Raw genomic sequence first — 419,349 nt, 5'->3', positions numbered from 1 at the left:
TGGAATGGCAGCGGCAGCCGCAGTTGAGATGGCTGGTGGAACACCAGATCAAGCAGCTACAGCGATGGCAATTTCATTAAAGAATATGCTTGGTTTAGTGTGCGATCCTGTTGCAGGGCTTGTAGAAGTACCTTGTGTAAAACGTAATGCAGCAGGAGCTGCGAATGCGATGATTTCAGCTGATTTATCATTAGCTGGTGTAACTAGTACAATTCCATGTGATGAAGTTATTGAGGCGATGTTTAGAATTGGACAAACGATGCCAGTAGCACTTCGTGAAACAGCAGAAGGTGGACTTGCAGCAACACCAACAGGTCGTCGTCTGCAAGAAGAGATTTTTGGTAAGAGTAATAACTAGAAGCATATGATTAAAATAAAAACGGAGCTCAAATAAAATTGAGCTCCGTTTTTTATGTTTCTTCTGCTATTTTTTCTAATGTTTTTCCAAGATCATGTGATCGTTTCGTTGCTTGTGTAATACATGAGATTAATGCTTGTTGAAAATTATGCTCCTGTAGCACTTCAATACCTGCTTCGGTAGTTCCGCCAGGAGAAGTAATTTCTTTTCGCAAAATAGAAGGGTGTTTTTCGCTTGCTTTTAGCATTTCAGCAGCACCAATCATCGTCTGAAGAATAAGTGATTTTGCAACATCTTCTTTTAAACCAATTTTTTTTGCGGCGTCTTCCATCGCCTCTACTACGTAATAAATATAAGCTGGTCCACTTCCAGACAATGCAGTGACAGCATGCATATCTTCTTCCTCTACAACAGAGACGAGACCGATTGTTTCAAATAACGATGTTGCAATGCGAATATGTTCTTCCGTTGTATGTTCTGAAGGTGAGATAGCAGTAGCGGACTTTAAAATAGCCGCAGATGTATTTGGCATCGCACGAATAATCGGAACGTCTTTTTGAAGTAGGTTTCTAATTGAATGAGTAGAAACACCTGCTAACAACGAAATAATAAGCAAGTCATTATTTATGTATTCTTTAAGAGGAATCATCGCTTCTGCGACATCTTTTGGCTTCATAGCTAGAAAAAGAATATTTGCATCAGCAAGTAATTCTTTTTTGTTATGTGTACCTTTGACACCGTATGTTTTACGTAACTCCTGTAATCTTGTCTCATTAGAACGATTACTTACAGTGATATGTTCCCCTTTAACAACATTTGCGTTTAATAAACCACTAATAATCGCTTCGGCAATAGAGCCTGCACCGAGAAAGGAAATGTTTTGAATAGACATGATGTTCCTCCTTTAAATTTGGTTAGAAATACTTATAAATGTACATAAATTCGTTTTTTTATGGAAAACACCTCTTTTTATCTGAAAATAATGACAAATTTATAGGGAAGTTGTAAACTGAAGAGGTATTCATTTTTGAACCGGAAAAAGACAGGGGGGCTAAGCATGGCGGCGATTCATCGAATGGAGATTCCTGTTCCATTTGCAGTTGAGACAGTGAATGTGTTTTTAGTTGAGGGAGAAGCATTAACGTTAATTGATACAGGGACAAATACAGAAGAAGCAAAGAAGGCACTAGAAAGCCAATTAGGTGCATTAGGGTATAAGATAGAAGATATTGAAACGGTAGTTATTACGCATCACCATGCGGATCATTGTGGACTTTTAAATACATTTTCTGAAAAAGTAAAGATTATTGGACATCCTTGGAATGAACCTTGGATCACGCAGAATGCCGAATTTTTAAAGAGGTATCATGAATTTTTTAAAGAGACGGCCTTGCAGTTCGGCGTTCCAGCAGCATTTTTGAATGGTGAGGCATTATTGACGACGAAGACACTTAAATATTCTTGTAATAGGTCGTTAACACATACCGTGAGAGAGGGAGATCGTATAGATTCGTTACCTGGATTTACAGTGATTGAAACCCCAGGTCATGCTTCTACTCATATTTCATTATATAGAGAATCAGATGGAATATTAATTGGTGGAGATGCTCTCATTAGTCATATTTCTTCAAATCCAATATTAGAACCACCATATGAAGGGCAAACAGAAAGAGCGCATCCTTTGTTGCAGTATAATCAAACGTTAAAACGTTTAAGTGAAATGAATATTGCACGTATTTTATCCGGGCATGGGGAAGATGTTCTGAATGTGAAACAACTTATTGAAACAAGATTACAAAAGCAAGAGACACGTGCTTTTAAAGTGCTGGAGCTATTAAAGGAAAAGCCAATGACAGCATTTGAAGTATGTGTAAAACTATTTCCGGTATTATATAAAGAGCAATTGCCACTTACTATCTCAGAAACTGTTGGACAATTAGACTTTTTAGCATATAATCAACAAGTGATGATTGATGAATCTTCACCACAATTGATTTATTATGCAAAGTAGGTGACAGCAATGACGGGACGTTTACAGGACAAAGTAATCGTCATTACAGGTGCTTCTAGTGGAATTGGAGAGCAAGTTGCAATGCAAGTTGCAGAGCAGGGAGCAACTCCAGTATTAATGGCTCGAACAGAAGAGAAGCTACAAGCATTAGCAGACAAAATTAAAGCAACTTATAATACGCCTTGCTATTACTATGTATTAGATGTAAGTGAAGAAACGAAAGTACAATCTGTTTTTTCAAAGGTATTACAAGAAGTAGGACGTATTGATATATTGGTAAATAATGCTGGGTTTGGTATTTTTAAAACGTTTGAAGATGCTTCAATGGATGAAGTAAAGGATATGTTTCAAGTCAATGTATTTGGATTAGTAGCTTGTACGAAAGCGGTATTGCCTTATATGGTAAAAAGGAACGAAGGACAAATTATTAATATTGCTTCATTGGCTGGAAAAATTGCAACTCCGAAGTCGAGTGCTTATGCAGCAACAAAACACGCTGTATTAGGATTTACGAATAGTTTGCGTATGGAGTTATCTAACACAAATGTGTATGTAACAGCAATTAACCCAGGACCGATAGACACGAACTTTTTTGAAATAGCCGATCAATCAGGTACATATGTGAAAAATATGGGACGTTACATGTTAAAGCCAACATATGTAGCAGAACAAATCGTAAAGGCGATGCAAACGAAAAAACGTGAAGTAAACTTGCCGAAGTGGATGGGAATGGGGCCAAAGCTCTACGCATTATTCCCAGGTTTATTTGAACGTGTTGCAGGCAAATCATTAAGTAAAAAATAGGAGATTTCCATATGGAAATCTCCTATTTTTTATTTTCCAGTCACATAATCGTAAACGATATCCTCAACTGCCTCGTATACATCAATTTCAGTATTTGAATGAATCATCGTTTGAATATGTTTAATTAGCATTTCCTGATCCTCTTTTGAAACAGGATTACATTGATATTGCCGAAAACTTTTTGTAATCATTTTCTCAATTAATTTTTCATTCATGTTTTTCCCCACCTGTATGTATACATGTATTGTTTTATTGTACTTGAAGTGAAATAAAAATACTATTATACATTGTTTTTGTATAAAAATTAGATCGTATATATTGTTTTCTTAGTAAAATTAAGTTTTTTAAGTTTTAAAAATTTATAAATATTTAATTGACTCTATAAATATACAATATTATAATCATACTTAATTTAAAGAATCGATATGAGGAGGAGCTTATGAAAGTCGCAATTATTGGAGCAACTGGATATGGAGGCATTGAGTTAATTCGGTTATTAGAACAACATCCATATTTTTCGATAGCATCTCTCCATTCTTTTTCACAAGTTGGTGAGTGTATAACAAATGTATATCCGCATCTTCGAAATGTTCTTGTCCATACGTTACAAGAAATTGATGTGGAGGCAATAGAAAGGACCGCGGAAATTGTATTTTTAGCAACCCCGGCAGGAGTATCGGTAGAGTTAACTCCAAAATTATTACAGGTGGGTTTAAAAGTAATTGACCTATCTGGAGACTTTCGTATGATAGATCCCTCGTCATATGAACTGTGGTATAAAAGGCAAGCTGCACAGGAAGAAATTCTTAGGAAAGCAGTATATGGGTTAAGTGAATGGAAAAGGTCCGAGATTCAAAATGCAGATTTAATTGCAAACCCAGGATGTTTTGCTACAGCGGCATTATTAGCGATAGCGCCGTTAGTACGTATCGGCATGATTGAAGAAGATTCGATTATTATTGATGCGAAATCAGGAGTATCTGGAGCGGGCAAAACGCCAACAACAATGACTCACTTTCCTGAGTTATACGATAACTTGCACATTTATAAAGTAAATGAGCATCAACACGTTCCTGAGATTGAGCAAATGCTTGCAGAGTGGAATAGGGAAACGAATCCAATCACGTTTAGTACACATTTAATACCGATATCACGGGGGATTATGGTTACACTTTATGCGAAAGTGAAAGGAGAAATGAAGATAGCACAACTTCAAAAATTATATGAAGAAACGTATGAACAATCGGCTTTTATTCGAATTCGCACGCAAGGAGAGTTTCCAAGTCCAAAAGAAGTGAGGGGCTCAAATTATTGTGATATGGGGATAGCTTACGATGAAAGAACAGGAAGAGTGACAGTCGTTTCTGTTATAGACAATATGATGAAAGGCGCAGCTGGGCAAGCGGTTCAAAATGCAAATTTATTAGCGGGACTAGAAGAAACAACGGGTTTACAGCATATGCCGCTTTATCTATAAGGGGGACGTGATGATCAAAGTAGAATCTATTACAAAATTAGAAAATGGTTCAATTGTAACGCCGAAAGGCTTTTCGGCAATGGGTACTGCAAATGGTTTGAAAAAGGAGAAAAAGGATTTAGGTGCAATCGTTTGTGATGTACCAGCATCATGTGCCGCTGTTTATACAACAAATCAAATACAAGCAGCCCCGCTGCAAGTAACGAAAGACAGTATAGCAGCTGAGGGGAAATTGCAAGCAATTATCGTCAATAGTGGAAATGCAAATGCTTGTACAGGAATGAAAGGATTACAAGATGCATACGAGATGCGTGCATTAGGGGCGGAACATTTTGGAGTGAAAGAAAACTACGTTGCAGTGGCTTCAACGGGTGTAATTGGTGTTCCTTTACCGATGGATATAATCCGAAAAGGAGTTGCAACTCTTATACCGACAAAGGAAGTAAGTGAAGCACATTCTTTTTCTGAAGCGATTTTAACGACGGATCTTATAACGAAAGAAACTTGCTATGAGATGATCATTGATGGAAAAGAAGTGACCATTGCTGGTGTTGCTAAAGGTTCAGGCATGATTCATCCGAATATGGCAACGATGCTTAGTTTTATTACAACAGATGCCAATATAGAGCGTGACGTATTGCAAACAGCATTATCACAAATAACGAATCATACATTTAATCAAATTACGGTGGATGGAGATACTTCTACGAATGATATGGTCATCGCTATGGCAAGTGGATTATCAGAAACGAAACCAATCAATATGGAACATACAGAGTGGGAAACTTTCGTATTTGCTTTACAGAAGGTATGTGAAGATTTAGCCAAAAAAATTGCACAAGATGGTGAAGGCGCTACAAAGTTAATAGAAGTAAATGTGCTAGGAGCTCAAACGAATGAAGAGGCAAAGAAAATCGCAAAGCAAATAGTCGGTTCGAGTCTTGTGAAAACAGCAATACATGGTGAGGACCCAAATTGGGGGCGAATTATTAGTAGTATTGGACAAAGTGAAGTAGCTATTAATCCAAATGCAATTGATATTACTCTTCAATCTATCTCGGTATTAAAAAATAGTGAGCCTCAAACATTTTCTGAAGAGGAAATGAAAAAGAGATTACAAGAACATGAAATTATTATTGATGTTTATTTACATTTAGGAGAAGAAACAGGATCAGCTTGGGGCTGTGACTTAAGCTATGAATATGTGAAAATAAACGCTTGTTATCGTACATAAGGAGAGGGAAGATGAGCGATTATATTGTAGTGAAATGCGGCGGTAGTATGTTGAATCAATTAAATGATCTGTTTTTTGATTGTATAAAGAAATTGCAACAAAAGTATAAGGTAGTGATTGTTCATGGTGGTGGTCCAGAAATTGATGCCAAATTAATAGATTGTAACATCAAAGTAGAAAAAAGAGATGGGTTACGAGTAACACCAAAAGAAGTTATGGATATTGTTCAAATGGTGCTATGCGGAAGTACGAATAAAAAACTCGTAATGAATTTACAAAAGCATAATTTACTTGCGGTAGGTTGCTCAGGATGTGACGGCAATTTACTTCAAGTTCAACCTGCCAGCGAGGAGATAGGATATGTGGGAGAAGTAAGTTATGTCGAAACAGCCTTACTAAAAGGATTAATAAATATGAATTATATTCCAGTTATTGCTCCAGTCGGCATACATGATAATGAGATTTATAACATAAATGCGGATACCGCCGCAGCTGGAATTGCGGCCGCGCTATCCGCAAAAGAACTTATTTTTATTACAGATGTAGATGGAATAGTACATGAAGGAAAATTAGTAAAGAAAACGGACGAATTTGAAATTGATACTTTTATTGAAAAAGGGGTTATTACAGGCGGGATGATTCCGAAAGTACAGGCGGCACTAGCGTCATTAAAAATGGGAGTGCAAAAGATAAGTATTGTGAACGGTACAAAAGATTTTACTGAAGTTACGGGAGAGCGTATCGGAACGACAGTAACGAAAGGAGTGAGTATCGTATGACAAGTCACCTTTTTCAAACGTATGGGAGAAGAACTATTGAGTTTGTAAAGGGAAAGGGAACGAAAGTTATTGATACAAATGGTAAGCAATATTTAGATTTCACTTCAGGTATTGGAGTATGTAATTTAGGACATTGTCACCCTACAGTGATGAAAGCTGTACAAGAGCAACTTAATGATATATGGCATATATCTAACCTGTTTACAAACAGCTTACAAGAAGAAGTCGCGTCATTATTAACAGAAAATATAGCATTAGATTATGTTTTTTTCTGTAATAGCGGGGCAGAAGCGAATGAAGCAGCTTTGAAGCTAGCCCGTAAGCATACTGGAAAATCTCTCGTCGTAACATGTCTGCAGTCTTTTCACGGTAGAACATTCGGAACGATGAGTGCGACGGGGCAAAATAAAGTGAAAGAAGGATTTGGTCCACTACTTCCGTCTTTTTTACATATCCCTTTTAACGATATAAAGGCATTAGAGGAAGTAATGAATGAAGAAGTTGCGGCGGTAATGGTAGAAGTTGTTCAAGGAGAGGGAGGGGTCATACCTGCTGCTCTATCTTTTTTGAAAGCAATTGAAACATTATGTAATAAGTTTGGCTCCTTATTTATTATAGACGAAGTACAAACAGGGATCGGAAGAACAGGGACATTATTTGCTTACGAACAAATGGGAATAAATCCTCATATCGTTACTACCGCTAAAGCGCTTGGAAATGGCATTCCAGTTGGAGCGATGATTGGTAGGAAAGAACTTGGACCATCATTTACTGCAGGATCACACGGCTCAACGTTTGGCGGAAATTATGTTGCAATGGCTGCAGCGAAAGAAATATTGCAAGTAAGTAAACGACCATCGTTTTTAAAAGAAGTACAAAAAAAGGGCGAGTACGTATTAGAGAAGTTGCAAGAAGAATTACGACATGTCGAATGTATTCAAAATATACGTGGTAAGGGGCTTATGATTGGAATTGAATGTACGCATGAAGTTGCAAGTTTTATAGAACAACTAGAAAAAGAGGGACTGCTCGTATTACAAGCAGGGCCTAATGTTATAAGACTATTACCACCGCTTATTGTAACGAATGAAGAGTTAGAACAGGCAGTATATATGATAAAAAAAGTAGTTTGTACAAAAAACGTATCAATCATATAAGGGGGAAGTTTCATGTCAACTGTACAAGTACCGAAATTAAATACGAAAGATCTTTTAACACTAGAAGAATTGACGCAAGAAGAAATTATTTCTTTAATTGAGTTCGCCATATATTTAAAAAAGAATAAGCAGGAGCCTTTATTACAAGGCAAAATATTAGGGCTTATCTTTGATAAACATTCAACGCGTACTCGCGTATCTTTTGAAGCAGGAATGGTACAGCTCGGAGGACATGGTATGTTTTTAAGTGGAAAAGAGATGCAAATTGGAAGAGGAGAAACCGTTTCAGATACTGCAAAAGTATTATCTCATTATATCGACGGGATCATGATACGTACATTCTCACATGCCGATGTAGAAGAGCTTGCAAAAGAATCGAGCATACCTGTTATTAATGGATTAACGGATGATCATCACCCTTGTCAAGCGTTGGCAGATTTAATGACGATTTATGAAGAAACAAATACATTTAAAGGAATTAAATTGGCTTACGTAGGTGACGGAAATAATGTATGTCATTCATTGTTGTTAGCGAGTGCGAAAGTCGGAATGCATATGACTGTTGCAACGCCTGTAGGGTATGAACCGAATGAAGAGATTGTAAAAAAAGCGTTAGCGATTGCCAAGGAAACAGGAGCTGAAATTGAAGTTTTGCATGATCCTGAATTAACGGTGAGTGAAGCAGATTTCATTTATACTGACGTTTGGATGAGTATGGGGCAAGATGGAGAAGAAGAGAAATATACTTTATTTCAACCTTATCAAATCAATAAAGAACTTGTTATGCATGCGAAGCAAACATATCGTTTCTTACACTGTTTACCTGCCCATCGTGAAGAAGAAGTAACAGGAGAAATTATAGATGGACCACAGTCTATCGTATTTGAGCAAGCTGGTAATCGATTACATGCGCAAAAAGCATTGTTAGTAAGTTTATTTAAAAATGTAGAAGAGCCTTCCTAAATGATGTACACCTCTAATTGTTAGACACGAATAACAATTGGAGGTGTATTTTTTTATGTCTAAATTCTTACTAGAAGAAAAGGTAAATGAAAAAAGGTATTCCCTTCAGTATAAACAGAAAGTGCTTAATTATATGGACAGAAAAGGGACATATAATAGAGAAACAGTTGGTTAATTTTTTGTCTAACTTTTTGGGTCCAGTTCACTAGGAAGGCTCTTTCTTTTACTTCACATACACATAGGATTTATTTGCTGTTAAGTAGGTTTTATGTTATATGAAGATTTTTGATAGGTCTGAAAAATCTGTATTTATATTTTTTTCTTTTTATCTCATAATTTTAATTGGGAGGGGGAGGAAAAACTGGTTCAAATTAAAATAACACCTGAAATGCTAGAAGAAGTTGCGAATCATGCAAGTAACACCCGAATCGCATTAGAATCTATACATAATAATTTATGTAATGAAATAGATCAATTGTGTTTTCAGTGGATTGGTGCCTCCAATCAACAGTTCATTAAAATGTTCAATGATGCGAGACCAAAAGCTTTTACATCTATTCATTCACTTGTAAAAGAAGAAGAAGATTTGAAATGAATTGTCGAAAAATTACGTAATACAGATAATCAAGATGTTACAATGGAACAAGGGGCGATGTGTGGACCACTATCATCAGAAAAAGAGGATTTTGATGGTGAAAAACTTGCTAGGGATATAGTTGGTGAAATAAGTGGTGAGTATGATATTCGTCGTGCTTGGAATGGTATTGATCCATCTACTGGCGAAAAACTATCTACTTTGGATAGAGTATTTGCAGGAGGAATGGCAGTAGCAGGGCTTACACCTTTTGGAAAGATAGCTAAAGTAGGAAAAGGGGTCAAAATGACTGCTAAGGCTACTGAGGCTGTGAATAAGGCTAAAAAAGTACCTGTGGAGAAAGTCAATGGAGTTAATGGTGCGGATAAAGCTCTGTTGACTAATGAAGGAAAAGTTGGAACCTATAAACAACTTGTGAAACAAGGGACTGCTTTTGATAATATTACTCCACATCATATGCCTTCTGCAGAGAAAATGAAACAAGCTGGTATAAAAAGGAATGATGATGTGAGTATGAATATGGAACAACCTCATCCTGGAACTGGTGGGAGACATGGTGAAACATATACATATGGTCTATCAGGAGAAAAATCGAAGGCGTATTTAAACCTTAGCTTTCGTGATACCTTATCTCATGATATCTTGGATGCGCGAAGAAATTATATAAAAGATGGTTTATATACTGACGATATAAGAGAAGGTTTACGAGGAGTTATTAAAAGAAACAAAGAGCTGTATCCGCATTTATTTGATAAATAAAACATGGAAAGGACGATTATCTTTGGATATAAAGAGTCATTTAAAAAGATTATACGATAATCGTTTATTAGAAAGTGAGAATGAGATACGAGATTTTAATGAGTCATTAATGGAAGTAATAGCGTATAACGAAGTCTCTGTTATTACAGATTTATGTTTAGTTCTGGATGATGAGACTGAGCAATTTGAGGTTATGTTTGGTTTGATTCATGGAATAGAGAGCTTATATAAAAATAACATAGAAGAAGGACTTGTATGTATTGCTAAAGCTTTTCCGAAGATGATTAACTCAGCTAAAGAATGGGTAGAAATTTTACATTATAGAATTCTTAATCACCCTCAAGTAAGATTAGCATATGGAAAAGTACTTTCGGGATTTGATCCATCAATTACGATTAGTATTAAAGAATTATTGATTGATATAAAAAATGAAGACCCTGATATGTTTAGTGAATCTGTTAATGAGGTAATTAAGAGCATCTAATGTTTAAAGTTGGAAGGACATATAAGTACATAGGGCTAAGCTAACAGAAAAGAATTTATTATTGGAGTGGAAAGAATAAGCTATTAAAAAGTACATACTCCATGATGGTTGTACCATCATGGAGTACTTAGTGCAATGATAGAATAGAAAAACGAAGTACGAGCTTAGGCGAGGTGACATTTTACTGGATGATGAATATAAACACATGGAATGGATATAAAACTAATGAACTCGTACAAACTCGTAAGTTTTAACGTAGTAGTTGTCATGACATATAAAGGCTGTTAAACTGTTACTACAAAACTTGAAAATCTATACTATTTAAAAACAGATGAACTTAAAGCACTGGGTTGTCGATTAAAGGCAACAAGTGCTTTTTTCGTTTGATATAAAAATAAATGACATGGGACAAATATTAGGAGAATAAATAAGAAAAAAGCCGCCTAACTGAAGCAAACCTCCAATTGTTAGAAATGAATAACAATTGGAGGTTTACTTTTTTATATTGAAATGTCATATGTATATTTGGTTAACCATTTTGATATCATTTATAATAAAAGAGAAAATGAAATTTGTTTTTCAGAGTATGTAAGGGCATACTAGGTATAAAAATATAGTTAAAGAGATGATGAGGGTGAAAACAACTAAGAAAACATATTCGTTTTTTCAGCGGATGTGGAGAATATTAAAGTTTCAATATTTTAAGTTGCTTCGATCACCAGAAGGAGCAAAGAAAGTATCGTTAGGGTTTGCTATTGGATTTGGTTTAGAAATGTTGGTAATTTATACGGCATCGCTCGTATATTTAATATTTTATCCAATTGTCAGGTTAGCAAAAGGATCTTTTCCAGCCGCAGTCATTGGTAATATTATTGGGAAAATATCGTTTCTCCCAGTATTTTTATTTCCGTTTGCGTATGCGCTAGGGAAAATGATTTATCCATTTCATGTACAACAAATACATCATGAACCATTTACGATATCGGACTTGTTTTCAAGTCACATTTTTACGATGTTAAAGAGTTTATTACAGAGTGAAGTATATGTATTAATTGGAATGACGATTTTAGGAGTTGTGTTCGGTGTAGTTTCATATTTCGTTGTGCATTATTTATATGAAAAGAATCGTAAGTTACGTTTGAAGAACAGAAAGAAAAAAGTGAGAGAACCGCTTGTACAAATATAAAGAATGTCACATTCATTTTCCCCTTTGAATATGTTTAAGAAAAAGGGGGAGAGAGTGGATGTATTATTACTATGTACCTCAAGTATACCCATATATAAATTATTATCCTGTAAATGGTATGAGACAGCAATTTGGAGTGTATCAACAGCAACAATTTCAGCAATTGCCACAAATACCACAACAACAGCCTACACAAGAACAAAAACCATATTTAACGACATGGCCATATTCAAATGTATACTATGGTAATTATTACGAATCATAAAGCTGCTTCTATTTAGAAGCAGCTTTATGCGTTTGTTTTCAAAATTAAATTTTGAATGGTTTTAAGAGAATGAATGAGCTTTTCACGCTCTTCCTCAGATAATGTTTGAAAATTTTCTTTTAGTTTGTCTAAAATGAATTGCTGATACTGATTTACTAGCAATTTCCCTTCAGTTGTTAGGGAAATTAAAATGACCCGTCGATCTTTTTCGCTATAATGACGCTCTATTAGTTCTTCTTGAATAAGTTTGTTTAATAGAGGGGTCATATTAGGCCGTGAAATCGCTAGCCGCTTGCCAATTTCTGAAACTGCTAATGTACCATTTTCATGCAAAAGCAGTAACACTTGCGTATGTGATGGCGGCATATGTCTTTGAGAAGAAAACTCTCCAGGAAGCATAAATTTGCGATAAAAAAGAGGCACTAGCGAAAGAAGATGATCAACAATACGTTCCCACTCGCGTGATTCCATACAACGGCCCCCTTCCACTATCATTGTAACAAAAAAGACAAGGTATAAAAATAGAATTGTTTCACGGTCACCTTAATATTTGTAGGATAACACTTGTTTTGTAAATGTATTCGCAATAATTGCATAACCGTTATCGTTTGGGTGTACTTGGTCAAATAGTAACTCTTTTTTATCATTTGATATTAATTTGCGAATTGGTAAAACGATCGACGGTTGATTTGCTTTTGAAATAGAATAAACAGAATCATTCCAACCATCTAAAAACATATCTGCATAACTTGAGATGGAGTCATCTAGTTGTAAAGGGTTATAGAGTTCAGATAGAATGAGTAAAGCATTCGGATTTTGATCTCGAACGGTCTTTACAATATTTTTTACATCCGTTTCAAAACGGGCTTTTTCTTTATTTAACATTTTAATACCATCTATAACACCTATATCACGATTTAAGCGGAATAAATTATTTCCTCCAATACTAATAGTAATTATATTTGCTTCCCTAATCTTTTGTTGAACTTCTTCTGACTGGACTCTTTTAACGAGACGATCTGTAGTGAGACCATTTACACCGAGGTTTTCTACCGTAATTGGTTTGTGAATTTGTCCTTCTAGTTGTCTAGAGGCTAATTCGGCAAATCCCCCTTGTGTTGAGCCATATCCTTTTGCGAGTGAATCACCTAATACGAGGTGATAAAAGGAGTCATTCGTTTGCTTATCAATCCAACTGGGAGCAGATGTTTTTTCTGTTTTTCTTTCATTTTCTTTTTGTTTTGTCTCATCGTTCTTTTCAAAATTAGAATAAGAAATGATTAGAAGGAGGAGACAAACAATTGTTAAGATGACTTTTTTCATAAATTCACCCTCCTTGTAATTGGTAATTGTATCATATTCATCAGTAGAAGCAATGTAAGGGCATAGTATATGTTTATGAAAACTTTACAATAACTTTACAGAAAATTTGTAGAAGTATGTCAAAAAATATTGACGATATGAAAGTACTTTAGATATGATAATGTCAGATAAGGTGAAGATCATCGCTCTAATAGAAGAAAAAAGGTATGTGGTTAGAGACTGATTGAGATTCACTTCATTATTTTGGGGTAATTGTATAAGGGGGATTTTTTGTGAAGAAGTCAAAAAAAATGCTAGCTGGAGCAACACTTGCTATTGGCGTTATAGCACCGCAAGTGTTGCCGACAATAGCTCAAGCAGACGAAAAAGCTGGGGAGAGTACAGTTAACTTACGAATTTTAGAAACATCAGATATTCACGTTAACTTAATGAATTATGATTATTATCAAACGAAAACAGATAATAAAGTAGGTCTTGTGCAAACTGCAACACTTGTTAATAAAGCGCGTGAAGAAGCGAAGAACTCTGTCCTATTTGATGATGGGGATGCATTACAAGGGACACCGCTTGGAGATTACGTAGCGAATAAAATAAATGATCCGAAAAATCCTGTTGATCCTAGTTATGTACATCCATTATATCGTTTAATGAATTTAATGAAGTATGACGTCATCTCTCTTGGGAATCATGAATTTAACTATGGTTTAGACTATTTAAACAAAGTAATTAGTAAAACGCAGTTCCCGGTTATTAACTCGAACGTCTATAAAGACGATAAAGATAATAATGAAGAGAATGACCAAAATTACTTTAAACCATATCATATTATTGAAAAAGAAGTAGAAGATGAAGCGGGTCAAAAGCAAAAGGTGAAAATTGGTGTAATGGGATTTGTTCCACCTCAAGTTATGAACTGGGATAAAGCAAATTTAGAAGGAAAAGTAAAGGCGAAAGATATTGTTGAAACAGCGAAGAAAATGGTGCCGAAAATGAAAGAAGAAGGTGCAGACGTTATCGTTGCGCTAGCTCATTCAGGTGTTGATAAGAGTGGATATAACGTTGGCATGGAAAACGCGTCGTATTATTTAACAGAGGTTCCTGGTGTAGATGCAGTATTAATGGGACATTCACATACTGAAGTGAAGGATGTATTTAATGGTGTTCCAGTTGTAATGCCTGGTGTTTTTGGTAGTAACTTAGGTATTATTGATATGCAATTGAAAAAGGTAAACGGAAAATGGGAAGTGCAAAAAGATCAGTCTAAGCCGCAACTTCGTCCGATTGCTGATAGTAAAGGAAACCCATTAGTACAATCAGATCAAAAACTAGTTAATGAAATTAAAGATGATCATCAAGCGACAATTGATTATGTGAATACAGCTGTAGGTAAAACGACAGCACCAATTAATAGTTATTTTTCATTAGTACAAGATGATCCTTCTGTACAACTAGTGACAAATGCACAAAAATGGTATGTAGAAAAGCTATTTGCTGAAAACGGACAATATAGTAAATATAAAGGAATTCCAGTATTATCTGCAGGAGCACCATTTAAAGCGGGTGGCCGAAACGGTGCTACATATTATACTGATATTCCAGCTGGAACGTTAGCAATTAAAAACGTAGCGGATTTATATGTATATCCAAATACATTATATGCTGTAAAAGTAAGTGGTGCACAAGTGAAAGAATGGCTTGAAATGTCTGCTGGTCAATTTAATCAAATTGATTCAAAGAAAACAGAAGAACAGCCACTAGTAAATATAGGCTATCCTACATATAATTTTGATGTTTTAGATGGATTAAAATACGAAATTGACGTAACGCAACCAGCGAAATACGATAAAGATGGTAAAGTTGTAAATGGAAATACGAATCGTATTGTAAATATGACGTATGAAGGTAAGCCTGTAGCTGACAATCAAGAGTTCATTGTAGCTACAAATAACTATCGTGGAAGTAGCCAAACGTTCCCTGGTGTAAGTAAAGGTGAAGTTGTATACCAATCGCAAGATGAAACACGTCAAATTATTGTGAAGTACATGCAAGAAACACCAGTTATTAATCCAACAGCAGATCAAAATTGGGCGTTTAAACCGATTATTGCAGATAAATTAAATACGACATTTGATTCTTCACCAAATGCACAAAAGTATATAAAGGCAGATGGAAAAATATCATATGTTGGACCATCTGAAAATGAATTTGCTAAATATGCAATTGATATAACGAAGAAGAATGATGATAAGGAAACTGGTGGAGAGAATCCAACGACGCCACCAACAGGTGAAGGCAATAACGGAGAGAATCCAACAACACCGCCAACGGGTGAAGGCAATAACGGAGAGAATCCAACAACACCGCCAACAGGTGAAGGCAATAACGGAGAGAATCCAACAACACCGCCAACAGGTGAAGGCAATAACGGAGAAAATCCAACGACACCACCAACAGGTGAAAGTAATAATGGAAATGAACCAAAACAAGATGGAAATAATGCAGGATCTGGACAAACTACAACGGATAATCAAAACTCAAAAGAAACAACAGCTGTAAGTGAAAATAAAGAAGAACGTGATTTACCGAAAACAGGTACAAGTGTTGTTTCTACAATTGGAGCGGGTCTTGCGTTTGTAGGAGCAGGTTTACTTATGTTATTTAGAAGAAAGAAAGCAAATAGATAGTAAAGTATTGTACAAAAAAAGGATTACCAATTACGGTAATCCTTTTTTATGTTTATATTATGAAACTGTTACTGCTTTTTCTTTTTTCCAAGAAAGACCGAATCCAGTAAATCCAACAATAATAGTTACGACTGGACAAGCTAAACAGAAGATTGCGTATGGAACATAATCGATTGTTGGAACGCTAAGGACGTTTGTTAAGAACACACCACTTACGCCCCACGGTACGAGCGGATTAATCACTGTACCTGCATCTTCTAATACTCGTGATAAATTACGACGTTCTAAACCGACTTCATCGTACTTGTTAGCAAATGCTTGTCCTGTTAAAACGATGGATAAGTACTGCTCACCAAGTAAGAAGTTTACACCAATTGCAGTTGAAGCAGTAGAAATAATTAAGCGTGTACTAGTTTTTACAAAGCTAGAGATGATATTCATTAGCTGCGTGATGATACCCATTCCTTGTAATAATCCTCCCATACAAAGAGCTAGGAAAATAAGAGCAATTGACATCATCATACTTTGTAAACCACCGCGAGATAATAAGCTATCAATATCTTTTATACCAGTTTTAGAAACGTAACCGTCTTGCATAATTTTCATTAAATCAGCTAAAGAAGTACTAGGTTTAAAAATAAAGAGAATAATGATCCCTACTACGATTCCAGCAAGTAATGTTGGAACTGCTGGAACTTTTTTAAATGCGAATAAAAATAGTAATAAAATTGGAATCAGTGTAACGATAGAAATTGTTGCGTTTTTTTCTAGCGTATTAATAAAATTTGAGAAATCAACGTCTCCCCCAGTGCCACTTCCTAAAATGAAAAATGCGACAAAAGCAATAATGAAAGCAGGAACTGTTGTCCAAAGCATGTTACGAATATGTTCAAATAAATCTACACCCGTTACAGCAGGAGCTAAGTTTGTTGTGTCAGATAAAGGGGACATTTTGTCTCCAAAGAATGCACCAGAAATAATTGCACCAGCGATAAGAGCTGGGTCGTATCCAAGGGCAGTGCCCATTCCCATAAAGGCAAGTCCTACAGTTGCAGCAGTTGTAAATGCACTACCAATACTTGTTCCAACGATTGCACAAACAACAAACACAGTTGGGACGAAAATTTTAGGAGATACAAGCTGGAAGCCGTATACCATTAAGGTTGGAATTGTTCCAGCAGCGATCCAAACACTAATTAATACGCCTACAAGTAAGAAAATAAAAATAGATGGAATACCAGCTGAAATACTACTGATCATCCCTTTTTCCATAGTAGACCAAGAGATTTTTTTCATAAATCCAAATGCTAATAAAAGAACGATACCAAATAAAATTGGGATGTGTGGTGAAACTTCTAATTGGATAACACTAAAGCCAATACAGAAAAAGATAAATAATGTTAAAAGAACAGATTCAATTTTTGAAACCATTGTTTTTCCCTCCTAAGTAATCTAAAATAGATCTTTTTTATATAAAATTCGCCAATATTGTATATTTCCTTCTAAAATTTAGAATTTTGTGACAAATTACCGGTAATTGTTTTTCATCATAAAGTATAAATAATCGGGATTTATCAAGCTTTGTATCTCTCCTATTTCAAATTTTTAGGATAATCGCTTAACAAAGATTGGAATAAAAAAACGTCCCTGCATATAATTATGCAGGGACGAAGAAATCGCGGTACCACCCTAGCTTGTGAAATGAATGTATCACAAAATAAAGGGTCATATGATATGCGCTAATAAAATAAAAACGCCCCTGCAATATATGCAGGGGCGAAAAATTCGCGGTACCACCCTAAATTGTGAAACAGTGTCGTTTCACCACTCTTTAGACATAACGGTCTATAACCGTCTTTCACTACTCCTTACGTTTCGCAAAAGAAGCTCCAGGGGGTAATTCATAAATCGCTCTGTACTGGTTCGCACCGACCACCAGCTCTCTGAAATCAGAAATCGAAATACTACTAAATCCTATCAACGCCGATTCATATGATGTTAGTTAAATTTTTATCATATATTAGTCTTACATGTCAATAAAAATGTTCAATATTTTTTTAGGGAAATAAAGGAGAAATGTTTTTCATACTGTAAAAACGTGCGTTATAATGAATTTGAAAGGGGAGGAAAGAGTGAAGAAAAAAATAATTCTTTTTACCACCTTACTAGTCGTTGGCGGAAGTGCTGGAATTTACACAGCTTTTGCAGCTGAATCAGTGCAATCGAAACAAAAGCAAATACAGCAGTCAGAAGTGAAGAAAGTGAAAGAAACTGAAGAGAAGAAATCGATGGAAAAAGCAGCTGCGAAACTAGGGGTTTCTACTGAGGGGAAAACAAAAGAAGAGGTTACAAAAGAAGTAGATACCGCTAGATTTGAGCAGCGTCATGATTTGTTAATTGAGCATGCTAAGCAACTTGGAATTGATACAGAAGGAAAAAAAGATGAAGAGATCATTTTAGAAATTGGAAAGATACAACATGGAAAGTAGAACAACTTATCGTATGATAAGTTGTTCTTTTTTAAGAACCATTTGATTTAAAAATAATTGACAGTCATTTAGATTTAATGTTAACTATATTTATAAACGAGTTAACATAAGGGGTGGCAATTGTGGCTGTTAATAGTAACACGAGTGAAAAATCGTCTTATACATATGAAGAATTATCGAAGAAGAATAAAGATTACGTATGGCACCCATTTACACAAATGAAAGATTATTTAGAAGAAGATCCTGTCATTATTGAACGTGGAGAGGGAAGAAAGCTATACGATGTAAATGGAAATGAATATTGGGACGGTGTTTCGTCTATTTGGTTAAATGTTCATGGACATCAAGTACCGGAACTAGATGAGGCAATTCGTGAGCAATTAAATAAAATTGCCCATTCTACTATGCTAGGACTTGCTAACGTTCCATCTATTTTATTAGCAGAAAAAATAATTGAAGTTGTACCAGAAGGTTTGAAGAAAGTATTCTATTCAGACTCTGGTTCTAGCGCCGTTGAAATTGCAATTAAGATGGCCTTTCAATATTGGCAGCATAAAGGAAAACCGAAAAAACAAAGATTTGTTACATTAAAAGAAGCCTATCACGGTGATACGATAGGTGCTGTTTCCGTAGGAGCAATAGACTTGTTTCACCAAGTGTATAGTTCGCTTTTATTTGAAGCAATCAAAATGCCTTATCCGTATACATATCGTTCTCCTTATGGAGATAATAAAGAAGAAATTGTGAAAAAACATTTAGAAGAAATGGAAGAATTGCTGAAAGAAAAACATGAAGAAGTAGCAGCCATCATTGTGGAGCCATTAATGCAAGGTGCTGGCGGGATGATTACAATGCCGAAAGGATATTTAAAAGGGCTTCGCGATTTATGTACAAAATACAATGTATTATTTATTACAGATGAGGTAGCGACGGGATTTGGACGTACGGGAAAAATGTTTGCATGTGAACATGAAAATGTGACCCCAGACATTTTAACTGCGGGAAAAGGTTTAACAGGTGGTTATTTACCTGTTGCGATTACGGTAACGACAGATGAAATTTATAATGCCTTCTTAGGAGACTATGAAGAACAAAAAACATTTTTCCATGGTCATAGTTATACAGGGAATCCATTAGGGTGTGCCGTAGCAATTGCAAATTTAGAACTATATGAAAAAACTAATTTAATAGAAGATGCTGCGCATAAAGCAGAATATGTAGCAGCACAATTAGAAGCCCTTAATGAATATAAGCACGTAGGAGATATTCGTCAGTGTGGGCTAATGGTTGGCATTGAACTTGTGAAAGAGAAGGAAACGAAGGAATCGTTTGAATGGACAGAAAGAGTCGGTGTTCAAGTATGTAAACGCTCAAGAGAGTTAGGGATGATTTTACGTCCACTCGGTAACACTATTGTATTTATGCCTCCTCTTGCTTCTACAATTGATGAGATTGATGAGATGTTACGCATTTTATATAAAGCAATCTCGGATGTTACGGAGGGAGAGTAATGAGTGGTTTTTTTATAACAGCAACGGATACAGAAGTTGGTAAAACGGTAGTGACAGGAGCATTGGCAGGTATATTTCGAGAGCGTGGACATAATGTTGGTGTATATAAACCGTTGCAAAGTGGACATGTTGCATCAAATATTGAGGGTGATGCAGCAAGATTAAAAGCGTTATCGGGTGTACCGACAAAAGAAGATAAAATTTGTCCTTATTCCATTGAAGAACCACTTGCTCCGAGACTTGCTATGAAAAGAGCTGGAAGGACAGTAACGTTAAAAGAAATTACTGATCACTATAATGAACTATTAAAAGAGTTTAACAGCCTATTTGTAGAAGGGGCTGGTGGGCTTGCCGTCCCATATACAGAAGATGCTTTAGTGATTGATTTTGCAAAAGAATTACAGCTTCCTCTTATTGTAGTAGCGCGTCCTACGCTTGGGACAGTTAATCATACTATTTTAACAATTTCTTATGCAAAAGCACATGGATTAAAAGTAGCAGGTGTAATTTTATCTGGATGTAAAGAATATGAAAAAGAAAGAGTGCAAGAAAATAAAATAATGATTGAGGAGTTAAGTGGCGTGCCGGTTTTAGGGTTATTACCATTCCTTGAAGGAGAGTTTACAAAGGAAGAATTATTAGAATCGGCAAAAGAGCATATTATGATTTCAAAATTAGAGGAGCTCATCCAAAATGAATCCAATGTGGCGCGCGCATCTTCAATCTAAAGTAGAACAATTAAAGGAGCAAGGGCAGTATCGTAATTTACATGTAACAGAGCGATCCGAAGAGACATGGCTTATTCGAAATAAGAAAAAGATGCTAAATTTAGCATCGAATAATTATTTAGGATTAGCTGGAGATGAAAGGTTGAAAGAAGCTGCTATTGCCTGTACAAGAAAATATGGAACTGGAGCGACAGCATCTCGTCTCGTTGTAGGAAATTATCCACTGTATGAAGAGGTTGAGAGAAGTATATGCGATTGGAAAGGCACTGAAAAAGCCTTAATTGTAAATAGTGGATATACCGCGAATGTTGGGGCGATTTCTTCGTTAGTTGGTCGCCGCGATATTGTTTTTAGTGACAAATTAAATCATGCAAGTATTGTTGATGGGATTATATTAAGCGGAGCAGAGCATAAAAGATATCGCCATAATAATTTGGATCATTTAGAAAAGATGTTGCAAATAGCGTCACCAGAAAAGAGAAAATTAATCGTAACAGATACGATTTTTAGTATGGATGGAGATATTGCATATTTGAGAGGCTTAGTTCAGCTTAAAGAGAAATACGGGGCAATCATTATAGTTGATGAAGCACATGCAAGTGGAATATATGGAATCGGTGGAGCTGGATTATCTCATATAGAAAAAGATATCGCTCAAAAAATTGATATACATATGGGGACGTTTAGTAAGGCTTTAGGGTGTTATGGTGCGTATTTAACGGGTGATTCCATTTATATAGAGTATTTACAAAATATGATGAGAAGCTTGATTTTTACTACAGCTTTACCACCAGGAACATTAGGGGCGATACGAAAAGCAATTGAAATTGTGAAAGAAGATAACGAAAGAAGAGAGCGACTTATAGAGAATGGTGCATATTTCAGGACGCATTTACAAGAAGCTGGTTTTGATATTGGGAATAGCTCAACTCATATTGTACCGATTGTAGTTGGGTCAAATGAAAATACTTTACGGTTTAGTGAAAGGTTACAAGAGGTAGGTATCGCAGCCATTGCAATTCGTCCGCCGACTGTTCCGGTTGGTAGTTCTCGAGTCCGTTTTGCAGTTACGTCACAACATACAATAGCAGATTTAAAATGGGCTATTCAGCATATTATACGCATTGGTAAAGAAGAGGGGTTTTTAGTATGAAAGAGCTAAAGCTTATTTTTATTCCAGGATGGGGAATGGAAGAAGGTGTTTGGACTTTAGTTCTACCGTATTTTAAAGGATATTCTGTTCAATGCATAGATTGGCGTAACGTGAAAGAACAAAGTGAATTTGCGGGGCGAATAATAGATGTAGCGCAGGATGAAAATGTAATTTTAGTTGGATGGTCACTAGGAGCATTAGCAGCAGTACAAGCTTATAAAAAGATTAAGGCCCAAGGTATGGTACTAATTGGTGGTACCACTAAATTTACCAATACAAGTGACTATACAAGTGGATGGAATTCCTTACATGTAGAACGTATGAAAAAGAATTTAAAGAGAAAGAAAGAAGATACTTTGAAGCGTTTCTATGAAAATATGTTTACAAAAAGTGAGCTGAGGGAGAATACAAGTTTTGAAGAGATTGCGCTGAAGTTTAAAGGAGACTCGATTCAGTCTTTACAATTAGGCTTAGATTATTTAATAGAAACAGATATGAGAAACGAATTAACAAGTGTCAAAGTCCCTTTATTACTTCTTCATGGAGAACAGGATGTGATATGTCCATTATCCGCAGCTCATAGTATGACAGAGAATACGAATGCTACGTTAAAGGTAGTAAGCGAGGCGGGGCATGCATTATGCGTAACGAATTTTGAATATTGCGCAAACGAAATCATTCAATTTGTAGAGGGGATACGACATGATCAACAAAACGTTACTGCAAAAACGGTTTAACGGGGCGGCTGTATCCTACGATCAATATGCAAATGTACAAAAAAAGATGGCGCATTCGTTACTTTCTACATTGAATCGGCGATACAGTGAAACATCATCGATACGTATTTTAGAACTTGGATGCGGGACAGGATATGTAACAGAGCAATTATCAAATTTATTTCCGAAAGCGCATATTACAGCTGTGGATTTTGCCGATGAGATGATTGCAGTCGCGAAAACTAGAAAAAATGTGGGAAATGTGATGTTTCGATGTGAAGATATTGAACAATTAAAATTAGAAAATTCATATGATGTCATTATTTCAAATGCTACATTTCAATGGCTTAATGATTTAAAAGAGACAGTGAAAAATTTATTTAACTATTTGTCTGAAGAAGGAATGTTATTATTTTCCACGTTCGGTAATACGACTTTTCAAGAATTGCATACGTCTTTCCAGCGTGCTAAGAAGGAAAAGGGGATACACAATTGTACTTCAATAGGACAACGATTCGTTTCGAAAGAACAGTTAGTGAATATATGCAAAAATCCATTAGGAAATGTACATGTTTCTGAAACGTGTTACATAGAAAGCTTTACAGAAGTTAGGGAGTTTCTACATTCTATTCGAAAAGTAGGGGCAACCAATAGTAATGAAGAGTCTTACTGTCAAAGCCCTTCACTCTTTCGTACGATGCTTCGTATATACGAAAGAGACTTCACGGGAGAAGAAGGGATAATGGCAACATATCATGCTTTATTTACGTATATAACAAAAGAGGGGAAGAGATGAAATGAAACAAGTACAAACAAAAAGGGATTGGAAAAAACTTGCATACGACGTAGTAGAAGAGAAAATGATTACGAAAGAAGATGCAATAGCAATATTAGAAGCTGATGATACAGAAGTTTTAGAAATTATGAATGCTGCCTACATCATTCGTCATCATCATTTTGGTAAGAAAATAAAATTGAATATGATTATTAATACGAAATCTGGCTTATGTCCTGAAGATTGTGGGTATTGTTCACAGTCTATTATTTCAGAAGCACCAATTGATAAATATGCATGGTTAACGCAGGAGAAGATTGTAGAAGGAGCACATGAAGCAATTCGCCGTAAAGCGGGTACATATTGTATTGTAGCATCTGGCCGTCGCCCGACAGATAAAGAGGTAAATCACGTAATTGGGGCTGTGAAGGAGATTCGTGAAACGACAGATTTGAAGATTTGTTGCTGTTTAGGTTTCTTAAACGAAGATCAAGCAGGACGCTTAGCAGAAGCGGGTGTTCATCGTTATAACCACAACTTAAATACGCATGAAAACAATTATGATAGCATTTGCTCAACTCATACGTATGACGATCGTGTTGATACAGTTCAAAAAGCGAAACAAGCTGGTATTTCACCATGCTCTGGGGCGATTTTTGGAATGGGAGAAACAATTGAAGAACGTGCTGAAATAGCATTTGAATTACAACGTATAGATGCAGATTCTATTCCGTGTAATTTCCTCGTTGCTGTAAAGGGTACACCGCTTGAAGGACAAAAAGAGTTAACACCTGTAGAATGTTTAAAAGTATTGGCGATGATGCGTTTCGTAAACCCAACAAAAGAAATTCGTATTTCAGGAGGTCGCGAAATTAATTTACGTTCTGTACAGCCACTCGGCTTATTTGCAGCAAACTCTATTTTCGTAGGGGATTACTTAACGACAGCTGGACAAGAACCGACTGCGGACTGGGGTATGATTGAAGATTTAGGTTTTGAGATTGAGGAATGTGCACTATAAGATAGAGGAAAAAGCAAACTTGTAAAAGAGTTTGCTTTTTTTGTAAATAAACTGTAATAAAAGGCTATTATCACTTGATACGAATGGGTTTTGAGTGAGAAAAATAATTTTTGTGGACGAATTTTCCAAGCCCTAGTTGTACATAGTAAATATGTAATTTATATTGGGTTGGAGGATTTTACATGCACAAATACATATTAGCGATTATGACCTGTCTAATTTTAATAAAAGCAATAAGTACTGATCCAGTTAAGGCCGCTGAAAATCCTGAACAAAAAGAGATGCAACAAAGAATTGAACAACATTTTCGAACGAAAGCTGAACATTTTGGGTTGAAAACGGAAGGGAAAGATTTAAAGGAAGTACGAAAAGAAATTACTATTATAGAAGAAGCGAAAAAAAGAGAGAATGTATGGAGAACAGCGCAAGCACTTCGTATAAAGACAGAAGGAAAAACGATGAATGAATTAATAAAAGATGTACGAAAAAAAGCGGAAAAATAAAAAGAGGCCGCAGCCTCTTTTTTTATGCCCATTGTTTTGATAAGTGAGCCATTTCAATGGCAGCAACGGCTGATTCATATCCTTTATTACCAGCTTTTGTACCTGCACGTTCAATCGCTTGTTCAATGGTTTCTGTCGTTAATACACCGAAAATAACAGGGATGTCAGTTTGTAGTGATAAAGACGCAACACCTTTTGCTACTTCATTACAAACGTAATCGTAATGCGTTGTAGCACCGCGGATTACGGTACCTAATGTAATAACAGCATCATATTTTCCGCTATTTGCCATCTTTTTAGCGATTAAAGGAATTTCAAATGCACCAGGAACCCATGCAACATCAATATCATTCTCTTCTACACCGTGACGCTTTAATCCATCTAAAGCTCCGCCAAGTAACTTGCTTGTAATAAACTCATTAAAGCGCCCAACAACAACCCCAACTTTTAATCCTGTACCAACTAAATGACCTTCGAATACCATAATTTATCTCTCCCTTAATTATAAGTTTAGTAAATGTCCTAATTTGTTTACTTTCGTTTGTAAATACGTTTTATTTTCTTCTTTTGTTGGCATTTGCAGCGGTACACGCTCGGTTACTTCTAAATCGTAACCTTGTAAGCCAGCAATTTTTCGTGGATTATTCGTTAATAATCGTAAACTTTGTAAGCCTAAATCTTTTAAAATTTGAGCCCCAATACCGTAATCACGAAGATCAGCTGGGAACCCAAGTTTTTCATTTGCTTCTACAGTATCTAACCCTTCTTCTTGTAACTTATAAGCACGCAGCTTATTAAGAAGACCAATACCTCGTCCTTCTTGTCTCATATAGAGAAGAACACCTTTACCTTCACGCTCAATTTGAGCAAGTGCAGCATGTAGCTGTGGTCCGCAATCACAACGGCACGAACCAAATACATCGCCTGTTAAGCATTCAGAATGAACGCGTACAAGTACAGGTTCGCCTGTTGAAATATCACCTTTTACGAGTGCAATATGTTCTTTCATATCTAATGAGTTAGAATAGCCAATTGCATGAAAAGTACCGAAATCTGTAGGTAATGTAATTTCCACTTCTCTCGTCACAAGTGTTTCGTGATGACGGCGATAAGCAATTAAATCTTCAATTGTAATCATTTTTATATCGAATTGTTTTGCACACCGCATTAAATCAGGTACACGTGCCATCGTCCCATCTTCATTTATAATCTCGCAAATGACGCCAGCTGGCTCAGTTCCGCAAAGTTTTGCTAAATCGACAGCAGCTTCTGTATGACCCGCGCGGCGAAGGACGCCACCTTCTTTCGCGATTAATGGAAAGATATGTCCAGGACGGTTAAAATCAGTTCCTTTAGATGCGGGATTCAATAATTCCTGTATTGTTGTAGCGCGCTCATGAGCACTAATGCCTGTTGTTGTAGAAACGTGATCGATGCTTACTGTAAAGGCAGTATGATGCGAATCCGTATTATGAGAAACCATTGGTTCTAACTGTAGACGTTCTGCATATTGCTCCGTAATCGGTACGCAAACGAGACCACGACCGTGTGTAATCATAAAATTAATCGTTTCTGGTGTAATGTACTCTGCTAAGGCAATAAAATCGCCTTCATTTTCCCGGTTTTCATCATCACATACGATAACGACTTTTCCTTGTTTTAAATCTTCTAGAGCTTCTTCAATACGATGAAACATTGTGCTTCCCCCTTATAGAAATCCGTTTTCTTGTAAAAAGCTTTCGGTCATTGAATCTGTTCTTTTTACAGGTTTAGTAATAAAGCGTTCGATATATTTACCAATCATGTCACACTCAATGTTTACGATATCTCCAGCATTCTTGTCCCCGATAACAGATTCGCTTACTGTGTGCGGGATGAGTGAAATGGTAATAGAAGAATCGTCTATATCAAATATCGTTAAACTCGTTCCATCAACAGCAACGGATCCTTTATGCAAACAATAGCGTAGTAATTCATCAGAAATTGCTATTTTGTAATAGACGGCATTGTAATGTTGTTTTTTAGTTAAAATCGTACCGATACCATCGATATGTCCGGTGACGAAATGTCCACCGAATCGTCCGTTTGCGGCCATCGCCCGTTCTAAATTCACTTTGGAACTGGGCTTTAGCATACGAAGTGATGTTGCTTTCATTGTTTCGGGCATTGCGTCGACAGTGAATGAAGTAGTTGTAAAATTAGTTACGGTTAAGCAAATGCCGTTAACCGCGATACTATCACCCAGCTTAACATCCGATAAAATTTGATTTGCGCTAATAGTTAGCTTCATTGCTTCCCCGCTTTGAGTCATGCTTGATATCGTTCCTAACTCTTCTACAATTCCTGTAAACATTCCGTCACCTCGCTTTTTAAGGTTGCAACAATTTTTATATCATTACCAATTTGTTTCATCTCTTGAATTGTTAAGGAAAGTGCGTCTTGTAACTTCGAAAAACCAGCTCCGCCAAATAAAGTGGGTGCATCTTTTCCACCAATTAATTTCGGGCTTATATAGGTCACAATTTCATTAAAACTATTTGTTTTTAAGAAGTTTGCATGCACCGTTTGACCACCTTCAACGAACAGAGAAAGAATTTGTTTTTCACCGAGTAGGGATAGGACATCTTGTATTTCAATGTGCTGTGTTTTCATTTGGAATACAGCTATATTGTTAGATTCATAAGACGCTATTTTCTCTTTATTTACATCCTTACCGACAATAATCCATGTCGGAGTTAAGCCATCTGTTATGACATGAGAAGATGGCGGCGTTCGTAAGTGGGTATCTAAAATAACACGGATAGGATGTTTACCTCCGTTTGGAATTCGTGTTGTTAAGTGTGGATTATCAGTTAGAACTGTATTCACACCGACTAGGATAGCATCATGCATATGACGATATTGGTGAACATCAGCGCGTGCTTCTTCGCCTGTAATCCACTGGCTTTCACCCGTTACAGTTGCTGTTTTTCCATCTAAGCTCATTGCTGTTTTTATTGTTACAAAGGGACGTTTCGTTTTCATATAGTGAAAAAAGTATCGATTTAATAAAGTGGCTTCCGCCTCAAGAACACCAGTAGTTACCTCGATTCCAGCTTCTTCTAATCTCCTTTTTCCATTGCCAGAAACGAGTGGATTGCAATCCAGGGTAGCAATTACAACGCGCTGAACTCCTTTTTCAATGAGTAATTCACAGCAAGGGGGTGTTTTTCCAAAATGGCTACATGGTTCAAGTGTTACATAAACAGTAGCGTCTTTTGCTCTTTCACCAGCCATGTGAAGAGCATGAACTTCAGCATGTTCTTCACCAGCATGCATGTGGGCACCTATTCCAACAATGTTTCCATCTTTTACAACAACAGCACCAACCATAGGATTTGGACTCGTTTGCCCAGTTGTACCTTGTGCTAACTGCAAGGCAATCCTCATATATTCTTGATCTGTCATTCTCTTCACCTCTCCTGAAAAAATCAAAAAACCCCAAGGATATAAAATCCTTGGGGTTTGGGAGACGTGATTTCTAGAAATATAGTTCGAATACGAAAGCATAGGAAAGAAACCTAACGATGACTGATATTTTGGCATAAGGAAAAAAACCTAGCAAAATATCGAATTTTTCAAACGCTAGTCGTATCTTTTTATTCCAGTATAGAAACATAAGTATACAAAATAAAACATATATAAAGATTCAAAATGAAACTTTAAAAATATGCATACTGAAATAAAAGTGTATTCGCTATATAAAATTACTAGAAAACATATCCTTCTCCCATCCAGACTATACTGTCGGCCCTAGAGTTTCACTAGATCCACCGTTTTCGAGTTGAAAACGGGTCACGGACTTAGAAGTTTGCACTTCATCACCGCCGGTTGGGAATTTCACCCGACCCCGAAGGATGTTGTTTGCTCAAATTATAGCACAAAAAAAATAAAAGGCTAGAAAAAAATATTCGAATGTGAAGAATTGTGTGAAAATATATGTAGGCTGGAATGGGGAAAAAAGTATGAGAAATGTTGTAAGGAGAAGGGATATAACGGAGTTGCTAAAAAGAAAAAACATGCACAAAAAAATGTGCATGTTACGTACAAAACTATTCTGCCTCGGGTGCTCTAACAACAGACTCGAATTTGCCTTTATGCGAAGCATCGCAATAAGGCATGTTTTTCGATAAACCACAACGACATAAAGAAAATGCTGGTTTTGCTGGGAATACATTCCCTTGTGAGTCAACTAATTCCACGTCCCCTGTAACGCGAAAAGAGCCATTATCATTTACTTTAATTTGTACTTTTGCCAACCTTATCCCTCCTTCCCAAACGCTTAATCTCATCATATAATCAGGGAGAGTACTTGACAATACAAAAAGAGCACTTTATTTGAGAGAGAAGAGAGTGTTATAATAGTTTTTATAACTGACTAGAGTAAGGTGACGAAAGATGGATAAAAAATTACGAACACTACAAAATATTGCAAATGAGCGCACGTGGGCATCATTTTTGAATGATAATCATCCATATAGTTTACTTCATTGGTCAATCGCAGGTGTAGGACAAGAACCGAAAGATGTTTGGTTATTGCAAGATGAGGTGACCTTTCAAACGACGGAATTTCTGACGCTAGATGAGGCAATAAAGTGGATTTCTGAAAATATGGAACAAGTTACAGACGTTTTAGCGCAGTGAAAAAACAGGCTTATGCAAGCCTGTTTTTTGTTTCTTTTACATATGTGTTTAAAAATTGATCGATGGCAGCTTCGTACTCTTCTTTATTTTCATTATAAGAACAAGCGTGTGCACCATGTTCTGCAATATAAAGTTGTTTATTATTTTCCTTCGCTTCATAAAGTGATTTTGTCATATCAGATAAAATATAGTCATCATCTTTACTGTGTATAAAAAGAACAGGATTATTAATGTTTTTTATACAATCAATTGGTGAAACTTCACGGATTGTATAGCCATCACGAACCTTTAAAAAGGCGTTTGCTAAAGGTAATAAAGGCCATTTGGGTAAATGGAATTCAACTTTTAAACGATGTTGTAACTGTCCGTAAAAATCCGAGAAAGGGCAATCTGCAATATAAAAATCGGCACCATCTTCTACAAGCCCTGCATATTGAAGAAGGGTTGCAGCCCCCATAGATTCACCATGAATTCCAAGGATAATATTTGTTCCAAAACGACCTTTTAGCCAGTCAACTACTGACTTTAAATCGTGTTTTTCATAGTACCCATAGCTTGTTGTTTTACCACCTGTTTTACCATGGCGGCGATGATCATAAATAAATACGTTATATCCTCTGCTTAAAAATAAGTTTGCATACTTAACGGAATTCATTTTATTTACAGTCACACCGTGGCAAAAAATCATAAATTTATTGGAATGCCCAGCTGGCATGTAGTATCCGTGAAGTTCGTATCCAAATTGAGAAGAGATGTGAATTTCTTCTTTTTGAATAGCGTGAAAATCGTCCAAATGAAAATGCTTTTTCGTTTCGCGTTCTAAAACTTCTTCCTCTGTCTTTTTCTTCAAGTACATAACTTTATTTGTAAAGAAAATCCCAATCGCAGTTATTGCACCTAGTATAGTAAACAATGCTGTAAAAAAACGTTTCATACTTTACCTCATCCTCCAAATACCTCTACATATGATACACTTACATTGTATCACAATGATATAAAAAGGGGAGAAATCGTATATGGTTCATATACAAAAAATTACACCAGAAATGAAAGAAACAATTCGGGTCTTTATGTGTGAAAGCTGGGGGAGTTCAATGATGGTCTCGCGAGGCAGAGCACATCAATTAGAACAATTACCTGGTTTTATCGCACTTAAAAATGACAGAATAGTAGGAATTATAACGTGTGAAATACTAAAAAGCATGTGTGAAATTGTATCGTTAGATAGTTTTGAGGAAGGAAATGGGATTGGAACAAAACTGGTGGATTGTGTATTGCAAATGGCAAGGGAAAATGAGTGTAAAAAAGTGTGGCTCATTACGACGAATGATAATATGAGCGCACTCCGATTTTATCAAAAACGTAATTTCATAATGACGAACTTATACATGGACGCCGTGAAGGAAGCACGAAAAATAAAAAAAGAGATTCCATTTATTGGTCATGATAATATTGCAATTTTACATGAAATTCAGTTGGAGTATATTTTGTAAGAAAAGTGAAATTTGTGTAACAATTTTCAGAAATATAAAACAATATTCTTGACGAATGTTATATTTTGGTTTAGTTTAAAATTGTAATCTATTACCATATTAAGGGGTGACGATGTGGCAACTATACGTGATGTTGCAAAATTGGCTGGTGTTTCAGTTGCAACCGTTTCAAGAGTTATTAATGAAAAAGGATATGTCCATGAAGATACGGTAAAACAAGTAAAGCAAGCAATTGAAGAGTTACAATATAGACCGAATGCGACAGCAAAGCCTTTATTTAAACAGCCTTCAACAATGATTGCATTACTGTTAGATACTTTGCATAATCCATCATACATCACTTTGCTTCGTTTCGTTGAGAAAATAGCATATAAAGAAGGGTATCAAGTAGTAGTTTGTAATATAGAAAATAAGAATAGATACATAGATATGTTGGCGCAAAATAACATCGCAGGCGTTATATTGACGAAATCTGTTTTTCAAAGTATAGGAGAAATCTCACTTCCTTTCGCTGTGCTTGAAGAACGACAATCTCTGACTAGTTATTATGAAAGTGGGCAGAAAGCTGTTTCTTTATTGAAAGAGAAAGGCTGCCAGTTTCTTGCTTATATTGGCGAGGGAGTAGAAAGTGAAGAAATGGAAGAGCATGTGGCAGGGTTTTTAGATACTGCTTGGAAAGAAGGACTTTCTTATCGAGAGGAAATTGTACAAGGGTATACGAATCAACAGTTTCTTGAATTGTTACAAAAACATCCATACATAGATGGGTTTGTAGCTTCAAGTGATAAGATTGCTATTGAGCTAATCAGGGCGGCGAAAACGCTTAATATTCATATACCAGATAAGTTGCAAATCATTGGATTTAACGGGAGTGCAGAGGGTGAATGGATAAGCCCATCATTAACGACGATTGGAAGTTATATCGAAGAAAATGGGGAAATAGCATTTCAGCAGTTAATAGGAAAAATAAAGAAGAAACAAGTGGGACAAGAAGAAGTGGAAACAGAATTTAGATGTATTGAGAGAGAAACAACAAAGTAAAAGGTGCGTTGATAAAACGCACCTTTTATAGTGTAATTGCGGCAATAAAGCCGAATATAAGTAACGGTATATTATAGTGTAGAAAAGTTGGTACACATGTATCCCATATATGGTGGTGCTGACCATCAGCATTTAAACCGGACGTTGGTCCAAGTGTACTATCAGATGCTGGAGAACCTGCATCACCTAGTGCACCAGCTGTACCGATAATTGCGATTGTTGCCATTGGACTAAATCCAAGCTGGACGCATAAGGGGACGAAAATTGTTGTTAAGATTGGGATGGTTGAAAAGGAAGAACCAATTCCCATCGTAACGAGAAGTCCAATAACGAGCATAAGAAATGCAGCAAGCGGTTTATTATTTCCGATTATATGTGCACTCGTTTGCACAAGAGATTCAACATGTCCAGTTTTTCGAAGAACAGCGCCAAATCCAGCGGCAGAAATCATAACAAATCCGATAAAGGACATCATACGCATTCCGCTCGTTAAAATAGCATCGGCTTCTTTAAGAGGGAGACTACCGCTAACTGATAAGACGATAATACCTGCTAAAGCACCGAAGATCATTGATTCTGTTGCTAATTGAACAGTTAATGTAGCGATTATTGATAATAAACCAAAAGTAATGCTTCTTTTTGTATAGGGAACGATTTCATTCTGTGTAGCATGAACTTGTTCCGTTTCATACGTACGTGGTTTTCGGTATGTAATGAAAACCGCTACACATAATCCAATAATCATACCGATTGCTGGAATAGTCATTGCTTTTGGAATAAGAGCGACATCAAATGTAAGCCCGCTTTGCGCAGCATTTGTTTGCAATACGTCATGATAAATTTTTCCGAATCCTGCTGGGACCCACATGTAAGGGGTAATTAATCCAAATGTAATAAGACATGTTACAAGCCTACGATCCACCTTCAGCTCATTTAATACTTTTAAAAGTGCTGGAATTAAGATCGGGATGAAGGCGATATGAACAGGGATAATATTTTGTGAGAAACAAGCCATTGTTAAAATGATAAATAATATGAGTATTTTAGAATAGACTTGTTTTTTCGTGTCTTGTTCGTTGCCGATCCATTTTAAAGCTGATTGGATCATTGCATCAGGAAGTCCTGTTTTTGAAAGTGAAATAGCAAATCCACCGAGCATTGCGTAGCTTAATGCGATAGGAGCACTGTTCCCAAGACCAGTTGTAAAAGTACTAATTGTTTCTGAAATACCGAGTCCACCGATAAGTCCGCCTGTTAAAGCTCCAACGATAATGGCGACAATGACTTGGACACGTAACAAACTAAGCACTAGCATGACTGCTACTGCGATGAGTACAGCGTTCATAATAAATGTAATCTCCCTAATTTTTATTCTGTTAAGGCAAGCAAATGTTTGCAGTGACATATACTTGCGACATATTATTATAAGATGTTTTTTATGAAATGTAAAAGAGCCTGTCGTTATGCATGTTGAAAAGATAGCTCTTGTTTAATTGATTGTAAAGATTGAGCGAATAGTTCAGGCTCTTCTAAATCTGGAGAGTGTGCCGAGTTTGGAAACCAAATCATTTTTTTAATCGGAGCGTGAATAATATCGCAATATTGTTGAACGAGTGCGTAAGGAGTTTGATAATCATAGCGACCAGAACAAAAATAAACCGGAACAGATAAACTTGAAATAGACGAAAAGAAATCGATTGTTAGCATCTCTTCCCATAAAACTCCTGACTTTAAATTTCCTGCGAGAAATTTGAACCAATCTAATAGCGTATATTCAGGAGAAAAGAAACCTTTTCGTATGAAAGAAAAGGAAGATCCGTTTTGGATTGCTCCGCCGAATGTGCCAAGCCACTTTCTTTGAATGATGAGACGTCGTGTATCTAAAAAGGGCGGTTTCCCTAATTTTAAAAGAGAAGCTAATGCTTTTTTATGGTCATGTTTTTTTGCAGAGCTAATTAAATGTTGATATAGTAATTCTTCGTTTTGCTTCATATGTACGATTTGACCGATGCCGATATATGCTTCTATATATTCAGGGCATTGACTAGCGACTTTTAGTCCGATAATACTTCCCCATGAATGACCGGCAAGAATTAATTTTTTCTTATTGAACCTTTTAAGAAGATATTGAATGACTTCTTTTGCATCTGAAACAAATTGATCAATCGTAAAATTTGTTTGGATATCTCGCAATAAAAAGGATTTACCAGCCCCGCGTTGATCCCAATTAATAACGATAAAGTGCTTTTCTAACTCTTTTTGAAAATGACGAATAAAGCCAATTTGTGCCATACCAGGCCCGCCGTGACAGCATAATAAAATAGGCTGTTCCACGTTTTGCCCGCGTATAAGGAGAGATTGTTTCCGGTCATTAATCATAACGCTTTCTATCGTAGCGATACTGTTAGGGATTAATTGCTTCTTTTCGTTATAAAACTGAGGTGTATAGCTACGAAAAAGCATATGTAAACCTCCTTTTCTTAAATGGTATGAAGCGCACAGGCTCTTTCTTTTGCATATACTACTAGAAAATCATTGTATCATAACATACTGGTCAGGTTTCAAGTTTAGGCGATTAAGAGAGGAGGGAGAATGTGACGATTGGAGAAATTATTGATTCTTTAAATAGACGCGAATCAATCGCAATTATAGCAAAACGGCTTGAAATGAGCCCATATACATTATCAAAGAAATTAAGAATGATTGGATATGAATATGATGGAGAGCAGAAAAAACGCATCTTTATAGGTGATGGAGAAGAGCCGCGTCATTTACAAATCCAAGAAGCTACTGCCCTTCAATATGCAAAAACGGATTATCAATTACTAATTTATGAACAATTGCAAAGTATTTATGAATTGTTAAGAAAAAGAGAAGAAGTAAGCGTGCCGATTATAAGTGGAATTTCAGAGAAAAAGAAACGAACCTTTTCTATTAATACGGAAATATTAGCGAGATTAGATGTTATATCCGAAGTTAAAGGGATTCAAAAGTCTAAAATTGTAGAAGAGGCACTACAGGAATTTTTACAACGATATGATTTTAATGAGGTATCACATTTAGATAAATGAAGAAAAGGATACTATGTTCAAAGTAAGAACGAGTATCCTTTTTCAGGTTCATGTATATTACGAAAAAGTTAAAGGGTATGTGCGTATAATTTGTAATGGAAAGTGCTCCTTTTATAGGGAACGACATTTCCCATTTACAGCACATACAGTTATTTGAAAAATATTTAATTTAATTTTTGAATCCGTCCATCAATAATCGGCTGAATCGGTTCTTTCAATTGTTTTACATAATCGACTAACGCTTCAAAGTCGTTTGGACCTGTTTCAGCATTTTTTCCATTTTTAAATGATACGAATCCATCACCACCCGAAGCTAGGAAAGCATTTGCAACTACGCTATACGTTTTGGAGGAAACTAATTCTTCCCCATTTGTTAAACGGATATTAGTAACCTTTTCACCATTCGGTTTATTTGCATCCCAAGTATATTGGATACCTGAGATTTGGAGCATTCTCGTTGCACCTTTTTGCCATTGTTGATTTAAAATCTCGCGAATATCTTGACCTGTTAAATCTACTTTAATTAATTGATTCCCGAAAGGCTGAATACCGTATAATTCGCCCCATGTAATATCTCCAGCGTCTAAGTCATTACGAATGCCGCCAGGATTCATAAGAGCGATTTGCGCTTGCATTGTTTGTCGCTGTGCATCGGCAATTACATTTCCAAGAGTAGACTCACCAGCATCGTTTTGTTTACGGTCGATAGCTGCTGTAGATTTTCCGACAACTTCATTTACAAGCGGTGCGATTTTTTCTTTATATTGGTCTAGCTTTTGTTTTACTTGTTTATCAGGCTCTACACCTTCATGATATGTTGTAATAACTTCAGCTTTTTTCTTAACAATATCTTTTGTTTTACGATCAATTGTTACATCTACATCTGAGAAAGCCGTTCCGTAAGAGTTCGCTTGGACGATAAGTTTATTATTAACTGTACCATTTACATACGTATGACTATGTCCACCAAAAATAACATCAACTTCTGGATCTGTTTCATTTGCAATTCGAGTGAGGTCTCCATTTGTTACACCAGACTCATCAGTTGTTCCGCCGACATGCGCAAGGACTACGATAGATTTAACGCCGAGACGCTTTAATTGTTGCGCTGATTTATTAATAGCCTCTACTTCGTCAGTGATTTCTACATTTTTAAGCATAGTAGGCATAACGACATTTGGCGTATCCGTTGTAACGACTCCAATGAATCCTACAGGAACTCCGTCAACCATTTTTACAGTAAATGGTGGTAAAAATAAGCGGCCAGTTGATTTGTTATAGAAGTTTGCAGCGACATAAGGGAAGTTTGCTCCTTTGAAATTCCCTGTTTTTTCATGGTAACCACCGTAAATGAGGCGTTTCATTTCATCGATACCTTCATCGAATTCATGGTTTCCGATTGTACCAACATCAAACTTTAAGTCATTTAAAAATTCAATTGTTGGTTCGTCTTGTAATAATGCGGAAACTGGTGGGCTGGCGCCGACAATATCACCGGCATGTACTAGAAGTGTATTAGGGTTTTGTTTTTTACGTTCTTTTAAATAAGTAGCTAAATAATCAGCGCCGCCAGCTTCTTTATTGTTAATTTTTTTTACAGTGTCTAGTTGTCCATGGAAATCGTTAATACCAAGCATTTGTACGTCTATGTATCGGTTTTGTTCAGCAGGAGTCTGAGATGGAGGAGCGGCGAACACGCTTGAAAAAGTCATGGTGCTTAAAATAGCGACAGCAGGAATAATTTTTTTCCACATAATTAATTTCTCCTTTTTTTATAATCTGACATCATACGACATAATTTTAATAGATTACTAGGATTATATCTACAATAAAATTTAGTTTTTTCGAAAAATTAACATATTTACAAAAAAAGAATAATAGAGAATCGGGGAGTAATACACCTTTTTTATTGTCGATTTCACTGTGTATCCTCTATAATGGAGAAAAAAGTAAAAGGTGAGTAGTATGAAGAAAAAGAAGCAAAGACAAATGCAAAGACACTCTCAAATGAATCAACCAGAGAAAGAATCGCTTACACTAGGTGATCAATTGAACGATTCGTTAATGCAACAATTAAAGAATAAGAAAAAAGAGTTGCAAGTGAGAGAAGAGAAAAAAGAGGCAGCAGAGCAAGAAAGAAAACGTAAAGAACAAAAAGAACGTGAAAAGAATAAATCATTTGAAGAACTGTTAAGTGAAAGTAACCTTACTTGGAAAGACTTTAAATAATAAAAAATGATCAGTGAGATGCCACTGATCATTTTTTTGACGAGTTTGTAAGAAAAGGGGAGTTAGAATGAGGAAAATTGTAGTCGTTCCGTATGAAAATCATTGGAGTGAGAAATTTCAAATGGAGGCCGAAAGATTAAAATTGGCAATGCCAGAAACGGTGAAAATCCATCATATTGGTAGTACATCAGTGCCAGGACTTGCGGCAAAGCCTATCATTGATATGATAATGGAAGTAGATAGTATTGAAAGAGTAGATCATTGGAATGAAAAGTTTGATGAGCTTGGTTACATTGTGAAAGGAGAAAATGGTATTTCAGGTCGTCGTTTTTTTATTCATGGAACTGAGGAGAAACGCTCGTATCATTTGCATGTATTTGAAAAAGGAAATCCTGAGATTACAAGGCATTTAGCATTTCGTGATTATATGATGGTTCATTGTGAAGAAGCAGAAGCGTATGCGACTTTAAAGAAAGAACTAGCTGAAAAATATACATATGATGGCACGTTGTATACAGAAGGAAAAAATGAATTTGTACGTGATGTTGATGAAAAAGCGAAAGAATGGATAGAAAGTAACGTGAACGACTGAGTTCATGTTACTTTCTAAAGAGGTATAAAATTATTATGTAAACTGTACGTATGTTTTGACATTTTGAATGAATCTTGTTGAAATAAAGTTATGGTTTATAAAAATGTAAGAATGAAAGGGAGAAAGACTGTGCATATTCCAACAACTACACTTCATAATGGTGTGAAAATGCCGATGATTGGTCTAGGCGTTTATAAAGCGAAAGAAGGCGACGAAGTTAAACAAGCAGTAAAAACAGCGTTAGAAGTTGGATACCGTTCGATTGATACAGCAACTGTATATGAAAATGAAAGCGGTGTCGGAGAAGCAGTTCGTGAATCTGGAATCCCGCGCGAAGACTTGTTTATTACAACAAAAGTTTGGAACGACGATCAAGGGTATGAGGAGACTCTTGAGGCGTTTGAAAAAAGTTTAAAGAAATTACAAATGGACTATGTAGATTTATATTTAATCCATTGGCCGATAAGAGGGAAGTATGTTGATACGTACCGTGCTTTAGAAAAGCTATACGAAGAAGGTAAAGTGCGTGCCATTGGTGTTTCTAATTTTCATAGACATCATTTAGAACTGTTATTACCAAATTGCAAAGTGAAGCCGATGGTAAACCAAGTGGAACTTCATCCAATGTTAGCACAATTTGAATTGCGTGATTTCTGTCAAGGTGAGCAAATTCAAATGGAAGCTTGGAGTCCTTTAATGAGGGGCGGCGAAGTATTTCAGCATCCAATTATTCAGGATATTGCTAAAAAATATGAGAAGACACCTGCACAAGTTATATTAAGGTGGGATATTCAAAGTGGGATTGTGACTATTCCTAAATCTGTTACGCCATCTCGTATTAAAGAGAACTTTACTATTTTTGATTTCTCATTAACTGAAGAAGAGATGGATCAAATTAATACGTTAAATCGTAATTTACATGTAGGAACGAATCCTGATAAATATGATACGTTATAAAAAAAGACTGCCGCCTAGTGTTGGGGGCAGTCTTTTGCTTTTATCGGTATCAATATTTTAGCGATGCAAAGCATATGAATCATACTTAACAATTTTTTGAAGTTGTACATATTCTTCTTTTGTTAAAGATAACTGTTGGCTAGCCTGTACATTTTCCTGCAATTGTTGAATAGAGCTTGCACCAGGTATAACAGCTGCAACAGTTTCGTTATGTAAGCAATATTGAATAGCTGTTCCTGTTAAAGAGCTTTCCCCGATTATTTCTTTTGCACTCGCGAGTGTCGTATATAATTCATCGTAAGAATAAGAAAGGTAATCTTTTTCTTTTACTCTTTCTATCTTTCTTGCATTATTGGCAGTTAGAATTCCTTTTGCAAGTGGTCCACGAGCAATAATGCTAATTTGATGTTCATTTAGAAGTGGGAACCATTCTTCAGGGCGACGATTTAAAAGGCTGTATTCCATTAGTACACTAACGATATTTGAACGTTTGGCATACTCATGGATGACATTTGGACGTATAGAAGAAATACCGTAATGGCGAATGATACCTTCTTTTTTTAATTCTTCAAAGGCTTCAATTGTTTCATCTATAGGATCTTCAATCGTCCCGCCGTGAAGTTGATAAAGATCAATATAATCAGTTTGAAGTCTACGTAAACTTTCTTTCACTTCAGCCTTTATGTAATCCTTAGAAGGATCCCAAGACCAGCCTTTTTTTTCTTCTGTCCATCGATTTCCAACCTTTGTTGTAAGAACAATTTGGTCTCGTTTTCCCTTCAATGCTTTTCCGACAAATTCTTCGTTTAATCCATAATCATATAAATCCGCTGTATCAAAAAAATTGATTCCTAAATCGATTGCTTCATCGATAATGCCCATAGCTTCTGTTTCAGATGTACCGAGAGACATACAGCCAAGTCCCATTTCTGTAACAAACAAATCTGAATTTCCTAATTGACGTTTTTTCATAGGTCAACCTCCTTATCTTTATTGTACGCAAGGGAAAAGAGGTTGACAAACGTTTACTTTTTACTTGCTTTAATCCACTCTTGTACAGTTGTATACTCTTTGCCGTATTGTTTTAGTTTATGACGAATTTGCCATGCTTTTCCGACTAAAGTGACGCGATTTGGTAAAATATAAACTTTCATTTCTATCACGCTCCTTTCAATGTGGTAAAATGTATGAGGAAAGAATAGGAAATAGAACAGGGAGATGAAGTAGTATGAGTAATCTTGCAGAAAGAACAGTAAAAACTGAACCGATTTTTGATGGTAGAGTTATAAAAGTTCGTGTTGATGAAGTAGTATTACCAAATGGAGAAATGAGTAAACGTGAAATCGTAAATCACCCTGGGGCAGTTGCTATTATTGCTATTACTGATGAAGGGAAAATTGTACTTGTCGAGCAGTATCGTAAAGCTCTTGAAAAGGCAATTGTGGAAATCCCTGCTGGGAAGTTAGAACCTGGAGAAAAGCCAGAAGTAACAGCAGTTCGTGAATTAGAAGAAGAAACAGGATATGTATGTGAAAATATGGAGCTTATTACATCTTTTTATACATCACCTGGCTTTGCAGATGAGATTTTATATGTATATAAGGCGACAGGATTAAAACAAAAAGAAAATAAAGCAGCTTTAGATGAAGATGAATTTGTGGAGTTAATGGAAGTGTCATTAGAAGAAGCCATTGATCTTATGAAAGACCTTCGCATTCATGATGCGAAGACGATGTTCGCTGTGCAATATTTACAATTACAAAAATAAAACACTCGCCTTAGGCGAGTGTTTTTTTAATTAATTTTTGCATATACACGTGCATCGCGTAAGCTACCATCTGGTGCTAGGAAATCATTTTCCATAGTACCTTCTAAAATAAATTCTAGACGTTCTGCTAAGTTACATGCGTTCACGTTTGTTGCATCAGTACGAATTTCAATTCTTCTAGCACCTAGCTTATCAAAAGCGAATTGAATCGCACCTTTAACAGCTTCTGCCATGTAGCCTTGTTTTGTATAGGCGCTATGTAACCAGAAGTGAAGTGAAAACTTTGGAATGTCCCAGTTTTCAGGCTTAAGAGTAATAGCTCCGATGAATGTACCAGATACTTTATCGTATAAGTGAAAATCAAGTGTTTCACGAAGTAAAAACTGTCCGTGAGCTTCGCGAACAATTTCTTCCGCACTCTCTTCTGTTTCAGCTGTAATTGGCATCCACGGTAATAAGTCTTCTAGAGAAGCTTGGATTGCTTCATATACTTCTGTACCGTCACCCGGAAACGGCTTACGTACTTGCAATCGCTCAGTTTGAAATAACGTTGGAAAATCTAATAATAATGGTTTCAAGAGAAATCCCTCCTATTCTCTACTATTTAGTTTAGCAAAGTAGAGCGGAATTTCAATGTTAATTCGTCATACTTTTTTTCTTTCTTTCATACATTTTTAGTAAGAGTGTGAACGGAGGGAAGGAAAATGTGGCGAAAAACTTGGCAAGACCGTGTAATGTCTCACATACAGGAAAACTCTTCATTATATATATTTAATGCTGTTTTATTATTGATGGGGGTAATATTTGGAGCGATTCTTGTGAATAGTTTACAAATAAACCAAAAGCAAGATTTATCATTTTATTTACAACGTTTTTTTGGACAAGTTTCTAAAGGAGAATTTGCAATCGCGGGCGAAATGTTTCGAGAAAGTTACTTTTCGCAATTAAAATACATCGGCTTTATTTGGATTTTGGGGATTTCGATTATTGGGTTACCACTCATTTTCATCTTATTATTTTTAAAAGGAGTAGTTGTTGGATTTACAGTAGGTTTTTTAGTAAGTCAGCACGGATGGAATGGATTATTGTTAGCGTTTGTGTCTGTATTGCCGCAAAATTTAATTATAATTCCTGTATTTCTCATTATGACAACAATTGCTGCAAGCTTTTCCTTACGCATGATTAGGCATCAGTTTATTAGGAAAATAACCGAGCCACTATTACCATTATTAATTCGTTATACATGTTTCTTTCTAGTGATCGGAGCGGTGTTAGCTCTTGCTTCTAGTGTTGAGGCATATGCATCACCAGTTTTAATGAAAGAAGTCGTGGAGGCTATTAACAAACAATAAATACTTTTTGAGAATAATTATCAATTTGTTTTTATTGTTTTTCTTTTGACAGAAGCCCTTCTTCTGATATAATGGTGTAAGAGTGGCGAGGAGGGAGTAGTACCGAATGGAAGAAAGAATTGAACGAATTAAGAAGCAATTACATGCAGCGAGCTATAAATTGACACCACAACGTGAAGCAACAGTTCGTGTGCTGCTAGAGAATGAAGAAGATCATTTAAGCGCAGAAGATGTATACCTCCTTGTAAAAGAAAAGTCGCCAGAGATCGGATTAGCAACCGTCTATCGAACTTTAGAGTTATTGTCTGAGTTAAAAGTTGTCGATAAGATTAACTTCGGAGACGGTGTTTCGCGCTATGACTTACGCCAGGAAGGTGCACAGCGTTTCCACCATCATTTAATCTGTACACAATGCGGTGCTGTACAAGAAATACAAGAAGATTTACTTGGTGAAGTGGAGAATAAAGTAGAACGAGACTGGAGCTTTAAGGTGAAAGATCATCGTTTAACATTCCATGGGATTTGTAAAAATTGTCAAGAAAATGAAACGGATGAAAAATAACCTTTTCCTATTTAACTAGGAAGAGGTTTTTTATTTGAATAAGGTATAAATTGGTGAAAGCTTGGCATATGTTGTAATAACTTATATTTTGGAGGAATTTACAATGCGCCGAGCTTTAAAATTAACTTTTGATGGGATGAAAGTATTTTTATTATTTACGAGTTGTACGATTTTGTTTTATTTCGCTATACTATGGATAAATGAAGAATATGAAAGTTACCATCGTTATGAAAAGCCAAAAGAAGAGACTGTAGAAAAAGTATCAGGGAATGAGGAGCCGGCAAAGGATGCTTTCGTAAATAGAATGATGTTTTTCTATGAAAATGGGGAGTAGTGTATATTGGAAGATCAATTAAAAGATTTTATTCATTATATGATTGTTGAAAAAGGGTTAGCGAAAAATACAGTTGTATCTTATGAACGTGATTTGAAAAGCTATGTGAAGTATTTGCAAAATGTAGAACAGACGAAGACATTTCATGAAGTGACGCGCATACACATTGTTAACTTTTTGCAGTATTTAAAAGAAAACGGAAAATCTTCAAAAACATTGGCACGTCATATTGCATCGATTCGTTCGTTTCACCAATTTTTACTTCGTGAACGAGCGGTGGAGCATGACCCATCGGTACATATTGAAACGCCGCAAGGGGAACGGAAATTACCAAAAGTATTATCGATTGATGAAGTAGAAGCACTACTTCAGACTCCGAAAGCGGTGAGCGCTTTTGGGATTCGTGATAAGGCAATGTTGGAGTTATTGTATGCAACAGGACTTCGTGTTTCAGAATTAATTGCATTAAATTTAGAAGATGTACACTTGACTATGGGATTTGTCCGCTGCATAGGGAAAGGGAATAAAGAAAGAATTATTCCATTAGGAAGCTTAGCAACGGAAGCAATTCAAAAGTATATTGAAAAAGGAAGAAGAGAACTGATGGGTAAAAAAGCAGTAGATGCACTCTTTTTAAACCATCATGGTAATCGATTATCAAGACAAGGGTTTTGGAAAATTTTAAAACGATTAGCGAAAGAAGCAAATATTGAAAAAGAGCTTACACCGCATACGTTGCGTCACTCGTTTGCTACGCATTTATTAGAAAATGGGGCAGACTTACGTGCCGTGCAAGAAATGCTTGGACATGCAGATATTTCAACGACGCAAATTTATACGCATGTTTCAAAAGCTAGATTAAAAGATGTATATAAACAGTTTCATCCGAGAGCATAGTTATTATGCTCTTTTTTCATAGATTAAGAAGAGTAAATCGTTTCACAGAAACTTCACAAACATTTCGTATATTGTTTTCAGCAGAAGACTGGAATATTACAATGTTTTTCCTCTATACTAAAGAAAGTATGAAGGAGGAAATGATGATGAAAAAACTTATTATGACGTTATTTATCGCGATGCTAGCATTGGCTGGCTGTAATACAAACAAAGAAGAACCGAAAAAAGAACAGAAACTTGAAGCTGTAAAAGTAGCCTTTCAAACGAATCCGAAAAAAATTAAACCAGGTGAAAAAACAGAAGTACAAGCACTTGTTACACAAGGAAAAGAAAAGGTAACAGATGCTGATGTGAAGTTTGAAATTTGGAAAGATGGCGACGAGAAGCACGAAATGTTAAATGGTAAGCATAAAGGGAAAGGTGTTTATGCTGTAGAGAAAACATTTGAGACTGATGGAGTATACCATATTATTCCTCACACAAATGCACGTGAAATGCATGTTATGCCAGAAGAAAAAGTGGCTGTGGGAAATGCCAAAGTAGAAGATGCAAAGAAAGAAAATAGTGATCATGGTGCAGGGCACGGCGATCATAAGAGTGATACAATGATTCACCTTATGGCTGGAGATTTGAAAGCCAATGCTGAATCAGAAATGAAAGTTCATTTGAAACAAAAAGAAGAAGCATTAACTGGCGCTGAAGTACAACTTGAAATTTGGAAAGACGGCGTTGAAAAGCATGAATTTATTCCAGCAAAAGAGGGGAATAAAGGCGAATATGAAAGTAAGCATACTTTCAAAGAGAATGGTGCGTATAAAGTGAAAGTTCATGTAAGAAAAGGCGAACTACATGAACACAAAGAAGAAACAGTAGAAGTAAAATAAAAAGCAGCTCTTTAGAGCTGCTTTTTATTTTTATATTAGGAAATATGTTATAAAATAATTAGCACTTCTTCGCAGAATGGATTACAATAGAAGTGTGAATAAAATAAGAAATTCTACGAAAATGTATTAAAAAGAAAGCGTAAACATGTTATGATATCAATATCAGATGTCTGACATCTGACTTGGAAAAAATTAGAAATTTTTTTGATTCGTTTGAAAGTAAAACGAAAAAGTTAGAGAATGATTTAAAGCAGTACTGTTTAATAATGAGGACGAAAGATAATTCCCATTGATAACAGTTTCACTTTATAGCGTTTTGAACATACTACAAGAAGTAGAACTGAACATATAGGAGGTTGCAGTTATGAATAAATATAAACGTATTTTCCTAGTCGTGATGGACTCTGTGGGAATCGGTGAGGCACCTGATGCTGAGCAGTTTGGTGATTTAGGTTCTGATACAATTGGTCATATCGCTGAACATATGAATGGATTAAACATGCCAAACATGGTGAAATTAGGTCTTGGTAATATTCGTGAAATGAAAGGGATCTCTAAAGTAGAGAAACCGCTTGGATATTATACAAAAATGCAAGAGAAATCTACCGGTAAAGATACAATGACAGGTCACTGGGAAATCATGGGATTATATATTGATACACCATTCCAAGTATTCCCTGAAGGATTCCCGAAAGAATTACTTGATGAATTAGAAGAAAAAACAGGCCGTAAAATTATCGGTAATAAGCCAGCCTCTGGAACTGAAATTCTTGATGAGCTTGGTCAAGAACAAATGGAAACAGGTTCTTTAATTGTTTACACTTCTGCTGATAGTGTATTACAAATTGCAGCACACGAAGAAGTAGTACCACTTGATGAGTTATATAAAATTTGTAAAATTGCCCGTGAACTAACGTTAGATGAGAAGTACATGGTAGGACGTGTTATCGCTCGTCCATTCGTTGGAGAACCAGGAAAATTCACACGTACACCAAATCGTCATGACTATGCATTAAAACCATTTGGTCGCACAGTAATGAATGAATTAAAAGATAGTGACTACGATGTAATTGCTATCGGTAAAATTTCTGATATTTATGATGGCGAAGGGGTAACGGAATCACTTCGTACGAAGTCTAACATGGATGGAATGGATAAGCTTGTAGATACATTAAACATGGACTTTACAGGTCTTAGCTTCTTAAACTTAGTTGACTTTGATGCATTATTCGGTCACCGTCGTGATCCACAAGGATATGGAGAAGCTCTGCAAGAGTATGATGCACGTCTTCCAGAAGTATTCGAAAAACTTAAAGAAGATGATTTATTATTAATTACAGCAGACCATGGTAATGATCCAGTACATCCTGGTACTGATCATACACGTGAATATGTACCGTTATTAGCATATAGCCCAAGCATGAAAGAAGGCGGACAAGAATTAGCACTTCGTCAAACATTTGCTGATATTGGTGCAACTGTAGCAGAAAACTTCGGTGTGAAAATGCCAGAATACGGAACAAGCTTCTTAAACGAGCTAAAGAAATAGGGGGATAAACAAATGAATCGTGAACTTATTACAAAATCAGCTTCATACTTAAAAGAGAAATTTCAAGAAACACCACAAGTAGGACTAATCCTTGGATCTGGATTAGGTGTATTAGCAGATGAAATCGAAAATGCGGTAACAGTGCCTTACAGCGAAATTCCTGAATTCCCAGTATCAACTGTAGAAGGACATGCAGGTCAACTAGTATTCGGTACACTTCAAGGTGTACCTGTAGTAGCAATGCAAGGACGTTTCCATTTCTACGAAGGATATGACATGCAAAAAGTAACATTCCCAGTTCGTGTTATGAAAGAACTAGGTGTAGAAACTGTTGTTGTAACGAACGCAGCTGGTGGTGTAAATACATCATTCGAGCCAGGCGACCTTATGTTAATTTCAGACCACATCAACTTCATGGGTACGAATCCATTAATCGGACCAAATGATTCTGAAATGGGTGTACGTTTCCCTGATATGTCTACATCATATACGACAGAACTTCGCGAAATGGCGAAACAAGTTGCAGCAGACTTAAACATTAAAGTACAAGAAGGTGTGTACGTTGGAATGACAGGTCCTGTATATGAAACACCTGCTGAAATTCGTATGCTTCGTACACTTGGCGGAGATGCAGTTGGTATGTCAACAGTACCTGAAGTAATTGTAGCTCGTCATGCTGGTATGAAAGTACTTGGTATTTCTTGTATTTCAAATATGGCAGCTGGTATTTTAGATCAGCCACTTCACCACGATGAAGTAATTGAAACGACAGAACGTGTTAAAGCAAACTTCTTAGCATTAGTAAAAGCAATCGTAAAACAAATGAAGGGGTGACTTCACAATGAGAATGGTGGACCTAATTGCAAAAAAACGTGATGGACAAGCATTAACGACAGAAGAAATTAACTTTATTATTGAAGGATATACAAATGGTGATATTCCTGATTATCAAGTAAGTTCACTTGCAATGGCAATTTTCTTCCAAGATATGAATGATCAAGAACGTGCAGATTTAACGATGGCAATGGTAAATAGCGGTGATACAATTGATTTATCAGCCATTGAAGGGGTAAAAGTAGATAAGCATTCAACAGGTGGTGTTGGTGATACAACGACACTTGTATTAGGTCCATTAGTAGCTGCTTTAGGTGTACCGGTAGCGAAAATGTCTGGACGTGGTTTAGGACATACTGGTGGTACAATTGATAAATTAGAAGCAGTTCCAGGATTCCATGTGGAAATTGAAAATGATGAATTCATGCGTCTTGTAAATGAAAATAAAATTGCTGTTATCGGTCAAAGTGGAAACTTAACACCAGCTGATAAAAAATTGTATGCACTTCGTGATGTAACGGCAACAGTAAACTCAATTCCGCTTATTGCAAGCTCGATTATGAGTAAAAAAATTGCTGCTGGTGCAGATGCAATTGTTCTTGATGTAAAAACTGGAGCAGGAGCATTTATGAAAACGGATGAAGATGCAAAACGTTTAGCTGAAGCAATGGTACGCATCGGTAATAACGTTGGTCGTAATACGATGGCGGTTATTTCTGATATGAGTCAGCCACTTGGTGAAGCAATTGGTAACGCATTAGAAGTACAAGAAGCAATTGATACATTACAAGGTAAAGGACCGAAAGATTTAGAAGAGTTATGTTTAACGCTTGGAAGTCAGATGGTGTACCTTGCTGGACAAGCTTCATCTTTAGAAGATGCGCGTGAAAAGTTAATTGAAGTAATGAACAATGGTAAAGCGCTAGAATCATTTAAAACGTTCTTATCAGCGCAAGGCGGCGATGCATCTGTTGTTGATGATCCTTCTAAATTGCCACAAGCACAATTTAAAATTGAAGTAGAAGCGAAAGAAGACGGTTACGTATCGGAAATCGTTGCAGATGAAATCGGAACAGCAGCAATGCTTTTAGGAGCAGGGCGTGCAACGAAAGAGTCTGAAATTGATTTAGCAGTTGGTCTAATGCTTCGCAAAAAAGTAGGCGATAGCGTGAAAAAAGGTGACTCTCTTGTTACAATTTACGCAAACCGCGAAAATGTTGAAGATGTAAAAGCGAAAATTTATGAGAACATGAAAATCGCTAAAGACCACGTAGATGCACCAACTTTAGTACACGGTATTGTAACGAAGTAATAAAAAAAAGCTGAGGAGATTTCTCCTTGGCTTTTTTTACTATTTTTTGTTTATAATAATAATGGGTGAAATTATGATTAGAATTTGTGCAATAACGAAAAAAAATGAAGTTTTATATGATGTTTCGCTGGAAGACACGAAAAAAGAAAACATCGTATGGTATTGGCTTGATTTATATAAGCCAACGAAAGAGGAGTATACATATATTTTACAAGATCACTTCAAGTTCCATCCCCTTGCGATTGAAGATTGTGTAGAGTATGTACAGAGACCAAAGGTAGATTTTTATGATGGATATAACTTTTTAGTTCTCCATGCATTCGGAGAAGACGGATTAGAACCGCATGAAATCGATTTATTTGTTAGTGATCGATATATAGTCTCTTTCCACTTCTCTCATAATAATGCGATTGAAAGAGTATGGAAAACGCTCGGTGAGAAAAAACGTATTAAGAAGAGTCCTTTACATGTAGCACATACAATTATTGACCAAATTGTAGATGATTATTTCGCACCTGTTTATTACATTGAAGACCATTTAAATGCAATTGATGATAATTTAACGGGTGAGACAGCAGGAAGTGTGCTAGAAGAGGTATTTGATATTCGTACAGATTTATCTAAACTAAGGCGTACGATTATTCCGATGCGTGATTTATTGTACCGCATTTTAAATTCAACTCGTTTTTACGGTATAAGCGATCATGAAATTTATTTTAAAGATATACATGATCATTTGCTTAAACTGACAGAGATGATTGAAGCAAGCCGTGAATTAACAGCAGATATTCGAGATAGTTACTTTTCACTGAACTCCCACCATATGAACAATATTATGAAAACATTAACTGTTTTCTCAACTATTTTCATGCCGTTAACATTTATCGCAGGGGTATACGGCATGAACTTTTCACATATGCCAGAGCTTGGCGGGAAGTATAGTTACTTTATTTGTCTATTAATTATGGCGTTAATTGGCGGGGGCATGATGGCTTGGTTTTATAAAAAAGGTTGGTTTAAGTAAAAAACACCGAGGTTTCCTCGGTGTTTTTTTACTAGCCAATAGCGTGTAATACGAACATGGCTAAGAATAAGCATGTAATGATATACATGGACGGTGCGACTTCTTTACGCTTTCCAAGAGCAACTTTCAAGATAGGATAAGCAATAAATCCGAACGCAATGCCATCAGCGATACTATATGTGAGCGGAATCATAACGATAATTAAAAACGCTGGAAATCCTTCTGAAAAGTCGTTCAGAGGAATTTGTTGAATGCTTGTAATCATCAGGCCGCCAATAATAATTAAGATTGGTGCAATGGCACTATCAGGAATTAGTTTGACAAACGGAAGAGCAAACAGTGACGCGAAGAATAACAACCCTGTAACGATAGACGTCAGACCTGTTTTTCCGCCTGCAGTAATACCTGCGGCACTCTCTACTGTTGAAACGGTAGGGCTTGTGCCAAATAGACCACATGTCATTGCTGAAATTGCATTTGCTTGGTAAGCACGTGGGAATTTACGGTCATCTTCTAATAAACCGTGCAGTAGTCCCATGTTCTCAAAAATAAGCACCATGCTTAAGGAGAATGTTGCAATCCAAAATGGTAAGGAAGAAAGTTTCCCAAATGACATAGCTCCAAACACATCGCCGTAATTAGCGAATGAAAACGAACTATTTCCCACTTGACTCGTATCAACAAGGCCAAATAGCCATGCAATACCAGTTCCAATTGCAATCGTCCATAAAAAGTTTCCACGTACGTTACGCACAAATAGCACAAGTGCCACAATAAGAGTAAGTAGTGTTGCAAGAACAACAGGACTACTTAATTTCCCCATTGCAACAGCAGTATTAGGATGCGAAACGACTAAACCACCTTTTTGCAAGCCGATGAAAGCTAAAAACAACCCGATACCGACAGTGATCGCTTCCTTTAATGACTTTGGAATCGATACCGAAAGCACGCGAGCAATCGGTGTAAAAGCAGCAATTGCAAAAATAATACCGGCGATAAAAACAGCTGCTAATGCTTCTTGCCAAGCTAGACCGAGCGTGTGCACAGCAGTGTACGTGAAGAATGCATTTACACCCATACCTGGGACAAGAATAGCAGGTGCATTTGCCCAAAATGCCATAAGTAGACATCCGACAAATGAACTAAAAACAGTTGCTAAAATTCCAGCTTCAAGAGGAATGCCGGCATCTGATAAGATTGACGCATTTACAATCATAATATAAACGATTGTGAAAAATGACGTGACTCCAGCTAAAACTTCTTGTTTTGGTGAAGTTTGGTGTAAGTCTAATTTAAATGTTCTTTCAAGTATTCCTTTCATGTTAAACCTTCTTTTTCATATCCCTCTCCCACCCGTGATATCTCTTTTGTAAGAGCTCACCGTCCTTTATTATATCAGAACATCATGTTTTTACAACAACGAAAATGATAACGTTTACTTATAAACGAAATTATTTATAAATACGTAAAAATGGCTCGTATGGTTGAAATAATTTCTAGTTCTCCAGATTGAATGGGCGGGGCTGCTTGTGCATGTAAAGTAGCATAGGATGCAACCTCCCGTGGTAATTGGGCAGATTCTTCAACGAGTGAGAGGGGAACAGGATTAATGTTTAAATTGTAGGTACTCGCAATAGCACGAGCTTTTTCTACTGCTTGGTGCAGAGCCTGAATGAGAGCTTGCTCATAATATTTATTTGGATGAGATATTCGAAAACGTAACCCTTTTGCTACGTTTGCACCATTCGTAACGGCTATATCATATACTTCCCCTGCTTTTTGTACATTTAAAACGGTAATTTCATACAAATGCTCCACACGGTAGCCTTGTAGTAAGGCTTTATCATTTACATATTCGTATTGAGGGGTAATCGTATAAGAAATGGTTTCTATATCTTTATCGGCAATACCTAGCTGTTTGAGTGCATCAAGCAATTGTTTCGATTGCACTGCATTTTCTTCTTGTGCTTGTTTTACATTTTTACTATCTGTTCGAATGCCCAGTGTCAATATGACAACATTTGGTTTGGCTTTTATAATGCCTTCTCCTTGTACAGTAATAGTAGCTTCTTTACCAGTATTTGTCGTACGGATATTATGTAAATACGGATTCATTCCACTTTGCATTTATGCTCACCATCCTTTTTTACATGTATATGTGTGAACAAAAAAGAAAATCGTATGAAAAAAGTTACATAAATGAGAATGTTAAGGGAAGAAAGCATATACAACATAGGTATTTATAGATTATAATATGTATAAATATGATAAAAAAGGGACGAGGCTAGTGAACGAAAATAGAGAAACACTGATTTTAGATTTATCTGCATCATTTCGAAAGATGATACGTTTATTACAAAATGATATTAATACACGTTTTTCAGAGCATATGCCATATAATGAATTCTCTGTATTACGTGCGTTATTTTTAAAAAGTCCACAGATGGCTTCGCAAATTGCGAGTGAAGTAAACGTAACCTCCAGTCATATTACAGCTGTAACAGATCGTCTCGTGCGAAAAGGGTTTGTTGAAAGAAAGAGATCAAATTCAGACCGTCGTATCGTATACTTAGAAATTACAGAAAACGGACGAGAAGTAACTGAAAAACTTGAAGCTGTGCGTAAAGAATATTATAAAGAGAGATTTAAAGGTTGGAGCGACCAAGAGATAGAAATGGTTTTAGAACTATTTGGCCGCGTCTTATAATAAATGAGGATAGGAAGCAAGAGTTTTCCTATCCTTTTTCTTTTGAATAAAAATATTTTGAAACTCCGATACTTTAATTAAAAAGATCGGAGGAAAGATTATGAAATATATTGCGGCACTTACCGTTTTACTTGGAAGCTTTTTCTGCTTTAATACATTCATGTACGCCGATACCCCTATTCAAGTGGTGCAAAAAGAAGTGAAGTATATTGAAAATGATAATACTGTCTTGTATTCGAAATTATGGGTTCGTTCTATGCAAAATGCAGTATTATTTCATCATAGTGATAACATTCGTAATCAGGACACATTACGTAATGTAACAAGTTCATCGCTCGTTAAAGCGAAGCACTTACCATTTAAGAAAGCAGCAATGTACATTCCAAGATTATCGCAATACGTATCAAAAGCAGGGAAAGAAAACATTCAAGTGTACTACATTGCGGTGCACTTGAATGTGAAAAAAGAAAATGCATATCAGCTAAATGGCATGAACTATTTTCTGCAAGTATTTATGAAAGAGCGCGGGGAATGGAAAATTGCTGAAAGTGTAGTCGCACCAACAGAGCAAATTGTGCAAAATGGTGATGGGTTTGGGATGAAAGAAGAGATGGTGTATGGAGTTAGGAGAGAGAATATAAAATAACCTCCTCTTAGTGAGGAGGTTATTTTATTTGAAATTCCAAGAGACCTTCAATCTCAATATTTTAGATAGAAGAAAATAGCTAATTATGCTTGTTCCGAACAAACCAACGTAAAAATTAAGTAACGAATGGGTCCCACCAATTATTAAACCGCCGCTAATTCCGATACAGAGAATAGCGCAGACCATAAATATCTTTTGAAGCTTTGGATATAGTAAGAAACTACCATTCCGCTCATTGACTGAACGAACATATAAATATATACCGAGTGGTAATAAAATAATGACATGTGCAATAGGTCCAATCAATGTTTTTACTGAAGGGATTTCTGTAAAGTTTGGTTCATTATGACGCACTCCATCATTATCGGTATAAGCATTTTGTGGATTATAATCAAATCTAATATGAAAATTTTCTGCTGGACCCGAAATGCGTATGTTTTCCATAACACGATGCATATTACCATTGTCCTCATGAAAGTCAGTATTCGAGTGAACAGCGATGACCGCTGAGATAAGGGATGGAAATAACAATGGAAACATGAATATAGCTGCAGTAAGAAGTCCCTGCGAGAGAATATTCCCAGTAATTGTTCCTATACATAATGCAAGAGTATAAATAGCGATTAACACAATTAACATGTATAGAAAATAAGTATGAAATGGTGAAAATATTTGATATTTATTATGAAAAGTTGTTTTTTTCATAATGGCGAATAGTCCCCAGTTTAATACAATGATTGCTGCGATGTTGCAGATCCCAAACAACCACTTTGTTATATAGATGTGTGAACGTTTAAATGGCATAGACCATAGCAAGTCACTAGAGTTATTTTGTCTTTCCCAACCAATTAATGTACAAGCTAGAACGATAAGTACACCACCTAACAGTAGGACAGGGTCTATAAGTGTTAAATCAAAGTGGTAGTGATATACATAGTTCCACTTTTTATTGTCATCTAGAAAGTATAGCTGTTGAATAGAAGCCATATAGTATTTATATGATAAAGTATAGAAGCTAACGAACCAAAACAACCACACAACATATTTACTTTGTTGATATGTTCTTAGCCATAGTGCTTTTTGAAACATAGGCCCCCTCCTTTAAAAAACTTTATAATTTGTTAGACGTGATAGTACAACATAAGTAATGATTCCAGCGAGAAGCAAACTGATATAGTAGTTAAGTAAGAAATTAAATTGATTTATTTTATAGCCACCTAGTAATGCAAAGTAAATGGTTGTCCCCCATACCCATATTTTTAAATGTTTTTGGAAAATAAATATTTTTTGAGTGTTTTCATTTGGCGATTGTGTATATAAATATGCGCCAAGTAGTAAATTAACTATTGTATAAAAAATAGGGACTAACATCGATTTAGCTGAATAATAGTGATAAGATGCTGGATCTCTTAAAGTAGTTGAGTCCTTTTCTTTATTACGTAATTCAGGATCATAATCGTAATAAATCGTGAAATTATATATTGGTGCAACTATATTTGTTTTTTGATTAATTTCGTAAAATTGTTCATACAAGTTGTTATTTCTAGTATCTGTAGCGTGTAAATGGTTTATTGTAAAAGTGTACACTAATGGAATAAATGTAAGCCCCATTAGAAGCCACGGAATACAAAAAACGATTTGCGAAACAACGCTTCCAGTAAAAGTACCGATACATAATGCAGCTGTATATACTGCAACATAAGAGACAATTGCATAAAGAAAGTATCGATGAAATGGTCCAAATGATTGATAATCAAAATGGATTGTTGTTCTATAAATAACATACATAAGGATCCAATTTATAAGTAATGAGCCTACAATACAAAATGAACCAAAAGCCCATTTAGATAAAAAAACATCTTTTCTTTTAAATGGCATCGTCATAAGTAAAGTATTAGACTGGTTACTACGTTCCCATCCCATCAATAAACAAGCTAAAGCAATGATAAGAACAGTTAACGAAAAGCTATTACTTTCTCCTAACCCAAAAGAATAGGAATAATAGTACGTTCCCTTTTCTTGCAAATCGTGATATTCAGCAAGTTGTCGCTCGGCTGCTCTAAAGTATCCGAAAGATAAAAGATAAAGTGAACTAAAGAAAAACAGTAACACAGCATATTTCCCGCGCTTCCAATTCCACATCCACAACGCTTTATGAAACATACCCATCCTCCTCAAGTGTCGTAACGAAGACATCTTCAAGCGACATTGTTAATTCTTCAATGAGAATTGGTTGCTCTTTATAAAACTTCTCCAGTGTTGTAGCCACATTTCCCTCAATTAAGATTGTATATACTTTTCCTGTTTGGTTTAATATTTTAATATTGCTTAAATTTTCTAGTTTTTGAGGTAGTGATCGTTCGTAAGCTACTTGTATTTTGGCAAATTGTGATTTTGCATCGTCTAGTGATGTAATAGAAGATATGGTATTGCCTTTTAATATAATGATTGTATCGGCAATTTGTTCAACTTCATCTAAGTGATGAGTTGAGATGAAAATAGTAATCTCTTTTTCTGCAACTTCTCCAACGAGAAATTGGAGGATTTGCCTTTTAACGATGGGATCCAGCCCGTTTGTCGGTTCATCTAAAATGATATATTCTGCTTTTGCAGCAACGGCTAAAATGATTGCAAGCAGTGCTTTCATTCCTTTTGAATAACTACGAATTCGCTTGTTTGGTAAATTGAACCGCTCTAATAGTTCGTAGAAATACTGTTCATCAAATGCTGTATAAACAGCTTTATAAAACTTTACAATTTCTTTCACTGTATATCCGTTCAGTATGTTAGTAGAATCCGGAACATATACGATTTTTTGCTTCATTTCAGGATGCATATAAATATCCGTATCTTCATATGTAACAGTTCCTGTATCAGGGTCTAAAATGCCGACCATCGTTCGTAATAAAGTTGTTTTCCCCGCACCGTTTCTTCCGAGTAATCCGACGATACTACCTTTTTGTAATGTGAAAGAAACATCTTCTAAAATCGTTTGATTATCAATTGTTTTCTTCAAGCTTGTCACTTTCAGCATCTGCATTTCCTCCAATCTCTTTGTAGTATGAATCTATCCAATCATGAATTTTATCTTTCGTAATCCCGAGGTAAGAGGCTTCTAATAGTAATTGATGAAACTGCTTTTCAACCATAGCGATTTTCCTTTCGTCTAATGTTGGGGTAATCGATTGGGATACAAATGTTCCTTTTCCTCGTAATGTTTCAATAATCCCTTGTCGCTCTAATTCTTGATAAGCTTTACTTACTGTATTTGGATTTATAACGAGTAAAGAAGCGAGCTCGCGTACAGAAGGGAGCTTATCACGTGGAGCTAACATGTTTTTTAATACGAGCTCTTTTATATTTTGAACAATTTGTTCCCATATCGGAGTGTTGCTTCTTGGATCAATTTGAATATGCAAGAGCAATGTCTCCTTCCTGATGAGTATTAAGTGTACTACTGTATGTAATACACTTAATACAATATAAGTAATGAATTTATTTGTCAACTGAAAATGATAGAAAAATATGGTATTAAAAATGAATAAATTGGAAAAAATAGGTCTGATATAGAATGGAGGGTTAGTCATGAAGCGAGTTTTTGGAATACTTGTTTGTTTCATGTTATTTCTTTCTGGTACTTCAGTTAGTTTTGCACAATCTGAGAAAACGAAGCAGGAGAAAACAGAAGAAACCACGCCGAAGTTAGCGGAACAAGCGTCGTCAGCAATCGTAATTGAGCAAGATACAGGTAAAGTTTTATTTGATAAAAATCCGAATGAAAAGTTACCACCTGCCAGTATGACGAAGATTATGACAATGCTATTAATTATGGAACAAGTTGAAAAAGGAAAACTAAAACTGACCGATAAAGTTAGAGCAAGTGAACACGCAGCTTCAATGGGTGGATCACAAATCTTTTTAGAACCTGGGGAAGAGATGACCGTAAATGAAATGCTAAAGGGCATTGCCATTGCATCTGGAAATGATGCATCTGTTGCAGTAGCTGAGCATATCGCTGGTTCAGAAGAAGGATTCGTAAATATGATGAACAAAAAAGCGAAAGATTTAGGACTGAAAAATACACATTTTCAAAACCCAACAGGTCTCCCGGCCAAAGATCATTATTCTACGGCAAATGATATGGCTATAATGGCGAGAGAATTGATGAAGTATCCACTTATTCGCAAATACACAGGTAAATATGAAGACTATTTACGTGAAGATACGGATAAGAAGTTTTGGCTTGTTAATACGAATAAGTTAGTACGTTTTTATCCTGGAGTAGATGGTGTGAAAACGGGCTTTACGACAGAAGCAAAATATTGTTTAACTGCATCAGCTGAAAAGAATGGAATGCGTGTCATTTCAGTTGTTATGGGAGCACCTACATCAAAAGAGCGGAACAATCAAGTAACGAAGCTTCTTGATTATGCATTTGGACAATATATGACAAAGAAATTGTATACACGTGGTGAAAAAATTAAGACTGTACAAGTAGGAAAAGGGAAAAAAGAAAAAGTAGATTTAGTTGCGTCAGATAACGTATCTCTTCTTATGAAGAAGGGCGAAAATATGGACAAAGTAAAACAAGAAGTAATCGCTGAAAAGAAAGTGAAGGCACCGATTAAAAAAGGTGACGCGCTTGGCACACTTGTCATTAAAAAAGATAAAGATGTTTTATTAAAACAAACTATTGTAGCAAAAGAAGATGTTGCTGCAGCGAGCTGGTGGGAGTTATTTAAAAGAAGTTTTGGGATGTTTTCAACATCAAAATAGCGGCAAAAATTTTGCCGCTTTTCTGTTCGTATGTACGGGAATAATTGCTGAACGGTTTCACATTATGACGAAATAGTTCTTCTTTTGTCAGTAGGAAGGATTCTTATTTTATATCACGAAAATCTTATGTTAATGAGTAAAGTTTGAGCATAAGGAGGAAATCGTGTGAGTCTTTCCATGCATTTAGAAGTAAAACGTGACGTCTTATGTGTGAGGCTGGAGGGTGAATTAGATCATCATACTGCTGAAGAGTTGCGAACGAAAGTAACAGATATGATTGAGACACATGGTGTTCATCATATTGTTTTGAGCCTGGAGAACTTATCATTTATGGATAGTTCTGGTTTAGGTGTTATATTAGGCCGATATAAACATGTAAAGGGATTAGGTGGAGAGATGGTTGTTTGTGCAATTTCACCGCCTGTTAAACGTTTATTTGAAATGTCAGGCCTATTCAAAATTGTTCGTTTAGAAGAAAGTGAAGCGCACGCGCTCGCGACGTTGGGGGTGGCATAAATGAGAAATGAAATGAACCTTCAATTTTCAGCGTTAAGTCAGAATGAATCGTTCGCTCGCGTTACAGTAGCTGCTTTTATTGCACAATTAGACCCGACGATGGAAGAATTAACAGAGATTAAAACAGTTGTGTCAGAAGCGGTTACAAATGCAATTATTCATGGGTATGAAGGAAATGCAGAAGGTGTTGTTTATATTTCAGTGATTTTGGAAGAAGCAATGGTGAAACTCACGATTCGAGATGAAGGGATTGGTATCTTTAACTTAGATGAAGCAAGACAACCCCTTTTTACAACTAAACCTGAATTAGAGCGTTCCGGAATGGGATTTACTATCATGGAAAATTTTATGGATGAAGTAGAAGTTATTTCAAACGAATCTTTCGGGACAACAATCCATTTGACAAAGTACTTATCAAATAGTAACGCTCTATGCAATTAAGGAGAATAGCCAATGGACATAGAGGTCAGAAAAGAGAAGAAGAAACCTCAGTTAAAGGACCACGAGCTAAAAGCGTTAATTCAAAAAAGTCAAGATGGAGATCAACAAGCGAGAGATACAATCGTTCAAAGTAATATGCGTCTCGTATGGTCGGTTGTGCAACGGTTTCTTAATCGAGGATACGAACCAGACGATTTATTTCAAATTGGATGTATTGGGCTCTTAAAATCGGTAGATAAATTTGATTTATCTTTCGACGTGAAATTTTCAACATATGCAGTTCCAATGATTATTGGTGAAATACAACGATTTTTACGTGACGATGGATCAGTGAAAGTAAGCAGATCCTTAAAAGAAACAGGAAACAAAATTCGAAAGATGAGAGACGAGCTTTCGAAAGAGTTCGGAAGGGCTCCAACGATTAATGAAGTAGCGGAGGCTCTGGAACTAACACCAGAAGAAGTTGTTCTGGCGCAAGAAGCGAGTCGTGCTCCTTCATCAATACATGAAACTGTGTATGAAAATGATGGAGATCCAATTACTATTTTAGATCAAATTGCAGATCAATCGGAAACGAAATGGTTTGATAAAATTGCTTTAAAAGAAGCAATTAGAGAATTGGATGAACGAGAACGTCTAATTGTGTATTTGCGTTACTATAAAGATCAAACCCAATCAGAAGTAGCGGAGCGCATAGGCATTTCGCAAGTACAAGTTTCCAGACTGGAAAAGAAAATATTGAAACAGATGAAAGATCGAATAGATGAATAGCTATCTATTCGATTTTTTTTTATTGTCATGAAAAGGGGAAGATTACAACTCTCGCCAAAAAAGTTTACAGAATTTATTGAAAATTTAGTCAATTTAAAATATAATCCAAGTATGAACTTGTCACAAAGGGGGAAGGAAACATGGAAACGAGGCAACAATGGGGAACGAGGGCTGGATTTATTTTCGCAGCGGTCGGCTCTGCCGTTGGATTAGGAAACATATGGCGTTTTCCTTATACAGCGTATGAAAACGGAGGAGGCGCATTCTTTTTACCGTACTTATTCGCATTATTAACAACTGGTATTTCATTATTAGCATTCGAGTTTGCTCTTGGGCATCGTCATCGTGGTTCGGCACCACTTACATTCTTCCGTATTCATCCACGTGCTGAATTTATTGGATGGTGGCAAATGTGCGTAACATTTATCGTTTCAACATATTATGCAGTAATTATTGCTTGGTCTATTTCCTATACATATTTTGCAATTACTGGTGCATGGGGGAAAGACACGGAATCATTTTTATTTAAAGAATATTTACAGGTTGCAGATAAGCCAGGACAGTTTGGGGGGCTTGTGCCGGAAGTATTAATTCCGTTAGCTCTCGTTTGGATTATTGTGCTTGGTGTGGCATTTAAAGGAGTTAAAAAAGGAATCGAAGTTGTTAACCGTATTTTCATTCCTTTACTAGTTGTTATGTTTCTTATTATCGTTGTTCGTGCAGTCACGATGGAAGGTGCGATGCAAGGATTAGATGCATTCTTTAAACCAGATTGGAGCCGTATTTTTGATGGAAAGGTATGGCTTGCTGCTTACGGTCAAATTTTCTTTAGTTTATCTTTAGCATTCGGAATTATGATTACGTACTCTAGTTATTTACCGAAAAACTCAGATACAACAAATAATGCTTTTATTACTGGATTTGCAAATTCAGGATTTGAATTATTAGCAGGTATTGGGGTCTTTGCAGCGCTTGGATTTATGGCGAATAACATGGGGGTACCGGTTGATAAAGTAGCTAGTGCTGGTGTGGGACTTGCGTTCGTAGTATTCCCGCAAATTATTAATGAACTACCGATGTCACCGTTATTTGGAGTATTATTTTTCTTATCTTTAACCGTTGCTGGAATTACATCACTCATTTCACTTGCGGAAGTATGCTTTGCTGCTGTATCTGAAAAATTCAGCTTGAGTCGTCCAAAGACGATTGGGATTATGGGAACACTTCTCGTGTTAGTTTCTCTTGTTTTTGCAACGCGTGGTGGACTTATGTTCTTAGACGTTGTTGATTATTTCGCTAACAATTTTGGGCTGATTACAATTGCACTAGCTGAAGTAGTTGCAATAGGTCTTATCTTGCGCCGTTTACCAGTTTATCAAAATCATGCAAACTTTGTATCGGATATTAAGTTAGGGACGTTTTGGAGAGTGAGTTTACTCGTTATTACTCCACTTATGTTAGGGTATATGTTAATTGATGGCACAATCCAAAATATTAAAAAGAACTACGGAGATTATCCAACGGAGTTTGTTGTAACGTATGGTTGGTCAATTGCAGCAGCATTTCTTATAGTTGCACTAGTCATTAGTCTGAAGAAATGGAATGCACAAATACATTCAGACTCTGTCCAGCTTGAAAAAGAATGGAAGGATCGAGGTGTTTCATGATGAGCGGATCGGCGATTATGATGATGGTTATAGGTATGGTAGTCATTTGGGGAGGGCTCGCATTAAGCATTGCAAATTTATTTAAGAAAAAGGCTTAGCAGAAAAACATCTGTACCAAAACGGTACAGATGTTTTTTTATGAAAAAATTGTATTAGAAAAAATTCCAATAACCATACTACAACTACGAGGAAGAGTGAAGGGGTGAATGAAAATTGGAACAAACGATTTATATTAAAATGCGCAATCGATTAAAAGTGTCTCCTACGTATGAAGTAAAACTGAGCGATGTTGCTCAACTTGCTGGAGATTCTTTGGTAGTTGAGTCGTTACAAAATGAGATAATTTACAAAATAACAGCGCATGATAAAACACATGTTGTAATTGATGTTATGAAAGTGATTGAGATTGTTCAACAAAAAGCGGCTCACTTACAAATTAATTTACTTGGTTCTGGACAAACTCTTGTTGAAATTATATATGAAAAAAAGAAAGTGCATCCGGTTTTCTTCGGACTTGTATGGTTGTTACTTTTCATTGGAGCAGCACTTGCAATTATTTATTTTCATGAAGATGTAAGTATGCAACAAGTACACCAACGGTTATATTACATGATTACAGGAGAATTTAAGGCGCAACCACTTTTATTTCAAATTCCTTATTCATTAGGTCTTGGAGTAGGTATGGTTTTATTTTTTAATCATGTATTTCAAAAGCGAATTAATGAAGAGCCGAGCCCGTTGGAAGTTGAGATGTTTCAATATCAACAGTCGCTTGATCAATATGTAATTGTTCATGAAAACAAGGATAATATGAAACAGCTTACCGATGATTGAGTCTGGATTCGTGATTTTAATTGGTTTAGCTGGAGGGATTGCTGTAGGCAGCGGATATGTTGCGTTTTTAGCTGTACTTGGTATAATCCCTCGTTTAGCTCAATTAACGAGAAGTGGAAAGCATATTCAATATTTTGAGTGGGCTGTCATTGCGGGTACTTTAACTGGGGCTTGGTGTAGTTTAAAGAATATTACATTTCAAACGTCGCAATATTGGCTCGTAATATTAGGGTTATTTTGTGGCACATTCATTGGAATGCTAGCTGCGGCGTTAACGGAAGTGTTAAACGTTTTACCTATTTTAGCGAAACGAGTCGGGGTAGAGGGGAAAATTGTTGTTTTACTCGTTGCTCTTGTACTTGGAAAAGTAATAGGCTCATTGTTTCACTGGATTTATTTCGTAAAGTAGGAGGCAATATATATATGGCAGGGCGAAAACTGAAAGATGATTACATAAATAAAGTGAAAGAGTACCATCCAAAACCGAACTATTTAATAAATTGTGTGAAGGCATTTCTTGTTGGGGGATTCATTTGTACCGTCGGAGAAGTATTGATGAAATTTTATATACATTACTTTCACTTTAGTGAGCAAGAGGCAGGAAACCCTACAGTTGCAACTCTCGTTTTACTATCAGCGATTTTAACAGGATGTGGTGTTTATGATAAAATCGGGCAGTTTTCTGGAGCGGGATCAGCAGTACCAGTTACTGGATTTGCGAATTCTATGGCAAGTGCTGCGCTAGAACATAGGAGTGAAGGGATTGTTCTAGGCATCGCTACAAACATGTTTAAGCTTGCAGGAAGCGTCATTGTGTTTGGAGTCGTCGGTGCTTACATTATCGGATTAATAAGATATACATTTCAAATTTTAATGTCTTAAAGGAGGGATAGGTATGAGATTGACAGGAAAACAAACGTGGGTATTTCAAAATGATATCTTCGTGAACGCAACTGGTACCGCTGTCGGTCCGAAAGAAGCTGAAGGCCCTCTTGGAAAGGATTTTGATATTTCATATTCAGACTTACATTGTGGAGAGGAAAACTGGGAACTTGCTGAACGAAGGTTAATGTCAGACTCAATTCAACAAGCATTGCAAAAAGGAAATATAAAACCATCACAAATTGATTTCTTTTTAGCAGGTGATTTATTAAACCAAACAGTGACGGCAAATTATGTTGCTCGAGATTGTGGTATTCCTTTTTTAGGGATGTTCAGTGCTTGTGCGACGTCAATGGAAACTTTGGCGGTTGGATCAGCATTTATAGATGGTGGATTTGCGAATCGTGTCTTAGCGACAGTAAGTAGTCATAATGCGACGGCTGAAAGACAATTTCGTAATCCAACAGAGTACGGAGGACAAAAGCCTGGGACAGCAAACTCGACTGTTACCGGAGCAGGATCCATATTAATTAGCAATGAAGAAAGCGCAATTAAAATAACAGCAGCAACAATCGGAACAGTACAAGATTTAGGAATTGCTAATCCTTTAGATATGGGATCGGCAATGGCACCAGCTGCTGCTCATACAATTCAACAGCATTTTGAAGATTTAAGAAGAAGTGCCGCTGATTATGATCTTATTGTTACGGGTGATTTATCAGCTGTGGGGACACCAATTGCGAAACAACTTTTACTTGAGGAAGGGTATGATCTTGGGCATATATACAACGATTGTGGATTAATGATTTACAATTCAAATCAAGAAGAAGTGTTTGCAGGTGGTAGTGGTTGTGCTTGTTCAGCTATTGTAACATACGGTCATTTATTGCGTGAAATGCAAAAAGGGAACTTACAACGAATTTTTGTCGTTGCAACTGGAGCTTTATTAAGCCCGTTGATGATGCAGCAGAAGGAAACGATTCCAACGATTGCGCATGGTGTTGTGTTTGAAAGAGTTAAAGGAGAGTGAATTGTGGATTTTATATATGCATTTCTTGTAGGAGGAGCTATTTGTGTCATTGGACAAGTGTTGCTAGATTTTGCAAAGTTAACACCGGCACATTTAATGGCAACTTTTGTAGTCGCCGGAGCTATTTTAGACGGATTCGGATTGTATGATAGGCTTATAAAATTTGCAGGTGCTGGGGCAACGGTCCCTATTACAAGTTTTGGGCATTCACTATTGCACGGGGCAATGCATGCGGCAGAAAAACATGGATATTTAGGGATTGGAATCGGTATGTTTAGCTTAACATCTGCGGGGATTTCAGCGGCGATATTGTTTTCGTTTTTTGTTGCACTTATATGTAAACCGAAAGGATAAATCAAATGAGACGAAGGGTTGTTTTGGTCACAGATGGAGATGAATATGCAAAGCGGACAATTGAGCTTTTAACAAAGGAATTTGGGGGAAGGTGTATTTCAGCATCGCAAAGTAATCCGACCAAATTGACAGGGAAGAAAGTTGTTGAGCTTATTATGCAGACGCCATATGACCCTGTATTTGTCATGTTTGATGACAGCGGATTTATAGGAGAAGGGTCTGGTGAAAAGGCGTTAAAGTATGTTGCAACACATAAACAAGTTGATGTACTGGGTATTTTAGCAGTAGCGTCGAATACACATCATTGGGAATGGGCGCGTGTAGATGTAAGTGTAGATAGAAATGGGAATTTGACAGAATACGGCGTTGATAAATTTGGACTCCCAGATGGTGAAATTGGCAGAATTAGCGGAGATACAATTTATTGTTTGGATGACTTGAATGTTCCTGTCATTGTTGGTGTCGGTGATATTGGTAAGATGTGTGGAAATGATGAATGGGAGAGAGGGTCACCTATTACTAGAAAAGCGATTCAATTAATTTTGGAAAGGAGTGGATTTTATGACGAAACCTAAAAAAATGAGTATCCCGATTTCATCTTTTTTAAGTGATAATGAAAATTACTTAAAGCAAACAGTTGGATTGGGTGTCACATACGATGTTGGTATTCGTAAATTTCAAATTTTAAATAAAGAAATTGGTGTGTTATTTGTAAATGGACTTTGTGATACGAATTATATTATCCCTATTTTAGAAGAAGCAGTGGATACAAATGAAATAAGGGATGTAGAAGAAGATACAGTAAAGCTTTTAGAAAATCGTTTAATTCACCAACAAGTAAGTAAAGTAAAAACGATGGATGATGTAATGCTCCAAGTATTATCAGGACTTATTGTTATATTTGTAGAAGGTGAAACGGAAGCGTTTGCAATAGATGTTCGTAGTTATCCGGGTCGGACACCGACAGAACCAGATACAGAAAAAGTAGTACGTGGTGCAAGAGATGGATTTGTTGAAAATATCGTTGTAAATACAGCGTTAATTCGCAGAAGGATACGCGACCCACGTCTTCGAAATGAAATGATTCGAGTAGGGGATAGATCGCAAACGGATATTTGTATTACATATGTACAAGATGTTGCAAATCCGGATTTAGTGAAGATTATAAAACAAGAATTAAATAGCATTGAAGTAGATGGGATTACGATGGCGGATAAAACGGTAGAAGAATTTGTAGTCAAACAAGGTTATAATCCATTCCCGCTTATTCGATACACAGAAAGACCAGATGTAGCAGCAAATCATCTGTTAGAAGGACATGTGTTAGTACTTGTTGATACATCACCAAGTGCCATGATCACTCCAACAACATATTTCCACCATTTACAGCATGCAGAAGAGTTTAGACAAAATCCAGCTGTAGGTACATTTTTACGTTGGGTACGTTTTTTAGGTGTTATATTTTCGCTGTTCTTGTTGCCGTTTTGGTTAGTTTTTGTATTTGATCCAACTCTTTTACCTGAAAATCTTGCTTTCATTGGACCAAATAAGATGACGCATTTACCGATTTTATTACAAATTTTGATGGCGGAAATCGGACTTGAATTTTTAAGGATGGCTGCCATTCATACGCCGACATCATTGTCGTCGGCAGCAGGATTAATTTCAGCTATATTAATTGGTCAAATTGCAATTGATGTAGGTTTGTTTGTGCCAGAAGTTATTTTATACGTAGCAGTTTCTATGATCGGTGCATATGCTACGCCGAGTTATGAACTAGGGCTTGGGAATAAGATAGGGAAATTGTTTGTAATTATTTTAACAGGCATATTTCATGAGATGGGATTTGTAATCGGAATGACGATACTGATTCTATTCTTAACATCTATAAAAAGCTTACAAACACCGTATTTATGGCCGTTTTTACCGTTTGATTGGGGCGCGTTAACGAAAATTTTACTCCGTCCAACTATGTCTAGTTTAAAAGTACGTCCTAGTATTGTACGACCTCAAAATGTAAGAAGACAAAAATAAACGGGATTATGCTCCCGTTTATTTTTTTATCCCGTTATTTGTGGGCAGTAAGGCTCCCACCTCAAAAATTGGCGGATGCGAGGATGTTAGGTGGGAGACAACTGCCCGTAAAAGTCCGATTGGTGATTGCTAATAATCAGCGGGGGATGAACAAAACCCCCGCTGATTAAAGTTTCACTTTATCAAAAATTTATTATTTTTTAACAAAAACCCAACATTTTTTGTGTACACTTAGAGTAGATATTGTGTATGAGAGGGGAAGAGGACATGATTAAATTATTTGTAAGTGATTTAGATGACACGCTCGTTTACAATGTGAATGATATGCAAAAAGAAGATGAACGTGCACTTTGTTGGCTGGCTGAAAAAGGGACAAATATTTGTTTTGCCTCTGGCCGCTTTACTCACCGAATTGATGAAGTCGTAAAAAGGTTTTCATTCCCGTATTATACAACTGGTTTAAATGGGGCGACAATGATACTACCAAACGGAAAAATATTTCATGAATCAAATTTTGAAGATAGAGTTGCCCAGGAAATATATCGATATATACATAACAAGGGACTAGCAGATATTGTTTGTGCAAATGAGCAGCGATATACAAAAAGAAAGAATGAAAATCATCATACTTTTGAAGAGTATATGGGAGTGCATATTGCTGAAATTGAAGCGTTAGAAGAGGAATTTGGGAAAACTGTACATCCAGCAAAATTATTTGTTTTTGGTGAAGAAGAAAAAATTGTAGCATTAGATCAAGAGTTGCGAGATACATTTCATAGCGAAGCGGAAGTTTTTATATCGGGTAAGCGCTATGTTGATATTATGCCAAGAGGTGTAAGTAAAGGAAGCGCTCTGAAGCGATTAATGGAACATTTGCAAATTGAAGCAAATGAAGTTGCGTGTATTGGAGATTCTTTCAATGATATTTCTATGTTTGAAGTAACCCCGCATTCCTTCACCCTCCATCATGCTCATCCGTATGTGAAGGAGAAAGCAAATCATGTTGTTCGTTCTGTTGAAGAAGCTGTTATGAAATTACCGTTACTTGTATAAAAAAGAAGCTCGTCACTGACGAGCTTCTTTTTTACTTGAATAAAGATTTAACGAAATCAATGATACTAGAGAAGAAATCTTTAACTTTATCTAGGAAACTTTGCCCTTCTTCAGATCCTAAAAAGGCTGAAACGTGTTCTTTTGCTTTATCTAATTGACTGCCAACTTGATTCCAATCGATATTAAGATTTTTCATTTTATCAAATAACGCTACTAAGTTATCTAACTGTTCATCTGTCAATGTAATGCCGAGTTGATCAGCGATTTTTTTAATTAATGAACGTAAATCTTCAGTTGTTTTTGGCTGTTCTTTTGCAATTTCTTCTTTAATTTTTGCAACAAGTTGAACTGCTTTTTCTTCACCGATTTTATCACCAAGCTGGGCTGTTTGTACCATTTCTTCATTGGCTACTTTTTTTACTTCCTCAGGAATTGTTTTGTTCGAGGTTGTTTCATAGGCCTTCATTAAACCTGTTAAAGCAGCAGTTCCTGAAACTTTAAATGGTGCAGTAATTTGAATCTCTGCATCTTTCACACCCGCTGTAATAAGTGCGTTTGTGTACATTGCATCTGTTATCGAATTAATGTTTTTTGAACGTACAATGAGACCAGATCCTGGTTTTGTGTATGTAATCATAGAAGAGGAAATTGCTCTCGTACCAATTTGCGCTTTTGGTACAATTCCTTCTAGAAATTTATGTTCTTCTGCATTAGACACAGTAATGATTGTAGCATCTTTTGGCGCTTTCATTTCTTTTAACAGATCTTGTTTTTGTTGCTCAGATAAGTTCTCTCCTAGTGTGACAATTGATTCTCCCTCAATGATGTCTGCAAATGAAGCTGTTGGTATCATAAATACGGCTACAGCTAATAGCAGAGCTAGTAATTTCGTTTTCACGAAAAATCGCTCCCTTTCTCTTTCTAAAATTTTCGGGCAACACAGTTATTATAGTATATATTTCTTATTTGTCACCTAGCTTTTTCCACATTTCAAAAAAGAAGTATGTAGATTGTCGGATTCTTTTTGTTTCTAGTCATGAATGTGGTAATATAGTGCTGAGATAATTGAAAGGAGACATATACGTATGAAAACTTTAGGATACATATTAATGGAAAATGGTGAAAAAATCGAATTAGAATTTTTCCCAGAAGAGGCACCAAAAACAGTAGAAAACTTTAAAAAATTAGCAGAGCAAGGATTTTATGATGGTGTGACATTCCACCGCGTTATTCCTGGCTTCGTAAGCCAAGGTGGAGACCCAACAGGCACAGGAGCAGGTGGCCCAGGTTACTCTATCCCATGTGAAACTGATGGAAATCCTCATAGACATCTTGTTGGCTCACTTTCTATGGCACATGCTGGCCGTAACACAGGTGGTAGCCAATTCTTTGTTGTTCATGAGCCACAGCCGCATTTAGATGGCGTACATACTGTATTCGGTAAAGCAACAAGCGGTATTGAAACAGTATTAAACATGCGTCAAGGCGATGTAATGAAAGAAGTTAAAGTTTGGGAAGAATAAGTTACAAGAAAAAGAGAGCGATTATGCTCTCTTTTTTTATTTCGTATGAACAATAATTGGTATATATCTCGAAATATATGATGTAAATAGGACGGCTACTAACGTTAAAATATATTGTTCATGAGAACATAATTTTAACAAAATACATAGAATGGAGTACCAATTATATGCTTCAATAAATGGATTTCTCTTAACATATTGTTTTTAATAGAACTATTTCGTTCAAAAGTGATTAATAATTAAAATGTGATGAGCAGGGGGATTCTCCTTTTAGTTTCTATACAGTATTGTCTCTTTTCTGAGCGGTATAATAGAAAAAAATAGCGTGGAAACATATATTTGACTTTCTTCTTAACGCTTTGTATGATTATCAAGTTGTTTCAGCCTCTTCTCACTCTGTTAAAAATATTGTAGAATGAATGTGATATGAAAAGAGTGACTGAGGGGATAAATAGTTTGTAACTTTTGTAAGAAGGGATAAGGGTTATGTTAATTCGTTTTAAAAAAAGTTATGAAAAAATTGCAATGGGGCTTCTTTCATTTATGCCAACTGAAAAAGATGTGAAAACATTACAATTGACAATGAAAGAGTATGAGGCGAAAGAGGATTGGCAATTGTATTTGTGGAAACAAAATGAAGATTTTGTTGGGATAATGGGGATTATAAAAAAAGAAGATCAGGTATTGGAAATTCAGCATTTGAGCGTGAATCCGTCTCACCGTCATATGGGTATTGGGACGAAGATGGTTCAAGAGCTTAAGAGTAAATTCCTTGAGTTTACAATTTGCGGAAATGAGCAAACAGCAAGTTTTTGCAAAAAGTGTAAAGAGTTTGAACAAAATATACATTCATAAAAGCAGGGATAAGTAGTTTATTATCTCTGCTTTCTTTTTTGTAGTTGTTCGTGTCGTTCAGAAATAACTTCTGTTCGATCACGCAATGTGTGCTTATTTATGATGCATTCACCAGGAATAACGTTCGCATCTTTCCAAGAGAGGTTTTGTTTCGTACATAACTGTATGCATTGTTTTTCTAACGATACGTCTAATAATGGTAAAAATAACGGGGCGAAATTTTCCTTTTTGTGGATAGATTGTAATCTTTCATTTAATAAGAATGTAAGTTGTTTATGATCTATTCCGAATTGATGTAATTGCGCGCTGTTCTTTTCTAAAATTGTTATTGCGCTTTTTATCATCTTCTCTGCACCATTCCAATTGGATCGTCTATGATGGTATAAGGAAACAGCAATTTGAATGAGACCGACTAAGTAATTGTCACGTTCTCCTCTAGGCTTTAATTTCCAATACTCTTCTAGTATTTCATGACATTCAAAATAATCATAGTCTCCGTGAAAATGAATTAAAAATTGTATGTACTCGGTAGGATACATTTTTTTCGCTCCTGTCTAACGGTTATATGTACAGTGTATCATAGAAATATTAACAATAAGCGACTAGGGAAATATCCCTGGTCGCTTTATTGCTTCATATTAGCAGAAGCAAGCTGCTCCTACAATGATTAGTAAAATGAACAGTACAACAAGTAATGCGAATCCACCGCTAAAACCGCAATCAACGTGACCCATAGTTTTTTGACCTCCTACATTGTTCTTACTACATTGTTATCATATGAAGCGGTGGGCATTATGACATGGGCATAGGTCTATTTTTAATTAAATTTCTTAAAAAGGTTGGATAGAACATGAGTATGCTCTATACTTATGTTGTTATAGAAAAAATGTGGTGGGATGCTTTGTGCAGTATAATTTTAAAGTAGAGGCTTTTGAAGGGCCTTTAGATCTATTGTTACACTTAATACATCGTTACGAAATTGATATATATAATATTCCTGTAGCGGAAATTACAGAGCAATATCTATCTTATGTCCATACGATGAAAGAACTACAATTAGATGTTGCCAGTGAGTATTTAGTAATGGCTGCAACGTTATTACAAATTAAAAGTAAAATGTTGTTACCGAAACAAGAAGAAGATGTACCTGATAACGGTGAAGACTTTATAGATGACCCTCGTCAAGAATTGATGGAGAGGTTAATTGAATATAAGAAATATAAGCAAGTTGCTACTGAGTTAAAAGAAAGAGAACAAGAAAGAGCACAGCTATATACACGTCCGCCAATTGATTTTACATCATTTCAACAAGAAGAGGAGACAAGTTTACCTCTTGATGTTACGTTATATGATATGTTAGCGGCATTTCAAAAGCTAATGCGTCGTAAAAAAGCAAAGAAACCCGTAACAACGCGAATTACTCGCCAAGAAATACCAATTGAACAGCGAATGACTGATATTCTACAACAGTTAGAAGTAAAAGGCGGTCGTCAAAGCTTTTATGATTTGTTTGCTGATGAAGAACGTGAAATAATGGTTGTAACATTTTTAGCGGTTCTTGAGCTGATGAAAAATCAACAAATCATAATTGAGCAAGAACATAATTTTGATGAAATTTTCGTATCAAGCTCTAGTAAATCCGTATAGAGCCAGCATATGAAGATGGGGTAGAAATATTTTATCTCATGTTAGGTTTTAATGTATCGTTTGGAACGAGAGAAGAAATATTGAACCGAACGCATTTACTGTGATTCGGTTTTTTTATGTGTATTTTTATAGAAAAATAGGAGGAAGGAGTTCGTAAAATGGATAGAAAAGAACAAAAAGCGATTATTGAAGGGCTTTTATTTGTTGCAGGTGACGAAGGGATTTATCCGGAACAGATAGCTAAAGTTCTGGAAGTTGAAGTGGAAGAAGTAATAAATAGTATAGAGGAAATGCAAAAAGAATGTGAAGGATCGAACCGCGGTTTGCAAATTGTACAATATGCAAAAGTGTATCGTTTTGCAACAAAGAAAGAACATGCGGCATACTATCAAAAATTAATAGATACCCCAACAACGGCTTCACTGTCTCAAGCAGCTCTTGAAACGTTGGCAATCGTTGCGTACCGTCAACCGATTACAAGGACAGAAATGGAAGAGATTCGAGGAGTGAAAACAGACAAGGCATTACAAACGTTAGTTTCACACTTACTTATAAAAGAAATGGGAAGAGCAGAAGGGCCGGGGCGTCCTATCTTATACGGAACGACGAAAGAGTTTTTAGATACATTTGGATTGAAAACGCTAGATGATTTACCACCTCTTTCGGAAGAAAATGAACAAATGAATGAAGCAGATTTATTCTTCGGTTCTTTACAGGAATTATCAAAATAAAAGCTTAGCATTTTGCTAAGCTTTTTTTGTATATCAATTACAGAGCGTGCCATACTAAATGAAAAAAGGAGACGAGTTATGAGAGGTGTACGGAATATTCTATTGTTGGTTTCTGTTTTATTATGTTTTACGTTAAACAGCGCATCGGCTAAAAGATATATGATGTCTATTCATACTGCGTCTTCTATACATATGCAGCGGCAACATTTTGGTAAAATGAAAGTGAGTTTTTTAAAAGTTGGACAAGGTGATGCGACACTTATTACATTGCCAAATGGTCAAACGATGTTAATAGATGGGGGGCCTTATGAAGCGGGAGAGGTCATTATTCAAAAACTAATTGAAAAAAGAATTAATCATTTAGATGTGATTGTAAGTACTCATCCTGATATGGACCATATAGGAGGACTTATTCCAATTGTAGAGCAAATGCCAGTTTCCCTCGTATTAGATAGCGGGAAAACATATAGTTCATTTACTTATCATACGTATCGAAATAATATTAAAAAAAGGGGCATTCCTTTCATTTCAGTGAAGGAAGGACAATACATACCGCTAGATCCACATGTTTCTATACAAGTATTGAACAATGGGAAATCGAAAGACGAGAATAACGAGTCTTCAATTGTATTAAAGATTCGATATGGTAAAGCGGACTTTTTATTAATGGGTGATGCTGATATACGGACAGAAAATGAAATATTAAAGCAATTTGATGTACATGCAGATATATTAAAAGTAGGGCATCATGGCTCGTATACTTCAACGAGTGAAACATTTTTAAAAAAAGTAGACCCACAATTCGCTATTCTTTCGTACGGGAGTAGAAATCCATATGGACATCCTCATCAAAGTGTTGTAAGACGATTAAAACAGCGTGGTATAATGATATACGGAACAAACAAGCGTACAGTAGAAATAGAAACAGACGGTGAACATATTACTATGGGGTCGAGCGGTCTTATGCCATTACTTAAGTAATTAATTATATAAGAAGGTATTTTCCATTTTGGAAAAAATGAATAACATATATTATAATGAAAAAGAAATAAATTTCCTTTTTTCTGCTGAATGAAGAGGAAATTTCATTAGAATGTATAGACAACTACTCGTGTGTATATTAAGATGGAATTAGGCGAATAAGGTAATAATAACAAGTAGGTATTTCATGGGAAAGGATCGATGAAAATGAAAACGCAAGTTGTCATCAATGCCAAAATTTATACAGGTAAAGAAGTAGTGGAAAACGGATTTATTCGTTACGCAGAAACAATTAAAGAAATTGGTTTGATGGCTCAATATGTATCACAAGAAAATGAAACTGTGTTAGATGCGGCAGGAAAGATTGTGATTCCAGGTATGATTGATGTTCATATTCATGGTGGATACGATATTGATGCGATGGATGCAAATAGCGATGGATTAGTAACTCTTGGTAAAGAAATGTTAAAAGAAGGAGTTACAACTTACTTCCCAACAACAATGACACAAGCTCCAGAAGCGATTGAAGCGGCGCTAAGTGCTGCGAAGGAAGCGAAAGATAAGGGAGCACATTTCGAATATATTCACTTAGAAGGACCATATGTTTCAAAAAAACGTGCGGGTGCACAACCACTTGAACATATTGTTCCTGCGAGTATCGAGCAATTTAAACAATGGCAGGAAGCAAGCGGTAATCTAATTAAATTAGTAACATATGCACCGGAAGAAGAAGGTGCGTTAGAGTTTGAACGGTATCTTGCTGAAACAGGTGTTGTTGGCACAATGGGGCATACAGATGCGATTGATGCACAACTGAAAAATAGAAAAATTACACATGCAACACATTTATACAATCAAATGCGTGGATTACATCACCGTGAACCAGGAGTTGTTGGTCATGTGTTATTAAATCCAGATGTAATGGTTGAAGTAATTACAGATGGTATTCACATTCACCCTGATATGGTGAAATTAGCATATAAATTAAAAGGACCGAAAAAAGTAAGTGTCATTACAGATGCAATGCGTGCAAAAGGTCTTGAAGATGGATTATATGAGCTTGGCGGACAGCCAGTACATGTAAAAGATGGCAGTGCCCGATTAGAAGATGGAACGTTAGCTGGTAGTATTTTGAAAATGGATCAAGCTTTCCGAAATGTAATTGAATTTACAGGATGTTCAATCGAGGATGCAGTACTCATGACATCGGTTAACCAAGCAGAAGAGTTTGGATTAAATAATAAAGGTGCGTTAGCGGCAGGTAAAGATGCAGACTTTGTTGTTATGACTGAAGAATTACATGTATATGATACGGTTCGTTTAGGAATTCATATGAAGGAAGGGAAGTAATTAGATGAACATTCTTGTTGTAAAAACTCCAGAAGAATTAGCAGAAGCAGGTTTCAAGTTAATTGAAGAAGTTGTAAAATTAAAAGAAAATCCAACATTAGGAATGGCTACAGGAAGCTCTCCATTAGGTATTTATGCAGAAATGCGAAAAAATAAACTTGATACAAGTCATACAACCACTGTAAACTTAGATGAGTACGTAAATTTACCACACGAAGATAAAAACAGCTATCACTATTTCATGCAAGAACAGTTGTTTGATCATCTTCCATTTAAACAAACTTATGTACCAAACGGGATGGCAAGTGATTTAGAGGAAGAGTGCAAGCGTTATGAAGGCATTCTAGCAGCTAACCCAGTTGACTTACAGATTCTTGGAATCGGTGAAAACGGTCACATCGGATTTAATGAGCCAGGAACACCATTTAATTCTCCAACTAACATTGTGGAATTAACAGAATCTACACGCCAAGCAAATCTTCGCTTCTTTGAAAATGAAGAAGATGTGCCGACTCATGCGATTACAATGGGAATTGGAAGCATTATGAAAGCGAAACAAATTCTACTTGTTGCTATGGGATCTAAAAAGGCAGAAGCTATTAAAGAATTATTGCAAGGTGAATATAGTGAGGCGTGTCCTGCTACAGTTTTACAACGTCATCCGAATGTAACCGTAATCGCAGATCCAGAAGCTCTATCTTTATGCAGTGAGGCGATTGCTGATGAACATCGACAAGTATTCACCATTTCCGATCTATTATCAGATTCAAGAGTGGGTGAAACAGCTAATTGAGGACGGCGAATGGAAGCCGGGAGATAAAATTCCATCTGAGAATGAACTTTGTGATAAGTTCGAAGTGAGTCGTATGACAATCAGACAGGCAATTAATAACTTAGTGGAACAAGGGTATTTATACCGGAAGCGTGGAATTGGAACGTTCGTCCAACTTCCGAAAGTGGAGCAAAAGTTGCAAGGGATGACGGGATTCACAGAAGACATGATTTCTCGTGGTATGAAACCGAGCAGCCAGTTATTAAGTTTCCGCCTAGTTCCAGCTACTGCTAAAATAGCAGACCGGCTAAGAATACAAGAGGGAGAATCGGTTTATGAGGTGAGGCGTACTCGCTTAGCTGATGACGAACCGATTGCATTTGAGACGACATATTTGTCGCCAACTCTTGTGAAAGATATTAACGAAGAAATATTGCAACAATCTTTATATGAACATTTAGAGAAAAAACTGGGCTTTAAGCTAGTTCGCGCTACTCAGTCAATTGAGGCTTCAATTGCAACGGATAACGAAGCTGAACATCTGCATATTCCTAAAAAGGCGCCTGTACTTGTAATGCGTCAATGGTCTTATTCAGAAGGTGAGTTACCGTTAGAGTATGTGAAATGTATTTATCGTGGTGACCGTTATAAGTTTATTACGAACATCGCACGTAACAAGTAATATATTTCAGTTTGTGAAGTACAGTGAACTTTGATGTTTTCAACATGTAAAGAAATAAAAATACGACTCATCCTTATAAGGAGTGAGTCGTATTTTTATTATGAGCAATTACGTGGTTAACTGCATCTTTAACCGTATTTACTACATAGTGAGCGTGCTCTTTTACTGCGTCATCTGCTTGAGACATAGCAAAACTGTGAGGAGTTAAAGAGAACATTGGAATATCATTATAAGAATCCCCTATGCAAGCAATTTCCTCTGGTTGTATTTGAAATTCTTTTAATAAAATAGAAATAGCAGAACCTTTACTAATATTAGGTGGCATTACATCTAAACATTGTTCTGCTGAAATGAAGGTGCTAACTTTTCCATGAAATTTTTCATCAATTTTTTTCTGGAGGAGTTGTAAGCTTTCCTTCGTTCCACCGACAGAAATTTTATTTGGAAAAATTGTATCATCAATTTTCTGTAATAGATTAGGTTCTTCAACAGAAGTCATCGTTACTTGTTGTTCAAGTTCATGAATAAACGGTGTTTTTTCTTCAATGTAGTAGTTATGTTCATCACTTACATAACGGAAATAAGGGTCTTCATTTGTCATAGCTAACAAATCTGGAAGAATGCTGGAATCGAAAGTTGCAGATAATAGCTGCTTATTTTCATGTGTATATACAAAAACACCATTTACACTAATGCGATGGAAATTTGTATTAACCGCTCTCATTAAGTCTGCAATTTCATTATCAAGTCTTCCAGAAGCGAAACAAAGAATTACATTTTGTTCAGCTAAGCTGCGTAAAGCGATAACATCTTGTTCGTCAATAAAACCTCCGTGTTGCATCATCGTTCCATCAATATCACTTACAAACATTTTAATCATGTTGCAATCTCCTTTCTATGTACAGTTGCCCTTACATTATACGCATCATATACAAACATGTCTAAAAAATGAATTTTTATTAAATGGTAGATGTTTTACATTGACGACAAAGAAGAATATTCTGTAACATAAAAGTAGGCTATTTAAGTACGAGGGTGGTGTTATATGAGTAATTATCTAGAAATTAAAAAAGTTTTAAATAATAATGTCATCATTGCTAGCCATCCTGAACACGAGGAAGTAGTAGTGATTGGTAAAGGAATTGGATTTGGGAAAAAGGCTGAAGATGTGTTGGAGCAAGAACAAATTGAGAAAATGTTTGTTTTAAAAAATGAACGTGATCGTGAACAATACAAACTTTTAGTACCACATGTGAGTGAAAAGCTAATTGAATTGATGAATGATATTATGTTCTACATTCAAGAAAAGGCAAAATCGCCATTAAATGAACATATTCACATTGCTTTAACAGATCATATTTCTTTTGCAATTAAAAGGCTGAAACAAGGACTTACAATAGATAATCCTTTTTTAGTTGAAACGAAAATGCTATATCCAGAGGAATATGAAATCGCTGAAGGTGTTGTAGATCTTTTAAATTCTCGTTTGCAAATTACATTGCCAGAAGGGGAAGTTGGCTTTATCGCACTTCACATTTACAGCTCGCTTACAAACTCTGATTTATCTTCTGTTAATCAAAATTCTCGTCTTATTGCACAACTTGTGTCTTTAATTGAGACAAGCCTACAAATTACATTAGACCAAGAAAGCATTCATTATTTACGCCTTATTCGCCATTTACAATATGCTATTGAGCGGGTGAAAAAAGGAGAAAAAGTAGAAGAAGCACAGAGTTTTGCTGATTTATTAAAGTTGGAATATCCAGTTTGTTATAATTTGGCGTGGAAACTAGTCAAAGTAATGCAGAAAGAATTGCAACTTCCTGTATATGAAGCGGAGAGTATTTATTTAACGATGCATTTACAACGATTAGTGAAAGCAGAACATGTGTAAAAAGACATATATTTTTGTCTAAAATGAAAACGTTAAAAAAAATGATTGAATCGCTTACAATAGTTATGTATAATAACTATTGCAAAGTTATACAAAATTCGACAAACACATTAAGGTAAGTAACGAAAACGTTTGCCTTAATTATAGTGAACTTATACGTAATCCTATTTTTGACACGTGTTACTGATTCGATCAGGCATGAGTGGAGAAAAGTTGGGAATGTAAGCTAAATAAAGGGACATACTACCCTTTGTATAGCTATCGTTCTATCTTTTTTTCCTCATGCCTTTTTGGCGTTTGTCGAAAAGTATCAATATAGATAAGAGAGGAAGGGTTTCCATGTTTAAGAAGATCTTTGGTGTTCTTCAAAAAGTCGGAAAAGCGCTTATGCTTCCAGTAGCGATTTTACCGGCAGCAGGTATTTTACTTGGATTTGGTAATGCATTTCAAAATCCACAGCTAACAAATGTTATTCCTGCTTTAAAAGCAGATTGGTTCGTAATGGTTGCAAAAATTATGGAACAATCGGGTGATATTATTTTCGCTAACCTTGCATTATTATTCGCAGTTGGGGTAGCGATCGGTTTAGCCGGTGGAGACGGAGTAGCTGGTTTAGCAGCATTCGTCGGCTACTTAATTATGAACAAAACGATGAGTGTGTTCTTAGAAGTAGATAAGCTAGTGAAAGTAACAAGTTCTGGAACAGATCCAGTGAAAATTGGATTTGCAGATCCAGCATATGCAAACGTATTAGGAATTCCAACGCTACAAACAGGAGTATTTGGTGGTATTATCGTCGGGATAGTAGCTGCATATTGCTACAATAAATACTTCAACATTGAATTACCATCATACTTAGGTTTCTTTGCAGGTAAGCGTTTCGTACCGATCGCAACTGCAACATTCTCTTTAGTAGTAGGTATTATCATGTGCTTCGTTTGGCCATACATTCAAGGTGGCTTAAATACGTTCTCACATCAAATGATTGATGCAAATAGAACGTTAGCAGCATTTATATTCGGTTTAATTGAACGTTCATTAATTCCATTTGGATTACATCATATTTTCTATTCACCGTTCTGGTTCGAATTCGGTCAGTATACAAATGCAGCTGGCGAATTAATCCGCGGTGACCAAAAAATCTTTATGGCACAGTTAAAAGATGGTGTAGAATTAACAGCAGGTACATTTACAACTGGTAAGTATCCGTTCATGATGTTCGGTCTTCCAGCTGCCGCTTTAGCAATGTACCATGAAGCACGTCCAGAAAATAAAAAATTAGCAGCAGGTATTTTAGGTTCTGCTGCATTAACATCTTTCTTAACAGGTATTACAGAACCACTTGAATTTTCATTCTTATTCGTAGCACCAGTATTATTCGGAATTCACGCAGTATTCGCTGGTCTATCATTTATGACAATGCAAATTTTAGGTGTTAAAATTGGTATGACGTTCTCTGGTGGTTTAATCGACTTTATCTTATTCGGTGTACTACCAGGCCGTACAGCATGGTGGTGGGTAATTATTGTTGGTCTTGTACTAGCAGTGATTTACTACTTCGGATTCCGCTTTGCAATTCGTAAATGGGATTTAAAAACACCTGGTCGTGAAGTAGCAAATGCTAATGACGGCGCAGGAAAAACAGAAGCAGGTGAACTTCCACGTGAAGTATTAGTAGCACTTGGTGGTAAAGAAAACATCGCTTCTTTAGATGCTTGTATTACTCGTTTACGTGTACAAGTTAACGAACAAAAGAATGTAAATAAAGACCGCTTAAAAGAGCTTGGAGCAGCTGGTGTACTTGAAGTTGGAAATAACATTCAAGCTATTTTCGGACCGAAATCTGACACATTAAAATCACAAATTCATGATATTATGTCAGGTCGTACACCTCATGTTGAAAAAGAAGAGCCTGTAAAAGTGGAAGAAACTCCTCAACAAGTTGATGAAAATGAAACAATCGTTTCACCAATTGAAGGGAAAATCTTACCGATTACAGAAGTACCTGACCAAGTATTCTCAGGGAAAATGATGGGAGATGGATTTGCGATTGAGCCAACAGAAGGAACAGTAGTTTCTCCAGTTAATGGTGAGATTGTAAATGTATTCCCTACAAAACATGCGATTGGTATTCAGTCTGAAGGCGGAAAAGAAATTTTAATCCACTTTGGTATTGATACTGTAAAATTAAATGGTGAAGGATTTGAAGCGCTTGTAGCACAAGGTGATAAAGTGAAGCAAGGACAACCATTATTAAAAGTAGATCTTGCATTTGTAAAAGAAAATGCACCATCTATTATTACACCAATCGTCTTTACGAATTTACAACAAGGGCAACAAGTCGAATTGAAAAAAGATGGAAATGTTAAAAAGGGCGAAAACGCTATTATTGACATTCAATAGGAATTTGACGCAAAATGTTTATAATTATAATAGGCGATGTGGTTGACCGAACATCGCCTATTATATACAATAGATGATGTAGTACTCACGTCTATACAACTAAAAAAATACGTAATTTAAAGGAGATAAATTATCATGGAAAAAATCTTTAAAGTAACTAGCGATTCAGGAATTCATGCTCGTCCAGCAACTCTACTTGTAAACACTGCAAGCAAATTTGGTTCTGACATTAACTTAGAGTATAACGGAAAAAACGTTAACTTAAAATCAATCATGGGTGTTATGTCTTTAGGAATTCAACAAGGCGCGGAAATTAAGATCACTGCAAATGGTGATGATGCAGCTCAAGCACTAGCAGCTATCGAAGAAACTATGAAAAACGAAGGATTAGGAGAATAATGACTCTTAATATCCAAGGGATTGCTGCATCAAGTGGGATTGCTATTGCAAAGGCTTTCAGACTTGAGAATCCTGAATTTAACATTGAAAAGAAATCAATTACGAACGAAGCTGCTGAAATTGCACGCTTAGACGCTGCGCTTGAGAAAGCAAAATCTGAACTAGAAGCTATTAAGGACCACGCTTTTGCTGAGCTAGGTGCTGATAAAGCTGCTATCTTTGAAGCACATTTATTAGTATTAAATGATCCAGAATTAGTAAATCCAGTAAAAGATAAAGTAAATAGCGAAAAAGTAAATGCTGAATTTGCAATGGATGAAGTTGCATCAATGTTTATTTCTATGTTTGAAAACATGGATAACGAATATATGAAAGAACGTGCTGCGGATATTCGCGACGTAACAAAACGCGTTCTTGCACATTTACTAGGCATTAACTTCTCAAATCCTGGTACAATTTCTGAAGAAGTAATCATCATTGCTGAAGATTTAACACCATCTGATACAGCTCAGTTAAACCGTAAGTATGCAAAAGGTTTCACAACTGATATCGGTGGACGTACATCTCACTCTGCAATTATGGCTCGTTCTATGGAAATTCCAGCTGTTGTTGGTACGAAAGTTGTTATGGAGAAAATCCAAAACGGCGATATCGTAATCATTGACGGTTTAGATGGAGAAGTAATTGTAAATCCATCAGAAGAAACTCTTCGTTCGTTTGAAGAAAAGAAGGCGAAATTTGAAGAGCAAAAAGCTGTATGGGCAAAATTAAAAGACCAAGCTACTGTAACAAGCGATGGACATCACGTTGAGCTTGTTGCTAATATCGGAACACCAAATGATGTACAAGGTATTATCGATAATGGCGGAGAAGGCGTTGGTTTATACCGTACAGAATTCTTATACATGGGCCGTGACAATCTTCCAACAGAAGAAGAGCAGTTCGATGCGTATAAAGCAGTTCTTGAAGGTGTAAAAGAAGGTCAACCTGTCGTTGTTCGTACACTTGACATCGGTGGAGATAAAGAGCTTCCATACTTACATTTACCAAAAGAAATGAACCCATTCTTAGGATACCGTGCAATTCGCTTATGTCTTGATGAGCAAGATGTGTTCCGTACACAACTTCGTGCATTACTTCGTGCTAGCGTATACGGTAACTTAAAAATTATGTTCCCAATGATTGCAACTCTTGATGAGTTCCGTCAAGCGAAAGCGATCTTATTAGAAGAGAAAGCAAAACTTGTAGAAGCGGGTACAACTGTTTCTAATTCTATTGAAGTTGGTATGATGGTTGAAATCCCAGCTTCAGCAGTATTAGCAGATCAATTCGCAAAAGAAGTTGATTTCTTCTCTATCGGAACAAATGACTTAATCCAATACACAATGGCTGCGGACCGTATGAACGAACAAGTAGCTTACTTATACCAACCATATAACCCATCTATTTTACGTCTTGTAAAAATGGTTATCGATGCTGCTCACAAAGAGGGCAAATGGGCTGGTATGTGTGGTGAGATGGCGGGAGATTCACTTGCTATCCCATTATTATTAGGATTAGGCTTAGATGAGTTCAGTATGAGTGCAACATCTATCCTTCCTGCAAGAACACAACTAAGCAAGTTGTCAAAAGCAGAAATGGAAACATTAGCAGAAAAAGCATTAACAATGTCAACTGCTGAAGAAGTTGTTGAATTAGTTAAAAGCATATAATAGTAAAAAAACCTGAGTCGATTTGAAATCGGTCTCAGGTTTTTTCTAGGAGAAAAGCAAATCTTATTTTCTTACTATAGAGGATAAGGAACAGAATTAGATAGCGATTGCAACGATATCAGTTGGGCATACACGTAAAATACCAGTAAAAGTATTTTGATTGTTCTTACCGTCTTTATTGTTATTGTTATCTTTGTTATCGTTATTACGAGCTAAAGCAGAGAAAAGAGCAACGCCGTTAGCGAAACCTTCAAAAATTACATTGTTGAATGTTCCGTTACCTCTAATGCTTAAAAGAGAAATCTCTGTTCCAACTGAAATGTTAGCAAGTACGTGACATACAGCAGTTCGTTGTGGTCTAACTTCTTCTTTCTCTTTCTCGCGATGGTCGCGATGGTCACACTCTCTTTCACGATGATGACAGTCTCTAAAGTTATCACAGCATCCAAATGATCCAAACATAATCCTCATCACCCCCTTCACACTTATAATCTATGTAAGTTCGGCAGTCGGTGACTGGACAGAGAATGAAATTTTTACTAGGGGATTTTCTCATTTTAAATGACTAGCTGGGTGTTTATTACGGAATGATGTTTAAAATAGGGGAAATATCACAAAAAAATGTAAAGACCACCGAAATGAAATAAATTAGGTAGCCTTTACACTTTTTTGCTTTTATATAAAACGATGATATATACAGGAAGAGCTAGGAGTAGCGGTGCAATGGATCGTGCAGTATGTTTTTCTGCTTCTAATTGGAACACTTCTTCTTTTGGGAATTGTAACACTGATATGTTTGCAGCATCGCCAATAAAATATAGCAGTAGTACAGTTACTATGTAACTTAAAAGTGCGATAAAGCTTCCGTATGAACTCAATGAAAATCCCTCTCTTGTTATCTATTTGTTATCATTGTATCACAATTGTAACAAAAATACACGGTTATCTTTCGGTGGTTTAACAAATTTCGACACAAAACGCCATATTCGTTTATGGATATAGCATGAAAATTACGATTTCTCTATGTATAGATGTCGAATAATACATTGTAATATTACGGATGTGTGACAGAATATAAAAAAACGAAGGTAATGAAATTACCTTCGTTTTTCTATTATTTCGCCCATTCACTCACTTGTTCTACGCTCATGCGCGGTGCAGGGTGACCTTTTAAAGTGGATTCACCAATTGTAATAAGCATAATTGGTACGTAACGAGATGAAACATTAAATTCTTCCATTAGTCCTTGCGGGTTGAAGCCACCAATAGCGCAAGTATCCCAGCCAGTTGCTTTAGCGGCAAGCATAAGTTGCATTGCTGCTAAAGCAGCATTTGAAAAGGCAGCATCTCGTGGGTATTGCTCACGAGTATATGCAGATTCAATGTTTTTAGCTAAGCGCTCTTTTGCTTCTTCTTTCATAAATCCTTGTTCAACAATTGGACCGTAAACAGGTTCAACATTTTTATATGCTTCTAAATCACCTAAAATAGCGACTACGGCAGAAGCATCAAGAATTTGTTGTTGGTTATAAGCAATTGGATGTAATCGTTTTTGTACGTTTTCGCCTTGGAAAACAAGGAATTTCCAGTGCTGCAAGTTCCAAGCAGAAGGTGCTTGTGCAGCGGCTTTTAAAATTTCATGTAATTCTGTAGATGAAATTTCTTTTTCAGGGTTGAATGCACGTGTAGATGTGCGTTCATATAAAACGTTAAAAAAGTCATTGTTTGTCATTATATATCCTCCAAATTACATATCAACTTAATATGAAATAAATGTAATATATTCTACTTACATTTTGTAAGTTATTGAATTTAAGAATATAATAACTTTATTTTAATTGTCAAGTTTTAAGTAACGAGATGGGGCATTCATACAAACGATACAATTCCTGTAATCATACACTAAAAAAGGAATTTCTAGAGTAGATAAGCGAAGATAACATTCTCAATTAGCTTGTTAATATGTATTCCTCACTAATCGGATTTTTTTGAGAACTATCTTTTATAAAATGATTGTGAGGAATTCAGTAGAACAAGATATATGAAGTGAGTGAAGACTAGTGATGAACATACTACATTTTTTATTAGAGAATACTGTTTTCCAAAATGTATTACAAGATCTTCAGTTGAATGTCCTTTATATAGAAGATGGATGCGCACATCAACAAACGATAGAAAACGTCCATCCAAAATGTATGTTTATAGCAAATAGTTTTGAAGAAGGAGAAATGTTGTTTCATAAAACTAGACCGCATATTGTAATTATGTATGTAACAGATTTTGCTCAAATAAAATATATAAAGAATATATATAATTCACAGAGCACATTCATTATCATTTGGGATCAACAGATAAACAATGAGTTTGCAGATTTACTACTGTTAGGAATACGTAATATTGTTATAGCACCAGTAACTCCACAAGTAGTACTAGAGGAAGTGAATAAGAGTTTATATCAACTTTCTTTAGTGCGACAAGTAAGTTTGCAGCAGGAATTACTTCAAACGATGTTTGATTTTCAAAATGATTTATTATTTATAGTAGAAGATGATGAGATTGTTGATTGTAATACGAATTTTTTAGAGTTTTTCGGATATGATAATTTATTTACCTATCGTGAACAACATTTAGTGTTTGCAGAACATCTTATAAGAGAGACCGGATACTATTCAACGACTCACGATGTAACATGGCTGGATGATACGTTATCAAATGGAAGAAGAATTAAGATGCACAATTATGAAGGGGAAGCTTCTACCTTTTTATTACGTGCGACACCATTACCAGAAGACTTATCGCGATTTATAGTAAAATGCACAGAGATTACAGAATTAGATGAAATCTATCAAGAGCAAGAAAGACTGGCTATGATAGATTCATTGACAGAAATATATAATCGTTTGAAATTCCAACAAATATTGGAGACAGAGTGGGAGAATGTAATACGTAATGATGAAAAAATAGCACTTATTTTGTTTGATATAGATAATTTTAAATCAGTAAATGACACATATGGTCATGATTTTGGCGATTTAGCATTAGTACAACTTGCAGATCTTATGAAATTTAAAGTTGAACATCAACATATATTTGCAAGGTGGGGAGGAGAAGAATTTATAATATTAGTGACAGATACGGTAGAAAAAGAAGCGTTTCAAGTTGCGGAATCGTTACGATTTTTCATTGAAACAAAGCAGTTCTCTGGAATTTCGAAATTAACAGCGAGTTTTGGAGTTGCGTTATATGAGCAAGGAATTACTAAAGAGGAATTAATGCAAAGAGCGGATATTGCATTATATGAAGCAAAAAAAAATGGGAAAAATCAAGTATGTATATATAGAAAGGAAAAAATGTGATTTTTCGCAACAAATTGTTGCGATTTTTTTTTATTGCCTGATAATAGAATATGGGGGACCATTCTTCACGAAGTAATTATGGAGGAACAATATGAAAAAAAAAATAATGATTATGGCTTCACTGTCTGTTGTAGTTTGCAGCGGAGTATACTATTTTCTCTATAGTCCCGATCTAAAGGAACAAGCAGTATTAACAACAAAGGTAACTCCCGCTATTGAGTCAGAGGTACAGGATAATATAGAAGAAGTACAAAAAATTGATTATGCTAGTATATCTCAAAAGTTAGATCAATATTTAGTAGGAAAGCAATTTAATGGGACAGTTTTGGTGGCAGATAAAGAGCATGTTATATTGAATAAAGGATATGGATATGCTGATGTTCAAAATAAAATAGAAAATACGCCTCAAACAAAATATCGTATCGGTTCTATTACGAAAACAGTTGTTGCTACGTCCATTTTACAGTTGCAAGAACAAGGGAAGTTAAATATTCAAGAGAATGTAAATAAATACATTCCTTCATTTCCAGCAGATAAAAACATTACGTTATATCACTTATTAACGCATACATCTGGTTTACCGGAAAATGGGAAAGGAAAGGTTAATGTAGCTTCACGTATAAATTTAATAAATTGGATTGGAAGTCAAAAGTTAGATTTTCCACCAGGGACAGGTTGGAAGTATACGGATTATAATTATATGGTGCTCGCTTATATTATAGAAAATATAACGAAAAAGCCTTTAGGAGATTATATAAAAGAAAATATATTTACAAAGGCAGAGATGCATGAATCAGGTATGGGAAATATGGTACCTGGAGATGAAAATTTCACGAAGGGTTATGTGAAGAAAGATCAAGAACTTGTACCAGCGCAAAAATTAGGAATGGACTGGTTATATGGATCTGGTGAGATGTATACGACGGTAGGGGATATGAAAAAATTAGATGAAGCGATTATAAATGGAAAGCTTCTTTCTGAACAAAGTATACAAGCGATGTTTACACCTTCAGCAGAACGGAAATATGCATTTAGTTTTTATATATATCCGGACTATTTTCATAATCATGGTGTATTATCTGGTTGGAATACGTTTAATAATTTCAATAAAGAAAAAGGAACGTTTGTTATTTTATTCTCAAATGTGAAGAATGGTTTGGATGATGATTTTAATAAGGAATTTCGAAAGATGGTAAATGATTTATTAGAACAAAGGGGATGAGAAGATGGAAAATAAAAATTTATCAATAGGTTTCATTGGTATAGGTGTGATGGGAAAAAGTATGGTTAACCATTTAATGCAAAGTGGTTATAAAGTATATGTGTATAATAGAACGAAAGAAAAAGCGGATTCTTTAGTACAGGAGGGTGCGATTTGGTGTGATACACCGAAAGTGTTAGTAAAGCAAGTTGATGTTGTAATGACTATGGTTGGATATCCACATGATGTAGAAGAAGTGTATTTTGGGATAGATGGGATTTTGGAGAATGCAAATGAAGGCACGATCGCAATTGATTTCACGACATCTACACCAACATTGGCAAAACGTATTAATGAAGCTGGTAAAAGTAAGAATATATATACGTTAGATGCGCCTGTATCTGGAGGAGACGTCGGTGCGAAAGAAGCAAGACTCGCAATTATGGTCGGTGGAGAGAACGAAATATATGATAAATGTTTACCGTTATTTGAAAAACTAGGAACAAATATTCAGCTGCAAGGACCAGCAGGGAGTGGACAACATACAAAAATGTGTAATCAAATTGCAATTGCTTCCAACATGATTGGAGTATGTGAAGCTGTTGCTTATGCGAAAAAGGCTGGACTAGATCCAGATAAAGTATTAGAGAGTATTTCAACAGGAGCAGCAGGTAGCTGGTCATTAAGTAATTTAGCTCCTCGAATGTTAAAGGGAGATTTTGAACCTGGTTTTTATGTAAAGCATTTTATGAAAGATATGAAGATTGCTTTAGATGAAGCTGAAAAACTACAATTACCAGTACCGGGTTTAACCTTAGCGAAGGAATTGTATGAAGAACTAATCGCAGCTGGAGAAGAGAATAGCGGAACGCAAGTGTTATACAAAAAATACATAGGGGGTAAGTGAGATGGATCTCCAAAAGTTTGATGAGATGATTGATGCTGTGCAGCAATCAACTTGTGTACAGATTAATGATAAGCAAAAAGAAGCTTTTAAACAAAAATACGATTTTGAGCCAAGTTTCGAATATGGACGAGATGAGAAAGGGCATTATGTTATCCGAACTTCGAAAAAGATGTTAGAGGAAATGGATTTTTATTTGGCATTGAAATATGATCGAGATGGAATTGCCCTTTATATGCATGCTGAGATTGAAGGGACATGTCACGTATCCGTTAGCTATAGTGAAGATGCACTTCATTTGCAAGAATTGTTTCAATTTCTAGAAGAAAATAAATAAAAAGTCCTCATCTGAGGACTTTTTATTTATTTAGGCAGGCATAATATTTAAGTTGGATAATTTATAGGCTGGAAGCGCGGCGGCATCGTTCAATTGGGAATGGAATAACTTGTGCAATGTGATTAGGACCAAACTGTTTCGCGCGAGCATGGCGTAGTATATAAAATGCGCACAGGATAGAAACAGGAATAGCACCGTACAAACCGAAAAATAAAGCGCTTACACAAGATGCTGCAAAACCTAAAACACCAACTTCTAATTCTTCCATAATAGCTCCTAAAATGACAGGAATAGCTCCACATGAAACTCCTAGTATAAGTGCGATAAGTAAACTCATGATTATCCCCCTCTGCTTGCAATATTCTTTTCCTTCTTATTAGTTGTAGTATATCATACGTAAAACAGAATTTTCAGAAAAAATTCAAAAAAAGTTCAATAAATGTTCAAAAAGTATTCCAAAATGTACTTGATAAAATGGAAGTGTGATTTGAATAAACGAAAGGGACAAATTATTTTAGTGAATAAAAAATCAGGCTTACTTCAATGTTATGAAATAAGCCTGTTCCATAGGAGGATGTATATATGTAGAGTGAATAAAAGATTGGAAAAGGGGTTCCAATCTTTTATTCAACTAGCTACCTTAATAAATTGGAACCCAACCTTCTGTTGTAACAAAAATACGAATAGCTACAACTTGGCGATCATCTTGTAAGGTAAAATAATGTCTTGCATTTTCAGGTACAGATATAAGATCACCAGGCTCAAGTTCAACGTCAAAGAATCGACCATCTTTTCCTTCAATAGCGAAGATGCCATGACCGCTGACAATAAAGCGAACTTCATCGTCAGTATGATGGTGTTCTTTTTGGAAATTAATTAATAACTCATCAAGGTTAGGTGTGCTACTAGAAAGTGAAATCACATCATATGCTTTATAACCTCGGCGCTCTGAAACATCAGCGATTTCTTTTGAAAACACCGCTAATATTTCAGCTTTGTTTTCATCTGTTAATGAATAATTTTCATTTAAATGAGTAGGAAGTTTAGAAATATTCCATTTCTCATATAAAACGCCTTCTTCTTGTAGAAATTTTGATACTTCCACCTCATTTTCAATGCGAGTATTTACTTCATGAATACGAATTTGCGCCATTAGAAACGCCTCCTTGAATTGATAATAGTTTTATATGAAATTGGAATAAAAACTCATAAGCTTCTAATCTTTTCTTTGCATCAAAGCTATCTCGGCCCCATACGGTAATACCATGATTACGGATTAATACTGCTCCCGAATCTCCTTGTATATGTTTTCGTAAGTCCTCTCCAAGTGTTGGGATATGAGCATGGTTTTCAATAATAGGAATGTGAATCGTTGCACCTTCTTCCCAAATATCAAGAGCTTTAATAATTTCTTGATTTTGAAGGGTGACTGCATCACCATACAAATTTGTGATGACATTGTTATCAGTTGTATGAACATGAAGTACGCATCCGGCATTCGTATTGTTATAAATATGTGTATGCAATATTGTTTCTGCTGAAGGGCGTAATTCAGTCTCTAATACGGGAACCCCTAGATGATCTACTAATAGAAAATCATCTGGAGTAGTTTTTGTTTTATCTTTACCGCTTGCTGTAATAAGAAAAGTAAGTGGCTCATGACTAACTTTTATAGAAATATTACCACTTGTTGCTGGAAACCAATTTCGTATTGTTAACTCTTTTTTAATCTCGCTTAAGTCATACCATTGACGAAAAAGTTGTTTCATAATTTCACCTCCAACAAATGTTTTAATTCAGCTTGAACATCGTGAAATGTTTCAAACGGTGTATAAGCAATACGATTTTCTTCACATTTGGTAATAAGAAAGTCGCGGGCAAACACTTTATCTGCGTGTTTCGCAGCTTGTAGATCAGTAATAGAATCTCCAATCACAATATGGAAGTCATTTGTATCACTTAATTTACGGATTAAAGATGATTTACATAATCCGCAATTATTTTGACAGTGATGATCACAAGGGTGAGGCCAATTCACTGTGATGTGTTCATCTGAAAAGTCTGTTTTATTACAGTAAATTTGCTCTTTGGGAATGATTCCTTGCAAGAGTGGATAGACGAAGAAATCCATTCCACCTGATATAACGTAAAAAGAAATATTATTTTCATTTGTAAATTGTATAAATTCATGAAAGCCACTACGGATTTCGGCAGTTTCTTTTAAAAATTGAATCATATCATCGTGCAAATTAGTAGGTAGCAATTGAAATAATTGAGAAACACCTTCTTGAATAGATAGCTCTTGTGATAAAATTCTATTCTTTACTTCTTCTGCTTCTGGTGGTGCGAATTTTTCCATAATGGACATAATGTTATCATTATTTGTAATCGTACCATCGAAATCACAAAATACTTGAATACTCATAATTTCACCTCATGAGAGGGATTTCCCCATATTTGTAGTGCGCTATGCAAATTTATTTCATCTACGTCATGGAGTGGCTTGCTTTGTAAAGTAGCATCAATTGCAGTGCGGAAAGCTTTTCCACCACCTTGTGCTCCATTCGGATGCCCATGTATCCCGCCACCAGCATTAATAACAACATCTTTACCGAAATCTCGCAAGATAAAGGGAACGAAACCAGGATGAATGCCAGCAGATGGGACAGCAAAGCTCTTCTTGAAAAATGTGTCTTCCTCAGTTAAATACTTTGAAATGTTGAGAGCTTCTTCTTTCTCTAACGCAACGCTCCCATATGGAGATGGGAATAAAGAAAAATCTGCACCAGCATAACGTAATAGCTTTCCGAGTAATAATGGAGATGAGACTCCATATAGCTTGGATGATGAATAAGCACCACTCACAGCAGGGTGAGCCATAATAGGAACTGGAATTTCAGCATCTTCTGCAAGTGATTGTAGTACATCTAGTCCGTAAGCAAATACATTAAATAATAGAATATCAGCACCAGCTTGTACTGCGCGCTTCGCATTTTCTTTTAAGTCAAAAGTTCGTCCTGTTAAATTTACGGCATATAACGTTTTATGGCCGTATGTTTCATATACTGCTTGTAAAACTTCTTTTCCAGATATAATGCGCTTTGTTAGTGGTGTTAATGAATTCTCAAATAATACCTCATCATCTTTTACGATATCTACACCACCAATAGCTTGATCGCGTAATTGCGTTTTTAAATACCCAATATTTCGTCCAATCATGCCTTTAAAAATACTCATTAAAAGGGGACGATCATGCACTTGTAAAAGATTTCGAATACGGTCTATCCCGAATTTTGGACCAGGGAAATACTGTTTTAAGTCGTCTGAAAATGTTAAGTCAATTAATTTCACTTCGCCATCAAGTGAGAGCTTTCCGAATGTAGTTGTTAAAATCGCTGGTAAGTCTGGACTGAAATTTAATAACGGGTATTCGATTTTAATAATCCCGCGTTTTACTTTTTTACCTAGATACAAATTGGTATGCTCTTGTTCGTCTAATTCCTCAACATGAATGACATTGCCTTTATGCTGTTTTAATTGTTCTTGCAATAAGTGTGGCAAATGAGTCCAAGAGCCAATTGTTAACCCAAGTGCAATTTGCTCAGCTTTTTTTTCTAAGTTATGTGAATCGTCATGGATTAAATACGTCGCTATAATTCCGCTCATTGTTATAACCTCCTAGTTAAATAAAAAAACCTCTCAGCTAAGGAGAGGTTTTTTTACAACCAGCTCCTTATCTGTCAGCGTAATGCTGCGAGAATTAGCACCGTGTCTACAATTATGTAGATCGGTTGCCGGGCTTCGTCGGGCTCGTCCCTCCACCTGCTCTTGATAAGAAGTATTTAGAAATGTTTTAATTTTTAAGATAACTGAATTTTGTCAGATATTTTTCATGTTGTCAATGACTTTTTGAAAAAATTCAATTTATCAATTCGATTAATGGCTTCTCGTAATCGTTCTTCTGTATGTAAGAGACCAACGCGGACATACCCTTCGCCGTGCTCACCAAATCCAATACCAGGAGCAACTGCAACGTGTGCTTTTTCTAGTAAAATATTAGAAAACTGCTCAGATGTATATCCTTCTGGTACAGGAAGCCATGCAAAGAATGATCCTGTTGGAATATCTACATTCCAACCAATTGAGTGACAAGCTGAAATAAGAGCGTTTCTGCGAGATTCGTAACTATTTACAAGGTCTACGACGCAAGATTGTGAACTTAATAGTGCTTCACGGGCAGCATCTTGAACTGCACCAAATATACTAACATACATATGATCTTGTAATAAGTTAATTGTTTCAATGACACTTTCATTCCCCACTGCAAAAGCAATACGCCATCCAGCCATATTAAAAGTTTTTGATAATGTGTAAATTTCAATTCCTGTATCTTTGGCGCCGTCTGCTTGCAAGAAACTAACTGGTTTTTGACCATCAAATCCAATAGCACCGTAAGCAAAATCGTGAACAACTAATATATTATGTTTATTAGCAAAATGAATGGTTTCATCAAAGAAATCTTTTGATGCAGTAGCACCGGTAGGATTATTTGGGTAATTTAAAAACATTAACTTGGCACGCTCAGCGATAGTGTCATCAATTTTCGTGTAATCCGGTAAAAAATTATTTTCTGCAATTAGCGGCATTGTTTCAAATTGTGCTTTTGCTAAAGCAACTCCGGATAAATAATCTGGATACCCTGGATCTGGAACGAGAATGGTATCACCAGGGTTTGTAAAACAAATTGGTAATTCTACTAATCCGGCCTTTCCGCCAAACAAAATGGCAACTTCCGTTTTTGGATTTAATTCTACGCCGTATTCACGTTTATAGAATGTTGCCACAGCTTCCTTTAAACTTTCATGTCCGCGAAATGGCGGATATTTATGATGAATGGTCTTTTCAGCAGCATTTTGTAAAGCTTTTACGATATGCTGCGGTGTTGGTTGATCTGGATTACCTTGACCTAGATTAATAACATCGTGACCAGCTGCAACGACTTTGTTAACTTTTGCAACAAGTGAAGCGAAAAATTGTGTTGGCAATGATGTTACTATCTCAGAAGGTTGAAATAATTTCATACTTTCCACCTCTTTTGAAAGTTGTTACAATTCTAGTGACAAATGATATAATCTTTCCAGTATTTTGTAAAGAAAAAAATTAAGAATGGGGCTGACAAAATGAAAGTCGCATGTATTCAAATGGATATTGTCTTTGGAGATGTAGAAAAAAATATTGAGAATGCTAAAAATAAAATAAGTGAAGCGATGAAGGAAAGGCCAGATGTTATCGTCTTACCAGAACTATGGACAACAGGATATGATCTAACGAGACTTTCTGAAATTGCAGATAGGGATGGAGTAGAAACGAAAGAAAAGTTGAAAGAATGGTCGAAACAATATGGTGTACATATTGTTGGTGGTTCCATAGCGAAGCAAACAGAGCAAGGTGTTACAAATACAATGTATGTTGTAACTAATAAAGGTCAGCTAGTCAATGAATATAGTAAAGTGCATTTATTTCAGCTTATGGATGAACATAAATATTTAATCGCTGGAAATAGTACAGGCGAATTTAAGTTAGATGATGTCGACTGCGCTGGCACCATTTGTTATGATATTCGTTTTCCAGAGTGGATGCGCGTTCATACTGCTAAAGGTGCAAAAGTTTTATTTGTTGTAGCAGAATGGCCATTAGTTCGTTTAGCGCATTGGCGCTTGCTATTGCAAGCAAGAGCAGTTGAAAATCAGTGTTATGTTGTTGCATGTAATAGGGCAGGAAAGGATCCGAATAATGAGTTTGCAGGTCATTCTCTAATTGTAGATCCTTGGGGTGAAGTTGTAGTAGAGGCAAATGAAGAGGAATCCATTTTATTTGGAGAACTTACATTCGAGAAGATTAAAGAGGTACGTAAAGGAATTCCAGTTTTTGCAGATCGACGTCCAGAATTATACAAATAAAATGTTGACAAGTGATTTTTATTCTTGGTATAGTCTTCAACATAAAGTTAAAAATTCTAAAAAATTATACAACTCTTATCAAGAGCAGGTGGAGGGATTTGGCCCGATGAAGCCCAGCAACCGACCGTAATACCATTGTGAAATGGGGCGTTTATGACGCCAAAAGGCACGGTGCTAATTCCAGCAGAAGGTTTACTTTCTGGCAGATAAGAGGGGAGAAGATAAACTTCAAACCTCTTTCTTTGTGGAAAGGGGTTTTTCTATTTTAGAAAAACCTCTGAATGAAAAGGAGGAGAAGACGATGGGATATTATTCATTAACTGAAACAACAGCTATACAATATGCGAAGGAACACGGTTATTTTGAAAAGAAAGCAAATGTAGTTTGTCATGAAATTGGAGATGGAAATTTAAATTACGTGTTCAAATTAGATGATGGAGAGAAGTCTATTATAATAAAACAAGCACTGCCATATGCGAAAGTCGTTGGTGAGAGCTGGCCACTGTCTATAAAAAGAGCGACGATTGAAAGTAAAGCATTACAAATTTTCGCGAAGTATGTGCCGGAATATGTGCCGGTAGTGTACAGTCATGATGAAGAGTTAGCAATAACAGTCATAGAAGACTTATCAAGGCTAACAATTACAAGAAAAGGATTAATAGATGGAGAAGGATATCCACTTTTATCCCAACATATTGGTCGTTTTCTAGCACATGTGTTGTTTTATACTTCAGATTTCGGTTTACAGTCAGAAGAGAAAAGGGTACTAGAAGGTACATTTGTAAACCCAGACCTTAGCAAAATTACAGAAGATTTAGTGTTTACAGATCCGTTTAGTCATTATGATACAAATGATTATGAACCAGAGTTACAACTAGTGGTTGATGAACTGTGGAGTGATAAAACTTTAAAATTAAAAGTAGCACAGTATAAGTATAAGTTTTTGACGAGAAAAGAGGCTCTCATACACGGAGATTTACATACTGGTAGTATATTTTCATCACCTTCTGAAACGAAAGTAATTGATCCAGAGTTTGCAACGTACGGTCCATTTGGATTTGATATCGGTCAATTTGTTGCAAATTTATTATTAAATGCTTTATCAAGAGAAGAAGAGCAGAGAAATATACTATTTTTCCATATAGAGAAGACATGGAGTTATTTTGTAGAAGCTTTTACGAGGTTATGGATTGGAGAAGGGGTAGAAGCATATACGAAAGAAAAACAATGGTTACCAATTATTTTGCAAAATATCTTTACTGATGCCGTCGGGTTTGCCGGATGTGAACTGATTCGTAGAACAATTGGCTTAGCTCATGTAGCTGATTTAGATGAAATAGCAAATAAAGAAAAAAGAATTCAAGCTAAGAAGCAAGCTCTATACTTAGGAAAAGAACTAATAAAATATGAATCTAAGAGTGCTGATATTCAACTCTTCCGAACACTATTTCAACAGACAGTTTCTGGAGGGGTAAAAGCATGAGTACAATTGTTACTGTTCCGAGATCTGTAAGTTGGAAAGGCGATGCCATTGCGGTATTAAACCAAACAAAACTACCGCATATTACTGAGTTTAAAACATTAACGATTATTGAAGAGGTATGGAAAAGCATTGTTATGTTAGAAGTACGCGGGGCACCTGCAATTGGAATTGTAGCTGCGTTTGGTTTGGCGCTTGCGGCAAAGAAATACGATGCTATAAATATCGATGAGTTTCAAAAGAAGTTTAATAGAGATTGTAACTATTTAGGAACATCACGCCCGACAGCAGTCAATTTATTTTGGGCAATCGATCGTATGAGAGAATCTATTCGAGAGATTACTACAATAAAAGAAGCTCAAAAAATATTAGAAGAAGAAGCGCTTCGCATTCAGCAAGAGGATGAAATAGTGTGCCGAAATATTGGAGAACATGGTTTAACGTGTTTTAAAGACGGTGATAAAATTTTAACAATTTGCAATGCAGGGAGTATCGCGACTGCTAGATATGGTACTGCATTAGCACCGTTTTATATTGGGAAAGAGAAAGGTGTACATTTACATGCGTATGCATGTGAAACAAGACCAGTTTTACAGGGGGGACGTTTAACGACTTGGGAGTTGAAACAAGCGGAAATTGATGTAACGCTTATTACAGATAATACGGCAGCTCATGCAATTTGTACGAAAGAAATTGATGCGATTATCGTAGGAGCAGATCGAATCGTTGAAAATGGTGATACTGCGAATAAAATAGGAACATTGAATTTAGCTATATTAGCAAAGTATTTCGGTATCCCATTTTACGTTGCAGCGCCGTTATCTACATTTGATATTACGAAACAAACAGGCGCTGAAATTGTTATTGAAGAAAGAGATGAAACAGAAGTTACGAAAATTTTTGGGAAACAAGTAGCACCACTTGGAACGCCTGTATTTAACCCTGCATTTGACGTAACACCGCATGAATTAATTACAGGGATTATTACTGAGAAAGGTATTTTACATGGAGATTATAAGCGAGAAATTACATCATTATTTGAAAAAACAAGCTAATCACAAATAGCTTGTTTTTTTATGCCTAAGAATCTCTTGTTCTCTTATTTATGTAATGAAGGGAGGAGAGAAAGATGGAAGAGTGGATTAGGATGATAGGTAATGTGGGGTTTCCAATTGTTGTAACGCTATATTTACTACATCGCATTGAAAGTAAATTAGACGGAGTGATTGTTGCAATTGAGAAACTCCCTAAACAATTACTAAAGTAGAAAGATCCTCGCGATAGAAAGTAAAATAAAGTTTGCTCGCGAAGAGCAAACTTTATTTTTTATCCCGCTATTTGTGGGCAGTAAGACCCGACTGATTAAAGTTTCACTTTATTGAGCAGTATATCCACCATCGATAACAACAGCTTGACCAGTTATGCCTTTTGCTTTTTCGCTTGCTAAAAACATAGCGTAATCCGCAATTTCTTGTACTTGCAACAAGCGCTTTTGCGGTACGAGAGGATAAATAACATCTTCTAAAACATTTTCAAGTGGTACATTTCGCGTAGTTGCTAAGTCTTGTAGTTGATTTCGTACAAGAGAGGTATCAACATATCCAGGACAAAGAGCATTTACAGTAATTCCATGAGTTGCTCCCTCTAAAGCAGCCACTTTTGTTAATCCGATTACACCATGTTTCGCACTATTATAAGCAGCTTTTCCAGCAAATCCGACAAGGCCGTTAATAGAAGCGACATTAATAATCCGACCATATTTTTGTTTTTTCATAATCGGAAAGGCATGCTTAATTGCGATGAAAGGAGCGATTTGCATAATTTTGATTAACAGCTCGAACTTTTCAGTTGGAAAATCTTCAATCGGTGAAACATGTTGCATTCCTGCGTTGTTAATTAATATGTCTAATGAGCCGAAGTGAGTAACTGTTTGAGAAATTGCTGCTACAATTTCTTCTTCAACTGTAACGTCACATTTTAAACCGATAGCTTGATAGCCTTCTTTTTGCAATTGTTCAGCAGCTTCTTTTGCACGATCTTCAAGGCGATCACTAATGACAACTTTAGCAACCTCTTTGGCGAAAGCACTTCCCATTTCATAACCAATACCGCTCGCAGCACCTGTTAAAAAGACAACTCGATTTGTAACCATGATGAAAAACACTCCTTCATAATAAAAGTTCTCTTATTGCTCTATTTAGAGAGTGGATAATAAAAATCCTGCAAAGATTTGGAAAGATATTGCCAGCTATCTTGTTTTGCAAAATAGTCTTTGCTATACTATTTTGTAAAGCAAGATACTTACGCTTATCTATCTTGTAAAACAAGATAGCGAGAGGATTTGAATTATGTCGACAAGTCAAATGCTGAAAGGGATTTTAGAAGGATGCTTACTTGCTATTATTTCTGAAGGTGAAATATACGGTTATGAAATGAGTGAAAAGCTAGCGAAGTATGGTTTTACAATGGCGAGTGAGGGGAGTATTTATCCTTTATTAATACGAATGCAAAAAGAAGGGTTAATAACAAGCGTAATGAAGGAGTCACCATCTGGTCCAAAGAGAAAATATTATACATTAACAGAAAAAGGCGAGGAAGCGCTGGATGAATTTATGGGTCGCTGGGAAGCGATGCAAAGTAGTGTAGAACGTTTGCTTGAAGGGAAGGGGAGAAAAAAATAATGCTATCAAGTGAAGCACGAAATTTTTTGTTAGATATGAGATTGTTTTTGACTGCAAAGAGTGTGAAAGAAAGTGATATTGAAAGCTTTTTAGAAGATGCAGAGTTGCATTTAATAGAAGGTGAGAGTGATGGGAAAAGTGTAGAAGAAATTTTCGGAAGCTCACCGAAAGAATACGCCAATGAACTTGTAAAAGTGATGGAAAGAGATAGGAAAGAAACGTGGAAGCAAATTGGTTTTACAGTAATGAATATCGTTTCGTTTTGGATTATTGCTTCTATCATAATAGTGAATAACGGAATTCTACAGATTTCACTTATTCAGTGCATTGGGTATAGTTTTTCATTGATTTTAGTTGTTATGGGTCCTAATTTTTTACTTCGTAAAATGACCTTCGTAACAAGTTTTACAAAAACATGGTTTGCTATGTGGTCTTTAGTCATGATTGTACCAATGTTTCTAATAGGGGCTGTAACGATATTAGATGTGATATATCCTACAAAAATGTTTATATTCACTCAAACGCAAAGCTATATATTAGCTGGAGGTATATTTATCATCACAGTAGCGATAAATATATATTTTGAAGGATGGTTTAAAAACTTATATTTAATCATTCCGCTTTCTATTATGTTAGTGTTTCAAATATTTACATCGGAAGATCTCGTGCCAATGTTATTTCAAATTATATGTTTATACGGAAGTTTGTTTATTTTAATTTTCCTTGAAATTATGATGAAGACGAATAGAAGAGAGACGGTTAAATAAGGGAGAGGTTATCATGCAAATTTCTAAAGAAGGAGAAAAGTTTTTAATCGATACGAAAGTGTATTTAATAACAAAAGGAATTAAAGAAGAAGATGTGGATGCTTTTCTAGAAGATGCAGAACTTCATTTAATAGAAGGCGAGAAAGAGGGAAAGACGGTAAGTGATATATTCGGTGATTCACCAAAAGAATATGCGGAAGAATTAGCGGAAGAGATGGAGACGGATAAAAGTGGGAGTATAAAGAGTATTTTAGGGATGATTATTGGTATTGGTGGATATTGGCTACTAACTAATATATTATTTGAAAATCCTAATCATGAATTTACATTAACAAATGTACAGTTGATTGGGTATCCAATTGTTTTAATGATTACTATTGTGGGGACTATATTTGCTTTTAAAATGTCATCATTTCAGAGCAAAATAAAAGAATTTAGCATTATTTATGTAGCAGCTTTGCTACCAATTTTATTACTAGTATTATTAATGTTTATGAATAAATGGTATGGGACACCTGTATTGCAATTAACTACTATGCAAAGTTATATACTAGCTGGAATTGTCTTATTAGTGTTGTTAATTGGTGAAGCGTACATACTTGGATGGATTGGAATATTAGCTGTTATCGTACCGTTATTCATTATGTTTGTATTTAAAGGATTAGGAGAGAAAAATCCATACTGGGGAATGTTAGAATCTTTACTTCTGTACGGAAGTTTATATGTATTAATGCGATGGTCTTTGAAAAATGAGGAGAAAAAAACTGTTAGCTAGTTTTATATTAATAGTGAACGAACTGAATTTTTTATTAAGAGGGAACAAATATGCAAAGTATATTTCTAGGTATATTGTCTATTATATTTTTAGGTTTAACGATTTTTGGGCTATATACTACCTTTTCGAAAAAGGTACACGATGACTATTTCGATACTTAATTAGATGACACATCGGGTTATGTTTTGTTCTTCGGTTTAATAGGAAAATGGCTGCTTTGGATATGCAAAAAATTATTTCCAAAGAAATATTATATAGGGATTTTTAGAGGTATTACGTTTATGTTTAGTTGCCTATTTTTATTTCTAGCAGCCGGGTTTTGGTTTGTGGATTGGAATACATTGTTTTAAAACAGTAACAAAATCGTTACTGTTTTTTTCTTTGCAATAAAGAGCTTTGTAAAGAGAGTGCTTTTTGTTCGTTCGTTAATAGAGACTGAATATGAACATTTTCAGGGCGCGGGACTATCGGATACATAAGATTTGATGGAGAAGGATGGTGCTCCGAGCCAGTTGGGGAATGAGGATCTGCGTGAGTAAGTTTTCCATGAATACGTCTTGTAAATAAAATATGACCGACTTCGTGAGCGAGCGTATATATATTTTTCATGGGAGCAGCCGAATTTGTTAAAACGATGTAACCAGTAAGTTGTTGTTGTTTTGCTAAAGAATAAGCGCAGGCAATTACGGCTGTTTCTTTGAAATAATCACTGCCAATATAACAAATATAAAGATCACATTCTGGAGCTTCATTTACACACGTTTGGAAAAAGGATGCTAATTTTTCCTGACTTTGAATGGAACTTTTATAACTAATCTCACGGTCAGAAAAACGGAAAAGCTCATTTAACACAATTACTTCTTGAATTTGAAATGTAATGGGATGCCAAATTGATTCTGCAACTGCTAAATCTTTTGCGATGCGGTCGTCAGAAACATTAGCGCCTGGAGTAATGCAAATACATATATTGACGTATGGATCCATAAGGAACACCTCAAATGAAAAAATTCTTCCTATAATATATGTGGGGAAAAGATGCTATGTATGGATAAACGCCTTGTTTATTACATGAAAATATAGACTACAAGTCGAAAAAATTTCATAGTTCTATAACGTAGTGTGGTCATCTTTTTGATATAGTAAAGGAAAGGGGGAGAATATATGTATACATTAAAAATCGTTTCAGACAGAGAAGCACTTTATCAATTTGCGAGTTACGTAAGAGTTGTGCAAGGGGTTGAAGATGTATATGTAGAGGTGGGAGAACCTTTATATGAACATCCATTAATGAAATTTTATGTACATATTACAATTGAAGAAATATATGATCAGCATAAAGCGTTACAGGAAATAGCTAGATTAGTAGAATTAGGGCGTTTTACATATGTCCATTATAGCAATGAGGAAATTGAAGAAGCTTTTGAAGCTGTAAAGTACGAAAGCTTTAAGAAATAAAGTGAAACTTTAATCAGTGGGGTGGTTCTTCATCCCTCACCAATCGGGCTTTTACGGGCAGTTCATTCCCCACCTAACTTCTTTATTTTCGCTGAATTTTGAGGTAGGGGTCTTACCGCCCGCAAATAGCAAGGTAACGGTAAAAAAAGGAAGCGAAAGCTTCCTTTTTTGTTGAAAATTACATCAACAAAAGGAAGAGAATTTTGTTATGATAAGGAAGGATGAGGAAAGGAGAGTTTACATATTGGGGTATATTGAAGAGTTACGCAAAGTAGTTGGTACGAGACCACTTATTTTAGTAGGATCAGCAATTATTATATTAAATGATAATCAAGAAGTATTGCTTCAATATCGTTCAGATACATATGATTGGGGTGTGCCTGGCGGGGCAATGGAATTAGGAGAAACGACGGAAGAAACTGCTCGTAGAGAATTATTCGAGGAGACGGGGCTAAGTGCAAAAATAATGCAATTTCTTGGTGTTCTTTCGGGAAAAGAAGTTTATTTCCGTTATCCAAATGGAGATGAAGTTTTTAATGTAATTCATCTGTATCAGGCACATTATGTGAGTGGAGACATGAGGTTGGATCATGAAGGGTTACAACTTCAATATTTTCCGGTAGATAAGTTACCGAAATTGAATGAAACGACAGAGAAGATATTGCAAAAATTCTTATATGCATTAACAGAATAGAAGGTTAATTCCTTCTATTTTTATTATATTAAATATTTTGATTTTTTAGTATGTTTATAGTATGATAATTGTAGACATACATCTTATGGAATTCCATCTAAAAACTTACTAGGGTACATAAGAGAGGGGCAAGTACAAAATGCATAATGTTGTCATTACAGCTGCAGTTCGTTCACCAATTGGAACTTTCGGAGGAGCACTAAAAAATATCACACCAGTAGAATTAGCTGTTCCTGTACTTCAGGAAGCTGTAAAAAGAGGCGGAGTAGAGCCACATGAAGTTGATGAAGTGATTTTAGGTCATTGTATTCAAAGAACTGATGAAGCAAATACGGCAAGAACAGCTGCATTAGCGGCAGGGTTTCCTGACACAGTTACTGGTTATACAATTCAACGTCAATGTTCTTCAGGTATGCAAGCAATTATGTCTGCTGCAATGCAAATTCAATTAGGTGTAAGTGATATTATTGTTGCAGGTGGCGTAGAAGCAATGAGCTCGAGCCCTTATGCATTAAAACAACACCGCTGGGGCCAACGTCTACAGCATGGAGAAATTCGTGATACGGTGTGGGAAGTTTTAGAAGATCCAATTCACCATATTATGATGGGTGAAACAGCGGAAAACTTAGTTGAACAATATGAAATTACAAGAGAGGAACAAGATGAAGTTGCACTTCGCAGTCACACATTGGCACTGCAAGCAATCGAGTCTGGATACTTTGACGATCAAATTGTTCCTATTACGATAAAAGAACGTAGAAAAGAAGTTGTATTTTCGAAAGATGAACATCCACGTGCAGATATTACAGCGGAAAAATTAGCAGGATTAAAACCAGCTTTCCGTAAAGATGGATCGGTAACGGCAGGAAATGCATCTGGTCTTAATGACGGAAGTGCGGTTTTAGTATTAATGAGTGAGGAAAAAGCGAAAGAAAAAGGGCTACAACCGTTAGCTCGAATTGTTGGATATTCAGTAGCGGGTGTAGATCCGAAAATTATGGGTATTGGACCAGCGCCAGCAATTCGCAAAGGATTAGAAAAAGTAGATTGGTCATTAGAAGATGCAGATTTACTTGAAATTAATGAAGCTTTCGCGGCACAATACTTAGCTGTAGAGAAAGAGTTAGGATTAGACCGTGAGAAAGTGAATGTAAACGGTAGTGGTGTAGGACTTGGACATCCAATCGGTTGTACAGGAGCTCGTATTACGGTAAGTTTAATTCATGAATTAAAAAGACGTGGATTAGAGAAAGGTATTGCCTCGCTATGTGTTGGAGGCGGCATTGGAGTAGCTTTATTTATAGAAGCATTATAAAAAAGAGGCAGCGATTGCTGCCTCTTTTTTATGACTTAAATAAATGATGAAATAATCGATCGCGATTTTCAAAGAAGAGTTTCGTCGTTTGGTAATGCTCCGTTTCTTCTAAAGATGATTCGTAAATCCCCTCTTGTGTTAAAGAGTATATAGTAGATTCAGGATAAGCCATTAATATAGGGGAATGCGTGGCAATAACAAATTGTGAACCTTGTTCAGCTAGTTCGTGCATTCGAATGAGCATTGAAAGTTGTCTCATCGGGGATAAAGCTGCCTCAGGCTCATCTAAAATGTATAAACCTTGTCCTGAAAAACGATTCATAAATAATGAGAAGAATGATTCGCCGTGTGATTGTTCGTGAAGTGAAACGCCGCCGTAAGATTTTATAGCATCTATTTCATCGATATAAGAAGCAACGTTATAAAATGATTCAGCACGAAGAAAGAAGCCGTCGTTTGGTGTATTGAAACTTTTTGAAATTCGAAGATATTCATGTAAAGATGAATGTGAATCATTTGTGCTAAAACGGAAATTCTTCGTTCCACCTTCTGCATTAAAACCTAAAGCAATTGCAATTGCTTCGAGTAGTGTTGATTTACCCGTTCCGTTTTCTCCAATAATGAATGTTACATTTGGGTGGAAAGCTAGTGATTGTAATGATCGGATAGCGGGTAGACAGTAAGGATAGGCAGAAAAACTAGGGATATTTTCTTTTTTTAATGTGACATTTTTTAAAAAGGGTACGTCAATCAATATATAAACCTCAATTCATAACGGATTTTGATCCTGAAAAAGGAGTGAATACAAGTGTAAGACAGCTTGTTAATAAAGCCAACTACGGTATATACTTTATAATTTTTAAATGCTTCCATCGAAAAAATCCTATGTATGCACTTATTAGAGGGATTGGAATAATAAGGAGAAAGACAAATGTTAACGACATATGAACTCCTCCTTATTTTCTGAATATTTCATGTGGATTATATCATTTAAACTATCATATTCCAATGTGAAAATAAATATTGCATGGAGATTATTCATGTCGTTATGATAGTATGTATTCTATTAAAATTATGAAAAGGAGTTAAACATGCCGTTTACATTTGCACATCCAGCAGCTGTTCTCCCTTTTGTTAAGAAAAAAAGTTACATTTCAGTAACGGCTCTTATATTAGGTAGTATGGCACCTGATTTTGAATATTTTTTACATTTTAGGCCATACGGTATTATTGGCCATACATGGGCTGGTTTCTTATATTTGAATTTACCACTCGTTTTTTTATTAGCGTATGCATATCATTGTATTTTAAAAGGACCATTTATAACACATTTACCTAAGCCTTTTGCTAGTTACTATAAATATGTAGTAGATGAGAAGTGGGCGCTTTATAATTGGAAGGATTTTTTTGTATTTTGCTATTCCGCATTGTTTGGCATGGTGACGCATGTCGTTTGGGATGCGTTTACTCATAAGACCGGCTATTTTGTTATGAAAATGCCGCTGTTACAGCAAGAAGTATATAGTATTCCGATTTATAAGTTTTTACAGCATGGGAGTACATGTTTCGGTCTACTATTACTAATATATGTACTATGGAAATATAGAAGAATGGATAGAGATACTAGTTTAACTTCGGAAAAAAGGAAGTACTGGTCTTTATCTATTGGTTTGGCAGCCATTATATTTATCGTTCATGCGTTCATAGATCCCTATTTTCATATTTTCCAAATAGGGGGTATAATAGTATCTGGACTGACAAGTTCGTTTTGTGGACTTCTCATTGTTTCTATAGTTTACAAAGCAAGGGACTAATTTATATTAATGAATGATAGTGTTAGGAGAAATTAAATGATGAAAGCATGGAAAAATATTTTTGTTTTATGTAGTTTTCTTCTTATGTTAAGTGGTTGCTTCCATCAAGAAGAAAAGAAGGCAGAACCTAAAAAGAAAGAATCTATTCCAGAAACAAAAGAGTATGGTGGGCGTGAGCTTAAAAAAGTAGGACAAAAAGTGAAAGAAAAAGGATGGGGGACATTTGAATTAGAACAGATTCATTCTGTGAATCAAACATTTGAAGTAGCCCCAATGAAAATTCATGTACAAGACGTTAAAGTTATCTCATTATCACAAATGAGCAAAGATGCAAAAAATACATTGAAAGTGTATACGGCATTAACTCCTGAAGAAGTAAAGCGTAGATTGGGAGATAAAGTGAGTCAAGAAGATGCTGAATTATATGCATCGTTAAGTGGAACAGAGATTAGCGACACGATTCGGTATGTTGAAATTACATATAAGGTAGAAAATAGTGGAAATAAGAACATGCAATTCTTCTCTATGAATGATGTTATTATTAATGATAAACAACATTTTAATGTAGCGACTCAAAACTTTTTATATGAAGAAGACACACTGGTGGGGACAAAGAGTGTATCAAGGGAAGATTATAAGCCTGGTGAGACACGAGCCGGAATTATCGGTTTAATACTTGATGATGGAAAAGAGAAGGTAAAGGATATTAAGTTTACAACAGATGATTTAGCGGCAGGAGATACTCATGAAACTGTTCAAGAGCCACAAACTTTCAATATCTCACTTTCCAAGTAAGGTGTGTATTTAAACGAAAACAGTCAGCATAAAAATTTATGCTGACTGTTTTTTTAGCTCTTTCACATATGAATCTACACTTTGAAAAGGTACTGTAATTTTAAATGCATCTTTTTGTTCGTTAAATTGTTTTTCATTATAAGGACCGAATCGTTTATTATGCTTTACATCGATAATCCAATAATGTTCACTTTTTTTATTTGTAATTGCTGCATCGGGATTATTTGGATCTGATTTTTCCTCAATTTGTTTTGCGATAATGTATTTATCGTCCCAAGCAATTTCTGTGATTTTAGCAGGGATGTATTGTGTAGCATATACAGCATCTTGCGAGGGGAAAAGTTCAAATGCATCTCCAAAAGTATGTATGAGTTCATATTCGTCGTTAATTGTATAGGTTAAATGGTTTGTATTGCCTGTACAACCTGTTAATAAGAGTGCGGCAAATAGGATTATCCATCTTTTCAATATGGGAACCTCCTTTATAGTGCTGTTGTAACACATTGTACAAGAAAAGTAAGAGAAACGCTAGTTTACAATGTTTTTTAGAAGTGGTACGATGAAACGGGTAAAGAAGGATATGAAGGAGTCGACATAGAATGAAGTTAAAGATGCATCGTCCAGCGCTTGTAATGAATCGCATAGGTGCTTCCCTTATTGACATGTTTTTAATCTCGGTTATGTACGGTGCGATAGTAGCTGTTATCACCGGAAACTATAGTGCTATTTTCAATCGTTTTAATATAAGTTTTGGTGACTATAGATATGACCTTACGGTAGCTTTCATGCTAATGGCTATATATTTTATTTTGTTACCCTTTATTTGGAACGGTTCTACAGTAGGTAAAAAGGTAACAAGAACAAAAGTAATTTCATTAACAAGTGAAAAACTAACGTTACAAACATTAATAATACGATTTTTTGTATTGTTATTACCAAACATATTGTTACTTGGAATCCCATTAATATGTAACGTATATATGATGTTATTCCGCAAAGATAATTGTGGTTTCCATGATTTAATTGCAAAGACGAAAGTGATGAGTCTGGTATAAGGGATATTTAGATTATACGTTATAATAGTGAAATAAGACTTTTTATTGTTTGCATATAAAAAGTCTTATTTTTTTTTAGAAATTTGATAAATGTAATTGATATAATGGAATTTATATGGGCTGGATATCTACTATATAGTACTCTCCATCTTACTGAAGGATGTTTAAAGAAGCGGTGGCTAATTCAAACATCCTATTTTCCGTTTGAATAGATTGAAAATTAAGTTAATGCTATAATGAATATAAATAATATTGTTATATAACAAAGGGGGATTTGGAATGACCGGAGGTAGCTTAATATTTTGGGGGATTCTTATTTTTATCGGTTTAACCTTTGATCAATATAATAGTAAGAAAAAAGAAACAAAAAAGTAATCGCTTACAAGTTGTGAGGTTAACTTTTCCTGCTTGCGGACTAATCTAATAAAGGAGTATACTGAATGACGGTAAGACATATAGAAGGGGTAATGAAAATGAAGCTTGCAGGAAAGGTTGCCATTGTAACTGGTGGTGGCATCGGTATTGGACGTAGTACAGCTCTTTTGTTGGCTAAGCAAGGCGCAAAAGTAATTGTGACGGACATTAATCAAGAAAGTGGACAAGCAACAGTGGAAGAAATTACGAATCTAGGCGGAGAGGCACTTTTTGTATCCTATGATATGGGAAAACAAGGAGATTGGCAACGTGTTATCAGTTTTACTATGGAGGCATACAGTCGTGTTGATATGCTTTTTCAAAATGCTGGTCTATATAAAATAGATTCTATTTTTTCTCGCCAACAAGAGAACGATTCCAATGTACTTTGTATTAATGACGTTTGGATAGAGATAAAACAATTAACGTCATCTTTTATGAAACAGCAAGAAGAAGTGGTGCTTAGTGATTTACCTGTTTTTGGTATTATTAGCACGAGAGGACAATCATTTCATACAATAGAAGCCCTAGCATAATAATGGAAAACCGCCCTCAATATATGTGGACGGTTTTTTTTGTATGTTATATAAAAGATAATTTTTTAGCGAATACGTTGTTCTGTTTGACTGTCAAAGAAATGCGCTTTATTTAAATCAAATGCAAGTTTAATTTGATCTCCAGGTGAAAAAGTATGTCTTGCATCAACACGTGCTGCAAAATCTTGATTTCCAAGTTTCATATATATAATAGATTCAGCCCCTAACAACTCTGCAACTTCAATTTTTGTTGTGAAAGTAGTAGATTGTGAAGCTTCTAAAAATAATAGTTCATCATGAATATCTTCTGGACGAATACCTAAAACAATTTCTTTATTTACATAGCCTTGTTCACGTAATAACTTCATTTTTCCTTCAGATACTTTAATCTTTAGTGAACTGTCTATAACGAAATCGGTTTCAGTTAATTTTCCGCGGAAGAAATTCATTGCGGGTGAACCGATAAAACCACCAACGAAAATATTTTCAGGTGTTTCATATACTTCTTTTGGAGTTCCGATTTGTTGGATCTTTCCATCTTTCATAACAACAAGACGTGAAGCCATTGTCATTGCTTCAGTTTGATCATGTGTTACATAAATTGTCGTTGTGCCAAGGCGGTGGTGTAATTTAGAAATTTCGGATCTCATTGCAACACGTAGTTTTGCATCTAAGTTTGACAATGGTTCATCCATTAAGAAAACTTTTGCGTCTCGAACAATTGCTCTGCCTAATGCAACACGTTGTCGTTGTCCACCTGATAACGCTTTTGGTTTTCTAGTTAAATATTGTTCAAGCCCTAAAATTTTTGCTGCGTCGTTCACGCGACGATCAATTTCATCTTTCGGTATTTTTCGAAGTTTTAATCCGAATGCCATATTATCATACACACTCATATGCGGATAAAGAGCATAGTTCTGGAAGACCATTGCGATATCTCGATCTTTTGGAGGAACATCGTTCATTAGCTTACCATCAATTGAAAATTCTCCCTTTGAAATATCTTCAAGGCCAGCTACCATTCGTAATGTGGTAGATTTTCCGCATCCAGAAGGACCGACGAATACGATAAATTCTTTATCTTGAATGTGTAAGTTAAAATCTGTTACGGCTGTTACGTTATTATCATATATTTTATAAATATTTTCTAATTTAAGCTCTGCCATGATATTTCCCCCTAGAAATTTATGCAAACGTTTTCTTTGAGTTTATTATAAACGAATAGATTCAAAAAAGAAATAAAAACACTGGAAAAAAATAAAACGTTTTCATTTCCGCAAGAAAATATAGTAAGTTTCGCTTGTTTTCTTAGAAAAAGAGGAATAAATATTGTAAGCGCTATTTTAAATTAAGATAGAATCTGTTATCATTCATTAATGAAAACGTTTGCGCCTTAAAAAGAAGAAAAAATTATAGTATAGATGAAATGGGGTAGCATAATGGAAAAGCAATGGTGGAAAGAAAGTGTAGTATATCAAATTTATCCTCGTAGTTTTATGGATAGTAATGGTGATGGCATAGGGGATCTTCGTGGCATTCTTTCAAAGCTAGATTACTTAAAAGAATTGGGTATTGATGTAATTTGGTTATCACCAGTCTATGAATCTCCAAATGATGATAACGGTTATGATATAAGTGATTATTGTAAAATTATGAACGAGTTCGGAACAATGGAAGACTGGGATGAACTATTACATGAAATGCATAAACGTAATATGAAACTTATGATGGACTTAGTTGTTAATCATACTTCAGATGAACATAATTGGTTTATTGAATCACGTAAATCCAAAGATAATAAATATAGAGACTATTATATATGGCGTCCTGGAAATGAAGGGAAAGAGCCGAATAACTGGGGAGCAGCGTTTAGTGGCTCTGCATGGCAATATGATGAAATGACCGACGAATATTATCTACATCTGTTTTCTAAAAAACAACCAGATTTAAACTGGGATAATGCAAAGGTAAGACAAGATGTTTATGGCATGATGAAGTTTTGGTTAGAAAAAGGAATTGATGGATTCCGTATGGATGTTATTAATTTTATTTCTAAAGAAGAAGGCTTACCAGCTGTTGAAACGGATGAAGAAGGATATGTTTCAGGGCATAAACATTTTATGAACGGTCCGAACATTCACAAATATTTGCATGAAATGAATGAAGAAGTATTGTCTCATTATGACATTATGACGGTTGGGGAAATGCCAGGTGTAACGACAGAAGAGGCTAAATTATATACAGGTGAAGCTAGAAAAGAACTACAAATGGTATTCCAATTTGAACATATGGATTTAGATTCTGGAGAAGGTGGGAAATGGGATGTAAAACCGTGCTCACTCCTTACTCTGAAAGAAAACTTAACAAAATGGCAAAAAGCATTAGAACAAACAGGCTGGAATAGCCTTTATTGGAATAACCATGACCAGCCGCGTGTTGTATCGCGTTTCGGGAATGATGGAGCTTATCGAAATGAATCAGCGAAAATGTTAGCGACAGTACTTCATATGATGAAGGGGACACCGTATATTTATCAAGGAGAAGAAATCGGAATGACGAATGTTCGATTCCAATCGATTGATGAATATCGAGATATTGAAACGTTAAATATGTATAAGGAAAAAGTTATAGATTGCGGTGAAGATATAGAGAAAGTGATGCAGTCTATCTATATAAAAGGCCGAGATAATGCTAGAACACCGATGCAGTGGGATAATAAAGAGCATGCTGGATTCACAACAGGTGAGCCTTGGATTGCGGTAAATCCTAATTACAAAGAGATTAATGTAGAGCATGCAATCCAAGATGAAAACTCTATTTTTTACTACTATAAAAAATTAATTGAACTACGTAAAAATAATGAGATTATTGTGTATGGATCATATGATTTAATACTAGAAAACAATCCTTCTATTTTTGCTTATGTAAGAACTTATGGAGCCGAAAAAATTCTTGTTGTTGCAAACTTTACTGCGGACGAAAGTGTATTTGAATTGCCTGAGGATATTAGCTATAGTGAATCAGAGTTATTAATACACAATTACGACGTGGAAATCGGGTCGATAGATAATATTACATTACGCCCATATGAAGCGATGGTATTTAAATTAAAATAAGAAAAATCCTTATGCCACACCTTGGCATAAGGATTTTTTGTTACCACTTTAAGATTGAGAATCCATATGGTGGAAGTGTAACTTGTAATACACTTGCTTCCGCTGAAAATTCTTCGTTTGTGTAAATGTTAATTATTTTCTTCCCAGTAATATGAAGAGGGAGTGAAGCTGTAATTTCACTGTTAGTAGGATTTAAAGCGAAAAAGATAGTTTCATCTTCATATGTTTTTGTATAAGAAATATAATTATGTTCATCATTTGCTTCGATAAATTGAAAAATACCGTGTCCTCCAAATGATTTATATTGTTTCCGTAATGAAATTAATGTTTGTATATGTGTGAATAAAAGAGTGTCTTGTTCTTTTTCATCCCATATCATACATTTACGACAACCAGGATCCATACCACCATCCATACCGATTTCATCACCGTAATAAATACAAGGAGAACCGATGAAAGAAAGGTGAAATACATAGAGTAACTTTAACTTATTTGTATCCCCATTACATGTTGCTAAAATTCTAGGTGTGTCATGACTGTCTAATAAATGAAATGCCGCTTCATTTACATTCATAGAGTAGGAATGTAGAGAATCCGTAATTTGTTTCATGAATTCATTCGCATGAATGGACTCGTTAGCGAAGTAAGAAAGTAGGGCGTTTGTCACAGGATAGCTCATGACAGCATCAAATTGATCCCCTTGTAGCCATGGGAGTGCATCATGCCAGATTTCTCCTAAAATATATACTTCAGGATTTAATGCTTTTATTTCACTACGGAATTCTCTCCAAAAACTGTGATCGACTTCATTTGCGACATCAAGGCGCCAACCGTCTATATGGAACTCTCTTACCCAATAACGACCTACTTCAAGTAAATATTCTTTAACATCTGGATGAGCAGTATTTAATTTAGGCATGTATGGTGTAAATGCGAAAGTATCATAATTAGGAAGCGACTCAGTTATAATTGGAAATTCATGAATATGGAACCAATCTTTATAGGTGGAATTCTCACCATGGTTCAGCACGTCTTGAAATTTATCGAAGAAGTATCCGCTGTGATTAAAAACAGCGTCGAGCATTACTTTTATACCACGTTTATGACATGCTTCAACGAGTTCTTTGAAAGTTTCTTTCGTCCCAAATTGTGGATCGATTTCCATGTAATCAATTGTGTCATATTTATGATTCGAATGGGCTTTAAAAATAGGAGTGAAATAAATTCCAGAGATTCCAAGCTTCACAAGGTAATCAAGATTTTGAAGAATGCCAGCGAAATCACCCCCGAAAAAATTAGTTGGAGTTGGTTCGGTACTTCCCCAAGGAAGAGTGTTTATCGGATTTAATGAGCTGTCCCCGTTAGCGAATCGTTCCGGGAAGATTTGATACCATACTGTGTCTTTAATCCAAGATGGTGCCCTGAAAACATCTTTTGCATGAATGAATGGAAAGCAGAAAAAGTTACCGACATCGTCATTTGGAATGTTAGAAAAAAATCCTCTTTCTGTATAAATAAGAGTGTCTACGTCGTTTTTTAATTCGAATCCATATCGTAAGCGTTTAAATTTCGGTTCGATTGAAACCGACCAATAATCAAATAACTCAGTAGATCCGGTTTTTTTCATCGGTGTACTCGCTGTAATCCATTTTCCATCTTGCCATTCGTAGGGATCACCGTAGATGAGGGCGGCACTGTGAACATCATCTCTTTTTGTGTGTATTCGGATGTGAATTGTTTTTTCATTGTAAGCGTATGCATAATTATCTTTTGGCCTATGATAGATCGCTTCTTTAAGCATATAGAAAATCCCCCTTTAATATCTCTATACATATTGTTACCTAAAACGAAATAATAAAGATTATGTTGCAAACGATTTCCTTTCACATAACTTTAATATTGCTTATAAGAGTAGTATTCATTTTATGTAAAGTCAATGGATAAAGAGTATGAGGGGATTATTTTGAAAATTAATATTTGCAAAATGAATAAAAGAATGTATAATGATAGACAAATAGCGCAAACGTTTTCATAGATTGGGATATTGTTTGCGCTTCTATTAAACTATTTAATGCAAACGTTTTCAATTTCTAAGGTACATAGACAATTTAGGGAGGTTTTTTGGGATGAAGAAAGCATTATCACTATTAACAATTTCGGCATTGTCAATCGGTATGTTATCTGCATGTGGGCCGAAAGATTCAGGGAAAAAGGAAGCAAGTAAAGAGAAGAAAGATTATGATCTTCTCGTTTGGGAAGATGATAAAAAAGGTGTTGGTTTAGAACCAGCCGTGAAAAGCTTTGAGGAAAAATATAAAGTAAAAGTTAAAGTTGTTGAAATGCAAATGACAGATCAAGTGAAGAAGTTACGCCTTGATGGACCAGCGGGGACGGGACCAGATGTCGTAACATTGCCACATGATCAAATCGGAAACGCAGTAACAGAAGGTTTACTTTCTGAAGTGAAAGCTGATGATGCTGTAAAGAGTAAATTTACTGACTCATCAATAAAAGCACAGACATATAACGGAAAATTATATGGTTTACCAAAAGCAATTGAGACACCAATCTTTATTTACAATAAAAAATTAATGCCAAAAGCACCAGAAACGATGGACGAGCTGTTTAACTTCTCAAAAGAATTTACGAAGGATGGCAAGTACGGATTTTTAACATTAGGAGATAACTTCTACTTTGCTAATGCATTCATGGCAGGTATGGGTGGTTATGTGTTTGGTGAAAAAGATGGAAAGCCAAATGCAAGTGATGTTGGATTAAATAATAGCGGAGCAGTACAAGGTGCTGAATACCTTCAAAAATGGTACAAAGAAAAGTTATTCCCAAAAGGTATTATCGGTGAATCTGGTGGACCTGCTGCTGATGGACTATTTAACGAAGGAAAAGCAGCATCTATTATGAACGGACCGTGGGCGTTCCAAGCGATGGAAAAGAACGGAATTGATTATGGTGTTGCTCCAATGCCGAAATTACCAAATGGTCAACCAATGAAAACATTTGTTGGGGTTAAAGGATGGCATGTAACAAGCTTCTCTAAACAAAATGATTTAGCTACGAAATTCACTGAGTGGGTAACGAATGAAGAAAATGCAAAAATTCGATTTGAGAAAACAAAAGAAATTCCTCCAGTAAAATCAGTAATGGAAGATCCAATTATTAAAGATAATGAAGCTGCAAAAGCAGTTGCAACGCAATCTGAAAATGGAATTCCAATGCCGAACATTCCAGAAATGCAAGAAGTATGGAAACCAGCTGGAGATGCGCTTCAATTAGTTGTTACGGATAAAGAAGCACCAAAAGCAGCACTTGATAATGCAGTGAAGCAAATTAAAGGGAATATTGAGGCAAACCACAGCAATAAAAAATAAGGTGAAATTCGTGCCTCGAATATAAGAGGCACGAATTCTCTCCCTTCCAAGTAGGAAGAAAAAAGGGGGAAGGAACATGCAAACATCTATGGAGCCAGCGAAAGATTTAAACGGTTCAAAGCATAGGAAAATGGCGACCATGTTATCAATTATTCCAGGCATTGGTCAACTATATAATAAACAATATGTTAAAGGTCTTATTTTTCTAGTATTAACAGGTTCGTTCATTGTAGCATTTGCTGATTTGTTAAATATGGGGTTATGGGGAATTGTAACACTCGGTACAGAAGTTCCACGTGACCATTCTGTCTTTCTATTAGTAGAAGGGATTTTGGCACTTATCGTCATAGTGTTTGGACTGGGGATATATGCATTTAACTTATATGATGCATACCAAAATGGAAAGAAGCGTGACATAGGAACACCATTAAACTCAGTAAAAGAGCAATATCGTAACTTATTAGATCAAGGTTTTCCATATTTAATGGTTTCACCAGGTTTTCTATTGCTTATCTTTGTTGTTGTATTTCCAATCATTTTCGTAATTTTAATTGGATTTACGAACTACGATTTATATCACTCTCCTCCAGCTAAATTAGTAGATTGGGTGGGCTTCAAAAACTTTATTGATATCTTTACATTACCGATGTGGAGAGAGACATTTTTAAGCGTATTTTCTTGGACTGTCATTTGGACATTCGTTGCAACGACATTACAAGTTGCGCTTGGTATTTTCTTAGCGATTATCGTAAATCAGCCTGGTATTAAAGGGAAGGCAATTATTCGGACAATCTTCATTTTACCGTGGGCGGTCCCAGCATTCGTATCTATTCTTGTTTTCTCTGGTATGTTTAACGAAACATTTGGAGCAATTAACAATCAAGTATTAGCTTTATTTGGAATCGAAAAGATTGCTTGGATGACAGATCCATTTTGGGCAAAAATCGCTTTAATTATGATTCAAACGTGGCTTGGATTCCCATTCGTCTTTGCAATGACAACAGGTATACTGCAATCGATCCCAGGGGAGTTATATGAAGCTGCTACAGTAGATGGAGCTACAGCTTGGCAACAGTTTCGTAAAATTACATTGCCACTTGTCTTATATGCAACAGCACCAATATTAATTACGCAATATACGTTTAACTTTAATAACTTTAGTATCATTTATCTATTTAACGGCGGAGGTCCTGCTGTAGCGGGGCAAGATGCAGGTGGAACAGATATTTTAATTTCATGGATTTATAAGTTAACGATGACTTCGGCGCAGTACGGAAAAGCAGCAGCTCTTACAATGATTTTATCGTTAATCGTTATTACAGTTGCGTTATGGCAATTTAAGAGAACAAAATCATTCCAAGAAGAGGATATGATGTAAATGAATATTAAACGACAAAAGATGTTACGTCTCTCATTAAGTTATTTAGTTATCTTTGTAATGTGTGCCATTATTTTTTATCCATTATTATGGATTATTGGCTCATCGTTTAATCCGGGTGATAGTTTATCAGGATCAAGTATTATTCCGCAAAATGCAACGTTAGATCATTATCGTAAGTTATTAGATCTGGAAAATAGTAATTATTTACTTTGGTATAAAAACACATTAAAAGTAAGTGTTTTAACGATGATTTTTTCGGTGTTAGCAATTAGTTTTACTGCTTATGCATTTTCGAGATATCGTTTTGTTGGAAGAAAGAATGGTTTATTAACATTTTTAATTCTGCAAATGATTCCAAACTTTGCGGCGTTAATCGCACTATATGTATTAGCGCAGTTAACAGGATTAATCGATACACATCTTGCATTAATTTTAATTTATGTAGGCGGAGCAATCCCTATGAATACATGGCTTATGAAAGGGTATTTTGATACGATCCCGAAAGAGTTGGATGAATCAGCTCGCATGGATGGAGCTGGACATTTCCGTATTTTTTGGCAAATCATTATGCCACTTGCAAAGCCAATCGTGGCAGTTGTAGCGTTATTCACTTTCATCGGTCCATTTACAGATTTCATTTTAGCGAGTATTATTTTGCGCACACCGGAAAATTATACTTTAGCAGTTGGACTCTATGAAATGGTAGCGAAGAAATTTGGTAATGAATTTACAACGTTTGCAGCCGGTTCAGTATTAATTGCAATCCCGATTTCGATTTTATTCTTATCATTACAAAAATACTTTATTTCTGGTTTAACAGCTGGAGGTACGAAAGGATGAGAAATGGGACATTATGTCCCATTTTTCTTTTCATCTCTCTATAAAAAAATTATAGAGAGATGAAAAGAGATTTGACATCGCATATGAAAAGAAGTGAAATAAATAGTATATTATAGTATAGGAAAAAAGAGCTATATCCCTTACAATACATGGAGAGGGAAAATATGATAAGTTTTGCAAGATAGAATAAATAAATAAAAGTTTGTGACTTCTCCTATGACTTGCAACGAGTGCAAGATAAAGTGAAACTTTAATCAGTGGGGTTGTTGTTCATCCTCACTGATTATTAGCTCTCACCGATCGGGCTTTTACTGGCAGCCTGACCCCCACCTAACTTCTTTGCTTTCGCTGAATTTTGAGGTGGGGGTCTTACTGCCCAGCAAATAGCGGGATAAAATATATGAAAATGGCAGAGAAGTGAAAGGAGGGGATTTTTATGACAGTTACAATTAAAGATGTGGCGAAGAAGGCAAACGTAGCACCATCAACTGTTTCTCGTGTAATTGCTGATAATCCAAGTATAAGTGAAAAGACAAAGCGCCGTGTTCGAAAAGTAATGAGTGAATTAGGGTATCATCCAAATTTAAATGCAAGAAACCTTGCAAACCAAACGACGAAGACACTTGGTCTTGTTATGCCGAGTTCTGCAAGTAAAGCTTTTCAAAATCCGTTTTTCCCAGAAGTTATAAGAGGAATTAGTTCATTTGCACATGTGGAAGGGTATGCGCTTTACATGTCGACTGGTGAAACGGAAGATGAAATTTTTAATGGTGTTGTAAAAATGGTACAAGGTCGTCAAATCGGTGGTATTATTCTTTTATATTCAAGAGAGAACGATCGAATTATTCAATACTTGCATGACCAAAACTTCCCGTTTGTTTTAATTGGAAAACCATATGATCGAAAAGATGAAATTACATATGTAGATAATGACAATTATACAGCTGCAAGAGAAGTGGCAGAATATTTAATTTCACTAGGCCATAAACAGATCGCGTTCATTGGTGGTGGATCAGATTTACTTGTAACGAGAGATCGTTTAGCCGGTATGAGTGATGCTTTAAAACTAGCAGACATTGTATTACCAAAAGAGTATATTTTACATTTTGATTTTTCAAGAGAAAGTGGTCAACAAGCCGTTGAAGAGTTAATGGGACTGAAGCAACCACCGACGGCAATTATGGCAACGGATGATTTAATTGGACTTGGTGTACTAAGCGCACTTTCTAAAAAAGGATTCGTTGTACCGAAGGATGTTTCTATTGTAAGCTTTAATAATGCTTTATTATCAGAAATTGCGAGTCCTCCGCTTTCGACAGTTGATGTAAATATATATCAGCTAGGATATGAAGCAGCAAAAGCTTTAGTTGATAAAGTAGAGAATGCTGAGTTAACTGCAAAGTGTATCATTATTCCGCATAAATTACTGAAGCGTCAAACTTGTGATCACTATGCATAAAAAAAGCTAAGAGTTTAACTCTTAGCTTTTTGCTTTAGAAAGGCTTCTAAACGGTCACAGCCTTCTTTTAAAGTTTCGATGCTATAAGCATAGGAAAGGCGAAGGTAGCCTTCACCGTATTCAGAAAATGCTGTTCCAGGAACAACGGCTAGCCCGGCTTCTTTTACAAGATCAAGTGCAAAATCAAATGATGAAGATGTTAAATGTCCAACATATGGGAATAAATAAAATGCACCTGTTGGTTTCTCAACCGTTAAACCCATTTGAATGAGTCTATTATATACGTAATCACGGCGTTTTTTGTATTGATAGCGCATCATCTTCGGAGCATCTTTAGCAGCTGTTAAAGCTTCGATTGCAGCATATTGAGCGATTGAAGTAGCACATGTAACATTGTATTGATGAACTTTTAATATGTGTTTTGCTAAATATTCTGGAGCAAATAAAAGTCCGATACGCCAGCCGGTCATAGAATGTGATTTTGATAAGCCGTTAATGACAATCGTCTTATCACGCATTTCTGGGAAATGAGCGATAGATGTGTGTTTTTCTTCATATACAAGCTCACTATAAATTTCATCAGAAAGAACGAAAATATTTTTATCTTTTAAGACAGATACAATATCTTCTAATTCTTCTTTTGATAAGGTAACACCAGTTGGATTAGAAGGATACGGTAAAACGACGCATCTTGTTCGTTCTGTAATTGCATGTTGCAATGCTTCAGCTGTTAAACGAAATCCAGTTTCACGAACATCTACAAAAATTGGCGTTGCGCCGCATAGTCGAATAATCGGCTCGTAACCAGGGTAAATAGGAGCAGGTAAAATTACTTCCGTTCCTGGTTCTAAAATAGTTCGGAATGCAACGTCAATTGCTTCACTAGCACCGATTGTAACGATGGTTTCGTTTTCAGCTGAATAATGTAAATCGTAGTTATCTTTTACAAAGTTACAAGCGGCCTTTCGTAATTCTAGTAAACCAGCGTTATGTGTGTAGCTTGTATAATTTTCTGTAATGGCCCGTTTTGCCGCTTCTTTTACGAGAGAAGGTGTAGGGAAATCGGGTTGCCCAATTGTTAAAGAGATAAGATTATCATAGTTTTGAATCATATTAGAGAATTGGCGGATTCCAGAAATTTGGATGTCCTTTACTCTAGGATTAATGAATTGTTCCATTGTATCTCCCTTTCTTCCGTTTGAAAATTAAGTTCATTTTATCATACTTTCTATGATTACGCTTTGTATATGAAATTTAGAAAGAGAGAACAGAAAAAAAGCCGCTATAAGCGACTTTTTAGTATCCGTATTCCCAATCTATTTCATCTTCATTCCAAAGTACAGAGGATACTTTGCCAAGGTGAACAACTGATTCGTTCACAGCACATGTGCAATCTGCTTCTCCTGTTTTATGCTGTAATTCCTCATACACTGATTTTTCAACATTTTCTAGAACAACCAAATTTTCTTCTTTTAAAACAAGCGTAGTACCCGCCATATTTATCTTCCTCCTACTAAAGTAATGATCACTTATTTGTAAACATAGATAGTATGGATTATATGCTGTATTTTACTGTAGTTGTCCGTCTAGTGAAGTATTTTTATATTTTCTTTGTAATCCGTATTCATTGTATACTGTATGAAGGGAATTTGGTACAGGGTTTACAATCATTTCGAAAATCTGTAACAATTAATATGGGGTGTTAACAAAGAATTAACAAAAATGTTAAGAAAAATCAAAATTTTAAAACAAATACACTAATAAAATGATATAATCATATCAAAATACATATAGGGGATGAGAGGCTATGGAGCTTATCCGTGATTTATTGATCCAAATTGCCATCATTATTTTGCCACTATTTTTATATGAAGCGATTCGTTTAAATCGCTATCAAGAAATGCCTCCGAAGCCGAATCGTTACTTTATTATGTTTTTATCTAGCGTTACGCTCGTGCTCTCCATGACCTATTCTATTTGTTTTGACAATGTTTGTGGGTATAACTTTCACCCAATCCCAATTGTCAGTGGTTTTTTATATGGTGGGATTGTCGGTTTAATCCCAGCGGTTATTTTTGTTACATATGAATGGGCACTAAAAGGAATGAGCTTTCTTCCAGTTGTAGAAGTAATATTTCTATTAATAGTTCCATTGTTCTTATCAAAGAAATGGTCTCTTTTTTCAAGGGATAAGAAGCTAATTTTAGCATTTATGATTTCGTCATTTTATGTATTGGTTTTTCTAGTATTTGGCATGATTAATGTGCTGTTAGAAACAGGTTTTACACCGTATATTTCGCAAATATATAGCGGGTTTATATTTGCCTCGCTTATTATGGTTATGACTATGGTATTTCAGGTGTATTTAACGGAATATTTAAATGAAAACGCATTACTACGTACTGAGATGCAAAAATCAGAAAAACTTAATATTGTAAGTGAGTTAGCTGCAAGTGTTGCACATGAAGTTCGAAATCCGCTCACTGTGGTACGTGGGTTTATTCAATTGCTAGAGAGTACGGAAGACGTAAAAAACAAAGATTATATGCGTCTCGTATTAGCTGAACTGGATCGTGCTGAACAGATTATTTCAGATTATTTAAATTTAGCAAGGCCTCAAATTGAAAAAAAAGAACATATTTGTTTATCAGCACAATTAATTGAAATGACAACGCTTATGTCATCATTTGCGGCGATGCAGGGCGTTTATTTGCAAGTTGAGATTTCTGAGAGCCTTTATACTATCGGTGATAAAACGAAATTGAAGCAAGCTATTATGAATGTTGTTAAAAATGGTATTGAAGCAATTCAAGGAAACAAAGGGTATTTAAAAGTCACGGCTATTCAAAAAGATGAAATGATAATAATAAGAGTTAAAGATAGTGGCGTTGGGATGACAAAAGAACAGTTAGCAAGACTTGGACAACCGTATTATTCTTTAAAAGAAAAAGGAACAGGATTAGGTCTTATGGTAACATTTAGTATTTTACAAGCACATAATGGTACATTGGAATATAAAAGTGAAAGTGGAAAAGGAACTGAAGCTATTATTATATTGCCAGCTGCACGATATAAGGAATAAAAGTTACCGGTAGAAGGTAACTTTTTATTTTATTGTGCATTAGAAAATATACAGAAGTTTATTCATTTGTTTTTTCTTGTTTTGTTCGAATGAATAAACTTCTAAATGATTGAAAGAAGCTTTGCTCTTTTGAGGCGGCGACTAATCTTTTTGTTTCTTGAATTTCGCGAATAACTTGCATAAGTTGTGTATCACGGCTGCTGTCTTTATTGTAAATTTGATGGACAAGTTTATTCATTTTTTCTTCTTGTTTAGATTCTCGCTTATACATATGATTCATTAATAAGTCCATCTTTTCTTTCTGGAGTGCATCGGTTTGAGCGGCATGATCAACTAGATCTTGTAACATTTTTTCTTGAGATCCTTCCTTTACATAAACTTGTTGCATAAGTTCATCTAATTTCTCGTCTTTTAAACGATTTTGTGTAATGAGAGTAGAGTTTTGATGAATAATTGCTTCATTTAATTGAGCAAGCATTTCAAGTTTTAACATGAATTCCTCAAAGTTACGTCCATCTTCTTTTTCTTTTGGTTGTATTTCTTGCTTATCTTGAATAACAGGTACAGGTGGGGACTCTTTTTCTTTTAAAATAATAGGTATTGTTTCTGAAATATCTTCTTGTAATGTAGCAGCTCTTTCATGTATAGATTTCAATAGTTTTAAATCATCCAATTTATAAATACGAGCATCAGCTGTTTTTGAAATGATATAACCGTGTTCCTCTAAGAGTTGGCTATATTTTCGGACTATATGTTTTGGGATACCTGTTTTATTTGTAACATCTTTCGTTTTATAAATAGCTTCCATGAAATTTCCTCCCCAAAAAGTATCGTATATATCATTTCAATCTTTTATGAAGACTTCCTTTGAAAAAGAATGTCGGAAGGTTATTAGTTTTCTACAGCATTAGTGAAAAGATGAGGAAAAATGAATGTTTTTGGCGGAATGGAAAGGAAGAGCTAAAATAATGTCTGAAAACATACATAGAAGAAGTTTGTTATAATAGCTGAGGAAAAGAAATTGGTAGGAACACGGAGGTACACATGAAGCAATTAAAAGGTATTATCATTTCAATTATTGCAATTCTTTCTCTTTTGGTAGCAGTATATGAAGTACTTGTGCCAGAGGAGACAAGTACTAAAAAAACAACTACGTATGATCAAATTTTAGAGTTCCCGAAAGAACGATATCCAGAGACCGGGAAACATATAGCGGATGCTATAAAAGAAGGGCATTCAGAAATGTGTACAATTGATCGTAATGGTGCAGCTGATAGAAGGAAATTATCGTTAGCGCCATATCCGACGAAGAAAGGTTATGATCGCGATGAATGGCCGATGGCGATGTGTAAGGAAGGCGGAAAGGGAGCTCATATTGAATATATAAGTCCAGCAGATAACCGCGGTGCAGGTTCTTGGGTAGGGAATAAGCTAGACAAATATCCAGATGGTACGCGTGTGAAATTTGAAGTGAAGTAGTAGTTGCATATTTCATAATGAAGGAGAAGGGAACTATGGAGTTAACAATTTCTTATTCACAATTAATGTTGATGAACTATGACGGTGAGCAGCCTTACGTAGATTGGACAGATGAAGATTTTGAAAGAGGTTATGCTAAGGCGGATGGAACTGTTATTTTTGAAGCACTCTCTGATTATACTTGTGAAGTAAAAGTGACTTGTGGAAAACATATTGAGAAAGAAGAAGTGATTAGAACGGTTACGGTTCCTTTTACAGTTGAAAATGAATGTATCGTTGTAACTAGTATTCTTTCAAATAAATTTCAAATCCATATTCCAAATGGTGAGTATACCGTTGTATTACAGGCAATTCCTCTTGAAGAGCCAACGGATGATGAATTATATAAAATACAATATGAATTCTTTTTTGAAAGTAAAGTATAAAAAATGGGTTATCCTTTTGGAGGATAACCCATTTTTATTATGCGTTTGTTTTTAAAAGGGAACGAGCATCTTTTGCTGCTTGCACCATGTGTTCTAAAGCCGGAATAACTTCTTCCGTTCTTCTAGTTTTTAAACCGCAGTCTGGATTAATCCAGAAATATTTAGGATCACATACTTGTAAAGATTGCTCTACGATTGCGAACATCTCATCTTTACTTGGGACACGTGGACTATGAATGTCATATACACCTAGACCAATTCCTTTTTCATATGTTGTATGTTTTAATGTATCAATAAATTCTCCGTGACTTCTTGATGTTTCGATAGAAATCACATCTGCATCTAATGCGCGAATCGCCTCTACAATATCTTCGAAGTTACTGTAACACATATGGGTGTGAATTTGTGTTTCGTTTGCTACAGAAGATGTTGCTAAAAGGAATGATTGAACTGCCCATGTAATGTATGCATCCCAATCCTTCTCTTTTAACGGCATACCTTCACGAAGTGCGGGCTCATCGACTTGGATTACTCTTATTCCGGAAGATTCAAGTAATTCAATTTCATGACGAAGTGCTAGTGCGATTTGATATGAAACTTCTTTTCGTGAAATATCATTTCGAACGAATGACCAATTTAGAATAGTGACAGGTCCAGTGAGCATACCTTTTACTACTTTCTCTGTTAAGCTTTGTGCATATACAGTTTCTTTAATAGTCATTCCATTTATAAAGGCAACATCGCCATAAATAACAGGTGGTTTTACGCAACGAGAACCGTATGATTGTACCCATCCGTTTTTAGTAAAGGAGAAACCAGCAAGGCGCTCACCAAAATATTCGACCATGTCAGTTCTTTCGAATTCACCATGCACTAGTACATCAAGACCAATATCTTCTTGGTAACGAATCCACTTCGAAGTTTCCTTTTCAATGAACTGATTATATTGTTCATTTGTAATATCACCGTTACGCCACTGTTTACGAGTTTGACGAACTTCGGATGTTTGCGGGAAGCTACCGATAGTTGTTGTTGGTAACAACGGTAATTGTAAAGCTACTTGCTGTAGTTCATATCGTTTTTCAAATGGAAGAGGACGTGAGAAATCTTCTTCTTTTAATGCTGTTCGTGCTGCTTTAACATCTTCTCGGTTACGTGCAGCAGATGAACGAATTGTATGATGTACGTTTCGGTATGTTTCTAGCTCATTACTAATGCTTTCTGTACCTTGAGTTAGAGCAGAATGAATAAGAACTAACTCTTCTAATTTTTGATTTGCAAATGCTAGCGCATCAAATAGCTCAGTCGATAAGTGAGTTTCTTCTGTTTTATCGATTGGTGTATGCAATAAGCTACAAGAAGGCTGAACGATGAAATCTTTCGTTTGGACTTGTTTTTGTAGCGTTGTAAATAACGTAAGAACTTCATCAAGGTCAGCTCTCCAAATGTTACGGCCATCTATACAACCGACAGCTAAAATTTTATCAGCTGGGAATCCATATTTTGAAATAGCATTTAGATTTCCTTCTTTACCATGAACGAAATCTAATCCAATACCAGATACAGGGAATGAAATGATTTCTTCATAGTTTTCTTCTACACTATCAAAATATGTTTGTAAAAGAAGAGTCGCATTTGGAACTTCTTTACGAATAGCTTCGTAAATTTCTTTTGCATGTTGAATTTCTTCTTTCGTTAAAGAAGCGAAAATCGGTTCATCAACTTGAATGATTTGTGCACCAGCTGCATGTAGTTCTGAAATTAGTTGTACGTAAGGTGCAACTAATTGGTTTAAAATCGTAGCAAATTGCTCTTGTGTATAGCCTTTCGCTAATTTTAAGAAAGTATATGGTCCTAAAATAACAGGCTTTCCATCTACTCCTAATTCTTGTTTTGCCTCTTCATATAAGCGAAGTGGACGATTATCTTTTAAAGAGATTTGTAATCCCTCTTCATATTCAGGAACGATATAATGATAGTTTGTATTAAACCATTTTGTCATTTCGGAAGCTACGTGATCTTTAGAGCCACGCGCCATTGCGAAATATACATCAAGGTAAGAGGTAAACTCAGAAAAACGTGATGGAATAAATCCTAGCATATAAGCAGTATCCAAAACGTGATCATAATATGTAAAATCGCCAATTGGAATGAGTTCAATCCCTTTTTCTTGCTGTGCTTTAATGTGTTGAAGGCGAATTTCTTTCATTGTTGTTAAAAATTGTTCTTCATCGATTTTATTGGACCAAAAGGCTTCCAATGTTTTTTTCCACTCTCGTTGTAGTCCGATACGTGGATAACCTAAATTACTTGTTTGAATTGCCATTTCAAATTCCTCCCTAATTGAAAGTAAGCATTTCCGTTTACTAGGAAATACCTATAACAAAAAGTACAAAGGCATAGAAAATAAGCCTTCCTTTTTGTTTTAACACCTCATCATCATCCGTGAATCTATCAGTGTTGCTAAAACAGGCAGGTCTCCTGACTTATGCTTCATATAATTTCTTTCACCTTCCCATTTTCACAGTGGTATAGAAAAGAAATCTCAGCATTTACAGTGGCGGGACCGTGTTGGAGTTTCACCAAGCTTCCCTTTTAAACACGAAACAAAATGTTCGTGTACCCATTTTCCTTTTGAAAGGAATTTAACAAGCGATATGATATTGAAACAAATTCTAACACAATTTTTAGAATTTTGTCTACTGTTTTAAAATAAGAAAATTCCAAAGTTTTTTATTTTTATTATTCTTATTTTTCTAACTAGTTAGAAGGGGGAATTGGATTAAACTTATAAAGAATTGTGTACTTGTACAGGGATAAGATGCTAGTTATGTTATTAAAGAACCGGTCCATATTCTGGAATAAGGAAGGGAATTGGATAGTTCATTTTGAAATAGTAAGTTATCACAAAAAAGAACAAAATAGCTATATAAAGATGCATATACTAAGTTTATAGAAACGGGGAATTTCAATTGGAACAAAGTACACAAAATATTTATTCACCGCCAAAACATATAGTTTCAGCAGCGACAATTGTAATGAATGAACAAAAAGAAATCCTATTAATCAAGGGACCTAAAAGAGGGTGGGAAATGCCAGGTGGACAAGTTGAAGAAGGAGAGTCTTTGAAAGATGCTGCAATAAGGGAAACTAAAGAGGAAACGGGTATTGATATTGAAGTTTTAAAATTTTGTGGAGTATTTCAAAATGTGAACCATTCAATATGTAATACGTTATTTTTAGCTAGACCAGTTGGCGGTAAATTAACGACTACACCAGAAAGTTTGGAAGTAGGGTTTTATCCTATTGAACAGGCATTAGAAATGGTGAGTTTTATGAATTTTAGACAAAGAATTGAATACAGTTTGGATGAAAATCAACAACCTTTTTATATAGAATTTTAAGAAACGAAATTCTATTATAGGACACTATTGTTGAATAAATCTTAGATTTTCAAACGATTTTATTGTTATATTTTTGAGCACAGTGAAGTATCCTATATCGAAAATTAAACAACTATATGATACCCCCGTCCTAAATTAGAACGGGGGTATGTTTATCTTAGGTTTTAAAATTAAATAACTTTATTGTCTTTTTACAGTCTCTTCTTTACAAGCTTAACCTTCATCTATATCAATTTCTGAAAGTCGCCCTGCAACTGCATCTGTAAGGAGGGTGTTTAACCATTGCAATTCAACTGTAATATGTTCAATAACGCTTTGCAAAATATATAGTTGTGCACGTGGGATTTTTCCTTTGCTACAATCATAAATAGTTTGCATTTTATGTAAATATTGAACGGTATCATTTTTCTTCTTTTCTAAAATAGGAAGTAACTCTTGATCATCACCAAAATGAGCGAAAGAGAGTGCTGAATAAATTGGTTTATATATTTGATTTTTTGCTTCGAATTGTTTTAATAGTAACGTGTGAAATAACCGTTTTCCTTCTTCTGTTATATGAAAGATTGTTTTATCTGGTCTATTCGTATCTCGAACAATAGTTGTAATACTAATTGCACCTTGCTTTTCTAATTGCTCGAAGGCGTAGTAAAGTGATCCTTTTGCATATTTAATATAACAATCCATTTGTCTTTCTTTCATGATGTGCTGCACTTCATATGGATGTTTATCCCCTTCGAGTAGCAAGCCGAGAATGACTAATTTCATGCTCATGCTGTTTCAACTCCTGTATATAGAAACTTAATCCCGATTGGTGAGGGATTATAATTAGTGGAAATGGTCCTATGCTGATTAAAGTTTTACTTTATATATTATAAACGGCATACCCTTTTTCAGAAAGGGTATGCCGTTTCTTTTTTCTATACTAACTTACTTGCTTTTGTTTTTGTTTCGTTTTTGGTCCGGTAAAGAGGCGTTCATTTCCCATAAGTAAAATACAAATAATACTTAATACAGCCGGGATAAGTGCCCAGAAGAATGTACTGGCAATAGATGTAGCAAGAGCTTCTTTAATACCAGTTAATATTTCAGCTGGTATTTTATCGGTAGCACCTGGTGATAATAAGAAACTTGTGTCTCCACCCTTTGGGGCTAATTTTGCTAGTTCAGGAGGGAACACAGTGTTTAGTTTATCTGTAAAAATATGATTTTGAATGGTACCGAAAATCGTTACACCAAGGGTCATACCGAGTGAACGGAAGAATGAGTTTGTTGATGTAGCAGAACCACGGTCTCTCATTTCTAATTTGTGGATAGAAGACATACTTAAAACTGAGAATGAGAAACCAACACCAAGTCCAGCGAGAACCATAAATAGCGTTACGAGTACACGTGGTGTGTCCATTGTTAAGGTGCTTAGTAAATAAATACCAAGAACGAAGAAAACACCAGACACCATCATGATGTTACGATAACTTGTTCGAGAAGCTAACTGTCCACCTGTTTGACTTCCAATTACAGAGCCGACCATCATAGGTGTTAAAATCAATCCAGCATTTGAGGCTGAACCGCCGAGAACACCTTGAACGAAGATTGGAATATATACGGTACAGATGATAAAAGCGGCGCCATAGAAAAAGGCAACCCCTTGGCTAGCTGCGAATAAAGGTTTTTTAAATAGATGGAATGAAATGATAGGCTCAGTTGCTTTTCTTTCTACGAAGAAGAAAATAATAAGCATAATAACAACTGTTGTAAATAGACTGATAATTACATTGGAATTCCATGCGTATTCTTTACCACCAAGTTCTAAGGCGAACATTAAGCAAACGATACTAATAACAAGTGTAATAGCACCAGCCCAATCAATTTTTTGTTTTCTAAATTCTAGAGATTCACTGTAGTATTTAGTAATAAAGAAGAAGGATATAAGCCCTAATGGAATATTAATATAGAAGACCCAATGCCAACTTATATAGTCCGTAATATAAGCGCCTAATAAAGGGCCAAATACGCTAGATGTCCCGAAAACCGCACCGAATAGACCTGTCATTTTTCCGCGCTTTTCTGGTGGGAATATATCGTACATAATTGTGAAGGCGATAGGCATAAGAGCGCCGCCACCGATTCCTTGAATTGCTCTATAAATACTTAGCTGCTCAATGCTAGATGCTGTTCCGCAAAGTGCGGAACCGAATAAGAAAAGAATGAGGCCACCAATATAAAAGCGTTTCCGTCCGTACATATCAGAAAGTTTTCCGAAGATAGGCATCCCTGCCATTGTTGCTACCATATATGCAGATGTGACCCAAACGAACTTGTCAAATCCTCCTAAATCTCCAACAATCGTTGCCATTGCTGTTGCAACGATTGTATTATCCATTGCTGCCATTAAAATACCAAGTAGTAAACCAGCAACAACAAATTTTGTCTTGTTGGAGTCTTTTTTTAATAATTGAGATTCCAAATATAACCCTCCTTTAATAATAAGTACACTATATTAAGTTTTGAGTGCAGCGCATAAAAAAATTAATATAGTTCTTTCAAATCAATTTACACAAGTGCACTGACAAAGCCATAAAGAATATTATAGTCAAATTTGACTAAAAGGCAAACTTTTTCTTCCGTCAAAATATTCTGTTGTATGGATAGCGAAAGAGTGAGTAATACTTAATATTGGTATAAAGTCAATGAAGGAAATTGTAAAAAAATATTTCGGTAAGAATACCTTCTGTTAACAGAGGAAAAATGGTTTTTTCTTTATATTGTCGAATAGGATAAAAGGAAGAGTAATAACTATATATCTTTTGTAACAAGCTTTATTAATATCGTGTAGAGAGGCAGAATAAGGTCGTATGGATGATGCATCTGAAATGGGGTGAATATTATTATGAAAATGTGGAAACGAATTTCGGATCAAGGAAGGCGTTCAATACCGCTACAACCGGTGTTATGGATTGATGGCTCAAAAAAGGAAAACGAATGTCCTAATGTAGCAGTTACATTACAAATCCGTAGTATGTATAAAGAAAAATTTTCATATGAACTGACCTATGATGTAAATGACATACTTATTATTCGAATTGAAGTTGAAAATAAAGGAATGGAAATGATTTCACGAGTTGTAGTAAGTCATATGATTCGAGATTATTTTGCATATATTCCAAACTCATTAAAGGTTGATAAGGGGATGAGTGAGTTTCTGTTCCAGCTTGTAAGGTGGCGAATCGAAAATTTATTACCGAATGAGAAGGTAGAACTAATTTGTAAAATAAAAGCAAATAAAGATAAAGCACTTAAAAACGCATTATTTCAGGCTACATATACATTTCAATATAAAGGATTATCATATGGTCCACTGCAAACAAATGAAGTTGTTGTGCGGCAATGATAAAAAGGAACCTGTATGAAAGGTTCCTTTTTTAGTGAAGGTTGTGTTTTTTGAGTACTTTTTTTTGCTCGATTCCTTTTTTTCCTACATAATTGTTTTTATAACCAAAATATAGAATGAAAAGAAAGGAAGCAACATTTACAATAGCATCAATTTGATCGTTTGTAATAAAGTTCACTCCGAAAGAATTAAATAGTAATTTTAACGATAACAGAAAACCTGCTAGAAAACGTATAATATCTGATAGATTTTCTTTTTGAAGCATATATATCACTCCTTCCTAAAAACGATATATATTATATATATGAAATGAATTAGAAAAGGTATACAAGCTTAAGTAGAAATGTACATTAAATATGTACATTTTTTATTTTGTAGAAAAACATTATTGTTATAGAAACATATATTGGTATAAAAAGGGGGGAGAGTATGAAATATAAAGGGAAAATTAGTGGGTTATTACTTGGGAACACAGTTGCGGTTACAGAATGGATTGCACTTCAGGATGTAATCGCTAAGCTAGATTCGCGATCATTTTTAACCGTCTTTATTATTTATATACTGCAAATGATACTAAGCTGTTATTTTGGACATCGGTACGATAAAAGAGCGAATACGCATGAAAATATTGAAGTAGGAGGAATGACGAACAACGATTTTGTCGTTGATTTTTTCGGGAAAGTAGCTGCTTTATCAGAAAGAGATTCTCGTAATATTACAGTGTATATCCTTTCTGTAAAAGAATGGGATGTATTAAAAGACACAGTGCAAGAAAAAAAATTAGATAAGTTAGTCCAAAGAGTAGAACGTACAATTGTAAAGACAGTGCGAAAGGGTGATGTAGTGACGAGGTGGGATGAAAATAAATATGTTATCGTAGCTGTTGATAATGGCTATGAAAAGTCAACAATAACAAATCGATTAATCAAAAATATTCAAAATGAAATAGCGAATGATTTATTAAATGTCACACTATTATTTGGGGCTGCAAGTTATCCGATAGAAGGGAAAACTTTTGAAGATTTGCTTAGAAAAGCACAAAATCAATTGTATAATTATAGAAAATTGCAAAGTCATGAATGAAATTTTGATTTGAAGAAGTATGATATAAAGAGTTTTTGTAACATTTTTTTGACTTTTGTTACAAAGGAAAACTTTTTTTGTAACAAAAGTCTTTAAAAATATATGGAATCAGCATATAATTGTGTGTGGATGTATCAATGCATTTTGCACAATGTTTTCAGTTTAAAAGTGTAGAGGAAAACATGCTCTACACTTTTCCTTTTTAAGAAATTAAAAGAATCTTTGTAAGAGTTGCGAGGTCATCTTCGCACTATGTAAAATGGACAAAGAGGTTATTTGGTAGAAAGCGAGAAAGGGAATGATAGACGTGAGAGGTTATAGATTATCTTTTATCAGGTGAAACATTATAGTGTTTCTTGCAGTAGGTAAGATTAAAGTAAATACCTTTATGTTTTAAGACATTACATAATTTCAAGTGCTAAAATTGTACAAGCAGTATAAATAATTATTGATGATCTTCGTAAAAAAGATGCGAGCATGAAATAGATAAAGAAGTTACATGTTTTCATGGGGTTTTTGGCACGATGATCGTTTACTAATAGGAGGAAAAGATGTTGAAATATAATAAATTAGCAATTGTAACTGCATTATCAATGACTTTACTAGCCGGTTGTTTCGGACCGAAACCAGAAGAGGAATTATATGTTGCATTTGAAAATGCTGCAAAGCAAGAAAAAACAATGTTTGAAGATGCAAAGAAACTTGAAACTTTAGAAAAAGAGGGACAAGAATTATATAACCAGATTGTTCAAGAAGGAAAAGATAATAATCAAACTGTTAAGGAAAAACTGAACCAAGCAGTGAAAAATACAGATGAACGAGAAAAAGTACTTAAAAAAGAAAAAGAATCTTTAAATAAGGCACAAGAAGAAGTGAAATCAGCAGATAAATATGTGAAGAAAATTGAAGATAAGAAATTGAAAGATCAAGCGGATAAAGTGAAAAGCACATATGAGAAACGACACGATTCATTTAATAAGATGTATGATAGCTATAATAAATCGTTAAAACAAGAAAAAGAATTATATACAATGTTACAAGATAAAGGTACAAAATTAAAAGATATAAGTGAAAAAGTAAAAGTAGTAAATCAATCTTATAAGGATATTGAATCAGAAAAAGATAAGTTTAATGAATTCACGAAATCCTATAATACAGAAAAAATAGCTTTTTATAAACAAGCAAATATTAAAATTAAAGAAGAGAAAAAATAAAACAGTTTGGCCTATAATTGGCCAAACTGTTTTATTTTTTTGTATAGGTACGGCTATACCATGGAACTGGTTCGCTTAATTTTTTTTCTTGTTTTAATGCTTCAGGACCAATATAATCTTGCAGTGTTTTTTTTGCTATTGTTAAAGATAAGGTTGTTTTCGGATTTCGATAGGAGGATTCAAGGTGACCAAGATGTGGTAGGGTGCGAAAATCATCTTTCGTAGGAGGGATATGGAAAAAATAATCACCTAAACGTATAAGGACATCGGATTGTTGTTGACTAAAACGTGGATTTCTAGAAAAATGTAATCCTTCTTTGATAGCCTTCTTTTCAGTAATTAAGCGTTCTAAAGCAGTCTTTTTTAACCAGTATAAGTACTTAGGGTTAGTTGCAGCTTTAGCATGACGATTCACAACGAAAATAGATTGAGCTAGTCTATTAATAGAATGTTGGTTATGTAATTGAGATTGTGGTTGTGAAGGTTTCATATTGAATCTCCTTTCAAGTTTTCCTTATTATAGCATAAATAAAATGGGTTTTTATTATATGCAAAAAGTAATTGTATATATTTTCAATATTAAAGCAATATTGTTACAAAAAACAACTATTTTGTATAATAGTAATAGAATATGTTTCAGAAATTTGATAATGAAAGAGTGAGAAGTTTGAAAGAAATATTAAAACAACAATATGCCATTATAGACATTGGTTCTAATACAATGCGCTTAGTTATTTATGAAAAACAAAGCGGAGGCTTTTATAAAGAGATTGAAAATACGAAAGTGGTCGCTAGGTTAAGAAATTACTTAGTAGATGGTGTATTAAGTGAAGAAGGAATAGAAGTATTGTTACAAACATTATTTCAATTTCAAGAAAGTACACGATTCCATAATTTACACCATGTGCTTTGTGTCGCAACGGCAACAATTAGACAGGCAGAGAATCAAGATGAAATTAAAAAACTTGTTGAAGGACAAACAGATTTTACTCTAAGAGTTTTATCAGAATATGAAGAAGCGCGTTACGGTTATTTAGCAGTTATGAATTCTACTTCATTTTCAGAAGGAATTACAGTTGATATTGGTGGGGGAAGCACAGAAGTTACATACTTCCGAAATAGAGAAATTTTAGAATATCATAGCTTTCCTTTTGGAGCACTTTCTTTAAAGCAACAATTTATTCAAGGGGATATTCCTACTACAGAAGAGTTAGAGGAAATCAAAAACTATTTATGGAATCAATTTCGAACGTTACCATGGTTAATCGATAAAAAATTACCTCTTATCGCAATTGGTGGGAGTGCGAGGAACTTGGTGAAAATCCATCAAAATTTAATTTGTTATCCTATAGCTGGATTACATTTATACAAAATGAAAGAAGAAGATATTCAACATGTAAAAGAGGAATTAAAAGAATTGTCGTTCATAGAGCTTCAAAAGTTAGAGGGGTTAGCAAAAGATCGAGCGGATACGATTATTCCAGCTATCGAAGTCTTTCATATACTTGTTAACGTTATAGAGGCACCGGCATTTGTATTGAGTAAAAAAGGATTAAGAGAAGGTGTTTTCTATGAAGAATTAACGAAAGATTTGGGGATTTCATACTATCCAAACGTAGTAGAAGAAAGTTTACATCTATTATCATTTGAATACGAAATGGATATGGAATTTGTAATTCAACTTATTAAACAAGGAACATTGATTTGTAAACAACTTGAAGGAGTAGGGCTTATTTCTATGTCGGAAAAAGACTGGGAAATATTCCATCAAGCGGCGAAAGTATTTAATATTGGGAAGTACATAGATGAAGAAGCGAGCCGATTACATACGTTTTATTTACTAGCGAATAAAACAATTGATGGTATGATGCATAAAGACCGAGTTAGATTAGCGCTTATTGCCTCATACAAATCAAAAATGTTATTTAAACAACATTTAGCTCCATTTGAAGGTTGGTTTGAGAAAAGTGAACAAAAAAAAATTCGGTTATTAGGAGCTGTTTTGCAATTTTCAGCTGCTTTAAATGTGAGACAAAGATCGCTTGTTGAAACGATATCTATAACAGAAAGTAAAGAAGGATTAACATTTAGAATTGTATGTGAGCAATCGGCGTTATCAGAAAAAGTACAAGCTGAAAAGCAAAAAAAGCAGCTGGAAAGAGTATTGAAAACGAATATTAACTTATCATTTGAATCAAAACGTTAAGTTGTACGGATGTCTTTACAAAAAAATAACACTTTGGAATATAGTAATTTGATAAAATAAAAGTAACTAAATTATAGTGAAAAAGTTTCAAAGGGAAGTGTAAAGAGAATGGAATTGCTAAAGGGGAATTTAGTAAATTTAAATGATACAGCTTATTATAATAACCGTGAGTTGAGCTGGCTAGCTTTTAATGAACGTGTACTACAAGAAGCGCAAGATGAAAATAATCCACTTTTAGAAAGATTAAAGTTTATTAGTATTTTCAGTTCAAATTTAGATGAATTTTTCATGGTGCGCGTAGCAGGTTTGAAAGATCAAGTAAGTGCCGGATTTAATCAGCCAGAAAATAAAGCGGGTTTAACACCGAAGAAACAGTTAAATAAGATTGCGATAAAAGCTCATGAGTTAATGACTGTACAGTATGACACGTTTAAAGGTTATGTATTGCCAGCGCTTGAACTAGAGGGGATTGAGCGTCTAACATTCCATGATTTGACGAAAGAGCAGAGAGAATTTATAGAAGAATATTTTGATGAACAAATCTTTCCGGTATTAACTCCTGTAGCTATTGATGCGTATCGTCCATTTCCTATGTTATTAAATAAAAGCTTGAATTTAGCTACTATTTTATACGATGAGAAGCAGGCAGAGGAAGAAAATCGCACGAAGTTAGGAATTGTCCAAGTGCCTTCTTTACTGGAGCGTTTCATATTTTTACCGAGTGAAGGACAAAAACATAAATTTATTTTATTAGAAGATGTAATTAGTGGTTTTACTCATAAATTATTCACAGGATATAACGTATCACCCGTTACTCGTTTCCGTATTACACGTAATGCGGATTTAACAATCCATGAAGAAGGTGCACGCGATTTATTAAAAGTAATTGAAAAAGAATTGAAAAAGCGTAAGTGGGGAGCTGCCGTTCGTTTAGAAGTCGGTAAAGAACACATTGATGAAAGAGTGTTAGCGTTATTGTATGAAGTGTTGGAAGTAAAAGATGAAGATGTGTACATGATGGATGGACCGTTAGATTTAACATGTTTATTCTCCTTATATAAAAAACTAGCGCCTTTATATGAACATCTAGTATATCCGGCTCTTATTCCTCAACCTCCTCAAGATTTAGGTGATGAGGAAGATGTATTTGAAAAAGCGATAGAACATGATATTTTATTACACCATCCCTTCGAGTCGTTTCAGCCAGTCGTTGATTTTGTCCGTGATGCGGCAGATGACTCGAATGTACTTGCAATCAAACAAACATTATATCGTGTAAGTGGAGATTCTCCGATTATTCAGGCGCTAAAGGTAGCGGCTGAAAAAGGGAAACAAGTGACGGTATTGGTTGAGTTAAAGGCGAGGTTTGATGAAGAGAATAATGTTCATTGGGCTAAAGAATTGGAACAGGCCGGATGTCACGTTATTTACGGAGTAAGTCACTTGAAAACGCATAGTAAAATTACGTTAGTTGTAAGAAGAAGAAACGGAAAAATTGAAAGGTTTGTACATCTCGGAACCGGAAATTATAATGATGCAACAGCGAAGTTATATACCGATTTTGGATATATTACGTCGCGAAAAGACTTTGGTATAGATGCAACAAATTTCTTTAATTATTTGAGTGGCTATACAACGAAACCGCATTTTCATCATTTATCTGTTGCACCATTTGATATAAGAGAGCAATTTATGGATTTAATAGATGAGGAAATCCGTTACCATAGACAATATGGAAATGGATATATTATCGCTAAGATGAATTCGTTAACAGATAAACCGTTAATAAAAAAAATGTATGAAGCATCGCAAGCTGGGGTAAGGGTAGAGCTCATCGTTAGAGGGACATGTTGTTTAAGACCTGGGATTCCAAATGTAAGTGAAAATATTCGTGTAGTTAGTGTTGTGGGAAGATATTTAGAACATAGTCGTATTTATTATTTCCATCATAATGGAGATGAGAAAATATACTTATCTTCAGCTGATTTGATGACACGAAATATGGAAAAACGAGTAGAAATATCTTTCCCAATTTTAGATATTGAAATGAAAGCGAGAATAAAGGCAATTTTACAGCTTACTTTAGCTGATAATGTGAAAACACGTGAACAAAATAAAGATGGTGACTATTATTATATTATTAATAGTGGTGCAGAAGAAATTGATAGCCAAGTGAGTTTATTTAAGTTGGCTTATCAAAATACAGATGCTGAATAATAGAGACAAAGTAAAAACCTCTTAATTTCGATTAAGAGGTTTTTACTTTGTCTCTATTCACGTGTTTCAAAAGTGGAAGAATGAGTAGGGAGAATAGTTTTTATTATATGCGTATGATGGATCGCTTAGTTGAGAGAATAAAAGTGGAAGAATCGTTGTTTTAAATTAGTAATAGTATGGTTGTTGACAAGGCCCTCCGTAACAAGGATAAGGTGCTGGTGGTGGGTAAGGTGGATAAAACGGTCTAGGGCCGAAAGCTAATGCTCCGCCGAGCAATCCTCCAGCAATTCCGGCTAGAAATGGAACACCGAAAAATGGAAAGAAGCGTGAGTCGCCTGCTGGGCCAATAGGTGCTGAACGAACTGGGATAGGTTGGTAATATGGATACATGAACAAACCTCCTTTATTGGACTCATTTTTATCATATGGTGGACCAAGCGTGGATGAGCGAGTACAAGAAAGGATAAGTAAGAAAATAGGCGAATTGTTACGAATGTTGTAGGGTGAAGAGTGTAATTTCGGGTTTTGACATAAAGCGGAATGGGACACGTGTTCTTCCAATACCTCGATTGACATAGAGAATCAAATCCTGAATGTTATAGAAACCTTCAATATATTGTTTTGCAAGCGACGGGGTAATAATAGCACCTAAAAAAGGAATTTGTACTTGTCCGCCATGGCTATGACCAGAAAGTTGAAGGTTGATTGGATATGTAGCGATTTGTGGCGCGATATCTGGTTCGTGAACGAGAACAATTGTATAAATATTTTGTTTTGCGTGCTGTAAAGTTTCCGCTATTTTTGGTTTACCTAGTAGTACATCATCGAGTCCGAAAATGGAAATTTCACTATTATCCAGTAAACGAATTCGCTTTTCACTATTTTGTAAAAGTTCAAATCCAGATTCACGCATGATGTGATCATAGTATTCGGTTCCATATCCCCCATGGTCGTGGTTACCATAAATAGAAAATTTACCGAAGGGTGCTTGTATATTCTTTAAAATGGATGCCACAAAAGGAGCCTCGGTATATGTTTGATAATCATCAATGAGATCACCAGTAAAAAGGACAATATCTGGCTTTTCAGCATTAATCTTGGAAACGATTTGAGATAAATGTTGGAGAGAGAGATAGTATCCTAGATGTAAATCGCTAAATTGAAGAATCTTCATACCATGAAAACTTTTTGGTATGAGTTGTGATGTAAGTGTGTGTTGGGTAAAGGAAAGCAAATAGGGTTCTATATATTTAGCATAATAATAGCCGATGCTAGCGGTTATAAATGAATATAGACAAGTGCGTATTCCAGCTTTTAAAAAATTTCTTCTTGTAATTTTTTTCATATACAGGTTACTTGAATCTCCTTTCAGTTTTTTAAAAATATATTTTTAATATTAAAAAAGTAGTATAGATTAAGAAAAAATGAACGAAAAGAAACCTCTTTACGTTAAAATATCAGAAAATATTAAAAATATAAAGATTTCTGTTAAATAAAATGATAAAATGAATGTGTATTCATTTTTTGGAGGGGATGTATGTGAAAGAGAAGGTAGTTATTATAACAGGTGGATCAAGTGGAATGGGAAAAGGAATGGCGACTCGTTTTGCGAAAGAAGGGGCACGAGTTGTTATTACAGGACGTACAAAAGAAAAATTAGAAGAAACAAAGCTAGAGATTGAACAGTTTCCGGGGCAAGTATTGCCTGTACAAATGGATGTACGAAATACGGATGAAATTCAAAAGATGATTGAGCATATTGATGAGAAGTTTGGACGAATTGATATTTTAATAAATAATGCAGCTGGAAACTTTATTTGTCCAGCAGAGGACCTATCAGTGAATGGCTGGAATTCGGTCATTAATATTGTATTAAATGGTACATTTTATTGTAGCCAGGCTGTCGGAAAATATTGGATTGAAAAAGGCATAAAAGGAAATATCATTAACATGGTGGCAACATATGCATGGGATGCAGGGCCAGGGGTTATTCATTCAGCAGCAGCTAAAGCTGGTGTATTAGCGATGACTAAAACGCTTGCTGTTGAGTGGGGGCGTAAATATGGGATACGAGTTAATGCTATCGCACCAGGGCCGATTGAACGTACGGGCGGTGCCGATAAATTATGGATTTCAGAAGAAATGGCTAAGCGTACAATACAGAGTGTCCCACTTGGTAGGTTGGGGACACCAGAAGAAATCGCGGGTCTAGCTTATTATTTATGTTCAGATGAAGCTGCATACATAAATGGAACTTGTATGACAATGGATGGTGGCCAACATTTGCATCAATATCCATTTTAAAAGGGATGAAAAATGGATGATGTATTCATTTTTCTCCGGTAAAATGTGACGGAATTGTGACACATTAGAGAAAGGTGTTTACAAAGGGGAATATATACGGTATATTTAAGACCTCTTTTTTCTTCATAGTAGAATTGCTAATTCCCCTTAGCATTTTACCCCTCTAATCCCTTCAGGAAAACTGAAGGGATTTTTTATTATTTTTCCGTAAATATCGTGTTATAATTTTTGAAAAGTAAAGGGAGGGAAGCACGTTGATAGATGCATTAGATGTAATGAGTAACTTGGATAAAGTCCTTCCTTATTATCAAGCTATTTTTAGTGCTGATGAGCATACAGTAATTGGATATGAAGTTGTAGGACGTATTCAAACAGAAGAGGGCATACAAAGTTTAGCGTCTTTCTTCCATGATGATTCTATTCCGAGTGAGTTCCAACTGGAAGCGGATAATATCATAGTAGAAAAAGCGTTAAATAGGTATTTAGAAACAGATCAAAAATTATTATTATTTATACATCGGAATGCCAATGTATTAATGAATGATGAAGATGAAAGTTTACTTCAACTTTTATTGATGTATGAAAAACAAGGTTTAAATTTGAACCACATTGTTTTAGAGATTACAGAACATGAATGTAAAGAAGATATCGAGCAATTTAATCATTTGCTGATGTATTATCGTACATATGGTATTCAAATTTCGATTAATAAAGTAGGAACGGGTACAAGTAATTTAGAACGTATTAGCGTGTTAGCACCGGATATTTTAAAAGTAGATTTAACAAACCTAAGGCAAACTGCACTTTTACAATCTTATCAAGATATTTTATATTCCTTATCTTTACTTGCTAGAAGAATTGGTGCGACATTGTTATATGAAGAGATTGATGCTTTTTATCAACTACAATATGCTTGGAAAAACGGTGGTAGATATTATCAAGGTAATTATTTGAAAGAATGTTTACCTGATTTTATTGAAACGAATGTTTTAAAAGAGCGACTTGGTAATGAATGTCATCAATTTATTCTGCATGAGAAGAAGAAGTTGCAAAAAATTTATAATTTAACAGAGATGTTACGTGATCGAATTGGTGATGTTCTGTCAAAACAAAAAAAGAATGAAGATATAAATGACTGGTTATTACAATTTAGCCAAAGTGTATCACAATGTAGTTTTCGGATATTTATTTGTAATGAAGATGGTTTCCAGCAATCAGGTAATGTTATGAAAAAAGATGGGGAATGGATTGTGATGCCGGAGTATTATATGAAAAACTGGAGTTGGCGTCCGTATTTTCTCGAGAATATCATGAAAATGCGTTTTGAGAATAAGGCAAGGCTCTCGGATTTATATGCCGATATTGAAACTGGTGAAATGGTACGAACATTTTCTTTTCCGATTGATGATGAAAACTTTTTATTTATAGATTTATCTTATGAATATTTATATGAAGAAGACGTTTTATTTTAATGCACGAAGAGATTCGTGCATTTTTTTGTTTGTTTTTATCATAAATTGGTAATAGTGAAAATAATAATGAAAATGCTGTCTATCGTTGTAAAGATTTTACGAACGAAATCATCCCTGTCTTTGCATAATCATTGTTACAATGAATACTACAAAGACAAGCTCTTTTAAAAGGAAGGTGAAAAAATGAGGAAATATGGAATATGGTTTGTTCTATTTATATGTGTTGCCTTTCTAGTTGGCTATAGCGTCACAACTGTTTTAGGGAAAGAAGAAGTGAAAGTGGATCGGAAAGAAGTGTTTACAACGATACAAAAAGGTTATGAGACGCAATTTTCAATTCGAGGGAAGCAAATACCAATGAATAAGATGATAGAGACGTTATCACCATATTTTACAAATAATTTCCTTCAAGTTTTTACAGATGAAAACAGTAGAAATGAAAAACAAAGTGGTGAGTATTTACTTCCAGCAAAAGAAGCTCCGTTTTCCTTTAATTCAGAAACAAAAATGTCATATGATGAGGAACATAAAAATTTATACGTCTATGAACGGGCAAAAAGTGGACAATATCAAATTGTGACATTACAAAAGGATAATGGGAAATGGAAATTAGCAGGGTATCATGAAAGTCAGGAACTTTTGGCTGAAATAAAAAGGTTACAACAATTATGAGAATAGGAATAGGTTTCTCCCTATTCCTATTCTATACCAAGTAGCTGTTGTAATTTTTCAATTTGAAAACCTGCGACAACTTCTCCGTCAATTACAACTGTTGGAGTTGAATAGGAGTCATAGTCATATAAAAGACGATTGCGTGCAGCGGCGTCTTTTTTTACGTCAAATTCTTCATACACAACGTCATTATGTTTTAAAAATTCTTTCACAATGGTACAAGGCGGACAATCAGGCTGTGTATAAACCTCAATTTTTTTCATTGTAATTCCTCCCTTTTTCTGTGTTTTATTATATTCTGTCAGTATAAAAAGAGCAATAAAGAAGGAAAAAGATATTCTTTCTTCTTTTTCCTTCGTATTTCGACAAATTTTAGTTGAGTTTCTGGCCAAGAACCTTTATCCTAGAGTGTGGAACATTTTTTCTGTTATGACGGATAGAATGAGTATAGCTGTAAAACCTATTGGTAGGAAGATCAGAGAAAGGAGAGATTTCATGTCTCTACTCCAAGGAATTTTAACTCGACTTGTTAGTCTACAAGAACAAGCTGAAAGCGGTGAAGTAGCACAACGCTATTTTGAAGTGAACGGTGAGCGCAAATGTAGCGTGAAATTTTTCGATAAAAGTGAAATGTATGAGTTAGAAGTGTATCAACAAGGTGAAAAACCTCAAGTGTATCAATTCGACAACATCGACATGGTGGCAATTGAGATTTACGACATCATTTCTTGATACATATAAAAAAGGTACTGCCATTTGGCAGTACCTTTTTTAGTTATATTAATTAATAGGCTATACATTAGTGGAAGTCGCAATGAAATAAAAGAACTTCCACAAATGTATATGTATAGGAATTTTTTATTTTTCCTACAATGGTAGTAAATAGTAATAGGAGGTGAAAAGGATGGAACGCTTACCGATTGTTATTTGTCCTAATTGTCACAGTCATGCTGAAATTAATCATGTATTAACTGCTCAGTCTAATCAAAATGTAATTTATACGTGTAGGTTTTGTCATTATGTAATCCGAAATATTGAAACGAATAAAGGGTAGTGAGTTATAATTTTTGTTTTTGTCCCATACAATGAGAATACGAAAAGTCTGTCTAATTGAAAGGACGTGACTATGTGGACGGTGAACATACATTTTATAATGTTTCTGAGAGACATTTGAATTTTGATATGGTATTTAACCGCATTTGTAGTTTCATTGAAAAGGATCCGCGAAATTTATATCGATTATCTATTGGGACAGACTCACAAGCACATCAAAAGGATACGAGGTTTATTACAGCGATACATATTCATCGGGTTGGAAAAGGAGCATGGGGATGTTTGCACCATAAATCAGTAAAAAATAAGCCAGCAACTTTGCGAGAGAAAATATATTTAGAAACGCAGTTTAGTCAAGAAATTGCCTGTCTATTTACTCCAAATCATATACAAACAATCTGGGATTTATTGCACCCATACGCTCAAGATGGAGCGGGATTCATAATGGAAATTCATTTAGATATTGGGAATGATGGTTTAACAAAAGAATTTATTTTAGATATGACGAAGAAAATTCAAGCGATGGGATTAACAGCAAAAATTAAACCGGATGCTTATGCGGCGTTTAGTTATGCGAACAGGTATACGAAATAATGTGAAATGGTTTCTATATGTTCGTTAAATACTTTTATTAAAAACTGAATATTACATCTATTAAATAAGTTGAAAATTTTATATAATAAGAGTGATGATGCGAGGGCAAGGAGAGGGACATATGGAAAAGGAATTTGTTTTAACGAGAGAAGAAGAAGATTTATTGTTGGATATTCTGTTTCAGCAAAATTATGCGAGCGAAATTTTAGCGGTGGAGCTTACAGACATTGAGAATGGTTTAAAACAGACAGATGTGACACAATATAAAAAAATCACAAGATTGTTTTACCGATTAAAAAATAAAGGGTATTAAGCGCTACCGGAATGGTAGTCTTTTTTTTATGTTGTATGCTAAAATAGCTGTGTATCTTTTTTATTAGAAGAATGTCAGGACAAAATAATAATATGAAAACGCTATCATAAAATGTGAATAGGATCAGAGAATATAAGCAGGAAAAAGGGAAAATGGGGGATGTAACATGATTAGTATTCCGAAAGATGAGTTTCAACAAATTCTTGTGAAGGATTTAATGATTTCATCAGAAAAAGTAGCACATGTCCAAATAGGGAATGGTTTAGAACATGCTTTACTCGTTCTTGTGAAATCTGGATATTCGGCGATTCCTGTTTTAGACCCTACGTATAAATTACATGGGTTGATTAGTACTGCTATGATTTTAGATGGTATTTTAGGATTAGAGCGCATTGAGTTTGAAAGACTTGAGAATATGAAAGTGGAACAAGTGATGAAGGAAGAGATTCCAGTTCTTATGTTAGAAGATTCCTTTGCAAAAGCTTTAGAAATGACAATTGATCATCCTTTTATTTGCGCTGTCAATGAAGAAGGTTACTTCGAGGGTATTTTGACACGCCGAGCTATTTTAAAATTGTTGAATAAAAAAGTGAGACAGCATAATCGATAACATAGGAAAAGTGACTTCACAGAAAAGGAGAAGTCACTTTTTTTCGTGCATATCAGTTGTGTATGTATTATATTTAAAAGGACATAAAACATAAGAAAAGTTTGAACTAACAAACCGTTCTAATGTATAAAATTATTCAATTAAATTAAAGATGAAATGCTTATTAGAATTAGGTGTATGGAAGCTAAGGAAAGAGGGAGAAAGTTGCAAATCGATGATTTTCAAATGATGGTTGTGTTAGCTCAGGAATCAAATATGAGAAAAGCGGCGGAACGTTTATTTGTTTCCCAACCTGCGCTTAGTCAACGATTACAATCTATGGAGAAACAATGGGGAATGAAATTTTTTATTCGTTCACAAAAAGGATTGACAATTACACCTGAAGGGGAAAAAGTTGCAAATTATGCGAAAGAAATGTTACAAAAAGAAGAAGATATAAAAAGTGAACTGGCTCTTTTTAGAACGGAAACATACGGTACGCTAAAAATAGCTGTTGCGTCAGTCATTGGTCAATATTGGCTTCCACCTGTTTTGAAAAAATTTGTGCAAAAGTATCCTTCTGTGAAGATATCTCTGTTTACTGGCTGGAGTAGTGAAGTGCAAAAGCAATTTTATGAAGGAGACGTTCACGTCGCCATATTAAGAGGGACACAAGAATATAAAGGTCAGAAGCAACAATTATTTGAAGATGAATTATACTTAGTTGATAAAGAAATAAAAGATATTACAATGTTGAAAGAGACGAATAGACCTTTTATTCAATTTAAAAGTGATTCGACCTACTATGGACAAATACAAAATTGGTGGTATGGATTATTTTCCAATCCACCTAAGCGAACGATTGTAGTTGACCAAATTGAAACGTGCAAACAGCTTGTTTTAAATGGTATAGGCTATGCTCTTTTACCTTCGACTGTTTTAAAAGAAGTGCAGGAAAACATGTATAAAACACCTGTTCAATTAACGAGAGAAACATGGTTATTGACGAGTGACTCGGCAAGGCAGTTGAAGCAAGTGCAAGCATTTTTAGAAATTATAGAAGAAATTCAAATGGAAAAATAAGATTATTGTCTTGCTACTCGCCCTATCGTTTGGTAGAGTAACATTATAAATGGATTTAGGAGGCAACAAGAATGAAAATGATGGACGCTAACGAAATTATTTCTTTTATTCAAAAAAGTGAAAAGAAAACTCCTGTAAAGGTATACATAAAAGGGGATTTAAAAGAAGTAACATTCCCTGAAACAGTACAAGCATTTGTAAATAAAAAATCTGGTGTATTATTCGGAGAATGGTCTGAAATTAAGACAATTCTTGATGAAAATAGCAAGTACATTGTTGACTATGTAGTTGAGAACGACCGTCGTAATTCTGCAATTCCAATGCTTGATTTAAAAGGTATTACAGCTCGTATTGAGCCAGGCGCAATTATTCGTGATAATGTTGAAATTGGTGACAATGCTGTTATCATGATGAATGCAACAATTAATATCGGTGCTGTAATTGGCGAAGGTACTATGATCGACATGAACGCAGTGCTTGGTGGACGTGCAACAGTTGGTAAAAACTGTCACGTAGGTGCAGGAGCTGTACTTGCGGGTGTTATTGAGCCACCTTCTGCAAAACCAGTTATCGTTGAAGACGATGTTGTAATTGGTGCAAATGTAGTTGTTCTAGAAGGCGTTACAGTAGGTAAAGGTGCAGTTGTAGCAGCAGGAGCTGTTGTAACAGAAGATGTGCCTCCATATACAGTTGTTGCGGGAACTCCGGCACGTGTAATTAAAGAAATTGATGAGAAGACAAAAGCAAAAACTGAAATTAAACAAGAGCTTCGTCAATTAAACCCAGAGAAATAAAAAACAAAAAGCGTAAGAGCATGAATGTGCTCTTGCGCTTTTTATAGATAGAGGTGCAAAAATGACAGTAAGCAAATTTGTTCAAGTTCGTAGAGATTTACATAAAATTCCGGAAATCGGATTTAAAGAGTGGAAAACACAACGGTATATTTTAGACTATATAGGAACGCTTCCTAATGAATATTTGGAATTGAAAACATGGAAAACAGGTGTAATTGTTAAAGTAAATGGAAAAAATCCAGAAAAAATAATAGGTTACCGTGCAGATATAGACGGTCTACCAATTACAGAGGAAACTGGGTATGAATTTTCTTCCGTCCATGAAGGAATGATGCATGCATGTGGACATGATTTGCATACAACAATCGGTTTAGGACTTCTAACAGCGGCTGTAAGCGAAAGAATAGACGATGATCTTGTGTTTATATTCCAACCAGCTGAAGAAGGGCCAGGTGGTGCACTTCCTATGTTAGAAAGTGAAGAGTTAAAAGAATGGAAGCCGAATATGATTCTTGGGCTTCATATTGCGCCTGAATACTCTGTGGGAACAATTGCTACAAAAGAAGGTTTATTATTTGCGAATACATCAGAGTTATACGTTGATTTAAAAGGAAAAGGTGGACATGCTGCATATCCGCATACAGCAAATGATATGATTGTTGCAGCGAGTCATCTCGTTACACAACTTCAATCAGTTATTAGTCGTAATGTGAACCCTCTTGACAGTGCGGTAATTACAATTGGGAAAATTACAGGTGGTACAGTCCAAAACATCATCGCAGAAAAGTCTCGTTTAGAAGGAACAATTCGAACGCTATCAGTGGAATCAATGAAACGTGTTAAAAGCCGAATCGAGGCAATTGTTGCGGGAATAGAAGCTTCTTTTCAATGTGAGGCTGTTATTGACTACGGAGCGATGTATCATCAAGTGTATAACCATGAAGAGTTAACGCGAGAGTTTATGCAATTTACACGTGAACAAACGAATATGGACGTAATTACATGTACGGAGGCAATGACAGGTGAAGACTTTGGTTATATGCTTCGAGAGATACCTGGATTTATGTTTTGGCTTGGAGTAAATTCAGAATATGGTTTACATCATGCAAAATTAAAACCCGACGAAGAGGTTATTGAGAAAGTGATTGTATTTTTAAATCAATATGTGAAGTGGAAGGGAAATAGAAAGTGAACTCCCGCGCTAATTTTGCAACAGTTTAGAGTGGTGACTTCTTAGTTCCGAGACGAAAATATCTTTCATATTTGTTAGTGTTAGACATTTTCATTCAAATGAGTAAAGTTACATTTGGTGTTTTAATAATGAGCAGGGGGTTTTTAGCCACTGCTCATTATTAATTATTGCTAATAAAGAAGATAATTATTTAACTACTTATATATGTTTACTTTTAGTATGAAAAGTGTGTAAAATCAATGTGATACATAGAAAAAAGGGTGGGGAATTACGTGCAAATTAGCAGTGCGATTTTATGTTTCGTCTTATATGCATATGTTATTATTGCGGCGGTTTATTTTGGGATAAGTTTTTACGCCTATCGTTTAGCGAATAATAGTGAATATGAAGAAACATACAAATGGGTGAAAAGATATTTGTCACCTGTACTAGAAATTATGAATGGATTTGTTCTTTTTTTATTTATTGGATTAATTGCTTTCTCAACGAGCTTAGTAGGGAATAAGACTACATTATTTGTGCTAGGTATCATTATTTTTATGCTATTAGGAATTCGGATTGGTAATACGGTATTTTGGAATGAAAGAAAAGTAGATGGTTGGACAGGAATGCTAATTCCGTGTATGTTAGCTGCAATCGTGACGAATATAGAACATGAATATTATCAATTACATTTTTGGCTTATCATTGTTTTAACAATCCTTTCGGTTTTGTATATAAGTACTGTCGTGCTAACATACATTGCAAATGAAAAAGGCGATGCAAAAGGTACACGCTTCTTTAGAGGGCGTGCATTATTATGGAGTGTGCCGACGATGGCAGTTATAGGAATTATTGCGATATTAGTAAATGGATATCAATTTACTAATTGGCAACTGTTTTTAGAAACTTGGTGGATTTTTATTGTTTCGTTTATAGCTTTTTTAGGCGCGACACATTATTTGTTCCATCAACATCATTATATATTGGCATTGGTATTCGCATTTACACAACTATTATTTGCTTTTTTCGGACAAGAAACGTTATTGTTTGTTTTTGAAACATTTAGTTCATTTGGAAATATTTTTGTATTCGGTATGTTAATTTTCGGTATCGCATTTTATTTACAACAGTATTTTTATATGCAAAAACAAAAATAAGAATTATATACAGCTTTTTGTAGCGAATCTAAAGTATGTTACAATAAAAGTACATAGTATTTGATATTATTGGAGGAATTCCTGTGGGCGAAAAAGAGAAAGAATTTGCTGTTATTGGGCTTGGACGTTTTGGTGGGAGTATTTGCCGAGAACTCGCTCAATTAGGTATGGAAGTAATGGCAATTGATTCAGATGAGGATAAAATTAATGAGTTTGCAAATATAGCTTCGCATGCCGTGATTGCAGATTCAACAGATGAGATGGTATTAAAAAGTCTTGGTATTCGCAATTTTGATCATGTAGTCGTTGCTATTGGAGATAATTTAAATTCAAGTATTTTAACAACGTTAATTTTGAAAGAATTAGGTGTGAAAAATATTACTGTGAAAGCTCAAAATGACTATCATGAAAAAGTGCTAAGTAAAATAGGGGCCGATCATATTGTGCATCCAGAACGAGATATGGGAAAAAGGATTGCAAATAATATTGCATCAAGTAATGTGTTAGATTACCTAGAGCTTTCAGATGAGCATAGTATTGTAGAGATTATTGCAAATAAAAAAATTGATGGACACTCTTTAATTGAATTAGACATTCGTGCGAAGTTTGGTTTGAACATTGTAGCAATTAAACGTGGAAAAGAAGTTATCGTATCTCCTCGAGCTACAGAAAACATTCAAGCGGGAGATATATTAATTGTAATTGGTCATGACGATGAAGTAGATCGTTTTAAGCATTTTTTAAGATAAGAGAAAAGGACAATGCCTCCTCGGCATTGTCCTTTTTCTTATATTTCCATAATGATTGGTAAAATCATTGGACGGCGTTTCGTTTTTTCGTATAGGAATGGTGCTAATGTGTCTGTAATCTCATTTTTAATTTCAGACCATTGTGTTGTTTTTCGCTCCATTACTTTTTCTAAATGTGTTGTAATTAATGTTTGAGCATCGTTGATTAAATCGCTGCTTTCACGCATATAAACGAAACCACGCGAGATGATATCGGGTCCTGCTGCAACTTTAAATTCTTTCATATCAATGCTTACAACTACAATAACAAGTCCTTCTTCAGAAAGAATGCGACGATCACGTAATACGATATTCCCGATATCTCCAATACCATTTCCATCGATATAGACAGAGCCAGATGGAATTTTCCCAGCTACGCTTGCTTCATCAGAACGTAAAGCAAGAACATCTCCATTATCCATAATGAAACAATTTTCTTCTGGAATACCACAATCATTAGCTAATTTCATATGCATACGCTGCATACGATACTCACCATGAATTGGCATGAAATACTTCGGTTTAATTAGACGGAGCATTAGTTTTTGTTCTTCTTGTCCGCCATGTCCACTCGTATGAATGTTTGACAGTTTTCCATGGATTACATCAGCGCCAGCACGGTACAACATGTTAATTGTACGACTTACACTAATTGTATTGCCTGGGATTGGTGAAGAAGAGAAAACAACTGTATCGCCAGGGATAATTTGAATTTGACGATGAGTACCATTAGCAATACGTGAAAGTGCTGCCATCGGCTCACCTTGACTACCTGTACATAAAATAACAACCTTATTAGCTGGTAGGCGGTTTAGCTGAGATGTGTCTATGAATGTATCCTTTGGACAGCGAATATAACCAAGGTTTTGTCCGATTTCAATCGCTGCCTCCATACTGCGGCCGAATACAGCCACTTTACGATTGTTTTCAACAGCTGCTTCAACAACTTGTTGCAAGCGATGGATATTTGATGCAAAGGTTGCGAAGATAATACGACCTTCTACTTTGCGGAAAATATCTTGAATACTATCACCAACACGGCGCTCAGACATCGTAAAGTTTGGTACTTCACTGTTTGTACTATCAGATAAGAGACAAAGTACACCGTCTTTTCCGATTTCGGCCATTTTTGTTAAATCTGCTGGCTCACCGACTGGTGTGAAATCGAATTTGAAATCACCTGTATGAACGACTTGTCCTTGAGGTGTTTTTACAACAACTCCGTATGAATCTGGGATACTGTGAGTTGTACGGAAGAAGGAAACAGATGTCTTTTTAAATTTAATAACATCATCTTCTTGAATTTCATAAAGTTTTGCTTTACGAAGTAATCCGTGCTCTTCTAATTTGTTTTTGATTAGTGCAATTGCTAATTTTCCGCCATAAATCGGAATGTTCACTTGACGTAATAGGTAAGGAATTCCACCAATATGATCTTCGTGACCATGTGTAATGAATAATCCTTTAATTTTATCTTCGTTTCGCACAAAATAAGTGTAATCTGGTATTACATAATCGATTCCGAGGAGTTCGTCTTCTGGAAACTTAATTCCAGCGTCAATTATAATAATTTCATCTTGAAATTGAACAGCATATGTATTTTTACCGATCTCACCAAGTCCACCTAAAGCAAAAACGGCAGCTTGATCATTCTTTAGAAATTTCATATGACTATACGATTTCCGCTAATATTAAATCAGCGTTTTGTTTTTCATATTCAAGATGATTACCAGTAACAGACTGAACGAACTCGATATTATATGCGAACTTATTTAATTTTTTACGAACATCCTTTTGAGACGTAGCCTCTAAATATAAAACTTTTGTATTTTCACGTACTGGGACCTCAGTTAATTTTTCTTGATAAAATACTTTAAAAATCATTGGGAAAACCTCTCCTTGTCTATGTTTTGCATTATCTGTTACTTATTATAAAGCAAACAGTCATGATTTTCATGTTTTTTCGAATGGGAATGAAGAAAAAGCCCGAAATGGGCACAATTTAAGCGATTGTCTTCTTACGGACTAAATCGTTTAAATAACGCTTGAGCTTTTTCTTCAGCTTCTTCAGCATGATTACTCCTTCCTTTCCTTATTTTAAACATGCATGTTACTAATGATAACTCCGTCTCCCGTACAAGAAAGAAGATTAGAAGTGAATAGTGAATCTTGTTCTTTTTAGTATAGTGTAAGTTATCCTGTAGTAACGATTAGTAGCCGTTAGTTATAGATATAGTATGAGGAAGAATAGAAAAGAAAATTCATCCGAACAAGTATCCACATTTTTTTACTATTATTATATGCATATTTCATAAATAAGGTCAGAAAGTGAACGCTTTCTTCACAGATGTTTAATATGTTATACTTTTTTTTGAAATTTGAAAAGTGATAATTAAAATAGGAATATAGAGTGCCAGAAAGGATTTTGACAAATGAATGATAAAATTGTCTTTTTTGATATTGATGGAACATTATTAGATCATGATAAAAAAATTCCGCAATCTACACGTGATGCAGTAAAAGATTTACAAGAAAAAGGTGTGCACGTAGCGATTGCGACAGGGCGTGCGCCATTTATGTTTGAAGATATTCGTAAGGAACTCAATATACATAATTATGTTAGTTTTAATGGACAGTACGTTGTATTTGAAGATGAGACAATATTTAATAATCCGTTACACCCAGAGGCTCTACATAAGTTTACTCAGTTTGCAAAACAAGAAGGATATCCACTTGTATATCTTGATCATCAAGAAATGAGAGCGTCAGTGGAATATCATGATTATGTGAAAGAAGGTTTTGGGAGTTTAAACTTTGAACATCCAGCATATGAACCTGATTTCTATGAGAAACGTAATATTTATCAAACTCTGCTTTTCTGCGAAGTAAATGAAGAAGAAAAGTTTATTAATCAGTACCCAGATTTTCATTTTATTCGTTGGCATGCGTATTCAATGGATATTATTCCAAATGGTGGTTCTAAGGCAAAAGGAATTGAGAAATTCATTGAGAAATTAGGATTTAACCGTGAACAAGTGTATGCATTTGGAGATGGCTTAAATGATTTGGAAATGATTGAAGCAGTAGGGACAGGTATTGTGATGGGGAATGGTCATGAAGATTTGAAAAAACTTGCGAATCACGTGACAAAGGATGTTAGTGAAGACGGTATATACCATGGATTAAAATGGGCTGGATTGCTTTAAGTGAATATGGAACCCATTTCATAAAAAAAGGCGGAAGATTAACTTCCGCCTTTTTTTATTATCGTTCTAGAGGTTTCGACTCATCAGGAGAGGCAAATGGATTCTCTTTATTAATATGGTCGTAGAACATAACACCATTTAAGTGGTCGATTTCATGCTGGAATACGATTGCTGGTAAACCTTTTAAACGTAATTTTACTTCTTCTCCGTTAATAGATGTTGCTTTCACTGTAATTCTTGTGTAACGAGGGACATAACCAGGTACTTCACGGTCTACAGATAGACAGCCTTCACCATTTTGTAAATATGTACGTTCAACAGAATGACTAATGATTTTTGGATTAAATAGTGCATGGCTATATAGCGTACCGTTCGTATCAGTTACATGAACCGCAATCATTTTCTTTGAAATACCGATTTGCGGAGCCGCTAATCCGATTCCAGGGCGCAAACTATATTTTTCAGCCATTTCAGGATCTTGGCTATTTATTACAAATTCAATCATTTCTTTAAGGGTATTTGTATCTTCCTCGCTAGCAGGTAAGGAGACCTCTTCTGCAACGTCGCGCAAAATCGGATTTCCTTCACGAATTACCTCATTCATTGTAAGCATATGTAATCTCTCCTTTCTTCTTTAGTCTACCAAAGGAGATAAAAAAAGTCATCGGCAAGTAAGGAAGATCTACTTGGAAACAAATCTTCTATAGATAAGTTATATAATAAAAGAAAAGACGGCAAAGCCGTCTGTTTCTTTCCATAGTTGTTTCATTTTACATTAGCGAATGCAAGCAGCACCAACGATAATTAAAAGGATAAACAACACAACGATTAAGGCGAAGCCGCGTCCAGACCCGCCACAAGAACCGCCATAACCGTAGGAAGGATATGAACAAGTTGTTGGATAGCAATATGAGTATCCGTACATGAGATGACCTCCTTTATCATTTCCCGCTAATACTGCGGTTACTATAATGTATGGAGGAAGGATCAGAAATGTATAGGTATTTACCTATAAAAGGAAGAAGTGTTTGTATAATTTTATTGAGAAGAGAGAAAAACTAAAGAGAATTAAATCGTTTACATATTATTCTAAGAGAAAAAACAAGTTAAAAAGGGAATAATATAACAGTAGGTTATTGCTTACTAATACAGATGTGAAAAATAAAAACACGTTTGTGTAGAGGAAACCTGCATATTATTTATAAAAAAACGTATTCAAAGTAATTGACATCGTAATTAGAATAGTTGTAAACTAAAAAACGTGATCAAGATTGTATTAATATGTTTTTGGAAAAACATTAGTACAGATTGTTAGGTACACAAAATTATTCTCAACCGACAAACAAATTTGTTGGTTTACATTGTTGCGCTTTCAGTCTAGCTAATAGATAGTGAAAGCGTTTCAGAATATGGTTCAAGAGAGGAAGAGGTGAACGGAATGGGTACTAAAACAAAAAAGACCCTATTTAATGTTGATGAGCAAATGAAAGCTATCGCAGCTCAATTTGAAACATTACAAATTTTAAATGAAAAAGGCGAAGTTGTGAATGAAGCAGCTATGCCTGAATTATCTGATGATCAATTAAAAGAATTAATGCGCCGTATGGTGTATACTCGCGTACTAGATCAACGTTCTATTTCTTTAAACCGTCAAGGACGTTTAGGTTTCTACGCACCAACTGCTGGACAAGAGGCTTCTCAATTAGCAAGTCATTTCGCACTTGAAGCAGAAGATTTCATCTTACCAGGATATCGTGACGTTCCACAATTAGTGTGGCACGGTCTACCATTATACCAAGCATTCTTATTCTCTCGTGGACATTTCATGGGTAACCAAATGCCTGAGAACGTAAATGCACTTGCTCCACAAATCATCATCGGTGCGCAAATCATCCAAACTGCTGGTGTTGCGTTAGGTATGAAACTACGTGGTAAAAAATCTGTTGCAATTACTTACACTGGTGACGGTGGTGCTTCACAAGGTGACTTCTACGAAGGTATGAACTTTGCGGGTGCATTCAAAGCTCCAGCAATCTTCGTTGTACAAAACAACCGTTATGCAATCTCTACTCCAGTAGAAAAGCAATCTGCAGCTAAAACTGTAGCACAAAAAGCAGTAGCAGCAGGTATTTACGGAATTCAAGTAGACGGTATGGATCCATTAGCTGTATACGCAGCAACTGCTTTCGCTCGTGAGCGTGCAGTAAACGGCGAAGGCCCTACTTTAATCGAGACTTTAACATTCCGTTACGGTCCACATACAATGGCTGGTGATGACCCAACTCGTTACCGTACAAAAGATATCGAAAACGAATGGGAACAAAAAGATCCAATCGTACGCTTCCGTGCATTCTTAGAAAACAAAGGCCTATGGTCTCAAGAAGTTGAAGAGAAAGTAATCGAAGAAGCAAAAGAAGATATCAAACAAGCAATTGCTAAGGCTGACCAAGCTCCAAAACAAAAAGTTACTGATTTAATGGAAATCATGTACGAAAAAATGCCTTACAACTTAGCTGAACAATATGAAATTTACAAAGAAAAGGAGTCGAAGTAAGCCATGGCTCAAATGACAATGATTCAAGCAATCACTGATGCTTTACGCGTTGAAATGAAAAACGATCCTAACGTACTTGTTTTTGGTGAAGACGTTGGTGTAAACGGCGGAGTATTCCGTGCTACTGAAGGTTTACAAGCTGAATTCGGTGAAGATCGTGTAATGGATACTCCACTTGCAGAGTCTGGTATTGGTGGACTTGCAGTTGGACTTGCACTTGAAGGTTTCCGTCCAGTTCCAGAAATTCAATTCTTCGGTTTCATTTATGAAGTAATGGATTCAGTTTCTGGTCAATTAGCTCGTATGCGTTACCGTTCTGGTGGACGTTGGACTGCTCCAGTAACAATTCGTTCTCCATTCGGTGGCGGTGTTCATACTCCTGAACTACATGCTGATAGCTTAGAAGGATTAGTGGCACAACAACCTGGTCTAAAAGTTGTTATTCCATCTACTCCATACGATGCAAAAGGTCTTTTAATCTCTGCGATTCGTGACAACGATCCAGTTATCTACTTAGAGCATATGAAATTGTACCGTTCATTCCGTCAAGATGTACCAGAAGGCGATTACACAATTGATTTAGGTAAAGCTGATATCAAACGTGAAGGTACAGATGTATCTGTTATCGCTTATGGTGCTATGGTTCATGCTGCATTAAAAGCTGCTGAAGAACTTGAAAAAGAAGGTATCTCTTTAGAGGTTGTTGACTTACGTACAGTTCAACCATTAGATATCGAAACAATCATCGCTTCTGTTGAAAAAACAGGCCGCGTAGTTGTAGTTCAAGAAGCTCAAAAACAAGCTGGTATTGCAGCTAACGTTGTAGCGGAAATTAACGACCGTGCAATCTTAAACTTAGAAGCTCCAGTTGTACGTGTTGCAGCTGCTGATACAGTATTCCCATTCTCTCAAGCTGAGAGCGTATGGTTACCAAACCATAAAGATATTGTTGAAGCTGTTAACAAAGTAATGAACTTCTAATTTTTAGTTTTTCATGTGCAAAAGAAATCAGCACATGCTGGTTTCTTTTGTACATATTCCATAATAATGAAATGAATCAGGGGGCTGAATTCCGTGGCATTTGAATTTAAACTACCAGATATCGGTGAAGGTATCCACGAAGGTGAAATCGTAAAATGGTTTATTAAACCAGGTGACGAAGTAAACGAAGACGACGTACTTCTTGAAGTACAAAATGATAAAGCAGTAGTAGAAATCCCTTCTCCTGTTAAAGGTAAAGTACTTGAAGTACTTGTAGAAGAAGGAACAGTTGCAATTGTAGGAGATACATTAATTAAATTTGATGCTCCTGGATACGAAAACCTTAAATTTAAAGGTGACGATCATGATGAAGCTCCAAAAGCTGAAGAAGCAGCAGTAGAAGCTCCAGCAGCGGAAGCTACTCCAGCAGCAACTGCAGAAGTAGTAAATGAGCGTGTAATCGCTATGCCATCTGTTCGTAAATATGCTCGTGAAAAAGGTGTAGATATTCATAAAGTAGCTGGTTCTGGTAAGAACGGCCGTGTTGTGAAAACTGACATCGATGCATTTGCAAATGGTGGACAAACTGTAGCAGCAACTGAGGCTCCAGCAGCAGTAGAAGCTACTCCAGCAGCAGCGAAAGAAGCAGCACCAAAAGCACAACCAATCCCAGCTGGTGAATATCCAGAAACTCGTGAGAAAATGAGTGGTATCCGTAAAGCGATTGCGAAAGCAATGGTTAACTCTAAGCACACAGCTCCTCACGTAACATTAATGGATGAAGTTGATGTAACTGAGCTTGTTGCTCACCGTAAGAAGTTCAAAGCTGTTGCAGCTGACAAAGGTATTAAATTAACTTACCTTCCATACGTTGTAAAAGCTTTAACATCTGCATTACGTGAATTCCCAATGTTGAATACTGCTTTAGACGATGCTTCTCAAGAAATCGTTCATAAACATTACTTCAACATCGGTATCGCAGCTGATACAGACAAAGGTCTATTAGTACCAGTTGTTAAAGATACAGATCGTAAATCAATCTTCACTATTTCTAACGAGATCAACGATCTTGCTGGTAAAGCACGTGATGGTCGTTTAGCTCCAGCTGAAATGAAAGGTGCTTCTTGCACAATTACAAACATTGGTTCTGCAGGTGGACAATGGTTCACTCCAGTTATCAATCACCCAGAAGTAGCAATCCTTGGTATCGGCCGTATCGCTGAAAAACCAGTTGTGAAAAATGGTGAGATTGTAGCAGCTCCAGTATTAGCATTATCTCTAAGCTTTGACCATCGTTTAATTGACGGCGCAACTGCTCAAAAAGCATTAAACCAAATTAAACGTCTATTGAATGACCCACAATTATTAGTAATGGAGGCGTAATAACAATGGTAGTAGGAGATTTCCCAATTGAATTAGATACAGTCGTTGTTGGTGCAGGTCCTGGTGGATACGTTGCGGCAATTCGTGCAGCACAATTAGGTCAAAAGGTAGCAATCATCGAAAAAGCTAACCTTGGTGGCGTATGCTTAAACGTTGGATGTATTCCTTCAAAAGCGTTAATCAATGCAGGTCATCGTTATGAGAATGCAATGCATTCTGATGACATGGGTATCACTGCAGAGAACGTAAAAGTTGACTTTACAAAAGTTCAAGAATGGAAAAACGGCGTAGTTAAGAAATTAACTGGCGGTGTTGAAGGCCTTCTTAAAGGTAACAAAGTTGAAATCATTCGCGGTGAAGCTTACTTCGTAGATGCTAACACATTACGCGTAATGACTGAAGATGCAGCTCAAACTTATACGTTTAAAAATGCTGTTCTTGCAACTGGTTCTACACCAATCGAAATTCCAGGATTCAAATACTCTAAACGTGTTATCAACTCTACAGGCGCTTTAAGCTTACCTGAAATTCCTAAAAAACTTGTTGTAATCGGCGGCGGTTACATCGGTATGGAATTAGGTACTGCATATGCTAACTTCGGTACAGAAGTTACTGTAGTAGAAGCTGGCGACGAAATCTTAGCTGGTTTCGAAAAAGCTATGAGCTCTGTTGTTAAACGTGCTCTACAGAAAAAAGGTAACGTAAATATCCATACAAAAGCTATGGCTAAAGGCGTTGAAGAAACAGAAACTGGCGTAAAAGTTAGCTTTGAAGTTAAAGGTGAAATCCAAACTGTAGAAGCAGATTACGTATTAGTAACTGTAGGTCGTCGTCCAAACACTCAAGAAATCGGTCTTGAGCAAGTTGGAGTTAAAATGACTGATCGCGGTATCATCGAAATCGATGAGCAATGCCGTACAAACGTATCAAACATCTATGCAATCGGTGATATCGTTCCTGGACCACCATTAGCTCACAAAGCTTCTTACGAAGGTAAAGTAGCTGTTGAAGCAATTAGTGGCCATGCATCAGCAATCGATTACATCGGAATTCCAGCAGTATGCTTCACTGATCCAGAATTAGCATCTGTTGGTTACACTAAGAAACAAGCAGAAGAAGCAGGAATGACTGTAGCTGTATCTAAGTTCCCATTCGCTGCAAACGGTCGTGCGTTATCATTAAACAGCACTGACGGTTTCTTACAACTTGTAACACGTAAAGAAGATGGTCTTCTTGTAGGTGCACAAGTTGCAGGTGCAGGCGCTTCTGATATTATCTCTGAGATTGGTTTAGCTATCGAAGCTGGAATGACAGCAGAAGATATCGCTCAAACAATCCATGCTCACCCAACATTAGGTGAAATCACAATGGAAGCAGCTGAAGTTGCTCTTGGAATGCCAATTCACATTGTAAAATAATTTAAGTAATGTAAATACCCCATCTCTTATTTAAAGAGATGGGGTATTTTTAATATAATGGCTTGCAAGGTCTTTATATGTACTTGTCGAATGAATATATATAATACTTTAAATGAATCGTTAGAACATACGTTAATCCAAAAGCAGTATATATACTTTCATATAATATGTAATTGATTCAAACTTAATCCCATATATTAATAAAATAGGGCATGTCAAAGGAGAAGGTTCCATGAGAATATTACATGTTATATTTTATCATTTTCTATTATGGAGTGGTTTTTCCATTGTATTAACATTATCGAATGGTGATAAGTTTCATTATAAAGTAATTCTCTTTTTCGTATTTCTTTATTTGGCATATGTAATTGCATGTTTTGTATTACACGCAAGGAAGCAGGCATTATTCCTTACGTGTTCAAATTGCATACTTTTTTTAATCATATTCTCAATTTTTTAAATTAACGTTTATAGAAATACATTGTTCTTCCATTAAATAATTGTAACTCTCCTTCCAATTTCTTCGCTAGAAAACGGCTAAATTCATTTGCTTTTCCTTTATCGCCAAATGTTGCTGTGGTGGGTAAAGAAATTTGTATGAAAGATCGTTTATTTTCTATTCCAATCCCCACATAAATAGAATTATATCGGTCGTGACTCGATTGGAGTTTTAATGTTGTTGCTGATGTATCTAATATTTCATAAGGAAAAGCTGTATTTGTATAGGCGTAATTAATTTGATCACCAGTCTTGGAAGTAATGGTTTTATAGTTATCAAAAAGGTGTTTGACATCCTCTATTGAAACAGATTGTTGATTGGATTTAGGTACAAGTGTGATAAAGGCGTGTTGCATACAAATTCCCCCCCTAGTTTAGTAGAATAATATCATTCTACATCCTACTGAATTTTTTGACAATTAAAAGGAGTATTACTTTTTTTGTTTAATATATTATTGAGTAGGAAGTGTTATTGAGAAAGGTGGAAACTGATGTTTGAAAAATTGTATGATGAGCATGAAAGTGTGAAGGTACGATTTTTAGGATTTATGACGCATGATACACGTTATGATTTTGGAGTTATTTATACAAATATGTTTTTTGGAAAGCCACTTATTGTTTGTATGCAAACAGGGAGATCTACTTTGCTTGGACGAGATGATGTGGAAAATGTTCCTTATATAAAAGAAACTTTTAAGTTAGGGTCGGAAGAGGAGGCGGAGGAGTTAGCACAGTTTTTTAAATTTCTTGTTCCGTCTACTTCTTTGCATGCGGAGTATGAAGAATAATTAACAAGAAACAGTCGTACGTATGAGATATGACTGTTTTTTTTGTGTTAATATCGCATACTAATTTAATTTTAAAATATTTAATGTGTTATACTAAAAACCTATTGACGTAAAAAGTATAACATATTAAAATAAAGACAGAAAGTTAAGCGGTTACAAAAAAGTTTTTGGGATTATAAACTTAGGGGGAAATGAAAAATGGGAACAATCGTATGTCAAGATTGTGAAGGTACAATTGCACACTTTGAAGATGAGAAAGTAACGGTACTTTACGGGAAATGTGGATCTTGCGGATGTGATCACACAGAGCATACAAAAGCCCAATAATTGATAGGAAATGGACAGCTAAAAGTTTTTAGGACCATAAACTTAGGGGGAAATGAAAAATGGGAACAATCGTATGCCAAGTATGTGAAGGAACAATCGGACATTTTGAAGATGAAAAAACGACAGTGCTTTACGGAAAATGTGGTACAAATTGTGAATGTGCTAATAGAGACAATGCGAAAGCTTAATTATAAATAAGTAGATTATTATTAAAACTCAGGGGGAAATGAAAAATGGGAACAATCGTATGCCAAGTATGTGAAGGAACAATCGGACATTTTGAAGATGAAAAATCAACAGTACTTTACGGGAAATGTGGATCTCATTGCGAATGTGACCAAAAGGAACACTCAAAAGCTTAATAATGAAGAAAAAACGCCTACACATGTAGGCGTTTTTTTAATAGATTGTAGTTGTATGTCCGACTGTTGCAACGATTGCATCATCTCGAATTGGAATAAATCCTATTGATGTTTGTGGTGTGCTAGGCGAACTGTAGTGGCTCATAGCACGACTATCGATACGAGTAATAGTATCAGTCAAGAAAGCCGAAATAAATGCATAAGGGACTCGTCGTTCATTTAATGAGTAGATAATTTCCTCTTTTGTTTTTACACCTACGCCATGTCCGTAAAAAAAGAAATTTCCTAAATAGATTGTGTTTTCTCCTTGCCACTCGATTGTAGCTGGATTCACTTGTGGATTTTTAAAGTAAACGAGATCGCCTGGAACAAGATCGCCACCCGTTTTTGTTATGAGCTTTAAATCATGATCATAGTCCCATGTATAAAGTAAAAGGTTTGCAAATAGCCGGTTGAAAGTTTCTTCCTCATACAATGATAGTAATGCTTTGTAAAAAATAATTATCATAGCGGTTGCGCATTCAGTTCCATATAGTTTTCCGTTTTTGAAAATATCTTGGATGGCAATGGAAGGCGATATGTTTGGAAGTAGTTTAAATCCGCCAAGGGATGTTCTTTCCCAAAACTGAGTGTTGCAAAAAGATTGTTGAAATGTACGAAACTGAAAGCCACTTTGAAAAAGTTCTAGCGCGGAAGTAATAATATTAACTCGTAAATTAAGATCAAAGCTGAGTTCATCAGCTGTTCGGAAGGAATAAACTTCTTGATTTCCTGCCATTATGGATAAAATTTGTTGTTTCTCAGCTGCAAATGACTCATATTCATTTGTGATATAAGGATGTACAATAGAACGGCCTATTACAATCATAATAGTATCCCCACCTATACGTTACATTCTTTAATATCGTATGAGAAAAGGAAAAAAAGGTGAAAGAAAAGCCTATCAACTGATAGGCTTGTACTCTTTAATAACACGTAATGTTTGTAACGTCATATCTTCGGGTCCTTGTACAGGTAACCCTGCTTCTAAATTTTTACGAATATACTCTAAGTTTTCTTGTGTAATAATTTCCCCCGGAGTAAAGATTGGAATCCCTGGTGGATAAACCATAACAAAATCAGCTATTATACGACCTGCCGCATTTTCAAATGGAATGACTTCCGTCTCTGAATAAAAAGCATCTCTAGGAGAAAGTGCTAGCACAGGTATTTCTGGAATGTCTACTTGTACTTGAACACCTGTATCTACTCTATTTCTGTATGTTGTTGCTAAATCTTGTAATGCTGTGATAAGTGTATCAGTTTCACTTTCGGTATCTCCAAAAGTGATAAGACAAAGTATGTTATATAGATCAGAGAGTTCTACTTCAATGTTGTAATGTTCTCTAAGCCATACTTCAGCCTCATGGCCAGTAATACCTAAATCTTTTACAGATACAATTATCTTTGTAGGATCATAGTTAAAAGTAGCATCTGTTCCTAGCATTTCTTTTCCAGGACAATAAAGATGCTCAATAGCATTAATAGCATCACGAACATGTTCAGCTAATTTTATTGTTTGTTCTATGAGAACTTTTCCTTCTGTAGCAAGACGTTTTCTAGCAACATCAAGGGATGCTAACAAAATGTAAGAAGTTGATGTCGTTGTAAGCATGCTAATAATGGATTGGACATGCTTTACGTTCACAAGACCTTCTTTTACATTAAGAATAGAGCTTTGGGTTAAAGACCCTCCTAATTTGTGAACACTTGTTGCTGCCATATCTGCACCTGCTTGCATAGCCGAGATTGGTAGTTCATCATGAAAATGGATATGAACACCGTGAGCCTCATCAACAAGTACAGGAATATCATAAGAATGAGCTAATTTTACAATCTGCTCTAAATCTGCAGCAAACCCAAAGTATGTTGGATTAATAACAAGTAAGCCTTTCGCATCTGAGTGCTCTTCGAGAGCTTTTTTGACAGACTGCATTGTGATCCCGTGTGAAATACCAAGCTTCGGATCGATCTCAGGATGCATGAAAATCGGTTTTGCACCTGAGAAAATAATAGCTGACATTACAGATTTATGCACGTTTCGTGGCACGAGGATTTTATCACCAGGGCCGCAAACGCTCATCACCATTGTCATAATTGCACCACTTGTACCTTGAATAGAAAAGAAAGTATGATCTGCACCGAAAGCAGCGGCGGCTAAATCCTGAGCTGCTTTAATCATACCTTTTGGATGATGTAAATCATCGAGTGGCGCAATGTTAATTAAATCAATTGCTAATGCATTATGCCCAATAAATTCGCGAAATGTTGGATCCATGCCCTGTCCTTTTTTATGACCTGGAATATGGAATTGAACTGGATTTCGCTTACTGTGCTCAACTAAAGCGGTAAACAATGGTGTTTCGTATTGGGACAATCTATACACCCCTTCTTCTTCGTAATATTTATTAGAATTTGTTTTATATGATTTCATCTCATTCTAAAAGGAATTTAAGATGACTAACTTTTAGAACGTGACTTGTTTTCCTGCCATTCACAAAAGCTTTTTTGGGGATGGTAGTCTCACTTTACTTTCTATAAAACAAAAGCATTATATCACCAATAATTATAGATGTATAGAAAAATTTCATTTTCAAGGTGAGTATGTTTAATAGTTATATTTTAAATACTGCAAAGAGGAAGACAATTCCATTGAAATGGATAAATGGTGTATAATGCAGAGTGGCTATAGTGAAGAATAAAAGGTTCTTTTAAAGGTAGCATAATGGAAAAAGAAAGAATACTGAATGAGGTGCAAAAATGGAATATCAATATCCACTTGATTACGATTGGTCAAATGAAGAAATGGTAGCAGTTGTAAAGTTTTATGAAGCGATTGAAAAGGTATATGAAAAAGGAGTTTTGAGAGAAGACTTGATGGAATTATATCGTCGTTTTAAAGAGATTGTACCATCGAAGGCAGCGGAGAAAAAAATTGATAAAGAATTTCAAGAAGTAAGTGGATATTCTATATATCGTGCGATTCAAAAGGCAAAAGAAGTAGCGGAAAAAAAGATTGTAAAAATGTGAAAATATTTTGAAAAATAAAATACAAAGTGCTATAATGTGATAACAACTAAAAACGGACAATATAAATTGTCCGTTTTCTACTATCGATTTATCGATTAGAAATTGCATATAAAGGAAGGAGTGATTGCATCGTAGATTCAATCTTAGCAAGGAATTGTTCGTTGGTCATTGCTGAAAACTCCTCTGGTGATATATGAATACCGACTAATAATTCTGCTTTTTTCACAGTAGCTAAACGTTCAATCATCTTTTGTAAGTCTTCCGTTTCAAGCGTTTTATGTAATTTTACACCTGGTTTAGTATGGTCAATGGACCATACGAAGTCATTTGGAATATTCGTTTTTAAATCATTTAAATGTTCTAAGAAGGCGTGAGCCGTCTCCACTTTTTGCGGACACTCATAGATTAAACCAAAGTATATGAAAGCGTGAGTACCCCATAAACCAATTTGAAAATGTGGTAACATTTTATATCCACGTTTATTTGTTGAAAAAGCAACCCAAGTATCATTTGGTGGATTGACTTTGCGGCGTGCGTGTTTGGCTACATGGTAGAAAAAGTTTTCATCGGTTTGTTTTGATAAGTATTCTGCAAACTGTTCCCCTAAAGCTTCTAGCTTAGGATGAATATTCGTTTTAATTGCGCTCATTCGTTCTTCAAGACCATCAACAGTAAAAACTTCAAAATCAGTTGATGTGAATGTTTGTAGTGGCATGATTGTTCCTCCAACTCCTATTTTGTTTTATTTTAGCATAGCTTGTACTATTCATAAAAAAAACAGCACAAAAAAATTTTAATAAAAAAATATAATTTTGTTGCATAGATGATTTATCCAACATAGTATAGTATAAAACAAAAAATCAGAAAATTGAATCAATTCTAGTCCGAGGGCAAACGAATATTGGGAGGAGGCAAATAATATGAGACAGGTGATTAATGCGTTAAAGAGAACAGATGCTGAAAAAAGAATTCCGGTGCTACGTTTGGAGCTAGATTATGAATTAGCAACTTTATATGATGCAATGATGGAGAATGACAAACAGAAAAAAGAAGAGTGTGTAGAAAAATTAGAAGTGTTAAGACTTGAAATGATTCGTTTAGAAGCGTAATAATAGTATATGAATAAAAAATTAGTTGGTGCGAACCTTATAAAGGGTTCGTTTTTTCTGTGAACAGTATAGATCGGAGTGTTTAAACATGCACGAGATATGGAAAGATATTGATACACACGCAAAACAGTGGATTCGAGAAGCGGGAGAACGTTTAATGGGATCGCTGAAAAAAGCACTTATTATAGAAACAAAATCTAATGCAGCGGATTTAGTAACAAACATGGATCGAGAAACGGAGCGGTTTTTAATTGGGAGAATTAAAGAAACATTCCCGGCCCATAATATTTTAGGAGAAGAAGGCTATGGAGATGAAATCACTTCTTCTAATGGGGTTGTTTGGTTAATTGATCCAATTGACGGCACGATGAACTTTGTTCACCAAAAAAGAAATTTCGCAATTTCAATTGGAATTTATGAGAACGGTATCGGAAAAATTGGCCTTATTTATGATCCAGTTCATGATGAATTATATCATGGGATAAAGGGAGAAGGGGCCTTTTGTAATGATTTACCTATTCCCATGCTAGAAGAAGGAACAATAGAACAGGGAATTATAGCTCTAAATGCGATATGGCTTACTGATAATCCATTGCTGAATACGAAAAAAATGATGAGGCTTGTTAAGAAAGCGAGAGGAACGAGGTCTTATGGTTGTGCTGCGCTAGAAATGGTATATGTTGCAACGGGAAGATTAGATGCGTATGTAACACCGCGTTTATCGCCATGGGACTTTGGCGGGGGACAGATTATCGTAGAAGAAGTTGGCGGGAGAGTAACAACCTTCTCTGGAACTCCTCTTTCTATCATAGAGAAGAGCAGTGTGTTAGTTGCAAAACCAGGAGTATATGAAGGGTTATTACCATTTGTATCGCAGTAACAAAAAAAGTAAGAGGCTATAAAAGAAGCTTCTTACTTTTTAACGTTATTGCGATTTACGCATTTTTCTTTTTGTTACAAAACCGTATCCAACTGTAACAAATGTGCCGATAATGCAAATGATAACACCGATGGGACTATTTTCAGCAATCATAATACCGATACCAATTAAGAAAATAACACCGATAATTGCAGTTAATAAAAAGCGATATTGAATGTGTTCCATTTCTTCACCCTCCAATCTCATTTTACTTTCACAAAAGTAAGAATACAACTATATTTTCATTCTTGATTTTATTTTGATTGCCATAGTATCCCCTTCGCTCTTATAATAGAGAAGGATTAAAAAGACATTAGGAGTTGGACATGTTGAAAAAACGACAAGATTTACGAAATATAGCAATTATTGCCCACGTTGACCATGGTAAAACAACACTTGTTGACCAGTTATTACGTCAAGCGGGGACTTTCCGTGCAAACGAACACGTTGAAGAACGTGCAATGGATTCGAATGATCTAGAAAGAGAACGCGGTATTACAATTTTAGCAAAAAATACGGCGATTCACTATGAAGATAAACGAATTAACATTTTAGATACACCTGGTCACGCTGACTTCGGTGGAGAAGTAGAACGTATCATGAAAATGGTTGATGGTGTTCTACTTGTTGTTGATGCATATGAAGGTTGTATGCCACAAACACGATTTGTTTTAAAGAAAGCTCTTGAGCAAAACTTAACGCCAATCGTTGTTGTAAACAAAATTGACCGTGACTTCGCTCGCCCTGATGAAGTAGTTGATGAAGTAGTTGACTTATTCATCGAACTTGGTGCAAACGAAGATCAATTAGAGTTCCCGGTTGTATTTGCATCAGCAATGAACGGAACAGCAAGCTTAGATTCAAATCCAGCAAATCAAGAAGAGAATATGAAATCATTGTTTGACACAATCATTGAACATATTCCAGCACCAGTTGATAACAGCGAAGAGCCACTTCAATTCCAAGTAGCGCTTCTTGATTACAATGACTATGTTGGTCGTATCGGGGTTGGACGTATATTCCGTGGTACAATGAAAGTAGGACAACAAGTTGCATTAATGAAGGTTGACGGAAGTGTAAAACAATTCCGTGTAACTAAATTATTTGGTTATATTGGATTAAAACGTCAAGAAATTGAAGAAGCAAAAGCTGGAGATTTAGTAGCTGTTTCAGGTATGGAAGACATTAACGTAGGTGAAACGGTATGTCCGGTTGAGCATGAAGAGGCTTTACCATTATTACGTATCGATGAGCCAACATTACAAATGACATTCCTTGTAAATAACAGCCCATTTGCAGGTCGTGAAGGTAAATTCATTACATCTCGTAAAATTGAAGAGCGTCTTCGTTCACAATTAGAAACAGATGTAAGTTTGCGTGTAGATAATACAGATTCTCCTGATGCATGGATCGTATCTGGACGCGGAGAATTACATTTATCTATCTTAATTGAAAACATGCGTCGTGAAGGTTATGAACTACAAGTATCTAAGCCTGAAGTAATTATTAAAGAAGTTGATGGCGTAAGATGTGAGCCTGTAGAGCGCGTGCAAATCGATGTGCCTGAAGAATATACTGGTTCTATTATGGAATCAATGGGTGCACGTAAAGGTGAAATGTTAGATATGGTGAATAACGGAAACGGTCAAGTTCGCCTTACTTTCATGGTTCCAGCACGTGGTTTAATTGGTTACACAACAGAATTCTTAACATTAACTCGTGGTTACGGTATTTTAAACCATACATTCGATTGCTACCAACCAGTACATGCTGGACAAGTTGGTGGACGTCGCCAAGGTGTTCTAGTTTCACTTGAAACAGGAAAAGCATCACAATACGGTATTATGCAAGTTGAAGATCGCGGTGTAATCTTCGTAGAACCAGGTACAGAAGTATATGCTGGTATGATTGTCGGAGAACATACACGTGAAAATGATTTAACAGTTAACGTTGTAAAAATGAAGCAACAAACTAACATTCGTTCTGCGACGAAAGATCAAACTTCAACAATGAAAAAACCACGCTTAATGACTTTAGAAGAGTCATTAGAGTACTTAAACGAAGACGAGTACTGTGAAGTAACTCCAGAATCAATTCGTCTACGTAAAAAGATTCTTGATAAGAGCGAGCGCGAAAGAGCTGCTAAGAAAAAGAAATCTGTAGAAGCGTAAAATAATAGAACAGCTACCTTTAATAAAGGTAGCTGTTTTTTTATCGTGTGTATTTTTTAGAATATTTACTCTTTTTTGTGGACAGTATTTTTTTCGCGGGTTACTCTTGTATTAAGTACATAAAGTGATTTTATTTTTTTATGAGAAGGGGGATAAATAGTGTTAGAAAGAATGTCGTTTTTTGCGAAATTGTGTAAAGTTGACGAAAATCCAGAACTAGGGATGTGGTTACTGTATGGCATCATTATTATATTAAGTGCGCTTGTGTATAACTTGGGATTCGCAAGAAAACTGTCGATAATAAAAAATATAGTGATATATATATCATTAGCGATTGGATGTACGGTTTTAACGTTCTTTGCAGTTTTTTTACCTGTGGGGGAGGGGCTTGTTGTAGCGGCAATTGTACTTGGAATTTATAGATTACGTTTACGTCAAGTGAAACAACAAAAAGCAGGGTGAAAAGGGGGAGCTTCATGCGCTCGGTACAAGATGCACTATATAATTGGTTAACAATTAAAACTGTTGCGGAAGCGCGTCCAGATGATAGCGCTGCACAAGAAACGTATGTATTATTTCGAAATATGATATATGAAGAGCATAAATTACGAAATGTAGAAGTGGAAAAGAACGAGGAAATGTATTTAATTACATATGAAATTGATGGAGAAATAAGGTGTGCAAGATTTCCAGTAGAAGCAATTGATTGTTTTTTGGATCAGATGAATCGTGAACCAGAAAAATACAAATAAGTCCTTATCTATATGATTAAGGACTTATTTACGGTTTACCAATCGTCTTCTACTTTTTTATCACGATATAATCGGAAATTACCACTTGCATGGCGTTCCATAGTACGCTCTGCAATGCGTTCCGTACATTCCATGCACATATATGTATGAATAGGGCGATTACGCAATTTTTTTGCCATAGGATTTTCGTCATCTAACATATCTTTTTTATCACAAATCATACATCTGACTCTCATTTCGTCACCTCAATACGAATTCTATCAGTATAAGTATATCATGGAAGTATAATGTTTTTGAATAATAGCGGGAAAAAATAATATTTTCGCAATTCGAAAAATAAGTTATGATAGGGATATAGAAAGATTATTTGGAGGTGGAGATATGGCGAATGTAGTAGAGCCTACATTGACAGATGATTTAGTACAATCGTTACGTAAAGAGTGTATCGTTATGGTAGCAACGACAGATTTCGAAAAACAAATTCCTAACGTAAGTGCTATTTCTTGGGTATATGCAGTGAGTGAAACTAGTATTCGATTTGCGGTAGATCAACGCTCACGTATTGTGGAAAATATACGGCGCAATATAGGGGTAGTATTGACTATAATGGCGAATGAATCCGTATTTTCCATATGTGGTGAAGGTAACATTTTAACAGATAGAATGGAAGGGATTCCTCTAAAATTAGCTGTAATAGAAGTGAATGTGCAAGAAGTTCGTGATGTTATGTTTTATGGAGCGAAACTTGCTACAGAACCAGTATATGAAAAAACATATGATCTTCGAGCTGCGAAAAAGCTGGATAATCAAGTGTTGGTAGGAATGAAAGAATTATAAATGGGATGAATAGGAAAGTCGTTCATTAACTTTTGTAATCGAGTATTGTGATTTAATGTGAAAAATAATAATTAAAAGTAATATATTGAATAGAAATGAATAAAAAATAAAGAAAAGGTTTAATTTCTATGAATTTCGATTCTACCTCGTTTATACGTTACATATAATTATAACAATGGTTCGTCCATATTTTATGGATGAAACCCTTGTTCTACAAATTTAAAAGTGGAGTCAGGGGGTAACAGGTTGGATAAAATTTATGTGTTAGATACGAATGTACTTTTGCAGGATCCTTTATCTATTTTTTCATTTGAAACAAATGAAGTAGTGATTCCAGCAGTTGTATTAGAAGAGGTTGACTCGAAAAAACGTTATATGGATGAAGTAGGACGAAATGCTCGTTATGTGTCTAAGTTAATAGACAAATTTCGTGAAATAGGAAAGCTGCATGAAAGTATTTCGCTAGAAAATGGTGGTACATTTCGTATTGAATTAAATCATCGCTCATTTGTTCAACTACAAGATATTTTTGTAGAAAAAACAAATGATAATCGAATTTTAGCTGTAGCGAAAAACCTATCTTTAGAAGAGCAAGAAAAAGAGGACGGGAAATCAGTTATTTTAGTAAGTAAAGATGTACTCGTAAGGGTAAAAGCTGATGCAATCGGATTACAGGCCGAAGATTATTTAAGTGATCGAGTAATTGAAGTGGAAAATATATATTCAGGATTTTTAGAAGGGTATATATCAAAAGAACAGTTAGACTATTTTTATGAAAAAGGTGAGCTACCTTTATCTGAAATCGCAAATCATCCTTTTTATCCAAATCAGTTTGTTGTAATGAAAGATGCACTAGGGGGCTCTAGTTCTGCACTTGGGATTGTGGATCATTTAGGTAAGAAGGTAAAGAAACTTATTTTTCACAATGAGCAAGTGTGGGGGATACGCCCACGAAACGTGCAGCAAATTATGGGATTAGAATTGTTGCTTCGGGAAGATATTCCGCTAGTAACGTTGACCGGGAAAGCTGGTACAGGAAAAACATTACTTGCATTAGCCTCGGGGCTCATGCAAACGGAAGATTTAGGATTATATAAAAAACTACTGGTTGCGAGACCAATCGTACCAGTAGGAAAAGATATCGGTTATTTGCCAGGAGAAAAAGAAGAAAAATTAAGACCGTGGATGCAGCCGATTTTTGATAATCTAGAGTATTTATTTAATACGAAAAAACCTGGAGAGCTAGATGCAATTTTAGCTGGAATGGGTTCGATTGAAGTAGAAGCACTTACCTATATACGTGGGAGAAGTATTCCAGACCAGTTCATTATAATTGATGAGGCACAAAATTTAACGAAGCATGAAGTAAAGACGATATTAACAAGGGTAGGAGAAAAAAGTAAGATTGTATTAATGGGAGATCCTCAGCAAATTGATCACCCGTATTTAGATGAATATAATAATGGTTTAACATATGTTGTAGAGAAGTTTAAAGAGCAACGTATTAGTGGTCATGTAAAGTTTGTTAAAGGAGAGCGTTCTAATTTAGCTCAACTAGCAGCGGATTTATTATAAAAAGGAGTGAGCTTCAGCTCACTCCTTTTTTGTCTTTTAATTATACAATTTAAATGATTGTGAATTTACGGATGTTACGAATCGGATTTTGTTTATTAGATCCATCGTGGAAATATAGATGAACAGGTCCGTCTTCTCTTAATGGTTTACCTTCTTTTGAAAAACCGAGAATTGCTTGATTGGCTGTTTCTAACGGGAGTGTAATCGAATTGTCTGTGGTTTCAATTTCGACTTGAGTAGCACCTTCTAAAATTTCAGCATTTTTAAGAAATGGCTGAAGTGGTATACCAAATGTTCCGTTAATAAGCTGTTCTTTTTTATATTTCTTTACGCTTTGTTGGATTGGCGGGAAGGCAGCGCCATCACGGATTTCGCGATCCCAATGCTCTGAAGTATGTTTTAAGTATGTTTCTAATTCGGATGATTCTTCTCTAGTTTCATCAAAGTAAGTTGTCAAATCTAATTTTCGATCATCAAAAATCCAAACAGTTGGATCGATAGTGATTGGAAAACGTACTTTTCCATTAATAAATAAAATTTCGCTCATTGTTGTTCCCCCATTTGTGTTATACTCCCACTTTTCAGTATAATAGTATTAGACACTGTTGTCACAAAAAATGTTTCTATTGCAATTTATTAAAACTATCGCTAATATTAATAGATAGGTGAGAGTAGGACGGAAACGGAGGGAATCAATTTGGCGTCTGAGACAGTATCAAATCATCAGGAAAAGGCACTAGCCCTTCTACAAGCGGATGCGGAGAAAATCTTAAGACTTATTAAGGTGCAAATGGACAATCTTACAATGCCGCAATGTCCATTATATGAAGAAGTGTTAGACACACAAATGTTTGGACTATCCCGCGAGGTCGATTTTGCAGTTCGCCTTGGTCTTATTGCAGAAGAACAAGGGAAAGCAATGTTAGGAGAGCTCGAACGTGAGTTATCTGCACTTCATGAAGCATTTACAAACAAACAACAATAACGGGTTCAAATAGGGGGGCTCAAACTGAAATAGTTTGGGCTTTTTATTTGTATAATAAAGCAGGAAGAACCTATATACATATGGAATACAACAATAATTAAATTGAAACAGAAAGAGGAAATGAAATGAAAAAAGTATGGAAATCAATGGATTATTCATTGTTACTTCCTCTTGTTATCTTATGTGTGCTGGGAGTTATAATGGTATATAGTTCTAGTTCCATTGTTGCGATTTCGAGGCATAACTGGCCAGCAAATTACTTTTTTAAAAAACAATTAATTGCTCTAGCTATTGGAACGATAATGTTAGCGATTATCGTTTCTATTCCTTATAAGTTGTGGAGAAAGCGAATAGCTTTGATTGCAATGGGAATAGGGAGTATTGGTCTATTATTAGCAGCCTTGATTTTCGGTAAGGACGTAAATGGTGCAAAAGGATGGATATTAGGTATACAACCAGCTGAGTTTGTGAAAATAACGGTTATTATTACGTTAGCAAACTTTTTTGCTAAGAAACAAGAAACGCAAACAGCTTTTGTACAAGGGATAATTCCTCCTCTAGCTGTTGTCGGTGGAGCGATGGGGTTAATTTTACTTCAAAATGATTTAGGGACTGATATACTAATAGGTGGAACTGTACTGATTATGTTCTTTTGCTCGGGAATTAATGTTAATTTAAGTATAAAGCGATTCCTCTTAACGTCTATAATATGGATTCCAGCGCTATATTTTATTGGGAATTATATGTTAAGTCCGTACCAAAAAGCTCGCTTTTCAGTTTTTCTTGATCCATTTAACGATCCTCAGAATGATGGGTTCCAATTAATAAATTCTTTTATTGGAATTGCTTCAGGAGGGCTAAATGGTCGAGGATTAGGAAATAGTGTACAAAAATATGGATACTTACCAGAACCGCAAACAGATTTTATTATGGCAATTATATCTGAAGAGCTTGGTTTTATAGGTATAGCTGTCATTTTAATCTGTTTACTACTCATTATTATTCGTTCATTTAGAATTGCACAAAAGTGTAAAGATCCGTTTGGAAGTTTAATTGCAATTGGAATTGCAAGTTTGTTTGGAGTTCAAACTTTTATTAATGTCGGTGGTATGTCTGGGTTAATACCACTTACAGGGGTACCATTACCGTTTGTAAGTTATGGTGGTAGTTCTTTATTAGCTAATCTGCTTGCAATGGGTATACTGTTAAATATTGCTAGTCATGTAAAACGACAAGAGAAACAACAAAACGAAATGACTAAAGAAAGAGAACAAGGTGGACCGCATCTTGTTGTTGTAAAATAAAAAGCACACTGGGATGAAGAACTCAGTGTGCTTTTTATTTCGTCCACTTTAATGTGATATACTATTTTGTTATATTGATTAAAAATATATCACATTAAAATTAATGTGATATACAATAAGGTTGTTAGAAAAGGAAGAGGTATGCTATACTGTTTTTGTGAAACAAATTGATCAGAAAACTTATCATTTGTTGAAAAATAAGGTATGATGGATAAAAATAAAGTGAAGCTTTCTAAGTATAATATAATGTGGAAAGTGAAGAACTTCACGCTCTTTAGAGTGTGTATGTATTTTATCTCTAGAGTGGTAGGAAAATAGAGGGGGAAAATCATGACAAAGCTGCAACGTATTCAAAAAGTATTGGTAGCTAACCGTGGAGAGATAGCAATTCGTGTGTTCCGAGCATGTTCAGAACTTGGATTAAACACAGTTGCAATTTATTCGAAAGAGGATAGCGGTTCTTATCATCGCTATAAAGCCGATGAGTCCTATTTAGTTGGGGAAGGGAAAAAACCAATTGATGCTTATCTAGATATTGAAGGCATTATTGAGATTGCGAAAAGTAATCATGTAGATGCAATCCACCCTGGATATGGTTTCTTGTCAGAAAATATTCAATTCGCAAAACGTTGTGAAGAAGAAGGAATTATCTTTATTGGTCCAAAAAGTAAGCATTTAGATATGTTTGGAGATAAAGTTAAAGCAAGAACACAAGCGCAGTTAGCACAAATTCCAGTTATTCCTGGTAGTGATGGTCCAGTAAATTCATTAGAAGAAGTCGCAGAATTTGCTGAAAAGTATGATTACCCGATTATTATTAAAGCGTCCCTTGGTGGTGGCGGTCGAGGTATGCGTATAGTACGAGCTAGTGAAGAATTAAGAGAATCGTATAATCGCGCGAAATCAGAAGCAAAAGCGGCCTTTGGTAATGATGAAGTATACGTTGAAAAATTCGTTGAAAAACCTAAACATATAGAAGTACAAATTTTAGCAGATGAAGAAGGCAATGTTGTTCACTTATTCGAACGTGACTGTTCGGTGCAACGTCGCCATCAAAAAGTTGTCGAAATCGCACCGAGTGTATCGCTTTCAGATGATTTGCGTCAACGTATTTGTGATGCTGCTGTTAAGTTAACGAAAAATGTAAACTATTTAAACGCAGGAACGGTAGAATTCCTTGTAAAAGGTGATGAGTTTTACTTCATTGAAGTAAACCCACGTGTTCAAGTTGAACATACAATTACAGAAATGATCACAGGAGTGGATATCGTTCAATCACAAATATTAATAGCTGATGGACATGCATTACATAGTAAAATGGTAGGTGTTCCTAAGCAAGAGGAAGTGGTTGTGCATGGATTTGCAATCCAATCTCGTGTAACGACTGAAGACCCACTAAATAATTTCATGCCGGATACAGGGAAAATTATGGCGTACCGATCAGGCGGTGGTTTTGGTGTTCGTCTTGATACAGGTAATAGTTTCCAAGGTGCAGTTATTACACCGTACTACGATTCTTTACTTGTAAAAGTTACTACTTGGGCACTTTCTTTTGAACAAGCCGCTGCAAAAATGGAACGTAACTTAAAAGAATTCCGTATTCGTGGTATTAAAACCAATATTCCATTCCTAGAGAATGTAGTAAAACATAAAAACTTCTTATCAGGGGAATATGACACTTCATTTATTGACGCTTCACCTGAACTATTCTTGTTCCCGAAACGTAAAGACCGCGGAACAAAAATGTTAAATTATATTGGTACAGTAACAGTAAATGGCTTCCCAGGAGTAGGGAAAAAAGAGAAACCAATTTTCCCAGATGCTCGTATACCAAATGTGATACACTCAGAGCCAATCCAAAATGGAACGAAACAAATTTTGGATGAGCGTGGGGCGGATGGATTAGTAAAGTGGGTACAAGATCAAAAGCGTGTACTTTTAACTGATACAACATTCCGTGATGCACATCAGTCATTACTTGCAACTCGTGTTCGTACAAAAGATTTACATCACATTGCAGAGCCGACAGCGAGAATGTTACCAAACTTATTCTCAGCGGAAATGTGGGGTGGTGCAACGTTTGATGTTGCATATCGTTTCTTGAAAGAAGATCCATGGGAACGATTACTAGATCTTCGTGAAAAAATGCCAAACGTTTTATTCCAAATGTTACTTCGCTCTTCAAACGCAGTAGGTTACAAAAACTATCCAGATAATTTAATTCAAAAATTTGTGGAGTGTTCTGCTCAAGCTGGAATTGATGTCTTCCGTATTTTTGATAGCTTAAACTGGGTAGAAGGTATGAGAGTTGCGATTGATGCTGTACGAGATACTGGTAAAATTGCAGAAGCGACAATGTGTTACACAGGAGATATTCATGATCCGTTACGTAGTAAATATGATTTAAATTACTATAAAAACTTAGCAAAAGAGTTAGAAGCATCAGGAGCTCACATTTTAGGAATTAAAGATATGGCGGGCTTACTAAAACCAAATGCAGCATATGATCTAGTTTCGGCATTAAAAGAGACGGTATCGATTCCGATTCACCTGCACACACACGATACGAGCGGAAATGGTATTTTAACGTATACGAAGGCAATTGAAGCAGGTGTTGACATTGTCGATGTAGCAGTAAGTTCTATGGCTGGTCAAACGTCACAACCAAGTGCGAACACGCTATACTATGCGTTAGGCGGAAACGAAAGACAGCCAGACGTTAATATAGATTCATTAGAAAAACTATCTCATTACTGGGAAGATGTACGTAAATACTACGCGCCGTTTGAAAGTGGTATGAATGCACCTCACACAGAGGTATATATGCACGAAATGCCAGGCGGACAGTATAGTAATTTACAACAACAAGCGAAAGCGGTTGGTTTAGGAGATCGCTTTGATGAAGTTAAAGTAATGTATCGCCGTGTTAATGATATGTTTGGTGATATTGTAAAAGTAACACCATCATCTAAAGTTGTCGGTGATATGGCATTATTTATGGTTCAAAATCACTTAACAGAACAAGATATTTTAGAGCGTGGACATTCTATGGACTTCCCAGGATCTGTTGTTGAAATGTTCTCGGGAGATTTAGGACAACCATATGGTGGTTTCCCGAAAAAATTACAAGAAATAATTCTAAAAGGGAAAGAGCCATTAACAGTAAGACCAGGTGAATTATTAGAGCCAGTAGATTTCGATGCTTTACAAGAAGAGTTATTCCATAAACTTGGACGCGAAGTGACGATTTTTGATGTAGTCGCATATGCGTTGTATCCAAAAGTATTTATGGACTACGAAAAAGTTGCTGAGCTTTATGGAAACGTATCTGTGCTTGATACACCGACATTCTTCTATGGAATGAGACTAGGTGAAGAAATCGATGTGGAAATCGAACAAGGTAAAACATTGATGGTTAAACTAGTATCAATCGGGGAGCCTCAGCCAGATGGAAACCGTGTACTTTACTTGGAGTTTAACGGTCAACCACGTGAGATTGTTGTGAAAGACGAAAGTGTAAAAGCAACAGTTGCACAACGTGTGAAAGGGAATCGTGAAAATCCAAACCATATTAGTGCAACAATGCCAGGAACAGTTATTAAAGTAGTTGTAAAAGAAGGCGATGAAGTGAAAAAAGGCGAGTCTATGGCAATTACAGAAGCGATGAAAATGGAAACGACAGTTCAAGCGCCGTTCAATGGTAAAGTGAAGAAGGTATATGTTAATGATGGTGATGCAATTCAAACGGGTGACTTACTCATTGAGTTAGATCACTAAAATAAAGAAAAGAGCTGTGTGAAAGCAGCTCTTTTTTTAGTATAAATAATCCCTTGCCGAATTGGCAAGGGATTAAAGTTTTACTTTGTTTTATTTTGCTTAGAATTCAATTCAGCTTCTTTTGCATTGACCGTACTTCTTGTACCTAACATAACTAAATAGCACAGTACAGCAAACAAGCAAGAAATGAAGAGAGAATGTAATAATGCCATTGATAAACTAGCATTTGTAAATACGACTAAAACTCCCACTACAGCTTGAAGTGTAACAAGGATAAATGAAATAATCCATCCCCAGTATACTACACGTTGCTGTTTGTAATGGCGAATAGCGATAATCATCGCATATAGTATCCAAGCGAAAATTAACATCGCTGCAACTCTATGTCCCATTTGAACCCACTCATGTAGTTGAGTTGGCATAGGTCTATTTTTGCTACATAAAGGGAAGTCTGGACAGGCTAAGCTCGCTCGTTCGTGACGTACTAGAGCTCCTGTGTAGACAACGATATAACTGTAAATTGTTACACCGTAAATATGAAATTTCATTTTTTTGTCCATAATAAGAGAACGTGCATCGAATTTTTGATCAATTTCAAAAATAAGACACGTTAACAAGATAACAGAAGCAAATGAAATTAAGGAAATACCAAAGTGAATAGCTAATACAGCAGGCATTTGTCCCCAAACAACTGCCGCCGCTCCCATTAATGCTTGGGCTACTAAAAATACGAAGGATAAAATTGCTAACGTCTTTGTTTCGCGCACATGTTTATAATATTTCCAGGACAAAATACAAAGAAGAGTAACAAGGATTCCTGCCGATCCTGATGTAAGGCGGTGACTTAGCTCAATAATAGTTTCCATTGATAAATTAGATGGAATCAATTCACCGTTACAAAGTGGCCATGATTTACCGCATCCTTGGCCAGACCCTGTTTTTGTAACTAAAGCGCCTCCTAGTAAAACTATTAGTAAATCGAGACTTGTAATGACTGCTAACCATTTAATAAAGCGTTGCAATCTCTTTCACCATCTTTCTGCTATGAAGTTATTGCGAAATATTTTCATTCCATTATGTATAGAATAAAACGTGCTACAGTCCTATGATATATAAAAAATAATAAAATAGCAAAGAAATGAAGGGTGAGGGCAATGTACGTATCGCGAAGGAAAAAATGGGAATTAACATACATATTTTAGGTGAAAATAAGGCGATTTTAAAAAGAAATAGGGAGAATATATGCTAAATATGACAAAATAGTTTATTATAGAAGATAACATCGTGTTATGATAAGGATAGAGTAGAATAAAGTTTTTTAATGTTCGACACAAAAAGTTCATGTTTTCTTCACAAAAAGTTCGGGAAATATGATTTAATATATTGGAGTATGGGCGTAGATTAGTAGTAGAATGGGTTAACAATATTTCTACTGTAATAATATTGCTATATAAAGCGAAATATTTCATATGAAATAAAAGCTAAGAAAGATGATAGGTTTAAGAGGGGGTTAAAGTGATGAACCATGCAACAAGTGAGCTGCATGATGAGTCAGCTGTTTCAAGTGTACCGGAAACAACTCGGTTACAAGATTTATCAGCACTCGTTAAAATGGGGATTGTAAACTCAAATACACTTACTGTATTTACAGGATTTTGGCTGGCTTTACATTTTAATGGATTAAGTGTTATGGACCATCTAGATAAGCTGTTTTTCACAATCGTTGGTTCTGCATTAATTATGGCAGGGGTATGTTGTTTAAATAACTACATTGACCGAGATATCGATCCATTAATGGAAAGAACAAAAAACCGTCCAACGGTAACAGGTAAATATAAACCTGGATTTGCACTGGCATTTGGACTTGTAATTTTACTACTTGGATTTGCATTTTTATTACTTACTACACCAATGGCAGTATTCATCTCATTTATTGGTGCCTTCACATACGTTGTTTTATATACGTTATGGACGAAGAGAAAATATACATTAAATACTGTTGTAGGTAGTATATCAGGAGCAGTTCCACCTTTAATTGGATGGGCGGCAATTGATCCGTCTTTAAATCATCCAATTGCTTGGATGTTATTTTTAATTATGTTTATTTGGCAAATCCCACATTTCCTCGCATTAGCGATGAAACGTGTTGATGAATATCGAAATGCAGGAATCCCAATGCTTCCTGTTGTACAGGGATTTGATATTACGAAACGTCAGATTATGATTTGGACAGTATGTTTATTACCACTACCATTTTATATGAGTGGGCTTGGAATAACATTCATGGTAATTGCAACATTGCTTAACATCGGATGGATCGTACTAGGGTTTTATGGCTTCCGTAAGCAAGATGACATCAAATGGTCCGTAAAAATGTTTGTTTATTCCCTGAATTACTTAACAATCTTATTTGTGTCAATGATTGTAGTTACATTCTTCTAAGACAACGACATGATTGGATTTCTTTACGTTGAGATTTACTTTACTTAACTATAAAGTACAATCTAATTCACAAAGAAAGTGGGGGTTGTTTGTATGAAGAAACAGTGGCGACTGCTTTCGTTCGTTTCACTGCTGGCTTTACTGTTAGGGGGATGCGGTAAAGCCTTTCAATCTACTTTAATTCCGCAAGGAGAAGTAGCAAAAATGCAATATGATTTGCTCTTACTAGCGAGTGCAATCATGATAGGAGTAGTACTTGTAGTTACTATTATTTTCTTATATGTAATTGTGCGTTTCCGACAAAAAAAGGGTGAGGAAGATTATATTCCAGAGCAAGTTGAAGGAAATCACAAACTAGAAATTATATGGACAGTTATTCCGATTATTCTTTTGTTAATCTTGGCTGTTCCGACTGTTACATATACATTCAAGCTTGCTGATGTAAGTGCGATGGAGAAAAAGAATATTGATAAAGATACTATCGTTGTTGATGTAACAGCGAATCTTTATTGGTGGGAATTTTCTTACAAATCAGAAAAAATAGTAACTTCTCAAGATTTAGTCATCCCCACAGGTAAGAAAGTGTATTTGAATTTGAAGGGTGCCGATATTAAACATTCGTTTTGGGTTCCATCTTTAGCTGGGAAAATGGATACAAATACAGATAATGTAAACAAAATGTGGTTAAAGGCAGATAAATCGGGCACTTATAATGGTTTTTGTACAGAATTTTGTGGCCCATCACATTCTTTAATGCAATTCAAAGTGAAAGCTCTGGATGAAAGCGAGTACAAAAAATGGCTTGCTGATATGAAGAAGATTGATGGAAAAAAAGAAGTAGCTTCTACAAAGGCGCAAGAAGGTCAAGAAATATTTAATAAAAGCTGTATTGGTTGTCATGCGGTTGGATCAAATGATAGTAGACCACCTTCTGCTCGTATCGCACCGAACCTAGCAAACTTTGCAGATCGCGATACAGTTGCTGGTATTGCCGAAAACAATGAAGAGAACTTAAAAAAATGGCTCAAAGATCCTGAAAATATGAAGCCAGGTAATAAAATGACTGGTAAATATGGCAACTTAACGGATGATCAAATTAATGCATTAAATGCATATTTACAAACGTTAAAGATTGAAAAGTAAAGAGGGATCATTTGCGAAGGGGAGGTTGAAAACGTGAGTTCTGTAGCAAAAAAACAGGGGATGGGTGCTGTCATATGGGATTATTTAACGACAGTAGACCATAAAAAGATTGCCATTCTCTATTTAATTGCAGGTGGAGTGTTTTTTATAATAGGCGGAATAGAAGCGCTATTTATTCGCCTTCAGTTAGCGATTCCTAACAATGCTTTTCTTGTTGGGGATGCTTATAATCAAGTATTAACGATGCACGGTACAACAATGATTTTCCTCGCAGCTATGCCACTCGTGTTTGCATTTATGAACGCCGCAGTACCACTTCAAATTGGAGCACGTGATGTGGCGTTCCCATTTTTGAATTCACTCGGATTCTGGTTATTTTTCTTTGGTGGAGTATTTTTAAATTTAAGTTGGTTTTTAGGAGGAGCACCTGATGCAGGTTGGACATCGTATGCATCTTTAGCTTTAGCCTCAAAAGGGCATGGTGTTGACTTTTATGTACTCGGCTTGCAAATATCAGGTATCGGTACATTAATTGGAGGTATTAACTTCCTTGTTACAATTATTAATATGCGAGCGCCAGGAATGACCTATATGCGCATGCCAATGTTTACATGGACAACATTTGTAACATCGTCACTTATATTATTCGCATTTCCTCCATTAACTGTAGGATTAGGTCTTTTAATGCTAGATCGCTTATTTGGCACAAGTTTCTTTAATCCGGCATTGGGCGGGAATACAATTATATGGGAGCATTTATTCTGGATCTTCGGTCACCCAGAAGTATACATTCTTATACTCCCAGCTTTCGGAATATTCTCAGAAATCTTCGCCACATTTTCGAAAAAAAGATTATTTGGTTATTCATCAATGGTGTTCGCGACTGTATTAATCGGCTTTTTAGGGTTTATGGTATGGGCGCATCATATGTTTACTGTTGGTCTTGGTCCTGTTGCGAACGCTATCTTCTCAGTTGCAACAATGGCGATTGCAGTTCCAACAGGTATTAAAATATTTAACTGGCTCTTTACAATGTGGGGTGGAAGTATTAGGTTTACAACACCAATGATGTGGGCAGTAGCTTTTATTCCATCATTCGTTATGGGTGGAGTTACAGGCGTTATGCTTGCATCTGCACCAGCTGATTATCAATTTCATGATAATTATTTTGTAGTAGCACATTTTCATTATGTAATTGTCGGCGGTGTTGTATTTGGTTTACTTGCAGGTGCACATTATTATTGGCCACTTATGTTTAATAAGGTATTAAATGAAACGCTAGGAAAGATAACATTTTGGTTATTCTTTATCGGTTTCCATTTAACGTTCTTTATTCAGCATTTCCTTGGATTAATTGGTATGCCACGTCGTTATTACACATACCTAGAGGGACAAGGATTAGAAATGGGGAATATGATTAGTTCTATTGGAGCAGTATTTATGGCTCTTGGCACAATCGTTCTTTTATTCAATGTAATTAAAACAACAGTGTCAAAAGAGAAGGCTGGTCGTGACCCATGGGATGCACGTACATTAGAGTGGACAATGCCAGCACCTACACCGGAATATAATTTTAAACAATTACCATTTGTTCGCGGGTTAGATCCGTTTTGGATTGAAAAACGTGAGGGTAATAAAGAGATGACAGCTGCGGAACCAGTTGGTGATATTCATATGCCAAACCCTTCGTTTTCACCGTTTATCATTTCTTTAGGTTTATTTATAGCCGCGTTTGGTGCGATGTATATGCAGGGTGGAAAAGATAAGTTTTGGTTGTTAGTAGCAATTATTGGTTTAATCATTACATTTGGCACAATGTTCCTTCGCTCAGTAGTCGATGATCATGGATATCATATTCATAAAGAAGATTTAGAGGATAAGGGGGGCAAGGCATAATGCATGTAGATGAAAAATTAACGAATGAAACATTTCCAGCAGAGCCTGAAAAAGCAACCCTTGAGGGGAAAAATAAGTTTGTCGGTTTTTGGTTATTTCTTGGAGGCGAAACGGTGTTGTTCGCTTCCTTATTCGGCACATATTTAGCGTTAAAGAACTCTACAAATGGCGGACCAACATCTCAAGAGATGTTTCAAATGCCACTCGTTTTCATCATGACGATGCTTTTGTTAACAAGTAGTTTAACGAGTGTATATGCAATGTATCATATGAAAAATTTCAACTTTAAGAAAATGCAACTTTGGTTACTTGTAACAGTGTTGCTTGGCTTAGGATTTTTGGGGTTTGAAATATATGAGTTTTATCATTATACGCATGAATTTAAGCATACTATGAGAAGTAGTGCATTTGGTTCTGCATTCTATGCTCTTGTTGGTACACACGGGCTTCACGTGTTGTTTGGATTATGTTGGATTTTAACATTAATCTTTAGAAATGCGAAGAGAGGCTTAAATTTATACAATGCACCAAAGTTTTATGTTGCATCTATTTATTGGCACTTTATTGACGTAGTTTGGGTGTTTATTTTCACTGTAGTATATTTAATGGGAATGGTGGGATAAACAATGGCCGTAAAGCAAACGAATAACCCTAAAGTTGATCTTGTTTATCGGAAGAGAAAAAGTGCGGAGGAGATGAGGCATCAAGTTATTACGTTTGCATTAATGATTTTTTTAACATTAGTTGCATTTGTAGCAGTTGCATATCCGAAAACTTTTAGTCCGACTTTCTCTGTACCGTTTATTTTACTATTAGCAGTGGTACAAGTAATTTTTCAATTGTATTATTTTATGCATATGAGTCATAAAGGACATGAAGCGGCAAGTTTCTTTCTTTATTCTGGTCTGTTAATAGGGTTAATTACAATTTTAGCTTTTATGACGATCGTGTGGATTTGAAAAGTGAAAAATAAGGGAGCTTGTGTTGTCACAGCTCCCTCTTCACATTATGTGAAAGGATAACCTTAAGAAGGTGGGTGTGACAATGAGTAACTTATGGATATTTGGTTTTCAAGCTCTATGGAGTCCGATCTTTTTATTATTTATGCTTTCGATTCTTATTGGGTACTTTTTAATTATTGGACCATATAGAACGCGATTTGAAAATGCGACGAAGGTAAGTAAGAAGCAAATTTTTTATTTTACGACTGGGATTGTCCTCTTGTATTTTGTAAAGGGAGGACCTATTGATTTAATTGGTCATATTATATTTAGCGCGCATATGTTCGAAATGGCGATAATGTATATTGCAGTTCCCCCGTTATTACTGCTTGGTATACCTGTATGGTTATATCAATATATTACTTCTTTTAAGTTCGTTCAAATTGTGCTAAAGGTTTTTGCAAAGCCGCTTATTGCGTTGTTCGTATTTAACGGTCTGTTTTCCTTTTATCATTTGCCAGTTGTTTTTGATACAGTAAAACAAAGTCAAATAGCGCATCCTATTTGCCTTGCTATATTGTTTTTTGCAGCAATAATGATGTGGTGGCCTATGCTGAATCCGTTGCCGGAATATCAAACGTTAAGTGATATAAAGAAGCTTGGTTACATGTTTGCTAATGGAATATTATTAACACCAGCTTGTGCATTAATAATTTTTGCGACTGCACCATTATTTGCAACATATACGGATCCAGCCGCTTGGATGAAGGCGATGGAACTTTGTGTACCAGCGGGTACTTTATCAGATTTAAATATAACCGGACCAGAATTTTTACATTGGATGCCGGTAGTACAAGACCAGCAAACAGGCGGTATCATTATGAAAATTGTCCAGGAAATAGTGTACGGTACGATTATCGGCTATGTGTTCTTTAAATGGGCACGTAGAGAGCGTGAAAAGGATAAAGAGCAGTTGCAAGAATTACCCCCTTATTTGCAGACAAAATAAAAACGAGAGCATCTTATTGATGCCCTCGTTTTTTGTTATTCAATAATCTGAAGTTCTTTCAATTCTTTTTCAATATTTTGTAGGAGTTGTTCGCTTTTTTGAAGTACATTCGTTGGGAAAATCTCATCATCACCATATTCAACGCCATGAGGATAATAATGTTTTCCTAATAAGGGGGGTAATAGTTTTACTTGAGCGTGTCTACCGCCGATGTCACCGTCAACAGCAAAACCTTGTACACGTAAATAATAAATATCCTTTAATATTTCAAATTTATAATCATATGTAATGCGTTCATAATCCCATTGTCCAGCGAGTACAAAATGGTTGTTTTCCATGATTTCAGTTAAAAGAGTTAAATCTACGACTGCATCATTAAACTTCGCATTTGTAAATTGCATAAAATACCTCCTTCTTATTATTCATACTATTATTTTTATAATAGTATGAATAATAAGAAAGTGCAATTCATATTGAGAGAAAAGGGATAATCCAGACTTTTTTCGTGAAAATATGATATAGTGAAAAGAGTACGGTACACACAAAAAGGAAAGAAAAGGATTTGTGTATATCTCAATTTTATGTTTTGTTCAGGAGGTATATCGTTTGAAAAAAGTATTACGTATCGTAATCATTACATTTTTAATTTTAGCTGTGGATTTATACGGGAAATTACTCGTTTCGCAATATATATTAACCCCATCTCACTCTAAGCAAGAAAATAAAATTGTGAAAAAGAAAAAGCAAATAAATGAAGAAACCTCAGACACTGTTTTAAATATGATTGGTGGGGACTCTGAAAATTTATTAGCAAAGTGGGGCGAACCGTCTCGAATAGAGCCGTCTGCTTATGGATATGAATGGTGGGTGTATAATCAAGATTTAAATCAGTATGTTCAATTTGGAGTTGCTGAACGTAAAGTTGTAACGGCGTATGTTGCTGGTGAACAAGTTAAGGTGACACCTTATTATATAAATGAAAAGTATGAAGAAGTATATAAAAAGAATCCGATTTCACATGAGATTTCATTAAAAAGAGGAAAAAATAGTTATCAATTTGAGTTATCTGATACAGAAGTAATTGAACAACCACTAATACCTGTAGAAGATGGATGGGCACAATTATACTTTGATCATTTTACACATGAGCTTGTTGGTGTTCGTTATATGGATGATGAAACGTTATTACGCCAAAGACCGTATCAGCTTGTTTATTCAGGAGAATTAATAGCGGAACAACCATTGACTCCAGAAAAAATGAAGCAAGTAGAAAATGGAAATATGCAGCAAATCCTAGATTTAACAAATATTATTCGAAGTCGTCATGAATTACCGTTGTTAACGTGGGATCAACAAACGGCAGACGTTGCATTTGGCCATAGTAAAGATATGAAGGATAATAATTATTTTTCCCATGACTCGCCTACTTTTGGTACGTTAGGAGATCGCCTGCAACGTGGTCAAGTAGCTTTTCAACTTGCTGGTGAGAATATAGCGGCGAAACATAGTGATGGAATTGCAGCGGTACAAGGCTGGTTAAATAGTGAAGGTCATAGAAAAAATTTATTAAATGAGCAATTTACTGGATTAGGTGTTGGGGTGTACGATAAGTTTTATACTCAAAACTTTATTCGAAAATAAAAAGGTGCATGAATCGTCTAAAAATAGGCGAACCATGTGCCTTTTTTTTCTTACTATATAGTAGATATACATGAAGAGGTGAGGATTATGCCAACAACAAAAGGACCGTTACATCCATCGGTTCAACAGTTTAAAGAGTTTGTAAACCATCACCCTAAAATGGTTCATGAGGTTAGAAGTGGTCACAAAACTTGGCAACAGTTTTATGAAGAATGGTACTTACTTGGTGAAGAAGATCCGATATGGGCAACTTTTAGACCTGATGGAGCGCCTGCTTTTTCTTCGGTAAAAGAAAATAAACAAGAAAAAGAAAAAGATAATCGAACTGAAGAGGAAAAAACTGCTGATGTGATGGGACAAATGCTTTCTTTCTTTAAAAAGCTAGATGTGGAACAAATGCAACACCATTTAGCTAATGTGACGAGTGCCATTGGTAGTGTGCAACAAGTTATTCAACAATTTCAAGGGAACCGCACACAGCAAGCAGAAAGTACTTCCGAAAATAATCCATTTTTCTTTCAGAAGGATTAGGGGGAAAGAGGATGAGAGCAGAAATTATGGAGTTTATAAAGGCTGATGAGGATTTATCTCGCTATATTAGGGAGCAACCGTACTGGTATAGAAAACTAACGCGAAACCCTGAAGAAAAAGAAGCCTTTGAGTTAGCTGCTATGCAACATTTCAAAAAAACGATACCAGATAAAGTTGAAAAATTCCAAAATCAATTAGCAGTTGCTTCCATTATGATCGATATGTTTCAGTATATGAAGCAGCAAAATACAACATAATTGGAAGGGAAAACTATGTCCGTCATGCAGAACTTTTGATACAATAGAAGCGGATTATTTAAAAAGGAGTTGCAGCATGACGGAAATTTGTTTAGTACGACATGGACAAACTGATTGGAATTTTCAAGAGATTATTCAAGGGCGCGAAGATATTCCGCTTAACGAAGTTGGGAAAAAGCAAGCGAGTCAAAGTGCAGCTGCCTTGCAAGCGGAATCGTGGGATATTATTATCAGTAGCCCTTTAATTAGAGCTCAAGAAACAGCTAGGGAAATTGCTGAGGCTATTGGATTGCAATCTATTTTATTAGATGAGCGATTTATGGAACGTAATTTTGGAGAAGCTTCTGGGAAACCAGTTGCGACAGTTAGAGAGTTAATTGCAGAAGGTAATGTAAAAGGTATGGAGCGGGACGAAGAGATTGTAGAACGCTGTTTTACCGCTTTACAAGAGGTTGCAGCAACCCATGGAGGTAAGCGTATTATCATTGTTGCGCATTCACATGCAATAAAAGCGATTTTACATGCGATTACACCAGAGGAAATTACATTTAAAACGCCGTTAAAAAACGCATGTATTAGCTATGTGAAAGAAAATAGTGGGAAATGGGATGTTCTTAAATACAATATTGCGGAGCATATTAGCGTATAGGAGTATAAGAGGATTATATGAAAAGAAGTTAGAAGCATATCTTTCTTTTAGGTGAGAGACTTCAATTAGTAGTTCTGTCCCAAATGTGTTATGATGAATACTCGGAGGTGTCTCTCATGATTGTAGCGACGCTGGAAAGCGTACTGATTTTAGATAAGGCAGAGCAGCTTGCAAAATCAATCATTTGTTCAGATATAGCAGAAGATTATCGTAAGTGTTATAAGGATATACAAGAAGATATAGATGTCCAGACGCTAATTCAACAGTTTACAGCGATGAAAGAGCGATATGAAGAAGTGCAACGCTTTGGTAAATATCATCCTGACTACACTTTCGTTTCAACGAAAATGAGGGAATTAAAGCGTTCTGTAGATTTGCATGATAAAATTGCAGCCTTTAAAAAAGCAGAAACTGCTTTACAAAAGTTATTAGATGAAGTTAGTGTAGCAATCGGTTCGGAGGTATCCTCTTCCATTAAAGTTCCAACAGGAAATCCGTTTTTTGATGCGGGTGGCTGTGGCGGTGGTTGTGGTACCGGAGGCGGTTGTGGTTGTAAAAAAACGGGGTAATTTACCCCGTTTTTTAGAATATGGAAGAAAACGTATACAGAGTTTGTCCTTTAATGTCATAAATTTCTGATTGGTTTTCATAAAAGATAAGAATATAAGTTTTTAAAAGGAGAAGATGGAGAAGATTATGTTCGGGCAACGACAAAGTATGATTGTTTATTTACATTCATTGAAACATGCCAAGATTTTAAGGAAATATGGTAACATTCATTACATATCAAAACGATTGAAATATGCGGTTGTATATTGTGATATGGAACAAATTGAGCATATGATGCAAAAATTGAATAAACTTCCTTTTGTAAAAAAAGTAGAACAGTCGTATCGCCCATTTTTAAAAACGGAATTCGAAAATTCACGTCCTGATCGGGCGAAGGAATACGATTATAGCTAATAAAAAAATCCCCTGCTAAATTTAGCGGGGGATTTTTTTACTTGAAATAACGTGTTACTTCATTGGAGGAATGAAATTGTTCATTCGTAAAATACCAATTAGATGATTAAAAAAGAGTTCTTTTTCAGGGAAGGTTGTCGACGGTTTTACAGTAAAGGTAGTAACTTTTTTCCCTATTTGTTCTGCCGTTTCTTCAAATAAAATAACACGTTTGCTTTTTTTATTTTCAAGTACAGGAATGCCTTCACGACATATGTATAATGGCTGGAAATCACCAGTAGTTGTAGGTTTTAGTATTACAACAAGTGAACACACTTTTTTTTCGTTTTTTACAGTTTCAAATTGTAACATATGTGTTATACGCTCTTTGTTTGCTTTGGCAATTTCGAGTAATTCATATAAATCAGAGTAGCCTTCTCCGAGTTCTATAAAGCGTTGAATCATATTTTTTCCTCCTCTTTCTTTTACTGTACCATCTCACTTTTTAAATGAAAAGTAGACAAAGAAAAAAACCCTGCAATGCAGGGCCCTTCTTATACTAGTATGAACTAGTAAGAAGGCAAAGGGAGAGGAGAAACCGGAGGAAGAACTTATGGGGAAACGTAAGTCTTCTCCGCGGTTGGCAACAACATCGAAGGTGATGTTGTTATATTTATTTATGTCCAATCTAAATGAAGATATACATAATGAAATTAAAATTTATGTTAGGCTTTTTATTTTTCTTTTTTTTATTTTATGATAGGATAAAAAAGGTAAAGTGGAACTGATGTACATAGAGGGTTGTTGCTTGCAAATAGTGAAATGGATATGAAAGAAATAGCGAGCGGTTATTTTAACTGAGGTTTTCAATTAGTTAAATAATAGATTAATGAAAAAAGTATGAAATAGTATGAATTGGTAGCGATTACCTAATTGGAATGAATTTGCTGTAATCGCTCTATAGATTGAAATAAAGGTAGTGACAACAGATGAGAGTAGTTTCAGGAAAATGTAAAGGGCACCCACTTAAAGCGGTACCTGGTAATACAACGCGTCCAACGACAGATAAAGTGAAAGAATCTATTTTTAATATGATAGGTCCTTATTATGATGGTGGTATCGCTCTTGATTTATTTGGTGGTAGCGGTGGTCTTGGAATTGAGGCCATAAGTAGAGGGATTGATAAAGCGATTTTTGTTGACCGAGATAGTAAAGCGATAAAAGTCATTCATCAAAATTTAGAAAGCTGTAGACTACAAGAACAAGCTGAAGTGTACCGAAATGATGCAGAGCGTGCGGTAAAGGCGCTTATAAAGCGTGAAATATCATTCGATCTTATACTAATAGACCCTCCATATAAAGCTCAAAAAATTGTGTCTTTAGTTAGTGTGATGGATCAACATGGATTGTTAAATAAAGATGGAATCATTATGGCAGAGCACGGGGATGACGTGGTTTTACCTGACTCTATAGGAGAACTTGTAAAAGTACGAGCGGAAAACTATGGGATTACAGCAATTTCGATTTATAAGTATGAAGGTGAGGGGACGGAATGACAAGTATAGCTATTTCTTCAGGGAGTTTTGATCCAATTACCCTTGGACATTTGGATATTATTAAAAGGGGAGCAAAAGTATTTGATGAAGTATATGTAGTTGTTTTAAATAATTCATCAAAAAAACCATTCTTTTCGGTAGAAGAACGCTTAGAGTTAATTCGAGAGGCGACAAAGGATATTCCGAATGTAAAGATTGATTCACATAGTGGATTATTGGTGGAATATGCAAAAATGCGTAATGCAAATGCAATATTGCGTGGTTTGCGAGCGGTTTCTGATTTTGAATATGAGATGCAAATTACTTCAATGAATCGAAAATTAGACGAAAATATAGAGACCTTTTTTATTATGACAAACAATCAATATTCATTTTTAAGTTCAAGTATTGTGAAAGAAGTTGCGAGATATGGAGGAAGTGTAGTAGACCTTGTTCCTCCGATTGTAGAGCGAGCTTTAAAAGAAAAGTTTCAAACCCCGTTAAAGTGAACGGGGTTTTTCTTTATAAATACGTAAAAACAATAAGATAACATATAAATATAAACAAAATAAGGTGAAGATTGGTCCGTAGTGTATAAATGCTGTCCAAATATCATTTAGTGTAAAAGAATGATTCAATAAAAATACGGGAATATCTTCTTGTGTAGGCGAGACAGAATGAACTTTTTCATAAAATGGTTCCCAAAATATAAAAGTGAAAATAGGAGCGATAATGCTTTGGATAATTCGAGCTAAAAAATATGGTTTAAAACGGATATCTGTCTCCGCTAATATGCTTGCTACTTGTGCCTGAATAGAAAGACCACTAAATGCTAAAATGAAGCTTGTTACCATTGCTTGTTGAAGAAGTGTTGTTTCATTTATTTGGCTGATCATTTGGCTTCCAAGCGTCATTTCAAAAATACCGGATAATATCGGAATATTAAATTGGGAGGTAAGTTGGAAGAATGATAAAATATGTTGCATAATAAAAGAAAGCGCTTCTGTAATTTCGAAAACAGTAATCATTTTATTTAAAACAGAGAATAAAATAATAAACCCACCAATCATGAGCAGTGTTTGAATAGAAGAAACGATAGCGTCACCAAGTAGTTTTCCGATTGGCCTTTTTTCTTGCATACGTGTTTGGTGGAGAATGGAAAAAGGATTTTGAAAGGCACGTTTTTGATTCGTATGTTTTTCTTTTATGTAAGTATCGTTGCTACCATAAAAGCGCATCAGTAACCCGACGGTAAAGTTACTTATATAATGTGCTGCTGCTAATACGAGCCCTAATTTTGGATTATTGAAAAAACCAATAGAAACCGCTCCAAAAATAAAAAGCGGATTAGAAGAATTTGTGAAAGATACGAGTCGTTCCGCTTCAATTTGTGTTAGTTGATTGCTCTTGCGTAGTCTAGCGCTTAATTTGGCGCCAGCGGGGAATCCTGAAGCCATTCCCATTGCCCAAACAAACCCGCCTACCCCTGGAACACGAAACAATGGACGCATTAGTGGTTCTAATATAACGCCGATAAATTTTACAATACCAATACTGATTAGAAGTTCCGCAATGATGAAAAACGGTAGTAATGAAGGGAATACAACTTCCCACCATATATTTAACCCTCGAATTGAAGCTTGCAAAGCAGCTTGGGGGTGGAGTACAAGAGAAAAGGTTAAAAATAACATTGATATGGTAAGAAAAGCAGTTTTCCATTTTTCGTACATGTAAGAAAATCCCCCTTTGTCCCAAAAACGTTCATTTCAGTATACGTGGATATGTGGTGAATTTAGACCATAAGTATGAAAAAGGAATGAAAAAAATTAAAGGGTGAGAAAAATGAAGGAACCAAAAATCGGTTTAGCACTTGGATCCGGAGGTGCAAAAGGTTTTGCTCATATAGGGGTAATAAAAGTGTTAAGGGAAGCTGGCATCCCTATTCATATGGTAGCAGGTAGTAGTATAGGAGCATTAATTGGTACATTTTATGCAGCGAGTTGTGACGTTGAAAGACTGTATAGATTGGCCGCTGTTTTTAAAAGGAAATATTATTTGGATTTTACAGTTCCTAAAATGGGATTTATTGCTGGAAAACGTATTAAAGATATGATTAAAATGTTTACATATAATAAAAATTTAGAACAGTTAGATATCCCGACGGCTGTTGTGGCTACTGACATTTTGAAGGGGGAAAAAGTTGTTTTTACAAGCGGTCCGATTGCGGAGGCGGTTCGAGCTAGTATATCTGTGCCGGGGGTGTTTGTTCCAGAGAAAATAGATGGCCGCTTATTAGTGGATGGAGGGGTAATTGACCGTATTCCCGTATCGGTTGTAAAAGATTTAGGGGCTGATATTGTTATTGCTGTTGATGTATCTCCAATTAAGGTGAATGGAGAGGTTACATCGATTTATGATGTGATTATGCAGAGTATTGAAATCATGCAGCATGAACTTGTGATGAATCGGCAAATAGCATCAGATTTAATGATGCGGCCAGCAGTAGAACAATTTAGTTCGCGTGCTTTTACACATATTGAAGACATTATTCGGGTCGGAGAAGTGGAAGCAGAAAAACACATTTCAAACATTTATTTACTAATTGAGCAGTGGAAGGAGCAACATAATGTTTAAGCGTTTTCGGTTTATATATGCAATTTTAATAGGGGTTATATTGGCGATGCTACTTGTTTATGTGCGTTTGCCATACTATGTGACAAAACCGGGTATGGCCGCGAAATTAGCGCCGTACGTGCAAGTTGACGGTGGAACTAAAGAGTCTGGTGATTTTATGCTTGTCACAGTCTCAATGGGACCTGCAAATGTTGTGAACTTAATAGCCGCGCAATTTAATAAATATACACACGTTTCGAAGGCGGAAGAAATATTGCAAAAAGGTGAGAGTGATGAAGAATATCAATTTCGCCAAAATTATGCAATGAAAGATTCACAAAACGCCGCAATTTATAATGCATATAAACGTGCAAATCGTTCCGTATCTTTTGAAAATAAAGGGGTACTAGTTGCTGGTGTGACAAAGGGAATGCCGTCAGAAGGGAAGCTTAAGCTTGGAGATGTCATCATAGCTGTCGACGGAAAAACATTTGAAAAGACGGAACAATTTATTGAGTATATGACAGGGAAAAAAGAGGGAGATACAGTAAATATTGAATACAAGCGAGGTGGAAAACAGTTTAAAGAAAATTTAAATGTAAAGACAATTCCTAATGGAAATGGCCGCGTTGGAATAGGTGTATCTATCGTTACAGAAAGAGAGTTAGTGGTAGATCCGAAAGTGAAAATTGATTCCCATGAAATAGGGGGGCCATCAGCGGGTTTAATGTTTACCTTAGAAATTTATAATCAACTCGTTGAAGAAGATTTAACAAACGGACATGAAATAGCTGGAACAGGTACAATCAATGATAAAGGAGAAATTGGTCCCATTGGTGGTATTCAGCAAAAAGTAGTAGCTGCTAGTGATGCGGGAGCTGAAGTGTTCTTTGCGCCAAATGAAAAGGGTGTAGAGAAATCGAATTATAAAGATGCTCTTGAAGCTGCGAAAGATATTAAAACAAAGATGAAAATTGTACCGGTGGACACACTGGATGATGCATTAACATATTTGGAAAAAATGGGTAAAACAAAGTAAACCTCTCTGAAGAAGAGAGGTTTTTCTTATAGGAATTTTTTCGTTGTTTCATCATAACGAATTGGATGATGTGTTGCTTCTTGTTTTAGCATTTGTGTCCGCAAAGGTTCTTGCATTATGGAGAAATATACAGCATTTGATTTTCGCTCTATGTCTAAAGTAGGGTGTTCGAATGATTTTGTATGAGTAAGGATTGGCAGTTCTATTCTTTTCTTATTTTTAGAAAGATAAGTTTGTCCTTTTTGTGACATTCCGAGTAGACGAATATACGGCGCGTGCTGTTCTATATTAGCTTTATACATTTCTTCCTTCGTTGTATTTGTTAAAATGTGTGTACAAGCTCTTTGTAATCTAGTCCATGTATAACGTTTTGTTTTTAATGCTTCCATGAATGAATAGAAAGATGAACTGTCTTGTATTTTTGATAAAATACGATGCTCTAAACCCTCTTCAATTTCATATATATGTTGTAAGTCCCCCGGAGACATCGTCATAAGTTTGTATTTGAAAAATGAAAAGTATTTTTCCCAGTTATGTAACGTCCCATAGTTTTGCTTGTAGTTTTCTAAAAGAGAAGCAGTTGTTTTCGGAATAAAAGGCTCAATAGTTATAGATGAACCGTGTTCATTAAATAGCTGTTTGCGGATACTTGTTGCACTTGCAATATGTTGATCGTGAAATGTTTCATCATGATAATGAGAGGCGAATCTTTTTATAGTTTGTGCTTGCATGGAGCTATTTTGTAAAAGGATAGCTTTAATGTACTGTAAACCTAAAATGTTATTTGGTTGTGACATATCTACAGTTTTTTCAGGTGGTAAGATGTGTTGAAAGGCTTCAGATGTAGCTTTTGCATAACTATTACCCGCATTCATAAATTGCTTCACAAGACGATTGAAAGTCTCTTCTTCATTTTTTTGTACAGAGATGGTATTGTAGAAATTTTCAGTTTTTCCATCTTCACTACCGAAACAAATCTCAGAAACATGAAGGGCGTTTAAAATCGAAATTGCACCATTTGCAAAAGTTTCGGCCTTTTGTGTTGCAAATGCATAAGGAAGCTCTACAACGAGGTCTACGCCGTTTGTTAAGGCCATTTTAGTACGATACCATTTGGAGATGAGTGCTGGCTCACCACGCTGCAAAAAAGGACCACTCATAACGGCGATAATAATATCAGACTGTGTTAACTTTTTTGTTTGTTGCACATGATAAGCATGACCGTTATGAAAAGGGTTATATTCAACAACAATACCACTGGCTTTTATGGTAATCTCTCCTTTCGATGTAGCATCTTTTTGGAAAACGTGATAATCTATATATTATTTCCTATGATGACTTCATTATAGTGTAAAGAAAAAACATTGACAAATATAAAATGGCTAGCTATAATTTTGTTTGTTGCCTTGAGGTGATATGATATGAAATGGTCCATCCATCAATTGAATAAATTGAGAAATAAAGGATTGACATTAAATGAAATGGTAGATGTAAGTGAGCTAAAAGAGGTCGAGAAAGATATTCGTGAAATTAATCCCGTTCATGTAACAGGAAGAGTTGATTTTGGCTCCGGTAAGTTTACGTTTCATCTACATATAACTGGAAGCATGGTTTTACCATGTTCTCGCTCTTTAGTAGATGTGACATTACCATTTGACATTAAAACAACTGAGGTGTTCCAAACTTCAGAAGAAGAATTTGAAACAGAAGCTGAAATTCATTGTTTAGAAGGAGAAGTACTTGACTTACTGCCCGTAATCAAGGAAAATATACTTTTGGAGATTCCAATGCAAATTTTCAGTGATGATGTTTCTGGTGGAGCACCGATGCAAGGTCAAGACTGGCAAGTGATTTCGGAGGAAAACAAAGAAAAGACTGTTGATCCAAGATTAGCAGGACTTGCAAAGTTTTTTGACAAATAATCGGAAGACTGGTTTAGGCCTTCATATGAAAATAACTATTTCTTTTAAGGAGGTGGGAAGAATGGCTGTACCTTTTAGAAGAACTTCTAAAACAGTAAAAAGAAAGCGTCGTACGCATTTCAAATTATCAGTACCTGGTATGGTAGAGTGCCCAAGCTGTGGTGAAGCGAAATTAGCTCACCGTGTATGTAAAGCATGCGGTACTTACAAAGGTAAAGAAGTAATCAGCAAGTAATTGCGGGAAAATAAACGCAGAAGATATCTTCTGCGTTTATTTTTTTTTGTCTTATTCTTTATTTGTTGTATTCTATCTTTTCTAGTAACTGCATATGCTTAATAAAAAATGCATAGGGAGGACTAGAGAGATGGCGACAACAAGACAAGATGCTTGGACTGATGATGAAGATTTGCTTCTGGCAGAAGTAGTACTCCGGCATATTCGTGAAGGTGGAACCCAACTGTCCGCTTTTAAAGAAGTGGGGAGACATTTGTCTCGTACACCTGCAGCTTGTGGATTTAGGTGGAATTCTTGCGTTAGAAAGCAGTATAAAGAACGTATTGAAGAAGCAAAGCAACTTCGTAAGGTAGAAAATTATGAAGTGAAAGAGACAAAGGTATTAGAGCCGAAATCTATTACGTTGAATGATGTTATTGATTTCTTACGAAATTATAAAGATGAAAACTCTTTAATGGTGTTGCAACAACAAATTGAATCGTTACAAACAGAGCGAGAGCGTCTTCTGGAGCGATTATCAGTATATGAGGAAGAATATAGAACATTACTTGATTATATCGATCAAAAAAGAAGTGTAATGGTAGCGGAAAGAAATGGTGCTCGCTCGAATGGGAAATTAGAGAAGTTAAAGAAATAAAAAACAGCTGTTACGCAGCTGTTTTTTTTATTTCTTATGCAGATTCTTCATTTGTAACCGCATTCACATTTGTTTCTGGAAGCCAAATATAAAAATCACCATCAGTTACTGATACTGGTTGGAAACTTAATTTATCCCAAAAACCAGCTGAATGGATACGTGCTATCGTTTTAATTGGGAATTTCAGTTGCTTCGCATAGTTAACAAGTATTTGTCCGAATCCTTGTTTTTGAAAAGTCGGTAACACTTCAAGTTTATAAAGTTCTAGGTAAGGTCCTGTAATTTCAAATGGTTCCCCGCCGTTTCTTTTCATGTATAGACTCATACGTGCGATTAGCGATCCTCCGTAATAAATACCGTAAAACGGAGATTCGCTATCATTTTCAATAATGTTTGCTTCTAATTCTTCCAACATGGATAGTTCTTGAGCTCCGCAACCTTTAAACTTTTTAAATTCATCTAATGTTTTATAATTGATGAGCAAGCGCTCAACTTTTGGGAATCCCATTACATCACATCCTTTTCATATCTTGTTGAATGCAGAAAAGTTATAATATTTATAATAATATTATAACTCATTTTTTAGTTTTTATGAAGAAGATAGAATATTTCTTTCATTATTTTTTTGAGGATTTGCTAAACTAAGAGTAGAACTATGTATATAAGTAGTATATACATAGTGAAAGAAGAGGTTGCATTTGTGAAAAGATAATTGAATCCTTAACTATGCAATTATAATTTAATAAGCTGTAAAGGGGGAAGGGCAAGGGAGCGTATATCACTTGTTAATACACGTTCCTTGTGTGAAGATGAAAATTGGAATTGTTGGACCAGGAGCTATTGGTCTACTATATACATTTTATTTACAAAAAAATAATCAGGATGTTACGTTGTTTACAAGGACGGCTAAGCAGGCTGAGGAATTGAATGTAACAGGTGTAACTTGTATTAGAGATGGGGAAAGTGAAACGGTATTCCCAACTGTTTTACCAATAGAAAGTATGCGAGATGCGGAGTTGGATTATACATTTATTGCTGTAAAGCAGTATCATATAACTGACATATTACCTTTTGTGCAGGCTGAATCGTCATTAATCTTTTTGCAAAATGGAATGTCTCACCTTCACATTATGAAAAAATTAGGGAATGAACGTATAGCGGTTGGGATCGTGGAGCATGGTGCGAAAAAAGAAGGGAAACATACAGTACATCACACTGGAATAGGTGTTACAAAGTTTGGTGTAGTGCGTGGTCAATCTAATGGTTTTGAAAAGGTATTGAATCATTTTCCTTTACATTATTTTTCGATTCAAATTGAAGATGATTGGAATGGGATTATGCGTAATAAATTAGTGGTGAATGTATGTATTAATCCACTGACCGCATTATTACGGGTTGAGAACGGAGAGTTAATTGCAAATCCGTTTTTTTATCAAATGATGGAGCAAGTATTTGAGGAAGTTGCATTTCTTATTAAAGAAGAGGACGAAAGAATGGTATGGCAAATGGTATGCCAAGTATGTAAAAAAACATCTCGTAATACATCATCTATGTTAGCGGATGTAAGAGAGAATAGACAAACGGAAATTAATGCGATTGTCGGATATGTATTAGAAGAAGCGAAGGGACGACAACAATCCGTTCCGACACTTCAATTTTTGTATAATGCAATAAAAGGGATGGAATTATAAGTGTTTTTCTTTGCTTTTACGTGAAACATTGACTACAATGTGGGTTGGTGAGAGAACAGGATACGAAAGGAAGAATTATATGGAGATAAAAGAAATCTCTGTTCCACTACAAGGTGTTGTAGCGGACTATGTGAACGGTAAAAAAGAGATAGAGTCATGTTTTGACTATTTGTTAACAGAAGATGCTTTTAAACAGCGTTTACATGATTTACGTGAGAGAGAGTTTTTCCGTCAAGATTTAGTAACGCATTTATTAGAATATAATACACAATTGCAAGCGGGAGAATCTACAATTCAAAATATAAAAGCGCTTGAAGATGAAAATACATATGTAGTTATAGCTGGACAACAAGCTGGATTGTTAACTGGACCACTTTATACAGTGCATAAAATCATTTCGATTTTACAGCTTGCAAAAGAAAAAGAAGAGAGCTTAGGGGTTCGAGTTGTTCCGGTCTTTTGGATTGCTGGTGAAGATCATGATATGGATGAAATTAATCATACATTTGTAACGAAAAATAAAAAAATAAAAAAGACCATTTTTCATGATCGTCATCCGAAAAAAGCGAGTGCTTCTGAGTCAGAGCTTTCTATTGAAGACTGTAGAAAATGGATCGAAGAGATTTTTAAAACATATCCGGAAACGAATTTTACAAAGGATGTATTACAATTTGTTGAGGATGCTTTAGATAAATCGCATACATATGTAGATTTCTTTGCGCACCTTATTACAAAAATGTTCGTAAATTCTGGTTTGATTCTTGTAGATTCTCATCATCCTGCCCTAAGAAAATTAGAAGTACCGTTTTTACAACACACAATAAGTAAATATAAAGAAATTCAAGTAGGCCTTCATAATCAACAGGAAGTAATTAAGGAATTAGGATTTAAACCGATTATTGAAACGAAGGCAAATGCAGTGCATATATTTATGGAAATTGATAATGAGCGAGTATTGCTTGAAGAGAATCAAGGCAAATTTATTGGAAAAGATGGAGTGCATTCATTTTCGTATGAAGAATTGATGGAAGAGATGGAAAGAAGTCCAGAACGTTTTAGTAATAATGTTGTAACGCGTCCTCTTATGCAAGAGTATGTGTTTCCTACGTTAGCGTTTATTGGTGGTCCGGGAGAGTTAGCTTATTGGAGTGAATTGCAACAAGTGTTTCATACTGTCGGTTTCCAAATGCCACCTGTCGTTCCACGGCTTACGATTACTTATATGGAGCGAGATATAGCGACAGATTTACACGATTTAGATTTGCAAGAAATTGATCCATTTCTAAAAAAAGTAGATAATTTGCGTGACAATTGGCTTTCTAATCAAATAGAGGAACCGATAGACGAACGATTTCTAGAAGCGAAAAAAGAAATAATGGATATTCATACATCATTACAACTATTCGTGAAAAAAATAGATCCAGGATTAAATGAGTTTGCAGCGAAAAATGAACTGAAAATTAATGAACAAATTGAACTGTTAGAAAAAATGTTGAAAAGAAACGTTGAGAAGAAGCATGAAGTTCAACTAAATAAATTCCGACGTGTGCGATTTGCGCTTCGTCCATTAGGAGCACCGCAAGAACGTGTGTGGAATGTCTGTTATTATTTAAATCGCTTCGGTCTTGATTTTGTGGACCGGGTAATGGAACAATCATTTTCATGGGATGGAAAACATCATGTAATAAAACTATAAAATCTTGCTCTTTTGAGCAGGATTTTATTTTTATTCCGTTGAATTAACTGTGAAGTGAAAAATTTCTGAATTATCCATCTTATATTGATGTAATGAATCGCTATGTACCAGGTTTATATATATGACAAAATAGCACAAAATGTAAACGGATTAATATCTTTTTCGACAGGTTTTTGTTTAAATTCCCGCAAAAAATGATAAAATTTAGTATATAATAAAATAAAATAGCGATTTGTATAGCAGGCTACCTTGCTGGAAGTTAAATGAGTCGTTCTTTAGTAGCATTTCATCCTCTAGTAGTAAATAATGTTTGTAGAGTGAGAAATGTATTTAACATAATTAATTGGAAAAAGAGTAGGTGCAGCAATGTTCAAACACGTAACAGTACTTTTGAAAGAAACAGTAGATGGCTTAGATATAAAGCCGAGTGGTACATATGTAGATTGTACACTGGGTGGAGGAGGACATAGTTCTTATTTATTATCTCAGCTAACAGATGGTGGAAAATTAATAGCATTTGATCAAGATGAAATAGCGATTCAAAATGCAAAGGAAAAATTTTCTTCTTATGGTGAACAATTTGTAACAGTGAAGAGCAACTTCCGTTATTTATCTGAAAAACTACATGAATTAGGTATCACAGAAGTAGACGGGATTTTATTCGATTTAGGTGTTTCATCCCCACAATTAGATACACCAGAGCGTGGCTTTAGTTATCATCATGATGCACCGTTAGATATGCGGATGGATCAAGATGCCCCATTAACAGCATATGATGTTGTAAACAGCTGGTCATATGAACAACTCGTAAGAATTTTCTTCCAATACGGCGAAGAAAAATTTTCAAAGCAAATAGTAAGGAAAATTGAAGCGTATCGCGAGAATAAGGCTATTGAAACGACGGGAGAATTAGTAGAATTAATTAAAGAAGGTATTCCAGCTCCGGCCCGTAGAACAGGTGGACATCCTGCGAAGCGAGTATTCCAGGCGATTCGTATTGCTGTAAATGATGAATTAAAAGTATTTGAAGAGGCGTTGGAGTCTGCAATTGATATGGTCAAGCCTGGTGGAAGAGTTAGTGTTATAACGTTCCATTCTTTAGAAGATCGTATTTGTAAAACGACGTTTAAGCGAAATAGCACAACGCCACAATTACCACCGGGACTACCGATTATTCCGGATGAATTTAAACCGAAATTAAAGCTTATTACAAGAAAACCGATTTTACCTTCTGACATTGAATTGGAAGAAAATAATCGAGCGCGTTCTGCGAAGTTGAGAATCGCTGAAAAACGATAAAAAGGAGAGAGAGGTATGACTAATTTAGCTGTAAAGTATAAACAACAGGCGCAAGAAGAGGTACAAATTCAAACGCCGCCACAGCAGATGGTTAAGCCAAAAGTTAAAGCGAAAATTACAAGAATTGAAAAGCTATTGTATGTAACGTTTATTGGATTTTTATTATATGCTTGTGTAGCTTTTATTGGGAATAAAGCGGGTCTTTATCAAGTGAATGTAGAAGCAGCGACGATAGAAGAACAAATTGTGAAAAACCAAAAGGAAAATCAAGAATTGCAGGCTGAAGTAGAGAAATTAAGTCGTTATGAGCGTATCGCTGAAGTTGCAAAAAAACACGGGCTAGAAATTAATGCGAATAACGTGAAAGGCCTAAAGTAAGGCAAATAGGTGTGAAGAAAAGATGAAGAGAAATATGACCAAATTTCATACCAATAAGGGAGCAGGTTATTTTATGATATTTTTCCTCCTGCTCTTTTTGCTGTTATTAGCCCGATTTTTTTACATACAAGTAACCGGAACAGTGGACAATCATGATTTAAAGAAACTTGCTGAGCAGAAACATAGTAAAAAGGGAGTTCTCGAAGCGAATCGAGGAACAATTTATGATCAAAATGGTCATGTCCTAGCGCAAGATGCAAATTCTTATAAACTTGTAGCCGAGTTAAAAGGGGCTAACGCTGTTAAGGATAAAGAGGATACTGCAAAGAAAATCGCAGGAGTACTCGGGAAAGATGAAGATAAAATTTTAGCTACTTTAAATAAAGAAGGCAGAAGTCAAGTGGAATTTGGAACATTGGGTAAGGGCTTGACGAAAGAAAAGAAAGAACAAATAGAAGCATTGAAATTGCCGGGAATAACTTTTATTACCGAAAATGCGAGAGTTTATCCAAACGGTGATTTCGCATCTTACGTCATAGGTCATGCCAGACCTGATGAGAATGGAATCGCAGTAGGTCAATTTGGCTTAGAAAAGAGTTTGGATAAGTATTTAGGTGCTTCTAATGGTGAGGTAGCTTATACAGGGGACCGTAGAGGTGTATCTCTTGACGGTGGAAAAGTGAATGTAAAGGCACCTAAAAATGGAGATAATATGTATTTAACGCTTGACCAACGTATTCAAAGTTATTTAGAAGACGCGATGAAAGAAGCGAGTAAACATTATGAACCAGAAAATTTAATTGGAATTGTAGCGGATCCGAAGACAGGGAAAATATTAGCGATGTCTAGTAAACCTAGTTATGATCCGAACCAAGGACAGATGAATTACTATTATAACGATGCCATTGCAAATGCGTTTGAACCGGGATCAACAATGAAGATTTTCACATTAGCGGCGGCCATTAATGAAGGTGTATACAATGGGCAAGACTTTTATCAGTCTGGTACATATCAAGTTGGTAATCGCAAAATAAAAGATCATAACGGCGGCGCTGGATGGGGTTCTATTACTTTTGATGAAGGGGTAGAGCGATCTTCAAACGTAGCGTTCGCAATTTTAGGGGATCAAAAACTTGGTCCAGAGCGTTTTCGAAAATATATTCACAGTTTTGGATTAGATGAAAAAACAAACATTGATTTACCTGGTGAAGGGTCAAATACAATTTTATTTGATCAACAAATACAGCAAGTAACAACGGCATTTGGACAAGGTTCTACAGTTACACCGATTCAACTTGTGCAAGCTGCAACAGCGATTGCCAATGATGGTAAAATGATGAAACCTTATACAGTTGATAAAATTGTGGATCCAATAACAGGTAAAGTACAGCTAGAGCATAAACCAGAAGAAGTAGGAAAACCTGTTACCAAAGAGACAGCCGCGCAAGTAAGACAATTACTAGAACGTGTTGTTACATCACCGAAAGGAACAGGGACTGCATATAAAATTGATGGTTATTCAGTCGGTGGTAAAACAGGTACAGCACAAATTCCTGACGGGAAAGGTGGCTATATGACAGGAAGAGAGAATTATATATTCTCATTCTTAGGTATGGCACCGATGGACGATCCACAACTTGTTGTGTATGTGGCCGTTAAACAGCCGAAATTAAAAGATGATGAAAACGGGGCTAAACCTTTAGCTGATATCTTTAAATATGTAACGAAAAATAGTTTAGAGTATTTAAAGATTAAGCCAAATGAAGTAAAGGATCCGAAGAAATATGTGAAAGAGCAACAAACTGTCGTTCCGGATGTAACAGGAAAAACGATGGATGAAGCGAAAAAAGCAATTGATAAAGCAAAACTTCGTCCAATTGTATTAGGTGAAGGTAAAGTACAGCAGCAAGTGCCAAAAGCAACTGAACAAACATTAAAAGGTGATCGAGTCTTCTTAGTAGGAGATAAGCCTACAATGCCAAATATACAGGGATGGGCACTGCGTGATGTTATGAATTTAGCAAAAACATTAAAGCTTAACTTAAAACCTTCTGGTACAGGATATGTAACGGAACAAAGTGTGGCGGAAGGAACATTGTTGCAACCTGGTACAGAACTAGGTGTAACACTCGTACCACCACTTGAGCCACAGCAAGAAGCAGAAAAGCCATAATGGTAATAGGGAAGAAGTTCTAATTAAATAAGTACAAGCATATATTGGAACAAGCTAGGCGTAAGGGAGGCTTGTTCCAATATGCGTGTATCAAATGTAACAGTTAGGAAACGACTTATTTTTATACTTATATCGGGTATACTTATTTTCACCATCATCGATATTCGTCTTGGATATGTGCAATTTTTTCTTGGGAATATGTTAACAGATCGTGCGAAGGATTCATGGAGTCGTAATATTACTTTTGAACCAGAGCGAGGGAAGATTTTAGATCGAAATGGTGTGGAGCTTGCTACGAATAAAAGTGCACCGACCGTCTTTGTTGTGCCGAGGCAAATTGAAAAACCAGCAGAGACTGCAGAGAAGTTAGCTGCAGTATTAGGTGTGGAAAAAGATGATATTTATACGCGGATTACAAAAAAAGAGTCGATTGTAAGGCTTGATAAAGGCGGAAGGAAAATATCGCATGACAAAGCGAAAGAAGTACGCGGATTAAGTTTAAAGGGTGTGTATATCGCTGAGGATTCTATCCGGTACTATCCATTCGGTAATTTTTTATCACACGTATTAGGATTTGCGGGCAGTGATAATCAAGGGCTTATGGGACTAGAGAAATATTATGATAAAGAGTTAAATGGTGATAAAGGTCATGTGCGATTTTTTGCAGATGCGAAAGGGCAGAGAATGCCTAATGTAGGTGATGATTTCAAAAAGCCAGAAGCTGGTTTGAATTTGGGACTAACGATTGATGCACGCATTACGAGAATTATGGAAAGAGAAATGAATATTGCGGAGTCAACGTATAATCCAGATGGCATGATCGCAATTGCAATGAATCCGAAAAATGGTGAAATTTTAGGTATGTCAAGTCGGCCAAGTTTTGATCCAGCCGATTTCCAAAGTGTTTCTCCCGAAGTATATAACAGAAACTTACCTGTATGGAGTACGTACGAGCCGGGGTCAACATTTAAGATTATTACATTAGCTGCAGCCTTGAATGAAAATTTGGTAGACTTAGAGAAAGATACGTTTTATGATGATGGAGCAGCTGAAGTTGGTGGAGCTAGATTGCGCTGCTGGAAAGCTGGAGGCCATGGTAGCCAAACGTTTTTAGAGGTAGTTCAAAACTCTTGTAACCCAGGATTTATTGAACTCGGTGATCGACTTGGTAAAGATCGGTTGTTTAAATACATTCGCAATTTCGGGTTTGGACAGAAGACCGGAATTGACTTGCAAGGTGAAGGTAGCGGGATTTTATTTAATTTAGATAAAGTTGGTCCAGTCGAGCAAGCGACGACTTCATTTGGGCAAGGTGTTTCTGTTACACCGATTCAACAAGTAGCAGCTGTAGCGGCCGCTGTAAATGGTGGAACTTTGTATCAGCCATATATAGCGAAGGAATTTATTGATCCGAAGAATAATCAAGTTGTCAGCAAAAAGACACCAGTTGCGAAAAGGGAAGTTATTTCCAAGGAAACTTCAGAGAAAGTTCGGTATGCATTAGAGAATGTTGTAGCGAAAGGTTCTGGTAAAGGAGCGTACATTGATGGATATCGTGTAGGTGGAAAAACTGGAACTGCTCAAAAGGTAAAAGACGGAAAATATTTAGATAATAACTACATTGTATCATTTATCGGTTTTGCTCCAGCCGACGATCCGCAAATTGTTGTTTATGTAGCTGTGGATAACCCAAAAGGAGTCACTCAATTTGGTGGAGTTGTAGCAGCACCTATTGTTGGGAATATTCTTCGTGACGCACTTCCTGTAATGGGAGTGGAACCGAGAAAAGAGCAAGTTGAGAAAGAATATAAATGGGGCGATACACCAACTGTGGAAGTTCCGAATTTAATTGGTATGAAAAAGAAAGATTTACAAACGCAACTTGTAGACTTGAAGCTTGATATAAGTGGTGATGGTGGGAAAGTAATTAAACAATCACCAGAAGCAGGAGCTAAAGTAAAAGAGGGTTCAAAAGTTAGAATTTACTTCGGGAATTAAAGGTAACTGATTGTTTTTTATGGTACAATTGGTGGAAGTGAGTTTTTTATAGGGAAATTGCTTTATTTGAGACGATAAGTGTCTCGTTAATAAATAAATCTATTGATTAGGCTATAGTAGCACTTACCTTCTATTTTTATATAAATAGGAGGTAACGTGTTACTTGCTAAAATAAGAGATAAATAAACAATGTAGAGAGGGTTTAGTGAAATGAAGTTGCATACACTTTTATCATGTTTGCATGATTTTCCAGTTGTTCCAAAAGAAAATCCAGAAATAACATCTATTGAAGCGGATTCACGTAAAGTGAAAGAGGGAAGCTTATTTATATGTATGAAAGGATATACGGTTGATAGCCATGACTTTGCTAAGCAAGCAGCCGCACAAGGAGCGGCTGCTATTGTTGCGGAAAGACCAATTGATGTTGACGTTCCAGTTGTACTTGTGAAAAATACTTTTCGTTCGCTAGCGGTTTTAGCTGATTATTTTTATGGCCAACCAACACACAAGTTACATTTAATCGGTATTACAGGTACAAATGGAAAGACAACAACATCGCATATTATGGATGAAATTATGCGCGCACATGGTCATAAAACGGGGCTAATCGGAACGATTAATATGAAAATCGGTGATGAAACATTTGAGGTGAAAAATACAACACCAGATGCACTAACACTTCAACAGACGTTTTTTAAAATGGTTGAACAAGGTGTGGATAGCACAGTAATGGAAGTTTCGTCTCATGCTTTAGATCTTGGCCGTGTACACGGGTGCGATTACGATGTTGCAGTATTTACGAATTTAACACAAGATCATTTAGACTATCATAAAACGATGGAAGAATATAAGCATGCGAAAGGGTTGCTTTTTGCACAGCTTGGCAATAGTTATCATCATAATCGTGAAAAATACGCTATATTAAACAGTGATGATCCAGTAGCAGAGGAGTATATGAGAAGTACAGCAGCTACTGTTGTAACATACGGTATAGATGTTGCAAGCGACATTATGGCACGAGATATCGTAATGACGAGTGGCGGTACAACATTTACCCTTGTAACACCGTATGAAACTGTCAATGTTACGATGAAATTAATTGGCAAGTTTAATGTATACAACGTGTTAGCTGCTACAGCAGCAGGTCTTGTTTCAGGAGTGAGCTTGCAAACAATTATTGATGTAATTAAAGAGCTTGCTGGTGTTCCTGGACGTTTTGAAGTTGTTGATGGTGGACAAAATTACACAGTTATTGTTGACTATGCGCATACACCGGATAGCTTAGAGAACGTACTTAAAACAGCAAAACAATTTGCAAAAGGGAATGTATATTGTATTGTTGGTTGCGGTGGTGATAGAGATAGAACGAAAAGACCGATAATGGCAAGTGTCGCAACAGAATATGCAACGCATGCAATTTATACATCAGATAATCCAAGAAGTGAAGATCCGAAGGCTATTTTAGATGATATGGTAAATGGTGCAAATGGGAATAATTACGAGGTAATTATTGATAGAAAAGAAGCGATACGTTGTGCAATTGCTAAAGCAAAAGATGCGGACATCATTATTATTGCTGGTAAAGGGCATGAAACATATCAAATTGTTGGTAAGGAAGTTCATCATTTTGACGATCGTGAAGTCGCTAAAGAAGCAATCACGGAGCGTTTAAACAACAAAGAGTAACAGCATGAGAGGAGGACTACATGTGCTTGAACAAGGTTTATTAGTAACGGCCGGGGTAGCATTTTTAATTTCTGTTGCCCTTTCGCCATTATTTATTCCATTTTTAAGAAAGTTAAAGTTCGGACAGAGTATTCGTGACGAAGGACCGAAGTCACACCAAAAGAAATCAGGGACACCAACGATGGGTGGTATTGTCATATATGTATCCATGATGGTAACTACGCTCATTATGGCGATTAAATTTAACAATTTAGGTGCAGAAGTATCATTATTGTTATTAGTTACATTTGGATATGGGTTAATCGGATTTTTAGATGACTATATAAAAGTAGTTAAGAAAAGAAATCTTGGTTTAACATCAAAACAAAAATTGATTGGTCAGCTTGTAATTGCTATTGCGTTCTTTTTAATTGGAAAAGGGCAAGCATTTCATACTTATATTATGATTCCAGGAACGGATGTTGAATTCGAATTAGGATGGGCATACTTTGTTCTTGTATTATTTATGCTTATTGGTGGATCGAATGCGGTTAACTTAACAGATGGTTTAGATGGTTTATTATCAGGAACAGCTGCTATTGCATTCGGGGCATTTAGTATTATTGCTGTGGCTCAAGAACAATTTGGTGTAGCGATTTTCTGTATGGCAGTTGTAGGAGCTGTACTTGGCTTTTTAGTATTCAATGCGAATCCAGCGAAAGTATTTATGGGCGATACAGGATCTCTAGCTTTAGGGGGAGCAATTGCAGCTGTAGCGATTTTGTTAAAACAAGAATTGTTACTCGTTATTATTGGCGGTGTATTCGTAGCAGAAACTTTATCTGTTATTATCCAAGTTATTTCGTTCAAAACAACAGGAAAGCGTGTCTTTAAAATGAGTCCATTACATCATCATTACGAATTATGTGGTTGGTCAGAATGGCGCGTTGTTGTAACGTTTTGGTCTGTAGGATTTTTACTAGCTGTGTTAGGAATTTATATCGGGGTGTGGATGTAATTGAAAACTATAACTGAATTTGAAAATAAAAATGTTCTTGTATTAGGTATTGCTAAAAGTGGTTATGCAGCAGCTACTTTATTAAACGAATTAGGTGCAAACGTTATTGTAAATGATGGGAAACCATTAGCGGGTAACGTGCCTGCAGCTGAATTACAAGCGAAGGGTATGGATGTTGTTTGTGGTGGACATCCGTTAGAATTGTTGGAAAGAAACATTTCACTTGTCGTAAAAAATCCAGGGATTCCATATTCTAATCCGCTACTAGTGGCGGCGAAAGAAAAGCAAATTCCGATTGTCACTGAAGTTGAATTAGCATATCGTATTTCAGAAGCCCCATTTGTTGGAATTACGGGATCTAACGGTAAAACAACAACGACAATGCTTGCGTTTGAAATGTTAAAAGAAGGCAAAAAGCAACCTGTTATTGCGGGAAATATCGGAACAGTAGCTTGTGAAGTTGCACAAGCTGCAAAAGAAAATGAAGTTGTAGTTACAGAACTTTCATCATTCCAGTTGATGGGAGTAGAGACGTTCCAACCTAAAATTGCTGCATTTTTAAATTTATTTGAAGCGCATTTAGATTACCATGGAACGAAGGAAGAGTATGGTTTGGCAAAAGCGAATATTTTCAAAAACCAAACTGAAACAGATTATAGTGTAATTAATGCGGATGATGCAGATGTAATGACGTTATCGGCACAAAGTAAAGGACAAAAAGTACTATTTTCGACTACGAAAGAAATTGAAGATGGTGCATATATAAAAGAAAACGCTCTTTATTTTAAAGGCGAAAAAGTGGTTGAAGTAAGCGATATTGTTTTACCTGGTAAGCACAATTTAGAAAATATTTTAGCAGCGATGAGTATTGCGAAGTTACTAGGTGTTTCTAATGAAGCAATTACTGCTGTGCTAAAAAATTTTACAGGTGTAAAGCATCGCTTAGAATATGTAACAACGATTAATAATCGTAAGTTTTATAATGATTCAAAAGCGACGAATATGTTAGCGACAGAAAAAGCATTGTCTGCATTTACACAACCGATTGTTTTATTGGCTGGCGGACTTGATCGCGGAAATGAATTTGACGATTTAATTCCATACTTTAAACATGTCAAAGCGATTGTAACATTTGGACAAACTGCGCCAAAATTAGTAAGAGCGGCTGAAAAAGCGGGATTAGATGTAATTGAAAGTGTCGATACTTTAGGTGAGGCAGTAGTGAAAGCTTACGCTCATTCTACGGATGGCGATGTAATTCTTCTTTCACCAGCATGTGCAAGCTGGGATCAATTTAAAACATTTGAAGAAAGAGGAGACATTTTTATACAAGCTGTGCATAAACTTATATAAAGTAAATCAAAACATCAGTAGGCTAACACCTACTGATGTTTTGTTACATAGGGCAAAAGGTTCTGCCTAAAGAGGTGGTGTTCATGGGTAATGAAGAAAACGCCTGATTTTATTCTCATCATCGTTACACTTGCGTTGTTAACAATCGGAATGATTATGGTTTATAGTGCGAGTGCGGTTTGGGCCTCTTATAAAATGGGGGATTCATTCTTTTTTGCAAAAAGACAATTGTTGTTTGCGAGTATTGGTGTAGTGGCTATGTTTTTTATAATGAAAATTGATTATTGGGTGTGGCGCACGTATTCAAAAGTAATTTTGCTAGTTTGTTTCGTTCTTCTTATTCTCGTTTTAATTCCAGGAGTAGGTCTCGTTCGCGGGGGAGCACGAAGTTGGATTGGAATCGGGGCATTCTCCATTCAACCGTCAGAGTTTATGAAATTCGCGATGATTATTTTCTTAGCAAAATTTTTAGCGGAACGACAAAAATTAATTACATCTTTTAAACGTGGATTACTACCTGCTCTAAGTTTTGTATTTCTTGCTTTTGGGATGATTATGTTACAGCCAGATCTTGGTACGGGAACGGTAATGGTTGGGACATGTATTATTATGATATTTATCTCGGGAGCAAGGGTCTTTCACTTTGCAATGTTTGGTTTGCTTGGTGCAGCGGGATTTGTAGGGTTAATTGCATCAGCACCATATCGAATGAAACGCATCACATCATATTTAGATCCGTGGTCGGATCCGCTCGGAAGTGGATTTCAAATTATTCAATCGTTACTCGCAATTGGACCTGGTGGTTTATTTGGTCTTGGACTTGGACAAAGTAGACAAAAGTTTCTTTATTTACCTGAACCACAAACAGACTTTATATTTGCAATCTTATCCGAGGAATTAGGTTTTATTGGCGGTTCATTTGTGTTATTATTATTTAGTCTATTACTATGGCGCGGGATTCGTATAGCATTAGGAGCGCCAGATTTATATGGTACGTTTTTAGCAGTAGGTATTGTGGCGATGATTGCGATTCAAGTAATGATTAATGTTGGTGTTGTAACAGGACTGATGCCTGTTACGGGTATTACTTTGCCATTTTTAAGTTATGGTGGATCAAGTTTGACCTTAATGTTAATGGCAGTAGGTGTATTATTGAATATAAGTCGCCATTCTCGCTATTAAACCCTGTTTAAAAGACAGGGTTTTTCGTATGTGTGGAAAATACAATATGTATATAGAAATAAATACGATTGAATAAGAACAGGGAAGTGGAGGAATTAGTAGTGCGAGTATTAGTAAGTGGTGGGGGTACTGGAGGACATATTTATCCAGCTCTTGCTTTAATTAGAGAAATAAAAAAATTAAATCCGGAAGCAAGGTTTTTATACATTGGTACAGAGAATGGATTAGAGAGTACCATCGTACCGAAAGCGGGTATTCCGTTCCAATCTATTGTTATAAGTGGATTTAAACGGAAAATATCTCTTGATAATGTAAAAACGGTGATGCGTTTCCTAAAAGGTGTTCAAGATAGTAAACGATATATTCGTCGTTTTAACCCTGATATTGTTATCGGTACGGGTGGATACGTATGTGGGCCAGTTGTATATGCTGCGGCTAAATTAGGTATTCCGACTATTGTACATGAACAAAATAGTGTACCTGGTGTAACGAATAAATTTTTAAGTCGTTATGTCGATAAAGTTGCAGTTTGTTTTGAAGCAGCTGCAGAACATTTCCCACAGTCAAAAGTGGTTATGACAGGTAATCCACGTGCATCAGAAGTATTGGACCAAAATGGAATGAAAGGAAAACGTTCGGTAGGACTATCTCTTTCAAAAAAATCAGTGCTTATTTTTGGTGGGAGTCGCGGGGCTAGACCGATTAACGATGCTTTTGTAGAAGCGATTGAACAATTTGGGAATAAAAGTTACGAAGTATTATATGTAACAGGCGAAGTACATTATGATAAAGTTATGGAAGCTGTGAAACAAAAAGGGAATCCGAATAATGTTATTATTAAACCTTTTATTCATAATATGCCAGAGGTACTGACTGGTGTAGATCTTGTTGTTTCAAGAGCAGGGGCTACAACGCTTGCAGAATTAACAGCATTAGGAAAGCCAAGTGTATTAATTCCGAGTCCGTATGTAACAAATAATCATCAAGAAAAAAATGCACGATCAGTTGTTGATAAAGGAGCAGCTAAAATGCTACTTGAAAAAGATTTAACATCTGAAATGCTTATTCGTGATATTGATGAAATTTTATTGGATACACAAACATTACAAAATATGAAACTGGCTGCTAAACAACTTGGTATTCCAGATGCAGCAAATAAGCTATATGAGGTAATGAACAAGCTTATTAAAAAATAACATTAGGTGAACGCCCTGCATATTACTGTAATAAGGAGACTTAATATGGGGGAGATTGTCTATGGAACAATTAGTAAAAGAGCTTTTAGAAGCAAATGTTGGTCGCGTGTTAGTTAATGAACCGTTAGCGCGTTACACGACTATGAAAATAGGTGGACCAGCTGATATTTTAATTGTGCCAAAGCATGTTGCTGATATTGAGAAAACGCTAAAGTTAGTAAAGAAGTACAAGGCACGGTGGACTGTAATTGGTCGTGGTTCGAATCTTCTTGTATCTGATCAAGGTATAGAAGGTGTGGTTATTCGTTTAGGGGAAGGATTAGACCACTTAGAAGTCGAAAAACATAAAGTAAGAGTTGGTGCTGGATATCCTCTTATTAAATTGTCAACTTTACTTAGTCGACAGGGATTAGCTGGCTTGGAATTTGCAAGTGGTATTCCCGGAAGTGTCGGTGGTGCAGTGTATATGAATGCAGGCGCTCATAAGTCTGACATATCGAGTGTACTAACGAAAGCTCGTATTTTGTTTGAAAATGGAACAATTAATTGGTTGACGAATACCGAAATGGGGTTTTCTTATCGTACATCTGTATTGCAAACGAAACGCCCTGGTATTGTTTTGGAAGCTGAATTCCAATTGGAAGTAGGCGAACGTAAGGAAATTGTAAGAAGCATGCAAAAGAATAAAGATTATCGCCGTGAAACGCAGCCTTGGAATCATCCTTGTGCAGGAAGTATATTTCGAAATCCAGTCCCATATTTTGCAGGAGATTTAATAGAAAAAGCAGGGCTTCGTGGTTATACAATAGGTGGAGCTCAAATTTCTGAAATGCATGGGAATTTTATTGTTAATACTGGTGTGGCCTCAGCGCAAGATGTATTAGACTTGATTGCATTGATAAAGCGTACAGTTAAGGGTAAATTTGGTGTTGATATGCATACCGAAGTAGAAATAATTGGAAGATAACGGTTATTCGTTCCGCTCATTATCATTTATGTTATAATAAGAAGATAAGAACGGCATGAGGAACATGCCGTTTTTTATGTTACATAGGGGGATCGTACATGAAAAATAGTAAAGTGATTAAACTACAAGATCGTGTACCAAAGTTAAAGCATCAAAAGAAAAAGAATAAAAAACCTGTTAATCATCGGTTAATTTTATACATATCGATTTTATTTTTATTAGTACTCTTTTTAATTTATTTTCGGTCTCCACTTAGTAATATAAAAAAGATAAGTGTGTTTGGAAATCATTATATGACAGATGAACAAGTTATGAAGGAATCAGGTGTGACATATGACACGAGTTATTTCCGAGTAACAGCACATAAAGCAGAAGAAAACTTAACGAAACGAAAAGAAATTAAAGCGGTAAATGTAAAGAAGCGTTTCCCAAACAAAATTGATGTTCATATAGAAGAATATTTAACCATCGGCTATATAAACAAAGATGGAAAATTACAACCGTTATTAGAAAATGGGAAAACATTAGATGTACTTCCGAATGGGAAACTTCCAGTTGCAGCACCAATTTTTGAACCGTTTAAAGAGGAAAAAATGAAGGAGTTAATTGCAGAACTAGAAAAAGTAACGCCGACTATTTTAAGGTCTATTTCTGAAATTCGTTATACACCAACGAACGCAAATGAAGATCATCTTACTTTATATATGAATGAAGGATATGAAGTGAGCACTACTATTCAAAATTTCGCAAAGCGAATGGAAGCTTATCCACTTATTATAAAAACAATTGAACCTGGTAAGAAGGTGTTAATTGACTTAGAAGTGGGGGCTTATACGAAGGAACTAGGTGCTGAAGAAAAGAAAGAATAGAATGATAGTTTTCACTGCGTTATTACGTATAAAACGAAACGAATGTTCTTTTATATGAATGCTAATTTGTAAGAATGCTTAATTTGATGAAAAATATGTAAAAATTATTAGATTCATACTAGGATTGGTACAAGTTTCACTTTTCTATGAGTACATCTTAGTGTAGACTTATACTTGGCGGTAATCTTTACACTTGGAATAGAATTATTTCAAGATAAGCAGTTATTCACAGTTTACTGCGATATTCTTAAATGAATGTTAAATAAAAATAAGAAAAGTATAGGGTTAAAAAAGGGAAACGTATAAAGACGTTGAATATTTTTCTTATAAATAGTAAAGTTGCGATTGTTGTTCCATATATTGAGTTGTATGGTATAAATAAAGAAGGAGGTGCCAAAGAATGAACAGCAATGAAATATATGTTAGTCTTGACATCGGTACATCCAATGTTAAAGTCATCATTGGTGAAATGGTTAATGACAGCTTAAACATAATTGGTGTTGGAAATGTAAAATCAAATGGTTTAAAGAAGGGATCGATAGTCGATATAGATGAGACTGTTCGATCAATTAAAAAAGCAATTGAACAAGCTGAGCGCATGGTGGGAATCCACATTGAGCAAGTTGTAGTGGGTGTCAATGCAAACCAGGTACAGCTACTTCCTTGTCATGGCGTAGTCGCTGTTTCAAATGAAGATCGTGAAATCGGAAATGAAGATGTCTTACGCGTTCTAGATGCAGCACAAGTTGTGTCAATTGCTCCTGAACGTGAATTTATTGATGTGGTACCTCGACAGTTCATTGTAGACGGTCTTGACGAGATTAACGATCCACGCGGGATGATTGGTGTAAGATTAGAAATGGAAGGTACACTTATTACAGGCTCGAGAACTTTACTACATAACCTACTTCGTTGTGTAGAAAAAGCAGGTCTTGAAATTGTTGATATTTGTCTTCAACCTTTAGCGGCTGCAACAGTTGCTATATCTTCAGATGAAAAAAATAGAGGAGTGGCCCTTGTTGATATTGGGGGAGGCTCTACAACTTTATCTATTTTTAAAGATGGAGAGTTACAAACAACGAGCGTATTGCCATTAGGTGGAGACCATATAACGAAGGATATTGCGATTGGGTTGAAAACTTCAACTGAAAATGCAGATCAAATTAAGTTGAAATATGGACATGCTTTTTATGATACAGCATCTGAAGAAGAAATGTTTACGGTTCCTATTATGGGAAGCGATCAGACAGAACAGTATTCACAATTGGAATTATCGGATATTATCGAGGCTCGTGTAGAGGAAATTTTAATGTTTGTTCAAGATGAAGTGCATAAGTTAGGAATAAAGCAAGTTGCTTCTGGCTATGTATTAACCGGCGGAATTGCTTCTATGCCAGGTGTTCTTGATCTTGCATATGATATCTTACATGAAAATGTTCGTATAGCAACTCCTGATTATATTGGTGTGCGTGAGCCACAATATACAATTGGAGTAGGTTTAATTAAACACTCATATCAAAAAGCTAAATTACGTGGGAAAAACGTGCAGGAAAAGCAAGAGCATTTTGAACCAGTACCAGCACCAATGCCGGTACAACAGCAACCTGCAAAACAAAAAACTCGTAATCAAAACAACAATAATCAAAATGATGACCGTATGATGTCAAAAGTAAAACGTGTATTCCGTTATTTATGGGATTAAAATTGGACACGAAAAATGAGGTTCTAGGGGGATTTCGACATGTTAGAGTTTGATACTACTCAAGATCAATTAGCGAATATAAAAGTTATCGGTGTCGGCGGCGGCGGAAACAATGCTGTAAACCGTATGATTGAACACGGTGTACAAGGTGTAGACTTTATCGCTGTGAATACTGATGCACAAGCATTAAATCTATCAAAAGCTGAAACAAAAATGCAAATTGGTGGAAAATTAACGCGCGGACTTGGTGCAGGCGCAAACCCTGAAGTAGGGAAAAAAGCGGCAGAAGAAAGTAAAGAACAGATCCAAGAAGCACTTCGTGGTGCAGACATGGTATTCGTAACTGCTGGTATGGGTGGCGGAACTGGAACTGGTGCAGCTCCAGTTGTTGCTCAAGTTGCAAAAGAATTAGGTGCGTTAACAGTTGGTGTTGTAACACGTCCATTTACATTTGAAGGACGTAAGCGTGCGACGCAAGCTGCATCTGGTATTGCGGCATTTAAAGAAAATGTAGATACACTTATTGTAATTCCAAACGATCGCTTATTAGAGATTGTTGATAAAAATACGCCGATGTTAGAAGCATTCCGTGAAGCTGATAACGTATTACGCCAAGGTGTTCAAGGTATTTCTGATTTAATTGCAACACCAGGTTTAATTAACTTAGACTTTGCAGACGTAAAGACAATTATGTCTAATAGAGGTTCTGCTTTAATGGGTATTGGTTCTGGTAATGGTGAAAATCGTGCTGCTGAAGCTGCGAAAAAAGCTATTTCTAGTCCATTACTAGAAACATCTATTGATGGAGCTCAAGGTGTTATTATGAACATTACGGGCGGTGCGAACTTAAGCTTATACGAAGTACAAGAAGCAGCAGACATTGTAGCTTCAGCTTCGGATCCAGAAGTAAATATGATCTTCGGTTCTGTTATTAATGAAGGATTAAAAGATGATATTGTTGTCACTGTAATTGCAACTGGTTTTGATGATAGTGCTTCGACGCAGCCACCAAAACCAATTATCCGTCCGACTGTGAATCACACGCAACAGCAACAACAGCCAGTAGCTCAACCTTCAAAACAACGTGAAGTTAAGCGTGAAATGAAACGTGAAGAGCCGGTTGTGCATGATCGTCATACAGATTCAGATGACATCGATATTCCAGCATTCTTACGTAACCGTCGTAGACGATAAAAGAAAAGGAGCTTTCATGCTCCTTTTTTGTTATTGGAATGAAAAAGATCTGCTTAGCAGGTCTTTTTTTTATTTGTAGATGAAGTTGTGAGAAAGAGGATGTAAATTTGCTTACATATAATTCAATTATTATGTATATAAGTAAGAAATTCATATTATTCTATGAAAAATACACTTTTATTTTTTACCGACAGATTATGTCTAGAAATCACAAAATAACAAAAAAACCCCTCCACCAATTGACACACTTTCCTATTGGATATGCATTATACTAGTCTCAACTTAAAAAAAGAGGTGAATTGTTTGGTTGTTTACGCCGACATTGTTTGGTTGTTAAACGCCTGCATTGATTTTCTTTTACTTTTATTAACAGCCACCGTGTTAAAAAAGAGAATCAAAAGATGGAGGCTTGTGTTAGGAGCATTTATAGGTTCAACTATTGTTATTTTCGCCTTTACTCCTTTTGCTTCTATGATGACACATCCAATTATGAAACTGTTGTACTCGTTACTTATTGTGTATACAGCATTTGGGTTTTCAACATTTAGAAATTATGCACAAACTGTTTTTACTTTTTATTTTGTAACTTTTATGGTTGGTGGAGGATTAATTGGAACTCATTTCTTTTTGCAAACGAATGAAATGGTAAATGGATTGGTTCAATCTCAATCAATTTCTTACGGTGATCCAATTAGTTGGTTGTTTGTTATTTTTGGTTTTCCAGTAATTTATTATTTTTCTAAAAAGCGTATTGAAAGCGTAGAGGTTACGAAAATACACTATGATCAAATTGTAAAAGTGAAGATTCGAGTAGGGGAAGAGGAACTAGAACTAGCCGGCTTAATTGATAGTGGGAATCAGCTTTATGATCCATTAACAAAAACACCAGTTATGATTATGCATATTTCATTATTAGAGTATTGTTTACCAGTTTGGTTAACAGAACAAATTTATTCCAAAACAGAAATTCCTCAAATACCAGAAAATGATTCTGGATGGGCGACAAAATTACGCTTAATTCCTTTCCGAGCAGTTGGAGTCGATAATCAATTTTTATGGGCAATTAAGCCAGACAGTGTGCAAGTTGATCATGAAGGAAGTTCTATTGTTGTGAACAAAGTATTAATTGGTTTAAATACACAACAATTATCTACTAACGGAGAGTACCAATGTATTGTGCATCCAAAAATGTTGATTTCACAAAAGATGGTAATTGCTTAATTATGAGAGGGCGGGATAATATGATGAAATTAAAATTTTATTTAGTATACCTTTGGTATAAAGTATTGCTGAAATTAGGAATTAAGACCGATGAAATTTATTACATTGGTGGAAGTGAAGCGTTGCCACCACCATTAACGAAAGAAGAAGAGGAAGTTCTTTTGAATAAATTGCCAAAGGGAGATCAAGCTGCGAGGTCATTGCTTATTGAACGTAACTTACGGCTCGTTGTATATATAGCAAGGAAGTTTGAAAATACAGGGATAAATATTGAAGATTTGATTAGCATAGGAACAATCGGCCTTATTAAAGCAGTCAATACATTTAATCCAGAAAAGAAAATAAAATTAGCAACTTATGCATCTCGTTGTATAGAAAATGAAATTTTAATGCATTTGCGCCGAAATAATAAAAATCGGTCAGAAGTTTCTTTTGATGAACCGCTTAATATTGATTGGGATGGGAATGAACTGTTGTTATCAGATGTATTAGGTACAGATGATGATATTATTACAAAAGATTTAGAGGCTACTGTAGACCGTCACCTTCTAATGAAAGCATTGCACCAATTAAATGATCGGGAAAAACAAATTATGGAGCTTCGATTTGGGCTTGCTGGAGAAGAGGAAAAAACGCAAAAAGATGTGGCGGATATGCTTGGGATTTCACAGTCATACATTTCGCGTTTAGAAAAAAGAATCATAAAAAGGTTACGAAAAGAATTTAATAAAATGGTGTAAAGAGTAAGACCAGCCTTTATGTAGGCTGGTCTTACTCTGTTTAGTTGTAGTAGAAGAGGTAACTAAAATGAAAAATGAAGAGAAAACCACATGCATAAAATCCCCTTCAAAGGAAATACTTTACACTGTACAGCAACTCCCGATAGGAGGGAACACTTTGACGAGAAACAAAGTAGAAATTTGCGGTGTTGATACAGCTAAACTTCCAGTACTAAAAAATGAAGAGATGCGTAAATTATTTCGTGAAATGCAAAGTGGAGAGATAAGCGCAAGAGAGAAATTAGTGAATGGAAACTTACGTCTTGTACTGAGCGTCATCCAAAGATTTAATAACAGAGGAGAATATGTTGATGATTTATTTCAAGTTGGCTGCATTGGACTTATGAAATCCATTGATAATTTTGATTTAGGCCAAAATGTAAAATTTTCAACGTATGCTGTGCCGATGATTATTGGGGAAATACGCAGATATTTGCGTGATAACAATCCAATTCGCGTATCTCGCTCGTTACGAGATATTGCGTATAAAGCATTGCAAGTAAGAGAGAAATTGATTGCTGAAAACTCGAAAGAACCGACAGCAATGGATATTGCCAAAGTTCTTGAAGTGACGCATGAAGAAATTGTTTTTGCGTTAGATGCTATTCAAGACCCAGTTTCACTATTTGAACCGATTTATAATGATGGGGGAGATCCTATTTTTGTTATGGATCAGTTAAGTGATGAAAAACAAAAGGACGAGCAGTGGGTTGAAGAACTAGCGTTGAAAGAGGGGATGAAGCGTTTAAATGATCGTGAGAAAATGATTATTCGAAAACGTTTCTTCCAAGGGAAGACACAGATGGAAGTTGCCGAAGAAATTGGGATTTCTCAGGCGCAAGTATCACGTTTGGAGAAGTCTGCTATTAAGCAAATGAATAAGACGATTCAAGGATAAGGCCCTCACCAGTTATGGTGAGGCCTTTTTTATATGATATTTTGCGCTCATAGTAAAGTAGGTCGGTTCATATAATGAAAATAAAATGGATGCTCTATTAGTAGCAGTTAAATACTATTTATCTCGCATCAACTGTCCGTAAAAGTCCGATTAGCATGGGGGAATAGTTAGTAGCGAGGAACAAAAGCTCCACTGATTAAGGTTGCACTTTATTTGAGAGCGTACTTACAATTCATGATATAAGGGAGAGGATGAATATGATACGAATTTCGGAGTTTCAAATGAAGGATGTTGTGAATATTTCAGATGGAAAAAGGCTTGGAAATATTGGAGATATTGATTTTGATATAGACACAGGAAAGATTAGGGCAGTAATTATTTCAAAGCAGACACGAATGCTTGGACTATTTGGAAAGGAAGTAGAATTTGTAATCCCTTGGGAGAAAATTATGAAAATTGGGGAAGATGTCATACTTGTGAGAGTGGATAATATTAATTCTGTAACAGAATCAATACAAACACCGACAATTTCTTAAAGAATATTACAAATTCCTCTTTTTTTTCAGTTGTCATTATGAAAAAATAAAAGTATGGTAAAATAGACAGGAAGTACCATGCTTTTTTATGTTATTTTAATTAAAAGGAGCCCTTTATGAGAGAACCATTTAAATATGTGGACGGTATACTGTATTTACAAGCGTGGAAAGAACTTGGAAACATTACTGTTGGATTTACGACAAAAGATGGTGGAGTAAGTACAGGCTCCTTTCATGCGATGAATTTAGGATTACATGTGAATGATATCGTGGAGAATGTTCATGAAAATAGAAGCATTTTAGCGAATAAGTTACAAAAACCATTAGAAAAATGGATTTGCTCTGAACAAATTCATGACCATCATGTTGAAAAAGTAGGATTGCAAGAAAAAGGGAAAGGCGTTTATTCATATGAAGACGGTATCCCAAAAACGGATGGCATTTATACGACGAACAAAGATGTTCTCTTAACATCTTGTTACGCTGATTGTGTTCCGCTCTATTTTTATGCACCATCACATGATATGATAGGACTTGCGCATGCTGGGTGGAAAGGGACTGTAACAGAGATTGCGAAAGAAATGATTCAAAAGTGGAATGCAGAAGGTGTTTCAAGTGATGAAATTCATGTCGCAATTGGGCCGGCAATCGGATCGTGTTGTTATGTTGTTGATGATCGTGTATTAACAGCAGCGCAGCAAGTAGTAAACGGATCTGTTCCTTATAAAGTAATTTCTGATGGTCAGTACGCAATTAATTTAAAAGAAGTTAATCGTATATTATGTGTACAAGCAGGTATAAAAGAAGAACATATTGTAATGTCATCTCTTTGTACAAGCTGTGAAGAACAATTATTTTTCTCTCATCGTCGTGATCAAGGTAAGACGGGGAGAATGTTGAGTTTCATAGGTTTTAAGGAGGAGTGAAGCAAGTGACAGTGCAAGGGAATTTAGCAGCTGTAAACGAAGCAATTAAAGAATCTTGTGCACGAGCTGGACGTTCGATGAAAGATATTAAGCTCGTTGCAGTTACAAAAACTGTAGGGATTGAAAAAACAAACGAAGTAATTGAAGCGGGAATTATTGATTTAGGTGAAAATAGAAATGAAGGTTTCTTACAAAAATACGAGCATTTCGGTTCAAAAGTGAATTGGCATTTTATTGGCTCATTGCAAACGAGGAAAGTAAAAGAAATCATTAACGAGATTGATTATTTACATTCATTAGATCGCCTTTCGCTTGCAAAAGAAATTCAAAAACGCGCTGAAAAGAAAATTAAATGCTTTATTCAAGTGAAAACATCATCAGAAGAATCAAAGCAAGGATTAGCGATAGAAGAAGCAATTCCATTTATTCAAAGTTTGCAAGAATTTGATAAAATTGAAGTGGTTGGACTAATGACAATGGCGCCTTTTACAGCTGAAGAGGAAGATATTCGTCGCTGCTTTAAGGAATTACGTATGTTACAAGCAGAGGTGCAAGAGCTAGAGTTGTTACATGCGCCATGTGAAGAATTATCAATGGGAATGTCCAATGATTACACGATTGCAATTGAAGAAGGGGCTACATATATTCGTTTGGGCACGATTTTAGTAGGGAAAGCGTAAAAGGAAGGAGAATATTATTATGAGTTGGTCAAAAGTAAAATACTTCTTTTTTGACACACCAGAAGAAAAAGAAGCAGCTCAATATAGTTATGAAAAGGAGCAAACAGACATGAAAAAGCAACAAGATCCCCCAGAAAAACAGGATGTTCCGTTTGCAAAAGTGCAACCGAAACAAAATGTTGTGAGCATTGAAACGGCGAAGCAATCTTCAAAAGTTGTTTTACTAGAACCGCGCACATATTCGGAAGCACAAGGGATTGCGGATCACTTAAAAGGTAGACGAGCTGTTGTAATTAATTTGCAAAGAATGTCTACAGATCAAGCGGTGCGTATCGTTGACTTTTTAAGTGGTACTGTATACGCTATAGGCGGGGATATTCAAAAAATAGGACCGAAAACATTTATGTGTACACCTGAAAATGTAGATATTGTTGGTGCAATTTCAGAGTTGTTCGGTGAAGAAGAAGAAACAAATATAAAGAGGTGGTAATACGCCATGGCAACAGTTTTAACAGTTTTACTTTATGCTATCGAGATTTACTCGTGGGCACTTATTATTTACATTCTCCTATCATGGTTTCCTGGTGCAAAGGAATCAACTTTTGGAGAGTTCCTTGCACGTATTTGTGAACCATATTTAGAACCATTTCGCAGGTTTATTCCGCCACTTGGTATGATTGACATCTCTCCAATCGTTGCGATTCTTGCGTTAAAGCTTGCTACAAATGGTTTAGTAAGTTTATTCCGCTATTTCTTATAATAAGAGGTTACTTGCATGAGCATCTACGAGCATTTTAGACCTGATGAAGAGGTCTTTGTGGATAAAGTATTAGAGTGGAAACAGGCGGCTGAGTACCATCAAGTCAAGTTAACAGATTTTCTTGATCCAAGACAGCAACAAATTGTCTCTATGGTAATAGGGCAAGGAGAGGTTGCTGTACGCTTTGATGGTGCGATGCCTGAATCTGAACGAAAAAGAGCACTAATTTATCCAGACTATCTAGAATTAAATGAAGAGGAATTTCAAATAGAAGTATTAGAAATTGACTATCCTTCCAAATTTTACACGCTAGAACACAGGCAAATATTAGGTGCATTTATGTCACTTGGTTTAACAAGAGAAAAATGTGGTGATATTTTGCTTCAAGAAAATCGTGCCCAAATCGCAGTTGCAAAAGAAGTTGCATCGTATATTGAAATGAACTTACAATCAATAGGGAAAGTGAAAGTATCTCTCGCGCCTGTACAAGCAGAACAAATTTTGCGTGTAGGTGAAAAGTGGGGAGAAAAATCTGGAACAGTTTCGTCACTTCGTCTAGATGTTTTGTTAGCTGAAATGCTACATATATCCAGGCAGAAAGTACAGCCTCTTATAAAAGGCGGCTTAGTAAAAGTCAATTGGAAAACAGTAGAGCAAACTGCGTATGAATGTTTTCCAGGGGATGTATTCTCGGTTAGAGGATACGGAAGAAGTAAAATATTTTCTGTAGAAGGTAGAACGAAGCGCGACAAATGGAGAATTTTGTATGGTATACTAAAATGATTGGTTTTTTTAGCAGGAAATCCTCCTATTTTGTCGAAGAAAAGATATAATTAAAAGAGGAAATTTAGATAACTACTTGGAGGTGGCGTTGTGCCGTTAACACCATTAGATATTCATAACAAAGAATTTGGTCGCGGATTCCGTGGCTATGATGAAGATCAAGTAAATGAGTTTCTTGATCAAATCATCAAAGATTATGAATTAGTCATTCGTGAGAAAAAAGCTTTAGAAGAAAAGGTTGCGCAATTAGAAGGAAAGTTAGATCATTTTTCTAATATTGAAGATACGCTAAACAAATCTATCGTTGTTGCACAAGAAGCAGCGGAAGAAGTAAAACGTAATGCGCAAAAAGAAGCGAAATTAATTGTACGTGAAGCTGAAAAGAATGCGGATCGTATCATTAACGAAGCGTTAGTAAAATCAAGAAAAGTTGCATTTGATATTGAAGAATTAAAAAAACAAGCAAAAGTATTCCGAACTCGTTTCCGTATGCTATTAGAAACACAGCTTGAAATGTTAAACAACGATGATTGGGATAAGTTAATTGAGTTAGAAGACGAAGTAGATGAGCTGTTGAAAAAAGAAGAAACAGTGTAAGCTTGACGTTTTTCTCATTATTACATATAATTTTAAACAACATATTTATTAAGAAAAACGAAGATAGGGATAAGTACCTTTTTCATACCTTATATAGCGAACTGAGGACGGTGTAAGCTCAGGATAAGGAGATAATGGGAATATCACCCTGGAGTTCCGCGCTGAACAAATGAAGTAAGCGTAGGCGTATATTCGCGTTAAGAATATAAAGAGGATTTTATACATATGTATAGGATCTACTAGGGTGGTACCGCGGGAGACTTTCTCGTCCCTTTTGGGATGAGAAAGTCTCTTTTTTATTCCGTTTTTTAGGTCTTTCTTTTATACATGTAAGGAGGAATTGAGCATGGAGTACAAAAATACATTACTAATGCCAAAAACAGAGTTCCCAATGCGTGGGAATTTACCAAAACGTGAGCCTGCAATGCAAGAAAAATGGGCTGAAATGAATATTTATGAAAAAGTACAAGAACATACAAAAGGCCGTCCTTTATTTGTATTGCATGATGGACCTCCATATGCGAATGGTGACATTCATATGGGACATGCATTAAATAAAGTGTTAAAAGACTTTATTGTTCGCTATAAGTCAATGACTGGTTTCAGTGCACCATATGTTCCGGGTTGGGATACGCACGGTTTACCAATCGAACAAGCATTAACGAATAAAGGTGTAAAACGTAAAGAAATGACAGTTGCTGAGTTCCGTAAGTTATGTGCAGAGTATGCATATGAACAAGTAGAACGTCAACGTGAACAATTTAAGCGTCTAGGTGTACGTGCAGATTGGGATAATCCATATATTACTTTAGAGCCAGCTTATGAAGCACAACAAATTAAAGTGTTTGGTGATATGGCGAAAAAAGGTTACATCTATAAAGGGCAAAAACCAGTTTACTGGTCTCCAACAAGTGAGTCTGCTTTAGCAGAAGCTGAAATTGAATACCAAGATAAAAAATCAGCATCTATTTATGTAGCGTTCCCTGTAAAAGACGGAAAGAACGTATTAGAAGGTGATGAGAAATTTATCATTTGGACAACAACTCCTTGGACATTACCTGCAAACTTAGGTATTTCTGTTCATCCAGAGCTTGAATATAGCATTGTAAAAGCAAATGACGAGAAATATATTATCGCTTCTGAATTATTTGAGACAGTTGCGAAAACGTTAGAGTGGGAAAATGCTGAAGTTGTGAAAACGGTAAAAGGTAGCGAACTTGAGTATACAGTTGCAAAACACCCATTCTACGATCGTGATTCATTAGTTATGCTAGGAGATCACGTAACAACAGATGCAGGTACAGGTTGTGTTCATACAGCACCAGGACACGGGGAAGATGACTTCGTTGTTGGTAAAAAGTATGGATTAGAAGTACTTTGCCCAGTTGATGATAAAGGTGTATTAACAAATGAAGCACCTGGATTTGAAGGCTTATTCTATGATAAAGCTAACAAGCCAATTACAGAAAAATTAGAAGAAGTAGGCGCGTTACTGAAACTAACATTCATTACGCATTCATACCCACATGATTGGAGAACGAAAAAACCAATTATTTTCCGTGCGACGGCACAGTGGTTTGCATCTATTGAAGCATTCCGTAAAGAGTTATTAGAAGCTGTTGCGGAAACAAAATGGGTACCAGCATGGGGAGAAACTCGTCTTCATAATATGGTTCGTGACCGTGGTGACTGGTGTATTTCTCGTCAGCGTGCATGGGGTGTGCCAATTCCTGTATTCTATGCAGAGAATGGTGACCCAATTATTACGGATGAAACAATTAACCATGTAGCAGATTTATTCCGTGAACACGGTTCTAACGTATGGTTCGAGCGTGAAGCGAAAGATTTATTACCAGAAGGATTTACACATCCAGGTAGCCCAAATGGTGAATTCCGTAAAGAAACAGACATCATGGATGTATGGTTCGATTCAGGTTCTTCTCACCAAGCGGTATTAGAAGAGCGCGAAGACTTACAACGTCCAGCCGATTTATATTTAGAAGGATCTGACCAGTATCGTGGTTGGTTTAACTCTTCATTATCAACAGCAGTTGCTGTAACTGGTAAAGCTCCATATAAAGGCGTACTAAGCCATGGTTTCGTACTAGATGGTGAAGGACGTAAAATGAGTAAGTCGATTGGAAACATCGTCGTACCGAAGAAAATTATGGATCAATTAGGCGGAGACATTTTACGCTTATGGGTATCTTCTGTTGACTATCAATCTGATGTACGTATCTCAGATGATATTTTAAAACAAGTAGCAGAAGTGTATCGTAAAATCCGTAACACATTCCGTTTCTTATTAGGAAACTTAGATGACTTTAATCCAAGTGAAAATACAGTAGCGGTAGCTGAACTTCGTGAAGTAGATCGTTACATGTTAGTGAAGTTAAATGATTTAATTACAAAAGTAAAAGATGCATATGAAACATATGACTTTGCTGCTGTATATCATGCAATTCACAACTTCTGTACAATTGATCTAAGTTCATTCTACTTAGACTTTGCAAAAGACATTTTATACATTGAAGGTGCAGATCACGCGGATCGTCGTGCAATTCAAACTGTATTATATAATGTTCTTGTTGCATTAACGAAACTTGTAACGCCAATCTTACCTCATACAGCTGATGAAGTATGGCCATATGTTCCTGGTGCAGAAGAAGAAAGCGTACAGTTAACTAATATGCCAGAAGCTGCAGAAGTAGAGGGTTCAGAAGCATTAAGAGCAAAATGGGATGCATTTATGACATTACGTGATGACGTATTAAAAGCTTTAGAAGTAGCTCGTAATGAGAAAGTAATTGGTAAGTCATTAAATGCGAGCATTACGCTATATACGACTGCAGAAATGAAGGCTATGTTAGAGTCTATTAGCGAAGACTTAAAGCAATTATTCATCGTCTCTGAGTATAAACTTGGTGGTACAATTGAAGAAGCGCCAACAGAAGCACCAAAGTATGAGCATACAGCTGTAGTTGTAGCACAGGCGACAGGTGAGACGTGTGAACGTTGTTGGGTTGTTTCAGAAACAATTGGTAAAGATGCAGAACATGAAACATTGTGTGAGCGTTGTGCAACAGTTGTTAAAGAAAACTATGTAAAATAATAAAAAACTGACTGCGAGTAAGTGCAGTCAGTTTTTTTGTTTTTTTTCGTTGATGATATATTGAAATAATTTTTACTCTCTTTCCTATGAAGGAAAAATGTGTGTGAGGTAAGCGTGAGAATTTCGGACACACTAATCGTACATTGCAGCTGGGAGGAATGTACACGTGAATGAAATATATATGGAAATAAAAGAAGAATTGCAATTGATGAGAAAAGAGTTGCAAGAGAGACTAGCTAAAGAAGTCATGCACAAATATGATACAGAGTTTAGCGGGGAGCTTGGATATGAAATAAAGGAAGAGATAAAGAAAAAATTGCTATTACATGATATAAAAGAAGATTTAAAAGATGTAGAACGTGCATTGTTTAAAATGGAAATAGATATGTACGGTATTTGTGAAGAAACTGGGAGAGCGATTCCTACAAAACAAATGAAAACAATGCCGACTGCTCGTACGATTCATGAATTTTTCTATGAAAAGGTAAATGTATGAATACGCACAACGATATTATGTTACCTTTTTTTAATTTATTTTATTCTTCTATAAAGGTTCATTGTGAAAAGGTAGCAGCTATGCTAAAATTTTGAGGTACACTGTCTTTGTGGGGGAAATGAAAATGATATATTATGTAATAGCGTTATTTGTCATTGCCATCGATCAAATATCGAAGTGGCTAATTGTAAAGAACATGGAATTGGGTACGAGCATTCCGATTATCGATAATGTATTATACATAACATCACATCGAAATAGAGGAGCTGCCTGGGGTATTTTAGAAAATAAAATGTGGTTCTTCTACATTATTACAGTCGTTTTCGTAGCATTTATCGTATTTTATATGAAAAAATATGCAAAAACGGACAAACTTCTAGGTATTTCATTAGGTCTAATTTTAGGCGGAGCAATTGGCAATTTTATTGATCGTGTATTTAGACAAGAAGTAGTGGATTTCATTCACGTGTATATTTTCTCGTACAACTATCCAGTATTCAATATAGCTGACTCAGCATTGTGTATTGGTGTTGTATTAATTATTATTCAAACAGTATTAGAAGGAAAGAAAACGAAGGAGTAATTGAATGAGTGAAGTAGTACAAGTAACAGTTGCAGAAGAACAAAAAAGCGAGCGAATTGATAAATTCGTTGCAGAAATAAACAGTGAATGGTCACGTTCACAAGTACAGCAATGGATTAAAGATGCCGTTGTGACAGTAAATGGGAAATCAGTTAAAGGGAATTATAAAGTAAAAGGAAATGATGAAATTACAGTAACAATTCCTGACCCAGAAGAGTTAGATATTCAACCGGAAGATATGAATTTAGAAATTTATTATGAAGATGCAGATGTACTCGTTGTAAATAAGCCACGTGGTATGGTTGTGCATCCGGCACCAGGACACACAAGCGGTACGCTTGTAAACGGACTTATGCATCATTGTACAGACCTATCAGGTATTAACGGTGTAATGCGTCCTGGTATCGTGCATCGTATTGATAAAGATACATCTGGACTATTAATGGTTGCTAAAAATGATATGGCGCACGAATCACTTGTAAATCAACTTGTAGCAAAAACAGTAACAAGACGCTACAAAGCGATTGTACACGGTGTAATTCCACATGATAAAGGAACAATTGATGCGCCAATTGGTCGTGATAAGAAAGAGCGTCAAAGTATGACAGTTGATGAAAATGGTAAGAATGCTGTTACGCACTTCCAAGTGTTAGAACGCTTTAAAGACTTTACACTTGTAGAATGTCGCTTAGAAACGGGACGTACGCACCAAATTCGTGTTCATATGAAATATATTGGTTATCCACTTGCAGGGGATCCAAAGTATGGTCCGAAGAAAACATTAGATCTGAATGGGCAAGCACTTCATGCAGGAATTTTAGGTTTCGATCACCCTCGTACTGGTGAATATATTGAGTTTGAAGCACCGATTCCAGAAGTGTTTGAAGAAGCACTAAATATTTTACGGAAATAGTATTGACAAATCGTAAGAAAACTGAGATACTGACAACAGTTAAATAATGATCCTTTAACACAGCCCCGTGAGGTTGAGAAGGTAACGGTTTGAAATACTTAGGGTATGTTGTACCCTTTTTTCAAAAGTCCTCTCGCACACGTTGAGAGGACTTTTTTTATACCATTACTCTCACGCAAGAAAAAAGCTTGGAGGTGTAGAGCATGCAAGAGAAAGCTGTCGTTTTAGATGACCAAATGATTCGCCGCGCTTTAACACGAATTAGTCATGAAATCGTGGAACGAAATAAAGGTGTCGATAATTGTGTTCTTGTCGGAATTAAAACTCGTGGAATTTTTATTGCACAACGTTTGGCAGAACGAATTGGTCAAATTGAAGGAAAAAAAATGGAAGTTGGAGAGTTAGATATTACGTTATACCGTGATGATCTAACACTACAATCGAAAAATGAAGAACCACTTGTAAAAGGTTCTGATATCCCTGTAGATATTACGAAGAAAAAAGTTATCCTTGTGGATGATGTGTTATATACAGGAAGAACAGTTCGAGCAGCAATGGATGCTCTTATGGATTTAGGTAGACCATCACAAATCCAATTGGCTGTTCTTGTTGATAGAGGTCATCGTGAATTACCAATTCGCGCTGATTATGTAGGAAAGAACATTCCAACATCTAGTGAAGAGCGTATCGAAGTTGATTTGCAAGAGACAGATCAACAAGATCGAGTAAGCATATACGATAAGTAAAGCCCTTTTAAATGTAGTCCTGTGAGGCTGCCAAAGGGTCTTGGCTTTCATATGTCAAATTTGGCATACGAAAGTATAGGACTCTTTGTGCACAGGCACAAAGAGTTTTTTTATTGCAAAGATTATAACTGAAGGAGGATGTAACAATGGAACAAAAGCCAGTGTTAGACATTCATGAAGTACCGAAACCGGGAAAATGGTTATTATTAAGTATACAACATTTGTTCGCGATGTTTGGATCAACAGTGCTTGTTCCGTTTTTAACAGGACTGAATCCATCAGTAGCTTTAATATCAAGTGGATTAGGAACGCTAGCGTTTCTTCTTATAACGAAAGGTCAAGTACCAGCATATTTAGGATCATCATTCGCCTTTATTGCACCAATTATTACAGCAAAAACAGCAGGTGGACCTGGAGCAGCAATGCTTGGTGGAATGCTAGCAGGACTTGTATACATCTTAATCTCAATCGGAATTAAGAAATCTGGATCAGAGTGGATTATGAAATTACTTCCGCCGATCGTAGTTGGTCCGGTAGTAATGGTAATCGGTCTAGCTTTAGCACATACAGCAGTTAATATGGCGATGAACGGTGCAGATGGCAAGTATAGCTTTACACACTTTTTAGTAGCATTAGTAACATTAGCAATTACAATTATCTGCTCTATATTCGGAAGAGGATTTTTCAGCATCATACCAGTACTGCTTGGCATCATCGGCGGATATATCTTCGCTTACTTCCAAGGGCTAGTAGACTTAAAGCCGGTAGCTGAGGCAAAATGGTTTGTTGTACCAAATTTCACAGTACCGTTTGTAACATACACTCCGGAGTTCTCGTGGAAGATTGTACTTTTAATGGTACCAGTTGCACTAGTAACAATTTCAGAACATATCGGACATCAAATTGTACTAGGAAATGTTATTAAAAGAGATTTGATTGAAAAACCAGGCTTACACCGTTCAATATTCGGTGATGGGATAGCAACATTGATCGCATCACTAATAGGTGGACCACCGAATACAACGTACGGTGAAAACATAGGTGTGCTAGCAATTACGAGAGCATACAGTGTATACTTATTCATCGGTTCAGCAGTGTTCGCAATCATGTTTGGATTTATCGGGAAGATTTCAGCACTGATTCATTCGATTCCAACACCGGTTATGGGTGGTGTATCAATCTTACTATTCGGTGTAATCGCATCAAGCGGTTTGCGCATGATGGTAGATGATAAAACAGACTTAAGCGACAAACGAAACTTAATGATTGCATCAGTTATACTAGTAATCGGTATTGGTGGGGCGGTACTACACGTAGGTGAATCATTCCAAGTAGAAGGAATGGCACTAGCAGCAATTATAGGTGTACTGTTAAATCTACTACTACCAGAAACAAAACAAGTAAAACAATCTAAGCAGATTGCTTCATAAAAACAACCTTTTAATTCAGTCCTGTGAGACAGAGAAGGGGGGCTTCTTCCTTGCACCCTAGTCTCACACGACTAGGGTATTTTTATGCAGATATTGTTATATAAATACAAAAGTGATAACATAAAATCAGAAAGATGAGGGATGACGATGAGCCATTTGTTAACGATGAGTGAATTATCGGAACTAGAAATTTCAGAAATCCTAAAAGACGCAGAAGATTTTGCGAATGGAAAAGAGAGAAAAACGACAGAGCAAACATTTGTTGCAAACTTGTTCTTTGAGAATAGTACGAGAACGAGATTTAGCTTCGAAGTAGCTGAGAAGAGATTAGGTCTTGACGTATTAAACTTTTCAGCAGATTCATCTAGCGTACAAAAAGGAGAAACTTTATACGATACGATAAAAACACTAGAATCAATCGGAACAAAAGCGGTAGTCATCCGCCATGAGCAAGATCGTTATTTCGATGAATTAAAAGATCAGGTAAACATCCCGATCTTAAACGCAGGTGATGGATGCGGAAATCATCCAACGCAATGTCTGCTGGACCTTCTAACAATTAAACAAGAGTTTGGAAGATTTGAAGGTTTAAAGATTGCAATAGTAGGAGATGTTCGTCATAGCCGAGTAGCACGTTCTAATGCAGAGGCTTTAACAAAAATGGGCGCGACAATTTACTTTGCAAGTCCAGAAGAATGGAAAGATGAAAATAACACATTTGGAACATACAAAGCATTAGATGAACTTGTTCCAGAAGTGGATGTGATGATGTTACTACGTGTACAACATGAGCGTCATGATCATTATGAAACAGACATCATGAAAGAGTATCACAAGCAACATGGATTAACAGTTGAAAGAGAAAAACGTATGAAAGAAGGAAGCATTATTATGCATCCAGCTCCTTTCAACCGTGATGTTGAAATTGCAAGTGAACTTGTTGAGTGTGAGCGTTCGCGCATATTCAAACAAATGGAAAATGGAGTTTACGTAAGAATGGCTGTACTAAAACGCGCCTTACCAAATGTATTAGGAGGAATGAAACATGAATTATTTGTTTAAAAATGGTCGTTATATGAATGAAGAAGGAAACATCGTAGCAACAGATCTTCTCGTACAAGACGGTAAAATTGCGAAAGTAGCAGAAAATATTACGGCAGATAATGCTGAAGTAATCGACGTAAATGGAAAGTTAATCGCACCTGGATTAGTAGATGTACACGTTCATCTTCGTGAACCAGGTGGTGAACATAAAGAAACAATTGAAACGGGAACATTAGCAGCAGCAAAAGGTGGATTCACTACAATTTGTGCAATGCCAAATACACGTCCAGTACCAGATTGCAGAGAACATATGGAAGACCTGCAAAAACGTATTAAAGAAAAAGCACATGTCAACGTACTACCATACGGAGCAATTACAGTACGCCAAGCAGGTTCTGAAATGACAGATTTCGAAACATTAAAAGAACTTGGAGCATTTGCTTTCACTGATGATGGTGTAGGCGTACAAGATGCGAGCATGATGTTAGCTGCTATGAAGCGTGCAGCGAAATTGAATATGGCAGTAGTTGCACACTGTGAAGAGAATACACTTATTAATAAAGGTTGTGTACATGAAGGGAAGTTTTCTGAGAAACACGGACTAAACGGTATCCCATCAGTATGTGAATCTGTACATATTGCAAGGGATATACTGCTTGCTGAAGCGGCAGATTGTCACTATCACGTATGTCACGTAAGTACAAAAGGATCTGTACGTGTAATCCGTGATGCGAAACGCGCTGGAATTAAAGTAACAGCAGAAGTAACACCGCATCACTTAGTGTTATGTGAAGATGATATCCCGTCAGCTGATCCTAACTTTAAAATGAACCCACCGCTTCGTGGAAAAGAAGACCACGCAGCGTTAGTTGAAGGGCTATTAGATGGAACGATCGATATGATCGCAACTGATCATGCCCCGCATACAGCGGAAGAGAAAGCACAAGGAATTGAAAGAGCACCATTCGGAATTACTGGTTTTGAAACAGCATTCCCGCTTCTATACACAAACCTTGTGAAAAAAGGAATTATCACACTTGAGCAGTTAATTCAATACTTAACAGAAAAGCCAGCTGATACATTCGGTTTAGAAGCAGGTCGCCTGAAAGAAGGTAGAGCAGCTGACATTACAATCATTGATTTAGAACAAGAAGAAGAAATTGATCCAACAACATTCTTATCAAAAGGAAAAAATACACCATTCGCAGGTTGGAAATGCCAAGGATGGCCGGTAATGACAATCGTTGGTGGTAAGATCGCATGGCAAAAGGAGAGTGCATTAGTATGAAAAGACAACTTATCTTAGAAGATGGAACAGTATTAATTGGAAAAGGTTTCGGAGGAGAAATCGAAAAGTCAGGTGAGGTTGTATTTACAACAGGAATGACTGGATATCAAGAAACATTATCTGATCCATCATATTGCGGTCAAATTGTAACATTTACGTACCCATTAATCGGAAACTACGGCATTAACCGTGACGATTTTGAATCAATTCACCCATCTGTAAATGGTTTAATCGTAAACGAAATTTGTGATCACCCATCAAACTTCCGTAATGAAATTTCGTTAAATGATTACTTAAAAGGAAGAAACATCCCAGGATTAGCAGGAATTGATACGAGAAAATTAACGAGAAAAATTCGTCAATACGGTACATTACGCGGACGTCTTTGCAATATGGATGTGGATGTAGAGGACATCGTTAGCCAATTGAAAGCAACTGTCTTTACAGATCATGTAAAACGTGTATCAACAAAAGATCCATATCCAAGTCCAGGTCGTGGTCATCGTGTTGTACTTGTAGACTTCGGAATGAAACATGGTATTTTACGAGAATTAAATAAGCGTGACTGTGATGTAATTGTAGTACCTTACAATACAACAGCAGAAGAGATTTTACGCCTTAGCCCAGATGGAATTATGTTAAGTAATGGACCTGGAGATCCAAAAGATGTACCAGAAGCAATTGAAATGTTAAAAGATATTATCGGTAAAGTTCCTTTATTCGGAATTTGCTTAGGACATCAATTGTTCGCTCTAGCATCTGGTGCAAATACAAGTAAGTTGAAATTCGGTCACCGTGGTTTAAATCATCCAGTGAAAAATCTTGCAACTGGAAAAGTAGCAATTACATCTCAAAACCATGGTTATGCAGTAGAAGAAGAATCAGTTAAAAATACAGAACTTGAAATTACACATGTTGCTTTAAATGATGGAACAGTAGAAGGTCTTCGTCATACGAAGTTCCCGGCATTTACAGTACAATACCATCCAGAAGCTTCAGCAGGACCAGAAGATGCAAATGATTTATTCGAAGATTTCTTAGCAATGATTGAAAACTTCAAGAAAGAAGGGGAAGAGTTATGCCAAAACGCCTAGACATTAACACAATTTTAGTAATCGGATCAGGACCAATTGTAATTGGGCAAGCAGCAGAGTTTGATTACTCTGGTACACAAGCTTGTCAATCTCTTAGAGAAGAAGGTTACAAAGTAATCCTTGTTAACTCGAACCCAGCAACAATTATGACAGATACTGCAACAGCAGATAAAGTATACATTGAGCCATTAACATTAGAATTCGTAAGCCGTATTATTCGTAAAGAACGTCCAGATGCAATCTTACCAACATTAGGTGGTCAAACAGGATTGAATATGGCTGTTGAACTTGCGAAATCAGGCATACTTGAAGAGTGCGGAGTTGAAATTTTAGGAACAAAATTATCAGCAATCGAGCAAGCGGAGGATCGTGATTTATTCCGTACATTAATGCAGGAATTAAATGAACCAATTCCATCTAGTACGATTATTCATACGCTGGAAGAAGCACATGAATTTGTAAAAGAAATTGGTTATCCAGTTATTGTTCGCCCAGCATTTACAATGGGGGGAACAGGCGGCGGAATCTGTAGTAATGAAGAAGAACTAATTGAAATCGTATCAGGTGGATTAAAACATAGTCCAGTAACACAATGTTTATTAGAAAAGAGTATTGCTGGTTGTAAGGAAATTGAATATGAAGTAATGCGTGATTCAAATGATAACGCGATTGTAGTATGTAACATGGAAAATATTGACCCAGTAGGGGTACACACAGGTGATTCAATCGTTATAGCGCCAAGCCAAACATTAAGTGACCGTGAGTATCAAATGTTACGAAACACTTCATTACGAATTATTCGCGCATTAGGAATTGAAGGTGGATGTAACGTTCAGCTTGCACTTGATCCACATAGCTTCCAATACTATGTAATCGAGGTAAACCCACGTGTAAGTCGTTCATCTGCACTAGCATCTAAAGCAACTGGATATCCAATTGCGAAGTTAGCGGCGAAAATTGCAGTCGGTTTAACATTAGATGAAATTATAAATCCAGTAACACAAAAAACATACGCTTGCTTCGAGCCAGCATTAGACTACGTCGTTTCAAAAATTCCACGTTGGCCATTTGATAAGTTTGAATCAGCGAACAGAACGCTTGGTACACAAATGAAGGCAACTGGTGAAGTTATGTCAATCGGACGTAACTTAGAACAATCCTTATTAAAGGCAGTTCGTTCTTTAGAGCTTGGTATCTATCACTTAGAGTTAGACCACTTAAAAGAGCTTGATAAAGAAACAATGAAAAAACGTATTATAAAAGCTGATGATGAGCGTCTGTTCGTTGTAGCAGAAGCAATCCGTCAAGGTGTAACGAAAGAAGAAATTAACTCATGGTGTGAAATGGACTTCTTCTTCTTACAAAAAGTTGAAAATATCGTAAATATGGAACGCGAAGTAAAAGAAAATGTAGGAAATATGGAAGTATTACAATCTGCGAAAGAAATGGGCTTCAGCGACCATTACATCGCCAATGCTTGGAATAAAACAGAGCGTGAAATTTACGATATACGTAAAGAAAGCAAAATGACTCCTGTTTATAAAATGGTAGATACTTGTGCGGCAGAGTTTGAATCTGCAACACCATATTACTACAGCACATATGGTGACGAGAATGAATCGATTTTAACAGATCGTAAGAGTGTAGTTGTACTAGGGTCTGGTCCAATCCGTATTGGTCAAGGGGTTGAGTTTGACTATGCAACAGTTCACTCTGTATGGGCAATAAAAGAAGCTGGATATGAGGCAATCATTGTTAATAACAACCCAGAAACAGTTTCAACAGACTTCAGTATTTCTGACAAATTATACTTTGAGCCATTAACAATCGAAGATGTAATGCACATTATTGATTTAGAAAAGCCAGAAGGTGTTATCGTCCAATTCGGTGGCCAAACAGCAATTAACTTAGCTGCTAAATTAGAAGCACACGGTGTGAAAATCTTAGGAACATCACTTGAAGATTTAGACCGTGCAGAAGATCGTGATAAGTTTGAATCAGCTCTAACACAGCTTGGTATCCCGCAACCAGTTGGTAAAACAGCAACGACTGTAGAGCAAGCAGTAGCAATCGCTGACAAGATTGGTTACCCAGTATTAGTAAGACCGTCTTACGTACTAGGTGGACGTGCAATGGAAATCGTATATCGTCAAGAAGAACTGCTGCACTACATGAAAAATGCCGTTAAAGTTCACGCAGATCACCCAGTATTAATCGACCGTTACATGGTTGGTAAAGAAATTGAAGTAGATGCAATTTCAGACGGTGAGAATGTATTCATTCCAGGTATTATGGAACATATTGAACGCGCTGGAGTTCACTCTGGTGACTCAATCGGAGTATATCCACCACAGAGCTTATCTGCAAAACTGAAAGAACAAATTATTGAACATACAATTGCACTTGGAAAAGGATTAAACATTATTGGATTACTAAATATCCAGTTTGTAGTATTCGAAGATCAAGTGTATGTAATTGAAGTAAACCCACGTGCGAGCCGTACGGTACCATTCTTAAGTAAAATTACAGGCGTACCGATGGCGAATGTCGCAACGAAAGTTATTTTAGGGCAAAACCTTGTAGAACAAGGATATGGAACTGGCTATCACCCAGAAGAGAAAGAAGTGTATGTGAAAGCACCGGTATTCTCATTTGCGAAATTACGCTCAGTTGATACAACATTAGGACCTGAAATGAAGTCAACAGGGGAAGTAATGGGGAAAGACTTAACACTTGAAAAAGCCTTATACAAAGGGTTAGTTGCTTCTGGAATTAACATCCCAACGCACGGATCAGTAATCATCACTGTAGCGGATAAAGATAAAGAAGAGGCGATGGAAATTGCAAAACGTTTCCACGAAATCGGTTATAACTTATTAGCGACAGCTGGAACAGCACAAACATTAGCAGAGCAAAACATTCCAGTACAAGTTGTAAACAAAATTGATTCTGAAGACTACAACTTACTAGATATTATCCGTCAAGGAAAAGCACAGTTTGTAATCAATACATTAACAAAAGGAAAACAACCAGCGCGTGATGGTTTCCGCATTCGCCGTGAATCAGTAGAAAATGGTGTGGCTTGCTTAACATCACTTGATACAACGAGAGCAATCTTACGAGTATTAGAATCTATGACATTCTCAGCTCATTCAATGAAAGAAATTACGCAAACGAAGCGTCACGAGGTGGTACATGCATGATGCAAAAGCAAAATATGATTGTCGTTAACCAAAAAGAAATCGCAAAAAACATTTACGAATTAGTGCTTCAAGGAACTTTAGTACAGCAAATGAACGAACCAGGGCAGTTTGTACACATTAAGGTAGCAGAGGGCATTGCGCCCCTTCTGCGCCGCCCAATTAGTATTTGTAATGTAGATCAAGAGAAGAACGAATTTACAATGCTATATCGTGCGGAAGGACAAGGAACAAAAACATTAGCAAAAAGAAAACAAGGCGAACTTGTAGATGTATTAGGACCACTAGGACATGGTTTTCCTGTAGAAGAAGCGGAAGCTGGACAAACGGCTCTATTAGTTGGAGGGGGAATTGGTGTACCACCACTATATGAATTGTCACAGCGTCTTGTAGCAAAGGGAGTACGCGTTATTCACATCTTAGGTTTCCAAACGAAAGATGTTGTCTTCTATGAAGAGAAATTCGCAGAGCTTGGTGATACGTATGTTGCAACAGTTGATGGTACGCATGGTACAGAAGGCTTTGTAACAGATGTAATTGATAGCTATGGAATTGACTTTGACATTCTATACTCATGTGGACCTTTAGCGATGCTTCGTGCATTAGAAGGACGCTATAAAGAGAGAAAAGCCTACATTTCATTAGAAGAGCGTATGGGCTGTGGCATTGGAGCATGTTTCGCATGTGTATGCCATCTGCAAGCAGATCCGAGTGGACATTCTTACAAGAAGGTGTGTAGCGACGGACCAGTATTTCCAATCGGGGAGGTTGTACTATGAACAGATTGCAAGTTGAATTACCAGGGTTATCATTAAAAAATCCAATCATCCCAGCATCTGGTTGCTTCGGATTTGGTCGTGAGTATGCACAGTTCTATGATTTAAGTGTACTTGGATCAATTATGATTAAAGCGACAACAGAACAACCACGATATGGAAATCCAACGCCTCGTGTTGCTGAAACACCAGGCGGAATGCTAAATGCAATCGGGCTTCAAAATCCTGGATTAGAAAAGGTAATGAATTCTGAATTACCTTTTCTCGAGCAATTTGATCTTCCGATTATTGCAAATGTTGCTGGCTCACAAGCTGAGGATTATGTAGCAGTTGCGAAGGAAATTTCAAAGGCACCTAATGTTCATGCGCTAGAATTAAATATTTCTTGTCCAAACGTAAAAACGGGTGGTATCGCTTTTGGTACGAATCCTGAAATTGCTGCTGATTTAACGAAGCGAGTAAAAGAGGTTTCTGAAGTACCGGTATATGTGAAATTGTCACCGAACGTGGCAAACATTGTGGAGATTGCAAAAGCAATTGAAAATGCAGGTGCGGACGGTTTAACGATGATTAATACATTGCTTGGTATGCGTCTAGATTTAAAAACTGCAAAACCAATTTTAGCAAACCGTACAGGCGGACTATCAGGGCCAGCAATTAAGCCAGTAGCAATTCGTATGGTACATGAAGTAAGTCAAGCGGTTAACATTCCGATTATCGGAATGGGTGGTATTGAAACAGCGGAAGATGTAATTGAATTCTTCTATGCTGGCGCAAGCGCGGTTGCAGTTGGCACAGCGAACTTCATAGATCCGTTCGTATGTCCGACAATTATTGAAGAGTTACCAGCGTTACTAGATGAATTAGGATTTGATCACATTTCGGAGTGTCAAGGAAGGAGCTGGAAGCAAACATGTCACAGTCGTTAATTGTTGCACTAGATTTTCCAGGGAAACAAGATGTAGAACAATTCTTACACCACTTTGAAGGGGAAGAGTTATTTGTCAAAGTTGGTATGGAGTTATTTTACAAAGAAGGCCCTGCGATTATTACGTACTTAAAAGAAAAAGGGCATAAGATCTTCCTAGATTTAAAACTTCATGATATTCCGAATACAGTAAAAAGCGCTATGCGTAGCCTAGCTAGTCTAGATGTTGATATGGTAAATGTTCATGCTGCTGGGGGAAGCAGTATGATGAAAGCTGCGATTGAGGGGTTAGAGGAAGGTAAGCAAGAAGGAAAAGAGAGACCGATTTGTATTGCAGTTACACAACTAACAAGCACTTCGGAAGCTATGATGAAAAAAGAGATTGGCATTGAGAAAACGTTAGAAGAAGCGGTTGCTCATTATGCAAAATTAACGAAAGAAAGTGGGCTTGATGGAGTTGTTTGTTCAACACTTGAAGTTCCAAAATTACGTGAAGTATGCGGAAATGAATTTGTAACAGTAACACCGGGGATTCGTCTTGCAAGCGATGATGTGAATGACCAAGTGCGCGTAGCAACACCGAAACGTGCGAGGGAACTTGGTTCAAGCTACATTGTAGTTGGACGTAGTATTACAAAAGCAGAAAATCCGCTTGAAGCGTATAAAACAGTAAAACAACAGTGGGAAGGTGTAACAGTATGAAAAAAGAAATCGCATCGCATTTATTAGAAATTGGAGCAGTATTTTTACAACCGAATGATCCATTTACTTGGTCTTCTGGTATGAAATCACCAATTTATTGTGATAATCGTTTAACTTTATCTTATCCAAAAGTACGCCAAGCGATTGCAGCTGGATTAGAAGAGTTAATTAAAGAGCACTTCCCAACTGTAGAAGTTATTGCAGGAACAGCAACTGCTGGTATTGCGCACGCTGCATGGGTAAGCGATCGTATGGATTTACCAATGTGCTACGTACGTAGTAAAGCAAAAGGTCACGGAAAAGGGAACCAAATCGAAGGAAAAGCTGAAAAAGGTCAAAAAGTAGTAGTAGTAGAAGACTTAATTTCAACTGGCGGTAGTGCAATTACATGTGTAGAAGCACTTCGCGAAGCTGGCTGTGAAGTATTAGGAATCGTATCAATCTTCACATACGAGCTAGAGTCAGGAAAAGAAAAATTAGAAGCAGCTAACGTAGCTTCATATTCTTTAAGTGATTACAGTGCATTAACTGAAGTTGCAGCAGAAAAAGGTATGATCGGACAAGCTGAAACGAAAAAATTACAAGAGTGGCGTAAAAATCCAGCTGACGAGGCTTGGGTCACAGCGTAACATGAAAAAAGACGACTGCGGGGGAACGCAGTCGTCTTTTTATATCATCGTTAAAACTTCATGTAAAGAACATATAGTAGGAACATCACACTTGCGTTGAGAGTTATCTCGATTTAACCATATCCCTTGCATTCCAGCTACTGTACTACTAATTGCATCAGTCTCTAATCGATCACCAATATAATAGCAATCTTTCATTTCAAGATTCGATTGTAATACGGCTCTGTGAAAAATTTCAGGGTCTGGTTTTGATATACCAATTTCACTAGAAGTAAAAATATATTTGAAATATTGTAGAATGTTTAGAGCTGTTAATTTTTCGATTTGTTGTTCATAGTTACCATTACTAATGATACCTAATGAGTGGCCTCTTTGCTGCAAGGTTTTTAATGTATAGAGTACATCTTCAAACAGGGTCCAGTTGTTCTTATATAGTTCTATATATTGATTGAATCTGTGCTGAGATTCCCAGGGTGATAAGTTTACTCCGTATGTTTTAAATAAATGATACATTCGCATCCCTTGTTGTTCTTGAAAAGATAATTCCTTGGATAAAAACTTGTTGAAATATTTTTCTGATAATGCATTCCAGACTTTTGTGGCTTCTAATTCATTACCTGAAAAAAGGGTGTTATATGTTTGAAAGAAATCTATAATACCTTTACTTTCAGCGGTATCATAATCAAGTAAAGTTCCATCAATATCAAAGAAAATCATATTATAATCTCCCTGCTAACAACTATTTAGCGTTTTCCACAACCTCATACCCTCTCACAAACAAGAGCGTCATGTAAGAAACGATAAATGAGAAGATGCTGTACATGCCAACCCAAAAGAAAAATTTTGGAGTAAAGGCGATAACACCTATTATTAAAAAACTAGCAAACGTTACAACCGGCATTACGTAATACGTTTTCGTCTTACGTGTTCCAATAACAGAAACGATAAAGATAAGCAATGGACAAATTAATAAGACGAAAATCAATTCATTCATAGTTATGTCCCCTTTTCTAATTGAAGTAATCTGTTTCTCGTAAACGTTTTGAAATAAATACTCTCCTAATATAACTTCGCTGCCATATACATAATACCTTTTGAAAGCCGGTAATAGATGATGAATTTTACAATAAAAAACCGTAAGCAAGAGAATATTTGCTTACGGTTATAAAATAAACATCGCAACGATAGTGGTGACGATTAAGCCGATAACAACTGGTAAAAAGTTTCGACGTGCGAGTTCAAATGGATCTACTTTACATATAGCAGCGGCAGGAATAAGTGCCCAAGGAATTAACGTTCCTCCCCCGGTCCAGATTGCTGCAATTTGTCCGAGTGCTGTTAATGTAGCTGTTCCATGCCCAAGTGCTGTTCCGAAAAGGGTTGCAATCGAACCAGCAAGCGAAATACCGGAAAAGCCAGATCCGTCTAAACTAGTAATAACACCAACGATAGTTAATGTCCCTGCCGATACATATTGATTTAAAGGAACAGTTTGAGATAAGGCGATTCCTAAGTCGTTGATGATTCCATGTGAACCTTTCGGTAAATAATCTCCAATAATTTTCACAAATCCGCTATCTCCTAAATAAAAGAGTGCAGCAATTGGAATAACTGGTCCGAAAATTTTAAAGCCAAATTGGAGCCCTTCTATGAAATAATCGGTCGTTTTATTTAATCCATTTCCTTTGTAGGCGATGAGAGAAATAATGATAATCATAATAACAGTCGTTCCGCCGATAAGTGCAGTTGCATCGCTTCCTTGTAGTTTAAATTGAATCATACAAAGATATCAAAGATATATATGATAGGGATACATATAGCGAGCCATTTCTTTATGTGAGGGGATAATAAAATAGTAGTTTTAGATGGTTCAGTTGATGAAGAGGAATCTTGTAAGGATAGTCCTGTATGAAATTCTTTTCGTAAGAAGAAAAATGCGACGGAAGTTGTCACAATGCCTATAACAATTACGAGGGGAACACTGGCAGAAACAACGCTGGAAACAGGAAGACCAGCAGCGTCTGCAGTTAATTTCAGTGCACCTTGAATAACGAAGTCACCTGATAAAGATGGAACAAAATCACGCAACAAGCATTAGCGGACATTAGGAATCTGTTCTATAAAGAACCGGATTCCTTTTCTGTCTTTATTTGGGGTTCAGCCGAGATATGTGTAAAGATAGGTCATACCCTTACTTTTATTTCCAGTCGAATAGGAGGGAAGTATCAACCTCTACTACTACAACAAACCCAACACATCTAAAAAGATAAACACTGGTATCATCGTAATGACATATATAATAATTTTACAAATAAAAGGAATCTTAATACCTAACTTATTCGGAAGAAGCCATACCGACAATCCCAACAGCGTACGCCCTACAGCCAAATATAATTGCGGTAAAAGAACATTATCCATTCTTACCTCCATATACTCTTTACCAGACTCAAACAATACAGCATATAGGATCAATATAATGAAATAAAGAATAAACACTTTCACATAACTTTTCCATTTGTTTTTTCTCAACTTATAAAAACGCCTTTTATTTTCCATTCCCAGCGATGCCCTCAACAATTTCCCTTGCTGATTTTCTGTTTTTATTTATTTCGATTATCTCACTTAATCCTTTACGTACATCAGCAAAGCCTTGTTCGAATGTAGCTTGCAATCCAGTATGTACATTCTTTAAATCGTCCATCTTACTTTCTACCGAGGTTAATTTAATATCTAAATTAACCATTCTACCGTCCAACTTATCGACCTTCTTTTCCATTGATACTACCTTGTCATATATCTGTTCAATCAATTTCTTTTCATTTTCTGTCATCGCAGCAAGACCTCCCAAAAGTTTTTAGAAACCATCGCAAAATTATCTTTTATCAAAAATGTCTATTCATTATTAACAAATGGCAAGATACACCCTCTTAAAGTAAAGCCCCCGTTAGTTGAAAAAGAAATTACTCAATACTCAACTATATTTAGCCATTGACCATCGGGACCAATGGTTATATGAGGAACCTTATTTAATTGAAGCATTTTGTAAATGTCCAAATTCTTTTTGGTTAATTTACTTAATTGTTCCGATACATCGGTCTCGGAAAATATCAGATAATCCATTGTAGTTGACCGTAAATAAAATTCATAGATATATCGTTTTTGACTGTCTTTTAAATAACCCATATAACCCATTTCCCTTGGAAAAGTACGTGGTAACGGGAATTTGTTAACTTCAATAAAGTCATTTGAAAGTTCATTTAATAGGTCTTGTTCATATTCAGGAATAATCGCATAGATATAACACTCTTGCTTGTAAATGCTATTGATTATGCTAACAAACTCTTGTTCATCAATTTCTTCATCGAGTAATATTTCCTGTTTTTTCGAAATGTTTTTCAAAGACCAATCACCCCTTTTTTATGATTATACAATTAGACTGGAGATGTTTCCTTTTTCAAGTAACCTGCCCGTTAGTTTAATTATAGGGTACCCCCCTATCAAGTAAAAGTTAATTTCGTTAGAATCGTTCTCAGCAACACGCCTTGTGCCTGAAAAAGTTTTAAAAATGTGGTGTGTTTTTTTCATCTATCAGACCGACATATATATAGGTCGCCCACCCATAGTACGGTCTGTAGCTTCACTAGTTCGTTATGATCTTTGTTAGAGGATTATCTATATTGTTGGTAATAGCTCAGTAATGGCGTAAATGAAACTTTGAAAAATACCGCTAATAGCAAGAGGGATAGAACTTGTAGCGGTTAATGCTAATAAAAAGATAAAAACGATACAAATAATCGTCGTATCTTTCCGGAGAATAAAAAAGGTAATAATAGTGAGTAAACAAAGAATATAGAGAGCGTGCAACAGCGTTAATTCAACTCCCATAACATTCGCATCCTTTAGGCATTTGTGTAGTTTACTGTATGAAAGCAGTGAAAGTATGTGAGTGTAGAAAAATTTCATGTACTGTAATGGTAAGAATAAAAAATGGATGTTACAATACAATTAATCCTAAAAATGGAATTTAAGGAGGGGCTATGCACAAAAAAATTGGATTTTGGGGATTCATCATATCTTGCAGTCTATTAATCATTTTAAGTCAATTTACAAACAATGAATGGGTAAGTATCATACCTGTTTTCGGGTTTGTTTTTGTACTGTTATATAACTGGGATGATATGAAACAATATAGCAAGAAAAGTATCGGAATTATGATAGGTATCACTGTTGTTTGCTCATTTTTCGTAGGGTTTATTTTAATAGAAGGGCAGAAACAAATGGAGAAAATGTCTATTTTTCAAGAATGGATGTCTTCTGCAAAAGGTCTTTATATTGTACTTGTAGTTGTTATTTTTCTAAGAATTGTTATAAGCATAGCAAGTTACATATTAAAGGCGAAGTAGAATGGGGGAGTACGAATGAGAGAGAAAATAGGGTATTATGGTGTGCTCGTTTGTTTACTATTATCAGTTATTTCAGGGCAATTTCTTAAAAGTGAATGGGTACCAGTTATATTATGTATAGGAGTATTGATTTTTGCTCCTATGTATCGCTGGGATGAATGGAAAGCATATAGTCGAAAAAAGAAAATTGTTTTCAGTATCGAGTTTGTTATTATAATTAGCGCGATTCCGTTTTTGTTATTGAAAGGAAATGAGATAATAGATGGAATTGTAATGTTTCAAGGGTGGTTATTTATTGCAAAATTGCTATATTTAATATGCATTTTAATTTCGGTAGCGGTAGTCGCTAAAAAAGTAAACGAAAAGTTATTCGTTAATGAATAAAAGAAAATGCCACCTTATTCGGTGGCATTTTCTTACTTTACTGAATGATCTTTTTGCATCTTTTTAATTAAACGAATTTGTCCGCGATGGTTGATCTCATCTTCAAATACGTGAAACCACTTAAAGTAGTTATTTGCTGGTTTGTCATGCCAAAAGTCTGTCGTTTTAAATAGCCACTCGTCAGGTAACGATTGAAAAGTTTCAATCGTTTTGGAACGTACTTCTTGTAATGTATTGATGTAAAATTCAATGGAGTTTCCTTTTATTTTCTCACGTCCAAGATTCCCTAACTCAACAGCAGGTAACCAACGTTCTAATTCAGCATCTGTCGGTTCACGATCTTCAAAGGTATGAATTTGGTAGTAAAATTCAATAGCGGCCATATGGTACAATAACATGCCAATTGAATTTGCTTCATCATCATATAAATAATCAAGTTCTTCAATTGTTAAACCTTCCACCGCTTGCATCGTTGTGTAACGAGCGTAATTCATCATGGAAACAAGTTTTGAAAATTCAACTTGTAAACCATCAATTTTATCAATTACAAAATTCAATTAAAATTCCCCCTCTTTAAACGATGACTCCAGAGAAAGAATTCTATGTGTAGAGAAAAACTCCTTTTAAAAAAGGCCATGCTTTTAACAAGGAATAACAATTAGTTCTCTATTTGACTTTGTAATAACTTCATATCCGTCTTTTGTAATGACGATATCATCTTCAATTCTACAACCGCCCCAGTTCGGTATGTAAATACCCGGCTCAACCGTAACAACCATACCTTCTTCTAAAGTAGCCTTACTTTCTTGGGATAGGCGAAGAGGTTCATGTATTTCTAAACCAAGACCATGCCCGGTAGAGTGGCCGAAATATTGACCGTATCCATGCTCTGTAATGTAATCTCTTGTTATATCATCGATACTTTTCGCAGTTTCTCCAGGTTTAATTGCTTCAGTTCCACGTTTTAATGCTTCAAGTACAACATTGTATATCTTTTTGAATTCTTCTGATGGTTCCCCGATTGCTACAGTGCGTGTTATATCGGAACAATATCCGTCGTAAAGTGCACCGAAGTCTAATGTAACGATATCGCCTCGTTCGATTATTTTATTTGATGCAACTCCATGAGGAAGTGAAGAACGAATGCCAGAAGCTACAATAATTTGAAATGATGAGGAGGTAGCTCCTTTTTTTCGCATGAAAAATTCTAACTCATCTCGAACATCATTTTCACTTATTCCCGGTTTTAGAAACGTAATGATGTGGTGAAATGCTTCATCAGCGATATTAGCAGCGATTTTCATTGTTTCTATTTCAGGCGTGTCTTTAATAATACGAATATTTTCGATGATTTCGCACACTTGAATCATTTCCGCATGTACATATTTTTGTAAGTTTTTATATTGTTGCAATGTCATGTTGTTTTCTTCAATTCCGAGTTTTTGAATGTTTAATCTCGATACTTGATTTGCAACTTCTTCTTCCAAATTCCCTTTATGCATAATGATTTCCGCGTCTTTTATTTGTGATTTCGCTTGATCTACATAGCGAAAATCAGTTATGAAAACCGCTTGATCTGCAGAGATTAAGACGACGCCAGCGCTACCTGTAAAGCCTGTTGCATATTGGCGATTTTCTTTTTTTGTAATAAGTAATCCGTCAATTTCATAGTTTTGTAGTTGATTTTGGATTTTATTAATTTTTAAAGTCATGTTAATTCCCCCTATTCACAGTATTGAATAAAGCAAATAGCGTGCCAAAATGTATATTTGAAGAAAAGATAGTAGGAACTACATATGTTTTAGGGGAGATAAAAAATTAGCCCGCTATTTGTGGGAGGCGGTTTGTTCATAAAATCAAGATTACTTCAATAATCAGTGGGGGGATGAAAAAATATTGATTGGAGGTGCACTTTATATACATACTGTCAAAAAATTTATACAGATGTGAAATGACACTGTCAATTTTTTTGACAATATTGAAGGGAAGAAAGATGTTATGAATTAGTGAATGGATATATGAACGGAATTGAAACCATATAAAAAATGCGTCGCTTGCAAGCGACGCATTTTTTTATATTTATGCTTTTAATTTCATTACAGTATCAGCATCCGGTGTTACATATACAGTTTGCTGATTGTCATATGTAACAAAGCCAAGTTTTGCACCACTCGGTTTTTTTACATGACGTATTTTCGTGAAATCAACGGGTACAGAGCTAGACTCTTTTGCTTTACTGTAATAAGCGGCGATTTTTGCAGCCTCTAGTACAGTTTCTTCAGCCGGTTCCAAAGAACGAATGACAACGTGAGAGCCAGGTATGTCTTTCGTATGTAACCAAATTTCATCACGACGGGCAAATTTCGTTGTTAAATAATCATTTTGTTTATTGTTTTTGCCGACGAAAATTTCTGTTCCATCACTAGCTAAATATTTGTCCAATACCGGTTTAGTTGGTTTCTTCTTAGCATTTTTTGCTTTGCGATTGCGCATATAACCTTCTTCGGCTAATTCCTCGCGAATTTCTTCGATGTCTTTTGAAGAAGCAGCTTCCATTTGTTGAAGTAAGCTATCAAAATAAAGAATTTCTTCATTTGTTTTTTCGATTTGTTCTTCTACAACAACAACTGAATTTTTTGCTTTTTGATATTTTTGGAAATAGCGTTGTGCATTGTCGGATGGTGTTTTTAAAGGATCTAATGTGATTTTTACAGTCCCACCATTTTCGTCGTAATAGTTAACGACTTCAATATCTTTGTCACCTTTTTTCAAAGCATACATATTGGCTGTAAGTAGCTCTCCGAAAAGTTGGTATTTATCTGCTTTCCCGGCATCTTGTAATGTTTTTTCTAGTTTAATGAGTTTTTTCTCGTTTTTATTTTTTTCGTTTTGCATAAAGCGCTCTAAATCATGCGCCTGTTGTTTTACACGATCACGCTCTGCTTTACCGAAGAAGAAGCGATCTAACAATTCGCTTACTGATGAGAATGTTTTTTCTTTTCCTTGCAAGTGCGTAAGAGGGAAAAGATAAAAGAATTCTTTCCCGTTTGCAGTACTCATTGTTGGTGAATATGTATGAGTTAGTAATGGCTTCTGTATGGAGAAAAATGCTTCAGATAATGCTTTTTCATTTACCATACTTGCTTTTTTCACTACTTCTTTTGCGAATAACGGTGATATTCCCGTAAAGGTGCCGACAAGCTGTTTATCCATGTTTCCAGATAGAAAGTCTAGCGGTCTAATAAATTCATCATCTGTTTCAATCTGAAGCGGGTTAATTTTATGTTGTGCTGGTGGTGCAATATATTCAGCTCCAGCGTATACAGTTCGATGTCGGTTTACTGCTAAAGAAACGTGTTTTAAGCTATCTAAAATATTGTTTGTTTTTGTGTCTACTAAAATGATGTTACTATGTCGTCCCATGATTTCAATTACTAATGTCTTTAGCGATTCATCACCAATTTCATTTCTGCTGCGGACTGTAATTTGAATAATGCGCTCTAAATCAATTTGTTCAATCTTTTCAATGAAACCACCTTCTAAATGCTTGCGGAGAAGCATACAAAACATTGGTGGAAGTGCAGGTGAATCGTAATTTTGGTTTGTTAAGTGTAAACGTGCATATGTCGGATGAGCGGAAAGAATCAGTTTTTGATTCTTTCCGTTTGCGCGAATATGTAATAAAATCTCGTATTTTGAAGGTTGATATATTTTGGAAATTCTTCCCGTGTAAAGAGAATTTGCAATTTCATGTGTAATCGCTCTTGTAAATAATCCATCGAATGCCATAAATGAACACTCCTTTCTAACTAAAAGTTAATTATAGCATTTTTTTGGACGAGGCTGAATAAGCTTTCATTAGAGTATGTCTGGAATCAGGAGGTCGATGGCAAGATGAATTGGTATGAAATGCGAGCACATGAAGTGGAGGAAAGAACGAATACGAATGTGGAGGTAGGTCTTACAGAGCAAGAAGCAGAGGGGCGATTAAGGAAATTTGGTACAAATGAATTGCAAGAAGCAAAGCGGCCTTCTGCACTTATGGTGTTTTTAGCGCAATTTAAAGATTTTATGGTACTTGTTTTATTTGGTGCAACAATTATTTCAGCTTTTTTAGGAGAATATATCGATTCAATTGCAATTGTTGCAATCGTTATTATCAATGGTATCCTCGGTTTCTTTCAAGAAAGGAAAGCTGAAAAATCGTTGGAAGCTTTAAAAGAGTTGGCAGCTCCTCAAGTTACGGTACTAAGAAATGGAAAGTGGATAAAAGCACCGTCTAAAGCGCTTGTCTTAGGTGATATTATCAAGTTTTCTAGTGGTGATCGTATTGGCGCGGATGTTCGTCTTGTGGAATCTTCGAGTTTATATATCGAAGAGTCTGCTCTTACAGGGGAATCAGTACCGGTACAAAAGAAGGTAGAAGCATTACAAGGCCAAGATGTTTCAATTGGTGATCAAAAAAACATGGCATTTATGGGGACGATGATAACGAGAGGTGCTGGAACAGGGGTAGTCATAGCGACAGGAATGAATACAGCTATGGGCCAAATTGCGAATATGTTGCAAAATGCTGAGCAAATGGAAACACCATTACAAAGAAGGTTAGAACAGCTAGGGAAAATTTTAATTATTGTCGCTCTTATTTTGACAGCTCTTGTAGTATTAGCTGGTGTATATCAGGGGAATGAAGTGTATCACATGTTTTTGGCTGGGGTTTCGCTCGCAGTTGCGGCTATTCCGGAAGGATTACCAGCTATCGTTACAGTTGCGCTATCACTTGGTGTACAGCGTATGATTAAAAAGAGAGCAATTGTGCGAAAGTTGCCAGCTGTAGAAACGTTAGGGTGTGCTTCTGTTATTTGCTCAGATAAAACAGGAACAATGACACAAAACAAAATGATGGTAACACATATGTGGTCAGGCGGAGAATTGTGGAAAGTAACAGGTCAAGGCTATGAGCCAACGGGTTCGTTTATGAAAGGTGAAGAAGTAATTGACCCTACTAAGACGAAATCACTGTATCAACTACTCACATTTGGCTGTTTATGTAATAATGCGAATGTTATTCAAAAGAAAAAGACGTATGTGTTAGATGGAGATCCAACAGAGGGAGCTCTCGTAGCTGCTGCAATGAAGGCGGGAATATCACGTGAAGCTCTTAAAGGAAAGTTTGAAGTGATTCGTGAATTTCCTTTTGATTCAACTAGAAAAATGATGAGCGTTATCGTTCGTGATCGTGAAGGGAAAAAATTTGTTATTACAAAAGGAGCGCCAGATGTTCTATTGCAAATGAGCCAAACGATTTTATGGGGGAATAAACAGCAGCCTTTAAGTGAAATGTATCGAAAAGAAGTGCAGGCAGCGATTCATAGTTTAGGAAGTCAAGCTTTACGAACGATTGCGGTGGCATTTAAACCGTTAAAAGCTACAGATTCAATTGAGCATGAAAGAGAAGTAGAGCAGGATTTTATGCTTGTTGGAATACAAGGAATGATAGATCCGCCAAGACCAGAAGTGGCGCAGGCGGTGAAGGAGTGTAAGGAAGCTGGTATTAGAACGGTAATGATTACAGGAGATCATAAGGTGACAGCAATGGCAATTGCGGAACAGTTAGGGGTTTTACCAGCGGGTGGGCGCGTTGTTGAAGGTGTAGAACTTGCGAATATGGATGTAGAGGCATTAGAAGATATTGTAGAAGATACGTATGTATTCGCTCGAGTGTCTCCTGAGCATAAATTGAAAATCGTTAAGGCGCTGCAAAATAAGGGGCATATAGTAGCTATGACAGGTGATGGAGTGAACGATGCTCCAGCTATTAAAACAGCTGATATAGGGATTGCGATGGGAATTACAGGAACAGATGTTGCAAAAGAAGCTTCTTCACTTGTTTTGTTAGATGATAACTTTGCTACGATTAAATCGGCGATTAAAGAAGGTAGAAACATATATGAAAATATTCGGAAGTTTGTTCGATATTTACTAGCATCTAACGTTGGTGAAATTTTAGTTATGTTATTTGCGATGTTACTTGCACTGCCATTGCCGATGGTTCCAATTCAAATTTTATGGGTGAACTTAGTTACTGACGGTTTACCAGCGATGGCATTAGGTTTGGATAAGGCTGAAGGAGATGTCATGAAGAGAACACCACGCCATCCGAAAGAAGGGGTGTTCGCTAGAGGGCTTGCCTGGAAAATTATAAGTCGTGGTTTTCTAATCGGAGCAGTGACATTAGTAGCGTTTATTATTGCATTTAACCAGCATCCAAATGAATTAAAGTATGCACAAACGGTAGCCTTCGCAACATTAGTACTTGCTCAGCTTATTCATGTATTTGATTGTCGTAGTGAACATTCTATATTTCATCGTAACCCGTTTGGAAATATATATTTGGTAGGGGCGGTTATTATTTCTTTACTGTTAATGCTTGTAGTTATATATTATCCACCATTACAGCCGATTTTTAGCACAATGCCGATACAAGCACGAGATTGGTTGTTAATTGGAGGATTATCATCTATTCCGACTTTTTTATTAGTAGGATCTTTATTAACAAGAAAAAAGGATCAAAAGAAAAAGCCACTGTTATATAAGAAGGGATTAAACTTGAAATAGTCAATGATATGAAAATATGATATAATTTACAGAAGGTAGTAGAGCCTTGTCTCTATTACCTTTTTCATTGAGTTATTTCATGGCTTGGATGTGATAAAGATGATTTGTAGTATGACAGGATTTGGAAGGTCGAAAGTAGAAAATGATACTTTTCAAATAACAGTAGAAATGAAGTCGGTGAACCATCGCTTTTTAGAAATGAGTATTCGACTTCCGAAGCAAATGATGGTGTTTGAAGACAAAATTCGTAAAATAATTGCAGGACAAGTTCGCCGTGGACGTATTGAAGTGTCTATTAGTATAACAGGTGAAGGGCTTGTTGAAAGAAAATTAAGTGTGAATTGGGAGCTTCTCAAGCAGTACCAATCCATTATGGAAGATATAAAAGGGAAATTTCAATTACAAGATTCTATTACACTCGGGCAACTAATGGGAATGCCAGAAGTAACGGCAATTGAAGAAATAGAAAATGTAAATGAACAATTTGAAAACAGTTTATATGAGGCTGTTCGCCAAGCTGCTCATATGTTAAAAACGATGAGAGATGGCGAAGGAGAACGATTACATAAAGATATAGCGTATCGTTTGCAAGAGATTCACAATTGTGTAAATGCAATTATTCCACATGCACCAATTGTTACACAAAAGTATCGTGAACGATTAGAAAATCGCTTAAAAGAATTACATAATCAAGATTTAGATGAACAAAGATTGCTAACAGAAGTCGCAATGTTTGCAGAGCGTTGTGATATTCACGAGGAGTTAGTTCGTTTACAAAGTCATTTAGATCAATTTCGTGAAACACTGCAGATTGAAGAGCCTGTTGGAAGGAAAATGGACTTCATCGTGCAAGAGATGCATAGAGAAATTAATACGATTGGTTCTAAGGCAAATGACTTAACAATTTCAAAATATGTTGTAGAAATGAAAAATAACCTTGAAAAAATTCGTGAACAAGTACAAAATATTGAGTAGCTTTCAAAAAATATATAAAGTTATACGTGGTGGAGAAATCGGATAGACTTACTAGGAGGCGCAAACTATGGCCATGCGGTTTTTAAATATTGGATACGGAAATATTGTATCTGCTCATCGAATTATTGCTATTGTAAGTCCGGAGTCAGCTCCTATTAAACGAACAGTACAGGAAGCACGTGAACATAATGCTTTGCTTGATGCTACGTATGGGAGAAAAACAAGGGCGGTTATTGTAATGGATGATGGGCATGTAGTATTAAGTCCAATTCAGCCAGAGACGATTGCACATCGTTTGAATAATAAAGAAGATTTAAGTGAGGAAGGGTAGGTTTTACATATTTATGAGAAGTAGAAGAGGATTGCTCATCGTTCTTTCAGGACCTTCTGGGGTTGGGAAAGGAACGGTTCGAAAAGAGCTGTTTAGCCATGAGGATACACGTTTTCAGTACTCTATTTCAGTAACGACGCGTAAACCGCGTGAAGGTGAAGTAGATGGTGTGGATTATTTCTTTAAAGAGAGAGAAGAATTTGAAGAAATGATTCGTAATGAAAAGTTACTTGAATGGGCTGAGTTTGTTGGTAATTATTACGGAACACCAATTGATTATGTTGAAAAAACATTACAAGAAGGAAAAGACGTGTTCCTAGAAATTGAAGTACAAGGAGCAATTCAAGTTAAGAAAGCCTTCCCTGAAGGTGTATTTATTTTCTTAGCACCTCCAAGTTTATCTGAACTAAAGAACCGAATTGTCGGTCGTGGTACAGAAACTGAAGATGTTATTGAAAATCGTTTAACTGTAGCGAAAGAAGAAATCGAAATGATGGACGCTTATGACTATGTTGTAGAAAACGATCAAGTTGAATTAGCTTGCGACAGAATTAAAGCAATTGTGGTTGGCGAACATTGCCGCCGCGAAAGAGTAGCAAAATATTATAAAGAAATGACGGAGGGTCTATAATTATGTTAAATCCATCAATTGATTCATTATTAACAAAAATCGATTCTAAATATACGCTTGTAACAGTAGCTGCAAAGCGTGCGCGCGAAATGCAACTTGCGAACAATTGTGTTATTGAAAAGCCTGTTTCTCATAAATGTGTAGGTAAATCATTAGAAGAAATCGATGCAGAAGTATTAAAATATGTACCAAGCGAAGACAAAATCATCGATTAAGACATTCTTTTCGACAAATTAAAACATAGACTTTATAATTTTCTATGTAACGGTAACAACCTATTTACAAGTAGGTTGTTATTTTTTTACGATAGGGAAGAAATAATCGTAAAAAGGTGGAACAACATATTGGTACTGACGAGCTGAAAATTCTATTTCAGTAGAATAAGTTTGAAAAAGAAAGAGGACGAGTCATATGCTAAAAGGGAAAAAGATACTTCTATGTGTAACAGGAGGCATTGCAGTTTTTAAGGCAGCTGCGTTAACGAGTAAATTGACACAGGCGGGTGCTACTGTAAAAGTAATGATGAGTGAATCGGCAATGAAGTTTGTTACACCTCTTACATTTCAAGCGCTTTCTCGCCACGATGTATATACGGATACGTTTGATGAAAAAGACTCAGCGGTTATCGCTCACATTGATTTAGCGGATTGGGCAGATGTTGTACTTGTGGCACCTGCTACAGCGAATTGCATTGGGAAGTTAGCGAATGGTATTGCGGATGATATGATAACGACTACGTTGTTGGCTACTACAGCTCCAGTTTGGATTGCGCCTGCTATGAATGTGCATATGTATGAAAATAAAATTGTTCAAAAAAATATGATGACGTTAAAAGCGTTAGGATATACATTTATTGAGCCTGGCGAAGGTTTTTTAGCATGTGGTTATGTAGCTAAGGGAAGACTGGAAGAACCTGAGGTAATTATTGGAAGGTTAGAAGAGGTTTTCTCAGAACAAAAACCATTGCAAGGAAAGCGAATATTAATAACGGCTGGCCCGACACGTGAAAAGATTGACCCAGTCCGTTTTATGACGAATTTTTCTTCTGGAAAGATGGGGTATGCGATTGCAGAAGTTGCAGCAAGCTTAGGTGCTGATGTCATACTTGTGTCAGGACCGACAGCATTAAATCCGCCATTACATGTAACAACAATACAAGTAGAATCTGCACAAGATATGTTAGAGGCGGTTCTTCAAAATTATCAGAATGTAGATGTTGTTATCAAGACAGCGGCAGTTGCAGATTATCGCCCAAAATATGTTCACGATAATAAAATGAAAAAGCAAAATGGCGATGCTGTTATTGAATTGGAAAGAACAGTAGATATTTTAAGAACATTAGGTGAGAAAAAAGAGCGACAGTTACTTATCGGATTTGCAGCTGAAACGACGAATATAGAGGAATATGCGACGAGAAAATTACGTGAGAAAAATGCAAATATGATTGTTGCGAACGATGTGAAGGCGCAAGGAGCTGGCTTTGGTACAGATACGAATATTGTAACAATGTATAGAAAAGATGGAGAGATTATTGAGTTACCACTTTTAACGAAGAAAGAAGTGGCTCGTGAAATATTAAAGCAAATCGAAATGATGTTAGAAGATGATTGTGTATGAAGTTTGCAAGTGTAATTGTTGATGTACCAGCACGTCAAACAGATCGTCCGTTTGATTATATCATCCCTAAAAAATGGGAAGATATCGTGCAAACAGGAATGCGTGTAGTAGTTCCATTCGGTCCAAGAAAATTGCAAGGTTTTATTATTGGCATAAAAGACTCGGCTGAGGTAGAAAGTAAAAAATTAAAGGCACTCCATGAAATATTAGATGTTACTCCGGTTTTAAATGAGGAATTATTAGGGCTTGGATATTGGCTTACAAGTGAAACGTTATGTTATATGATTTCAGCTTTTCAAGTGATGCTTCCGACAGCGATAAAAGCGACGTATAAAAAACGGTTACAACTTCGTAAACAAGAAGAAGTAACGCCAGAAATCCTTAGTTTATTCCATGGGAAGGAAACGATAGATTGGGAAGCTGTCGAGATGCAACCGCATCTATATCGCACTATTCAACAAGAAATTAAAAATGGAACGATTGAAGTTGTTTATCAGGTAAAGGATAAAGTGCAAAAAAAGAAACAAAGAGTAGTACAGCCGGAGTTACCAGAAGATAAATTAGAATTAGCGGCATTTGAACTGAAAAGTAAAAAACAACAAGATGTACTCTATTATTTTGTGGAAAATTATAAAAGTGTACCGTTGAAAGTGATAACAGAAGAGTTGCAAATAACAGATGCTCCAATAAAAGCACTTGTTAAAAAGGGGCTAATCTCAGAAAAGTATGTGGAAGTATATCGGAATCCATATGACGATGATGATTTTGAACAAACGAAACCATTTCCGCTTACTGAGGAACAAAAGCAAGTTATTACACCGATCTTATCATCAATTGCAAATGAAACTTATAATCCATTTTTACTATATGGTGTTACAGGAAGTGGGAAGACAGAAGTATATTTACAATCTATAGCAGCGGTGTTGAAAAAGGGAAAAGAAGCTATTGTACTTGTTCCGGAAATCGCGTTAACGCCTCAGATGGTAGATCGTTTCAAAGGTAGGTTCGGTTCGCAAGTTGCGGTTCTTCATAGTGCGCTTTCAGTTGGTGAAAAATATGATGAATGGCGAAAGATTTTAAGGAAAGAAGTAAAAGTTGTAGTTGGTGCACGTTCAGCTATTTTTGCTCCTTTTGAAAATTTAGGAATTATCATTATAGATGAAGAGCATGAATCGAGTTATAAGCAAGAAGATAATCCGAGATATCATGCAAGAGATGTAGCGGTGTGGAGAGGGCAATATCATAAGTGCCCGATCGTTCTTGGAAGTGCAACCCCAACACTTGAATCATTTGCTAGAGCAAAAAAGGGTGTCTATGAGCTGCTGACGATGGAGAAACGTATGAATGAACAAGCTTTGCCGACCGTAGAAATTGTAGATATGCGTGAAGAACTTCGTGATGGAAATCGTTCAATGTTTTCAAAGGCACTACATGAGAAAATAGCAGATCGATTAGAAAAGAAAGAACAGATGGTTCTCTTTTTAAATAGAAGGGGGCATTCTACGTTTGTGATGTGCCGTGATTGTGGATATGTCGTACAATGTCCGCATTGTGATATTTCGTTGACATACCACAAAATGAATCATCGTTTAAAATGTCATTATTGTAGCCATGAGGAAAATATGCCAACAGAATGTCCGGCTTGTAATAGTACATATATTCGTTTCTTTGGTACTGGTACACAAAAGGTAGAAGAAGAAATCACAAAACTATTTCCACAGGCGCGAGTCATTCGAATGGACGTAGATACAACAAGCCGTAAAGGAATGCATGAAAAATTATTAAAGGCATTTGGAGAAGAGAAAGCAGATATATTACTGGGAACACAAATGATTGCAAAAGGACTTGATTTTCCGAAAGTGACGCTTGTAGGTGTATTAACGGCAGATACGATGCTTCACCTACCTGATTTTCGAGCGAGTGAAAAGACCTATCAGCTATTGACGCAAGTGAGTGGACGTGCTGGAAGGCATGAATTGCCAGGGGAAGTTGTAATTCAAACGTATACACCGGAACATTACAGTGTAGAATTAGCAAAGAATCAGCAATATGATGTGTTTTTTGAACATGAAATGCAAATGAGACGAACCAGACAATATCCGCCGTATTATTACGTCGTGCTTGTAACCGTATCTCATCCAGAATTATTAAAGGCAGTCCAAGTGACGGAAAAAATTGTCGGTCATTTACGAACGCATTGCTCGCAGCAAACAATGGTGTTAGGCCCAGTTGCTTCAGCGATTCCAAGGATAAAAGATAGATATCGTTACCAATGCATGATAAAATACAAACGGGAACCAAACTTAAAGAACGTGCTCAAAATGGTAAATGAACATTATCAAGCAGAAATGCAAAAAGAGCTACAAATCTCAATTGATTTTAATCCAACAATGTTAATGTAGCGGAGGGAAATATGGCAGTTTTAGAAATTGTAAAGCATCCAAATGAAGTATTAGAAACACCATGTGAAAGAGTAATTAACTTTGATAAAAAGTTAGTGAAATTGTTAAAAGATATGCATGAAACAATGTTAATTGCAGACGGCGTTGGTTTAGCTGCGCCACAAGTAGGTGTGAGCTTACAAGTTGCTGTTGTTGATATCGATGATGATACGGGTAAAATAGAATTAATAAATCCGGTTATTTTAGAAAAACGTGGTGAACAAGTAGGTCCCGAAGGCTGCTTAAGCTTTCCGGGACTTTATGGTGAAGTGGAGCGTGCAGATTACATTAAAGTGCGTGCGCAAAATCGTCGTGGGAAAATATTCTTATTAGAAGCAAAAGACTTCTTAGCACGTGCGATTCAGCATGAAATCGATCATTTACATGGTGTTTTATTTACATCTAAAGTGACGAGATATTATGAAGAAAACGAATTAGAATAGGTGTTAAAAGGAGCGGTTTTTGAATGATAAAAGTAGTATTTATGGGAACACCGGACTTTTCTGTACCGGTGCTTCGTCGTCTTATCGAGGATGGATATGACGTAGTGGGTGTTGTAACACAACCTGATCGTCCAGTAGGTAGAAAAAAGGTTTTAACGCCTACTCCAGTTAAAGTTGAAGCGGAGAAACATGGTATTCCGGTGCTACAGCCACTGAAAATTCGTGAAAAAGACGAATATGAAAAAGTATTAGCACTAGAGGCGGACTTAATTGTAACAGCTGCGTTCGGTCAGATTGTACCAAACGAAATTTTAGAAGCACCAAAGTACGGATGTATTAATGTCCATGCATCATTACTTCCAGAGCTTCGCGGTGGTGCGCCGATCCATTATGCGATCATGGAAGGAAAAGAGAAAACAGGCATTACAATTATGTATATGGTAGAAAAATTAGATGCTGGTGATATCTTAACACAAGTAGAAGTGGAAATTGACGAGCGTGAAACGACGGGCTCGTTATTCGATAAGTTAAGTGAAGCCGGTGCACATCTTCTATCTAAAACAGTACCTTTATTAATTCAAGGTAAGCTAGAACCAATTAGACAAAATGAAGATGAAGTAACGTTCGCATATAATATAAAACGTGAGCAAGAGAAAATTGATTGGACAAAAACAGGTGAAGAAGTATACAATCACATTCGCGGATTGAATCCATGGCCAGTTGCTTATACAACTTTAGCAGGACAAGTTGTAAAAGTATGGTGGGGAGAGAAAGTTTCTATGGCAGAGAAAGCTGAACCAGGTACAATAGTAGCTCATGAAGAAGATGGATTTGTTGTTGCAACAGGTAATGAGACAGGTGTTAAAATTACTGAATTACAACCGTCTGGTAAAAAGCGCATGAGTTGTTCACAGTTTTTACGTGGAACAAAGCCTGAAATTGGTACGAAGTTAGGAGAAAATGCATGAGACAAAATGTTCGTGAGTTAGCTCTTGATGGTTTAATTCAAGTAGAAAAAAGTGGCGCATATAGCAACTTACTTTTAAATAACCTGATTGAAAAAAGTGCAATTGATAGAAAAGATATAGGCCTATTAACTGAAATTGTATATGGAACAATTCAACGTCGTGACACATTAGACTACTATTTACAACCATTTTTAAGAAAGAAGGTTGAGGCTTGGGTAAGAGTGTTGCTTCGCCTATCTTTATATCAAATGCTATATTTAGACCGAGTTCCAGAAAGAGCGGCTATTCATGAAGCTGTTGAGATTGCGAAACGTCGTGGGCATAAAGGGATTTCAGGCATGGTGAACGGAGTATTACGTTCAATTCAGCGAGAAGGTGTACCATCGTTAGAAGAAATCAAGGATCCGGTAGAACGTCTTGCGATTACAACGAGTCATCCAGCTTGGCTTGTACAAGACTGGGTATCTGAATACGGTTTAGAGACAGCAGGGAAAATGTGTGAAGTAAATATGTTACCACCTGTACCGACAGCGCGTGTGAATGTTGATAAAGTTACGGTGGAAGAAGCGATTGGGCTATTAGCAAACGAGGGTATAGAAGCGAAACGTGGCGATTTGTCAGATGATGCAATTCAAATTGAAAGAGGGAATGTAGCGCATACAGAAGCGTTTAAAAAAGGATTTCTCTCTATTCAAGATGAAAGCTCTATGCTGGTGGCACGTGCTTTAGAACCAAATGAGGGCGATGCAGTCCTTGATAGTTGTGCTGCCCCAGGCGGGAAAACAACGCATATTGCAGAGCGATTAAAGGGAACTGGTAAGGTAATGTCCCTTGATTTACATGCACATAAAGTGAGTTTAATTAGACAACAAGCAGATCGACTTGGTCTAGAAAATGTAGAAACAAAGGCATTAGATGCTAGAAAAGTTCAAGAGCATTTTGAAAATGAAACCTTTGATAAAATATTAGTAGATGCGCCATGTTCAGGATTCGGTGTTATAAGACGTAAACCTGATATTAAGTTAGGGAAAGATAAGGGCGATAGTGAACGATTATCAACGATTCAATTTGCGATATTAGAAAAAATAGCACCATTATTAAAACAAGGTGGTCGCCTTGTTTATAGTACGTGTACAATTGAAAAAATAGAAAATGAACAAGTAATAGAACGGTTTTTACAAGAGCATCCTGAATTTGAGTGGGATACTACGATAAAAGAACGTATGCCAGAAAAATTAAGTAAGTACATTGATGAAGGTCAAGTACAAATTTTACCGCATTATTTTGCAACAGATGGCTTTTATATTGCTTGTTTAAGAAAGAAGGTGTAGCATCATGGAAACAACTGTAAAAAAACAAAAGAAAAATCTAGAAACAAAGAAACCGTCAATTTACTCTTTACAACTTCATGAAATGCAAGATTGGTTAAAGGAACAAGGGGAACCTAAATTCCGTGCAGGGCAAATTTTTGATTGGTTATATAAAAAACGTGTAAAAAATTATGAGGATATGTCAAACCTTTCTAAAGGATTGCGCGATAAATTGTCGAATTCCTTTGATATTACTACTTTAAATACATTAGTAAAACAAACGTCTTCGGATGGAACAATTAAATTCTTATTCCAGTTATACGATGGATACTCTATTGAAACGGTATTAATGCGACATGAATATGGAAATTCGATTTGTGTAACAACACAGGTTGGTTGCCGAATTGGCTGTACGTTCTGTGCTTCTACACTTGGTGGGCTAAAACGAAACCTAGAAGCTGGAGAAATTGTAGCGCAAGTAGTGGAAGTTCAGCGTGCGCTTGATGAAACAGAAGAGCGTGTAAGTTCTCTTGTTGTTATGGGAATTGGAGAGCCGTTTGATAATTACGACAACTTAATGTCATTCTTACGCATTGTAAACCATGAAAAAGGAATTCATATTGGTGCAAGGCATATGACAGTTTCAACAAGTGGAATTGTTCCGAAAATTTATAAGTTCGCTGAAGAAGATATGCAAATCAATTTTGCGATTTCATTGCATTCTGCAAATACAGAGTTACGTTCAAAATTAATGCCGATTAACCGTGCGTATAAGCTACCAGATTTAATGGAAGCTGTTAAATACTATGTAAATAGAACAGGGCGTCGTATTACATTTGAATATGGCTTATTTGGAGGAGAAAATGACCAAGTTGAGCAAGCTGAAGAACTTGCTGCGCTCTTAAAAGGTGTAAAATGTCATGTAAACTTAATTCCGGTAAACTACGTGCCAGAACGTGATTATGTACGTACGCCACGAGAGCAAATTTTCTTATTTGAAAAAACGCTAAAAGATCGTGGAGTGAATGTAACAATTCGCCGTGAACAAGGTCATGATATTGATGCAGCCTGCGGTCAGTTGCGTGCAAAGGAGCGCAAAGAAGAGACGAGGTGACGAGATGAAAGCCGTGTTTCTATCGGATAAAGGGAAAGTTCGTCAACATAATGAAGATAGTGCAGGAGTTTTTCACAATTTAGATGGAAATATTTTAGCGGTAGTAGCAGATGGAATGGGAGGTCATCGAGCTGGCGATGTAGCTAGCTCGATGGCTATTCAATTATTCCATGATTATTGGAAGCAAACGCATAATATGAATGAGCCTAAAAAGGTAGAAAAGTGGTTACATACTAACGTTGGAATTATTAATGAGCGTATATATGCTTACTCTAAGCAGCATGTAGAATGTAATGGCATGGGAACAACGGTTATCGTAGCGATTTGTACACCTAGTTTTGTAACAATAGGTCATATAGGAGATAGTCGTTGTTATATGGTATCAGAGGGAGAAATATCGCTTATAACGGAAGATCACTCACTTGTAAATGAACTTGTTAGGCACGGTGAAATTTCAAAAGAAGATGCAGAATATCACCCGAAAAAGAATGTTCTATTAAGAGCGTTAGGAACAGAAGAGACAGTCGGATTAGATGTTAAAACATTAGTTCTCGAAGAAGATGATCAATTGCTTCTTTGCTCTGATGGATTGTCTAACAAAGTCCCTATGGCTGATATGCAACAAATTTTACAATTGAATGAACAGCTCGAGGCGAAGGGAGAGCATTTCATTCAATTAGCAAATGATCGTGGTGGAGAAGATAATATCACTCTCGTTATTATTGATTATGCGGATTCGGCAAACGAAAGTAGGTGAAGTGCAACGTGCTGATTGGAAAACGCTTAAATGACCGTTATAAGCTGCTGAAAATGATTGGCGGTGGAGGAATGGCCAATGTATATTTAGCTCATGATGAAATACTTGGCCGAGATGTAGCGGTAAAAATATTAAGACTCGACTATTCAAATAATGAAGAGTTTATTAAACGTTTCCATCGAGAAGCGCAATCTGTTACAACGTTGTCGCATCCAAATATTGTGAATATGTATGATGTTGGGGAAGAGGATGGTATATATTATCTTGTAATGGAATATGTACCTGGACGAACATTGAAGCAATACATAATTGATCGAGGGATGTTACCGATAGGAGAAGCTCTTGATATAATGGAGCAGTTAACGTCCGCCATGGCACACGCCCATCATTTTGAGATTGTGCATCGTGATATAAAACCGCACAATATTTTGATTCGAGATGATGGAGTGATAAAAGTCACAGACTTTGGAATTGCGACAGCTACAAGTGCAACAACAATTACGCATACAAATTCGGTGCTCGGTTCTGTACATTATTTATCACCAGAACAAGCACGTGGTGGTATAGCGAATAAACAATCAGATATTTATTCACTTGGGATTGTTATGTTTGAATTGTTAACAGGAAGACAACCGTTTTCGGGTGAATCTGCTGTTGCAATTGCTTTAAAACATTTACAAAATGAAATACCATCTCCAAAAAGATGGAATGAAAATATTCCACAAAGTGTTGAAAATATTATATTAAAGGCAACTGCGAAAGATCCGTTCCATCGATATCAATCTGCTAACGCGATGAAACGGGATATTGAAACAGCGCTATATCCTGAAAGAATAAATGAACAACCATTTTACATACCAGAAGATATGGAAGCAACGAAAGCGATTCCAATTATTCAACAAGAACAATTATTCCAAAATGTGAGTGATGAAACAATTGTGCTAAAAGGAAGTAAAGTGGATGAACAAGTAAGAAAAGAAGAGACCGAATCAGGTAAGAAGAAAAAGCGCAGTAACAAATGGCTGAAGGTTTTAATTACAACATTTTTACTTTTAGCGATAGGGATAACATTAGCACTTACTGTTATTCCAGGCTTCTTTATTCCGAAAGATGTGAAGGTTCCTGATGTGGCTGGTATGAAGTATACGACAGCTGTAAATACATTAGTTGAAAAAGGCTTTGAAGTTACAGAACCTAACATTGTATATACAGATAATGTTGAAGCTGGAAAAGTGATAAAAACAGATCCAATAGCAGGAAGAGTAGTGAAAGAAAGCTCTAAAATTACTATCTATCAATCAGGTGGAAAAAAGAAAAGTAAAATGAGTGACTTCACAGGAAAAGATTTCGAGAGTATAAGAGCTGAGCTAGAAGAAAAATATAAACAGGTTACCGTTAATTTTATTGAAAATGATAAGCCGAAAGGTGAAATCGTAGAGCAAATACCAACGCCTGATCAAATGGTTATAGAGGCAGAACAAGACCTGAAGATTTGGGTAAGTAAAGGACCTTATCAAATTAGGCCAGGTGATTTTTCAGGATGGGCTGAAAACAGTGTAAAAGGTTACTTAAATGAAAGAAAGCTTGTTTCTGATATAAAAAGGGAGTATTCAGATACTGTTGAAAAGGGACTTGTTATTTCTCAATTCCCAAAACCTGGGACTCCTTTGAAAGAAGGAGATAAAGTAACAATTGTTATCTCTGATGGTCCGAAGCCCAAAGTGACGAAAACAGTAAAAGTGGATAATATTTCTATTCCATATGAAGCTTCTGCAACAGGTGAGAAAAAACCGCAAACAATAGAAATTTATAAAGAAGATATGCAGCAAAAAATGGATAGACCAGTTGAAACGAGAACGATTACTGAGTCAGCGACTATTTCTTTGGAATTTGTAATTCAAGAAGGTTCAAAGGGACATTATAAAATTGTTCGAGATGGAGTAACGATTATAGAAAAAGAAGTCCCATATCCAGCTCAATAATAATGGATTCCATTCTTGTTTCATAGGGGATGGAATTTGTCCTGCTATCTGTTGGTAGTAAGACTCTCGCCTCAAAATTCGGCTGTAAAGCAGAGAAGATAGGCAGGAATTGACTGCCCGTAAAAGCCCGATTGGTGAGGGCTTTTACTAATCAGAAGGGATCGATAAAACCCCAATGATTAAAGTTTCACTTTATTACTCTTGCCTGTTATCTGTCTATATAATGGATGGTGTAGCAGGCAAAAATATATGATTCAAAAGCTATAAAGGTGATACTATTGTGAATAATATTTTGAATGTGATGGTAGTTTAAATATATTAACTGGGTATATATTTAGTTAGTTTTAAATAATTGTTTAAAGAACTCTAGTCAATTCATTATTAATTACAGTTTCACTTTATACAAAATAAAGGAGAATTATATGCCAGAAGGAAAAATTGTAAAAGCTCTAAGTGGATTTTATTATGTGCAGCATGAAGAAGGAATTACACAGTGTCGCGGGCGTGGTGTATTTAGAAAGAATAAAATTACGCCACTTGTAGGAGACCAAGTCGTTTTTCAAGCAGATAATCCGAGTGAAGGATATGTGTTAGAAGTATTTGATCGAAAAAACGAACTTGTTAGACCTCCTATTGCTAATGTTGATCAAGCGATTCTCGTTTTCTCTGCAGTAGAACCAGATTTTAATCCCGGACTGTTAGATCGATTTTTAGTACAGATTGAATATCATAATATTAAGCCGATTATTTGTATTAGTAAGATGGATTTAGTGGATGGAAAAATGAAGGAAACTGTTGAAGCTTTTGCAAATGATTATCGTGAAATAGGTTATGATGTATTATTTACTTCTATAAATACATCGGAAAGTATCGATATTTTGAAACCATTCTTAGAAGGCTGTGTTTCTGTCGTTGCAGGACAATCTGGTGTTGGAAAATCTTCAATGTTAAACGTTTTACGTCCAGATTTAGAATTGAAAACAAATGATATTTCTTCACATTTAGGGCGCGGGAAACATACGACAAGACACGTGGAATTAATTACAGTGGGGAGCGGGCTTGTTGCGGATACACCTGGTTTTAGTTCGCTTGATTTCATAGATATAGAGGTAGAAGATCTTACATATTGTTTTCCAGAGTTGAAAGAAGCGAGCCAATACTGTAAATTTAGAGGGTGTACACATCTTTCTGAGCCGAAATGCGCGGTGAAAGCTGCGGTTGAAGAAGGAAAGATAACTGAATATCGTTATAAGAATTACAAACAATTCGTAGAAGAAATTAGAGAGAGAAAGCCGAGGTATTAGTCATGATTAAAATTGCACCATCGATTTTATCAGCAGATTTTTCAAAATTAGGGGAAGAAATTAAAGATGTAGAAAAAGGTGGAGCTGATTATATTCACGTCGATGTAATGGATGGACATTTCGTACCAAATATTACGATTGGACCATTAATTGTAGAAGCTATCCGTCCGATTACATCATTACCATTAGATGTACATTTGATGATTGAAAATCCTGATAACTATATCCCGACTTTCGCAAAAGCGGGTGCAGATATTATTACTGTTCATGTAGAGGCGTGTCCTCATCTACATCGTACAATTCAGTTAATTAAATCTCATGGCATTAAAGCAGGGGTTGTATTAAATCCGCATACGCCAGTATCGGTAATTGAACATGTATTAGAAGATATAGATATGGTATTACTAATGACAGTAAATCCTGGATTTGGTGGACAGAAGTTTATTCATTCTGTATTACCGAAGATTAAAGAAGTTGCAGAAATGGTTAAAGAGCGAAATCTAGAAGTAGAAATTGAAGTTGATGGTGGTGTAAACGCTGAAACGGCAAGACTTTGTGTTGAAGCAGGAGCGAATGTTCTTGTAGCAGGATCAGCAGTATACAATCAAAAAGACCGCGGTGAAGCAATTCGTATAATTCGTGGATAAAGAATGGATGGCCTTTATTCTAGTGAAGCATCTAGTCAATTAAGACTTCACTATTTTATACAGGATAGAGCGAAAAATAAGGAGAAAGGCAATCTACCGAATGGCAGATTGCCTTTTTACAATAGAAGGGGAAGAAAAAATGATTGTTCATATTTTGGCAGGAGGACCTGTAGAATACTGCGCAGATTTTTCTCGATATGAAAATGAAGAAGTAGTGTGGGCGGCGGTTGATAGGGGAGTGTACCGTTTGTTAAAAAGTGGAATCACTCCGGCCATTGCGTTTGGGGATTACGATTCAGTTACTGAGGATGAGCTAGCATGGATGAGGCAGCAAACAAATGAGTTACATATTGTTCCGCGAGAAAAAGATCAAACAGATTTAGAAATTGCAATTAGCTGGGCTTTAGAACAAAAACCGAAATTAATTCGTATGTTTGGCGCGACTGGTGGAAGACTTGATCATGGTTTGGCAAATATACAAATGCTTTTAAAAGGTTTAGCGGCAGAGATAGAAATGTGTATTGTAGACAATAAAAATGAAATAACAGTAAAAAAAGTTGGTACACATATAATTGAAGAAAATGAAAATTTTCCTTATGTATCTTTTGTACCGGTTACTGAAACAGTTAAAGGTATTACATTACGTGGATTTAAGTACTCTCTTACTAACAAAACAATAGAGTGGGGATCGACACTTTGTATTAGTAATGAACTCATTGTGGAAAAAGGTACTTTTTCATTTACTTCGGGCATATTAATGATGATAAGAAGCACTGATTGAAGAAACAATTTTGCTCCTTGCATCATATAGTAAACAAGTGGAGTAATGGGGATTAGGAGGGAAACCATGAGATTTTATACAATTAAGTTACCTAAATTTCTTGGTGGAATTGTACGTGCGATGTTAAATACCTTCAAAAAAGACTAAAAAAAGCACCTATTACCGGTGCTTTTTCCATTGGTATAATAAAAAAAGAGCCTAGCGGCTCTTTTTTTTATTATTAAACACGTTCGATTTTGCCAGATTTTAATGCTCTAGCAGAAACGTAAACACGTTGAACTTTTCCGTCGATGCGTACGCGAACTTTTTGAAGGTTAGCGCCCCATTTACGTTTTGTAGCGTTCATTGCGTGAGAACGAGAGTTACCAGAACGAGCTTTTCTTCCAGTGATAGCACAAACACGAGCCATTTATATTTCCCTCCCTTGATACCTTACCATACGTAATTTTTCAATGTTAGTCTTTTTTGCGATGCTAAAAACACTACTATAATTTAACACAACTAAAAAGAGAATGCAACACCGTAGAAAAAAGAAATCAAGAAAAATTACTTGACACCATATATCAATGAAGAAAAGCTGAAATCAAGAAAAATTGCTTGACATATTATAGTGGTACATGTTGTATAATAACAATGGACTATTTTGCTCATCATAGAAAAGTGTAGTATAAAACATAAAATATGAGAGTGAAAAGAAAGAACGATGGAATTTTCTTTAAAAAGATTATATGATAGTAACTAAAGTAGTCTAGCTCACTTTCACCATTTATGAAGGGGGAAACGAGATGTCAATTGAAATTAAAACGAAGTACGGTCAAATTGATATTAGTACAGATGTAATTGCAACGATTGCTGGAGGTGCCGCAGTAGATTGCTACGGTATCGTAGGTATGGCATCAAAAAATCAGTTAAAAGATGGATTAACAGACATTTTACGAAAAGAAAATTTCACTAGAGGTGTTATTGTTCGTAAAGATGAAGATGAAGTACATATTGATATGTATATTATTGTGAGCTATGGTACGAAAATTTCAGAAGTAGCACATAACGTGCAGACTAAAGTGAAATATACATTAGATCAAACTGTAGGACTAGCAGTAGATTCTGTAAACATCTACGTACAAGGAGTTAAAGTAATAAACTTGTAATGTGCATTAAGGAGGAAAATCTGTGTCAATTCAAAAAATTGATGGAAAACGTTTATCACAAATGATCATTCAAGGAGCAAATAATTTAACAAATAATGTTCAGCTTGTTGATGCATTAAACGTATTTCCAGTTCCAGATGGCGATACCGGTACAAACATGAACTTATCAATGACTTCAGGCGCACGTGAAGTGAAAGAAAATCCTTCACTGCATGCTGGTAAAGTCGGCGTAAGTTTAGCCAAAGGATTATTAATGGGAGCTCGTGGTAACTCTGGGGTTATTTTATCTCAGTTATTCCGTGGTTTTTCTAAATCCATTGAACAAAAAGAAGAATTAACAACAGTTGATTTTGCTGCAGCTTTAGAAGCTGGAGTAGAGGCAGCTTATAAAGCGGTTATGAAACCAATTGAAGGAACGATTTTAACGGTTGCAAGAGAAACGGGTAAATATGCAGTGACAGTTGCGAAAAAACAGCGCGACTTTGTTTTGTTTATGGAAGACGTTGTAAAAGAAGCGAATGCATCGTTAAATCGTACGCCAGATTTATTACCTGTATTAAAACAAGTTGGCGTTGTAGATAGCGGTGGTAAAGGTCTTGTCGTTGTATATGAAGGATTTTTAGCTGACTTAAAAGGAGAAACGATTTCTTCTAATGTGCAGACGCAACCATCTATGAATGACATGGTACGCGCAGAACATCACCGTAGTGTACAAAGCCAATTGAGTACAGAAGATATTAAGTATGGATATTGTACGGAATTCATGGTGAAATTAGAGCCTGAAAAAATGAAGGAACATAATTTCTCTGAACAAAAATTCCGTGAAGATATTAGTGTGTACGGAGATTCGCTACTTGTTGTATCAGATGATGAGGTTGTTAAGGTTCATATTCATGCGGAACACCCTGGAGATCCTATGAACTATGGACAGCGCTACGGTAGTCTAATTAAGATTAAAGTAGAAAATATGCGTGAACAGCATACGGCTTTATTAGATGAACCTACTATGGTGCCTGAACAAACGAATCAACCAAAAGAGAAGCAACCGTATGGTATTGTGACTGTAGCTATGGGATCTGGTATTAAAACTTTATTTGAGAGCATTGGCGCAACGAAAGTTATCGAAGGTGGCCAAACGATGAATCCGAGTACGGAGGATATCGTGAAGGCGATTGAAGAGGCGAATGCTGAAAAGATCATTATTTTACCGAATAACGGAAATATCGTAATGGCAGCAGAACAAGCAGCTTCAGTAGTAGATCAAGAAGTTATTGTTGTTCGTTCGAAAACAGTTCCTCAAGGTATGGCTGCAATGTTAGCATTTAATCCAGTTGGAACGTTAGAAGAGAATAAAGAAAACATGAACGAAGCTTTATCTCATGTGAAAACAGGTCAAATTACGTATGCTGTTCGTGATACGGAAATTGACGGTGTGGCAATTCAAAAAGATGATTTCATGTGTATTGCAGATGGAAAAATCGTATCAACAAACGCTGAAAAAGTAGGAGCTGCGAAGCAATTACTGGAAGCACTAATTGATGAGGATTCTGAAATCGTAACGATTCTACAAGGTGAAGATGCAACAGACGAAGAAGTGGCTGAATTAGTTGCGTTTGTTGAAGAGAACTTTGAAGATGCAGAAGTAGAAGTACATGCAGGGAACCAACCGGTGTACTCTTTCATCTTCTCTGTAGAATAAGAAAAGATTCGTTTTAAAAATAAATGGATTACTTACTTGCTAATGGATGAAAAGTAGTGATATGAAATTTATTACTAGTTTTTATTCAAAGGGCTAGCATATTGATGATAGAAAAGAGCCTTGCTGCTAATAGTGAGGCTCTTTTCTTACGTGTTGTATATCTTTGTTTTGTCCCGCTATTTGTGGGTAGTAAAATTTCCACCCCTAAATTCGGCTGGAGCAAAGAAGTTAGGTGGGGGATTAACTGCCCGTAAAAGCCCGATCGGTGAGGGCTAATAATTAGTGGGGGATGAACAAAACCCCCACTGATTATAGTTTCACTTTATATAGAGGGATTAGAGTAGTTTCTCTTAGAATGCCTATGATAGAATATATAGGGTGAAAGAGAGCGATTATAGATGTCGATGGTGTTAATAGAGAATCAATAGAATGAATCGAAGAAAATAATGTGACGGAGCGTGAGAATCTTGAATGAAGTTGTACAAGTTCCTGTTACGGATGTAAAGGGAATCGGAGGAGAAACATCTGAGTTATTACACGAGATGGGAATTTATACAGTTTCTCATCTATTAGAACATTTTCCGTACCGTTATGAAGACTATGCGATGAAAGATCTTGCTGAAGTAAAGCATGATGAGCGTGTGACGGTTGAAGGGAAAGTACATAGTGCTCCTTTACTTCAATATTATGGAAAGAAAAAGTCGCGTCTTACAGTTCGTGTTCTTGTTGGGCGTTATTTAATTACAGCCGTATGTTTTAATAGACCATATTATAAACAAAAGTTAAAGCTAGATGAAACGGTAACGATTACTGGTAAATGGGATCAGCATCGCCAAACGATCGCTGTATCAGAACTTCATTTTGGACCGGTTGTGCGTCAACAAGAAGTAGAGCCAGTATATTCAGTGAAAGGGAAATTGACAGTAAAGCAGATGCGCCGTTTTATTGCCCAGGCTTTAAAGGAATATGGAGACTCTATAATTGAAGTGTTACCTGACGGTTTGTTAAGTAGGTATAAATTATTACCACGTTATGAAGCGCTCAGGGCGTTACATTTTCCAGTGGGACAGGAAGACTTAAAGCAAGCGCGGCGCCGTTTTGTATATGAGGAGTTTTTCTTGTTCCAGTTGAAAATGCAAACATTGCGGAAAATGGAAAGGGAAAATTCAAAGGGCACGAAAAAAGAAATTTCGTCAGTAGAATTGCAAGAGTTTACTGATGCACTTCCGTTTCCGTTAACTGGCGCACAAAGCCGGGTTGTAGATGAAATAATGAAAGATATGACATCTCCCTATCGCATGAATCGATTATTGCAAGGGGATGTAGGATCTGGAAAAACAGTTGTTGCTGCGATTGCCCTTTATGGAGCAAAATTAGCTCATTATCAAGGTGCTATGATGGTTCCTACGGAAATTTTAGCTGAACAACATTATCAGTCGCTCGCTGAGACGTTTTCACATTTCGGTATGAAGGTTGAACTGCTAACGAGTTCTGTTAAAGGTGCGAGACGACGAGAAATTTTGGCGAGATTAGAGCAAGGGGAAGTAGATATCCTTGTTGGGACGCACGCTTTAATTCAAGATGAAGTTATATTTCATAGATTAGGTCTTGTTATTACTGATGAACAGCATCGATTTGGTGTAGCGCAGCGCCGGGTTTTACGTGAGAAAGGTGAAAGTCCAGATGTGTTGTTTATGACGGCGACCCCAATCCCTCGTACGTTAGCTATCACTGCATTTGGAGAGATGGACGTTTCTATTATCGATGAAATGCCAGCTGGTAGAAAGGTGATCGAAACGTATTGGGCAAAACATGATATGTTAGATCGCGTTCTCGGTTTTGTGGAGAAAGAGATAAAAAAAGGAAGACAGGCATATGTTATTTGTCCTCTAATTGAAGAGTCTGAGAAACTTGACGTACAAAATGCTATCGACTTACATAGTATGCTGACTCACCATTATCAAGGGAAATGCCAAGTTGGATTAATGCATGGGAGACTATCGTCTCAAGAAAAAGAAGAGATAATGGGACAGTTTAGTGAAAATAAAGTGCAAATTCTTGTATCGACAACAGTTGTTGAAGTAGGTGTGAATGTACCGAATGCGACTGTTATGGTTATTTATGACGCGGAGCGTTTCGGTTTATCGCAGCTTCATCAGCTCAGGGGGCGTGTTGGGCGTGGTAGTGAACAATCGTATTGTTTATTAATTGCGGACCCGAAATCGGAAACGGGAAAAGAAAGAATGCGCATTATGACTGAAACAAATGATGGATTTGTATTGTCAGAAAAAGATTTAGAGTTACGAGGTCCTGGAGATTTCTTTGGAAGTAAGCAAAGTGGTCTACCAGAGTTTAAGGTTGCTGATATGGTACATGATTATCGAGCGTTAGAAACAGCGAGACAAGATGCGGCGATACTAGTTGATTCAGAAGCGTTTTGGCATAATGATCAGTATGCTTCGTTGCGTACTTATCTTGATGGAACAGGTGTGTTCCAGGGAGAGAAGCTTGACTAAGAGTAGTCTGCAAAAGTTTTTGTTGCATTCTACTTTTAATGATTATATACTACTGTTAGTACCTAGTCATAAAAATGGATGGTGCGGTATGAAAAAAAGAAGAAGTAAAAAAGAAAGACAAGAATTATTACAACAAACAATAGAAGCGAATCCTTTTATAACGGATGAAGATTTAGCGGAAAAATTTCAAGTGAGCATACAAACTGTTCGTCTTGATCGTATGGAATTATCTATTCCTGAATTAAGAGAACGAATTAAGCATGTGGCCACAAAACAACATGAAGAAGATGTGAAATCTTTACCGTTAGAAGAGGTTGTCGGAGAAATTATCGATATAGAATTAGATAGACATGCGATTTCTATCTTTGAAGTAAAGGTAGAACATGTATTTAAAAGGAATCAAATTGCTCGTGGGCATCATTTGTTTGCACAAGCAAACTCACTAGCTGTTGCAGTTATTGATGAAGAATTAGCTTTAACTGCAAAGTCTACCATTCGATACATTCGTCCTGTAAAATTAGGAGAACGTGTTGTTGCAAAAGCACGTGTTGAAGATGTAGAGAATGATAAAGGACGGACGGTTGTCAAAGTGCGTAGCTTTGTTGGAGAAGAACTTGTTTTTACAGGCACTTTTGAAATGTATCGATCTAGTAATTATAGTGAGGAAGGTAACAACTTATGAAAATCGCAATAGATGCAATGGGCGGCGATCATGCTCCAAAGGCTGTAGTGTTAGGGGCAATGAAAGCTATTAAGGAATATTCAGATTTACATATTACGTTAGTAGGGAAAGAAGAGGGAATTCGTCAATACTTAACGAGTGAAGAGCGAATTACTATACTTCATACAGACGAAAAAATTGAATCGACAGATGAACCAGTAAGAGCGGTTCGTCGAAAAAAACAAGCTTCAATGGTACTAGCAGCAGAGCAAGTAAAGAACGGCGTAGCGGATGCTTGTATATCAGCAGGAAGTACAGGAGCTTTAATGGCAGCAGGATTATTTGTTGTTGGTCGTATGGAAGGAATTGAACGACCAGCTTTATCGCCTACAATGCCAACTGTTGATGGAGAAGGTTTTGTGATGTTAGATGTTGGAGCGAACGTTGATGCAAAACCAATTCATTTATATCAATATGCAGTAATGGGCTCTGTTTATGCAGAGAAGGTAAGAGGAATTGAAAATCCTCGCGTTGGACTTTTAAACGTTGGAACAGAGGACGGTAAAGGAAACGAGCTTTCAAAACAGGTCTTTGCTATGCTCAAGGATGCACCAATTAATTTTGTTGGAAACGTTGAATCAAGAGACTTATTGCAAGGTGTAGCAGATGTTGTTGTATGTGATGGTTTTACAGGTAACGTAGCTCTAAAATCATTAGAAGGAACAGCACTTGCATTATTCTCTATGTTAAAAGAGCAATTAATGAGTTCGTTTACGAGCAAATTAGCAGCAGCGGTATTAAAACCAAAACTTATGGTATTAAAAGATAAAATGGATTATTCGGAGTATGGAGGAGCGGCATTATTTGGCTTAAAAGCTCCTGTCATTAAGGCTCACGGTTCTTCAAATGACCAATCGATATTTAGTGCGATTCGTCAAACAAGAGAAATGGTAGCGAAAGAAGTAATTCCTACAATTTCAAGTGTAATGGAGAAAGAGCCGCTTCGATAAGAGGAGGATTTGAAATGGGAAAACTAGCATTTCTTTTTCCGGGCCAAGGTTCACAGGCAGTTGGAATGGGTAGACAGTTAGCGGAGAATAATAACGAGGTTGCGAAAGTGTTTGCGAAAGCGGATGAAGTTCTGCAAGATTCACTTTCAGAAGTGATTTTTGAAGGGCCACAGGAAAAGCTTACATTAACGACAAATGCGCAGCCGGCATTATTAACGACGAGTTATGCAATTTTGACAGCTTTGAAGGAGTACGATATTACACCTGATTTCGTAGCAGGACATAGTTTAGGTGAATATAGCGCTCTTGTGGCAGCTGGTGCATTAACTTTCGAAGATGCTGTATATGCTGTAAGGAAACGCGGGGAATATATGGAAGAAGCCGTTCCGGGTGGGGAAGGTGCAATGGCAGCTATTTTAGGTGCTGATCCGGAAATGCTGAAACAAGTTACAGAAGAAGTAACAAGTGAAGGACATGCGGTGCAAATTGCTAATATGAATAGCACGAAGCAAATTGTTATTTCTGGAACAAATCAAGGAGTAGAACTTGCTTCTCAAAGAGCGAAAGAAAATGGTGCTAAAAGAGCAATTCCTCTTAAAGTAAGTGGACCGTTTCATTCCTCACTTATGAAGCCAGCTGCTGAGAGATTCCAAAGTGTTTTAAATGAAATTACAATTCAAGACACGAATATTCCTGTTATTGCAAATGTTACAGCGGACGTTATTACACGTGGTACAGATATTAAAGAAAAGCTGATTGAACAGCTCTATTCGCCTGTATTATGGTATCCATCCATTGAGTATATGGTGAATCAAGGGGTAGATACATTTATTGAAATCGGCCCTGGAAAAGTACTTGCTGGTCTTATGAAGTCGATTGACTCTTCTGTGAAAGCATATGCGATATATGACGAAGAGACATTAAAAGATACCATTTCGAATTTGAGAGGAGAAAACTGATGTTAAAAGGGAAAGTAGCATTAGTAACTGGCGCTTCACGTGGAATTGGTCGTGCGATTGCGATTGATTTAGCAAAACAAGGGGCGAATGTTGTAGTAAATTATGCTGGTAATGAGCAAAAGGCGAATGAAGTAGTCGATGAAATAAAGAAATTAGGTTCAGATGCTATTGCGGTAAGAGCAGATGTTGCAAATGCTGAAGATGTTACGAATATGGTGAAACAAACTGTAGATACGTTTGGACAAGTAGATATTCTTGTAAATAACGCTGGTGTAACAAAAGATAATTTATTAATGCGTATGAAAGAAGAAGAATGGGATACAGTTATTAATACAAACTTAAAAGGTGTTTTCTTATGTACGAAGGCAGTATCTCGTTATATGATGCGTCAACGTCATGGACGTATTATTAATATTGCTTCTGTTGTCGGAGTAACAGGAAACCCAGGACAAGCAAACTATGTTGCTGCTAAAGCTGGTGTAATTGGATTAACAAAAACATCAGCAAAAGAATTAGCGAGCCGAAATATTACTGTAAATGCAATTGCTCCAGGGTTTATTGCGACTGATATGACGGATGTATTAGATGAAAATATAAAAGCCGAAATGTTAAAGTTAATTCCTGCAGCTCAGTTTGGTGAAGCGCAAGATATCGCAAATACTGTAACGTTTTTTGCTGCTGATCAAAGCAAATATATTACAGGACAAACGTTAAATGTTGATGGCGGAATGGTAATGTAATAAAAGAATCGATTTCACCTAGTTTTTTTGGACAATATTTTATATAATATTTGAGGGGAGGTGAATGGAATGGCAGATGTTTTAGAGCGTGTAACAAAAATCATCGTTGATCGTTTAGGTGTAGAAGAAACTGAAGTAGTACCAGCTGCGAGCTTTAAAGAAGATTTAGGCGCAGACTCCCTAGATGTAGTAGAGCTTGTAATGCAATTGGAAGATGAATTCGAAATGGAAATTTCTGATGAAGATGCTGAAAAGATTGCTACTGTTGGCGATGCTGTGACTTACATAGAGAGTCATCTATAATGCTTAAGTGAAGTCCCGTTTTTTAGCGGGGCTTCTCGGCTTATATCTGGAGGGACCTATGCCGTACCGAAAACATAGAGAAAAAAAATACGAAACAAAATATCGTGAAGCGTTTAAAGTATTTCAAGAAGAGATAGGTATTACGTTTTCAGATGAAAAATTATTGATTCAAGCATTTACGCATTCATCGTATGTGAATGAGCATCGAAAAAAACCGCATGAGGACAATGAGCGTCTTGAATTTCTTGGTGATGCTGTATTGGAACTCACTGTATCACAGTATCTGTTTCAAAAATATCCGACAATGAGCGAAGGAGAGTTAACAAAACTACGTGCAGCTATTGTATGTGAGCCATCTCTTGTTCGTTTTGCAAATGAATTGTCATTTGGTAGCCTTGTTTTATTAGGGAAAGGTGAGGAAATGACGGGTGGACGTGAACGACCAGCTTTATTAGCGGATGTCTTTGAAGCGTTTATTGGTGCCCTTTATCTTGATCAAGGGCTTGAAACAGTTTGGGGATTCTTAAAAGAAGTTGTATATCCGAAAATTAATGAAGGTGCTTTTTCTCATGTGATGGATTATAAGAGTCAATTGCAAGAATTGATTCAGCGTGATGGTAGTGGCAATATTGAGTATCAAATTTTGCAAGAAAAAGGACCGGCCCATAACCGAGAATTTGTGTCACGTGTAACTTTAAATAATGAGGCATTAGGTCTTGGAAGTGGTAAGTCAAAAAAAGAGGCAGAGCAACAAGCTGCTGCAGAAGCATTGAAAAAATTAAAAGAACAATCATGAGGAATCCCCCTTTGAATGAGGGGGATTCCTTATGCATAGAATGAAACTTTCCTTTTGTTTATAAATAAAAGGAGTGGGAAATCCGTATAGTAGCTTGTTTTCGTACAGACAATGTTTACGACAACGGAGAATAGGAGGAAGGCCTTTCGTGTTTTTAAAAAGATTAGAAATAGCAGGATTTAAATCTTTTGCTGAGCGTGTATCTGTCGATTTTGTTCCAGGTGTAACTTCTGTAGTAGGACCTAACGGGAGCGGGAAAAGTAATATTACTGATGCGATTCGCTGGGTACTTGGTGAACAATCTGCAAAGTCATTACGCGGTGCAAAAATGGAGGATATTATTTTTGCGGGTAGTGATACGAGAAGAGCGGTTAATATTGCTGAAGTAACATTAACTTTAAATAATGAAGACCAACGATTACCGATTGAATATAACGAGGTGTGTGTAACACGTCGTGTATCTCGCTCGGGTGATAGTGATTTTTATATTAATAAACAATCTTGTAGACTGAAAGATATTATTGATTTATTCATGGACTCTGGTATGGGAAGAGAAGCTTTTTCAATTATTAGCCAGGGGAAAGTCGAAGAGATTTTAAGTAGTAAATCAGAAGAACGTCGTGGTGTATTTGAAGAGGCTGCTGGTGTGCTGAAATACAAACTTCGTAAAAAGAAAGCCGAAGGGAAATTAGCAGAAACACAAGAAAACTTAAATCGTGTGCAAGATATTATACATGAATTGAGTAGTCAAGTAGAACCACTAGAAAGACAAGCTTCTATAGCGAAAGATTTTCTTGAGAAAAAAGAAGAATTAGAAAAAGTAGAAGCGGCGCTTATTGTACATGAAATTGAAGAATTACATGAAAAGTGGGAAGCGCTTCGAAATCAATTTGGGCATAATAAAGATGAAGAAGTTAAGATGTCGACGAATTTACAAAAAAGTGAAGAAGAGCTTGAGGAATTACGTGGACAATTACAAGCGGTTGATGAATCTGTAAACTCCTTACAAGAAGTTCTTCTTCTTTCTAGTAAAGAGCTAGAAAAACTAGAAGGGCAGCGTGAGTTGTTAAAGGAAAGAAAGCAAAATGCGACGACGCATTGTGCGCAGCTTGAAAAGCTGATTGTTGAATTGGTAGAGAAAGCTCAAAGTTATGATGGTGAAATTGAAACAAGTACCGAAGCGTTAATGCAATTTGCGAATCAAGTAAAAGAGTTGGAGAAGAAATTGCATGATAATGAGCAACTACTTGCAACTTTTGCCGTGAATCTAGAGGAACAGATTGAGAATTTAAAAGGTGATTATATTGAACTTTTAAATCAACAAGCAAGTCTGCGTAATGAATTATCTATGATTGAAGAACAATCTAAACAGCAAAATTCTAAAAATGAACGCCTTGATGAAGAAAATGAAAAATATGTACAGATGCGTATGGAAATTACAGCGAAAAAAGCGAAACTTGTAGAAAGTTATGAGCAAGTGAAGGAGAAAGTAGCTGGCATTATTTCTAACATACAGAAGACAGAAACGGCACTTGGGAAATGTAAGTCTCAGTATAGTGAAAATGAAACGAAACTGTATCAAGCGTATCAATTTGTGCAACAGGCGCGTTCTCGAAAAGAAATGCTAGAAGAAATGCAAGAGGACTATTCTGGTTTCTATCAAGGGGTACGTGAAGTATTAAAGGCTAGAGAAAATAGATTGCAAGGTATCGAGGGAGCTGTTGCAGAACTTCTGACTGTGCCGAAAGAATATGAAATTGCGATGGAAATCGCCCTTGGGGCAGCGATGCAACATATCGTAGTACAAACAGAAGAACATGCTCGTAATGCAATTGCATTTTTAAAGCAAAATAAACATGGTCGTGCAACGTTTTTACCTCAAGCTGTTATTAAAAGTAGATCGTTATCATTTGAACAATTACGCATTGTGAATCAACACCCAGCATTTGTCGGTGTAGCGGCAGAACTTGTGCAGTACAACAATAAATATGGGAATGTAGTTTCAAGCTTATTAGGTACTGTTGTTGTTGCGAAAGATTTACGCGGTGCAAATGAATTGGCGAAACAATTACAATATCGCTATCGTATTGTAACACTTGAAGGTGACGTAGTGAATCCTGGTGGTTCTATGACTGGTGGGGCTGTAAAACAGGCGAAATCTTCATTATTAGGGCGCCAGCGTGAACTTGAAGAATGGACTAAAAAGCTAGCTGATATGGAAGAAAAAACAACGAAGCTAGAAAACTTTGTTAAAGCAGTAAAGCAAGAGATTCAAGAAAAAGAAGTGAAAATACGCGAACTGCGCCAAGGTGTAGAAACTGAGCGTGTAGATGAACAGAAATTAAGAGAAGAAATTAATCGATTAGAATTAGAAGAGCATCGAATTAATGATCGTTTATCTATATACGATTTAGAGATAGAAGGATTTTTACAAGATCAAGTGAAAATGCAAGGGCGTAAAGGAGAGTTAGAAAAGATTTTAGCAACTCTTCAAGCAGAAATCTCGGAATTAGATGGCAAAATCGTCGCATTAACGAAACAAAAAAGTGAGCAACATTCTTCAAAAGAGAAAGTTCAGAAGGAAATGACTGAGCTAAAAGTACAAGCAGCTGAACAACAACAACGTTTATCTAATCAAAAAGAAAAAGTTGAACGATTAACGAAGGAAAAAGAAGAGACTGATACGACGCTTGTAAAAACGAAAGAAGATTTAGCGTTCTTAAAACAAGAGATGACGTCTAATTCAAGTGGCGAAGACCAAATTACGAATATGATAGAGAAGAAAGCGTATGATCGTAATCAAACTTCGGATTTAATTCGTTCGCGTCGTGAACAACGCGTATCATTGCAAGAGAGAGTGGAGCATTTAGAACGCGGTGTGAAAGCAACAATAGGTAAACATAAATATATTCTTGAGATGTTGAAAGATCAAGAAGTGAAAATTAACCGACTTGATGTAGAGTTGGAAAATAGATTGCAACATTTACGTGAAACATATACTATTTCATTTGAAGCAGCAAAACTGAAGTATACAATGACGATGCCAGCAGAAGATGCGCGTAAAAAGGTGAAATTAATTAAACTATCCATTGAAGAGTTAGGCGCAGTAAACTTAGGGGCAATTGATGAATACGAACGTGTAGCAGAACGTCATACATTCTTACTAGAGCAAAGAGATGACCTAGAAGAAGCAAAATCGACGTTACATCAACTTATTACGGAAATGGATGAAGAGATGAAAAAACGCTTTTCTACTACATTCGAAGGAATTCGAACGGAGTTTCAATCTGTATTCTCTGAATTATTCGGGGGCGGAAGAGCGGATTTAGTAATGACAAATCCAGAAGATTTATTAAATACTGGTATTGATATTGTAGCGCAACCGCCAGGGAAGAAACTACAAAACTTAGGTTTACTTTCAGGTGGAGAGCGTGCTTTGACGGCAATTGCGCTCTTATTTGGTATTTTAAAAGTACGCCCAGTCCCATTCTGTGTGCTAGATGAAGTAGAAGCGGCTCTTGATGAGGCTAACGTTGCTCGTTTTGCGCAGTATTTAAAGAAATTTAGTGATGAAACGCAGTTTATTGTAATTACACACCGAAAAGGTACAATGGAAGAGTCTGATGTATTGTACGGTGTAACAATGCAAGAATCAGGGGTATCTAAGCTTGTTTCTGTTCGTTTAGGTGATGGCGAAGAACTTGTAGCAAGTAAATAGGAAGGATGGGAAGTATGAGCTTTTTTAAAAAATTAAAAGAAAAAATTTCAAAACAAACGGATACAGTAACAGAGAAGTTTAAACAAGGATTAGAAAAAACAAGAAATTCATTTGCTGATAAAGTAAATGATTTAGTGTATCGTTACCGTAAAATAGACGAAGACTTCTTTGAGGAATTAGAAGAAATTTTAATTAGTGCAGATGTTGGAGTCTCGACAGTAATGGAATTAATTGATCAGTTGAAAGAAGAAGTGCAACGTCGTAACATTCAAGATCCAAAAGAAGTACAGGCTGTGATTTCTGAGAAGTTAGTGGGAATTTACAAAGGTGATAGCGACTTTAGTAATGAAGTTAATATACAAGAGGATCAATTAACAGTTGTTTTATTTGTTGGTGTTAACGGTGTAGGAAAAACGACGACAATTGGTAAGCTTGCACATAAATTTAAATCGGAAGGTAAGTCTGTCCTATTGGCGGCAGGAGATACATTCCGTGCTGGAGCGATTGAACAATTAGAAGTATGGGGCGATCGTGTTGGTGTAGAAGTAATTAAACAAGGATCAGGGTCTGACCCGGCGGCTGTAATGTACGATGCTGTACAGGCAGCGAAGGCTCGTAAAGTGGATGTGTTGCTATGTGATACAGCAGGGCGCCTGCAAAACAAAGTCAACTTAATGAAAGAGTTAGAGAAAGTGAAGCGTGTAATTGAGCGTGAAGTACCAGGAGCTCCTCATGAAGTATTACTTGTTATTGATGCAACAACAGGACAAAATGGTTTAAGTCAAGCGAAAACATTCCGTGAAGCAACGAATGTTACTGGTATTGTTTTAACGAAGTTAGACGGAACTGCTAAAGGTGGTATCGTATTAGCAATTCGTAACGAAATGGATGTACCGGTGAAGTTTGTTGGATTAGGAGAGCAAATGGATGATCTGCAGCAATTTGATCCAGAGCAATATGTGTATGGATTATTCGCGAACTTGGTAGAAACTGAAGAAGTGTAAGAAAAAGAAGCGGTATTTCCGCTTCTTTTTCTATAAAAAACATGTGATGTTAAGAAAAAAACTTGACACTCTTTTATACTCCATGTAAACTAATTCATGTAAAGGGAAATCACTTAACAAAGGATGATCCAACATGCTCGAAAAAACAACGAGAATGAACTATTTATTTGATTTTTATCAATCGTTGTTAACGCAAAAACAAAGAAGTTATATGTCGCTTTATTATCTAGATGATTTATCTCTTGGTGAAATTGCGGAAGAATTTGATGTAAGCCGCCAAGCCGTGTATGATAACATTAAACGGACTGAAGCGATGCTTGAAGAATATGAAGATAAATTAGTATTACTTCAAAAGTTTCAAGAGCGACAGCGACTTGTTGCAAAGCTAAAACAGCTAATCAGCGAAGAAGAGCATGTGAATGAAGAAATGAAACAAGTTGTTGAAGCTATCGAAAAATTAGATTAGGAGGGCGGCAATATGGCATTTGAAGGATTAGCCGACCGACTTCAACAGACAATGCAAAAAATCCGCGGCAAAGGAAAAGTTTCTGAAGCCGATGTGAAAGAAATGATGAGAGAAGTTCGTCTAGCTCTTTTAGAAGCAGATGTTAACTTTAAAGTAGTAAAAGATTTTATAAAGCGTGTGTCTGAGCGTGCTGTCGGACAAGATGTAATGAAAAGTTTGACACCTGGACAACAAGTAATTAAAATCGTACAGGAAGAACTTACAGAACTTATGGGCGGAGAGCAAAGCAAAATTGCTGTTGCTAATAAGCCACCGACTGTTATTATGATGGTTGGTCTGCAAGGTGCGGGTAAAACAACGACAACAGGTAAGCTTGCGAATTTACTTCGTAAAAAGTATAATCGTAAACCGATGCTTGTTGCAGCAGATATTTACCGTCCAGCAGCGATCAAACAGCTTGAAACATTAGGGAAGCAATTGGACATGCCTGTTTTCTCTTTAGGAGATCAAGTAAGTCCAGTTGAAATTGCGAAACAAGCGATTGCAAAAGCAAAAGAAGATCATCATGATTATGTTTTAATTGATACAGCGGGTCGCCTGCATATTGATGAAGAACTAATGGATGAACTAGCGAAAGTGAAAGAAGTTGCGAAACCGGATGAAATTTTCCTTGTTGTCGATGCGATGACAGGACAAGACGCGGTAAATGTAGCACAAAGTTTCCATGAACAGTTAGGTTTAACAGGTGTTGTATTAACGAAATTAGATGGTGACACGCGCGGTGGTGCGGCATTATCTATTAAGGCTGTAACAAACACACCAATTAAATTTGCTGGTATGGGTGAAAAGCTAGATGCGATTGAAGCGTTCCATCCAGAACGTATGGCATCCCGTATTTTAGGGATGGGCGACGTCTTAACATTAATTGAAAAAGCGCAAGCTACAGTTGATGAAGAGAAAGCAAAAGAACTTGAGCAAAAAATGCGTACGCTTTCGTTTACACTTGACGATTTCCTAGAACAACTTGGACAAGTGCGTCAACTTGGACCGCTTGACGAATTGTTAGGAATGCTTCCTGGTGCAAATAAAATTAAAGGGCTGAAAAATGCACAAGTTGATGAAAAACAAATTGGGCATATTGAGGCAATTATTCGTTCTATGACTAAATTAGAACGAGAACAACCGGAAATAATTAACGCTAGTCGAAAAAAACGCATTGCCAAAGGTAGCGGTACAACCGTACAAGAAATCAATCGTCTAATCAAGCAATTCGATGATATGAAGAAAATGATGAAAACGATGACTGGTATGCAAAAAGGTAAGAAAAAAGGACTAGGTGGAATGAAGTTTCCATTCATGTAAGGAAAAAAGATGGCTCTGTTAAGAAAAAATACTTTACAAAGCAATAGTCTTTTTGCTAATATAATTATCTGTGTGAAATAAATTCGGAGGTGCTTTATAAATGGCAGTTAAAATTCGTTTAAAACGTATGGGAGCTAAAAAAACTCCTTTCTATCGTGTAGTTGTTGCAGATTCTCGTTCTCCTCGTGACGGACGTTTCATTGAGGAAATCGGTACTTACAATCCGGTTGCTCAACCAGCTGAAGTTAAGATCAACGAAGAAGCAGCATTAAAATGGTTAGGAAACGGTGCTAAACCGTCTGATACAGTTCGTAACTTATTCTCTAACCAAGGTATCATGGAGAAATTCCACTTATCTAAACAAGGTAAGTAATTGAGGCAATGACTATGAAGAAGTTAGTCGAGACGATTGTCAAGCCTCTTGTCGATCATCCTGAAGATGTAAAAGTTACACAGGAACTTTGCAACGGAGAGATAAAGTATCGATTAACTGTACATCCTGAGGATGTTGGAAAAGTCATTGGAAAGCAAGGGAAGGTTGCGAAAGCAATTCGAATGCTCTTGTATTCAGTGGGACATCATAATGATGAAAAAGTAACACTGGAAATTCAATAAACGTAAAAAGGGCGAGGAGTTAATTCCTCTCCCTTTTTTAACATTTAAAGAGAAGTTGCATGTTCCATATGTGAAATGGAGATGCTTAATTTATATAGAAACCAGGGGTGACATACTATTTATGACAAAATGGTTTAACGTAGGGAAAATTGTAAATACTCATGGCGTAAGAGGAGAAATTCGTGTAATTTCTCGTACTGATTTTCCAGAAGAGCGATATAAAGTAGGAAACACGTTATACATATGTAATGAGAAAGACACAGACTATCTTCCAGTGAAGGTAACTTCTCATCGTCAACATAAGACATTTGATTTATTAACACTTGAAGGATACAACAATGTAGATGAAGTAGAGAAGTTGAAAGGTTCTTTAATAAAAGTACCAGAAGAGCAGTTAGGCGAACTAGCTGAAGGTGAATACTACTATCATGAAATTATTGGTTGTAGTGTTGTAACGGAAGAAGGAGAAGCGTTAGGAATGATCAAAGAGATCTTATCTCCTGGTGCGAATGATGTATGGGTGATTAAACGTCCAAAAGGTCAAGATCTTTTAATTCCTTATATTGATGACGTTGTGCTTCAAGTTAATATTGAGAATAAATTAGTAACCATTCATGTAATGGAAGGATTGCTATAATGAAGATTGACATTTTAACATTGTTTCCAGATATGTTTACAGGTGTGTTTGGGTCTTCAATTTTAAAGAAAGCACAAGAAAAAGAAGCGGTAGAGCTTCGTGTTGTCAATTTCCGTGATTATACAACTAGTAAGCATAATAGTGTAGATGATTATCCGTATGGTGGGGGTGCTGGGATGGTATTAACCCCTCAGCCTATCTTTGATGCGGTGGAAGAGTTAACGAAGGAAACAGACCGTAAACCGAGAATCGTCTTAATGTGTCCACAAGGAGAGCGTTTTACGCAGAGGAAGGCAGAAGAGCTTGCTGAAGAAGAGCATGTTATTTTTGTATGTGGCCATTATGAAGGGTACGATGAACGAGTTCGTGAACATCTTGTAACAGATGAGATTTCTATTGGTGATTACGTATTGACGGGTGGAGAACTAGCCTCAATGGTGATTACTGATAGTGTTGTACGTCTCCTGCCAGGAGTACTAGGGAATCAAACGTCACAAGTGGAAGATTCTTTTAGCACAGGTTTGTTAGAACACCCACATTATACACGTCCTGCTGATTTTCGTGGTATGAAGGTACCGGATGTATTAATGTCAGGAAATCATAAAAACATTGATGAATGGCGCCATAAAGAATCCTTGCGTCGTACGTATACGCGTAGACCAGATTTACTAGAAGAGCGAGAATTATCTAAGCAGGAAGAGAAATGGCTGGAGCAAATTAAAAAAGACCAATAAGGGCTTGATATATTTTCTGTTGCAACAGTCCTAGCAATATGCTATTATAACATTTGTGCTACTGAAATCAGTAGCCGTATTAACGATGTTCCGCTGTAATTTATTAAGACTTTATAAGAGCATCTGTTTAAAGGAGAGAATTTAATATGCAACAATTAATCGCAGAAATTACAAAAGGCCAATTAAAAACTGACCTTCCTTCATTCCGTCCTGGAGACACTTTACGTGTACACGTAAAAGTAGTTGAGGGAACTCGTGAAAGAATTCAGCTTTTCGAAGGTGTTGTAATCAAACGTCGTGGTGGCGGAATCAGTGAAACATTCACAGTTCGTAAGATTTCTTACGGCGTAGGTGTTGAGCGTACATTCCCAGTTCACACGCCAAGAATCGCGAACATCGAAGTACTTCGCCGTGGTAAAGTACGTCGTGCTAAGTTATACTACTTACGTAACCTTCGCGGTAAAAAAGCACGTATTAAAGAAATTCGATAAGACATGTATGGGAGCTTGTAAATGCGCAAGCTCCCTTTTTCCAATCTATATAAAATTTTGATATAATACGAGCAGCTTACATAACTGTGGAGGGGAAATGCATGAAGAAAGAAAAGAGTTCACTTTGGGAATGGATCAAAGCAATTTTGATTGCAATTGTATTAGCGGGCGTTATTAGACAGTTTTTCTTTGCGCCAATTCTCGTAGATGGTGTATCGATGTCACCAACTTTACATGATCGTGATCGAATGATTGTTAATAAAATAGGTTATCACATAGGTGATCCGAAGCGCTTTGATATTATTGTATTTCGAGCGACGGAAGAAAAAGATTATATTAAGCGTATTATCGGCCTACCAGGCGATGAAATCGAATATCGTAATGATAAACTATACGTTAATGGAAAAGCTTATGAGGAGCCGTACTTAGACAAACAAAAAAAACAAATTTCTGACGGACCGCTTACATATGATTTTACTCTGGAAGAAATGACTGGAAAGAAAACTGTCCCAGAAGGTCAATTATTTGTTTTAGGCGATAATCGCCGTTTTAGTAAAGATAGCCGGACAATTGGTACAATTTCAGTGGACCAAGTAATTGGTAATGCAAATATGTTATATTGGCCGTTAAAAGATGCACGTATTGTGAAATAACAGAAAAAGAAGGTGGCAACATGGCAATTCAATGGTTCCCAGGGCATATGGCAAAGGCTAGACGCCAAGTAACAGAAAAATTAAAGTTAATCGATGTTGTAATTGAGCTTGTAGATGCTCGATTACCTTTATCTTCTCGAAATCCGATGATTGATGAAATTATTACACATAAACCGAGGCTGGTTGTTTTAAATAAGGCGGATATGGCAGATGATCGTTTAACGAAACAATGGATTGCATATTTTAAAGAAAAGGGCCATAAGGCAATTTCAATTAATGCGCAAGCTGGACAAGGTATGAAAGAAATTGCAGCAGCTTGTAAAATCCTTGTTAAAGAAAAATTCGATAAAATGGTTGCTAAAGGTATTAGACCGAGAGCGATTCGTGCTTTAATTGTAGGTATTCCAAATGTTGGTAAATCCACTTTGATTAATAAATTAGCGAAGAAAAATATCGCGAAAACAGGAGATCGTCCTGGAGTAACTACAGCTCAGCAGTGGATTAAAGTTGGAAAAGAAATGGAGCTACTTGATACACCAGGTATTTTGTGGCCTAAATTTGAAGATCAATTAGTTGGTTTACGTCTAGCTACGACTGGTGCAATTAAAGACTCTATTTTAAATCTACAAGATGTAGCTGTTTATGCATTACGCTTTATGGAGAAACATTATCCAGAACGATTAAAAGAGCGATATAATTTAAATGACATTCCAGAAGATATTGTGGAGTTATTTGATGCAATCGGAAAAAACAGAGGTTGCCTAATGGGTGGCGGCATGATTGATTATGATAAAACATCTGAACTTGTACTTCGTGAGCTTCGTGGTGGTAAACTTGGAAAAATGACGTTTGAAACACCAGAAGAGTTTGCAGAGCAGGTAGAAGATGTGGAAAAAGCAGAAGAAATATAAGACGTGCGTTTGTGCGTCTTTTCTTTTTGGATACGTTTAAAAAGGAGTATAGATAGATGCAAAAAATAACTATACAAGAAGCCGAATGTTTGCTACAAGAAATTATAAATGAAGAAGATGAGCGTTTTCAAATGTTAGTGAAAGACGAGAGAAAAGGTGTTCAAAAATTAATTTTGAAGTGGTATAAACAAAAAGAGTTGGCACACAAGGAAAAAGAGAAATTTCTAGAAATGTCTAAGTATGAACATGCTTTGCGTGAAAAAGGAATCACGTATATTGCGGGCATTGATGAAGTGGGACGAGGACCGTTAGCTGGACCTGTTGTGACAGCTGCTGTGGTCCTTCCGGAAGAATTTTATATTCCAGGATTAAATGACTCGAAAAAGTTGAGTGAAGCGAAACGAGAGCGTTTTTATGATGAAATTAAAGAGCATGCGATTGCAATTGGAGTTGGAATTGTATCACCACAAATTATTGATGAAATCAATATTTATCAAGCAACAAAGCAAGCGATGTTAGATGCAGTTGCTAATTTATCATGTACACCAGAATATTTATTAATCGATGCGATGAAGTTGCCTACATCAATTCCGCAAACATCAATCATTAAAGGTGATGCGAAAAGTATATCTATTTCAGCTGCATCTATTATTGCGAAAGTGACAAGGGATCGTATGATGAAAGAGTTAGGAAAAAAGTATCCTGCATATGGATTTGAACAACATATGGGGTATGGGACGAAACAGCATTTAGAAGCGATTGAATTACATGGAGTGTTAGAGGAACATCGGAAATCATTTGCGCCAATTAAAGATATGATTTAAAAATAAGCTGTGAATATACAGCTTATTTTTTTATTTTGGTATATGAACATTATTATTTTCAAAAAAGAATAAAGCGATTTCAGTTTTCTGACACTTTATTGTAGACAGCGTGCCAATCATCTTATACAATGGCAATGTAATGTTTTTTAAACATTAAAAAACTTTTCGAGTAAAACAGGAAAACAGGGGAGGATGGGACCATGAATATCCATGAGTACCAAGGTAAGGCAGTCCTTAGAAGCTATGGGGTTAGCGTTCCGAACGGGAAGGTTGCATTTACAGTAGAAGAAGCTGTAGAAGCAGCTAAAGAATTAGGAACGGAAGTATGTGTAGTTAAAGCACAAATTCACGCTGGTGGACGCGGCAAAGCTGGCGGAGTAAAAGTTGCGAAAAATTTAGAAGAAGTTCGTACATATGCAGAAAGCATTTTAGGAACTACACTTGTGACGCATCAAACAGGTCCTGAAGGTAAGGAAGTAAAACGCTTACTTATCGAAGAAGGTTGCGATATTAAAAAAGAATATTATGTAGGTCTTGTATTAGATCGTGCAACTTCTCAAGTTGTTTTAATGGCATCTGAAGAAGGTGGAACAGAAATTGAAGAAGTAGCAGAAAAAACACCTGAAAAAATCTTTAAAGAATATATTGATCCAGCAGTAGGTTTACAAGGTTTCCAAGCACGTCGAATCGCGTTTAACATCAATATTCCAAAAGAGCTTGTAGGACAAGCTGTGAAGTTTATGATGGGCTTATATAGTGCGTTTATCGAAAAAGATTGCTCTATCGCTGAGATTAATCCACTTGTTACAACAGGTGACGGTAAAGTTATGGCTTTAGATGCGAAATTAAACTTCGATTCTAATGCGTTATATCGCCATAAAGACATTTTAGAACTTCGTGATCTTGATGAAGAAGATTCAAAAGAAATTGAAGCTTCTAAATATGACTTAAACTACATTCCTTTAGATGGAAATATCGGTTGTATGGTTAATGGTGCAGGTTTAGCAATGGCTACAATGGATATCATTAAACATTACCATGGTGACCCAGCTAACTTCTTAGATGTTGGTGGCGGCGCAACAGCTGAAAAAGTTACAGAAGCATTCAAAATTATCCTTTCTGACAAAAATGTAAAAGGTATCTTCGTTAACATTTTTGGTGGCATTATGAAGTGTGATGTTATTGCAGAAGGTGTTATTGAAGCAACGAAGCAAGTAGGTCTTGAGTTACCTTTAGTTGTACGTCTTGAAGGTACAAACGTAGAGTTAGGTAAGAAGATTTTAAATGAGTCTGGCTTAAATATTGTTGCAGCAGAATCTATGGCAGACGGTGCACAAAAAATTGTTTCACTAGTGGGCTAATAGAAAGCGGGGGAGAAAAATGAGCGTATTAGTTAATAAAGATACAAAAGTTATTGTTCAAGGTATTACAGGTTCTCAAGGATTATTCCATACAAAACAAATGATTGAATACGGTACGAAAATTGTCGGTGGTGTAACGCCAGGTAAAGGTGGCACTGATATTGAAGGTGTACCAGTATTTGATACTGTAGAAGATGCAGTGAAAGCAACAGGCGCAAATGCTTCAGTTGTATACGTTCCACCCGCTTTTGCGGCTGATGCAATTATGGAAGCAGTTGATGCAAAGATTGATTTAGTAGTATGTATTACTGAAGGAATCCCTGTATTAGATATGGTAAATGTAAAGAGATATATGGCAGGTAAACATACACGTTTACTTGGACCAAACTGTCCTGGTGTCATTACACCTGATGAATGTAAAATTGGTATTATGCCAGGATACATTCATAAAAAAGGTCATGTGGGTATCGTATCTCGCTCTGGTACATTAACGTATGAAGCTGTACATCAGTTAACACAAGAAGGTATTGGCCAATCTACTGCTGTAGGTATCGGTGGGGACCCTGTTAACGGTACAGACTTTATTGATGCGTTAAAAGCATTTAATGAAGATGAAGAAACACATGCTGTAATTATGATTGGTGAAATCGGCGGTACGGCAGAAGAAGAAGCAGCTGAGTGGGTAAAAGCTAATATGACAAAACCAGTTGTCGGCTTCATTGGTGGCCAAACTGCGCCTGAAGGCAAACGTATGGGCCATGCCGGTGCAATCATTTCTGGCGGTAAAGGAACTGCTGCGGAAAAGATTAAAACAATGGAAGCTTGTGGTATTAAAGTTGCTGAAACGCCAGCTGTTATGGGTGAAACATTAATCTCTGTTTTAAAAGAAAAGGGATTATTTGAAACTTGTAAAAACTATTAATCTTTTTGAAAGACACCTTCTTGTTTGAGGGTGTCTTTTTACACTTTTCCTGTTTACATAATAAAAATTATGGGTAAGGAGAATTAAGATGAAAAGAGAACGATTATTGCACCTACATTACGTGTTGGCGGATCATTGGAAAGCGATGGAGAGGATACTATATGTTGATCCGGAATTGAATAGGATGTACACTTTTAGTGCAGAGCAATTTGAATATTACGCTGGAATATCCTCGAAAAAATCTTCAGAACTAGTAAATTTTCTTCAGAATGCAAGTCTCCCACAATATATCTCCTATTTAGAAAAAAATCGAATGTTTTATATGACTATATGGGATGAGGATTATCCAAAATTATTGCGAGAAATACAAGATCCTCCTTTTGTTTTATATGGAAAAGGGGAGAGGGATTTTCTTAGTAAAGTAAATAAATTAGCGATTGTTGGGACGAGAGATCCGTCTTTATACGGAAAGAAGAGTATGAAATTTATTTTACACCCTTTACTTGAAAAGGAGTGGCTTATTGTTAGTGGGTTTGCAAAAGGGATAGATAAGATTGCTCACGAAGTCACAGTAAGTCAGCATTGCCCGACTATTGCAATCTTAGGACATGGATTATCTTATATGTATCCGAAAGAGAATAGACGGTTATATGACACGTGGAAAGACTATATATTGTTATTGACAGAGTATCCGCCGCATTATGCACCGAAAAAATGGTATTTTCCAAAAAGAAATCGAATTATTAGCGGAATAAGTAAAGGGGTTTTAGTTGTAGAAGCAAAATCAAGAAGTGGATCACTTATTACTGCAGACCTTGCATTAGAGCAAAATAGAGAGGTATTTGCCCTTCCTGGACCAATATTTATAGATAGTGCATCAGGAACGAATTATCTTATTCAACAAGGTGCAAAATTAGTACGAAATGCAGAGGATATCCTGGAGGAAATTATAAATTAGCCATATATTTTTATGTTTTTATTAAACAATTATTGACAAATGGTAGATTGTCACTGTATGGTATATTCATTCTTGATTGACAAAAACAAGAGAAATCAATAAGATTGATGAAGACTTGAATCCACCTCTTAAGGAGGCACTAGCATGTCAGATTACCTCGTAATCGTGGAGTCGCCTTCTAAGGCGAAGACCATTGAGAAATATTTAGGGAAAAAATACAAAGTCGTTGCGTCCATGGGACATGTTCGCGATTTACCTAAAAGCCAAATGGGGATAGAAGTAAAGAATAACTTCACCCCGAAGTATATTACCATTCGTGGTAAAGGTCCCGTTTTAAAAGATTTAAAATCAGCGGCAAAAAAAGCAAAGAAAGTCTATCTCGCGGCCGATCCAGACCGCGAAGGGGAAGCAATTGCTTGGCATTTAGCAAATACGTTAAATGTGGACGTTGAATCAGATTGCCGAGTGGTATTTAATGAGATTACAAAAGATGCAATAAAAGAATCATTTAAACATCCTCGGGCAATTAATATGGATTTAGTAGATGCGCAACAAGCAAGGCGTATACTCGATCGTCTTGTTGGTTACAATATTAGTCCTTTATTATGGAAGAAAGTAAAAAAAGGATTAAGTGCAGGACGCGTACAATCTGTAGCAGTTCGTTTAATTATCGAACGTGAAAGAGAAATTCAAAACTTTGAACCTGAAGAATTCTGGACAATTAAAACAGAATTTGTGAAAGGTAAAGACACATTTGAAGCAAGCTTTTACGGTGTAGATGGTGAAAAAGTTCAATTAACGAACGAAGAACAAGTGAACGAAATAATCGAAAAGATGAAAGATAATGCGTTTTCGGTTGAAAATGTAACGCGAAAAGAGCGGAAGCGTAATCCAGCATTACCGTTTACAACATCTTCCTTGCAACAAGAAGCCGCACGTAAATTAAATATGCGAGCAAAGAAAACAATGATGCTTGCGCAGCAATTGTATGAAGGGATAGATCTTGGAAAACAAGGGACTGTAGGTCTTATTACGTATATGAGAACCGATTCAACAAGGATCTCAGAAACAGCTCAAACAGAGGCTCGTACTTATATTACAGAGTCGTTTGGTGCGGAATACATAGGGACAGAGAAGAAGAAAGAAACGAAAAAGTCGAATGCACAAGATGCGCATGAGGCGATTCGTCCTACTTCGGTAATGAGAAAGCCAGAGGAACTAAAAAGTTTCTTAGGTCGTGATCAATTACGTTTGTATAAACTGATTTGGGAGCGATTTGTTGCAAGTCAAATGGCATCTGCTATAATGGATACTGTTACAGCGAGACTCATTAATAATAATGTTCAGTTCCGTGCAAGTGGATCGCTTGTAAAGTTCCCAGGATTTATGAAAGTGTATGTAGAGTCGAAAGATGATGGTGCGGAAGAAAAAGATAAAATGTTGCCACCTTTAGAAGTAGGGGAAACTGTATTTTCAAAAGATATAGAACCGAAGCAACATTACACACAGCCTCCGCCGCGTTATACAGAGGCTCGTCTAGTAAGGACACTTGAAGAGCTTGGAATTGGGAGACCGTCTACTTATGTACCGACACTTGAAACAATCCAAAAACGAGGATACGTTGGTTTAGATAATAAACGCTTCGTTCCGACTGAGCTTGGTGGAATAGTAATCGAACTTATTTTAGAGTTTTTCCCAGAAATTATTAACATTGAATTTACTGCCAACATGGAGCAAAGCCTTGATGAAGTAGAAGAAGGAAATGCAAATTGGGTGAAAATTGTTGATGATTTCTACGTAGGATTTGAACCGCGCTTAGAAAAAGCGGAAAAAGAAATGCGTGAAGTGGAAATTAAAGATGAACCAGCTGGGGAAGACTGTGAATTATGTGAGCACCCAATGGTCTTTAAAATGGGTAAATACGGGAAGTTTATGGCATGTTCGAATTTCCCAGATTGTCGTAATACAAAGCCGATTGTGAAAGAAATTGGTGTTACTTGTCCGAAGTGTGATAAAGGACAAATTATTGAACGTCGAAGTAATAAAAAGAAACGTCTTTTCTATGGGTGCGGTACGTATCCAGAGTGTGACTTTGTATCTTGGGATAAGCCAATTGGCCGTAAATGTCCGAAGTGCGAAGGTATGCTTGTAGAGAAGAAGTTGAAAAAAGGCGTGCAAGTACAATGTATTTCGTGTGATTATGAAGAAGAACAACAAATGTGAGCGTAACTGCTCACATTTTTTTCGGGAAGAAAAGGAAAGGTGATATATATGACAACACAAGTAGTAAACGTCATTGGCGCAGGTCTTGCAGGAAGCGAAGCAGCTTACCAAATTGCAAAACGTGGTGTCCAAGTGAAATTATATGAAATGAGGCCGGTACGACAAACGCCAGCTCACCACACAGATAAATTTGCGGAACTAGTATGCAGTAACTCGCTTCGTGCGAATACATTAACGAATGCTGTTGGGGTTATTAAAGAAGAAATGCGCCTAATGGACTCTGTTATTATTCGTGCAGCTGATGAGTGTTCTGTACCAGCAGGAGGGGCTTTAGCTGTAGATCGTCATGAATTTGCAGCTAAAGTAACTGAGTATGTGAAAAATCATCCAAACGTAACTGTTATGAATGAAGAAATCACTGAAATTCCAGAAGGACCAACTATTATTGCGACAGGTCCACTTACGTCTCCTGATCTTTCTGCACAATTAAAAGAACTAACAGGTGAAGATTATTTCTATTTCTACGATGCAGCAGCACCAATCGTTGAAAAAGACAGCATTGATATGAACAAAGTATATTTAAAGTCTCGTTATGATAAAGGGGAAGCGGCATATTTAAACTGTCCGATGACAGAAGAAGAATTTGATCGTTTTTATGAAGCTTTAATTGCTGCTGAGACAGTACCTTTAAAAGAATTTGAAAAGGAAATTTTCTTTGAAGGTTGTATGCCAGTGGAAGTTATGGCAAGCAGAGGAAGACAGACGCTAGTATTTGGACCAATGAAACCTGTTGGATTAGAAGATCCGAAAACAGGGAAAACGCCATATGCTGTTGTTCAGTTACGTCAAGATGATGCAGCGGGAACGTTATACAATATTGTAGGTTTCCAAACGCATTTAAAGTGGGGACCACAAAAAGAAGTGTTACAGTTAATTCCAGGACTGGAGAACGCAGAAATTGTACGCTACGGTGTAATGCATCGTAATACGTTTATTAATTCACCTAACTTGCTTCGTCCAACATATCAATATAAACAACGTGATGATTTATTCTTCGCTGGTCAAATGACTGGAGTAGAGGGATATGTTGAATCGGCGGCGTCAGGATTACTAGCGGGTATTAACGCTGCTCGACTTGTGAAAGGTGAAGAACCGGTTGTGTTACCACCTGTAACTGCAATGGGAAGTATGGCGAATTATATTACTGCGACAAATGCGAAAAACTTCCAACCAATGAATGCAAACTTCGGTTTGTTTGCGCCGTTGGAGAAGAAAATTAAGAAGAAAGCAGAACGAAATGAAGCATATGCAACACGCGCTTTAGAAACAATTCAAAATTTTGTAAATATTTAGTTAAATTTCTTGCAAAGGCTACTAAGTTGTGATACGATTTAGTAGCCTTTATTGAGGTGAATTATGTGAATGTGAAGAAATTGTTACAATTATTCGTTGGATATTTACAAATTGAAAGAAATTATTCAAAATATACAATTGCAAGTTATCAAAATGATTTAGAACATTTTGTGCAATTTATGGAGCGAGAAGGCATATCCTCTTTTTTAGATGTTACATACGCGGATGTTCGTTTGTACTTAACAACGTTGCACGATGAAAAGTTAGCCCGTAAATCTGTCGCAAGAAAAGTATCAAGCTTACGAAGTTTATATCGTTTTTTGATGCGTGAAGGTTATCGGAAAGATAATCCGTTTGCACTTGCGTCACTCCCCAAAAAAGAATTGTCAATCCCAAAGTTTTTATATGCTGAAGAATTAGAGGAATTATTTGAAGTTTCTGATACGGAAACACCGCTAGGTCAAAGGAATCAAGCGTTATTAGAGTTGATGTATGCAACTGGGATCCGTGTGAGTGAATGTACCAATTTACAACTTACCGATATTGACTTCGCAGTGGGAACAATTTTAGTGATGGGAAAAGGAAAAAAACAAAGGTATATTCCGTTCGGAAGTTATGCACAAGATGCTTTAATTACTTATATAGAGAACGGGAGAAAACAGTTAGCTAACAAGACTGAAGAACACTCTCATATGGTATTTTTAAATGCGAAAGGTACGCCGCTAACAAGTCGGGGTGTACGTTATGTATTAAACGAACTCATTAAGAAGGCTTCATTGACAATGCGGATAAGTCCCCATATGTTAAGGCATACATTTGCTACACACATGTTAGATGAGGGGGCGGATTTACGTACTGTACAGGAGCTGTTAGGTCATGAAAATTTGTCGACGACACAAATTTATACGCATGTCTCTAAAGAAAGATTGCGTTCTGTTTACATGAAGCATCACCCGCGGGCATAAATTGCTATTAAAGCTATAAAAACATATAAAGGAGTTTTTTCTATGGGGAATTTCCACGCTACAACGATATTTGCAGTTCATCATAATGGAGAATGTGCAATGGCTGGAGATGGCCAGGTGACAATGGGAAATGCTGTTGTAATGAAACATACAGCTCGTAAAGTTCGCAAACTTTTCCAAGGTAAAGTTTTAGCTGGTTTTGCAGGTTCAGTTGCTGACGCATTTACTCTTTTTGAAATGTTTGAAGGGAAATTAGAAGAGTATAATGGCAACTTGCAGCGTGCTGCTGTTGAAATGGCAAAACAATGGCGTGGCGATAAAATGTTACGTCAGCTAGAAGCGATGCTCATTGTCATGGATAAAACAACTATGCTCCTTGTTTCAGGTACAGGAGAAGTGATTGAACCGGATGATGGTATTTTAGCAATTGGATCAGGTGGGAATTATGCACTTTCTGCAGGTCGTGCTTTAAAGCAATATGCAAGTGAACACTTAACAGCGAAACAAATTGCGAAAGCGAGTTTAGAGATTGCTGGAGATATTTGTGTTTATACGAATCACAACATAATTGTTGAAGAATTGTAGAATCGTAAGGGAGGCATTTTATATGCATTTACATTTTACTCCGCGCCAAATTGTGGAAAAATTAGATCAATACATCATCGGTCAAAAAGATGCAAAGAAAGCGGTTGCTGTAGCGTTGAGAAATCGATACCGTCGTAGTAAATTAGCTGAAAATTTACGTGATGAAATAGCACCTAAAAATATTTTGATGATTGGACCGACAGGTGTTGGGAAAACAGAGGTAGCACGACGAATGGCGAAACTCGTTGGAGCACCTTTTATTAAGGTTGAAGCTACGAAATTCACAGAAGTTGGATATGTGGGTAGAGATGTAGAGTCGATGGTACGTGACCTTGTGGAAACGTCAGTTCGCATCGTAAAAGAAGAAATGGTAGTGAAAGTTCAAGATAAAGCAGAAGAGCAAGCGAATCAACGTCTTGTTGAAATTTTAGTGCCGAGTCCGGAGAAGCAATCTGGATTTAAAAACCCGTTAGAAATGCTTTTTGGCGGTGCTCAAAATTCGAATCAAACATCTGATGCACAGGAAGATGCTGAAATCGAAAAGAAACGTCTAGACGTGGAAAGAAAACTTGCTGCAGGACTTCTTGAAGAAGAAATTGTATCGATTGAAGTGACTGAGCAACAGTCTTCAATGTTTGATATGTTACAAGGAACGGGTATGGAACAAATGGGTATGAATTTCCAAGATGCATTAGGAAGTTTTATGCCGAAAAAAACGAAAAAACGTAAACTTTCTGTAAAAGAAGCGAGAAAACTCTTGACAAATGAAGAGGCACAGCGCTTAATTGATATGGATGAAGTTACACAAGAGGCTGTTTATCGTGCTGAACAGCTCGGGATTATTTTTATCGATGAAATTGACAAAATTGCTGGTAAGCAGTCGAATAGCGTAGATGTATCACGTGAAGGTGTGCAACGTGACATTTTACCAATTGTAGAAGGGTCGAATGTTGCGACAAAATACGGATCAGTAAAAACGGATTATATTTTATTCGTTGCAGCTGGAGCGTTCCATATGTCTAAACCGTCGGATTTAATTCCGGAATTGCAAGGGAGATTTCCGATTCGAGTAGAATTAACAAAATTATCGACAGACGATTTTGTTAAAATATTAATCGAGCCTGACAATGCGTTAATTAAACAATATATGGCATTATTAGCGACTGAAGGTATAGAAATTGAATTTTCAGACGAAGCTATTCGTAAGATTGCTGAGATTGCTTATCAAGTTAATCAGGATACAGATAATATTGGAGCAAGAAGACTTCATACGATTATGGAGAAACTCCTTGAAGATTTATCGTTTGAAGCATCTGAAATTACGTTAGAGAAAATAACGATAACACCTCAATACGTTGAGGAGAAATTAGCAACAATTGCTAAAAATAAAGATGTGAGCCAGTTTATTTTGTAATAGTGTCATCAGGTGACTCGCCCTAGTTTCCAAGTGATGAAAAAATATGTAAGTAACATGTAGGAGGAACTTTTGAAATGGAATTATTAGCAAAAACGAGAAAATTAAATGCGTTATTACAGAGCGCAGCAGGGAAGCCTGTAAACTTTAGAGAAATGTCTGACACAATGTGTGAAGTAATTGAAGCAAACGTGTTCGTTGTAAGTCGTCGTGGTAAATTACTAGGTTATGCAATTCACCAACAAATCGAAAACGAGCGTATGAAACAAATGCTTGCAGAGCGTCAGTTCCCAGAAGAATATACACAAAGCTTATTCAACATTACAGAAACATCTTCAAACTTAGATGTGAACAGTGCTTATACAGCATTCCCGGTAGAAAACAGAGAATTATTCGGTCAAGGTTTAACTACAATCGTACCAATCGTTGGTGGCGGTGAGCGTCTAGGTACATTAGTATTAGCTCGTCTTGGTCAAGAGTTCTTAGATGATGATTTAATCCTTGCTGAGTACAGCTCAACTGTTGTAGGTATGGAAATCTTACGTGAAAAAGCAGAAGAAATCGAAGAGGAAGCACGTAGTAAAGCTGTTGTTCAAATGGCGATCAGCTCATTATCTTACAGTGAGTTAGAAGCAATTGAGCACATCTTCGAAGAATTAAATGGAACAGAAGGTTTACTTGTTGCAAGTAAAATTGCTGATCGCGTAGGAATTACTCGTTCTGTAATCGTAAATGCACTACGTAAATTAGAAAGTGCTGGTGTTATTGAGTCTCGTTCTTTAGGTATGAAAGGAACATACATTAAAGTGCTAAACGACAAGTTTCTACAGGAACTTGCTAAATTAAAAACAAACTAATTTATATAAAAACTCTCCTCGGTTGAGGAGAGTTTTTTGTTTTTTTAAGAGAATGATTTTGCTTACGTAAGGCGTCATGACAACGTTCATTAGAAAACTATTAATTAACCTTCACCGCCTTGCTTAAAGGAAGTGAAGGTTGGGAATACTAGAATTCGAGCGTGAAAAAAAGAAAGTTTTACATTGTTCGCATTTTCGACTTGATTGTAATATTTCAGTATGATATAGTAAGCAGTGGTGTCAGTACAAAGTACACACGTTTACTGATTTAAGTGTTGGTGCTACGTTTGTAGTTTCGCTTAGAGTTGAAGTAAACGGAGGATATCAAAAACCATTTAGGAGGAACTAAATTATGTCAGTAATTTCTATGAAGCAATTGCTTGAAGCTGGTGTTCATTTCGGACATCAAACTCGTCGTTGGAACCCAAAAATGAAGCGTTACATTTTCACAGAGCGTAACGGTATCTACATCATCGACTTACAAAAAACTGTGAAAAAAGTTGAGGAAGCTTACAGAACGATGCGTGACATCGCTGCTGAAGGTGGAGACATCTTATTCGTAGGTACTAAAAAACAAGCACAAGAAGCTATTAAAGAAGAAGCAACTCGTGCTGGTATGTACTTCGTTAACCAACGTTGGTTAGGTGGAACTTTAACAAACTTCCAAACAATCCAAAAGCGTATCAAGCGTCTTAAAGACATCGAAAGAATGCAAGAAGATGGTACTTTCGAAGTACTTCCTAAGAAAGAAGTTGTTCAACTTAAAAAAGAGTTAGAGCGTCTTGAGAAATTCTTAGGCGGTATTAAAGATATGAAAGGTCTTCCAAGTGCATTATTCGTAGTAGACCCTCGTAAAGAGCGTATTGCAGTTGCTGAAGCACGCAAATTACACATTCCAATCATCGGTATCGTTGATACAAACTGTGATCCAGACGAAATCGATCACGTTATCCCAGCAAACGATGATGCAATTCGTGCTGTAAAACTTCTTACATCTAAAATGGCAGACGCGATCCTTGAAGCAAAACAAGGTGAAGAAACTGTTACTGCGTAACAAATTTGGAAAGGTGATAAGGGGTTCGGCCTTTTATCACCTTTTTTAAGGTATAAACACCTTTTTAAAAGGTATAAATACATATTTTAGGAGGATGAAAAACATGGCAATCACTGCACAAATGGTAAAAGAACTTCGTGAAAAAACAGGCGCAGGTATGATGGACTGCAAAAAAGCTTTAACTGAAACTAATGGCGACATGGAGAAAGCAATTGACTTCTTACGTGAAAAAGGTATTGCGAAAGCTGCTAAAAAAGCAGACCGTATCGCTGCTGAAGGTTTAACTTTCATCGAAACAAACGGTAACGAAGGTTTAATCTTAGAATTAAACTCTGAAACTGATTTCGTTGCGAAAAACGAAGGTTTCCAAGCATTAATTAAAGAATTAGCTGCTCACTTATTAGCTAACAAACCAGCTAACATTGAAGAAGCTATGGCTCAAACAATCGAAGGCGGCAAAACAGTAGAAGAGCACATCAACGAAGCAATCGCTAAAATTGGTGAAAAACTTACACTTCGTCGTTTCGAAATCGTATCAAAAACTGATGCTGATGCATTTGGCGCTTACCTACACATGGGTGGACGTATTGGTGTATTAACAGTTCTTGAAGGTTCTACTGACGAAGCAGCTGCTAAAGATGTAGCAATGCACATCGCAGCAGTTAACCCTAAATACATCGACCGCGATGCTGTAACAGCTGAAGAAGTTGAGCATGAGCGTCAAGTATTAACACAACAAGCTTTAAACGAAGGCAAGCCTGAAAAAATCGTTGCAAAAATGGTTGAAGGCCGCCTTGGCAAATTCTTCGAAGAAATTTGCTTACTTGACCAAGCGTTCGTTAAAAACCCTGATATGAAAGTTCGTCAGTTCGTTGAGTCTAAAGGCGGAACATTAAAAGGATTCGTTCGCTACGCTGTTGGTGAAGGTATCGAAAAACGCGAAGACAACTTTGCTGAAGAAGTAATGAACCAAGTAAAAGGTAGCAACTAATACAGATTAGGGAACACTTTGTGTTCCCTTTTTTAAAATAAAGATGTAAGCAATTGGAGGTTCATTATGAGTAAACCGAAATATAATCGTGTCGTATTAAAGCTAAGCGGAGAAGCGTTAGCTGGCGAACAAGGATTTGGAATTAACCCAGCTGTTATTAAATCAGTTGCAGAACAAGTGAAGGAAATTGCAGAACTTGATGTAGAAGTTGCTGTTGTTGTTGGTGGCGGAAACATTTGGCGTGGAAAAATCGGAAGTGAAATGGGAATGGATCGTGCTGGAGCAGATTACATGGGTATGTTAGCAACAGTTATGAACTCATTAGCTCTTCAAGATAGCTTAGAGAACATTGGTATTCAAACTCGTGTCCAAACTTCAATCGAAATGCGTCAGGTTGCAGAGCCTTACATTCGTCGTAAAGCGATTCGTCACTTAGAGAAAAAACGTGTTGTGATCTTTGCCGCAGGTACAGGTAATCCGTACTTCTCTACAGACACAACGGCAGCATTACGTGCAGCGGAAATCGAAGCGGACGTTATTTTAATGGCGAAAAATAATGTGGATGGCGTATATAGTGCGGATCCATCTATTGACCCAACAGCTACAAAATACGAAACACTTACTTACTTAGATGTATTAAAAGAAGGTTTAGGTGTAATGGATTCTACAGCTTCTTCTTTATGTATGGATAACGATATTCCATTAATTGTATTCTCGGTTATGGAAAAAGGTAACATTAAACGTGCCGTTTTAGGCGAAAATATTGGAACAGTTGTAAGGGGGAAATAAATATGGGACAACAAGTATTGAAGTCTTCAAATGAAAAAATGGAAAAAGCAGTTGCAGCGTATTCTCGTGAATTAGCAACAGTTCGCGCTGGTCGTGCAAGCTCATCTGTATTAGATAAGGTACAAGTTGATTACTACGGTGCACCAACACCAGTTGTGCAATTAGCGAACATCACAGTTCCAGAAGCACGTTTACTTGTAATTCAGCCTTATGATAAAACTTCTATTGGTGATATCGAAAAAGCAATTTTAAAAGCAGATTTAGGCTTAAATCCTTCTAATGATGGAACTGTAATTCGTATTGCATTCCCTGCATTAACAGAAGAGCGTCGTCGTGATCTTGTTAAAGTTGTGAAAAAATATGCTGAAGAAGCAAAAGTAGCTGTTCGTAACGTACGTCGTGATGGTAATGACGATCTTAAGAAGCTTGAAAAAGCTGGAGATATTACAGAAGATGATTTAAGAGGATATACTGAAGATATCCAAAAAGAAACAGACAAATATATTGCAAAAGTTGACGAAATCGCAAAAAACAAAGAAAAAGAAATCATGGAAGTGTAATAGCGATAACTTCGCAAATATGACCCTCTTCTTAAGGGGGTCTTTTTACACTTTTAGGCATACGTCTGCTTGTTGGAGGGTATGAATGATGTTTAAAAAGTTTCCTTTTTTTAAAGGTAAAAAGGTCACATCGTTTGATCATCTCATTGAAGAAGTGAAAAAAGGATATATCCCAGAACATATTGCCATCATTATGGATGGTAATGGAAGATGGGCAAAGAGGAGAGCGATGCCTCGCATTGCTGGACATCATGAAGGCATGCAAGTTGTGAAAAAAATAACAAAATTTGCAAGTAAGCTTGGTGTGAAAGTATTAACTCTTTATGCTTTTTCGACTGAGAACTGGAAAAGACCGAAAAAGGAAGTTGATTATTTGATGAAGCTTCCAGAGGAATTTTTAGGTACATTTTTGCCAGAATTAATTGAAGAAAACGTACAAGTCCGAGTAATAGGGCAACAAGATCGTCTTCCTACGCATACGCGCAGAGCGATGGAAAAAGCCATGGAAGATACGAAAGAGAATACGGGATTAATTCTTAATTTCGCGTTAAACTATGGAAGTCGAGATGAAATCGTTTCTGCTGTGCAACATATGATGAAAGATAGTGAGGAAGGGAAAATTCGTGCTGAAGAAATAAGTGAAGAAATGATTTCTTCTTACTTAATGACGAATTCTTTACCTGATCCAGAGTTGTTAATCCGTACAAGCGGAGAGCTACGTATTAGTAATTTCATGTTATGGCAAATTGCTTATTCGGAATTTTGGTTTACAGATGTGTATTGGCCAGATTTTACCGAAGAACATTTGCTAAATGCGATTACAGATTTTCAGCATAGAGGGCGCAGGTTCGGAGGCGTGTAGAAAGAGAGGGTTTGGTAGTGAAACAGAGAATTATTACTGGAGTGATTGCTGCCGCGCTATTCATTCCCATCGTAATTTACGGTGGCGTGCCTTTTACGGTTTTAGTGTATGCACTTGCTTCTATAGGTTTATATGAATTAATTCGTATGAATAAGCTTACAATTATTTCAGTACCAACAGTTTTAGCTGCAATATTATTGTGGATTATTTTAATCCCAAGTAGTGCATCAGAACTGTTTACGTGGATTGGATTAGGTAAATTAGAAATCACATTTGTGATTGTTTTATTACTTTTATCATATACAGTCCTTTCTAAGAATACATTTACTTTTGATAATGCTTCCTTTTTACTAATGGCAACGACATATGTGGCAATGGGATTCTTATATTTAAATGAAACGAGAATATTAGGAATTAAATATGTGTTTTGCGCATTATTTGTTATATGGGCTACTGATTCAGGCGCATATTTCGTAGGGAAAGCAGTAGGAAAGAGAAAATTGTGGCCGGAAATTAGTCCAAATAAAACGATTGAAGGTTCATTAGGCGGAATCGTTTGTGGAATTGTTGTTGCACTTGTGTACAATATGTTCTTCCCGGTTGAAGCGAATGTAGGGATTTTAATCGTTCTGACGATTATCATTTCTATTTTTGGACAAATTGGTGATTTAGTGCAATCTGCATTTAAGCGCCATTATGGTGTAAAGGATTCAGGTACAATTTTACCTGGACATGGTGGAATATTAGATCGAACAGATAGTTGGTTATTTGTTTTACCAATTCTCTATTTTTTATTACAATATAATTAATAAATGAACGAGGGGTTGGAGTCATGAAAAACATAAGTTTATTAGGTGCAAGCGGATCAATCGGTACACAAACTTTAGATGTATTACGCTCGCACCCAGACCAATTCCGTCTCGTTGCTTTTTCTGTAGGGAAAAATATTGACTACGCAGTAAAGGTAATTCAAGAATTTTCTCCGCAAATCGTCTCTGTGCAAAGAGAAGAAGATGTTTTAAAATTACAAGCTGTTTCTGGTAATACAAAAATTGTATATGGTAGTGAAGGGCTTTTAGAAGTAGCATTACATCCAGATGTGGAGATTGTAGTAAATGCTGTTGTAGGTAGTGTAGGGTTGTTACCAACACTGCGTGCAATTGAGGCGAAAAAAACAATTGGAATTGCAAACAAAGAAACGTTAGTAACTGCAGGGCATCTTGTAATGGAAGCGGCACGAAAACATAACGTTTCGTTACTTCCAGTAGATAGTGAACATTCAGCTATTTTTCAATGCTTGAATGGTGAAAATGAAAAAAGAATTTCTCGACTCATTATAACGGCTTCTGGTGGAAGTTTCCGTGATAAAACGAGGGATGAATTGCATCATGTGACCGTAGAAGATGCGCTTCGACATCCAAACTGGTCAATGGGTTCGAAAATTACAATTGATTCTGCTACAATGATGAATAAGGGACTAGAAGTAATTGAAGCACATTGGCTTTTTGGTATCCCTTACGAGCAAATTGATGTTGTTTTACATAAAGAAAGTATTATCCATTCTATGGTTGAATTTGAAGACCGTAGTGTAATGGCGCAGCTTGGCTCACCGGATATGCGAGTACCAATTCAATACGCACTTACATATCCTGACAGATTACCTCTTTCAGACACAAAACAGTTAAATTTATGGGAAATGGGAACATTGCATTTTGAGAAAATGAATCAAGAACGTTTCCGTTGCCTACGTTTTGCGTATGAAGCTGGGAAAGCAGGTGGAAGTATGCCAGCTGTAATGAATGCAGCCAATGAGATAGCTGTTGAAGCTTTTTTACAAAAGAGAATTGGTTTCTTAACAGTGGAAGACCTCATTGAAAAAGCAATGCACCATCACAATGTTATTGCACGACCGAGCTTAGAGGAAATTCTGGAAATTGATGCAGCCACAAGACGGTTTGTGATGGAACAAATTTAGCAAAGGTGGTTATGGAATTGAATACAGCGATTGCCTTTATATTAATTTTCGGTGCACTCGTATTTTTCCATGAGCTAGGACATCTATATTTCGCAAAAAGAGCAGGTATTTTATGCCGCGAGTTTGCAATTGGTTTTGGTCCGAAAATATTCTCATTTGAAAAGAATGAAACGGTGTATACGATTCGATTACTGCCCCTTGGTGGCTATGTAAGAATGGCTGGCGAGGATGCAGACACAGTTGAGTTAAAGCCCGGCAAAAAGGTTGGCCTTGTACTAAATGAAAAAGACGAAGTTGTGAAATTAGTTTTTGATGGGTATGAAAAGTATCCAAATGTTCGTGTCATTGAAGTCGAACAAGCTGATTTAGAACATAATCTAACAATTTTGGGCTATGAAGAGTACGAGGAAGATCTTCAAACGTTCCGTGTGAATGAAAAGGCTCGTATTATTACTGCGGGAGAAGAAATTCAAATCGCTCCGTATAATAGACAATTTGGCTCAAAAAAACTGGGGCAACGCGCTTTAACAATCTTTGCGGGTCCTGCAATGAACTTCATTTTAGCATTTGTTATTTTTGTGATTCTTGGATTTGTACAAGGGGTTCCTATTGACAAGCCAATGGTCGGAAAAGTAATGGAGAATAGTGCTGCAGAGCAAGCTGGATTAAAAGAAAATGATACAATTCAAGCAATTGATGGGAAAAACACAAGTACATGGAAAGATGTTGTTACCATTGTACGTGCAAACCCGAATAAAGAAATTACGTTACACGTAAAGCGTGATAATGAACAGCTTAATGTGAAAGTAACGCCAACACTCGATAAAGATGGTAAAGAAGAAGTGGGTAGAATTGGTGTTTACACTCCAGTAGAGAAAACAGTAATGGGTTCTATTAAATCAGGTTTTGAACAAACATACCAATGGACAAAAATAATTTTTGAGTCGCTTGTGAAATTAGTAACTGGTCAATTCTCTATTAATGAGTTGTCAGGTCCAGTAGGAATTTATAATCTTACAGATCAAGTTGTAGATTATGGATTTACGCGTGTATTAAATTTAGCAGCAGTATTAAGTATTAACCTTGGTTTATTTAATTTATTACCAGTTCCAGCTTTAGACGGTGGACGTTTATTCTTCTTCTTAATTGAAGCGTTACGAGGGAAACCAATTGACCGTCAAAAAGAAGGAATGGTTCACTTTATTGGTTTTGCATTATTAATGTTATTAATGTTAGTTGTAACATGGAATGACATTCGTAAGTTTTTCTTGTAAAATAGAATGAAACTTATAATGAAATAGAGCCCGTAGAATGAAATCCCTCACCTAATTCGAGGTGAGGGGTTTTACTGCGTATAAGAGTAAAATGAAGAGGTGCAAATATATGAAACAAAGTATGGTATTCAGTCCTACATTACGTGAAGTTCCAGCTGATGCTGAAATTAAGAGTCATCAACTATTACTTCGCGCAGGTTTTATGCGTCAAAATGCTTCTGGTATTTATAGTTTTCTACCATTTGGTTTAAAAGTATTACACAAAGTAGAACGTATCGTTCGAGAAGAAATGGAGCGCGCAGGAGCTGTAGAATTATTAATGCCGGCTATGCAAGCTGCAGAATTATGGCAAGAGTCAGGTCGTTGGTATTCTTATGGATCTGAATTAATGCGTATGAAAGATCGTAACTCTCGTGAGTTTGCATTAGGAGCGACACATGAGGAAGTAATTACGGATCTTGTGCGTGATGAAGTGAAATCATATAAAAAATTGCCGTTAACATTATACCAAATTCAAACAAAATTCCGTGATGAGCAAAGACCTCGTTTCGGTTTATTACGTGGAAGAGAGTTTCTAATGAAAGATGCATACTCTTTCCATGCTACACAAGAGAGCTTAGATGAAGTGTACGATCGCTTATACAAAGCATACTCTAACATTTTTGCTCGTTGTGGTTTGAATTTCCGTGCGGTTATTGCTGATTCTGGAGCAATGGGCGGAAAAGATACACATGAATTTATGGTATTATCTGATGTTGGGGAAGATACAATCGCATACTCTGATACATCTGATTATGCAGCAAACATCGAAATGGCTCCTGTTGTAGCAACGTATACAAAGAGTGACGAAGAAGAAAAGGCACTTGAAAAAGTAGCAACACCAGATCAAAAGGCTATTGAAGAAGTATCTGCATTCTTAAATATTGCAGCGGAAAAATGCATTAAGTCTATGGTATTTAAAGTAGATGAGAAATTAGTAGTTGTACTTGTTCGTGGTGATCATGAAGTAAACGATGTAAAAGTGAAAAATGTATACGGCGCTTCAGTTGTTGAACTTGCTTCCCATGAAGAAGTAAAAGAGTTATTAAATTGTGAAATTGGTTCATTAGGACCGATTGGTGTGACAGGCGATGTAGAAATTATTGCTGACCATGCTGTAGCATCAATTGTAAACGGATGTTCAGGAGCGAATGAAGAAGGATTCCATTATGTAAATGTAAATCCAGAACGTGACTTTAAAGTAAGTCAATATACAGATTTACGCTTCATCCAAGAAGGAGACCAATCTCCAGATGGAAATGGAACAATTCTTTTCGCACGCGGAATTGAAGTTGGTCATGTGTTCAAATTAGGAACTCGTTATAGTGAGGCAATGCAAGCAACGTTCCTAGATGAAAATGGGAAAACAAAACCACTTATTATGGGTTGTTACGGCATTGGTGTATCTCGTACAGTGGCAGCCATTGCAGAACAGTTCAATGACGAGAACGGTTTAGTTTGGCCAAAAGCTGTCGCACCATTCCATGTGCATGTAATTCCAGTAAATATGAAATCTGATGTACAACGTGAAATGGGTGAAAATATCTACAGCTCATTACAAGAACAAGGATACGAAGTATTACTAGATGATCGAGCAGAACGTGCAGGTGTGAAATTTGCAGATGCAGATTTATTCGGTCTTCCAGTTCGTGTCACAGTGGGTAAAAAAGCAGATGAAGGTATTGTAGAAGTGAAAGTACGTGCTACAGGCGAATCTGAAGAAGTGAAAGTAGAAGAACTTCAAACATATATTGCTAATATTTTAAAATAAGAAGGGGTACCTCGTTACGAGGTACCTTCTCTTTCTTTGTAAACGTATTTTGTAAAAGAAGAAGGGAGAAATCTTTCTTTGTAGTACGTTTCAATTTATAATAGCAAATGGAAGGAGAGTGCTTATGTCATTAACAAATGAACAACAAGAGCGATTTCAAATTTTGCTCCAACAGTTGCAAATACCAGAAGACCTTATAAATCAATATTTACATGGCGGTGGTATTGAAAGGCTAGTTATTGATAAAGCGAATAAAAGTTGGCATTTTGATTTACAAGTGCCACGTATTTTGCCGACAGAATTATATGAATTGCTAGAAACGAAGCTTAAGCAATCATTTTCTCATATTGCAAGAACAACATTTGCATTAGAAACAGAGAATAAACAATTTACAGAAGAAGAAGTAAAGGCGTATTGGCCGCTTTGTACGGAACGAATTACATTTTCACCTATGTTTGCGTACTTAAAGAAGCAACTTCCGCAGGTTAATGGCGTGAAGCTGCTAATAAATGTGAATAATGATCTTGAATCTACTGCTTTAAAGAAAAATGTTGCGAAACCAGTAGGTGATCAATATGAAGCCTTTGGATTCCCACGTTTTCAGCTAGACACACATATAAAGCAAAATACAGAAGAAATGCAAAAGTTTCGTGAGCAAACTCAGCAAGAAGACCGAGAGCGTGTAATACAAGCTATGGAAGAAATGGCGAAGAAGCAAGCTGAAGAAAGTAGCGTTGTGCATGAAGGGCCGATCACACTCGGGTATCTTATTAAGCCAGATGAAGAGATTACACCGATGCGAGAAATTCAAGATGAAGAAAGAAGAAAAACAGTTCAAGGGTATGTCTTCCATGTAGAAACAAAAGAGCTTCGTAGTGGACGTACGTTATTAACTTTAAAAATAACGGATTATACAGATTCTATTATGATAAAAATGTTCTCACGTGACAAAGAAGATATTCCGATGCTGCAATCCTTGAAAAAAGGAATGTGGGTGAAAGCGCGTGGTTCTGTCCAAAATGATACGTTTGTTCGAGATTTAGTAATGATTGCAAATGATATTAATGAAATAACAGGTCCTTCACGTAAAGATAAAGCGCCAGAAGGCGAAAAACGTGTAGAGCTGCACCTTCACACACCGATGAGCCAAATGGATGCTGTTACTCCTGTTTCTAAGCTTGTTGCTCAAGCAGGGAAATGGGGGCATGAGGCAATTGCAGTTACAGATCACGCCGTTGCTCAGTCTTTCCCAGAGGCATATTCTGCGGGTGAAAAGGCTGGGGTTAAAGTTATATATGGTGTAGAGGCTAATTTAGTTAATGATGGTGTACCGATAGCATATAACGAAGCACATCGTCTACTTGCAGAGGAAACGTATGTTGTTTTCGACGTTGAGACGACAGGTTTATCGGCTGTATATGATACAGTTATTGAGTTAGCTGCTGTAAAGGTAAAAGGTGGCGAAATTATTGACCGCTTTGAATCTTTCGCAAATCCGCATCAACCATTATCTGCGACAATTATTGAATTAACAGGTATTACAGATGATATGTTAACTGATGCGCCAGAAGTGGACGAAGTATTTAAAAAGTTTGAGGAATGGATGGGTGACCATACTCTTGTTGCTCATAACGCAAGCTTTGATATGGGATTCATTAACGTAGGCTTTAAAAAAGCAGGGCTAGAAAAAACGAAAAACCCAGTTGTTGATACGTTAGAACTTGCACGGTTCTTATTCCCAGAAATGAAAAACCATCGATTAAATACGATGTGTAAAAAGCTCGATATTGAATTAACACAACATCACCGTGCGATTTATGATACAGAAGCAACGGGATATTTACTTGTAAAAATGTTAAAAGATGTGATTGAAAAGGGATTTGAATATCACGATCAATTAAACGATAGTATGGGACAAGGGGATGCATATAAACGAGGGCGCCCAAGTCATATGACATTACTTGCTACATCAGACGTTGGATTGAAGAACTTATATAAACTTGTTTCATATTCTCATCTTAATTACTTTTACCGTGTACCACGTGTGCCACGATCACTATTAAAAAAATATCGTGAAGGTATTATAGTTGGAACGGCTTGTGATAAAGGTGAAGTGTTTGAAGCGATGATGCAAAAAGCACCTGAAGAAGTAGAAGAAATTGCACAGTTTTATGATTATATTGAGGTTATGCCTCCAGAGGTGTTACGTCATTTAGTAGAACGTGAACTTGTTAGAGATGAAGGACAATTAAAAACAATTATTTCTAACTTAGTAAAGCTAGGTGAGACGTTAGACAAACCAGTTGTTGCTACAGGGAACGTGCATTATTTAGAACCAGAGGATGCAATGTATCGTAAAATTTTAGTCAGTTCGCAGGGTGGAGCAAATCCATTAAATCGTCATTCATTACCGCCTGTACATTTCCGTACAACAGATGAAATGTTAGAGTGTTTTTCATTCTTAGGTGAAGACACAGCGAAAGAAATTGTAGTAACGAATACACAAAAGATTGCATCGTTAATTGGTGATGTTCATCCAGTAAAAGATGATTTATACACACCGAAGATTGAAGGTGCCGATGATGAAACGCGTGATATGAGTTATAAAATGGCGCGTAGCATTTATGGTGAAGAGCTACCGGAAATTGTAGAAGCTCGTTTGGAAAAAGAATTGAAAAGTATTATTGGACATGGATTCGCCGTTATTTATTTAATTTCGCATAAGCTTGTGAAAAAATCGTTAGTCGACGGCTATCTAGTAGGTTCGCGTGGGTCGGTAGGGTCATCATTTGTTGCAACGATGATGGAAATTACAGAAGTAAACCCATTACCACCACATTATGTATGTCCAAAGTGTAAGCAATCAGAATTCTTTAATGACGGTTCGGTTGGTTCTGGTTTTGACTTGCCAGATAAAGACTGTCCAACCTGTAATGTGTCATATGTAAAAGATGGCCACGATATTCCGTTCGAAACGTTCCTTGGATTTAAAGGAGATAAGGTGCCCGATATCGATCTGAACTTTTCTGGGGAATACCAACCACGTGCCCATAACTATACGAAAGTATTGTTTGGTGAAGATTATGTATATCGTGCTGGAACGATTGGTACGGTTGCGGAAAAAACTGCTTATGGATATGTAAAAGGTTATGCAAATGATCATAATTTAACGATTCGAAATGCAGAGATTGATCGTTTAGTTTCAGGATGTACGGGTGTAAAACGTACAACTGGACAGCATCCAGGTGGTATTATCGTTGTGCCAGATTACATGGACATCTTTGATTTCTCACCAATACAGTTTCCGGCGGATTCAATAGGGGCTGAGTGGAGAACAACACACTTTGATTTCCACTCAATTCATGATAATTTATTAAAACTTGATATACTAGGACACGATGACCCGACCGTTATTCGTATGTTACAAGATTTAAGTGGTATTGATCCAAAAACAATACCAACGGATGATCCAGAAGTGATGAAAATTTTCTCTGGTCCAGAATCGTTAGGGGTAACGGAAGAACAAATCAACTGTAAAACAGGTACACTTGGTATACCAGAGTTTGGTACGAAATTCGTAAGACAAATGTTAGAAGAGACAAAACCAACGACATTCTCAGAGTTAGTCCAAATCTCTGGACTATCACATGGTACTGACGTATGGCTCGGTAATGCAAACGAGTTAATTTATAATGGTACTTGTACACTGAGTGAAGTTATCGGTTGTCGTGATGACATCATGGTATATTTAATTTATCAAGGTTTAGATCCATCATTAGCCTTCAAAATCATGGAGTCAGTTCGTAAAGGTAAAGGTGTACCGGAAGAATGGGAAGAGGACATGAAAAATAATAATGTACCGGGTTGGTATATTGATTCATGTAAGAAGATTAAATACATGTTCCCTAAAGCCCATGCGGCTGCTTACGTACTTATGGCTGTACGTATCGCATACTTTAAAGTGCATTTTGCACTTTTATTCTATGCGGCATATTTTACAGTTCGTGCAGATGATTTTGATGTAGAAGCGATGGCGAAAGGTTCAGCATCCATACGCGTAAAAATTGACGAAATCGCCCAAAAAGGATTGGATGCAGCGCCGAAAGAGAAGAGTTTATTAACTGTACTAGAAATGACACTTGAAATGTGTGAACGTGGATACTCATTCCAAAAGGTTGATTTATACCGCTCGCATGCAACAGAATTTATTATTGATGGAGACTCATTAATTCCTCCATTTAATGCAGTGCCTGGTCTTGGTACAAACGCAGCTTTAAGTATTGTAGAAGCACGTAAAAATGGAGACTTCCTATCAAAAGAAGACTTACAGCAGCGCAGTAAGGTTTCAAAAACAATTATTGAGTATTTAGATAGTCAAGGTTGTCTAGGAGATTTACCGGATCAAAACCAATTATCACTGTTCTAACAGGTAGGAAAAGTCTTTGCAAATCAATATTTGCTATGGTATACTATAAACCGAGATAACCATGTCATGTATATTTTGTGAAAAAGAGAGTGGGGAAACCCACTCTTTCGTGTTACTATCTACATTTTATTTATGGGATAGTAAAGATATTTCTGTCGTATATACATATTTTGTTACAAGTTTTACTTCTTAAATTTGGTAATACTAAGACAGATATTCCCTGCTTAACGGCAGGGGCTTTTGTTAGCTAACGAGAAAGAATAAGATAGACCGTCTTAATGAACGGGATCTTTTCTTGTAAATGGTACATGGCGGCAGGAAGGAGGCTGTTTATGGATAAGAAAGTCACAGAAGTTGTAGAAGCATTTGCGCAGCCGATCGTTGAAGAGTTAAATCTTGAACTTGTAGATGTAGAGTATGTGCAAGAAGGACAAGACTGGTTCTTACGCGTATTCATCGATTCTGAAAAGGGAGTCGACATTGAAGAATGCGGTGCGGTAAGTGAACGTTTAAGCGAAGCTTTAGATAAAGAGGATCCAATTCCTCATCTTTACTTTTTGGATGTATCATCTCCTGGAGCGGAACGCCCATTAAAGAAAGAGAAAGACTTCCAGCAAGCGGTAGGGAAACAAGTGGCAATTAAAACATATGAGCCGATTGATGGTGAGAAGATGTTTGAAGGAAAGCTACTTTCCTACGACGGTACTACAATTACACTACTATTAACAATTAAAACACGTAAAAAAGAAATCCAAATTCCAATGGATAAAGTTGCCAATGCGCGACTTGCTGTTACGTTTTAGTAAGAAGGGGGATCTACATGAGCACTGAGTTGTTAGATGCTTTGCTCGTTTTAGAGTCAGAAAAAGGTATTAGCAAAGATATTATTATTGATGCGATTGAAGCAGCATTAATCTCTGCTTATAAACGCAATTTTAACCAAGCACAAAACGTTCGTGTGAGCTTTAACCCAGAAGTGGGAACAATTCAAGTTTTAGCACGTAAAGACGTTGTTGATAATGTGTTTGATCCACGTCTTGAAATCTCTGTAGAAGAGGCAAGACAAATTAATCCAAACTACCAAGATGGCGACGTACTAGAAATTGAAGTAACGCCAAAAGATTTTGGTCGTATTGCAGCACAAACTGCAAAACAAGTTGTAACACAACGAGTTCGTGAGGCGGAACGTGGTGTTATTTATTCAGAATTTAGTGATCGTGAAGAAGACATTATGGTTGGTATTGTACAGCGCCAAGATGCTCGTTTCATCTATGTAAGCTTAGGGAAAGTAGAAGCTTTATTACCTGTAAGTGAGCAAATGCCAAATGAGCAATATAAACCACATGATCGTATTCGCGTATTTATTACAAAAGTAGAAAAAACAACGAAAGGACCACAAATTTACGTATCACGTACACATCCTGGTCTTTTAAAACGTTTATTCGAAATGGAAGTTCCAGAAATTTATGATGGAACTGTAGAAATTCGCTCTGTAGCGCGTGAAGCAGGCGATCGTTCGAAAATTTCTGTGTATGCAGAGAATATCGATGTTGATCCAGTAGGTTCTTGTGTAGGACCGAAAGGACAACGTGTACAACGCATTGTAGATGAACTAAAAGGTGAAAAAATTGACATCGTTCGCTGGTCAAATGATCCAGTTGAATATGTTGCAAATGCTTTAAGTCCATCACAAGTTGTTAAAGTACTTGTAGATGAAGAAGAAAAAGCAACAACTGTTGTTGTTCCAGACCACCAGCTTTCATTAGCAATTGGTAAGCGTGGACAAAATGCACGTCTTGCAGCTAAATTAACAGGCTGGAAAATTGATATTAAAAGTGAGTCGGATGCGAAACAACTTGGTATTGTAACAGAAGAAGATAGCGTAATCGCATTCGGATTCGATTCAGTTGAAGACGAAATCGAATAGAGGTGATGAGCATGAGCAATCGAAAAGTTCCGTTACGAAAATGTATTGCGACGCAAGAGATGAAATCAAAACGAGAGCTCGTTCGCATTGTTCGTTCCAAAGAGGGCGAAGTGTCTATTGATTTATCAGGAAAGAAATCAGGACGAGGTGCATATTTGTCAAAAGATAAAGAATGCATTATTCAAGCCCAAAAGAAAAATATTTTGGAACATCATCTAAAAGCGAAAATCGACAGTTCTCTGTACGAAGAGCTTCTTGAGCTTGTTGAGAAGGAGTCGAAGTAAGTGTCCGATTGGAAATCGTTTTTAGGACTAGCAAACCGCGCTCGAAAAATTATTTCGGGTGAAGAACTCGTTTTAAAAGAAGTACGAAGTGGCAAAGCAAAGCTTGTATTGCTTTCTGAAGATGCGTCAGCGAACACTACAAAACGTATCATTGATAAAACCACGTACTACAACATACCAATGAGAAAAGTCGAAAACCGACAACAATTAGGGCATGCGATTGGGAGAGACGAGCGAGTCGTTGTAGCTGTATTAGATGAAGGCTTTGCGAAAAAGCTACGTAGCATGCTCGATACAAATTACCGGGGGTGAAGGTATGAGTAAAATCCGAGTACATGAATATGCAAAAAAAAATAATATCTCAAGTAAAGATCTTATGACAAAACTAAAAGAGATGAATATCGAGGTTTCGAATCATATGACAATGTTAGAAGACGAAGTAGTAAACAAATTAGATAATCAATATAACACTGGGGCAGAAAAACCTTCTGTTGCAGATGAGTTTGAAGTAGAAGAGAAAGTTGTTCGCAGTAAAAAGAACAGCAATAAGAAGAAGAAAAAAGGCAAAGGAAATGAAGACAAACGTCAAGAAAACTTTGCTGGAAGACAACAAACACAAATAGTAGAAACACCAGATAAAATTACTTTCTCTGGAAGCCTTACAGTAGGTGAACTTGCTAAAAAGTTAAGCAAAGAGCCATCTGAAATTATTAAAAAGCTCTTCATGATAGGGATTATGGCAACAATTAACCAAGATTTAGATAAAGATACAATTGAGTTAATTGCTACTGATTACGGTATTGAAGTAGAAGAAGAAGTAGTTGTAAGTGAAACTGAATTTGAAACATTCATCGATGAGCAAGATGATGAAGAAAACTTAAAAGAGCGTCCAGCTGTTGTTACAATTATGGGACACGTTGACCATGGTAAAACAACATTGCTTGACTCTATCCGTAATTCAAAAGTAACTGCTGGCGAAGCTGGTGGAATTACTCAGCATATCGGTGCATACCAAGTTGATGTAAATGATAAAAAAATTACATTCTTAGATACGCCTGGTCACGCAGCATTTACAACGATGCGTGCTCGTGGTGCGCAAGTAACGGATATTACAATTCTTGTTGTTGCAGCTGATGACGGTGTTATGCCACAAACAGTTGAAGCAATTAGCCATGCGAAAGCAGCTGGAGTACCAATTATTGTTGCAGTGAATAAAATGGATAAACCAGCGGCAAATCCTGATCGTGTAATGCAAGAATTAACAGAATATGAATTAGTTCCAGAAGCTTGGGGCGGAGACACAATTTTCGTACCAATTTCTGCAATTCAAGGCGAGGGAATTGACAACTTGCTAGAAATGATTCTTCTTGTGAGTGAAGTAGAAGAATATAAAGCAAATCCAAATCGCTATGCAACTGGTACTGTAATTGAAGCGCAGCTTGATAAAGGTAAAGGAACTATCGCGACATTACTTGTTCAAAACGGTACACTTCGAGTTGGAGATCCAATTGTTGTTGGAACATCATTCGGTCGTGTTCGTGCGATGGTAAGTGATATTGGTCGTCGTGTAAAAGTTGCTGGTCCATCAACTCCTGTTGAAATTACAGGTTTAAATGAAGTACCACAAGCGGGAGATCGTTTCATGGCATTCGCTGATGAGAAAAAAGCTCGTCAAATCGGTGAATCACGTGCACAAGAAGCGTTACTTGCTCAACGTGGTGAGAAATCTAAATTAAGCCTTGAAGATTTATTCCAACAAATCCAAGAGGGCGATGTAAAAGAAATTAACTTAATTGTGAAAGCAGACGTACAAGGTTCTGTAGAAGCAATGGCAGCATCACTTCGTAAAATTGATGTTGAAGGCGTAAAAGTGAAAATTATCCATACAGGCGTAGGTGCGATTACAGAATCTGATGTTATTTTAGCTTCTGCATCTAATGCAATTATAATTGGATTTAACGTACGCCCTGATGTGAATGCGAAGCGTACAGCTGAATTAGAGAACGTTGATGTTCGTTTACACCGTATTATCTATAAAGTAATCGAAGAAATCGAATCAGCAATGCAAGGTATGCTGGATCCAGAATTCGAAGAAAAAGTAATCGGTCAAGCGGAAGTACGTCAAACGTTCAAAGTAACAAAAGTTGGAACAATCGCAGGTTGTTACGTAATCGACGGTAAAATTACACGTGATAGTGGCGTTCGTATTATCCGTGATGGCGTAGTAGTCTTCGAAGGACAACTTGATACGTTAAAACGTTTCAAAGACGACGTAAAAGAAGTTGCACAAAACTATGAGTGTGGTATTACAATTGAGAGATATAATGATCTTAAAGAAGGGGACATCATTGAAGCGTACATTATGGAAGAAGTGAAGCGATGATTATCGCTTCACTCTCATTCGAGTGTATGATTTACGATGTGCATTCTTTAAAAGAGAAACGAGCAATTTTACAAAGGGTGCTAACTCGTGTGAAGCAGCGTTATAACGTAGCTGTTTCAGAAGTAGGGCATCAAGATGTATGGCAACGTACAGAAATTGCAATTGTTTCCGTATCCTCAAATCGTGTTATCTGTGAAAAAGAAATGAATCGTGTACTTGAGTACATCGATTCATTTCCTGAAATTGAACGTACGATAACACAATTGGAATGGTACTGAATGAGGTGAAGAGTTATGAAATTACGTGCAAACCGTGTAGGCGAGCAAATGAAAAAAGAATTAGGCGACATAATCAGTCGTAAAATTAAAGATCCACGTGTCGGATTTGTTACAGTAACAGATGTACAAGTGAGTGGAGATTTACAAATTGCTACAGTATATATTTCTGTTTTAGGTGATGAAGAACAGAAAGAAAGTACATTAAAAGGTTTAGCGAAGGCAAAAGGCTTCATTCGTTCAGAAATTGGCCAACGTATTCGTCTTCGTAAAACACCGGAAATTTCCTTTGAATTTGATGAGTCTATCGGATATGGTCATCGAATTGATACACTTTTACATGAAATTAATAAAGAAGGTAAACGTGAAGAATAATGGATAGACATATGTCTATCCATTTTTTCAATGCAAAATAAGTTTTGGATATTTATTATGAAAGAATTATGATGAGGTGAACATATATGGAAGGCGTAGTATTATTACATAAGCCAAAAGGCATGACATCACATGATTGTGTATTTAAATTAAGAAAGATTTTACGTGAGAAACGAATTGGTCATACGGGAACATTAGATCCAGATGTAACGGGTGTATTACCGATTTGTGTTGGTAAAGCAACGAAAATTGCACAATTTTTAACAAGTGAGACGAAAACGTATGAAGGTGAAGTAACATTAGGATTTTCTACGACGACTGAAGATGCTTCGGGTGAAGTTGTAGAAACGAAAAATGTGGATCGTGTTATTACACGAAAAGAAGTAGAAAATGTTCTTGCAAAGTTAACAGGAACAATTGAACAAATGCCACCGATGTTTTCAGCTGTAAAAGTAAACGGGAAAAAACTATACGAATATGCTAGAGCAGGTCAAGAGGTTGAACGTCCAGTTCGTACAATTACAATTCACGAATTTGTATTACTTGATGAACGTGAAGTTTTTGAAGGGGAAAACATTTCATTCCGTTTCCGTGTAACGTGTAGTAAAGGAACATATGTAAGAACGCTAGCGGTAATGATTGGTGAAAAACTTGGTTTTCCATCACACATGTCCCATCTTGTAAGAACAGCATCTGGTGAATTTTTACTAGAAGATTGCATATCATTTGAAGAAATTGAAGAAAACGTGCAAAATGGAACAGTAGAGTCTATCTTCATTTCAATCGACGAAGCGTTAAGTAAGTTTCCAAAAATGGTTGTAGATGAAAAGCAAGCAGAAAAAATAAAAAATGGTATGTTCTTAAAGAATGAATTAGAAATAACAGCACCATTTATTACAGTATTTGATAAAAATGATTGTTGCTTGGCGATTTATGAGCATCATCCAAAACACCCTGGTATGCTAAAGCCAATGAAAGTACTTGTGAATAATCAAGAACTAAAGCTATAATGAATTATCGGAAGGATTATTACAGAAAAAGGTGAATTCAAGCGTGAAACTTATTCATTTAACTCATCCACATGAACAAAATAAATTAGAATTACCACCTACTGTAATGGCATTAGGATTTTTTGATGGCATTCATTTAGGACATCAATGTGTGATTCGAACTGCGAAGCAAATAGCGGATGAACGGGGATATAAAAGTGCAGTTATGACATTTTATCCTCATCCATCTGTTGTTTTAGGAAAAAAGGAAGCGCATGTGGAGTATATTACACCAATGCGTGATAAAGAAAAAATAGTCGAAAGTTTAGGAATCGATATATTATATGTTATTAAATTTGATGAATCATTTGCAGGATTATTACCACAACAATTTGTAGATGATTATATTATTGATTTAAACGTAAAGCATGTAGTAGCAGGCTTTGATTATTCATATGGACGTTTAGGAAAAGGGAAGATGGAGACTTTACCATTTCATGCAAGAGGGGAGTTTACACAGACCGTGATCGAAAAAGTTGAATATCAAGAAGAAAAAGTAAGTTCTACTTCATTACGAAAGTTAATTCGAAATGGAGAAATGGAGCAGATTCCATCTATTTTAGGGAGAGCTTATACGGTAGAAGGAACAGTTGTGCACGGCGACAAGCGTGGACGCCAAATTGGCTTTCCAACTGCAAATGTAGGTTTAAGTGATGAATATCTACTTCCGCCAATAGGTGTATATGCAGTGAGATTGAAAGTTCACGATGAATGGCACGATGGCGTATGTAATATTGGATATAAACCAACTTTTAAAGAGAATGAGCGCCAATTATCTATTGAAGTACATCTATTTGAATTTAATAAAGATATATACGATCAAAGTGTCACGGTGGAGTGGCATATACGTATAAGAGAAGAAAAAAAGTTTAATGGTATTGATGAGTTAGTTGCACAAATCGCGAAAGATAAGAAAATCGCCCAAGAATATTTTTCAAGCGCAAAGAATATACTTGCTTTTTCAAATGAAAAGTAGTATTCTATGTTATGTACTTTATGACAACCATTGCTTGGCATTGCGACTCACCGACGCTTGCTAGGTAATTGGGGGTTTAATTATTAGGAGGTGAAATAGGATGGCTTTAACACAAGAGCGTAAAAATGAAATCATTGCACAATTTAGAACTCATGAGACTGATACTGGTTCTCCAGAGGTTCAAATTGCTGTCCTAACGGAGCAAATTAACACTCTAAACGAGCACTTACGTACTCACAAGAAGGATCATCATTCACGTCGTGGTCTATTAAAGATGGTTGGTAAACGTCGTAACTTACTTACTTACCTTCGTAATAGCGATATCACACGTTACCGTGAATTAATCACAAAGCTTGGCTTACGTCGATAGTCAGAGAAGCGGGAATATTCCCGCTTTTTTGTTAGGTAAAAATATATCTTCTACTCTTTATAGCTTATTAAATTTTCGGCAATACTAGAGGAAAGAATATTGTGATATACTATCCATTTACATAGAAGAATTGAATATTTTAAATTGAGAGGGGTACTTAAATGAGTCAGGAAAAGCAAGTCTTCTCGATAGATTTAGCTGGTCGTCAGCTAACAATTGAAACAAGTCAGCTTGCAAAACAAGCGAACGGAGCAGTATTAGTAAGATATGGCGACACAGCAGTTCTATCTACAGCAACTGCATCAAAAGAGCCAAAAAATGTAGATTTCTTCCCACTTACAGTAAACTATGAAGAGCGTTTATATGCAGTTGGAAAAATCCCAGGCGGTTTTATTAAGCGTGAAGGCCGTCCAAGTGAAAAAGCAATTTTAGCAAGTCGTTTAATTGACCGCCCAATCCGTCCGCTTTTCGCAGATGGTTTCCGTAATGAAGTACAAGTTGTCAGCATCGTAATGAGTGTTGATCAAGACTGTTCTTCTGAGATGGCAGCTATGCTTGGTTCTTCATTAGCATTATCTATTTCAGATATTCCATTTGAAGGTCCAATCGCAGGTGCGACAGTAGGTCGTATTAATGGCGAGTTCGTTATTAATCCAACAGTAGAACAGCAAGAACAAAGTGATATTCACCTTGTTGTAGCTGGTACGAAAGATGCAATTAACATGGTTGAAGCAGGAGCAGATCAAGTGCCTGAAGAAACAATGTTAGAGGCAATTATGTTTGGTCATGACGAAATTAAACGTCTAATTGCATTCCAAGAAGAGATTGTACAAGCTGTTGGTAAAGAGAAAACAGCAGTGAAACTTTATGAAGTAGATGCTGATCTTAATCAAGCTGTACGTGAAATGGCTGAGAAGGATATGCATTCTGCAATTCAAGTGCACGAAAAACATGCACGTGAAGATGCAATTAATGAAGTGAAAAAGCGTGTAATTGAGCATTACGAAGTTCAGGAAGTTGACGCTGATACATTAGGACAAGTAAGTGAAATTTTATATAAAATTGTAAAAGAAGAAGTACGTCGTCTTATTACAGTTGAAAAAATCCGCCCAGATGGTCGTAAAGGTGACGAAATTCGTCCTTTAGCATCAGAGGTTGGTATTTTATCGCGTACACACGGTTCTGGTTTATTCACACGTGGACAAACACAAGCGTTAAGTATTTGTACATTAGGCGCATTAGGCGATGTGCAAATTTTAGATGGTCTTGGTGTAGAAGAGTCAAAACGCTTCATGCATCATTATAATTTCCCATCATTTAGTGTTGGTGAAACAAGACCGATGCGTGGACCAGGTCGTCGTGAAATTGGTCACGGTGCATTAGGAGAACGTGCTCTTGAGCCTGTAATTCCATCTGAAAAAGATTTCCCATATACAGTACGTCTTGTATCTGAAGTTTTAGAGTCAAACGGTTCTACTTCACAAGCAAGTATTTGTGGTAGTACTTTAGCGATGATGGATGCTGGTGTTCCACTTAAAGCTCCAGTTGCAGGTATTGCAATGGGTCTAGTTAAATCTGGTGAGCATTACACAATTTTATCTGATATTCAAGGTATGGAAGATCATTTAGGTGATATGGACTTTAAAGTAGCCGGTACAGCAAAAGGTGTAACTGCACTGCAAATGGACATTAAAATCGATGGTCTATCTCGTGAAATTTTAGAAGAGGCATTACAACAAGCGAAAATTGGTCGTGTGCACATTCTAAATCATATGTTATCTGTTATTGCAGAGCCACGTACTGAATTATCAGCTTACGCTCCAAAGATTATTACAATGACAATTAACCCAGATAAAATCCGTGACGTTATTGGACCAAGCGGTAAACAAATTAATAAAATTATTGAAGAAACTGGTGTTAAAATTGATATCGAGCAAGATGGTACGGTATTTATTTCATCAATAAATCAAGAAATGAATGACAAAGCTAAGAAAATTATCGAAGATATCGTTCGCGAAGTACAAGTAGATGAAATCTACGAAGGAAAAGTAAAACGTGTTGAGAAATTCGGTGCTTTCGTTGAATTATTCAGTGGGAAAGATGGATTAGTTCACATTTCTGAACTTGCACTTGAACGTGTAGGTAAAGTAGAAGACGTTGTGAAAATCGGTGATGTAATTACAGTTAAAGTTATCGAGATTGACAAGCAAGGTCGCGTAAATCTATCTAGAAAAGTATTGCTAAAAGAAGAGCAAGAAAAAGAAGCTGCTAAAGAAGAAAATAAGCAAGAGCAGCAATAAGTAAAAGCCAGTTAAACTGGCTTTTTTTGTTATGTAAAAATATGATTTACATATATTTTTATGTCAGTATAGGTATAGTTTTCATTATAACGCTCAAATTAACAAAGATAAGAAGAAAAATGTTTTTTATATAGTTAATGGGAGGGTTTATATGAAAGCTCGTATATGGGCATACATATGTATATTTTCTTTATATGTCAGTTTAGGCTCTTATTCCGTTTTTGCACAGGATAATTTGTATGAAGAAATTCAACAACATGCAAAACAATATGAGATTGCGCCTCAAAATGCGATAATTGATAAAATATGGAAGGCAACACCTGGATATAATGGAAGACAAGTGGATATTGGAGCATCTTATAATAATATGAAGAAGCGAAAGGAATTTGATCAGGAATATCTTGAATTCAAGGAAGTATCACCAAGTGTCCACCTAGAAGATTTATCACCAGCCCCAATTTATAGGGGACATCCAAACAAAAAGATGGTGGGATTAACAATAAATGTGGCATGGGGAAATGAGTATTTACCTCGTATATTAGAGATATTGAAAAAACATGATGTGAAGGCGACTTTCTTTTTAGAAGGACGTTGGGTCAAAGAAAATTTACGATTTGCAAAAATGATTGTTGATGCAAATCAAGAAGTCGGAAATCACTCTTACACACACCCTAATATGAAAACGCTATCGTCTGGTGAAATACGAGATCAGTTACAAAAAACAAATCGAATGATAGAAGCTGCTACGAATCAAAAAGTGAAATGGTTTGCTCCGCCAAGTGGCAGTTTTCGAGATGAAGTAGTGAAAATAGCAGATGATTTTCAAATGGGGACGATTATGTGGACAGTAGATACGATCGATTGGAAACGACCAGAGCCAGACGTACTATTGCAGAGAGTAATGCGAAAAATACATCCAGGTGCTATCGTATTAATGCATCCTACTTCATCTACAGCAGAAGCATTAGATACAATGATTACAAAATTGAAGGAACAAGGATATAAAGTAGGGAATATAACAGAATTATTGGATGAAAAACGTGTAGATTAAATACATTTGCATGACATTCATCCTTAAACTTGTTATCATTAAATAATAGCATTTATTTAGAGAAACTGGCAGTAGGAGGAAAGTTTTTGATTAAAAAATATACGTGTAAAAATGGTGTAAGAATTGTTATGGAGAATATACCAACTGTGAGATCGGTTGCGATTGGTATATGGATCCATGCAGGTTCAAGAAATGAAAATGAAAAAAACAATGGAGTTTCGCACTTTTTAGAGCATATGTTCTTTAAAGGGACAGAAACACGTAGCGCGCGAGAAATTGCAGAATCATTTGATAGCATTGGCGGACAAGTAAATGCTTTTACTTCAAAAGAATATACATGTTACTATGCAAAGGTGTTAGATGAGCATGCTAAATACGCGTTAGATGTTTTAGCAGACATGTTCTTTAATTCAACATTTGATGAGGAAGAACTGAAAAAAGAGAAGAATGTTGTATGTGAAGAAATAAAAATGTACGAAGATGCGCCAGATGATATTGTGCATGATATGTTAACGAAAGCAACATATGAAACGCATCCGCTTGGATATCCTATTTTAGGAACAGAAGAAACACTTGAAACATTTACAGGTGATACGTTACGTCAATATATAAAAGATCATTACACACCTGAAAATGTAGTTGTATCAATTGCAGGAAATATTGATGAATCATTTTTACAAATTGTAGAGCAATATTTCGGTAATTACGAAGGCACAACAAATCGTGAACAAGTACATAGCCCAATTTTCCATTTCAATAAAGTAGCACGTAAGAAGGAAACAGAACAAGCTCATTTATGTTTAGGATATAAAGGCTTGCAAATGGGACACGAAGATATTTATAACTTAATTGTATTAAATAATGTTTTAGGCGGTAGTATGAGTAGCCGTTTATTCCAAGAAGTACGTGAGCAACGTGGATTGGCATACTCAGTATTCTCTTATCACTCTTCTTATGAAGATACAGGGATGTTAACGCTTTACGGTGGAACAGGTAGCCAACAATTAGATACACTGTATGAAACAATGCAAGAGACGTTAAATACGTTGAAAAATACAGGTATTACAGAAAAAGAGCTTGTTAATAGTAAAGAACAATTAAAAGGAAACTTAATGTTAAGTTTAGAAAGTACGAATAGTCGTATGAGCCGTAACGGTAAAAACGAATTACTTCTTCGTAAACATCGTTCTCTTGATGAAATAATTGAAAGTGTAAATACTGTAACAAAACAAAATGTAGACGAGTTAATTCGTAATATGTTTACAGATGAATTCTCTGCGGCACTTATTAGTCCGGATGGAAAACTACCAAAAGGAATGAAACTTTAGTTGGTTTTATGATTCATTCCTTTTCGAGAATAATCGTATCTCATTTATATGGGGTACGGTTATTTTTTTTATATATGCAGAATAGGTACTTATTATAGGAGGCTTTTATAAAAAGATAAGGGGGAGATTTCATGCGCTTAAGTGAATTAAGTGGTAAAGAGATTGTGGATTTAGAAAGAGCGGAAAAAATGGGAGTTTTAGGTCACGCAGATGTAGAAATTAATGAGCGAGACGGACGAATACAAGCTCTTATTATACCGCTTGGGAAATGGGGAGGCTTTAAAAGAGAACAGCAAGAAGTGAGGGTGGAATGGAACCAAATTAAGAAAGTGGGACATGATATGATAATTTGCGATTTTACAAATCATACAAAGTCAGAATGAAAGATGACCGTTTTGGTTGTCTTTTTTCTTATTTTTATATAGAGCAGATAAAACATGTGTGCTTTTTGTTTTTCAATCACCTCAAACTCGTACATTACATATGATGTGGAGGAAAAAGAAAAAGTAGGCATTTTTCTTATAAATGAAAGAAAAAGAAGGTGAATTAGGGAATGTTGACTGAGATGCATATCGCTGTCATAGGAGGAGATGCACGGCAGCTAGAAGTAATTCGCAAGTTAGTTGAACTAGATGCGAAACTTTCATTAATAGGGTTTGAACAGCTAGATCATGGCTTCACTGGGGCAGCAAAAGAAAGTATACAAGATTTAAATTTCACTGCTTTAGATGCCATTATTTTGCCAGTTGCAGGGACGAATGCCAAAGGAGAAGTAGATACTATTTTTTCAAATGAAAAAGTTTCTATAACGCAAGAGCAAATTGAAAAGACACCAGAACACTTTACTATATATTCAGGTATCGGAACACCTTATTTGGAGAATCTTGTATCTACTACGAATCGAAAACTTGTAAAATTATTTGATCGTGATGATGTTGCAATTTATAACTCTATTCCGACTGTAGAAGGTACACTAATGATGGTTATTCAACATACTGATTATACAATCCATGGATCAAATGTAATGGTTTTAGGGTTTGGTAGAACTGGTATGAGTGTAGCGAGAGCCTTTCAATCATTAGGAGCACATGTCAAAGTAGGAGCGAGACGATCGGAACATATTGCTCGTATTACAGAAATGATGTTTTCTCCTTTTCATATGCAAGACATAGAAAAAGAAGTAGGTAATATCGATATTGTGATTAACACAATTCCGTATCTCGTTGTGACAGCGAATGTTATTTCAAAAATGCCAGCTCATACGTTAGTAATTGATTTAGCTTCTAAACCAGGCGGTACCGACTTTAGATATGCGGAAAAAAGAGGGGTCAAGGCGTTGTTAGCACCTGGTTTGCCGGGTATTGTTGCTCCGAAAACAGCCGGACAAATTTTAGCGAACGTTCTTTCTCAGTTACTAGCAGAAGGTGCAATAGCAAGAAAGGAGAATGGGGAATGAATTTAAAAGGGAAAAGAATAGGATTTGGTTTTACAGGTTCACATTGTACGTATGAGGAAGTGATGCCTCATTTAGAAAAATTAATTGCTGAGGGAGCAGAAGTACGTCCCGTTGTTTCTTACACTGTTCAATCAACAAATACTAGATTTGGAGAAGGAGAAGAGTGGATTAAAAAGATTGAAGAAATAACAGGTTTTAAGGCAATTAATTCAATCGTTGGCGCAGAACCACTAGGACCTAAAATCCCACTAGATTGCATGGTGATTGCACCACTAACAGGAAATTCTATGAGTAAATTTGCAAATGCAATGACAGACTCTCCGGTACTAATGGCAGCAAAAGCGACGCTAAGAAATGGCAAACCTGTCGTATTGGCTGTTTCAACGAATGATGCTTTGGGATTAAATGGGGTAAACCTCATGCGTCTAATGGCCACAAAAAACATCTACTTCGTCCCATTCGGCCAAGACGCACCAGAGAAAAAACCGAACTCAATGGTAGCTCGCATGGAGTTACTAGAAGATACAGTATTAGAAGCACTGCAAGGGAAGCAATTGCAACCAGTTGTTGTAGAAAAATTCAGATATATGAATTAAAAAACGAAAAAAAACGTACAATTTTTGATGAAACCATCATTCTTACTGTAGAATATGATAAAATTAACGTTATTAAGATTAGAAGGGGTATTCTATACGCCTTCTAATTCTAAGTTATAGAAGGATTGGTATCTAGAAAGGGGCATAGTGATGGAAAAGCAAAAAACTTTTCATGTCGCTGTAGTTGGAGCAACCGGCGCAGTTGGTGAACAAATGTTAAATACTTTAGAGAAACGAGAATTTCCAATCGGGAAATTAACGTTACTTTCATCTAAACGATCTGCAGGTAAGAAACTTGTATTTAAAGGCGAAGAATTTACAGTTCAAGAGGCAACTCCTGAAAGTTTTGAAGGAGTAGATATCGCACTATTTAGTGCTGGTGGATCTGTATCGAAACAATTAGCGCCAGAAGCAGCAAAGCGCGGTGCGATTGTTGTTGATAATACAAGTGCATTCCGTATGACAGAAAACGTGCCACTTGTTGTACCTGAAGTAAATGAAAACGACTTAAAAGAACATAATGGTATTATTGCAAATCCGAACTGTTCTACAATTCAAATGGTAGTAGCTCTTGAGCCAGTTCGTCAGCAATATGGTTTAAAACGAGTAATCGTTTCCACATATCAAGCTGTATCAGGTGCTGGTGCGGCAGCGATTGAAGAACTTCATGAACAATCACAAGCAATCTTAAATGGCGAAGAAGTTAAGGCGAATGTTTTACCTGTATCAGGTGATAAAAAACATTACCAAATTGCTTTTAATGCGATTCCACAGATTGATAAGTTCCAAGATAATGGATTTACGTTTGAAGAAATGAAAATGATTAATGAAACGAAAAAAATTATGCATATGCCTGAATTAGAAGTAGCGGCAACATGTGTACGTTTACCAGTTGTATCAGGGCATTCTGAGTCTGTTTACATCGAAGTAGAAAAAGAAGGCGTAACAGTAGAAGAATTAAAGAGCTTACTTGCAAATGCGGAAGGTATTGTTCTGCAAGATAATCCAGAAGAGCAGTTATATCCAATGCCAGCTACTGCAGTAGGTAAAAACGAAGTATTCGTTGGAAGAATCCGTAAAGATTTAAATAACGATAAAGGATTCCATCTTTGGGTCGTATCTGATAACTTATTAAAAGGCGCTGCATGGAATTCTGTTCAAATTGCAGAGCGCTTAGTAAAATTACAATTAGTGTAAACGGCTAAGAGAAGGTGCAAAATATGAAAATAATTGTTCAAAAATTTGGTGGCACATCAGTACGTGATGAAAATGGACGTAAGCATGCGCTTCATCATATAAAAAAATCGTTAGCTGCTGGTTATAAAGTAGTTACTGTCGTATCTGCTATGGGCCGTAAAGGTGAACCATATGCAACGGATACGTTATTAAGTCTTGTAAATCAAGAGAAATCTAATATTTCTAATCGTGAGCAAGATTTATTATTATCATGTGGAGAGTTAATCTCTGCAATTGTTTTCTCTAATATGTTGAATGAGAACGGCATTAAAGCAGCGGCATTAAATGGTGCACAAGCTGGTTTTGTAACAAATGATGATTTTACGAATGCGAAGATTATTGAAATGAATTGCGATCGTATACATGAAGAGTTACAAAGTTTAGATGTAATCGTCGTTACAGGATTCCAAGGGCAAACGAAAAAAGGTGATACGACAACACTTGGACGCGGAGGTAGCGATACTTCAGCTTCAGCATTAGGTGTTGCGCTTCATGCTGAATATATTGATATCTTCACAGATGTAGAAGGTGTTATGACTGCGGATCCTCGTATTGTAAAGGATGCACGCCATCTTCAAACTGTAACGTATAACGAAATTTGTAACATGGCTTATCAAGGTGCAAAAGTCGTTCATCCACGTGCAGTTGAAATTGCGATGCATGCAAAAGTACCTCTTCGTGTACGTTCTACGTATTCTGATAGTGAAGGTACGCTTATTTCAGCATCTGATGGTGCTACAAAAGGCCGTGATGTCGAAGAACGTCCTGTTACAGGTATTGCACATGTATCGAATGTGACGCAAATTAAAGTGCTTGCAAAAGAAACGGCATATGATTTGCAACAGCATGTGTTTAAAGAAATGGCGAATGAAGGAATAAGTGTCGATTTAATTAACATTTCACCTACTGGAGTAGCTTATACGGTGAGTGATAATGTATCAAGTCGTGCAGTTGAATTATTAAAGAACCTTGGATATGAGCCAATTGTGACAGAGCATTGTGCAAAAGTATCTATTGTAGGAGCTGGAATGGCAGGATACCCAGGGGTTACTGCGAAAATCGTTACAGCTTTAGCTGAAAAAGGTATTCAAATTCTGCAATCAGCAGATAGTCATACGACAATTTGGGTTCTTGTAAAAGAAACCGATTTAGTGGAGGCTGTAAATGCATTACATAGTGCGTTTGAGCTTTCAAAAGAAAAGCAACTGGAACAATAAGGAGTGAGACCATGATAGATTTTGGGACAATTGCAACTGCGATGGTAACACCGTTTGATATAAACGGGAATATCGATTTTGCAAAGACAACGAAATTGGTAAATTATTTAATTGATAACGGTACAACAGCAATTGTGGTAGGAGGAACGACAGGTGAATCTCCTACACTAACATCAGAAGAAAAAGTAGCGTTATATCGCCATGTCGTATCTGTTGTCGATAAAAGGGTGCCCGTAATCGCTGGAACAGGTAGCAATAATACACATGCCTCTGTTGACTTAACTAAAAAGGCAACAGAAGTTGGTGTTGATGCAGTTATGCTAGTGGCGCCGTATTATAACAAACCGAGTCAAGAAGGAATGTATCAGCACTTTAAAACGATTGCTGAAAGCACGCCACTTCCGGTTATGCTATATAACGTTCCAGGGCGATCTATTGTACAAATCTCCGTTGATACAGTTGTTCGTTTATCAGAAATCGAAAACATTGTTGCGATTAAAGATGCAGGCGGCGATGTGTTAACAATGACAGAAATCATTGAAAAAACAGCGGACGACTTTGTAGTATACAGCGGTGATGACGGTTTAACGTTACCGGCTATGGCAGTTGGAGCGAAAGGTATCGTTTCGGTAGCATCTCATGTTATTGGAAACGAAATGCAAGAAATGATTGCAGCGTTCCAAGCAGGAGAATTTAAGAAGGCGCAAAAATTACATCAATTACTTGTAAGAGTAACGGATTCATTATTTATGGCGCCAAGCCCAACTCCAGTAAAAACAGCGTTACAAATGGTTGGATTAGATGTAGGTTCTGTACGTTTACCACTTCTTCCATTAACAGAAGAAGAAAGAGTAACGTTACAATCTGTAATGCAATCCATTCCTCGTTAATAAAAAATGACCTAGTTTGAAACTAGGTCATTTTTATTTTTTTAACTAACTGTAGTAACATTCCTTAGAGCTAATAGGATGTAGGGGAAGAGGAAATAACATTTAATTAGTTATATATTGATTGCGTAGTTAATATATTATGGAACATTGTTAATGCATATAGTCTTATATTCATGCAAAGAAATCGCATGAATATTTTTCCATTAAACTCTTGTGGAGTAGGAAAAGTAAGAAAGGTGATATGAATTTCACCCTCGTAAATTATAACCTCATTTTAGTGTCTTCTCTTGTCTTTCGCATAATTTAACTTGTGTTCTATTTCTTGTATCAGGTATAATATGGCTAAGTAGCTTAGTACGGGTATGCTTAGCAAAATTGGGAAAAATTATGATTCAATGAAATTTTCATATCATATCGAATAAGATATTTGATTTATATAATGAAAGAGAGGTGAAACCTGGTTTAAAAAATAAACAAGGACATGATATCGCATAACGGTAAGGACATTCGTCTTGGACGGTGAATATATGGTGGTTGTAGAGTTTCCCCTGGTGTCTCTACAATTTTAGTGAAATCAGTGTTTGCAAGATTTTTAAACCAGGCAACAACATGAAGAGAAAAGAGAATGAGTCTGTTAAAGTATTTGCTCTTGGTGGAGTAGGTGAAATCGGGAAAAACATGTACTGTGTTGAAATTGATTCTGAAATCTTTATTGTAGATGCAGGATTAATGTTCCCAGGAGATGAAATGTTTGGAATTGATATCGTTATTCCTGATATTACATACTTAGTGGAAAATCAAGAGCGAGTAAAAGGTTTATTTATTACTCACGGTCATGAAGATCATATTGGTGGAATTGTTTATGTACTTCGTAAATTATCTATTCCAGTATATGCAACGAAATTAACAGTAGGACTTATACAAGAAAAACTTGGCGAAGCGGGCATGTTAGGCCGTGTAGACTTAAAAACAATCGATTCAAATTCAACAGTAGATTTTAATACTACAACGGTGTCATTCTTTGGAACGACACATAGTATTCCGGATTCTGTTGGTGTTTGTTTCCATACATCAAAAGGTGCTGTAGTGTATACAGGGGACTTTAAATTTGATCAAACTCCAATTGGAAATAATGGAGCAGATCTTGGGAAAATGGCGCAAATCGGGAATGAAGGCGTACTTTGCTTATTATCTGATAGTACAAACGCTGAGCGTCCAGGCTACACAGGTTCGGAAAAAGAAGTTGGTGTAGAAATTTCTAAAGTGTTCTACGGTGCAGAAGGTCGTATTATCGTTGCTTCATTTGCATCGAATGTACATCGTATTCAACAAGTATTTGACGCGGCTGCCGAAACAGGAAGAAAAGTAGCGGTAGTAGGACGTAGTATGGTGAAAGTAGTAGACATTGCAAGACGTCTTGGTTATTTAGATGTTCCAGAAGGTATGGTTATTTCATTACAAGAAGTAGATAATTTCCCAGAGAAAAAGGTAGCTATTTTAACGACAGGTAGTCAAGGTGAACCGATGGCAGCCCTTTCTAGAATGGCGAAGCAAGCTCATAAACAAATTTCAATTCGTAAAGGTGATACGGTTATTATTGCAGCTTCACCAATTCCAGGAAATGAAATATCTGTATCAAAAATTATTGACTTGTTATTTAGAGCTGGAGCCGAGGTTGTTTATTATGGTGAAAGAAAAGTACACGTTTCAGGTCACGGTAGCCAAGAAGAATTAAAACTAATGTTAAATTTAATGAAGCCGAAGTATTTTGTACCCGTACATGGTGAGTTCCGTATGCAAAAAGCACATGCATATTTAGCGGAAGATGTAGGTATTGCGAGAGAAAATATCTTTATTGTAGAAAAAGGCGATGTAATTGCTTTTGGCGATGAAGAAGCAAACTTAGTTGGTAAAGTGCAAGCGGGCAATGTTTTAATTGATGGATTAGGTGTTGGCGACGTTGGTAATATTGTTCTTCGAGATAGAAAGATGTTATCTCAAGATGGAATTTTAGTTGTTGTTGTGACACTTGGTAAAGATGAAAAGAAAATAATCTCTGGTCCAGAAATTATTTCACGCGGTTTCGTATATGTACGTGAATCAGAAGCGTTGATCGAACGATCTACAGATATTGTACGTATGATTGTTGAACAATCTATTAAAGAATATTCAATTGAATGGTCTATGTTAAAACAAAATATTCGTGAATTATTAGGGCAGTTCTTGTACGAAGAAACGAAGAGAAAGCCAATGATTTTACCGATTATTATGGAAGTATAAAGAAGATCACCTTTACAGGTGATCTTTTTCTTTTTTAACCCTATCGCATGAAATTTATAACTTAAGAAATAATAGTTATATACGAGCGAAAGGGGATGCGATATGACAGAACGTGACCGTTATATAAATGAAGAAAAAGAAGCTGAGCCGAAAGAAATTCCGAAAGAAGCTTCTATAGTGGAGAAAATTCAACAACTTGGACAGACGAATGTCCCGCAAATGAATGAATCGCGTATTCATTGTTTAACAATTGTTGGACAGGTGGAAGGCCACATTCAGTTGCCACCACAAAATAAAACAACAAAATATGAGCACATCATTCCGCAAATTGTCGCGATCGAACAAAATCCGAAAATTGAAGGCTTACTTTTAATATTAAATACAGTTGGAGGTGACGTTGAAGCTGGATTAGCAATTTCTGAAATGGTGGCTTCGCTTTCAAAACCAACTGTCTCTCTTGTTTTAGGAGGAGGGCATTCAATTGGTGTACCGATTGCGGTCTCAACTGATTATTCATTTATTGCCGAAACAGCGACGATGACAATTCATCCGATTCGTTTAACAGGTCTTGTTATAGGTGTGCCGCAAACATTTGAGTATTTGGATAAAATGCAAGAAAGAGTCATTCGATTTGTGACAAAGCATTCGAAAGTAACGGAAGATCGTTTTAAAGAGCTTATGTTTGCAAAAGGGAATTTGACGCGAGATATTGGGACGAATGTAATAGGTGGAGATGCGGTGAAGTATGGTCTTATAGATGATGTCGGTGGTATTGGTAGCGCACTTAGAAAATTAAACGAATTAATTGACGAACGCAAGGATAATAGTGCAGAAGGGACAATGCTACAATGATTTTATATACAATTATGCCAGAGCAACTTGTATATCCGGCTGATTATTCACAATGTGAAAGTCAAAAAGTTGTGAATGTAAACGGCGTGGAATTAATGGTCTCTGAGGAGGATAATCAATGTTATTCTATTGTACGTGTGTTAAGTACGAATCCGTCTCACTACTTAGAGTTTGAGCCTGGACAGAAAATTACCTTTTAGCAAAAAGAAGGATTTTGTTTAGGAGCTATGGTATAATATAAAAAACAAGACGGTTGAGCAGCCATGAGTAGGCTGCTTTCTTCTGTTTATTTAACATTTTACAAGAAGTGTAAAAATAGAAGATATAAAGACCAGAAAATAGAGAGAAAGACATATAAGTAGAGCTTTTTTAGGAAGTTGTACTTAATTTTTAGAACACGAGGTGAAGAAATGGCAAAACAAAAGCAAAGAGGGACGAAGGCTAAGGCAAGACGTACGATAAAGCCAACTTTGTATTATGAAATCGTCGGGTTGACTCTTTTTGCACTTTCGATTATTACGATTTTACAGCTAGGTGTTGTAGGGAAATCGTTTGTGTTATTTTTTCGCTTCTTCTTTGGTGAGTGGTACATAATTGGTGTGTTAGGTGTAATAGCTTTATCTGTTGCGTTTGTAATAAAGCGTGGATGGCCAAACCTTTTAAATAAACGGCTAATAGGTGTTTATTTAATTGTACTAGCAATATTAATGTTTAGTCATATTACATTATTTAACCTTCTTACGAAAGATGGAGCTGTGCAAAATACTTCTGTAATTGTTAGTACAAAAGATTACTTCTTCCTTGAAATGAAAAAGGGCCCGGATAGTGTTCATTTAGGTGGTGGTATGTTCGGTGCACTTATGTTCGCAACGTGCTACTTCTTATTTGACGAAGTAGGGGCATATATCATTGGAATTATTTTAGTTATTCTTGGAATACTTTGTATAACAAATAAGCATATTGGAGAAGTACTTGCTCCGGTAGGGAGAATTCTTAGAAGTCAATTTCAAGTAATGCAAGGGGATTATAAAGATTGGAAATCTCAAAGGGTCGCTGAGCAAACTGAAAAGAAAAAAACAACAAGAAGCAAGAGGCGTGAACGTGTTGCTGAACAAGAAGAAGCTATTGAGCCAGTAGAAGAGATAGAAATTGGTCCGCCAATTATTTCAAATTTTACTGAGAATTATCCAGTAAGCGAAGAGACGGAAAAGCAAATAGAAGAAAATGATTTAATCACTTCTCCGTTTATTGAAGAGGCAGTTCCGCCTACGCCAGAAGAACAACCTCAAAAGAAACGAGGAGAAAAAATAGTGGAATCGCTAGAAGGCGAAACGAAAGCACCTCCTATGCAATTTTCTAATGTGGAAAATAAAGATTATAAGCTTCCTTCGCTTGATATATTAAAGTTTCCCCAAAATAAGCAAGTTACAAATGAAAATGCGGAAATTTATGAAAATGCTCGTAAATTGGAACGTACATTCCAAAGTTTTGGTGTGAAAGCGAAAGTAACAAAAGTACATAGAGGTCCTGCAGTTACGAAGTATGAAGTGTATCCTGATATGGGAGTAAAGGTAAGTAAAATTGTTAGTTTAAGTGATGATTTAGCGCTTGCTTTAGCAGCGAAAGACATTCGTATTGAAGCACCTATTCCCGGGAAATCAGCTGTTGGGATTGAGGTTCCGAATTCAGAAGTTTCTATGGTAACGCTTAGAGAAGTTCTTGATTCAAAGGCGAATAACCACCCAGAAGAGAAGTTATTAATTGGTCTTGGACGTGATATTACAGGAGAGGCTGTATTGGCACGTTTAAATAAAATGCCCCATTTATTAGTAGCTGGTGCGACTGGTAGTGGGAAGAGTGTATGTATTAATGGAATTATTGTAAGTATTTTAATGCGTGCGAAACCACATGAAGTAAAATTAATGATGATTGATCCGAAAATGGTAGAGTTAAATGTATATAACGGTGTTCCGCATTTATTAACACCAGTTGTAACTGATCCGAAAAAAGCGTCACAGGCTTTGAAGAAAGTTGTGAGTGAAATGGAGCGTCGTTATGAATTATTTGCTCATAGTGGCACACGTAACATTGAAGGATATAATGATTATATTAAAGAACACAATAGTCAATCGGAAGCGAAACAACCTGAATTACCATATATTGTAGTGATTGTGGACGAGTTAGCTGATTTAATGATGGTTGCTTCATCGGATGTAGAAGATGCAATTATGCGTTTAGCACAAATGGCACGTGCTGCTGGTATTCATTTAATTATTGCGACTCAGCGCCCATCAGTTGATGTTATCACGGGTGTTATTAAAGCGAATATTCCATCGCGTATTGCATTTGCTGTATCTTCGCAAACGGATTCGCGTACAATTCTTGACGGTGGTGGCGCAGAGAAGCTACTAGGTCGTGGAGATATGTTGTTCATACCAATTGGTGCATCGAAACCTGTTCGTGTACAAGGGGCGTTTTTATCAGATGATGAAGTTGAGAGAGTCGTAGAATCTGTTATTGCGCAACAAAAAGCGCAATATCAAGAGGATATGATTCCGCAAGATATTCCTGAAACAAAGCAGGAAGTAGAAGATGAATTATACGATGAAGCGATTCAGCTTGTAGTAGAAATGCAAACAGCATCTGTGTCTATGTTACAACGTAGATTTAGAGTAGGATATACGCGAGCGGCTCGTTTAATCGATGCCATGGAAATGAATGGTGTAGTAGGTCCTTATGAAGGTAGTAAACCGAGAGAAGTACTCATTAAAGATGTGCAAGAAAAAAGTTCTTGAAAAAAAGCCTAATTGTTTTTACAATTAGGCTTTTTTATATGCTGTTTTTGTTATATACTATAGTCAACATAAAAGAAAGGGCTTACATAACGAGGTACTCTTTAGAATACGAATGCTTATTGTTTTGATTTTCGAAACGTTCGATATTTAATGTAGAAAAATGTTGAATTCTGTTGACACATATGGGAGCAAGTGGTAAGATTACTTCGAAAAGAATCACTGCCTCATATAATCTTGGAGATAAGGTCCATAAGTTTCTACCTGGCAACCATGAATTGCTAGACTATGGGGGAAAAGTGTGTAACAAAGGATGTAAGGGATCTTTGTGCCGAACTTTTTCTCGATATGAGGAATGTTTATGGTGCAAAGTTTTTTTTATAGAATAAAGAGTGAAAATTTCATCTTGAAAAATTATTAATATTTGTTCGATAATTACACTTATTTTTAGTATTTAGTAATTATGCTGTGTTGTAAGTTGAAAAAAGAGAAAAGAAGTCTTACATCAGAGGTCGAATAATTGAAATGCGGGGGAGTCTTATGTCAGTAAAATCCGATAGTCGTCACCTATATTTGCGGGTGATTGATCACATCAAAGGAAAAATTAAAGATGGGGCTTATAAAGAAAAGCAAAAGTTACCTTCAGAGTTTGATCTAGCGAAAGAGCTTGGTGTAAGTAGGGCAACTTTAAGGGAAGCACTACGTATTTTAGAAGAAGAAAATGTTGTTATTCGTAGACATGGTGTAGGGACGTTTGTAAATGCGAAGCCGTTATTTTCTTCTGGAATAGAGCAACTTTCTAGTATTACAGATATGATTTCTAGTGTGGGGAAAACACCAGGAACAATCTTTTTATCATCATCTACAACAACTTTAACAGAAGAAGAAAAAGAGAAGTTTAATTGTGAAGATGGATTTAGTGCGGTAATGATTGAGCGTGTTCGTACAGCGGATGGGGAACCAGTTGTATATTGCATTGATAAACTAGCGAAAGAGATATTACCAGATTTATCGGGGTACAATGAGGAATCGCTGCTTACAGTTATACATAATAATACGCATAAGCGTATCACGTACGCAGTTGCTCATATTGAACCGATTGGTTATCACCCGAAAATTTCACCGATTTTAGAATGTGAACCTGAAACGGCACTGCTAGTTTTAAAACAAATGCACTATGATCAAAATGATGAGCCAATCTTATATTCTATTAATTACTTTAGAGCTGATAAGTTTAGCTTCCACGTATTAAGAAAACGTATGTAGGGAAGTTCCTTTTTAGGGAGGTGACAGCAAGAAGTAAGGGACAGCAGCGTATGAATCATTAGACAAAACATTTCAGGAGGGGTTTCTAGTATGAAGAAAAAAACAGGTCTTTTATTATCGTTAACGTTAGCGGCAAGTACAGTGTTAGGTGCATGTGGTAACTCGGATAAGGCGAGCAGTGACAAGAAAGACACGAAAGACAATAAAGACTTCAAAGTTGGTTTGGTAACAGACGTTGGGGGCGTTGATGATAAGTCATTTAACCAATCTTCTTGGGAAGGATTACAAAATTTTGGTAAAGAGAATGGATTAAAAGAAAAGACAAATTATCGTTATCTACAGTCTGAAAAAGAAGCTGATTATATTCCGAATTTGAAAAAGTTCTCAAAAGATAAATATGATTTAACTTTCGGAATTGGTTATAAATTAGAAGGTGCAATTAAAGAAGTTGCAAAAGAAACTCCAAAACAACAATTCGCAATCGTTGATACTGTTGTAGATGCACCAAACGTAACAAGCATTACATTTAAAGATCATGAAGGATCATTCCTTGTAGGTGCAGTAGCAGCTATGTCAACAAAAACGAATAAAGTAGGATTTGTTGGTGGAATGAAGAGTGATTTAATTAGTAAATTCGAAAATGGATTTAAAGCAGGTGCAAAGGCAGTAAATCCAAATATTGAAATCGTATCTGAATATGCAGAAGCATTTGATAAACCTGAAAAAGGTACAGTTCTTGCTTCAGCAATGTATGGTCAAGGCGTAGATGTAATTTATCATGCTGCTGGTGGTACAGGTAACGGTGTGTTCACTGAAGCGAAAAACCGTAAGAAAAAAGGTGAAAACGTTTGGGTAATCGGTGTTGACCGTGACCAAAACCAAGAAGGTATGCCTGAAAACGTAACATTAACTTCAATGGTAAAACGTGTAGATATCGCTGTTGAAAAAGTAGCACAAGAAGCGAAAGACGGTAAATTAAAAGGCGGTAAAGTAGAAGCGTTTGGCTTAAAAGATGACGGCGTTGGTATTGCAAAAACAACTGACAACGTGAAAAAAGTTAACCCTGAAATTCTAACAAAAGTAGAAGAGTTTGAAAAGAAAATTACAGATGGTGCAATTAAAGTACCAGCTACAGATAAAGAGTATAAAGAATATGAAGCTTCTCTAAAAAAATAAATAGAGAAATAGCAAAGGTTAGTTCATAGAACTAACCTTTGTATGTATAAAACTTCCGAATTGCTTAATAAGTTAATAGTGTAATAGGGGAATGTTCCCTGTTAAAAGGAGGAACACAATGGAATACGTAATTGAGATGAATAATATTACGAAAGTATTCCCAGGCATTGTAGCGAATGATGATATTACGCTGCAAGTAAAGCAGGGAGAAATACATGCTTTACTTGGAGAAAATGGTGCAGGGAAATCCACATTGATGAATGTACTATTTGGTTTGTACCAGCCAGAACAAGGCGAAATTAAAATTAAAGGAAAACCTGTAAAAATTACAAATCCGAATATAGCAAATGACCTTGGTATTGGAATGGTCCATCAGCACTTTATGCTTGTTCATAATTTTACAGTTACAGAGAATATTATTCTCGGAAACGAACCGAAGAAAAAAGGGAAAATTGCTGTGGAGGAAGCTGCTAAAGAAATTCAAAAACTGTCTGAACAATACGGTTTAGCTGTAGATCCATATGCAAAAATACAAGATATTTCTGTCGGTATGCAACAGCGTGTTGAAATTTTAAAAACACTTTACCGCGGGGCAGAAATTTTAATATTTGATGAACCGACAGCTGTGTTAACACCACAAGAAATTCATGAGCTAATTCAAATTATGAAAAAGCTTGTGCAAGAAGGTAAATCTATTATTCTTATTACACATAAGTTGAAAGAAATTATGGAAGTTTGCGATCGTTGTACGATTATTCGTAAAGGAAAAGGGATTGGAACGGTTGACGTTGCAAATACGGATGAAAATAAACTTGCAGAATTAATGGTCGGACGTCAAGTGAATTTTAAAACAGAAAAAATAGACGCGAAGCCAAAAGAAGAGGTACTTTCAATTGCAAACCTTGTTGTTCACGATGCGCGTCAACTACCTGCTGTAAAAGGCCTTGACTTAACTGTTCGTGCGGGGGAAATTGTTGGGATTGCAGGGATTGATGGAAACGGACAAAGTGAATTAATAGAAGCAATTACTGGTTTACGAAAAGTTGAGTCAGGTTCTATTGCAATTAGAGGGAAAGAAATAACGAATTGGCCTGTTCGAAGAATCACAGAAGAAGGAATTGGTCATATTCCAGAAGATCGTCATAAACACGGACTCGTTCTTGATTTTTCTGTTAGAGATAATATAGTTTTGCAAACGTACTATAAAAATCCGTTTTCAAAGAAAGGGATTTTAAATTTCAGTAAAATTACAGAAAAAGCAAAGGCACTTATTGAACAGTTTGATGTACGTACACCTAGTGAGCAAACGTTAGCTCGTGCACTATCTGGGGGAAACCAGCAAAAAGCAATTATTGCACGTGAAGTAGACCGTGATCCAGATTTATTAATTGCAGCACAGCCAACACGTGGCTTAGATGTAGGGGCAATTGAATTTATTCATAAGAGATTAATAGAGCAAAGAGATAAAGGAAAAGGTGTATTACTTTTATCACTAGAGTTAGAGGAAATCTTAAATGTTAGCGATCGAATTGCTGTTATTTATGAAGGGAAAATTGTAGCAATTGTTGATGCGAAAGAAACGAATGAACAACAGCTTGGATTGTTAATGGCTGGAGGAACAAAGAAAGAGCAGGTGGGTACAAATGGCTAAAAAACTTTTAACAGAACGAACGATAAATATTTTAGTCCCAGTACTATCCGTTATTTTCGGCTTACTTGTAGGAGCGATTGTAATGCTAGTTAGTGGCTATGACCCAATTGTTGGTTATAGTGCACTTTGGACAGGAATGTTTGGTAGCCCAAGTGCGATTGGTGAAACGCTTCGTACAATGATACCGCTTATTCTTGCTGGTTTATCGGTGGCGTTTGCATTTCGTACAGGTTTATTTAATATCGGGGTAGAGGGTCAATTGTTAGTTGGTTGGCTTGCAGCGGTTTGGTTCGGTTATGCAGTCTCACTACCAGCTGTTCTTCACATTCCATTATCTATTTTATTCGCAGCATTGGTAGGCGGAATTTGGGGTTTCATCCCTGGATATTTAAAGGGAAAGTTTCAAGTTAATGAAGTTATTGTAACAATTATGATGAACTATATCGCGTTATATGTAACATACGACATTATTAAGCGTTTCTTACACGAGGGTAATGATAAAACGTACGACATTAAAGAGAGTGCGTCATTATCTTCAGACTGGCTTGCTTCCATTACTGACGGTTCACGCCTTCACTGGGGAATTATTGTAGCAATTTTAATCGCTATTTTAATGTGGTTCTTATTAGATCGAACAACTTTAGGTTATGAATTAAAGTCGGTAGGATTTAATCAACATGCTTCTCAATATGCAGGTATGAAAGTTTCTCGTAATGTAGTATTTTCCATGACAATTGCTGGTGCATTTGCAGGGATTGGTGGAGCGATGGAAGGGTTAGGAACATTCCAAAGCATGACAGCGATGTCTTCGTTTACAGGGGTAGGATTTGATGGGATTGCCGTAGCGTTACTTGGTGGAAATAATCCGTTTGGCATTATCCTTTCAGCTTTATTATTTGGTGGTTTGAAAAGTGCTTCCCCTCAAATGAACTTTGAGGCAGATGTGCCATCAGAGCTTATAAACGTAATTATTGCATGTATCATCTTCTTTGTTGCATGTAGTTATGTGTTAAGATGGGCGCTTACACGCATGAGCAAGGAGGGGAAATAAATGAGCTTTTTAGATATATTAGCCATTCTTGTGACGGGTACGTTATATACATCAGCACCTATAATTTTCACAGCACTAGGTGGTGTATTTAGTGAACGATCGGGTGTTGTAAATATCGGATTAGAAGGACTAATGCTATTTGGTGCATTTATTGGAGTTGTTACAAACTTATTAATGGGTGATACTTGGGGAACGATGACTCCGTGGATTGCGTTATTATTTGCGGCAATTGGCAGTGGGTTATTTGCATTGCTTCATGCAGTAGCATCTATTACATTCCGAGCGGATCAAGTTGTAAGTGGTGTAGCAATTAACTTCTTATCTCTTGGTTTAACAGTATTTGCAATTAAGAAGATCTTTGATAAAGGGCAGACTGACTTTATTCAGTACCGTATTGAAAAGATTGATATTCCAGGTCTTTCGGATATTCCAGTTATAGGGAAAATATTCTTTTCAAATGTACCAATAACGTCGTATATTGCGATTATTTTAGCATTTGTTGTTTGGTATGTTATTTATAAAACACCGTTCGGTCTTCGATTGCGTGCTGTTGGTGAACACCCAATGGCAGCGGATACGATGGGGATTAACGTATATAAAATGCGCTATATCGGCGTTTGTATATCAGGGGTGTTTGCTGGAATTGGTGGGGCGATTTTTGCAATGTCAATTTCTAATAACTTCTCAGGGGCAACTATTACAGGACAAGGTTTCTTAGCTTTAGCTGCTATGATCTTTGGAAAGTGGAATCCACTAGGCGCACTAGGTGCAGCTCTATTCTTTGGTTTTGCTCAGTCTCTTAGTGTAACCGGTGGAACAATTCCTGTATTAGACCAAATTCCAAGTGTTTTATTAACGATATTACCGTATGTATTCACAATATTAGCACTTGTTGGTTTTGTCGGCCGATCTGAAGCTCCGAAAGCATTAGGAACGCCTTATGAAAAAGGAAAACGATGAGTATTTAGAAAGTATAAGAAAAGCTCGCACATTAGTGCGGGCTTTTTTACATAGAATATATTTAATACGGAAATTTACTATGTTCCTTACATATTAAAGTTTTTAGAAAGACTCAAATGTAAGCATAATAAGGAAGAAAAGTTGATTTTTTATTTCTAAAAACTGTATATTGAAGAGGAATATTCCTACATACGTAAAGGAGGGCTATTAATGAAACTAATGGAACAGCGACTACATGAATTAGGTGGCTTGCGAGTACATATTATTCCGACTGATAAATATAAAACAAATACCTTTGTATTTCGTTTTAAAGCACCTTTAAATGAGGAGACGGTGACAGAGCGTGCCCTATTGCCATACGTATTACAAAGTGCGACAGAAAAACTGCCTTCTGTAATTCGTCTTCGCCAATATTTAGAAGAATTATATGGATCTTCTTTAGCGGTAGATGTAAGTAAAAAAGGAGAAGACCATATCATCTCTATTTATGTAGACATCGCAAATGAAACATATTTACGCGATGCACCACCGTTATTTGAAAAGGCGCTTTCTATGTTATCTAATATTGTTTTGCATCCAGCAACAGAAGGCGAAGGTTTTCTACCTGCTATTGTAGAAAGTGAGAAACGAGCACTCTTGCAACGAATTGAAGCTACTTATGATGATAAAATGCGTTATGCAAACGAGCGTTTAATTGAAGAAATGTGCAAAGTAGAACCATATCGTTTAAGTGCAAATGGGAAAAAAGAAAGTGTTGCTTCTATTACAAATGAAAGTTTGTATCAATATTATCAAAAAGTGTTAGCTGAAGATGAAATGGATTTATATATCATTGGTGACATTTCAGAAGATGCTGTGGAGCTTGTAAATAAGTATTTTTCGATTTCACCTCGCGCTAGGAAAGAAAGAAATGTACTTCTTCATAAACGAAATAATGAAGAGAAAGAAATTGTTGAAAAACAAGAACTAAAGCAAAGTAAATTAAATATCGGCTATCGCACATTCATTACGTATAAAGATGAAGATTATTTTGCCCTACAATTGTTTAACGGATTATTTGGAGGATTTTCTCATTCAAAGTTATTCGTAAACGTCCGTGAAAAAAATAGTTTAGCGTACTATGCAGCATCAAGATTTGAAAGTCATAAAGGTTTGCTCTTCGTTATGTCTGGAATTGAAGCGAAGAACTTTGAAAAAGCGGTTGAAATTATTAAAGAACAGATGAAAGCAATGCAAAACGGTGATTTTTCAGAGGAAGAGATTCAACAAACGAAAAGTGTAATTCAAAATCAAATCTTAGAGGCTGTTGATACACCACGTGGTTTTGTTGAAATGCTTTATCATGGCGTTATTTCAGAGCGTACGCGTCCAGTTGAAGAGTGGCTAACAGGTATAGAAGGCGTGACGAAAGAAGAAATTGTGAAAGTTGCTAATAATATTGAATTAGATACAATTTACTTTTTACATGGAACGGAGGGAGAGTAAATGGAGAAAATTGTGTATGAGCAATTAAAAGAGACACTATATTATGAAAAACTTCCGAATGGATTAGACGTATACATTTTACCGAAACAAGGATTCAATAAAACATTTGCGACATTTACGACGAAGTACGGTTCTGTTGATAATACGTTTGTCCCACTTGGAAAAGAAGAAATGACCCGTGTGCCAGATGGGATTGCTCATTTTCTTGAGCATAAATTGTTCGAAAAGGAGGACCATGACGCCTTTCAATTGTTTAGTAAACAAGGTGCTTCAGCGAATGCTTTTACGTCCTTTACGAGAACTGCTTATCTCTTTTCTTGTACATCAAATGTAGAACAAAATTTAAATACATTGTTAAATTTTGTTCAAGAACCGTATTTCTCAGAAAAAACGGTTGAAAAAGAAAAAGGTATTATTGGCCAAGAAATTCAAATGTACCAAGATAATCCAGATTGGCGTTTATATTTTGGATTAATCGATAGCTTGTTTGTGAAACATCCAATTAAAATTGATATTGCAGGGACAATCGAGTCTATTAGTAAAATTACAAAAGACCTATTGTATGAGTGTTATGAGACTTTTTACCATCCAAGCAATATGTTATTGTTTGTTGTTGGAGCGATTGATCCTGAAAAAACAATGGATTTAGTTCGTGAAAATCAAGCGAAAAAAGATTACGAAAATCAACCGGAAATCGTTCGTTCTTTTGAAGAGGAACCAGAAGAAGTAAATGAAAAGAAAAAGATTATTTTAATGCCTGTTCAAACTCCAAAATGTTTAGTTGGTATTAAAGCAACGAATTTACAAGAAAAAGGGCAAGCTCTTTTAAAACAAGAAATTGCGCTTACATTACTTTTAGATTATTTATTTGGAAAAGGGTCAGTTCATTATGAATCTTTATATAATGAAGGTCTTATTGATGATTCGTTCTCGTATGACTATACAGAAGAAAATAACTTCGGTTTTGCAATGGTTGGTGGAGATACGAAGCAACCTGATGAATTGGCAGATCGATTAAAAGGTATTTTACTACAAACGAATTATGATCAGTTAGATGAGGCTGCGTTGGAACGGGTGAAGAAAAAGAAAATAGGTGGATTTTTACGATCATTGAATTCACCTGAATATATTGCAAATCAGTTTACACGATATGCGTTTAATGAATCTAGTTTATTTGATGCTCTTACAGTGTTAGAAGGATTAACTGTTCAAGACCTACAACAAGCAGCAAAAACATTATTAATTGAAGAGAAAATGAGCGTCTGCCAAGTGCTGCCAAAAAAGTAAATTGATATTTGAATAAAAAACGCAGTATCTATATCCCTCATCTAACGTTTGGTTATTGCCAAATGGTAAGATGAGGGTATTATTTATTTATACATAAAAGATAAGAGAGGGAACTTATGAAAAAGTATGCATTAGTAACTGGAGGGAGCGGAGGGATTGGCTCTGCTATTTCGAAGCAGTTAATCGAGGATGGTTATACAGTCTATATTCATTACAATAAAAGCGAAGAGAAGGTAAGGGAGTTACAGAAGGAATTTGATGTAGTGATTCCTGTGCAAGCAAATTTAGCTTCTAGAGATGGAGCAGAGGAATTGTGGGCGCAAATCGAACATCCAATTGATGTTATTGTATACGCAGCTGGAAAGAGTATTTTTGGATTAGTAACAGATGTTTCGAATGAAGAATTAGATTATATGGTCGAGCTTCAAGTGAAGAGTGTATATAGACTTCTTTCGATGGCGCTTCCATCGATGATTGGGCGGAGAAGTGGAAATGTTATTGTTATTTCATCCATTTGGGGGCAAATAGGAGCATCTTGTGAGGTGCTGTACTCAATGGTAAAAGGTGCGCAAAATTCATATGTGAAAGCTTTAGCGAAAGAAGTTTCTTTAAGTGGATTACGTGTTAATGCGGTAGCGCCAGGTGCAATCGAAACAGAAATGTTAAATGTATTTTCAGCAGATGATAAAAATGAAATTGCTGAAGATATTCCATTAGGTAGACTAGGGCTACCGGAAGAGGTAGCAAAAACAGTCTCTTTCCTTGTTTCGCCAGGAGCTTCTTATATTACGGGGCAGGTTATTGGAGTCAATGGCGGTTGGCATTGTTAAAAATACTTACATAAAAAACAAGAAATTGTGCAAATTAAGCATGATTCTATTACTCAATAGTGAGGTGCTTAAACATGTCAGTGTTAGATAATTTTGATCAGTGGAAGAGCTTTTTAGGAGAACGTTTAGAACAAGCGGGAGGAAAAGGCCTTGATGGTGGTGCAGTATCAGATATGGCATTTCGTGTTGGTGATTATTTAGCAAATGAAGTAGAAGCGCGCAACGATCAAGAAAAATTATTGTCTGAGCTTTGGAAAGTTGCTGATGAACAAGAGCAACATACAATCGCAAATTTAATGGTGAAGTTTGTACAACATAAGTAAAAATAGAGAGGAGATTCTCCTCTCTATTTTTTTTGTATAATAATTACACGGGATAGATTATACATTTAGCTTCCCTATTAAGATGAAATCATATAATATAGTACGTAGGTGTAAAGTAAGCGTGGGGGAGTGATCTTGGATGATTGAATGGTATTTTGAATATGAAATACATAAAAACCGACCTGGCTTACTTGGTGACGTTTCTTCGTTAATCGGTATGCTTGGCATCAATATTGTCACAATTAATGGTGTAGATAATGCACGACGTGGACTTCTGCTTATGTGTGATAATCAAGAGCAAATCTCTAGACTTGAATCAATTCTAAATACGATGGATAATATAACGGTAACGAAATATCGTCCGCCAAAGCTTAGAGATAAGCTAGCAGTTAGACATGGTAGGTACATACAACGAGATGCAGATGATAAGAAGACATTTCGATTTGTACGTGATGAATTAGGCTTACTTGTAGACTTTATGGCGGAGATAATGAAAAAAGAAGGTCATAAGCTAATTGGGATACGAGGAATGCCTCGTGTCGGAAAAACAGAATCCATTGTTGCCGCAAGTGTTTGTGCAAATAAGAGATGGCTATTCGTATCATCGACTCTTATTAAGCAAACTGTCCGTAGCCAATTGATTGAAGATGAGTATAGCGACGATAATATTTTCATACTAGATGGAATTGTATCAACAAAGCGTGCAAATGAAAGACATTGGCAGCTTGTTCGTGAAATCATGAGATTGCCTGCAACGAAAGTTGTAGAACATCCAGATGTATTTGTGACTCAGTCGGAATACACATTGGATGATTTTGATTATATTATCGAATTGCGTAACGATTATGATGAAGAAATTCAATATAATTTAGTAGATGAAATTGAGCAAGGTACGCAAAATAATTTCTCTATGTTTGACTTTTAAAGAAATATTGAGGTGTTAGTAGTGACGGAATTAGGACAAAAGCTGACAGAAGCAAGAGAAGCGAAAGGCTTGTCTATTGATCAGCTGCATGAAATTACAAAAATTCAAAAACGCCATTTAGTAGCGATTGAAGAAGGCAATTATGATGTATTGCCAGGAGCTTTTTATGCGCGTGCATTCATTAAACAATACGCAGATGCGGTTGGATTAAATGGAGAGGAACTGCTTGTAGAATATCAGAGTACGATACCACAATCTGAAAAACACGATGTTCCACAAGTATCAACTGGACAGAAAACACAAGAAACAATGCAAAAATCTTCATCATGGCCAATTGCAGATCATATGCCGAAAATTTTGATTGCGTTATTAGTGATTGCAATTGGAGTGGTAGTCTGGTTTGTTATTCAATCGTTAACTGGAAAAGATGATAGGCAAGTTCCAAATGCTCAAAGTGAGAAAATTGAAGTTCAAAAAGCGAAAAATTCTCCGCTAGATACGAAGAAAGATGAAGAGAAAGCGGAAGAACCAAAAAAAGAAGAGCCAAAGAAAGAAGAACCAAAGAAAGAGGAACAACCAGCACAACCAACTGGACAGCAAGAGATAAAGGTAGTTGGAACAACTGGTAAGGTATCTACTTTGGAAATTCATAATAATAAAACATTAGAACTGGAAATATCGGGCAAAGGTGCGAGTTATGTAGATGTTAAAGATGATGCTGGGAACGAAATTCTAAACACTACAGTACAAGGTGGCCAAATAGAAAAACGTGATTTATCAACAGTAAAAGAAGTGCGACTTAATATTGGAAATGCAATGAATGTTGAAGTTAAACTGAATGGTCAAGTGGTTGCTTTCCCATTGGATCCAGAAAAAGAACTTCACCAAAGATTGGTGATAAAAAACCAAGGGATAGGGCAACCTGCACAATAACAGTCATCGCTTCGATGACTTTTTTCAATGAACAAATGTTTTTGATATGATGGAGGAATAGCTGTGAATTTACCAAATAAAATTACAATATCTAGAATCTTCTTAATTCCAATTTTTATGGTAATTATGTTAGCACCCTTTGAGTGGGGCTCATTTATAATTGGTGATGTAGAGTTACCAATTCAACATTTAGTAGGGGCACTTATCTTTATTATTGCTTCGGCTACAGATTGGATTGATGGACATTATGCAAGAAAGTATAATCTTGTAACGAATTTAGGGAAATTTCTTGACCCGTTAGCAGATAAATTACTTGTTTCGGCAGCACTTATCACATTGGTAGAAATGCAATATGTACCTGCTTGGATCGTTATTGTAATTATAAGCCGTGAGTTTGCAGTAACAGGTTTACGCCTTGTACTTGCTGGGACAGGGGAAGTAGTGGCAGCAAATCAGTTAGGGAAAATTAAGACATGGACACAAATTATTGCGATTGCAGCGTATTTATTACACGATGTACCTTTAAATTTAATCCATATTCCAGTTGCTGATATTTTCATATGGATTGCATTAATCTTTACTGTTATTTCAGGATGGGATTATTTCTGGAAAAATAGGGCTGCTTTTGTAAACTCAAAATAGAAGTTTTATGGGGGAATTGGGATGAATGCTGAGATTATTGCGGTTGGAACTGAATTGTTACTTGGACAAATTGCAAATACAAATGCCCAGTTTTTATCTGAAAAGTTAGCTTCAATTGGAATAAATGTGTACTATCATACTGTTGTGGGTGATAATAACAAGCGATTACAAAAGGCAATTGAAGTGGCTGAAGAGCGCGCTGATATGCTTATTTTTACAGGCGGATTAGGGCCGACAAAAGACGATTTGACGAAAGAAACAATAGCGTCTAGCTTAGGTGAAGAGCTTGTGTATGATGAAACAGCATTAACATCCATAAGCGATTATTTTAAGCGTACAGGCCGTGAATTTACGGAAAATAATAAAAAGCAGGCGCTCGTTCTAAGTGGATCGACTGTATTTGCGAATGATCACGGTATGGCGCCTGGCATGGGGTTAAATAAAAACGGCAAAGTTTATATTTTATTACCAGGGCCACCAAAAGAAATGAAGCCGATGTACGTGAGTTACGTAGAGCCTTTTTTACGTAACTTTACAACAGGGGAAAATATTTATTCTCGCGTTCTTCGCTTTTTCGGTATTGGGGAATCTCAATTAGAGGTAAAAGTTCAAGATTTAATTGATGGACAAACGAACCCGACCATTGCACCACTCGCAAATGATGGAGAAGTGACATTCCGTTTAACTGCAAAACATCATGATGCGAATGAGGCGGAGAAACTAATTCAACATGTGGAAAATTTGATTTTAGAAAGAGTAGGAGAATTTTTCTACGGATATGACCAAGATTTTCTTCATTACAAGGCAATAGAGTTATTGAAGCAAAAAGGGTTAACTTTAGCATGTGCAGAAAGTTTAACAGGCGGTCTCTTTGGAAATCAAGTAACAGAAAATGCGGGTGTTTCGTCTGTGTTTAAAGGCGGTGTCATTTGTTATCATAATGATGTGAAGCAGCATGTTTTACATGTGCCTGAAGAAGTGTTACATACGGGTGGTGCGGTTAGTAAAGAATGTGCTCGTTATCTTGCTGAAAATGTTAAGGGATTATTAAAAGCAGATATCGGAATTAGTTTTACTGGGGTGGCAGGACCTGACGCTTCAGAGTATAAAGAACCAGGAACAGTATTTGTTGGATTGGCGATTAAGGATGAACCGACTGAAGTCTTCTCTCTTAATTTAAGTGGAAGTCGTCAACAAATTAGAGAACGCTCTACAAAATATGGATTTTATCATTTATACAAAAAACTAGAAGAGATATAAATTTCTTCTAGTTTTTTTGTGGGGAAATCTAGTTTTATTCGATATAAAATAAAAAATCGAATAAATGTTCGATTTTTGTTGGCAAATTGAATTGAAAATAGGTATAATAAGATTAGCAATTCAGTTAAGGAGGAATTTTGAATGAGTGATCGTCAAGCGGCATTAGATATGGCGTTAAAACAAATAGAGAAGCAATTCGGTAAAGGTTCAATTATGAAATTAGGAGAACAAGCGGAGCGTAGAATTTCTACAATTTCAAGCGGTTCTTTAGCACTGGATGTGGCACTAGGGGTAGGCGGATACCCACGTGGCCGTATTATTGAAATTTACGGACCTGAAAGTTCAGGTAAAACAACAGTTTCATTACACGCAATCGCGGAAGTGCAACGACAAGGTGGACAAGCAGCATTTATCGATGCGGAGCATGCGATGGATCCTGTTTATGCACAAAAATTAGGTGTTAACATCGATGAATTACTATTATCGCAGCCTGATACAGGGGAGCAAGGACTAGAAATCGCAGAAGCACTTGTACGAAGTGGCGCGGTTGATATTATCGTAATTGACTCTGTAGCAGCTCTTGTACCGAAGGCTGAGATCGAAGGGGACATGGGTGACTCTCACGTTGGTTTACAAGCACGTTTAATGTCACAAGCACTTCGTAAACTTTCAGGTGCAATTAATAAATCAAAAACAATCGCAATCTTTATCAACCAAATTCGTGAAAAAGTTGGGGTTATGTTCGGAAATCAACTACAAGTTGCTTAATCGAAAAGATTAAGGAGTTTACTCTGGGTTTCCCTTGCTAGTGATAGCATGTTAAAAAACCTTGTGAACCTTATTGCCTAAGGGTGTAACTATTCATATAGTTGCTAACGGTGAAGCCCACCATTTTGTTAGGGTAATACCGTGCCAAGCTCCATAGTTATATGGGGAAGGTGTAGAGACTACCGAAAAGGACTTTTAGTTAACTGAGTAGGGTACGGCAGATGATAGGCTACTGCTGGAAGTGCAAGGCTCTCTGTGAAGAGATGAAGAGATAGTCCGGACTATAGAGATGGAAAATCTATAGATAGTGCCAGAAACAACTCCAGGTGGTCGTGCGTTGAAATTCTATTCAACTGTCCGTCTTGAAGTACGTCGTGCTGAGCAATTAAAGCAAGGTAATGACATCGTTGGTAATAAAACAAAAGTAAAAGTAGTTAAAAATAAAGTAGCACCACCATTCCGTGTTGCTGAAGTTGATATTATGTACGGAGAAGGTATTTCAAGAGAAGGTGAAATCTTAGATATGGCTTCTGAACTTGATATCGTTCAAAAGAGCGGTGCTTGGTACTCTTATAATGAAGAACGCTTAGGACAAGGTCGTGAAAATTCGAAGCAATTCTTAAAAGAGAATACGGATTTAAGAGAAGAAATTGCCTTCTTTGTTCGTGAACATCACGGAATTGGTGAAGACTCTGGTGTTGAAGACACGGAAGGTTCAACTATTCAAGATTAAAAAATAAAAGACACGCTCCCGTGTCTTTTATTTTTTAATGTCTTATGAAAGCGTTGTATATAGCTGGAGATAAAATATTTATTCTATCCAAAGGGCTATGTGTAAAGAGGAATATTTATATGTTTTACGTGAAGACAATGGAATTTACTAAGGTTTTCCAGGATAATATGCTACCTACTTTTCGAATTCAGATAAGATTCAGGGCTGAAGGTAAAGAAAGTAAAAGTAGACAACGCTTGACAATGAAAATTGCGATAGATACAATGAGAATGTATATTTTTTCTTATATACGATACACTCTTCTCAAGAAGAGAAGTAATATTCGGAGTAAGACTTAAATCTTGCCGAAATAATAATATGACATTTTAATTGTGAAATGAAGAAAGTCCCTTAAAAAAGCGGGACGACGGTCTTTGCTGTACGTTGCTATTCAATGTACATGCCGACAGTCTTTTTTCATTCATAGCAAGGGGAGGTGAAATCATGAGTAGTACAGTTTGGATACTCATCTCCATTTTGCTTGCAACAACAGTCGGTGCAGTTGTTGGCTTTTTTGTTCGAAAGTCTATTGCTGAAGCGAAGATTAATGGTGCAACTAATGAAGCGAAACGTATTCTAGACGAAGCGAATCGTGAGGCAGAAGCACTTAAGAAAGAAGCGCTTTTAGAAGCAAAGGATGAAATTCATACACTTCGTACAGAAGCTGAATTAGAAATTCGTGACCGTAGAAGCGAATTACAAAAACAAGAAAATCGTTTAATGCAAAGAGAAGAGAACCTTGATCGTAAAGACGAAACGCTCGATAAGCGCGAGCAACAGTTGGAAAAGAAAGAGGATTCTCTTGTAGCGAAACAACAACAGATTGAAGAGTTGGAAAGCAAAGTGGGAGAGTTAGTTCAAAAGCAACAAACAGAATTAGAGCGCATTTCCAATCTGACACGCGAACAAGCGAAAGCAATTATTCTTGGTAAAGTAGAAAGTGAAGTTTCTCATGAAATTGCCGTTATGGTAAAAGAAAGTGAAGTTCGTGCGAAAGAAGAAGCGGATAAGAAAGCAAAAGAGATTTTATCTCTTGCAATGCAAAGATGTGCAGCTGATCATGTTGCTGAAACAACCGTTTCGGTTGTAAATCTTCCAAACGACGAAATGAAGGGACGTATTATCGGACGTGAAGGTCGTAATATTCGTACACTAGAAACGTTAACAGGTATTGACCTTATTATCGATGATACACCAGAAGCGGTAATTCTATCTGGATTCGATCCGATTCGTCGTGAAACAGCTCGTATCGCTCTTGATAAACTAGTACAGGACGGACGTATTCACCCAGCGCGTATTGAAGAGATGGTCGAAAAATCAAGACGTGAAGTGGACGAGTATATTCGTGAAGTCGGAGAGCAAACAACGTTTGAAGTGGGTGTTCATGGCTTACATCCAGATTTAATTAAGATTTTAGGTCGTTTAAAATACCGTACAAGTTATGGACAAAACGTCTTAAAACACTCTATGGAAGTTGCATATTTAACTGGACTTATGGCAGCGGAGCTTGGTGAGGATGAAAAACTAGCAAGACGTGCTGGTCTATTACATGATATCGGAAAAGCAATTGATCATGAAGTAGAAGGTAGCCACGTTGAAATTGGTGTTGAACTCGCAACGAAATATAAAGAGCACCCTGTTGTAATAAACAGTATCGCATCTCACCATGGTGACACAGAACCAACTTCTATCATTGCAGTTCTAGTTGCAGCAGCAGATGCATTATCAGCTGCAAGACCGGGAGCTCGTAGTGAAACACTTGAGAACTACATTCGTCGTCTTGAAAAGTTAGAAGAAATTTCAGAGTCTTATGAAGGCGTAGAAAAATCTTTCGCAATTCAAGCAGGACGTGAAGTTCGTATTCTGGTAAAACCGGATACAATTGATGATTTAGAAGCTCATCGTTTAGCTCGTGATATTCGAAAACGTATTGAAAATGAACTGGATTATCCAGGACATATTAAAGTTACTGTTATTCGTGAAACACGTGCAGTGGAATACGCAAAATAAAGTGGTGAAACACCACTTTATTTTTTTGTGTTGGAATTGGGTAAAATAAAGAAAATTATTTATGAGAAGTATGCAAGTGAAAGAAACTTATAATAGGTAAAATTTTAATATTATAAGGAAATTGCTTGTTAGAGTAAGGTAATAAAAAATGTAGTACATAGAAAGGGTAAGACATATGAGAATATTATTTGTTGGGGATGTAGTAGGATCTCCTGGTAGAGACATGATTCAACAGTACGTACCGGCATTAAAGAAAAAATATACACCTACAGTAACAATCATTAATGGAGAAAATGCTGCGGGTGGACGTGGAATTACGGAAAAAATATATCGAAACTTTTTGGAGTGCGGGGCACAGGCAGTTACGCTTGGAAACCATGCTTGGGATAATCGTGAAGTATTTGAATTTATTGATGATGCTAAATATCTTGCAAGACCAGCTAACTTCCCAGAAGGAACGCCAGGAAAAGGTCTTATCTTTGTGAACTGTAACGGAACAGAAGTTGCGGTAATTAACTTACAAGGACGTACTTTCCTTCCTCCAATTGATTGTCCATTCCGTAAAGTGGATGAATTAATCAATATTGCAAAAAAACGTACGAATATTATCTTTGTTGATTTTCATGCTGAAACAACAAGTGAGAAGCAGGCGTTAGGTTGGTACGTAGATGGTCGTGCTACAGCTGTAGTAGGTACACATACACACGTTCCTACAGCTGATAATCGTATTTTACCAAGCGGAACAGCTTATATTACAGATGTTGGTATGACAGGACCGTATGATGGTATTTTAGGTATGGATCGCGAAGCGGTATTGAAGAAGTTTTTAACGAACTTACCAGTACGTTTTGAAGTAACGAATGGCAGAACGCAATTAAGTGCAGTTTTAATCGATGTGGATCCAAATACAGGGAAAGCGAAGAAAATTGAACGCATTTTAATTAATGATGATCAGCCGTTTTTTGAGTAATTTTTAACGAAAAGTTAGAGAAGTCATTATATTTTAATTTTTTAGAAAAATTACAGAAATTTAGCAGGAATACGTGCCATTCCTCGTGAATATAAGTTAAAGTGAAATAATTGCTATTACTTTTTATAAAAACGAGGAGGAAACGCGGAATGGAAATATTAAAAGTTAAAGCAACGTCGGTCCCTAATTCTGTAGCTGGTGCACTTGCAGGTGTTATTCGCGAACGCGGAACAGCAGAAATTCAAGCTATTGGTGCAGGTGCATTGAACCAAGCGGTAAAGGCAGTAGCAATTGCAAGAGGATTTGTAGCGCCTAGTGGTTTGGATCTGATTTGTATCCCAGCGTTTACAGATATTATGATTGATGGCGAAGAGCGTACAGCGATAAAATTAATTGTAGAACCTCGTTAAGTTAAAACAACCTGTTTGCATGTATGCAAACAGGTTGTTTTTATAGTGGAGGAATGAATATGAAAATTTTTGATGCTCATTGCGATGTACTCTTTCAGTTATGGAGTGCAAAGGGAAAAAAAGACTTTCAAAACGATTCACAATTACATATTACATTTGAACAATTAAAGAAAAGAAAAGGAAGTATACAATGCTTCGCGATATATGTACCAGAAACAGTAGCGTATGAAAAGCGCTTTGAAGTTGCACTGCAAATGATAGATATTTTTCATAGTGAAATTCTATCGCTACCAGGAATGAAGTTTATTCAGACAAAAAACGATATTAACATGCTAAAACAGGACGAGATTGGAGCGTTATTAACATTAGAAGGATGCGAAGCGATTGGAAAAGAAGCGATGAGATTACGTTTGTTTTATCGCTTAGGTGTACGTTCCTTTGGATTAACATGGAACTATGCTAATTTATTAGCTGATGGGGCGCTAGAGACACGTGGTGCAGGTTTAACTACATTTGGTAGACAAGTTGTACAAGAACTTAATATGTTAGATTTATGGACCGATGTGTCTCATTTAAATGAAAGAAGCTTTTGGGATGGTATAGAAATAGCTAAAAACCCAATTGCATCGCACTCAAACTGTTATCAACTTTGTGGGCATCCACGCAATTTAACCGATGAACAAATAAGAGCTCTCATAAAGAAAAATAGCATTATTGGTATTACATTCGTACCGCAGTTTTTAACGAATGAAAGACAAGCGAATATAGCAGATATATTAAGACATGTGGAACATATTTGTTCATTAGGTGGAGAAAAAAATATAGGATTCGGTTCTGATTTTGATGGGATTTTAGAAACCGTTGTAGGTGTAGAAGCATATAGGGATTATGAAAATATAATTAATCACCTGTGTAAAAAGTATAGTGAATCAACTGTAGATCGATTTTTGTATAAAAATTTTGTTGACTGTGTAACGTTCTAAAGGTTGTGTTTTAAAAATTCAGAAAAATTAAAATAAACCCACTTGAATTTATTGATTTTTTTAAGACCTAATACTAGAATGGTAAACGAAATAGCTTTATACTAAAGATTCAGGGAAATCAGAAGAGGCATAATTTGCGTCCATTGTAGTTTATTTGTATAAAAAATGCTAAACTAATACTGTAAAAAAATACACTACAATGAATGCAGCCAAAAGGGGTGTAGGAGATGATTAGTCAACTTTCATGGAAAGTTGGAGGCCAACAAGGTGAAGGAATTGAAAGTACAGGGGAAATCTTCTGTATTGCATTAAACCGATTAGGATATTACCTATACGGTTACCGCCACTTCTCATCACGTATTAAAGGCGGCCATACAAATAATAAAATTCGTGTAAGTACAACAGAAGTACGCGCGATCTCAGATGATTTAGATATTTTAATTGCTTTTGATCAAGAAACAATTGATTTTAACTTCCACGAACTACGTCCGGGCGGAATTGTAGTTGCGGATGCGAAATTTAATCCAACAATACCTGATAATACAGATGTAAATCTATATGTGATACCGTTTACAGATATTGCTTCAGAGTTAGGCACATCACTAATGAAAAACATGGTTGCTGTTGGGGCATCTAGTGCGGTATTAGGATTAGACGAAACAGCGTATTTAGAGGTTGTTGAAGAAATCTTTGGTCGTAAAGGAGAGCAAGTCGTTCAAAAGAATATGGAAGCCATTAAACGCGGCTCTCAATATATGAAAGAATTGCTTGGTGAAAAAGTAAACATGATGCAGCTTGAAAAAGCTGACGGTAAGAAACGCATGTTTATGATTGGAAACGACGCAATCGCATTCGGTGCAGTAGCTGGTGGTGCTCGCTTTATGTCTGCATATCCAATCACACCTGCATCTGAAATTATGGAATACTTAATTAAAAAGTTACCGAAAGTCGGCGGGACAGTAATCCAAACTGAGGATGAAATCGCAGCTTGTACAATGGCAATCGGTGCAAACTACGCTGGTGTTCGTACATTAACTGCATCTGCTGGTCCTGGTCTTTCTTTAATGATGGAAGCAATAGGTTTAGCAGGTATTACTGAAACACCGCTAGTTATCATTGATACACAACGTGGTGGTCCAAGTACGGGCTTACCAACAAAACAAGAGCAGTCTGACTTAATGGCTATGATTTACGGAACGCATGGTGAAATTCCAAAAATCGTAATGGCGCCAAGTACAGTTGAAGAAGCTTTCTATGATATTGTAGAAGCGTTTAACTTAGCAGAAGAATATCAAGTGCCTGTTATTTTCTTAACAGATTTACAGCTTTCTTTAGGGAAACAAACTGTAGAACCACTTACGTTAGATAAAGTGGAAATTCGTCGTGGTAAGCTTGACTTAGAAGTAGAATTACCAGAACGTGAAAATAAAGCATACTTCAAACGTTATGAAGTAACAGAAGACGGCGTTTCACCACGTGTTTTACCTGGTATGAAAAATGGTATTCACCATGTTACAGGTGTAGAACATGATGAAACGGGTAAACCATCTGAATCAGCAATAAACCGTAAAAATCAAATGGACAAACGTTTCCGTAAAATGGAGAACTTAAAGTTTAATACCCCTGTTTATAAAAATGTTAAGCATGATGACGCAGACGTATTGCTAGTTGGTTTTAACTCAACACGTGGTGCGATCGAAGAGGCAATGCAGCGTTTGGAACAAGAAGGAATGAAAGTAAACCATGCTCATGTACGTTTAATTCATCCTTTCCCAACAGCTGAAATCGATCCACTTGTGAAAAAAGCGAAGCGTGTAGTGGTAGTAGAAAACAATGCAACTGGTCAGCTTGCTAACATTATGAAAATGAATCTTGGTAATGGTGAGAAAATTTCTAGTCTTTTAAAATATGACGGAAACCCATTCTTACCGAAAGAGATTTACAACGAATGCAAAAAAGGGGTTGTATTAAATGGCAACATTTAAGGACTTTCGTAACAGTGTAAAACCGAACTGGTGCCCAGGTTGCGGAGACTTCTCAGTACAAGCTGCGATTCAACGTGCGGCAGCTAACGTTGGTTTAAATCCAGATGAACTAGCTGTTATTTCTGGTATCGGCTGTTCAGGTCGTATTTCAGGTTATATTAATTCATATGGTTTGCATAGTATTCATGGACGTGCTCTTCCAATCGCACAAGGTGTGAAGATGGCAAATCGTGATTTAACAGTTATCGCATCAGGTGGTGACGGTGATGGTTTTGCGATTGGTATGGGACATACAATCCATTCTATTCGTCGTAACATTGACATTACGTATATCGTAATGGATAACCAAATTTACGGATTGACAAAAGGTCAAACTTCACCACGTAGTGAAGCTGGATTTAAAACGAAAAGTACACCACAAGGTTCAATTGAACCATCACTAAATGTTATGGAAATGGCTTTAACAGCTGGTGCGACATTTGTGGCGCAAAGTTTTTCAAGTGATTTAAAAGAATTAACACAAATTATTGAAGCTGGTATTAATCATAAAGGATTTTCATTAATTAACGTATTTAGTCCATGTGTTACTTACAATAAAGTAAATACTTATGATTGGTTTAAAGAGAATTTAACGAAACTAAGTACAGTAGAAGGATATGATCCATCTAACCGCATGATGGCTATGCAAACATTAATGGAAAAGAACGGGTTAGTAACTGGTTTAATTTATCAAAATACAAAGCAGCCTTCTTACCAAGAGCTTGTAAAAGACTATAGCGAAAAGCCTTTAGTGCAAGCTGATTTGAATATGGATCAGAAAATGTTTGATGAGCTTGTTGCTGAATTTATGTAATGCTAAAAGAAAAGGTTGCCACTTGGCAACCTTTTTTGAATGAATAAAAATAATGAATAGATTTGTTTACTTAGAAAATTCAGAATGATAAAATAATATATAAATCGTTGTATAGAAATAGCATGTTCATTAACTGTAAAATGTAAAATAGGATAAGAATGCTTCTTCGTTAAAATTGGCTAAAGGCTCTATACTATGATAATGTGTATAGGGATAAAGCAATATGCTTTTGGGTAGGACAAGGTGAAATACTAAAAAGGGAATGTCTATTGGTGTGGGGAAGACTTCATTCTTACGGATGATTAGATCGATTACTCAAGTTTCAAAGGGCAAGTTATCTCTCAAGCTATCTAACATCTTTGAGATGGGTCTAAGCGCATTAAAATGGACTACAGAGTGTGTATAGTTAAGGGTGAAAGGAGATTACCGATGAACGAGCAACAACGATTAGCAAGTCAACAAGCAAATTCCTCTACGAAAAAAGAAGAGAAAGATTATAGTAAATACTTTGAAAGTGTATACAAACCACCTTCCTTGAAAGAGGCAAAAAAGCGTGGGAAAGAAGAAGTTAAAATTGAACGAGATTTTGGCTTACCTGAAGAGTTCCGCAATTTTGGCGCAGGAAGAAAGTTTTACATTCGTACATATGGCTGCCAAATGAATGAGCATGATACTGAAGTAATGGCGGGGATTTTTACAACACTTGGATATGAGCCAACTTTTTCAACTGAAGAGGCCGATGTCATTTTATTGAATACTTGTGCAATCCGTGAAAATGCTGAAAATAAAGTGTTCGGTGAACTTGGTCATTTAAAATCATTAAAGCGAAGAAACCCGGATCTTTTAATTGGTGTATGTGGTTGTATGTCTCAAGAGGAATCTGTTGTAAATAAAATTATGCAAAAAAATCAGCATGTAGATATGGTGTTTGGTACACATAATATTCATAGATTACCGTATATCTTAAAGGACGCAATGTTCTCAAAAGAGACGGTGGTTGAAGTTTGGTCAAAAGAAGGGGACGTAATTGAAAACCTTCCGAAAGTACGTCGTGGTGATATTAAAGCTTGGGTAAATATTATGTATGGCTGTGATAAGTTCTGTACATATTGTATTGTACCGTATACACGCGGAAAAGAGCGCAGCAGACGTCCAGAAGATATTATTAAAGAAATTCGCCATTTAGCAGCGAACGGTTATAAAGAAATTACGTTACTTGGACAAAACGTAAACGCATACGGTAAAGACTTTGAAGACATACAATATGGTCTTGGCGATTTAATGGATGAACTTCGTAAAATCGATATCGCACGTATTCGTTTTACAACAAGTCATCCACGTGATTTTGACGATCATTTAATTGATGTTCTTGGAAAAGGTGGTAACCTCGTAGAACATATCCACTTACCAGTTCAATCTGGTAGTACAGATATGCTTAAAATTATGGCGCGTAAATATTCGCGTGAGCATTATTTAGAGCTTGTACGAAAAATTAAAGAAACGATTCCGAATGCAGTCCTAACAACGGATATTATCGTTGGTTTCCCAAATGAAACGGATGAGCAATTTGAAGAAACGATGTCGCTATATCGTGAAGTAGGATTTGATACGGCATTTACATTTATTTATTCCCCGCGCGAGGGTACACCAGCTGCAAAAATGAAAGATAATGTGCCGATGGAAGTGAAGAAAGAGCGATTACAACGCTTAAATACACTAGTGAATGAATATGCTGTTAATAAGAATAAGCGTTATATAGGGCAAGTTGTAGAAGTATTAGTTGATGGAGAAAGTAAAAATAACCCTGAAGTACTTGCGGGGTATACGCGTACGAATAAACTTGTAAACTTCGTTGCTTCAAAATCTTTAATTGGTCAGCTTGTGAAAGTAAAAGTAACGGAAGCAAAAACTTGGTCACTTAACGGGGAATTGGTTAAGGAGCCGATTGAGGTGAAATAATAGATGAAAGTATATACGAAAGATGAAATTGTTGAGCAAGCGAAAGAATTAGCGAAAATGATCTCTGAAACAGAAGAAGTCGACTTCTTTAAGCGAGCAGAAGCACAAATTCATAAAAATGAAAATGTAAAGCGAGCAATTGATGAAATTAAAGCTTTGCAAAAACAAGCAGTTAACTTACAACATTATGGAAAATGGGAAGCTTTGAAAAAAGTAGAAGCTGAAATTGATGAGCTTCAAGATAATTTAGATAGTATCCCAGTTGTGCAGGAGTTTAAATCTTCACAAACATATGTAAATGATTTACTGCAGCTAGTTGCTAGTACGATTTCTAACAATGTAACAGATGAAGTATTAGCTTCAACTGGTGGCGATGTGTTGAAGGGTGAAACTGGTGCAGCAGTAGAAAGTAAAAAAGGAAATTGTGGTTGTTAAAGAGATGTCTTATTGACATCTCTTTTTTTTTATGGGTTATAACGTAAATTCTTCTCAAAAAAAGAATGACACATTCCGCTATTGTCACGCATATGATTAAGTGAATAGTGATTGAGGAGGGTTACGAATGTCCGAATTTAGAGAGATTATTACAAAAGCAGTGGTTGGAAAAGGACGTAAGTATACAAAGTCAACGCATACATGTGAATCGAATAATGAGCCAACAAGTATTTTAGGGTGCTGGGTAATTAACCATTCGTACGAAGCGAGAAAGAATGGAAAACATGTGGAAATTGAAGGTTTCTATGATGTAAACACTTGGTATTCATTTGATGGAAACACAAAGACCGAAGTTGTAACAGAGCGTGTTAACTACACTGACGAAGTAAGCATTGGGTATCGTGATAAAAACTTCTCGGGTGACGATTTAGAAATTATTGCTCGTGTAATTCAACCGCCAAATTGTTTAGAAGCTCTTGTATCACCAAATGGTAATAAAATTGTTGTGACGGTAGAACGTGAATTTGTAACAGAAGTAGTTGGAGAAACGAAAATTTGTGTAAGTGTAAATCCTGAAGGTTGCGTAGAATCAGACGAGGATTTTCAAATCGATGATGATGAGTTTGAAGAATTAGATCCGAACTTTATCGTCGATGCAGAAGAAGAGTAATAGAAAGCTAGGGAGAAGTTCTTCCTAGCTTTTTACATTACATAAGTGGTGCTGAATGAACATGATTTCTTATGAAATGTGCTATAATGAGGAAAGACTCCTGAAATAGGAGATATGGGTGTCCGTGAAGTGTGACATATATGAATATAGATTATTATGTAAGAATTATGGAGGAAAGACATGACGCAATATACCCCTATGATACAGCAATACTTAAAGGTTAAGGCAGACTATCAAGATGCCTTTTTATTTTTCCGATTAGGTGATTTTTATGAAATGTTCTTTGAAGATGCGGTTAAAGCAGCTCATGAACTTGAAATTACATTAACGAGCCGAGATGGTGGTAGTAGTGATCGTATACCGATGTGCGGTGTACCGCATCATGCAGCTAAAAATTATATTGAACAACTTGTTGAAAAAGGATATAAAGTAGCTGTTTGTGAGCAAGTGGAAGATCCAAAAACAGCTAAAGGTGTAGTACGTCGTGAAGTAGTACAACTAATTACGCCAGGAACGATGATGGAAGGGCGTACAATAGACGAGAAAGAGAATAACTTCTTAGCAGCATTAACACATTTCGAAGATGGATCTTATGCGCTAGCTTGCAATGACTTAACGACTGGACAAAATACAGTGACGTTGTTAACGGGTTCAGTAGAAGATATTTTATTAGAAGTGTATGCAACTGGTTCAAAAGAAATTGTTGTAGATTCTACATTTTCAAAAGATGAATTAAATAAATTAACTGAAACATTAAAAATGACGATTTCGTATGAAGATGCAACAACTATTCCGGAAGGGTTAGAACAGCTTGTGAAAAATGTTTCACAAGCAAAGTTAATTAAAGCGATTGGACGCTTATTTAACTATGTGATAAGAACACAAAAACGTTCGTTAGATCACTTGCAACCAGTGGAAATTTATTATACGAACCAGTTTATGAAAATTGATGTGCATTCAAAGCGAAATTTAGAACTGACAGAAACCCTTCGAACAAAAGAAAAAACAGGATCATTATTATGGCTATTAGATAAAACGAAAACAGCTATGGGTGGTCGTATGTTAAAACAGTGGATGGAACGTCCGCTTATTCAGAAAGAAAAAGTTGAAGAGCGTTTAGAAATGGTTGAAACGTTTGTAAATGATTACTTCTTACGTGAAGATTTAAAAGAAAAGTTAAAAGAAGTATATGATTTAGAGCGTTTAGCAGGGAAAGTTGCATTTGGTAATGTAAATGCACGGGACTTATTACAGTTAAGACGTTCTTTACTTCAAGTACCAGCTATTTTAGAAGCGATTAGTCTTTTAGATAATGCTTATGCAGCTAGATTAATTCAAGGTGCGGATCCATGTGAGAGCTTAACAGAATTGCTAGGAAGAAGTATTCAAGAAAACCCACCGCTTTCTATTAAAGATGGAGATATTATTAAAGACGGTTATAATGACAAGCTTGATCAATATCGTTACGTTAGTAAAAACGGGAAAACGTGGATCGCTGAGCTTGAAAAACGAGAGCGTGATATTACAGGGGTTAAATCATTAAAAATTGGATACAACCGTATTTTCGGCTACTACATTGAAGTGACGAAGGCAAATCTTGCGGCACTTCCAGAAGGGCGCTATGAGCGAAAACAAACACTTGCAAATGCAGAGCGTTTCATAACAGATGAACTAAAAGAAAAAGAAACATTAATCTTAGAAGCAGAAGAGAAAATTGTGCAATTAGAATACGATTTATTTACAGCACTTCGCGAAGAAGTCAAAGTATTCATTCCGAAATTACAGCATTTAGCGAAAGTAATTAGTGAGCTAGACGTACTGCAAAGCTTTGCGACAGTTAGTGAAGAAGAGCAGTTTGTAAAACCTGTTTTAACAACTAAGCGCGAAATCTTTATTAAAGATGGTCGTCATCCTGTCGTTGAAAAAGTATTGAACGGGAAATTGTATGTACCGAATGATTGTATTATGCCGGAGAAGATGGATGTCTTTTTAATTACAGGACCGAACATGTCTGGTAAAAGTACGTATATGAGACAATTAGCACTTGTTACTGTTATGTCACAAATTGGTTGCTTTGTACCAGCGACAGAAGCAGTATTACCTGTCTTCGATCAAATCTTTACGAGAATTGGTGCAGCGGATGATTTAATCTCAGGTCAAAGTACATTTATGGTTGAAATGTTAGAAGCGAAAAATGCAATTGCAAATGCATCAGAAAGAAGTTTAATTTTATTCGATGAAATTGGACGCGGTACATCTACGTATGATGGTATGGCACTTGCACAAGCAATTATTGAACATATTCATGACCAAATTGGCGCAAAAACGTTATTCTCTACACATTATCATGAATTAACAGTGTTAGAAGAAAGTTTAGACCAACTAAAGAATGTACATGTTTCAGCTATTGAAGAGAATGGAAAAGTAGTTTTCCTTCATAAAATTCAAGATGGAGCGGCCGATAAAAGTTACGGAATTCACGTTGCGCAACTTGCTGAATTGCCAGATAGCTTAATCGCTCGTGCGAAAGAAGTGTTAGCGCAGCTAGAAGGACAAGAAGAAATTATTATTCCAAAGCGCACAGAAGTGAAAGTGCAAGAAGTTGCTCCGGAACCTGTAGTTGTAAAAGAAGAACCTGTAGAAATACAAGAAACGAAAGTAGAGACTGAAGAAGAATCACAACTATCTTTCTTTAGTGCAGAAAAGTCTTTGGAAAAACAAGACAAGCTAGTTCTAGGTGCAAAAGAAACGGCAGTACTTACACAAATTAAAAAAATTGATTTACTCGATATGACACCTTTAGAAGCGATGAACGAACTGTATCGTTTACAAAAAAAGTTAAAGAAAGGATGAGTAAGTAGATGGGGAAAATTCGCAAACTCGATGATCAACTCTCTAACTTAATTGCGGCAGGGGAAGTAGTAGAGCGCCCTGCCTCAGTTGTAAAAGAACTCGTGGAAAATTCCATCGATGCGAATAGTACATCTATTGAAATCCACTTAGAAGAAGCTGGGTTATCGAAAATTCGCATCATTGATAATGGAGATGGCATTGCAGAAGAAGATTGTATCGTTGCATTTGAACGCCACGCAACGAGCAAAATTAAAGATGAAAATGATCTATTTCGTATAAGAACGCTCGGTTTCCGCGGAGAGGCTCTGCCGAGTATTGCCTCTGTAAGTGAATTAGAATTAATTACAAGCACAGGTGATGCGCCTGGTACACACCTTATTATTAAAGGTGGAGACATTATAAAACAAGAGAAAACAGCGAGCCGAAAAGGAACAGATATTACAGTTCAAAACTTATTCTTTAATACCCCAGCGCGTCTTAAATATATGAAAACGATTCATACAGAGCTTGGGAATATTACAGATATTGTATATCGTATTGCAATGTCACATCCAGAAGTATCGTTAAAGCTGTTTCATAATGAAAAGAAATTGCTTCATACATCAGGAAATGGTGATGTAAGACAAGTGCTTGCAGCGATTTACAGCATTCAAGTTGCGAAGAAGCTAATTCCAATTGAAGCAGAATCTTTAGACTTCACAATTAAAGGGTATGTAACATTACCAGAAGTAACGAGAGCGTCTCGTAATTATATGTCAACGATCGTAAATGGTCGTTACGTTCGAAATTTTGTATTAATGAAAGCAGTTCAGCAAGGATACCATACATTACTGCCAGTCGGACGATACCCAATCGGCTTCTTATCGATTGAAATGGACCCAATGCTTGTTGATGTTAACGTACATCCAGCGAAATTAGAAGTTCGTTTTAGTAAAGAACAAGAGTTGCTAAAGCTGATCGAAGAAACATTGCAAGCTGCATTCAAAAAAATACAACTCATTCCAGATGCTGGTGTAACAACAAAGAAAAAAGAAAAAGCTGAAAGTGTGCAAGAACAGTTCAAGTTTGAGCATACAAAACCGAGAGAATCATCCATGCCTAACATCGTTTTACCGACTGGTATGGATGAAAAGCAAGAAGAACTAACGACTGTGAAACAGCCGGCACAACTTTGGCAACCGCCGAAGCAAGAATGGCAACCACCACAGTCACTAGTAAGAGAAGAGCAAAGTTGGCAGTCATCCTCTAAGCCGGTAATAGAAGAAACGGTTCGAGAGGAAAAGGAATGGACTAGCAACGGTGACGATTTTGAATTAGAGGAATTGGAAGAAGAAGTTCACGAAATAAAAGAGATTGAAATGAACGGTAATGACTTACCACCGCTTTATCCAATTGGACAAATGCACGGAACATATATTTTCGCTCAAAATGATAATGGGCTATATATGATTGATCAACATGCAGCGCAAGAACGTATCAATTATGAATACTTCCGTGATAAAGTGGGGAGAGTAGCGCAAGAAGTACAAGAGCTACTTGTACCGTACCGTATCGATTTATCTCTTACTGAATTTTTACGTGTCGAAGAGCAACTAGAAGAACTAAAAAAAGTCGGTCTATTCTTGGAGCAATTCGGCCATCAATCCTTTATCGTCCGTTCACACCCAACGTGGTTCCCGAAAGGACAAGAAACAGAAATCATTGATGAAATGATGGAGCAAGTTGTTAAACTAAAAAAAGTAGATATTAAAAAGTTGCGTGAAGAAGCTGCCATCATGATGAGCTGTAAAGCATCGATTAAAGCAAATCAATATTTAACGAACGATCAAATATTTGCTTTACTTGAAGAACTTCGCACAACAACAAACCCGTATACATGCCCGCACGGAAGACCGATTCTTGTGCATCATTCTACTTATGAGTTGGAGAAGATGTTTAAGAGGGTTATGTAGGGTTAATAAAACTAGGTTTCAAAAGGGAGCAACATTTACTGTTGCTCCCTTTTAATATGTAGAATTAATTGTTAAACGAGAATATGGCGGAGTAATTTTGCAGTTTATTTAAATTTGAGCATATCATACTTAAGATTGTAAGTAGTTTATTTCTTGGCTACGTTAGCTTAAATTTATCTATGTATAAAAAAGCGCTGTATATCAGCACTTTTTAAAAGTACATGAGTTGTATAAGAAAGATTTATACATTACTAAAAACATAACTATGCAAGGTCTAATATAGATTCTTATTTGGCACATTGTTACAAGGATCTATACAATTATTTATTTTTATTATTATTATTAATTTTTTCAGTATAGAGCACCTGTTCTTTGTAGTGTTTTTTAATTGGGAAATTATGTGTATCTGTGCCGTTCTTGAATTTTTTATCAATGGGGTTCTTTAGAGGAACTGTTGTAGTTTCTGTAAATTCATATGGGTAATTTATTTTAGATTTATCTTCAAACATGAGAATGCCTCCTTTTTAGGATTTCCTAAATTCTTTACTATAACATGATATGCATATAGATTTTTTTGGGACTAGTTATTTATATAGGTTAGAGGAATTTAATTACATAACTACTGAAATATTTTAAAGGAAAGTAATTCGGCTGAAGCAAAGAAATTAAGTGGGAGATCAACTGCCACCCAATTGGTATAGGCTAATAATCAGTAGGGGATGGACACCCACACTGATTAAAGTTTTACTTTATCAGTAAAGTAAACAATGCATATATATTCGTTATAGATTGTTTTTATAATATGACTTATATGGAGTTTTCCTGATAATATAATGTGGAATATTATATTGTTATTAGGTTATTAGGAACATTTAATGTTGTTTCACAACTGAAAGGGAATTGAAAAAAAACTGCAACTTTTCTCATAAAAATTCAATCTTACTTGAAAAATGAAAGGAAAATGAAATTTTCCAACAGGAATTCTTTGTTAAGATAAAAAGCATACATACAAAAAAGTATTGACATATCTCAAAAATGTAATTTCAAGATATGGTGGGGGAAAAGATGAGATTAGAAAAACAATTAATAAAAAAGATGTACTATGAAACATTCCTAATGGAGAATGAAACACAACCACCTCTTCAAGTACTTGGAGAAGCTTATGTAAATGAAGAAAAAAATGAAATTTCCGATGGATCTTATATTCGTTTTGCACAGGGTGAATTTTATTATCATCATCAAGATTTTGAAGCAGCTATTTTTAAATGGGAGAAAGTTAGTAATGAATTAGCACCATGGGCACAAAAAAATATTGCGGATGCTTACTTCGAACTTAACAGATTATCAGTTGCTGAAAATGTGTATACTTCCATTACTACTGATAATAAAATATTGATGACCGAAATTGGACTGCAATTACTTTCTCTTTACATCGAGCAGAATAATTTTGATTCAGCTTTCACTGTTATAAAAGAAGCGGTTTCTTTAAACCCTGATTATCCAAATGTCACAATCATTGCCCGTTCCTTTTATGAGGAACAGCAAGATTTTGATAGTGCAGTAGAGCTTGCTGTGAATGAGTTAATTCGAACAGAATCTTATCCGTGGTTTGAGGTGCTAAAAGGATATATCGATAAAGGATTTACTAAAAATATTTCACCAGATTATTTTTATGAAGTATTAGTGACATTAAATAATGTAGATCAAGTGCAATTTACGCAAATGGTTTCATCACTTTGGAACAGTTATAAAAATGAACAAAATTACTTATTATGGCTTAATACAATAAATGAATTTTTCATACATATCGAAATACATTCGTCCGATATATGGGACAAAATTTCTTCTCTTTACGAAGAAACGTACTTTGAATTAATTCAAGGTCAATATATGCTTAGACAATTACACGATATCATTCCAAATCTGTTAACAAATTGGTTAAAGGTAGTCAATCCGTCTCATGCTGTATTTCCATCAGCAGCTGTATTGGCATGGAATGAGATTTTTCCTTCCAAAATAGATTCAGCAAATATAAAGCATGCGGAAGACCTACTGTCATATTCTATTAATCATGTGAATGGCTTAGAGTATAGTTTACATCTTTTTGAATCTATTACGCAGTGGGCACAAAAGCATGAAATAGAAATGGGTCACAGATTTAGATGGTTAGTTGGCGAGCTTGCAGATTTAAAAACAAATCGTATTTTAGTAACGGGAACGTCAGGAAACGGAAAAACTGCATTTATTAACTCTATATTAGGAGAAAATATATTAGAAAACTCAATCTCAAATGTAGTAGTTTTAAAAAATGATGCCCATACAGAAATTAACGCTATAACAGATTCAGCCATTACAACAACTGAAAATTTCTATGATTACCATAATATGATGGCAGTGCACCATCAAACATATAGAGATAGAGCATGTGTTGAATTTAAATTACCATGCAGATTTTTAAGTAAAAATAAACTTACATTCGTAGTTACACCTGGATTTAATAGGAATAACGATACTGGGGATGAGATATTTGAATATTTAAATTCAGTAGATGAATTATTGTTCGTATTGAATGCGGATTCACCTTTTACTGATAAAGAACGTGATATTCTATTAGGTATTCAAGAACATACACCAAATCTACAAATTCATTTCTTGTTAAATAAAATCGATAACATTTACAGTGAAGCAGAAATAAAAAGGGTTTTACATGATACGCAAGCGAGAATAAACGCATATTTCCCGCATGCGAGAATTTTCCCTTACTCTTCGTTATATACAAGTAGTCAACAACTAAATGATTTAACTGAGTTTATTCGTTTTAACTTTAACCATAAAAATATCGATGCAGAACGTACTGAAAAGTTAGTGTTTTTCATTCGAAAAACAATTACATATCTTTTGGATAAACGTGTTGAGAAGGAAAACAATATAGTGGATGCTATTAAGTGGAATGAGGATATGTTAGTTAAACTAAATGGTAGCATTAATAACCTTACTGCATTTGAGAAGGAAAAAATTCATTTCATTACAGAATCATATCGTACAATGAAAAACGAAATTACTAATGATCTTACAGAACATATTCCGAAACTATTGCAGAGTTGTTCCGATTTAATTAGTGAAGAAAGCGATTTCGGACACATTGATACGGAACTAAATACAGCGATGAACGAAAGAGTGCACAAATATTTAGAACAAACTGTATTACCTAACCTTGCTCGTTCTATGCAAAATTGGATTGCAACTTCTAATACTGAGTTCCTTCAAAGTCAATCGTACTTAGAAGAGCTCAGTGAAGGACTTAATTCTTTATTTGGAGAAAATCGAATACAGTTAGAATGTGACTTTAAAGTACTGGATGACTGGCGCAGAGATACTGATAGAATGACGACTAGAATACAAATGGAAGAAGTAAATATTTTACGCCGATTTACGCCAGCACAATTTTTACTGAAAAGTGCCGGTAAATTATTTGGAGTTCTTCCAAAGAATAGAGCTATGCTATATAACAAATACAAACAGTATGTAGAAAATGAAGATTATACGGAAGTAACGGCTTCTATTATGAATAAATTTTTCTTGCAATTTGAGCTGTTTGAAAACACGCAAGAGCGAGATATTAATATGTTCTTTAGGAATCCATTTATCTCCTTGAAACAAGCTATAGAAAATACTCATTTAGAAATACAAGAAAAACAAGAGATATTACATAAAATGAAATCAAATCCTGAAGTCTATCATGATTCTATAACGCTCTTTGAATTGAGATTACGTCAATGTGAAGTAATCTTAAATATAGGTGAGGAACATGCCTATACAGATTTAACTGTAGAAACAACTATAGAATAAACGTAAAACAACTCCAAATTATATAATGAAAGTGGATTTTGGAGTTGTTTTTTTGCTTACATCCGTATAATATGTCAGGTCTTTTTTATATCAAATTGCATCATCTGTTATAAGAGAGTAAAAAGGGAGCAACCGTAATGGGGTGCTCCCTTTCCATATATATAGATTATTTTTCAGTTTCTTTAATTTTAGTTTGTACTTCGCCAGTTTTCATTTTATTACTTTCAGAGAAACGTAATAAATCGCCTCCAATAATTTTATCAGACATTCGTAATTCGTTTTGTGCACGGTTAATGAGTGCTTGTGCTTCTTTTTTTGGTAAATCTACAATTTCACCTGTTATGCGGTCATAGAAAGTGTTGTTTTTGTATGCATACTTGTCTGTAATAAAGCTACCATCACGTAAAACAACAAAACCGGTATATTCATCTGAAAACATATCATGGCCAAAACTGATATCGTTAGTAGTATCAATCCCTAATAAATTTAGAATAGTAGGTTTCATATCGATTTGTCCCGTAGGCTTTGAAATAGTTTGACCTTCTGTTTGGCCAGGGATATGAATATATAAAGGTGTGCGTTGTAAATTTAAAGCATCAAATTCTGTTATTTGATCTTTTTCTAAAAACTGTGCCATTGCGCGATTATGTTTTTCAGAAATGCCATAATGATCACCATATAACACAATAATAGAATCATCATACATTCCCTCGGCTTTTAAACGCTCAATAAATTTTTTAATTGATTCGTCTAAGTAACGTGCTGTTACGATGTAACGATCAAATACGCCATTACCAGAGTTGTAAGGTTCAATGAATTTTGTATCTTCATCATACGTAAATGGATAATGATTTGTTAAAGTAAGGAAACGAGCATAAAATGGTTGATCAACAGTTTTTAATATATCTACTGATTGATCAAAGTATTCGATATCTTTTAATCCCCAATTTAAATTTGTTTCGGGTGTAATTTTGTAATCAAGCTCATTATAGTAACGATCATAACCAAGAGCAGAGTACATGATATTACGATTCCAAAATGTTGCGTTATTCGCATGGAATACAGAAGTAAAATAGCCTTGCTGACGTAAAATTTCTGGAGTCGCAGTATAATCGTTGTTACCGTGCGTGAAGAATACAGCTCCTCGATTTAATGGATACAACGATGTATCTATTAGAAATTCAGAATCTGATGTTTTTCCTTGCCCAGTTTGGTGGAAAAAGTTATCAAAGTAATAGCTTTCATTTATGAATTCATTCAAGAACGGTGTAACTTCTTGACCATTGACGGATGCACCTATTAAAAAGGTTTGCAAGGATTCAAGAGTAACGACAATTACGTTTTTTCCTTTCGCTACACCAAACATATTAGGATTTGGTTCACTTTGGTTTGCTTTTACGTAGTTTTCAGTTTCTTGTAATTTACTACTATCTGCAAGTGCCTTTTGGGATCCTGCTTTTACTTGTAGTGTTAAATCATATACTTGATGAGTGTATAGTCCTAAATTTTTCACAAGCATTACGCGGTCGAAGGATCTCGTTAATAATTCAGGTCGTTCTTTTTCTGCAAGATGTAGATTCGCAAAAAATACACCAATCGTTAAAAGAAAATATAATAAGCGTGCAGAATGAGTTACACGTTCTGTTTTAAAGACTATTGCTTTCTTTTTTAATAAAATAAAGAAGAAAATAATGTCTACGAATGCGAGTATAATTTTGTAGTTCAATATTTCTATAATACTGCCGCCTAATTGGCCAAAGTTTGATGTTTGTCCAAGTACTGGCAACGTAACGAAATCATTATAAAAATCATAGAACATTACATTCCCAACAAGTACGATTGTTAATAAGAAATTAATACATAGCGCTATATAATTTCTCTTTTCACCGGTTGCAAATAATGCTAATCCAACAAATGCTAACGATGCAGCGAGAGGGCTAATAAACAAAATAAGTTCTTGTGTAGAAGACTCAATTTTTAAATCAAAACTGAATCGCGTAATAAGATATGTTTTTAACCATACTGCTAAAGCAATTATTATAACAAAGCTTATATTTTGCATTTGTAAATTTATTTTATTCTTCATTTTTACACCTTCTTTATAGAGTTTATTTAACTAATGTTATATATTATATTTTTATAACTATTAGAGTGTGGTGAACCATTTAGATTATATTTTTCTAAAGGTAATAATTTGAAGTATTCATATACATACAATGGGGAATTTTAAAGCGAAGTAACATAAAACTAACTCTTGTTTAGAAACGGAGCAAAAAAAGTCATAGTTATAGTGACTTATAGACATCCTAACATATTAAACACTATGATGATGTTACAAAATATTGAACAAATGAAAGTGAAGATGAATAGATACTTTTGAAATTCAGGTAGTTAGAATTTAAATGAAAGGGGAGTGTAACGAAGCGATTATATGAATTAGTAGAAAACTACATTCTATATAGAATGTAGTTTTTCGTATATATTTCATGTATCCCATAAAATACTGATTTTTTTTGGGTTAATCATCAGAGAGAGATAAAAATTTCATTATCGTTATCACTAAATAAGTAAAATATTGGTGAAACTTAAAATATTTGACTGGCATCTTAATTAAAGAGTTTAAAGGGCAGATAAATATTTTCCAACATACAGACCGCTTGCAGCTGCTTGAGATAATGAATGAGTGACGCCTGAACAATCTCCAACTAAAAATAATCCATTTATACTTGTTTCAAAATGGTTATTGGTTTTTATTGTAGGGGCATAGAACTTTCCGTCAATTCCATATAATAAAGTATCTTGATCGATAGGTTCTCGGGTAAAGTGTTCTAAGCGTAATAAAAATTCTTTGAGTCCATCAATATATAATGGAGGAATTTCTTTATGCAAATCTCCATAATCTCCGTGTAGTGTAGGTTGTATACGATTATGTGTCATATCTTTTTCCGTAGTAGGTTGTTTCTTTATTAAGTCCTCTAAGCGCTGTATAACAATCCGATCTCGTCCTTGGTTAATGCTTTTAATAATTGAACTTGCGTATACATTTGCTTCTTTGAGAGTTAGAAAATAGCGCGGGATAAATAAAGTGAAATTTAAATTAGAAGTGCCAGTTTCTTGCTCTCGGAAATTTTGACCGTCAGGCATAATCAAGCCGTCTTCGTACTTTCGAATAATGCGTCCTTTTGGATTCATACAGTAAGTAGTTGCTGTGAAGTTTTCGCCTTGATAAGAAAGTTTCGTCTCAAATGTATCTTTTAATATAGAACGTAATTGGTGTTCTTTCATCTCTACTCTAATACCTAAATCTACACGAGTTTGCTCTTGAGAAATATTTAGAGAAGTGCACATTTCTTTTAACCAATCCGCCCCGGAACGCCCTGTTGCAAATACTAGTTGCTTAGAATGAACTGTTCCTTGATTTGTTTCTATTTTAAAATGATCATTTTGTTTACTGATATGTTGTACATCTATATGAAATTGGATATTTATTTTCGTAAGTAAAAATTCATAGAGCAGCTGGAAAATGTTACTTGAAAGTGCAGTACCAAGATGCCTTACTTCAGTTGTTAGCATTTGTAAACCACACGCTTCAGCTCTCTTAGTGAGATTTAGATTTTCTGTAGAATATTTTGAAACTGAATTTCCGCCAAACTGACATAGAATTTCATCTACTTCATCCATGAGTTGTATAAAGCCTTCTTTACCTACCTTTTGCTCAAGTCCGCCTCCAAAACCGTTTGTGTAATTAAATTTCCCTTCAGATTTTCCTAAACCACCAAGCCCGAAATATTTATCACATGTATTACAATTACACGTTTTCCCTTGGTCTAAAGGACAATTCCGATGTTCTAGCGGTTTACCTTTATCAAGAATTAAAATATTTTTGTTACTTTGAGCTAATGAATAAGCCGTAAAAATACTGCTTACGCCAGCGCCGATAATAGTAATGTCATACATATTTTTTCACCTGCTAACGAATAGTTTGTTTTTTATTTTCTTAGTGTATAACACTTTTATGAAGTTAAGAAATAGCTTTTATTAATAAAGAGGGCGTTTTTGAACTGGATGCTTTTTTAATTTCTCCGAGTGGTGGAGTAAATACAAATGTTTTTATTTGAAAGAAGAAATAGTTTTAAATGATCACTATGTCATATGATTAATAAAATCTTACATATAAAAAAACAGACCTTTTAAGTGAAGAGGTCTGTTAATGATTTCAAATCTTATTTAGCGAAGACGTGGTTACCGATTCTCTATCAAGAAGTTATAAGTACTAATAAGTCACTTTCATTTTCACCATAATTTCATAGAAACAATGTAACTCTATTAAAAGTTTTGTAGAATTCCCATAAGACTTTTTAGTATTTGATATTATGAGAATCAAAGTTCTTTGAATAGGTTTATATAGTTAATATAATAACTTAATACAATTATAAGATTGATACGAAATAAATGTCGATAAATGTCGATTATCGTTGTAATATAAAACATATAAACATAATATACAGATGAGGTGGATTTGTTGTTTTTTATTAAAAATAGTAAAATTGGAACGAAATTAAATGTGTTAGTCATTATATCGAGTTTGGCTTGTATCATGTTATCTTCACTGGGGTTTTTAGGGCTTCAAAAAGGTGAAAATACATCTTCTAGTATGTATGACGAAAGGCTATTACCAATTCAATGGATAGGAATTGTAGAATCAAATTTTTACCATGCTAATATGAATTTTATGGAGATTATGATATCGAAAGATGAAAACAGAATGAAAGAACTAATAACAGAAATAGATAAGACTAGGAAAGAAAGTGATGAGTTATTAAAACAATTTGAAGCTAGAATTAGTTCTCATAAAGAAAAGGACTTGTATAATGCATTTCAAAGTCAATTCAAAGATTTAAGAATGCAAATGGAGAAAGCACAGGACTTGGGACTGACTAATAATGAAGAAGCGTATAGCTATTATTTAAAAGAAATTGAACCTAATATGGGAAAAACAATTCAGTCTATTCGTGAACTTATTTTACATAATAATACCGCGGCTGAACAATTACAAAAAGAGAATATTAATAGTGTGAGAAATACAATAATAACATTTGTAATTATTTCATTTGTTGGAATCATAATAATCATTTTTATTGGTTTTATAATAAAAAATGCTATAAAAAAACCAATTGTATTATTACAAAAAGATATGGAACGAGTATCTGCTGGAGATTTAACAATTCGAACTTCTTATAAATCCGAGAACGAATTAGGCCGTATTGTACAATCCTTTAATAGTATGTTAGATAACTTGCAACAATTAATCGGTCAGGTGAAGGTTACAGCGAAAGAAGTAATTATTTCAACTGAAAATATGCTACAAGAGACAAAAACGGCAGCACATATATCAAACGAGGTTGTTCGAACTACTTCTGAAGTAAATAAAGAAATAGAGGGACAAGTGACTAGTATTCAAGAAAGTTCAACTTCGATGGAAGAAATTGCAACTGGAGTTCAAACAGTAGCTGAATCTTCAGCGATGGTTGCTGAAGTTGCTGTTGCAACAATAGACCAAGCAAATTTTGGTAGTGAAGTTATAAAACAATCTATTCGTCAAATGAATAGTGTGAATGAAGTTGTCGAAGAAACTTCTAAGGTCATTGATAGACTTGTTACGCGTACACAACAAATTGAAGAAGCGCTAGATATTATTACTAATATTGCGGAACAAACGAATTTACTTGCCTTAAATGCAGCAATTGAGGCAGCACGCGCCGGAGAAAATGGAAAAGGATTTGCAGTAGTTGCAGCTGAAGTAAGAGGTCTGGCGGAGAAATCTAAAACATCTGTAAATGATATAAATAATTTATTACGCTTTATACATCAAGATACACAGGATACAGTTCATGTAATGAAAAAAGGTCAACAACAGGCTAGTGGTGGTAAAGAAGCAGTACACAAGGCAGAACTCGCATTTTCATCTATTATGCAAGATATTAATAGAATAACGTCCCAAATTCAAGAAGTGTCTGCTGCCACAGAAGAAATGTCTGCTGGGACAGAAGAAGTGAATGCCTCTTTATCAATAGTTTCTGAAACTGCAACACAAGTCGCACAAGAAACGAATCGAACGGTACAATCAATTCAAGCACAAGCCACATTGATTCAAGAAATAACGACGAAATCTAATGAAATGAAAAAGAAAGTCGAAAATTTAGAAATGCTAATTTCACAATTCATTATTGAAGAATAAGTCTGTTAACATTTACGCATGTTTACTTGCCTGCTTATAGTGTGGATGATTAAAAAGAAAATGTACTAGCAGCAAATCATGCGAATGAATATGAAACGTATTGGTACTATGATCCAGCGCTTCTTATTGAAAATACAGTTTATCTTGTAAATGGAACAATTTTCGAGCTATCTCAATCAATGTTTCATTATGAAAAGACCAAACTTTTAAATCGAATTAATTTTAATTGAAAATGAATATAAGTAGCCTTATAAAAAAGCAACTGGTCCTAAGTGAGCAGTTGCTTTTTATATTAAAAGTGGATGAGCAAAAAAACACAAAAGTGGTTGGTCCGTTTTTTGCAAACATCTATTATGATAAGAGAAGAAAGGTAGTATTTTATTCATGCTTTAAAATAGACTGGCCTTAGAGAGGTGAAAGACAATGAGTTTTGCGATTTCACTAGTTGTTATTATTGTAGTTGTATCACTATTTGGGACCGTACTAGTCGCACGAAATGTAGAAGAGAATTACGGTAAGTCTACAAAGAGGAATGTAAAAAACTTATCTGCTATCTATATCATTCTTCTTTTAGGGCTTCTTGTGGGAGTTACTTGGTATGCGGTCGTTATTTTATAGAGTGTGTATATGATGGAGGAGTTAATGTATTGATGAAAAATGAGCGCCATGTTTTAGTTGTTTTCCCGCATCCAGATGATGAGTCGTATTGTGTGGCGGGAACAATTTTGGCTTATACGGAGCAGAAAGTCCCTCTTACCTACGTTTGCTTAACGCTTGGTGAAATGGGGAGAGCGATGGGGAATCCACCTTTTGCAACTCGTGAATCTTTATATACTATTAGAGAAAAAGAGTTAAAGCGAGCTACAAATATTTTAGGGATTGAAGATTTACGTATGATGGGATATCGTGATAAAACTCTTGAATTTGAAGAGCCTGGAAAATTAAAAAGCTTGATTCAAAACTGTATTGAAGAATTGAATCCTTCTGTAGTTATTTCTTTCTATCCTGGGTATGCAGTTCATCCAGATCACGATGCAACAGGGGAAGCAGTAGTAGAGGCCTTAGCTAATATTTCAGAAAGTAAACGACCAGCCTTTTATGCTGTAGCTTTTTCGAAAAATCATGAAGACGAAATAGGACCTCCAGATTTTAAAAATGAAGTGAAAAAATATGTTCCGAAAAAATTGGAAGCATTACGAGCACATGCATCACAATTTACAACTAAAGTAGATGAGCTGGAAAGAGAGTATGAAGACGGTATTTCAGGCACAGTCGAGTGGTTAGAAAGAGAACCGTTTTGGATATATCCATTCAAAGATAAGAATGAGTGATACGACAGCTGAAGGTGATGAATATGTATTTTGAATATAATAATCGAAAGGTTTTTTACAATATAGAAGGATCTGGTCCTGTTATATTGTTTTTACATGGCCTTGGAGGAAACTCAAACAATTGGCTATATCAAAGGCAATATTTTAAGAAAAGTTGGACAGTGGTTTCAATTGATTTACCTGGACATGGGAAATCTGAAGGACTAGAAATTAGCTTTAAAGAATACTCAAATGTTTTGTATGAGTTATGCAATTATTTAAAGTTACAAAAAGTAGTCATTTGCGGCCTTTCAAAAGGGCTAGAGTCGGTATCGATTTTTCCATTCAATATCCAAGTTTTGTTTCTAGCTTAATTGTTGTAAATGCATTTCCCTATTTGGAACCAAAAGATAAGAAAAAACGACTTGAAGTATATGATTTACTTAGCTTACATGATAACGGAAAAACATGGGCGGATACATTATTGAAGGCGATGGGAGTAGAAGGTAATGAAGGAATCGTTCGAGGATTTTATCAATCTTTACAGTCTATTAACACGGTGCATATTCAAAGGTTATTTGCTGAATTAGTTGATTATGATAAAAGACTGTTTCTTTCAAATATTTCATGTCCTGCTTTAATTATAAGAGGGAGAAATGATGATTTTGTCCCAGAAAAATATGTAAGAATGTTTGAAAAGTATTTAAAAAATACAACTTTCATTGAGTTTAAAAATAGCGGGCACTTGCCTTATTTAGAACAGCCGACTAGCTTTAATATAACAGTAGAAACATTTTTATATCATGCGCTTAATTAATACTATTGTTACAGTGAATACTGTTATTAATGAGTAAGGTATAGTTAGTTTTGAGAGGAGGCAACTATATGGAATGGAAACCAAATCGTGCAGATAAGACACCTGTATATAAACAAATTGCTGATTATATTGAAAGAGGTATTTCTTCAGGTGAATTTCCTTCTGATAGTAAGTTACCTTCTGAGCGTATGTTAGCAAAGGAATTACAAGTGAACCGGAGCACAATAGTAGCTGCATATGAAGAATTAAAATCACTTGGAGTAGTAGAACGGCAAAAAGGAAGCGGAACACGGGTAAATACAGACATATGGGGTGTGTCACATAAACGAATACCGAACTGGGGTAGGTACGTTGAGGATGGATCGTTCTTACCTAATGTACCACTTGTTCAACAAATTCGAACGGAAACACAAAAAGATGACTTAATTAATTTAGCGAGTGGTGAATTGTCACCGGAATTAATTCCAAGTGATAGATTCCGAACGATTTTGTCGGAGAAAACATTTATGGAAAACCTTGGTTATGACCATCCACTTGGAAATGAAATGTTGAGAAAAACAATTGCAGCACATGTTCAGCAATATAAACAAATTGAAGCAGATTCAAGTTCTATACTTATTACATCTGGAGCACAACAGGCGCTGAATCTTATCGTTCAATGTTTATTAAAACCTGGTGATGCGATTGCAATTGAGGATCCGTCGTATTGTTTCTCACTTCCGATGTTTAAATCCGCTGGTTTAAAAATATTCCATTTACCTGTTGATCAGCACGGAATGAATCCAGATGATTTAATTGATTTGCACAAAAAGCATCGTATTCGTATGGTCTTTTTGAATCCAGATTATCAAAATCCAACTGGTACTGTGCTTTCAGTAGCGAGACGTAAAAAAATTCTAGAACTGTCTTCTGAATACGGTATACCGATTGTTGAAGATGATCCATATAGCTTAACTTCTTTTAATGGAGAAGTGAATCCCACATTAAAATCAATGGATCAAAATGGGAATGTTCTTTATGTAAGTTCATTATCAAAAATTGTTGCATCAGGATTACGTATTGGTTGGGTAATTGGTCCTACACGCGTAATAGAACGTTTAGCAGATGCGAAGCAACAAGTTGATTTTGGTCATAGTGTATTTACACAGTGGGTAGCAAATCAATTTTTAGAATCAGAAGATTTTCATGCGCATATTACAATGCTTCGTGGACAATTGAAACAAAGAAGAGATGAGTTAATTAAAAAGCTTGAAGAATTATTAGGGGACCGAGTTGAATTTTTCGTTCCGGAGGGCGGAATACATTTATGGTGCAAAGTGCAAGGAACGTTTGATGAATATCATTTGTTAGGTGAATCGATACGAAATGGTGTAGCATTCGTTCCGGGAAGTGTTTTAGGTTCTAAAAGTGAATATATTCGTTTTACTTTTGGGAGAGTAGACGTAGAACAAATTCAACTGGGAATTATGAGGTTTGCAGAAACGTTAAATGAGATTTCGTAATAGTGATGCTCGATATTGAAATGAGGGAAAAAATGAAGTACGTGACGCTTTTACTTCAAGTAGGCGTGCTATATGTATTTAGCTTAGCTGGAACGTGGATTCAGGGAGTATTCCATCTATCGATGCCAGGAAGTTTAATTGGGATGTTAATGCTGTTCTTGCTCCTCTCCACTCGTATTTTACCGTTAAAATGGTTTGAGGTAGGTGCAGAAAAGTTAATAATATTTTTACCATTATTTCTAATTCCTTCGACAACTGGGTTAATGGAATATGGGTCTTTTCTTTTTAGTAAGGGGAGTATTATATTTCTTTTAGTTGTTGCAAGTACGATAGTAACATTGATTGTTTCAGGGTATGTAAGTCAATTGTTAGTAACATCAAAAAAATAAAATCGACAAGGTGCGCTATTCAAATGGTCTTTATTATTATTACTGTAGTAATATATTTATTCGCGACAAAGCTGTATAAAAAATATACGTTTCCATTTACGTTACCGGTATTAACAGTTACAACAATTATGATTTGTTTATTCCTTATTTTCGGAATCTCTCATCATGAGTATAAGGAAAATGGAGGAGACATTCTTTCAGGCTTCTTGAGCCCTGCAATTGTAGCGTTAGCTATACCTCTATTTAAAGAGCGCAAGATACTGATAAAAAACTTTTTATCGATACTAATTGGCGTATTGATAGGTATAGTAGCTTTAACGATTATGAATGTAGCACTTGGTAGAATTTTAAATATAGATAAGGAACTTATACTAACAACGCTCCCGCAATTAGCGACAATGCCAATTGCCATTTCATTAGCGGATCAAATTGGTGGTATTCCATCTATGACTTCTAGCTTTGTAGTTGTTGCAGGAATAACAGGTGCTATTATCGGACCAACAGTACTTAAGTTTTTCCGTATAACAAGTACGATTGGAAAAGGCGTTGGAATGGGCTGCGCCTCACATATTATCGGTGTGAGTCGTCTAGTGAAGGAAGGCGAGAAAGAAGCGACTATCGGTTCGGTAACGATGATTGTAACAGGAATACTCATTAGTATATTCATACCGTATGGAACGAAATTTATATTTTAAAATGTAATGGAGATGATAAAAGTGACAACATGGTTTATAGTTACATTATTTATTTTTGGTTCTCTTAAAGTACTAGTTTCTAGTATGCCAACTTCTGTTGTAGAATCTATTATTAGTAGATTTGAATTACATCAAAAACTTGAGGAGGAGAATACCTCTATATCGATAGATGGAAAAAATATAGAGGGAGAAATGAAACTACAAGTTATTAACGAATTTAATGAGGCCTTATTTTTGGATAAACATTATTTTCCGCCGCACGGTGAAGGAACACCAATAGTCATTGATACGAAGAAAGGGAATAAAAATATTAGATTTTCTCTATATAGCTATGAGGAACATGTTGATGTAATAAAGCAATATAAGAAGAAAGTCGTTGCCTATCGTTTGCGCTCTAAAAGTCTTCAAACTCTTGCACCATTAGCCATAACTGAAGATTATGCTTAAGAAGAGACCTATAATGGTCTCTTTATTTTTGTATTAAATTATACACTTTCCAAATAAAAGAAAAGAAAATCATATAACCAAATAAAGAATATATATGGTTCCAATCTGCACTATGTACAAATAAACCTAAACCTTCCGCGATTTGTTCAAAAATACTAGCGCAAATACCTATTGAAATAATAAATAGAATTCTAGAGACTTTAGATAATTTTTTTGAAATGTGCATAAAGGTAGCTGTTAAAATTGGCAGTACGAACAATGTAAAAGCTATATTAACCGAAAATGTGGAGGAAAAGGGCCTAGCTGGAAAGGAATATATTTGTTTTTGAATAAAGAAAGCATCTAAGCAAGTTCCAATAATAGAAGAGAGAAAGATTGTAACTACCAATGCTAGAAAATCATTCTTCTTCTCGAAGGAGAATATTTTTTTTTGCAAGAATTGCGAGTTCAATTTTTTCGAGTGTTTTACAGTATTCTTCTGTAATTTGTCCATGTATGCTTTCCTCCTTATCAGTTAAATAATGTATGACTTGCCAGTCGTTAAACCAATCTTCATGTACTGTTTCTTCATGTTTTATATTTTTCCATGCGTACATAAGTGCAGGGCTATATATACGGTAGGAATCATTTTTTAATTGGCATTTCTTTATTCTTCGTTTATAAAACTCTCTTGAGAAAGATTCATTTACACTTGAAAATAAATGTGGCCAATAATCTTTTCGTGAGCCAGTGTGTGGATGAGTATCAACCCATTGTAGTATACGAGCTAACGCATGTTCATCATGAAATAATAATGCATATAATCTTTTTCCGAGCAAAAGTCGTTCGTGTAAGGAAGTAAAATGTGTCATTGTATCACCAATTAATATTGCTTTCTGTTTGGAACTTTCTTCATAGAAGGGAAAAAGGATATGATTAAATTGAAAAAAATCAAAAAGTTTGAAACCAATACTATTTAGTACTGTTTTTTTGAAGTGTGTATTTTGAATCACTCTTTTTTCTAAGTAGTTTTGTTCATTAATAATCGTCGCAATTGCTAATATTTTTTTGTTTCCAGTTTTCCAAAAAAAGTTCCACATCGTTTCCATAAATGTTGAAACATTAAGGGACGGTAGAAGGTGAAAGAGGTTTCGGGATATTTTTAAACTTTGCTCATATAATAAAAATTGTGGATACACATCTTGAAAAATAAGCCAATTTCCTCGCTCTAAAAAAGAAAAGAAAGTAAATTGATCTTTCTCAGATAATAACTTCGTATATAAGTCACCTTTTAAATCTGTCATGTTCCAACCGCCGTTACGCGATACCATATGTCCAAGCAGTGCCCAATGTATTTCAGGATATCTTTTGTAAAATTGATAGTAAGCACGTGTTCTTGTAACGTTGTTTTGATTTAATAATTTAGTTCGTTCTTTAATTGTAGAGATTAATATTTTTTCCTCTTTAGAAAGAGTATAAGGGGAGCTATTTGCGTTAATACATTTTTGTTTTAGTTCTGTTTTTATAGAGAAGAGGGACAGAGGGATGTTTTTGTAAAGTTTATTATTTTGGTTATCTTGGTACATTTCATTCCCTCCTATTCAAGTCTGTTATCATAAATGTATTAATAATTGCTTAAATAAATGATATGCGAGGGAAATGAAAAGTTAAAAAGTATAGAAAAAAGGAAAGATGAGGCTGACTCTTCTTTCCTTTTTTGTATTAGAAACTATAATGTAAAGTTATTATGTGTGAATTCCCTTTTTCAGCAGAATAGAAAATGAATCGGCATGAATAGGCTTACTGAAATAATAACCTTGAATAAACTGACATTTATTTTTTTGAAGGAAATTTACGTGTTCTTTCGTTTCTACACCTTCAGCAATGACAGACATTCCTAATGTATTTGCTAATGTGATGATCGTTTTAATGATTTCCATTCCATCTTCACACGTTTCAGACATTGTAATAAATTCTCTCGGAATTTTTAACGTATCGATTGGATATAAAGGTAAATATGATAATGAAGAATAGCCTGTACCAAAGTCGTCGATTGAAATGTGAACCCCTAAACTTTTTAGTGTACGCAGTTTTATCAATGTTTCTCTCTCATCCATCATTGCAATTCGTTCTGTTAATTCTAGATCAAGGGAACTTGCTTGTAAGCCTGTATTTGCTAAAGTAGAAGAAATAGATTTTACAAGGTCTTCTTGTTCAAATTCTTTAGCAGATAAATTTACCCCTATTTTTAAATGAGGATAGCCAGATGCATGCCAGTGCTTCATTTGCTGACAGGCTTGCTGTAATGTCCATTGTCCAATTGGAATAATTTGCAGTGTTTCTTCGGCAATTGGAATAAACTCGTATGGAGAAATAACACCTAATTCAGGATGATTCCACCTAATTAAAGCTTCTGCACCTATAATTTTATTAGATTCACTATCAACTTGAGGTTGATACAAAAGGAACAATTCTTCATTTTGTATTGCGTTTGGTAAATCTTTTTCTAATCGTAATCGTCTTTCGATTTTTTTAGCGATTACATCGTCATAAATAGAGACAGAGTTAAGCTCTTTTGCCTTTGCATCATACATTGCAACATTAGCGTTTTTCAGAAGTGTAGCGGTATCGATTCCAGAATGTGGATAAATAGCGATGCCGATACTCAGTGATAAAGTTAATTTATGCTCATGTATGAGAAACGGTTTTTTCATGTTTTCAAATAATTGGTTACATAACTTGAATAAGGAATCATGGTCCGTATAGTTTTCGATTAAAATTGTAAATTCATCGCCACCGATTCTTGACAGATGAGTATGTGATGGAAGACATGATTGGAAACGTTTTGCTACTTCTCCTAATATGTAATCGCCTGTTGAGTGTCCAAGTGTATCATTAATAACTTTGAATCGGTCTAAATCTAAATACAATAATGCAAATTCACTATTGGTTGCTTGTGCTCTTTTTATAGCCTTCTTTAATTTTTTATGAAAATAAGCTCGATTCCCAATTTTCGTTATCGTATCATGGAATGCTAAATATTTTATTTCTTCTTGTTGTTTTTTTAGTGCGGTAATATCCTTTACCATAATATAGCTTCCTGAAATTTGTCCATCTATCATAATAGGAACGATGGTAACGTATAAAAAATAAGTAAAGCCATCTTTATATTGAGAACTAAGTTGTAAGGATGCTGATTCTTGTTGTTTAACTTTTTCTAATGCAGATGCTAGTTTATGTTTATCTTCATCTAAAATAATCGAAAAACATGTTTCACCGAGTAACTCGTTCGTTGGTGCTCCGAGTAATACGCTTCCTGCTTTATTTACATTTAAGAATGTTCCATTTAAATCAATCGTAAAAATAGGATCAGGATGATACTCATATAAAGATTTCAATTTTTGTTGTTTTTGAGATAAAGCCTCTGATTTTTGGACTAAATCAGAGGTTCTTAAAGTAACTTTTTCTTCTAGTTGAGCATTAAATGCTTGTAGACGTTTTGTTAGGGAATTGTTTTGCGTACGTACAATAGAATGACGAATGAGTACGAAAACAAAAGTAATACAATTTCCTGTAATGAGAGTTGAAGATGCTGTTTGTTCTTTTAATGTAAACCCGATTAGTATTGCAACAGCAAGATATGGAAATACAACTAATACTTTTTTTCCTAGTATATGGTTTACAATGAAATAATTTTTATGACTATTATAATCTTCGGAAATAGCCCCAGCTATTGCGATAAGTAATATAGGTATTCTATATAAAAGACGTAATAATGTTATCGTGTCAGTTGATAAATGGTTATGTAAGTAAAAATAAATATAGTTAAAAGTTGCAGAGCTTATTAATACAAAAATAAAAATATAAATTTTCCGTTTGGAATTAAAAACAGTTGGACGGAAAAAGAGACTAACACCTAGTAGAAGAAATAATAGGTCTGCAATTGGATAAAGAAAGGAAAGAAAAATATCTCCCAGTGAAAGGGAAAATATATTTAAATTTGGCTGATTAAATAAATACCATTCTAATGTGAATATGGAAGTAAGTACTATACATATATCACAAATAAAGAACGCTTTTTCCCATTTATTGCACTCTTTTAAGATTTTATAGCAGAAAGCGATAAGGCAGAAGAATAGAAAAAACATGTAAAATACATCAGAAACAGTAAAACGATGTATTGGAAATTCGAAAAAATTCTCTTGATACGTATATACTATTTTTCCTAATAAAAAACTACCAATTGCAATTGTAATACATATCCAAAAAGGATTTGAACTAACTCTTTTAGAATATATAGAGTATATTAGTGATACAAATGTAATGGCTTCAACGATGAGTGAAGCGAAGCGTACATTGAAATTTGAAAAATGAGTAGGGAACAGAAAGAAAAACATAAAATAGATTGAATAGCATATTGGTGTTGTAATTAATATACATAGTTGTAAATTTTTATTTAATTTCAATAAAATCACCTTCTTAAAGTATGTACTATATTCGTAATATCTATACATAATAATATTACTAAAAGATTGTATCAGATTTCTTTATAAAAAGCATGCCTATAAGAAAAAATGAAGAATGTAATATTTCTTAAAATTGAAAAAATATTGAGTTCAATAATTTTTAGATTATAAGGAATGCAGATAGAATTTGTATATTTAGTCATCCTTTAGATTTTAAAGGTTTTTTAGTGATTTGCAAGAGGAGATGTAAAATTGCATATAAAGTGATGGGAACTTCTCTCTAGATAAGGGGAGTTTTTCGCTATTATAGAGTATTAATTAAGACCTTTGTATTTAGCTATTCTCATACTAATGAGGGATTAAAGAAACGTGTTAATTATATACAATAATATGTAATACAGTAATTAATTTTTAAGATGGAGGGAAAATCATGATGAAATGGGTGAAGTTTAGAATAGCACGTCCAACGGATAAGTTTGAAGAGGTTATAGCGTTTTATGAAGAAGGATTAGGCTTAAAACGTATAGGTGAGTTTTATGATCATGATGGCTATGATGGAGTCATGTTTGGTCTACCGGATGAAGAATATCATTTAGAATTTACAAGACATATAGATGGAAGCCCATGTACAGCCCCAACAAAGGATAATTTACTTGTGTTTTATATAAGAGAATATAAAGAAATAGAAAAAGTGAGTAAAAGGCTGCATGCAATGGGATACGATGAAGTAGAACCGGAAAATCCATATTGGAAAGAAAAGGGAATTACTATAGAGGACCCAGATGGTTGGAGAATTGTATTGATGCAAATAGAAGAATGAGGCTAGAGAAGTTTCGAATTTTGATAGAGTATAAGAAAAGATAAAAAAGCTTCCTTGGAGGAGATACACTCATAGGGAAGATTTTTTGTTTTTGTAATCTGAAAATTAAGATTTGAAATTAACTTCTGAAAAGATATAAAATGAGAACGTGTATTCTTTTGAGTTTGAGAGGATTGTTTTTAAAGGTGAATATAAAAATAGGGAGGTTTTTTTATGATATGCCGGATTAGGGATGCAGAATTATATTATGAAATCATTGGAGAAGGAAAGCCAGTACTTATCATACATGGCTGTGCTCCTGACCATAGGTTAATGATGAAATGTATGGAATCGGTATTTCAGAAATATGAAGGTTATCAACGAATATATATTGATTTACCTGGTATGGGAAAGTCGAACGCTCCAGATTGGATAAATAGTTCAGATCATATATTAGAAGTGTTAACTACATTTATTGAAGAAATCATTCAAAAGAAAGATTTTTTACTGGTAGGAGAGTCTTTCGGTGGATATTTAGCTAGAGGGATACTTTCAAAGGTGTTTGAGAGAGTGAATGGATTATTATTAGTATGTCCTGTTGTCGTAGCACAACAAAAAGAAAGACGATTACCAGATAAACAGGTAATTGTACGAGATGAGGAGTTTTTAAATACGCTAACTTCTACCGAAAGAGAAGAATTTAGTGAGTTAGCGGTGGTAGCAAATGAATATACATATACGCGATTTAAAGAAGAAATTAAGCCAGGGTTAGATGTTGCTAATTATGAATTTATTGAAAGGTTGCAAAAGAATTACTCTCTTACTATGAATTTTCATTGTAGAAAATATGAGAAGCCAGTTCTTTTATTGGCCGGAAGACAAGATATATCGGTAGGTTATCAAGATATTGTAGGAATCATTGAAGATTATCCAAGAGCGACATTAGCGGTATTAGATATGGCGGGACATAATTTGCAAATTGAACAGCCTGAATTATTTGAGAGTTTAGTTTCGGAGTGGGTTAGACGAACTGCTCAGCAAAGTTCATAAAAAAAGAATAAATTAATATTTTGATTGTATTCAAGTTTTGATACGGAAAAGATTAAAGTAATTAACTTATAAATATTTTTAAGGAGGAATTATGAATACATATATCTATATGGTTAGGCATGGTGAATCGCCAAAATTAGAAGGAAATGAAAGAACACGTGGATTAACTGAGAAGGGAATTTTAGATGCTCAAAGAGTAACTGAGATATTAAAAACAGAGGGAATTAATACTTTCATTTCAAGTCCGTATAAGAGGGCTATGTTAACGATAGAAGAGTCAGCAAATCTACATGAAAAAGAAATATTAGTATATGAAAATCTTAAAGAGTGTAAGTTTTCAAATGAAGATAAAATTATATCGGATAAGGAAGTGTATCCACTTGTAAAGGAGATGTTTTTTAATCCAAAATATGCACTGACGGATGGAGAGTCATATGCGGATTGTCAGAGAAGGGTAGTGAAAGTGTTAAAAGAAATATTAATGAATTTTCAAGGACATAAAATTGTAATTGGTACACATGGGCTTGTAATGACACTAATGATGAACTATTTTGATAATCAATATGGACTTGAATTTTTAATGAATACATCCAAACCGGATATATATAAGCTAGAATTTAAAGAAGAGCAATTAATGAATGTAGAGAGAGTATGGAAAGAAGAATGAAATGGGGTATATGGAGTGTGTTTTAAAAATTACCTTTAAAACACACTCTTTTGTATTAAGTTGAGTTTTAAATATTTTCACTAATATGTTCTTTGTTTTTGTTATTTAAAGTATGTAAGAGTTTTTGAAATACCTTAAATGAATGCTGGAATATTGGACTTTGAATAAAAGTGTATAGAAAAGTTACGATAAAAACAGGACCTCCTAGCATGTATCCAATGACTAGTACAAAGCATTCTACAATGATTCGAGCACGGCTAATAGATAACCCAGTTTTGTCAGAAATGGTAAGCATGAATCCATCGCGGGGTCCAGCACCAATACTAGCCGCAACGTACATGCCGCCCCCAATTCCTGTAATTGCAATACCAGAAAATAAAATGAGTAAGTTTATCCATAAATAATCACTAGCGTTTGGAAGGATTTTTGATTGTAAGAAAAAGTCCATAATAGGACCGATAAGTAGTGCATTTAAAAATGTGCCCACGTTTATATATTTTCGATCTACTAGTAAAGAGATAAGAACGAGACATAATCCACATATGACACTCCACGTACCAATTGTCCACCCAAATCGTTGGTAGAGAGCCATATTTAAAACTTCCCAAGGGTGTAAACCGAGGAATTTAACTTTGACTGCAAGAGCATTTCCAAGTCCAAAGAAAATTAATCCTAGGAAAAAAAGAAAATAGCGAAAGAGAGTTAGCCTCATCTTTAAAACCTCCCAATATATAATGATGTATATTACATGTTTGAATTTCAATGTACAAATATTATGTCTTTTTATAATTTATTAAAAATGTAAATGGATATATATTTTCACAGTCAAAAAAGTTAAAATATTTCGTTTTAAGGATTATAATAGAGAGAGAACTATAAAAGGAGTGAACGAATTTGAAACAAGAACTTATTGAAAGATTTACGAGATATGTAAAGATTGATACACAATCAAATGAAGAAAGTCATACAGTGCCTACAACACCAGGTCAAATTGAGTTTGGTAAGTTATTAGTGACAGAGTTAAAAGAGATTGGGTTATCAGAAGTGACGATGGATGATAATGGTTACGTAATGGCAACACTGCCTGCTAATACAGATAAGGATGTTCCTGTAATAGGGTTTTTAGCTCATTTAGACACAGCAACAGATTTTACAGGGAAAAACGTAAAACCACAAATTCATGAAAATTTTGATGGTAATGCAATTACGTTAAATGAAGAGTTAAATGTTGTGTTAACACCAGAGCAGTTCCCGGAATTACCATCATATAAAGGACATACCATTATTACAACTGATGGTACAACACTTCTAGGAGCAGATGATAAAGCTGGTCTTACAGAAATTATGGTTGCAATGAACTATTTAATACATAATCCGCAAATTAAGCACGGGAAAATAAGAGTAGCATTTACACCGGATGAAGAAATTGGTCGTGGGCCAGCGCATTTTGATGTAGAAGCGTTTGGTGCATCATTTGCTTACACGATGGATGGAGGTCCATTAGGTGGTTTAGAGTATGAAAGTTTTAATGCTGCAGGTGCTAAGTTAACATTTAACGGAACGAATACACATCCTGGAACAGCGAAAAATAAAATGCGTAACGCAACTAAACTTGCTATGGAGTTTAATGGGCATTTACCAGTAGAAGATGCACCAGAATATACGGAAGGCTATGAAGGATTCTATCATTTGCTTTCTTTAAATGGTGATGTCGAGCAAAGTAAAGCTTACTATATTATTCGAGATTTTGATCGTAATCATTTTGAAGCGCGTAAAAATAACATTAAAGATATTGTGAAAAACATGAAAGAGAAGTACGGTGAAGATGCGATTGTTTTAGAGATGAATGATCAGTACTATAACATGCTTGAAAAAATTGAACCAGTGCGAGAAATTGTTGATATTGCATATGAAGCGATGAAAAGTTTAAATATCGAACCGAACATCCATCCAATTCGTGGTGGAACAGATGGATCACAATTATCGTATATGGGATTACCAACGCCGAATATTTTCACTGGTGGTGAAAACTATCACGGAAAATTTGAGTATGTTTCGGTAGATACTATGGAAAAAGCCGTTCAAGTTATTGTAGAAATCGCAAGAAGGTTTGAAGAACAAGCTTAAAAAAACAACCAAGTAGTACGGATGTGCTACTTGGTTGTTTAGTATAGTATTCGCCACAAATAAAAAGTGGCGTAAGACTCCCAGTTTATCCAATTTGCTGCAAAATCTTTTATTTCATTTTTAGTCGGTTTACTTTCGGAACCTGTTATAAATTTAATTGCATTATGCAAACCAACATCATCAATTGGAAAAGCTGAAGGAAATCGTAAACAGCGCATTAAAACATAGTTGGCAGTCCACGGTCCTATACCATAGATAGCAGTTAATTGTTTTTCGGCAATCTTTATATCCTGTGTTTGTAGTAAAGATTCTTTTGATAGTTTCCCTTCTGCAATAAGCTCCGCGATACCGATTAAATATTCACATTTTCTAGTTGTCATTTTTAATTTTTTGAGATCTTCTACATGTAGATTTGCAATTGTGTCAGGTGATGGGAATATCCAATGTTTTCTATCGTGCCATTCTACATAATTTCCGAATTGTTCGACTAATCTTCTTTTTAGAGTATAGGCATATGTGAGGTTAATTTGTTGACCGATAATTCCCCAGGAAAGTGCTTCAAATAAATCTGGAATACCTAATGTGCGAAGCCCATAATACTCTTGAATAGGACCTTGAAGGAGTGGGTCATGTATAGCTAATTTATAAAAGGGAGCTAAATCAGTAGTTAAATCAAACCACTCTTTTACATAGTTAGCTACAGCATCGCATATCCATTTTTCAGAGATATATAATTCTCCTAAAAAACGTACTTGAATATTGCCATCAGTATTCATGCTAACTTCAATTAAAGGATTTACATCTTGAACAGGGATGACTTTATAGATTTTGTCATCTTCAATGTGAAACATACATTCATTGTTAGAACGTGATAGATAGCGCAAGTTTTCTTGAAAACTAAATTCTTTCGGAACAGTTAAAGTTAATGAGTCATAGCTAAGTTCGGTCATATAGGTTCCACCTGTAACGTTTCTAATGTAAGCAATTCTTTCTTCATTTCTAATCCTCCTCTAAAACCAGTCAGTTTTCCATCTTTTCCTATAACACGATGGCAAGGAATTGTAATGAGAAGGGGATTGGCGGCAATAGCAGTAGCAACGGCACGCACAGCTGTAGGTTTTTGAATGCTTTCCGCGATTTCTGAATAAGAATATGTCTTTCCATAAGGAATTTCACGTACCATATTCCAAACAGATAATTGAAATGCAGTTCCGTAAACATCGATAGGAATTGTAAAGGTTTCTAGTTTGGTTTCCAAATACTTGATAAGTTCTTTTGTATATGTTTGCAGATAATCTGGATTTTGGATGAATGTATGTTGTGGCAGTTTTTTGCTAGCCCACGTATTTAGTTCTTCAAAAGTTTCATTTTGCGATCCGATAAAGCATAATCCATTTGAAGTAGCTGCAATATGCATACGCCAATGTTTATGAATAAGCAATGTCCAATATATAGTTTTATTTTCATATGGTTTCATTATTTCATACCTCTTTTGTTCCGTTCTTTTTTCGATATTCAGTAGGAGTAAATTCGGTTTTCTTTTTAAATAAAGTTGCGAAATACTCTGGGTTTTCTATCCCAACAGCAGTGCTAATTTCCTTGATAGATTGATTTGTATGTGAAAGGTATTCTGCCGCTTTAACAATCCTGATTTGCTGTAAATATTCTATTGGACTTTTCCCTATCAATCTTTTGAAAGTGCGTTGTAAATGAAATGGGCTACCGTGGCACATTTCTGCGAGTGTGTCGAGAGTTAACTCTTCGTCATAATGCTTTTCAATATAGTCTTTAATTTGTTTTACCCACTCTTCATTAGGCAAAGCAATCCCATTTGGTTTACAACGTTTGCACGGACGAAAGTTTTCATGCAATGCTTGCTCTGCGTTTAGAAAAATTCGTACGTTGTTTTTATTCGGTATTCTTGATTTGCATGATGGCCGGCAAAAAATCCCGGTTGATTTCACAGCATAAAAGAATTTGTTATCATAGGAAGAATCATTATGAATAATAGCTTGCCAATGCTCACTTGTTAGCGTAAACTCTTCATTTTGCAAAGATCATCACCTCTGAAATTAGTATAACCTGAATCATGTGCGTATGTACGTATTCATAAATGTAAGAGCAAGATTACAAAGATGAAACTATGATAGGTTATCTATTTTGTGTTAGCATGAACTTTGAAAGTGAACATCAAGAGGAGGACTATAAGTGAAGTTAATTTCATGGAATGTAAATGGTTTGCGTGCAGTTATCGCGAGGGGTGGTTTTTTAGAATATCTTGAGGAATCCAATGCAGATATATTTTGTCTACAAGAAATTAAATTACAAAGTGGACAAATTGATTTAAATCCTGAGGGATATTATACATATTGGAATTATGCTGTGAAAAAAGGTTATTCAGGAACGGCTATTTTCACGAAAAAAGAACCGCTTTCTGTTACATACGGTTTAGGGATTGAAGAACATGATCAAGAAGGACGCGTTATTACATTAGAATTTGAAGATTTTCACATGATAACGCTATATACACCAAATTCAAAACGGGGATTAGAACGTTTAGATTACAGAATGAAATGGGAAGATGATTTCAGGGCATATATAAAGCGATTAGATAAAAAGAAACCAGTTATTTTCTGTGGTGATCTAAATGTTGCCCATAAAGAAATCGATTTGAAAAATCCGAAAAGCAATCGAAAAAATCCTGGTTTTTCGGATGAAGAAAGAGAGAAGTTTACAAATATTTTAGAGGAAGGCTTTGTTGATACATATCGCTTTTTATACCCTGAGCAAGAAGGCGCATATTCATGGTGGTCATACCGTATGGGAGCAAGAGCGAAAAATATCGGGTGGCGCTTAGACTACTTTGTAATTTCTGAAAGGCTAAAACATAAAATTACCGATGCGAAAATTAATAGTGAAATAATGGGATCCGACCATTGTCCGGTTGAATTACATATGGATTTCTAAAAAAAGAAGTATCTTCCTGAGAAAAGGAGATACTTCTTTTTTTGTTCAGTTTGTTAAAATTTTTCAAATCATTCTTGAAATAATTAAATATTAAATATATACTTAATAACGATAATCATTATCAATGATAATAGTTATCGTTGGTGGGAACGGCAAATAATTTCATACTAGGGGAAGTGAACGAGGATGAATCTTCATTTTACATAGATTTGTTAATGATGTGAAATATAGATGAAGGTTATGTTTCATATAATTAAGTTTAGTTGTTGGAATAATATATTTAAAGATTTCGAGAGGAGATATATCAATATGAACAAGAAATTATTTACATTAGGGATGGTAACAGTTTTAAGTGTAGGTTTGGCAGCATGTAATAGTGCAGACAACACTTCTGGGGAACAAAAGCAACAAACAAAAGCTACGGAAACGAAAAAAGATGAAACGCGAAAAATTACATATTTAGGTAAAGAATATACAGTACCAGCAAAAGTAGATAAAATTGCGACGGCTAGTTTAGAGTCAATGGAAGATGCGGCAGTACTTGGAATTAAACCAGTTGGTGCAATTACTGTAGGCGGTAAATTACCAAAGTATCTTGAAAAAGAATTAGAGGGTGCAAAATCTGTAGGTGAAAAGATGCAACCGAACTTTGAAACATTGCTTCAATTAAAACCAGATGTTATTACATCTAGTACGAAATTCCCAGCAGAAACAGCTGAAAAGTTTACGAAAGTAGCTCCGACGTTCCCAGTATCACATGTTTCAACAGATTGGGAAGATAACTTAAAGCTAATGGGAGAACTAACTGGTAAAAAAGATAAAGCAGAAAAAATTATTAAAGATTACAATGCGGACGCTGAAAAAGCAAAAGCAAAACTAGGAGATAAGTTAAAAGATAAAAAAGTACTTGTTATAAGACTAAGAGCAAACGAATTATTCCTATATCCAGAAGGAGTATACTTTAACCCTGTGATTTATAAAGATCTTGGACTAACTGCTCCAGAACAACTTAAAGCTGTAAAAGCACAAGAGAAAATTTCATTTGAAAAACTTGCTGAACTTAACCCAGATTATATTTTCTTACAATATGAGGCAAGTGAAAATAAAAACCCGAAAGTGCTAGAAGAAATTGAAAGCAATCCAATTTGGCAAAGTATGAATGCTGCGAAAGAAAAGAAAGTATTTGTAAACGTTGTAGATCCAATGGCACAAGGTGGTACAGCTTGGAGTAAAACAGCATTCTTAAAAGAAGCAGTGAAAAATTTATCTAAATAATACAATAAGTAAGGTGCGTTGAATGATATGCAGAAAACGAATGCAGTACCAGTAACCATTTTATGTATAGCACCCATATTGATTTTAATTATCGTTATACTTTCTGTTTTATATGGTGCGAAAAACATTGATGCTGAAACAGTGTGGAATGCATTATTTCATTTTGATTCAAGTGATGTAAATCATAATATTATTATTACTTCACGTTTACCAAGGGTAGTTGCAGCTCTTTTAGTCGGAGCATTTCTAGCCATATCAGGAGCACTTATGCAGGGGATGACAAGAAACTATCTTGCATCCCCTTCTATTATGGGTGTGACGGATGGGGCAGCCTTTGTTATTACACTTTGTATGATTTTTCTTCCGGGAATGTCATCAATTGGTATGGTTTTATGTTCAATGATTGGTTCTGCACTAGGAGCCGGTATCGTGTTTGGCTTTGGTTCGCTCCTTCAAAATGGCTTATCACCAGTTAGGTTAGCAATTATCGGAACAGTTATTGGAACATTTTTAAGTAGTGTATCTGCTGCAATGGCTTCATATTTCCAAATTTCTCAAAATGTTAGCTTTTGGTTTAATGCAAAATTAGATCAAGTGGACCCGAATATTATTAAAATCACGATACCTTTTGGGATAATTGGAATAGTTTTAGCGCTGTTAATATCAAAATCTATTACTATTCTTTCTTTAGGAGAAGAAGTTTCTATTAATCTAGGGCAGCGTACAAAGCTAGTTAAAGCGATGGCTATTTTATCAGTTATTTTTTTAACGGGAACAGCAGTTGCTTTAGTGGGGAAAGTTGGTTTTGTAGGTTTAATTATTCCGCATATTACTCGCTTTTTAATTGGGGTAGATTATAAGTGGATATTGCCATGTGCAGGTGTTATTGGTGGCGTTTTCTTAGCGTTATGTGATGTTTTAAGTAGATTTGTAAATTATCCATTTGAAACGCCAATTGGAGTCGTAACATCTTTAATTGGGATTCCTTTCTTCCTTTATTTAATCCGTACAAGAGGAGGAGAGAGACATGCTTAAAAGTTCAAGTCAACGTTTTGGAATGACGATGGGGATTATTATATTTTTAATACTATGTGCTATTTATATTAGTTTAACGAATGGTACGTTTGATATTACGATTATAGATGTATTTAAAACACTCCTTAGGATAGATCCAGTACCAGACCATGATTTAGTTATTTTTGAATTTCGTCTTCCGCGCATAGTAATTGCTGGATTAGTAGGATTAGGTCTCGGCGTTGCGGGTGCTGTAATTCAAGGGATTACGAGAAATGGCTTGGCGGATCCAGGTATTTTAGGAGTAAATGCAGGTGCAGGAACAGCAATCGTAATTTTTATGTTTTTCTTTCAAGGGCAATTAAAGAGCACAGACTGGGTTTCTATAATGATGATGCCGATGTTTGGCTTAATAGGTGGATTAGGTGCAGCGATAATGATTTATCTGTTTTCTTGGAAAAACGGTAAGCTAGACTCGCAGCGACTTTTATTAACAGGGATTGCAATTGGATCAGGATTTGGAGCCTTTTCTATGTATTTATCACTCAAAATGAAGTCAACTGATTTCGAGATGGCTGCAGTATGGGTGTCTGGAAGTATATATAGTGCGAACTGGAAGTATATTGTTGCGATGTTGCCGTGGCTTATCATATTAATTACTCTTATACAAAAGAAAGCTTATCTATTAGATTTATTCCAATTGGAAGAAACGAGTATTACAAGTTTAGGTGTTTCGGTAGAAAGAGAGAAATCTATTTTACTATTAAGTAGTATCGGACTTGTGAGCGCATGCGTTGCTGTTTCAGGAAGTATTGGTTTCATCGGACTAATGGCACCACATATAGCGAAAAGACTTGTTGGTATTCAGCATAAGCATATAATTCCTACGTGCGGAGTAATAGGAATGTTTCTTGTAATTGCCTCAGATTTTATTGCAAAAACAGTTTTCACACCTGTAGAGTTACCAGTTGGAATTGTTATTTCTATTGTCGGTGTACCGTATTTCTTATATTTACTTTATAAGGCGAAAGCGTAAGAGGGGGAATAAAAGTGAGTATTTTAAGTGCAAAAAATTTAGAAACGAGTTATGAAAAGCTTACCGTGTTTCGCGATTTAAATGTGGAAATACAAGAAGGAAAAGTAACGACAATTATAGGTCCGAATGGGTGCGGAAAATCAACTTTGTTAAAGACAATGGGACGGATTTTAAAACAAAAAAGCGGTAAAGTGTATTTGCAAGGGCAAGATTTAAATACAATTCCGACGAAAGAAATTGCAAAGCAGTTAGCTTTACTTCCACAAACTCCAATTGCACCAGGAGAGCTTAAAGTAGAAGAATTAATTTCTTATGGACGTTATCCTCATCGAAATAACGTAAATAAGTTAACTTCAAAAGATAAAGAGATGATTGATTGGGCACTAGATATAACGAAAACTTCTGAATTTCGAACGAGACAAATTGCAAATTTATCGGGTGGTCAACGACAAAAGGTATGGTTAGCGATGGCTTTAGCACAAGAGACAGAGGTATTGCTGTTAGATGAGCCAACTACATACCTTGATATGTCTCATCAATTAGATGTATTACAAATTGTGGAGAAATTAAATAAAGAACATAATTGTACAGTCGTAATGGTACTACATGATATTAACCATGCAGCGAGGTTTTCAGATGAAATTATTGCAATGAAGGAAGGGGAAATTGTTACAACTGGTAGTCCGGAAGAAATCATTACAAATGAAGTATTAAAAGAAGTATTTCATATTGATGCGCGTGTCATGATTGATCCGTATAACGGCTCTCCTGTTTGTTTCGGCTACGATAGCGTTGTATCGCAAGAAGAAAAAGTAGAAATATATGTAACAAGTTAAAAAGGGGGGATATAGGGTGAATACTACTATTGAAAAACAGCAGATTATTACATCTAATACAGAACAGTGGAAAATGTATTCGAAATTAGAAGATAAAGAATATCAAATTCATATTTCAAAGCCGAAGCAACCAGCAGCAACGTCAGGATATCCTGTCATATACGTCTTAGATGGCAATGCCTTTTTTCAAACATTCCATGAAGCGGTTAAAATACAATCAGTTAGAGCAGAAAAAACAGGTGTTTCACCAGCCATTATAGTCGGTATTGGTTATCCGATTGAAGGTGCATTTTCAGGAGAAGAAAGATGCTATGATTTTACGCCTAGTGTAATTTCAAAAGATGCCCCGTTAAAACCGGACGGTAAACCGTGGCCTAAAACAGGGGGAGCGCATAACTTCTTTACTTTTATTGAAGAAGAATTGAAACCACAAATTGAAAAAGAATTTGAGATTGATAAAGGAAAGCAAACGTTATTTGGACATTCTTTAGGTGGTCTATTTGCTTTACATATACTATTCACAAACGTAAATGCCTTTCAAAATTATTTTATAAGTAGTCCATCTATTTGGTGGAATAACCGATCCGTGCTTGAAAAAGAAGGGAACATTACAAATGAATTAAATAATGCTAAGTTTGAAACGGGAGTATTCCTTACAGTTGGCTCATTGGAACGAGAGCACATGGTTATAGATGCAAATGTATTATCAGAACGTCTACTTCAATTAAAACATGAGAAGTTTAGGTATAAGTTTTATGAAGCTGAAGGAGAGAATCATGTATCTGTTGTGCCGACTTCTTTAAGTAAGGGGTTACGATTTATTAGTCATGTGTAGAAGGTGTACGCGATATACATAATCTTCATATTGGGACAATTACTTCGGGATTAGATGCATTAAGCGTCCCTGTAATGATTGTTTAATAAAATGCAAAGAAAGGGCTATGGGGAAATTCCTCATAGCCTTTTGTTTTTGTAAGTAGAATTGTCCTTTTTGAAAGTTTTGTTTCAACTTTTCGTCTAAAGAGACAAAAAGTTGTCACAATTCAGTCACAATTAGCATAAACATAATATAGACGAAATGAACTTATTTCTAAAAAAGCTTGGTTAATTTAATTCATGATTAGTAGAGCTAAAAAAATGCGGATTAAAAGTTCACTATATTCTCAAGGAGGTAGATCGTATGAAAACTATTCTTGCTATCGCTGGGCTTATTTGGGTTTTATCACATGGTATTCCAATTTATGAAGGAGAACAAATTCGCAGTGCTCTGAATAAAAATTTTAATGAATATCATATCATTGATCGACAAGACAATGTTGTTACTGTCCGAGTAAAGGATTGTTTTCATACGGTAACCGTTGAAGGAACTTCTGTAGTGAATGATACAAAAGTATGTGATCAACAATAATTATATATAGGAAGAAAAAAGTTTCAATTTAAATATGTGAAGATTAAGACTGTTACATTTGTGGGCGAATAATAAGCGGGAATGGACAATCCCCGCTTATTAATGTTTCATTTTATCCCGCATTAACTGCCCGTAAAAGCCCGATTCGTTAGGAAAAATAATCAGAGGGGGATGGATAAAACTCCCTCTGATTAAAGTTTTTCTTTATTGAGTTTTGATGGAAGATGTAATGATTTTTTTAAAAAAAGGACAGGGTATAATGATAATGGGGACTGAGAAGTCAATAAATTGTTAAGAATAATCATAAAGTGGAAATATACTCGTGTGGGGTATCATACATAGATGTTTGATGCTATAATTGGTATACTCGTAAAAATAATTGTTTTATTGGTTGAAGAAAAACTTTGAAAAGGTGATAATATGGATCATAAAGAGCATGAATCAGTAACACATAGATCAGAAAAAGAAAAAGAACAAATTATAAATAGATTAAAGCGAATTGAAGGGCAAGTCCGTGGTATTCAAAACATGATTGAAAATGATCGGTACTGCGTTGATATTTTAGTGCAAATTTCAGCGATTAATGCAGCGATGAAAAAAGTAGGAATGGGTGTTCTCAAAAATCATACAAGTCATTGTGTTTCAGGAGCTATTAAAGATGGTAATGGTGACGAAGCAATTGAAGAATTAATGACAGTATTTGAACGTTTTTCAAAAGCGTAAAAACAAGCTAGTATTTAACTGGCTTGTTTTTTTGTTTATCCGCATATAGAACTTAGGTGTATTGATGTGAAAAATTGTGTATAAAATAAATTTTTAGAAAATAATTGAAAAATCATGATATAAAACCATTGATTACCTTAGGGGGGTATGGTAAGATAGGGTTGTGATTAACAAACAATGAATGAACAAGAGGAGGATTTTAAATGGAACAGTTAACATTAAAAGTTGAAGGTATGTCTTGTGGCCATTGTGTAAATTCTATCGAAAGCAGTGTGAAAGAGCTAAACGGTGTTGAACAAGTGAAGGTTCAATTAGCAGAAGGAACTGTTGAAGTTACTATCGACTCGTCTGCCGTAACACTAAAAGATATCGTTGCTGTAATCGAAGATCAAGGATACGATGTTCAATAATTATTTTTAGATATGGAAATAAATCGTACTTTAAACGAAGTACGATTTATTTTGCTAATAATTATACCTCATAAGGGTATATAGAGGTGAGAGACATGAATGAACAAAAAGAGGCCAATCTTCAAATATCAGGAATGACATGTGCGGCATGTGCAAATAGAATTGAAAAAGGTCTGAAAAAAGTAGAAGGTGTTCATGATGCAAATGTAAACTTTGCACTGGAAAAAACAAAAATAATGTACGATCCGACAAAAACAAATCCGCAACAATTTAAAGAAAAAGTTGAATCGTTAGGATATGGAATTGTAAGTGATAAAGCTGAGTTTACTGTTTCAGGAATGACATGTGCAGCTTGTGCGAATAGAGTAGAAAAACGTTTAAATAAGCTGGGGGGTGTGAATAAAGCGACAGTAAATTTCGCTTTAGAATCGGCAACAGTAGACTTTAATCCTGATGAAGTCAATGTAAATGAAATGAAGAGTGCGATTACAAAGCTAGGATATCAATTAGAAGTGAAATCAGATGAGCAAGATGCATCAACGGATCATCGATTACAAGAAATTGAACGACAAAAGAAGAAGTTTATTATTTCGTTTATTTTATCATTCCCATTATTATGGGCAATGGTGAGCCACTTCTCATTTACATCGTTTATCTATTTACCTGATATGCTTATGAACCCTTGGGTGCAGCTAGCCCTTGCAACTCCAGTACAGTTTATAATTGGAGGCCAGTTTTATATTGGTGCTTATAAAGCGTTACGCAATAAAAGTGCCAACATGGATGTTCTCGTAGCACTTGGAACCTCTGCAGCGTATTTCTACAGTGTGTATTTAAGCATTAGGTCGATTGGTTCTTCGGAACATATGACAGATTTATATTTTGAAACGAGCGCAGTACTTATTACATTAATTATTTTAGGTAAATTATTTGAGGCAAAAGCAAAAGGACGTTCATCAGAAGCAATTAAAAAGTTGATGGGTTTACAAGCGAAGACAGCTACAGTTGTGCGAGATGGAACGGAAATGAAAATTTTAATCGAAGAGGTAGTAGCTGGTGATATCGTTTATGTAAAGCCTGGTGAAAAAATACCAGTAGATGGTGAGATTGTGGAAGGAAAGTCAGCGATTGATGAATCGATGTTAACGGGTGAAAGTATTCCAGTTGATAAAACAATTGGGGATGTAGTAATCGGTTCTACAATGAATAAAAATGGATTTTTAAAAGTTAAGGCTACTAAGGTAGGTAGGGATACTGCATTAGCTCAAATTATTAAAGTAGTAGAAGAAGCTCAAGGATCGAAAGCGCCTATTCAAAGGGTAGCTGATCGAATTTCTGGTATTTTCGTACCAGTTGTAGTTGTGATTGCTATTATTACATTTGCGGTGTGGATGATATTTGTTACACCTGGTGATTTTGGCGGATCGCTTGAGAAAATGATTGCAGTACTTGTGATTGCTTGTCCATGTGCTTTAGGTCTTGCGACACCTACATCTATTATGGCTGGATCAGGAAGGTCAGCTGAGTATGGTATTTTATTTAAAGGTGGAGAGCATTTAGAAGCAACGCATCGATTAGATACTATTATTTTAGACAAAACGGGTACAGTAACAAATGGAAAACCAGTATTAACAGATATTATTGTAGCAGACGGATTTGAAGAGAAGGAAATATTAAAATTAGTCGGTGCAGCAGAAAGAAATTCTGAACATCCACTTGCAGAAGCGATTGTTGCAGGAATTAAAGAAAAGGGAATTGATATCCCAAGTTCAGAAACGTTTGAAGCAATTCCGGGATTTGGTATTGAATCGGTTGTCGAAGGAAAACAATTATTAATTGGTACACGCCGATTAATGAAGAAGTTTAATATTGATATTGAAGAAGTTTCTAAATCAATGGAAGAACTAGAGCGAGAAGGAAAAACAGCAATGCTTATTGCGATAGATAAGGAATATGCTGGAATTGTTGCTGTTGCGGATACTGTAAAAGATACTTCAAAAGCAGCTATTGCAAGACTTAAGAAAATGGGTCTAGACGTTGTTATGATTACAGGAGATAATACACAAACTGCTCAGGCAATCGCTAAGCAAGTTGGTATTGATCACGTAATTGCAGAAGTATTACCAGAAGGAAAAGCAAAAGAAGTGAAAAAACTTCAAGCTCAAGGTAAGAAAGTAGCAATGGTTGGGGATGGAATAAATGATGCTCCTGCACTTGCTACGGCGGATATCGGTATGGCAATTGGAACCGGAACGGATGTAGCGATGGAAGCGGCAGATATTACGTTAATCCGTGGTGATTTAAATAGTATTGCTGATGCAATCTTTATGAGTAAAATGACTATAAGAAATATTAAGCAAAATTTATTCTGGGCACTAGCATATAACGGCTTAGGAATCCCGATTGCAGCGTTCGGTTTCTTAGCACCTTGGGTTGCAGGAGCGGCGATGGCATTTAGTTCTGTATCGGTCGTATTAAATGCATTGCGATTGCAAAGAGTGAAATTAAAATAATGAAATTTAAATCTATAGGGTAATTGAATATGCTTTTAAACAAAAAACAATACTTTGAAATAAGTATTGTTTTTTGTTTATATAGAAAGAAAAAAGATATAATAAAGCAGAAATATTGAATACTAGATGATAGAAAAGTTAAATGATAGTTTAGTAAGGAGGTTCATATATGTTAAAAGATACGATCATTAGAACATTCCATAAAGAGGATTTAGAACAAGTATTACAGTTGTTTTATGAAACAGTTCATACAATTAATGCAAAAGATTATAACGTGTTACAGCTACAGGCATGGGCACCAGATCGACTAGATAGAGAAAGTTGGTTACAGTCTTTAGAGAAGAATATTAGTTATGTAGCGGATCATAACGGTGTGATAGTGGGATTTGGGGATTATAATGATGATTATTATGTAGATCGCTTATTTACGCATAAAGACTATCAAGGGAAAGGGATAGCTTCATACATACTACAGAAGTTAGAAAAAGAAGCAGTGAACTTGGGGCATAGGGAGATATATACAGAAGCGAGTATTACAGCAAAACCTTTCTTTGAAAGGAAAGGTTTTATTTGCATAAAGGAACAAAAGAAACAGCATAATGGTCAGATTTTTATTAATTATATAATGAAAAAAATAGCCCTCTCGTAAACGAGAAGGCTATTTTTTCATTATTTTACAGCTTCTTTAAGTTCTTTACCAGCTTTGAAAGCAGGTACTTTAGAAGCTGCGATTTGCATTTCTTCACCAGTTTGTGGGTTACGGCCTGTACGAGCAGCTCTTTCGCGTACTTCGAATGTACCGAATCCGATAAGTTGTACTTTTTCACCAGCAGCTAAAGTGTTAGTGATTGATTCTACTACAGTTTGTACAACTACAGTAGCTTCTTTTTGAGAAATCTCAGCATTTTGTGCTACGTTTTTAATTAATTCTGTTTTGTTCATGTTTTTCACCTCATATGTAAATAATGCTATTTAAGTTGTTATTATAACGTATAAAACATTCGAGAACAAGTGTACGTACATATATTCGCAAAAAAAATGAAATTTGTAATATTTTTCAGGATAGCTGTATAGTCGTTTTATTTAAGCGGATACAGATTTTTTCTTTAATTCAGTTTGCTCTTTATTGGAAGATAGTTTCTTATTATAGGATATGAAATAAGGTAACGCTACAAATAACATACCTCCTACTAAGTTTCCGAAGAAAACAAAAATGAAGTTTGGAAAATATTCAATCCAAGTTAAATGACCAGAAAAAATTGCAGCTGGGATGACAAACATATTGGCTACAACGTGTTGAAATCCAATCGCAACAAAAGTCATAACAGGGAACCAAATGCCGATAATCTTTCCGATAAATTCTTTACTTCCCATACTGAGCCAAACAGCTAAACAAACGAGCCAATTACATCCGATTGCAGAAATGAAGGCTTGCAGTGGGGTATCTTGTAGTTTAGCTTGCGCAATAGAAACTGTTTTCGCTAAAAAAGCACCCTCTGTTAATCCAACGATATGACCGAAAAAATAAGCAACGAATAAAGCACCTATGAAGTTGCTAAACGTAACAATGACTAAATTTCGAATGAAGTGAAATAAGTCAATTTTTTTGTGGAGCCACGCCATTGAAACGGTCATCATATTGCCAGTTACTAATTCACCACCTGCAAGAATAACGAGTATAAGACCGATAGGGAATACAGCAGCGCCTAGAAAACTAGTAAATGATCCCCAAGACTTTGGCATTGTTCCAATAACATGAATATCGAGTAAATACCCTAATGCTATGAAAGCACCGCCAAAAAAACCGAGAATTAGCATAGGGAGTAATGATAAATGCGCTTTTTTTCTTCCGGAATTCGCAGCAAGTTCCATAATTTCTTCGGGTGTAAATACAGACATGAATAATCTCTCCTTAATAAAATGATAGAATGAATAGAAGGAACATTTTTAAGAATCTATGTATTATAAAAATATGTTATGTCTTCTGTATAAAATTGTCAAAGTGAATAGGGATGGAATTAGATATAGCTAACATTGTTCATGTTGTCACATTAATGTAACAATAAGGCTTTAAAGTACTTCTAGAGGTGAGAACATGAATACGCATCATGTAAAAAAAGAACAAAAAAAATCAATCATAAAAATATTTATAATCAGTTTCATAAGTATAGTAATGATTTCAGTAAGTTTGTATTTCTATGCGACAGAAATAGAACGAAAACTAGTAACAGTTACGTGGAATGAAATAGAAACATCGACAATTCCTAAAGAGTTTAATAATAAAAAGATATTGCAATTCTCAGATGTGCATTTAGGACCAGAATTTACACTGAAACAACTAGAAAATTTGGTGGAGAAGATGAATGCGTTACATCCAGATGTAGTAGTTTTTACAGGGGATTTAATAGATAAGTTTGGATCATATAAAGCCGAAAGAGAAGAAGCGAAAGGTATTTTACAAAAAATACATGCGCCCTTAGGGAAATATGCAGTGTATGGGAATCATGATAGGGGCGGGGGAGGTAGTTTATTTTATAAAAAGTATATGGAGGAAGCCGGTTTCTCTGTGTTAGTAAATGAAGTGCAAAAAATTAAAGCGGAAAACGGAAAGTATATTACAATATCAGGTTTGGATGATTTTTTATTAGGAAAGCCACAAATAGACTCGACTTTAAAACATGTGAGACAAGAAGATTTCAATATGCTATTAGTACATGAGCCGGATGTTGTAGATAGAGTAGCTCGTTACCCAGTTGATTTTCAAATGTCAGGCCATAGTCATGGAGGACAAGTTCAAATTCCTTTTATAGGTCCATTAATTACTACAAAACTAGCTGAGAGCTATGTGGAAGGTATGTATGAATTAGAAGGGAAGAATAAGCCGTTACATTTATACGTAAATCGTGGTATTGGGACAACCCGAATGCCTGTTAGATTTTGGAGTGTACCTGAACTTTCAGTATTTGTGTTAAAGCAAAATAGCAACTAGACTATTCTAGAGTAGTAGGACTTTCAGAGAAAGTTCTCTTTTTTATTGATTAAACACAGAATATTATGTAACTTTTATTTAAAGTGTTAAAAAAGAAAGGAGAATTTCTATGATAGAAACATGGCATAAAGAATTGGAAAGTTTATATAACGAAATGGTTTCGTGGCGAAGAGATTTTCATCAATACCCAGAGCTATCGTTTCAAGAAATAGAAACACCGAAAAAAATAGCTAAAATCTTAAAAAGCTTTCATATTGATGTGACAACAGACGTTGGGGGAAGAGGTGTAATTGGCGTAATTGAAGGTGGAAAACCTGGGAAGACGATAGCGCTACGTGCTGATTTTGATGCACTACCTATCCAAGATGAAAAGCAAGTTTCATATAAATCAAAGATTCCAGGCGTAATGCACGCTTGTGGCCATGATGGACATACAGCAACACTTTTAGGCGTTGCAAAAATATTAAGTGACCATAGAGAACAGCTTTCTGGCAAAATAGTTCTTATACATCAACATGCAGAAGAGAAAGAGCCTGGCGGAGCAATTGCTATGATTAAGGATGGTTGTTTAGAAGGAGTAGATGTTGTTTTTGGTACACATTTATCTTCTCAGATGCCTCTAGGAATTGTTGGAGCGAAAGCTGGAGCAATGATGGCGGCAGCTGATACTTTTGAAGTGAAGATTCAAGGGCGAGGTGGTCACGGTGGTATGCCGCATCATACTGTTGATGCTATTATCGTTGCAACACAAGTAATTAATCAGTTGCAACTTTTAGTGAGTCGAAAAATAGATCCGCTTCAATCTGCGGTATTAACAGTTGGTACGTTCCATGCTGGTCAAGCGGATAATATTATTGCGGATACTGCTATATTTACAGGGACAATTCGGACGATGGATCCTGAAGTGAGAGAATTTATGGAGAAGGAATTTAAAAGAGTTGTTGAGGGGATTTGTCAATCTCTTCATGCTGAAGTTGATATTCAATATAAACGCGGCTATCCGATATTAATAAATCATTTAGATGAAACGAGTCATTTTATGGAGATTGCGAAACGAGATCTTGGAAGAGAAAGGGTCATTGAAGTACCACCGATTATGGGGGGAGAAGATTTTGCATACTACTTAGAACATGTTCCAGGAGCATTTTTCTTCACAGGTGCCGGTAATGAAGAAATAGGGGCAACATATCCACATCATCATCCTCAATTTGATTTTGATGAACGTGCGATGTTGGTTGGTGGTAAGTTGCTTTTAAGTCTTGTGAATAGTTATTTAAGAGATGGAAAAGAATTTCTTGAGACTTTAGATGTGAATACGATAAATTAATTTGCATAAATAAAAAGAACAATAGGTTGTAAAGGGATCTATTGTTCTTTTTTGCGTGGAAATAGTATCGAAATATAATCTATACAAAAAGTTATCTAGATCTATAATTTTCTCAACAATTTTGTATGGAAAATTATTAAACCTCAATGTAATAATTTCTGTAGGAGCTTGCATTGTAATTTTTGAGTTCAGAATATTTTGATATATTTTGAAGTGTAGGACAAGGTTTTTCGCATAATACTCTTACATAAATTTCAAAATCAAGTTTGGAAGGGGATGTACAAGAGTTGGATAAAAATCTTAAGAAAGATCTCAAAATACGCCACATTACAATGATCTCAATTGGCGGCGTAATAGGAGCTGGTTTGTTTGTCGGAAGTGGTGCAGTTGTGCATTCAGCAGGGCCAGGTTCTATCGTTTCATATGCATTAGCAGGACTTCTAGTTATTTTCGTTATGAGAATGCTGGGGGAAATGGCAGCTATTAATCCGACAAGTGGTTCGTTTGCAACATATGCACGAGAAGCAATCGGTCCCTGGGCGGGTTATACAATTGGGTGGCTATATTGGTTCTTCTGGGTAATTGTTATTGCAATAGAAGCTACAGCAGGGGCTGGTATCATTCAATACTGGATTCCACAAATCCCACTATGGTTATTAAGCTTACTATTAACAATTTTATTAACGTTGACGAATGTTTTTTCAGTGAAATCATTTGGAGAGTTTGAATATTGGTTTTCATTTATTAAAGTAATTAGTATTGTTTTGTTCCTATGCCTCGGTCTTGCTGTGATTTTAGGATTTGTACCAGGAACGGAAGCACCTGGCACTTCAAATTTAGTAGGGCAAGGGGGATTTATGCCAAATGGTATAAGTTCGGTGCTGCTTGGAATTACCGTCGTTATATTTTCATTTATGGGATCAGAGATTGTTGCAGTAGCGGCTGGTGAATCTGCCGAACCTGTAAAAGCAGTAAAAACAGCAACAAATAGTGTAATTTGGCGTATTCTCGTATTTTTTATTGGATCTATCGCTGTAGTTGTTACACTTCTTCCATGGAATTCAGCAAACATATTAAAAAGTCCGTTTGTAGCGGTACTTGAACATATAGGAATACCAGCGGCAGCGCAAATTATGAATTTTATCGTTTTAACAGCTGTACTTTCTTGCTTGAATTCAGGTTTATATACAAACTCAAGAATGCTTTTTTCGATGGCAGAAAGAGGAGATGCTCCAAAGGCATTTTTAAAATTGAACAGTAGTGGTGTACCAGTTCGGGCAGTTTTATTTGGAACGTTCTTTGCTTATATTGGAGTTGTTTTTAGTTACATATCTCCAGATAAAGTCTTTTTATTTTTAGTGAATGCATCTGGTGGGATTGCGTTACTCGTTTATCTAGTTATAGCAGTTTCACATTTAAAGATACGTAAAAAAATGGGGAAAGTAGAACAACAAAATTTGAAAGTGAAAATGTGGCTTTTCCCGTATGTAACGTATGTTACAATTGCCGCTATTATAGCAGTTTTAGTTGCAATGGTTGCAATTGAATCTTTACGTTCACAAGCACTTTTAACGATGCTTGTTACTGTTTTTATTATAGTTTCTTATTTTATTTTTAATAGAAATAAAAATAGTTCGGTTTTGAATCCTAAAAGTGGGGATAAAGAACCCGTTCAATTCTAATTTCTTGTTTTCGAAGAAAGGTATATCCAATCATTGCTAGAAAAGATTCATATATTAAGTAAAGAAAAGAGTAATTACTATTGTCATAGTGAATATAAACTTTTTTCTTGACTTTTTATACGAAGGCGAGCAAAATGGTAAAAAAGGAAGGGGGGATGATGATGGAAGAGTACGTATTAGATCTGTATAACCTGTTATATACGACAGAATGGCAAGATATTGTTTCGTTTCTTGGGATAGTATTTTGTATGAAAATTATAATCGTATATGTGGAAGAGCAAGGTATGTTCTATTCCTTCTCATCCCCGTTCGAGTTGCAACGTGAGCCGTTGCTAAACTATGCCAATAGAAATGATGAACAAATTCCTTTTGTTATCTTCTTTATGATTCGTTTTATAACAGCGATTGTAAAGAAAAAGGAAAGTGATGATGAAGAGTGCCACTCAACTTGTAATATAGCGAACGTTTTTTAAGCTAAATACAAGGAGGAGATTTACATGTGGTTTCGATTTCTTATGATTGGTTTCTTTTCATTAACAGCAATTACATTAATGGGATATCAAGTGTCTGAAATATTTCAAGCGTATAGCAGTACGTTTTTTAACAAAAACTAATCGCATTGCTATTTGAATAATAAAGCGATAAAATCCTTCTTAAGAAGTATTGTTAAGAAGGGTTTTTTCTTTGCCTTGTCTTACTGTGTCAAACTATTGTCACATTTACACCGTGAATAATATGTTAAAATAGTGAGGTTAATTATACATATTTGAAAGAAGAGGAGTGACCAATTTGGTGGATCAATCAACAAATCAGAAAAGCTATGCTCCTATTGTGATAACGCTTTCTGTAATTGTAAACGCGATTATTTTATTTTTGTTCTTTGGACCTGTTGGCTATGAAGGAGAATTACATTTTGATGTAACTATCTTACCAATGTTAAATGCAATTTTTAATAGTTTTACGTTTGTATTTTTATTAGCAGCTTTATTCTCTATTATTAAAAAGAATGTAAAAATGCACCGTGGTTTTATTCTTGCAGCATTTACAACGACTTTATTATTTTGTGTGTCATATTTATCGTACCATTACTTGGCACCAGCAACGCATTTTGGAGGAGAAGGTTTCATTAAATATGTGTATTTCTTCATTTTAATTACACATATTATCCTTGCAGCGATTATCGTACCACTTGCTTTGTTCGCACTTGTATTTGGTTTTACGAATCAATTAACACGTCACCGTAAAATTGTACGTTGGACGATGCCGATTTGGTTATATGTAAGCTTATCTGGTGTTATTGTTTACTTAATGATCTCACCTTATTATCAATAAAAAATCCCAGCCTGAAGGCTGGGATTTTTTTGTTAAGCAAATTTGTTTGTGAAATTTAAAAAATATGGTATACAAAAGTATAGTTGCTTTTTATATGGAAGGGATGGTAAAGGTATATGCAAAATTTTGTATTTCGCAATCCAACAAAACTTATTTTTGGTAAAGGACAATTAGAGCAGTTAAAAACTGAAATTCCACAGTTCGGTAAAAAAGTTCTTCTCGTATATGGAGGAGGAAGTATTAAAAGAAACGGTATTTATGATAATGTAGTTTCTATTTTAAAGGATATAAATGCGGAAGTGTTTGAGTTGACAGGTGTTGAACCGAATCCTCGTGTATCAACTGTAAAGAAAGGGATTCAAATTTGTAAAGATAATGGAGTCGACTTTATTTTAGCAGTGGGTGGAGGAAGTGTAATCGACTGTACGAAAGCGATTGCCGCTGGTAGTAAGTACGATGGAGATGTATGGGACATTGTAACGAAAAAAGCATTTGCAAGTGAGGCGTTACCGTTTGGTACTGTACTTACTCTTGCAGCAACAGGATCTGAAATGAATGCAGGATCTGTAATTACAAACTGGGAAACGAATGAAAAATATGGCTGGGGTAGCCCGGTTACTTTCCCACAGTTTTCAATCTTAGATCCAGTTCATACTGCGTCTGTACCGAAAGATCAAACAATTTACGGTATGGTAGATATCATGTCACACGTATTAGAACAATATTTTCATCATGGAACAAATACAGAACTACAAGATCGTTATTGTGAATCTGTTTTAAGAACAGTAATTGAAACAGCTCCTAAGCTTTTAAGTGATCTAGAAAATTATGAGCATAGGGAAACAATTTTATATTGCGGTACTATGGCGTTAAACGGCATTTTAGCGATGGGAGTAAAAGGAGACTGGGCAACTCATAATATTGAGCATGCAGTTTCGGCAATTCATGATATACCACATGGAGGTGGCCTAGCGATTTTATTCCCGAACTGGATGAAGCATGTTGTGGATGAGAATATGAATCGTTTTAAACAGTTCGCTATTCGTGTATTCGATGTAGAAACAGATGGGAAGACAGATAAAGAGGTTGCATTAGAGGGAATTGAGGCGTTACGTCAATTTTGGACTTCAATTGAAGCACCAGTAACATTAGCTGATTACGGCATTAGGGAAAATGAAATTGACTTAATGGCGGATAAAGCGATGGCTTATGGTGAATTCGGTAACTTTAAAAAATTAAATAAAGACGATGTTATTGCAATTTATAAAGATTCTTTATAAGTAAATCGAGAGAAGAAACCTATTTGATTATTGTATCAAATAGGTTTCTTTTTTGTTGTTTATAACTGTTTGTGATTGTTAATGATTATTTTTGGTTGTTTATGGTTGATTTTTGTGATCATTTTCATTATACTGTAATCAAAGGAGAGGTGAATAAAATGTTAACTCCTGAACGTCATCAAATGATATTGCAACTTGTAAAGGAACAGAAAATTGTTAAATTGCAGCAATTAGTTGAAAGAACGGAAAGCTCTGAATCGACAATTCGTCGTGATTTAGCGCAATTGGAAAAACAAAGATTATTAAAAAGAGTTCATGGCGGTGCCTCTATATTAACTGGAAAAGGGCAAGAGCCAACGATGGTTGAAAAATCATCCAAAAACATTCATATAAAGCAACAAATTGCAAGGTTTGCGGCAAACTTGGTTGAACAAGGTGATTGTATTTATTTAGATGCAGGAAGTACGACTTTTGAAATGATTCCGTTTTTAATAAATAAAGATGTTACTGTTGTTACAAATGGTCTTATGCATATTGAAGCTTTAGTTGAAAATAACATTCGGGCGTATTTACTAGGCGGAATGATGAAGAGTAGGACGAAAGCTTTAATTGGTGCCATGGCACAGGAAAGTATGCAGAAGTACCGCTTTGATAAATGCTTTTTAGGAGCTAATGGTGTACATGAACAGTTAGGGTATACAACACCAGATCCAGAAGAAGCACTCTTGAAACAAATGGCATTAACATTAGCAAACGAAGGGTATTTCTTAATTGATGAAAGTAAATTTTCAGAAGTTGCGTTTGCGAAAATTGCAAATGTTGAAGAGGCAAGCATTATTACAAACCATTTAGAACTTGATTTAGAAAAATATAAAAGACAAACAAATGTAATTGAGGCTGATAAACAATGATCTATACAGTTACTTTAAACCCATCTATTGATTATGTAGTACAAGTTAATTCTTTCAGTTTAGGAACAGTAAACCGAGCAGAGAAAGATATGAAGTTTCCTGGAGGAAAAGGGATTAATGTTTCTCGCGTTCTTCATCGCTTAGGTGTTGGAAATGTAGCACTCGGATTTACGGGTGGATTTACCGGTCAATTTATTAAAGATGTATTACAGACGGAAGGTGTAACAACAAACTTCGTCCAAGTAGACGGAGATTCTCGAATTAATGTGAAAATAAAAGGACAAGAAGAAACAGAATTAAACGGACAGGGTCCTAGTGTGACAGATGAGCAATTTGGGCAGTTAATGAAAAAAATCGAAAGTATGCAATTTGGAGATTGTGTTGTACTAGCTGGAAGTGTACCAGCTTCTATTCCAAATACCTTTTATGAATCAATCGCAGCGTTTGGAGCAGAAAAAGGTATTCGTGTAGTAGTAGATGCAAGTGGTAGTGCGCTGCAGCATGTAATTAAAAATAAGCCGTTTTTAATAAAGCCAAATCATCATGAACTTGGTGAGTTATTTGGAGTGGAGATTTCAACAGTAGAAGACATTTTACCGTATGGAAGAAAATTAATCGAACAAGGTGTACAGCACGTTATAGTATCAATGGCAGGAGATGGAGCTTTATTGTTTACGGCAGAAGGTATATATGAGGCGACTGTTCCGAAAGGCATTGTTATTAACTCAGTTGGGGCAGGAGATTCTCTTGTTGCAGGATTTGTAGGGGAATATGAACAAACAAAAGATATTGAAAAGGCATTTCAATATGGCGTTGCAACAGGGAGTGCAACAGCATTTTCAGCAGATTTATGTACAAAGGAAAAAGTAGAAGAATTATTGTCGCAAGTAATTGTTACAAAGCGATAGGGGGAAGCAACATATGAAAATTACAGAACTATTAAAAAGGGATACAGTCATTATGAATTTGACAGCTTCAAATAAAGAAGCTGTCCTAGATGAATTAGTTGAGAAATTAAGTGGTGCCGATCGTTTAAATAATAAGGCTGAATTTAAAGAAGCTATTTTAAAGCGAGAGTCCCAAAGTACGACTGGAATTGGGGAAGGTATTGCAATACCTCATGCGAAGACGAGGGCAGTTAAGCAACCATCGATTTGTTTTGGTAGAAGTGTAAGCGGTATCAACTATGAATCGCTTGATGGACAGCCGGCACATCTGTTTTTTATGATCGCTGCGAGTGAAGGGGCAAATAATACTCATTTAGAAACGTTATCTCGTCTCTCTACGTTATTGATGGATGAAGGGTTTCGCAAGCAATTGTTAGAAGCGAAGGATGAGGATGAACTTCTCCGTTTATTTGATGAAAAAGAGAATGAAAAAGAAGAAGTTGAAGTTGAAGTAGCAAAGCCGGAAGGGAATGAACCATACGTATTAGCTGTTACAGCTTGTCCGACTGGTATCGCTCACACATATATGGCTGCGGATAGTTTAAAAGCAAAAGCAGCAGAGTTAGGGATTGCGATTAAAGTTGAAACGAATGGATCAACAGGTGTAAAGAACGGTTTAACGAAAGAAGATATTAATCGTGCAACAGCAATTATTGTCGCTGCAGATAAACAAGTAGAAATGAACCGTTTCGCTGGAAAGCGTGTCATTCAAGTGCCAGTAGCTGATGGTATTAGAAAAACTGAAGTCCTTCTTAATAGAGCTGTAAAACAAGATGCGCCAATCTTTAAAGGTGTAGAAGAGAATGGGAAGACAGAAAGTGTAGAGAAAGAAAAAGGATTAGGAATTTATAAGCATTTAATGAGCGGTGTAAGTAATATGCTTCCGTTTGTTGTTGGCGGTGGAATTTTAATAGCGCTAGCGTTTTCGTTTGGTGGTATAAAGGCGGAAGGTCCATTAGCTGAATTGTTCATGTCTATTGGTGGAGGGAAAACAGGGGCGTTTTTATTCCTTGTACCAATTCTAGCTGGATTTATTGCGAGTTCTATTGCTGATCGTCCTGGTTTTATGCCTGGTGTTGTCGGAGGATTTTTAGCGGCACATGCGAATGCTGGATTTTTAGGTGGATTAATTGCTGGTTTCTTAGCTGGATATGTTGTTTTAGGATTGAAAAGATTATTTTCAGGATTACCAGCACAGTTAGAAGGAATTAAACCTGTTTTGTTATATCCAGTCTTTGGGTTGTTAATTACAGGAGTTGTAATGCAAAAAGTAGTAAATCCACCTGTAGTAGCATTAAATGAAATGTTAACAGGATGGTTAAATGGTTTGAACGGTACAAATGCTATATTACTAGGTCTTATTTTAGGTGGTATGATGGCAATTGATATGGGTGGTCCAATTAATAAAGCGGCATTTACATTTGGTATTGCTGCAATAGAAGCGCAGAACTTTGGAGTGCACTCTGCTGTTATGGCTGGTGGTATGGTACCGCCACTTGCAATTGCATTTGCAACTACATTCTTTAAATCGAAGTTTACAGAAGCGGAACGTAAATCTGGTTTAACAAATTATATTATGGGAGCATCGTTTATTACAGAAGGTGCAATTCCATTTGCAGCTGCAGATCCGATTCGAGTAATTGTAAGTTGTGTTGTTGGTTCAAGTATTGCGGGTGCGTTATCTATGTTATTCCAAATTACATTACCGGCGCCACATGGTGGGTTGTTTGTTATAGCATTAGTAAATAAACCGTTGCTATATATTTTCTCTATATTAATTGGAACGATTGTTTCAGCGGTTATGATAGGTGTTTGGAAAAAGAAAGTTAAATAAATGATAAAAGGGACAGCTAATAGGAGTTGTTCCTTTTTTATTACAAAAAAGTAGGTTAATAGTTGGAGAATGATGAATTTTGGTAAAAGATGTAATGAAACGTGATTTTTTTGTAACAAAACAGTAATACTGTAATTTTTTCTGGAAAAGATTCTCATGCTCCTATGTGGAAAATATATGGAAACCATTGGGGATTCTATTGGAAATGCACTTTATGAATATGGAAATTTATGTTACAGCTCATTAATCATATATTACGAATGCTTTGTAATTGTGTGATTTCTAAAAATCCCCAAAATCTGTTGCTATAATGAAAATACGAAAACAAAGCAAATGGAGGCTATTCATGAAAAAATTATTAGGTATAGCAACAGCAGCAGTTTTTGGTCTTGGAATTTTTGCAGGTTCTGCGAAAGCGGAAACGATTGTAACAACGGATGTATTAAATGTTAGAGAAAACCCAACTGTAGAATCAAAACTTGTAGGTAAAATGTTAAGTGGAAATAAATTAGATGTTATAAATACAGAAAACGGATGGTCAAAAATTAAATTAGACGGTAAAGAAGCGTTTGTAAGTACTGAGTTTACGAAAAGTACTTACTATGTAACAGCAAACGTATTAAACGTTCGTACTGGTGCAAATACGGATTCAGAAATTCTTGGCACGCTAAAAAAAGATGACGTGATTGAAACGACAAATCAAGTGCAAAACGAATGGTTACAATTCGAATATGGTGGGAAAGCGGCATATGTTCACGTACCATTTTTAACAGGTACAGCACCTGTTGTTGAAAGAAAAGAAATTCCAGCTCAAACTGAAGCACCAACTAAGGTGAAACCGGCGGTTAAAAATGATACGGCAGTTAACAGGAAAGCACCTGCTAAGAGTGAAGAATCAAGTAAACCAGTAGCGCAGGCGAAGCAAACAGCTAAACCGGCAGCTAAACCAGTGGCGAAATCTACTGAAACAAGTGCACCGGTTGGTGGTCGTGAAATAACGGTAGAAGCGACAGCGTACACAGCGAATCCAGGTGAAAATGGCACATATGGTGGTCGAGTGTTAACTGCAATGGGTCATGATTTAACAGCGAATCCAAACATGAAAGTTATTGCTGTTGATCCGAAAGTAATCCCTCTTGGATCAAAAGTATGGGTAGAAGGGTATGGAGAAGCAATTGCTGGAGATACTGGTGGCGCGATTAAAGGAAACCGTATTGATGTTTTAGTTGGTTCAGATAGTAATGCGGATAGTTGGGGTCGTAAATCCGTTAAAGTGAAAGTTATAAAATAGTTTATCTTTATTAATGATAAAAAGCGGTTGCTTGAAAATATGTAAGCAACCGCTTTTTATCATTTTGTAATAACAATATCGCCTCAAAGAATGGTTATTGAAATGGATAAATTGTTTTACCTGTAATAATTTTATATGCGCTGCAAAATTGAGTTTGCATATACTCTGTATGTGTGTTTTCCGAATGTAACGTTGTTTCTTGAAGAGTAGAATGAAAAGAACGTAGTAAACAATTTAAGGCGAAGTATAATTCGTCTTGTGAACAATTTTGTTCTTTTGTAGCTGTAGCCAAAATGAGGTCATTTGTTAGTGTTGAAAAATTGATAGTGGATTGTTTCATAGTCAACCCATCCTCTCCGAGCGATTTTTATCATGTATATGCAGAATTGGACAAACTATGTTCTTTTTTTATTTATAATTTCATTTACCGAAATGAAAGAACTTGCAATCATGTCGTTAAAATTGGTAAGATTGGGTATAATCAATAGATGGAGTACATTACATAAAGAGAGTTGAATGATATGGGAGAAGTGCAACGTGAAAAAGTTGCTGTCATAATTGGACCCACTGCTGTTGGGAAGACGAAGTTAAGTATCGATCTTGCAAAAGCGTTGAACGGTGAAATTATAAGTGGTGATTCCATGCAGATCTATCGCACGATGGATATTGGAACTGCAAAGGTAACAAAAGAAGAGATGGATGGAATTCCGCATTATATGGTCGATATAAAAGATCCGGAAGAATCATTTTCCGTTGCGGAATTTCAAGAACGTGTTCGTAAACATATTCGAGAAATTACAAAGCGTGGTAAATTACCAATTATAGTTGGGGGAACCGGTCTTTATATACAATCTGTTTTATTCGATTATCAGTTTACAGATGATGCTGGTGATGCTACATACCGAGAACAAATGGAAAAGTTAGCTTTGGAACGTGGTGTGGAATATGTACATAAAAAATTGCAAGAAGTAGATCCAGAAAGCGCGGAGCGTATTCATGCAAATAATGTGCGACGTGTCATTCGTGCGTTAGAAATTTTCCACACGACGGGCGAAAAAATGAGTGATCAACTTGAAAAACAAGAAAACGAGTTATTATATGATGTTTCATTAATTGGCTTGACAATGGATCGAGAAATGCTATACGATCGCATTAACTTGCGAGTGGATTTAATGATGGAACAAGGTTTATTAGAGGAAGTAGAAGGGCTGTATAATAGAGGGATACGAGATTGTCAATCTATTCAAGCGATTGGGTATAAGGAGATATATGGTTATTTTGAGAATCGTGTCTCTTTAGAAGAAGCGGTGTCACAATTAAAGACGAATTCACGCCGTTATGCCAAACGTCAATTAACATGGTTCCGCAATAAAATGGATGTCGCATGGTTTGATGTTACGGATGGTGAAAAAACGTCAGAAATTTTACGATACATAGAAGGAAAGTTACAACTAAAGTCGAATAATATTAAGTAGAGAAAAAGAGGAGGATTCGACATGAAGCAATCAATCAATATTCAAGATCAGTTTTTAAATCAACTCCGTAAAGAGAATACGTTCGTTACGCTGTACTTATTAAATGGTTTCCAGCTTCGTGGATTAATTAAAGGATTTGATAATTTTACAGTCCTACTGGAAACAGAAGGTAAGCAACAGCTTATTTATAAACATGCAATTTCTACATTTGTACCTCAAAAAAATGTTTCAATTGAATTAGAGTAGTAATGAATTATTGTACATAATAAAAAAGAGCGAGTTTCTCGCTCTTTTTTTATTTGCTTTAAACAATAAATAGTGAAATTTAAGCGATTCTAAATATAGTAAGACGGATGTTAGTGTTTCCTGTTGCAGGGATCGTAATCTCGTTAAGAGTAGATTGGACAGAAATGTTTGTTCCAGCAGCTAATGTTTCGATTGTAGTAAATGAAAGTGAGTCGCCTATTAGATTTGAAGAGAAGTTGTCAGTAGCAACTGCTCCATTAATTGAAATTCCTACTCCAAGTGGAGCGCATCCTGGCGCAGTTGTAGAAATAGATACGCTAATTACATAAATACCAGCGTTAATAACAGTAACTGTATTTGTGCCGTTAAAGATAATGTTGTTTACGTTAATTGCAGTGCTAAAAATAAAGTTATTAAATTGGAGTACTGTTTGTTGGATGTTGTTTGTTACAACGATTGTCGCTACTGGGAAGTTAGGTCCAGTAGGTCCGGTAACTCCTATACCAGTAGCACCCGTTGGTCCTTGAACACCTTGAGATCCAGTGGCACCGGTAGCACCTGTGTTACCCTGAACACCTTGAGGTCCAGTGGCACCAGTAGCACCCGTGTTACCTCGAGCGCCTTGAGGTCCAGTAGCACCCGTGTTACCTTGAGTACCTTGAGGTCCAGTAGAACCCGTGTTACCTTGAGCACCTTGAGGTCCAGTAGAACCCGTGTTACCTCGAGCACCTTGAGGTCCAGTAGAACCCGTGTTACCTTGAG

The 419,349-nt window shown here is 35.9% G+C and carries 423 protein-coding genes, 8 pseudogenes, 5 riboswitches and 2 other annotated features; of the genes and pseudogenes, 337 read left to right on the top strand and 94 right to left on the bottom strand.

Annotated features, from left to right (window positions below; all coding sequences use genetic code 11):
• Nucleotides 1-358 (top strand): L-serine ammonia-lyase, iron-sulfur-dependent, subunit alpha (locus BAU27_RS18535; RefSeq protein WP_175546548.1); only part of this gene is annotated, 358 nt, incomplete at its 5' end.
• Nucleotides 359-410: 52 nt separating this feature from the next.
• On the opposite strand, the gene proI is transcribed toward BAU27_RS18535, so the two are convergent.
• Nucleotides 411-1,250, bottom strand: a complete 840-nt coding sequence (gene proI, locus BAU27_RS18530; RefSeq protein ID WP_071771610.1) for a pyrroline-5-carboxylate reductase ProI — start codon at nucleotides 1,248-1,250, stop codon at nucleotides 411-413.
• A gap of 165 nt (nucleotides 1,251-1,415) precedes the next feature.
• Between proI and BAU27_RS18525 the strand changes: the two genes are divergently transcribed.
• Together BAU27_RS18525 and BAU27_RS18520 are read left to right on the top strand one after the other, a co-directional pair.
• Nucleotides 1,416-2,369, top strand: coding sequence for an MBL fold metallo-hydrolase (locus BAU27_RS18525; protein ID WP_071771609.1), 954 nt, complete (start codon nucleotides 1,416-1,418; stop codon nucleotides 2,367-2,369).
• 9 nt (nucleotides 2,370-2,378) lie between these two features.
• Nucleotides 2,379-3,173 carry an SDR family oxidoreductase gene (locus BAU27_RS18520; protein ID WP_071771608.1) on the top strand — a complete coding sequence of 265 codons (795 nt, stop codon included), beginning with the start codon at nucleotides 2,379-2,381 and terminating at the stop codon, nucleotides 3,171-3,173.
• A gap of 29 nt (nucleotides 3,174-3,202) precedes the next feature.
• On the opposite strand, the gene BAU27_RS18515 is transcribed toward BAU27_RS18520, so the two are convergent.
• Nucleotides 3,203-3,388 (bottom strand): YqzH family protein, encoded by a 186-nt coding sequence (locus BAU27_RS18515; RefSeq protein WP_071771607.1) that lies wholly within the window; start codon nucleotides 3,386-3,388, stop codon nucleotides 3,203-3,205.
• Between the two features lie 224 nt (nucleotides 3,389-3,612).
• Here BAU27_RS18515 and argC point away from each other — a divergent pair, with 224 nt between their 5' ends.
• From argC to BAU27_RS18470, 9 genes and pseudogenes are all read left to right on the top strand, one after another.
• Nucleotides 3,613-4,650, top strand: a complete 1,038-nt coding sequence (argC, locus tag BAU27_RS18510) for an N-acetyl-gamma-glutamyl-phosphate reductase (protein WP_071771606.1) — start codon at nucleotides 3,613-3,615, stop codon at nucleotides 4,648-4,650.
• Nucleotides 4,651-4,660: 10 nt separating this feature from the next.
• Nucleotides 4,661-5,884 carry a bifunctional glutamate N-acetyltransferase/amino-acid acetyltransferase ArgJ gene (argJ, locus tag BAU27_RS18505; protein WP_071771605.1) on the top strand — a complete coding sequence of 408 codons (1,224 nt, stop codon included), beginning with the start codon at nucleotides 4,661-4,663 and terminating at the stop codon, nucleotides 5,882-5,884.
• Between the two features lie 11 nt (nucleotides 5,885-5,895).
• A complete protein-coding gene (gene argB, locus BAU27_RS18500) occupies nucleotides 5,896-6,663 on the top strand; it encodes an acetylglutamate kinase (RefSeq protein WP_071771604.1) in 768 nt (255 codons plus the stop codon).
• Nucleotides 6,660-7,820, top strand: a complete 1,161-nt coding sequence (argD, locus tag BAU27_RS18495) for an acetylornithine transaminase (RefSeq protein WP_071771603.1) — start codon at nucleotides 6,660-6,662, stop codon at nucleotides 7,818-7,820. Before argB ends, argD begins: the two co-directional genes overlap by 4 nt.
• Nucleotides 7,821-7,832: 12 nt before the next feature.
• Nucleotides 7,833-8,783: an ornithine carbamoyltransferase gene (gene argF, locus BAU27_RS18490; RefSeq protein WP_071771602.1), complete on the top strand. Its 951-nt coding sequence runs from the start codon at nucleotides 7,833-7,835 to the stop codon at nucleotides 8,781-8,783.
• A 361-nt stretch (nucleotides 8,784-9,144) separates the two neighbouring features.
• Nucleotides 9,145-9,738, top strand: a pseudogene (locus BAU27_RS33390) (WXG100 family type VII secretion target); the annotation flags it as partial.
• A 421-nt stretch (nucleotides 9,739-10,159) separates the two neighbouring features.
• Nucleotides 10,160-10,621, top strand: a complete 462-nt coding sequence (locus BAU27_RS18480; protein WP_071771615.1) for an Imm30 family immunity protein — start codon at nucleotides 10,160-10,162, stop codon at nucleotides 10,619-10,621.
• 625 nt (nucleotides 10,622-11,246) lie between these two features.
• Nucleotides 11,247-11,807, top strand: coding sequence for a DUF2062 domain-containing protein (locus BAU27_RS18475; protein ID WP_071771601.1), 561 nt, complete (start codon nucleotides 11,247-11,249; stop codon nucleotides 11,805-11,807).
• Between the two features lie 58 nt (nucleotides 11,808-11,865).
• A complete protein-coding gene (locus BAU27_RS18470) occupies nucleotides 11,866-12,072 on the top strand; it encodes a hypothetical protein (RefSeq protein ID WP_071771600.1) in 207 nt (68 codons plus the stop codon).
• A 24-nt stretch (nucleotides 12,073-12,096) separates the two neighbouring features.
• On the opposite strand, the gene BAU27_RS18465 is transcribed toward BAU27_RS18470, so the two are convergent.
• Both BAU27_RS18465 and BAU27_RS18460 read right to left on the bottom strand, forming a co-directional pair.
• A complete protein-coding gene (locus BAU27_RS18465; RefSeq protein ID WP_002111682.1) occupies nucleotides 12,097-12,543 on the bottom strand; it encodes a MarR family winged helix-turn-helix transcriptional regulator in 447 nt (148 codons plus the stop codon).
• A gap of 72 nt (nucleotides 12,544-12,615) precedes the next feature.
• Nucleotides 12,616-13,395: a GDSL-type esterase/lipase family protein gene (locus BAU27_RS18460; protein WP_071771599.1), complete on the bottom strand. Its 780-nt coding sequence runs from the start codon at nucleotides 13,393-13,395 to the stop codon at nucleotides 12,616-12,618.
• Between the two features lie 272 nt (nucleotides 13,396-13,667).
• Here BAU27_RS18460 and cpdB point away from each other — a divergent pair, with 272 nt between their 5' ends.
• On the top strand, nucleotides 13,668-16,079 hold the full coding sequence (cpdB, locus tag BAU27_RS18455) for a bifunctional 2',3'-cyclic-nucleotide 2'-phosphodiesterase/3'-nucleotidase (protein ID WP_071771598.1): 2,412 nt from the start codon (nucleotides 13,668-13,670) through the stop codon (nucleotides 16,077-16,079).
• Between the two features lie 57 nt (nucleotides 16,080-16,136).
• On the opposite strand, the gene nhaC is transcribed toward cpdB, so the two are convergent.
• Nucleotides 16,137-17,510, bottom strand: coding sequence for a Na+/H+ antiporter NhaC (gene nhaC / locus BAU27_RS18450; RefSeq protein WP_071771597.1), 1,374 nt, complete (start codon nucleotides 17,508-17,510; stop codon nucleotides 16,137-16,139).
• A gap of 338 nt (nucleotides 17,511-17,848) precedes the next feature.
• Nucleotides 17,849-18,069: a binding site (T-box leader), on the bottom strand.
• 142 nt (nucleotides 18,070-18,211) lie between these two features.
• Between nhaC and BAU27_RS18445 the strand changes: the two genes are divergently transcribed.
• The 8 genes from BAU27_RS18445 (at nucleotide 18,212) to BAU27_RS18410 (ending at nucleotide 24,975) form a co-directional block, all read left to right on the top strand.
• A complete protein-coding gene (locus tag BAU27_RS18445; RefSeq protein WP_071747017.1) occupies nucleotides 18,212-18,568 on the top strand; it encodes a hypothetical protein in 357 nt (118 codons plus the stop codon).
• A gap of 122 nt (nucleotides 18,569-18,690) precedes the next feature.
• Nucleotides 18,691-20,079: an adenosylmethionine--8-amino-7-oxononanoate transaminase gene (gene bioA / locus BAU27_RS18440; RefSeq protein WP_071771596.1), complete on the top strand. Its 1,389-nt coding sequence runs from the start codon at nucleotides 18,691-18,693 to the stop codon at nucleotides 20,077-20,079.
• Complete coding sequence (gene bioD, locus BAU27_RS18435; RefSeq protein ID WP_071746994.1) at nucleotides 20,079-20,807, top strand: dethiobiotin synthase; 729 nt, start codon at nucleotides 20,079-20,081, stop codon at nucleotides 20,805-20,807. The genes bioA and bioD overlap by 1 nt, the downstream gene beginning before the upstream one ends.
• The gene (bioF, locus tag BAU27_RS18430) at nucleotides 20,773-21,960 is read left to right on the top strand and encodes an 8-amino-7-oxononanoate synthase (protein WP_071771595.1); all 1,188 of its coding nucleotides are present in this window, start codon (nucleotides 20,773-20,775) and stop codon (nucleotides 21,958-21,960) included. Before bioD ends, bioF begins: the two co-directional genes overlap by 35 nt.
• Nucleotides 21,957-22,697, top strand: a complete 741-nt coding sequence (locus BAU27_RS18425) for an alpha/beta fold hydrolase (protein WP_071746992.1) — start codon at nucleotides 21,957-21,959, stop codon at nucleotides 22,695-22,697. The genes bioF and BAU27_RS18425 overlap by 4 nt, the downstream gene beginning before the upstream one ends.
• Nucleotides 22,663-23,472 (top strand): malonyl-ACP O-methyltransferase BioC, encoded by an 810-nt coding sequence (gene bioC / locus BAU27_RS18420; protein WP_071746991.1) that lies wholly within the window; start codon nucleotides 22,663-22,665, stop codon nucleotides 23,470-23,472. Before BAU27_RS18425 ends, bioC begins: the two co-directional genes overlap by 35 nt.
• Before the next feature lies 1 nt (nucleotide 23,473).
• Entirely contained in the window at nucleotides 23,474-24,472 is a 999-nt protein-coding gene (gene bioB / locus BAU27_RS18415; RefSeq protein WP_071746990.1) for a biotin synthase, read from the top strand.
• 182 nt (nucleotides 24,473-24,654) lie between these two features.
• Complete coding sequence (locus BAU27_RS18410; RefSeq protein WP_071771594.1) at nucleotides 24,655-24,975, top strand: hypothetical protein; 321 nt, start codon at nucleotides 24,655-24,657, stop codon at nucleotides 24,973-24,975.
• 22 nt (nucleotides 24,976-24,997) lie between these two features.
• Here BAU27_RS18410 and ribH read toward each other — a convergent pair whose 3' ends face one another.
• From ribH to BAU27_RS18385, 5 genes are all read right to left on the bottom strand, one after another.
• Entirely contained in the window at nucleotides 24,998-25,459 is a 462-nt protein-coding gene (ribH, locus tag BAU27_RS18405; protein WP_000230892.1) for a 6,7-dimethyl-8-ribityllumazine synthase, read from the bottom strand.
• A gap of 18 nt (nucleotides 25,460-25,477) precedes the next feature.
• The gene (gene ribBA, locus BAU27_RS18400) at nucleotides 25,478-26,671 is read right to left on the bottom strand and encodes a bifunctional 3,4-dihydroxy-2-butanone 4-phosphate synthase/GTP cyclohydrolase II (RefSeq protein WP_071771593.1); all 1,194 of its coding nucleotides are present in this window, start codon (nucleotides 26,669-26,671) and stop codon (nucleotides 25,478-25,480) included.
• Between the two features lie 12 nt (nucleotides 26,672-26,683).
• Nucleotides 26,684-27,328 (bottom strand): riboflavin synthase, encoded by a 645-nt coding sequence (ribE, locus tag BAU27_RS18395; RefSeq protein WP_071746988.1) that lies wholly within the window; start codon nucleotides 27,326-27,328, stop codon nucleotides 26,684-26,686.
• Nucleotides 27,310-28,422, bottom strand: coding sequence for a bifunctional diaminohydroxyphosphoribosylaminopyrimidine deaminase/5-amino-6-(5-phosphoribosylamino)uracil reductase RibD (gene ribD / locus BAU27_RS18390; RefSeq protein ID WP_071771592.1), 1,113 nt, complete (start codon nucleotides 28,420-28,422; stop codon nucleotides 27,310-27,312). The genes ribE and ribD overlap by 19 nt, the downstream gene beginning before the upstream one ends.
• A gap of 310 nt (nucleotides 28,423-28,732) precedes the next feature.
• A riboswitch (FMN riboswitch) is annotated at nucleotides 28,733-28,876 on the bottom strand.
• Nucleotides 28,877-29,066: 190 nt separating this feature from the next.
• A complete protein-coding gene (locus BAU27_RS18385) occupies nucleotides 29,067-29,273 on the bottom strand; it encodes a CDGSH iron-sulfur domain-containing protein (RefSeq protein ID WP_001151582.1) in 207 nt (68 codons plus the stop codon).
• Nucleotides 29,274-29,412: 139 nt separating this feature from the next.
• On the opposite strand from BAU27_RS18385, the gene BAU27_RS18380 reads away from it, so the two are divergent.
• Nucleotides 29,413-29,658, top strand: coding sequence for a DUF2552 family protein (locus BAU27_RS18380; RefSeq protein ID WP_071746986.1), 246 nt, complete (start codon nucleotides 29,413-29,415; stop codon nucleotides 29,656-29,658).
• A gap of 10 nt (nucleotides 29,659-29,668) precedes the next feature.
• Here BAU27_RS18380 and BAU27_RS18375 read toward each other — a convergent pair whose 3' ends face one another.
• Nucleotides 29,669-30,592 (bottom strand): alpha/beta hydrolase, encoded by a 924-nt coding sequence (locus BAU27_RS18375; RefSeq protein ID WP_071771591.1) that lies wholly within the window; start codon nucleotides 30,590-30,592, stop codon nucleotides 29,669-29,671.
• Nucleotides 30,593-30,674: 82 nt separating this feature from the next.
• Here BAU27_RS18375 and BAU27_RS18370 point away from each other — a divergent pair, with 82 nt between their 5' ends.
• Nucleotides 30,675-31,151: a GNAT family N-acetyltransferase gene (locus BAU27_RS18370; protein ID WP_071771590.1), complete on the top strand. Its 477-nt coding sequence runs from the start codon at nucleotides 30,675-30,677 to the stop codon at nucleotides 31,149-31,151.
• Nucleotides 31,152-31,265: 114 nt separating this feature from the next.
• Nucleotides 31,266-32,192, top strand: coding sequence for a LacI family DNA-binding transcriptional regulator (locus tag BAU27_RS18365; RefSeq protein WP_071771589.1), 927 nt, complete (start codon nucleotides 31,266-31,268; stop codon nucleotides 32,190-32,192).
• Nucleotides 32,193-32,217: 25 nt separating this feature from the next.
• Here the strand turns inward: BAU27_RS18365 and BAU27_RS18360 are convergent, their stop codons facing one another.
• Together BAU27_RS18360 and BAU27_RS18355 are read right to left on the bottom strand one after the other, a co-directional pair.
• A complete protein-coding gene (locus BAU27_RS18360) occupies nucleotides 32,218-33,537 on the bottom strand; it encodes a Na+/H+ antiporter family protein (protein ID WP_071771588.1) in 1,320 nt (439 codons plus the stop codon).
• A 116-nt stretch (nucleotides 33,538-33,653) separates the two neighbouring features.
• On the bottom strand, nucleotides 33,654-34,655 hold the full coding sequence (locus BAU27_RS18355) for an alpha/beta fold hydrolase (RefSeq protein WP_071746981.1): 1,002 nt from the start codon (nucleotides 34,653-34,655) through the stop codon (nucleotides 33,654-33,656).
• Nucleotides 34,656-34,786: 131 nt separating this feature from the next.
• Here BAU27_RS18355 and BAU27_RS18350 point away from each other — a divergent pair, with 131 nt between their 5' ends.
• On the top strand, nucleotides 34,787-35,263 hold the full coding sequence (locus BAU27_RS18350) for a ribbon-helix-helix domain-containing protein (RefSeq protein WP_071771587.1): 477 nt from the start codon (nucleotides 34,787-34,789) through the stop codon (nucleotides 35,261-35,263).
• Nucleotides 35,264-35,427: 164 nt separating this feature from the next.
• On the opposite strand, the gene BAU27_RS18345 is transcribed toward BAU27_RS18350, so the two are convergent.
• Entirely contained in the window at nucleotides 35,428-37,017 is a 1,590-nt protein-coding gene (locus tag BAU27_RS18345; protein ID WP_071771586.1) for a bifunctional metallophosphatase/5'-nucleotidase, read from the bottom strand.
• A gap of 211 nt (nucleotides 37,018-37,228) precedes the next feature.
• Between BAU27_RS18345 and BAU27_RS18340 the strand changes: the two genes are divergently transcribed.
• From BAU27_RS18340 to BAU27_RS18330, 3 genes are all read left to right on the top strand, one after another.
• Nucleotides 37,229-37,492 (top strand): YqkE family protein, encoded by a 264-nt coding sequence (locus BAU27_RS18340; protein WP_002122262.1) that lies wholly within the window; start codon nucleotides 37,229-37,231, stop codon nucleotides 37,490-37,492.
• Nucleotides 37,493-37,559: 67 nt separating this feature from the next.
• Entirely contained in the window at nucleotides 37,560-38,084 is a 525-nt protein-coding gene (locus tag BAU27_RS18335; protein ID WP_071771585.1) for a GrpB family protein, read from the top strand.
• Between the two features lie 129 nt (nucleotides 38,085-38,213).
• Nucleotides 38,214-39,041 (top strand): aldo/keto reductase, encoded by an 828-nt coding sequence (locus tag BAU27_RS18330; protein WP_071771584.1) that lies wholly within the window; start codon nucleotides 38,214-38,216, stop codon nucleotides 39,039-39,041.
• A gap of 57 nt (nucleotides 39,042-39,098) precedes the next feature.
• On the opposite strand, the gene BAU27_RS18325 is transcribed toward BAU27_RS18330, so the two are convergent.
• A complete protein-coding gene (locus BAU27_RS18325; RefSeq protein WP_071771583.1) occupies nucleotides 39,099-40,013 on the bottom strand; it encodes an aldo/keto reductase in 915 nt (304 codons plus the stop codon).
• Nucleotides 40,014-40,066: 53 nt separating this feature from the next.
• Nucleotides 40,067-40,195 (bottom strand): Z-ring formation inhibitor MciZ, encoded by a 129-nt coding sequence (gene mciZ / locus BAU27_RS18320; protein WP_071746975.1) that lies wholly within the window; start codon nucleotides 40,193-40,195, stop codon nucleotides 40,067-40,069.
• 74 nt (nucleotides 40,196-40,269) lie between these two features.
• Here mciZ and BAU27_RS18315 point away from each other — a divergent pair, with 74 nt between their 5' ends.
• Nucleotides 40,270-40,809: an NUDIX hydrolase gene (locus tag BAU27_RS18315; RefSeq protein ID WP_000067049.1), complete on the top strand. Its 540-nt coding sequence runs from the start codon at nucleotides 40,270-40,272 to the stop codon at nucleotides 40,807-40,809.
• Nucleotides 40,810-40,835: 26 nt separating this feature from the next.
• On the opposite strand, the gene BAU27_RS18310 is transcribed toward BAU27_RS18315, so the two are convergent.
• Nucleotides 40,836-41,387 (bottom strand): GNAT family N-acetyltransferase, encoded by a 552-nt coding sequence (locus tag BAU27_RS18310; protein WP_071771582.1) that lies wholly within the window; start codon nucleotides 41,385-41,387, stop codon nucleotides 40,836-40,838.
• A gap of 126 nt (nucleotides 41,388-41,513) precedes the next feature.
• On the opposite strand from BAU27_RS18310, the gene spoIIM reads away from it, so the two are divergent.
• The 9 genes from spoIIM (at nucleotide 41,514) to corA (ending at nucleotide 49,557) form a co-directional block, all read left to right on the top strand.
• Entirely contained in the window at nucleotides 41,514-42,161 is a 648-nt protein-coding gene (gene spoIIM / locus BAU27_RS18305; RefSeq protein WP_000269098.1) for a stage II sporulation protein M, read from the top strand.
• A 106-nt stretch (nucleotides 42,162-42,267) separates the two neighbouring features.
• Nucleotides 42,268-42,723, top strand: a complete 456-nt coding sequence (gene fur, locus BAU27_RS18300; protein WP_000392654.1) for a ferric iron uptake transcriptional regulator — start codon at nucleotides 42,268-42,270, stop codon at nucleotides 42,721-42,723.
• A 103-nt stretch (nucleotides 42,724-42,826) separates the two neighbouring features.
• On the top strand, nucleotides 42,827-43,057 hold the full coding sequence (locus tag BAU27_RS18295; RefSeq protein WP_001250436.1) for a YqzK family protein: 231 nt from the start codon (nucleotides 42,827-42,829) through the stop codon (nucleotides 43,055-43,057).
• Between the two features lie 6 nt (nucleotides 43,058-43,063).
• Nucleotides 43,064-43,954 (top strand): site-specific tyrosine recombinase XerD, encoded by an 891-nt coding sequence (xerD, locus tag BAU27_RS18290; protein WP_000390077.1) that lies wholly within the window; start codon nucleotides 43,064-43,066, stop codon nucleotides 43,952-43,954.
• Nucleotides 43,955-44,097: 143 nt separating this feature from the next.
• The gene (locus BAU27_RS18285) at nucleotides 44,098-44,838 is read left to right on the top strand and encodes a FixH family protein (RefSeq protein WP_071771614.1); all 741 of its coding nucleotides are present in this window, start codon (nucleotides 44,098-44,100) and stop codon (nucleotides 44,836-44,838) included.
• Nucleotides 44,839-45,202: 364 nt separating this feature from the next.
• Complete coding sequence (gene deoB, locus BAU27_RS18280) at nucleotides 45,203-46,387, top strand: phosphopentomutase (RefSeq protein WP_071746973.1); 1,185 nt, start codon at nucleotides 45,203-45,205, stop codon at nucleotides 46,385-46,387.
• A 12-nt stretch (nucleotides 46,388-46,399) separates the two neighbouring features.
• On the top strand, nucleotides 46,400-47,221 hold the full coding sequence (locus tag BAU27_RS18275; protein WP_071746972.1) for a purine-nucleoside phosphorylase: 822 nt from the start codon (nucleotides 46,400-46,402) through the stop codon (nucleotides 47,219-47,221).
• Between the two features lie 7 nt (nucleotides 47,222-47,228).
• A complete protein-coding gene (locus BAU27_RS18270) occupies nucleotides 47,229-48,533 on the top strand; it encodes a pyrimidine-nucleoside phosphorylase (RefSeq protein WP_071746971.1) in 1,305 nt (434 codons plus the stop codon).
• A gap of 61 nt (nucleotides 48,534-48,594) precedes the next feature.
• Complete coding sequence (gene corA / locus BAU27_RS18265) at nucleotides 48,595-49,557, top strand: magnesium/cobalt transporter CorA (RefSeq protein ID WP_071747015.1); 963 nt, start codon at nucleotides 48,595-48,597, stop codon at nucleotides 49,555-49,557.
• A gap of 31 nt (nucleotides 49,558-49,588) precedes the next feature.
• Here the strand turns inward: corA and BAU27_RS18260 are convergent, their stop codons facing one another.
• The gene (locus BAU27_RS18260; protein ID WP_000676230.1) at nucleotides 49,589-50,878 is read right to left on the bottom strand and encodes an NCS2 family permease; all 1,290 of its coding nucleotides are present in this window, start codon (nucleotides 50,876-50,878) and stop codon (nucleotides 49,589-49,591) included.
• A 134-nt stretch (nucleotides 50,879-51,012) separates the two neighbouring features.
• Entirely contained in the window at nucleotides 51,013-51,684 is a 672-nt protein-coding gene (locus BAU27_RS18255; protein WP_071746969.1) for an SIMPL domain-containing protein, read from the bottom strand.
• A gap of 160 nt (nucleotides 51,685-51,844) precedes the next feature.
• Here BAU27_RS18255 and BAU27_RS18250 point away from each other — a divergent pair, with 160 nt between their 5' ends.
• Both BAU27_RS18250 and BAU27_RS18245 read left to right on the top strand, forming a co-directional pair.
• The gene (locus BAU27_RS18250) at nucleotides 51,845-52,264 is read left to right on the top strand and encodes a MarR family winged helix-turn-helix transcriptional regulator (RefSeq protein ID WP_001004995.1); all 420 of its coding nucleotides are present in this window, start codon (nucleotides 51,845-51,847) and stop codon (nucleotides 52,262-52,264) included.
• Between the two features lie 100 nt (nucleotides 52,265-52,364).
• On the top strand, nucleotides 52,365-52,910 hold the full coding sequence (locus BAU27_RS18245) for a hypothetical protein (RefSeq protein WP_071771581.1): 546 nt from the start codon (nucleotides 52,365-52,367) through the stop codon (nucleotides 52,908-52,910).
• A 24-nt stretch (nucleotides 52,911-52,934) separates the two neighbouring features.
• Here the strand turns inward: BAU27_RS18245 and BAU27_RS18240 are convergent, their stop codons facing one another.
• Genes BAU27_RS18240 through BAU27_RS18225 form a run of 4 tightly spaced genes read right to left on the bottom strand, consistent with a single transcriptional unit; the run spans nucleotide 52,935 to nucleotide 56,329 of the window.
• Nucleotides 52,935-53,999 carry an ABC transporter permease subunit gene (locus tag BAU27_RS18240; RefSeq protein WP_071771580.1) on the bottom strand — a complete coding sequence of 355 codons (1,065 nt, stop codon included), beginning with the start codon at nucleotides 53,997-53,999 and terminating at the stop codon, nucleotides 52,935-52,937.
• A gap of 12 nt (nucleotides 54,000-54,011) precedes the next feature.
• On the bottom strand, nucleotides 54,012-55,073 hold the full coding sequence (locus BAU27_RS18235) for an ABC transporter permease (RefSeq protein WP_071771579.1): 1,062 nt from the start codon (nucleotides 55,071-55,073) through the stop codon (nucleotides 54,012-54,014).
• Nucleotides 55,063-55,944, bottom strand: a complete 882-nt coding sequence (locus tag BAU27_RS18230) for an ABC transporter ATP-binding protein (protein WP_071771578.1) — start codon at nucleotides 55,942-55,944, stop codon at nucleotides 55,063-55,065. Before BAU27_RS18230 ends, BAU27_RS18235 begins: the two co-directional genes overlap by 11 nt.
• On the bottom strand, nucleotides 55,910-56,329 hold the full coding sequence (locus BAU27_RS18225; protein ID WP_071746964.1) for a GntR family transcriptional regulator: 420 nt from the start codon (nucleotides 56,327-56,329) through the stop codon (nucleotides 55,910-55,912). The genes BAU27_RS18230 and BAU27_RS18225 overlap by 35 nt, the downstream gene beginning before the upstream one ends.
• 166 nt (nucleotides 56,330-56,495) lie before the next feature.
• Here BAU27_RS18225 and dacF point away from each other — a divergent pair, with 166 nt between their 5' ends.
• The 14 genes from dacF (at nucleotide 56,496) to BAU27_RS18150 (ending at nucleotide 67,268) form a co-directional block, all read left to right on the top strand.
• Nucleotides 56,496-57,686, top strand: a complete 1,191-nt coding sequence (gene dacF, locus BAU27_RS18220) for a serine-type D-Ala-D-Ala carboxypeptidase DacF (protein ID WP_071746963.1) — start codon at nucleotides 56,496-56,498, stop codon at nucleotides 57,684-57,686.
• A gap of 165 nt (nucleotides 57,687-57,851) precedes the next feature.
• Entirely contained in the window at nucleotides 57,852-58,202 is a 351-nt protein-coding gene (gene spoIIAA / locus BAU27_RS18215) for an anti-sigma F factor antagonist (protein ID WP_000059128.1), read from the top strand.
• Nucleotides 58,203-58,643: an anti-sigma F factor gene (gene spoIIAB, locus BAU27_RS18210; protein ID WP_001243400.1), complete on the top strand. Its 441-nt coding sequence runs from the start codon at nucleotides 58,203-58,205 to the stop codon at nucleotides 58,641-58,643.
• Nucleotides 58,644-58,655: 12 nt separating this feature from the next.
• Complete coding sequence (gene sigF / locus BAU27_RS18205; RefSeq protein WP_071746962.1) at nucleotides 58,656-59,414, top strand: RNA polymerase sporulation sigma factor SigF; 759 nt, start codon at nucleotides 58,656-58,658, stop codon at nucleotides 59,412-59,414.
• Nucleotides 59,415-59,554: 140 nt separating this feature from the next.
• On the top strand, nucleotides 59,555-61,081 hold the full coding sequence (locus BAU27_RS18200) for a sodium-dependent transporter (protein WP_071771577.1): 1,527 nt from the start codon (nucleotides 59,555-59,557) through the stop codon (nucleotides 61,079-61,081).
• Entirely contained in the window at nucleotides 61,081-61,179 is a 99-nt protein-coding gene (locus BAU27_RS18195) for a methionine/alanine import family NSS transporter small subunit (RefSeq protein ID WP_000016829.1), read from the top strand. The genes BAU27_RS18200 and BAU27_RS18195 overlap by 1 nt, the downstream gene beginning before the upstream one ends.
• 115 nt (nucleotides 61,180-61,294) lie before the next feature.
• Nucleotides 61,295-61,915 carry a stage V sporulation protein AA gene (locus BAU27_RS18190; RefSeq protein WP_000438373.1) on the top strand — a complete coding sequence of 207 codons (621 nt, stop codon included), beginning with the start codon at nucleotides 61,295-61,297 and terminating at the stop codon, nucleotides 61,913-61,915.
• Entirely contained in the window at nucleotides 61,908-62,324 is a 417-nt protein-coding gene (gene spoVAB, locus BAU27_RS18185; RefSeq protein WP_071746960.1) for a stage V sporulation protein SpoVAB, read from the top strand. The genes BAU27_RS18190 and spoVAB overlap by 8 nt, the downstream gene beginning before the upstream one ends.
• Nucleotides 62,325-62,338: 14 nt before the next feature.
• Nucleotides 62,339-62,797, top strand: coding sequence for a stage V sporulation protein AC (gene spoVAC, locus BAU27_RS18180; RefSeq protein ID WP_000918878.1), 459 nt, complete (start codon nucleotides 62,339-62,341; stop codon nucleotides 62,795-62,797).
• Between the two features lie 13 nt (nucleotides 62,798-62,810).
• Nucleotides 62,811-63,827, top strand: coding sequence for a stage V sporulation protein AD (spoVAD, locus tag BAU27_RS18175; protein ID WP_071771576.1), 1,017 nt, complete (start codon nucleotides 62,811-62,813; stop codon nucleotides 63,825-63,827).
• A 3-nt stretch (nucleotides 63,828-63,830) separates the two neighbouring features.
• A complete protein-coding gene (spoVAE, locus tag BAU27_RS18170; protein ID WP_071746957.1) occupies nucleotides 63,831-64,181 on the top strand; it encodes a stage V sporulation protein AE in 351 nt (116 codons plus the stop codon).
• Nucleotides 64,182-64,186: 5 nt separating this feature from the next.
• Nucleotides 64,187-64,756 (top strand): stage V sporulation protein SpoVABEA, encoded by a 570-nt coding sequence (gene spoVAEA / locus BAU27_RS18165; RefSeq protein WP_071746956.1) that lies wholly within the window; start codon nucleotides 64,187-64,189, stop codon nucleotides 64,754-64,756.
• Nucleotides 64,743-66,215, top strand: coding sequence for a spore germination protein SpoVAF (spoVAF, locus tag BAU27_RS18160; protein ID WP_071746955.1), 1,473 nt, complete (start codon nucleotides 64,743-64,745; stop codon nucleotides 66,213-66,215). The genes spoVAEA and spoVAF overlap by 14 nt, the downstream gene beginning before the upstream one ends.
• A gap of 249 nt (nucleotides 66,216-66,464) precedes the next feature.
• Complete coding sequence (locus BAU27_RS18150; RefSeq protein WP_071771575.1) at nucleotides 66,465-67,268, top strand: HAD family hydrolase; 804 nt, start codon at nucleotides 66,465-66,467, stop codon at nucleotides 67,266-67,268.
• A 31-nt stretch (nucleotides 67,269-67,299) separates the two neighbouring features.
• On the opposite strand, the gene BAU27_RS18145 is transcribed toward BAU27_RS18150, so the two are convergent.
• Nucleotides 67,300-68,166 (bottom strand): DUF1002 domain-containing protein, encoded by an 867-nt coding sequence (locus tag BAU27_RS18145; RefSeq protein WP_071771574.1) that lies wholly within the window; start codon nucleotides 68,164-68,166, stop codon nucleotides 67,300-67,302.
• Between the two features lie 187 nt (nucleotides 68,167-68,353).
• On the opposite strand from BAU27_RS18145, the gene BAU27_RS18140 reads away from it, so the two are divergent.
• Complete coding sequence (locus BAU27_RS18140) at nucleotides 68,354-68,791, top strand: peptidylprolyl isomerase (RefSeq protein ID WP_000853789.1); 438 nt, start codon at nucleotides 68,354-68,356, stop codon at nucleotides 68,789-68,791.
• Between the two features lie 486 nt (nucleotides 68,792-69,277).
• Nucleotides 69,278-69,646 (top strand): GNAT family N-acetyltransferase RibT, encoded by a 369-nt coding sequence (ribT, locus tag BAU27_RS18135; RefSeq protein WP_071746952.1) that lies wholly within the window; start codon nucleotides 69,278-69,280, stop codon nucleotides 69,644-69,646.
• A gap of 20 nt (nucleotides 69,647-69,666) precedes the next feature.
• Here the strand turns inward: ribT and BAU27_RS18130 are convergent, their stop codons facing one another.
• Together BAU27_RS18130 and BAU27_RS18125 are read right to left on the bottom strand one after the other, a co-directional pair.
• Nucleotides 69,667-70,185, bottom strand: coding sequence for a DUF309 domain-containing protein (locus BAU27_RS18130; RefSeq protein ID WP_071771573.1), 519 nt, complete (start codon nucleotides 70,183-70,185; stop codon nucleotides 69,667-69,669).
• Nucleotides 70,186-70,284: 99 nt separating this feature from the next.
• Nucleotides 70,285-70,380, bottom strand: a complete 96-nt coding sequence (locus BAU27_RS18125; protein ID WP_000510194.1) for a YjcZ family sporulation protein — start codon at nucleotides 70,378-70,380, stop codon at nucleotides 70,285-70,287.
• 169 nt (nucleotides 70,381-70,549) lie between these two features.
• On the opposite strand from BAU27_RS18125, the gene scpA reads away from it, so the two are divergent.
• The 6 genes from scpA (at nucleotide 70,550) to phnF (ending at nucleotide 75,809) form a co-directional block, all read left to right on the top strand.
• The gene (gene scpA / locus BAU27_RS18120) at nucleotides 70,550-71,293 is read left to right on the top strand and encodes a segregation/condensation protein A (protein ID WP_001199766.1); all 744 of its coding nucleotides are present in this window, start codon (nucleotides 70,550-70,552) and stop codon (nucleotides 71,291-71,293) included.
• Nucleotides 71,294-71,451: 158 nt separating this feature from the next.
• Nucleotides 71,452-72,024 carry an SMC-Scp complex subunit ScpB gene (gene scpB / locus BAU27_RS18110; protein WP_000375161.1) on the top strand — a complete coding sequence of 191 codons (573 nt, stop codon included), beginning with the start codon at nucleotides 71,452-71,454 and terminating at the stop codon, nucleotides 72,022-72,024.
• A 78-nt stretch (nucleotides 72,025-72,102) separates the two neighbouring features.
• Nucleotides 72,103-73,005, top strand: coding sequence for a ComEC/Rec2 family competence protein (locus BAU27_RS18105; RefSeq protein WP_071771572.1), 903 nt, complete (start codon nucleotides 72,103-72,105; stop codon nucleotides 73,003-73,005).
• 207 nt (nucleotides 73,006-73,212) lie between these two features.
• On the top strand, nucleotides 73,213-74,355 hold the full coding sequence (gene nagA, locus BAU27_RS18100) for an N-acetylglucosamine-6-phosphate deacetylase (protein ID WP_071747014.1): 1,143 nt from the start codon (nucleotides 73,213-73,215) through the stop codon (nucleotides 74,353-74,355).
• A gap of 4 nt (nucleotides 74,356-74,359) precedes the next feature.
• Nucleotides 74,360-75,148 carry a glucosamine-6-phosphate deaminase gene (gene nagB, locus BAU27_RS18095; RefSeq protein WP_071746947.1) on the top strand — a complete coding sequence of 263 codons (789 nt, stop codon included), beginning with the start codon at nucleotides 74,360-74,362 and terminating at the stop codon, nucleotides 75,146-75,148.
• The gene (gene phnF / locus BAU27_RS18090; protein WP_071746946.1) at nucleotides 75,078-75,809 is read left to right on the top strand and encodes a phosphonate metabolism transcriptional regulator PhnF; all 732 of its coding nucleotides are present in this window, start codon (nucleotides 75,078-75,080) and stop codon (nucleotides 75,807-75,809) included. The genes nagB and phnF overlap by 71 nt, the downstream gene beginning before the upstream one ends.
• Before the next feature lie 73 nt (nucleotides 75,810-75,882).
• Here the strand turns inward: phnF and BAU27_RS18085 are convergent, their stop codons facing one another.
• Nucleotides 75,883-76,689, bottom strand: coding sequence for a Cof-type HAD-IIB family hydrolase (locus BAU27_RS18085; protein WP_071771571.1), 807 nt, complete (start codon nucleotides 76,687-76,689; stop codon nucleotides 75,883-75,885).
• A gap of 165 nt (nucleotides 76,690-76,854) precedes the next feature.
• Between BAU27_RS18085 and glcT the strand changes: the two genes are divergently transcribed.
• The 4 genes from glcT (at nucleotide 76,855) to ptsP (ending at nucleotide 82,217) form a co-directional block, all read left to right on the top strand.
• Nucleotides 76,855-77,703 carry a glucose PTS transporter transcription antiterminator GlcT gene (gene glcT, locus BAU27_RS18080; protein WP_071746944.1) on the top strand — a complete coding sequence of 283 codons (849 nt, stop codon included), beginning with the start codon at nucleotides 76,855-76,857 and terminating at the stop codon, nucleotides 77,701-77,703.
• A gap of 339 nt (nucleotides 77,704-78,042) precedes the next feature.
• Nucleotides 78,043-80,106, top strand: a complete 2,064-nt coding sequence (gene ptsG, locus BAU27_RS18075; RefSeq protein ID WP_071746943.1) for a PTS glucose transporter subunit IIABC — start codon at nucleotides 78,043-78,045, stop codon at nucleotides 80,104-80,106.
• Nucleotides 80,107-80,241: 135 nt separating this feature from the next.
• The gene (gene ptsH, locus BAU27_RS18070) at nucleotides 80,242-80,505 is read left to right on the top strand and encodes a phosphocarrier protein HPr (protein WP_000411079.1); all 264 of its coding nucleotides are present in this window, start codon (nucleotides 80,242-80,244) and stop codon (nucleotides 80,503-80,505) included.
• Complete coding sequence (gene ptsP, locus BAU27_RS18065) at nucleotides 80,505-82,217, top strand: phosphoenolpyruvate--protein phosphotransferase (RefSeq protein ID WP_071771570.1); 1,713 nt, start codon at nucleotides 80,505-80,507, stop codon at nucleotides 82,215-82,217. Before ptsH ends, ptsP begins: the two co-directional genes overlap by 1 nt.
• Nucleotides 82,218-82,313: 96 nt before the next feature.
• On the opposite strand, the gene BAU27_RS18060 is transcribed toward ptsP, so the two are convergent.
• The 3 genes from BAU27_RS18060 to BAU27_RS18050 form a co-directional block, all read right to left on the bottom strand.
• Nucleotides 82,314-82,679 carry a DUF3915 domain-containing protein gene (locus BAU27_RS18060; protein WP_071771569.1) on the bottom strand — a complete coding sequence of 122 codons (366 nt, stop codon included), beginning with the start codon at nucleotides 82,677-82,679 and terminating at the stop codon, nucleotides 82,314-82,316.
• 197 nt (nucleotides 82,680-82,876) lie between these two features.
• Nucleotides 82,877-83,095 carry a hypothetical protein gene (locus BAU27_RS18055; protein WP_071746940.1) on the bottom strand — a complete coding sequence of 73 codons (219 nt, stop codon included), beginning with the start codon at nucleotides 83,093-83,095 and terminating at the stop codon, nucleotides 82,877-82,879.
• A gap of 236 nt (nucleotides 83,096-83,331) precedes the next feature.
• Nucleotides 83,332-83,949 carry a nitroreductase family protein gene (locus BAU27_RS18050; protein WP_071771568.1) on the bottom strand — a complete coding sequence of 206 codons (618 nt, stop codon included), beginning with the start codon at nucleotides 83,947-83,949 and terminating at the stop codon, nucleotides 83,332-83,334.
• Between the two features lie 331 nt (nucleotides 83,950-84,280).
• Between BAU27_RS18050 and BAU27_RS18045 the strand changes: the two genes are divergently transcribed.
• The 4 genes from BAU27_RS18045 (at nucleotide 84,281) to BAU27_RS18030 (ending at nucleotide 88,015) form a co-directional block, all read left to right on the top strand.
• The gene (locus tag BAU27_RS18045) at nucleotides 84,281-85,573 is read left to right on the top strand and encodes a GGDEF domain-containing protein (RefSeq protein WP_071771567.1); all 1,293 of its coding nucleotides are present in this window, start codon (nucleotides 84,281-84,283) and stop codon (nucleotides 85,571-85,573) included.
• A 91-nt stretch (nucleotides 85,574-85,664) separates the two neighbouring features.
• Nucleotides 85,665-86,795 (top strand): serine hydrolase domain-containing protein, encoded by a 1,131-nt coding sequence (locus BAU27_RS18040; RefSeq protein WP_071771566.1) that lies wholly within the window; start codon nucleotides 85,665-85,667, stop codon nucleotides 86,793-86,795.
• Between the two features lie 4 nt (nucleotides 86,796-86,799).
• Nucleotides 86,800-87,681, top strand: coding sequence for an NAD(P)-dependent oxidoreductase (locus BAU27_RS18035; protein WP_071771565.1), 882 nt, complete (start codon nucleotides 86,800-86,802; stop codon nucleotides 87,679-87,681).
• 1 nt (nucleotide 87,682) lies between these two features.
• Nucleotides 87,683-88,015, top strand: coding sequence for a DUF3909 family protein (locus BAU27_RS18030; protein ID WP_071746935.1), 333 nt, complete (start codon nucleotides 87,683-87,685; stop codon nucleotides 88,013-88,015).
• 61 nt (nucleotides 88,016-88,076) lie between these two features.
• Here the strand turns inward: BAU27_RS18030 and BAU27_RS18025 are convergent, their stop codons facing one another.
• The 6 genes from BAU27_RS18025 to BAU27_RS18000 all read right to left on the bottom strand — a co-directional run bounded on the left by BAU27_RS18025 (nucleotide 88,077) and on the right by BAU27_RS18000 (nucleotide 93,096).
• Entirely contained in the window at nucleotides 88,077-88,352 is a 276-nt protein-coding gene (locus BAU27_RS18025; RefSeq protein ID WP_071746934.1) for a hypothetical protein, read from the bottom strand.
• A gap of 303 nt (nucleotides 88,353-88,655) precedes the next feature.
• Nucleotides 88,656-89,168, bottom strand: a complete 513-nt coding sequence (locus BAU27_RS18020) for a 1,2-dihydroxy-3-keto-5-methylthiopentene dioxygenase (RefSeq protein ID WP_071771564.1) — start codon at nucleotides 89,166-89,168, stop codon at nucleotides 88,656-88,658.
• A complete protein-coding gene (locus tag BAU27_RS18015) occupies nucleotides 89,146-89,784 on the bottom strand; it encodes a methylthioribulose 1-phosphate dehydratase (protein WP_071746932.1) in 639 nt (212 codons plus the stop codon). The genes BAU27_RS18020 and BAU27_RS18015 overlap by 23 nt, the downstream gene beginning before the upstream one ends.
• Nucleotides 89,781-90,440 carry a 2-hydroxy-3-keto-5-methylthiopentenyl-1-phosphate phosphatase gene (locus tag BAU27_RS18010; RefSeq protein ID WP_071771563.1) on the bottom strand — a complete coding sequence of 220 codons (660 nt, stop codon included), beginning with the start codon at nucleotides 90,438-90,440 and terminating at the stop codon, nucleotides 89,781-89,783. Before BAU27_RS18010 ends, BAU27_RS18015 begins: the two co-directional genes overlap by 4 nt.
• Nucleotides 90,437-91,681, bottom strand: a complete 1,245-nt coding sequence (gene mtnW, locus BAU27_RS18005) for a 2,3-diketo-5-methylthiopentyl-1-phosphate enolase (RefSeq protein WP_071771562.1) — start codon at nucleotides 91,679-91,681, stop codon at nucleotides 90,437-90,439. Before mtnW ends, BAU27_RS18010 begins: the two co-directional genes overlap by 4 nt.
• A gap of 64 nt (nucleotides 91,682-91,745) precedes the next feature.
• Nucleotides 91,746-91,853, bottom strand: a riboswitch (SAM riboswitch).
• Between the two features lie 52 nt (nucleotides 91,854-91,905).
• Nucleotides 91,906-93,096: a pyridoxal phosphate-dependent aminotransferase gene (locus tag BAU27_RS18000; protein WP_071771561.1), complete on the bottom strand. Its 1,191-nt coding sequence runs from the start codon at nucleotides 93,094-93,096 to the stop codon at nucleotides 91,906-91,908.
• A 99-nt stretch (nucleotides 93,097-93,195) separates the two neighbouring features.
• On the opposite strand from BAU27_RS18000, the gene BAU27_RS17995 reads away from it, so the two are divergent.
• The 4 genes from BAU27_RS17995 to BAU27_RS17980 all read left to right on the top strand — a co-directional run bounded on the left by BAU27_RS17995 (nucleotide 93,196) and on the right by BAU27_RS17980 (nucleotide 96,722).
• Nucleotides 93,196-93,975: a carbon-nitrogen family hydrolase gene (locus BAU27_RS17995; RefSeq protein WP_071771560.1), complete on the top strand. Its 780-nt coding sequence runs from the start codon at nucleotides 93,196-93,198 to the stop codon at nucleotides 93,973-93,975.
• Nucleotides 93,976-94,047: 72 nt separating this feature from the next.
• Nucleotides 94,048-94,188: riboswitch (SAM riboswitch) on the top strand.
• 88 nt (nucleotides 94,189-94,276) lie between these two features.
• On the top strand, nucleotides 94,277-95,458 hold the full coding sequence (gene mtnK / locus BAU27_RS17990) for an S-methyl-5-thioribose kinase (RefSeq protein ID WP_071746927.1): 1,182 nt from the start codon (nucleotides 94,277-94,279) through the stop codon (nucleotides 95,456-95,458).
• A complete protein-coding gene (gene mtnA / locus BAU27_RS17985) occupies nucleotides 95,455-96,510 on the top strand; it encodes an S-methyl-5-thioribose-1-phosphate isomerase (RefSeq protein WP_071771559.1) in 1,056 nt (351 codons plus the stop codon). The genes mtnK and mtnA overlap by 4 nt, the downstream gene beginning before the upstream one ends.
• A 74-nt stretch (nucleotides 96,511-96,584) precedes the next feature.
• The gene (locus BAU27_RS17980; RefSeq protein WP_000393342.1) at nucleotides 96,585-96,722 is read left to right on the top strand and encodes a YvrJ family protein; all 138 of its coding nucleotides are present in this window, start codon (nucleotides 96,585-96,587) and stop codon (nucleotides 96,720-96,722) included.
• Nucleotides 96,723-96,830: 108 nt separating this feature from the next.
• On the opposite strand, the gene BAU27_RS17975 is transcribed toward BAU27_RS17980, so the two are convergent.
• On the bottom strand, nucleotides 96,831-97,607 hold the full coding sequence (locus BAU27_RS17975) for a 3-hydroxybutyrate dehydrogenase (protein WP_071771558.1): 777 nt from the start codon (nucleotides 97,605-97,607) through the stop codon (nucleotides 96,831-96,833).
• Nucleotides 97,608-97,803: 196 nt separating this feature from the next.
• On the opposite strand from BAU27_RS17975, the gene BAU27_RS17970 reads away from it, so the two are divergent.
• The 4 genes and pseudogenes from BAU27_RS17970 (at nucleotide 97,804) to BAU27_RS31900 (ending at nucleotide 100,028) form a co-directional block, all read left to right on the top strand.
• Nucleotides 97,804-98,136: a PadR family transcriptional regulator gene (locus BAU27_RS17970; protein WP_071771557.1), complete on the top strand. Its 333-nt coding sequence runs from the start codon at nucleotides 97,804-97,806 to the stop codon at nucleotides 98,134-98,136.
• Nucleotides 98,136-98,903, top strand: a complete 768-nt coding sequence (locus BAU27_RS17965; protein ID WP_071771556.1) for a DUF1129 domain-containing protein — start codon at nucleotides 98,136-98,138, stop codon at nucleotides 98,901-98,903. The genes BAU27_RS17970 and BAU27_RS17965 overlap by 1 nt, the downstream gene beginning before the upstream one ends.
• A gap of 13 nt (nucleotides 98,904-98,916) precedes the next feature.
• Complete coding sequence (locus BAU27_RS17960; protein WP_071771555.1) at nucleotides 98,917-99,678, top strand: DUF1129 domain-containing protein; 762 nt, start codon at nucleotides 98,917-98,919, stop codon at nucleotides 99,676-99,678.
• A 50-nt stretch (nucleotides 99,679-99,728) separates the two neighbouring features.
• Nucleotides 99,729-100,028 (top strand): annotated as a pseudogene (locus BAU27_RS31900) (DNA-binding protein).
• Between the two features lie 16 nt (nucleotides 100,029-100,044).
• On the opposite strand, the gene BAU27_RS17950 reads toward BAU27_RS31900, so the two are convergent.
• Nucleotides 100,045-100,662, bottom strand: coding sequence for a DUF955 domain-containing protein (locus BAU27_RS17950; protein WP_071771554.1), 618 nt, complete (start codon nucleotides 100,660-100,662; stop codon nucleotides 100,045-100,047).
• 177 nt (nucleotides 100,663-100,839) lie between these two features.
• Here BAU27_RS17950 and BAU27_RS17945 point away from each other — a divergent pair, with 177 nt between their 5' ends.
• The 3 genes from BAU27_RS17945 (at nucleotide 100,840) to BAU27_RS17935 (ending at nucleotide 103,142) form a co-directional block, all read left to right on the top strand.
• Entirely contained in the window at nucleotides 100,840-101,133 is a 294-nt protein-coding gene (locus tag BAU27_RS17945) for a DUF3928 family protein (protein ID WP_071746919.1), read from the top strand.
• 244 nt (nucleotides 101,134-101,377) lie between these two features.
• Complete coding sequence (locus BAU27_RS17940) at nucleotides 101,378-101,827, top strand: NUDIX hydrolase (protein ID WP_071746918.1); 450 nt, start codon at nucleotides 101,378-101,380, stop codon at nucleotides 101,825-101,827.
• 139 nt (nucleotides 101,828-101,966) lie between these two features.
• Nucleotides 101,967-103,142, top strand: coding sequence for an acetyl-CoA C-acetyltransferase (locus tag BAU27_RS17935; protein ID WP_071771553.1), 1,176 nt, complete (start codon nucleotides 101,967-101,969; stop codon nucleotides 103,140-103,142).
• Between the two features lie 28 nt (nucleotides 103,143-103,170).
• Here the strand turns inward: BAU27_RS17935 and BAU27_RS17930 are convergent, their stop codons facing one another.
• Nucleotides 103,171-103,896, bottom strand: a complete 726-nt coding sequence (locus BAU27_RS17930; protein ID WP_071771552.1) for an AAA family ATPase — start codon at nucleotides 103,894-103,896, stop codon at nucleotides 103,171-103,173.
• Nucleotides 103,897-104,233: 337 nt separating this feature from the next.
• Between BAU27_RS17930 and BAU27_RS17920 the strand changes: the two genes are divergently transcribed.
• Both BAU27_RS17920 and BAU27_RS17915 read left to right on the top strand, forming a co-directional pair.
• Nucleotides 104,234-104,956, top strand: a complete 723-nt coding sequence (locus BAU27_RS17920; protein WP_071771551.1) for a DUF4184 family protein — start codon at nucleotides 104,234-104,236, stop codon at nucleotides 104,954-104,956.
• Nucleotides 104,957-104,992: 36 nt separating this feature from the next.
• Nucleotides 104,993-105,751 carry a hypothetical protein gene (locus BAU27_RS17915; protein ID WP_071771550.1) on the top strand — a complete coding sequence of 253 codons (759 nt, stop codon included), beginning with the start codon at nucleotides 104,993-104,995 and terminating at the stop codon, nucleotides 105,749-105,751.
• A gap of 36 nt (nucleotides 105,752-105,787) precedes the next feature.
• Here the strand turns inward: BAU27_RS17915 and BAU27_RS17910 are convergent, their stop codons facing one another.
• Entirely contained in the window at nucleotides 105,788-106,219 is a 432-nt protein-coding gene (locus BAU27_RS17910) for a DUF3997 domain-containing protein (RefSeq protein ID WP_071771549.1), read from the bottom strand.
• 131 nt (nucleotides 106,220-106,350) lie between these two features.
• On the opposite strand from BAU27_RS17910, the gene BAU27_RS17905 reads away from it, so the two are divergent.
• The 3 genes from BAU27_RS17905 (at nucleotide 106,351) to BAU27_RS17895 (ending at nucleotide 107,756) form a co-directional block, all read left to right on the top strand.
• The gene (locus tag BAU27_RS17905) at nucleotides 106,351-106,806 is read left to right on the top strand and encodes an RDD family protein (protein ID WP_000769075.1); all 456 of its coding nucleotides are present in this window, start codon (nucleotides 106,351-106,353) and stop codon (nucleotides 106,804-106,806) included.
• Nucleotides 106,807-107,085: 279 nt separating this feature from the next.
• Nucleotides 107,086-107,181 (top strand): hypothetical protein, encoded by a 96-nt coding sequence (locus BAU27_RS17900; protein WP_000145641.1) that lies wholly within the window; start codon nucleotides 107,086-107,088, stop codon nucleotides 107,179-107,181.
• A 65-nt stretch (nucleotides 107,182-107,246) separates the two neighbouring features.
• Entirely contained in the window at nucleotides 107,247-107,756 is a 510-nt protein-coding gene (locus BAU27_RS17895) for an SDR family NAD(P)-dependent oxidoreductase (protein WP_071771548.1), read from the top strand.
• 65 nt (nucleotides 107,757-107,821) lie between these two features.
• On the opposite strand, the gene BAU27_RS17890 is transcribed toward BAU27_RS17895, so the two are convergent.
• Complete coding sequence (locus tag BAU27_RS17890) at nucleotides 107,822-108,922, bottom strand: ABC transporter ATP-binding protein (RefSeq protein ID WP_071746910.1); 1,101 nt, start codon at nucleotides 108,920-108,922, stop codon at nucleotides 107,822-107,824.
• A 273-nt stretch (nucleotides 108,923-109,195) separates the two neighbouring features.
• Between BAU27_RS17890 and BAU27_RS17885 the strand changes: the two genes are divergently transcribed.
• Nucleotides 109,196-110,872, top strand: coding sequence for a glycoside hydrolase family 13 protein (locus BAU27_RS17885; protein WP_071771547.1), 1,677 nt, complete (start codon nucleotides 109,196-109,198; stop codon nucleotides 110,870-110,872).
• 40 nt (nucleotides 110,873-110,912) lie between these two features.
• Here the strand turns inward: BAU27_RS17885 and BAU27_RS17880 are convergent, their stop codons facing one another.
• The gene (locus BAU27_RS17880; protein ID WP_071771546.1) at nucleotides 110,913-112,673 is read right to left on the bottom strand and encodes an alpha-glycosidase; all 1,761 of its coding nucleotides are present in this window, start codon (nucleotides 112,671-112,673) and stop codon (nucleotides 110,913-110,915) included.
• Between the two features lie 325 nt (nucleotides 112,674-112,998).
• On the opposite strand from BAU27_RS17880, the gene BAU27_RS17875 reads away from it, so the two are divergent.
• The 4 genes from BAU27_RS17875 (at nucleotide 112,999) to malR (ending at nucleotide 117,938) form a co-directional block, all read left to right on the top strand.
• Nucleotides 112,999-114,258: an extracellular solute-binding protein gene (locus BAU27_RS17875; RefSeq protein ID WP_071771545.1), complete on the top strand. Its 1,260-nt coding sequence runs from the start codon at nucleotides 112,999-113,001 to the stop codon at nucleotides 114,256-114,258.
• Between the two features lie 76 nt (nucleotides 114,259-114,334).
• The gene (gene malC, locus BAU27_RS17870; RefSeq protein WP_071771544.1) at nucleotides 114,335-115,636 is read left to right on the top strand and encodes a maltosaccharide ABC transporter permease MalC; all 1,302 of its coding nucleotides are present in this window, start codon (nucleotides 114,335-114,337) and stop codon (nucleotides 115,634-115,636) included.
• Nucleotides 115,637-116,479 (top strand): maltosaccharide ABC transporter permease MalD, encoded by an 843-nt coding sequence (gene malD, locus BAU27_RS17865; RefSeq protein WP_001022608.1) that lies wholly within the window; start codon nucleotides 115,637-115,639, stop codon nucleotides 116,477-116,479.
• Nucleotides 116,480-116,915: 436 nt separating this feature from the next.
• Nucleotides 116,916-117,938, top strand: coding sequence for a maltose operon transcriptional repressor MalR (malR, locus tag BAU27_RS17860; protein ID WP_071746906.1), 1,023 nt, complete (start codon nucleotides 116,916-116,918; stop codon nucleotides 117,936-117,938).
• Nucleotides 117,939-117,952: 14 nt separating this feature from the next.
• Here the strand turns inward: malR and BAU27_RS17855 are convergent, their stop codons facing one another.
• Together BAU27_RS17855 and BAU27_RS17850 are read right to left on the bottom strand one after the other, a co-directional pair.
• Nucleotides 117,953-119,116, bottom strand: coding sequence for an aminotransferase A (locus BAU27_RS17855; RefSeq protein WP_071746905.1), 1,164 nt, complete (start codon nucleotides 119,114-119,116; stop codon nucleotides 117,953-117,955).
• A 118-nt stretch (nucleotides 119,117-119,234) separates the two neighbouring features.
• Nucleotides 119,235-119,435, bottom strand: a complete 201-nt coding sequence (locus BAU27_RS17850; protein ID WP_000929282.1) for a hypothetical protein — start codon at nucleotides 119,433-119,435, stop codon at nucleotides 119,235-119,237.
• Between the two features lie 310 nt (nucleotides 119,436-119,745).
• Here BAU27_RS17850 and BAU27_RS17845 point away from each other — a divergent pair, with 310 nt between their 5' ends.
• Nucleotides 119,746-121,020, top strand: coding sequence for a sensor histidine kinase (locus BAU27_RS17845; protein WP_071771543.1), 1,275 nt, complete (start codon nucleotides 119,746-119,748; stop codon nucleotides 121,018-121,020).
• A 58-nt stretch (nucleotides 121,021-121,078) separates the two neighbouring features.
• Here BAU27_RS17845 and BAU27_RS17840 read toward each other — a convergent pair whose 3' ends face one another.
• On the bottom strand, nucleotides 121,079-121,828 hold the full coding sequence (locus BAU27_RS17840) for a DUF3967 domain-containing protein (RefSeq protein ID WP_071771542.1): 750 nt from the start codon (nucleotides 121,826-121,828) through the stop codon (nucleotides 121,079-121,081).
• A gap of 236 nt (nucleotides 121,829-122,064) precedes the next feature.
• On the opposite strand from BAU27_RS17840, the gene nucA reads away from it, so the two are divergent.
• Nucleotides 122,065-122,499, top strand: coding sequence for a DNA-entry nuclease (gene nucA / locus BAU27_RS17835; RefSeq protein ID WP_000811509.1), 435 nt, complete (start codon nucleotides 122,065-122,067; stop codon nucleotides 122,497-122,499).
• Nucleotides 122,500-122,534: 35 nt separating this feature from the next.
• The gene (gene comJ / locus BAU27_RS17830; RefSeq protein WP_071771541.1) at nucleotides 122,535-122,924 is read left to right on the top strand and encodes a competence protein ComJ; all 390 of its coding nucleotides are present in this window, start codon (nucleotides 122,535-122,537) and stop codon (nucleotides 122,922-122,924) included.
• A 37-nt stretch (nucleotides 122,925-122,961) separates the two neighbouring features.
• On the opposite strand, the gene metE is transcribed toward comJ, so the two are convergent.
• Nucleotides 122,962-125,250: a 5-methyltetrahydropteroyltriglutamate--homocysteine S-methyltransferase gene (metE, locus tag BAU27_RS17825; RefSeq protein WP_071771540.1), complete on the bottom strand. Its 2,289-nt coding sequence runs from the start codon at nucleotides 125,248-125,250 to the stop codon at nucleotides 122,962-122,964.
• A 128-nt stretch (nucleotides 125,251-125,378) separates the two neighbouring features.
• A riboswitch (cobalamin riboswitch) is annotated at nucleotides 125,379-125,566 on the bottom strand.
• A 330-nt stretch (nucleotides 125,567-125,896) separates the two neighbouring features.
• Here metE and BAU27_RS17820 point away from each other — a divergent pair.
• On the top strand, nucleotides 125,897-126,328 hold the full coding sequence (locus BAU27_RS17820; RefSeq protein ID WP_071746900.1) for an NUDIX hydrolase: 432 nt from the start codon (nucleotides 125,897-125,899) through the stop codon (nucleotides 126,326-126,328).
• A gap of 213 nt (nucleotides 126,329-126,541) precedes the next feature.
• On the opposite strand, the gene BAU27_RS17815 is transcribed toward BAU27_RS17820, so the two are convergent.
• Together BAU27_RS17815 and BAU27_RS17810 are read right to left on the bottom strand one after the other, a co-directional pair.
• On the bottom strand, nucleotides 126,542-127,099 hold the full coding sequence (locus tag BAU27_RS17815; RefSeq protein WP_071771539.1) for a PadR family transcriptional regulator: 558 nt from the start codon (nucleotides 127,097-127,099) through the stop codon (nucleotides 126,542-126,544).
• Nucleotides 127,100-127,250: 151 nt separating this feature from the next.
• Entirely contained in the window at nucleotides 127,251-128,792 is a 1,542-nt protein-coding gene (locus BAU27_RS17810) for an MDR family MFS transporter (RefSeq protein ID WP_071746898.1), read from the bottom strand.
• A 423-nt stretch (nucleotides 128,793-129,215) separates the two neighbouring features.
• On the opposite strand from BAU27_RS17810, the gene BAU27_RS17805 reads away from it, so the two are divergent.
• Entirely contained in the window at nucleotides 129,216-129,716 is a 501-nt protein-coding gene (locus tag BAU27_RS17805) for a hypothetical protein (RefSeq protein ID WP_071746897.1), read from the top strand.
• A 31-nt stretch (nucleotides 129,717-129,747) separates the two neighbouring features.
• Here the strand turns inward: BAU27_RS17805 and BAU27_RS17800 are convergent, their stop codons facing one another.
• Nucleotides 129,748-129,981: an SPP1 phage holin family protein gene (locus BAU27_RS17800; RefSeq protein ID WP_071771538.1), complete on the bottom strand. Its 234-nt coding sequence runs from the start codon at nucleotides 129,979-129,981 to the stop codon at nucleotides 129,748-129,750.
• A 164-nt stretch (nucleotides 129,982-130,145) separates the two neighbouring features.
• Between BAU27_RS17800 and BAU27_RS17795 the strand changes: the two genes are divergently transcribed.
• Complete coding sequence (locus tag BAU27_RS17795) at nucleotides 130,146-130,799, top strand: diguanylate cyclase domain-containing protein (RefSeq protein WP_071771537.1); 654 nt, start codon at nucleotides 130,146-130,148, stop codon at nucleotides 130,797-130,799.
• 551 nt (nucleotides 130,800-131,350) lie between these two features.
• Nucleotides 131,351-132,013 carry a YkyA family protein gene (locus tag BAU27_RS17790; protein WP_071771536.1) on the top strand — a complete coding sequence of 221 codons (663 nt, stop codon included), beginning with the start codon at nucleotides 131,351-131,353 and terminating at the stop codon, nucleotides 132,011-132,013.
• 31 nt (nucleotides 132,014-132,044) lie between these two features.
• On the opposite strand, the gene BAU27_RS17785 is transcribed toward BAU27_RS17790, so the two are convergent.
• Nucleotides 132,045-132,503, bottom strand: a complete 459-nt coding sequence (locus tag BAU27_RS17785) for a YkyB family protein (protein ID WP_000804854.1) — start codon at nucleotides 132,501-132,503, stop codon at nucleotides 132,045-132,047.
• Nucleotides 132,504-132,644: 141 nt separating this feature from the next.
• Between BAU27_RS17785 and BAU27_RS17780 the strand changes: the two genes are divergently transcribed.
• Both BAU27_RS17780 and BAU27_RS17775 read left to right on the top strand, forming a co-directional pair.
• Nucleotides 132,645-134,219 carry a Ppx/GppA family phosphatase gene (locus BAU27_RS17780; protein WP_139254665.1) on the top strand — a complete coding sequence of 525 codons (1,575 nt, stop codon included), beginning with the start codon at nucleotides 132,645-132,647 and terminating at the stop codon, nucleotides 134,217-134,219.
• Between the two features lie 108 nt (nucleotides 134,220-134,327).
• The gene (locus BAU27_RS17775) at nucleotides 134,328-136,436 is read left to right on the top strand and encodes a polyphosphate kinase (RefSeq protein ID WP_071746893.1); all 2,109 of its coding nucleotides are present in this window, start codon (nucleotides 134,328-134,330) and stop codon (nucleotides 136,434-136,436) included.
• A gap of 165 nt (nucleotides 136,437-136,601) precedes the next feature.
• Here the strand turns inward: BAU27_RS17775 and BAU27_RS17770 are convergent, their stop codons facing one another.
• Both BAU27_RS17770 and BAU27_RS17765 read right to left on the bottom strand, forming a co-directional pair.
• Nucleotides 136,602-136,826, bottom strand: coding sequence for a hypothetical protein (locus BAU27_RS17770; RefSeq protein WP_071746892.1), 225 nt, complete (start codon nucleotides 136,824-136,826; stop codon nucleotides 136,602-136,604).
• A 97-nt stretch (nucleotides 136,827-136,923) separates the two neighbouring features.
• The gene (locus BAU27_RS17765) at nucleotides 136,924-137,781 is read right to left on the bottom strand and encodes a metallophosphoesterase (protein WP_071746891.1); all 858 of its coding nucleotides are present in this window, start codon (nucleotides 137,779-137,781) and stop codon (nucleotides 136,924-136,926) included.
• A gap of 194 nt (nucleotides 137,782-137,975) precedes the next feature.
• On the opposite strand from BAU27_RS17765, the gene fadH reads away from it, so the two are divergent.
• The 3 genes from fadH (at nucleotide 137,976) to BAU27_RS17750 (ending at nucleotide 140,884) form a co-directional block, all read left to right on the top strand.
• Nucleotides 137,976-138,740, top strand: coding sequence for a 2,4-dienoyl-CoA reductase (fadH, locus tag BAU27_RS17760; protein WP_071746890.1), 765 nt, complete (start codon nucleotides 137,976-137,978; stop codon nucleotides 138,738-138,740).
• Nucleotides 138,741-138,994: 254 nt separating this feature from the next.
• Nucleotides 138,995-140,212, top strand: a complete 1,218-nt coding sequence (locus BAU27_RS17755; protein WP_000564312.1) for an EAL domain-containing protein — start codon at nucleotides 138,995-138,997, stop codon at nucleotides 140,210-140,212.
• Between the two features lie 183 nt (nucleotides 140,213-140,395).
• A complete protein-coding gene (locus tag BAU27_RS17750) occupies nucleotides 140,396-140,884 on the top strand; it encodes a DUF3993 domain-containing protein (protein WP_001233796.1) in 489 nt (162 codons plus the stop codon).
• Nucleotides 140,885-140,910: 26 nt separating this feature from the next.
• Here the strand turns inward: BAU27_RS17750 and BAU27_RS17745 are convergent, their stop codons facing one another.
• The gene (locus BAU27_RS17745; RefSeq protein ID WP_000717868.1) at nucleotides 140,911-141,147 is read right to left on the bottom strand and encodes a glutaredoxin domain-containing protein; all 237 of its coding nucleotides are present in this window, start codon (nucleotides 141,145-141,147) and stop codon (nucleotides 140,911-140,913) included.
• Between the two features lie 232 nt (nucleotides 141,148-141,379).
• On the opposite strand from BAU27_RS17745, the gene BAU27_RS17740 reads away from it, so the two are divergent.
• The 10 genes from BAU27_RS17740 (at nucleotide 141,380) to BAU27_RS17695 (ending at nucleotide 148,390) form a co-directional block, all read left to right on the top strand.
• Nucleotides 141,380-141,616 carry a YkuJ family protein gene (locus BAU27_RS17740; protein ID WP_000055151.1) on the top strand — a complete coding sequence of 79 codons (237 nt, stop codon included), beginning with the start codon at nucleotides 141,380-141,382 and terminating at the stop codon, nucleotides 141,614-141,616.
• Nucleotides 141,617-141,788: 172 nt separating this feature from the next.
• Entirely contained in the window at nucleotides 141,789-141,938 is a 150-nt protein-coding gene (locus BAU27_RS32380; RefSeq protein ID WP_071746889.1) for a hypothetical protein, read from the top strand.
• Between the two features lie 74 nt (nucleotides 141,939-142,012).
• Entirely contained in the window at nucleotides 142,013-142,531 is a 519-nt protein-coding gene (locus tag BAU27_RS17730; RefSeq protein WP_071771534.1) for a ribonuclease H-like YkuK family protein, read from the top strand.
• 121 nt (nucleotides 142,532-142,652) lie between these two features.
• Nucleotides 142,653-142,844 (top strand): antirepressor AbbA, encoded by a 192-nt coding sequence (abbA, locus tag BAU27_RS17725; protein ID WP_071771533.1) that lies wholly within the window; start codon nucleotides 142,653-142,655, stop codon nucleotides 142,842-142,844.
• Nucleotides 142,845-143,010: 166 nt separating this feature from the next.
• Nucleotides 143,011-143,454 (top strand): cyclic-di-AMP-binding protein CbpB, encoded by a 444-nt coding sequence (gene cbpB / locus BAU27_RS17720; RefSeq protein ID WP_000623577.1) that lies wholly within the window; start codon nucleotides 143,011-143,013, stop codon nucleotides 143,452-143,454.
• Nucleotides 143,455-143,631: 177 nt separating this feature from the next.
• On the top strand, nucleotides 143,632-144,516 hold the full coding sequence (locus BAU27_RS17715; RefSeq protein ID WP_071746886.1) for a transcriptional regulator CcpC: 885 nt from the start codon (nucleotides 143,632-143,634) through the stop codon (nucleotides 144,514-144,516).
• A 71-nt stretch (nucleotides 144,517-144,587) separates the two neighbouring features.
• Nucleotides 144,588-145,310, top strand: a complete 723-nt coding sequence (gene dapD / locus BAU27_RS17710) for a 2,3,4,5-tetrahydropyridine-2,6-dicarboxylate N-acetyltransferase (RefSeq protein ID WP_071746885.1) — start codon at nucleotides 144,588-144,590, stop codon at nucleotides 145,308-145,310.
• A gap of 61 nt (nucleotides 145,311-145,371) precedes the next feature.
• A complete protein-coding gene (locus BAU27_RS17705; RefSeq protein ID WP_071771532.1) occupies nucleotides 145,372-146,502 on the top strand; it encodes an N-acetyldiaminopimelate deacetylase in 1,131 nt (376 codons plus the stop codon).
• 272 nt (nucleotides 146,503-146,774) lie between these two features.
• Nucleotides 146,775-147,641, top strand: a complete 867-nt coding sequence (locus tag BAU27_RS17700) for a cytochrome C oxidase assembly protein (protein WP_071771531.1) — start codon at nucleotides 146,775-146,777, stop codon at nucleotides 147,639-147,641.
• An 83-nt stretch (nucleotides 147,642-147,724) separates the two neighbouring features.
• The gene (locus BAU27_RS17695; protein WP_000504032.1) at nucleotides 147,725-148,390 is read left to right on the top strand and encodes a potassium channel family protein; all 666 of its coding nucleotides are present in this window, start codon (nucleotides 147,725-147,727) and stop codon (nucleotides 148,388-148,390) included.
• Nucleotides 148,391-148,428: 38 nt separating this feature from the next.
• Here BAU27_RS17695 and rnjA read toward each other — a convergent pair whose 3' ends face one another.
• Nucleotides 148,429-150,096, bottom strand: coding sequence for a ribonuclease J1 (gene rnjA, locus BAU27_RS17690; protein WP_000670372.1), 1,668 nt, complete (start codon nucleotides 150,094-150,096; stop codon nucleotides 148,429-148,431).
• Between the two features lie 4 nt (nucleotides 150,097-150,100).
• Entirely contained in the window at nucleotides 150,101-150,313 is a 213-nt protein-coding gene (locus tag BAU27_RS17685; protein WP_060632082.1) for a DNA-dependent RNA polymerase subunit epsilon, read from the bottom strand.
• Between the two features lie 548 nt (nucleotides 150,314-150,861).
• Between BAU27_RS17685 and BAU27_RS17675 the strand changes: the two genes are divergently transcribed.
• Complete coding sequence (locus BAU27_RS17675) at nucleotides 150,862-151,635, top strand: Cof-type HAD-IIB family hydrolase (RefSeq protein WP_071771530.1); 774 nt, start codon at nucleotides 150,862-150,864, stop codon at nucleotides 151,633-151,635.
• Between the two features lie 58 nt (nucleotides 151,636-151,693).
• On the opposite strand, the gene def (BAU27_RS17670) is transcribed toward BAU27_RS17675, so the two are convergent.
• Nucleotides 151,694-152,248, bottom strand: coding sequence for a peptide deformylase (def, locus tag BAU27_RS17670; protein WP_071746880.1), 555 nt, complete (start codon nucleotides 152,246-152,248; stop codon nucleotides 151,694-151,696).
• A gap of 162 nt (nucleotides 152,249-152,410) precedes the next feature.
• The gene (locus BAU27_RS17665) at nucleotides 152,411-152,560 is read right to left on the bottom strand and encodes a YjcZ family sporulation protein (protein ID WP_000274565.1); all 150 of its coding nucleotides are present in this window, start codon (nucleotides 152,558-152,560) and stop codon (nucleotides 152,411-152,413) included.
• Nucleotides 152,561-153,073: 513 nt separating this feature from the next.
• Here BAU27_RS17665 and pdhA point away from each other — a divergent pair.
• From pdhA to BAU27_RS17640, 5 genes are all read left to right on the top strand, one after another.
• Nucleotides 153,074-154,189 carry a pyruvate dehydrogenase E1 component subunit alpha gene (gene pdhA, locus BAU27_RS17660; RefSeq protein WP_000536893.1) on the top strand — a complete coding sequence of 372 codons (1,116 nt, stop codon included), beginning with the start codon at nucleotides 153,074-153,076 and terminating at the stop codon, nucleotides 154,187-154,189.
• A 3-nt stretch (nucleotides 154,190-154,192) separates the two neighbouring features.
• Nucleotides 154,193-155,170, top strand: a complete 978-nt coding sequence (gene pdhB / locus BAU27_RS17655; protein ID WP_000068162.1) for a pyruvate dehydrogenase complex E1 component subunit beta — start codon at nucleotides 154,193-154,195, stop codon at nucleotides 155,168-155,170.
• A gap of 93 nt (nucleotides 155,171-155,263) precedes the next feature.
• Complete coding sequence (gene pdhC, locus BAU27_RS17650) at nucleotides 155,264-156,553, top strand: pyruvate dehydrogenase complex dihydrolipoyllysine-residue acetyltransferase (RefSeq protein WP_071746879.1); 1,290 nt, start codon at nucleotides 155,264-155,266, stop codon at nucleotides 156,551-156,553.
• 5 nt (nucleotides 156,554-156,558) lie between these two features.
• Complete coding sequence (gene lpdA, locus BAU27_RS17645) at nucleotides 156,559-157,971, top strand: dihydrolipoyl dehydrogenase (protein ID WP_000260106.1); 1,413 nt, start codon at nucleotides 156,559-156,561, stop codon at nucleotides 157,969-157,971.
• A gap of 232 nt (nucleotides 157,972-158,203) precedes the next feature.
• Nucleotides 158,204-158,431: a hypothetical protein gene (locus BAU27_RS17640; protein ID WP_001221349.1), complete on the top strand. Its 228-nt coding sequence runs from the start codon at nucleotides 158,204-158,206 to the stop codon at nucleotides 158,429-158,431.
• 1 nt (nucleotide 158,432) lies between these two features.
• Here BAU27_RS17640 and BAU27_RS17635 read toward each other — a convergent pair whose 3' ends face one another.
• Complete coding sequence (locus tag BAU27_RS17635; RefSeq protein ID WP_071746878.1) at nucleotides 158,433-158,825, bottom strand: DUF1885 family protein; 393 nt, start codon at nucleotides 158,823-158,825, stop codon at nucleotides 158,433-158,435.
• 135 nt (nucleotides 158,826-158,960) lie between these two features.
• Between BAU27_RS17635 and BAU27_RS17630 the strand changes: the two genes are divergently transcribed.
• From BAU27_RS17630 to BAU27_RS17615, 4 genes are all read left to right on the top strand, one after another.
• Nucleotides 158,961-159,257 (top strand): DUF3055 domain-containing protein, encoded by a 297-nt coding sequence (locus BAU27_RS17630; protein ID WP_071746877.1) that lies wholly within the window; start codon nucleotides 158,961-158,963, stop codon nucleotides 159,255-159,257.
• A 198-nt stretch (nucleotides 159,258-159,455) separates the two neighbouring features.
• A complete protein-coding gene (locus BAU27_RS17625) occupies nucleotides 159,456-159,584 on the top strand; it encodes a GapA-binding peptide SR1P (protein WP_000536778.1) in 129 nt (42 codons plus the stop codon).
• A 59-nt stretch (nucleotides 159,585-159,643) separates the two neighbouring features.
• Nucleotides 159,644-159,772, top strand: a complete 129-nt coding sequence (locus BAU27_RS17620) for a GapA-binding peptide SR1P (protein ID WP_000536808.1) — start codon at nucleotides 159,644-159,646, stop codon at nucleotides 159,770-159,772.
• 45 nt (nucleotides 159,773-159,817) lie between these two features.
• Nucleotides 159,818-159,946, top strand: a complete 129-nt coding sequence (locus BAU27_RS17615; protein ID WP_000536797.1) for a GapA-binding peptide SR1P — start codon at nucleotides 159,818-159,820, stop codon at nucleotides 159,944-159,946.
• A 37-nt stretch (nucleotides 159,947-159,983) separates the two neighbouring features.
• Here BAU27_RS17615 and BAU27_RS17610 read toward each other — a convergent pair whose 3' ends face one another.
• Complete coding sequence (locus tag BAU27_RS17610) at nucleotides 159,984-160,814, bottom strand: protein-glutamine gamma-glutamyltransferase (protein ID WP_071771529.1); 831 nt, start codon at nucleotides 160,812-160,814, stop codon at nucleotides 159,984-159,986.
• 75 nt (nucleotides 160,815-160,889) lie between these two features.
• Nucleotides 160,890-162,362: an arginine decarboxylase gene (speA, locus tag BAU27_RS17605; RefSeq protein ID WP_071771528.1), complete on the bottom strand. Its 1,473-nt coding sequence runs from the start codon at nucleotides 162,360-162,362 to the stop codon at nucleotides 160,890-160,892.
• Between the two features lie 383 nt (nucleotides 162,363-162,745).
• Between speA and BAU27_RS17600 the strand changes: the two genes are divergently transcribed.
• Complete coding sequence (locus BAU27_RS17600) at nucleotides 162,746-163,015, top strand: UPF0223 family protein (RefSeq protein WP_071746874.1); 270 nt, start codon at nucleotides 162,746-162,748, stop codon at nucleotides 163,013-163,015.
• Nucleotides 163,016-163,103: 88 nt separating this feature from the next.
• Here BAU27_RS17600 and BAU27_RS17595 read toward each other — a convergent pair whose 3' ends face one another.
• Nucleotides 163,104-163,730 carry a YktB family protein gene (locus BAU27_RS17595; protein ID WP_071746873.1) on the bottom strand — a complete coding sequence of 209 codons (627 nt, stop codon included), beginning with the start codon at nucleotides 163,728-163,730 and terminating at the stop codon, nucleotides 163,104-163,106.
• Nucleotides 163,731-163,935: 205 nt separating this feature from the next.
• On the opposite strand from BAU27_RS17595, the gene BAU27_RS17590 reads away from it, so the two are divergent.
• Nucleotides 163,936-164,124, top strand: a complete 189-nt coding sequence (locus BAU27_RS17590) for a hypothetical protein (RefSeq protein ID WP_001250167.1) — start codon at nucleotides 163,936-163,938, stop codon at nucleotides 164,122-164,124.
• A gap of 88 nt (nucleotides 164,125-164,212) precedes the next feature.
• Nucleotides 164,213-165,004 (top strand): inositol monophosphatase family protein, encoded by a 792-nt coding sequence (locus BAU27_RS17585; RefSeq protein WP_071771527.1) that lies wholly within the window; start codon nucleotides 164,213-164,215, stop codon nucleotides 165,002-165,004.
• Nucleotides 165,005-165,049: 45 nt separating this feature from the next.
• Here BAU27_RS17585 and BAU27_RS17580 read toward each other — a convergent pair whose 3' ends face one another.
• Nucleotides 165,050-165,229, bottom strand: a complete 180-nt coding sequence (locus BAU27_RS17580) for a DUF5325 family protein (protein ID WP_071746871.1) — start codon at nucleotides 165,227-165,229, stop codon at nucleotides 165,050-165,052.
• A gap of 140 nt (nucleotides 165,230-165,369) precedes the next feature.
• Between BAU27_RS17580 and typA the strand changes: the two genes are divergently transcribed.
• The 3 genes from typA (at nucleotide 165,370) to BAU27_RS17565 (ending at nucleotide 167,966) form a co-directional block, all read left to right on the top strand.
• Nucleotides 165,370-167,214, top strand: a complete 1,845-nt coding sequence (typA, locus tag BAU27_RS17575) for a translational GTPase TypA (RefSeq protein WP_071746870.1) — start codon at nucleotides 165,370-165,372, stop codon at nucleotides 167,212-167,214.
• A 159-nt stretch (nucleotides 167,215-167,373) separates the two neighbouring features.
• Nucleotides 167,374-167,676, top strand: coding sequence for a YlaH-like family protein (locus BAU27_RS17570; protein ID WP_071746869.1), 303 nt, complete (start codon nucleotides 167,374-167,376; stop codon nucleotides 167,674-167,676).
• A gap of 14 nt (nucleotides 167,677-167,690) precedes the next feature.
• Nucleotides 167,691-167,966 carry a hypothetical protein gene (locus tag BAU27_RS17565; protein ID WP_002033723.1) on the top strand — a complete coding sequence of 92 codons (276 nt, stop codon included), beginning with the start codon at nucleotides 167,691-167,693 and terminating at the stop codon, nucleotides 167,964-167,966.
• A 35-nt stretch (nucleotides 167,967-168,001) separates the two neighbouring features.
• Here BAU27_RS17565 and BAU27_RS17560 read toward each other — a convergent pair whose 3' ends face one another.
• Nucleotides 168,002-168,202, bottom strand: a complete 201-nt coding sequence (locus BAU27_RS17560; RefSeq protein WP_002094429.1) for a YlaI family protein — start codon at nucleotides 168,200-168,202, stop codon at nucleotides 168,002-168,004.
• A gap of 145 nt (nucleotides 168,203-168,347) precedes the next feature.
• Here BAU27_RS17560 and BAU27_RS17555 point away from each other — a divergent pair, with 145 nt between their 5' ends.
• A complete protein-coding gene (locus tag BAU27_RS17555) occupies nucleotides 168,348-168,803 on the top strand; it encodes a PNPOx family protein (RefSeq protein ID WP_071746868.1) in 456 nt (151 codons plus the stop codon).
• A gap of 246 nt (nucleotides 168,804-169,049) precedes the next feature.
• A complete protein-coding gene (locus BAU27_RS17550) occupies nucleotides 169,050-170,378 on the top strand; it encodes a PhoH family protein (protein ID WP_071746867.1) in 1,329 nt (442 codons plus the stop codon).
• Nucleotides 170,379-170,427: 49 nt separating this feature from the next.
• Here the strand turns inward: BAU27_RS17550 and BAU27_RS17545 are convergent, their stop codons facing one another.
• The gene (locus BAU27_RS17545) at nucleotides 170,428-170,925 is read right to left on the bottom strand and encodes a hypothetical protein (RefSeq protein WP_071746866.1); all 498 of its coding nucleotides are present in this window, start codon (nucleotides 170,923-170,925) and stop codon (nucleotides 170,428-170,430) included.
• 150 nt (nucleotides 170,926-171,075) lie between these two features.
• On the opposite strand from BAU27_RS17545, the gene BAU27_RS17540 reads away from it, so the two are divergent.
• The 3 genes from BAU27_RS17540 to pyc all read left to right on the top strand — a co-directional run bounded on the left by BAU27_RS17540 (nucleotide 171,076) and on the right by pyc (nucleotide 176,444).
• Entirely contained in the window at nucleotides 171,076-171,363 is a 288-nt protein-coding gene (locus BAU27_RS17540; RefSeq protein ID WP_000135698.1) for an Fpa/YlaN family protein, read from the top strand.
• Between the two features lie 125 nt (nucleotides 171,364-171,488).
• Nucleotides 171,489-172,667: a putative lipid II flippase FtsW gene (gene ftsW, locus BAU27_RS17535; protein WP_071746865.1), complete on the top strand. Its 1,179-nt coding sequence runs from the start codon at nucleotides 171,489-171,491 to the stop codon at nucleotides 172,665-172,667.
• A gap of 330 nt (nucleotides 172,668-172,997) precedes the next feature.
• Nucleotides 172,998-176,444 (top strand): pyruvate carboxylase, encoded by a 3,447-nt coding sequence (gene pyc, locus BAU27_RS17525; RefSeq protein WP_071771526.1) that lies wholly within the window; start codon nucleotides 172,998-173,000, stop codon nucleotides 176,442-176,444.
• 80 nt (nucleotides 176,445-176,524) lie between these two features.
• On the opposite strand, the gene ctaA is transcribed toward pyc, so the two are convergent.
• Nucleotides 176,525-177,466: a heme A synthase gene (ctaA, locus tag BAU27_RS17520; RefSeq protein WP_071746863.1), complete on the bottom strand. Its 942-nt coding sequence runs from the start codon at nucleotides 177,464-177,466 to the stop codon at nucleotides 176,525-176,527.
• A gap of 496 nt (nucleotides 177,467-177,962) precedes the next feature.
• Between ctaA and ctaB the strand changes: the two genes are divergently transcribed.
• The 6 genes from ctaB (at nucleotide 177,963) to ctaG (ending at nucleotide 183,875) form a co-directional block, all read left to right on the top strand.
• Nucleotides 177,963-178,886, top strand: coding sequence for a protoheme IX farnesyltransferase (ctaB, locus tag BAU27_RS17515; RefSeq protein ID WP_071746862.1), 924 nt, complete (start codon nucleotides 177,963-177,965; stop codon nucleotides 178,884-178,886).
• Between the two features lie 93 nt (nucleotides 178,887-178,979).
• Nucleotides 178,980-180,029, top strand: a complete 1,050-nt coding sequence (coxB, locus tag BAU27_RS17510) for a cytochrome c oxidase subunit II (protein WP_071746861.1) — start codon at nucleotides 178,980-178,982, stop codon at nucleotides 180,027-180,029.
• Nucleotides 180,030-180,089: 60 nt separating this feature from the next.
• Nucleotides 180,090-181,925 carry a cytochrome c oxidase subunit I gene (gene ctaD, locus BAU27_RS17505; protein ID WP_175472357.1) on the top strand — a complete coding sequence of 612 codons (1,836 nt, stop codon included), beginning with the start codon at nucleotides 180,090-180,092 and terminating at the stop codon, nucleotides 181,923-181,925.
• The gene (gene ctaE, locus BAU27_RS17500; protein ID WP_000557861.1) at nucleotides 181,925-182,548 is read left to right on the top strand and encodes a cytochrome c oxidase subunit III; all 624 of its coding nucleotides are present in this window, start codon (nucleotides 181,925-181,927) and stop codon (nucleotides 182,546-182,548) included. The genes ctaD and ctaE overlap by 1 nt, the downstream gene beginning before the upstream one ends.
• A 3-nt stretch (nucleotides 182,549-182,551) precedes the next feature.
• Nucleotides 182,552-182,884 carry a cytochrome c oxidase subunit IVB gene (ctaF, locus tag BAU27_RS17495; protein ID WP_071746860.1) on the top strand — a complete coding sequence of 111 codons (333 nt, stop codon included), beginning with the start codon at nucleotides 182,552-182,554 and terminating at the stop codon, nucleotides 182,882-182,884.
• An 85-nt stretch (nucleotides 182,885-182,969) separates the two neighbouring features.
• A complete protein-coding gene (gene ctaG / locus BAU27_RS17490) occupies nucleotides 182,970-183,875 on the top strand; it encodes a cytochrome c oxidase assembly factor CtaG (RefSeq protein ID WP_071746859.1) in 906 nt (301 codons plus the stop codon).
• 35 nt (nucleotides 183,876-183,910) lie between these two features.
• Here the strand turns inward: ctaG and BAU27_RS17485 are convergent, their stop codons facing one another.
• Nucleotides 183,911-184,276 (bottom strand): YugN family protein, encoded by a 366-nt coding sequence (locus BAU27_RS17485; protein ID WP_071746858.1) that lies wholly within the window; start codon nucleotides 184,274-184,276, stop codon nucleotides 183,911-183,913.
• Nucleotides 184,277-184,481: 205 nt separating this feature from the next.
• On the opposite strand from BAU27_RS17485, the gene BAU27_RS17480 reads away from it, so the two are divergent.
• The 6 genes from BAU27_RS17480 (at nucleotide 184,482) to BAU27_RS17455 (ending at nucleotide 187,916) form a co-directional block, all read left to right on the top strand.
• Nucleotides 184,482-185,516 carry a CAP domain-containing protein gene (locus tag BAU27_RS17480; RefSeq protein ID WP_071771525.1) on the top strand — a complete coding sequence of 345 codons (1,035 nt, stop codon included), beginning with the start codon at nucleotides 184,482-184,484 and terminating at the stop codon, nucleotides 185,514-185,516.
• Nucleotides 185,517-185,603: 87 nt separating this feature from the next.
• Nucleotides 185,604-186,047: a YlbD family protein gene (locus BAU27_RS17475; RefSeq protein ID WP_071746856.1), complete on the top strand. Its 444-nt coding sequence runs from the start codon at nucleotides 185,604-185,606 to the stop codon at nucleotides 186,045-186,047.
• 11 nt (nucleotides 186,048-186,058) lie between these two features.
• Nucleotides 186,059-186,304, top strand: a complete 246-nt coding sequence (locus BAU27_RS17470) for a YlbE-like family protein (protein ID WP_001200991.1) — start codon at nucleotides 186,059-186,061, stop codon at nucleotides 186,302-186,304.
• A 76-nt stretch (nucleotides 186,305-186,380) separates the two neighbouring features.
• Nucleotides 186,381-186,953: a histidine phosphatase family protein gene (locus BAU27_RS17465; RefSeq protein ID WP_071771524.1), complete on the top strand. Its 573-nt coding sequence runs from the start codon at nucleotides 186,381-186,383 to the stop codon at nucleotides 186,951-186,953.
• Nucleotides 186,954-187,069: 116 nt separating this feature from the next.
• Complete coding sequence (locus BAU27_RS17460; RefSeq protein ID WP_000634367.1) at nucleotides 187,070-187,522, top strand: YlbF/YmcA family competence regulator; 453 nt, start codon at nucleotides 187,070-187,072, stop codon at nucleotides 187,520-187,522.
• A gap of 127 nt (nucleotides 187,523-187,649) precedes the next feature.
• On the top strand, nucleotides 187,650-187,916 hold the full coding sequence (locus tag BAU27_RS17455; RefSeq protein ID WP_002088292.1) for a YlbG family protein: 267 nt from the start codon (nucleotides 187,650-187,652) through the stop codon (nucleotides 187,914-187,916).
• Nucleotides 187,917-187,970: 54 nt separating this feature from the next.
• On the opposite strand, the gene BAU27_RS17450 is transcribed toward BAU27_RS17455, so the two are convergent.
• Nucleotides 187,971-188,360: a DUF7147 family protein gene (locus tag BAU27_RS17450; protein WP_000616004.1), complete on the bottom strand. Its 390-nt coding sequence runs from the start codon at nucleotides 188,358-188,360 to the stop codon at nucleotides 187,971-187,973.
• Nucleotides 188,361-188,884: 524 nt separating this feature from the next.
• Here BAU27_RS17450 and rsmD point away from each other — a divergent pair.
• Together rsmD and coaD are read left to right on the top strand one after the other, a co-directional pair.
• The gene (rsmD, locus tag BAU27_RS17445; RefSeq protein WP_001266992.1) at nucleotides 188,885-189,451 is read left to right on the top strand and encodes a 16S rRNA (guanine(966)-N(2))-methyltransferase RsmD; all 567 of its coding nucleotides are present in this window, start codon (nucleotides 188,885-188,887) and stop codon (nucleotides 189,449-189,451) included.
• Nucleotides 189,448-189,939: a pantetheine-phosphate adenylyltransferase gene (gene coaD, locus BAU27_RS17440; protein WP_070144650.1), complete on the top strand. Its 492-nt coding sequence runs from the start codon at nucleotides 189,448-189,450 to the stop codon at nucleotides 189,937-189,939. The genes rsmD and coaD overlap by 4 nt, the downstream gene beginning before the upstream one ends.
• Here the strand turns inward: coaD and ylbJ are convergent.
• Nucleotides 189,931-191,160, bottom strand: a complete 1,230-nt coding sequence (gene ylbJ, locus BAU27_RS17435; protein WP_071746854.1) for a sporulation integral membrane protein YlbJ — start codon at nucleotides 191,158-191,160, stop codon at nucleotides 189,931-189,933. The two genes, coaD and ylbJ, sit on opposite strands and share 9 nt — an antisense overlap.
• Nucleotides 191,161-191,272: 112 nt before the next feature.
• Here ylbJ and BAU27_RS17430 point away from each other — a divergent pair, with 112 nt between their 5' ends.
• Together BAU27_RS17430 and BAU27_RS17425 are read left to right on the top strand one after the other, a co-directional pair.
• The gene (locus tag BAU27_RS17430) at nucleotides 191,273-192,064 is read left to right on the top strand and encodes a patatin-like phospholipase family protein (protein ID WP_071746853.1); all 792 of its coding nucleotides are present in this window, start codon (nucleotides 191,273-191,275) and stop codon (nucleotides 192,062-192,064) included.
• Complete coding sequence (locus BAU27_RS17425; RefSeq protein ID WP_071746852.1) at nucleotides 192,057-193,082, top strand: SepM family pheromone-processing serine protease; 1,026 nt, start codon at nucleotides 192,057-192,059, stop codon at nucleotides 193,080-193,082. The genes BAU27_RS17430 and BAU27_RS17425 overlap by 8 nt, the downstream gene beginning before the upstream one ends.
• 26 nt (nucleotides 193,083-193,108) lie before the next feature.
• On the opposite strand, the gene BAU27_RS17420 is transcribed toward BAU27_RS17425, so the two are convergent.
• Complete coding sequence (locus tag BAU27_RS17420) at nucleotides 193,109-194,350, bottom strand: nucleotidyltransferase (protein WP_175546549.1); 1,242 nt, start codon at nucleotides 194,348-194,350, stop codon at nucleotides 193,109-193,111.
• 153 nt (nucleotides 194,351-194,503) lie between these two features.
• On the opposite strand from BAU27_RS17420, the gene BAU27_RS17415 reads away from it, so the two are divergent.
• The 3 genes from BAU27_RS17415 to BAU27_RS17405 all read left to right on the top strand — a co-directional run bounded on the left by BAU27_RS17415 (nucleotide 194,504) and on the right by BAU27_RS17405 (nucleotide 195,876).
• On the top strand, nucleotides 194,504-195,004 hold the full coding sequence (locus tag BAU27_RS17415) for a YceD family protein (RefSeq protein ID WP_000872151.1): 501 nt from the start codon (nucleotides 194,504-194,506) through the stop codon (nucleotides 195,002-195,004).
• Between the two features lie 61 nt (nucleotides 195,005-195,065).
• Nucleotides 195,066-195,239 carry a 50S ribosomal protein L32 gene (gene rpmF / locus BAU27_RS17410; RefSeq protein WP_001984764.1) on the top strand — a complete coding sequence of 58 codons (174 nt, stop codon included), beginning with the start codon at nucleotides 195,066-195,068 and terminating at the stop codon, nucleotides 195,237-195,239.
• Nucleotides 195,240-195,369: 130 nt separating this feature from the next.
• Nucleotides 195,370-195,876 (top strand): RsfA family transcriptional regulator, encoded by a 507-nt coding sequence (locus tag BAU27_RS17405; RefSeq protein ID WP_071746850.1) that lies wholly within the window; start codon nucleotides 195,370-195,372, stop codon nucleotides 195,874-195,876.
• Between the two features lie 34 nt (nucleotides 195,877-195,910).
• On the opposite strand, the gene BAU27_RS17400 is transcribed toward BAU27_RS17405, so the two are convergent.
• On the bottom strand, nucleotides 195,911-196,384 hold the full coding sequence (locus BAU27_RS17400; protein WP_071746849.1) for an N-acetyltransferase: 474 nt from the start codon (nucleotides 196,382-196,384) through the stop codon (nucleotides 195,911-195,913).
• A 295-nt stretch (nucleotides 196,385-196,679) separates the two neighbouring features.
• On the opposite strand from BAU27_RS17400, the gene panE reads away from it, so the two are divergent.
• The 39 genes from panE (at nucleotide 196,680) to pyrE (ending at nucleotide 240,378) form a co-directional block, all read left to right on the top strand.
• Entirely contained in the window at nucleotides 196,680-197,567 is an 888-nt protein-coding gene (gene panE, locus BAU27_RS17395) for a 2-dehydropantoate 2-reductase (RefSeq protein ID WP_071771613.1), read from the top strand.
• A gap of 79 nt (nucleotides 197,568-197,646) precedes the next feature.
• On the top strand, nucleotides 197,647-199,263 hold the full coding sequence (gene bshC, locus BAU27_RS17390) for a bacillithiol biosynthesis cysteine-adding enzyme BshC (protein ID WP_071771522.1): 1,617 nt from the start codon (nucleotides 197,647-197,649) through the stop codon (nucleotides 199,261-199,263).
• A gap of 366 nt (nucleotides 199,264-199,629) precedes the next feature.
• Complete coding sequence (gene rsmH, locus BAU27_RS17385; RefSeq protein WP_000472513.1) at nucleotides 199,630-200,562, top strand: 16S rRNA (cytosine(1402)-N(4))-methyltransferase RsmH; 933 nt, start codon at nucleotides 199,630-199,632, stop codon at nucleotides 200,560-200,562.
• A 15-nt stretch (nucleotides 200,563-200,577) separates the two neighbouring features.
• A complete protein-coding gene (gene ftsL / locus BAU27_RS17380; protein WP_000182807.1) occupies nucleotides 200,578-200,940 on the top strand; it encodes a cell division protein FtsL in 363 nt (120 codons plus the stop codon).
• Between the two features lie 22 nt (nucleotides 200,941-200,962).
• Nucleotides 200,963-203,113: a PASTA domain-containing penicillin-binding protein gene (locus tag BAU27_RS17375; RefSeq protein ID WP_083596048.1), complete on the top strand. Its 2,151-nt coding sequence runs from the start codon at nucleotides 200,963-200,965 to the stop codon at nucleotides 203,111-203,113.
• 81 nt (nucleotides 203,114-203,194) lie between these two features.
• Nucleotides 203,195-205,111, top strand: coding sequence for a stage V sporulation protein D (locus BAU27_RS17370; protein ID WP_002121911.1), 1,917 nt, complete (start codon nucleotides 203,195-203,197; stop codon nucleotides 205,109-205,111).
• A gap of 210 nt (nucleotides 205,112-205,321) precedes the next feature.
• On the top strand, nucleotides 205,322-206,797 hold the full coding sequence (gene murE / locus BAU27_RS17365) for a UDP-N-acetylmuramoyl-L-alanyl-D-glutamate--2,6-diaminopimelate ligase (RefSeq protein ID WP_071746846.1): 1,476 nt from the start codon (nucleotides 205,322-205,324) through the stop codon (nucleotides 206,795-206,797).
• Between the two features lie 22 nt (nucleotides 206,798-206,819).
• On the top strand, nucleotides 206,820-207,794 hold the full coding sequence (mraY, locus tag BAU27_RS17360; protein WP_000893066.1) for a phospho-N-acetylmuramoyl-pentapeptide-transferase: 975 nt from the start codon (nucleotides 206,820-206,822) through the stop codon (nucleotides 207,792-207,794).
• Complete coding sequence (murD, locus tag BAU27_RS17355) at nucleotides 207,795-209,147, top strand: UDP-N-acetylmuramoyl-L-alanine--D-glutamate ligase (RefSeq protein ID WP_071771520.1); 1,353 nt, start codon at nucleotides 207,795-207,797, stop codon at nucleotides 209,145-209,147. It begins immediately after the preceding gene.
• 90 nt (nucleotides 209,148-209,237) lie between these two features.
• Complete coding sequence (gene spoVE, locus BAU27_RS17350; protein ID WP_000753514.1) at nucleotides 209,238-210,329, top strand: stage V sporulation protein E; 1,092 nt, start codon at nucleotides 209,238-209,240, stop codon at nucleotides 210,327-210,329.
• Nucleotides 210,330-210,430: 101 nt separating this feature from the next.
• The gene (gene murG / locus BAU27_RS17345; protein WP_071746844.1) at nucleotides 210,431-211,525 is read left to right on the top strand and encodes an undecaprenyldiphospho-muramoylpentapeptide beta-N-acetylglucosaminyltransferase; all 1,095 of its coding nucleotides are present in this window, start codon (nucleotides 210,431-210,433) and stop codon (nucleotides 211,523-211,525) included.
• Between the two features lie 61 nt (nucleotides 211,526-211,586).
• Nucleotides 211,587-212,492, top strand: a complete 906-nt coding sequence (gene murB / locus BAU27_RS17340) for a UDP-N-acetylmuramate dehydrogenase (protein ID WP_071771519.1) — start codon at nucleotides 211,587-211,589, stop codon at nucleotides 212,490-212,492.
• A 98-nt stretch (nucleotides 212,493-212,590) separates the two neighbouring features.
• Nucleotides 212,591-213,361 carry a cell division protein DivIB gene (gene divIB / locus BAU27_RS17335; RefSeq protein WP_071746842.1) on the top strand — a complete coding sequence of 257 codons (771 nt, stop codon included), beginning with the start codon at nucleotides 212,591-212,593 and terminating at the stop codon, nucleotides 213,359-213,361.
• Between the two features lie 400 nt (nucleotides 213,362-213,761).
• Nucleotides 213,762-215,063: a cell division protein FtsA gene (ftsA, locus tag BAU27_RS17330; RefSeq protein WP_071746841.1), complete on the top strand. Its 1,302-nt coding sequence runs from the start codon at nucleotides 213,762-213,764 to the stop codon at nucleotides 215,061-215,063.
• A 39-nt stretch (nucleotides 215,064-215,102) separates the two neighbouring features.
• The gene (ftsZ, locus tag BAU27_RS17325; protein ID WP_071746840.1) at nucleotides 215,103-216,257 is read left to right on the top strand and encodes a cell division protein FtsZ; all 1,155 of its coding nucleotides are present in this window, start codon (nucleotides 215,103-215,105) and stop codon (nucleotides 216,255-216,257) included.
• A gap of 303 nt (nucleotides 216,258-216,560) precedes the next feature.
• The gene (gene spoIIGA, locus BAU27_RS17320) at nucleotides 216,561-217,478 is read left to right on the top strand and encodes a sigma-E processing peptidase SpoIIGA (protein ID WP_071746839.1); all 918 of its coding nucleotides are present in this window, start codon (nucleotides 216,561-216,563) and stop codon (nucleotides 217,476-217,478) included.
• 20 nt (nucleotides 217,479-217,498) lie between these two features.
• Nucleotides 217,499-218,218, top strand: coding sequence for an RNA polymerase sporulation sigma factor SigE (gene sigE / locus BAU27_RS17315; protein ID WP_000976947.1), 720 nt, complete (start codon nucleotides 217,499-217,501; stop codon nucleotides 218,216-218,218).
• A gap of 157 nt (nucleotides 218,219-218,375) precedes the next feature.
• On the top strand, nucleotides 218,376-219,155 hold the full coding sequence (gene sigG / locus BAU27_RS17310) for an RNA polymerase sporulation sigma factor SigG (RefSeq protein ID WP_000197755.1): 780 nt from the start codon (nucleotides 218,376-218,378) through the stop codon (nucleotides 219,153-219,155).
• 257 nt (nucleotides 219,156-219,412) lie between these two features.
• Complete coding sequence (locus tag BAU27_RS17305; protein WP_000619396.1) at nucleotides 219,413-219,691, top strand: YlmC/YmxH family sporulation protein; 279 nt, start codon at nucleotides 219,413-219,415, stop codon at nucleotides 219,689-219,691.
• 116 nt (nucleotides 219,692-219,807) lie between these two features.
• The gene (gene pgeF / locus BAU27_RS17300) at nucleotides 219,808-220,617 is read left to right on the top strand and encodes a peptidoglycan editing factor PgeF (RefSeq protein ID WP_071771518.1); all 810 of its coding nucleotides are present in this window, start codon (nucleotides 219,808-219,810) and stop codon (nucleotides 220,615-220,617) included.
• A 5-nt stretch (nucleotides 220,618-220,622) separates the two neighbouring features.
• Complete coding sequence (locus BAU27_RS17295; protein WP_071746837.1) at nucleotides 220,623-221,297, top strand: YggS family pyridoxal phosphate-dependent enzyme; 675 nt, start codon at nucleotides 220,623-220,625, stop codon at nucleotides 221,295-221,297.
• Nucleotides 221,298-221,316: 19 nt separating this feature from the next.
• A complete protein-coding gene (locus tag BAU27_RS17290; protein ID WP_071746836.1) occupies nucleotides 221,317-221,787 on the top strand; it encodes a cell division protein SepF in 471 nt (156 codons plus the stop codon).
• A 6-nt stretch (nucleotides 221,788-221,793) separates the two neighbouring features.
• Nucleotides 221,794-222,057, top strand: a complete 264-nt coding sequence (locus BAU27_RS17285; RefSeq protein ID WP_071746835.1) for a YggT family protein — start codon at nucleotides 221,794-221,796, stop codon at nucleotides 222,055-222,057.
• Between the two features lie 15 nt (nucleotides 222,058-222,072).
• Nucleotides 222,073-222,840: a YlmH family RNA-binding protein gene (locus BAU27_RS17280; RefSeq protein WP_071746834.1), complete on the top strand. Its 768-nt coding sequence runs from the start codon at nucleotides 222,073-222,075 to the stop codon at nucleotides 222,838-222,840.
• A 90-nt stretch (nucleotides 222,841-222,930) separates the two neighbouring features.
• Nucleotides 222,931-223,437: a septum site-determining protein DivIVA gene (gene divIVA, locus BAU27_RS17275; protein ID WP_001131611.1), complete on the top strand. Its 507-nt coding sequence runs from the start codon at nucleotides 222,931-222,933 to the stop codon at nucleotides 223,435-223,437.
• A 51-nt stretch (nucleotides 223,438-223,488) separates the two neighbouring features.
• Nucleotides 223,489-223,713: a binding site (T-box leader), on the top strand.
• A 70-nt stretch (nucleotides 223,714-223,783) separates the two neighbouring features.
• Nucleotides 223,784-226,549, top strand: coding sequence for an isoleucine--tRNA ligase (gene ileS2, locus BAU27_RS17270; RefSeq protein WP_071771517.1), 2,766 nt, complete (start codon nucleotides 223,784-223,786; stop codon nucleotides 226,547-226,549).
• A 166-nt stretch (nucleotides 226,550-226,715) separates the two neighbouring features.
• Nucleotides 226,716-227,045 (top strand): TraR/DksA C4-type zinc finger protein, encoded by a 330-nt coding sequence (locus tag BAU27_RS17265; protein ID WP_071746832.1) that lies wholly within the window; start codon nucleotides 226,716-226,718, stop codon nucleotides 227,043-227,045.
• Between the two features lie 124 nt (nucleotides 227,046-227,169).
• Nucleotides 227,170-227,628: a lipoprotein signal peptidase LspA gene (gene lspA / locus BAU27_RS17260; RefSeq protein ID WP_000642178.1), complete on the top strand. Its 459-nt coding sequence runs from the start codon at nucleotides 227,170-227,172 to the stop codon at nucleotides 227,626-227,628.
• Between the two features lie 4 nt (nucleotides 227,629-227,632).
• Nucleotides 227,633-228,541 carry an RluA family pseudouridine synthase gene (locus BAU27_RS17255; protein WP_071746831.1) on the top strand — a complete coding sequence of 303 codons (909 nt, stop codon included), beginning with the start codon at nucleotides 227,633-227,635 and terminating at the stop codon, nucleotides 228,539-228,541.
• Nucleotides 228,542-228,744: 203 nt separating this feature from the next.
• The gene (gene pyrR / locus BAU27_RS17250) at nucleotides 228,745-229,287 is read left to right on the top strand and encodes a bifunctional pyrimidine operon transcriptional regulator/uracil phosphoribosyltransferase (RefSeq protein WP_071771516.1); all 543 of its coding nucleotides are present in this window, start codon (nucleotides 228,745-228,747) and stop codon (nucleotides 229,285-229,287) included.
• A gap of 146 nt (nucleotides 229,288-229,433) precedes the next feature.
• A complete protein-coding gene (gene uraA / locus BAU27_RS17245; RefSeq protein WP_071771515.1) occupies nucleotides 229,434-230,717 on the top strand; it encodes a uracil permease in 1,284 nt (427 codons plus the stop codon).
• Nucleotides 230,718-230,864: 147 nt separating this feature from the next.
• Entirely contained in the window at nucleotides 230,865-231,779 is a 915-nt protein-coding gene (pyrB, locus tag BAU27_RS17240) for an aspartate carbamoyltransferase (RefSeq protein ID WP_071746829.1), read from the top strand.
• On the top strand, nucleotides 231,763-233,049 hold the full coding sequence (pyrC, locus tag BAU27_RS17235; protein WP_071746828.1) for a dihydroorotase: 1,287 nt from the start codon (nucleotides 231,763-231,765) through the stop codon (nucleotides 233,047-233,049). Before pyrB ends, pyrC begins: the two co-directional genes overlap by 17 nt.
• Nucleotides 233,046-234,143: a carbamoyl phosphate synthase small subunit gene (locus tag BAU27_RS17230; protein WP_071746827.1), complete on the top strand. Its 1,098-nt coding sequence runs from the start codon at nucleotides 233,046-233,048 to the stop codon at nucleotides 234,141-234,143. Before pyrC ends, BAU27_RS17230 begins: the two co-directional genes overlap by 4 nt.
• The gene (gene carB, locus BAU27_RS17225) at nucleotides 234,128-237,346 is read left to right on the top strand and encodes a carbamoyl-phosphate synthase large subunit (protein ID WP_071746826.1); all 3,219 of its coding nucleotides are present in this window, start codon (nucleotides 234,128-234,130) and stop codon (nucleotides 237,344-237,346) included. Before BAU27_RS17230 ends, carB begins: the two co-directional genes overlap by 16 nt.
• Entirely contained in the window at nucleotides 237,343-238,122 is a 780-nt protein-coding gene (pyrK, locus tag BAU27_RS17220; RefSeq protein ID WP_071746825.1) for a dihydroorotate oxidase B electron transfer subunit, read from the top strand. Before carB ends, pyrK begins: the two co-directional genes overlap by 4 nt.
• A complete protein-coding gene (pyrD, locus tag BAU27_RS17215; RefSeq protein WP_001081053.1) occupies nucleotides 238,119-239,048 on the top strand; it encodes a dihydroorotate oxidase B catalytic subunit in 930 nt (309 codons plus the stop codon). Before pyrK ends, pyrD begins: the two co-directional genes overlap by 4 nt.
• Nucleotides 239,033-239,749 (top strand): orotidine-5'-phosphate decarboxylase, encoded by a 717-nt coding sequence (pyrF, locus tag BAU27_RS17210; protein WP_000083488.1) that lies wholly within the window; start codon nucleotides 239,033-239,035, stop codon nucleotides 239,747-239,749. The genes pyrD and pyrF overlap by 16 nt, the downstream gene beginning before the upstream one ends.
• A complete protein-coding gene (gene pyrE / locus BAU27_RS17205) occupies nucleotides 239,746-240,378 on the top strand; it encodes an orotate phosphoribosyltransferase (RefSeq protein WP_000711455.1) in 633 nt (210 codons plus the stop codon). Before pyrF ends, pyrE begins: the two co-directional genes overlap by 4 nt.
• A 39-nt stretch (nucleotides 240,379-240,417) precedes the next feature.
• On the opposite strand, the gene BAU27_RS17200 is transcribed toward pyrE, so the two are convergent.
• The 6 genes and pseudogenes from BAU27_RS17200 to BAU27_RS17170 form a co-directional block, all read right to left on the bottom strand.
• A complete protein-coding gene (locus BAU27_RS17200) occupies nucleotides 240,418-241,095 on the bottom strand; it encodes an HAD family hydrolase (protein ID WP_071771514.1) in 678 nt (225 codons plus the stop codon).
• Between the two features lie 22 nt (nucleotides 241,096-241,117).
• The gene (locus BAU27_RS17195) at nucleotides 241,118-241,372 is read right to left on the bottom strand and encodes a YbeF family protein (protein WP_071771513.1); all 255 of its coding nucleotides are present in this window, start codon (nucleotides 241,370-241,372) and stop codon (nucleotides 241,118-241,120) included.
• A gap of 168 nt (nucleotides 241,373-241,540) precedes the next feature.
• Nucleotides 241,541-242,448, bottom strand: a pseudogene (locus BAU27_RS17190) (hypothetical protein); the annotation flags it as partial.
• A gap of 475 nt (nucleotides 242,449-242,923) precedes the next feature.
• Nucleotides 242,924-243,208, bottom strand: a complete 285-nt coding sequence (locus tag BAU27_RS17180) for a chromosome segregation protein SMC (protein WP_071746820.1) — start codon at nucleotides 243,206-243,208, stop codon at nucleotides 242,924-242,926.
• A 134-nt stretch (nucleotides 243,209-243,342) separates the two neighbouring features.
• A complete protein-coding gene (locus BAU27_RS17175; RefSeq protein WP_071746819.1) occupies nucleotides 243,343-243,777 on the bottom strand; it encodes a hypothetical protein in 435 nt (144 codons plus the stop codon).
• Between the two features lie 276 nt (nucleotides 243,778-244,053).
• Nucleotides 244,054-244,263 (bottom strand): annotated as a pseudogene (locus BAU27_RS17170) (hypothetical protein); the annotation flags it as partial.
• Nucleotides 244,264-244,415: 152 nt separating this feature from the next.
• On the opposite strand from BAU27_RS17170, the gene BAU27_RS17165 reads away from it, so the two are divergent.
• On the top strand, nucleotides 244,416-244,781 hold the full coding sequence (locus BAU27_RS17165; RefSeq protein ID WP_071746818.1) for a YoqO family protein: 366 nt from the start codon (nucleotides 244,416-244,418) through the stop codon (nucleotides 244,779-244,781).
• 15 nt (nucleotides 244,782-244,796) lie between these two features.
• Nucleotides 244,797-245,165, top strand: a complete 369-nt coding sequence (locus tag BAU27_RS17160; RefSeq protein WP_071771511.1) for a YoqO family protein — start codon at nucleotides 244,797-244,799, stop codon at nucleotides 245,163-245,165.
• A 32-nt stretch (nucleotides 245,166-245,197) separates the two neighbouring features.
• Here the strand turns inward: BAU27_RS17160 and BAU27_RS17155 are convergent, their stop codons facing one another.
• The 3 genes from BAU27_RS17155 to BAU27_RS17145 all read right to left on the bottom strand — a co-directional run bounded on the left by BAU27_RS17155 (nucleotide 245,198) and on the right by BAU27_RS17145 (nucleotide 248,954).
• Entirely contained in the window at nucleotides 245,198-245,722 is a 525-nt protein-coding gene (locus BAU27_RS17155; RefSeq protein WP_071771510.1) for a DinB family protein, read from the bottom strand.
• Between the two features lie 84 nt (nucleotides 245,723-245,806).
• The gene (locus tag BAU27_RS17150) at nucleotides 245,807-246,877 is read right to left on the bottom strand and encodes a M24 family metallopeptidase (RefSeq protein WP_071746815.1); all 1,071 of its coding nucleotides are present in this window, start codon (nucleotides 246,875-246,877) and stop codon (nucleotides 245,807-245,809) included.
• 367 nt (nucleotides 246,878-247,244) lie between these two features.
• Nucleotides 247,245-248,954: an Rqc2 family fibronectin-binding protein gene (locus BAU27_RS17145; protein WP_071746814.1), complete on the bottom strand. Its 1,710-nt coding sequence runs from the start codon at nucleotides 248,952-248,954 to the stop codon at nucleotides 247,245-247,247.
• Between the two features lie 105 nt (nucleotides 248,955-249,059).
• On the opposite strand from BAU27_RS17145, the gene BAU27_RS17140 reads away from it, so the two are divergent.
• From BAU27_RS17140 to spoVM, 17 genes are all read left to right on the top strand, one after another.
• A complete protein-coding gene (locus tag BAU27_RS17140; RefSeq protein WP_071746813.1) occupies nucleotides 249,060-251,783 on the top strand; it encodes a calcium-translocating P-type ATPase, SERCA-type in 2,724 nt (907 codons plus the stop codon).
• 99 nt (nucleotides 251,784-251,882) lie between these two features.
• Nucleotides 251,883-252,758 carry a YicC/YloC family endoribonuclease gene (locus BAU27_RS17135; RefSeq protein ID WP_071746812.1) on the top strand — a complete coding sequence of 292 codons (876 nt, stop codon included), beginning with the start codon at nucleotides 251,883-251,885 and terminating at the stop codon, nucleotides 252,756-252,758.
• Nucleotides 252,759-252,825: 67 nt separating this feature from the next.
• The gene (gene remA, locus BAU27_RS17130) at nucleotides 252,826-253,089 is read left to right on the top strand and encodes an extracellular matrix/biofilm regulator RemA (protein ID WP_001251456.1); all 264 of its coding nucleotides are present in this window, start codon (nucleotides 252,826-252,828) and stop codon (nucleotides 253,087-253,089) included.
• Nucleotides 253,090-253,102: 13 nt separating this feature from the next.
• A complete protein-coding gene (gene gmk, locus BAU27_RS17125) occupies nucleotides 253,103-253,720 on the top strand; it encodes a guanylate kinase (RefSeq protein ID WP_001257739.1) in 618 nt (205 codons plus the stop codon).
• Between the two features lie 2 nt (nucleotides 253,721-253,722).
• Nucleotides 253,723-253,935 (top strand): DNA-directed RNA polymerase subunit omega, encoded by a 213-nt coding sequence (gene rpoZ, locus BAU27_RS17120; RefSeq protein ID WP_071746811.1) that lies wholly within the window; start codon nucleotides 253,723-253,725, stop codon nucleotides 253,933-253,935.
• A 196-nt stretch (nucleotides 253,936-254,131) separates the two neighbouring features.
• Nucleotides 254,132-255,337 carry a bifunctional phosphopantothenoylcysteine decarboxylase/phosphopantothenate--cysteine ligase CoaBC gene (gene coaBC, locus BAU27_RS17115; RefSeq protein ID WP_071746810.1) on the top strand — a complete coding sequence of 402 codons (1,206 nt, stop codon included), beginning with the start codon at nucleotides 254,132-254,134 and terminating at the stop codon, nucleotides 255,335-255,337.
• Complete coding sequence (gene priA, locus BAU27_RS17110) at nucleotides 255,334-257,739, top strand: primosomal protein N' (protein ID WP_071746809.1); 2,406 nt, start codon at nucleotides 255,334-255,336, stop codon at nucleotides 257,737-257,739. The genes coaBC and priA overlap by 4 nt, the downstream gene beginning before the upstream one ends.
• An 11-nt stretch (nucleotides 257,740-257,750) precedes the next feature.
• Nucleotides 257,751-258,221, top strand: a complete 471-nt coding sequence (gene def, locus BAU27_RS17105) for a peptide deformylase (RefSeq protein WP_000279466.1) — start codon at nucleotides 257,751-257,753, stop codon at nucleotides 258,219-258,221.
• A 23-nt stretch (nucleotides 258,222-258,244) separates the two neighbouring features.
• Complete coding sequence (gene fmt / locus BAU27_RS17100) at nucleotides 258,245-259,189, top strand: methionyl-tRNA formyltransferase (RefSeq protein WP_071746808.1); 945 nt, start codon at nucleotides 258,245-258,247, stop codon at nucleotides 259,187-259,189.
• On the top strand, nucleotides 259,186-260,520 hold the full coding sequence (rsmB, locus tag BAU27_RS17095; RefSeq protein WP_071771509.1) for a 16S rRNA (cytosine(967)-C(5))-methyltransferase RsmB: 1,335 nt from the start codon (nucleotides 259,186-259,188) through the stop codon (nucleotides 260,518-260,520). Before fmt ends, rsmB begins: the two co-directional genes overlap by 4 nt.
• A gap of 4 nt (nucleotides 260,521-260,524) precedes the next feature.
• Entirely contained in the window at nucleotides 260,525-261,613 is a 1,089-nt protein-coding gene (rlmN, locus tag BAU27_RS17090) for a dual-specificity RNA methyltransferase RlmN (RefSeq protein ID WP_000450535.1), read from the top strand.
• A gap of 4 nt (nucleotides 261,614-261,617) precedes the next feature.
• Nucleotides 261,618-262,370: a Stp1/IreP family PP2C-type Ser/Thr phosphatase gene (locus BAU27_RS17085; protein WP_000648692.1), complete on the top strand. Its 753-nt coding sequence runs from the start codon at nucleotides 261,618-261,620 to the stop codon at nucleotides 262,368-262,370.
• Between the two features lie 8 nt (nucleotides 262,371-262,378).
• Nucleotides 262,379-264,352: a Stk1 family PASTA domain-containing Ser/Thr kinase gene (gene pknB / locus BAU27_RS17080; RefSeq protein ID WP_071746806.1), complete on the top strand. Its 1,974-nt coding sequence runs from the start codon at nucleotides 262,379-262,381 to the stop codon at nucleotides 264,350-264,352.
• Between the two features lie 422 nt (nucleotides 264,353-264,774).
• Nucleotides 264,775-265,656, top strand: a complete 882-nt coding sequence (gene rsgA, locus BAU27_RS17075; RefSeq protein WP_071746805.1) for a ribosome small subunit-dependent GTPase A — start codon at nucleotides 264,775-264,777, stop codon at nucleotides 265,654-265,656.
• A gap of 2 nt (nucleotides 265,657-265,658) precedes the next feature.
• Nucleotides 265,659-266,303: a ribulose-phosphate 3-epimerase gene (gene rpe / locus BAU27_RS17070; protein WP_000589964.1), complete on the top strand. Its 645-nt coding sequence runs from the start codon at nucleotides 265,659-265,661 to the stop codon at nucleotides 266,301-266,303.
• Between the two features lie 100 nt (nucleotides 266,304-266,403).
• Nucleotides 266,404-267,084 (top strand): thiamine diphosphokinase, encoded by a 681-nt coding sequence (locus BAU27_RS17065; RefSeq protein WP_071771508.1) that lies wholly within the window; start codon nucleotides 266,404-266,406, stop codon nucleotides 267,082-267,084.
• 66 nt (nucleotides 267,085-267,150) lie between these two features.
• On the top strand, nucleotides 267,151-267,231 hold the full coding sequence (spoVM, locus tag BAU27_RS17060; protein WP_001213599.1) for a stage V sporulation protein SpoVM: 81 nt from the start codon (nucleotides 267,151-267,153) through the stop codon (nucleotides 267,229-267,231).
• Nucleotides 267,232-267,304: 73 nt separating this feature from the next.
• On the opposite strand, the gene rpmB is transcribed toward spoVM, so the two are convergent.
• Entirely contained in the window at nucleotides 267,305-267,493 is a 189-nt protein-coding gene (gene rpmB / locus BAU27_RS17055; protein WP_000124776.1) for a 50S ribosomal protein L28, read from the bottom strand.
• Nucleotides 267,494-267,869: 376 nt separating this feature from the next.
• Here rpmB and BAU27_RS17050 point away from each other — a divergent pair, with 376 nt between their 5' ends.
• The 89 genes and pseudogenes from BAU27_RS17050 to mutL all read left to right on the top strand — a co-directional run bounded on the left by BAU27_RS17050 (nucleotide 267,870) and on the right by mutL (nucleotide 366,756).
• The gene (locus BAU27_RS17050) at nucleotides 267,870-268,232 is read left to right on the top strand and encodes an Asp23/Gls24 family envelope stress response protein (RefSeq protein WP_000021109.1); all 363 of its coding nucleotides are present in this window, start codon (nucleotides 267,870-267,872) and stop codon (nucleotides 268,230-268,232) included.
• Nucleotides 268,233-268,254: 22 nt separating this feature from the next.
• On the top strand, nucleotides 268,255-269,931 hold the full coding sequence (locus tag BAU27_RS17045; protein ID WP_071746803.1) for a DAK2 domain-containing protein: 1,677 nt from the start codon (nucleotides 268,255-268,257) through the stop codon (nucleotides 269,929-269,931).
• Nucleotides 269,932-270,398: 467 nt separating this feature from the next.
• Nucleotides 270,399-272,447, top strand: a complete 2,049-nt coding sequence (gene recG / locus BAU27_RS17040; RefSeq protein ID WP_071771507.1) for an ATP-dependent DNA helicase RecG — start codon at nucleotides 270,399-270,401, stop codon at nucleotides 272,445-272,447.
• An 88-nt stretch (nucleotides 272,448-272,535) separates the two neighbouring features.
• A complete protein-coding gene (fapR, locus tag BAU27_RS17035; RefSeq protein WP_071746801.1) occupies nucleotides 272,536-273,129 on the top strand; it encodes a transcription factor FapR in 594 nt (197 codons plus the stop codon).
• Nucleotides 273,126-274,118, top strand: a complete 993-nt coding sequence (gene plsX / locus BAU27_RS17030) for a phosphate acyltransferase PlsX (protein WP_071771506.1) — start codon at nucleotides 273,126-273,128, stop codon at nucleotides 274,116-274,118. Before fapR ends, plsX begins: the two co-directional genes overlap by 4 nt.
• 14 nt (nucleotides 274,119-274,132) lie before the next feature.
• Complete coding sequence (gene fabD, locus BAU27_RS17025; protein WP_071771505.1) at nucleotides 274,133-275,077, top strand: ACP S-malonyltransferase; 945 nt, start codon at nucleotides 274,133-274,135, stop codon at nucleotides 275,075-275,077.
• Nucleotides 275,077-275,817, top strand: coding sequence for a 3-oxoacyl-[acyl-carrier-protein] reductase (gene fabG, locus BAU27_RS17020; protein ID WP_071771504.1), 741 nt, complete (start codon nucleotides 275,077-275,079; stop codon nucleotides 275,815-275,817). Before fabD ends, fabG begins: the two co-directional genes overlap by 1 nt.
• Before the next feature lie 69 nt (nucleotides 275,818-275,886).
• Complete coding sequence (gene acpP, locus BAU27_RS17015; RefSeq protein WP_000786062.1) at nucleotides 275,887-276,120, top strand: acyl carrier protein; 234 nt, start codon at nucleotides 275,887-275,889, stop codon at nucleotides 276,118-276,120.
• 58 nt (nucleotides 276,121-276,178) lie between these two features.
• Nucleotides 276,179-276,916 (top strand): ribonuclease III, encoded by a 738-nt coding sequence (gene rncS, locus BAU27_RS17010; protein ID WP_071746797.1) that lies wholly within the window; start codon nucleotides 276,179-276,181, stop codon nucleotides 276,914-276,916.
• A gap of 148 nt (nucleotides 276,917-277,064) precedes the next feature.
• Nucleotides 277,065-280,634, top strand: coding sequence for a chromosome segregation protein SMC (gene smc, locus BAU27_RS17005; RefSeq protein ID WP_071771503.1), 3,570 nt, complete (start codon nucleotides 277,065-277,067; stop codon nucleotides 280,632-280,634).
• 14 nt (nucleotides 280,635-280,648) lie between these two features.
• Complete coding sequence (gene ftsY, locus BAU27_RS17000; protein WP_000007653.1) at nucleotides 280,649-281,638, top strand: signal recognition particle-docking protein FtsY; 990 nt, start codon at nucleotides 280,649-280,651, stop codon at nucleotides 281,636-281,638.
• Between the two features lie 133 nt (nucleotides 281,639-281,771).
• Complete coding sequence (locus BAU27_RS16995) at nucleotides 281,772-282,104, top strand: putative DNA-binding protein (RefSeq protein ID WP_000891061.1); 333 nt, start codon at nucleotides 281,772-281,774, stop codon at nucleotides 282,102-282,104.
• Nucleotides 282,105-282,116: 12 nt separating this feature from the next.
• Nucleotides 282,117-283,466 (top strand): signal recognition particle protein, encoded by a 1,350-nt coding sequence (ffh, locus tag BAU27_RS16990; protein WP_071746795.1) that lies wholly within the window; start codon nucleotides 282,117-282,119, stop codon nucleotides 283,464-283,466.
• A gap of 100 nt (nucleotides 283,467-283,566) precedes the next feature.
• Nucleotides 283,567-283,839, top strand: a complete 273-nt coding sequence (gene rpsP / locus BAU27_RS16985; RefSeq protein WP_000268750.1) for a 30S ribosomal protein S16 — start codon at nucleotides 283,567-283,569, stop codon at nucleotides 283,837-283,839.
• 14 nt (nucleotides 283,840-283,853) lie between these two features.
• Nucleotides 283,854-284,081, top strand: a complete 228-nt coding sequence (locus BAU27_RS16980) for a KH domain-containing protein (RefSeq protein ID WP_000737392.1) — start codon at nucleotides 283,854-283,856, stop codon at nucleotides 284,079-284,081.
• A gap of 121 nt (nucleotides 284,082-284,202) precedes the next feature.
• Nucleotides 284,203-284,718 (top strand): ribosome maturation factor RimM, encoded by a 516-nt coding sequence (gene rimM / locus BAU27_RS16975; protein ID WP_071771502.1) that lies wholly within the window; start codon nucleotides 284,203-284,205, stop codon nucleotides 284,716-284,718.
• Entirely contained in the window at nucleotides 284,718-285,452 is a 735-nt protein-coding gene (gene trmD / locus BAU27_RS16970; RefSeq protein WP_071746793.1) for a tRNA (guanosine(37)-N1)-methyltransferase TrmD, read from the top strand. Before rimM ends, trmD begins: the two co-directional genes overlap by 1 nt.
• A gap of 146 nt (nucleotides 285,453-285,598) precedes the next feature.
• Nucleotides 285,599-285,943 (top strand): 50S ribosomal protein L19, encoded by a 345-nt coding sequence (gene rplS, locus BAU27_RS16965; RefSeq protein ID WP_001186517.1) that lies wholly within the window; start codon nucleotides 285,599-285,601, stop codon nucleotides 285,941-285,943.
• Nucleotides 285,944-286,044: 101 nt separating this feature from the next.
• Nucleotides 286,045-286,596: a signal peptidase I gene (gene lepB, locus BAU27_RS16960; RefSeq protein ID WP_000711850.1), complete on the top strand. Its 552-nt coding sequence runs from the start codon at nucleotides 286,045-286,047 to the stop codon at nucleotides 286,594-286,596.
• A gap of 20 nt (nucleotides 286,597-286,616) precedes the next feature.
• On the top strand, nucleotides 286,617-287,507 hold the full coding sequence (gene ylqF / locus BAU27_RS16955) for a ribosome biogenesis GTPase YlqF (protein WP_071746791.1): 891 nt from the start codon (nucleotides 286,617-286,619) through the stop codon (nucleotides 287,505-287,507).
• A 56-nt stretch (nucleotides 287,508-287,563) separates the two neighbouring features.
• On the top strand, nucleotides 287,564-288,331 hold the full coding sequence (locus BAU27_RS16950; RefSeq protein ID WP_071746790.1) for a ribonuclease HII: 768 nt from the start codon (nucleotides 287,564-287,566) through the stop codon (nucleotides 288,329-288,331).
• Nucleotides 288,332-288,531: 200 nt separating this feature from the next.
• The gene (gene sucC / locus BAU27_RS16945; RefSeq protein ID WP_001020797.1) at nucleotides 288,532-289,692 is read left to right on the top strand and encodes an ADP-forming succinate--CoA ligase subunit beta; all 1,161 of its coding nucleotides are present in this window, start codon (nucleotides 288,532-288,534) and stop codon (nucleotides 289,690-289,692) included.
• 19 nt (nucleotides 289,693-289,711) lie between these two features.
• The gene (gene sucD, locus BAU27_RS16940) at nucleotides 289,712-290,614 is read left to right on the top strand and encodes a succinate--CoA ligase subunit alpha (protein ID WP_000115185.1); all 903 of its coding nucleotides are present in this window, start codon (nucleotides 289,712-289,714) and stop codon (nucleotides 290,612-290,614) included.
• Nucleotides 290,615-290,702: 88 nt separating this feature from the next.
• Entirely contained in the window at nucleotides 290,703-291,572 is an 870-nt protein-coding gene (dprA, locus tag BAU27_RS16935) for a DNA-processing protein DprA (protein WP_071746789.1), read from the top strand.
• A 144-nt stretch (nucleotides 291,573-291,716) separates the two neighbouring features.
• On the top strand, nucleotides 291,717-293,795 hold the full coding sequence (gene topA, locus BAU27_RS16930; protein WP_071746788.1) for a type I DNA topoisomerase: 2,079 nt from the start codon (nucleotides 291,717-291,719) through the stop codon (nucleotides 293,793-293,795).
• Nucleotides 293,796-293,843: 48 nt separating this feature from the next.
• Nucleotides 293,844-295,148, top strand: coding sequence for an FADH(2)-oxidizing methylenetetrahydrofolate--tRNA-(uracil(54)-C(5))-methyltransferase TrmFO (gene trmFO / locus BAU27_RS16925; RefSeq protein WP_071746787.1), 1,305 nt, complete (start codon nucleotides 293,844-293,846; stop codon nucleotides 295,146-295,148).
• Nucleotides 295,149-295,213: 65 nt separating this feature from the next.
• Nucleotides 295,214-296,113 carry a tyrosine recombinase XerC gene (xerC, locus tag BAU27_RS16920; RefSeq protein ID WP_071746786.1) on the top strand — a complete coding sequence of 300 codons (900 nt, stop codon included), beginning with the start codon at nucleotides 295,214-295,216 and terminating at the stop codon, nucleotides 296,111-296,113.
• A gap of 42 nt (nucleotides 296,114-296,155) precedes the next feature.
• A complete protein-coding gene (gene hslV / locus BAU27_RS16915; protein ID WP_000526272.1) occupies nucleotides 296,156-296,698 on the top strand; it encodes an ATP-dependent protease proteolytic subunit HslV in 543 nt (180 codons plus the stop codon).
• Between the two features lie 22 nt (nucleotides 296,699-296,720).
• Complete coding sequence (gene hslU / locus BAU27_RS16910) at nucleotides 296,721-298,112, top strand: ATP-dependent protease ATPase subunit HslU (RefSeq protein WP_071746785.1); 1,392 nt, start codon at nucleotides 296,721-296,723, stop codon at nucleotides 298,110-298,112.
• A 77-nt stretch (nucleotides 298,113-298,189) separates the two neighbouring features.
• Complete coding sequence (gene codY, locus BAU27_RS16905; RefSeq protein WP_000421290.1) at nucleotides 298,190-298,969, top strand: GTP-sensing pleiotropic transcriptional regulator CodY; 780 nt, start codon at nucleotides 298,190-298,192, stop codon at nucleotides 298,967-298,969.
• Between the two features lie 352 nt (nucleotides 298,970-299,321).
• A complete protein-coding gene (gene rpsB / locus BAU27_RS16900) occupies nucleotides 299,322-300,023 on the top strand; it encodes a 30S ribosomal protein S2 (protein WP_000111485.1) in 702 nt (233 codons plus the stop codon).
• Between the two features lie 103 nt (nucleotides 300,024-300,126).
• Complete coding sequence (gene tsf, locus BAU27_RS16895) at nucleotides 300,127-301,014, top strand: translation elongation factor Ts (protein ID WP_001018584.1); 888 nt, start codon at nucleotides 300,127-300,129, stop codon at nucleotides 301,012-301,014.
• A 66-nt stretch (nucleotides 301,015-301,080) separates the two neighbouring features.
• Entirely contained in the window at nucleotides 301,081-301,803 is a 723-nt protein-coding gene (pyrH, locus tag BAU27_RS16890) for a UMP kinase (RefSeq protein WP_000042662.1), read from the top strand.
• Between the two features lie 2 nt (nucleotides 301,804-301,805).
• Complete coding sequence (gene frr / locus BAU27_RS16885) at nucleotides 301,806-302,363, top strand: ribosome recycling factor (RefSeq protein ID WP_000531504.1); 558 nt, start codon at nucleotides 301,806-301,808, stop codon at nucleotides 302,361-302,363.
• Between the two features lie 85 nt (nucleotides 302,364-302,448).
• Nucleotides 302,449-303,225, top strand: coding sequence for an undecaprenyl pyrophosphate synthase (gene uppS / locus BAU27_RS16880; RefSeq protein WP_071746784.1), 777 nt, complete (start codon nucleotides 302,449-302,451; stop codon nucleotides 303,223-303,225).
• Nucleotides 303,226-303,242: 17 nt separating this feature from the next.
• Nucleotides 303,243-304,034, top strand: coding sequence for a phosphatidate cytidylyltransferase (gene cdsA, locus BAU27_RS16875; protein WP_071746783.1), 792 nt, complete (start codon nucleotides 303,243-303,245; stop codon nucleotides 304,032-304,034).
• 23 nt (nucleotides 304,035-304,057) lie between these two features.
• Nucleotides 304,058-305,200, top strand: coding sequence for a 1-deoxy-D-xylulose-5-phosphate reductoisomerase (gene dxr / locus BAU27_RS16870; protein WP_071771501.1), 1,143 nt, complete (start codon nucleotides 304,058-304,060; stop codon nucleotides 305,198-305,200).
• A gap of 17 nt (nucleotides 305,201-305,217) precedes the next feature.
• On the top strand, nucleotides 305,218-306,474 hold the full coding sequence (gene rseP, locus BAU27_RS16865) for an RIP metalloprotease RseP (protein WP_071771500.1): 1,257 nt from the start codon (nucleotides 305,218-305,220) through the stop codon (nucleotides 306,472-306,474).
• A gap of 109 nt (nucleotides 306,475-306,583) precedes the next feature.
• The gene (locus BAU27_RS16860; protein WP_071771499.1) at nucleotides 306,584-308,284 is read left to right on the top strand and encodes a proline--tRNA ligase; all 1,701 of its coding nucleotides are present in this window, start codon (nucleotides 306,584-306,586) and stop codon (nucleotides 308,282-308,284) included.
• Nucleotides 308,285-308,408: 124 nt separating this feature from the next.
• Nucleotides 308,409-312,710, top strand: coding sequence for a PolC-type DNA polymerase III (locus BAU27_RS16855; protein WP_071771498.1), 4,302 nt, complete (start codon nucleotides 308,409-308,411; stop codon nucleotides 312,708-312,710).
• 332 nt (nucleotides 312,711-313,042) lie between these two features.
• The gene (gene rimP / locus BAU27_RS16850) at nucleotides 313,043-313,513 is read left to right on the top strand and encodes a ribosome maturation factor RimP (protein ID WP_000359098.1); all 471 of its coding nucleotides are present in this window, start codon (nucleotides 313,043-313,045) and stop codon (nucleotides 313,511-313,513) included.
• 17 nt (nucleotides 313,514-313,530) lie between these two features.
• The gene (nusA, locus tag BAU27_RS16845) at nucleotides 313,531-314,637 is read left to right on the top strand and encodes a transcription termination factor NusA (protein WP_000102601.1); all 1,107 of its coding nucleotides are present in this window, start codon (nucleotides 313,531-313,533) and stop codon (nucleotides 314,635-314,637) included.
• An 11-nt stretch (nucleotides 314,638-314,648) separates the two neighbouring features.
• A complete protein-coding gene (rnpM, locus tag BAU27_RS16840) occupies nucleotides 314,649-314,921 on the top strand; it encodes an RNase P modulator RnpM (RefSeq protein ID WP_000071123.1) in 273 nt (90 codons plus the stop codon).
• The gene (locus tag BAU27_RS16835) at nucleotides 314,922-315,233 is read left to right on the top strand and encodes a YlxQ family RNA-binding protein (protein ID WP_001286519.1); all 312 of its coding nucleotides are present in this window, start codon (nucleotides 314,922-314,924) and stop codon (nucleotides 315,231-315,233) included. It abuts the gene before it with no gap.
• Between the two features lie 4 nt (nucleotides 315,234-315,237).
• Nucleotides 315,238-317,304: a translation initiation factor IF-2 gene (infB, locus tag BAU27_RS16830; protein WP_071746778.1), complete on the top strand. Its 2,067-nt coding sequence runs from the start codon at nucleotides 315,238-315,240 to the stop codon at nucleotides 317,302-317,304.
• Nucleotides 317,301-317,582, top strand: a complete 282-nt coding sequence (locus tag BAU27_RS16825) for a DUF503 domain-containing protein (protein WP_000582364.1) — start codon at nucleotides 317,301-317,303, stop codon at nucleotides 317,580-317,582. The genes infB and BAU27_RS16825 overlap by 4 nt, the downstream gene beginning before the upstream one ends.
• 15 nt (nucleotides 317,583-317,597) lie before the next feature.
• Nucleotides 317,598-317,954, top strand: coding sequence for a 30S ribosome-binding factor RbfA (gene rbfA / locus BAU27_RS16820; RefSeq protein ID WP_000776443.1), 357 nt, complete (start codon nucleotides 317,598-317,600; stop codon nucleotides 317,952-317,954).
• Between the two features lie 86 nt (nucleotides 317,955-318,040).
• Nucleotides 318,041-318,964: a tRNA pseudouridine(55) synthase TruB gene (gene truB, locus BAU27_RS16815; protein ID WP_071746777.1), complete on the top strand. Its 924-nt coding sequence runs from the start codon at nucleotides 318,041-318,043 to the stop codon at nucleotides 318,962-318,964.
• Nucleotides 318,965-319,007: 43 nt separating this feature from the next.
• Nucleotides 319,008-319,979, top strand: coding sequence for a bifunctional riboflavin kinase/FAD synthetase (ribF, locus tag BAU27_RS16810; RefSeq protein ID WP_071746776.1), 972 nt, complete (start codon nucleotides 319,008-319,010; stop codon nucleotides 319,977-319,979).
• A gap of 100 nt (nucleotides 319,980-320,079) precedes the next feature.
• On the top strand, nucleotides 320,080-320,349 hold the full coding sequence (gene rpsO, locus BAU27_RS16805) for a 30S ribosomal protein S15 (RefSeq protein ID WP_001229392.1): 270 nt from the start codon (nucleotides 320,080-320,082) through the stop codon (nucleotides 320,347-320,349).
• Nucleotides 320,350-320,510: 161 nt separating this feature from the next.
• Nucleotides 320,511-322,649: a polyribonucleotide nucleotidyltransferase gene (pnp, locus tag BAU27_RS16800; protein ID WP_071746775.1), complete on the top strand. Its 2,139-nt coding sequence runs from the start codon at nucleotides 320,511-320,513 to the stop codon at nucleotides 322,647-322,649.
• A 151-nt stretch (nucleotides 322,650-322,800) separates the two neighbouring features.
• Nucleotides 322,801-323,700 (top strand): polysaccharide deacetylase family protein, encoded by a 900-nt coding sequence (locus BAU27_RS16795; protein ID WP_071746774.1) that lies wholly within the window; start codon nucleotides 322,801-322,803, stop codon nucleotides 323,698-323,700.
• Nucleotides 323,701-323,786: 86 nt separating this feature from the next.
• Complete coding sequence (locus BAU27_RS16790) at nucleotides 323,787-325,028, top strand: M16 family metallopeptidase (RefSeq protein WP_071746773.1); 1,242 nt, start codon at nucleotides 323,787-323,789, stop codon at nucleotides 325,026-325,028.
• A gap of 131 nt (nucleotides 325,029-325,159) precedes the next feature.
• Complete coding sequence (locus BAU27_RS16785) at nucleotides 325,160-325,411, top strand: YlmC/YmxH family sporulation protein (protein ID WP_071746772.1); 252 nt, start codon at nucleotides 325,160-325,162, stop codon at nucleotides 325,409-325,411.
• A gap of 170 nt (nucleotides 325,412-325,581) precedes the next feature.
• Nucleotides 325,582-326,484, top strand: a complete 903-nt coding sequence (dpaA, locus tag BAU27_RS16780) for a dipicolinic acid synthetase subunit A (RefSeq protein WP_071771497.1) — start codon at nucleotides 325,582-325,584, stop codon at nucleotides 326,482-326,484.
• Nucleotides 326,481-327,080 (top strand): dipicolinate synthase subunit B, encoded by a 600-nt coding sequence (gene dpaB / locus BAU27_RS16775; protein WP_001049482.1) that lies wholly within the window; start codon nucleotides 326,481-326,483, stop codon nucleotides 327,078-327,080. The genes dpaA and dpaB overlap by 4 nt, the downstream gene beginning before the upstream one ends.
• Nucleotides 327,081-327,230: 150 nt before the next feature.
• Nucleotides 327,231-328,277: an aspartate-semialdehyde dehydrogenase gene (asd, locus tag BAU27_RS16770; protein WP_071746770.1), complete on the top strand. Its 1,047-nt coding sequence runs from the start codon at nucleotides 327,231-327,233 to the stop codon at nucleotides 328,275-328,277.
• Nucleotides 328,278-328,300: 23 nt separating this feature from the next.
• Nucleotides 328,301-329,533: an aspartate kinase gene (gene dapG / locus BAU27_RS16765; protein ID WP_071746769.1), complete on the top strand. Its 1,233-nt coding sequence runs from the start codon at nucleotides 328,301-328,303 to the stop codon at nucleotides 329,531-329,533.
• An 11-nt stretch (nucleotides 329,534-329,544) separates the two neighbouring features.
• Entirely contained in the window at nucleotides 329,545-330,423 is an 879-nt protein-coding gene (dapA, locus tag BAU27_RS16760; protein WP_071771496.1) for a 4-hydroxy-tetrahydrodipicolinate synthase, read from the top strand.
• 609 nt (nucleotides 330,424-331,032) lie between these two features.
• Complete coding sequence (locus BAU27_RS16755) at nucleotides 331,033-332,703, top strand: ribonuclease J (RefSeq protein WP_071746767.1); 1,671 nt, start codon at nucleotides 331,033-331,035, stop codon at nucleotides 332,701-332,703.
• 102 nt (nucleotides 332,704-332,805) lie between these two features.
• Nucleotides 332,806-333,555, top strand: a complete 750-nt coding sequence (tepA, locus tag BAU27_RS16750) for a translocation-enhancing protein TepA (RefSeq protein WP_071746766.1) — start codon at nucleotides 332,806-332,808, stop codon at nucleotides 333,553-333,555.
• Nucleotides 333,552-333,755 (top strand): YlzJ-like family protein, encoded by a 204-nt coding sequence (locus BAU27_RS16745; RefSeq protein ID WP_000605032.1) that lies wholly within the window; start codon nucleotides 333,552-333,554, stop codon nucleotides 333,753-333,755. The genes tepA and BAU27_RS16745 overlap by 4 nt, the downstream gene beginning before the upstream one ends.
• A gap of 210 nt (nucleotides 333,756-333,965) precedes the next feature.
• On the top strand, nucleotides 333,966-336,350 hold the full coding sequence (locus BAU27_RS16740; RefSeq protein ID WP_071771495.1) for a DNA translocase FtsK: 2,385 nt from the start codon (nucleotides 333,966-333,968) through the stop codon (nucleotides 336,348-336,350).
• Nucleotides 336,351-336,554: 204 nt separating this feature from the next.
• Nucleotides 336,555-336,656, top strand: a riboswitch (purine riboswitch).
• Between the two features lie 231 nt (nucleotides 336,657-336,887).
• A complete protein-coding gene (locus tag BAU27_RS16735) occupies nucleotides 336,888-337,613 on the top strand; it encodes a GntR family transcriptional regulator (RefSeq protein ID WP_002121705.1) in 726 nt (241 codons plus the stop codon).
• 90 nt (nucleotides 337,614-337,703) lie between these two features.
• On the top strand, nucleotides 337,704-338,789 hold the full coding sequence (locus BAU27_RS16730) for a BMP family lipoprotein (RefSeq protein ID WP_071746764.1): 1,086 nt from the start codon (nucleotides 337,704-337,706) through the stop codon (nucleotides 338,787-338,789).
• Nucleotides 338,790-338,907: 118 nt separating this feature from the next.
• Nucleotides 338,908-340,440: an ABC transporter ATP-binding protein gene (locus tag BAU27_RS16725; RefSeq protein ID WP_071746763.1), complete on the top strand. Its 1,533-nt coding sequence runs from the start codon at nucleotides 338,908-338,910 to the stop codon at nucleotides 340,438-340,440.
• A complete protein-coding gene (locus BAU27_RS16720; RefSeq protein WP_001085263.1) occupies nucleotides 340,433-341,491 on the top strand; it encodes an ABC transporter permease in 1,059 nt (352 codons plus the stop codon). The genes BAU27_RS16725 and BAU27_RS16720 overlap by 8 nt, the downstream gene beginning before the upstream one ends.
• Nucleotides 341,492-342,451, top strand: coding sequence for an ABC transporter permease (locus tag BAU27_RS16715; protein WP_000008852.1), 960 nt, complete (start codon nucleotides 341,492-341,494; stop codon nucleotides 342,449-342,451).
• 210 nt (nucleotides 342,452-342,661) lie between these two features.
• Nucleotides 342,662-343,936 carry an EF-P 5-aminopentanol modification-associated protein YfmF gene (yfmF, locus tag BAU27_RS16710; RefSeq protein WP_071746762.1) on the top strand — a complete coding sequence of 425 codons (1,275 nt, stop codon included), beginning with the start codon at nucleotides 342,662-342,664 and terminating at the stop codon, nucleotides 343,934-343,936.
• Nucleotides 343,937-345,223 (top strand): EF-P 5-aminopentanol modification-associated protein YfmH, encoded by a 1,287-nt coding sequence (gene yfmH / locus BAU27_RS16705; protein ID WP_071746761.1) that lies wholly within the window; start codon nucleotides 343,937-343,939, stop codon nucleotides 345,221-345,223.
• Nucleotides 345,224-345,339: 116 nt separating this feature from the next.
• The gene (gene ymfI, locus BAU27_RS16700) at nucleotides 345,340-346,053 is read left to right on the top strand and encodes an elongation factor P 5-aminopentanone reductase (protein ID WP_071771494.1); all 714 of its coding nucleotides are present in this window, start codon (nucleotides 345,340-345,342) and stop codon (nucleotides 346,051-346,053) included.
• A gap of 74 nt (nucleotides 346,054-346,127) precedes the next feature.
• Entirely contained in the window at nucleotides 346,128-346,376 is a 249-nt protein-coding gene (locus tag BAU27_RS16695; RefSeq protein ID WP_000114449.1) for a DUF3243 domain-containing protein, read from the top strand.
• Between the two features lie 139 nt (nucleotides 346,377-346,515).
• On the top strand, nucleotides 346,516-347,301 hold the full coding sequence (locus tag BAU27_RS16690; protein WP_071746759.1) for a DUF3388 domain-containing protein: 786 nt from the start codon (nucleotides 346,516-346,518) through the stop codon (nucleotides 347,299-347,301).
• Between the two features lie 21 nt (nucleotides 347,302-347,322).
• Nucleotides 347,323-348,234 (top strand): helix-turn-helix domain-containing protein, encoded by a 912-nt coding sequence (locus tag BAU27_RS16685; RefSeq protein WP_071746758.1) that lies wholly within the window; start codon nucleotides 347,323-347,325, stop codon nucleotides 348,232-348,234.
• A gap of 63 nt (nucleotides 348,235-348,297) precedes the next feature.
• Entirely contained in the window at nucleotides 348,298-348,876 is a 579-nt protein-coding gene (gene pgsA / locus BAU27_RS16680) for a CDP-diacylglycerol--glycerol-3-phosphate 3-phosphatidyltransferase (RefSeq protein WP_071746757.1), read from the top strand.
• 21 nt (nucleotides 348,877-348,897) lie between these two features.
• Nucleotides 348,898-350,136 (top strand): competence/damage-inducible protein A, encoded by a 1,239-nt coding sequence (locus tag BAU27_RS16675; protein WP_071771493.1) that lies wholly within the window; start codon nucleotides 348,898-348,900, stop codon nucleotides 350,134-350,136.
• Between the two features lie 141 nt (nucleotides 350,137-350,277).
• Nucleotides 350,278-350,886, top strand: a pseudogene (gene recA / locus BAU27_RS16670) (recombinase RecA); the annotation flags it as partial.
• A 328-nt stretch (nucleotides 350,887-351,214) separates the two neighbouring features.
• A pseudogene (locus tag BAU27_RS16665) lies at nucleotides 351,215-351,637 on the top strand (recombinase RecA family protein); the annotation flags it as partial.
• Nucleotides 351,638-352,120: 483 nt separating this feature from the next.
• Nucleotides 352,121-353,686 carry a ribonuclease Y gene (rny, locus tag BAU27_RS16655; RefSeq protein WP_071746754.1) on the top strand — a complete coding sequence of 522 codons (1,566 nt, stop codon included), beginning with the start codon at nucleotides 352,121-352,123 and terminating at the stop codon, nucleotides 353,684-353,686.
• Between the two features lie 175 nt (nucleotides 353,687-353,861).
• Nucleotides 353,862-354,656, top strand: coding sequence for a TIGR00282 family metallophosphoesterase (locus BAU27_RS16650; RefSeq protein WP_001221088.1), 795 nt, complete (start codon nucleotides 353,862-353,864; stop codon nucleotides 354,654-354,656).
• Nucleotides 354,657-354,805: 149 nt separating this feature from the next.
• On the top strand, nucleotides 354,806-355,066 hold the full coding sequence (spoVS, locus tag BAU27_RS16645; RefSeq protein ID WP_000404341.1) for a stage V sporulation protein SpoVS: 261 nt from the start codon (nucleotides 354,806-354,808) through the stop codon (nucleotides 355,064-355,066).
• A gap of 59 nt (nucleotides 355,067-355,125) precedes the next feature.
• Nucleotides 355,126-356,049: a dipeptidase gene (locus BAU27_RS16640; protein WP_071746753.1), complete on the top strand. Its 924-nt coding sequence runs from the start codon at nucleotides 355,126-355,128 to the stop codon at nucleotides 356,047-356,049.
• Nucleotides 356,050-356,276: 227 nt separating this feature from the next.
• Nucleotides 356,277-358,034 carry a 2-oxoacid:acceptor oxidoreductase subunit alpha gene (locus BAU27_RS16635; RefSeq protein WP_071746752.1) on the top strand — a complete coding sequence of 586 codons (1,758 nt, stop codon included), beginning with the start codon at nucleotides 356,277-356,279 and terminating at the stop codon, nucleotides 358,032-358,034.
• A complete protein-coding gene (locus BAU27_RS16630) occupies nucleotides 358,021-358,887 on the top strand; it encodes a 2-oxoacid:ferredoxin oxidoreductase subunit beta (protein ID WP_002088040.1) in 867 nt (288 codons plus the stop codon). Before BAU27_RS16635 ends, BAU27_RS16630 begins: the two co-directional genes overlap by 14 nt.
• A gap of 429 nt (nucleotides 358,888-359,316) precedes the next feature.
• The gene (gene miaB, locus BAU27_RS16625) at nucleotides 359,317-360,846 is read left to right on the top strand and encodes a tRNA (N6-isopentenyl adenosine(37)-C2)-methylthiotransferase MiaB (RefSeq protein WP_071746751.1); all 1,530 of its coding nucleotides are present in this window, start codon (nucleotides 359,317-359,319) and stop codon (nucleotides 360,844-360,846) included.
• 3 nt (nucleotides 360,847-360,849) lie between these two features.
• Nucleotides 360,850-361,281: a YlbF/YmcA family competence regulator gene (locus BAU27_RS16620; RefSeq protein WP_071771492.1), complete on the top strand. Its 432-nt coding sequence runs from the start codon at nucleotides 360,850-360,852 to the stop codon at nucleotides 361,279-361,281.
• 127 nt (nucleotides 361,282-361,408) lie between these two features.
• Nucleotides 361,409-361,951 (top strand): outer spore coat protein CotE, encoded by a 543-nt coding sequence (gene cotE / locus BAU27_RS16615; protein ID WP_001288800.1) that lies wholly within the window; start codon nucleotides 361,409-361,411, stop codon nucleotides 361,949-361,951.
• A 180-nt stretch (nucleotides 361,952-362,131) separates the two neighbouring features.
• Nucleotides 362,132-364,804, top strand: coding sequence for a DNA mismatch repair protein MutS (gene mutS, locus BAU27_RS16610; protein WP_071771491.1), 2,673 nt, complete (start codon nucleotides 362,132-362,134; stop codon nucleotides 364,802-364,804).
• Between the two features lie 8 nt (nucleotides 364,805-364,812).
• Nucleotides 364,813-366,756, top strand: a complete 1,944-nt coding sequence (gene mutL, locus BAU27_RS16605; protein ID WP_071771490.1) for a DNA mismatch repair endonuclease MutL — start codon at nucleotides 364,813-364,815, stop codon at nucleotides 366,754-366,756.
• Nucleotides 366,757-367,076: 320 nt separating this feature from the next.
• On the opposite strand, the gene BAU27_RS16600 is transcribed toward mutL, so the two are convergent.
• Nucleotides 367,077-367,265, bottom strand: coding sequence for a hypothetical protein (locus BAU27_RS16600; RefSeq protein ID WP_071746747.1), 189 nt, complete (start codon nucleotides 367,263-367,265; stop codon nucleotides 367,077-367,079).
• 556 nt (nucleotides 367,266-367,821) lie between these two features.
• On the opposite strand from BAU27_RS16600, the gene BAU27_RS16595 reads away from it, so the two are divergent.
• The gene (locus tag BAU27_RS16595) at nucleotides 367,822-370,605 is read left to right on the top strand and encodes a dynamin family protein (protein ID WP_071771489.1); all 2,784 of its coding nucleotides are present in this window, start codon (nucleotides 367,822-367,824) and stop codon (nucleotides 370,603-370,605) included.
• A gap of 166 nt (nucleotides 370,606-370,771) precedes the next feature.
• Here BAU27_RS16595 and BAU27_RS16590 read toward each other — a convergent pair whose 3' ends face one another.
• Together BAU27_RS16590 and BAU27_RS16580 are read right to left on the bottom strand one after the other, a co-directional pair.
• Nucleotides 370,772-372,691: an LTA synthase family protein gene (locus BAU27_RS16590; protein WP_071771488.1), complete on the bottom strand. Its 1,920-nt coding sequence runs from the start codon at nucleotides 372,689-372,691 to the stop codon at nucleotides 370,772-370,774.
• 533 nt (nucleotides 372,692-373,224) lie between these two features.
• Nucleotides 373,225-374,562: an NAD(FAD)-utilizing dehydrogenase gene (locus BAU27_RS16580; protein ID WP_071746744.1), complete on the bottom strand. Its 1,338-nt coding sequence runs from the start codon at nucleotides 374,560-374,562 to the stop codon at nucleotides 373,225-373,227.
• 565 nt (nucleotides 374,563-375,127) lie between these two features.
• Here BAU27_RS16580 and BAU27_RS16575 point away from each other — a divergent pair.
• The 9 genes and pseudogenes from BAU27_RS16575 (at nucleotide 375,128) to BAU27_RS16535 (ending at nucleotide 382,003) form a co-directional block, all read left to right on the top strand.
• Nucleotides 375,128-376,843, top strand: coding sequence for a methyl-accepting chemotaxis protein (locus BAU27_RS16575; RefSeq protein ID WP_071771487.1), 1,716 nt, complete (start codon nucleotides 375,128-375,130; stop codon nucleotides 376,841-376,843).
• Nucleotides 376,844-376,953: 110 nt separating this feature from the next.
• A pseudogene (locus tag BAU27_RS33570) lies at nucleotides 376,954-377,073 on the top strand (GntR family transcriptional regulator); the annotation flags it as partial.
• A 193-nt stretch (nucleotides 377,074-377,266) separates the two neighbouring features.
• Nucleotides 377,267-377,461 carry a hypothetical protein gene (locus BAU27_RS16565; RefSeq protein ID WP_002014626.1) on the top strand — a complete coding sequence of 65 codons (195 nt, stop codon included), beginning with the start codon at nucleotides 377,267-377,269 and terminating at the stop codon, nucleotides 377,459-377,461.
• Between the two features lie 32 nt (nucleotides 377,462-377,493).
• On the top strand, nucleotides 377,494-378,174 hold the full coding sequence (gene bshB2 / locus BAU27_RS16560; RefSeq protein WP_071771486.1) for a bacillithiol biosynthesis deacetylase BshB2: 681 nt from the start codon (nucleotides 377,494-377,496) through the stop codon (nucleotides 378,172-378,174).
• A gap of 23 nt (nucleotides 378,175-378,197) precedes the next feature.
• A pseudogene (locus BAU27_RS16555) lies at nucleotides 378,198-378,970 on the top strand (alpha/beta fold hydrolase).
• Between the two features lie 68 nt (nucleotides 378,971-379,038).
• Nucleotides 379,039-380,472 carry a MocR-like pyridoxine biosynthesis transcription factor PdxR gene (gene pdxR / locus BAU27_RS16550; protein WP_071746739.1) on the top strand — a complete coding sequence of 478 codons (1,434 nt, stop codon included), beginning with the start codon at nucleotides 379,039-379,041 and terminating at the stop codon, nucleotides 380,470-380,472.
• A gap of 32 nt (nucleotides 380,473-380,504) precedes the next feature.
• A complete protein-coding gene (locus BAU27_RS16545; RefSeq protein ID WP_071746738.1) occupies nucleotides 380,505-380,861 on the top strand; it encodes a CidA/LrgA family holin-like protein in 357 nt (118 codons plus the stop codon).
• 23 nt (nucleotides 380,862-380,884) lie between these two features.
• On the top strand, nucleotides 380,885-381,556 hold the full coding sequence (locus BAU27_RS16540) for an LrgB family protein (RefSeq protein ID WP_071746737.1): 672 nt from the start codon (nucleotides 380,885-380,887) through the stop codon (nucleotides 381,554-381,556).
• 21 nt (nucleotides 381,557-381,577) lie between these two features.
• The gene (locus BAU27_RS16535; protein ID WP_071746736.1) at nucleotides 381,578-382,003 is read left to right on the top strand and encodes a YfmQ family protein; all 426 of its coding nucleotides are present in this window, start codon (nucleotides 381,578-381,580) and stop codon (nucleotides 382,001-382,003) included.
• 22 nt (nucleotides 382,004-382,025) lie between these two features.
• Here BAU27_RS16535 and BAU27_RS32930 read toward each other — a convergent pair whose 3' ends face one another.
• From BAU27_RS32930 to BAU27_RS16520, 3 genes are all read right to left on the bottom strand, one after another.
• Nucleotides 382,026-382,496, bottom strand: a complete 471-nt coding sequence (locus BAU27_RS32930) for a CBO0543 family protein (RefSeq protein WP_254797970.1) — start codon at nucleotides 382,494-382,496, stop codon at nucleotides 382,026-382,028.
• A complete protein-coding gene (locus BAU27_RS16525) occupies nucleotides 382,402-383,568 on the bottom strand; it encodes a DUF2515 domain-containing protein (protein WP_071746735.1) in 1,167 nt (388 codons plus the stop codon). The genes BAU27_RS32930 and BAU27_RS16525 overlap by 95 nt, the downstream gene beginning before the upstream one ends.
• Before the next feature lie 159 nt (nucleotides 383,569-383,727).
• On the bottom strand, nucleotides 383,728-386,448 hold the full coding sequence (locus tag BAU27_RS16520; RefSeq protein WP_071771485.1) for a sensor domain-containing protein: 2,721 nt from the start codon (nucleotides 386,446-386,448) through the stop codon (nucleotides 383,728-383,730).
• Between the two features lie 430 nt (nucleotides 386,449-386,878).
• Here BAU27_RS16520 and BAU27_RS16515 point away from each other — a divergent pair, with 430 nt between their 5' ends.
• The 3 genes from BAU27_RS16515 (at nucleotide 386,879) to BAU27_RS16505 (ending at nucleotide 388,964) form a co-directional block, all read left to right on the top strand.
• Complete coding sequence (locus BAU27_RS16515; RefSeq protein ID WP_071771484.1) at nucleotides 386,879-387,268, top strand: VOC family protein; 390 nt, start codon at nucleotides 386,879-386,881, stop codon at nucleotides 387,266-387,268.
• Nucleotides 387,269-387,481: 213 nt separating this feature from the next.
• A complete protein-coding gene (locus tag BAU27_RS16510) occupies nucleotides 387,482-388,297 on the top strand; it encodes an alpha/beta fold hydrolase (protein ID WP_071771483.1) in 816 nt (271 codons plus the stop codon).
• A 91-nt stretch (nucleotides 388,298-388,388) separates the two neighbouring features.
• Nucleotides 388,389-388,964, top strand: coding sequence for a histidine phosphatase family protein (locus tag BAU27_RS16505; protein ID WP_071746731.1), 576 nt, complete (start codon nucleotides 388,389-388,391; stop codon nucleotides 388,962-388,964).
• A gap of 67 nt (nucleotides 388,965-389,031) precedes the next feature.
• On the opposite strand, the gene BAU27_RS16500 is transcribed toward BAU27_RS16505, so the two are convergent.
• A complete protein-coding gene (locus BAU27_RS16500) occupies nucleotides 389,032-389,676 on the bottom strand; it encodes a YczE/YyaS/YitT family protein (RefSeq protein ID WP_071771482.1) in 645 nt (214 codons plus the stop codon).
• Nucleotides 389,677-389,858: 182 nt separating this feature from the next.
• Between BAU27_RS16500 and pepT the strand changes: the two genes are divergently transcribed.
• Nucleotides 389,859-391,091, top strand: coding sequence for a peptidase T (gene pepT / locus BAU27_RS16495; protein ID WP_071771481.1), 1,233 nt, complete (start codon nucleotides 389,859-389,861; stop codon nucleotides 391,089-391,091).
• A 38-nt stretch (nucleotides 391,092-391,129) separates the two neighbouring features.
• Here pepT and BAU27_RS16490 read toward each other — a convergent pair whose 3' ends face one another.
• Genes BAU27_RS16490 through BAU27_RS16480 form a run of 3 tightly spaced genes read right to left on the bottom strand, consistent with a single transcriptional unit; the run spans nucleotide 391,130 to nucleotide 393,145 of the window.
• Complete coding sequence (locus tag BAU27_RS16490) at nucleotides 391,130-392,041, bottom strand: DNA-3-methyladenine glycosylase family protein (RefSeq protein ID WP_071746728.1); 912 nt, start codon at nucleotides 392,039-392,041, stop codon at nucleotides 391,130-391,132.
• The gene (locus BAU27_RS16485; protein ID WP_071771480.1) at nucleotides 392,038-392,568 is read right to left on the bottom strand and encodes a methylated-DNA--[protein]-cysteine S-methyltransferase; all 531 of its coding nucleotides are present in this window, start codon (nucleotides 392,566-392,568) and stop codon (nucleotides 392,038-392,040) included. Before BAU27_RS16485 ends, BAU27_RS16490 begins: the two co-directional genes overlap by 4 nt.
• A gap of 4 nt (nucleotides 392,569-392,572) precedes the next feature.
• Nucleotides 392,573-393,145 carry a bifunctional transcriptional activator/DNA repair enzyme AdaA gene (locus BAU27_RS16480; RefSeq protein ID WP_071746726.1) on the bottom strand — a complete coding sequence of 191 codons (573 nt, stop codon included), beginning with the start codon at nucleotides 393,143-393,145 and terminating at the stop codon, nucleotides 392,573-392,575.
• A gap of 154 nt (nucleotides 393,146-393,299) precedes the next feature.
• Between BAU27_RS16480 and BAU27_RS16475 the strand changes: the two genes are divergently transcribed.
• From BAU27_RS16475 to BAU27_RS16425, 11 genes are all read left to right on the top strand, one after another.
• The gene (locus tag BAU27_RS16475; RefSeq protein WP_071746725.1) at nucleotides 393,300-394,058 is read left to right on the top strand and encodes an exodeoxyribonuclease III; all 759 of its coding nucleotides are present in this window, start codon (nucleotides 393,300-393,302) and stop codon (nucleotides 394,056-394,058) included.
• Nucleotides 394,059-394,367: 309 nt separating this feature from the next.
• The gene (locus BAU27_RS16470; protein ID WP_071746724.1) at nucleotides 394,368-395,333 is read left to right on the top strand and encodes an iron-hydroxamate ABC transporter substrate-binding protein; all 966 of its coding nucleotides are present in this window, start codon (nucleotides 394,368-394,370) and stop codon (nucleotides 395,331-395,333) included.
• 27 nt (nucleotides 395,334-395,360) lie between these two features.
• Entirely contained in the window at nucleotides 395,361-396,368 is a 1,008-nt protein-coding gene (locus BAU27_RS16465; protein ID WP_071771479.1) for a FecCD family ABC transporter permease, read from the top strand.
• Entirely contained in the window at nucleotides 396,361-397,383 is a 1,023-nt protein-coding gene (locus BAU27_RS16460) for a FecCD family ABC transporter permease (RefSeq protein WP_071771478.1), read from the top strand. The genes BAU27_RS16465 and BAU27_RS16460 overlap by 8 nt, the downstream gene beginning before the upstream one ends.
• Before the next feature lie 14 nt (nucleotides 397,384-397,397).
• Nucleotides 397,398-398,219: an ABC transporter ATP-binding protein gene (locus BAU27_RS16455; protein WP_000025778.1), complete on the top strand. Its 822-nt coding sequence runs from the start codon at nucleotides 397,398-397,400 to the stop codon at nucleotides 398,217-398,219.
• A gap of 16 nt (nucleotides 398,220-398,235) precedes the next feature.
• On the top strand, nucleotides 398,236-399,054 hold the full coding sequence (locus BAU27_RS16450; protein WP_071771477.1) for an alpha/beta hydrolase: 819 nt from the start codon (nucleotides 398,236-398,238) through the stop codon (nucleotides 399,052-399,054).
• A gap of 345 nt (nucleotides 399,055-399,399) precedes the next feature.
• Entirely contained in the window at nucleotides 399,400-399,627 is a 228-nt protein-coding gene (locus BAU27_RS16445; RefSeq protein ID WP_071746720.1) for a hypothetical protein, read from the top strand.
• A 420-nt stretch (nucleotides 399,628-400,047) separates the two neighbouring features.
• Complete coding sequence (locus tag BAU27_RS16440) at nucleotides 400,048-400,350, top strand: metal-sensing transcriptional repressor (RefSeq protein WP_000349641.1); 303 nt, start codon at nucleotides 400,048-400,050, stop codon at nucleotides 400,348-400,350.
• A 203-nt stretch (nucleotides 400,351-400,553) separates the two neighbouring features.
• Nucleotides 400,554-400,760 (top strand): copper chaperone CopZ, encoded by a 207-nt coding sequence (copZ, locus tag BAU27_RS16435; RefSeq protein WP_002014669.1) that lies wholly within the window; start codon nucleotides 400,554-400,556, stop codon nucleotides 400,758-400,760.
• A 95-nt stretch (nucleotides 400,761-400,855) separates the two neighbouring features.
• Entirely contained in the window at nucleotides 400,856-403,273 is a 2,418-nt protein-coding gene (locus BAU27_RS16430) for a heavy metal translocating P-type ATPase (protein WP_071771476.1), read from the top strand.
• 169 nt (nucleotides 403,274-403,442) lie between these two features.
• Entirely contained in the window at nucleotides 403,443-403,922 is a 480-nt protein-coding gene (locus tag BAU27_RS16425; RefSeq protein ID WP_071771475.1) for a GNAT family N-acetyltransferase, read from the top strand.
• Nucleotides 403,923-403,942: 20 nt separating this feature from the next.
• Here BAU27_RS16425 and BAU27_RS16420 read toward each other — a convergent pair whose 3' ends face one another.
• Nucleotides 403,943-404,215 carry an HU family DNA-binding protein gene (locus BAU27_RS16420; RefSeq protein ID WP_001043904.1) on the bottom strand — a complete coding sequence of 91 codons (273 nt, stop codon included), beginning with the start codon at nucleotides 404,213-404,215 and terminating at the stop codon, nucleotides 403,943-403,945.
• A gap of 141 nt (nucleotides 404,216-404,356) precedes the next feature.
• Nucleotides 404,357-405,172: a formate/nitrite transporter family protein gene (locus BAU27_RS16415; RefSeq protein ID WP_071771474.1), complete on the bottom strand. Its 816-nt coding sequence runs from the start codon at nucleotides 405,170-405,172 to the stop codon at nucleotides 404,357-404,359.
• Nucleotides 405,173-405,368: 196 nt separating this feature from the next.
• Between BAU27_RS16415 and BAU27_RS16410 the strand changes: the two genes are divergently transcribed.
• The 10 genes from BAU27_RS16410 (at nucleotide 405,369) to entD (ending at nucleotide 416,866) form a co-directional block, all read left to right on the top strand.
• A complete protein-coding gene (locus BAU27_RS16410; protein ID WP_071746716.1) occupies nucleotides 405,369-406,262 on the top strand; it encodes a metallophosphoesterase in 894 nt (297 codons plus the stop codon).
• A 109-nt stretch (nucleotides 406,263-406,371) separates the two neighbouring features.
• Entirely contained in the window at nucleotides 406,372-407,589 is a 1,218-nt protein-coding gene (locus tag BAU27_RS16405; RefSeq protein WP_071771473.1) for a M20 metallopeptidase family protein, read from the top strand.
• 287 nt (nucleotides 407,590-407,876) lie between these two features.
• Nucleotides 407,877-409,271, top strand: coding sequence for a GABA permease (gabP, locus tag BAU27_RS16395; RefSeq protein ID WP_071771472.1), 1,395 nt, complete (start codon nucleotides 407,877-407,879; stop codon nucleotides 409,269-409,271).
• 134 nt (nucleotides 409,272-409,405) lie between these two features.
• Nucleotides 409,406-409,744, top strand: a complete 339-nt coding sequence (locus BAU27_RS16390; RefSeq protein WP_116733488.1) for a hypothetical protein — start codon at nucleotides 409,406-409,408, stop codon at nucleotides 409,742-409,744.
• Nucleotides 409,745-410,060: 316 nt separating this feature from the next.
• On the top strand, nucleotides 410,061-410,603 hold the full coding sequence (locus tag BAU27_RS16380) for a DUF420 domain-containing protein (RefSeq protein WP_002173006.1): 543 nt from the start codon (nucleotides 410,061-410,063) through the stop codon (nucleotides 410,601-410,603).
• A 116-nt stretch (nucleotides 410,604-410,719) separates the two neighbouring features.
• On the top strand, nucleotides 410,720-411,883 hold the full coding sequence (locus tag BAU27_RS16375; protein ID WP_071771471.1) for an iron-containing alcohol dehydrogenase: 1,164 nt from the start codon (nucleotides 410,720-410,722) through the stop codon (nucleotides 411,881-411,883).
• Between the two features lie 158 nt (nucleotides 411,884-412,041).
• Nucleotides 412,042-412,794, top strand: a complete 753-nt coding sequence (locus BAU27_RS16370) for a DeoR/GlpR family DNA-binding transcription regulator (protein WP_071746711.1) — start codon at nucleotides 412,042-412,044, stop codon at nucleotides 412,792-412,794.
• Nucleotides 412,791-413,702 carry a 1-phosphofructokinase gene (gene pfkB, locus BAU27_RS16365; protein ID WP_071771470.1) on the top strand — a complete coding sequence of 304 codons (912 nt, stop codon included), beginning with the start codon at nucleotides 412,791-412,793 and terminating at the stop codon, nucleotides 413,700-413,702. The genes BAU27_RS16370 and pfkB overlap by 4 nt, the downstream gene beginning before the upstream one ends.
• Nucleotides 413,703-413,715: 13 nt before the next feature.
• Nucleotides 413,716-415,575: a PTS fructose transporter subunit IIABC gene (locus BAU27_RS16360; RefSeq protein ID WP_071771469.1), complete on the top strand. Its 1,860-nt coding sequence runs from the start codon at nucleotides 413,716-413,718 to the stop codon at nucleotides 415,573-415,575.
• Between the two features lie 346 nt (nucleotides 415,576-415,921).
• The gene (gene entD / locus BAU27_RS16355; RefSeq protein WP_071771468.1) at nucleotides 415,922-416,866 is read left to right on the top strand and encodes a cell wall-binding protein EntD; all 945 of its coding nucleotides are present in this window, start codon (nucleotides 415,922-415,924) and stop codon (nucleotides 416,864-416,866) included.
• 94 nt (nucleotides 416,867-416,960) lie between these two features.
• Here entD and BAU27_RS16350 read toward each other — a convergent pair whose 3' ends face one another.
• Entirely contained in the window at nucleotides 416,961-417,206 is a 246-nt protein-coding gene (locus BAU27_RS16350) for a hypothetical protein (protein ID WP_071771467.1), read from the bottom strand.
• 181 nt (nucleotides 417,207-417,387) lie between these two features.
• Between BAU27_RS16350 and miaA the strand changes: the two genes are divergently transcribed.
• Both miaA and hfq read left to right on the top strand, forming a co-directional pair.
• A complete protein-coding gene (miaA, locus tag BAU27_RS16345; RefSeq protein WP_071746706.1) occupies nucleotides 417,388-418,341 on the top strand; it encodes a tRNA (adenosine(37)-N6)-dimethylallyltransferase MiaA in 954 nt (317 codons plus the stop codon).
• A 21-nt stretch (nucleotides 418,342-418,362) separates the two neighbouring features.
• Nucleotides 418,363-418,587, top strand: a complete 225-nt coding sequence (hfq, locus tag BAU27_RS16340; protein WP_000813896.1) for an RNA chaperone Hfq — start codon at nucleotides 418,363-418,365, stop codon at nucleotides 418,585-418,587.
• A 79-nt stretch (nucleotides 418,588-418,666) separates the two neighbouring features.
• Here the strand turns inward: hfq and BAU27_RS16335 are convergent.
• Nucleotides 418,667-419,349: Gly-Xaa-Xaa repeat protein (locus BAU27_RS16335; RefSeq protein ID WP_139254663.1), on the bottom strand; the 683-nt coding region annotated here is incomplete at its 5' end.

Source organism: Bacillus sp. NH11B (assembly GCF_001884205.1).
Classification (GTDB): Bacteria; Bacillota; Bacilli; order Bacillales; family Bacillaceae_G; genus Bacillus_A; species Bacillus_A proteolyticus.
The sequence above is the reverse complement of the archived record's forward strand: the minus strand, read 5'-3'. Positions and strand labels throughout refer to the sequence as shown.

Coding starts and splice junctions, on each gene's coding strand:
- BAU27_RS17160 (WP_071771511.1), top strand. CDS start 244,797: ATGAGAGAGAAAATAGGGTATTATGGTGTGCTCGTTTGTTTACTATTA.
- nagB (WP_071746947.1), top strand. CDS start 74,360: ATGAACATTCTTGTTGTAAAAACTCCAGAAGAATTAGCAGAAGCAGGT.
- BAU27_RS18260 (WP_000676230.1), bottom strand. CDS start 50,878: ATGAAAGGAATACTTGAAAGAACATTTAAATTAGACTTACACCAAACT.
- deoB (WP_071746973.1), top strand. CDS start 45,203: ATGAATAAATATAAACGTATTTTCCTAGTCGTGATGGACTCTGTGGGA.
- BAU27_RS16420 (WP_001043904.1), bottom strand. CDS start 404,215: ATGAACAAAACAGAATTAATTAAAAACGTAGCACAAAATGCTGAGATT.
- BAU27_RS16950 (WP_071746790.1), top strand. CDS start 287,564: ATGCAAAAAATAACTATACAAGAAGCCGAATGTTTGCTACAAGAAATT.
- BAU27_RS17405 (WP_071746850.1), top strand. CDS start 195,370: ATGGCGACAACAAGACAAGATGCTTGGACTGATGATGAAGATTTGCTT.
- BAU27_RS18270 (WP_071746971.1), top strand. CDS start 47,229: ATGAGAATGGTGGACCTAATTGCAAAAAAACGTGATGGACAAGCATTA.
- BAU27_RS17880 (WP_071771546.1), bottom strand. CDS start 112,673: ATGCTTAAAGAAGCGATCTATCATAGGCCAAAAGATAATTATGCATAC.
- BAU27_RS17065 (WP_071771508.1), top strand. CDS start 266,404: ATGGCAGATTGCCTTTTTACAATAGAAGGGGAAGAAAAAATGATTGTT.
- BAU27_RS18245 (WP_071771581.1), top strand. CDS start 52,365: ATGAAATATATTGCGGCACTTACCGTTTTACTTGGAAGCTTTTTCTGC.
- BAU27_RS18015 (WP_071746932.1), bottom strand. CDS start 89,784: ATGAAACAACTTTTTCGTCAATGGTATGACTTAAGCGAGATTAAAAAA.
- BAU27_RS18125 (WP_000510194.1), bottom strand. CDS start 70,380: ATGGGTCACGTTGATTGCGGTTTTAGCGGTGGATTCGCATTACTTGTT.
- spoIIM (WP_000269098.1), top strand. CDS start 41,514: ATGTGGCGAAAAACTTGGCAAGACCGTGTAATGTCTCACATACAGGAA.
- BAU27_RS17375 (WP_083596048.1), top strand. CDS start 200,963: ATGAAGAGAAATATGACCAAATTTCATACCAATAAGGGAGCAGGTTAT.
- BAU27_RS16360 (WP_071771469.1), top strand. CDS start 413,716: ATGAAAATTACAGAACTATTAAAAAGGGATACAGTCATTATGAATTTG.
- yfmH (WP_071746761.1), top strand. CDS start 343,937: ATGGAGAAAATTGTGTATGAGCAATTAAAAGAGACACTATATTATGAA.
- BAU27_RS16745 (WP_000605032.1), top strand. CDS start 333,552: ATGATTTTATATACAATTATGCCAGAGCAACTTGTATATCCGGCTGAT.
- sigE (WP_000976947.1), top strand. CDS start 217,499: ATGATGAAATTAAAATTTTATTTAGTATACCTTTGGTATAAAGTATTG.
- ftsA (WP_071746841.1), top strand. CDS start 213,762: ATGAACAGCAATGAAATATATGTTAGTCTTGACATCGGTACATCCAAT.
- ymfI (WP_071771494.1), top strand. CDS start 345,340: ATGAAAAAGTATGCATTAGTAACTGGAGGGAGCGGAGGGATTGGCTCT.
- BAU27_RS16485 (WP_071771480.1), bottom strand. CDS start 392,568: ATGAAACCATATGAAAATAAAACTATATATTGGACATTGCTTATTCAT.
- proI (WP_071771610.1), bottom strand. CDS start 1,250: ATGTCTATTCAAAACATTTCCTTTCTCGGTGCAGGCTCTATTGCCGAA.
- ffh (WP_071746795.1), top strand. CDS start 282,117: ATGGCATTTGAAGGATTAGCCGACCGACTTCAACAGACAATGCAAAAA.
- pyc (WP_071771526.1), top strand. CDS start 172,998: ATGACAAAGCTGCAACGTATTCAAAAAGTATTGGTAGCTAACCGTGGA.
- BAU27_RS17850 (WP_000929282.1), bottom strand. CDS start 119,435: ATGGCGGGTACTACGCTTGTTTTAAAAGAAGAAAATTTGGTTGTTCTA.
- glcT (WP_071746944.1), top strand. CDS start 76,855: ATGAGTAATTATCTAGAAATTAAAAAAGTTTTAAATAATAATGTCATC.
- BAU27_RS16620 (WP_071771492.1), top strand. CDS start 360,850: ATGAAAGTATATACGAAAGATGAAATTGTTGAGCAAGCGAAAGAATTA.
- BAU27_RS16465 (WP_071771479.1), top strand. CDS start 395,361: ATGCAGAAAACGAATGCAGTACCAGTAACCATTTTATGTATAGCACCC.
- argC (WP_071771606.1), top strand. CDS start 3,613: ATGAAAGTCGCAATTATTGGAGCAACTGGATATGGAGGCATTGAGTTA.
- BAU27_RS16755 (WP_071746767.1), top strand. CDS start 331,033: ATGAAGAGAAAAGAGAATGAGTCTGTTAAAGTATTTGCTCTTGGTGGA.
- BAU27_RS17780 (WP_139254665.1), top strand. CDS start 132,645: ATGTTTCAGAAATTTGATAATGAAAGAGTGAGAAGTTTGAAAGAAATA.
- BAU27_RS17840 (WP_071771542.1), bottom strand. CDS start 121,828: ATGGAAGCTATTTATAAAACGAAAGATGTTACAAATAAAACAGGTATC.
- def (WP_071746880.1), bottom strand. CDS start 152,248: ATGCTTACAATGAATGAGGTAATTCGTGAAGGAAATCCGATTTTGCGC.
- malD (WP_001022608.1), top strand. CDS start 115,637: ATGAATATTAAACGACAAAAGATGTTACGTCTCTCATTAAGTTATTTA.
- ctaD (WP_175472357.1), top strand. CDS start 180,090: ATGGGTGCTGTCATATGGGATTATTTAACGACAGTAGACCATAAAAAG.
- divIB (WP_071746842.1), top strand. CDS start 212,591: ATGAAAAATAGTAAAGTGATTAAACTACAAGATCGTGTACCAAAGTTA.
- BAU27_RS17740 (WP_000055151.1), top strand. CDS start 141,380: ATGTCTCTACTCCAAGGAATTTTAACTCGACTTGTTAGTCTACAAGAA.
- argB (WP_071771604.1), top strand. CDS start 5,896: ATGAGCGATTATATTGTAGTGAAATGCGGCGGTAGTATGTTGAATCAA.
- mciZ (WP_071746975.1), bottom strand. CDS start 40,195: ATGAAAGTTTATATTTTACCAAATCGCGTCACTTTAGTCGGAAAAGCA.
- BAU27_RS18000 (WP_071771561.1), bottom strand. CDS start 93,096: ATGAAATTATTTCAACCTTCTGAGATAGTAACATCATTGCCAACACAA.
- BAU27_RS16630 (WP_002088040.1), top strand. CDS start 358,021: ATGGCAACATTTAAGGACTTTCGTAACAGTGTAAAACCGAACTGGTGC.
- BAU27_RS17800 (WP_071771538.1), bottom strand. CDS start 129,981: ATGCTTCAAAAAGAAAATCTATCAGATATTATACGTTTTCTAGCAGGT.
- mutL (WP_071771490.1), top strand. CDS start 364,813: ATGGGGAAAATTCGCAAACTCGATGATCAACTCTCTAACTTAATTGCG.
- rnjA (WP_000670372.1), bottom strand. CDS start 150,096: ATGAAATTTCTAAAGAATGATCAAGCTGCCGTTTTTGCTTTAGGTGGA.
- bioB (WP_071746990.1), top strand. CDS start 23,474: ATGAAACAAGTACAAACAAAAAGGGATTGGAAAAAACTTGCATACGAC.
- BAU27_RS18285 (WP_071771614.1), top strand. CDS start 44,098: ATGATGAAAAAACTTATTATGACGTTATTTATCGCGATGCTAGCATTG.
- rimM (WP_071771502.1), top strand. CDS start 284,203: ATGACAAAATGGTTTAACGTAGGGAAAATTGTAAATACTCATGGCGTA.
- BAU27_RS17750 (WP_001233796.1), top strand. CDS start 140,396: ATGAGGAAATATGGAATATGGTTTGTTCTATTTATATGTGTTGCCTTT.
- spoVAF (WP_071746955.1), top strand. CDS start 64,743: ATGACGAAACCTAAAAAAATGAGTATCCCGATTTCATCTTTTTTAAGT.
- bioF (WP_071771595.1), top strand. CDS start 20,773: ATGAATCCAATGTGGCGCGCGCATCTTCAATCTAAAGTAGAACAATTA.
- BAU27_RS17565 (WP_002033723.1), top strand. CDS start 167,691: ATGCGCTCGGTACAAGATGCACTATATAATTGGTTAACAATTAAAACT.
- BAU27_RS16715 (WP_000008852.1), top strand. CDS start 341,492: ATGAGCTTTTTAGATATATTAGCCATTCTTGTGACGGGTACGTTATAT.
- BAU27_RS16490 (WP_071746728.1), bottom strand. CDS start 392,041: ATGACCGAACTTAGCTATGACTCATTAACTTTAACTGTTCCGAAAGAA.
- BAU27_RS18195 (WP_000016829.1), top strand. CDS start 61,081: ATGAGCGGATCGGCGATTATGATGATGGTTATAGGTATGGTAGTCATT.
- BAU27_RS17050 (WP_000021109.1), top strand. CDS start 267,870: ATGTCAATTGAAATTAAAACGAAGTACGGTCAAATTGATATTAGTACA.
- BAU27_RS32930 (WP_254797970.1), bottom strand. CDS start 382,496: ATGGACAAATTACAGAAGAATACTGTAAAACACTCGAAAAAATTGAAC.
- BAU27_RS17950 (WP_071771554.1), bottom strand. CDS start 100,662: ATGGATCCATACGTCAATATATGTATTTGCATTACTCCAGGCGCTAAT.
- pnp (WP_071746775.1), top strand. CDS start 320,511: ATGAGTCAGGAAAAGCAAGTCTTCTCGATAGATTTAGCTGGTCGTCAG.
- BAU27_RS17545 (WP_071746866.1), bottom strand. CDS start 170,925: ATGAGCGAAATTTTATTTATTAATGGAAAAGTACGTTTTCCAATCACT.
- ctaE (WP_000557861.1), top strand. CDS start 181,925: ATGCATGTAGATGAAAAATTAACGAATGAAACATTTCCAGCAGAGCCT.
- mtnK (WP_071746927.1), top strand. CDS start 94,277: ATGGGATATTATTCATTAACTGAAACAACAGCTATACAATATGCGAAG.
- BAU27_RS17635 (WP_071746878.1), bottom strand. CDS start 158,825: ATGCAACACGCCTTTATCACACTTGTACCTAAATCCAATCAACAATCT.
- nagA (WP_071747014.1), top strand. CDS start 73,213: ATGAAAACGCAAGTTGTCATCAATGCCAAAATTTATACAGGTAAAGAA.
- BAU27_RS17230 (WP_071746827.1), top strand. CDS start 233,046: ATGAAAAGACAACTTATCTTAGAAGATGGAACAGTATTAATTGGAAAA.
- BAU27_RS18010 (WP_071771563.1), bottom strand. CDS start 90,440: ATGAGTATTCAAGTATTTTGTGATTTCGATGGTACGATTACAAATAAT.
- metE (WP_071771540.1), bottom strand. CDS start 125,250: ATGGCAATTCAAACAAGTAATTTAGGTTATCCACGTATCGGACTACAA.
- carB (WP_071746826.1), top strand. CDS start 234,128: ATGCCAAAACGCCTAGACATTAACACAATTTTAGTAATCGGATCAGGA.
- BAU27_RS17875 (WP_071771545.1), top strand. CDS start 112,999: ATGAAGAAAGCATTATCACTATTAACAATTTCGGCATTGTCAATCGGT.
- spoVS (WP_000404341.1), top strand. CDS start 354,806: ATGGAAATATTAAAAGTTAAAGCAACGTCGGTCCCTAATTCTGTAGCT.
- BAU27_RS17475 (WP_071746856.1), top strand. CDS start 185,604: ATGCCAACAACAAAAGGACCGTTACATCCATCGGTTCAACAGTTTAAA.
- BAU27_RS18515 (WP_071771607.1), bottom strand. CDS start 3,388: ATGAATGAAAAATTAATTGAGAAAATGATTACAAAAAGTTTTCGGCAA.
- ctaG (WP_071746859.1), top strand. CDS start 182,970: ATGAGTAACTTATGGATATTTGGTTTTCAAGCTCTATGGAGTCCGATC.
- BAU27_RS18030 (WP_071746935.1), top strand. CDS start 87,683: ATGGATCTCCAAAAGTTTGATGAGATGATTGATGCTGTGCAGCAATCA.
- rpsB (WP_000111485.1), top strand. CDS start 299,322: ATGTCAGTAATTTCTATGAAGCAATTGCTTGAAGCTGGTGTTCATTTC.
- BAU27_RS17795 (WP_071771537.1), top strand. CDS start 130,146: ATGAAATATAAAGGGAAAATTAGTGGGTTATTACTTGGGAACACAGTT.
- BAU27_RS16370 (WP_071746711.1), top strand. CDS start 412,042: ATGTTAACTCCTGAACGTCATCAAATGATATTGCAACTTGTAAAGGAA.
- dapD (WP_071746885.1), top strand. CDS start 144,588: ATGAAAATGATGGACGCTAACGAAATTATTTCTTTTATTCAAAAAAGT.
- BAU27_RS17290 (WP_071746836.1), top strand. CDS start 221,317: ATGAGTTGGTCAAAAGTAAAATACTTCTTTTTTGACACACCAGAAGAA.
- pfkB (WP_071771470.1), top strand. CDS start 412,791: ATGATCTATACAGTTACTTTAAACCCATCTATTGATTATGTAGTACAA.
- fabD (WP_071771505.1), top strand. CDS start 274,133: ATGGGAAAACTAGCATTTCTTTTTCCGGGCCAAGGTTCACAGGCAGTT.
- BAU27_RS17285 (WP_071746835.1), top strand. CDS start 221,794: ATGGCAACAGTTTTAACAGTTTTACTTTATGCTATCGAGATTTACTCG.
- BAU27_RS17970 (WP_071771557.1), top strand. CDS start 97,804: ATGTCGACAAGTCAAATGCTGAAAGGGATTTTAGAAGGATGCTTACTT.
- priA (WP_071746809.1), top strand. CDS start 255,334: ATGAAGTTTGCAAGTGTAATTGTTGATGTACCAGCACGTCAAACAGAT.
- BAU27_RS18370 (WP_071771590.1), top strand. CDS start 30,675: ATGGTTCATATACAAAAAATTACACCAGAAATGAAAGAAACAATTCGG.
- codY (WP_000421290.1), top strand. CDS start 298,190: ATGGAATTATTAGCAAAAACGAGAAAATTAAATGCGTTATTACAGAGC.
- truB (WP_071746777.1), top strand. CDS start 318,041: ATGGAAGGCGTAGTATTATTACATAAGCCAAAAGGCATGACATCACAT.
- BAU27_RS17620 (WP_000536808.1), top strand. CDS start 159,644: ATGGGAACAATCGTATGCCAAGTATGTGAAGGAACAATCGGACATTTT.
- BAU27_RS17905 (WP_000769075.1), top strand. CDS start 106,351: ATGAAGTTAAAGATGCATCGTCCAGCGCTTGTAATGAATCGCATAGGT.
- asd (WP_071746770.1), top strand. CDS start 327,231: ATGGAAAAGCAAAAAACTTTTCATGTCGCTGTAGTTGGAGCAACCGGC.
- mtnA (WP_071771559.1), top strand. CDS start 95,455: ATGAGTACAATTGTTACTGTTCCGAGATCTGTAAGTTGGAAAGGCGAT.
- BAU27_RS16730 (WP_071746764.1), top strand. CDS start 337,704: ATGAAGAAAAAAACAGGTCTTTTATTATCGTTAACGTTAGCGGCAAGT.
- BAU27_RS17785 (WP_000804854.1), bottom strand. CDS start 132,503: ATGAAACCTTCACAACCACAATCTCAATTACATAACCAACATTCTATT.
- BAU27_RS16515 (WP_071771484.1), top strand. CDS start 386,879: ATGATGAAATGGGTGAAGTTTAGAATAGCACGTCCAACGGATAAGTTT.
- infB (WP_071746778.1), top strand. CDS start 315,238: ATGAGTAAAATCCGAGTACATGAATATGCAAAAAAAAATAATATCTCA.
- abbA (WP_071771533.1), top strand. CDS start 142,653: ATGGAAAAGGAATTTGTTTTAACGAGAGAAGAAGAAGATTTATTGTTG.
- dapA (WP_071771496.1), top strand. CDS start 329,545: ATGATAGATTTTGGGACAATTGCAACTGCGATGGTAACACCGTTTGAT.
- BAU27_RS18150 (WP_071771575.1), top strand. CDS start 66,465: ATGAGAGGGGAAGAGGACATGATTAAATTATTTGTAAGTGATTTAGAT.
- BAU27_RS17425 (WP_071746852.1), top strand. CDS start 192,057: ATGTTTAAGCGTTTTCGGTTTATATATGCAATTTTAATAGGGGTTATA.
- BAU27_RS17920 (WP_071771551.1), top strand. CDS start 104,234: ATGCCGTTTACATTTGCACATCCAGCAGCTGTTCTCCCTTTTGTTAAG.
- miaB (WP_071746751.1), top strand. CDS start 359,317: ATGAACGAGCAACAACGATTAGCAAGTCAACAAGCAAATTCCTCTACG.
- ftsW (WP_071746865.1), top strand. CDS start 171,489: ATGAAAAAAGTATGGAAATCAATGGATTATTCATTGTTACTTCCTCTT.
- yfmF (WP_071746762.1), top strand. CDS start 342,662: ATGAAACTAATGGAACAGCGACTACATGAATTAGGTGGCTTGCGAGTA.
- nusA (WP_000102601.1), top strand. CDS start 313,531: ATGAGCACTGAGTTGTTAGATGCTTTGCTCGTTTTAGAGTCAGAAAAA.
- dpaA (WP_071771497.1), top strand. CDS start 325,582: ATGTTGACTGAGATGCATATCGCTGTCATAGGAGGAGATGCACGGCAG.
- BAU27_RS18105 (WP_071771572.1), top strand. CDS start 72,103: ATGAGAGGTGTACGGAATATTCTATTGTTGGTTTCTGTTTTATTATGT.
- spoVAD (WP_071771576.1), top strand. CDS start 62,811: ATGAGATTGACAGGAAAACAAACGTGGGTATTTCAAAATGATATCTTC.
- BAU27_RS16795 (WP_071746774.1), top strand. CDS start 322,801: ATGAAAGCTCGTATATGGGCATACATATGTATATTTTCTTTATATGTC.
- pgeF (WP_071771518.1), top strand. CDS start 219,808: ATGAGAGAACCATTTAAATATGTGGACGGTATACTGTATTTACAAGCG.
- BAU27_RS16980 (WP_000737392.1), top strand. CDS start 283,854: ATGAAGAAGTTAGTCGAGACGATTGTCAAGCCTCTTGTCGATCATCCT.
- spoVM (WP_001213599.1), top strand. CDS start 267,151: ATGAGATTTTATACAATTAAGTTACCTAAATTTCTTGGTGGAATTGTA.
- rsmD (WP_001266992.1), top strand. CDS start 188,885: ATGAGAGTAGTTTCAGGAAAATGTAAAGGGCACCCACTTAAAGCGGTA.
- BAU27_RS16650 (WP_001221088.1), top strand. CDS start 353,862: ATGAGAATATTATTTGTTGGGGATGTAGTAGGATCTCCTGGTAGAGAC.
- BAU27_RS16600 (WP_071746747.1), bottom strand. CDS start 367,265: ATGTTTGAAGATAAATCTAAAATAAATTACCCATATGAATTTACAGAA.
- BAU27_RS17995 (WP_071771560.1), top strand. CDS start 93,196: ATGAAAGTCGCATGTATTCAAATGGATATTGTCTTTGGAGATGTAGAA.
- rsmH (WP_000472513.1), top strand. CDS start 199,630: ATGTTCAAACACGTAACAGTACTTTTGAAAGAAACAGTAGATGGCTTA.
- BAU27_RS18335 (WP_071771585.1), top strand. CDS start 37,560: ATGAGGAAAATTGTAGTCGTTCCGTATGAAAATCATTGGAGTGAGAAA.
- BAU27_RS17195 (WP_071771513.1), bottom strand. CDS start 241,372: ATGAATGAATTGATTTTCGTCTTATTAATTTGTCCATTGCTTATCTTT.
- ftsZ (WP_071746840.1), top strand. CDS start 215,103: ATGTTAGAGTTTGATACTACTCAAGATCAATTAGCGAATATAAAAGTT.
- fmt (WP_071746808.1), top strand. CDS start 258,245: ATGATAAAAGTAGTATTTATGGGAACACCGGACTTTTCTGTACCGGTG.
- BAU27_RS17165 (WP_071746818.1), top strand. CDS start 244,416: ATGCACAAAAAAATTGGATTTTGGGGATTCATCATATCTTGCAGTCTA.
- BAU27_RS17805 (WP_071746897.1), top strand. CDS start 129,216: ATGAAAATGTGGAAACGAATTTCGGATCAAGGAAGGCGTTCAATACCG.
- cbpB (WP_000623577.1), top strand. CDS start 143,011: ATGATTAGTATTCCGAAAGATGAGTTTCAACAAATTCTTGTGAAGGAT.
- BAU27_RS17675 (WP_071771530.1), top strand. CDS start 150,862: ATGAATGATAAAATTGTCTTTTTTGATATTGATGGAACATTATTAGAT.
- rplS (WP_001186517.1), top strand. CDS start 285,599: ATGCAACAATTAATCGCAGAAATTACAAAAGGCCAATTAAAAACTGAC.
- frr (WP_000531504.1), top strand. CDS start 301,806: ATGGGACAACAAGTATTGAAGTCTTCAAATGAAAAAATGGAAAAAGCA.
- BAU27_RS17085 (WP_000648692.1), top strand. CDS start 261,618: ATGAAAGCCGTGTTTCTATCGGATAAAGGGAAAGTTCGTCAACATAAT.
- coaBC (WP_071746810.1), top strand. CDS start 254,132: ATGCTAAAAGGGAAAAAGATACTTCTATGTGTAACAGGAGGCATTGCA.
- BAU27_RS17455 (WP_002088292.1), top strand. CDS start 187,650: ATGTTCGGGCAACGACAAAGTATGATTGTTTATTTACATTCATTGAAA.
- BAU27_RS16545 (WP_071746738.1), top strand. CDS start 380,505: ATGAAGTACGTGACGCTTTTACTTCAAGTAGGCGTGCTATATGTATTT.
- BAU27_RS17610 (WP_071771529.1), bottom strand. CDS start 160,814: ATGATTGTAATAGGCCGTTCTATTGTACATCCTTATATCACAAATGAA.
- dacF (WP_071746963.1), top strand. CDS start 56,496: ATGAAGCGAGTTTTTGGAATACTTGTTTGTTTCATGTTATTTCTTTCT.
- sigF (WP_071746962.1), top strand. CDS start 58,656: ATGGACATAGAGGTCAGAAAAGAGAAGAAGAAACCTCAGTTAAAGGAC.
- BAU27_RS17890 (WP_071746910.1), bottom strand. CDS start 108,922: ATGGCAGAGCTTAAATTAGAAAATATTTATAAAATATATGATAATAAC.
- BAU27_RS16695 (WP_000114449.1), top strand. CDS start 346,128: ATGTCAGTGTTAGATAATTTTGATCAGTGGAAGAGCTTTTTAGGAGAA.
- BAU27_RS16995 (WP_000891061.1), top strand. CDS start 281,772: ATGCTCGAAAAAACAACGAGAATGAACTATTTATTTGATTTTTATCAA.
- BAU27_RS16720 (WP_001085263.1), top strand. CDS start 340,433: ATGGCTAAAAAACTTTTAACAGAACGAACGATAAATATTTTAGTCCCA.
- ribT (WP_071746952.1), top strand. CDS start 69,278: ATGTTAATTCGTTTTAAAAAAAGTTATGAAAAAATTGCAATGGGGCTT.
- ribE (WP_071746988.1), bottom strand. CDS start 27,328: ATGTTTACAGGAATTGTAGAAGAGTTAGGAACGATATCAAGCATGACT.
- BAU27_RS16855 (WP_071771498.1), top strand. CDS start 308,409: ATGTCATTAACAAATGAACAACAAGAGCGATTTCAAATTTTGCTCCAA.
- rlmN (WP_000450535.1), top strand. CDS start 260,525: ATGGAAACAACTGTAAAAAAACAAAAGAAAAATCTAGAAACAAAGAAA.
- dxr (WP_071771501.1), top strand. CDS start 304,058: ATGAAAAACATAAGTTTATTAGGTGCAAGCGGATCAATCGGTACACAA.
- malR (WP_071746906.1), top strand. CDS start 116,916: ATGACAGTTACAATTAAAGATGTGGCGAAGAAGGCAAACGTAGCACCA.
- lspA (WP_000642178.1), top strand. CDS start 227,170: ATGATATATTATGTAATAGCGTTATTTGTCATTGCCATCGATCAAATA.
- bioD (WP_071746994.1), top strand. CDS start 20,079: ATGAGTGGTTTTTTTATAACAGCAACGGATACAGAAGTTGGTAAAACG.
- BAU27_RS17585 (WP_071771527.1), top strand. CDS start 164,213: ATGCACGAGATATGGAAAGATATTGATACACACGCAAAACAGTGGATT.
- BAU27_RS17135 (WP_071746812.1), top strand. CDS start 251,883: ATGATTTGTAGTATGACAGGATTTGGAAGGTCGAAAGTAGAAAATGAT.
- BAU27_RS16445 (WP_071746720.1), top strand. CDS start 399,400: ATGAAAACTATTCTTGCTATCGCTGGGCTTATTTGGGTTTTATCACAT.
- BAU27_RS17560 (WP_002094429.1), bottom strand. CDS start 168,202: ATGAGAGTCAGATGTATGATTTGTGATAAAAAAGATATGTTAGATGAC.
- BAU27_RS16470 (WP_071746724.1), top strand. CDS start 394,368: ATGAACAAGAAATTATTTACATTAGGGATGGTAACAGTTTTAAGTGTA.
- BAU27_RS16500 (WP_071771482.1), bottom strand. CDS start 389,676: ATGAGGCTAACTCTCTTTCGCTATTTTCTTTTTTTCCTAGGATTAATT.
- BAU27_RS17580 (WP_071746871.1), bottom strand. CDS start 165,229: ATGGAACACATTCAATATCGCTTTTTATTAACTGCAATTATCGGTGTT.
- coxB (WP_071746861.1), top strand. CDS start 178,980: ATGAAGAAACAGTGGCGACTGCTTTCGTTCGTTTCACTGCTGGCTTTA.
- BAU27_RS17450 (WP_000616004.1), bottom strand. CDS start 188,360: ATGATTCAACGCTTTATAGAACTCGGAGAAGGCTACTCTGATTTATAT.
- BAU27_RS18525 (WP_071771609.1), top strand. CDS start 1,416: ATGGCGGCGATTCATCGAATGGAGATTCCTGTTCCATTTGCAGTTGAG.
- ctaF (WP_071746860.1), top strand. CDS start 182,552: ATGGCCGTAAAGCAAACGAATAACCCTAAAGTTGATCTTGTTTATCGG.
- BAU27_RS18425 (WP_071746992.1), top strand. CDS start 21,957: ATGAAAGAGCTAAAGCTTATTTTTATTCCAGGATGGGGAATGGAAGAA.
- rpsP (WP_000268750.1), top strand. CDS start 283,567: ATGGCAGTTAAAATTCGTTTAAAACGTATGGGAGCTAAAAAAACTCCT.
- BAU27_RS17150 (WP_071746815.1), bottom strand. CDS start 246,877: ATGACTTTAAAAATTAATAAAATCCAAAATCAACTACAAAACTATGAA.
- nucA (WP_000811509.1), top strand. CDS start 122,065: ATGAAGCAATTAAAAGGTATTATCATTTCAATTATTGCAATTCTTTCT.
- BAU27_RS18470 (WP_071771600.1), top strand. CDS start 11,866: ATGTATTATTACTATGTACCTCAAGTATACCCATATATAAATTATTAT.
- argF (WP_071771602.1), top strand. CDS start 7,833: ATGTCAACTGTACAAGTACCGAAATTAAATACGAAAGATCTTTTAACA.
- BAU27_RS17965 (WP_071771556.1), top strand. CDS start 98,136: ATGCTATCAAGTGAAGCACGAAATTTTTTGTTAGATATGAGATTGTTT.
- rsmB (WP_071771509.1), top strand. CDS start 259,186: ATGAGACAAAATGTTCGTGAGTTAGCTCTTGATGGTTTAATTCAAGTA.
- BAU27_RS18345 (WP_071771586.1), bottom strand. CDS start 37,017: ATGTGGAAAAAAATTATTCCTGCTGTCGCTATTTTAAGCACCATGACT.
- BAU27_RS16735 (WP_002121705.1), top strand. CDS start 336,888: ATGTCAGTAAAATCCGATAGTCGTCACCTATATTTGCGGGTGATTGAT.
- BAU27_RS17460 (WP_000634367.1), top strand. CDS start 187,070: ATGATTGTAGCGACGCTGGAAAGCGTACTGATTTTAGATAAGGCAGAG.
- argD (WP_071771603.1), top strand. CDS start 6,660: ATGACAAGTCACCTTTTTCAAACGTATGGGAGAAGAACTATTGAGTTT.
- BAU27_RS18375 (WP_071771591.1), bottom strand. CDS start 30,592: ATGAAACGTTTTTTTACAGCATTGTTTACTATACTAGGTGCAATAACT.
- rpsO (WP_001229392.1), top strand. CDS start 320,080: ATGGCTTTAACACAAGAGCGTAAAAATGAAATCATTGCACAATTTAGA.
- mutS (WP_071771491.1), top strand. CDS start 362,132: ATGACGCAATATACCCCTATGATACAGCAATACTTAAAGGTTAAGGCA.
- rncS (WP_071746797.1), top strand. CDS start 276,179: ATGCCGTACCGAAAACATAGAGAAAAAAAATACGAAACAAAATATCGT.
- typA (WP_071746870.1), top strand. CDS start 165,370: ATGTTGAAAAAACGACAAGATTTACGAAATATAGCAATTATTGCCCAC.
- ylbJ (WP_071746854.1), bottom strand. CDS start 191,160: ATGTACGAAAAATGGAAAACTGCTTTTCTTACCATATCAATGTTATTT.
- BAU27_RS17790 (WP_071771536.1), top strand. CDS start 131,351: ATGTTGAAATATAATAAATTAGCAATTGTAACTGCATTATCAATGACT.
- rpmF (WP_001984764.1), top strand. CDS start 195,066: ATGGCTGTACCTTTTAGAAGAACTTCTAAAACAGTAAAAAGAAAGCGT.
- BAU27_RS16460 (WP_071771478.1), top strand. CDS start 396,361: ATGCTTAAAAGTTCAAGTCAACGTTTTGGAATGACGATGGGGATTATT.
- rnpM (WP_000071123.1), top strand. CDS start 314,649: ATGAGCAATCGAAAAGTTCCGTTACGAAAATGTATTGCGACGCAAGAG.
- nhaC (WP_071771597.1), bottom strand. CDS start 17,510: ATGGTTTCAAAAATTGAATCTGTTCTTTTAACATTATTTATCTTTTTC.
- fabG (WP_071771504.1), top strand. CDS start 275,077: ATGTTAAAAGGGAAAGTAGCATTAGTAACTGGCGCTTCACGTGGAATT.
- plsX (WP_071771506.1), top strand. CDS start 273,126: ATGAAAATCGCAATAGATGCAATGGGCGGCGATCATGCTCCAAAGGCT.
- BAU27_RS18275 (WP_071746972.1), top strand. CDS start 46,400: ATGAATCGTGAACTTATTACAAAATCAGCTTCATACTTAAAAGAGAAA.
- BAU27_RS18325 (WP_071771583.1), bottom strand. CDS start 40,013: ATGAAAAAACGTCAATTAGGAAATTCAGATTTGTTTGTTACAGAAATG.
- lepB (WP_000711850.1), top strand. CDS start 286,045: ATGAAGAAAGAAAAGAGTTCACTTTGGGAATGGATCAAAGCAATTTTG.
- BAU27_RS16590 (WP_071771488.1), bottom strand. CDS start 372,691: ATGAAGAATAAAATAAATTTACAAATGCAAAATATAAGCTTTGTTATA.
- pyrB (WP_071746829.1), top strand. CDS start 230,865: ATGAGCCATTTGTTAACGATGAGTGAATTATCGGAACTAGAAATTTCA.
- rpmB (WP_000124776.1), bottom strand. CDS start 267,493: ATGGCTCGTGTTTGTGCTATCACTGGAAGAAAAGCTCGTTCTGGTAAC.
- BAU27_RS18240 (WP_071771580.1), bottom strand. CDS start 53,999: ATGTTTCAAAAAGCACTATGGCTAAGAACATATCAACAAAGTAAATAT.
- BAU27_RS18410 (WP_071771594.1), top strand. CDS start 24,655: ATGCACAAATACATATTAGCGATTATGACCTGTCTAATTTTAATAAAA.
- BAU27_RS17745 (WP_000717868.1), bottom strand. CDS start 141,147: ATGAAAAAAATTGAGGTTTATACACAGCCTGATTGTCCGCCTTGTACC.
- BAU27_RS17685 (WP_060632082.1), bottom strand. CDS start 150,313: ATGATTTTTAAAGTATTTTATCAAGAAAAATTAACTGAGGTCCCAGTA.
- pyrC (WP_071746828.1), top strand. CDS start 231,763: ATGAATTATTTGTTTAAAAATGGTCGTTATATGAATGAAGAAGGAAAC.
- BAU27_RS18035 (WP_071771565.1), top strand. CDS start 86,800: ATGGAAAATAAAAATTTATCAATAGGTTTCATTGGTATAGGTGTGATG.
- pyrF (WP_000083488.1), top strand. CDS start 239,033: ATGTCACAGTCGTTAATTGTTGCACTAGATTTTCCAGGGAAACAAGAT.
- BAU27_RS16375 (WP_071771471.1), top strand. CDS start 410,720: ATGCAAAATTTTGTATTTCGCAATCCAACAAAACTTATTTTTGGTAAA.
- ylqF (WP_071746791.1), top strand. CDS start 286,617: ATGGCAATTCAATGGTTCCCAGGGCATATGGCAAAGGCTAGACGCCAA.
- bshC (WP_071771522.1), top strand. CDS start 197,647: ATGGAGATAAAAGAAATCTCTGTTCCACTACAAGGTGTTGTAGCGGAC.
- BAU27_RS18200 (WP_071771577.1), top strand. CDS start 59,555: ATGGAAACGAGGCAACAATGGGGAACGAGGGCTGGATTTATTTTCGCA.
- mtnW (WP_071771562.1), bottom strand. CDS start 91,681: ATGAGCGGAATTATAGCGACGTATTTAATCCATGACGATTCACATAAC.
- BAU27_RS17600 (WP_071746874.1), top strand. CDS start 162,746: ATGGAATATCAATATCCACTTGATTACGATTGGTCAAATGAAGAAATG.
- BAU27_RS17885 (WP_071771547.1), top strand. CDS start 109,196: ATGGAAAAGCAATGGTGGAAAGAAAGTGTAGTATATCAAATTTATCCT.
- pdhB (WP_000068162.1), top strand. CDS start 154,193: ATGGCTCAAATGACAATGATTCAAGCAATCACTGATGCTTTACGCGTT.
- BAU27_RS16690 (WP_071746759.1), top strand. CDS start 346,516: ATGATTGAATGGTATTTTGAATATGAAATACATAAAAACCGACCTGGC.
- gmk (WP_001257739.1), top strand. CDS start 253,103: ATGAGAAGTAGAAGAGGATTGCTCATCGTTCTTTCAGGACCTTCTGGG.
- BAU27_RS16740 (WP_071771495.1), top strand. CDS start 333,966: ATGGCAAAACAAAAGCAAAGAGGGACGAAGGCTAAGGCAAGACGTACG.
- remA (WP_001251456.1), top strand. CDS start 252,826: ATGGCCATGCGGTTTTTAAATATTGGATACGGAAATATTGTATCTGCT.
- BAU27_RS16505 (WP_071746731.1), top strand. CDS start 388,389: ATGAATACATATATCTATATGGTTAGGCATGGTGAATCGCCAAAATTA.
- BAU27_RS16350 (WP_071771467.1), bottom strand. CDS start 417,206: ATGAAACAATCCACTATCAATTTTTCAACACTAACAAATGACCTCATT.
- BAU27_RS17715 (WP_071746886.1), top strand. CDS start 143,632: ATGGAAGCTAAGGAAAGAGGGAGAAAGTTGCAAATCGATGATTTTCAA.
- BAU27_RS17430 (WP_071746853.1), top strand. CDS start 191,273: ATGAAGGAACCAAAAATCGGTTTAGCACTTGGATCCGGAGGTGCAAAA.
- BAU27_RS17615 (WP_000536797.1), top strand. CDS start 159,818: ATGGGAACAATCGTATGCCAAGTATGTGAAGGAACAATCGGACATTTT.
- BAU27_RS17280 (WP_071746834.1), top strand. CDS start 222,073: ATGAGCATCTACGAGCATTTTAGACCTGATGAAGAGGTCTTTGTGGAT.
- dprA (WP_071746789.1), top strand. CDS start 290,703: ATGAAAAGAGAACGATTATTGCACCTACATTACGTGTTGGCGGATCAT.
- trmD (WP_071746793.1), top strand. CDS start 284,718: ATGAAGATTGACATTTTAACATTGTTTCCAGATATGTTTACAGGTGTG.
- BAU27_RS16635 (WP_071746752.1), top strand. CDS start 356,277: ATGATTAGTCAACTTTCATGGAAAGTTGGAGGCCAACAAGGTGAAGGA.
- rpoZ (WP_071746811.1), top strand. CDS start 253,723: ATGTTAAATCCATCAATTGATTCATTATTAACAAAAATCGATTCTAAA.
- copZ (WP_002014669.1), top strand. CDS start 400,554: ATGGAACAGTTAACATTAAAAGTTGAAGGTATGTCTTGTGGCCATTGT.
- BAU27_RS16525 (WP_071746735.1), bottom strand. CDS start 383,568: ATGTACCAAGATAACCAAAATAATAAACTTTACAAAAACATCCCTCTG.
- BAU27_RS18255 (WP_071746969.1), bottom strand. CDS start 51,684: ATGCAAAGTGGAATGAATCCGTATTTACATAATATCCGTACGACAAAT.
- BAU27_RS18230 (WP_071771578.1), bottom strand. CDS start 55,944: ATGCTGAAAGTGACAAGCTTGAAGAAAACAATTGATAATCAAACGATT.
- dpaB (WP_001049482.1), top strand. CDS start 326,481: ATGAATTTAAAAGGGAAAAGAATAGGATTTGGTTTTACAGGTTCACAT.
- scpB (WP_000375161.1), top strand. CDS start 71,452: ATGGATAGAAAAGAACAAAAAGCGATTATTGAAGGGCTTTTATTTGTT.
- BAU27_RS17640 (WP_001221349.1), top strand. CDS start 158,204: ATGAGAATATTACATGTTATATTTTATCATTTTCTATTATGGAGTGGT.
- BAU27_RS18085 (WP_071771571.1), bottom strand. CDS start 76,689: ATGATTAAAATGTTTGTAAGTGATATTGATGGAACGATGATGCAACAC.
- BAU27_RS17815 (WP_071771539.1), bottom strand. CDS start 127,099: ATGAGCATGAAATTAGTCATTCTCGGCTTGCTACTCGAAGGGGATAAA.
- rsgA (WP_071746805.1), top strand. CDS start 264,775: ATGCCAGAAGGAAAAATTGTAAAAGCTCTAAGTGGATTTTATTATGTG.
- fapR (WP_071746801.1), top strand. CDS start 272,536: ATGAAAAAAAGAAGAAGTAAAAAAGAAAGACAAGAATTATTACAACAA.
- pyrK (WP_071746825.1), top strand. CDS start 237,343: ATGATGCAAAAGCAAAATATGATTGTCGTTAACCAAAAAGAAATCGCA.
- rbfA (WP_000776443.1), top strand. CDS start 317,598: ATGAAATTACGTGCAAACCGTGTAGGCGAGCAAATGAAAAAAGAATTA.
- BAU27_RS16860 (WP_071771499.1), top strand. CDS start 306,584: ATGAAACAAAGTATGGTATTCAGTCCTACATTACGTGAAGTTCCAGCT.
- rimP (WP_000359098.1), top strand. CDS start 313,043: ATGGATAAGAAAGTCACAGAAGTTGTAGAAGCATTTGCGCAGCCGATC.
- BAU27_RS16785 (WP_071746772.1), top strand. CDS start 325,160: ATGCGCTTAAGTGAATTAAGTGGTAAAGAGATTGTGGATTTAGAAAGA.
- BAU27_RS17665 (WP_000274565.1), bottom strand. CDS start 152,560: ATGTACGGATACTCATATTGCTATCCAACAACTTGTTCATATCCTTCC.
- uraA (WP_071771515.1), top strand. CDS start 229,434: ATGGAACAAAAGCCAGTGTTAGACATTCATGAAGTACCGAAACCGGGA.
- BAU27_RS18465 (WP_002111682.1), bottom strand. CDS start 12,543: ATGGAATCACGCGAGTGGGAACGTATTGTTGATCATCTTCTTTCGCTA.
- BAU27_RS17770 (WP_071746892.1), bottom strand. CDS start 136,826: ATGTATCCATATTACCAACCTATCCCAGTTCGTTCAGCACCTATTGGC.
- rny (WP_071746754.1), top strand. CDS start 352,121: ATGAGTAGTACAGTTTGGATACTCATCTCCATTTTGCTTGCAACAACA.
- BAU27_RS17845 (WP_071771543.1), top strand. CDS start 119,746: ATGGAGCTTATCCGTGATTTATTGATCCAAATTGCCATCATTATTTTG.
- BAU27_RS17775 (WP_071746893.1), top strand. CDS start 134,328: ATGGAATTGCTAAAGGGGAATTTAGTAAATTTAAATGATACAGCTTAT.
- murE (WP_071746846.1), top strand. CDS start 205,322: ATGAAGTTGCATACACTTTTATCATGTTTGCATGATTTTCCAGTTGTT.
- BAU27_RS16595 (WP_071771489.1), top strand. CDS start 367,822: ATGAGATTAGAAAAACAATTAATAAAAAAGATGTACTATGAAACATTC.
- BAU27_RS18140 (WP_000853789.1), top strand. CDS start 68,354: ATGAAAACTTTAGGATACATATTAATGGAAAATGGTGAAAAAATCGAA.
- pyrE (WP_000711455.1), top strand. CDS start 239,746: ATGAAAAAAGAAATCGCATCGCATTTATTAGAAATTGGAGCAGTATTT.
- BAU27_RS18380 (WP_071746986.1), top strand. CDS start 29,413: ATGGATAAAAAATTACGAACACTACAAAATATTGCAAATGAGCGCACG.
- tepA (WP_071746766.1), top strand. CDS start 332,806: ATGACAGAACGTGACCGTTATATAAATGAAGAAAAAGAAGCTGAGCCG.
- BAU27_RS16430 (WP_071771476.1), top strand. CDS start 400,856: ATGAATGAACAAAAAGAGGCCAATCTTCAAATATCAGGAATGACATGT.
- ribH (WP_000230892.1), bottom strand. CDS start 25,459: ATGGTATTCGAAGGTCATTTAGTTGGTACAGGATTAAAAGTTGGGGTT.
- phnF (WP_071746946.1), top strand. CDS start 75,078: ATGAACATCGACAAGTATTCACCATTTCCGATCTATTATCAGATTCAA.
- BAU27_RS18060 (WP_071771569.1), bottom strand. CDS start 82,679: ATGTTTGGATCATTTGGATGCTGTGATAACTTTAGAGACTGTCATCAT.
- ftsY (WP_000007653.1), top strand. CDS start 280,649: ATGAGCTTTTTTAAAAAATTAAAAGAAAAAATTTCAAAACAAACGGAT.
- fur (WP_000392654.1), top strand. CDS start 42,268: ATGGAAGAAAGAATTGAACGAATTAAGAAGCAATTACATGCAGCGAGC.
- BAU27_RS16565 (WP_002014626.1), top strand. CDS start 377,267: ATGAGTTTTGCGATTTCACTAGTTGTTATTATTGTAGTTGTATCACTA.
- BAU27_RS16440 (WP_000349641.1), top strand. CDS start 400,048: ATGGATCATAAAGAGCATGAATCAGTAACACATAGATCAGAAAAAGAA.
- BAU27_RS18520 (WP_071771608.1), top strand. CDS start 2,379: ATGACGGGACGTTTACAGGACAAAGTAATCGTCATTACAGGTGCTTCT.
- BAU27_RS18235 (WP_071771579.1), bottom strand. CDS start 55,073: ATGTTTCATAAAGCGTTGTGGATGTGGAATTGGAAGCGCGGGAAATAT.
- murB (WP_071771519.1), top strand. CDS start 211,587: ATGGAACAATTAGTAAAAGAGCTTTTAGAAGCAAATGTTGGTCGCGTG.
- BAU27_RS17960 (WP_071771555.1), top strand. CDS start 98,917: ATGCAAATTTCTAAAGAAGGAGAAAAGTTTTTAATCGATACGAAAGTG.
- ptsG (WP_071746943.1), top strand. CDS start 78,043: ATGTTTAAGAAGATCTTTGGTGTTCTTCAAAAAGTCGGAAAAGCGCTT.
- BAU27_RS18025 (WP_071746934.1), bottom strand. CDS start 88,352: ATGAGTTTACTTATCGCACTTATACTAGGAGTTTCATGTGGAGCTATT.
- BAU27_RS17630 (WP_071746877.1), top strand. CDS start 158,961: ATGTTTGAAAAATTGTATGATGAGCATGAAAGTGTGAAGGTACGATTT.
- hslU (WP_071746785.1), top strand. CDS start 296,721: ATGCATTTACATTTTACTCCGCGCCAAATTGTGGAAAAATTAGATCAA.
- BAU27_RS18360 (WP_071771588.1), bottom strand. CDS start 33,537: ATGAACGCTGTACTCATCGCAGTAGCAGTCATGCTAGTGCTTAGTTTG.
- BAU27_RS17900 (WP_000145641.1), top strand. CDS start 107,086: ATGACCGGAGGTAGCTTAATATTTTGGGGGATTCTTATTTTTATCGGT.
- BAU27_RS16540 (WP_071746737.1), top strand. CDS start 380,885: ATGGTCTTTATTATTATTACTGTAGTAATATATTTATTCGCGACAAAG.
- BAU27_RS16390 (WP_116733488.1), top strand. CDS start 409,406: ATGGTAAAAAAGGAAGGGGGGATGATGATGGAAGAGTACGTATTAGAT.
- BAU27_RS17370 (WP_002121911.1), top strand. CDS start 203,195: ATGCGTGTATCAAATGTAACAGTTAGGAAACGACTTATTTTTATACTT.
- BAU27_RS17705 (WP_071771532.1), top strand. CDS start 145,372: ATGACAGTAAGCAAATTTGTTCAAGTTCGTAGAGATTTACATAAAATT.
- entD (WP_071771468.1), top strand. CDS start 415,922: ATGAAAAAATTATTAGGTATAGCAACAGCAGCAGTTTTTGGTCTTGGA.
- BAU27_RS18130 (WP_071771573.1), bottom strand. CDS start 70,185: ATGTATCCTACCGAGTACATACAATTTTTAATTCATTTTCACGGAGAC.
- ribD (WP_071771592.1), bottom strand. CDS start 28,422: ATGACAGATCAAGAATATATGAGGATTGCCTTGCAGTTAGCACAAGGT.
- BAU27_RS17765 (WP_071746891.1), bottom strand. CDS start 137,781: ATGAAAAAAATTACAAGAAGAAATTTTTTAAAAGCTGGAATACGCACT.
- BAU27_RS17305 (WP_000619396.1), top strand. CDS start 219,413: ATGATACGAATTTCGGAGTTTCAAATGAAGGATGTTGTGAATATTTCA.
- pyrH (WP_000042662.1), top strand. CDS start 301,081: ATGAGTAAACCGAAATATAATCGTGTCGTATTAAAGCTAAGCGGAGAA.
- BAU27_RS16410 (WP_071746716.1), top strand. CDS start 405,369: ATGAATACGCATCATGTAAAAAAAGAACAAAAAAAATCAATCATAAAA.
- BAU27_RS17895 (WP_071771548.1), top strand. CDS start 107,247: ATGACGGTAAGACATATAGAAGGGGTAATGAAAATGAAGCTTGCAGGA.
- BAU27_RS18295 (WP_001250436.1), top strand. CDS start 42,827: ATGCGCCGAGCTTTAAAATTAACTTTTGATGGGATGAAAGTATTTTTA.
- BAU27_RS17945 (WP_071746919.1), top strand. CDS start 100,840: ATGTATACATTAAAAATCGTTTCAGACAGAGAAGCACTTTATCAATTT.
- BAU27_RS16510 (WP_071771483.1), top strand. CDS start 387,482: ATGATATGCCGGATTAGGGATGCAGAATTATATTATGAAATCATTGGA.
- hfq (WP_000813896.1), top strand. CDS start 418,363: ATGAAGCAATCAATCAATATTCAAGATCAGTTTTTAAATCAACTCCGT.
- topA (WP_071746788.1), top strand. CDS start 291,717: ATGTCAGATTACCTCGTAATCGTGGAGTCGCCTTCTAAGGCGAAGACC.
- BAU27_RS17485 (WP_071746858.1), bottom strand. CDS start 184,276: ATGCAATTTACAAATGCGAAGTTTAATGATGCAGTCGTAGATTTAACT.
- trmFO (WP_071746787.1), top strand. CDS start 293,844: ATGACAACACAAGTAGTAAACGTCATTGGCGCAGGTCTTGCAGGAAGC.
- BAU27_RS17140 (WP_071746813.1), top strand. CDS start 249,060: ATGAATTGGTATGAAATGCGAGCACATGAAGTGGAGGAAAGAACGAAT.
- bioC (WP_071746991.1), top strand. CDS start 22,663: ATGATCAACAAAACGTTACTGCAAAAACGGTTTAACGGGGCGGCTGTA.
- dapG (WP_071746769.1), top strand. CDS start 328,301: ATGAAAATAATTGTTCAAAAATTTGGTGGCACATCAGTACGTGATGAA.
- spoIIAB (WP_001243400.1), top strand. CDS start 58,203: ATGAGAAATGAAATGAACCTTCAATTTTCAGCGTTAAGTCAGAATGAA.
- malC (WP_071771544.1), top strand. CDS start 114,335: ATGCAAACATCTATGGAGCCAGCGAAAGATTTAAACGGTTCAAAGCAT.
- spoVE (WP_000753514.1), top strand. CDS start 209,238: ATGAAGAAAACGCCTGATTTTATTCTCATCATCGTTACACTTGCGTTG.
- ctaB (WP_071746862.1), top strand. CDS start 177,963: ATGAACCATGCAACAAGTGAGCTGCATGATGAGTCAGCTGTTTCAAGT.
- BAU27_RS16580 (WP_071746744.1), bottom strand. CDS start 374,562: ATGTATGACATTACTATTATCGGCGCTGGCGTAAGCAGTATTTTTACG.
- BAU27_RS17855 (WP_071746905.1), bottom strand. CDS start 119,116: ATGGAACAATTCATTAATCCTAGAGTAAAGGACATCCAAATTTCTGGA.
- BAU27_RS17180 (WP_071746820.1), bottom strand. CDS start 243,208: ATGACAGAAAATGAAAAGAAATTGATTGAACAGATATATGACAAGGTA.
- BAU27_RS32380 (WP_071746889.1), top strand. CDS start 141,789: ATGGAACGCTTACCGATTGTTATTTGTCCTAATTGTCACAGTCATGCT.
- sucD (WP_000115185.1), top strand. CDS start 289,712: ATGAGCGTATTAGTTAATAAAGATACAAAAGTTATTGTTCAAGGTATT.
- pyrD (WP_001081053.1), top strand. CDS start 238,119: ATGAACAGATTGCAAGTTGAATTACCAGGGTTATCATTAAAAAATCCA.
- coaD (WP_070144650.1), top strand. CDS start 189,448: ATGACAAGTATAGCTATTTCTTCAGGGAGTTTTGATCCAATTACCCTT.
- BAU27_RS18340 (WP_002122262.1), top strand. CDS start 37,229: ATGAAGAAAAAGAAGCAAAGACAAATGCAAAGACACTCTCAAATGAAT.
- pyrR (WP_071771516.1), top strand. CDS start 228,745: ATGCAAGAGAAAGCTGTCGTTTTAGATGACCAAATGATTCGCCGCGCT.
- BAU27_RS17915 (WP_071771550.1), top strand. CDS start 104,993: ATGATGAAAGCATGGAAAAATATTTTTGTTTTATGTAGTTTTCTTCTT.
- BAU27_RS16405 (WP_071771473.1), top strand. CDS start 406,372: ATGATAGAAACATGGCATAAAGAATTGGAAAGTTTATATAACGAAATG.
- BAU27_RS17590 (WP_001250167.1), top strand. CDS start 163,936: ATGAGACAGGTGATTAATGCGTTAAAGAGAACAGATGCTGAAAAAAGA.
- BAU27_RS17465 (WP_071771524.1), top strand. CDS start 186,381: ATGACGGAAATTTGTTTAGTACGACATGGACAAACTGATTGGAATTTT.
- spoVAB (WP_071746960.1), top strand. CDS start 61,908: ATGATTGAGTCTGGATTCGTGATTTTAATTGGTTTAGCTGGAGGGATT.
- BAU27_RS17470 (WP_001200991.1), top strand. CDS start 186,059: ATGAGAGCAGAAATTATGGAGTTTATAAAGGCTGATGAGGATTTATCT.
- ptsP (WP_071771570.1), top strand. CDS start 80,505: ATGACTCTTAATATCCAAGGGATTGCTGCATCAAGTGGGATTGCTATT.
- BAU27_RS17145 (WP_071746814.1), bottom strand. CDS start 248,954: ATGGCATTCGATGGATTATTTACAAGAGCGATTACACATGAAATTGCA.
- ileS2 (WP_071771517.1), top strand. CDS start 223,784: ATGGAGTACAAAAATACATTACTAATGCCAAAAACAGAGTTCCCAATG.
- BAU27_RS17200 (WP_071771514.1), bottom strand. CDS start 241,095: ATGATTTTCTTTGATATTGATGGAACTTTACTTGATTATGATACCGCT.
- miaA (WP_071746706.1), top strand. CDS start 417,388: ATGGGAGAAGTGCAACGTGAAAAAGTTGCTGTCATAATTGGACCCACT.
- BAU27_RS17415 (WP_000872151.1), top strand. CDS start 194,504: ATGAAATGGTCCATCCATCAATTGAATAAATTGAGAAATAAAGGATTG.
- BAU27_RS18020 (WP_071771564.1), bottom strand. CDS start 89,168: ATGGCGCAAATTCGTATTCATGAAGTAAATACTCGCATTGAAAATGAG.
- BAU27_RS16640 (WP_071746753.1), top strand. CDS start 355,126: ATGAAAATTTTTGATGCTCATTGCGATGTACTCTTTCAGTTATGGAGT.
- BAU27_RS17625 (WP_000536778.1), top strand. CDS start 159,456: ATGGGAACAATCGTATGTCAAGATTGTGAAGGTACAATTGCACACTTT.
- BAU27_RS18045 (WP_071771567.1), top strand. CDS start 84,281: ATGAACATACTACATTTTTTATTAGAGAATACTGTTTTCCAAAATGTA.
- rpe (WP_000589964.1), top strand. CDS start 265,659: ATGATTAAAATTGCACCATCGATTTTATCAGCAGATTTTTCAAAATTA.
- spoVAC (WP_000918878.1), top strand. CDS start 62,339: ATGGCAGGGCGAAAACTGAAAGATGATTACATAAATAAAGTGAAAGAG.
- tsf (WP_001018584.1), top strand. CDS start 300,127: ATGGCAATCACTGCACAAATGGTAAAAGAACTTCGTGAAAAAACAGGC.
- ptsH (WP_000411079.1), top strand. CDS start 80,242: ATGGAAAAAATCTTTAAAGTAACTAGCGATTCAGGAATTCATGCTCGT.
- BAU27_RS18355 (WP_071746981.1), bottom strand. CDS start 34,655: ATGCTTTTTCGTAGCTATACACCTCAGTTTTATAACGAAAAGAAGCAA.
- BAU27_RS18050 (WP_071771568.1), bottom strand. CDS start 83,949: ATGACAAACAATGACTTTTTTAACGTTTTATATGAACGCACATCTACA.
- BAU27_RS16415 (WP_071771474.1), bottom strand. CDS start 405,172: ATGTCTGTATTTACACCCGAAGAAATTATGGAACTTGCTGCGAATTCC.
- sucC (WP_001020797.1), top strand. CDS start 288,532: ATGAATATCCATGAGTACCAAGGTAAGGCAGTCCTTAGAAGCTATGGG.
- spoVAEA (WP_071746956.1), top strand. CDS start 64,187: ATGAGACGAAGGGTTGTTTTGGTCACAGATGGAGATGAATATGCAAAG.
- acpP (WP_000786062.1), top strand. CDS start 275,887: ATGGCAGATGTTTTAGAGCGTGTAACAAAAATCATCGTTGATCGTTTA.
- bshB2 (WP_071771486.1), top strand. CDS start 377,494: ATGAAAAATGAGCGCCATGTTTTAGTTGTTTTCCCGCATCCAGATGAT.
- ftsL (WP_000182807.1), top strand. CDS start 200,578: ATGACTAATTTAGCTGTAAAGTATAAACAACAGGCGCAAGAAGAGGTA.
- pdhA (WP_000536893.1), top strand. CDS start 153,074: ATGGGTACTAAAACAAAAAAGACCCTATTTAATGTTGATGAGCAAATG.
- corA (WP_071747015.1), top strand. CDS start 48,595: ATGGGTGAAATTATGATTAGAATTTGTGCAATAACGAAAAAAAATGAA.
- BAU27_RS17935 (WP_071771553.1), top strand. CDS start 101,967: ATGCATAATGTTGTCATTACAGCTGCAGTTCGTTCACCAATTGGAACT.
- ribBA (WP_071771593.1), bottom strand. CDS start 26,671: ATGTTTCATCGTATTGAAGAAGCTCTAGAAGATTTAAAACAAGGAAAA.
- BAU27_RS17555 (WP_071746868.1), top strand. CDS start 168,348: ATGGCGAATGTAGTAGAGCCTACATTGACAGATGATTTAGTACAATCG.
- BAU27_RS16425 (WP_071771475.1), top strand. CDS start 403,443: ATGTTAAAAGATACGATCATTAGAACATTCCATAAAGAGGATTTAGAA.
- BAU27_RS17595 (WP_071746873.1), bottom strand. CDS start 163,730: ATGCCACTACAAACATTCACATCAACTGATTTTGAAGTTTTTACTGTT.
- comJ (WP_071771541.1), top strand. CDS start 122,535: ATGGAGTTAACAATTTCTTATTCACAATTAATGTTGATGAACTATGAC.
- BAU27_RS18460 (WP_071771599.1), bottom strand. CDS start 13,395: ATGAAAAAAGTCATCTTAACAATTGTTTGTCTCCTCCTTCTAATCATT.
- BAU27_RS18040 (WP_071771566.1), top strand. CDS start 85,665: ATGAAAAAAAAAATAATGATTATGGCTTCACTGTCTGTTGTAGTTTGC.
- def (WP_000279466.1), top strand. CDS start 257,751: ATGGCAGTTTTAGAAATTGTAAAGCATCCAAATGAAGTATTAGAAACA.
- BAU27_RS18475 (WP_071771601.1), top strand. CDS start 11,247: ATGATGAGGGTGAAAACAACTAAGAAAACATATTCGTTTTTTCAGCGG.
- BAU27_RS16675 (WP_071771493.1), top strand. CDS start 348,898: ATGAATGCTGAGATTATTGCGGTTGGAACTGAATTGTTACTTGGACAA.
- BAU27_RS17255 (WP_071746831.1), top strand. CDS start 227,633: ATGAGTGAAGTAGTACAAGTAACAGTTGCAGAAGAACAAAAAAGCGAG.
- argJ (WP_071771605.1), top strand. CDS start 4,661: ATGATCAAAGTAGAATCTATTACAAAATTAGAAAATGGTTCAATTGTA.
- BAU27_RS17400 (WP_071746849.1), bottom strand. CDS start 196,384: ATGGGATTCCCAAAAGTTGAGCGCTTGCTCATCAATTATAAAACATTA.
- lpdA (WP_000260106.1), top strand. CDS start 156,559: ATGGTAGTAGGAGATTTCCCAATTGAATTAGATACAGTCGTTGTTGGT.
- BAU27_RS17975 (WP_071771558.1), bottom strand. CDS start 97,607: ATGGTTACAAATCGAGTTGTCTTTTTAACAGGTGCTGCGAGCGGTATT.
- BAU27_RS18315 (WP_000067049.1), top strand. CDS start 40,270: ATGAGTAATCTTGCAGAAAGAACAGTAAAAACTGAACCGATTTTTGAT.
- BAU27_RS16725 (WP_071746763.1), top strand. CDS start 338,908: ATGGAATACGTAATTGAGATGAATAATATTACGAAAGTATTCCCAGGC.
- BAU27_RS16825 (WP_000582364.1), top strand. CDS start 317,301: ATGATTATCGCTTCACTCTCATTCGAGTGTATGATTTACGATGTGCAT.
- cotE (WP_001288800.1), top strand. CDS start 361,409: ATGTCCGAATTTAGAGAGATTATTACAAAAGCAGTGGTTGGAAAAGGA.
- uppS (WP_071746784.1), top strand. CDS start 302,449: ATGATGTTTAAAAAGTTTCCTTTTTTTAAAGGTAAAAAGGTCACATCG.
- BAU27_RS17980 (WP_000393342.1), top strand. CDS start 96,585: ATGGAAGAGTGGATTAGGATGATAGGTAATGTGGGGTTTCCAATTGTT.
- pdxR (WP_071746739.1), top strand. CDS start 379,039: ATGGAATGGAAACCAAATCGTGCAGATAAGACACCTGTATATAAACAA.
- hslV (WP_000526272.1), top strand. CDS start 296,156: ATGGGGAATTTCCACGCTACAACGATATTTGCAGTTCATCATAATGGA.